401 protein-coding genes, 16 tRNA genes, 3 rRNA genes, 1 other RNA gene, 2 pseudogenes and 3 riboswitches (2 of these 426 cut by a window edge) are annotated in these 461,373 nt (G+C 51.2%); of the genes and pseudogenes, 256 read left to right on the top strand and 167 right to left on the bottom strand.

Translation table 11 applies throughout. The annotated features are described in order from the left end of the window. Positions 1-137 carry the final stretch of a DEAD/DEAH box helicase gene (locus tag JTE88_RS05695; protein ID WP_204423431.1) on the top strand. 1,660 nt of this gene lie to the left of the window's left edge, so only the last 137 of its 1,797 coding nucleotides appear in the window; its start codon lies beyond the left edge, outside the window; its stop codon occupies positions 135-137. A gap of 184 nt (positions 138-321) precedes the next feature. Here JTE88_RS05695 and JTE88_RS05690 read toward each other — a convergent pair whose 3' ends face one another. Then, positions 322-1,668, bottom strand: coding sequence for a nicotinate phosphoribosyltransferase (locus JTE88_RS05690; protein ID WP_204423430.1), 1,347 nt, complete (start codon positions 1,666-1,668; stop codon positions 322-324). Between the two features lie 120 nt (positions 1,669-1,788). On the opposite strand from JTE88_RS05690, the gene clpS reads away from it, so the two are divergent. The 6 genes from clpS to JTE88_RS05660 all read left to right on the top strand — a co-directional run bounded on the left by clpS (position 1,789) and on the right by JTE88_RS05660 (position 6,673). Next, positions 1,789-2,052 (top strand): ATP-dependent Clp protease adapter ClpS, encoded by a 264-nt coding sequence (clpS, locus tag JTE88_RS05685; RefSeq protein WP_239519587.1) that lies wholly within the window; start codon positions 1,789-1,791, stop codon positions 2,050-2,052. Next, positions 2,052-2,735: a DUF2017 family protein gene (locus JTE88_RS05680; RefSeq protein WP_204423423.1), complete on the top strand. Its 684-nt coding sequence runs from the start codon at positions 2,052-2,054 to the stop codon at positions 2,733-2,735. The genes clpS and JTE88_RS05680 overlap by 1 nt, the downstream gene beginning before the upstream one ends. A gap of 10 nt (positions 2,736-2,745) precedes the next feature. Then, complete coding sequence (murI, locus tag JTE88_RS05675; protein WP_204423421.1) at positions 2,746-3,606, top strand: glutamate racemase; 861 nt, start codon at positions 2,746-2,748, stop codon at positions 3,604-3,606. After that, complete coding sequence (locus tag JTE88_RS05670) at positions 3,607-4,407, top strand: MBL fold metallo-hydrolase (RefSeq protein WP_204423419.1); 801 nt, start codon at positions 3,607-3,609, stop codon at positions 4,405-4,407. It begins immediately after the preceding gene. Between the two features lie 146 nt (positions 4,408-4,553). Further along, the gene (locus JTE88_RS05665) at positions 4,554-5,750 is read left to right on the top strand and encodes a Fic family protein (RefSeq protein ID WP_204423418.1); all 1,197 of its coding nucleotides are present in this window, start codon (positions 4,554-4,556) and stop codon (positions 5,748-5,750) included. A gap of 365 nt (positions 5,751-6,115) precedes the next feature. After that, a complete protein-coding gene (locus tag JTE88_RS05660; RefSeq protein ID WP_204423416.1) occupies positions 6,116-6,673 on the top strand; it encodes a hypothetical protein in 558 nt (185 codons plus the stop codon). Positions 6,674-7,507: 834 nt separating this feature from the next. On the opposite strand, the gene JTE88_RS05655 is transcribed toward JTE88_RS05660, so the two are convergent. Next, positions 7,508-7,921 carry a hypothetical protein gene (locus tag JTE88_RS05655; protein WP_204423414.1) on the bottom strand — a complete coding sequence of 138 codons (414 nt, stop codon included), beginning with the start codon at positions 7,919-7,921 and terminating at the stop codon, positions 7,508-7,510. Positions 7,922-8,729: 808 nt separating this feature from the next. Here JTE88_RS05655 and rph point away from each other — a divergent pair. Further along, positions 8,730-9,476, top strand: a complete 747-nt coding sequence (gene rph / locus JTE88_RS05650; RefSeq protein ID WP_204423412.1) for a ribonuclease PH — start codon at positions 8,730-8,732, stop codon at positions 9,474-9,476. Then, entirely contained in the window at positions 9,476-10,108 is a 633-nt protein-coding gene (gene rdgB, locus JTE88_RS05645; protein WP_204423410.1) for an RdgB/HAM1 family non-canonical purine NTP pyrophosphatase, read from the top strand. The genes rph and rdgB overlap by 1 nt, the downstream gene beginning before the upstream one ends. 5 nt (positions 10,109-10,113) lie before the next feature. Here the strand turns inward: rdgB and JTE88_RS05640 are convergent, their stop codons facing one another. Further along, positions 10,114-10,644 (bottom strand): DUF4916 domain-containing protein, encoded by a 531-nt coding sequence (locus JTE88_RS05640; protein ID WP_204423404.1) that lies wholly within the window; start codon positions 10,642-10,644, stop codon positions 10,114-10,116. A 127-nt stretch (positions 10,645-10,771) separates the two neighbouring features. Here JTE88_RS05640 and JTE88_RS05635 point away from each other — a divergent pair, with 127 nt between their 5' ends. The 6 genes from JTE88_RS05635 (at position 10,772) to JTE88_RS05610 (ending at position 14,826) form a co-directional block, all read left to right on the top strand. Further along, entirely contained in the window at positions 10,772-11,086 is a 315-nt protein-coding gene (locus tag JTE88_RS05635; RefSeq protein ID WP_204423402.1) for a hypothetical protein, read from the top strand. A gap of 61 nt (positions 11,087-11,147) precedes the next feature. Next, positions 11,148-11,627, top strand: coding sequence for a thioredoxin-dependent thiol peroxidase (gene bcp / locus JTE88_RS05630; protein WP_204423400.1), 480 nt, complete (start codon positions 11,148-11,150; stop codon positions 11,625-11,627). A 104-nt stretch (positions 11,628-11,731) separates the two neighbouring features. Further along, a tRNA-Leu gene (locus JTE88_RS05625) sits at positions 11,732-11,813 on the top strand. Positions 11,814-12,262: 449 nt separating this feature from the next. Further along, positions 12,263-13,357 (top strand): IS1249 family transposase, encoded by a 1,095-nt coding sequence (locus JTE88_RS05620; protein WP_204423399.1) that lies wholly within the window; start codon positions 12,263-12,265, stop codon positions 13,355-13,357. Positions 13,358-13,565: 208 nt separating this feature from the next. Then, a complete protein-coding gene (locus JTE88_RS05615; protein WP_204423394.1) occupies positions 13,566-14,039 on the top strand; it encodes a YlcI/YnfO family protein in 474 nt (157 codons plus the stop codon). A 64-nt stretch (positions 14,040-14,103) separates the two neighbouring features. Continuing rightward, positions 14,104-14,826: a DUF4097 family beta strand repeat-containing protein gene (locus JTE88_RS05610; protein WP_204423393.1), complete on the top strand. Its 723-nt coding sequence runs from the start codon at positions 14,104-14,106 to the stop codon at positions 14,824-14,826. 9 nt (positions 14,827-14,835) lie between these two features. Here the strand turns inward: JTE88_RS05610 and JTE88_RS05605 are convergent, their stop codons facing one another. Together JTE88_RS05605 and JTE88_RS05600 are read right to left on the bottom strand one after the other, a co-directional pair. Further along, a complete protein-coding gene (locus tag JTE88_RS05605) occupies positions 14,836-15,141 on the bottom strand; it encodes a thiamine-binding protein (protein WP_204423392.1) in 306 nt (101 codons plus the stop codon). A gap of 3 nt (positions 15,142-15,144) precedes the next feature. Continuing rightward, positions 15,145-16,140, bottom strand: coding sequence for a hypothetical protein (locus JTE88_RS05600; protein WP_204423390.1), 996 nt, complete (start codon positions 16,138-16,140; stop codon positions 15,145-15,147). 27 nt (positions 16,141-16,167) lie between these two features. On the opposite strand from JTE88_RS05600, the gene JTE88_RS05595 reads away from it, so the two are divergent. From JTE88_RS05595 to JTE88_RS05555, 9 genes are all read left to right on the top strand, one after another. Next, positions 16,168-16,935: a fumarylacetoacetate hydrolase family protein gene (locus JTE88_RS05595; protein WP_091280872.1), complete on the top strand. Its 768-nt coding sequence runs from the start codon at positions 16,168-16,170 to the stop codon at positions 16,933-16,935. 28 nt (positions 16,936-16,963) lie between these two features. Further along, positions 16,964-18,469, top strand: coding sequence for a glutamate--tRNA ligase (gltX, locus tag JTE88_RS05590; protein WP_204423388.1), 1,506 nt, complete (start codon positions 16,964-16,966; stop codon positions 18,467-18,469). A 184-nt stretch (positions 18,470-18,653) separates the two neighbouring features. Next, positions 18,654-18,725: transfer RNA gene (locus tag JTE88_RS05585), tRNA-Gln, on the top strand. A gap of 28 nt (positions 18,726-18,753) precedes the next feature. Next, a tRNA-Glu gene (locus tag JTE88_RS05580) sits at positions 18,754-18,829 on the top strand. 70 nt (positions 18,830-18,899) lie between these two features. Beyond that, positions 18,900-18,972, top strand: a tRNA-Glu gene (locus JTE88_RS05575). A 140-nt stretch (positions 18,973-19,112) separates the two neighbouring features. Next, a complete protein-coding gene (locus JTE88_RS05570; RefSeq protein ID WP_204423387.1) occupies positions 19,113-19,718 on the top strand; it encodes a transposase family protein in 606 nt (201 codons plus the stop codon). After that, a complete protein-coding gene (locus JTE88_RS05565) occupies positions 19,678-20,157 on the top strand; it encodes a transposase (protein WP_204423386.1) in 480 nt (159 codons plus the stop codon). The genes JTE88_RS05570 and JTE88_RS05565 overlap by 41 nt, the downstream gene beginning before the upstream one ends. Continuing rightward, positions 20,154-20,393, top strand: a complete 240-nt coding sequence (locus JTE88_RS09280; protein WP_204423377.1) for a transposase — start codon at positions 20,154-20,156, stop codon at positions 20,391-20,393. The genes JTE88_RS05565 and JTE88_RS09280 overlap by 4 nt, the downstream gene beginning before the upstream one ends. Before the next feature lie 417 nt (positions 20,394-20,810). After that, positions 20,811-21,734: a PI-PLC domain-containing protein gene (locus tag JTE88_RS05555; RefSeq protein ID WP_091280890.1), complete on the top strand. Its 924-nt coding sequence runs from the start codon at positions 20,811-20,813 to the stop codon at positions 21,732-21,734. Positions 21,735-21,793: 59 nt separating this feature from the next. On the opposite strand, the gene JTE88_RS05550 is transcribed toward JTE88_RS05555, so the two are convergent. From JTE88_RS05550 to JTE88_RS05540, 3 genes are all read right to left on the bottom strand, one after another. Beyond that, complete coding sequence (locus JTE88_RS05550; RefSeq protein WP_204423369.1) at positions 21,794-23,812, bottom strand: M3 family metallopeptidase; 2,019 nt, start codon at positions 23,810-23,812, stop codon at positions 21,794-21,796. Between the two features lie 66 nt (positions 23,813-23,878). After that, the gene (locus JTE88_RS05545) at positions 23,879-25,012 is read right to left on the bottom strand and encodes a glycosyltransferase family 4 protein (protein ID WP_204423367.1); all 1,134 of its coding nucleotides are present in this window, start codon (positions 25,010-25,012) and stop codon (positions 23,879-23,881) included. Between the two features lie 9 nt (positions 25,013-25,021). Further along, complete coding sequence (locus JTE88_RS05540) at positions 25,022-25,753, bottom strand: IclR family transcriptional regulator (RefSeq protein WP_091280900.1); 732 nt, start codon at positions 25,751-25,753, stop codon at positions 25,022-25,024. Positions 25,754-25,959: 206 nt separating this feature from the next. Here JTE88_RS05540 and murA point away from each other — a divergent pair, with 206 nt between their 5' ends. From murA to thiL, 4 genes are read left to right on the top strand one after another with little or no spacing between them, the layout of a single operon-like run. Beyond that, positions 25,960-27,282, top strand: coding sequence for a UDP-N-acetylglucosamine 1-carboxyvinyltransferase (gene murA, locus JTE88_RS05535; RefSeq protein WP_204423365.1), 1,323 nt, complete (start codon positions 25,960-25,962; stop codon positions 27,280-27,282). 20 nt (positions 27,283-27,302) lie between these two features. Continuing rightward, positions 27,303-28,130: a lysophospholipid acyltransferase family protein gene (locus JTE88_RS05530; RefSeq protein WP_204423357.1), complete on the top strand. Its 828-nt coding sequence runs from the start codon at positions 27,303-27,305 to the stop codon at positions 28,128-28,130. Between the two features lie 44 nt (positions 28,131-28,174). Then, positions 28,175-29,293, top strand: coding sequence for a D-alanine--D-alanine ligase family protein (locus JTE88_RS05525; RefSeq protein ID WP_204423355.1), 1,119 nt, complete (start codon positions 28,175-28,177; stop codon positions 29,291-29,293). A 7-nt stretch (positions 29,294-29,300) separates the two neighbouring features. Next, the gene (gene thiL, locus JTE88_RS05520) at positions 29,301-30,278 is read left to right on the top strand and encodes a thiamine-phosphate kinase (RefSeq protein ID WP_204423353.1); all 978 of its coding nucleotides are present in this window, start codon (positions 29,301-29,303) and stop codon (positions 30,276-30,278) included. A gap of 88 nt (positions 30,279-30,366) precedes the next feature. Here the strand turns inward: thiL and rpmB are convergent, their stop codons facing one another. Continuing rightward, the gene (rpmB, locus tag JTE88_RS05515) at positions 30,367-30,558 is read right to left on the bottom strand and encodes a 50S ribosomal protein L28 (RefSeq protein ID WP_091280916.1); all 192 of its coding nucleotides are present in this window, start codon (positions 30,556-30,558) and stop codon (positions 30,367-30,369) included. A gap of 232 nt (positions 30,559-30,790) precedes the next feature. Between rpmB and JTE88_RS05510 the strand changes: the two genes are divergently transcribed. The 8 genes from JTE88_RS05510 to JTE88_RS05475 are packed head-to-tail and all read left to right on the top strand — an operon-like array spanning position 30,791 to position 37,497. Beyond that, on the top strand, positions 30,791-33,058 hold the full coding sequence (locus JTE88_RS05510) for an ATP-dependent DNA helicase RecG (RefSeq protein ID WP_204423351.1): 2,268 nt from the start codon (positions 30,791-30,793) through the stop codon (positions 33,056-33,058). Between the two features lie 8 nt (positions 33,059-33,066). Continuing rightward, complete coding sequence (rsmD, locus tag JTE88_RS05505) at positions 33,067-33,630, top strand: 16S rRNA (guanine(966)-N(2))-methyltransferase RsmD (protein ID WP_204423350.1); 564 nt, start codon at positions 33,067-33,069, stop codon at positions 33,628-33,630. A 4-nt stretch (positions 33,631-33,634) separates the two neighbouring features. Continuing rightward, positions 33,635-34,111, top strand: coding sequence for a pantetheine-phosphate adenylyltransferase (gene coaD / locus JTE88_RS05500; RefSeq protein ID WP_204423345.1), 477 nt, complete (start codon positions 33,635-33,637; stop codon positions 34,109-34,111). Next, a complete protein-coding gene (locus JTE88_RS05495) occupies positions 34,108-34,614 on the top strand; it encodes an ATP synthase subunit B family protein (RefSeq protein ID WP_204423344.1) in 507 nt (168 codons plus the stop codon). Before coaD ends, JTE88_RS05495 begins: the two co-directional genes overlap by 4 nt. A 54-nt stretch (positions 34,615-34,668) precedes the next feature. Further along, positions 34,669-35,220, top strand: coding sequence for a YceD family protein (locus tag JTE88_RS05490; protein WP_204423342.1), 552 nt, complete (start codon positions 34,669-34,671; stop codon positions 35,218-35,220). Beyond that, positions 35,220-35,945 (top strand): ribonuclease III, encoded by a 726-nt coding sequence (gene rnc, locus JTE88_RS05485; protein WP_204423341.1) that lies wholly within the window; start codon positions 35,220-35,222, stop codon positions 35,943-35,945. Before JTE88_RS05490 ends, rnc begins: the two co-directional genes overlap by 1 nt. Positions 35,946-35,978: 33 nt before the next feature. Then, a complete protein-coding gene (mutM, locus tag JTE88_RS05480) occupies positions 35,979-36,833 on the top strand; it encodes a bifunctional DNA-formamidopyrimidine glycosylase/DNA-(apurinic or apyrimidinic site) lyase (protein ID WP_204423339.1) in 855 nt (284 codons plus the stop codon). A 40-nt stretch (positions 36,834-36,873) separates the two neighbouring features. Further along, positions 36,874-37,497: a response regulator gene (locus JTE88_RS05475; RefSeq protein ID WP_204425782.1), complete on the top strand. Its 624-nt coding sequence runs from the start codon at positions 36,874-36,876 to the stop codon at positions 37,495-37,497. 79 nt (positions 37,498-37,576) lie between these two features. On the opposite strand, the gene JTE88_RS05470 is transcribed toward JTE88_RS05475, so the two are convergent. From JTE88_RS05470 to JTE88_RS05450, 5 genes are all read right to left on the bottom strand, one after another. Beyond that, entirely contained in the window at positions 37,577-39,217 is a 1,641-nt protein-coding gene (locus tag JTE88_RS05470; protein ID WP_204423338.1) for a GAF domain-containing sensor histidine kinase, read from the bottom strand. Positions 39,218-39,220: 3 nt separating this feature from the next. After that, positions 39,221-40,978 carry a thiol reductant ABC exporter subunit CydC gene (gene cydC, locus JTE88_RS05465; RefSeq protein WP_239519492.1) on the bottom strand — a complete coding sequence of 586 codons (1,758 nt, stop codon included), beginning with the start codon at positions 40,976-40,978 and terminating at the stop codon, positions 39,221-39,223. 2 nt (positions 40,979-40,980) lie between these two features. Beyond that, positions 40,981-42,642, bottom strand: a complete 1,662-nt coding sequence (gene cydD / locus JTE88_RS05460) for a thiol reductant ABC exporter subunit CydD (protein ID WP_204423336.1) — start codon at positions 42,640-42,642, stop codon at positions 40,981-40,983. Positions 42,643-42,869: 227 nt separating this feature from the next. Beyond that, positions 42,870-44,009, bottom strand: a complete 1,140-nt coding sequence (cydB, locus tag JTE88_RS05455) for a cytochrome d ubiquinol oxidase subunit II (protein WP_204423330.1) — start codon at positions 44,007-44,009, stop codon at positions 42,870-42,872. 17 nt (positions 44,010-44,026) lie between these two features. Continuing rightward, positions 44,027-45,526, bottom strand: coding sequence for a cytochrome ubiquinol oxidase subunit I (locus tag JTE88_RS05450; RefSeq protein ID WP_204423328.1), 1,500 nt, complete (start codon positions 45,524-45,526; stop codon positions 44,027-44,029). 495 nt (positions 45,527-46,021) lie between these two features. Here JTE88_RS05450 and JTE88_RS05445 point away from each other — a divergent pair, with 495 nt between their 5' ends. The 5 genes from JTE88_RS05445 (at position 46,022) to JTE88_RS05425 (ending at position 52,246) form a co-directional block, all read left to right on the top strand. Beyond that, positions 46,022-48,532: an Rne/Rng family ribonuclease gene (locus JTE88_RS05445; protein ID WP_239519491.1), complete on the top strand. Its 2,511-nt coding sequence runs from the start codon at positions 46,022-46,024 to the stop codon at positions 48,530-48,532. Between the two features lie 159 nt (positions 48,533-48,691). Continuing rightward, a complete protein-coding gene (gene rplU, locus JTE88_RS05440; RefSeq protein ID WP_013170279.1) occupies positions 48,692-48,997 on the top strand; it encodes a 50S ribosomal protein L21 in 306 nt (101 codons plus the stop codon). Between the two features lie 49 nt (positions 48,998-49,046). Continuing rightward, positions 49,047-49,304 (top strand): 50S ribosomal protein L27, encoded by a 258-nt coding sequence (gene rpmA / locus JTE88_RS05435; protein WP_013170278.1) that lies wholly within the window; start codon positions 49,047-49,049, stop codon positions 49,302-49,304. Between the two features lie 97 nt (positions 49,305-49,401). Then, entirely contained in the window at positions 49,402-50,928 is a 1,527-nt protein-coding gene (gene obgE / locus JTE88_RS05430) for a GTPase ObgE (protein ID WP_204423327.1), read from the top strand. 367 nt (positions 50,929-51,295) lie between these two features. Next, positions 51,296-52,246: an LLM class oxidoreductase gene (locus JTE88_RS05425; protein WP_204423326.1), complete on the top strand. Its 951-nt coding sequence runs from the start codon at positions 51,296-51,298 to the stop codon at positions 52,244-52,246. A gap of 112 nt (positions 52,247-52,358) precedes the next feature. Here the strand turns inward: JTE88_RS05425 and trxA are convergent, their stop codons facing one another. After that, entirely contained in the window at positions 52,359-52,724 is a 366-nt protein-coding gene (gene trxA, locus JTE88_RS05420) for a thioredoxin (protein WP_204423324.1), read from the bottom strand. Between the two features lie 167 nt (positions 52,725-52,891). On the opposite strand from trxA, the gene nadD reads away from it, so the two are divergent. From nadD to JTE88_RS05395, 5 genes are all read left to right on the top strand, one after another. Continuing rightward, positions 52,892-53,629 carry a nicotinate-nucleotide adenylyltransferase gene (gene nadD / locus JTE88_RS05415; RefSeq protein ID WP_239519490.1) on the top strand — a complete coding sequence of 246 codons (738 nt, stop codon included), beginning with the start codon at positions 52,892-52,894 and terminating at the stop codon, positions 53,627-53,629. Beyond that, positions 53,626-54,612 (top strand): hypothetical protein, encoded by a 987-nt coding sequence (locus JTE88_RS05410; RefSeq protein WP_204423316.1) that lies wholly within the window; start codon positions 53,626-53,628, stop codon positions 54,610-54,612. Before nadD ends, JTE88_RS05410 begins: the two co-directional genes overlap by 4 nt. Positions 54,613-54,645: 33 nt before the next feature. Then, positions 54,646-55,116, top strand: a complete 471-nt coding sequence (rsfS, locus tag JTE88_RS05405; protein WP_204423315.1) for a ribosome silencing factor — start codon at positions 54,646-54,648, stop codon at positions 55,114-55,116. Between the two features lie 9 nt (positions 55,117-55,125). After that, a complete protein-coding gene (locus tag JTE88_RS05400; RefSeq protein ID WP_204423308.1) occupies positions 55,126-55,782 on the top strand; it encodes a histidine phosphatase family protein in 657 nt (218 codons plus the stop codon). Between the two features lie 74 nt (positions 55,783-55,856). Then, a tRNA-Ala gene (locus JTE88_RS05395) sits at positions 55,857-55,929 on the top strand. Between the two features lie 82 nt (positions 55,930-56,011). Here JTE88_RS05395 and JTE88_RS05390 read toward each other — a convergent pair. Beyond that, positions 56,012-56,752, bottom strand: coding sequence for an HNH endonuclease family protein (locus JTE88_RS05390; protein WP_204423307.1), 741 nt, complete (start codon positions 56,750-56,752; stop codon positions 56,012-56,014). 75 nt (positions 56,753-56,827) lie between these two features. On the opposite strand from JTE88_RS05390, the gene JTE88_RS05385 reads away from it, so the two are divergent. From JTE88_RS05385 to JTE88_RS05375, 3 genes are all read left to right on the top strand, one after another. Beyond that, positions 56,828-56,903: transfer RNA gene (locus tag JTE88_RS05385), tRNA-Ala, on the top strand. A 60-nt stretch (positions 56,904-56,963) separates the two neighbouring features. After that, positions 56,964-58,160: an MFS transporter gene (locus JTE88_RS05380; RefSeq protein ID WP_204423301.1), complete on the top strand. Its 1,197-nt coding sequence runs from the start codon at positions 56,964-56,966 to the stop codon at positions 58,158-58,160. A 308-nt stretch (positions 58,161-58,468) separates the two neighbouring features. Then, on the top strand, positions 58,469-58,732 hold the full coding sequence (locus JTE88_RS05375) for a hypothetical protein (RefSeq protein ID WP_204423300.1): 264 nt from the start codon (positions 58,469-58,471) through the stop codon (positions 58,730-58,732). Between the two features lie 101 nt (positions 58,733-58,833). On the opposite strand, the gene JTE88_RS05370 is transcribed toward JTE88_RS05375, so the two are convergent. Further along, entirely contained in the window at positions 58,834-59,208 is a 375-nt protein-coding gene (locus JTE88_RS05370; RefSeq protein WP_204423298.1) for a PH domain-containing protein, read from the bottom strand. An 885-nt stretch (positions 59,209-60,093) separates the two neighbouring features. Between JTE88_RS05370 and JTE88_RS05365 the strand changes: the two genes are divergently transcribed. The 3 genes from JTE88_RS05365 to JTE88_RS05355 all read left to right on the top strand — a co-directional run bounded on the left by JTE88_RS05365 (position 60,094) and on the right by JTE88_RS05355 (position 63,883). Then, the gene (locus tag JTE88_RS05365; protein ID WP_204423296.1) at positions 60,094-61,251 is read left to right on the top strand and encodes an MFS transporter; all 1,158 of its coding nucleotides are present in this window, start codon (positions 60,094-60,096) and stop codon (positions 61,249-61,251) included. A gap of 407 nt (positions 61,252-61,658) precedes the next feature. Then, positions 61,659-63,113 carry an ABC transporter permease/substrate-binding protein gene (locus JTE88_RS05360; RefSeq protein ID WP_239519489.1) on the top strand — a complete coding sequence of 485 codons (1,455 nt, stop codon included), beginning with the start codon at positions 61,659-61,661 and terminating at the stop codon, positions 63,111-63,113. After that, on the top strand, positions 63,110-63,883 hold the full coding sequence (locus JTE88_RS05355; protein WP_204423293.1) for an ATP-binding cassette domain-containing protein: 774 nt from the start codon (positions 63,110-63,112) through the stop codon (positions 63,881-63,883). Before JTE88_RS05360 ends, JTE88_RS05355 begins: the two co-directional genes overlap by 4 nt. A 1-nt stretch (position 63,884) precedes the next feature. Here the strand turns inward: JTE88_RS05355 and JTE88_RS05350 are convergent, their stop codons facing one another. Together JTE88_RS05350 and JTE88_RS05345 are read right to left on the bottom strand one after the other, a co-directional pair. Then, on the bottom strand, positions 63,885-65,765 hold the full coding sequence (locus JTE88_RS05350; protein ID WP_239519488.1) for a chloride channel protein: 1,881 nt from the start codon (positions 65,763-65,765) through the stop codon (positions 63,885-63,887). A gap of 184 nt (positions 65,766-65,949) precedes the next feature. Continuing rightward, complete coding sequence (locus JTE88_RS05345) at positions 65,950-66,189, bottom strand: hypothetical protein (RefSeq protein WP_204423291.1); 240 nt, start codon at positions 66,187-66,189, stop codon at positions 65,950-65,952. Between the two features lie 441 nt (positions 66,190-66,630). Between JTE88_RS05345 and JTE88_RS05340 the strand changes: the two genes are divergently transcribed. From JTE88_RS05340 to JTE88_RS05325, 4 genes are all read left to right on the top strand, one after another. After that, on the top strand, positions 66,631-66,813 hold the full coding sequence (locus tag JTE88_RS05340; RefSeq protein ID WP_204423290.1) for a hypothetical protein: 183 nt from the start codon (positions 66,631-66,633) through the stop codon (positions 66,811-66,813). 403 nt (positions 66,814-67,216) lie between these two features. After that, positions 67,217-68,149, top strand: a complete 933-nt coding sequence (locus JTE88_RS05335) for an MFS transporter (protein ID WP_204423288.1) — start codon at positions 67,217-67,219, stop codon at positions 68,147-68,149. Positions 68,150-68,191: 42 nt separating this feature from the next. Continuing rightward, on the top strand, positions 68,192-68,551 hold the full coding sequence (locus JTE88_RS05330; protein ID WP_204423286.1) for a hypothetical protein: 360 nt from the start codon (positions 68,192-68,194) through the stop codon (positions 68,549-68,551). Beyond that, the gene (locus tag JTE88_RS05325; protein ID WP_204423285.1) at positions 68,548-69,147 is read left to right on the top strand and encodes an ArsR/SmtB family transcription factor; all 600 of its coding nucleotides are present in this window, start codon (positions 68,548-68,550) and stop codon (positions 69,145-69,147) included. The genes JTE88_RS05330 and JTE88_RS05325 overlap by 4 nt, the downstream gene beginning before the upstream one ends. Positions 69,148-69,646: 499 nt before the next feature. Here the strand turns inward: JTE88_RS05325 and JTE88_RS05320 are convergent, their stop codons facing one another. From JTE88_RS05320 to JTE88_RS05305, 4 genes are all read right to left on the bottom strand, one after another. Then, complete coding sequence (locus tag JTE88_RS05320) at positions 69,647-71,362, bottom strand: SulP family inorganic anion transporter (protein ID WP_239519487.1); 1,716 nt, start codon at positions 71,360-71,362, stop codon at positions 69,647-69,649. 226 nt (positions 71,363-71,588) lie between these two features. Next, complete coding sequence (locus JTE88_RS05315; protein WP_204423284.1) at positions 71,589-72,179, bottom strand: helix-turn-helix domain-containing protein; 591 nt, start codon at positions 72,177-72,179, stop codon at positions 71,589-71,591. A gap of 367 nt (positions 72,180-72,546) precedes the next feature. Further along, positions 72,547-73,296, bottom strand: coding sequence for a DUF3021 family protein (locus JTE88_RS05310; protein WP_204423282.1), 750 nt, complete (start codon positions 73,294-73,296; stop codon positions 72,547-72,549). A 9-nt stretch (positions 73,297-73,305) separates the two neighbouring features. After that, positions 73,306-73,758, bottom strand: coding sequence for a LytTR family DNA-binding domain-containing protein (locus JTE88_RS05305; protein WP_204423280.1), 453 nt, complete (start codon positions 73,756-73,758; stop codon positions 73,306-73,308). A 188-nt stretch (positions 73,759-73,946) separates the two neighbouring features. Here JTE88_RS05305 and JTE88_RS05300 point away from each other — a divergent pair, with 188 nt between their 5' ends. The 6 genes from JTE88_RS05300 to JTE88_RS05275 are packed head-to-tail and all read left to right on the top strand — an operon-like array spanning position 73,947 to position 78,841. Further along, a complete protein-coding gene (locus JTE88_RS05300) occupies positions 73,947-74,966 on the top strand; it encodes a diacylglycerol/lipid kinase family protein (protein WP_204423275.1) in 1,020 nt (339 codons plus the stop codon). Beyond that, entirely contained in the window at positions 74,963-75,349 is a 387-nt protein-coding gene (locus JTE88_RS05295; protein WP_204423273.1) for a fluoride efflux transporter FluC, read from the top strand. Before JTE88_RS05300 ends, JTE88_RS05295 begins: the two co-directional genes overlap by 4 nt. Further along, positions 75,346-75,696 (top strand): fluoride efflux transporter CrcB, encoded by a 351-nt coding sequence (crcB, locus tag JTE88_RS05290; protein WP_204423271.1) that lies wholly within the window; start codon positions 75,346-75,348, stop codon positions 75,694-75,696. Before JTE88_RS05295 ends, crcB begins: the two co-directional genes overlap by 4 nt. 41 nt (positions 75,697-75,737) lie before the next feature. Then, positions 75,738-76,364 (top strand): TetR/AcrR family transcriptional regulator, encoded by a 627-nt coding sequence (locus JTE88_RS05285; RefSeq protein WP_204423270.1) that lies wholly within the window; start codon positions 75,738-75,740, stop codon positions 76,362-76,364. A gap of 11 nt (positions 76,365-76,375) precedes the next feature. Further along, positions 76,376-77,944 (top strand): MFS transporter, encoded by a 1,569-nt coding sequence (locus tag JTE88_RS05280; RefSeq protein WP_204423268.1) that lies wholly within the window; start codon positions 76,376-76,378, stop codon positions 77,942-77,944. Then, positions 77,945-78,841, top strand: coding sequence for an alpha/beta hydrolase fold domain-containing protein (locus JTE88_RS05275; protein ID WP_204423267.1), 897 nt, complete (start codon positions 77,945-77,947; stop codon positions 78,839-78,841). Between the two features lie 16 nt (positions 78,842-78,857). Here the strand turns inward: JTE88_RS05275 and JTE88_RS05270 are convergent, their stop codons facing one another. Next, positions 78,858-79,103 carry a type B 50S ribosomal protein L31 gene (locus tag JTE88_RS05270; RefSeq protein WP_204423266.1) on the bottom strand — a complete coding sequence of 82 codons (246 nt, stop codon included), beginning with the start codon at positions 79,101-79,103 and terminating at the stop codon, positions 78,858-78,860. Positions 79,104-79,274: 171 nt separating this feature from the next. Between JTE88_RS05270 and JTE88_RS05265 the strand changes: the two genes are divergently transcribed. The 10 genes from JTE88_RS05265 (at position 79,275) to lysX (ending at position 94,046) form a co-directional block, all read left to right on the top strand. Then, the gene (locus JTE88_RS05265; RefSeq protein ID WP_204423264.1) at positions 79,275-80,855 is read left to right on the top strand and encodes a Na+/H+ antiporter NhaC family protein; all 1,581 of its coding nucleotides are present in this window, start codon (positions 79,275-79,277) and stop codon (positions 80,853-80,855) included. Between the two features lie 86 nt (positions 80,856-80,941). Then, a complete protein-coding gene (locus tag JTE88_RS05260; RefSeq protein WP_204423262.1) occupies positions 80,942-81,799 on the top strand; it encodes a hypothetical protein in 858 nt (285 codons plus the stop codon). A gap of 384 nt (positions 81,800-82,183) precedes the next feature. Next, positions 82,184-83,449 carry a dihydroorotase gene (locus JTE88_RS05255; protein ID WP_204423261.1) on the top strand — a complete coding sequence of 422 codons (1,266 nt, stop codon included), beginning with the start codon at positions 82,184-82,186 and terminating at the stop codon, positions 83,447-83,449. 52 nt (positions 83,450-83,501) lie between these two features. Continuing rightward, positions 83,502-86,693 carry a carbamoyl-phosphate synthase large subunit gene (gene carB, locus JTE88_RS05250; protein WP_204423259.1) on the top strand — a complete coding sequence of 1,064 codons (3,192 nt, stop codon included), beginning with the start codon at positions 83,502-83,504 and terminating at the stop codon, positions 86,691-86,693. Between the two features lie 4 nt (positions 86,694-86,697). Further along, positions 86,698-87,462 carry a dihydroorotate dehydrogenase electron transfer subunit gene (locus tag JTE88_RS05245; RefSeq protein ID WP_204423247.1) on the top strand — a complete coding sequence of 255 codons (765 nt, stop codon included), beginning with the start codon at positions 86,698-86,700 and terminating at the stop codon, positions 87,460-87,462. Continuing rightward, positions 87,459-88,391, top strand: coding sequence for a dihydroorotate dehydrogenase (locus JTE88_RS05240; protein ID WP_204423246.1), 933 nt, complete (start codon positions 87,459-87,461; stop codon positions 88,389-88,391). Before JTE88_RS05245 ends, JTE88_RS05240 begins: the two co-directional genes overlap by 4 nt. Next, positions 88,388-89,086 (top strand): orotidine-5'-phosphate decarboxylase, encoded by a 699-nt coding sequence (gene pyrF, locus JTE88_RS05235; protein WP_204423239.1) that lies wholly within the window; start codon positions 88,388-88,390, stop codon positions 89,084-89,086. The genes JTE88_RS05240 and pyrF overlap by 4 nt, the downstream gene beginning before the upstream one ends. After that, positions 89,083-89,727 carry an orotate phosphoribosyltransferase gene (gene pyrE, locus JTE88_RS05230; protein ID WP_275586613.1) on the top strand — a complete coding sequence of 215 codons (645 nt, stop codon included), beginning with the start codon at positions 89,083-89,085 and terminating at the stop codon, positions 89,725-89,727. Before pyrF ends, pyrE begins: the two co-directional genes overlap by 4 nt. A gap of 2 nt (positions 89,728-89,729) precedes the next feature. Then, positions 89,730-90,812, top strand: a complete 1,083-nt coding sequence (gene pyrB / locus JTE88_RS05225; RefSeq protein ID WP_204423237.1) for an aspartate carbamoyltransferase — start codon at positions 89,730-89,732, stop codon at positions 90,810-90,812. A gap of 36 nt (positions 90,813-90,848) precedes the next feature. Continuing rightward, positions 90,849-94,046 (top strand): bifunctional lysylphosphatidylglycerol synthetase/lysine--tRNA ligase LysX, encoded by a 3,198-nt coding sequence (gene lysX / locus JTE88_RS05220; protein ID WP_204423235.1) that lies wholly within the window; start codon positions 90,849-90,851, stop codon positions 94,044-94,046. Between the two features lie 3 nt (positions 94,047-94,049). Here the strand turns inward: lysX and JTE88_RS05215 are convergent, their stop codons facing one another. Both JTE88_RS05215 and JTE88_RS05210 read right to left on the bottom strand, forming a co-directional pair. Then, positions 94,050-94,709, bottom strand: coding sequence for an alpha/beta hydrolase (locus JTE88_RS05215; protein ID WP_204423234.1), 660 nt, complete (start codon positions 94,707-94,709; stop codon positions 94,050-94,052). Further along, positions 94,672-95,271 (bottom strand): DUF998 domain-containing protein, encoded by a 600-nt coding sequence (locus tag JTE88_RS05210; RefSeq protein ID WP_204423232.1) that lies wholly within the window; start codon positions 95,269-95,271, stop codon positions 94,672-94,674. Before JTE88_RS05210 ends, JTE88_RS05215 begins: the two co-directional genes overlap by 38 nt. A gap of 284 nt (positions 95,272-95,555) precedes the next feature. Here JTE88_RS05210 and JTE88_RS05205 point away from each other — a divergent pair, with 284 nt between their 5' ends. Both JTE88_RS05205 and JTE88_RS05200 read left to right on the top strand, forming a co-directional pair. Further along, the gene (locus tag JTE88_RS05205) at positions 95,556-101,006 is read left to right on the top strand and encodes a S8 family serine peptidase (RefSeq protein ID WP_204423230.1); all 5,451 of its coding nucleotides are present in this window, start codon (positions 95,556-95,558) and stop codon (positions 101,004-101,006) included. Between the two features lie 94 nt (positions 101,007-101,100). Beyond that, positions 101,101-101,745 (top strand): pyroglutamyl-peptidase I, encoded by a 645-nt coding sequence (locus JTE88_RS05200; RefSeq protein WP_204423225.1) that lies wholly within the window; start codon positions 101,101-101,103, stop codon positions 101,743-101,745. A 53-nt stretch (positions 101,746-101,798) separates the two neighbouring features. Here the strand turns inward: JTE88_RS05200 and putP are convergent, their stop codons facing one another. Continuing rightward, positions 101,799-103,373 (bottom strand): sodium/proline symporter PutP, encoded by a 1,575-nt coding sequence (putP, locus tag JTE88_RS05195; protein WP_204423223.1) that lies wholly within the window; start codon positions 103,371-103,373, stop codon positions 101,799-101,801. Between the two features lie 151 nt (positions 103,374-103,524). On the opposite strand from putP, the gene JTE88_RS05190 reads away from it, so the two are divergent. Continuing rightward, the gene (locus JTE88_RS05190; RefSeq protein ID WP_204423222.1) at positions 103,525-107,034 is read left to right on the top strand and encodes a proline dehydrogenase family protein; all 3,510 of its coding nucleotides are present in this window, start codon (positions 103,525-103,527) and stop codon (positions 107,032-107,034) included. A 130-nt stretch (positions 107,035-107,164) separates the two neighbouring features. Here the strand turns inward: JTE88_RS05190 and JTE88_RS05185 are convergent, their stop codons facing one another. The 3 genes from JTE88_RS05185 to JTE88_RS05175 form a co-directional block, all read right to left on the bottom strand. Beyond that, entirely contained in the window at positions 107,165-107,992 is an 828-nt protein-coding gene (locus JTE88_RS05185; protein ID WP_204423220.1) for a MetQ/NlpA family ABC transporter substrate-binding protein, read from the bottom strand. Between the two features lie 133 nt (positions 107,993-108,125). Continuing rightward, positions 108,126-108,860 (bottom strand): methionine ABC transporter permease, encoded by a 735-nt coding sequence (locus tag JTE88_RS05180; protein ID WP_204423219.1) that lies wholly within the window; start codon positions 108,858-108,860, stop codon positions 108,126-108,128. Further along, the gene (locus JTE88_RS05175; RefSeq protein ID WP_204423217.1) at positions 108,857-109,846 is read right to left on the bottom strand and encodes a methionine ABC transporter ATP-binding protein; all 990 of its coding nucleotides are present in this window, start codon (positions 109,844-109,846) and stop codon (positions 108,857-108,859) included. The genes JTE88_RS05180 and JTE88_RS05175 overlap by 4 nt, the downstream gene beginning before the upstream one ends. A gap of 5 nt (positions 109,847-109,851) precedes the next feature. Beyond that, a riboswitch (SAM riboswitch) is annotated at positions 109,852-109,938 on the bottom strand. On the opposite strand from JTE88_RS05175, the gene JTE88_RS05170 reads away from it, so the two are divergent. Beyond that, positions 109,932-110,183, top strand: a complete 252-nt coding sequence (locus JTE88_RS05170) for a hypothetical protein (protein ID WP_204423212.1) — start codon at positions 109,932-109,934, stop codon at positions 110,181-110,183. (Overlaps the previous riboswitch by 7 nt.) Positions 110,184-110,371: 188 nt before the next feature. On the opposite strand, the gene JTE88_RS05165 is transcribed toward JTE88_RS05170, so the two are convergent. After that, entirely contained in the window at positions 110,372-111,079 is a 708-nt protein-coding gene (locus JTE88_RS05165) for a purine-nucleoside phosphorylase (protein WP_204423211.1), read from the bottom strand. Between the two features lie 80 nt (positions 111,080-111,159). Further along, a complete protein-coding gene (locus tag JTE88_RS05160) occupies positions 111,160-112,413 on the bottom strand; it encodes an AI-2E family transporter (RefSeq protein WP_204423209.1) in 1,254 nt (417 codons plus the stop codon). A gap of 91 nt (positions 112,414-112,504) precedes the next feature. On the opposite strand from JTE88_RS05160, the gene JTE88_RS05155 reads away from it, so the two are divergent. After that, positions 112,505-113,263 (top strand): HAD-IIB family hydrolase, encoded by a 759-nt coding sequence (locus tag JTE88_RS05155; RefSeq protein ID WP_204423204.1) that lies wholly within the window; start codon positions 112,505-112,507, stop codon positions 113,261-113,263. 1 nt (position 113,264) lies between these two features. Continuing rightward, entirely contained in the window at positions 113,265-113,945 is a 681-nt protein-coding gene (locus JTE88_RS05150) for a vitamin K epoxide reductase family protein (protein WP_204423202.1), read from the top strand. A 4-nt stretch (positions 113,946-113,949) separates the two neighbouring features. Here the strand turns inward: JTE88_RS05150 and JTE88_RS05145 are convergent, their stop codons facing one another. Continuing rightward, positions 113,950-114,387, bottom strand: coding sequence for an HIT family protein (locus JTE88_RS05145; protein ID WP_204423201.1), 438 nt, complete (start codon positions 114,385-114,387; stop codon positions 113,950-113,952). Positions 114,388-114,503: 116 nt separating this feature from the next. On the opposite strand from JTE88_RS05145, the gene leuS reads away from it, so the two are divergent. Beyond that, positions 114,504-117,383 carry a leucine--tRNA ligase gene (gene leuS, locus JTE88_RS05140; protein ID WP_204423199.1) on the top strand — a complete coding sequence of 960 codons (2,880 nt, stop codon included), beginning with the start codon at positions 114,504-114,506 and terminating at the stop codon, positions 117,381-117,383. Between the two features lie 277 nt (positions 117,384-117,660). After that, positions 117,661-118,623, top strand: a complete 963-nt coding sequence (locus JTE88_RS05135; RefSeq protein WP_204425770.1) for an aldose 1-epimerase — start codon at positions 117,661-117,663, stop codon at positions 118,621-118,623. Positions 118,624-118,780: 157 nt separating this feature from the next. On the opposite strand, the gene JTE88_RS05130 is transcribed toward JTE88_RS05135, so the two are convergent. Beyond that, entirely contained in the window at positions 118,781-120,661 is a 1,881-nt protein-coding gene (locus tag JTE88_RS05130) for a helicase HerA-like domain-containing protein (protein WP_204423197.1), read from the bottom strand. 133 nt (positions 120,662-120,794) lie between these two features. Here JTE88_RS05130 and JTE88_RS05125 point away from each other — a divergent pair, with 133 nt between their 5' ends. The 3 genes from JTE88_RS05125 to holA are packed head-to-tail and all read left to right on the top strand — an operon-like array spanning position 120,795 to position 124,085. Further along, a complete protein-coding gene (locus JTE88_RS05125) occupies positions 120,795-121,685 on the top strand; it encodes a helix-hairpin-helix domain-containing protein (protein WP_204423196.1) in 891 nt (296 codons plus the stop codon). A gap of 2 nt (positions 121,686-121,687) precedes the next feature. Then, a complete protein-coding gene (locus tag JTE88_RS05120; RefSeq protein WP_204423194.1) occupies positions 121,688-123,118 on the top strand; it encodes a ComEC/Rec2 family competence protein in 1,431 nt (476 codons plus the stop codon). A 4-nt stretch (positions 123,119-123,122) separates the two neighbouring features. Then, positions 123,123-124,085, top strand: coding sequence for a DNA polymerase III subunit delta (holA, locus tag JTE88_RS05115; RefSeq protein ID WP_204423189.1), 963 nt, complete (start codon positions 123,123-123,125; stop codon positions 124,083-124,085). Between the two features lie 87 nt (positions 124,086-124,172). Here holA and rpsT read toward each other — a convergent pair whose 3' ends face one another. The 4 genes from rpsT to JTE88_RS05095 all read right to left on the bottom strand — a co-directional run bounded on the left by rpsT (position 124,173) and on the right by JTE88_RS05095 (position 126,472). Beyond that, positions 124,173-124,439 (bottom strand): 30S ribosomal protein S20, encoded by a 267-nt coding sequence (gene rpsT, locus JTE88_RS05110; RefSeq protein ID WP_204423187.1) that lies wholly within the window; start codon positions 124,437-124,439, stop codon positions 124,173-124,175. 220 nt (positions 124,440-124,659) lie between these two features. After that, on the bottom strand, positions 124,660-125,265 hold the full coding sequence (locus JTE88_RS05105) for a type II toxin-antitoxin system PemK/MazF family toxin (RefSeq protein ID WP_239519486.1): 606 nt from the start codon (positions 125,263-125,265) through the stop codon (positions 124,660-124,662). A 4-nt stretch (positions 125,266-125,269) separates the two neighbouring features. After that, positions 125,270-125,770 carry a PH domain-containing protein gene (locus JTE88_RS05100; RefSeq protein WP_204423183.1) on the bottom strand — a complete coding sequence of 167 codons (501 nt, stop codon included), beginning with the start codon at positions 125,768-125,770 and terminating at the stop codon, positions 125,270-125,272. 102 nt (positions 125,771-125,872) lie between these two features. After that, entirely contained in the window at positions 125,873-126,472 is a 600-nt protein-coding gene (locus JTE88_RS05095; RefSeq protein ID WP_204423181.1) for a hypothetical protein, read from the bottom strand. A gap of 77 nt (positions 126,473-126,549) precedes the next feature. On the opposite strand from JTE88_RS05095, the gene lepA reads away from it, so the two are divergent. The 5 genes from lepA (at position 126,550) to JTE88_RS05070 (ending at position 131,476) form a co-directional block, all read left to right on the top strand. Continuing rightward, on the top strand, positions 126,550-128,409 hold the full coding sequence (lepA, locus tag JTE88_RS05090; protein ID WP_204423179.1) for a translation elongation factor 4: 1,860 nt from the start codon (positions 126,550-126,552) through the stop codon (positions 128,407-128,409). Beyond that, complete coding sequence (gene trmB, locus JTE88_RS05085; RefSeq protein ID WP_204423177.1) at positions 128,406-129,224, top strand: tRNA (guanosine(46)-N7)-methyltransferase TrmB; 819 nt, start codon at positions 128,406-128,408, stop codon at positions 129,222-129,224. Before lepA ends, trmB begins: the two co-directional genes overlap by 4 nt. 5 nt (positions 129,225-129,229) lie before the next feature. After that, on the top strand, positions 129,230-130,411 hold the full coding sequence (gene hemW, locus JTE88_RS05080) for a radical SAM family heme chaperone HemW (RefSeq protein ID WP_420826943.1): 1,182 nt from the start codon (positions 129,230-129,232) through the stop codon (positions 130,409-130,411). A 78-nt stretch (positions 130,412-130,489) separates the two neighbouring features. Then, positions 130,490-130,813 carry a hypothetical protein gene (locus tag JTE88_RS05075; RefSeq protein WP_204423174.1) on the top strand — a complete coding sequence of 108 codons (324 nt, stop codon included), beginning with the start codon at positions 130,490-130,492 and terminating at the stop codon, positions 130,811-130,813. A gap of 3 nt (positions 130,814-130,816) precedes the next feature. Then, positions 130,817-131,476, top strand: a complete 660-nt coding sequence (locus JTE88_RS05070; protein ID WP_204423172.1) for a pentapeptide repeat-containing protein — start codon at positions 130,817-130,819, stop codon at positions 131,474-131,476. Between the two features lie 617 nt (positions 131,477-132,093). Here the strand turns inward: JTE88_RS05070 and JTE88_RS09160 are convergent. Continuing rightward, entirely contained in the window at positions 132,094-132,216 is a 123-nt protein-coding gene (locus JTE88_RS09160) for a hypothetical protein (protein WP_275586612.1), read from the bottom strand. Positions 132,217-132,467: 251 nt separating this feature from the next. Here JTE88_RS09160 and pulA point away from each other — a divergent pair, with 251 nt between their 5' ends. Continuing rightward, the gene (pulA, locus tag JTE88_RS05065; RefSeq protein ID WP_204423170.1) at positions 132,468-139,427 is read left to right on the top strand and encodes a pullulanase-type alpha-1,6-glucosidase; all 6,960 of its coding nucleotides are present in this window, start codon (positions 132,468-132,470) and stop codon (positions 139,425-139,427) included. A 193-nt stretch (positions 139,428-139,620) separates the two neighbouring features. Continuing rightward, entirely contained in the window at positions 139,621-140,238 is a 618-nt protein-coding gene (locus JTE88_RS05060) for a hypothetical protein (protein WP_204423168.1), read from the top strand. Between the two features lie 125 nt (positions 140,239-140,363). Here the strand turns inward: JTE88_RS05060 and JTE88_RS05055 are convergent, their stop codons facing one another. Continuing rightward, the gene (locus JTE88_RS05055; protein WP_239519485.1) at positions 140,364-141,227 is read right to left on the bottom strand and encodes a DUF3097 family protein; all 864 of its coding nucleotides are present in this window, start codon (positions 141,225-141,227) and stop codon (positions 140,364-140,366) included. A gap of 157 nt (positions 141,228-141,384) precedes the next feature. Here JTE88_RS05055 and JTE88_RS05050 point away from each other — a divergent pair, with 157 nt between their 5' ends. The 10 genes from JTE88_RS05050 to JTE88_RS05005 all read left to right on the top strand — a co-directional run bounded on the left by JTE88_RS05050 (position 141,385) and on the right by JTE88_RS05005 (position 151,021). Further along, a complete protein-coding gene (locus tag JTE88_RS05050; protein ID WP_204423164.1) occupies positions 141,385-142,602 on the top strand; it encodes an AAA family ATPase in 1,218 nt (405 codons plus the stop codon). Positions 142,603-142,842: 240 nt separating this feature from the next. Continuing rightward, positions 142,843-143,871: a heat-inducible transcriptional repressor HrcA gene (gene hrcA, locus JTE88_RS05045; RefSeq protein ID WP_204423162.1), complete on the top strand. Its 1,029-nt coding sequence runs from the start codon at positions 142,843-142,845 to the stop codon at positions 143,869-143,871. 38 nt (positions 143,872-143,909) lie between these two features. Further along, on the top strand, positions 143,910-145,058 hold the full coding sequence (gene dnaJ, locus JTE88_RS05040; RefSeq protein WP_204423160.1) for a molecular chaperone DnaJ: 1,149 nt from the start codon (positions 143,910-143,912) through the stop codon (positions 145,056-145,058). Next, positions 145,058-145,801 (top strand): 16S rRNA (uracil(1498)-N(3))-methyltransferase, encoded by a 744-nt coding sequence (locus JTE88_RS05035; protein ID WP_204423158.1) that lies wholly within the window; start codon positions 145,058-145,060, stop codon positions 145,799-145,801. The genes dnaJ and JTE88_RS05035 overlap by 1 nt, the downstream gene beginning before the upstream one ends. A 10-nt stretch (positions 145,802-145,811) precedes the next feature. After that, entirely contained in the window at positions 145,812-146,777 is a 966-nt protein-coding gene (locus JTE88_RS05030; protein WP_204423156.1) for a PhoH family protein, read from the top strand. Further along, positions 146,770-147,282, top strand: a complete 513-nt coding sequence (ybeY, locus tag JTE88_RS05025) for an rRNA maturation RNase YbeY (protein ID WP_204423154.1) — start codon at positions 146,770-146,772, stop codon at positions 147,280-147,282. Before JTE88_RS05030 ends, ybeY begins: the two co-directional genes overlap by 8 nt. A 6-nt stretch (positions 147,283-147,288) precedes the next feature. Continuing rightward, complete coding sequence (locus tag JTE88_RS05020) at positions 147,289-148,554, top strand: hemolysin family protein (RefSeq protein ID WP_204423152.1); 1,266 nt, start codon at positions 147,289-147,291, stop codon at positions 148,552-148,554. Continuing rightward, positions 148,547-149,479 (top strand): GTPase Era, encoded by a 933-nt coding sequence (era, locus tag JTE88_RS05015; protein WP_204423151.1) that lies wholly within the window; start codon positions 148,547-148,549, stop codon positions 149,477-149,479. Before JTE88_RS05020 ends, era begins: the two co-directional genes overlap by 8 nt. Positions 149,480-149,485: 6 nt before the next feature. Then, positions 149,486-150,214, top strand: a complete 729-nt coding sequence (recO, locus tag JTE88_RS05010) for a DNA repair protein RecO (RefSeq protein ID WP_204423149.1) — start codon at positions 149,486-149,488, stop codon at positions 150,212-150,214. Between the two features lie 6 nt (positions 150,215-150,220). After that, complete coding sequence (locus JTE88_RS05005; RefSeq protein ID WP_204423147.1) at positions 150,221-151,021, top strand: isoprenyl transferase; 801 nt, start codon at positions 150,221-150,223, stop codon at positions 151,019-151,021. A gap of 78 nt (positions 151,022-151,099) precedes the next feature. On the opposite strand, the gene JTE88_RS05000 is transcribed toward JTE88_RS05005, so the two are convergent. After that, positions 151,100-151,864: a VIT1/CCC1 transporter family protein gene (locus JTE88_RS05000; RefSeq protein ID WP_204423145.1), complete on the bottom strand. Its 765-nt coding sequence runs from the start codon at positions 151,862-151,864 to the stop codon at positions 151,100-151,102. A gap of 198 nt (positions 151,865-152,062) precedes the next feature. On the opposite strand from JTE88_RS05000, the gene JTE88_RS04995 reads away from it, so the two are divergent. The 11 genes from JTE88_RS04995 (at position 152,063) to JTE88_RS04945 (ending at position 162,411) form a co-directional block, all read left to right on the top strand. Then, positions 152,063-152,641 (top strand): hypothetical protein, encoded by a 579-nt coding sequence (locus JTE88_RS04995; RefSeq protein WP_204423144.1) that lies wholly within the window; start codon positions 152,063-152,065, stop codon positions 152,639-152,641. Next, the gene (locus tag JTE88_RS04990) at positions 152,634-153,353 is read left to right on the top strand and encodes an SseB family protein (protein WP_204423142.1); all 720 of its coding nucleotides are present in this window, start codon (positions 152,634-152,636) and stop codon (positions 153,351-153,353) included. Before JTE88_RS04995 ends, JTE88_RS04990 begins: the two co-directional genes overlap by 8 nt. Positions 153,354-153,527: 174 nt before the next feature. Continuing rightward, positions 153,528-154,223, top strand: coding sequence for a translation initiation factor IF-3 (infC, locus tag JTE88_RS04985; RefSeq protein WP_204423141.1), 696 nt, complete (start codon positions 153,528-153,530; stop codon positions 154,221-154,223). Between the two features lie 92 nt (positions 154,224-154,315). Further along, positions 154,316-154,510: a 50S ribosomal protein L35 gene (gene rpmI / locus JTE88_RS04980; RefSeq protein ID WP_013170184.1), complete on the top strand. Its 195-nt coding sequence runs from the start codon at positions 154,316-154,318 to the stop codon at positions 154,508-154,510. 27 nt (positions 154,511-154,537) lie between these two features. Continuing rightward, positions 154,538-154,918, top strand: a complete 381-nt coding sequence (rplT, locus tag JTE88_RS04975) for a 50S ribosomal protein L20 (protein ID WP_204423139.1) — start codon at positions 154,538-154,540, stop codon at positions 154,916-154,918. 79 nt (positions 154,919-154,997) lie between these two features. Continuing rightward, positions 154,998-155,846 carry a TrmH family RNA methyltransferase gene (locus JTE88_RS04970; protein ID WP_204423137.1) on the top strand — a complete coding sequence of 283 codons (849 nt, stop codon included), beginning with the start codon at positions 154,998-155,000 and terminating at the stop codon, positions 155,844-155,846. 173 nt (positions 155,847-156,019) lie between these two features. Continuing rightward, complete coding sequence (locus JTE88_RS04965; RefSeq protein WP_204423135.1) at positions 156,020-157,591, top strand: ABC transporter substrate-binding protein; 1,572 nt, start codon at positions 156,020-156,022, stop codon at positions 157,589-157,591. 92 nt (positions 157,592-157,683) lie between these two features. Then, on the top strand, positions 157,684-158,634 hold the full coding sequence (locus tag JTE88_RS04960) for an ABC transporter permease (RefSeq protein WP_204423133.1): 951 nt from the start codon (positions 157,684-157,686) through the stop codon (positions 158,632-158,634). A gap of 2 nt (positions 158,635-158,636) precedes the next feature. Next, the gene (locus JTE88_RS04955; protein ID WP_204423132.1) at positions 158,637-160,676 is read left to right on the top strand and encodes a dipeptide/oligopeptide/nickel ABC transporter permease/ATP-binding protein; all 2,040 of its coding nucleotides are present in this window, start codon (positions 158,637-158,639) and stop codon (positions 160,674-160,676) included. Next, positions 160,673-161,482, top strand: a complete 810-nt coding sequence (locus tag JTE88_RS04950) for an ABC transporter ATP-binding protein (protein ID WP_204423130.1) — start codon at positions 160,673-160,675, stop codon at positions 161,480-161,482. The genes JTE88_RS04955 and JTE88_RS04950 overlap by 4 nt, the downstream gene beginning before the upstream one ends. Before the next feature lie 8 nt (positions 161,483-161,490). Beyond that, a complete protein-coding gene (locus JTE88_RS04945; RefSeq protein ID WP_275586628.1) occupies positions 161,491-162,411 on the top strand; it encodes a dihydrodipicolinate synthase family protein in 921 nt (306 codons plus the stop codon). Between the two features lie 233 nt (positions 162,412-162,644). On the opposite strand, the gene JTE88_RS04940 is transcribed toward JTE88_RS04945, so the two are convergent. Then, a complete protein-coding gene (locus tag JTE88_RS04940) occupies positions 162,645-162,995 on the bottom strand; it encodes a hypothetical protein (RefSeq protein ID WP_204423126.1) in 351 nt (116 codons plus the stop codon). A 229-nt stretch (positions 162,996-163,224) separates the two neighbouring features. On the opposite strand from JTE88_RS04940, the gene pheS reads away from it, so the two are divergent. The 6 genes from pheS to JTE88_RS04910 all read left to right on the top strand — a co-directional run bounded on the left by pheS (position 163,225) and on the right by JTE88_RS04910 (position 170,296). Beyond that, positions 163,225-164,307: a phenylalanine--tRNA ligase subunit alpha gene (gene pheS / locus JTE88_RS04935; protein ID WP_204423124.1), complete on the top strand. Its 1,083-nt coding sequence runs from the start codon at positions 163,225-163,227 to the stop codon at positions 164,305-164,307. Continuing rightward, positions 164,307-166,889 (top strand): phenylalanine--tRNA ligase subunit beta, encoded by a 2,583-nt coding sequence (pheT, locus tag JTE88_RS04930; RefSeq protein WP_204423123.1) that lies wholly within the window; start codon positions 164,307-164,309, stop codon positions 166,887-166,889. The genes pheS and pheT overlap by 1 nt, the downstream gene beginning before the upstream one ends. Positions 166,890-167,029: 140 nt before the next feature. After that, positions 167,030-167,818 carry an SDR family NAD(P)-dependent oxidoreductase gene (locus tag JTE88_RS04925; RefSeq protein WP_204423121.1) on the top strand — a complete coding sequence of 263 codons (789 nt, stop codon included), beginning with the start codon at positions 167,030-167,032 and terminating at the stop codon, positions 167,816-167,818. 83 nt (positions 167,819-167,901) lie between these two features. After that, positions 167,902-169,047, top strand: coding sequence for an aspartate aminotransferase family protein (locus JTE88_RS04920; protein ID WP_204423120.1), 1,146 nt, complete (start codon positions 167,902-167,904; stop codon positions 169,045-169,047). Further along, complete coding sequence (gene argR / locus JTE88_RS04915; protein ID WP_204425768.1) at positions 169,047-169,553, top strand: arginine repressor; 507 nt, start codon at positions 169,047-169,049, stop codon at positions 169,551-169,553. Before JTE88_RS04920 ends, argR begins: the two co-directional genes overlap by 1 nt. Beyond that, on the top strand, positions 169,550-170,296 hold the full coding sequence (locus tag JTE88_RS04910; protein WP_239519484.1) for a nitroreductase family protein: 747 nt from the start codon (positions 169,550-169,552) through the stop codon (positions 170,294-170,296). The genes argR and JTE88_RS04910 overlap by 4 nt, the downstream gene beginning before the upstream one ends. A gap of 92 nt (positions 170,297-170,388) precedes the next feature. Here the strand turns inward: JTE88_RS04910 and JTE88_RS04905 are convergent, their stop codons facing one another. After that, positions 170,389-171,825, bottom strand: coding sequence for a YkvI family membrane protein (locus tag JTE88_RS04905; protein ID WP_239519483.1), 1,437 nt, complete (start codon positions 171,823-171,825; stop codon positions 170,389-170,391). Between the two features lie 202 nt (positions 171,826-172,027). Between JTE88_RS04905 and tyrS the strand changes: the two genes are divergently transcribed. Further along, the gene (gene tyrS, locus JTE88_RS04900; RefSeq protein ID WP_204423118.1) at positions 172,028-173,287 is read left to right on the top strand and encodes a tyrosine--tRNA ligase; all 1,260 of its coding nucleotides are present in this window, start codon (positions 172,028-172,030) and stop codon (positions 173,285-173,287) included. 161 nt (positions 173,288-173,448) lie between these two features. On the opposite strand, the gene JTE88_RS04895 is transcribed toward tyrS, so the two are convergent. After that, on the bottom strand, positions 173,449-174,807 hold the full coding sequence (locus JTE88_RS04895; RefSeq protein WP_204423116.1) for a DUF5692 family protein: 1,359 nt from the start codon (positions 174,805-174,807) through the stop codon (positions 173,449-173,451). A 204-nt stretch (positions 174,808-175,011) separates the two neighbouring features. Here JTE88_RS04895 and JTE88_RS04890 point away from each other — a divergent pair, with 204 nt between their 5' ends. From JTE88_RS04890 to JTE88_RS04870, 5 genes are all read left to right on the top strand, one after another. Beyond that, on the top strand, positions 175,012-176,019 hold the full coding sequence (locus JTE88_RS04890; RefSeq protein ID WP_204425765.1) for a hypothetical protein: 1,008 nt from the start codon (positions 175,012-175,014) through the stop codon (positions 176,017-176,019). Positions 176,020-176,091: 72 nt separating this feature from the next. After that, positions 176,092-177,123: a DUF5692 family protein gene (locus tag JTE88_RS04885; RefSeq protein WP_204423114.1), complete on the top strand. Its 1,032-nt coding sequence runs from the start codon at positions 176,092-176,094 to the stop codon at positions 177,121-177,123. Positions 177,124-178,074: 951 nt separating this feature from the next. Next, positions 178,075-178,341 carry a hypothetical protein gene (locus JTE88_RS04880; RefSeq protein WP_204423112.1) on the top strand — a complete coding sequence of 89 codons (267 nt, stop codon included), beginning with the start codon at positions 178,075-178,077 and terminating at the stop codon, positions 178,339-178,341. A gap of 512 nt (positions 178,342-178,853) precedes the next feature. Continuing rightward, on the top strand, positions 178,854-179,081 hold the full coding sequence (locus JTE88_RS09275; protein ID WP_204423110.1) for a hypothetical protein: 228 nt from the start codon (positions 178,854-178,856) through the stop codon (positions 179,079-179,081). Positions 179,082-179,161: 80 nt separating this feature from the next. Beyond that, a complete protein-coding gene (locus tag JTE88_RS04870; RefSeq protein ID WP_204423108.1) occupies positions 179,162-179,314 on the top strand; it encodes a hypothetical protein in 153 nt (50 codons plus the stop codon). Between the two features lie 376 nt (positions 179,315-179,690). Here JTE88_RS04870 and JTE88_RS04865 read toward each other — a convergent pair whose 3' ends face one another. Beyond that, positions 179,691-180,269, bottom strand: coding sequence for a TMEM175 family protein (locus JTE88_RS04865; RefSeq protein ID WP_204423106.1), 579 nt, complete (start codon positions 180,267-180,269; stop codon positions 179,691-179,693). 532 nt (positions 180,270-180,801) lie between these two features. Here JTE88_RS04865 and JTE88_RS04860 point away from each other — a divergent pair. From JTE88_RS04860 to JTE88_RS04755, 22 genes are all read left to right on the top strand, one after another. Further along, positions 180,802-182,327: ribosomal RNA gene (locus JTE88_RS04860) — 16S ribosomal RNA — on the top strand. Positions 182,328-182,589: 262 nt separating this feature from the next. Continuing rightward, positions 182,590-185,682, top strand: a 23S ribosomal RNA gene (locus JTE88_RS04855). Between the two features lie 101 nt (positions 185,683-185,783). Continuing rightward, positions 185,784-185,901, top strand: a 5S ribosomal RNA gene (gene rrf / locus JTE88_RS04850). The 16S, 23S and 5S rRNA genes sit together here, the layout of an rRNA operon. Before the next feature lie 234 nt (positions 185,902-186,135). Further along, positions 186,136-187,464: a tetratricopeptide repeat protein gene (locus JTE88_RS04845; RefSeq protein WP_204423098.1), complete on the top strand. Its 1,329-nt coding sequence runs from the start codon at positions 186,136-186,138 to the stop codon at positions 187,462-187,464. After that, positions 187,457-188,467: an HAD-IIA family hydrolase gene (locus JTE88_RS04840; protein ID WP_204423096.1), complete on the top strand. Its 1,011-nt coding sequence runs from the start codon at positions 187,457-187,459 to the stop codon at positions 188,465-188,467. The genes JTE88_RS04845 and JTE88_RS04840 overlap by 8 nt, the downstream gene beginning before the upstream one ends. 9 nt (positions 188,468-188,476) lie before the next feature. Then, positions 188,477-188,647, top strand: coding sequence for a hypothetical protein (locus JTE88_RS04835; protein WP_204423088.1), 171 nt, complete (start codon positions 188,477-188,479; stop codon positions 188,645-188,647). A gap of 8 nt (positions 188,648-188,655) precedes the next feature. Further along, positions 188,656-189,495 (top strand): TlyA family RNA methyltransferase, encoded by an 840-nt coding sequence (locus JTE88_RS04830; RefSeq protein WP_204423086.1) that lies wholly within the window; start codon positions 188,656-188,658, stop codon positions 189,493-189,495. Positions 189,496-189,568: 73 nt separating this feature from the next. Beyond that, the gene (locus JTE88_RS04825) at positions 189,569-190,504 is read left to right on the top strand and encodes an NAD kinase (protein ID WP_204423084.1); all 936 of its coding nucleotides are present in this window, start codon (positions 189,569-189,571) and stop codon (positions 190,502-190,504) included. After that, complete coding sequence (gene recN / locus JTE88_RS04820) at positions 190,497-192,191, top strand: DNA repair protein RecN (RefSeq protein WP_204423083.1); 1,695 nt, start codon at positions 190,497-190,499, stop codon at positions 192,189-192,191. Before JTE88_RS04825 ends, recN begins: the two co-directional genes overlap by 8 nt. Positions 192,192-192,198: 7 nt before the next feature. Then, positions 192,199-193,377, top strand: coding sequence for a putative cytokinetic ring protein SteA (gene steA, locus JTE88_RS04815; protein WP_239519482.1), 1,179 nt, complete (start codon positions 192,199-192,201; stop codon positions 193,375-193,377). Between the two features lie 9 nt (positions 193,378-193,386). Continuing rightward, a complete protein-coding gene (locus JTE88_RS04810) occupies positions 193,387-194,415 on the top strand; it encodes a copper transporter (protein ID WP_204423079.1) in 1,029 nt (342 codons plus the stop codon). After that, a complete protein-coding gene (locus JTE88_RS04805; protein WP_204423077.1) occupies positions 194,412-195,227 on the top strand; it encodes a beta-carotene 15,15'-monooxygenase in 816 nt (271 codons plus the stop codon). The genes JTE88_RS04810 and JTE88_RS04805 overlap by 4 nt, the downstream gene beginning before the upstream one ends. 26 nt (positions 195,228-195,253) lie before the next feature. Next, complete coding sequence (murJ, locus tag JTE88_RS04800) at positions 195,254-196,825, top strand: murein biosynthesis integral membrane protein MurJ (protein ID WP_204423075.1); 1,572 nt, start codon at positions 195,254-195,256, stop codon at positions 196,823-196,825. After that, positions 196,822-197,439, top strand: coding sequence for an NUDIX domain-containing protein (locus tag JTE88_RS04795; protein WP_204423073.1), 618 nt, complete (start codon positions 196,822-196,824; stop codon positions 197,437-197,439). Before murJ ends, JTE88_RS04795 begins: the two co-directional genes overlap by 4 nt. 122 nt (positions 197,440-197,561) lie before the next feature. Then, positions 197,562-198,293, top strand: a complete 732-nt coding sequence (locus tag JTE88_RS04790) for a helix-turn-helix transcriptional regulator (protein WP_204423071.1) — start codon at positions 197,562-197,564, stop codon at positions 198,291-198,293. Then, positions 198,290-199,729, top strand: coding sequence for a Fe-S cluster assembly protein SufB (sufB, locus tag JTE88_RS04785; RefSeq protein ID WP_204423069.1), 1,440 nt, complete (start codon positions 198,290-198,292; stop codon positions 199,727-199,729). Before JTE88_RS04790 ends, sufB begins: the two co-directional genes overlap by 4 nt. Then, a complete protein-coding gene (gene sufD / locus JTE88_RS04780; protein ID WP_204423067.1) occupies positions 199,729-200,859 on the top strand; it encodes a Fe-S cluster assembly protein SufD in 1,131 nt (376 codons plus the stop codon). Before sufB ends, sufD begins: the two co-directional genes overlap by 1 nt. Next, on the top strand, positions 200,852-201,175 hold the full coding sequence (locus JTE88_RS04775) for a Rieske (2Fe-2S) protein (protein ID WP_204423065.1): 324 nt from the start codon (positions 200,852-200,854) through the stop codon (positions 201,173-201,175). Before sufD ends, JTE88_RS04775 begins: the two co-directional genes overlap by 8 nt. Positions 201,176-201,212: 37 nt before the next feature. Then, positions 201,213-201,962 carry a Fe-S cluster assembly ATPase SufC gene (sufC, locus tag JTE88_RS04770; protein ID WP_204423063.1) on the top strand — a complete coding sequence of 250 codons (750 nt, stop codon included), beginning with the start codon at positions 201,213-201,215 and terminating at the stop codon, positions 201,960-201,962. Between the two features lie 3 nt (positions 201,963-201,965). Further along, a complete protein-coding gene (locus tag JTE88_RS04765) occupies positions 201,966-203,234 on the top strand; it encodes a SufS family cysteine desulfurase (RefSeq protein ID WP_204423062.1) in 1,269 nt (422 codons plus the stop codon). A gap of 2 nt (positions 203,235-203,236) precedes the next feature. Then, positions 203,237-203,698, top strand: a complete 462-nt coding sequence (gene sufU / locus JTE88_RS04760) for a Fe-S cluster assembly sulfur transfer protein SufU (protein ID WP_204423061.1) — start codon at positions 203,237-203,239, stop codon at positions 203,696-203,698. Positions 203,699-203,745: 47 nt separating this feature from the next. Then, entirely contained in the window at positions 203,746-204,096 is a 351-nt protein-coding gene (locus JTE88_RS04755; RefSeq protein ID WP_420826942.1) for a metal-sulfur cluster assembly factor, read from the top strand. 105 nt (positions 204,097-204,201) lie between these two features. Here the strand turns inward: JTE88_RS04755 and ypfJ are convergent, their stop codons facing one another. Then, the gene (gene ypfJ / locus JTE88_RS04750; protein ID WP_204423058.1) at positions 204,202-205,095 is read right to left on the bottom strand and encodes a KPN_02809 family neutral zinc metallopeptidase; all 894 of its coding nucleotides are present in this window, start codon (positions 205,093-205,095) and stop codon (positions 204,202-204,204) included. Positions 205,096-205,210: 115 nt separating this feature from the next. Here ypfJ and JTE88_RS04745 point away from each other — a divergent pair, with 115 nt between their 5' ends. Continuing rightward, positions 205,211-206,824, top strand: a complete 1,614-nt coding sequence (locus JTE88_RS04745) for an ABC-F family ATP-binding cassette domain-containing protein (protein WP_239519481.1) — start codon at positions 205,211-205,213, stop codon at positions 206,822-206,824. 3 nt (positions 206,825-206,827) lie between these two features. Beyond that, complete coding sequence (locus tag JTE88_RS04740; protein ID WP_204423056.1) at positions 206,828-207,319, top strand: SixA phosphatase family protein; 492 nt, start codon at positions 206,828-206,830, stop codon at positions 207,317-207,319. A 106-nt stretch (positions 207,320-207,425) separates the two neighbouring features. Here the strand turns inward: JTE88_RS04740 and JTE88_RS04735 are convergent, their stop codons facing one another. Further along, a complete protein-coding gene (locus JTE88_RS04735; RefSeq protein ID WP_204423054.1) occupies positions 207,426-208,685 on the bottom strand; it encodes a glucose-1-phosphate adenylyltransferase in 1,260 nt (419 codons plus the stop codon). Between the two features lie 185 nt (positions 208,686-208,870). On the opposite strand from JTE88_RS04735, the gene glgA reads away from it, so the two are divergent. The 5 genes from glgA to JTE88_RS04710 all read left to right on the top strand — a co-directional run bounded on the left by glgA (position 208,871) and on the right by JTE88_RS04710 (position 213,420). Beyond that, positions 208,871-210,094 carry a glycogen synthase gene (gene glgA / locus JTE88_RS04730; RefSeq protein WP_204423052.1) on the top strand — a complete coding sequence of 408 codons (1,224 nt, stop codon included), beginning with the start codon at positions 208,871-208,873 and terminating at the stop codon, positions 210,092-210,094. Positions 210,095-210,133: 39 nt separating this feature from the next. Beyond that, complete coding sequence (locus JTE88_RS04725; protein WP_204423050.1) at positions 210,134-210,919, top strand: ABC transporter ATP-binding protein; 786 nt, start codon at positions 210,134-210,136, stop codon at positions 210,917-210,919. 79 nt (positions 210,920-210,998) lie between these two features. Then, entirely contained in the window at positions 210,999-211,418 is a 420-nt protein-coding gene (locus JTE88_RS04720) for an NfeD family protein (protein WP_204423048.1), read from the top strand. Between the two features lie 25 nt (positions 211,419-211,443). Further along, positions 211,444-212,490 carry an SPFH domain-containing protein gene (locus tag JTE88_RS04715; RefSeq protein ID WP_204423047.1) on the top strand — a complete coding sequence of 349 codons (1,047 nt, stop codon included), beginning with the start codon at positions 211,444-211,446 and terminating at the stop codon, positions 212,488-212,490. Positions 212,491-212,574: 84 nt separating this feature from the next. Then, positions 212,575-213,420: a TrmH family RNA methyltransferase gene (locus tag JTE88_RS04710; RefSeq protein ID WP_204423046.1), complete on the top strand. Its 846-nt coding sequence runs from the start codon at positions 212,575-212,577 to the stop codon at positions 213,418-213,420. Positions 213,421-213,422: 2 nt separating this feature from the next. Here JTE88_RS04710 and JTE88_RS04705 read toward each other — a convergent pair whose 3' ends face one another. Both JTE88_RS04705 and JTE88_RS04700 read right to left on the bottom strand, forming a co-directional pair. Beyond that, the gene (locus tag JTE88_RS04705; RefSeq protein WP_204423045.1) at positions 213,423-213,722 is read right to left on the bottom strand and encodes a helix-turn-helix domain-containing protein; all 300 of its coding nucleotides are present in this window, start codon (positions 213,720-213,722) and stop codon (positions 213,423-213,425) included. A gap of 132 nt (positions 213,723-213,854) precedes the next feature. Next, positions 213,855-214,331: a tRNA (cytidine(34)-2'-O)-methyltransferase gene (locus JTE88_RS04700; protein WP_204423044.1), complete on the bottom strand. Its 477-nt coding sequence runs from the start codon at positions 214,329-214,331 to the stop codon at positions 213,855-213,857. Between the two features lie 85 nt (positions 214,332-214,416). On the opposite strand from JTE88_RS04700, the gene JTE88_RS04695 reads away from it, so the two are divergent. The 5 genes from JTE88_RS04695 (at position 214,417) to JTE88_RS04675 (ending at position 220,851) form a co-directional block, all read left to right on the top strand. Next, positions 214,417-215,058 (top strand): hypothetical protein, encoded by a 642-nt coding sequence (locus tag JTE88_RS04695; RefSeq protein WP_204423041.1) that lies wholly within the window; start codon positions 214,417-214,419, stop codon positions 215,056-215,058. Next, positions 215,055-216,608: a Y-family DNA polymerase gene (locus tag JTE88_RS04690; RefSeq protein ID WP_204423040.1), complete on the top strand. Its 1,554-nt coding sequence runs from the start codon at positions 215,055-215,057 to the stop codon at positions 216,606-216,608. The genes JTE88_RS04695 and JTE88_RS04690 overlap by 4 nt, the downstream gene beginning before the upstream one ends. After that, on the top strand, positions 216,605-219,769 hold the full coding sequence (locus tag JTE88_RS04685) for an error-prone DNA polymerase (RefSeq protein WP_204423039.1): 3,165 nt from the start codon (positions 216,605-216,607) through the stop codon (positions 219,767-219,769). The genes JTE88_RS04690 and JTE88_RS04685 overlap by 4 nt, the downstream gene beginning before the upstream one ends. A gap of 69 nt (positions 219,770-219,838) precedes the next feature. Further along, positions 219,839-220,297 (top strand): hypothetical protein, encoded by a 459-nt coding sequence (locus JTE88_RS04680; RefSeq protein WP_204423038.1) that lies wholly within the window; start codon positions 219,839-219,841, stop codon positions 220,295-220,297. Next, positions 220,297-220,851 (top strand): hypothetical protein, encoded by a 555-nt coding sequence (locus JTE88_RS04675; RefSeq protein ID WP_204423037.1) that lies wholly within the window; start codon positions 220,297-220,299, stop codon positions 220,849-220,851. Before JTE88_RS04680 ends, JTE88_RS04675 begins: the two co-directional genes overlap by 1 nt. A gap of 115 nt (positions 220,852-220,966) precedes the next feature. On the opposite strand, the gene JTE88_RS04670 is transcribed toward JTE88_RS04675, so the two are convergent. Continuing rightward, positions 220,967-221,440: a pyrophosphohydrolase domain-containing protein gene (locus tag JTE88_RS04670; RefSeq protein ID WP_204423036.1), complete on the bottom strand. Its 474-nt coding sequence runs from the start codon at positions 221,438-221,440 to the stop codon at positions 220,967-220,969. Between the two features lie 172 nt (positions 221,441-221,612). On the opposite strand from JTE88_RS04670, the gene JTE88_RS04665 reads away from it, so the two are divergent. The 3 genes from JTE88_RS04665 to JTE88_RS04655 all read left to right on the top strand — a co-directional run bounded on the left by JTE88_RS04665 (position 221,613) and on the right by JTE88_RS04655 (position 223,078). Further along, positions 221,613-221,697: transfer RNA gene (locus JTE88_RS04665), tRNA-Leu, on the top strand. A gap of 99 nt (positions 221,698-221,796) precedes the next feature. Next, a complete protein-coding gene (locus JTE88_RS04660) occupies positions 221,797-222,693 on the top strand; it encodes a shikimate dehydrogenase family protein (RefSeq protein ID WP_204423035.1) in 897 nt (298 codons plus the stop codon). Between the two features lie 37 nt (positions 222,694-222,730). Then, entirely contained in the window at positions 222,731-223,078 is a 348-nt protein-coding gene (locus JTE88_RS04655; RefSeq protein ID WP_204423034.1) for a DNA primase, read from the top strand. Positions 223,079-223,150: 72 nt separating this feature from the next. Here JTE88_RS04655 and JTE88_RS04650 read toward each other — a convergent pair whose 3' ends face one another. Continuing rightward, positions 223,151-224,092 (bottom strand): aldo/keto reductase, encoded by a 942-nt coding sequence (locus tag JTE88_RS04650; RefSeq protein WP_204423033.1) that lies wholly within the window; start codon positions 224,090-224,092, stop codon positions 223,151-223,153. Positions 224,093-224,138: 46 nt separating this feature from the next. Here JTE88_RS04650 and JTE88_RS04645 point away from each other — a divergent pair, with 46 nt between their 5' ends. Together JTE88_RS04645 and JTE88_RS04640 are read left to right on the top strand one after the other, a co-directional pair. Further along, entirely contained in the window at positions 224,139-224,981 is an 843-nt protein-coding gene (locus JTE88_RS04645; protein ID WP_204423031.1) for an undecaprenyl-diphosphate phosphatase, read from the top strand. An 11-nt stretch (positions 224,982-224,992) separates the two neighbouring features. After that, entirely contained in the window at positions 224,993-225,658 is a 666-nt protein-coding gene (locus tag JTE88_RS04640) for an HAD family hydrolase (protein WP_204423030.1), read from the top strand. Here the strand turns inward: JTE88_RS04640 and JTE88_RS04635 are convergent. Then, positions 225,591-226,466: a RecB family exonuclease gene (locus JTE88_RS04635; RefSeq protein ID WP_204423028.1), complete on the bottom strand. Its 876-nt coding sequence runs from the start codon at positions 226,464-226,466 to the stop codon at positions 225,591-225,593. The two genes, JTE88_RS04640 and JTE88_RS04635, sit on opposite strands and share 68 nt — an antisense overlap. Before the next feature lie 130 nt (positions 226,467-226,596). Between JTE88_RS04635 and JTE88_RS04630 the strand changes: the two genes are divergently transcribed. From JTE88_RS04630 to JTE88_RS04585, 10 genes are all read left to right on the top strand, one after another. Then, a complete protein-coding gene (locus JTE88_RS04630) occupies positions 226,597-227,706 on the top strand; it encodes a tRNA (adenine-N1)-methyltransferase (RefSeq protein ID WP_204423027.1) in 1,110 nt (369 codons plus the stop codon). A 9-nt stretch (positions 227,707-227,715) separates the two neighbouring features. Beyond that, a complete protein-coding gene (arc, locus tag JTE88_RS04625; RefSeq protein ID WP_204423025.1) occupies positions 227,716-229,242 on the top strand; it encodes a proteasome ATPase in 1,527 nt (508 codons plus the stop codon). 7 nt (positions 229,243-229,249) lie between these two features. Next, positions 229,250-230,794, top strand: coding sequence for a depupylase/deamidase Dop (gene dop / locus JTE88_RS04620; protein WP_204423024.1), 1,545 nt, complete (start codon positions 229,250-229,252; stop codon positions 230,792-230,794). Next, positions 230,794-230,973 carry a ubiquitin-like protein Pup gene (locus JTE88_RS04615; RefSeq protein ID WP_204423022.1) on the top strand — a complete coding sequence of 60 codons (180 nt, stop codon included), beginning with the start codon at positions 230,794-230,796 and terminating at the stop codon, positions 230,971-230,973. Before dop ends, JTE88_RS04615 begins: the two co-directional genes overlap by 1 nt. After that, a complete protein-coding gene (locus JTE88_RS04610; protein ID WP_239519480.1) occupies positions 230,970-232,346 on the top strand; it encodes a proteasome accessory factor PafA2 family protein in 1,377 nt (458 codons plus the stop codon). Before JTE88_RS04615 ends, JTE88_RS04610 begins: the two co-directional genes overlap by 4 nt. Beyond that, positions 232,339-233,208, top strand: a complete 870-nt coding sequence (locus JTE88_RS04605) for an FKBP-type peptidyl-prolyl cis-trans isomerase (RefSeq protein ID WP_204423020.1) — start codon at positions 232,339-232,341, stop codon at positions 233,206-233,208. The genes JTE88_RS04610 and JTE88_RS04605 overlap by 8 nt, the downstream gene beginning before the upstream one ends. Before the next feature lie 44 nt (positions 233,209-233,252). After that, positions 233,253-234,116: a prolipoprotein diacylglyceryl transferase gene (lgt, locus tag JTE88_RS04600; protein ID WP_204423018.1), complete on the top strand. Its 864-nt coding sequence runs from the start codon at positions 233,253-233,255 to the stop codon at positions 234,114-234,116. A gap of 10 nt (positions 234,117-234,126) precedes the next feature. Further along, on the top strand, positions 234,127-235,545 hold the full coding sequence (gene pyk / locus JTE88_RS04595; protein ID WP_204423016.1) for a pyruvate kinase: 1,419 nt from the start codon (positions 234,127-234,129) through the stop codon (positions 235,543-235,545). 84 nt (positions 235,546-235,629) lie between these two features. Further along, positions 235,630-235,711, top strand: a tRNA-Leu gene (locus JTE88_RS04590). Positions 235,712-235,800: 89 nt separating this feature from the next. Then, complete coding sequence (locus JTE88_RS04585) at positions 235,801-236,421, top strand: ANTAR domain-containing response regulator (protein ID WP_239519586.1); 621 nt, start codon at positions 235,801-235,803, stop codon at positions 236,419-236,421. Here JTE88_RS04585 and JTE88_RS04580 read toward each other — a convergent pair. Beyond that, entirely contained in the window at positions 236,399-236,800 is a 402-nt protein-coding gene (locus tag JTE88_RS04580; protein WP_204423012.1) for a PaaI family thioesterase, read from the bottom strand. The two genes, JTE88_RS04585 and JTE88_RS04580, sit on opposite strands and share 23 nt — an antisense overlap. Before the next feature lie 54 nt (positions 236,801-236,854). Between JTE88_RS04580 and polA the strand changes: the two genes are divergently transcribed. Continuing rightward, entirely contained in the window at positions 236,855-239,566 is a 2,712-nt protein-coding gene (gene polA, locus JTE88_RS04575) for a DNA polymerase I (RefSeq protein ID WP_204423010.1), read from the top strand. An 18-nt stretch (positions 239,567-239,584) separates the two neighbouring features. On the opposite strand, the gene JTE88_RS04570 is transcribed toward polA, so the two are convergent. After that, positions 239,585-240,373 (bottom strand): class I SAM-dependent methyltransferase, encoded by a 789-nt coding sequence (locus JTE88_RS04570; RefSeq protein ID WP_204423008.1) that lies wholly within the window; start codon positions 240,371-240,373, stop codon positions 239,585-239,587. 170 nt (positions 240,374-240,543) lie between these two features. Between JTE88_RS04570 and rpsA the strand changes: the two genes are divergently transcribed. Next, on the top strand, positions 240,544-242,016 hold the full coding sequence (gene rpsA, locus JTE88_RS04565; RefSeq protein ID WP_204423006.1) for a 30S ribosomal protein S1: 1,473 nt from the start codon (positions 240,544-240,546) through the stop codon (positions 242,014-242,016). A gap of 98 nt (positions 242,017-242,114) precedes the next feature. On the opposite strand, the gene JTE88_RS04560 is transcribed toward rpsA, so the two are convergent. After that, entirely contained in the window at positions 242,115-242,858 is a 744-nt protein-coding gene (locus tag JTE88_RS04560; RefSeq protein ID WP_204423004.1) for a hypothetical protein, read from the bottom strand. A 97-nt stretch (positions 242,859-242,955) separates the two neighbouring features. Here JTE88_RS04560 and JTE88_RS04555 point away from each other — a divergent pair, with 97 nt between their 5' ends. The 8 genes from JTE88_RS04555 (at position 242,956) to JTE88_RS04520 (ending at position 251,861) form a co-directional block, all read left to right on the top strand. After that, on the top strand, positions 242,956-243,276 hold the full coding sequence (locus tag JTE88_RS04555) for a hypothetical protein (RefSeq protein WP_204423003.1): 321 nt from the start codon (positions 242,956-242,958) through the stop codon (positions 243,274-243,276). A 78-nt stretch (positions 243,277-243,354) separates the two neighbouring features. After that, positions 243,355-244,365 carry a peptidoglycan-binding protein gene (locus tag JTE88_RS04550; protein ID WP_204423001.1) on the top strand — a complete coding sequence of 337 codons (1,011 nt, stop codon included), beginning with the start codon at positions 243,355-243,357 and terminating at the stop codon, positions 244,363-244,365. Continuing rightward, positions 244,358-245,002: an ABC transporter ATP-binding protein gene (locus JTE88_RS04545; RefSeq protein ID WP_239519479.1), complete on the top strand. Its 645-nt coding sequence runs from the start codon at positions 244,358-244,360 to the stop codon at positions 245,000-245,002. The genes JTE88_RS04550 and JTE88_RS04545 overlap by 8 nt, the downstream gene beginning before the upstream one ends. After that, positions 244,999-246,081 (top strand): FtsX-like permease family protein, encoded by a 1,083-nt coding sequence (locus JTE88_RS04540; protein ID WP_204422999.1) that lies wholly within the window; start codon positions 244,999-245,001, stop codon positions 246,079-246,081. Before JTE88_RS04545 ends, JTE88_RS04540 begins: the two co-directional genes overlap by 4 nt. A 111-nt stretch (positions 246,082-246,192) precedes the next feature. Further along, on the top strand, positions 246,193-247,038 hold the full coding sequence (gene coaE, locus JTE88_RS04535) for a dephospho-CoA kinase (protein ID WP_204422998.1): 846 nt from the start codon (positions 246,193-246,195) through the stop codon (positions 247,036-247,038). 116 nt (positions 247,039-247,154) lie between these two features. After that, positions 247,155-248,408 (top strand): MFS transporter, encoded by a 1,254-nt coding sequence (locus JTE88_RS04530; RefSeq protein WP_204422993.1) that lies wholly within the window; start codon positions 247,155-247,157, stop codon positions 248,406-248,408. Between the two features lie 154 nt (positions 248,409-248,562). Beyond that, complete coding sequence (gene uvrB, locus JTE88_RS04525) at positions 248,563-250,614, top strand: excinuclease ABC subunit UvrB (RefSeq protein WP_204422990.1); 2,052 nt, start codon at positions 248,563-248,565, stop codon at positions 250,612-250,614. 260 nt (positions 250,615-250,874) lie between these two features. Then, a complete protein-coding gene (locus tag JTE88_RS04520; protein WP_204425760.1) occupies positions 250,875-251,861 on the top strand; it encodes a TerC/Alx family metal homeostasis membrane protein in 987 nt (328 codons plus the stop codon). 75 nt (positions 251,862-251,936) lie between these two features. Here the strand turns inward: JTE88_RS04520 and JTE88_RS09270 are convergent, their stop codons facing one another. After that, the gene (locus JTE88_RS09270; RefSeq protein ID WP_204422988.1) at positions 251,937-252,203 is read right to left on the bottom strand and encodes a helix-turn-helix domain-containing protein; all 267 of its coding nucleotides are present in this window, start codon (positions 252,201-252,203) and stop codon (positions 251,937-251,939) included. A gap of 728 nt (positions 252,204-252,931) precedes the next feature. Between JTE88_RS09270 and JTE88_RS04510 the strand changes: the two genes are divergently transcribed. Continuing rightward, positions 252,932-254,539 carry an ATP-binding cassette domain-containing protein gene (locus JTE88_RS04510; RefSeq protein ID WP_204422986.1) on the top strand — a complete coding sequence of 536 codons (1,608 nt, stop codon included), beginning with the start codon at positions 252,932-252,934 and terminating at the stop codon, positions 254,537-254,539. 71 nt (positions 254,540-254,610) lie between these two features. On the opposite strand, the gene JTE88_RS04505 is transcribed toward JTE88_RS04510, so the two are convergent. Both JTE88_RS04505 and JTE88_RS04500 read right to left on the bottom strand, forming a co-directional pair. Next, positions 254,611-255,255 carry an ATP-binding cassette domain-containing protein gene (locus JTE88_RS04505; RefSeq protein ID WP_204422984.1) on the bottom strand — a complete coding sequence of 215 codons (645 nt, stop codon included), beginning with the start codon at positions 255,253-255,255 and terminating at the stop codon, positions 254,611-254,613. Positions 255,256-255,259: 4 nt separating this feature from the next. Beyond that, the gene (locus JTE88_RS04500; protein ID WP_204422982.1) at positions 255,260-257,188 is read right to left on the bottom strand and encodes a hypothetical protein; all 1,929 of its coding nucleotides are present in this window, start codon (positions 257,186-257,188) and stop codon (positions 255,260-255,262) included. A gap of 66 nt (positions 257,189-257,254) precedes the next feature. Here JTE88_RS04500 and JTE88_RS09155 point away from each other — a divergent pair, with 66 nt between their 5' ends. Next, positions 257,255-257,377, top strand: coding sequence for a hypothetical protein (locus JTE88_RS09155; RefSeq protein WP_275586611.1), 123 nt, complete (start codon positions 257,255-257,257; stop codon positions 257,375-257,377). A 431-nt stretch (positions 257,378-257,808) separates the two neighbouring features. On the opposite strand, the gene JTE88_RS04490 is transcribed toward JTE88_RS09155, so the two are convergent. Together JTE88_RS04490 and JTE88_RS04485 are read right to left on the bottom strand one after the other, a co-directional pair. Beyond that, positions 257,809-258,768: a bile acid:sodium symporter family protein gene (locus tag JTE88_RS04490; protein WP_204422980.1), complete on the bottom strand. Its 960-nt coding sequence runs from the start codon at positions 258,766-258,768 to the stop codon at positions 257,809-257,811. Next, positions 258,759-259,037, bottom strand: coding sequence for a YciI family protein (locus JTE88_RS04485; RefSeq protein ID WP_204422978.1), 279 nt, complete (start codon positions 259,035-259,037; stop codon positions 258,759-258,761). The genes JTE88_RS04490 and JTE88_RS04485 overlap by 10 nt, the downstream gene beginning before the upstream one ends. A 74-nt stretch (positions 259,038-259,111) precedes the next feature. On the opposite strand from JTE88_RS04485, the gene uvrA reads away from it, so the two are divergent. The 9 genes from uvrA (at position 259,112) to secG (ending at position 270,663) form a co-directional block, all read left to right on the top strand. Next, a complete protein-coding gene (gene uvrA / locus JTE88_RS04480) occupies positions 259,112-261,976 on the top strand; it encodes an excinuclease ABC subunit UvrA (RefSeq protein WP_204422975.1) in 2,865 nt (954 codons plus the stop codon). Positions 261,977-261,978: 2 nt separating this feature from the next. Beyond that, positions 261,979-263,952 (top strand): excinuclease ABC subunit UvrC, encoded by a 1,974-nt coding sequence (gene uvrC, locus JTE88_RS04475; protein WP_204422973.1) that lies wholly within the window; start codon positions 261,979-261,981, stop codon positions 263,950-263,952. A gap of 16 nt (positions 263,953-263,968) precedes the next feature. Beyond that, positions 263,969-264,904, top strand: coding sequence for an RNase adapter RapZ (gene rapZ, locus JTE88_RS04470; protein WP_204422972.1), 936 nt, complete (start codon positions 263,969-263,971; stop codon positions 264,902-264,904). Further along, positions 264,904-265,863 (top strand): gluconeogenesis factor YvcK family protein, encoded by a 960-nt coding sequence (locus JTE88_RS04465; protein WP_204422971.1) that lies wholly within the window; start codon positions 264,904-264,906, stop codon positions 265,861-265,863. Before rapZ ends, JTE88_RS04465 begins: the two co-directional genes overlap by 1 nt. Positions 265,864-265,959: 96 nt before the next feature. Next, positions 265,960-266,952 (top strand): DNA-binding protein WhiA, encoded by a 993-nt coding sequence (whiA, locus tag JTE88_RS04460; RefSeq protein WP_204422969.1) that lies wholly within the window; start codon positions 265,960-265,962, stop codon positions 266,950-266,952. Positions 266,953-267,169: 217 nt separating this feature from the next. Further along, complete coding sequence (gene gap / locus JTE88_RS04455) at positions 267,170-268,177, top strand: type I glyceraldehyde-3-phosphate dehydrogenase (RefSeq protein WP_204422967.1); 1,008 nt, start codon at positions 267,170-267,172, stop codon at positions 268,175-268,177. A 137-nt stretch (positions 268,178-268,314) separates the two neighbouring features. Beyond that, complete coding sequence (locus JTE88_RS04450; RefSeq protein ID WP_204422964.1) at positions 268,315-269,508, top strand: phosphoglycerate kinase; 1,194 nt, start codon at positions 268,315-268,317, stop codon at positions 269,506-269,508. A 6-nt stretch (positions 269,509-269,514) separates the two neighbouring features. Next, a complete protein-coding gene (tpiA, locus tag JTE88_RS04445; protein WP_204422962.1) occupies positions 269,515-270,294 on the top strand; it encodes a triose-phosphate isomerase in 780 nt (259 codons plus the stop codon). 123 nt (positions 270,295-270,417) lie between these two features. Next, positions 270,418-270,663, top strand: a complete 246-nt coding sequence (gene secG / locus JTE88_RS04440) for a preprotein translocase subunit SecG (RefSeq protein ID WP_091281421.1) — start codon at positions 270,418-270,420, stop codon at positions 270,661-270,663. A 167-nt stretch (positions 270,664-270,830) separates the two neighbouring features. Here secG and tkt read toward each other — a convergent pair whose 3' ends face one another. Further along, positions 270,831-272,927: a transketolase gene (gene tkt / locus JTE88_RS04435; RefSeq protein WP_204422961.1), complete on the bottom strand. Its 2,097-nt coding sequence runs from the start codon at positions 272,925-272,927 to the stop codon at positions 270,831-270,833. A gap of 98 nt (positions 272,928-273,025) precedes the next feature. On the opposite strand from tkt, the gene xerD reads away from it, so the two are divergent. The 7 genes from xerD to der are packed head-to-tail and all read left to right on the top strand — an operon-like array spanning position 273,026 to position 279,179. Then, positions 273,026-273,958: a site-specific tyrosine recombinase XerD gene (gene xerD / locus JTE88_RS04430; RefSeq protein ID WP_204422960.1), complete on the top strand. Its 933-nt coding sequence runs from the start codon at positions 273,026-273,028 to the stop codon at positions 273,956-273,958. Positions 273,959-273,978: 20 nt separating this feature from the next. Continuing rightward, on the top strand, positions 273,979-274,833 hold the full coding sequence (locus JTE88_RS04425; protein ID WP_204425663.1) for a ParA family protein: 855 nt from the start codon (positions 273,979-273,981) through the stop codon (positions 274,831-274,833). A gap of 9 nt (positions 274,834-274,842) precedes the next feature. Beyond that, a complete protein-coding gene (locus JTE88_RS04420) occupies positions 274,843-275,661 on the top strand; it encodes a segregation and condensation protein A (protein ID WP_204425661.1) in 819 nt (272 codons plus the stop codon). Further along, on the top strand, positions 275,654-276,217 hold the full coding sequence (scpB, locus tag JTE88_RS04415; protein WP_204425659.1) for an SMC-Scp complex subunit ScpB: 564 nt from the start codon (positions 275,654-275,656) through the stop codon (positions 276,215-276,217). The genes JTE88_RS04420 and scpB overlap by 8 nt, the downstream gene beginning before the upstream one ends. Then, entirely contained in the window at positions 276,214-276,969 is a 756-nt protein-coding gene (locus tag JTE88_RS04410; RefSeq protein WP_204425657.1) for a pseudouridine synthase, read from the top strand. The genes scpB and JTE88_RS04410 overlap by 4 nt, the downstream gene beginning before the upstream one ends. Next, positions 276,970-277,668 (top strand): (d)CMP kinase, encoded by a 699-nt coding sequence (cmk, locus tag JTE88_RS04405; protein ID WP_204425655.1) that lies wholly within the window; start codon positions 276,970-276,972, stop codon positions 277,666-277,668. It abuts the gene before it with no gap. After that, positions 277,665-279,179 (top strand): ribosome biogenesis GTPase Der, encoded by a 1,515-nt coding sequence (gene der, locus JTE88_RS04400; RefSeq protein ID WP_204425653.1) that lies wholly within the window; start codon positions 277,665-277,667, stop codon positions 279,177-279,179. The genes cmk and der overlap by 4 nt, the downstream gene beginning before the upstream one ends. Positions 279,180-280,247: 1,068 nt before the next feature. Here the strand turns inward: der and JTE88_RS04390 are convergent. Continuing rightward, positions 280,248-280,321, bottom strand: a tRNA-Pro gene (locus JTE88_RS04390). A gap of 129 nt (positions 280,322-280,450) precedes the next feature. On the opposite strand from JTE88_RS04390, the gene pepN reads away from it, so the two are divergent. The 5 genes from pepN to JTE88_RS04365 all read left to right on the top strand — a co-directional run bounded on the left by pepN (position 280,451) and on the right by JTE88_RS04365 (position 285,552). Beyond that, complete coding sequence (gene pepN / locus JTE88_RS04385; RefSeq protein ID WP_204425651.1) at positions 280,451-282,982, top strand: aminopeptidase N; 2,532 nt, start codon at positions 280,451-280,453, stop codon at positions 282,980-282,982. A 78-nt stretch (positions 282,983-283,060) separates the two neighbouring features. Further along, positions 283,061-283,513: an FHA domain-containing protein gene (locus JTE88_RS04380; RefSeq protein ID WP_204425649.1), complete on the top strand. Its 453-nt coding sequence runs from the start codon at positions 283,061-283,063 to the stop codon at positions 283,511-283,513. Continuing rightward, positions 283,510-284,253: a transcriptional regulator FtsR gene (ftsR, locus tag JTE88_RS04375; RefSeq protein ID WP_204425647.1), complete on the top strand. Its 744-nt coding sequence runs from the start codon at positions 283,510-283,512 to the stop codon at positions 284,251-284,253. Before JTE88_RS04380 ends, ftsR begins: the two co-directional genes overlap by 4 nt. Positions 284,254-284,427: 174 nt before the next feature. Beyond that, a complete protein-coding gene (locus JTE88_RS04370; RefSeq protein ID WP_204425756.1) occupies positions 284,428-284,943 on the top strand; it encodes a MerR family transcriptional regulator in 516 nt (171 codons plus the stop codon). A gap of 252 nt (positions 284,944-285,195) precedes the next feature. Beyond that, complete coding sequence (locus JTE88_RS04365; protein WP_204425645.1) at positions 285,196-285,552, top strand: RNA polymerase-binding protein RbpA; 357 nt, start codon at positions 285,196-285,198, stop codon at positions 285,550-285,552. A gap of 28 nt (positions 285,553-285,580) precedes the next feature. Here the strand turns inward: JTE88_RS04365 and lnt are convergent, their stop codons facing one another. The 4 genes from lnt to JTE88_RS04345 all read right to left on the bottom strand — a co-directional run bounded on the left by lnt (position 285,581) and on the right by JTE88_RS04345 (position 291,761). Next, positions 285,581-287,005, bottom strand: a complete 1,425-nt coding sequence (gene lnt / locus JTE88_RS04360; protein ID WP_204425643.1) for an apolipoprotein N-acyltransferase — start codon at positions 287,003-287,005, stop codon at positions 285,581-285,583. Positions 287,006-287,346: 341 nt separating this feature from the next. Then, entirely contained in the window at positions 287,347-289,950 is a 2,604-nt protein-coding gene (locus tag JTE88_RS04355; protein ID WP_239519573.1) for a DEAD/DEAH box helicase, read from the bottom strand. Between the two features lie 4 nt (positions 289,951-289,954). Continuing rightward, the gene (locus tag JTE88_RS04350; RefSeq protein WP_204425641.1) at positions 289,955-290,869 is read right to left on the bottom strand and encodes a helix-turn-helix transcriptional regulator; all 915 of its coding nucleotides are present in this window, start codon (positions 290,867-290,869) and stop codon (positions 289,955-289,957) included. Continuing rightward, positions 290,856-291,761: a helix-turn-helix transcriptional regulator gene (locus JTE88_RS04345; RefSeq protein WP_204425639.1), complete on the bottom strand. Its 906-nt coding sequence runs from the start codon at positions 291,759-291,761 to the stop codon at positions 290,856-290,858. Before JTE88_RS04345 ends, JTE88_RS04350 begins: the two co-directional genes overlap by 14 nt. Before the next feature lie 30 nt (positions 291,762-291,791). On the opposite strand from JTE88_RS04345, the gene JTE88_RS04340 reads away from it, so the two are divergent. Beyond that, complete coding sequence (locus JTE88_RS04340) at positions 291,792-292,892, top strand: DUF3866 family protein (RefSeq protein ID WP_338021085.1); 1,101 nt, start codon at positions 291,792-291,794, stop codon at positions 292,890-292,892. Positions 292,893-292,904: 12 nt separating this feature from the next. Here the strand turns inward: JTE88_RS04340 and JTE88_RS04335 are convergent, their stop codons facing one another. The 22 genes from JTE88_RS04335 to JTE88_RS04230 all read right to left on the bottom strand — a co-directional run bounded on the left by JTE88_RS04335 (position 292,905) and on the right by JTE88_RS04230 (position 315,949). Further along, a complete protein-coding gene (locus JTE88_RS04335) occupies positions 292,905-293,936 on the bottom strand; it encodes an ABC transporter substrate-binding protein (protein WP_204425638.1) in 1,032 nt (343 codons plus the stop codon). Between the two features lie 10 nt (positions 293,937-293,946). Further along, complete coding sequence (locus JTE88_RS04330; protein WP_204425636.1) at positions 293,947-294,699, bottom strand: ABC transporter permease; 753 nt, start codon at positions 294,697-294,699, stop codon at positions 293,947-293,949. A 56-nt stretch (positions 294,700-294,755) separates the two neighbouring features. Beyond that, positions 294,756-294,874, bottom strand: a riboswitch (FMN riboswitch). Between the two features lie 45 nt (positions 294,875-294,919). After that, entirely contained in the window at positions 294,920-295,582 is a 663-nt protein-coding gene (gene rpe, locus JTE88_RS04325; RefSeq protein WP_204425634.1) for a ribulose-phosphate 3-epimerase, read from the bottom strand. Between the two features lie 13 nt (positions 295,583-295,595). Then, positions 295,596-297,056 (bottom strand): transcription antitermination factor NusB, encoded by a 1,461-nt coding sequence (locus JTE88_RS04320; protein ID WP_204425632.1) that lies wholly within the window; start codon positions 297,054-297,056, stop codon positions 295,596-295,598. Next, complete coding sequence (gene fmt / locus JTE88_RS04315) at positions 297,053-297,979, bottom strand: methionyl-tRNA formyltransferase (protein WP_204425631.1); 927 nt, start codon at positions 297,977-297,979, stop codon at positions 297,053-297,055. Before fmt ends, JTE88_RS04320 begins: the two co-directional genes overlap by 4 nt. A 39-nt stretch (positions 297,980-298,018) precedes the next feature. Continuing rightward, on the bottom strand, positions 298,019-300,091 hold the full coding sequence (locus JTE88_RS04310) for a primosomal protein N' family DNA-binding protein (protein ID WP_204425629.1): 2,073 nt from the start codon (positions 300,089-300,091) through the stop codon (positions 298,019-298,021). A gap of 56 nt (positions 300,092-300,147) precedes the next feature. Further along, on the bottom strand, positions 300,148-301,347 hold the full coding sequence (metK, locus tag JTE88_RS04305; RefSeq protein ID WP_204425628.1) for a methionine adenosyltransferase: 1,200 nt from the start codon (positions 301,345-301,347) through the stop codon (positions 300,148-300,150). Between the two features lie 50 nt (positions 301,348-301,397). Continuing rightward, positions 301,398-302,678, bottom strand: a complete 1,281-nt coding sequence (gene coaBC / locus JTE88_RS04300) for a bifunctional phosphopantothenoylcysteine decarboxylase/phosphopantothenate--cysteine ligase CoaBC (RefSeq protein WP_204425626.1) — start codon at positions 302,676-302,678, stop codon at positions 301,398-301,400. A 2-nt stretch (positions 302,679-302,680) separates the two neighbouring features. Continuing rightward, positions 302,681-302,944, bottom strand: coding sequence for a DNA-directed RNA polymerase subunit omega (rpoZ, locus tag JTE88_RS04295; protein WP_204425624.1), 264 nt, complete (start codon positions 302,942-302,944; stop codon positions 302,681-302,683). A gap of 47 nt (positions 302,945-302,991) precedes the next feature. Next, positions 302,992-303,558 (bottom strand): guanylate kinase, encoded by a 567-nt coding sequence (gmk, locus tag JTE88_RS04290; protein ID WP_204425622.1) that lies wholly within the window; start codon positions 303,556-303,558, stop codon positions 302,992-302,994. A gap of 167 nt (positions 303,559-303,725) precedes the next feature. Then, a complete protein-coding gene (nusB, locus tag JTE88_RS04285) occupies positions 303,726-304,202 on the bottom strand; it encodes a transcription antitermination factor NusB (protein ID WP_204425620.1) in 477 nt (158 codons plus the stop codon). Beyond that, entirely contained in the window at positions 304,202-304,759 is a 558-nt protein-coding gene (gene efp / locus JTE88_RS04280; protein WP_204425619.1) for an elongation factor P, read from the bottom strand. Before efp ends, nusB begins: the two co-directional genes overlap by 1 nt. Positions 304,760-304,815: 56 nt before the next feature. Further along, positions 304,816-305,376 (bottom strand): nucleoside/nucleotide kinase family protein, encoded by a 561-nt coding sequence (locus tag JTE88_RS04275; protein ID WP_204425617.1) that lies wholly within the window; start codon positions 305,374-305,376, stop codon positions 304,816-304,818. After that, positions 305,373-306,923, bottom strand: coding sequence for a 3-dehydroquinate synthase (gene aroB / locus JTE88_RS04270; RefSeq protein ID WP_204425615.1), 1,551 nt, complete (start codon positions 306,921-306,923; stop codon positions 305,373-305,375). The genes JTE88_RS04275 and aroB overlap by 4 nt, the downstream gene beginning before the upstream one ends. Then, positions 306,920-308,143, bottom strand: coding sequence for a chorismate synthase (gene aroC / locus JTE88_RS04265; protein ID WP_204425613.1), 1,224 nt, complete (start codon positions 308,141-308,143; stop codon positions 306,920-306,922). The genes aroB and aroC overlap by 4 nt, the downstream gene beginning before the upstream one ends. After that, a complete protein-coding gene (locus JTE88_RS04260; protein ID WP_204425611.1) occupies positions 308,140-308,697 on the bottom strand; it encodes a prepilin peptidase in 558 nt (185 codons plus the stop codon). The genes aroC and JTE88_RS04260 overlap by 4 nt, the downstream gene beginning before the upstream one ends. Before the next feature lie 25 nt (positions 308,698-308,722). Next, entirely contained in the window at positions 308,723-309,442 is a 720-nt protein-coding gene (locus tag JTE88_RS04255) for a hypothetical protein (protein WP_204425609.1), read from the bottom strand. Between the two features lie 3 nt (positions 309,443-309,445). Further along, positions 309,446-310,576 (bottom strand): endolytic transglycosylase MltG, encoded by a 1,131-nt coding sequence (gene mltG / locus JTE88_RS04250; RefSeq protein WP_204425607.1) that lies wholly within the window; start codon positions 310,574-310,576, stop codon positions 309,446-309,448. Next, a complete protein-coding gene (gene ruvX, locus JTE88_RS04245; RefSeq protein ID WP_204425605.1) occupies positions 310,577-311,038 on the bottom strand; it encodes a Holliday junction resolvase RuvX in 462 nt (153 codons plus the stop codon). A gap of 21 nt (positions 311,039-311,059) precedes the next feature. Beyond that, complete coding sequence (gene alaS, locus JTE88_RS04240; RefSeq protein ID WP_204425604.1) at positions 311,060-313,729, bottom strand: alanine--tRNA ligase; 2,670 nt, start codon at positions 313,727-313,729, stop codon at positions 311,060-311,062. A gap of 159 nt (positions 313,730-313,888) precedes the next feature. Further along, positions 313,889-314,509 carry a 30S ribosomal protein S4 gene (gene rpsD, locus JTE88_RS04235; protein ID WP_204425602.1) on the bottom strand — a complete coding sequence of 207 codons (621 nt, stop codon included), beginning with the start codon at positions 314,507-314,509 and terminating at the stop codon, positions 313,889-313,891. A gap of 111 nt (positions 314,510-314,620) precedes the next feature. Continuing rightward, the gene (locus JTE88_RS04230; protein WP_239519572.1) at positions 314,621-315,949 is read right to left on the bottom strand and encodes a replication-associated recombination protein A; all 1,329 of its coding nucleotides are present in this window, start codon (positions 315,947-315,949) and stop codon (positions 314,621-314,623) included. Between the two features lie 115 nt (positions 315,950-316,064). Between JTE88_RS04230 and JTE88_RS04225 the strand changes: the two genes are divergently transcribed. Further along, positions 316,065-318,494, top strand: coding sequence for an MMPL family transporter (locus tag JTE88_RS04225; protein WP_204425596.1), 2,430 nt, complete (start codon positions 316,065-316,067; stop codon positions 318,492-318,494). Here JTE88_RS04225 and JTE88_RS04220 read toward each other — a convergent pair. From JTE88_RS04220 to aspS, 3 genes are all read right to left on the bottom strand, one after another. Continuing rightward, the gene (locus tag JTE88_RS04220; RefSeq protein WP_204425595.1) at positions 318,485-319,243 is read right to left on the bottom strand and encodes a GNAT family N-acetyltransferase; all 759 of its coding nucleotides are present in this window, start codon (positions 319,241-319,243) and stop codon (positions 318,485-318,487) included. The genes JTE88_RS04225 and JTE88_RS04220 overlap by 10 nt on opposite strands. 64 nt (positions 319,244-319,307) lie before the next feature. After that, the gene (locus JTE88_RS04215) at positions 319,308-320,732 is read right to left on the bottom strand and encodes a L,D-transpeptidase family protein (protein WP_204425593.1); all 1,425 of its coding nucleotides are present in this window, start codon (positions 320,730-320,732) and stop codon (positions 319,308-319,310) included. A gap of 86 nt (positions 320,733-320,818) precedes the next feature. Continuing rightward, entirely contained in the window at positions 320,819-322,636 is a 1,818-nt protein-coding gene (gene aspS / locus JTE88_RS04210) for an aspartate--tRNA ligase (protein WP_204425592.1), read from the bottom strand. Between the two features lie 230 nt (positions 322,637-322,866). On the opposite strand from aspS, the gene JTE88_RS04205 reads away from it, so the two are divergent. Together JTE88_RS04205 and JTE88_RS04200 are read left to right on the top strand one after the other, a co-directional pair. Further along, positions 322,867-324,240, top strand: a complete 1,374-nt coding sequence (locus tag JTE88_RS04205) for an MFS transporter (RefSeq protein WP_204425591.1) — start codon at positions 322,867-322,869, stop codon at positions 324,238-324,240. Positions 324,241-324,405: 165 nt separating this feature from the next. After that, positions 324,406-326,295 carry a DEAD/DEAH box helicase gene (locus tag JTE88_RS04200; protein ID WP_204425590.1) on the top strand — a complete coding sequence of 630 codons (1,890 nt, stop codon included), beginning with the start codon at positions 324,406-324,408 and terminating at the stop codon, positions 326,293-326,295. Positions 326,296-326,396: 101 nt separating this feature from the next. Here the strand turns inward: JTE88_RS04200 and JTE88_RS04195 are convergent, their stop codons facing one another. From JTE88_RS04195 to JTE88_RS04180, 4 genes are read right to left on the bottom strand one after another with little or no spacing between them, the layout of a single operon-like run. Next, positions 326,397-328,004, bottom strand: a complete 1,608-nt coding sequence (locus JTE88_RS04195; protein WP_204425589.1) for a GTPase — start codon at positions 328,002-328,004, stop codon at positions 326,397-326,399. Next, positions 328,001-329,704: a dynamin family protein gene (locus JTE88_RS04190; protein ID WP_204425588.1), complete on the bottom strand. Its 1,704-nt coding sequence runs from the start codon at positions 329,702-329,704 to the stop codon at positions 328,001-328,003. Before JTE88_RS04190 ends, JTE88_RS04195 begins: the two co-directional genes overlap by 4 nt. A 2-nt stretch (positions 329,705-329,706) precedes the next feature. Then, entirely contained in the window at positions 329,707-331,035 is a 1,329-nt protein-coding gene (hisS, locus tag JTE88_RS04185) for a histidine--tRNA ligase (RefSeq protein WP_204425587.1), read from the bottom strand. A 59-nt stretch (positions 331,036-331,094) separates the two neighbouring features. Further along, a complete protein-coding gene (locus JTE88_RS04180; RefSeq protein ID WP_204425586.1) occupies positions 331,095-331,826 on the bottom strand; it encodes an MBL fold metallo-hydrolase in 732 nt (243 codons plus the stop codon). 102 nt (positions 331,827-331,928) lie between these two features. Between JTE88_RS04180 and JTE88_RS04175 the strand changes: the two genes are divergently transcribed. Beyond that, the gene (locus JTE88_RS04175) at positions 331,929-333,257 is read left to right on the top strand and encodes a DUF349 domain-containing protein (protein ID WP_204425584.1); all 1,329 of its coding nucleotides are present in this window, start codon (positions 331,929-331,931) and stop codon (positions 333,255-333,257) included. Positions 333,258-333,394: 137 nt separating this feature from the next. Further along, complete coding sequence (locus JTE88_RS04170) at positions 333,395-333,952, top strand: hypothetical protein (RefSeq protein WP_204425583.1); 558 nt, start codon at positions 333,395-333,397, stop codon at positions 333,950-333,952. Here JTE88_RS04170 and JTE88_RS04165 read toward each other — a convergent pair. The 16 genes from JTE88_RS04165 to thrS all read right to left on the bottom strand — a co-directional run bounded on the left by JTE88_RS04165 (position 333,927) and on the right by thrS (position 350,621). Beyond that, on the bottom strand, positions 333,927-336,245 hold the full coding sequence (locus JTE88_RS04165) for a RelA/SpoT family protein (RefSeq protein WP_204425582.1): 2,319 nt from the start codon (positions 336,243-336,245) through the stop codon (positions 333,927-333,929). The genes JTE88_RS04170 and JTE88_RS04165 overlap by 26 nt on opposite strands. A gap of 158 nt (positions 336,246-336,403) precedes the next feature. Continuing rightward, a complete protein-coding gene (locus JTE88_RS04160; protein ID WP_204425581.1) occupies positions 336,404-336,952 on the bottom strand; it encodes an adenine phosphoribosyltransferase in 549 nt (182 codons plus the stop codon). Next, positions 336,949-338,046 carry a protein translocase subunit SecF gene (secF, locus tag JTE88_RS04155; RefSeq protein WP_204425580.1) on the bottom strand — a complete coding sequence of 366 codons (1,098 nt, stop codon included), beginning with the start codon at positions 338,044-338,046 and terminating at the stop codon, positions 336,949-336,951. The genes JTE88_RS04160 and secF overlap by 4 nt, the downstream gene beginning before the upstream one ends. Continuing rightward, positions 338,046-339,902 (bottom strand): protein translocase subunit SecD, encoded by a 1,857-nt coding sequence (gene secD, locus JTE88_RS04150; RefSeq protein ID WP_204425579.1) that lies wholly within the window; start codon positions 339,900-339,902, stop codon positions 338,046-338,048. Before secD ends, secF begins: the two co-directional genes overlap by 1 nt. A gap of 38 nt (positions 339,903-339,940) precedes the next feature. Continuing rightward, entirely contained in the window at positions 339,941-340,321 is a 381-nt protein-coding gene (gene yajC, locus JTE88_RS04145; RefSeq protein WP_204425578.1) for a preprotein translocase subunit YajC, read from the bottom strand. A gap of 185 nt (positions 340,322-340,506) precedes the next feature. Further along, complete coding sequence (gene ruvB, locus JTE88_RS04140; protein WP_204425577.1) at positions 340,507-341,523, bottom strand: Holliday junction branch migration DNA helicase RuvB; 1,017 nt, start codon at positions 341,521-341,523, stop codon at positions 340,507-340,509. A 3-nt stretch (positions 341,524-341,526) separates the two neighbouring features. Next, positions 341,527-342,123 (bottom strand): Holliday junction branch migration protein RuvA, encoded by a 597-nt coding sequence (gene ruvA / locus JTE88_RS04135; protein WP_204425576.1) that lies wholly within the window; start codon positions 342,121-342,123, stop codon positions 341,527-341,529. Positions 342,124-342,159: 36 nt separating this feature from the next. Next, on the bottom strand, positions 342,160-342,780 hold the full coding sequence (gene ruvC, locus JTE88_RS04130) for a crossover junction endodeoxyribonuclease RuvC (RefSeq protein WP_204425574.1): 621 nt from the start codon (positions 342,778-342,780) through the stop codon (positions 342,160-342,162). Next, positions 342,781-343,545, bottom strand: coding sequence for a YebC/PmpR family DNA-binding transcriptional regulator (locus tag JTE88_RS04125; protein ID WP_204425572.1), 765 nt, complete (start codon positions 343,543-343,545; stop codon positions 342,781-342,783). A 73-nt stretch (positions 343,546-343,618) separates the two neighbouring features. Next, positions 343,619-344,176, bottom strand: a complete 558-nt coding sequence (locus JTE88_RS04120) for an NUDIX hydrolase (protein WP_204425570.1) — start codon at positions 344,174-344,176, stop codon at positions 343,619-343,621. A 7-nt stretch (positions 344,177-344,183) separates the two neighbouring features. Continuing rightward, the gene (locus JTE88_RS04115) at positions 344,184-345,335 is read right to left on the bottom strand and encodes a PrsW family intramembrane metalloprotease (protein ID WP_204425568.1); all 1,152 of its coding nucleotides are present in this window, start codon (positions 345,333-345,335) and stop codon (positions 344,184-344,186) included. Next, positions 345,328-345,927 carry a hypothetical protein gene (locus JTE88_RS04110; protein WP_204425566.1) on the bottom strand — a complete coding sequence of 200 codons (600 nt, stop codon included), beginning with the start codon at positions 345,925-345,927 and terminating at the stop codon, positions 345,328-345,330. Before JTE88_RS04110 ends, JTE88_RS04115 begins: the two co-directional genes overlap by 8 nt. Next, positions 345,924-347,060, bottom strand: a complete 1,137-nt coding sequence (locus JTE88_RS04105; RefSeq protein ID WP_204425564.1) for a glycosyltransferase family 4 protein — start codon at positions 347,058-347,060, stop codon at positions 345,924-345,926. The genes JTE88_RS04110 and JTE88_RS04105 overlap by 4 nt, the downstream gene beginning before the upstream one ends. After that, a complete protein-coding gene (locus tag JTE88_RS04100) occupies positions 347,057-348,022 on the bottom strand; it encodes a phosphatidylinositol mannoside acyltransferase (protein ID WP_204425562.1) in 966 nt (321 codons plus the stop codon). Before JTE88_RS04100 ends, JTE88_RS04105 begins: the two co-directional genes overlap by 4 nt. After that, positions 348,022-348,645 (bottom strand): phosphatidylinositol phosphate synthase, encoded by a 624-nt coding sequence (gene pgsA / locus JTE88_RS04095; RefSeq protein ID WP_204425561.1) that lies wholly within the window; start codon positions 348,643-348,645, stop codon positions 348,022-348,024. The genes JTE88_RS04100 and pgsA overlap by 1 nt, the downstream gene beginning before the upstream one ends. An 8-nt stretch (positions 348,646-348,653) precedes the next feature. Then, on the bottom strand, positions 348,654-350,621 hold the full coding sequence (gene thrS, locus JTE88_RS04090; RefSeq protein ID WP_239519584.1) for a threonine--tRNA ligase: 1,968 nt from the start codon (positions 350,619-350,621) through the stop codon (positions 348,654-348,656). A 205-nt stretch (positions 350,622-350,826) separates the two neighbouring features. Between thrS and JTE88_RS04085 the strand changes: the two genes are divergently transcribed. After that, positions 350,827-352,209 carry an L-serine ammonia-lyase gene (locus JTE88_RS04085; protein ID WP_204425559.1) on the top strand — a complete coding sequence of 461 codons (1,383 nt, stop codon included), beginning with the start codon at positions 350,827-350,829 and terminating at the stop codon, positions 352,207-352,209. Positions 352,210-352,285: 76 nt separating this feature from the next. On the opposite strand, the gene JTE88_RS04080 is transcribed toward JTE88_RS04085, so the two are convergent. The 5 genes from JTE88_RS04080 to JTE88_RS04060 form a co-directional block, all read right to left on the bottom strand. After that, positions 352,286-352,357 (bottom strand) — tRNA-Val (locus JTE88_RS04080). Between the two features lie 62 nt (positions 352,358-352,419). Beyond that, positions 352,420-352,492 (bottom strand) — tRNA-Gly (locus tag JTE88_RS04075). A gap of 33 nt (positions 352,493-352,525) precedes the next feature. Then, positions 352,526-352,597, bottom strand: a tRNA-Val gene (locus JTE88_RS04070). A 9-nt stretch (positions 352,598-352,606) separates the two neighbouring features. Next, a tRNA-Cys gene (locus JTE88_RS04065) sits at positions 352,607-352,677 on the bottom strand. Between the two features lie 31 nt (positions 352,678-352,708). Further along, positions 352,709-352,781 (bottom strand) — tRNA-Gly (locus tag JTE88_RS04060). Between the two features lie 150 nt (positions 352,782-352,931). Here JTE88_RS04060 and JTE88_RS04055 point away from each other — a divergent pair. After that, a tRNA-Val gene (locus tag JTE88_RS04055) sits at positions 352,932-353,003 on the top strand. Between the two features lie 259 nt (positions 353,004-353,262). On the opposite strand, the gene JTE88_RS04050 is transcribed toward JTE88_RS04055, so the two are convergent. Continuing rightward, complete coding sequence (locus JTE88_RS04050; protein WP_204425558.1) at positions 353,263-353,424, bottom strand: hypothetical protein; 162 nt, start codon at positions 353,422-353,424, stop codon at positions 353,263-353,265. A 181-nt stretch (positions 353,425-353,605) separates the two neighbouring features. Here JTE88_RS04050 and glgX point away from each other — a divergent pair, with 181 nt between their 5' ends. The 5 genes from glgX (at position 353,606) to JTE88_RS04025 (ending at position 361,980) form a co-directional block, all read left to right on the top strand. Beyond that, complete coding sequence (glgX, locus tag JTE88_RS04045; protein WP_204425557.1) at positions 353,606-355,825, top strand: glycogen debranching protein GlgX; 2,220 nt, start codon at positions 353,606-353,608, stop codon at positions 355,823-355,825. Positions 355,826-355,889: 64 nt separating this feature from the next. Then, positions 355,890-358,400 carry a malto-oligosyltrehalose synthase gene (gene treY, locus JTE88_RS04040; RefSeq protein WP_204425556.1) on the top strand — a complete coding sequence of 837 codons (2,511 nt, stop codon included), beginning with the start codon at positions 355,890-355,892 and terminating at the stop codon, positions 358,398-358,400. Then, positions 358,397-360,133 (top strand): malto-oligosyltrehalose trehalohydrolase, encoded by a 1,737-nt coding sequence (treZ, locus tag JTE88_RS04035; protein ID WP_204425555.1) that lies wholly within the window; start codon positions 358,397-358,399, stop codon positions 360,131-360,133. Before treY ends, treZ begins: the two co-directional genes overlap by 4 nt. 51 nt (positions 360,134-360,184) lie before the next feature. Continuing rightward, positions 360,185-360,775 (top strand): DUF3000 domain-containing protein, encoded by a 591-nt coding sequence (locus tag JTE88_RS04030; RefSeq protein ID WP_204425554.1) that lies wholly within the window; start codon positions 360,185-360,187, stop codon positions 360,773-360,775. Beyond that, positions 360,775-361,980, top strand: coding sequence for an HRDC domain-containing protein (locus JTE88_RS04025; protein ID WP_204425553.1), 1,206 nt, complete (start codon positions 360,775-360,777; stop codon positions 361,978-361,980). Before JTE88_RS04030 ends, JTE88_RS04025 begins: the two co-directional genes overlap by 1 nt. Positions 361,981-362,047: 67 nt before the next feature. Here JTE88_RS04025 and dxs read toward each other — a convergent pair whose 3' ends face one another. From dxs to JTE88_RS03950, 14 genes are all read right to left on the bottom strand, one after another. Beyond that, positions 362,048-363,925, bottom strand: coding sequence for a 1-deoxy-D-xylulose-5-phosphate synthase (dxs, locus tag JTE88_RS04020; RefSeq protein ID WP_204425551.1), 1,878 nt, complete (start codon positions 363,923-363,925; stop codon positions 362,048-362,050). A gap of 149 nt (positions 363,926-364,074) precedes the next feature. Further along, positions 364,075-366,753, bottom strand: coding sequence for an aconitate hydratase AcnA (acnA, locus tag JTE88_RS04015; protein WP_204425550.1), 2,679 nt, complete (start codon positions 366,751-366,753; stop codon positions 364,075-364,077). A 173-nt stretch (positions 366,754-366,926) separates the two neighbouring features. Continuing rightward, positions 366,927-372,260 (bottom strand): phosphoribosylformylglycinamidine synthase, encoded by a 5,334-nt coding sequence (locus tag JTE88_RS04005; RefSeq protein ID WP_239519571.1) that lies wholly within the window; start codon positions 372,258-372,260, stop codon positions 366,927-366,929. Further along, the gene (purD, locus tag JTE88_RS04000; protein ID WP_204425549.1) at positions 372,250-373,530 is read right to left on the bottom strand and encodes a phosphoribosylamine--glycine ligase; all 1,281 of its coding nucleotides are present in this window, start codon (positions 373,528-373,530) and stop codon (positions 372,250-372,252) included. The genes JTE88_RS04005 and purD overlap by 11 nt, the downstream gene beginning before the upstream one ends. A gap of 12 nt (positions 373,531-373,542) precedes the next feature. Further along, positions 373,543-374,727 (bottom strand): phosphoribosylaminoimidazolecarboxamide formyltransferase, encoded by a 1,185-nt coding sequence (locus JTE88_RS03995; RefSeq protein ID WP_204425548.1) that lies wholly within the window; start codon positions 374,725-374,727, stop codon positions 373,543-373,545. Beyond that, entirely contained in the window at positions 374,724-375,425 is a 702-nt protein-coding gene (locus JTE88_RS03990; RefSeq protein WP_204425547.1) for an IMP cyclohydrolase, read from the bottom strand. The genes JTE88_RS03995 and JTE88_RS03990 overlap by 4 nt, the downstream gene beginning before the upstream one ends. Continuing rightward, the gene (gene purN / locus JTE88_RS03985; protein WP_204425546.1) at positions 375,415-376,038 is read right to left on the bottom strand and encodes a phosphoribosylglycinamide formyltransferase; all 624 of its coding nucleotides are present in this window, start codon (positions 376,036-376,038) and stop codon (positions 375,415-375,417) included. The genes JTE88_RS03990 and purN overlap by 11 nt, the downstream gene beginning before the upstream one ends. A 9-nt stretch (positions 376,039-376,047) precedes the next feature. Beyond that, positions 376,048-377,091 carry a phosphoribosylformylglycinamidine cyclo-ligase gene (gene purM, locus JTE88_RS03980; protein ID WP_204425545.1) on the bottom strand — a complete coding sequence of 348 codons (1,044 nt, stop codon included), beginning with the start codon at positions 377,089-377,091 and terminating at the stop codon, positions 376,048-376,050. Between the two features lie 3 nt (positions 377,092-377,094). Then, positions 377,095-378,519 carry an amidophosphoribosyltransferase gene (locus JTE88_RS03975; protein WP_204425543.1) on the bottom strand — a complete coding sequence of 475 codons (1,425 nt, stop codon included), beginning with the start codon at positions 378,517-378,519 and terminating at the stop codon, positions 377,095-377,097. A gap of 10 nt (positions 378,520-378,529) precedes the next feature. Next, positions 378,530-379,222: a phosphoribosylaminoimidazolesuccinocarboxamide synthase gene (locus JTE88_RS03970; RefSeq protein WP_204425542.1), complete on the bottom strand. Its 693-nt coding sequence runs from the start codon at positions 379,220-379,222 to the stop codon at positions 378,530-378,532. A 24-nt stretch (positions 379,223-379,246) separates the two neighbouring features. Next, positions 379,247-379,744, bottom strand: a complete 498-nt coding sequence (gene purE / locus JTE88_RS03965; RefSeq protein ID WP_239519570.1) for a 5-(carboxyamino)imidazole ribonucleotide mutase — start codon at positions 379,742-379,744, stop codon at positions 379,247-379,249. Between the two features lie 39 nt (positions 379,745-379,783). Further along, positions 379,784-379,865: riboswitch (ZMP/ZTP riboswitch) on the bottom strand. Between the two features lie 157 nt (positions 379,866-380,022). After that, positions 380,023-380,844 carry an oxidoreductase gene (locus JTE88_RS03960; protein ID WP_204425540.1) on the bottom strand — a complete coding sequence of 274 codons (822 nt, stop codon included), beginning with the start codon at positions 380,842-380,844 and terminating at the stop codon, positions 380,023-380,025. Between the two features lie 69 nt (positions 380,845-380,913). Then, entirely contained in the window at positions 380,914-382,122 is a 1,209-nt protein-coding gene (locus JTE88_RS03955) for a class I SAM-dependent RNA methyltransferase (RefSeq protein ID WP_204425539.1), read from the bottom strand. Then, positions 382,103-383,968, bottom strand: a complete 1,866-nt coding sequence (locus JTE88_RS03950; protein ID WP_204425538.1) for an APC family permease — start codon at positions 383,966-383,968, stop codon at positions 382,103-382,105. The genes JTE88_RS03955 and JTE88_RS03950 overlap by 20 nt, the downstream gene beginning before the upstream one ends. Before the next feature lie 62 nt (positions 383,969-384,030). On the opposite strand from JTE88_RS03950, the gene JTE88_RS03945 reads away from it, so the two are divergent. Together JTE88_RS03945 and JTE88_RS03940 are read left to right on the top strand one after the other, a co-directional pair. Next, positions 384,031-384,684 carry a potassium channel family protein gene (locus JTE88_RS03945; RefSeq protein WP_204425751.1) on the top strand — a complete coding sequence of 218 codons (654 nt, stop codon included), beginning with the start codon at positions 384,031-384,033 and terminating at the stop codon, positions 384,682-384,684. Beyond that, positions 384,681-385,388: a potassium channel family protein gene (locus JTE88_RS03940; RefSeq protein WP_204425537.1), complete on the top strand. Its 708-nt coding sequence runs from the start codon at positions 384,681-384,683 to the stop codon at positions 385,386-385,388. Before JTE88_RS03945 ends, JTE88_RS03940 begins: the two co-directional genes overlap by 4 nt. Here the strand turns inward: JTE88_RS03940 and JTE88_RS03935 are convergent. From JTE88_RS03935 to JTE88_RS03920, 4 genes are all read right to left on the bottom strand, one after another. Beyond that, positions 385,339-385,986 (bottom strand): DUF3159 domain-containing protein, encoded by a 648-nt coding sequence (locus JTE88_RS03935; RefSeq protein WP_204425536.1) that lies wholly within the window; start codon positions 385,984-385,986, stop codon positions 385,339-385,341. The genes JTE88_RS03940 and JTE88_RS03935 overlap by 50 nt on opposite strands. Continuing rightward, positions 385,979-386,233 carry a hypothetical protein gene (locus JTE88_RS03930; RefSeq protein WP_204425534.1) on the bottom strand — a complete coding sequence of 85 codons (255 nt, stop codon included), beginning with the start codon at positions 386,231-386,233 and terminating at the stop codon, positions 385,979-385,981. Before JTE88_RS03930 ends, JTE88_RS03935 begins: the two co-directional genes overlap by 8 nt. Next, positions 386,233-386,844, bottom strand: a complete 612-nt coding sequence (locus JTE88_RS03925; protein ID WP_204425533.1) for a DUF3710 domain-containing protein — start codon at positions 386,842-386,844, stop codon at positions 386,233-386,235. The genes JTE88_RS03930 and JTE88_RS03925 overlap by 1 nt, the downstream gene beginning before the upstream one ends. A 77-nt stretch (positions 386,845-386,921) precedes the next feature. Further along, entirely contained in the window at positions 386,922-387,221 is a 300-nt protein-coding gene (locus JTE88_RS03920) for a DUF4193 domain-containing protein (RefSeq protein ID WP_204425532.1), read from the bottom strand. Between the two features lie 186 nt (positions 387,222-387,407). Between JTE88_RS03920 and sepH the strand changes: the two genes are divergently transcribed. After that, the gene (gene sepH, locus JTE88_RS03915) at positions 387,408-388,436 is read left to right on the top strand and encodes a septation protein SepH (protein WP_204425531.1); all 1,029 of its coding nucleotides are present in this window, start codon (positions 387,408-387,410) and stop codon (positions 388,434-388,436) included. A gap of 53 nt (positions 388,437-388,489) precedes the next feature. Here the strand turns inward: sepH and JTE88_RS03910 are convergent, their stop codons facing one another. The 3 genes from JTE88_RS03910 to JTE88_RS03900 are packed head-to-tail and all read right to left on the bottom strand — an operon-like array spanning position 388,490 to position 390,824. Continuing rightward, a complete protein-coding gene (locus tag JTE88_RS03910) occupies positions 388,490-389,143 on the bottom strand; it encodes a thymidine kinase (RefSeq protein ID WP_204425530.1) in 654 nt (217 codons plus the stop codon). Continuing rightward, entirely contained in the window at positions 389,143-390,264 is a 1,122-nt protein-coding gene (locus JTE88_RS03905; protein ID WP_204425529.1) for an alkaline phosphatase family protein, read from the bottom strand. Before JTE88_RS03905 ends, JTE88_RS03910 begins: the two co-directional genes overlap by 1 nt. Continuing rightward, positions 390,264-390,824 (bottom strand): DUF5998 family protein, encoded by a 561-nt coding sequence (locus tag JTE88_RS03900; RefSeq protein ID WP_204425522.1) that lies wholly within the window; start codon positions 390,822-390,824, stop codon positions 390,264-390,266. The genes JTE88_RS03905 and JTE88_RS03900 overlap by 1 nt, the downstream gene beginning before the upstream one ends. Before the next feature lie 112 nt (positions 390,825-390,936). On the opposite strand from JTE88_RS03900, the gene JTE88_RS03895 reads away from it, so the two are divergent. After that, a complete protein-coding gene (locus JTE88_RS03895) occupies positions 390,937-393,354 on the top strand; it encodes a DNA gyrase/topoisomerase IV subunit A (RefSeq protein ID WP_204425521.1) in 2,418 nt (805 codons plus the stop codon). A gap of 45 nt (positions 393,355-393,399) precedes the next feature. On the opposite strand, the gene JTE88_RS03890 is transcribed toward JTE88_RS03895, so the two are convergent. The 4 genes from JTE88_RS03890 to JTE88_RS03875 form a co-directional block, all read right to left on the bottom strand. Then, complete coding sequence (locus tag JTE88_RS03890) at positions 393,400-394,365, bottom strand: GNAT family N-acetyltransferase (RefSeq protein ID WP_204425520.1); 966 nt, start codon at positions 394,363-394,365, stop codon at positions 393,400-393,402. Continuing rightward, positions 394,362-395,408, bottom strand: coding sequence for a GNAT family N-acetyltransferase (locus JTE88_RS03885; RefSeq protein WP_204425519.1), 1,047 nt, complete (start codon positions 395,406-395,408; stop codon positions 394,362-394,364). The genes JTE88_RS03890 and JTE88_RS03885 overlap by 4 nt, the downstream gene beginning before the upstream one ends. Positions 395,409-395,426: 18 nt before the next feature. After that, complete coding sequence (locus JTE88_RS03880; protein ID WP_204425749.1) at positions 395,427-397,532, bottom strand: DNA gyrase/topoisomerase IV subunit B; 2,106 nt, start codon at positions 397,530-397,532, stop codon at positions 395,427-395,429. An 85-nt stretch (positions 397,533-397,617) separates the two neighbouring features. Then, the gene (locus tag JTE88_RS03875; protein WP_204425518.1) at positions 397,618-397,821 is read right to left on the bottom strand and encodes a DUF7455 domain-containing protein; all 204 of its coding nucleotides are present in this window, start codon (positions 397,819-397,821) and stop codon (positions 397,618-397,620) included. Positions 397,822-397,941: 120 nt separating this feature from the next. On the opposite strand from JTE88_RS03875, the gene JTE88_RS03870 reads away from it, so the two are divergent. Further along, positions 397,942-398,547 carry a 3'-5' exonuclease gene (locus tag JTE88_RS03870; RefSeq protein WP_204425517.1) on the top strand — a complete coding sequence of 202 codons (606 nt, stop codon included), beginning with the start codon at positions 397,942-397,944 and terminating at the stop codon, positions 398,545-398,547. A gap of 10 nt (positions 398,548-398,557) precedes the next feature. Here JTE88_RS03870 and JTE88_RS03865 read toward each other — a convergent pair whose 3' ends face one another. Both JTE88_RS03865 and JTE88_RS03860 read right to left on the bottom strand, forming a co-directional pair. Beyond that, positions 398,558-400,027 (bottom strand): RNA polymerase sigma factor, encoded by a 1,470-nt coding sequence (locus JTE88_RS03865; protein WP_204425516.1) that lies wholly within the window; start codon positions 400,025-400,027, stop codon positions 398,558-398,560. Between the two features lie 230 nt (positions 400,028-400,257). Further along, complete coding sequence (locus tag JTE88_RS03860; RefSeq protein ID WP_204425515.1) at positions 400,258-401,367, bottom strand: DUF4192 family protein; 1,110 nt, start codon at positions 401,365-401,367, stop codon at positions 400,258-400,260. A gap of 107 nt (positions 401,368-401,474) precedes the next feature. Here JTE88_RS03860 and JTE88_RS03855 point away from each other — a divergent pair, with 107 nt between their 5' ends. Then, entirely contained in the window at positions 401,475-402,527 is a 1,053-nt protein-coding gene (locus JTE88_RS03855) for a polyprenyl synthetase family protein (RefSeq protein WP_204425513.1), read from the top strand. 122 nt (positions 402,528-402,649) lie between these two features. On the opposite strand, the gene JTE88_RS03850 is transcribed toward JTE88_RS03855, so the two are convergent. After that, a complete protein-coding gene (locus tag JTE88_RS03850) occupies positions 402,650-403,012 on the bottom strand; it encodes an Rv2175c family DNA-binding protein (protein WP_204425511.1) in 363 nt (120 codons plus the stop codon). A gap of 134 nt (positions 403,013-403,146) precedes the next feature. Between JTE88_RS03850 and JTE88_RS03845 the strand changes: the two genes are divergently transcribed. Both JTE88_RS03845 and pknB read left to right on the top strand, forming a co-directional pair. Then, on the top strand, positions 403,147-404,436 hold the full coding sequence (locus tag JTE88_RS03845) for a lytic transglycosylase domain-containing protein (RefSeq protein ID WP_204425510.1): 1,290 nt from the start codon (positions 403,147-403,149) through the stop codon (positions 404,434-404,436). A 69-nt stretch (positions 404,437-404,505) separates the two neighbouring features. Then, positions 404,506-406,479, top strand: coding sequence for a Stk1 family PASTA domain-containing Ser/Thr kinase (gene pknB, locus JTE88_RS03840; RefSeq protein ID WP_204425508.1), 1,974 nt, complete (start codon positions 404,506-404,508; stop codon positions 406,477-406,479). Here pknB and JTE88_RS03835 read toward each other — a convergent pair. Together JTE88_RS03835 and JTE88_RS03830 are read right to left on the bottom strand one after the other, a co-directional pair. After that, positions 406,466-407,746 (bottom strand): 3-deoxy-7-phosphoheptulonate synthase, encoded by a 1,281-nt coding sequence (locus tag JTE88_RS03835; protein ID WP_204425507.1) that lies wholly within the window; start codon positions 407,744-407,746, stop codon positions 406,466-406,468. The genes pknB and JTE88_RS03835 overlap by 14 nt on opposite strands. Before the next feature lie 62 nt (positions 407,747-407,808). Further along, positions 407,809-409,029 carry a pyrophosphate--fructose-6-phosphate 1-phosphotransferase gene (locus tag JTE88_RS03830; protein WP_204425506.1) on the bottom strand — a complete coding sequence of 407 codons (1,221 nt, stop codon included), beginning with the start codon at positions 409,027-409,029 and terminating at the stop codon, positions 407,809-407,811. Positions 409,030-409,107: 78 nt separating this feature from the next. Between JTE88_RS03830 and JTE88_RS03825 the strand changes: the two genes are divergently transcribed. Beyond that, positions 409,108-409,494, top strand: coding sequence for a hypothetical protein (locus tag JTE88_RS03825; protein WP_204425505.1), 387 nt, complete (start codon positions 409,108-409,110; stop codon positions 409,492-409,494). Between the two features lie 41 nt (positions 409,495-409,535). Then, on the top strand, positions 409,536-411,347 hold the full coding sequence (locus tag JTE88_RS03820) for a DEDD exonuclease domain-containing protein (protein ID WP_204425504.1): 1,812 nt from the start codon (positions 409,536-409,538) through the stop codon (positions 411,345-411,347). Between the two features lie 74 nt (positions 411,348-411,421). Here the strand turns inward: JTE88_RS03820 and JTE88_RS03815 are convergent, their stop codons facing one another. Next, the gene (locus JTE88_RS03815) at positions 411,422-411,841 is read right to left on the bottom strand and encodes a response regulator transcription factor (RefSeq protein ID WP_204425503.1); all 420 of its coding nucleotides are present in this window, start codon (positions 411,839-411,841) and stop codon (positions 411,422-411,424) included. A 187-nt stretch (positions 411,842-412,028) separates the two neighbouring features. Here JTE88_RS03815 and JTE88_RS03810 point away from each other — a divergent pair, with 187 nt between their 5' ends. After that, on the top strand, positions 412,029-412,652 hold the full coding sequence (locus JTE88_RS03810; protein WP_204425502.1) for a superoxide dismutase: 624 nt from the start codon (positions 412,029-412,031) through the stop codon (positions 412,650-412,652). 160 nt (positions 412,653-412,812) lie between these two features. Here JTE88_RS03810 and JTE88_RS03805 read toward each other — a convergent pair whose 3' ends face one another. The 4 genes from JTE88_RS03805 to JTE88_RS03790 all read right to left on the bottom strand — a co-directional run bounded on the left by JTE88_RS03805 (position 412,813) and on the right by JTE88_RS03790 (position 416,655). Further along, positions 412,813-413,757: an FKBP-type peptidyl-prolyl cis-trans isomerase gene (locus tag JTE88_RS03805; protein WP_239519569.1), complete on the bottom strand. Its 945-nt coding sequence runs from the start codon at positions 413,755-413,757 to the stop codon at positions 412,813-412,815. A gap of 51 nt (positions 413,758-413,808) precedes the next feature. Beyond that, a complete protein-coding gene (gene erpA / locus JTE88_RS03800) occupies positions 413,809-414,150 on the bottom strand; it encodes an iron-sulfur cluster insertion protein ErpA (RefSeq protein ID WP_204425498.1) in 342 nt (113 codons plus the stop codon). 75 nt (positions 414,151-414,225) lie between these two features. Further along, entirely contained in the window at positions 414,226-415,308 is a 1,083-nt protein-coding gene (locus JTE88_RS03795) for a hypothetical protein (protein WP_204425496.1), read from the bottom strand. Continuing rightward, positions 415,309-416,655 (bottom strand): dipeptidase, encoded by a 1,347-nt coding sequence (locus JTE88_RS03790; RefSeq protein ID WP_204425494.1) that lies wholly within the window; start codon positions 416,653-416,655, stop codon positions 415,309-415,311. It abuts the gene before it with no gap. A gap of 78 nt (positions 416,656-416,733) precedes the next feature. Here JTE88_RS03790 and JTE88_RS03785 point away from each other — a divergent pair, with 78 nt between their 5' ends. Continuing rightward, positions 416,734-417,402: a DUF3043 domain-containing protein gene (locus JTE88_RS03785; protein ID WP_204425492.1), complete on the top strand. Its 669-nt coding sequence runs from the start codon at positions 416,734-416,736 to the stop codon at positions 417,400-417,402. 86 nt (positions 417,403-417,488) lie between these two features. Beyond that, positions 417,489-418,913 (top strand): leucyl aminopeptidase, encoded by a 1,425-nt coding sequence (locus JTE88_RS03780; RefSeq protein ID WP_239519568.1) that lies wholly within the window; start codon positions 417,489-417,491, stop codon positions 418,911-418,913. Positions 418,914-419,129: 216 nt separating this feature from the next. Here JTE88_RS03780 and mtnN read toward each other — a convergent pair whose 3' ends face one another. Beyond that, complete coding sequence (gene mtnN / locus JTE88_RS03775) at positions 419,130-420,002, bottom strand: 5'-methylthioadenosine/S-adenosylhomocysteine nucleosidase (RefSeq protein ID WP_204425490.1); 873 nt, start codon at positions 420,000-420,002, stop codon at positions 419,130-419,132. Between the two features lie 158 nt (positions 420,003-420,160). Then, positions 420,161-420,478: an oxidoreductase gene (locus JTE88_RS03770; protein WP_204425489.1), complete on the bottom strand. Its 318-nt coding sequence runs from the start codon at positions 420,476-420,478 to the stop codon at positions 420,161-420,163. Between the two features lie 232 nt (positions 420,479-420,710). Here JTE88_RS03770 and lpdA point away from each other — a divergent pair, with 232 nt between their 5' ends. From lpdA to glnA, 5 genes are all read left to right on the top strand, one after another. Next, complete coding sequence (gene lpdA, locus JTE88_RS03765; protein WP_204425488.1) at positions 420,711-422,087, top strand: dihydrolipoyl dehydrogenase; 1,377 nt, start codon at positions 420,711-420,713, stop codon at positions 422,085-422,087. A gap of 15 nt (positions 422,088-422,102) precedes the next feature. Further along, positions 422,103-423,836, top strand: coding sequence for a 2-oxoglutarate dehydrogenase, E2 component, dihydrolipoamide succinyltransferase (gene sucB / locus JTE88_RS03760; protein ID WP_204425487.1), 1,734 nt, complete (start codon positions 422,103-422,105; stop codon positions 423,834-423,836). A 201-nt stretch (positions 423,837-424,037) separates the two neighbouring features. After that, positions 424,038-425,222 (top strand): MFS transporter, encoded by a 1,185-nt coding sequence (locus JTE88_RS03755; RefSeq protein ID WP_204425486.1) that lies wholly within the window; start codon positions 424,038-424,040, stop codon positions 425,220-425,222. A 72-nt stretch (positions 425,223-425,294) separates the two neighbouring features. Then, positions 425,295-426,005 (top strand): DUF4191 domain-containing protein, encoded by a 711-nt coding sequence (locus tag JTE88_RS03750; RefSeq protein WP_204425484.1) that lies wholly within the window; start codon positions 425,295-425,297, stop codon positions 426,003-426,005. A gap of 104 nt (positions 426,006-426,109) precedes the next feature. Further along, the gene (gene glnA, locus JTE88_RS03745; RefSeq protein WP_204425482.1) at positions 426,110-427,537 is read left to right on the top strand and encodes a type I glutamate--ammonia ligase; all 1,428 of its coding nucleotides are present in this window, start codon (positions 426,110-426,112) and stop codon (positions 427,535-427,537) included. Here the strand turns inward: glnA and JTE88_RS03740 are convergent. From JTE88_RS03740 to JTE88_RS03730, 3 genes are read right to left on the bottom strand one after another with little or no spacing between them, the layout of a single operon-like run. Beyond that, complete coding sequence (locus JTE88_RS03740) at positions 427,525-428,127, bottom strand: histidine phosphatase family protein (protein WP_204425481.1); 603 nt, start codon at positions 428,125-428,127, stop codon at positions 427,525-427,527. The genes glnA and JTE88_RS03740 overlap by 13 nt on opposite strands. A gap of 30 nt (positions 428,128-428,157) precedes the next feature. Next, entirely contained in the window at positions 428,158-430,989 is a 2,832-nt protein-coding gene (locus tag JTE88_RS03735) for a bifunctional [glutamine synthetase] adenylyltransferase/[glutamine synthetase]-adenylyl-L-tyrosine phosphorylase (protein ID WP_204425480.1), read from the bottom strand. A gap of 5 nt (positions 430,990-430,994) precedes the next feature. Continuing rightward, positions 430,995-432,323 carry a glutamine synthetase family protein gene (locus tag JTE88_RS03730; protein ID WP_204425479.1) on the bottom strand — a complete coding sequence of 443 codons (1,329 nt, stop codon included), beginning with the start codon at positions 432,321-432,323 and terminating at the stop codon, positions 430,995-430,997. Between the two features lie 118 nt (positions 432,324-432,441). On the opposite strand from JTE88_RS03730, the gene panB reads away from it, so the two are divergent. From panB to ppgK, 3 genes are all read left to right on the top strand, one after another. Further along, positions 432,442-433,242, top strand: a complete 801-nt coding sequence (panB, locus tag JTE88_RS03725) for a 3-methyl-2-oxobutanoate hydroxymethyltransferase (RefSeq protein ID WP_204425478.1) — start codon at positions 432,442-432,444, stop codon at positions 433,240-433,242. 78 nt (positions 433,243-433,320) lie between these two features. After that, entirely contained in the window at positions 433,321-434,211 is an 891-nt protein-coding gene (map, locus tag JTE88_RS03720) for a type I methionyl aminopeptidase (RefSeq protein WP_204425477.1), read from the top strand. Positions 434,212-434,257: 46 nt separating this feature from the next. Next, complete coding sequence (gene ppgK / locus JTE88_RS03715; RefSeq protein WP_204425476.1) at positions 434,258-435,025, top strand: polyphosphate--glucose phosphotransferase; 768 nt, start codon at positions 434,258-434,260, stop codon at positions 435,023-435,025. A 117-nt stretch (positions 435,026-435,142) separates the two neighbouring features. Here ppgK and rnpB read toward each other — a convergent pair. Beyond that, an RNA gene (rnpB, locus tag JTE88_RS03710) (RNase P RNA component class A) lies at positions 435,143-435,496 on the bottom strand. 42 nt (positions 435,497-435,538) lie between these two features. Here rnpB and JTE88_RS03705 point away from each other — a divergent pair. Then, positions 435,539-436,315 (top strand): YaaA family protein, encoded by a 777-nt coding sequence (locus JTE88_RS03705; RefSeq protein ID WP_204425475.1) that lies wholly within the window; start codon positions 435,539-435,541, stop codon positions 436,313-436,315. Here the strand turns inward: JTE88_RS03705 and JTE88_RS03700 are convergent. The 4 genes from JTE88_RS03700 to JTE88_RS09070 all read right to left on the bottom strand — a co-directional run bounded on the left by JTE88_RS03700 (position 436,284) and on the right by JTE88_RS09070 (position 439,315). After that, the gene (locus JTE88_RS03700) at positions 436,284-437,030 is read right to left on the bottom strand and encodes a zinc ribbon domain-containing protein (protein ID WP_204425473.1); all 747 of its coding nucleotides are present in this window, start codon (positions 437,028-437,030) and stop codon (positions 436,284-436,286) included. The genes JTE88_RS03705 and JTE88_RS03700 overlap by 32 nt on opposite strands. A gap of 23 nt (positions 437,031-437,053) precedes the next feature. Next, positions 437,054-437,854, bottom strand: coding sequence for a Nif3-like dinuclear metal center hexameric protein (locus tag JTE88_RS03695; protein ID WP_204425472.1), 801 nt, complete (start codon positions 437,852-437,854; stop codon positions 437,054-437,056). Positions 437,855-438,128: 274 nt separating this feature from the next. Then, on the bottom strand, positions 438,129-438,665 hold the full coding sequence (locus JTE88_RS09075) for an NAD(P)/FAD-dependent oxidoreductase (protein WP_239519567.1): 537 nt from the start codon (positions 438,663-438,665) through the stop codon (positions 438,129-438,131). Positions 438,666-438,679: 14 nt separating this feature from the next. Then, entirely contained in the window at positions 438,680-439,315 is a 636-nt protein-coding gene (locus JTE88_RS09070) for an FAD-dependent oxidoreductase (protein ID WP_239519566.1), read from the bottom strand. 351 nt (positions 439,316-439,666) lie between these two features. On the opposite strand from JTE88_RS09070, the gene JTE88_RS03685 reads away from it, so the two are divergent. The 3 genes from JTE88_RS03685 (at position 439,667) to JTE88_RS03675 (ending at position 442,155) form a co-directional block, all read left to right on the top strand. Further along, complete coding sequence (locus JTE88_RS03685; RefSeq protein WP_204425471.1) at positions 439,667-440,215, top strand: YceI family protein; 549 nt, start codon at positions 439,667-439,669, stop codon at positions 440,213-440,215. 94 nt (positions 440,216-440,309) lie between these two features. Then, entirely contained in the window at positions 440,310-441,512 is a 1,203-nt protein-coding gene (locus JTE88_RS03680) for an LLM class flavin-dependent oxidoreductase (protein WP_239519565.1), read from the top strand. Between the two features lie 13 nt (positions 441,513-441,525). Next, positions 441,526-442,155, top strand: a complete 630-nt coding sequence (locus JTE88_RS03675; RefSeq protein ID WP_204425470.1) for a CE1759 family FMN reductase — start codon at positions 441,526-441,528, stop codon at positions 442,153-442,155. Positions 442,156-442,255: 100 nt separating this feature from the next. Here JTE88_RS03675 and JTE88_RS03670 read toward each other — a convergent pair whose 3' ends face one another. Next, entirely contained in the window at positions 442,256-442,762 is a 507-nt protein-coding gene (locus tag JTE88_RS03670; RefSeq protein ID WP_204425469.1) for a transposase, read from the bottom strand. A gap of 294 nt (positions 442,763-443,056) precedes the next feature. Between JTE88_RS03670 and JTE88_RS03665 the strand changes: the two genes are divergently transcribed. The 11 genes and pseudogenes from JTE88_RS03665 (at position 443,057) to JTE88_RS03615 (ending at position 455,896) form a co-directional block, all read left to right on the top strand. Then, on the top strand, positions 443,057-443,275 hold the full coding sequence (locus tag JTE88_RS03665; RefSeq protein WP_204425468.1) for a hypothetical protein: 219 nt from the start codon (positions 443,057-443,059) through the stop codon (positions 443,273-443,275). An 857-nt stretch (positions 443,276-444,132) separates the two neighbouring features. Beyond that, positions 444,133-446,991 carry a TrlF family AAA-like ATPase gene (locus JTE88_RS03660; RefSeq protein ID WP_338021084.1) on the top strand — a complete coding sequence of 953 codons (2,859 nt, stop codon included), beginning with the start codon at positions 444,133-444,135 and terminating at the stop codon, positions 446,989-446,991. A gap of 638 nt (positions 446,992-447,629) precedes the next feature. Further along, positions 447,630-448,824: pseudogene (locus JTE88_RS03655) on the top strand (IS110 family RNA-guided transposase). 406 nt (positions 448,825-449,230) lie between these two features. Continuing rightward, positions 449,231-449,359, top strand: a complete 129-nt coding sequence (locus JTE88_RS03650; RefSeq protein WP_204425465.1) for a lasso RiPP family leader peptide-containing protein — start codon at positions 449,231-449,233, stop codon at positions 449,357-449,359. A gap of 58 nt (positions 449,360-449,417) precedes the next feature. Continuing rightward, positions 449,418-451,274 (top strand): asparagine synthase-related protein, encoded by a 1,857-nt coding sequence (locus JTE88_RS03645; RefSeq protein WP_204425463.1) that lies wholly within the window; start codon positions 449,418-449,420, stop codon positions 451,272-451,274. A 5-nt stretch (positions 451,275-451,279) separates the two neighbouring features. Further along, the gene (locus JTE88_RS03640) at positions 451,280-451,543 is read left to right on the top strand and encodes a hypothetical protein (RefSeq protein ID WP_204425461.1); all 264 of its coding nucleotides are present in this window, start codon (positions 451,280-451,282) and stop codon (positions 451,541-451,543) included. Positions 451,544-451,557: 14 nt separating this feature from the next. Then, the gene (locus JTE88_RS09255) at positions 451,558-451,959 is read left to right on the top strand and encodes a lasso peptide biosynthesis B2 protein (RefSeq protein ID WP_420826940.1); all 402 of its coding nucleotides are present in this window, start codon (positions 451,558-451,560) and stop codon (positions 451,957-451,959) included. Further along, positions 451,952-452,650 carry an ABC transporter ATP-binding protein gene (locus JTE88_RS03630; RefSeq protein WP_204425459.1) on the top strand — a complete coding sequence of 233 codons (699 nt, stop codon included), beginning with the start codon at positions 451,952-451,954 and terminating at the stop codon, positions 452,648-452,650. The genes JTE88_RS09255 and JTE88_RS03630 overlap by 8 nt, the downstream gene beginning before the upstream one ends. A gap of 9 nt (positions 452,651-452,659) precedes the next feature. After that, positions 452,660-453,442, top strand: coding sequence for a hypothetical protein (locus JTE88_RS03625; RefSeq protein ID WP_204425457.1), 783 nt, complete (start codon positions 452,660-452,662; stop codon positions 453,440-453,442). A 2-nt stretch (positions 453,443-453,444) separates the two neighbouring features. Then, positions 453,445-454,143, top strand: coding sequence for a hypothetical protein (locus JTE88_RS03620; protein ID WP_204425456.1), 699 nt, complete (start codon positions 453,445-453,447; stop codon positions 454,141-454,143). Then, a complete protein-coding gene (locus JTE88_RS03615) occupies positions 454,127-455,896 on the top strand; it encodes an ABC transporter ATP-binding protein (RefSeq protein WP_204425455.1) in 1,770 nt (589 codons plus the stop codon). Before JTE88_RS03620 ends, JTE88_RS03615 begins: the two co-directional genes overlap by 17 nt. 436 nt (positions 455,897-456,332) lie before the next feature. On the opposite strand, the pseudogene JTE88_RS03610 reads toward JTE88_RS03615, so the two are convergent. Both JTE88_RS03610 and JTE88_RS03605 read right to left on the bottom strand, forming a co-directional pair. Next, a pseudogene (locus JTE88_RS03610) lies at positions 456,333-457,564 on the bottom strand (IS3 family transposase). A gap of 225 nt (positions 457,565-457,789) precedes the next feature. Next, positions 457,790-458,884, bottom strand: coding sequence for an IS1249 family transposase (locus JTE88_RS03605; protein ID WP_204425453.1), 1,095 nt, complete (start codon positions 458,882-458,884; stop codon positions 457,790-457,792). A gap of 262 nt (positions 458,885-459,146) precedes the next feature. On the opposite strand from JTE88_RS03605, the gene JTE88_RS03600 reads away from it, so the two are divergent. Further along, entirely contained in the window at positions 459,147-459,521 is a 375-nt protein-coding gene (locus JTE88_RS03600) for a transposase (protein WP_204425451.1), read from the top strand. 150 nt (positions 459,522-459,671) lie between these two features. On the opposite strand, the gene JTE88_RS03595 is transcribed toward JTE88_RS03600, so the two are convergent. Together JTE88_RS03595 and JTE88_RS03590 are read right to left on the bottom strand one after the other, a co-directional pair. Beyond that, a tRNA-Val gene (locus JTE88_RS03595) sits at positions 459,672-459,744 on the bottom strand. 44 nt (positions 459,745-459,788) lie between these two features. Further along, positions 459,789-460,202 carry a DUF3052 family protein gene (locus JTE88_RS03590; protein WP_204425444.1) on the bottom strand — a complete coding sequence of 138 codons (414 nt, stop codon included), beginning with the start codon at positions 460,200-460,202 and terminating at the stop codon, positions 459,789-459,791. Positions 460,203-460,498: 296 nt separating this feature from the next. Here JTE88_RS03590 and aceE point away from each other — a divergent pair, with 296 nt between their 5' ends. Then, on the top strand, positions 460,499-461,373 hold the beginning of the coding sequence (aceE, locus tag JTE88_RS03585) for a pyruvate dehydrogenase (acetyl-transferring), homodimeric type (protein WP_204425442.1). It continues 1,879 nt past the right edge of the window; only the first 875 of its 2,754 coding nucleotides appear in the window; it begins with the start codon at positions 460,499-460,501; the stop codon falls past the right edge of the window.

Below are 461,373 nucleotides of genomic sequence, written 5' to 3'. Positions count from 1 at the left end.
AAACTGGCAGGGCACACGCTCTTATTCATACCGATCTGCGCAATGCGTGTGGTGGGCCAGAAGTAGCACGTGCCTCGCTCGAAGAAATAGAAGCCCGGATTGCGCAACTCCAACGCTGGTTCGTGGGAAGGAAATAGTTTCCTCGTCCAATGCCTACTGTTCGGCCGCCTGCTGATGTTCCGGATTGGCGGATAATGACACGTGGGACTCGTATGCGCACTATCGTTCTGTATGGCGCTATTCTGTTGTATGAATGAGGCCCATAATCCAGAGGAATCTCGATTACGGGCCTCAGAACGAGTCAGCGAATATCGACACTAGTTAGCGAATGTCAACGAACTCAGTCGGCAGTGCAGGTTCACCTTCAGACAACCGCCAAGCGCTATATGGCAACGCGGCCCGAGAAGAACGATGGCGTTCAGCAGCCCGACCAAGAGCTGACGAATTCATGAACTCCTCGGCAATTTTGCCGTTAGAAACAAGCTGAACTTGGAGTGGGCGAGCACCTTGTTCCTTTAAGTACTCAATACCTTCGTCAAAGTTATCAACCGTGACAATAACATCAGCAGTAGCCCGGCCAGTCACATCCGTCTTTCGGCCAGCAACTTTAAGACCACCACGTGAAATCTTTGACTCCGAACGCTTATTAACCCCAATCCACGCATCAGTTTCATTATCCCTGCGAGCAACCAGCTTATAGACCAGCTGAGCGGTCGGGTGGCCAGAACCAGTTACGAGCTTGGTGCCCACCCCATAAGAATCAACCGGAGCGGCATTCAACGCCGCAATTGCGTATTCGTCCAAATCGGAAGTAACGGTGATCTTCGTCGTCGTCGCGCCGAGCTCATCTAGCTGAGCTCGAACCTGGAAAGCTTGTGCAACTAAGTCGCCAGAATCGATACGTACCGCCCCAAGTTCGCCCCCGGCTTCACGAGCTGCCGCTACAGCCTTCTCAACACCAGTAGGAATATTGTAGGTGTCAACCAAAAGTGTGGTGTTTGGGCCAAGAGTGCGAATCTGAGCACGGAAAGCTTCATCTTCATCGTCGTGTAAAAGAGTGAACGAATGAGCCGCAGTGCCAATGGTTGAAATACCGTATCGGCGCCCGGCTTCCAAATCCGACGTACCGACGAAGCCGCCAATCACTGCTGCACGAGCAGCAGCAACCGCACTATATTCATGGGTACGGCGCGCGCCCATCTCCAAGCATGGACGATCATGCGCAGCAATTGTGACACGCGAAGCCGCCGTAGCCACTGCCGAATCGTAGTTAAGAATCGACAAAACAAGAGTTTCGAGCACCACACACTCCGCAAACGTGCCCACCACGGTTAACAGCGGAGCGTAGGGGAAGTAGCATTCGCCTTCAGCGTATCCGTAAATATCGCCAGTAAACTTCCAATTTTTTAAAAACTCGATTGTGCGCTCGCCAACGATGTTAGCCTCGCGTAGATACTGGAGTTCCTCTTCACCAAAGTGGAAATCTTCTAACGCCTCTAAAATGCGGCCAGTACCCGCGACCACACCGTATCGGCGCTGTCCAGGAAGGCGACGGCCAAAAACTTCAAAAACGCTGGGCATTTCAGCACGACCAGTTTCGAAAGCTGACTCGATCATGGTCAGTTCGTACATGTCCGTTAACAGTGCGGTGCTTAAAGAATGATTCATAGTTTAACCGTAAGACGATAACGAGCAAAAAGCTACCAGATTTCCTGTGTTTTCTCCCTCTGCTCAATCGCGTAGACTAAGAGGGTGTCTAAGTCTGTTTCTGATTCGCATACCGTCCCACTGTCGCAAGAGACTTCCGAAACCGTTGTTGAGCGTCAGTGGCACACAGTTGTGCATAATGACCCGGTAAATCTCATGACTTACGTACAGTGGGTTTTCGAGAGCTATTTCGGGATGACCCCCACTGTTGCACGTGCCCGAATGCTGGTTGTACACCGCGATGGTAGGGCAGTGGTTGCTACCGGCGGGCGCGAATCTATGGAACGTCACGTCCAGGCGATGCATGCCTATGGCATCCATGCAACCTTAGAGCAGGAGGGCTAATGCGAGCATTTATGTCCGTACGCGGTGGTTATGAGGCGCAGCTTGATGACGAAGAACGTGCCATGATTCGCGGGTTGGCGTCCGACGTCGTCATTATTCTTGGTTCGCATGTGGATCGGGAGCTTGAGCGGCGTGAGCGTATAACCGAAGATCCTTTTGCGGCGTTTGAAGACCAGTTTGAGGCGATCGAGAAGCGTGTTGAGGATGAGGACGCTGAGACACATACGGATTTTGTTCCAGATTTGCCGGTTGATGATGCGCTTGAACGTCTGTTACCGGATATGAGTGAAGATCCCGAACTTGCTGCCGAATTACGCGCGATTACTGAAGAGAGCGTTGCAGCAGCGAAAATTGACCATTTGGTGACGATGTACGAAACATTGGCTGCGATACCAGATGGGATTATGGACGTAACTATCACGAATGAGGCCGCGCCTGTGTGGTTGGCTGGAATGAACGATATTCGTATGGTGCTATCGATGCGGTTAGAAATTTCCGACGACGAAGATGCGGCACGTATCTATGAACGCGCCGGTATTTTCACGGGGTCGTCATCGCGCGATGGATCTAACCTTCCGCCGATTGAAACTGAAGAAGATATGCTCGCTGTTCTTTACGCCATGGTGACCTGGTGGCAAGAGTCACTGATAAGCGCGGTCCGACATAAGGCTTTGCGCAGGTAAAATAACTACCATGAACAATGCGCGTAACGATGCCCCGATTGGTGTCTTCGATTCAGGAGTCGGAGGCTTAACTGTTGCGCGCGCTATTATCGATCAGCTGCCCAACGAGTCAGTAACATATGTGGGGGATACGGCCAACTGTCCCTACGGCCCGCGGCCAATCGCGCAGGTACGTGAGTTAGCATTGAATGTGATGGATCAGCTGGTCGCAGACGGCGTTAAAATGCTGGTTATTGCGTGTAATTCTGCATCTGCGGCAGTGCTTCATGATGCTCGTGAGCGTTACACAACGAAATTGGGGATTCCGGTTATTGAAGTAATTCGGCCAGCAGCTCGATCTGCTTTGCGGGCTACACGTAATGGGAAGATTGGTGTGATCGCCACCCAGGCAACTGTACAATCGGGCGCCTACGAAGATGCACTTTTGACTGTTCCTGATATCGAGGTAGTTTCGGCTCCGGCGCCACGTTTTGTGGAATTTGCTGAAGCAGGTATTACCACTGGCAGTGAGTTGATTGCTACTGCTCGGGAGTATCTCGAGCCGATTAAGTCTGCTGGGGTGGACACTCTGGTTTTGGGTTGTACCCACTATCCGTTCTTATCGGGTGCTATCGGCTATGTGATGGGTGAAGATGTACTGCTAGTTTCCTCAGCCGAAGAAACAGCGAAAGACGTTTACCGTGCGTTAACTGAAGAAAATATACTCCGGTCCAGTGACGCTGGAAAACCGGTTTATCAATTTAATGTGACCGGGGAGAGTGATTCTTTCCAGGTGCTTGCACGCAGGTTCTTGGGACCAAAAGTTGCCCATGTCTCGCATGTAGATGTTCCACGGATCGATTCTCGTACGAGTACACAGGAGAAGCTTTAAGTGAAACTGACAATTATTGGTTGTTCTGGTTCGATGTCTGGAAAAGACTCTCCGGCGTCGTCATATTTAATCCAGGCTACGGGGAAAGACGAAACTGGTTTTGAGCGTCTTTTTTCTATTGTGTGCGATTTTGGCCCGGGAGCTATGGGACATCTGATGCGCTATGCGGATCCGGCGATGGTTGATGCGATGTTCTTATCGCATTTCCATGCAGACCACTGTGCGGATATGGTGGGGATGCAAGTATATCGACGCTGGTATCCCGAAGGGGCCCTACCGCAGATCCCAGTCTATTCACCTGGTGATGGAGCGGCGCGCACTCGCGGGCTTTCAGCCGATGACCCAGCTGAAACCTATGAAACTGAGTTTGATTTTCAACAGCTTGTGCCGGGTTCGCTTGTGCGAGTTGGTCCGTTGACCGTTGAAGCGTTTGCCGCTAACCATACGGTCCCGACTTTATCGTTACGGATTTCTGGCCCGTCGGAAGAGCCTGATCTAGATCGTGAGGTCGTGCTTACCTATACCGGAGATACCGATACAGTGGCGAGCGTCGTTGAAGCCGAACGCAATGCCGATCTCGTTCTTTCTGAGGCAGCGTTTGAAGAAGGCCGCGATACTGTGCGCGGAGTTCATTTAACTGGCTTGCGCGCGGGGCAGATGGCGGCTGAAGCTGGCGCTGCGCGTTTGGTGTTGACGCATCTTCAACCGTGGACGAACGCGGAGAAGAACTTAGCTGACGCGCGCAGTGTTTTTACAGGCGAGGTTCATGTGGCTCAAGCTGGAGCGGTCTTCACGATTTAGTAGATAGTTTGTGATCGGTATTTGAGGTCCGACGTTGCCTTTGCTTTATTGAAAAACGGGTGAATTTTTCAATAAGAATGCGATAACATGTTCCTTATTGAAAAAATCGTGCCATTTTTTAAATAAGGAAGCGTGGCGGGGTGCGTATGGACGAGTATCTTTCTCTTAAAAAGCTCAGTTACCAGGGTCTTGGTGCTGACGAAGGAGAGTTCCGTCGGCGGATTGATTCCCCTTCATGCGTAACCTTGAAATTCCCTGTTGGTAACTATTCGATGTTCTATGTGGTTACTGCTTCTATGATGTCGAAGGTTGAAGAAATTTCTCAGATGGCGAGCGAAATTCAAAAATATACGAATCTGCTCCCGGACATCGTTATGAAACGCTATATTCGCCTCTTGATCGCGGATGAAACAGTTGCAACTAATGACATTGAGGGGATTAATTCAACGCGTAAAGAGGCGCTGGCGGCGTATGATGCAGACGAAAATGTGAATATCCGACTCTCATCTCTGGTTCACCTTCTAGCGTCTTTGACTACTGACCTGGCAGAATTGCCACTTCGGACCCCTGCAGACATTCGAGCTATTTATGATGCGGTAACGAGGGGAGAGGTTGACGGATCTGATGCTCCAGATGGTGAGCTATTTCGCGCCCAGCCGGTGCATGTGATCGCAGCATCGCAGAAAGTCATCCATACGGGTTTTCAGCCAGAGCGGAAAATAGTCGAAGGTCTCGAAGTGATGCTGCAGGAACTAACCCAGCCTTCTGGTTCGCACGTAATTAGCGCAATCATCTCTCATCTTATGTTCGAAATTGTGCACCCGTTTTACGATGGAAATGGCAGAACGGGTAGATTTATTCTCGCGCGTAAACTTGCCGAAAGGGGGTGGCCGATAACGGCTCTGAGTGTTTCTGCTCGTATCAATGAAAACAAGAACGCATACTATAGGCAGTTTGCGGACGTTGAGCATCCACTTAATCGTGGCGAGGCTACACATTTTGTGTTGTTCTTCCTTGATCTCATACTTGAGGCACAACGAGATGCTTTAAATCAGTTAGATGAAGCGTATAATCGCTTGGCGATAGTTCAGGAACATCTAAAGACGTTTGATGTGGATACTGAGTGTTTTACGATTTTGTGGATTCTTGCCCAAGCGGCACTTTTTTCTGATGGGAACGCAGTGGAACGTCGAGACTTAGAGCGGTATGTGAAGAAATCGACCCCCACTATCAATAGACACATCAACGAGCTTGTCGAAGGTAGATGGGTGGAGCAGGTGTCGCAGCGTCCCGTTGCTGTTCGGTTGACCGAAAAGGGTATGTCAAGTCTTAACCTGCGGTAGTCGTTGTCGTTAATTCTTCTGGGGCGTAGTTCTCACGGTTTCACCTACGTGGTGTAGAGGTTTTTCTTGGCTACGCGGTCTGGCGCGAGCGAATGAGAATGTTGTCGGTGCACATCGCATTTTTGGTGGCGAAGTTCACGTGGATCAAGCTAGGGATGTTTTTATGATCTAAAGCTGCTCCATTTTCTGTGATTTCGTAGGCAAGGAGCCTCGGATTTAATTTTGTTGTGTACGCATAATTCTATATACGCTATGACGTAGTTGAAAATTGTATTTTATTTAGTGTAATAATCAAGTACATTGCATCATGATATGAAAAGACGATAGGACATCGTTAGTGGTGTGCTTTCGAAAGGGAAACCGACATGAACAAAGCAATCTATGCGGCAATAGCAAAGGTGTTCGCCGTCGTTCTTATTATTCTCGGTGCGGGAGCTACCTTCGGTGGCAACTTCGCCCATAGCTACGTTACCGAACAGCTCTCCCAAGAGCGCATCGATATGCCAAGCGAAGAAGGCATCGCCCGACTTGCTGATAAAGAATCCCAAGAACTCCTCACTCCACATGTTGGAACCCAACTTACTACCGGCGATCAGGCACGCTTGTTCGCTAACAACTACGTATGGCAGCACATGATGGCAGCCTCCGATGGTAAGACCTATCAAGAAGTCTCCGGAGAATTCATGGTTGCAAAGAAGAGTGGCACTATGTCCGAAGCGGAAATTGCCAAGCTCGGCGATCTTCGTGAGACCTTGTTCATGGGCGATACTTTGCGTGGTATGCTCCTGAACGCATACGGCTGGTGGCTACTTGGCACCATTGCAATCTACGCCGGCATCGCACTGATGGTTCTCGGCGTCGTTCTAGGAATTATTGGCTTCGGTGTACTTCGCACACCAAAGACTGTGAGTGTAGAAAAGTGAAATAACTACTGCGCGAGTATAAAACGCAGATACAACTTAGGGCCAGATATCATCTGGCCCTAAGTTGTTATATCGGTTATCTGCGCTGTTTACGTCTTTGATGGGTGTACGCTTTCCCGTGGCGGACCATCCTCCAGATCCGAATTGGACGCAGAACCCAAAAATCTGTGTAGTTGATGCTGGTCAAGAAAATGACAGTCCAAGAAATAGCCAGCCCAACACTAAATCACCACCGAGGCAGCATACTCTCCTCAGGATTTTAAAGGCTCTAGGATATGTACCACTATGGTTACGGTAGATCTTTATGCTTACATTCCGAATTCTTTCGGGAAAAGCTATAGTAAACCACGTTTGCCAATATCTCGGTCACTGCGGTCAACGTTGCCAAGTATTCTAAACTCACTGAGGAATAAACCCGAAGAGTATATGGAACTCCAATAGACAGCGGAATAGAATCCGTAACTATTCAAAGGCCGGCAGTACGTGCGTTCGCACTCCATGCCAACAAGCCCAGGGCAACTAGATCTACCATGAAATTATTGCGGATATCTGATCGTGAATCTTTTCAAATATCGCGAGTGTGACAAGCGCCATCATATATGTTGTGAGTGAATCGGTAGACCATTATTTTTATCATTCTCCTAATTTTTCGCGGTGTGCTTTTAGGATGTTTGCTCCAATCTGTTAATCCTTGTTTCAAACGTCAGTACTGACACACCGTCAAATGCTGCCAAACCGCACTGTCCAAACGCTGTTGGCATTATCGACGGCGAACCCGAAGATGTTCTCGCGATTCTCAGCTTTGGTGTACTTTGCGCATCAAAGCTGTTTGGTTTAGAGCTCTGCCTGTTCGAGAGCTTTTTCTGCTCTCGATTGTTTGCGCTGGTGGTTATATCGTTTGCCGTAACGAGCCATTGCCAAGAGCGAAAAGAAGTTCACGAGGAAAAGAAGAACGATGATAGCCATTGGCGCACTATTCTGGCCACGTATATTGAGGACGACGTTGTAGTAGCTGTCCAAAGCAAATAAAGACGCGAAAAAGATCACTGTAGATAATGCTGAGTAAGCCCACCTTGGGTTAGTGGCTTTCCCGGAAAACATATAGATTGCTAGCCATTGCGGAGCGATCAGCAAGAACCGCAGATCCGAATTAAATGCTGAATACCAAAAATCTGTGTCATTGATGCTGGTCAAGAAAATGAGAGTCCAAGAAATAGCCAGCCCAATACCAAACCACCAACGAGGCATCATACTCTTCTCAGGATTTTATAGGCCCTAGGATATCCACCGCTGTAATTGCAATAGATCTTCATTTCCACACCTCGAATTTTTCCGGTAAAAGCCATGGCCAGAGTCTCATTCCACCAATTTTCTGGTCTTATTCGTACTGTGTCTATGAGTCCAAGAGTGATTCCGAGCCATGGCAGACCTCGCCTTGTCAACATCTCGGTCACCGCGGTTAACGTCGCCCAATATCCCAACTTTACTGAGGCCCGAACTCGAGGAGTATATAGATCCCCGTTAGTCTGTAAGTCAGCTCTTGAAATAAAGTGCTCGTTACATACCTTTGCGCCGGGATTTTGAGGGTAGGGATCACCAATAGATAGCGGTACAAGTCCCGCAACTATGCTATGTTTAGCAGTGCCTGTGTCAGTACAGTGAAACCCTACTGACTCATCTATTGCTACTACGATACTGTCTTCGTCTTCATAAAGTACATGATTAGCATGATCTGTTTCTAAGTAAGTTGAGGCATTTGCAATACCCACGTTCGCACCCAACGCCAACGTTACCAAGGTAACTATATGTACTATGAAACGTTTTTTTGAAACATAGTCTTGAAACCTTTCGATACATCTTAATGTGGTGAAATTCATTATACCTGTAGTAGATAAGCTAGTAAAGTAATATTTGTACAATTCTCCTAATTTTTCGCGGTGTGCTTTTAGGATGTTTGCTCCAATCTGCTAATCCTTGTTTCAAACGTCAGTGCTGACACACCGCCAAATGCTGGCATTTGTCCTGTACTACATCACAACAGCGGTAAACTAATCCTATGACTACATTTTCTCGCGCCGACGGTCGCTCAACCGATGAACTTCGCCCAGTTAAGATCACCCGGAATTTCCTTGATACTGGCGAAGGCTCTGTCCTCGTCGAATTTGGCAACACCAAAGTGCTGTGTGTTGCCTCCTTTACTGAAGGTGTTCCGCGGTGGCGCAAAGATTCTGGAGAAGGTTGGGTAACTGGCGAATACGCTATGTTGCCACGTGCCACCTCCACCCGTAACCAGCGTGAATCGGTGAAAGGAAAAGTTTCGGGCCGTACCCAAGAAATCTCCCGCCTAGTCGGACGCGCCTTGCGCGCCGTCGTCGATATGAGCGCCTTGGGGGAGAACACGATCGTCCTCGACTGTGACGTTTTACAGGCTGACGGCGGAACCCGCACCGCTTCAATCACCGGAGCTTATGTTGCACTCGCCGACGCCATCGACTGGGGTATCGCACAAGGGCATATTAAGCCACGAGTTGGTAAGCCAGTACTCAAAGATTCAGTCGCCGCGATCTCCGTCGGCATCATCGACGGCGTGCCATGTCTTGATCTGCCCTACGAAGAAGACGTGCGTGCGGAGACAGATATGAACGTGGTGATGACTGGCTCTGGAAAATTTGTTGAAGTCCAAGGAACCGCCGAAGGTGAACCATTCGACCGCGCCGAACTCGGCGTCCTACTTGATCTTGCAACAAAAGGCTGTGAAGAGCTTACTATTAAGCAGCGTCAAGCACGTGAAAACGGTAACTGATGACTATCGAGACTCCAGACGCACAACTGATTCTTGCCACACGCAACGCACACAAAGTCGGTGAACTGCGTGAAATACTAGGGCCGTTGCTCCCCGGCGTCAACATGAACCGCATCCAGTCGGTCGGGCACTACGATATCGAAGAACCAGTCGAAGACGCCGTTACGTTTGCTGGCAATGCGCTCATCAAAGCCCGTCAGATTGCTGGGCTCACCGGAATTGCGGCCGTGGCAGATGATTCGGGAATCTGCGTTGACGTGTTGGGCGGTGCACCAGGAATTTTCTCCGCGCGCTGGTGCGGAAAACACGGCGACGATCAAGCCAACTTGGATCTGCTTCTAGCCCAACTCTCCGACGTCAAAGCCGAACATCGTACCGGTTACTTCTTGTGCGCGGCAGCGCTGGTATTGCCAGACGGGCGAGAATTCGTTTGCGAAGGACGAATGATGGGACGACTACGATACGAAGTAGCAGGTGAAGGTGGTTTTGGATACGATCCGATTTTCCAGCCCGACGGTTACGATGTCACCTCAGCAGAACTAGAACCAGCGGAAAAGAACCGGATATCCCATCGTGGCCGGGCTTTTACGGAACTTGCGCCACTATTAGCGCAACACGTGTTTACCCGGTAAGGGAGTTACTCGATTCCTAAATATGCAATTGCTCGTTTTATTAACGGCAAATGCGTCGGGACGATCTCTGATTGCAACGAGGTGGTGAGAAGATCGCGCGGGGTAAACCACGTGATGTCCAGTGCGTCGGCATTTGCTGAGCAATTGCCGGCCACTGGAATAATGTAAGCCAAGGAAATGGCGTGTTGCCGGGGATCATGCCAGCCCTCGCCAGGCGTTGGAAAGTATTCTCCGATAGTGAACGGCGTCAGGTTGACTGGAAGCTGCGGGAGTGACATTAGGCCAAGATCCTTATCGACGTGTCGGATAATCGCATCACGGATCGACTCATGGAAAAGAACCCTGCCAGAAATAATCGAACGGGTGATACCCTCGTCTTTCGCGGAAAGAAGTAAACCAACCGCTTCAAGGTTTCCGGTTTCGTCAATATGTACCGGGATGATATCGACGTACACCATCGGAACTTTATTGCGAACAAATTCTAGTTCTTCCGGAGAAAGCCATGGTCCCATATCGTCAGATGCAATGTCACTCATACCTTGATTGTGCCAGTTTTTCCTTGTGTGCTACCTGATGTTGTGCCACTGGTGAACACTAACGGTAGGGTGGACAACAAGAAAGCATTGGGCAGAAGGATATCTGCGTCGGAGATTGGGAGAAAGCATGCGCAAATACGAACATCCGCTCATGATTGCTTCATTGAGTTTCGTTGGTGTCATGGCGATTCTTGGCTGGTGGACGATTCTCTCCGGAGGTGGAAACACGACCGGGATCATCATCGGTTTGATTGCTTCGCTGATGATTCCACTTGGTTTTATGGGGTGGCATAAGGATTCGTTAAACTTATGTGCGACGGCTGCGCTAGGAGCCGGGTTGCTGTTTCCGACGACGTTTGGTCTCATCCCAATGATCCTGGGATTCATTCTTTTTACGCTGATAGTGGCACTGGATCTCCTTGCTACCTTCCTGGGGGAGTAGACTGGGAAAAAGTGCGGTGTTCATGCTGGATACCGCTCGCTGACAGACAGAGGTAAAGGTTATGGCTCGTTTAGAAGAAGGCCAGCAGGCTCCCGATTTCACGTTAGATACAATCGGTGGCGGGCAGGTCTCGTTATCGGAAGAACTACACAAGGCTGAAAAAGGCGTCATTGTCTATTTCTATCCCCGGGCGATGACGCCTGGTTGTACCACCCAGGCATGTGATTTCCGTGATTCTGAAAACTCGTTGAGAAGTGCAGGATACTCGGTTATTGGAGTTTCCCCGGATAGCATCGCGTCACTCGAAAAATTTGTGGAGAAGAAAAACCTCAATTTTCCGTTGGCTTCAGATCCGTCGAAGGAGATGCTAACCGAATGGGGTGCGTATGGTGAGAAGAAGAGCTTCGGCCGGATTCTGCGCGGGGTTATACGGTCAACAATTATTGTTTCCAAGGATGGCACGGTTGCTAAGGCTTTCTACAACGTGAAAGCAACTGGCCATGTAGCGCGTATCCGCAAGGAACTCGGTATTGACGAGTGAAACTGTTTGTAATGTGATTTAGGCCAACGCGGTTGCTAAAATTTTGAGCAATCGCGTTGGATCTGTGTATGCTAGGTCGGTAGCAATCTTTGAGATTGGCTCACGCGCGAGTGGCGGAATTGGCAGACGCGCCAGATTTAGGTTCTGGTGCCTTCGGGTGTGAGGGTTCAAGTCCCTCCTCGCGCACTTTTAAAACGCTGATATATCAACAGAATTTCGTTTGGCATATGTAACTGGTACACAATCGAGTGCACACTGTCGGAAGAAGAAGTATAGAAAAGTCCCGCATCTTCGGATGTGGGACTTTTCTGTATATAGGCGCTTGCAAGAAGGTTGTGGCCTCGGTAAATAAGTCCTGTAAGTCGAGGTTGCTGTTGTGATGGCGTTTCACGTTCACAGTTCAGACAATTCAGGGCTAGCGGACAATTGTTATTGATGGTTTTGCTGTTTTTCGTTGCTAGGGTGGGGTTTTCTGGAAAGAAACTCGTTTCGACTCGAGTTTTTGGTTGGACAATAGTTATTGATTTTGTTGCCAGTTATCCGCGTGATAGCAGGGAAAAATTGTGGTGAAAGTCGGTTGCATACTAGTGGGTATGAGATCGAACAAGAAACACTGCCCTACTTGTGGTGAAGGCATGGTCAAAAACGGTAAAGACAAATGCGGCCACCAACGCTGGATCTGCCGCTCATGCAAGGTAACCTCGCGTTGGCATAACGACGTCACTTCGCGGGATTTGCGTGCGTTCTTAGACGTTCTGACTGGGAAAACCACGCAGCGAGAACTTCCTGGACAGGGCCGGACCTTCCGACGCAAGAGCGCTGTGTTGTGGGAGATCTGGCCGATATGCGAACCCGATGGGCAAGCCCACCGCGTGATTCATGTTGATGGTATCCATTTAGGCCGCGATGCTGTCATTCTGATCGCCTGCAGCCCCGAATATGTGATTGCCTGGCATGTGGCCAGACGTGAATCGACCCAAGCCTGGCTGGACCTGCTCGCGAAAATCCCACCACCCGGTATGGTCGTGGCTGACGGGGGCACAGGTTTCACAACAGCTCGGGCACAATTGTGGCCCTCCACGCGTGTCCAACGCTGCACGTTCCACGCCTATCAACAGGTCAAACGCTACACGACCACACGCTCACGAACTGAATGTGGCAGACAGCTCTACCGGATCGGTGTTGATCTATTGCATGTGAAAACTCCCGCACACGCGCACGTATGGATCGATAGCTTCTATGCTTGGCGTCACCGTTGGGCTGGGTTCCTGGCCGAGAAAACCCGTAACGAGAAAGGAAAACTAGTCGATAAACACGAGCGGCTCGTCAAGGCTGGCAATAGTCTGTCTAGGCTGGTCGATAGTGGCCATTTGTTCACGTTTCTCAATCCCGATCTTTACGATGACGGAGAAATAATCGGTTCTCTACCAGCGATGAATAACCAGATCGAGGGAGGTATCAACTCGCCTTTACGTGAACTGCTGCGCCGTCATCGGGGTATGAGTATCGATCACCGGATCCGTGCAGTGTCATGGTGGTGCTACCTACACACCGAGAACCCTGCCAACCCAGCCGAAATCCTGCGTATCATGCCCACCAACACGGACATCATGCGCGCTTACCAGCAAGCCGCAGCCCGACACCGAGCCGACCACAACAACCATCGCTGGGGCAACGGCCTTGACTGGAACGAACTCCACACCCACACACCCTACCGCAACGACTACTAACCCAAAATCAATAACTTTTGTCCTATAACCCACAATTCAGGCTAGATCTGGCTGGCCCGTGTTCCAAAATGGCGGTAGGCGGCACGGGAGCGTTATATAGCGCTCCGTATGCCGTCTATCGCCGATCTGATCCGGGCAGGTAGCCTGGGGTGCATCGAATTCACAGATTACACTTGCGTAGTGTCATAAATGGTGTCATAATGACACTATGAAATACACCGAGTCACCAAACCGCACAATTTCGTTTCCCGAAGAAAGCTCCGAGTATCTTGTTCAAGAACTCGAAGCAGCAACCGCACTCGCTTCGCCGGATATCCAAGCCGCGGTACCTGCGCTGGTACGTGCACTACGTCCTGCGATCAACCATATGCAATCGCAGATCCTGCTCAATCTCATCGAAGAGTTGCAAGATGTGGGCATAGCACACGGGTTATATGTGAAAACCTTTACCGACGGCCTAGAGTTAGCCTTTGAAGAACCAACAGCTGTACCAGATTCCGACGAAGATCTCGTGCGGATCACACTACGCATCCCGGAAACTATCCGGGATGCCATCACCGCAGAGATTGCTGACTCAGCGGTATCAATGAATTCCTGGATCGTCACTGCAGCCCGTGAAAAACTCGCTCGACGTCATGTCAGTACCCAGACATCTCGTCGGTTAACCGGTTGGTCCATGTAACACTCTGCGCTACAACAGTATCGGTCTCTCTATCGTCCAAACCTCAGATTAAAAGGAGAATCTCATGCAAACTTTTATTTCATTACGTAGCTTTGATCTCAAAATTCGACTAGACGAATCGCTAACCGAGCCGCATGTTGAACTTCCAGCTGATGCGCAAAGCATCTATGTCGATATCGCCGCATCCAGCGTGCGCATCGACGAACCGAAATCAGGCGGACACTCCGGATGGCTGAACCGAAACTCTGCTGAACACCACGATGAACCAATCATCCTTACTCTCCCGAGTGACATCACGGGTGGGGAGATCACCTGCAGTGCAGGTTCAATCACCACAGATGTTGCAGTTTCACATCTCAAAATCAAGGTCGGCGCCGGTGACATCTTCGCCGGAGAGGTGACAGCTTCTTCTATTAAATCCGGCGCAGGAACCATCAAGATCCGTCAGTTAGACAGCTCGGAAGTGAAAAATGGGGCAGGGGCCATCGACGTCGAACGGCTCACGACCGAAGGTGACTCGTCGCTGAAGTCAGGTGCGGGCGACGTCGTTGTGGCAACGATTGTTGGTGGCCAGACGGCACATAACGTGAGCCTAAAAACTGGTGTCGGCAGTATTCGTGCCGGTATCGCGCAGGGCACAGCTACCTACCTCGATCTCAAGTCTGGGTTAGGCAAAGTCTCCAGCGAACTTGCGCAAACGGATGCGCCTAGCGCAGACGTACACAAAGTGCGGATTGAAGGGAAGGCCGGAACCGGCGCAATAGAAATCTACCGCGCGGTCCAGTAATCAGGGTCGTTACAGCTCGTCCATCGCGGCTTCGAGTCGCTCAAGTTTGCCAGTTATTTCACCAGTGTAACCGGGGCGGATGTCGGCTTTGATGACGAGGGAGACTCGTGATCCGTAGGGTTCTACTGCTTGGGTTGCTCGTTTAATGACATCGAAGACTTCGTCCCATTCGCCTTCGATTTCAGTGAACATGCTCGAGGTGTGGTTGGGGAGGCCCGACTCGCGGACGATCTTTACGGCGGCTGCAACTGCGTCGTGTACTGAGCCGTCTGCGCGTCCGGTTCCTTCTGGAGCAACTGAAAAAGCGACAATCATGATTCATCCTTTGTTCGAGGTTAGTGGCCAGAGACGAGATAGTTCGATTTTATCGCCGAGCGGCCGAAGAATGCCAAGCAGTTGTTGGCGCAATGGACGTGCGGCAATGGTTAAATCGCGCTGACGCTCGATATATTCGGCTTTGCCGGCAGCAGTTTCGATGCGGATTGGATCGAGCCCGAGCGAGGAGCAGTCATACGGTGAGGCTGCCATGTCGATGGTGCGGGCGCGCATTGCCAGGTCAAAAGCAGAGATTAACAGTTCGCCGGGAATAATCGGTCCGAGCTGGATACATGCGCGCAAAATATCCATCGAGACGTGGATGCATCCGGGTTGTTCGTTCTCGAACACGGTTTCGTACGTAGGCTGAACCCTATTCAGCGCAACAGCATCAGGCATGAAGAATCGGAACGCGTCGAAATGGGTACAGCGAATGTGTGCGTGTTCGACGAGTCGGTTGGTCTCTTCTGCGCCGAGTCGCAAGGGGAGGGCATGTCGGGTCTCGTTAGCCCGATACACCATTGCCCATTCATGCCAGCCCAGGCATCCGAAAGTTGCTTCGCGGGTGAGAAGGATTTCGTGGAGTTGGGTCAGATGTTTGATTCCGTGGGTACGGTGGTCGAGGAATTCGTTGTTGACGACGACGATCTCACCGTCGTCGGTTTGTCGCACGTCGTGCCAAGGCAGGGATGCGTGGTGGAGCCACCAGGCCAATGGGTCCTCAAGCCTGGTACTGGCCGGGTTCCACGGTTTTGGTTCGCTGGTTCCTAGTGAAACTGGCGGTTTGAGTAACGCGTAGGGTTCGCCGTCGCCGGCAAAGCCGGGATGCCACACTGCTAACCGTCCCGGTCGCATCGGATAATACTCCCAGAGGAAATCTTCTAACGGATTTTTCTCACCAAGTTGGCGGCGCCGAACACGTCCCTGAGAACGCTTCTGAGCGGCATAAAAGTGATCTAGCGCACGGGGCCACCAAATGTCTGAAGAAAGAACATGCATAGATCTATTTTGGCATAGTCTTAAGGTATGAAAATTGCACGTTTATCAATGTCACAAGGCCCACGTTTCGCCGTCGTCGATGAAGAAACCGGCAACTATCAAATTATTGCAGGTGACCCGATGTACTCGGGCATCGAGCCAACCGGGGAAATCGTTGCTGCGGAAGAGGCAAATCTCGTTTCGCCAATTATCCCACGATCGAAAGTCGTCGGTTTGGGTGCTACCTACTATCAAGAAGGCCAGCCAGAACCAGATATTACGAAGGCCCCGGTAACATTCTTGAAGCCCAATACCGCCGTCGTCGGACCAAATGTGCCTATTGCAGAACCGAGCTTTGCGACAGACCTTCACCACGAGGCAGAACTGGCCATCATTATTTCGCGCTTGTGTAAAGATGTCCCAGAAGATCGCGTCGCTGAAGTTATCTTTGGTTACACCGTTGCTAACGATGTGACTGATGTTTCTACCGCGAAAACTGATCCACAGTGGGCCCGTGCGAAAGGCTTTGATACCTCGTGTCCAATCGGACCGGTCATCGTGACCGACCTCGACACCTCTGATTTAACTATTCGCCTGACGATCAACGGCGAAGTTGTTCAAGAAGGATCGACGTCGGCGATGGCCTACACAATCCCACAAATCGTTTCTTACGTCTCATCTTGCTTCACGTTGCTACCGGGCGACATCATCCTCACCGGTGCAGTAGCCCCCGGAATTCCGGGCGGACCGGGCGCTGAAGTCGAAGCATATGTTGAGGGTATTGGCACACTACGCAACCCGGTTGTGGCAGACTAACGTGAAACGGCGGTAAACTTTACTTATCATGACTACTTCAATTCCAGCGGACAAGATCCGCGTACGTTTTTGTCCTTCACCCACCGGCACCCCACACGTTGGAATGGTGCGTACCTGCCTCTTTAACTGGGCATATGCACGCCATGTTGGTGGCACATTCGTTTTCCGTATCGAAGATACTGATGCGGCTCGAGACTCCGAAGAGTCTTACCAGCAGATTCTTGATTCCCTGAACTGGCTTGGCCTGGATTGGGATGAGGGCATAGAAGTTGGCGGCCCGCATCCGCCATACCGCCAATCCCAGCGTATGGATATTTACGCAGATGTAGCGAAGAAGCTGCTCGAAGGTGGTTACGCTTACGAGTCGTTCTCGACGCCGGAAGAGGTCGAGGAGCGCCATAAGGCTAAGGGTGAAGATCCTAAGCTCGGTTATGACGGCTTCGACCGCGATTTGACCGAAGAGCAGAAGGCTGCTTATCGGGCCGAGGGCCGTCAGCCTGTATTACGTATGCGGATGCCTGATGAAGACATCACGTTTACCGATTTGGTGCGTGGTGAAATCACGTTCAAGTCTGGTTCGGTGCCAGATTATGTGATTATGCGTGGAAACGGTCAGCCGCTGTACACGTTGACGAATCCGGTTGACGATGCGCTGATGGAAATCACCCACGTGCTTCGTGGTGAGGATTTGTTGTCCTCGACTCCGCGTCAGATTATTTTGTACCGTGCCTTGGTTGAGCTCGGCATCGCGAAGTACACCCCGCACTTTGGTCACTTGCCATACGTGATGGGTGAGGGCAATAAGAAGTTGTCCAAGCGCGACCCAGAGTCGAATCTTTTGCTTCACCGTGAGCGTGGCATGATTCCGGAAGGTTTGTTGAACTATTTGGGTCTGTTGGGCTGGTCGATTGCGCCAGACAACGATTTGTTCACCAAGGATGAGCTTGTTGCCGCTTTCGATATTGCGGACGTGAATCCGAATCCGGCACGTTTTGACGACAAGAAGTGCGTGGCGATTAATGCTGAGCACATCCGTCGTCTTGACCCAGCTGATTTGCGTAACCGCCTGGTTCCTTACCTGCATTCGGCTGGCGTCTTGGCAGTCGATAAGTATGAGGATGCCGACGTTGAAACGCAGCGTTTGCTTGACGGTGCAGCTCCGCTTGTCCAGACACGTATCCAGCTTCTCGGTGAAGCGGCTGCGTTGATGGGTTTCTTGTTCCGCTCAGTTGATGAGCTCGAATACAACGAGAAGGCGGTAGGGAAGTTGCGCGACTCGGCTCCGGCCGTGCTCGATGCAGCGATTGCTGCGTTTGGCGAACTGAGCGATGCGGATTTCACTGTTGAGGGCGTGAAGGCTGCTGTGGACGAGAAGATCGTGGCAGGTATGGAAATCAAGCCACGCTTCGCTTTCGCTCCGCTGTTCGTTGCTATGACAGGAACGAATGTTTCCTTGCCAGTCGTTGATTCGATTGTGCTGTTGGGCAGGGAAGAGACGCTGAAGCGTCTGCGGCGGTTCCGAGCCACACTCTAAAAGAGTCATTGCTGTCCTTTTTAATAAAACAAGCCAGGGTGGGATATTCGTGTTCCTCCCTGGCTTGTTCCATACGTGCTCGCGTGCGAGCGTGACAACGCTCACGAGCCAGTAATTTGCGTATCTTTACATCGGTGCGTAAACTAAATATTCGTTGCAGACCGAAAGGTTGCACACCAAACTTTGGGGTATGGTGTAATTGGCAGCACGAGTGATTCTGGTTCATTTAGTCTAGGTTCGAGTCCTGGTACCCCAGCGAAACATCAAGAAATTGATGTGTCCTTGCCCCGTTCGTCTAGCGGCCTAGGACGTCGCCCTCTCACGGCGGTAACACCGGTTCAAATCCGGTACGGGGTACCATAACTTACGTACAACTGATATTCGTCAGTGGTGCTGTGGGTTAGCAGCGTCTGATGGAAACATCAGGTAGGCCCCGTTCGTCTAGCGGCCTAGGACGTCGCCCTCTCACGGCGGTAACACCGGTTCAAATCCGGTACGGGGTACGGATAAGTCCGAGCAATATTTGCTCGGACTTTTTGCGTATGTAGGGTAATAACGTACCGAATCCTGAGATTTTGTGGCTCTTCGGATTTTGGCGGGGTGTGAGGATGTGAAAGTGGTGAAGAGAGTTCATGCTTAGAGTGTGAGCAAAAAACCTGAAACTATCTTCACCAGTTCTGATCCTAACGTAATCGTGGCTCGTTTGCTGATTTTAAAAGATGTTGTGCCTGTGGCTTATCATCGTCTCGGACCACACCAATCAATCGAGATCGAGCAAGATCTTGATACCGTGGTGTGTCCTCGATGCAAAGTACGGGCACGAGTCAAGGATAAGCCACGACTTCCTTATATCGATCTGCCCGTTTACGGACGCCCCATGGGTCTGATCTGGCGTAAACACCGCTGGTATTGTCCTAACCATCAATGCGATATGGGGTCATGGACAAGCCAGGACAAACGCATTGCTAGTAGACACTCTCGGTTAACGACCAGGGCAGCTAAATGGACGACCAAGCAAGTAGGAATGGGACGGACAATAAGTAAAGTCGCTGGCGAGCTGGGCTGTGATTGGCACACGATTAACCATACCGTGACCGTCTACGGGCAGGCCTTACTTGATGCTGATCGTAAACGTTTATCTCAAACTCCTGCAATCGGTCTTGACGAGACACGTTTCGTTCGTCTTAAACAAACGCCCTACCCAATATGTGACCACGCTACGCGATATAACCAACCACCAGACCATTGATATTATTCCAAGCCGTAGCTATGTTGAGGTTGCCCGTTTCCTTCACCGCTTCCCTACCTATTGGAAACAAAAAATCAGCTATGCCCCACTCGATATGAGCCCGACCTACCGGGCTGTTTTCAACACGATCACACCGCACGCTACCCAAGTTGCTGACCACTTCCACGTCATCACATTAACTAACCAAGCCCTTGATCGTGTACGCCGGCGTGTTCAACAACAAACACTTGGACACCGCGGACGAAAAACCAACCCGCTCTACCGTATAAGACGCCAACTTGTCTACGGACAAGAAAAACTCACCGATAAAACACAACATCGGATCGAATCACTCTTACGCCTAGGAGAGCCCTATAGTGAAGTAGCTATCGCTTACCGTGTCAAAGAACGCCTACGAAATTTCTACACCCGACATCACCACCACTCAAACCATGCTTGATCAACTCATCAACCACACCAGCCAAGACTTCATACCCCAAGAAATCCAACAACTTAGCCGAACACTCAAAAAACTGGTATCACCAGATCCTGGCCTACCACCACGCCCGCCTATCGAACTCGATCACCGAAGCCATGAACAACCTCATCAAACGCATCAAAAGAACCGGCTACAGATTTACCAACTTCACCAACTACCACACCAGATGCCTCCGCTACGCAGGCAAACCCAACTAGCGACTCCTCAACACAATCTACCCCTAACCCCACCAAAATCCGAAGAGCCGCTTTTGCAACGATTCCGTGTGCGCCGGTGCGTTAACTTTGTCAACTGCACGTTGTTATATGAAACGTGTCCGATATCCAGTGTTCGTTTAATGATCTATGATACGATTAAGTTGATATGTACGAATAATAGCATCTAAAGGACTATATTAGCTGTCAAACCTTAAAGGATGCTGAATATTTTCAACTTTATTTAAGTTGACACTTTGGCTTGTGCTGTCAATGTTTTAGGGTCATTATTAAGTCAGGGCACGAGTCATAGATTCTGAGGGGGATCGAAGAATTAGTGATTCGCCCAAAAATACATAAGTATATAGATGCACTTGAGACCTGCGCTTTCGTGTATCTCTAAGTAGGAAAGATAGAGCAATGAAAAAGACAATTATTGCATTCTTAGTTCTTCTTCTCAGCGTTGCTGTACCAGCAAGTAGTGCGACTGCAGCAACTAACGCGCAAGATACACCTCCGGCTAATAGTCGAGCTATTTACGCTATTGCACATCGAGTTTTAACTACGCAAAGTGTAGATGATGCAATTGCTGTTGGAGCCAACGCTATGGAAATCGATTTCACCGCGTGGCGGCGAGGCTGGTGGGCCGATCATGACGGGCTACCAACAAGTGCCGGTGACCGTGCAGAAACTATTTTGAAGCACATCGCTGATAAGCGCAAAGAAGGTGCGAATATTTCATTCGTCTGGTTCGATATCAAGAATCCAGATCATTGCCCAAATCAAAGTAGCGTCTGCTCAATTACCGCATTACGGGACTTGTCGCGGAAGTACCTTGAACCTGCGGGTGTGCGCGCTCTTTATGGATTCTACAAGACTGTAGGCGGTGTAGGCTGGAACACAATCATCAACGACTTGCACGATAGTGAAGCTGTTGCGTTGTCCGGTCCAACGGACAACGTTCTGAGTGACTTCTCCAAAGCCGGAGACAAGATCCTTACTAAGCAAAAGATTGCGGATTACGGATACTACAATATCAACCAAGGATTTGGCACGTGCGAATCTTACGCCAATACAACATGTGATCAGCTTCGGAAATCAAGCGAAGCCCGCGCTCGTGGCGCACTAGGTAAGACATTTGGTTGGACAATTGCTACTGGACAAGACTGGAACGTTGATGCTCTTCTGGGTAAGGCTCACGTAGATGGTATGATATTCGGCTTCAAGGCAACGTACTTCTATCGTCACCCGAATACCATTAACGCCTTTAACTCCATCAAGAACTGGGTAGATAAGCACTCTGCTACTCATCACATGGCAACTAATGCAGACCGTCCGTGGTAGGCATTAATTGAAATTAAATGAGGGTTCCGGCAGATTTTCTGCCGGAACCCTCATGATGTTTACTCAGCTAAGCCACGCCGTTCCAGGAGAGCTTCCGGACGCGGCTCACGTCCACGGATGTCCTTAAAGGACTCCATAGGCGGACGAGAAGAACCACGCGATAAGAGTTTTTCACGTAACTCCATCCCAGCTTCACGAGTGAAGCCGCCATTGGTCTTTTCCCGGAACCATTGCTCGATATCTGCAACTAAAACCTCGGCCCACATATACGAGTAATAGCCGGCATCATATCCACCACCAAAGGTATGTGTGAAATAGGTTGATCGATACCGCGGAGGAACTAACGGACAAGAAACGCCAAACTTTTCTAACGCGGATTCTTCAAACGCTGCCACATCACTTGGAATCTCATCAACACCGAGTAAATGCCAAGCCTGATCCACCAGTGCCGCCTTTGTGAACTCAGTAGTTGCAAAAGCTTGACCAAACGTCTTGGAAGCGGACAAGGCCTCCACGAGTTCGGACGGCATGATTTCCCCGGTCTTATAGTGGCGTGCATAGTTAGCCAAGACCTCTGGGTGGTAAGCCCACATTTCGTTCAATTGCGAAGGGAACTCAACAAAATCGCGTGGCACATTCGTCCCTGCTGAGGACCGATACCGGGTCTGCGTGAGTAATCCATGAAGAGCGTGGCCAAATTCGTGGAAAACAGTTTCAACGTTGTCCCAGGTTAATAAACATAACTCGCCGTCGGCAGGTTCTGGGAAATTGCAGTTGTTGAGAATGACGGGTTTGGTCCTATCAATCTCGCATCCGGTAATCACCGAATGCATCCATGCGCCGCCCTTTTTGCCAGGGCGACGGAAAAAGTCCGCTTGGAAAAGACCAAGTGTGGTGCCGTCCTCATCTTTTACTTCCCAAGTTTTCATTGACGGAACGTAACCAGCAAGGTCTGGCCGAGGCTCAAATGAGATACCGTAGAGTCGGTTTGCGGCGAAGAATATGCCGTTTTCAACCACATTCGTTAGCTCAAGATACGGCATAATTTTGGCTTCCTCAACGCCTTGCTGAGCGCGTAACTGCTCCTCATAGAAAGTCCAGTCACCGGCTTCAATGCCATCAGCATCTGGATCTTTTTCAGCCAACTCAACCAAGTTTTCGTAGTCACGGTCAACCGCTGCGACAGCCTTATGTGCAACGGATGTTAACAGATTGAGAACCGCATCTGAATCTCCAGCCATTTCGCGCGCTGCAACAACCTGGGCATGGCTTTCGTAGCCAAGCAAAGCAGCCCGTTCTGCGCGAAGTTTGGCAATCTTTAACACGAGCTCACGAGTATCCGATTCTGCATGCTCTCCGAAACCGCGGGACAGCGACGCGGCGAGGATATCGCGACGAGTCTGGGGAACACGTATCTCAGTTTGAATCGGCTGATTTGAAAAATTCGCTAGCTCAATACGATAAGAGCCATCGTCAGTGCGCAAGCCAGCTAACTTATCGTCATCTAGCCCAGCTAATTGATCCGGATCATCTGTTATATAAGCCGCGTCAGACATCGCGCGTGTAGCACGCTTGACATATTCGATCTGTAGCCCAGAAAGCTCCGCATCAATAGCGCGCAACCGGTCGGCGTCGTCGTCGGAAAGTTCGATTCCGCTCGAACGGAATGTCTTCAACTCTTTTTCAACCCAATATTGGGTTTCGACATCAGCATCGGATACATCAAGCGCTTGAATACGCTGATAAATCCGCTTATCGAGTGAGTAAGCGTTCTCATGTTCGGAAAGCTTTGGGCCGATCTGTGCCTCAATATCATTGAGCTCATCCGTCCCCAGCGAAGAGAATAAGGTAAAGGCGACGGACAAAACACGATCAAATTCTTCGCCTGCATGCTCGATGGCTTCAACCGTGTTTTTGACCGTTGGCGGGTTTGGATCGGTAGCGATCTTTTCCCACGCCGCACGTTGGCGTGCCATAACCTGTTCGACGGCGGGCATGATGTGCTCCGGCTTAATATCAGCCCAGCGTGGCAATTGATATGGTAATAATGATTTTTCGAGTAATGGGTTTTCTGTCATAGTTGTAGTTTACCGTGCTTGCGTTAAAGAGTGCGTTCTCTTTCGCGTACCGGTAAACCACGGTCTTTAGCTGAGCAGACTAATCAGTGGCTTCGCAACGTCGCTCCACCGCCACTTGTGATCGACCCAGTCTCTACCCGCATCACCCATCCGGCGCGCTTCGTCGGGGTTCTCAAGGAAATAGCTAACAGCCGAAACAACTGCATTGACAGAACTACCGTTGACTACCAGGCCGGTCTCTTTATCTATTACTGCCTCGGGCGCGCCGCCGGAATCTCCGGCAACTACCGGTAGCCCAGCAGCATATGCTTCGAGATAGACGATCCCGAGTCCTTCGATATCTAAGCCGCCGCCGCGGGTACGGCATGGCATGGCAAAAATATTTCCCAGTGAATAATGAGCGGGAAGTTCTGCGTATGGTACTTCACCAGTGAAAACGATGTCAGTTTGTGCAGGCGATTGACTGGCAAGTTGCCGTAACTTTTTCTCGTAAGGTCCTTTACCGACGATCACAAGCTTTGTTCCCGGGAATCGGCTTGTCACCTGATGCCATCCTTTTATGAGAATGTCTTGTCCTTTTCGTGGCACGAGTCGAGAAATACATACGACGACGGGGGCGTGCTGACCGATTCCATAGCGGCGTCGCAAATCTGCCCGGGCTTGCCGGTCAAAGGCAAACATCTCCGGATCGATAGCCCCATGAAGTTGCATAATATCGGTGTCCCCGATGAATGGAGCTAGCCGGTGTAGCGTTGCATTAGTCAGGTAGGTGACGACGTCGGCATCTGTAAAAACTTTCCGAAGCATTTGACGAGAGCCCGGAAGCATAGACCAGCCGATCTCATGCCCATGGGTAGTGGCAATAACCTTATCAGCTCCAGCTGCATGTGCTGCATTAGCAAGCAATCCGAGCGGAGCGGCTGCGCCAAACCAAACATTTTTAACGTCCTGCTGGTGGATAAGACTAGTTATGGTACGGCTAACGTCCGGCGAAGGAAGCATAGTCGTCCCAGGATAGCGCACGACTGTGTACGGCTGTTGCTTGTCGTAGTCCAGCGCGGACTGCATCCCTGTTGGCGGAGTGGAGGCGTAAACCACGAGTTGAGTCGGGTCAAGTTGCGAGACGAAACCTTCAAGGAACGTTTGAATACCACCAGCTCGTGGTGGGAAATCGTTGGTAACAAGAAGTGTTTTGCGCATCGTATCACCCTAGGTTGTTGGTTCAGAGCGTTTGATAAGGTCGGTTAGTCGATTAGCGGCAGCGACGACGGCGGCTGCATAGTGGCGTCCCGGCTGGCGCCCCATTCGTTCGACTGGTCCAGAAATAGAAATTGCAGCGATAACTTGTCCATTGGCACCTCGCACTGGAGCCGAAATTGAGGCGACGCCGGGTTCATGTTCGCCCAACGATTGGGCCCAGCCACGACGTCGGACAGCTGATAACACGGTAGCGGTGAATTGTGCACCGTATAGTCCACGGTGTAACCGGTCCGGCTCGTCCCAGGCTAGAAGGACTTGGGCAACAGATCCTGCTTGCATAGAGAATGCTGAACCTACTGGAATGGAATCACGAAGGCCAGTAGTACGTTCTGCTGAAGCAACGCACACGTTTTGATCACCTTGGCGGCGATAGAGTTGAGCTGATTCGCCAGTGTGGTCGCGTAAGGCAATTAATATCGGATTCGCGGCAGTTAACAGGCGATCGTCGCCAGCGCGCGAGGACAATTCAGCTAGTCGCGGTCCTAAAATAAACCGACCCTGAGTATCTCGACTTGCGAGACGATGAAATTCGAGAGCGACTGCGAGCCGGTGCGCAGTAGGGCGCGCTAAATGTGTAGCTGAGACAAGTTGTGCTAATGTTAGTGGGCCTTGCTCGAGCGCTTGAAGAACTAATGCGGCTTTGTCGAGTACTCCGACCCCGCTACCTTGGGAATTGTCCATAAGTCCATCTTGCCATTCCATATTGTGAGACGCAACCCGTTTGGGGTTCTTGGTCTACGAAGAAAGACATCTTATGCGGTGCGTCGTATGCCTAGTCGAATAGAATGACAATTCGGGGTATTCTTGTTTCGTGGATTGGACGGAACAATGAATAGACTTCAGTCCACATTACCGAACTCGTACAACATGTCCGGAGAAGAGAACACATGTCAGGCGTTTTGAAAGTCACTGGTGGACAGCCACTTCACGGTACTATTGCAGTACGCGGAGCAAAAAACTTTGTCTCCAAAGCAATGGTGGCGGCTCTACTTACTGAAGAGACATCTGTTCTGCGCAACGTTCCATTGATCCGTGATGTTGATGTTGTTTCTGATCTTCTTCGGTTACACGGTGCCGATGTTGATTACGATCAAGACGCTGGGATAGTCACCATTACTCCGGGCAAGATCCACTTGCCAGATGACCCGGCGCAGATGGACCTTCTAGCTGGCTCATCGCGCATCCCCATTCTTTTCTGTGGACCGTTATTACATTCACTTGGTGAAGCATTCATTCCAGACCTCGGCGGCTGTCATATTGGAGACCGACCAGTTGATTTTCACCTACAAGTATTAGAAGACTTCGGTGCAATTCGTGACGAACAGGAGTTTGGTCTCCACTTAACAGCTCCTCGTGGACTTAAAGCCCGCAAAGTGACATTGCCGTATCCGTCAGTCGGAGCTACTGAACAAACGTTGTTAGCGGCCGTGCGAGCCGAAGGAATCACCGAGTTGCGTGGTGCTGCCGTAGAACCAGAAATCATGGACTTGATTTCCGTATTGCAAAAGATGGGTGCGCTCATCACAGTATCTACCGATCGTACGATCGTTGTTGAAGGAGTACGCCAGCTCCACGGATACAACCATTTTGCAATCGCAGATCGAATCGAAGCGGGATCTTGGGCCTGTGCTGCGCTAGCTACCGGCGGGGATATCATGATTAACGGGGCGCAACAAGAACCGATGATGAGCTTCCTCAACGTATACCGTAAAGTTGGAGGACAATTTGACGTGACTGATGAGGGCATTCGTTTTTGGCACCCTGGCGGGGAACTGAACTCGATTCCTATTGAAACAGATGTCCACCCAGGTTTTATGACTGACTGGCAACAGCCTCTCGTCGTCGCTCTTACACAAGCTAACGGAGTCTCGATCGTTCACGAAACAGTGTACGAAAATCGATTCGGCTTTGTGAAAGCACTAAACAAGATGGGTGCTCATATCCAAGTTTATCGAGAGTGTCTGGGCGGAAAACAGTGCCGGTTCGGTACTGAAAATTATTATCACTCCGCTGTGATCATGGGACCAACTCCGTTGACTGCTGCGGACATCACCGTTCCTGATTTGCGCGGTGGGTTCTCCCATCTTATTGCAGCTTTAGCGGCTGAAGGAACCTCGCACGTTCAAGGGATTGACCTAATTAATCGAGGCTACGAACACTTCATGACCAAGTTGCGTACTCTGCACGCAAACGTTGACCGAGTTTCGTAAAGCATATAGGCAAAACCACCGTGAAAGTTCCCGAAGCACAACCGTTCTTGCGCTTTATCGCTCCTATCATCATCAAGTTAAATAACGTCGTGCAGAATCTGACGATCACTGGACTGCACCATATTCCGCACGATGGTCCCGCGATAGTGATTGCAAATCATACAGTCCATGCAGACTCGCTTATTCTCGGTGAAGCAATCATTAAATCAGGTAGAACACCGCATTTCGTTGCTGGATCAGATTTTTTCGCAGTTCCTGGAGTGGCTTTCATACTTCGCGGAGTCAACGCAATTAAGGTGACACGAGGAACTTCTGCTGCTAAAGATTCGCTTGATGGAATCCGCGATATTCTCGACGCCGGTGGAATCGTTCTGCTCTTTCCAGAAGGCGGTCTCACTCACGATCCGCAGCTGTGGCCAATGCGCGGAAAAACGGGACTTGCAAGGTTAATGGCAACGCATCCAGACGTTCCAATTATTCCTTGTGCGCATTGGGGAAATGAACGCCTATTGAACCCGTGGAATTATGCCATCGATTGGAAACATATGGGGCGGCATACGCGTACCCACGTCGTTTTTGGTCCCGCACTAAACCTATCGGTCAGCGAGGATCCCGATTACGCTGAACTTACGGCAGTTACTGGAAAAATAATTGATCATTTGGAGCACATGCTGGTGCCATTGCGCCAAGCAAACCCGTTAGATTTCACAGTACAGCAACGCGAACGACGCTGGGATTGCCGGCTTGATGGTGACCCATTGAACGATGACTATGAACTTAATCGGGCCTTGCGCCAGGCACGGAAAAATCGGCGTCGGCGTAGGTGGAGAAAAATAACGGCACGCTGACAACAAGTCCTATCTGAGCAAAGCCCTGAGGTAACATTATTCTCATGTCGAATTCAAAGATCCGCGTCGCAATTATCTATGGTGGCGCATCAGGTGAGCATTCCATTTCTATTGCTACTGCAGGCGCTGTCATGCGAGCCTTAGATCCGGAACGTTATGAGGTTGTACCGATAGCTATTGCCCGCGATGGTACGTGGGTTCCAGGGGCGACTGATCCATCGAAGCTGACGCTTGATGCGGGCCTTCTTGAAGTTGAGAAAGCTCCAGAAGCTGTCACGATTCCTGCCGGAGACGGGAAACAATCGCTAGTTGCCTATAATTGTGAACACGCCAGCAACCTCGAACTTCTCGGCAACGTGGATGTTGTCTTTCCGCTACTGCACGGGCCCTTTGGAGAAGACGGAACAATTCAGGGGCTCCTTGAACTAGCTGGTATTCCATATGTTGGATGTGGCGTGTTCGCATCTGCAGCCGGAATGGACAAGCACTACATGAAGGTAGTCTTGGAGGCGGCCGGACTGCCGGTAGCACCTTACGTTGTTGCCACAGCTCGTCAGTGGCGCGATGAGCGTGAGGCAGTTCTTGCCAAGGTTGCTCAATTACAGTTCCCGGTCTATGTCAAGCCTGCACGAGCTGGATCTTCGCTCGGTATTACGCGTGTTAGCACGCTTGAGGATGTCTCGGAAGCTGTGGCTCAGGCTCAAATACATGATCCTAAGGTACTGATTGAGCAGGGCGTTGACGGACGTGAGATCGAATGTGCCGTCCTAGGCGGACGTAATGATTCGACCCCGCGCGCTTCCGTTGTTGGTGAAGTCCTTGTAGACCTTCCTGACGATGGCTTCTACGACTTTGAGCATAAATACTTGGAGACAGCCAATTTGAGACTATCTATCCCGGCTCAAGTCCCGCCAGAGATTTCAGATAAAATCCGTGATCAGGCGGTTAAAACTTTCGATGCGTTTGGTTGCGAAGGAATGTCTCGCGTCGATTTCTTCTTGACGCCTGAAGGTAAAACCTACGTCATCGAAATCAACACGATTCCAGGTTTCACACCGTTCTCAATGTATCCAGTTCTATGGGAGCACACTGGGCTCCCATATTCTCAGTTGCTCGATGAATTGATTGGTTTAGCATTGGAACGCCCAACAGGGCTTCGTTAAGGCAAGCGTGCTCGTTAAAGATCTCAACGAAAAAGAACTGCTTGCTCGGTTCGTTCCGCTATTGCCGCAGGCTACTAGCGTTGTAGTAGGCAACGGTGATGATTCTGCGGTGTTGCATATCGGCGGGGATACGACTGTCTCCACCGATATGCTCGTAGAAAATAGACATTTTCGGTGTGATTGGTCCACCGGATTTGATGTAGGTTATCGGGCGGCACAACAAAATATCGCCGATGCTCTTGCAATGGGAGCCACGCCAGTATCACTTGTTGTTGGGCTCGGGCTACCACCTACTACTGAGGTGACCTGGGTCGAAGACCTCGCTCGTGGTTTTGCTCAAGCCTGCCAGCCTTGGGAAGTAGGTGTTGACGGTGGTGACCTTGTTTCGGCGTCGGAGATAACTATCGGAGTCACCGTTATTGGTGATCTCCAAGGACGCAAGCCACTGCGCAGGGATAATGCGTTACCTGGTCAGAAAGTTATCTTTACTGGGAATCTTGGCCATGCTGCAGCTGGATATGAGTTACTCAAACACGGGTACACGCGCACAGACTCAGATGAGTATTTGGCATCCTTAATCGATGATTTTTTACGGCCGAAGCCGCCGATCGGGGCAGTGATGTCAGCGGTTAATGCTCACACCCTATGCGCTGGGATAGATGTTTCAGATGGGCTAGTAAAAGACATCGGGCGAGTGGCACAGTCTAGTCGGGTTTGGATCAATCTTGATGGTGCACAGCTTAATAAGCTTCTTGGACGACTAGGACGGGCGGCCGGACGCCTGGGGACTGACCGACGCTTGTGGGCGTTGGCCGGAGGAGAAGATCATGGCTTTGTTGCTACTATTGACTCAGCCACTGTTATTCCGGATGGCTTTAGTGTTATTGGGCAGGTTATGGGACCTGATGAGTATGGCCGAGTTACGCTTGACCAGCTTCCGCTTGATCCTGATCAGATCGGTTGGGACCATTTCCGGTCTGCATAGTTTAATGGCCGTTGTCCTTGACGATATGTGGTTTATGATATAAAAATATCCCTCGATGAAAATCGAGGGATATTTAAGCTTGGTTCGATCACACGTTACGGGTGACCTTGCCGGCCTTCAGGCACGAGGTGCACACGTTCAGACGCTTAGGGGCACCCTTAACGAGAGCACGAACACGCTGAATGTTCGGGTTCCAACGGCGGGAAGTACGCACGTGGGAGTGCGAAACACTCTTACCGAAGCTCGGGCCCTTGCCGCAGACTTCACATACAGACGCCACGGTTCTCTCCTTCATTAAAAGACGAATAGACGCTTTCGCGCCTCTACCAAAATTGGCAACTTCAAAAGTGTATCTAATTATTAGCTAGAAATCCAAGCCTAAAACGCGCACCAAAGCGTGCTGTTCGCCACGCTAGCTAAACTTAGCTCTGTTGCCATAGTGATACCTCACTGACTTTTGTCAGTATACCTGTTTTTTCTGGCATAGTTACATAGGAAAGAGAGGAACGGTCATGGCGAAGAGCTCACATCAGCCCGCGAGTGCTAGTGCGAACGATGCAGCGCAGCCGGCTAATTCTGCGCTACCTACGCCAGCCTTGGCCTCTGATGCGTGGACGACGCTCTCACGCCCCCTTGAACGTGTCCTTGGCAAACGTAGTGCGAACGCGTTAGCAAAACTCGGCCTAGACACCGTCGAAGACCTCCTCAATCATATTCCATTCCGTATCGCCCAACGAGGAGAATTACTACCACTCGATCAAGTTGCTGAAGGTGAATCAGTCACCGTCGTCGCCAACGTCGTCTCATCGCATATGCGGCCGATGAATAATCGGCGCGGCTTTATCCTCAACGTCACTATTTCAGACGGGGAACACGATCTGGATCTGACGTTCTTTGCCAAGCACCAGCGTCCGCTAGCGTTTCATGAAACTAAATTATCGCCAGGCACGATGGCCACCTTCGCGGGCACAATTTCGTCCTATCGCGGTCGGCTACAACTGGCTCATCCCGAATACGAAATAATGGAAAGCCTCGAAGATCTTGATGCGGCACAGATTCTGCGTCCCGTGCCGATTTATCACTCGACAGCGAAGGTTCCGTCCTGGCATATTCACCGAGCAGTGGCTACTATCCTCGACACCCTCTCACCAGGCGACGTTCCTGATCCGTTGCCTCAAGACTACCGCGATGAACACCAGCTGATTTCTCGATACGACGCGCTACGCGCCGTACACCAACCAGAAGACCCCGAGCAGTGGCGCGCCGCCCGCACCCGCTTCGCCCATGAAGAAGCCTTCGTCTTACAAGCTGCTCTTGCACAACGCGCCGCCCAGGTGGCACAAATGTCGGCACCGGCATGCCCGCCGCGCCCAGACGGCATCACCCACGCTTTCGACCAGCGCCTACCGTTCATCCTTACCGAGTCGCAGCTAAAAGTTGGAGAAGAACTGCGTGACACTCTGAGTAACTCCACACCCATGCGGTGCCTACTCCAAGGCGACGTCGGCGCCGGAAAGACGATTGTGGCGTTGCGTGCCATGCTCCAAGTAGTCGACGCCGGTCACCAAGCTGTGCTCGTTGCTCCCACCGAAGTCCTCGCACAACAACACTATGCGACGATGACGAAGATGCTGGGGGAGTTGGGGATGGCCGGCCAGCTCGGCGCCAACGAGAACGCCACATCTGTTCATCTGCTCACCGGTTCGCTAACGGCCAGCCAACGACGTCGAACACTGGCTCACCTAGCAAGTGGAGCGCCCAGTATTACTGTGGGAACACACGCCTTGTTCGGCGACCAGATCCAGCTGCCGTCGTTAGGTTTCGTCGTCGTCGATGAACAACACCGCTTCGGCGTCGATCAACGTGACAAGCTCGCCCACAATGCCCACCTGCTCGTCATGACGGCAACCCCGATACCGCGCACCATCGCTATGACAGTATTCGGTGACCTCGATGTCGCCGTTTTAGACAATCGCGAACGCAGCACAATCTCCACTAACGTCGTCCCAGCATACAACGACCGCTGGATGGCGCGTGTATGGCAACGCGCCCGCGAAGAAGTCGACGGCGGCGGTAAAGTCTTCGTCGTCTGCCCACGTATCTCGCCAACCGAAGATGACGTCCAAGCCGACCTTGTCGAACAACAAATCGATCTGATGGAACGTCCGCAGATGTCCGACGTCGAAACCCTCAGCCACCGACTCCAGCAACTGCCGGTACTAGCCGGCCTCGGTATCGGCGTACTACATGGGAAGATGAGCAGTGCGGAAAAAACCGAGGCAATGGCGGCTTTTATCGCCGGACAAACTCAGATCCTCGTCTCGACCACCGTTATCGAAGTCGGAGTAGATATTCCCGAAGCCACCTTGATGGTGATCATGGACGCTGATCGGTTCGGACTATCCCAACTTCACCAGTTACGTGGACGCGTTGGGCGAGGCGAAAAACCTGGGCTATGCCTGGCAGTCACCGGCGCTCCGGACGGCACGCTCGCCGCTGAGCGTGTCGCAGCCTTCGCCGCTACCACCGACGGTTTCGCACTCGCCGAAGCCGATGTAGCTTTGCGTTCCGTCGGCGACGTATTAGGCGCACAACAATCAGGGACCCAAAGCTCACTGCGTTTTGTGTCGGTGGTCAAAGATAAGATAATAATCGAACACGCCCGCCAGGGTGCACGAGAACTTATCGCCACCGATCCAGATCTTACGCACCATCGTGCATTGGCTATCGCTATCGCCGATATCAACGCGCGCAACCGAGAATATTTAGAGAAAAGCTAGGAGCCGACATGAGTCGTATTATTGCTGGGAGCGCTCGCGGTCGCCAACTGAGCGTGCCGAAGTCTGGTACTCGGCCAACTTCCTCGCGGGTTCGAGAAGCGCTTTTTTCTCACTTAGAACATCGCGATTTTATTGCTGACTGTGACATCCTTGATCTGTTTGCCGGATCAGGGGCGTTTGCGTTAGAAGCGTTGTCGCGCGGTGCACGGCGCGCCATCGGTGTTGATAGCGCGCCAGAAGCACATCGAGCTATGCAAACTAATGCCCGCACAACCGGTTTGGCACTGCAACATATTAAAGCCCAAGCATTGACGTACGTGAGCCAACCCGGTACTGACGGGCCATTCGACGTGGTGTTCCTCGATCCGCCATACGATTTCCCTGACGAGCAGCTGGCGGAGATCTTGGCGCAACTACCGCGGCATCTGAAATCTGACGGCGTCGTCGTCGTCGAACGAGCAAAACGGAGCTCACAACCACGCTGGCCTGCTCAGTTAGAAGCTGAACGCGAACGTACGTGGGGTGATACCCGCGTCTGGAGTGCCCATATGGCGGTAGAGGACGTAGAGTAATCCTATGAGTTGTGCAGTATGCCCTGGATCGTTTGATCCGATTACCCTTGGACATATCGACGTTATTGAACGTGCTCAGCGCATGTTTGATGAAGTCGTGGTAGCCGTTGCCCATAATTCGGCGAAGAATTATTTATTTACCGACGAAGAACGCCTCACGTTAGCGCGTGAAGCCGTAGCGCATCTCCCAGGCGTGCGCGTCGAGCTGATTACGGGGCTTGTTGCAGATTTTGCGCGCGAGGTCAATGCGCAAGCGATTGTTAAAGGTGTGCGTGGTTCTGCCGATTACGATTCAGAGATGCCAATGTCATTGCTGAACCGGCATTTGTCGGGCGTAGAGACGGTGTTTGTTATGGGCGAACCGAGTCTTGCACATATTGCGTCGTCATTCGTGAAAGAATTAGCCAGATATGGTGGTCCATATGAGGATATGGTTCCATTGAATGTAGCCCGAGCATTAAAAGAAAAGGTGGAAGCATGAGCGACCAAGGTGAATCTCTGCTCGAGATTTTAGATGAATTGCACGATATTGTCATCAACGCAAAAAATATGCCGTTGTCCGCATCGGTACTAGTGAATAAGTCAGAAATTATGGACTTACTCGATACCGCGCGTGAAATAGTTCCAGATCAGATCAAGCAAGCAGATGCAGTGCTATCGCAAGCAGGTCGAGTATCTGATCAAGCTCGTGAGGATGCAGATGTTGTTTTGCGTCATGCTCATGAAGAAGCCGATTCGATCCTCGCTGAGGCGCGCGAACAAGCATCACGTATGGTTGCCCAAGATCAGATCACGGTTGCAGCAAAATCTCAGGCCACACGGATTGTTGATGAGGCACACCAGAAAGCTTCACAACTTATTAACGGTGCCAACGAATACTCTGAACAGACTCTGGCTGAACTTGCTGCCCAGCTCGGTCATCTTCAAGAACAAATCGCTGCCGGCCAGGACGTCCTAGCCCAGCGTCGAGCTGAAGAACAATAAACTGCTACGCTTAATAGCATTTAAAGCCGAAGCAAAAAGAAGGAAGAAAGCTTTATGGATTTACGGTCCGAATATGTTGTGTCGGTATCCGATGTCACCTCTGGTACCCCCACACAGCTGGACCTGACACTCAACGCGCCAGAAGAGTGCGGTGTCGGTTTGATTGGTGTGCCAGCAGGGACTCCGATGAAGGTGACACTATCACTGCAATCAGTGTCCGAAGGTATTTTCGTACAGGGGGACATTCAAACAGTAGCCCATGGGCAATGTGCCCGATGTGCTCAAGACATCACTCAGCCGATGGACGAACCGATCGCAGAGCTAGTTTTTTGGCCAGAGCGGCGTGACGCTCTCATAAGTGAAGGCGACGACGAGATCGAAGATATGCCAATTATTGAAGAGATGCATATCGATCTTGAGCCGATTATTCGTGATGCCATCGTTTTGGCTTTGCCGTTTACGCCAGTATGTTCGCCTGACTGCCAAGGGCTGTGCTCAGAATGCGGTGAGCCATGGAATGAACTGCCAGCTGATCATACGCATGATTATTTCAACCCAGCATTCTCTGCTCTTGACGTGCTTGCTGAACAGATGAAGGACAAGTAATGCACGAACATAATCGCCGTGAGTTACTTGCCGCGTGGGGAGTTGATATCCCCTCAGATCTCCTCACACTCGCATTGACGCACCGTTCTTGGGCTTATGAACACGATAGTGCACATAATGAACGCCTCGAGTTTCTTGGGGATTCGATTTTGGGCGCGGTTGTGGCAGAACAAATCTTCCACGACTATCCAGATAAGTCCGAAGGCGAATTATCAAAGATTAAGTCCGCAGCTGTGTCCGAGCGTGCGTTGGCAGATATCGCTCGCAGTCTTAACCTCGGCTCCTATATTCGCCTCGGTAAAGGAGAAGAACAAACCGGTGGGCGAGATAAAGATTCTATCCTCTCAGACACGGTCGAGTCGTTGATCGCAGCGACTTACGAATCCCAAGGCATCGACGTCGTTATCTCCACGGTACGCACGCATTTACGGGAGAAGATCATTGAGGCGACGAATATGGGGCCAGCTCTCGATTGGCGAACCGCGATGGAAGAAAAAGCCCGTGAGCTTGGCTATAACGGCGATGTGACCTACCAGATCGACGCTGAGGGCCCAGATCACGCCAAAGTCTATACTGCCAAGGTCTCGATCGGGGGTACTCAGTGGGGTAGCGGGCAAGCAACTTCGCGCAAAGCTGCGAAACTTGCGGCTTGTCAAGACGCGTACCATTACCTGGTCGTTAGCGTCGAAACCACTGAAGCTGACAACCCAGGATCAACGAAGTAGTCTTCATAGGAAACGATCGCAGAATAGGGAACGATGCCAGAATTACCTGAGGTCGAAACCATTCGACGCGGTCTGGTACCGCACGTCGTTGGCAAAACAATCGCACGAGTAGATGCTCTCCACCCGCGGGTGGCCCGAATGTCCCCAGAAGGTCTTGACTCACTTGCCGGTATGACGATCAGCGGGGTAGTTCGCCGTGGGAAATTCATGTGGTTTTTGACTGGAGAACGCGCACTCGTCGCACATTTGGGGATGTCTGGCCAAATGCGGATCAATAGCGACTCGGTACACGTGCGTGCCCGGTTCCATTTTACTGACGGTACCAGCCTGGACTTTGTTGACCAACGCACATTCGGCTATTTGCATCCAGATCAACTCCTGCCCACCCCGGATAGTGGTCCGGGTGGCTACGGTAGCCAAGCCGCTATGATCCCGGCATCGGTTGCGCATATCGGGCGCGATCTCCTCGATCCACTTCTTGATCTGCGCGATGTGGCCCGTGCAGTCAAACACCGGAGAACCGAGATAAAACGCGCCATACTGAACCAGAATATCGCGTCAGGTATCGGCAATATTTATGCCGACGAAGCGCTGTGGGAGGCGTGCGTTCATCCACAGAAAATGACAACTGCGATGAGCCTGGCCAAAATTGCCGACGTTTACGAACACGCACGCGAGGTGATGGAGCGAGCCGTGGAAGCCGGCGGAACCTCGTTTGATGAGCTCTACGTCAACGTCAATGGTGAGTCTGGATACTTCGATCGTTCGTTGCATGTGTATGGCAAAACGGGTCAACCTTGTGATCGGTGTGGCAAGGAGATTCAGCGCATCACTTTTATGAACCGTTCATCACATTTATGCCCGGCATGTCAGCGTCGTTCAAGGTAGACTAAGAATCGTGAGTGAAGAAAATACGCAAATTAGCGTCATGATTATCGACGATCACGAAGTGGTCCGTCGCGGTATTGCAGAAGTTGTCGATCGAGCCAATGGTCTCCAAGTTATTGCAGAAGCCGGTTCGGTTGCCGAAGCAGTGCGCCGTGCAGAATTAATGATTCCGCAAGTTGCGCTTGTCGATCTACGTTTACCAGATGGTACAGGCATTGATATCATTAGCGAACTTCGCGAGCGTGTACCACAGGTCAAATGTATCGTGTTGACTTCGTTCGACGACGATGACGCACTTTCAGAAGCCCTCGATGCTGGCGCTAAAGCATACTTGCTTAAATCCGTACGTGGCGCTGAAATCACCGATGTGATTCGAGCCGTTGCTGACGGTCGAGTTCTGCTCGATGAACGAACTGTTACACGCCGGCGAGCCGATCATGATGACCCCACCGCGGATCTCACTCCGTCAGAGCGTAAGGTGCTTCAACTTATTGGTGATGGCTTGTCCAATCGTGAGATCGGCGAGAAGCTTGGCGTTGCTGAAAAAACAGTGAAGAACCATATCACCTCATTACTGTCGAAGATGGGGATGCAACGACGTACTCAGGTTGCGGCGTGGGTAGCTGGCCAGCGTGCAGCTGGTTGGCGCAACGCAGGCAGCTAAGCGACGCGCCCCTCAAACGTTAAGCACCCCGTGACCATAGATCACGGGGTGCTTTCCTGTATAACCGCTATGCAAGCTTTTAGATTAGTGGCGCTTCCCAGCAAACACGAGTGCCCGAAGTTTCATCAGTCGAGGAAATAGTAAACGAACCGCGATGCCGGCGCGCACGAGCTGCTAGATTCGATAATCCAGACCTGCGACCGAACGACTGTGTCACGCCACGACCATCGTCAATGACCTCAACACTGACATGCGTTGGGTCAACAGATAAACGCACTGCAACGGACGAAGCATGGGCATGACGGGCTGCATTTGATAAACCTTCGCGAACCACAGCAACCACATCGTCAGAAATATCGGCACCGACGGCGTCGTCGATCAGAACGAATGTATCTTCCGCACTGGTAACCTCACCGTTCCAGCTGATAATGAGCGATGGTGCAAAGCCCAAGACCTGCAGTGCGACTTTGGTTTCTTGTTGTAGGCGTTCAACCAAAGCAACAGAAGCTGAATCATCGCGCAAGGACTGAACAATAACTCGGATTTGACGAACCGATTCATCGATTGAAGAAATTGCTTGATCTAGGGCAGCGGAGACTTCTTCTGCATACCCTTTAGCGGCGAGGTCTTCTTTGACAGCAGTAATATGCATTCCTGAAGCGAACAATTGTTGGATAGCTAAGTCGTGCAGATCGCGCCCGATCCTTGACCGCTCATCGAGCTCGGAGGCGAGCTCTTCATTGAGGCGAGCTTCTGCCAGTTCAAGAGCAATAGCTGCCTGCTTAGCCGCATTTTCAGCCATAGCTAGATCATGGAGGTTAAACTCAACTCCGCTAATATTTCGTAACAATATAATCACTCCGGTACCAGCCGACTTTGAAGCGAGCGGCGCATACAATGCCGGTCCGAAGTTGCGCAGTTGCGCTACTCGGACTGTACGTAATCGTTGCATCGAGTCGACCACTAATCCAGCTTGCTCATTAACCACAGTCATAGCACGGCCCGTGTAGGGGAAGCGAATACCCACTAAGCTTTCGGAGCCTTCACCGTCGACGACTTCGGACACCCACGTGTTTTGAATCGAGGGCAGAACCATGATCGCTACATCTGCCTGTGCTGCGATGCGCATTTCGTGAACAATTACTTGGAGAGCTTCATCTTCATCGGAACCTTCTAATAGCGAAGCGACGATATTTTGTGAAGCAGTTAGCCACCGGGCACGGTTTTGCGAACGAGCAAACATTTGCGAATTTTGTGCTGCAATCGCAGCTGCACGAGCCAAGATTTCCATTTGTGCACCGTCGTCGTCGGTGAAACCACCGGGCTTATCTGTCAAGTACAGACGGCCCCATATTTGTTCTTTTACGGAAACTGCTACACCAAGATAATTGTCCATAATCGGATGGCCTGGTGGGAACCCGTAGCGGTTAGCATAAGTGGCGAGATCATTGACGATTAACCATCCATGCGCTGGAGTGTCATCGAAAACACCGTGCCCGCGCGGTGGGCGTCCGAGCAGCGCTGCAGCGAGCGGATCCATACCTGATTGAACAAACTCCATCGTTTCACCATGGGAGTCCAATACTGCTAGCGCAGCAAATTTTGCGCCAGTGAGTGCGCGAGCTGAGTCAACAAAGTGTTGATAAGCGGCGTCGCGTTCGAGCTTTCCGGTGAGTTCAAGGGCATGAGACACGACGGCGGTGAGACGATTAGAATCCATTGTTTATCCTTCTTGCTTCAGCGACCATTCGTATTGTGGGTTGCGTAGCAGGAGCTCGGCGTGAGTTCCTTCGTCGACTACGTGTGCCCGGCCGGTGTGGTCTGCACCGAGCATGATGACGTGATCGGCGGCATCGAGCGGGGAGAGCCGGTGGGTGACGACGACGACGGCGCGTTGAGCATCGGCAGATAACAAGATGTCGCGAATAAGCGTATCTGCGGTATGCGGATCGAGGTGTTCGCCTGGTTCATCAATAAGAAGTATGGATGCGGGGGCGGCGAGTGCACGGGCAAGTAAGAGACGACGTCGTTCACCGCCAGAAACGGTCGTGGCGTCTGCGCCTAGTTTGGTATCGATGCCTTCGGGCAGGTCTGCAATCCAGGAAGTGAGCCCGGCTTGTTCTAAGAGCTTGTGCGCTTGGGCAACGGTGATATCAGCCCGTGCTACCCGTAAATTTTCTAGGATGGAGGTATCGAAGATATGAGCGTCTTCCGCGGTGAAGCTGATGTGCTGTGAAAGCGTGGCGCGTTCAATATTGCTGACGTGATGTTCAGCGATAGTGACACTGCCTGAGTGTGGCGCAATGAGTCCAGCGAGGGTATTGAGAATCGTGGATTTGCCGATACCCGATGGTCCAACAATTGCCAGTGATTGCCCAGGCTTAATTGTGAAGCTCAGTGGAACGGTGACGTCTTTGTGACCAGGCCAGCCAGCAACCATATCAGTAGCAGTTAATGTGGTTCCGCTATCGATTTTCGGGGTGCTGGAAGCTGCCGGTGAGGCGTTGGCACGGTCGATCAGCGACATGACGCGCAGTGCGGCAGCACCAGAGCGCGTGAGTTGGATGAATGCTTGTGGCATGCGTGCTGTTGCTTCGAACGCCGATAACGGTGTCATGGCACAAACGACGAGATTTACCGGACTAAGCATGCTTTGTGATACTTGCCATGAGCCGATAACGATAGCACCGATCACTGCTAAGCCGAGTGCGAGAACATCAATCGTCGAGGCAAGAGCTGTGAAGCGTGCAGCTGCATCGCGTTGTTTCCACATGTCATGCTCGGTGTCTCGACGGCTTGTCTCGGTTGCCGATAAGAGCCCACCAACACGAAGTTGTGCAGCATTTTCTAACAGGTAGAGCGATTGTTCGTTGAGTCGAGCGCGAGTAGTGATTTTTTCTTGTTCGGCAAGTTTCGCTCCGGTCATCGCCAAGAGCGGACCAACGATGCCAGAGAGGAATAGTGCACAGGCAACAAGGATCGCGATCAGCGGGGACAGGAAACCGAGAATCCCAAGGGCTAGTAGCGAAACGAGGAGGGCTACTGCCATAGGTAACAGTGATTGCACAACAACGAGGCCGATTTCGTCGACGTCGGCATTCGTGCGAGTGAGCACGTCTCCGCGCTTGAGCGAGGTGACGACGTCAGTTGAGGATTCCGACAGTGAGCGGTAAACCTCGGTGCGCAAGGTTGCCATCCCATGGAGAGCTACCCAATGTGAAGCGATTCGTTCAAGGTAGCGGAAGATTGCTTTGCCAACACCGAAAGCGCGTACGCCGACTGAGGCCACGGAAAGGTCGAGTACTGGGGGTAGTTGAGCAGCTCGTGCGATCATCCATGCTGCGGTTGTTCCTAAGCCTACTGTTGATCCAATCGCGCTCGATCCGGCGAGCACTGACCAGCTGAATTTTTTCTTATCAACGTCGAGGAGAGTGATGGCTCGTTTTAGCGCGGCGCGTTCCTCGGATGGAAATGGATGCATCATCATAGTTTCTCTCCAGCAGCTCGGCTGCGCGATGCTACGTCGATAACGATATCGGCTATATCGGTCATAGCTGCGCGGTGGGCAATAACAATAAGTGTGTGTCCGTTGTTACGTAGTTCGTTAATGACTCGCGTGACGTACTCTTCAGCGACGGCATCGAGGTGTGCAGAAGGTTCGTCGAGAATAACGATTTGTGCCGCTGAGATTAGTGCTTTAGTTAAAGCAAGGCGTTGGCGTTGGCCAACAGACAGCCCGGTGCCACCGTGTCCGATACGAGTGTTCCAGCCGTCGGGGAGGTTGGCTACGACGTCGGCGAAGCCAGTGATGTGAGCGGCGTGGGCGACGTCGGCAGATTCTGGATCTGCATCGAGGTTTTCAGCGAGTGTGCCGGGGATGAGGACGGGACGTTGCGGTACCCAGGTGATGTTCGACCACCATGCTTGACGATCAAGATTTGAAAGTTCGGTTTCGCCGATAAGTATGCGGCCAGAGGTGACGGGGATTAACCCCAGGAGCGCGTTGATGGTGGTGGTTTTTCCAGATCCAGAGGCGCCGCGAATAACGGTTACTTCTCCGGGGTCAATCGTGGTGGTTAACGACGCCGGAGCGATAGTTTCACGACCAGGGGCAAGGATGGATACGTCGTCGAAACGAATCGGGGTGCAGGTCATATCTGGAACAGGCTGGTGGGCGGTGTGGTCGTATGGGACAGTTTCGAGGATCTTGAATACTCGATCGGCGGCGGCAACACCATTGGCCGATGCGTGGAATTGGGTTCCAACTTCGCGTAGTGGTCGTAATACTTCGGGGGTCAACATGATGACAACAAGCCCCTCCAAGAGAAGAATATCGCCGTTGACCATGCGCAGACCGATTGACACCGCAACGAGTGCTGTTGTTAACGTGGTGATGAATTCGAGTGCCGCACCGGACAGGAAGGCCACGTACAAGGTGTTCATGGTTCGTTGGGCGAATGATAGCCCGAGTTCTTCGACGCGCTTCGTGGGTCCGGTTTCCCGGCCGACTCCTTTCAAAGTTGGCAGGCCGGTGAGTAGATCGAGTAGTTGGCTACCCAAGCGTTGCATTGTCGCTAGGCGCTGGGCAGAATATGAGGCGGTCATCTTTCCGATGAGAATCATAAAGAGTGGGATAAGTGGCAGGCACAAGATGATCATGACTGCGCTGAGAAAATCCATATACGCCACGACGCATAACAACAGTGGGGTGGCGGTGGCGGTCAGGAAGAGCTCTGGCAAGAAGTGTACGAAATAGTCTTCGAGATCGTCTAAGCCGCGTGTGGCGAGGGTGACGACTTCATTCGTGTTACCTTTCGATAACCAACGTGATCCAAGATTTCCAGCATGGTCTAAAACCTGGGTGCGTAACTCGCTGATGACTCGAACTGCGGAGCGGTGGCCGATAGCTCCCTGGACATAACTCAGTAAGGAACGTGCACCGAAAACAACAACGAGGAATGTAGTGAGGAACAGATAGTTCGTGCTGGTTGATTGGTTATAGAAAACCGGAGAAATAATTGCGGCTATCAGGTAGGTTTGTGCGCCAATGAGCGCGGTGATAACTAAACCAAGTAAAACGAGTAAAGCTAAATAGCCACGAGTAGCTCGTGCATAGCGCAGTAGACGTGGATCGAAAGGTTTCACGGTTTCCTATCAAAGCAGGGGTACGTTCTCTAAGACTTTAGTCTAGCGCGCTGGAAATAAAACAGTGGTTTGTGAAGGGATTCTTATCAGATAATCACCTTTTTATGCTTCTGTCAGAAAAGGACTGCAGTCCTAGTGAGATGATTGTCGATGAATGAAAAAGTGGTGGGCTGGCAACGGATATCCGTTGCCAGCCCACCATGGAAGGTTATGTTAACCCGGTGAGATTACGCGCGTTCGAAAGCACGCACCTCAGTTGGGTGTAAACCAGCTGGTTCTTCAGAGAGCGAATCCACGCTCAAGCGGCGTGAGAACGATAGGTAGGACCAGATGGTGTAAATGGCGACGATCGGAACGAAGATAATCGCTGCGATGGTCATAACCGTTTGGGTGGCTGAGGTTGCCGAAGCTTGAACAAGGGTCAAGCTGTAGTTTTCGTCGATAGAGGACTTCAGTGCGTATGGCACGGTGGTCATAAAGATGAAGATGACAGCGAAGGCAACGCCACCCATGTTTGCGAAGAATCCAGCCTTTTCTGCTCCCTTGAGCGTGAAGAAAGTGGAAACTAGAAGACCAATAGCCGCTAGTGCTAGTGGGATGAGTGCGAACCAGGTGGTTGAGTAAGCAAAGAATGCCCACAGCGCCCAAACAGCGGTGAGGCCGGTGGAAACAAGAGAGGTCTTCTTTGCTAGTGCTTTTGCTCGTTCAGAGAAATCGCCGGAGGTTTTCAACGCTAACCAAAGCGCACCGTGGGTGAGGAACAAGGAGACAACAACCAAACCTGCAACGATGGTGAATGGCGTGAAGAGGGAGAAGAAGCCTCCAGTGAGGAAGTGCTGTGCACCATCTTGGAGGGCAACGTCAACCTGGGCAGGATCGGCAGGAATGAATGTTGACGGATCACCCGCAACTTCGTACTTTCCAACCTGAATTCCCATGCCTTGGACCAAGTTACCGAAGGCAACGCCCCACACGAGAGCTGCTAACCATGCCGAGCCAGTATGGATGTTGTCCCATGCTGACCGCCACTTATCTGAGTTGATCTTTCCGCGCCATTCGATTGCTGAAATACGCAGGATGAGAAGAACGAGGATGAGGACGAGTGCGAGGTACATACCGGAGAACATGGTTGCGTACCATTCTGGGAATGCTGCAAATGTTGCACCACCTGCGGTAAGAAGAAATACTTCGTTTCCGTCCCAGTGTGGTCCAATGGTGTTGAGTTGAAGACGGCGTTCTTTTTCGTTACGCGGCAAGATGCGCAATAGCATGCCGGTACCGAAGCCGAAACCTTCGAGGGTGACGTAGCCGATCCACAAAACGATGATGAGGATGAACCATAGGATTTGAAGGAATGAAAGTTCCATTTTTATGTGCCCTTTCCTCAGTATGCAAAGCTAAGCTTTACATCGGCATTCGTGTGGTCGAATTGGTGAGCGACGTCCTTGGTTGGGTTAACGCCCTCGCGCACGTAACGCTTGATGAGGATAAACCAGACGACGCCGAGTGCTGCATAAAGCAGCGTGAAGATAGTCAGCGAGATGAAGACTTCTGCTGGAACTACGTTTTGTGAAACACCGAAGTTAGTCAGTTGCTTGACCATCTCAGCTGGGGTAGCTGTCATTCCGTCGTGCATATTCGGGTAGACAACCCAAGGCTGACGTCCCATTTCGGTGAGAATCCAGCCGAAGGTTGATGCAATGAAGGGGAAAGTGATCGACCAGACAAAGAGCTTGGCAACTCCACCCGAACGGATGAGTCCATCGCCACGCAACATCCATAGACCAGCCGCGGCAAGTGCAATCGATGCAAAGCCGAGTGCCATCATAATTCGGAATGAATAGAAAGCAATGAATGGGTTTGGAATGTAATTGACATCAGTACCGTATTCGTCGCTAAACATCTCGGTGTACTGCTCTTGAACTTCTTTCGCTCCCATGAGCATCGATTCCGGGCCAGAGAAGTGGTTGGTGACCATGAATGACTCGAGGCCAGGAATGGGGAGGGTAATGATGTTCTCTTGTTTAAGCTCTGTTCCAGTGAGCAAGAGAGCTAGTGGGGCGTTCTCTTCATTTTGTGCGATGCCCATAGCTGCGACCATCTTTGACGGCTGGGTTTCGTACATGTGCTGGCCCATGAAATGGCCAGTAGTGACGGCGAGAATTCCGGCTACTGCAAGGACTTTGAGACCGAACTGTGCCGCGGGCTTCCATAGTTCACGTGCTTCAGCTTCGTTGGCACGTTGCACGTTGCGAACGATCCACCAGATCGATACACCGGCAATCATGGCGCCAGCAACCATCAAGGATGCGGCAATGGTGTGCGCGAATGCATAAAGAGTAGTTGTGGAGAAAACAACTTCGAGGAATCCGCCCATACCATCAAGTTCCGCACGACCAGTTTCCGGGTTAACAACAGCGCCCACTGGGTTTTGCATGAATGAATTTGCCGCGAGGATGAAAAGTGCGGAGATGTTTGTGCCCAGAGCTACGAGCCAGATTGAAATCGTATGTGCCTTAGGGGAGATCCGTCCGCGTCCAAAAATCCATACACCGAGGAATACAGATTCGAGGAAGAACGCAAGCAAAGCTTCAAATGCCAGCGGAGCACCAAAGATATCGCCCACATAACGGGAGTACTCAGACCAGGTCATTCCAAATTGGAACTCCTGGACAATTCCCGTGGCAATACCTAATGCGAAATTAATGAGAAGAATTTTTCCAAAGAATTCGGACAGCTTGAGCCATTTGGTGTCACCTGTTCGAAGCCATTTAGTTTGTAGATATGCAACGAGTGGAGAAAGCCCGATAGTGAGTGGTACCAAAATGAAGTGGTACACAGTCGTAATACCGAACTGCCACCGCGCAAGGTCGAGGACATCCACCTTATTCACCTTCCGTGCGACCTGTTTAACAGAGTAATTATCCGGATGGGCTCTTAAGACCCGCTTCAACATGAACCATTGAGCTCGAGTGTTTCTTTCTCAAACTTTTAGGGACACATTGAATCCATAATGTAATGATGACTTATTTACGTGCCGTCTGCCAGTTAAAACACCAAACATCTCCAAGTAATTTTGGGATTATTGTCCCATAACAGGTGCTCGTCCTAAACTTAAGAGAAATAAAGCCGACCTCAATGGCATCTATTCCATAAGTCCCGGAAAAACCGACTCCATTGGCGGGGCGAAGATGTGTTTGTTCGGCAAACGATGTAGACTGGCGGCAGGTTGTTATGCATCGAACTGCCAAAGTCGTTCAAGTGCGCCGCATTACGCGTTGCTGCCGGGATGACTACCCAATGAGACTTTCCACAGTTGAGGCTGTGATAATTAAGCTTAATATGCGAGATGCACGCATATGAAAATAGGGGGTATCCGATGGCGGATGAAGCCATGGATAATGTTGTGCCTGAAGAAAAGAGTGCACCACGCAAACGGACGCGTAAAACGTCTACTGAGAAGACTTCGAGCAAGTCCACTAAACAAGAAGTGGCGGACACGGTGGCGAAGTCACTCGCCGAACTTTCGAAAAAGCCACGCGCGAAAGTGAAGAAAAGCATCAGCCCGACGTCGATCGTTTTCTCTGCTGGCGTCGCTGAAGATCCGCAACCGGAGATGATACCGGAGGTTCCTGTTGTTGCTCCGATGACGTCTCTTCTCTTTCAAGAACCAGACGTAGCACGCGCTGTGCGTGCGCGACGGACACGCAAAGTTGACAACGATGAAGTGTCGGATTCTGCAGTTGAGGTTAAGGAAGCAATTTCCACCCCATCTGAGGATGCTGAAGAGTCCTCGGATAATGGACGTAAACGTCGTCGAGGTACTCGAGGTGGCCGCCGCTCAACTGAGGTTGAAGTCGACGAAACAGAAAAAGTAACACCGCAAGGTAAGGACGCCGCAGGGGAATCAGAACCGGCAGCGAATCAGCATAAAACCAAGAAGGCGAAAGCCAGCCAGGCTGAACTCACTGAGGCAGAAACTGAAAGCGAAGAGCCATCAGTACGTCGTCGTCGCCGTCGTCGATCTTCGGAAGCTGTATCTGATGAAGTGACTGCGCCAAAGGGGTCGACCCGACTTGAAGCAAAGCGTCAACGCAGGAAAGAAGGCCGTGATTCGAGCCGCCGTCGGCAAACAATCACCGAATCTGAGTACCTAGCGCGCCGCGAATCAGTAGACCGCGACATGCTTATCCGTGAACGTGATGGACTGAACCAAATTGCTGTTATTGAAGACGGTGTCTTAGTTGAGCATTACGTTGCACGTCATACTCAGTCCTCGATGGTCGGAAACGTCTATCTGGGCCGTGTGCAAAACGTATTACCATCCATGGAAGCAGCTTTTGTTGATATCGGTAAAGGCCGAAACGCAGTTCTCTACGCCGGTGAAGTCAATTGGGACGCCGCTGGTCTCGAAGGTAAGCCACGCAAGATCGAGCAGGCGTTGAAATCCGGAGATCCGGTTCTTGTCCAGGTGACTAAAGATCCGATCGGGCACAAGGGTGCGCGTTTGACAGCGCAGATTACCCTAGCAGGTCGTCATCTTGTCCTTGTTCCGTCAGGGGCAATGACTGGCATCTCGCGCAAACTTCCGGAGCGCGAACGTAACCGGTTGAAGAAAATCCTTAAGGAAGTTGTGCCAGCAGAACACGGGGTGATTGTTCGTACCGCCGCTGAAGGTGCCAGTGAGGATCAGCTTAAACAAGACGTTGAACGGTTGATGAAATCATGGGCCGATATCGAGCGTAAATCAAAATCTTCTAAGAACGCCCCGTCGTTACTCAAAGGGGAGCCAGAACTAGCTGTTCGAGTGGTTCGCGATATCTTCAACGAAGATTTCCGAACATTGAAGATCTCCGGCGATAATGCATGGGAGACAATTTCCCAATACGTACAAGAACTCTCTCCTGAGCTGGTTGATCGCCTCGAAAAGTGGGAATCGTCGAAAGATATTTTCCACGATAACCGCGTCGATGAGCAGCTTCAGAAAGCTTTTGATCGTAAGGTCTTCCTCCCATCGGGTGGTTCCTTAGTTATTGACCGTACTGAAGCTATGACGGTGATCGATGTCAATACTGGAAAGTTCACTGGTTCGGGTGGTTCGCTTGAAGAAACCGTGACCCGTAACAATCTTGAAGCGGCTGAGGAAATTGTCCGGCAGCTTCGTCTGCGCGATATCGGCGGAATTATTGTTGTCGACTTTATCGATATGGTTCTCGAAGCAAACCGTGATCTTGTGTTACGGCGCCTTATCGAGTGCCTCGGGCGCGATCGTACCCGTCATCAAGTGGCCGAAGTGACTTCGCTCGGATTGGTTCAGATGACGCGTAAACGCGTTGGTCAAGGCCTTGTAGAAGCTTTCTCAACTACCTGTGAGTGCTGCGAGGGTCGTGGATACATCACACACGATCATCCAGTTGAAAAGGATGAAGAGAAACCGCAGACTCAGCGTTCTCCGAAGAAAGAATCTAAGAAGAAGGAGAGCGCTCGCGCTCAGGATTCTGATCCGAAGCATGAAGAGGTCAAAGCAGCGCTAGCCAATATCGCCGCCGCAGCAACAACCAAGCATGAGAATTCTGAAGAACACACGGACGTTACCATGTCAGGTGAGACTGATGAACGCGACAATCCAAAGCTAGAAAGTCAGCCGCGCACTAAGGGTGGCCGACAACGCAAGAATACAGGTGCGAAGGCATCTGACTTGGGTGCAGATAACGGGCGTGGACGCCAGAGCTCCAAGCTTGAGCAAAAAGCTGATGATAAACAACACTCGGCGCCTGCAGCAGAACAACAGCCGGTGAAGAAAGTCAAGCGGCGGGTGACATCGTCTGGCACGATAATCCCGACAACTCGGACATCCTCGGCGATTATGAGCTTCCCAGTGAAGAAGTGATGAGGGGGAACGTCGGGAATTGTGGCCTGAATCGCTCGAGATGAACTTGTGTCAGCTCCAGTGTTTCAGTATCGTTAATTGCTGGCGTGCTTTATCGCGCTAATAAATTTCAGGGCACCCGAAACCGGGTGCATCAGTTTCGACAGAGATGAGCAGAACGTGGTTTACGCGATTGTCAAGGTAGGCGGCCGCCAGGAAAAGGTGTCTGTCGGTTCCGTCGTCGTTGTGGACAAGATTGCAGGCGAAGCTGGCGACAAGGTCGAGCTAGAGCCGATCATGCTCGTCGACGGTGACAAGATCACCTCAGCGGCCGATGGTATCAAAGCCAAGGTTAGCGCCGAGATTGTCCGCGATGAGAAGGGTCCAAAGATCTCCATCATCAAGTACAAGAACAAGACAGGCTACCGTAAGCGTCAAGGTCACCGCCAGAAGCTTACTCGTGTTAAGATCACCGATATTAAGTGATCATATAACTTACCGTCTAACGAGCTGTTAAATAGAAGAAGGTCTAGACATGGCACATAAGAAGGGCGCTAGCTCTACTAGCAACGGTCGCGACTCTAACGCAAAGCGCCTCGGCGTTAAGCGTTTCGGTGGCGAGTTTGTTAACGCAGGCGAGATCCTCGTGCGTCAGCGCGGCACTCACTTCCACCCGGGTGCCAATGTTGGCCGCGGTAAGGATGACACGCTGTTCGCACTTGAGACCGGTCACGTTGAGTTTGGTACTCGCCGTGATCGCAAGGTCGTGAACATCGTCGCGGCTCAAGCCTGATCGGCACGAGTCCCACACGACATACTCGAGAGGGTGGAGGGCTTTAGCTCTCCACCCTCTCGTGCATATATTTCAGCAATTTAAGGAAACTATCCACATGGCAAGCTTTATAGATCGAGTTGTTCTCCACCTGGAAGCAGGTAAGGGGGGTAACGGTGCAGCATCGGTACGTCGCGAGAAGTTTAAGCCGCTCGGTGGTCCCGACGGTGCAAATGGTGGCCACGGTGGAGATATTATATTCCGAGTTGACCCTCAAGAAACAACCCTCCTTGGATTGCATCACACTCCACACTTGAAGGCTACCAATGGCAAGCCGGGCGCCGGCGATCTACGCCATGGTAAACGTGGTGAGGACCTGATCGTCAACGTACCTAACGGCACAGTCGTTAAAGATATGGACGGCAATATTTTGGCTGATATGACCGGTCGTGACGTAGAGATCATTATTGCTGAAGGCGGTCAAGGTGGCCTCGGGAATGCTGCGTTGGCATCGCCTAAGCGTAAAGCCCCTGGTTTCGCTTTGCTTGGTGAAGAAGGTGAAGCGATCGACGTCGTTCTCGAACTGAAATCAGTAGCTGACGTTGCGCTCGTCGGGTTCCCGTCGGCGGGAAAGTCTTCGCTGATTGCTGCAATGTCTGCCGCGCGGCCAAAGATTGCTGACTATCCCTTTACAACTCTTGTTCCGAACCTCGGTGTGGTTCAGGCAGGGGAGATGCGCTACACCCTTGCTGACGTGCCTGGTCTTATTCCGGGAGCTTCTGAAGGTAAGGGGCTGGGGCACGAATTCTTGCGCCATATCGAGCGCTGTGCCGCGATCGTGCACGTTCTCGACTGTGCCACGCTTGAGCCTGGCCGTGATCCGTTGACAGATTTGGAAACAATCGAAGCTGAGCTTTCTGCCTATGCGCAAACTATTCCGCCGATTGAGGGACGGGTGCCGTTGATGCAACGCCCGCGTATCGTCGTGTTGAACAAGATTGACGTGCCAGATGCTCGTGAGATGGCTGAATTTGTTACTGATGAATTGAAGGCACGAGGTTTGGCAGTTTTCAGTGTCTCGGCGGTCTCTCGGGAAGGTTTACGTGAACTCGGCTTTGCGCTGGGTGAGATTGTGGATCATATTCGCGCGCAAGAAGTTGTGGCTGAAACCCAGCGTCCAGTTATCCGTCCACTAGATAAGAAAGAGGATTCGTCCTTTACAGTTACTGAACGCCGTCAGGGGGAGAAGATCTTCTACCAGGTGCGTGGAACGAAGCCAGAGCGGTGGGTTCGCCAGACTGACTTCTCCAACGATGAAGCTGTTGGCTATCTTGCTGATCGGTTGAACACTTTGGGTGTCGAAAAGCAACTGATGAAGGCTGGAGCCCGCGCTGGAGACATGGTTGTTATTGGTACCGAAGAAGACGGCATGATCTTTGATTGGGAGCCAACGATGGCTACGGGCGCCGAACTACTTAGTCCGCGTGGTACCGATATTCGTCTCGATGAAAGTGTCCGACCCACCCGTCGTGAGCGTAAGAGTCAATATCATGATCTGATGGACGCTAAAGAAGCTGCTCGGCAGGAATTATGGATGGAGCGCCAAGCTGGCGTGTGGACCGATCCGGATAGTGATGAGCTATAAAACTCTTGACTTTTGATGAGAACGTGGACCCAAGGAATTAGGTCCACGTTCTAATATTCTGAGAGTTTACCAAGACCGTGATCTACCTGATGGAAAACCATGATACGCCTCGTATACATGTGGTAATTCATGGTTTGCGATCAACTAAGCACCTATTGTGGGACATTTCACCTAGGTTTTGTTCAGTGCAGTTTTTGGCGGGTTCTTGGGTAAAACTTACCGTTCAACTCTTTAGGTCAAGATTCGGTAAGGGGAAAGTAATGCGCATGTCTTGTTTGTGAATTGTTGTCAGGGTAGATTTCTCAGTGTGGACTTGGAAGAGTCTTCGCGTCGACGATTCGTTGATGCTTAGTTGCAAGGAATGACTATGACGATCGATTTGAACGTTAGCCGAGATGCGGTAGTACAGGACGTAAGTAAAACTACTGGGGTAGGTCAGCGCGAGCATACTACCGCTGCATGGGTGGGTATCGATTTGTCCCTACTCGGAGTGCAAACATATCGGTTGCTTCCAGGCGAAGAGGTTGAGCCGTTTCACTACGGCAAAATGATTGCTGCAACGCGTGCGGCTAGCGCCGGCGGTTTAGATTTCGTCGCGTTGTCGTCAGAATTCCTTGCAGACACGGCGCATGCACATCCTTGTGGCGATGCAGTAGCGGTAGGAGCGCAGTTGCGTAGCATACCCGGCGTGGGTGTTGTGATGGAAGTTGCGGCGAATCCCCAGGCTGTAGCCGATGCGCTTAACGCTGTTGCAGTGGATGCCTCTAGTTGGGCATCGCTGGCTATTCACATCACCGATCAAACAGAATTCACAAGCGAACTTTGCGATGTATTGTGCGCGGTTCATCGTGCTGGGGTGGGACTGATTATCAATCTCTCGGCACAATCATTGACCGGTGAACTAACTTCGCTTGTGGCCCGATACGCAGATATGGTTCGCATGCGAGTACAAGACCCACATGTTGCACGTGGTTTGCGTTACGGGATTCGGGCTGCAGCGCACGAGGCCGGCCGAGATCTGCCAGTCGTCGCGGACTTAGGGGTTATTATCTCAGCGAATTCACAAGCGGCCCACGAACGTGCTCTACTTGTTGAAGCGATCTACGGAACAGAACTATTTGCTGGAATACCGAAAGTTGTTGGGACAGTCTATGACGTTGCGGACGCGATTGAACGTTGGGTTGGCCTGGGGGCTGCAGATGGCGTAGTTGTTTTGCCTGCGTCCCTACCAACTGATTTAGGTTCTTTGATCCGGGGTGTTCTGCCATTATTGTCGGGTCGGGCCGGTGTAGAGGTCAAACCTCAGTCGCTGATCTGAGCAGGCTGCCCGATATTATCTATGGCTATACCTTAAAGGGAAAATATGAAATGTGTGGTGGCGGCAAGCAAATTTCTGCTTACCGCCACCACACATTAAGCGGGGAAATGATTTAGTTCTTCTCGCCGGCCTTCTCGATCTGGGAGCGAACTTCGTCCATATCGAGTTCGGCAGCATTCTTCACCAATGCCTGGAGTTGATCACGGGCGAGGGCACCTGCACCTTCGTAAAGGCGGATGCCATCGCGGAAGACCATAACGGTAGGAATGGACATAACCTGGAAAGCCTGAGCTAATTCAGTTTGCTCTTCGGTGTTTACCTTGCCGAAAGTGACCTCAGGATTCTGCTCAGAAACAGCCTCAAAAGTCGGACCGAACATTCGGCACGGACCGCACCATTCTGCCCAGAAGTCGAGCACTGTAATACCGGAGTTTACATGATCTTTGAAGTTATCTGTTGTGATTTCAACGGTAGCCATCGGAGACCTTTCTTTGAGGTTATAGAACCATATGTCTTGTCATTAACCCTAACGCAAAAACTCCGTCGTTATTCCCCGGTAAATTAATTTTCGTTTCTAGCATATTCTCAATCGAGTTTTTTACTAGTATATTCAGTGCTTTCGGCAAGATCAGGTAATATATTGGCATGGTTAATTCCCAACATACAGGCCATAAAGAAGCCGCCGGTACTCCGTCACATATATCCCGTCGTCGTATTGGTATCATGGGCGGCACATTTGATCCGATTCACCACGGCCATCTTGTTGCGGCTTCAGAAGCTCAACATGTTTTCGGCTTAGACGAGGTGGTTTTCGTTCCTGCGGCCGATAATCCTTTTAAACAAGGGCGGCATATCTCGCTAGGGGAGCATCGATACTTGATGACGGTGATCGCTACCGCATCTAATCCACGCTTCACTGTTTCCCGGGTGGATATTGATCGCGGTGGGAAAACCTATACTGTCGATACTTTACGAGACATTCGCAAACAGTATCCAGATGATGAACTTTTCTTTATCACAGGCGCTGACGTGCTGCCACAAATCTTGCAATGGAAGGATTCCGCAGAGTTGTGGAGTCTTGCCCATTTTGTTGGGGTAAGCCGGCCAGGGCACGATCTAGATATGACTGGCTTGCCAAAAGATGGGGTGTCTTTACTTGAAATTCCGGCGATGGCGATATCGTCTACCGGTATTCGGAAACGAGTTCGTGATGGTGTGCCGGCATGGTATTTGGTCCCCGATGGCGTAGTTCAGTACATCAACAAGTATTATTTATATAGACCAGAAGAAGCCCAAACGACCGCACTTTCTTCTATTGCGGGCGGTTATACTGGGTTATTAGAGGAAGCGAATACCCCAGTGAAAGGGATGGATAGGCCATGAGTGACGAGAAACGATTGAGTCGTCGGCAGTTAAAGAAAATGGGTAAACTCGGCGTCCGTCCCGCAGATGGCATAGATATCAGTGAAACTACCGAACTCCACCTGCGTCGTCCTTCACGTAAAGAACTACGAGAGGCTCGCAAAGCTGAGACAGGTACTTTAGCGGCAGTTAGTGCTGAAATAAGTGAACACGAGACTGCGGAATCTGCGCTGGCTACTTCCGCTGACGAACAGCGTACTGAAAGCGTCAAACCAGAGCGCACGTCAGTATTTTCTCGGTTTAAGGTCACTAAGCCGGAAGAATCCCAAGTTTCCGCCGAGGATGTAGTGGAAGAACAAACTGGAGTAGAAGAGAACGTACAGGAAAGTACTTCTGGCGATACCGTCGCCGACAACGTCGAAGAAACTAGTGGCACGATCGAAAAACATGACGCCCTCATTGGTTATGCTCAAGAGCAGGGCTCTTCCGTAGAGACTCAAGAAGAGCGTGAACACACTAACGATGAGCAAGCAGTTGAACCCGATGAATGTGAAGAATCGGGTGCGGCTAACAGCGAAGCTGACGACACGATGGATACCCCAATGCGCGATCGTCTACTCTCGCTCACTCGCCGTCAGTCGGTTGACGATGAGACTAACGTCGAGCAATCTTCTGAGATTGCGCGTACCTCGGTAATGCCAGAAGGTAGTGATATTGAGGCTGAGGAATTGGGTCAGCTAACGTCGCCTGATCATACCCCAGAGTCTTCTCAAGAGATCCACGAACCTGCTGTATCTGCCACTTCGCGTGGTAGCATGTCCTACTACGAAGAAGACGAACTGGATGATGAGATCAGTACCAAGCGTACAATCCTCAACTATGTCCTTCTTCTGTTGATTGCCTCCCTTGTGGGAGTTCTCGTCGGATTAGGAATCACCTCGGTATTCTTCTCAGCCGATCCAATCACCACGTTTACCGACCAAACCACCGAACTTTTACTCTGATAGTTCAGCTATCGAAACAATTTAAGGAACCCAGTGAGCGCTACTCAAGAAGCTATCGACCTAACCATTATCGCCGCGCGCGCGGCTGCAGATGTTAAAGCAACATCAATTACTGCTATCGACGTCGCCGAACGTCTAGCATTAACCGACACGTTCCTCGTCGTATCCGGCTCAACCGAGCGTCAGGTACGAGCAATCGTGGATTCTGTCGAAGAAGCACTCCACAAGGCAGGCTGCCGCCGCAAGCGCCGCGAAGGCATGGAAGGTGAAGCACACTGGGTACTGCTTGATTTCGGTATCCTCATGGTTCACGTCCAGCAGGACGAAGACCGTGAATTCTATGCCCTTGAAAAGCTCTGGGGCGATTGTCCGGCTATTGAACTTCCGGAAGATATTCAGGCTTCCGAAGCCGCTCAAGAATCAGCTCTCGCAGCTTACTTCTCTGGCGGAATCGATAACGCTACTGGAGTAGACGCCACAACTGCCGCAGATCAGATCTCCTAGGTTAATGCTGTGAGTGTTAAGCAGGTCCTGATCCTACGCCACGGGCAGACTGCGAATAACGCGCAGCTGCGCATCCAGGGTATGCAAAATACTCCGTTGAACGACGTCGGCGTGGCTCAAGCGAAGTTTGTGGCCGGGGAGCTGAGCTCTTTCGGGATCACGCGAATCATTTCTTCGGATCTTGACCGCGCGGTAAACACTGCTCAGGCAGTCGCCGATCTTGTTGGCTTGCCAGTCGAGCACGATAGCCGCTTGCGTGAGCGCGGATATGGCTCGTGGGAAGGCATGACGTCGGACGAAATTAAAGAAGCTTATCCGCAAGGCTGGGCGCGGTGGCGAGCAGGTCACGAACCTGCCGTAGCTGGCGTTGAGACGCGGCTGTCCAATGGTGAGCGGGTTGCTGAGGCGATGCGCGAATACGTCCAGTGGGCGCAGGACGATTCAGTAGAGCACACGCTGCTTTTCGTTAGTCACGGTTCTGCCATTGTTAATGGTGTGAGTGTGCTGATGGGGATGAATCCTTCGGAATCTACCATGCTTCAAGGCCCAGATAATTGCCATTGGGCACAGCTTGTTGTACGTCCGCAGTCGACGCCGATCATGCGGGTGAAGTCGTGGAATCAATGGACGAATGACGCGCAGGCTTTCCAAGATTTAGTTCGGTGATTTGTTTCACGTAAGTTTGAAGTTTCTACGTTGGAATTTCAGCCCGTGAGTAGCTAAGATTAAATTCGTCTTACGGGGCATTGGCGCAGTTGGTAGCGCGCTTCCATGGCATGGAAGAGGTCAGGGGTTCGAATCCCCTATGCTCCACATAGTAAATCGGTCAAGGAAACTTGGCCGATTTTATTTTTCTCTTATCGTTGCTTAGGGCTATTGCTGTTTCGAGCGCGTTTTATTGTTTCGAGCACGCGGATAAGATGCGTTCGATAGTTGCGCGTTCGCGTTGCGTCATCGACAGCCCCCATTTGGCTTTGACATCGACTTGCCGGGTGACGTAGGCACAGTGGAAACTCCGGTTTTCGGGGAGCCATTGCCCGGCGTGTGCGGCGCCTTTTTCTTGGTTTTGATCGGCGTCGACGGCGAGCAGGTTTAACGGATCGTTAGCGAATTGTTCCCGTTTCGCGGCAGTCCACGTCCAGGCGCCGGACTGCCAGGCGTCTGCTAGTGCGACGACGTGATCGATTTGCACTAACGCCGAAGTTTCGCGGCCCCGCTGAAACTCGGTATGGAGACCGGTGTAGGGTTCGATAAAATCGCCGTGAGTAACGACGCAATTGTGTGTGCCGTTTTTGTAGGTGAGATGCTGCAGATCGCGCGTAAGAATATCGTTGCGGGTATCGCAACCGTTGTGGTCGACATCGGACCAGGCTGGTCCGAAATCGGAACGCTGGTATTTGGGTGCATTGGTTGTGGTGCGAGTAGGGATGGTGTCGAGCAACGCGGCTAGTTCGGCGTCGTTAATCTGATAAGAGGGTACGCGGGAGAGTGGACCTCGCCAGTCATCTGGGCCGACTTTCCAGCCGAGACTTTCTTCGAGAGTGAAGACGTCGGGGCCGATACCGGGGACGACGAGCCAGCCAATAATCGCACAGAAGACGACTTGAGCAGTTCGTTTAACGAGCGTTCGATTCATGTAGCGATTGTCGCATATATATCGGGCTGGAGATTTTACTCTTTCCACAAATAGTTGCTAAAATATTTGTGTTACGGGGCATTGGCGCAGTTGGTAGCGCGTTTCGTTCGCAATGAAAAGGTCAGGGGTTCGAATCCCCTATGCTCCACCATTTGTACTCAACTTTTGATACAAGGATGGTCGGGGTTTCATCGGGAATCAGATTGGCCTGTTGAATGCCTCGAATGCCTCGAATGCCTCAGATGCAGTGGCGCGTTCTGCTGTTGATTTTGCGCTACCGGTTCTGTTGGTTGCGGGTATTGAGGCTGGCGCGACCGAGGTGGGCATACTCAATGCTGTGGGCTCGATCGGCTTCATTCTCTTTGGGGTACCGCTCGGTTTTTTCGCGGATAAATCTACTACTTTTTGTGCCCTCGGCTTTAGCCTGGGACTCAAGGTGGGCGCGCTCTTAGCCCTTGTTGCTGCTGTTACCTTCGGTTGGCTGAGCTTTCCCATCATCCTCGGCATTGGCGCTTTATTTGGTCTTGGTGCAGTTGGTGCTGAATCTGCTCAAGTAGTTGCCGCCGGTCGTCTAGCGGGAAGCGATCAGATCGCTCGAGTATATGCTCGACTGCAATCGGTTGACAGCTCGGCTGTCATCGCAGTTCCTGTGCTGGCAGCCTTAATCCTCGGTTGGAGCTCCCACGTTTTTGCTTGGTCAGTGCTTGTGCTTGCCCTTATCTCCCTCGTATTAGGGCTTTTGATCCGTACGAATCCTACGGGTGACAAGGAAGCTTCAGCCGAGGAACAGGGCACGGCTAATGATTCATTGGGGCGGGGGCTTCGGGAAATTTGGGTCAATACGCCTTTACGTACCATCACGATTATAACGATCTTGACCAACTCTGCACTAGCAACGGCCTCGGCGATTGAGTCAGTCTTATTCCTTACCCATATGGGTGTTTCGGCAAGTGTTTACGCAATTTTCACAGGCATTGCCGGATTTGCGGCGCTCCTCGGATCACTAATAGCAACCAGGATCATCGATAGGCTTGGAAAGGAAAAGACGGTTTTCTTTGGATATGGACTACTTGCGGTTGCTGCACTTTTCTTGATTATTCCAAGCGTTGCTCCTGTTACTTGGGGTCTGGTGGCGGCTTATTTACACGCGACTCTATGGGGAGTAGCAATGGTGGTAGCTAATATTGCTATGGCGGGTTGGAGCGCAGAGCTTGTACCGGCCAACATCTTGGGAAGAACCTCCAGCGCGGGCAGGGCGTTGAGTATGGGTACTATTCCGTTCGGGTCCATCTTGGGTGGATTCCTCGCCGATCAAGCGGGGCTTCCAATAGTGCTGGTTATTTCGGCAATATTAACTGCTGTGGGATTCGCATTAACATTTACGCTGATAAATACGAAAAATCCATAGTCCCTATATTCGAAGTGGCAGAATCGATTGTCTTTTCGCGTACCGTCAAAACATGTCGTTACAAGCTGACCCGATTTATGAGGGTGAGTCAAATATTGGTCACTACCGGAAATTTTTCGAACGTATAATTGCAGAGGGAAAGTTACGATGCTGTGGCATTTCTGATAGCTAACCGGGGCGTCAGTGTCGTGTTAATCGTGGTCTGTGATGGGCTACAGGGCCCTGAATCAATCAGCGAGCAGGTCAAAAAGATGCAAGCTGGGCAGTAAAGAAACTTGCACATAAACTATTACTGGAAGGTCTAATCGGTGAAATCGCAGTTGGAGCAGCATGGTGCGGAGCAAAAGAAGGATGGGACTGGTGGAACAGTTAAAGAACGTGTAACTGGCTATTTCACGTTTGCGCTTGTTTTTCTTCTCTTACCTTTCGGAACCGCTACTTTCTTTGCTATTGAAGAAGGGATTTCAAGTAGGTCGTTAATATCTGGCTTGGTTGCTTTTGGTGTCATATTAACCATCGGGGTTGTTTTTGAACTGATTGCCTACGGTATATATCGCTGGAAGAACCGCTAACGAGATAGATACTGTCACGGGGTAGTCTATACTCTTTGTACAGACTACCCCGTTGCTGTGTCAATGGTTCTTCAACGATTTCGTCCCTGCGGACCTAACAGTCAGTGGGTAGAGCCCAGAATGCAGTTGGCGATAAGATTATCGATGCGTCGGACATCAATTTTCTTGCCAAGTTTAATCTTGAGGTGACCAGCACGTGTCCAAAGCTCAACTTCGGCGTTGAAATCCAAGCGTCCTGCGTTTTCAGTCGACCACATGTTGATTGATGAATATGGAATGGAGTAAATTTCGACCTTTTTCCCAGTGAGTCCTTGCGCATCGCGAATAACAAGTCTTTTTGAAGTGAAAATAGCTGAATCACGCATAGTCTTGTAAGCCGCATATGGCTCTTCACCCTGTATAAGGATCTGGTTTACATCCTCTGGGATAGGAATTTCTTCAAAGAAAGTCCACTCAATGATAGTTGAAGTTTCCATAATTATCCTCTCACTACAATGCTTTACTGACGGGCATGTCTAGGTTATTTCACTTTTTCTTTTTTGAGATTTGGACACGCTCGGCTGAAAGTTTATTTAGTTTGAAGATTGGTTTGGGGGTGAGTGGGTTTCAAAAAGCACGATTGCGGACATTATCCGTGAGATGCGAGTACACGGCTCGGAGATGGAGCTGGTGGCTTCCTTTTCCGATAAGAATGACAAGTCCACCGAAGCACCCACAGCCCGTAACTAGGTGCTTGACGATGAGATCGAGGCTCAGAAAGTAAAGATCGATACTGTGTGTGCTGCAATGGAAAACATAGTGACCTCGTTTTCTAAGGGGCTTGAAGCTGAGATTGCCGATAGGCGTGCCTGCTTCCTCGACCACCGAAGGAAATATTTGTGACAAGTCTCCACGTTGTTTTCGCAAACTATGATGATGGATGCCCGAGGACTTGTTCCATTAATGTCTATCGTTACTTTATTGGAATTTAGAGGTTGCTGATAGCTATTATTTGTAATTTTCTAAACATATCGGCGACGAAGGTAAGGGCCGAAAATAAATTCAGAACCTATCTTTGGGGTGCGTGGTTCGCCTCGCCAGAGCAGATCGGCAGAAATATATGAGTATGACTCCAGAAAAGAGAATCTGGACGAGCATATCTAATGTGAACAATGTATTTTTGGATATACGCTACGAAAGCTACAGAATTGTCTGCTACAAGGACAATCCCATAAAGACACTCATAGGACGGTTCTGAAAAATCTTCCGTTTCTATGCTGCTTCATGTGGTCTTCGTGTGCGCACACCTGCTCCAATGATGCCTTTGAGGTGAAAGAATATTGAATCCGGAGAACGTCCTTTATCGTAAGTTATACACTACGATGCTCATTAATTTGATCGGCGATGCTATTGCCCAGCTCGCGCTTCCGTTAGCTTTTCTTTACGCTACTGGTTCGATCGTATTGGCATCAACTCTTGCTACTGCTACTTTAACGACACAGTTATTCCTCACTTTACCGCTGGCAGCGATCGCTGATCGGTTACCGCGCAGGAAGATTGTTTTTGCAGGCTATCTCGTTGAAGGTGCGTGTTTGACAGCGCTGGGATGGCTACTGTTGGGCGGTGTTGTGAATCTTGCGATCATAGTGCTTATAGGTGTTATTCGTGGCGCGGTAAGTGAATTAGGCTCAGCTGCAAGTGCGGGCTATGTTCCTCAGGTTTTGGGACGCGAGTCCATGCTGAAATTTAACTCTCGAGTCGAGACGATAGAGGGAGTTGCCGCAATCGGCGGACCATCGATTTCAGGTGGTTTAGTGGGGATTCTTGGCGGAGCATATGCCATGTTTGTGCCTGCCATATTGTCATTCCTCAATGGTGCTATTTATTCGCGGCTTCCAGATAAACCAACGGTGCGTAAAGATGGAAACGAAAAGAAATTCTCGCTTCGTGTTATCGCCCATGATATTTATGAAGGTATTGGCTATGTGGTCAAGAGTCGCACACTCGCCGCAATGATGGCGGTACAGTTCGCATTGGGAGCAACAACTGCGGGCTACGCATACGGTGTTGTTGTTCATCTCGATGTCAATATGGAACTCACCCCATGGCAGGTTGGTTTCACAATGGCTGCTTCTGGTGTCGGAGGAATCATTGCTTCTCTAGTTCTCGAGCGTTTTGTTCCGCTGACGAACTATCGTGCTGTCCTCCTACTTTCCCTCATGGGCGTCGGGGCTATTCTTGGCACGTACTGGCTTGTTAACTCGGTAGCGTTAGCGTCGGCCGGGTTATTTTTCCTAGATTTCTGCTGGGTTGGCTTATTTATTTATTCGGGTACATTGAGTCAGTATATGACCGATGACGAGCATCTTTCGCGCGTGGATTCCATCGGTGGCCTGGTCTTTTTAGGCGCCTCATCTATTTCTGCTCTGCTCGCGGGTTTACTGATCGTCGATGGCCATGTTGCGACGTATCTTGTTGTTTTGTCCCTGACTGTTATTCCGGCGCTCGTGTCTTTAGTGTTCGTCAAGCACGACCAGTAACTGATTCAGATTCGTTAGGGGATGGACGGGGCATCTGTTTAAAACAGCCAGCTTTGTAGCACATAGGGTGTTCTCTAGTGCTTGCGTTGTCTACAGGCTCTTAGAATCGTGTAAGCATTATTGTTTTATGTGACGACGACGGAGATACAACTAGCATTCGCCACTGGCCACTCAACTACCGATCGGGTGGCCCAAGCTATCGAATAAATGGGGTTCTATCCATTGCGATTTCATGGGGGCAGAGGTTTTTTATCCGAAGATGTACTAGGGTGTATATAGGTGAAATTTGAATAATCTTTGAAAGTGCGGTCAGTGTCGTGGGTGAGGTTCTCCAACTTTTATGGACTAGGCAGTCCTTCTTTTTTGATCTATTTCTCCAGCACCTGCTGATCTGTTCCATCTCTATCGTGCTGGCATGCTTCCTCGGAATTAGCCTCGGTATTGGTGCAGCAGAGCGTAAACAAGCCAGCGGAATAGTGATGGGTACAGCGAATTTCGTTTACACCATCCCGTCGATTTCGATGCTCGGCTTCCTTATCCCATTGTCTGGAATCGGTAATACCACCGCCATTATTGCATTAACCATTTACGGTCTACTTCCAATGGTTCGAGCAACCTACACCGGTCTAACGAACGTAGATCCATTGCTTGTCGAAGCCGCCCGTGGAATGGGGTCGACTCCCCGGCAGTTGCTATGGAAAATTAAGATGCCGTTAGCTCTGCCGGTGATCATTTCAGGATTGCGGAATATGGTTGTTATGACCATCGCGCTCGCGGGTATCGCCTCATTTGTTGGAGCTGGTGGTCTTGGTGTTGCGATCTACCGCGGAATCACCCTCAACAATACTGCGATGACGGTGGCGGGCAGTTTACTTATCGCTATCTTAGCCCTCGCCTCAGACGCTTTAATTGGTGTGTTTGCGAAACTTCTCGCGCCAGGTGCTAAGCGCAACCGCTTTGCCGTCGGTGCTCTGGGCACCACGTTCGTAGCTGCTCTTCTTGTGCCGCTCGTCGTCGTAGCTTTTCAAGCAAGTGGGACTACTATTCACATCGCAACTAAGCCGATGACTGAGCAGTACATCATGGGCGAGATCATGAAACAAAAGATTGAGGCTGAGACTGACCTGAAGGTGCAAGTCACCCAGGGTGTTGGCGGTGGAACCTCCAATATCCAACCCGGTATGGAAAAGGGAGATTTTGATATCTATCCCGAATACACCGGAACTGGATGGGCTGCAGTGTTAAAGAACGATGGAAACTATTCTCAAACTGATTTCTCGCAGCTAAACCAGCAGTACCAAAGCGATTATGACATGGAGTGGATCACTTCATATGGGTTCCAAAATACCTACGGAATAGCTGTTCCCGATGAACTCGCCAAGCAGTACAACCTGAAAACTATTGCCGATCTTGCACCGATCGCCGACCAGTTAGTGTTCGGGGCAGAACCTGATTTCTTTGAGCGGCTCGACGGATACAAAGGCTTGACCTCGGCATACCGAATCGAATTCGCTAGTACAAAAGATATCGATGTTGGTTTGAAGTACGATGCTATGAAGAGCCGGCAGATTCAGGCGATGCCAATTTTCACCACCGACGGTCAATTGGCTGGTTCTGGTCTCACCGTATTGCACGATAATCTCGGTTACTACCCAGCCTATGATTGCATGAACGTTGTTCGCAGCGAGATCTTGCGTCAGTATCCGCAAGTGCGTGAGATTCTCGAGAGCCTCGATGGGATGATCGACGAAGAAACCATGATTTCCATGAACTCACGGGTTGAGAACGAAGGCGCTACCCCTGCTGAGGTAGCAGCCGACTTCCTCGCCCAGTTAGAGCAGACGAAAGGTGCCGCAAAATGACAGCGCAGCCATCCAATGAATGCAACGAAATCATCATTAGCTTCGACGATGTAAAAAAATCATACGGCGATAAAACCATCATCGAATCGCTGTCCCTTACTGTGAAGCGAGGGGAGTTCTTAACGATTCTAGGTGAATCGGGCAGTGGCAAATCTACGCTTTTGAAAATGATTAACGGGCTTGTCACCCCTGATAGTGGCACTATCATGGTGGCTGGCACCAAGGTTGCGACTCCGGCTCCAGACACCGCTGAACTAGTTAAATTGCGTCGGCAGATCGGATATGCAGTTCAAGGTTCGATACTTTTCCCGCACCTGAGCGTAGCTCAGAATATCGGTTATGTTCCAAAGATTTCCGGCGCGTCAAAAGAAGAAATCAAAGCTGATATCGAGCGTGCCTCGAAGATTGCCGGTCTCGATGCAGAGTTATTGGAGCGTATGCCTGACCAGCTATCTGGTGGACAAGCGCAGCGAGTCGGGATTGCTCGATCAATTGCAGGGCGTCCGGAGCTTTTGCTTATGGACGAGCCGTTCGGAGCAGTCGACGAGATAACCCGCAGAGCACTGCAAGACGAGATTATGGACATTGTTCAACGTGAAGGACTAACCTGCTTATTCGTCACCCACGATACGTCAGAAGCACTCAAGCTGGGCTCGAAGGTGTTGGTATTGAAAGACGGTGCCATCGAACAGTACGACACTCCGGACCAGATCGCTAACGATGGAGCAACTGAGTACGTGCGCACGTTGATTAACCATCAGCCTGCCTGAATCAGTTTTCCTTCCGGTCCTGGCGGCGGGTGCGCTGAATCCGACGTGGGCGTAATCCGTCAGGATGCTTCATCAACCAGCGAGATCCGAACGACGATTCGTTTTCGATAGTAGACAGCGCAGCACGCTGTTGCTTATGGATCAGGCGTACTAGGTCGCGTTGGGTTACCCAGCCTGCGATTGTTTCATCGTCGTTGACGACGACGACGGCCGAGGCGTTGTTGTCGATCAGTGACGAAAGGACCTGGGTCGGGAGCATCTCGGGCGTGATATGGGTATGGTCCAGATCGATGGCGGACAGCGGCGTATCTGGCGAGATTCCCTCGGTCGATACGTGTGCCCAGATCAACGCGGTGAAACAACCAACGTATTTTCCGTCGTCGTCAGTAACTGGTATCCGTGTTCCGCGTGTGCGGACTAAGACGTGGTTTGCTTCGCGAATTGTTGCAGAAGTAGTGACCGTAGCAGGTACCGGCGTCATGAGCTTTGCGGCTGGGACGCGCCCAACCAATGTGTGGTCAACCGGATCGTCGAGAATGTCGCCGCGCCGAATAAGTTTGGTTGTGTAAATCGTCTTACGTGTTAAGAACCGGCTGGTGGCGGTAGCAACCACCACAGCTAGCATCATCGGCATGATCAATGAATACTGGCCGGTCATTTCGATAATGATGAGAACGCCAGTCATGGGGGCGCGGGCAGCGCCAGCAAATGCCGCTCCCATTCCGATGACACCGAAAACTGAGGCGGAAGTGCTAGTCAGTGGAGCAATTGCTTGGCCGAATGCAGAACCTACCATCGCACCGATGAAAAGAGTTGGGGCGAAAACACCGCCAGAACCACCAATGCCGATGGTGGTTGCGGTGAAAATTGCGCGCATGAGGGCTAAAAGTAGCAAGAATCCGATAGCGTATTTACCTTCGAGCGCATCGAGCTGAATCGGATATCCTGAGCCATACATTTCTGGCAAGAAAAAGAGCATGATGCCGATTGCGATACCGCCGATACCTGGGCGAGCCCATTCTGGTAGATGGTAGATGGCGTCGATTAAATCTTCTACTGCATAGAGAATCTTTGAAAATCCGAGCCCTGCCAGGGCTGCGATGAATCCAACGAGAATAATCAAGATGAAGTCAATGCTATTGCCAACGCGCAACACATAGGGAATTGCTACGACAGGGACGTCCTCTAAGAAGGCGTGCCCAACGAGCGAGGACGCAACAGCCGCGATCACGCACATGCCGAATGTTTCGGCGGTGAAGTTAATAAGAATGAGTTCCAGTGCGAACACTGCGCCAGCTAGGGGAGCGTTGAAGGTAGCAGCGATACCAGCGGCCGATCCGCAGCCAACGAAGAGGACGACCTGGCGGGTAGTCAGATGTAACTTATTTGCGATTGATGAACCCAGGGCTGCTCCGACTTGAACGATGGGACCTTCGCGGCCAACCGAGCCACCGCCACCTAACGTTAGTGCTGAAGCAATGATTTTAACGACTGCGACCGCACCGGGAATCTTTCCGCCCTTGCGTTTGACTGCCAACATGACTTCGGGAATGCCGTGTCCGCGCGCCGACGGCGCCCACTTGGTGATCATCGGTCCATACAAAAATCCGGAGATGACTGGGGTGAGGGCAATAAACCACGATCCCCAACCTGCTAGACCGTGGCTCGCGCCCGGGTGGGCAGAATAGTCAGAGTAGCCGGTCATCAGATAGGTCCAGCCTTCAATACAGTAATGAAAGACTACCGAGGCTAAACCGACGACGGCGCCGATAACAGCGGCGACGATAGCTAGCGTTGAACGATGGGAACCCAGGATTTTCATAAAGGACTTCATGCTGTCAGGTAGGCTTTCCGGTGCTGCTAAAAGACGGGGTTTGATCATGTTTAGGATACACCTGCTGGCGAAGATGTTCCGCCCGTGAACTGTGAGGCGGATTGCTTGAAAACCTAGGTGGTAAGCGATTTTCCGCAATGGTATGCGGGAAGTGGATTTTGCGTGAATTAGGAGACATGAGGATGGAGTGATGGAGGGCGTGCGCGGTTTCTCGCGTGTGAAGACTCAGCCCTCACTTTTTCGTCCATCTATCTTTGACTATTACTATCGCCAGGCTGCCGCAAAGAATTACTAGACCAAGGACGTAGGAAATAGTGAACTCTTTTGGTACTCCGTCACTTCCAGAAAATATCCACTCAATTCCGGCGAGATAGAGGGCAAACGGAAGCGGGATAGCTAAGATAATGAGAACTGATAGCAGATACGCCAATGGCGTGGGTAAGGTCCAATTCTTCTTTTTCCGCTTCGCCATTTGTGCCTCCTCTATATGCGTAGTTCTATATTTCCTTATTCACGTACCGCCATTTAAGGTGCTAATGCACTAAAGGTATCAAGGTTCTGTAATATGTGGAAAATGACGTGCCAGTGCAGGTGAGCGTACGACGTCGTAGGCGATAGGTACACAAGGCTTCACTACCCGCTTGTGTGAACACTAACGACGGGCCGATCTCCAGGTTGTGAGCCGAAAGGATACGAAGTGGAAAAACTGGCGGTACGAAAACTGATCATCGGCCTGTGTATTCTTGCGGTAACTGTACTAATGGGAAAAGCGCTTTTTAAAGCTCATCCTCGGACTCCGTCGTCGCCAACCCCGTTCCACCCATGCTTAGCGAGCTAGAAGCCAAAGGAGAACTCAAGGAAAATCTTTCTGTGGTACAACTGCAAAAGGAACAAGAATTAGCCGAGGAGAAAGATGGCTACGAGTTACCTGCGGGTGGGTACGTTTGACGTTGAGTATTCGTTCCCGGAGTTAACTGGTCGGCTTTCCGAGATGGATGACCCGGACAAGCAAGGGTTTTCTATGGAGGACAAAGTCGAGGTTGAAAAAGTCTGTTACGAGCCGGAGTATTTCAAATCAGATGCGCTTGTCCAGTGAAAATGTGCGTGGCTGAAAGAGGCAGTAGTCGCCCAAGAAGCTGGCGATCGTAGTCGTTTCGTCGCTGCCAATGCTCAGCTACGTGCGTTTCCCAGTCGTGAAGAAGCCTCAATGTTTCCCGATTGCGATGTTTTCCTCAATGAAAACGTCGTGTCGTTAGAGGAGAGAAGAGTCCAGGCTACTTGCAGTTTCATCAACTCTGGCTACACATGTGTGAAACAAAATCAGTTAGATAACGAGTGGCTGTCTCGAGATGTGCCTAGACCCGGCGGGTTAGGTTGCCTAGGCGGCACAGATTTGCGTGCGTAGCAGGTTTTTCCGTTGATTATACGTGGAGAATAGAGAGTGTCTAAATAGTTCAATAAAAGTTGCGCAAAATAATTTGAAGTAATAATCTCGAGCTATGAATACTTGTGTAAAAACGACTAATACTACATCCTCACTCTGGAATCGCCCGGATTACCGATCATGGTTTTTAGGTGACACAGCGGCCAACTTTGCCGGCAGTATCCGAATGTTTGCACTGCCGTTCGCCGTCATGGCACTTACAGGGTCAGCCGTCCGGGCAGGATTGATAGCTACTATGGCACAAGCAATCGGAATTGTATGCATGATTCCTGGAGGGATAATAATTGATCGATTCGACAGGCGAAAGCTCATCTACATATTTTCAATCCTCGGCATTACCGTCTGGTCACTCATCGCAGTTTTATTCGCCACAGAAAAACTCACCTTTCCTATTCTTGTTGTCCTTACCTCAGTTGGTGCGACAAACACGGGACTCTTTGGATCTGCTACGGACGCCGTTTTACGCACGATTGTGCGTGGCGAATATTTAGTTAAAGCGCAGGCGGCAAATAGAGGACGCGACGCGACCGTAGAACTTGCTGCCCCTCCGCTAGGTGCGGCACTTTATTCTTTTGCGACGTGGGCGCCATTTGCGAGCTCCGTACTCGGGTATCTCATCCTCGGGCTATGTGGAGGACTGATCAAGAGCGATCTGCATCCCAGGGGTGGGGTAGTGGAGGAAAATCCTGTGGAGGAAAATTCTGAGTCCGGTGAATGTACGCAGAACCGAACGGGAATCGCGAAATCCTTCAGAAACGCCTATTGCACCTTTATTGCAGACTTTCGTGAAGGGTGGGGATGGATTCGTAACCACAGGCTCGTACTTCGCATTGCGCTCCCACTATCGCTCTTTAACGTGGGATTTACTGGCACACAATACACCTATACGTATGCGCTTGTGCTTTCCGGGCGGACACCCGAATCAATCGCAGTGTATAACATGGCCATCGCACTATTTGCGTTCGGTGGCGCGATACTCGCCGGATAATTTTCACCTCGAATCAAGACGGGGACGATATTCTCGATCGGAGTGCCAGCAGCGGTTCTTGTTTTGGTCCCGACGGTGTTCTCACTTGAATATTTCACCCTGATTCCATGTGTTGGCGCCTTCCTTCTGATAATGATTTTTGTTGAAGGGCACGCAAGTATTCTTTTCTCTGCAGCACCAGTTGATATGCAAGGTCGGCTGTGGTCTTTGATATCTCTGATCACATCGTTGCCGTTGGCTCTTGCTCCCACGATCGCCGGCTGGATGCTTGACTCAATTGGCTATACTCCAGCAGTCTCATCGTTTATCCTGCTGTCCTTTGTTACCGGAGCATCGTGGATACTGATGCCGGGAGTGCGTTCACTGCCGAAACCCGACCAGTGGGATACGATTGAACTATGACGATAAAGGCTAATTCCGATGTTGCCAAAGCGCTCGCTAACCCCATCCGGCTCAATATCGTATACGAGTTGCGGTTGCGTGGTAGGGCGCGTACTTCCGATTTAGCTAGAGTTCTTGATATTGCACCGAATAAGATGTCCTATCATCTCAAAACGCTCCAGAGCGCGGGAGTCATATATCAAGTTAATGGTGAAAGTGACCGTCGCGAAGTGTGGTGGTCGGCTATTGATGGTGGCTGGGAAATCGATGACCCGAAAGTGGCACCAGCTTTATATGTAGCCCTGTCAAATCTTGAAGGTGAAGTTCGCGAGCGAGCTGATAGCTTTAGCGAAGCGCTCAGTGAAAGAGGAGTGAGGTTAGTTCGGGCAATGAGCGATAGCATTCTTCTACTGTCTCTCGCAGATGCCGAACAATTAGCTAATGAACTGAGCGCGCTCTATGCGAAGTACGCCGATATCTCGAATAATACGAGACAAGCGCGTGAAAAGAACAGCGCGCAAAGTTGTCTTCAATATGATTTCAGGTTCTCGCTACTTCCGATCGCTGATGCTCCAGAAGAGGGCAGTAGGTGGGATGGAGATCCCGTTGACATATAACAGATTATGGCAAGATTAGTGTATGTTTCGCTGACGGTTCGTTGCGAGGGTTATATGACAGGATCTGATGCTGTCAGGAACGGCTGGGACTTCGAACGAAATATTTGGCGTGTCAAGATAAGTTATCTCCATACCAACGCCGGCGATTGATCATAATATGAAGAATATCACTGCTCGGTCGTATTTGATAGGTGCGTTGAATTAATCGCTGGATAAGAAAAACCTTCTGGTAGGGTTGCCCATTGAAGGGTATACCGCGACGGCGAATGCCGAGCGTTACTGTATCATTCGAGGCTGTATCCCGCCAATAAATTCAAGAATATTAATGGTTATGTCAATGAATAGTTTAGAGAAAATCCCTCCATTGATGAGGTACTAATAAAATGGAAGAGGACCAAGATCTAGCTGAGCGAGAGAGTATTGAGACTGATACTTGCCCTTGGTAAAGAGCTAATTGCTGCAACCGCTCATGAAGAGCCGAGTATCTTTAGAGTAAGTCTCAACAACTGCATGCGACCTTGCCAGAGTCATTGCCTTGTTCCTGAGCAATGTGTTGTGCGATAAGCTCGCGTGCAGCGTTCGTAGCGTCGTCTATCGAGTCAAACAGATAACCAGGAGACGTAAGCGAAGCAATCACACCCACATTTTGCGCTGCCCGCACGTGTTCTGGACGTAAGCCCTTGATCATCGTTGTGATGCCGCGTTCGTTCAGCTCGCTAACTACTTCAGCGAGGTGCTTAGCTCCAGAAGCATCTAAAATGCCAACGTGAGACATAGATAAGATAACCACCTCAACTGATTGAGGAACCTTAGATAACTCAGTAACAATGCGCTCGGCGGCGCCAAAGAACATCGAACCATCAAGACGGAAATAGACGATTCGTTCGTCGTTCTTCATTTTCTCACCCGGTAACGTCAATTGAACAACGCCAGATAACCGCGATAGCTGGTACATCGCCCACAGAATAGCGATAACGACGCCGAACGCGATAGCCGCAACGAGATCGAAAACTATAGTGACGAATGCCGTTGCCCAGAAAACAAGCCGATCTCCTCGAGTTGAGCCGGTAACTTGGCGAATCGTTGCGAAAGATACCATGCGCACTGCGGTAACAAACAAGACCCCAGCTAAGGCAGATAAAGGGATATGACTAACTAAACCAGCTGCGAAGTAAACAATACCGGTGAGGAGAATTGAGTGAGTAGTCGCAGATAACCGGCTAGTTGCTCCAGATTTCACATTAACAGCGGTACGTGCGATAGCTCCGGTTGCTGGCATACCCCCAAACATTCCAGACCCGATAGATGCCAATCCTTGGCCCACCAGTTCGCGGTCAGGAGCATAAGAACCTTGACCTGGCATTCCAGCAGCCACACGCGCCGAAAGTAATGATTCGATGGCAGCCAAAAGGGCAACTGCGCACGCGGCTGGTGCAAGCTCTATGAGCAGATCCAAACGAACCAGTGGCAGTCGGGGCGCAGGTAGCGAATCTGGTAGGGTGCCGATCGTCGGTACGTTAAAGTCTCCGATGTAGGCGATCAGCGAGACGACGATGACTGCTACTAAAGAAGCGGGGAACGTCGGAGAGATCCGCGAAGAACCGATAATGATAAGCATCGTCATCCCAGCAATTCCGAGAGTAAACAACGATACTGTCCAGTCGGCGTCAACGACGGCGAGAAAAGCGCCGCGAAGTGATTTGACACCGGCTGGAATTTTTGTGCCCATCGCCAGAGGTACTTGTTGTAAGGCGATGAGCGTAGCAATGCCTAAAGTGAAACCTTCGACCACGGACCATGGAATAAGCGAAATAGCGCGGCCGAGCCCTAACAGACCCAGAGCTAAAACTATGCCGCCAGCCATCAGAGAAAGAAGCATGATGGAATTTGCGCCATGTTCGGCAACAATCGGAGCTAAAATGACAACCATGGCACCGGTTGGCCCAGAAACTTGAACATGTGATCCACCGAAGATAGCAGCAATCAGCCCAGCAACGATTGCGGTGACAAGTCCGGCAGCTGCTCCCACTCCAGAGGAAACTCCGAATGCGAGGGCGAGGGGTAGTGCGACAATACCAACGGTTATTCCGGCGATAATATCGTGTTTGATATTTGCATGAAGGTAGTCATCTTTCGTAGGTAGCAGGGAATGTAAATGTCGAATGACGGTAGAAAAATGCAACGAAAGATCACAACCTTTTTCAGTTTCTGACACGGGTGTTTTAAGGCGCGACGAAGCTGCATAAAATAATGTGGAAACACTGAGAAAAATACGACTACTGCGTACGCCTTTTAATCACTTTCATTATCCAAAAAAATATTGAAAAACTCAATTAGCAAGAAGGTGATATGAAGATCTTAAATCTGGTTGTGCACAGTGGATATCCTGAGAATTCATTCAGCTGGCAATCCTCACAGTGGGAAACAACAACGTCGAGTTTTCACTGGTCAGAGTCTTCGATGATTTGTGGACTCCCAAAAAGTCCTTTTAGTTCTACAGGTGCGAAGAATCGCAGTTCGTAGTTGCTCTCACCAGCTATCATCGCGGTATGAATTGCGTTGATCTCTTTCTCAACTGAATCGATGTCTAGATACCAACCAATGATTTCTTCTTTTCGTTCCCAGAAACCTTTTCTGGTAACACCTAAAAGAGCATACTGAATTTTTCCTGAACCGAGCGCTCGCGTAGCGCGCACGTCGTAGCACAAGAGCAACTTTTTCTTATCGAATGAGGAAATGGCGATCCGGTCCAGTGGCCGGATCACGTGAACATGTTGGTGCGGTGGTTGCGCCGCTTGTTCTGCCTCGCCCACGTGGGAAACTCCGGTAAGTGCAAAGAGGTCGTCGAGAGATACCGTCAGCTCGCGAGCGAGCAACACCAGTTTCTCAACTTCGGGGTATCCACTACCATTTTCCCATTTCGACACTGCTTGGCGTGATACTCCAAGCAGGTCAGCAAGCTGTTCTTGAGTAATATTTTTCTTTGTACGGGCAGTTTTTAAGCGTGTTGCGAAGATACGATTAAGACTCACTGATAGTTCCTGTTCCTGATAGTTCACTGTTCTAGTGATCTATAGATGCTATGTCCACTAGAACAGCCATACGATCTTACTGTCAAGCAACCAGAAATGTTTACTCAGCAACCTAGTGTTGCAGAGCGTTTCATTTTTCGTCATACGCATAATTTTCAGGTGTAATTTCAGGTTGCGAAATTTACTCAGAGAGCTTCTCCGAATCTATTCGTTAAGCGACTGGGTTCTGCATAATCTAGCTACTTTTATGTCACAGCTGTCGGGTTGAAGATTGTGAACCGAAAAATTCTCTGCCTCAACTATGATTGATGAAGGTACCACTATCTACAGGTGTTATTTGTTGCGATTTTCTGCCCTGCGCTCGCGGTCATTGAATGACGTCATTGCCGTCTACTGGGTAGAAGTAGACGAACTTGAATCCAAAATTATAGGCTCCGACCATGGTTAGTACTGAAATGAGCGCTGACGACGTTGATACTGTACGAGGCTGTTCAAGCATAGCGCGGTAGCGTTGCCCGCCAAATTCAACTAGTGGCTCCATGCTTTCAGAAATGATGAACAAGTCTGGATGCTCTCGTTCTTTGAAGGCAAGGAGTTCGGCAGTGAAATCTTTCGGGGTCAAAATCGGCTGGTTTGGTTCGAAAAACAGCTGTGCTTGAGGTAACCCAAGACGGAGTCGGAATTGTCGATTGAGTTTCGCGATGCGGTAATTTGTGACGACGAGGTAGCCTATCCAGGCGGTCGTGTAGAGGCTCAGGACGATGGCGATGAAGCCGATTGCCCAGGATAGTTGTGGCCACCAGCCTAGTACGCCTCCGATTACTGAGCCTGTGATTGCCACGATGATCCCGTGGATAGAGAGCTTGGCTAGTGGCGTCCATTTCATGTCACGCAGGACGGAAAAAGATACCAGAGTCAGTACTCCATACAGCGCATAGAGGCTGCGTTGAATAATGAGCGGTGTCGTTTCGGAATCGAATTGTTCCATAAAACTCTGTGAGCCGTGGTAGTAGTGGGACCCAGTCAGACCTGATATGAGTAACTCTACTGTGACGGCTAGTCCAATTCCGCCAAAAGCTCCCATGAAGATTATTCCGAGAACCATCTTCTTCGACATGCTTGTTCCTTAAATATCTAGTGCGCGCTTGAAAGCTGATAGTTGACGTCGAGAAACGAAAAAGTGCATATCGTTTTTGAGATGAACACTTATTGTTCCGGTGTATGAAAGGTCAAGATGCGTAATTGCATCCATGTTGACGATAGCTGACTGCGAGATTTGAACGAAACTGGTTCGTGGAAGAAAGTTCTCTAGTTCATACAGACGCAACTTAACCTGCCATGTGCCAGATGAAGTAGCTACCCAAACGCGTCGATCTTTGGTGAAGAAGGCGAGGCACTCAGCGAAGTCCAAGATGCGTGCTTGGTTCGCGCTATAACCAACGATCACGCGTGGGATGGCAGGATCTGTTTGGCGAGCGAGTTCTTCAATGGCGGTGACAGTAGCATCAATGACGGGGGTCACGACGTCAACGCTTCCCTCGTCAAGTTGTCGATCTATGGTGAGGGAAAATTTCATCATTTTCCTTTCTTCCGTTCGCCGATACTCATGTTATTTATACAGCATGCCGGAAATGATAATTGCGTACAGTGGCTAAGTGGTTGATTTTTATGGGTATACGGTCACAAGTGATACAGTGAATGGAAAGTGAACAGTGCCACGTCAACATTGTAGCCACTGGCATAACTATCATCGCTAGACTCGCAATTATGAATCACTCGCCTTTCTTGCACCCTCCGCGTCAGCAGGTAGCTGACCGCCCGCACATTCGTTTTATTTTGAGTCGGGGAGCGGGGAAAGGACGAGCGCACGCATTAACTCAAGAAATCTTGCACCAATATCCGCATGCCACCCACACCCGGTTAGGTGATCGGCGAGAGAACGCCGGAGAGGTGACCATTTCGCTCACGCGAGGCCCGGACCACGTGCGCGAGCTTGCTGCTGAATGGGATCGATTCTGGGGTGATTCCGGCGTATGTTATGTTGCGGGCGGTGATGGATCTGTCAACGAAGTAGCCAGCGCTCTCGTTGGTCAAGCGTGTGCTTTCGGAGTAATTCCGGCAGGAACTGGCAATGACTTTGCGCGTAGTCTCTACCAAGGCGATGTCGGCTATAACGAAGCGCTAGGGCTGGTTGGCGCAACGAAGCAAGCAGAGTTTTCACCTATCGATGTTCTTAAAGTCAACGATCAATATTCCGTGAATGTTTTCTCGCTCGGATACGATACTGAAGTTCTTAACGAAGCCATGCATATCCAGCGTCGTTTCCGTAAATTAGGTAGCAGTGCCTATGCGGCAGGTGTCCTTCGTACGTTGCTTCGTAAAAAGTCAATTCCGTTACGATTCACCTACCTCGACGCCACTGGACAACGTGTCAACATCGAGCAGTCCTGCACAGCTTTTGTTGTGGGGAATGGCCGTATGTATGGTGGAGGATACCAGCCTTTGCCAGATGCTTTGCTCGATGATTCGGTTGCAGATCTGTTCTACGCAGACAAAATGGGTCTGATGCGGTTCGCGCGATTGTTAGTAGATTATCGCCACGGAGCCCATACGACGAAACCTCAAGCCCATATGGCGCAGATCCTCGAGATCGACGTCGAACGCGGTGACGGCGAACCGTTGTTATGGAACGTCGATGGAATTGTTCACGAGAGTCCGACAGTTCATTTGGAAAACATCCCCAATGCGGTGAGTTTGGCTCGCTTGCCTTTGGAAGGAAAATCATGAGTGCCATACGTGTCTCTGGTGCCATCTTTTCCGGAGCATTTTTCGGTGTTTTGGCTCGATGGCTGATTGTTTCGCTCCTGCCAGATGATATTCTCTGGCCGATATTTTCGATCAACATCGCGGGAAGTTTCCTCTTGGGTTGGTTCAATGGGCGAATGAATCGTTCTCCGCGGTGGTGGAACTCGTCGGCACATGCGCGACTCTTTTTCACAACCGGCATGCTTGGTGGGTTTACCACCTATTCGACGTTTGCCCTCGATGTCCTGGGCTTGGCGACTGATCAGTTGCTGTGGGGGATTGGCTTTGCAGCAGCGCAGTTAATCCTTGGAGTCGGTGCTGCGGTTGCCGGTTTGATCGTGGGCGAAAAAGGAGGCCGTCGGTGATTTTTCTTATCGGAGCCGCTGGTGGATTCGGAGCGGTTTGTCGTTACTGGGTTGATGCTGGAACGAAGATGGCGATTACCACGCCCACGCCGTTCTCAACTGCCGTGATCAACATGCTCGGATCTTTTTTCTTGGGATTTATTGCTGCCACGCAATTTGATCCGGCTTGGAGTGTAGTTCTCGGGGTAGGGTTTTGTGGTGGTTTTACCACCTTTAGCACGGCAAGCGTCGAAGTGGCTATATTGTTGCGCGACAAGCGCCGGTTGTATGCAGTCAATTATGCGGTATTGATGTGTGTGCTTAGTGTCCTAGCTGCGGCGGTCGGTGCGATTATTCCCGCAAGCTAAAATAATTGCACTAGGGTGCAACGTTGCACTATAGTGCAGGTATGACAGAAAATGCTACAGACTGCACGAGACGCGAAAGCAACCGTCGGAAAACTGCGGAGAGCATCGTGCGCGCCGCAATTGAACTGGTAACTCAAGCCGGCTCAATCGATGCCGTCGCTATCGACGATATCGCCAGCCAAGCACAGGTTTCCCGGCGCACCTTCTTCAACCACTACGCCTCAAAAAACGCCGCATTATTAGAGCCGATTTTCACCTATCGCTCACTCTATTTAGCCAAGATGCTGAGTGCTCCCCAAAATCTTAGCCTCTGGCAAGCGGTCGAATATGCGATAACTGCAACGATCACCGAAACTCCAGATCTCACTTTGGTAGCTCAATCCGATTTCATCTTGAGGCAACTCGTCCACGCCTCGTCGTCGTCACCCGACATCCCATACCTCGAAGCGCAACGTGCCCACCAACACGTGCTCAATGAACACCTCGCCGAGCGTATTGGTAGCGGCGACCCCCTCGCAATCCGGCTGATAGCCGGAGTAGGTGAACACATGCTACGTCTGTGTCTACACGATATCTCCGCATCAACTCGTGAACCCGAAAAGGTAGCAAAAGAAAACCTTTCCCATGTAATGACGATCCTCCAGAGCCAACCATTCGGCTCGAAATGACGGTGTGAAAAATGGACAGAAAAAATCGACTTATTCTTTTCGTACTTATCTTCGGCGTATCTCTGATCGTGCTTGACGGAACGATCGTCGCCGTTTCCTTGCCGACAATCATCGGCGACCTCAACCTCAGCCTCACCCAATCCCAATGGGTCTCATCGCTCTACACGGTTATCTTTGCCTCCCTGCTTTTGCCCAGCGGAGTGCTCGGTGACCGATACGGGTACAAGAATTTGTTTATCGCCGGCCTGTCATTCTTCGCGGTAGCATCCGCGCTGGCATCGATGGCTACCACAGCACCAGTCCTGCTTCTTGCCCGCGCAATCCAAGGCGTTGGAGGAGCGATGGTACTTCCTGCCACTCTATCGACCATCAACGCCACCTTTCGGGACAAGTCGCGCGCTGCCGCGTTCGGTATCTGGGGAGCAGCAATGGCAACGATGGCAGCTCTCGGGCCACTTGCCGGTGGCTGGATCACATCAAACTTTTCCTGGCCATGGGTATTTCTCGTCAACGTCCCACTGATCGCCATGATCATCCCATTAGCGCTGAAATACCTCCCAAACCAGAACCACGACCCGAACCGTCGCATCCCAGTACTATCCGCCCTGATGTCTGCGCTCGCATTTGCTGGAATCGTTTTTGGGCTCATCGAAGGAACAACCTACGGCTGGTGGACGCCGCAAGCTGGACTCGCCATCGGTAGCTGGGAGCTAACTCCACCCATTTCACTCTCCACCCTCGCACTGCTTGGCGGAGTTGCCCTACTCATCATATTCGTTTACCGCGAAGCTCGACGCGTGGCAGCAGATAAAGATATTTTGGTCAATCCACACCTGTTCACCATCCCATCCTTCACCTTAGGAAACCTCACCGCGCTCACCGTCGCTGCCGGCGAATTCGGCGTCTTATTTGGGCTACCGTTGTTCCTCGTAAACGCCATCGGACTATCGACGATGAACACCGGCTGGGTGCTCGCAGCACTCGCATTCGGCGCAATCATCTCCGGTGGACTCGCGCGCTGGATCGCCTCTGCGTTAGGCGCTGAACGCACGGTTGTTTTAGGACTAGGCCTGGAAGTAGCCGGAATTTTCGGCGTCGTCTTCACTCTCGATCCATCCATGTCAATGTGGGTACTCGTTGGCTTCCTCGTCATCTACGGTTGCGGCATGGGACTGGCCTCTGCGCAGCTAACATCCGTTGTTCTAGCACAAGTGCCAGTTCATTCTTCGGGAATGGGTTCGGCTATACAATCAACCTTCCGACAAGTTGGATCAGCCCTCGGTGTTGCGCTCGCGGGAGCCTCCTTAGCTTTAGCCATTATGACAGATTTACCCGCACGGCTGATAAATACTGGGCTAGCGCAAGGGCAAGCCAATAAATTCGCATCGGCGACCGCCCATTCAGTTGGCAACGCGATGGCAGGAATTGCTCACGGAGATACCGCTGTGTTGAGTACACTGCACGACGGATTCACATACGGCCAAGCTGTTGCCATGGGATCGTGCGGAATTTTCCTTGTCTTTGGATTCGCGTTGTCAATAGTTTTGCTTTTTACACGTACGTCGCGAAAGGGAAACTAAGTGCATAATGCGATGCGTCGGGTGCTAGCGCGTAAAGACGAGATACGTCACGAGCTAGCTTGCCCCCAAAGCACGCTTGAAGAAATGCGTGAAGGATACATTGCGAAACTGCAGTGGTGGAACGACGGCGGCCCGCGGGTGGCGGTTTCGCGAATGAGAATGGGGAGCGAGCAAGTTTCTGTCAGCGTTTATGGTCAAGAAGCACAGTCGTCTTCTGTGATTGTTTATACGCATGGGGGTGGCTGGATTGTTGGCGATAGTGCAAGCCACGATCGCTTGCTCCGCATGATTGCCCTCACCTGCCGATGTGTCGTGTATTCAATAAATTACTCTCTTGCTCCAGAAGCGAAGTATCCGACGCAAGTACGGGAAGTGATCGGCGTTGTCGAAGAGCTTTCTGAACAATATTCGCAATTGATTTTGATGGGCGATAGCTGTGGCGCGACGTTGATGTTGCAGGTCATCCAAACGCTACGAGGACGTGATATCGCCTCGCTTATTAGCGGAACCACGTTATTTTACGGTTCGTATGGTTTAGAGGATTCAGCGTCGCTGCGCCGGTTTGGCAACTTAGATCGGTGGATGAGCCGCACAGAGCTGCAAAAGTATGAGCAGGCTATCTTGCCTACCGATCAGGTGCGTTCTGTTCTGAATATTCTCGACGTCGATTTGACCGGTTATCCGCCGGCATACGTCGTGAGTGCTGAATGCGATCCGCTTTGCGATGATTCGCGAGCGTTGGTCAATCGTTTGTCATCATTCGCTGTATCGGTCCGTTACCGGGAGGTCGCTGGTGTTGCACATGCCTTCATGCAATATTCGCGCATGCTGGCAGAAGTCGATGAGGTGATAACAGATGTGGCGCAATGGATTCGTACCATTGCGCCACATAGTTGATGAAAGTCTGTGGAGTCTACTTGCGTCCGTAGCGGCGGTTGAACTTCTCAACCTGGCCTGCGGTGTCAAGAATTCGACGTTGGCCAGTGTAGAACGGATGTGAGGCGCTCGACACTTCAATATCGATCACTGGATAGGTGTTTCCGTCTTCCCACTCAATCGTGTTTTCTGATGTGAGGGTTGAACGGGTTAAGAATGTGTAATCTGCGGAGCGGTCGCGGAAAACTACTGGGTGATAATCTGGGTGAATTCCCTTTTTCATTGATGCCTCCTTCATGAAACAATGCAAAACTATAACATTACCGAGAACTATTCGCAATAGTGTGTGTCTCAGAGTTTGAGCATATTCTTAAATAGGTAGCATACCGCAGTAGTAGTGTGGTCTAATCGGTTCCTATTAGATTAATTTTTCGCATTATGAAAGGAGACGTCCATGATTGAGGTATATCCCTTCCTTACTTTAGTTCCGCCGATTGTTGCGATTGCATTGGTGATCTGGACGAAGAAGGTTATCGTCTCCTTATCAGCCGGCATCGTGACTGCAGCGTTCTTCACCGCAGACGGCTCGCCATGGCAAGCGTGCATACTTATCTGGAAAACCTTTTCTGGGTTATTCTGGGATGCTGAACAAGGCCAGCTCAATTCCTACTATATTCTTATTTTGATTTTCCTCCTCACGCTAGGAGTCATTACGTCGCTTGTCCTGATGGCCGGAGGCACCTCAGCCTTCTCATCATGGACGGCACAGCGCATCCACACCGGTCGCGGCGCGCAGTCGTTAGCAGCTGGTTTGGGTACTGCGATTTTCGTTGACGATTACTTCAATGCTTTGGCTGTTGGTCAAGTCGCCCGCCCTGTCGCAGACCAACACCGGGTATCGCGAGCTAAGTTAGCTTATCTGATCGATTCATCGTCGGCGCCGGTCGCAGTACTTGCTCCATTCTCCTCGTGGGGCGCATCGATTATCGGAATTATGGCTCCGATCGTCGTAGCGGTTGGTGTCGATAGTTCTGACGTGGGGGCGTTCATGCGGTCCGCTGGCTTAAACTATTATGCGATCGCTGCTGTTGTGCTTTTGTGGTTCACAGTAGCGTTTGACGTGAATATCGGTCCGATGCGAAGCGAAGAACGACGTGCCCGGCTCACCGGTGAGGTCTATGATCCTGACATTCAGGTTCCTGGACAGCTATCCGATAATCTTCCTAAGCATGAACCTGGAGCTCGTCGAGCACTTATTGTCCCGTTCGTCATTCTCGTCCTAGGTGTCCTTGGCGGAATTGGATACACCGGTTATAGTGCATCTGGTTCGCTATCCGTGCTGACAATTTTGGCTAATACTGATGTTGCGCTTTCCTTAAATGTCGGTGGCGTGTGCGGACTGTTAGCGGCCGTATACTACTACCTGCGTTACACTCGCGACGATGCTGAGTTTACAAAGCGTATTTTCGGTCACGGTGTAGTTGAAGGCGTAAAATCAATGCTGCCTGCTATTGAAATCCTGCTATGTGCGTGGGTTCTCGGCGGTCTTATTTCGTTGCTTGGCACCGGAGCATATGTTGGCACGCTTGTCACCGCAGCTTCCTTACCTGCCCAATGGCTCGTTCCTATCATGTTTATTGCAGCTGGCGCAATGGCCTTTGCAACCGGTACATCATGGGGATCCTTCGGTATTCTCTTGCCTATCGCGGGTGATATTTTAGCTTCGGTCCCGGGCGGGGCAGAGGTGCTCATCGCCGCGTTTGGTGCCGTTTTAGCTGGCGCGGTATGGGGGGATCACTGTTCACCGATCTCGGACACGACCATTCTGTCATCCACTGGCGCTGGATGTAATCACATTACCCACGTGACAACTCAGCTCCCATACGCTCTGCTCGGCGCTTCCAGTGCATTTATTGGATATGTCGTGCTCGCATTGACTGGTTCCGGGGTTGCGGGATTGGTTGCCACATTGCTCGTTTTAATATTCGTAGCATCAGTTCTTCATCGCCTTTACCCACTCGCTGTGGTCAAATAACGAGAAATAGGACATAGTTCCCTCCCCTCGTTAGTAGTGTAGGTATAGTAGTTAGTTGTTTACCTATTTAACGAAATGGATACTGAATGTCGACACCAGATAACACCGATAACACTCCGAATGTGGATCAGCCTGTTCCACCGATGCCGCAGCAGCCTGTTCCACCGATGGGGCCTGAAGCTGTTGCGCAACCTGGATATGCGCCACAGCAGATCTACGTTGGTGCACCAGAGGGTCAGTATCCACAAGGGTACGTACCACAAGTTACGCAACCAAATGCGGTCACCGTTAGCCTGAAAGCTGTTCCACGTACATTGGGTCATATTTGGCACGGGCGTACCGGTCAGCTGTTTGCCACGATCTCTGAGCATCGGATGTTCGGATGGGTCATCGTCGGCCTTTATGCGCTTTCGGCTGCATTCGTTATCGCAACCTCCTTCGCACGCTCCGTTGCGGGGAACTTCTCCGCGCGCTCAATGGACGACTTGATCTATCGAATTGGTAGCCAATATCACTACAACAGCTACTTTTCCATGACCTTTGGGGAATGGCTCTCTGTCTTCATCGTGCTCGCAATTATCTCGCTCGTCAGCGCTATTTTGCGTGCTATCGCAATCCTCCTTACTCTGAAGATTCGTGGAATTTCCGTGACGTTATCGCGTTCGGTGACGTTATATACAGTGTCCTTGCTACCGGTATTGTTGATCTTGCCATTCGCTTTGCTCGTGACCTTACTCCCAACGTCAGGCTTCTCAATTTTCCTCACTTTGATCGTGGGGCTCTTCTCTATCGCTACTGCGATGATCGGTGAGTTTTTGCTCTACGTTGGTGTCAACCGTGAAGGACGAATGGCGAAGTCGCCGGTCATTCCATACGTGTGGCTCACTATTGCTTGGGCAGTAGTGTCCCTCATTCTCAATGTGCTCATCCTTTCGAGCTTCTGAGCCACGTGTCTCTAGTGGCGGGCTTGGTACTAAATGCCAAGCCCGCCACCATTTTGTTACAGTCTCAAAATTTGGTGTTTTGCGCGCCACATTGTGAACAGTAGTTTTGTTTTCCGATACGTCACTTGCTACAGTTACCTCAGCTCAAAACTACTGAGCAAGCCGAACTGTGCCCCGAGCACGAAAGGAGAAGATAATGTCGAATAACATTATTCGTTCTTCTTTTTACTTCTCATGGCTCTTCTGTTCCTCATGGATTCCCACATCCTCATGGAATCTGGGGATGATCAGTCCCGTCATTCGTTATTTATTTTTTTATTCAAGCCTTGGTTTTCAGACCAAGGCTTTTTTATTGCCTAATCACCACCTTCGAAAGGTTCATCGATGAACGAACTTGTTACCCACATAGATAATCTCGCCCACAGCATCACCCTAGATGACAACACCGACCTTGCGAAGATCATCGGCGATATTCGCCGAGCCCAAGAACAAGGCGAAGTCTCCAACAATGTTGTCGTCCTGCCTGGTTTATGCGACGTCCACGTCCACTTGCGTGAACCTGGGCAAACCTACAAAGAAACCATCGCAACCGGTACATTGGCGGCAGCTCGTGGCGGATTCACCACCGTCGGCGCGATGCCAAATCTCGACCCAGTACCAGACACTAAAGAAAACCTCGCACTCGAACAAGATGCGATTGGATGCGACGCACTCATTGAAACAATCCCGTACGCGTCAGTCACCAAAAACGAAACCGGCCAAGAACTCTCCGACATCGTAGAACTTGCCCCATATGTCATCGGATTTTCTGACGACGGCCACGGAGTAGACAACCCAGAGCTGATGAAACAAGCCCTGCGTTTGCTCGCACAGTCAAACTCTATCGTCGCAGTCCACGCCGAAGCGGGTGAACTGCGTCCGGCAGGCTCCTGTATTAATGACGGTCCGTTCGCCCGCGAACACAACCTCATCGGCATTCCGAAAACCGCCGAATACGTTCAGATCGAACGCGACTTGAACATGTTGCGCGAACTGAAAGCCGAAGGATATCTACCTGCATACCACGTCTGCCATATCTCATGCGGAGAATCTGCCCAACTCATCCGCGAAGCTCGCGCCGAAGGACTCAATGTCACCTGCGAAACAGCTATGCACTACCTCCTTGTTGACGAATCCATGATCGAAGACAACGGCCGATTTAAGATGAACCCGCCGCTGCGCCAACCAGCTGACCGGCAAGCCCTCATTGAAGCCCTCATCGATGGCACAGTCGATATGATTGCCACCGATCATGCCCCACACTCTGCTGAAGAAAAAGCACACGGGCTTGTTGGGTCGGCATTCGGCGTCGTCGGCCTTGAAATATCCTTCCCGCTCTTCTACACCTACTTCGTGAAAACCGGAAAAGTTAGTCTCGAGCGCGCAGTTGAACTATTTACCACCGCCGGCCGCAAACGATTCAACATCCCAGCACGCACAACCGACTGGACAATCTGGGACCTCGACGCCGACTACACCGTCAACCCAGATGACTTCCTTTCACTTGGCCGGGCAACCCCATTCGCCCAATGGGAGATATCCGGTCGCTGCCTAGCCACCATCTACGACGGAAACCTCGTCTATAACGGACTTGCCACGCAGGCCCAATAATCCGGCGCGCCGAACCGAAACAACGTAAAAACACCCAACAGAGGAGAACACCATGCCCAACAATACTGCAGTGAAAACAGTCCTGATCATCGGCTCTGGCCCGATCGTTATCGGTCAAGCAGCCGAATTTGACTACGCGGGCACCCAAGCCTGCCTCGCGTTGAAAGAAGAGGGCTACCGCGTCATCCTCGTTAACTCCAATCCAGCAACAATCATGACCGACGCCGAAGTCGCCGACCGTGTTTACATGGAACCACTGACCTTGGAGTACGTTGCTAAGATCATCCGCAAAGAACGCCCAGATGCGATTGTTCCGGGTATTGGTGGACAGACCGGTTTGAACCTGGCCATGCAGCTCGAAAAGAAGGGCATCTTGGCTGAATGCGGTGTCCAGCTACTCGGCACCCCATCGCAATCCATCGAACAGGCAGAAGATCGTGAACTATTCAAAGAACTATGTGAATCAATCGGCGAACCAGTGATCGCTTCGGAAATTGCCTACTCGGTTGAGGATGCTATCGCAGCAGCGACGCGTATCGGATATCCAGTCGTGTTACGCCCGGCCTTCACTCTCGGTGGTACCGGTGGCGGCTTCGCCCACACCGAAACCGAGCTGGTCGATATGATGTCCAACGCCCTCCAACTTTCCCCAGTACACCAGGTCCTTATCGAAAAGTCGATCCTAGGATACAAAGAAATCGAATTCGAAGTCATGCGCGACAGTGCAGACAAGACAATCTGCATCTGCTCAATGGAAAACATTGATCCGGTGGGGGTGCACACCGGTGACTCCGTCGTCGTCGCTCCCGCACTTTCGCTGAATGACAACGACCTCAACATGCTCAAAGAATCCGCATTTAAGCTCATTCGCGCGCTGAAAATCGAAGGCGGCTGTAACGTCCAGTTCGCCGTCAACCCCAACTCCAGCGAATACTTCCTCATCGAAGTTAACCCACGCGTTTCACGCTCCTCAGCCCTAGCGTCGAAGGCCTCGGGTTACCCGATCGCCCGCGTGACCGCCAAGGTGGCAATGGGCTTGACGCTCGAAGAAATCCCAGTCGCCGGCGCCACTGCGGGTAAAGATCCAGTACTCGATTATCTGGTTGCTAAGTTCCCACGCTTCCCATTCGACAAGTTCGCCGACGCGCCAAACCTGCTCGGCACCCAGATGAAAGCCACCGGCGAAGTGATGGGCATCGGTTCGAACCTCCAAGAATGTTTACTCAAGTCTGTTCGTTCCCTAGAAATCGGCGTCGATCACTTCTACATGGAACAGTTCGCACAACTGAACGACGACGAACTGTGGAAGTACGTCCAGGACTTCCACTCCGATACGATGTTCGCCATCGTGGAACTGATTCGCCGAAACGCACCGCTGGAGAAAATCCATGAGGTTACGATGGTTACCCCATACTTCCTCGAGATTTTCGCCTCGATCGTCGAGATGGAAAACAAGCTCACCCAACACAAGGGCGATATGGAACTCATGCGCGAAGCAAAGAACATGGGTTTTGCCGATTCGGTTATCGCACGTTTGTGGGAGACGGACGAAATTTCGGTCTACAGCCAGCGTCGTGACGCCGGAGTCATTCCAGTCTTCCGCATGGTAGACACCCTCAAGTCCGGTGCTTACGTGCCATACTTCTACTCATCCTTCACCGGCGAGAACGATTCGAAGCTCACCGACCGCAAGAAAGTGATTGTTTTGGGTGCAGGCCCGATCCGTATCGGTCAGGGTGTGGAATTCGATTACTCCTCGGTTCACGCGATTAAAACGATTCGTGAAGCCGGATACGAAGCAATCATCATCAACGACAACCCAGAAACCGTCTCAACCGACTACACCACGGCCGATAAACTCTACTTCGAACCACTCACCCCAGAAGACGTGATGAATATCGTCGAGTTCGAAAAGCCCATCGGCGTCATCACCTCCCTCGGCGGACAAACCGCGATCAACTTGGCCGGCCCGCTGGCCGAACGCGGCGTAACCCTGCTAGGAACCTCGCTCGAAGCAATTAACCGGGCAGAAGACCGCGACGAGTTCGAAAACCTCCTCAATAAGCTCGGCATTCCACAAGCTCCAGGCAAGGCAGTGACAAACGTCGAAGACGGTATCGCCATCGCCCAAGAAGTTGGCTACCCGGTACTGGTCCGCCCATCCTTCGTCCTAGGCGGGCGCGCCATGCGCATCGTCGGCTCGGACGAACAGCTACGTCACTACCTCTTGCAAGGCCTCGAGATCGACGTCGATCGCCCAGTGCTGGTCGACAAGTACATCTCCGGTAAGGAACTAGAAGTAGACGCGATATGCGACGGGCGCGACGTGTTCGTCGCCGGCATTATGGAACTCGTCGAACACACCGGTGTTCACTCCGGCGACTCCATCTCCGTCTATCCAACCTTCTCAGTATCGGGCAAAGTCAAGGGCCAAATCCTGAAATACACCAAGGCGTTGGGTCTGGCAATCGGCATCAAGGGCTTATTCAACGTCCAGTTCATCGTTGATGAGAACGATAAGGTCTACATCATCGAAGTCAACCCACGCTCCTCACGGACCGTACCATTCCTGTCCAAGGTCACCGGTTACGGCCTGCCAGCCATCGCAACCCGCGCCATCATGGGCGAGACGCTCAAAGAACAAGGAATCTTTGACCTCTACCCACAAGAGCGCGACCGCTACTTCGTCAAAGCACCAGTCTTCTCCTTCAACAAGCTCAAGGGCCTGGACGCCTACCTCTCGCCAGAGATGAAGTCCACCGGTGAAGCAATCGGTTACGACGACGATCTCAACCGCGCACTATACAAGGCACTCCAAGCTGCCGGCATGAAACTGCTCAACTACGGAACAGTCCTGGCCACCATAGACGACAAGGACAAAGAACGCGGCCTCGGACTCATCCGCCGCTTCTACAACCTTGGCTTCAACATTGCCGCAACCGCTGGAACCGCCGCCTACCTTAAGCAACACGGTATCCGCACCCGTGCCCTAGCGAAGATCTCCGAAGGCTCAACCGAAATTATTGACGCTATCGAAGCCAACCAGCTCTCATACATCATTAACACCCAGGACGTCGAAGAGTCGGCACACAACTCAGACGGATTACAGATCCGTGCCAAGGCCTCCGAATTCTCCGTCACCTTGCTCACCTCACTCGACACAGTGAAGGTGCTGCTCGATGTGCTCGAAGAAATCACCTTAAATGTGTCCACCATCGATGCCCCACGTCGCCAAGGAGCCTAACCAGATGAACAACCTACGTGTCAATGCGCGCGTACTCGACGTCACAGATCTGACCGACCAGATTTATCGTATGCGCCTAACGTGCGACGCATTCGGTCCCTCACATCCGGGACAATTCGTCAACCTCACCGTGCCGGAATTCTTCCTACGCCGGCCGCTAGCAATCGCGGACATTGAAACCGGCGAGGACAGATCGACCATCCTCACGATGATCGTCGCGAAAGTCGGTGCTGGAACGCGCGCGTTGGCACAGGTGGTGCCGGGGACGCAAGTAGACGTCCTCGGCCCACTGGGCAACGGATTCGATCTCGACACCGTTGGACCAAACCCCGTCTTAGTTGGCGGCGGCTCGGGAATTCCGCCACTGTATTACGCAGCGAAAGAACTCACCGCCCGCGGCGCACGCCCACACGTCCTCCTCGGATTTCGTAGCGCTCGCGATACTTACTCGATTGACGAGTTCGAGAAACTGGGTTGCGACGTGAGTGTGGCAACCGAGGATGGTTCGCTGGGAACTGCCGGATACGTCACTGCAGTTTTACCGACCGACGCCGAACAAGTCTTAGCTTGTGGACCACACGGCATGCTCACATCGGTCGTTGCGTTAGCAACCGGACGCGTCCAGGTAAGCCTCGAAGCTCATATGGGATGCGGCTTTGGAGCTTGTTTGGGATGTACGGTACACACCGTGCGCGGCCTCGAACGCGTCTGCCTTGAAGGCCCAGTATTCGAAAGCACCGACGTTCTCTTCGACAAGGAGGAAGCATGAGCCGCAACCGACTCGCAGTGAACTTATGCGGAATTGAATTAGATAACCCGATCATTGGAGCCTCCGGTACGTTCGGCTTCGGCGCCGAATTTGCCCGGCTGTGGGATATCAACAAGATCGGCACCTTCTCGTTCAAAGGAACCACCGCGCAACCACGCTCCGGTAACGCCCAGCCGCGCGTAGCAGAAGCGCCCGGCGGAATGCTCAATGCTATCGGTCTGGCAAATCCTGGAGTAGAGGCCGTCATTGCTCACGAACTGCCGCAGATGCGTGAGTATTTCACCAAACCGGTGATGGCCAACGTCGCCGGATTCTCAATCGATGAATACGCCCACGTCGCCCAAGCTCTCGATGCGCAAGACAACGTCGGCTGGCTCGAAATCAATATTTCGTGCCCGAATGTTCACGACGGCGGAAAAACATTCGCCGATTCGCCACAATCATCGGCCCACGTGTGCCAGGTGGTCAAGAACGTCACCACTAAACCTGTCATTATGAAGCTTTCGCCGAACACCGGGCGTGAAGTTGAGATCGCCCAAGCCTGCCAAGAAGCCGGCGCCGACGCACTCAGCCTGATCAACACCTTCGTTGGTATGCGCGTCAATCTGCGCACCGGAGAGCCAATCTTGGCTAACCGCACCGGAGGCGTCTCCGGACCTGGAGTATTCCCGATGGCAGTGCGCATGATCTGGGATGTCTCGCATGCCATCGACATTCCAATCATCGGCATCGGGGGAGTGCAAAGCGCCGCCGACGTCATCGAAATGATGCACGCGGGAGCAACCGCCGTCCAAGTAGGAACCGCAAACCTCATTGACCCATACGCAAGTTTAGATATCATCAACCAACTTCCAGCTGAAATGGACCGCTACGGCATCGACACGCTGGAATCACTCGTGAAGCACACACCGGAAGGACAACACGCATGAACCGCGAAGTAATCATCGCCTGTGACTTCGATTCAGCAGAAACACTCATATCGTTCCTTGACCAGTTCAAGACCGATAAACCCTTCGTAAAAATCGGTATGGAAATGTTCTATGCTGGCGGTCCACAAGTTGTGCGCGAAGTTAAAAAGCGCGGACACAAAATCTTCCTCGACCTCAAGCTCCACGATATTCCACAAACCGTACGCAAAACCATGCGCGTCTTGTCGAATCTCGACGTCGACATGACCAACCTGCACTGCGCTGGCGGAATTGCGATGATGGAGGCCGCACTCGAAGGCTTGACGCGCCCAGATGGCAGCCGTCCGCTACTTATTGGCGTCACCCAACTGACCTCAACCAGCCAAGAAACACTCGAAAACGAACTGCTGATCAACCAGCCGATGCCCGACGTCGTCGCCGCCTACGCCGCCAATGCACACACCGCAGGACTCGACGGCGTGGTCTGTTCCCCACTCGAAGTACAAACCGTTCATGCAGCGCGCGGCGATGATTTCCTCACCGTCACCCCAGGAATCCGCTTTGCAGACTCCGCAGCTGACGACCAGCGCCGCATCACCACCCCAGAAAAAGCCTACGAACTCGGATCGAATATGATCGTCGTCGGCCGCCCAATAACTCAAGCTGCTGACCCAGTGGCAGCCTACAACCGTTGCGTAAAGGAGTTCACCCGATGAATATTGCACACACCGTCGCCGGCGCCCTACTCGATATCGAAGCCGTCTTCCTCCGCCCAGACGAACCATTCACCTGGGCCTCCGGCATCAAAAGCCCGATCTATACCGATAACCGTCTCGTGCTGAGCGCACCGGCCCAGCGCACCATCGTTGAAGACTCACTTGCCGAGCGGATCAAAGAAATGTTCCCGGAAGCTGACGTGCTCATGGGAACCGCAACCGCCGGTATCGCACACGCAGCCCTGGCTGCTGAGCGTCTCGGCTTGCCGATGGGATACGTGCGTTCGAGCGCCAAAGATCACGGTCGGACCAATCAGATTGAAGGTCGCCTAGAGCCAGGTGCAAAAGTCGTGGTTGTTGAAGATCTCGTCTCTACCGGTGGCTCAGTGATCGACGTCGTTCATGCCCTGCGCGAAGCCGGCGCGGACGTGCTCGGTATCGTTGCACTGTTCAGCTACGGCATGGAAGTAGCCACGCAAGCGATGAGTGACGCTGACGTCGCCCTCACCACCTTGACCACCTTCGACGATATTATCGAACTGGCTGCGCAAACCGGACGTATTTCAGCATCTGATATTCCGCGCCTGCGCGCATTCCGGGACAATCCACGCGACGATGCGTGGATGACCTTAGGGGAGTAGGCATGCGTTCGTTAATCAATATTAGTGATTTCTCGGTAGCAGAAATCGATGAGCTGATTGCCTGCGCGCACGAGATGATCGCGCATCCAGAAAAGTATCAAGACTCGGCAAAGAACAAGATTCTTGCCACACTGTTCTATGAGCCATCTACCCGTACCCGGCTCAGCTTCGAAGCCGCAATGTACGGGCTAGGCGGACACGTGATCTCGGTGCCATCGGCGTCGAACTCCTCAGCTACCAAGGGCGAAACGATCGCCGATACCTTGGCTGTGATGTCGAACTATGCGGACATCGTTGCCATGCGTCACCCACACGACGGAGCAGCCTTGGTAGCAACGAACGCCGCCCATGTGCCGGTGATTAACGCTGGTGACGGTGGACACTTCCATCCCACCCAGACGCTCGCTGATATGCTCACCATAGAACGCGAATTTGGCCGTCTGGAAAATCTCACCATCGTCGCGGTCGGTGACTTGCTTTATGGACGTACAGTTCACTCGTTGCTGCATGCAATGATGCGCTACCCAGGCAACCGATTCATTATGGTCAGCCCTGAAGAACTGCGGCTGCCGCGCGATTTCGTGGCACATGTGCAGTTAGCCGGGATCGACATTATTGAAACGACCTCGCTCACCAGCGCACTGCCACATGCCGACGTTATTTATATGACGCGTGTTCAGCAAGAGCGGTTCGACGATCCTCACGAATACGAACGCCTCAAGGGCGCCTACGAACTAGATGCACAAACCATGACCCACGCGTCCGACACAAGTATCGTCATGCATCCCTTGCCTCGTGTTGGTGAAATCGCTCCCGACATCGATAGCGATCCACGGGCGCGTTATTTCGAGCAAACTTACAACGGAAAAATGATGCGCATGGCGCTCATTCACCGGTTGCTGCGCGAGGCGGCCGAGGCCTCACAGTCGCAGACCCGACACGAGATTTCCGAATCCCAGGAGACTAAGTTCTATCGTTGTTCAAATCCTCGGTGTGTCACCAAGTACGAACGTGGACTCGCGTTGCGCATCCGCGGGGCAGAACCACAGTGTACTTATTGTGATTATCCAGTAACTGTCATCTGATAGTTTTGGTCATGGTTGTCCACTAAACTGGGAGCCATGGCTAAAACTACACGGTATTCCCGTTCTTCACTTATCCTGATCACCGCACAGATATCAGCTATCTGGTTAGTGTTAGGTCTAGTTTTACGCTACATTTCCCCGGGCTTGATTGCATTCGTCGACCAACTCTTTTTCTTCATCTCCATCCCAGGCTATCCGACACTTTTTGTCACTTTGCTGATGGTTATTTTAACCTCGGGAATGTTGCGCGGGCAGCGTTCGGCGCTGATTTTCTACCTTGCTGCTATTCAGCTCCCGAGCGTTATTGTTTCGAGTATCGAACTGACCCTATTTTCCGACGATTTTGCGCTCTTGCCGATGCTGATCCGGATTGGGATAATTTCAAACCTTATTTTTGGGCTGTTATACATAGCACTTGGTATTTGGTCGCTTGGAGAATTCCCGCGCCGCGTAAGCGGACGCTGGATCCTCAGCCTAGCTATTCTCACAGCTGGGTTGACACTGTCGGCTGTTGTCGTATGCATCATGCTCACCTCGATCCATTTCCAAACCCCAGATAACCTCTTTGCGACGGCGATCAATACCGCAATGGGACTATCTCCAGATGACCCCACCGAAAACGTGCGTTTCTGGGTGCCGGCAACCGTAAGAATAGTTGCCGGAGTTATCTCTGCAAGTGGCTTATTCATCGCGCTGATGGTGTTGCTCAAGTCTGAACGAGTCCCATCAGTCAGCCCCCAAGAGCACCTGCTGATTCGCCGGTTGCTGTTAGATCCGCCATCGCCAGATTCCCTAGGTTACTTCGCCACCCGTTACGATCGGAACGTTGTTGCCGCACCCGATCAACGTGCTGCCGTGACCTATCGCGTAGTTAATGGCGTTTGTATGGCTGCAGGTGATCCTATTGGTGATCCCCAATCATGGAACGCGGCCATTGCCGCATGGCGAGATTATGCCCGCGCAAATTCCTGGGCGATCGCCGCAGTATCCGCCTCCGAAGCAGGAGCGCGCGCATATAAAGCAGCCAGCTTATATCCCGTACCACTCGGCGATGAAACAATCATCGATGTTGCCGATTTCCATCTCAAAGAACTCCCAGAAGTCCGTCGTGCTTTGAGCGGACCGCGTCGTGCCGGTTATACGGTCAAAGTACGCCGGCAAGCCAGTATACCGGCGGACGAATTAACTGCACTTGCCCTTCGCGCTGATGCGTGGCGCGTGGGAGATGAACGCGGCTTTACCATGGCATCAGAACGAGTAGGCGATCCACGCGACTCGCGCACCGTCGTCGTCACGGCACACGATGCACATGGCGAACCCGTCGGTCTCTTAACTTTCGCGCCGTGGGGGTTACACGGTCTATCGCTCGACGTTATGCGTCGGTCCCCGAATGCGGTCTCGGGAGTCACCGAACTCATGGTGGCAACCCTAGCCCAAGAATCACCAAATCTTGGCGTTGAGCAGATCTCGTTAAACTTTGTGGTTATGCGTGAAACGATTGAACGTGGCTCGAAGGTGGGTGCGAGCCCGCTACAACGCGTTGCGTTAAAGTTCCTCATGTTCACTTCGCGTTGGTGGCAGATCTATTCGTTGTATCGTTCCAACGTCAAGTATCGTCCGCGGTGGCAGACCCGATATCTGTGCATCGATAACGCATTCTTCGGTGCCCGCACATTGGTTGCCTACGCTGCAGCCGAAGGTTTCTTGCCAACAATTTCACGTTATTTCCCGCCGGTAGGTGATCCTGAGGAGATTATCGCACTAGAAAAGTCTCTTATTCATCGCCCCGCACCCGAACCGCATATCCCAGAACAACGCCGAGTTCGACGTCGGAAACTCGCTAAGCTTGAAAAGGCAGGGCTAACGGGATATCCCACGGCTGTACCACGAACCCACTCTATTGCGCAGGTACTGCAGTGCGAGAATCTCAGCGAGGGCAAAATTTCGATCACGGGCCGTGTCCACTACATCCGTGATTTCGGCGGTGTTGTCTTCGCCGATGTTGTCGAAGAACACCATAAGATCCAGATTATTTTTGAACGCAGCGCCGGGCAAGCTTGGAGCGATTTCCGCGCGTTGGTCAACCGTGGCGATCTGCTCTCAGTGACCGGCACACTCGGCACTTCGCGCAACGGCACGCAGTCATTGCTGGCGATCGGGTGGGCGATGGCTGCCAAGTCCCTCGTTCCAATGCCGAAAACTGCGCTAACCAACCCGCATTTACGTGCCAAGTTGCGGCATATTGACTACGCGTTAAACGCACGTGCCTACGAATTGTTTACCTTACGTGCACGGGTGGTTGCGTATGTGCGCCAAACGCTCTACAAGTCCGGATATCTTGAAGCTGAAACTCCGATCTTGCAAGCCATCCACGGAGGCGCGAACGCTCGCCCCTTCCACACACACATTAATGCCTATGATCAGCCGTTGACTTTGCGTATTGCACCAGAGCTATACCTCAAACGTCTAGTTGTAGGAGGAACACCAAAAGTCTTCGAGATCGGCCGAAACTTCCGCAACGAAGGTGTTGATAATACCCACAATCCGGAGTTCACCTCGCTCGAAGCCTATGAAGCATATGGTGATTGGAATACGATGCGTGAGCTCACTGAAGACCTCTTCCGCGGGGCCGCGGAGGTTGTGAACGGCAAACCGGAAATCATTGCTGCGGATGGCACGGTCCTCGATTTGAGCCAACCGTGGCCAGTTATTCCCGTATTCGACGCGGTATCGAAGGTAATTGGTCGAAAGATCACGCCTGGCGCAGATATGAGCGAATATACTGATCTCGCCGAAGAATACGAGATTGAGGCGGAGACGGTTGGCCAACTCGTCACTGAACTCTACGATGAATTTGTTGAACCAAATACGGTATTCCCAACGTTCTATACGGGTTTCCCGGTAGAGACCTCGCCGTTGACGATGGCTGACCCAGATAATCCCCATATTGCTCAGCGCTGGGATCTTGTGGGCCTTGGAATGGAGCTAGGAACCGCATATACCGAGCTGGCTCATCCACTTGAGCAACGGAAGCGATTTACTGAGCAATCTCTGCTCGCTGCAGGTGGTGATCCTGAAGCGATGGAAATTGATGAACCATTCCTCACTGCACTCGAATTCGGTATGCCACCAACTGGTGGTCTTGGATTAGGCGTTGACCGAATGGTGATGTTTTTGACCGGGACTACCATTCGCGAAGTCCTCGCGTTTCCCTTTGTTAAGCCGGAAAAATAAACTTTAGTAATTCGGAGGCACGAACGGCGCAACCAGTTCCGGGTGGCGTAGCGGGAAGAGGTGCCCCTCACCCCACAAATGTATCAACGTAGCGTTGAGAGTTTGTGCAAGTTGGTGTTGCTCGGATAAAAATTCGTGCTCTGTACCGTTGCCGGCACCTATCAGTATCGTCGTACGAATATGTGCAGGTAGCGGATGGTCTTTTAAGAGGGTAGCAACGCGCGATTGACGAAGATGTGCGTTGCGCAATTCGTCGAGTAAGAATTTTATATTTCGCGACCCGCGGTAACGTTTATGCCGGATACTACTACTGATGAATGGGGCGAGTGTTGGCATTGTTAACGGGACGAGGGCTGGTGTTAGTGCAGGCATGGCTGATAATAGTGCATGTTCGGCACGTGAAGGCGGACGCTCACTCGGCGTCGTTGGATCCAACAGAAGTAGATGATCAACTAGCTCTGGGTGCATCAGTGCCCATTCGAGTGCCACGAGACCACCAAGAGAGTGACCGATTAAAGTTCGCGAATAGGTAGACGGTGCTATCAGCAAGTCAGGGGACGCGGTTGACCACGGGTGAACCCAAGGATCAATGATGCAGGCTTTTGGGAAACCAGTTACGTATAGCTCAGGCGCGAGTGCGAGACCAGGGAAGAGAATATTCATAAGGGCTGAGGAGTAAACCAGCACTCGCCAAGAGCGCGCAAGAGAAAAAGACGTGAGCCCGCTGGGCGTATCCTACTGGCATATTCATTAAGTCTAAGTAGGCGATTAAAGCTGTGAGGGCGAGATATAGCAAAACGATAGCGAGCAAGGCGCGACACATACCGCCACGAATCTTTCCTTGAGTTATCAGCGCGATGGTGCCGATGGATATCGCGATTAAACTAGCGCTCACGAATGCGGACGCGACCATGTGAGGTGTCAAACCTGTTTTTGCGCAAAAGTCCAAGGACTCAGCGCATTTCAGAGGGAGGGAGACATCGAGAACGGTAAATACTGAAAACACCACGTAGGAAAATGCGATAAGTAATTGCCAGCGGGTCCAATAGCGATAATAGTCGCCGAGGCATGCCAAGCCAGCCAAGGTTAAAGCTGCGGAGAGTAAATCAGATGTAGCAAAGACGATCCGGTAGGGACTGTCGATCGAGAAATATTCAGATAAATAACTTACGCGGGGATTTAGAGGAAATTGGTAGAAAATCTCCAGCAAGAACGAGGCGTACATGATGCCACTGATTATGCAGAGCCAAACGCCTAATCTGAATACTCTTGAAGGGGGGAAAATAGTAATCACCAGCATGTGTTTTTATTACGGACGCAACCAGCTTACCAGCTAGGCAGTTATGTTGCTCCCAATGATTGGGTGTCACTTACAAGATAAGTGTATTTTATGGCACGAAATGTTAAAGATAGAGATTTTGAACACGGAAACTAATTCAACTAAAAGTAAATGTTCAATAAAGATATAAAGTAAAGATTGCGTTAAGTTTAATATTCGAAGGGGAACTGATGGGGAGACTTTTAAAATCTGCAGCCCTTGCTTTATCGCTGATTCTCAGTGTTGGAGTGGCAGCGCCAGCAAGTGCAACACCTTTGTCGCAAGCACGGCATTCCAGCGACATCTCATTGAGAGATGCCGATTCCTTGATCAAAGCTCACAGTGATCAGACATCACAACGTGTTCGCGTTCTTGTACTTCTCAAGCAACAGCCAACACGTGTATCCGAACTCGGTGAAGCAGACAATAAATATAAACAAGCACAATTAATTTCGAAGTGGCAAGAAAAATACGACTTAGAGCTGGGGCGTCAGCTCGGTTTCCTCGTTAATGGTTTTGCCGCGACAATGCCAGCGAATAAGATCCCGGCTTTACAACGTGAGGCAGAGGTCGCTTCTGTTAGACGGGAGCGTACATTTGGAAAACTAGAACACAATGCGCGAAACATGGAAGGTGTTCCAACTGCTTTCGATCGCTACGGCCTCGATGGTAGCGGAACCGTCGTTTCCATCATCGATTCGGGTATAGATCCACGGCATAAAGATCTACAGTTGTCGGAAAGCGAATGCGCGCGAGCAAAGCTTGCGCCAGATACCTCCCACGGTTCCTTGTTTACGTGTAAGGTACCAGCCGGATATAACTTTGCCGACGATAATTATGAAATTATTGATCATAATGAAAGTGAACATGGGCAGCACGTAGCCGGTATCGTCGGGGCTAATGGCTCAAGCAGGGAAGATATTGCGCAACCAAATATCATTGAAAACGAGTCGTTTAATGGAGTAGCTCCACGAGCTCAACTCTTAGCTATGAAGGTTTTTCCAAACAACCCAGATGCACGGGCGAATGATTCAGATATTATTGCTGCTATCGAAGCTTCAGTGAAACTGGATGCCGATATCATTAATATGTCTTTAGGCTCTGCCAATGGTAACCGGAATGATTCAGATGGAGTAGCGCGTGCTATCGCCAAAGCGCGTGAAGCGGGAGTTTTGGTAGTTGTTGCTGCGGGCAATGAGGGAAAGAATTTCTCGCCCAACGGAGAATTAGATAATGCTTCGGGACTACTCGATGATGCAACGCTCGGATCTCCAGCAGCCGATACCGGAAGTTTCGCAGTGGCCTCACTCGATAACCAAGTGCAAGTTGTCCCGGTGGCAACCTGGCGCGTTGGTGAAACTGGCGCAGAGCAATCCCTACCGCACAAGGCTGCGACGGGTAGCGCCGACGGAAAGACGTATGAGCTTGTGGATCTAGGATACGGTCAAGAGAGCGATTTTACCTCAGACAAGCGAACAAAACTTGCCGGAAAGTTTGCTCTTATCCAGCGTGGAAAAGAGCGTTTCTCAGACATGTTCGAGCGTTCATTTGCAGCTCATGCGGCAGGCGTGCTGGTTTATAACAGTGCAGATCACGGAGAAGAGTTCATCGGCATGGGGGGAATTGAGCAATATTCACAATTCTCTGCATCGACTTACCACTCTGTGGGTGAAAAACTCAGCAATGAGTTGAAAGAACAAAAGGTCTACGTAACGTTCACTAATAACCGGATGCTTACCGAATACGGCGGGAAGCAAGCCCTACGGCCTTCATCGTTCACCTCGTGGGGTCCAACTCCAACACTCGATTTCGCACCGCATATTTCTGGTATTGGCGGAGAAGTATATTCGACGCAAAATGACGATCGTTATATTTCGATGTCGGGAACGTCAATGGCATCCCCGAACGTTGCTGGCCTTTCTGCACTATTGTGGCAACACTATGCTAAGACGTCGCCAGAACTGACAGGGACGGAGCGCACAGAACGGATTCGTGCAGCGTTGATGAACACCGCACAGATACCTGAGAGTGAGGAAGGAATTCCTTATGCTCCACGTCAAGTTGGTGCAGGTTTGGCCCGAATTGATCACGCAGCATCGACTACGGTGATTGCTAAGGTAGATGGCTTACCGTATGTCTCGTTACGTGAGGTTAAAAAGCCCACCACGTTTACCGTCCTATTACATAACTACGGGCAAGAGGATGCGTCGTACACGATCCCGGAGCAACGGGTGGTTAACGAAGTCCAGGCTGAATCAGGAAACGTCACAACAGTTGTCTCTAACGAACAGCTCAGCGCAGAGGCCACGAATGTTACGATTCCAGCTGGCGAAGAACGGAGTGTTTCTTTTACACTCATACCGGAAACTTCAACACCACATTACGTTGAAGGATGGGCTCGCTTCATCGGTAACAACGTTCCAGATATTTCTGTTCCATACTTAGGCTTTGCGGGTAATTGGAATGACGAGCGTATCATCGAAGAGCCAGACGTCGAGTGGGGCGATCCCGTTCCGCATACTGCATACACTGGCCTCGCTACTCTGCGTGAAGACCTCGTCGTCCCAATGGGCCTACTTAATGATGTGGTTGATGATCCAGAAGATGATCGTGATCTGACGTTGTGGATGTCACCAAATGCCGATGGCATGCAAGATGTGATCTTCCCACAGCTTCTTGTACGTCGAAATGCTGCAGATGTTGAATACGCAATTGAATCCACAGATGGAAAGATCCGTCAAACTACCGGAAAGCAACAGGATCTGCGGCGCTTGACACTCAAAACAGCGCTGAGTCCGGAAATGACAAACGATACTATCGTAGAAAATGCTAGTGCGTATGGTTTTGATGGCAAGATTTATGATCCAAAAAATGTCAAGTTGACGAATGTTCCTGATGGTCAGTACAAATTTGTGGTTAAAACACGTATTTCTTCAGATTATGACTGGCAGGTAATTGAGCTGCCGTTTGGCATCGATACCAGCATCCCAACTGTCTCTTTTGGTCGTTACGATCGGGAGTCGGGGTACGTTTACTTCACTGTGGAAGACACTGGTTCTGGTATTCAGGTACTTCCCGTTGTTGATACCGATTCTGAAACGAATATCGTTGCCGAACGCGTAAACAATTCTGATTCGCAGTTCCGCGTTCAGGTTTCGCCTGATACTACCCATGTCGTGGTCACTGCCGGTGATATGGCGGCAAATGTTGCCACAGCCGCACATATTCTTGATCCGGAGGCAAAGCTAAGTGTTGCTTTTGCTCACGATATTGAAACTGGTCCGATTGGGCCTATCGATCCATTTGTAACAACTGCAGGGGACACAAACGGACCTAAGCTAATACTCGATGGATACGTAGCTGATGATGTTGCAAGGGTTACGATTAACGGCTCCGACGTCGACATTACTGATCGTAATTTCTATGAGCTTTTCCCATTGGTTGCAGGAAACAATGACATCACTATCGTGGCGTTCGATAACACCGGAGCGCAAGTCAGCCGCATTCGCCTGAAGCCGTTCTACGACGACGAACCACCGGTTCTCGACATCAAGTCACCAGTTCCGGTTGCTGAAAGTATGGTGACGGTCGTTGGGCAGATAACGGATAACAACCCAGACGCTGAGCTCGTCGTCTTGGTCGATGGTATTCGAGCACAGATCGATGAAAATGGCGACTTTAGTGCTGCCGTCGAAGTTTCTGACGAAGCTCAAACCGTCACGGTTGTTGCTAGTGATGGTGCACAACGTATTTCTCAGGCAGTACCCATCGCTGGTCGAGGTGCAGATAACCTGCTCCCGCCTCCTCCACCACCATTGCCAGGTGGTCCAGGCATACCACCATTACCTGATGACGGTTGGAATGAGGGTAGTCCACTTCCAGAAGTTACTAACGCTCAATGTAGTGAACAGTTAGATATATGTGCAGTGCCAACTGATACCACTGACTATGATCGCGATAGTGAAACGTTTTCTCTTCGTGGTACTCTCGATGCGCAGCATATCGTCAAATTACAATTAGTACCGACTGGTCAAGCTGTTGACGGAAAAATTGTAGAGCCAGAACCGTTGGTGGCAGAAATCGACCATGAAGCGGGAACTTTCGTTATTGAAATCCCAGCTCAAACAGGCCAAAATGATTTCCGACTTGAGGTATTTGCGTCGGGTAGGGAAGGTGTTGAGTCCGAAAAGGTTTCGGAACACGGTTTCAAGCTCCTTATCGACGTTAACGTTCCACGGATCCATATCGACCAACCGATTACTATTGGCGGTTCAATTTTTACGCAGACGAACAATGTAGTCTTCACCGGAAAAGTTTCTGATGATGGTTGGGGTTACAAGTTCTTGATCAACAACGATACGGTCGAAGAACGAGAAAATAATTCCGGACACGGCCCACGGTCAAATGAGCGTGAGTTCACCTATCCATTGAAAGTTGAAGACGACGATAAAGTTTTGTTGACAGTGATCGATAGCTTCGGTAACCAAATACTCGGTGTCTACCCAGTAGTGGTGGATAAGACCGCACCAACGGTGACGGCACGACACGGTGACGAAACTTTAACCGAAAGTACCTTAATCCAGGATGATAAACCACTCGATATCTCGGCCAATGATCGTCATGTACGTAGGTTGAAAGTCGAGCTTAGGGACATCGCGGGGAAGACGATCTCCACAGATAGCGTGTTCTCGAATGTGGATGTTACTGAACGTCGGGTAGAAGACCTCATGGCAGATGTCCGTGAAATTCGAGATGCCGCTATGAAAGATTCACTTTCAGATGGCGCTACCGAGCTCAGTAGTTCAGCTTTTTCGTCTAGCCTTGAGAGTTCCGAAGGGTTGAACGCTTCAACAGGCAGTGTCGAGAATGAAATGTTCCTCTCTGGAACCGAAGTAGACGTAACCTCACAAGATCTTGCGATTCGCATAGAAACACGTGATTTGGATGCTGGTTTATATACCTTGACTATGTTGGCTGACGATCTAGCTGGAAATAACGCACGATCGGCAGTGACGTTCGCTGTCGATCGGCTGCCACTTATCCAAGGTCCACATACTGTCGATCTTGCGCTAACTCAGGAAGAGATGCGCAACACTGCACTAGTCGCTGAAGGACTTTTCAATAAGTTCACCATTGTTGACGACGGTTCAGCAGATTTCGTCGGTGATGGAAGTGGTGCGGGTCAAGCCCGATTCCTCCTTGATCCATCCACGGTGTTTGTTCCAGGTGTCAATAACGTCATGTTACGAGTGGTTCAACCTAACGGTATGGAGGCACATAAGTTGATCGCTGTGAATGTGGTGGTCAAGGACACTCCTACGAAACCGACGATAGATGACAGTGCGAAGCCTGAATCACCTGCAGGTACTCCTGGCGGTTCTACGATGCCGCGTGTTGACGGTTCGCTGATACCTCCGACAGGAGTGGCTATCCTTCCTCAAGATGGAAAAATGCAACCACAAGCGCCGATTCTAATTTCTGGGGATTCGATAAGTGCAGGTCCGCATGTAGACCATACTCTCACTAATTCGCTCAACAGCGAGTTGCCAAAGACAGGATCGTATGCAGGCTTCCTCGTGGTGTTTGCTTTGATGCTTGTAATCGGAGGTGTGAGTATTAACAAAGGTGCGCGTCGATTCTGACGCCGATGATTGGCAGTAGTTGGGGTGGTACGATACGTTACCACCCCAACTACTTGTTGCGTATGCAGCGGAAGTAACAGGTAGAATTCTTATCATGCGTATTCTCGTAACAGGTTTTGAACCATTCGGAAATGATGTCGAAAATGCCAGTTGGGAAGCAGTCTCCCGGCTACCAAGTCAGATCGAGACTACTGGTAGTAACGTGGAGATTTTTCGCCGAATGTTGCCAGTCGAATTCAATCATGGACGGGAGAAGTTGCGGGAATTTATTGTGGATACTCGCCCTGATGCAGTGGTCTGTGTTGGCGAAGCGGGTAGGCGTGTTGATATTACTCCAGAAACCACTGCAGTTAACAGTGCGCGAGCAGCCATCGCTGATAATTCCGGATATTTGGCTACTGGGGAAGCACTAGATGCTGGCCCCCGAGTAATTGACTCGCGGTTGCCTAATGAGCACATTGCCAATACTTTAGCCGATGCCGGTTATCCGGTGTCACTATCTCATGATGCTGGACAATATGTGTGTAACGCGGTTTTTCGTGCCAGTCTGACACACTTTGCGGGGCCTGCCGGTTTCATTCATGTACCAGCTGTGCGTAGCCAAGGTGTCGCGACTGTAGGCCGAGAAACAGATGCACATACGTCAGTTGAAAAAGTGCTAGATCGTCAAAGGCTAACCTTTGACGATCTAGCACAGGCACTTATTTTGGTTTGCAAAACGGTAGCAGAGTACGCCTAGCACGATACACCGTCTACGCTATGGCGGAGATGAGTCGACTCCTTGATACATGGTTATCCACGAGTGCTGCGGTGATTGTAGCTATCATCGCTCGCCGTAGCGCGCACTCGGGAAATGACTTCGTGGTTTGCTGACCAATCATGTGCGAGTTCGGCTGCAGCGTCGAATTCTGCGTCGATAATTTTGTGAGGCTTGTAGGTGAAGAGTGATATCACAACTGAAACGATGAGGTTGACAAGGAAGCCTGGGACGATTTCGTAGAGATCGAAAATTCCGCCCGAAAGATTGCTCCATAAAACAACTGTCACTGTTCCCGTGAGCATTCCGGATAAAGCTCCGGAGGTAGTAAGCTTTCGCCAGAATAGTGAAAGAATGATGATTGGTCCAAATGCGCCACCGAAACCAGCCCAAGCAAAGGCAACGAGCTGCAAAATAGTATCCGATGGGGAGATTGCCAATAACGCAGCGATAACCGAAATGGTGACTACCGCTAACCGGGAAAGCAAAACGCCGCGCTTTTCGGATACTGCTTTGTGGAAGAAAACTGAGTAGATATCTTCGACGAGAGCCGAAGAAGAAACAAGAAGCTGCGAGGAAATGGTGGACATAATGGCAGCGAGAATTGCGGCGAGCATGAATCCAGCTATGAACGGGTGGAACAATACTTGGCCCATGTAGATAAAGACTTGCTCAGGATTCTCAAGTATGCTTTCGCCAGACTGTTGAGCGTATGCTACACCGACTAAAGCGGTCCCCATGGCACCAAGGATGGACAGCACCATCCAGCCAATTCCAATGCGGCGGGCAGAAGTTGCTTCGGAAGGTTTACGAAGAGCCATAAACCGGACGATGATATGTGGTTGACCGAAATATCCAAGTCCCCAAGCCAAGGCAGAGATTATGGCTACGATCCCAGTGAATGGTAATCCGTTACCGCCGGTCAATGACTGTAGGTCCGGGTTGACGAGTTCAGCTGACTGGAGAGCTTGTTGGGGTCCACCGACGACGATTAGCCCAATAACCGGGACCATGACGAGCGCAAGAAGCATCATGATACCTTGAACTAGATCTGTCAAGGAAACTGCGAGGAATCCACCAAGTAGTGTGTACAGGATGGTTACGCCTGCGACTAACAGCATGCCGGTGAGATAGTTAAATCCAAAAGCTGCTTCGAAGAATGTGCCGCCAGCCACCATGCCTGAGGAAACGTAGAAAGTGAAGAAGAAAAGAATGACGAACCCTGACAGGATACGTAATGCATGGGACGAGTCGCGCAAACGCGAATCTAGAAAAGAGGGAACGGTTATCGAATTATTGGACACTTCAGTGTAGGAACGAAGGCGTGGTGCGACAAACTTCCAATTCAGCCACGCGCCTACGGTTAGGCCGATAGCGATCCAAGATTCGACTAGACCATTGGCATAAAGTGCGCCAGGCAGTCCCATGAGTAGCCAGCCGGACATGTCTGATGCGCCAGCGGATAGGGCGGCAACTGCGGGGTGCAGTTGACGGCCGCCGAGGATATAGTCATCGACAGATGAATTCTTACGGTAGGCCCAGAGACCAATTGTGATCATCGCCAGAAGATAAATGATCATTGATAAAATTTGAAAACGTTGGTCGCTCATGCGCTACTCCCACTCATTGATTAACCTCAACAGTACCGTACCGGTTAGTAAATAGTAATAAAATCGTAAAAGTCTTACATTGAAGATAAATTTACGGGTATATTGGTAAGTATACATTTCTACGAACTAAGTAGTATTCGAAGGGAAGCCCATGGTTACTCCAATCAAAAGAGATATTGACCTCGCCCAAATAGCACAAGAAGCAATCGGACGAGCGCGAACATGGGCAGATAGGGCGGCTACCTTACCAACTGATCGTGCTGGACGTTTACTCGCTGATGTACTGGCCTCTGACGGTGGACTCAATTTTACTATCGACTTCGTAGACAAAGTGATCCGACCAGAAAACAAACAGGTCGCGGCACGTAACCTCGCATCTTTATCAACCCAAAAAATTGACTTTCTTCCGCAATACTTGTCGTTGCCTGCGCAGGCTGGTGGCAAAATAGCGACAACAGCACCCCGCGTCGTCGTGGGAACTGCATTTAGAGTCTTCCGGGCCCTCGTTGGTGATTTGGTGCTCGATACTAGTCCAAAGAAACTCGGGCCGGCAATTCGCAAGCTTCGCAAAGACGGCTCACGTTTGAACCTGAATCTTTTGGGCGAAGCCGTTCTAGGCAAGAAAGAAGCACAACGCCGACTCAAGGCAGTGATGGAACTTCTTGATCACGACGATGTCGATTACGTTTCGATCAAAGTATCGGCAGTCCTCGGCGTCCATAACCCGTGGGGCTACGACAAAGCCGTGTCCAAAGCGGTAGCAGGATTGCTACCGCTATATAAAAAGGCACTCTGTCTCGGTAAGTTTGTGAATTTGGATATGGAGGAGTATCACGATCTCCATCTCACCATTGATGTCTTTAAACGATTACTGGAGATGTCAGAATTCCATGACTATTCGGCAGGGATCGTTTTACAGGCCTACCTTCCTGATGCTCTCGATGCTATGGTCGATTTACAACAATGGGCCGCGCAGCGAGTGGCGGCTGGAGGGGCGCCGATTAAAGTCCGTCTTGTTAAAGGTGCAAACTTGCCGATGGAGCACGTTGATGCTCTCATGCATGGGTGGAACCTGGCCACGCAATCGTCCAAAGCCGCCTCAGATGCGAATTATATGCGTGTTTTAGAGTATGCCTTACGTCCCGAACATATAGTTAATGTACGTTTAGGCATTGCCGGGCACAATATGTTCTCGTTGGGGTTTGCGCTTGCGTTGGCACACGCCCGCGGCATCACTGATGGATACGACGTCGAAATGCTCAAAGGCATGGCAACCAACCAGGCGCTAGCTGTCCGGCAAGACGTCGGTAATATTTTGTACTATGTGCCGGTGGTAGACCCTGCGGAATTTGATGTAGCGATCTCCTATCTTGTACGTCGCCTTGAAGAGTCTGCTGCCAGCGATAACTTCATGTCAGGAGTATTTGATTTTCCGCATAACAACCACGTGTTTGACCGCGAATGCGGGCGGTACGTCACTGCGCTTTTAGGTGCCTTCCCAGAAATAAGCGGTGATCTACGTCAGGTACTTCCAACGGATAATATTGGTGAAGTTCCCGAACTTAGTTTCGGTCCGCGGCGTCAACAAAATCGCCTCCTCGACGACGTCGAGTTGGTAACCACTTTCCATAACGTAGCCGATTCAGATCCTTCCCTGCTAGCTAATGTGTCCTGGGCTAACCAGATTTTTGCGCGTATGGCAAAAACCGAGCTTGGTCTTCAGCTCGCTAACCAAGCACAGGTAACCACACCAAAAGAAGTTGATGAAAATATCACGATAGCTCGTCAAGCTTCGTCGTCTTGGGCAGCGCTCAGTGCGCATGAGCGCGCCATGATTTTGCGTAAAGCAGGTCAGATTATCGGACAACGCCGTGCAGATTTCATTGAAGTGGCCGGAAACGAATGTGGAAAGATTCTCGGCGAAGGCGATATCGAAGTTTCAGAAGCAATCGATTTTTGCAATTACTATGCCGATTTGGCTCTCGAACTTGACAGTTTAGAAGGAGTCGAGGTTCGTCCGGCGCAGGTGACTGCAGCTATACCGCCATGGAATTTCCCAATCGCAATCGCTACCGGCTCGGTAGCTGCCCCACTGGCAAGTGGATCAGCAGTCGTATTCAAGCCTGCTGAACAAGCCCGTCGCACGGGGGCACTCGTAGCTCAAGCGATGTGGGATGCAGGAGTACCCCATGAAGTTTTGCGTTTGATCGATATTGATCCACAAAATCTTCCTCTGGCTGGCCAGGCATTAGTCACTGGCGTCGATCAAGTAATCTTTACAGGTTCTGCCCAAACGGCTGAGCTATTCCGGTCATGGAAACCCGACTTACGTATTTTCGCTGAAACGTCTGGTAAAAACGCCATCATCGTTACTGAACAAGCAGATATAGACTTGGCTGCAAAAGACATTGTGACCTCTGCATTTGGTCACGCCGGTCAAAAATGCTCTGCATGTTCACTGGCAATTCTCGTGGGCGAGATGGGCACATCAAAGCGGTTGCTCGAACAGATTGTAGATGCAGCTAGGTCATTGGTTGTCGCCTATCCAGATACCCCAGATGCCGAAATGGGGCCGGTTATAGAACCAGTAGCAGGAAAGTTAGAATCCGGATTGACCCGACTTGAACCTGGGCAAAAGTGGCTTTTGACGCCAAAACAGTTAGATGAAACAGGTCGTTTATGGTCGCCGGGAATCCGATACGGGGTCGAACCTGGCTCGCACTTTCATCAAACTGAATATTTCGGTCCGGTGCTGGGCATTATGCAAGCGGAAGACCTCGATGAAGCAATAGATATGCAAAACAGTGTTGACTACGGCCTAACCGGTGGTATTCATTCCCTCGATAGTATGGAAATTGCTACCTGGCTCGAACGTGTCAAAGTTGGAAACGCCTACATCAACCGTGGTATCACTGGAGCTATCGTCCGTCGTCAGCCATTTGGAGGGTGGAAGCGTTCGTCGGTTGGAACCGGATCGAAAGCAGGTGGACCAGATCATTTGCTTGGTCTGGTGCATGTCAGTCCGCGTTATGATGCTCAAGATCACCACGACGCGTTTATGTCAACGAAATTTGCGAACGAATTACTCGGTGATCTCGCACAGCTGCACAACTCAGTTGAACCTCATCGACGTTCAGTGTTCAATAAGGCAATAGTGAGTATTGACCAAGCACTTGCTACGCGGTACCTCACTGATGTAGACATATCACAACTGGGCGTCGAAAAGAATATTTTGCGCTACAAGCCAGCTTCGGTCCATATTCGTCTAGAGGACCGGGAAAACTGGGATTTGGCGATGTCGATGATTGTTGGTGCTTTAAGTGGCGGGGCTGATGTTTCGCTTTCGGTCGCCGGTGAATTGCCCGGCTCCTTCGCTATTTTGCTGCATGAGAATGGCGTCGAAGTCAGCGTCGAATCGCATGAGGATTGGTTAGCAAACTTAGCCGCAGAGCCGGCATTCCCTGCGCGCATACGATATATCGGAGATAATCCGAACGAGATCGCCCAAGTAGTTTCCGGTTCTATAGACGTAGCGATCTATTCCGAGCCGTTAACTGGTAATGGACGGATCGATCTGCGCCCGTTCTTCCGAGAGCAAGCAATTGCGGCTACTAATCATCGTTTTGGCGATCACACGCGAATTCTCGATAGTGTCCTTTGAGGCCGGCAAATAGCTAGGCATAGGCATCGGAGAGTCTGAACAGCGATCAAGGTAAAAAGGGTGGTGAGCAACCGATGTTAGCTCACCACCCTTTTGGTGTCTGAGATTCACAGAAGTCTAGTATCTCATTTTAGAAAGCCGGAATAATTTCACCGTTTGGGTAAGACTTGCGGATAAAATCTGCTACCTGTGGCGAATGCAAAAGCTTTTCTAATTTCGCGATTGCCTCATTCTTGGGGGAATCTTTCTTCCAAGCAAGAATATTAGCGTAAGGGTTATCTTCGCCGTCTTCGATAGCGATAGCATCCTTTGTCGGGTTCAGACCGTGGTCTAAAGCGTAGTTACCGTTGATGACTGCGATATCGACGTCCGGTAGTTGAACTGGAATGATCGCCGCATCTGCCTCAATGAGAGTGTACTTATGCGTATTTTTCGCTAAATCGTGAATAGTGGGATTCTCAACGTCTTTAAGCTCAAAGAGACCGAGTTTTTCGAGCAGTTTCAATGCGCGGGCCTGATTCGACGGATCATTGTTAACCAAGATCGATCCACCTTCAGGAATGCTTGTGATGTCCGTCAACTTCTTAGAAAAAACGGCATAAGGCTCGATTTGGATTCCTGCACCGTGATCGAAGTTATATCCCTTTTCGGCCACTTCAGTGTCGAAGTAGGGCAGATGTTGGAAATAATTAGCATCGAGCTCGCCTTCTTCCAACGCAACGTTAGGTTGGATGTAATCAGTGTATTCTTTGACCTCTATCTTTAAGCCTTCATCGGCAGCAAGGTTTTCGTCAACGTATTTTAAAATATCTGCATGCGGTACTGGTGATGCGCCAACAGTAATCGTCACGATTCCCGAACTGCTGTCGGCTGAGTTAGCAGTATCTGTTTCCGATGCACAAGCGGTTAGTGCGAGTAGAGTGGCGACTGTGGTCACGAGGTAACGACGTATTTTCATGGTATTTCCTTAGTATCACGCCAATATAGGCAAAATTGGATAGTTATCGAGCGGATTCGCACACGTGCACGATCGCATCCGTATGATAGACAAACCCGCGCCAAGGCGGAGGTGGATCCCGGCTGGTTGGGCCTTAGCGGTGATCAACCAGCCGGCTAAGCATGTCGCCGATCCATTGCACTATTTGTACCATGACTAAAATGGCGATAACGGAGATGATGACGACGTCAAAATGATGGCGCGTATACCCTTGGTTAATAGCGAGGGCGCCCAAGCCACCACCGCCAACAATCGAGGACATTGCTGAGTATCCGATTACTGTGATAGTTAAAATCGTGATTGACTGAATGATTGCTGGGAGTGCTTCACGCACCAAAACCCCTGTCATAATTGACAACGACGATGCGCCTGCCATTTGTGCAGCCTCAACCTTCCCATGTTCTACTGCACGGACGTTGGATTCTACCAACCGAGCAAAATAGGGGACAGCTGAAACAATAAGTGAAACAGTAAAGGCTGGCCAGCCCACGGTGGACAATCCGGGGATGCTGGCAAACCTGATGGCGTACAACACGATCACAGCTAAGATGATGAATGGTATAGCACGCCCTATATTAACTGTGGCGCCGATAATCTTATGAGCGTATCGGTGGGGGATCAAACCTTCTTTACGAGTCTCAGCCAAGACCACACCTAGTGGCAAACCAAGGATGACAGTGATGATAGTCCCAACGCTAACCATTAGCAGTGTTTCACCGATAGCGCTGATTAATTGATCCTGGATGACTGGGCGATTGAACCATGTTCCTTCGTCGCCACGTGCAGTGAGGATTAGTGATGGCATTATAGTGAAGAATTGATTATTCATACGTCACGCACCTGTGCGAAAATCATGGCCTTATCGAATTGGCTTGCGTATTGTTCTCCTTGGCCGATCGGGACTGCAATTGCAAGGCGCCCCACTTGTACTTCGCCAACAGATTCAAAGGTTCCTGCGGCAATGTCGGCGCCAAGTTCAGCTACTTTACTCAGGACCCGCGACCCGGTGGGTTCGCCAGGGTGTGACGTGAAATAGAGATCGACGACGTCGTTTAATTCGGTGGTGTAAGAATCAAGTTCGGGTAATGGGATGAGCATCCGCGCTAACTGTGACGAAGGGGTCTGAAGAATATCCGAGATGAAGCCAGTTTCCAGGATACGTCCAGCATCGAGGAGAGTAACAGAATCACAGATTGAGCGAACGACTGACATTTCGTGGGTGATAACGACGACCGTAACTCCCGTTTGTTCTCTAACGTTTTTCAATAGTGTCAAGATCGATTCGGTAGTTTCGGTATCCAGAGCTGATGTAGGTTCATCTGCTAGCAAGACGGCGGGTCGATCTGCCAGTGCTCGTGCGATACCAACGCGCTGGCGTTGCCCGCCAGACAATTGTGCTGGGTAGGAGTGCGCTCGATCTTGCAGTCCGACAAGAGTAAGAAGTTCTTTAACTCGGATATCGATTTCGTTACTGGGGACTCTGGCTATCCGCAATGGGTAAGCAATATTTTCATAGGTTGTGCGTGCTTCTAAGAGGTTGGCTCCCTGGAAAACCATACCTATACGGCGGCGAGCAGCGCGCAACTGTTTCGACGTTAACTGAGTGAGGTCTTCATCGTCAACAAGAATTGAACCACTTGTGGGGCGTTCGAGCGCGGTCAGACACCTGATGAGGGTGGATTTTCCTGCACCTGACTCACCGACAATTCCGTGGATAGTGTTGTCCGGTATGGTGAGTGAAAGATTGTTTAGCGCATGGACATCTGATCCACCCTTGCGTGGATATATCTTGGATACATTCTTGAGCTCTATCACGCGTTCCTCCATCGTACTCGGCAGTAGCACCCGCCGGATACGGGTTGCTGCAGCTTCACTGAGCCGAGTCTCTCAGCTGCTCTTGATGAACAACTCCAGATTGACATGGAAACAAGCCGAAATCAAGCTAGTCTCATATTCTGAACATCTCCACGATAATACGTTTGTTGCCGGAATACGTTCTCGGAACGGTTTGTGTGATCAGTCTTTCGTTCGCAGGTATTGGTACGACAAGACTGGCGGTTTTCAAGCAACTGATGTTACGCATTTTGTGTCGGAGCCCTATGTCAAGATGTTCTCATGGTTAGACATTGTCATGATGAACAAAACGGATTAACCCCTATGGCAACAAAAGGAGGTCCCGGCGGTGGATTTGACGTTTACCCGGCTCTGCGGATGGAACGTAGCGTAAAGGAAAGGGAGAGCATCACGGAAACCTCTGCGTCTTCTGGCAATACAGGAAAATAATAAGTTGGTGCTCCTCTAAGAATGAGAAGCACCAACTCGATGATTGCAGAATTTGAGCTAGCAGTGTGCCGCTGCTACTGCCAACGCGAGGGCCTTTTGGAACTTGCTCTCACGAGCTTCTGCGTCCATATCTTCACTTGGTACAGTGATGTGATCTGAAACAGTGAGGACGGCCAAAGCCTGGCGATCATACTTTGTTGCCAAACCGTAAAGTGCGCCAGCTTCCATTTCGACGCCCAAGCAACCGATCTTTGCTAGTGCTTCATTTTCTGCCGGATCAACTCCGTAGAAGCGATCACGCGAAACAATAGCTCCGACATGTACGGTATCGTCGTCGCCCGCAGCATCAGCTGCGCCACGTACGAGATCGTAAGAGGCAATTGCGGAAAAGTGAATATTGGGAGTCATATAGGTATTCATGATTCCCTCATAATGGGCACCGTTGGCGATGATGACATCCCCGACTGCGACTTTAGAGGAAAGACCTCCAGCGGTACCAACACGGATGATGCGCTCAACACCGTACGACATAAATAATTCGTTAACGTAAATCGACAACGACGGTTGTCCCATGCCGGAAGCCATAATCGACAGGGGTTTGCCGTTGACCTCACCGGTGTAACCTACGATCCCACGAACATGCGAAACCAAACGTGCGTCAGGCATCAGCAGTTCCATCATTTTGGTTGCGCGCTTTGGATCACCGGGCATAAGGACTGCGGGTGCAAAATCGCCTGGTTCGGCACTAATATGCGGTGTTGCCATAAGGATTTACCCTTTCAGATCTATGATCACGAGATTTTCGATGATCTAGTTACGAGTATTCTAGCTGATATCAGCTATGGTTATTTGCCACCAAATCCGAAGAGTCGCGCAGTGCGCGCATACTTAGCTTTGCGGCGTTCGGCAGGCGAAGTCGTAATCGCAACGTTTGACTCGAAGTCGTGCCAGTACTCTTGGCGGACTTCAAGGAAATTCTTTGCGGGACCACCTGGGCGGTCGGCCAAAGAATCCAAGTAAGGGTACATGTCATGCCCGCGTAAGTAGAGGATGACAACGTTGAGCGCTGCTACAAGAGGAACAGTAAAAATTGCTCCCACAATGCCAGCAACAGCAGATCCTGCCGCCACAATCAGAACGACAGCAAGTGGATGAATGTTGAGTGCATTTCCTTGGAGAATTGGTTGGAGTAGATTTCCTTCAATCTGTTGAACAACGAGGATGCCAAGTGCCATCATCGAGGCCATGAAGAACGATTGGGTATTGACAAGTACGATGATAATTGCGACAAATCCGGATAAGAAAGCGCCGACAACTGGGATGAAGGCCGCTAAAAATACGAGGAGTCCGATCGGTAAAGCCAAGCTCATTGGAGTCTCGAGGATCATTGCGATGACGGCGATACCTACCGCGTCGATGAGCGCAACCAATGCTTGGGTACGGGTGTAGTTCCCGATCATAACCCAAGCGCGGATTCCTGCTTCATTCGCGCAGTTTTGGTAATGCAATGGCAGTAAGCGTACGCACCACTGCCACAACCGACGGCCGTCCTTGAGGAAGAAAAAGAGAGTAAATAACATCAGGAGAATGCCGGTGAGCATTGAAGTCACCGTTGAGCCGACTGCAACAACGCCACCGAGCACCTGGCGCGAATTTCTGGTGAGCGTGTTTTGTATTGCTCCCCATGCGTCAGTGAGTTGATCGCCGATATGGGGGAACCGCTCAGTGAGATCTTGAACAATCGTGCTCACGCCTTCGTTTAATTGTTCTGAAAGATCGCTAAATCCAGAAACAATACCGACCGATGATCCCCACATCAGTACCCCTACGAGGGCTAAGAAGAATAAAAAAACTGTACCCGCGGCAAGGCTTGCCGGGAATCTCAAGTACTTTCGGAGCATGGAAACTAAGGGTTCCAAGACTACAGCGAGCAGGAAAGCTACCATTACGGAAATGACGAGTGTATAGAAAGTTAGTGATAGCCAGCCAAGGGCAGTCAACGCAAGGCCAACAACGATCAAGCGCCATGACCACGCAGCTGCTGTCATTAACGGCTGAGGCACTCGTTTTATCGCGTGCTCTTCGGCCTTTGTTTTCATAAAAGTCTCCTTACATGCGTACAATGGTTTGAGCCTATCAAGTGACAGTCTTGTCATGGATGACCTAACGCGAAAATTACGGTGGAGATGTATGACACAGTATGAATTAGTGGCATTTGACTTAGATGATACGCTCGCGCCGTCGAAGTCCCCATTGCCGGAAGAAATGGCTCACGCACTGCGTTCGCTTTTAAACATCTCTGAAGTGTGCGTTATTTCTGGTGGCAACTTCACGCAGTTCTCGACTCAGCTCCTTGACCATCTTCACGCCACCGCCGATCAACTAAATAAACTGCACCTTATGCCTACTTGCGGAACGCGCTACCTACGCTATAGCGATGGACAATGGGAGACAATCTATGCTCGCGATCTCAGCACTACCGAACGGCACCGTGCTCTAGAATCTCTAGAAAAGCGCGCGAAAGAACTCGGCTTATGGGAAGCAAAAACATGGGGTCCGATCCTTGAAGATCGTGGATCACAAATCACCTTCTCTGCTTTGGGACAACAAGCACCAGTCGAGGCAAAACAAGCCTGGGATCCGGACAGGAGTAAAAAAGAAGCTCTGCGCGCAGCAGTGGCGGCAGACCTACCAGACCTAGAAGTGCGCTCGGGCGGCTCGACGTCGGTCGACATCACGCGAGCAGGCGTTGATAAAGCCTACGGTATCGCTGAATTATCCAAGCAAACCGGCATTGCTATCAGCGATATGCTTTTCATCGGCGATCGGTTAGACGAAGGCGGTAACGACTATCCGGTACTTAAGCTCGGTATTGATGCGCACGCAGTTACTGGTTGGGAAGATACCGCGCAATATGTGCATGACTATGTGAAAGGCGTGAAGGACTGATATGGCGCGGAAGATAGACAGTGAGCTTACTGAGGAACAAATCGTTGCCAAGCTCGTGAAATACGATGCTTACCCGACAGCACACCAACTAGCTGGGGGAGCTGAACGCGGGCTCGCCTGGTTGATCACTCTCTGCGGTTTCATCGGCCTGTGGTCATCACTGTCGTTGATCATCGCCGAGAAAGAAAAACTCACAAATCCACAAGCTATTTTATTGTGCGATGTCAACCCGCTGGTCGGTTGTGGAGAGTGGATCGGCGCCTGGCAAAATGAAGTTTTCTTCGGGATCTCCAATTCAGTGTTGGGCTTAGCTTTCTTCGCTGGTATCGCGGCACTGGGCCTTGGCTTACTTGCGCGTGCCCAATATGCCCGTTGGCTATGGCAACTGCTATCCGTCGCGTTAGGCGGCGGAATCGTCTGGGTTATGTGGTTTATGTACGAAAGCTTGGCGGTAGAGGGTAAACTCTGCCCATACTGCATGGTTACGTGGGTAGTAACAATATTGCTCTTCGTTCACGTCACCGCGCGTAGCGCTCAAGCCGGCCACTACGGCCAAGGCGCGCAAGATTTTGGCCGATCCTATGTGCGCAATCGCTGGATTGTTATTATTACAGCATACGCCGCCGTCATCGTTTTGATCGTGACGACTTTTTGGAACCTGCTCTCAGTCTTAGTTTCCTAGAATTCTAGAGAGCATCCATATATTCCGGAACGTGCTCGCCGTAGCCCAGCTCGAACAACGCATTACGCAACTCCATCATCGCTTTCGTGATATCAGCAGCTGGAGCGGCACTAGCCTTATGCAAGTTCGCGGCACTTTCAGATTCAGCCGGGATAACGTGAATATGAGTATGAGGAACCTCAAAACCAAGAATTGTGACAACGCTGCGTTCGACGCCGAAAGCCTTTTCTTGTGCGTTTGCAATAATCTGCGCGACTTTCATCGCGTGCGCAAAAACTTCTGGATCGACGTCATTAAACTTCGGGACCTCAGCTCGTGGAATAACCATCACGTGACCGGGGCGGACTGGTTCAATTGTTGCCATGGCGACGACGTCGTCATCAGCCCAGACGAATTTTCCGGGAATTTCACCTGCGATAATCTTTGTAAAAATACTACTCATGATGCCAGTCTACCTCCTCGAGACGTTTGGTGTATCACATGTTCGTTGGACGGAGAAAAGCCGACTCCTGAGTTACCATTAAGATTAATGATTTTATAACGAAAATAAGGAGAATCATGTCGGCATCAAGTAGCTTCCCGTACCGCTACACTGCCGAACTTGCCAACAAGATCGAAGTATCATGGCAAGACCGGTGGGACAATGAAGAAACTTTTAACGCACCAAACCCAGTTGGCGATCTAGCCGACGGGGCTGAGCTAGCCAACGATGCCTACTTCCTCCTTGATATGTTCCCATATCCATCGGGCAAGGGTTTACACGTTGGTCACCCACTCGGATTTATCGCAACGGATTGCTTGGCACGCTATCAGCGTATGCAAGGCAAGAACGTACTCTACACGATGGGTTTCGACGCATTTGGCTTGCCAGCAGAACAGTTCGCCGTGCAAACCGGCCAGCACCCGCGCATTACCACTGAACAAAACATTGACAATATGCGTTCACAACTACGCAAGCTGGGCATGTCGCATGAAAAGCGCCGTTCGGTAGCAACAACTGACGATAACTTCGTTGGCTGGACCCAGTGGATCTTCTTGCAGATCTTTAACTCTTGGTATGACGAAAGCGCACCAGGCCGTGAGCCAGGCACGACCGGTCGAGCACGCCCAATCAGCGAACTAGTCTCTGGGTATGAAGATGGGTCAATCCCAACGCCAGAAGGGAAACCGTGGGCGGAGATGTCGGCTACCGAACGTCAGGCAGCCATCGATAGTCGCCGATTGGCATACGTTGATTATGCCCCAGTGAACTGGGCGCCAGGCTTGGGTACTGTGCTAGCTAACGAAGAAGTCACCTCGGACGGCCGTTCTGAGCGTGGTAACTTCCCAGTCTTTAAGCGAAACCTCCGCCAGTGGATGATGCGCATCACCGCCTACTCAGACCGTTTGGCGACCGATTTAGACAAGGTCGATTGGCCTGAAAAGGTGCGCTCTATGCAGCGTAACTGGATCGGTAAATCGCATGGTGCGCACGTCGATTTCACCGCGCATGGCGCCGATACTGACCACACTTTGACCGTGTTCACAACCCGTCCAGATACGCTGTTTGGCGCAACTTTCATGGTTGTTTCACCCGAGCATCCGATGCTTACCGAGCAAGCTTTGCCGACGCAATGGCCAGCAGGTACCGAAAGTGAATGGACCGGCGGTGCGCCAAATCCGCTGAGTGCTGTGAAGGACTACCAACGTGCCGCTTCGCAGAAGTCGGATAAAGAGCGAGCCGATGTCGATAAGACCAAGACTGGCGTCTTCACCGGAATCTTTGCAACGAACCCGGTTAACGGAGCACAAATCCCAGTCTTCACTGCTGATTACGTGATGATGGGTTATGGTACCGGCGCAATTATGGCTGTTCCGTCTGGCGATCAGCGCGATTTTGATTTCGCTCGTACCTACAACATTCCGATTATTGCAACGATCGAAACGCCAGCTGAGTTCGACGGTGAATCGGCATGGACCGAAGACGGCTTAATCATCAACTCGGAAAACTCAGAGATTTCGCTCAACGGGCTTGATAAGGATGCCGGCAAAGCCAAGATGATCGCATGGCTCGAAGAAAAGGGGATCGGTAGCTCCGCAATTACCTATCGCCTGCGTGACTGGCTGTTCTCACGGCAACGCTACTGGGGTGAACCATTCCCGATTGTTTACGACGAAGACGGCGTGGCACATTCGCTACCAGAGTCGATGCTGCCAGTAGCATTGCCAGATACCCCAGACTATTCGCCTCGTTCTTTTGATCCGGATGATGCTGACTCTGAGCCCGAACCACCATTGGGACGCCTCACTGACTGGGTCAATGTTGAACTTGACTTGGGTGATGGAGTGAAGAAGTATCGCCGCGAAACCAACACGATGCCAAATTGGGCAGGCTCGTGCTGGTACGAGTTGCGCTATATTGATCCAACGAACGATGAGAAATTCATTGCTCCGGAAAACGAAGAATATTGGATCGGTCCAAAGGACGGAAAGCCTGCTGGTGGTACTGACCTATATATCGGCGGCGTTGAGCATGCTGTTTTGCATCTGCTCTATGCGCGTTTCTGGCACAAGGTACTCTATGATTTGGGTCACTTGAGCTCAAGCGAGCCGTTCCACAAGCTGTTCAACCAAGGCTACGTTCAAGCCTACGCCTACACCGATTCACGTGGGCAGTACGTGCCTGCTGATGAAGTCGTTGAAGTTGCCGCAGCTGACGGTTCTGGCGAAGTGACCTACGAGTGGAACGGCCAACCAGTTAATCGTGAATACGGCAAGATGGGTAAGTCGCTGAAGAATATCGTCACGCCAGACGAGATGGCTGAGCAGTACGGTGCAGATACGTTCCGCGTCTATGAGATGTCGATGGGTCCGTTGGATGCCGACCGCCCGTGGGAGACCCGAGCAGTTGTGGGTGCACAACGATTCTTGCAGCGCTTGTGGCGCAATATCGTTGACGAGGAAACTGGGGAACTAGTGATTGTTGACGAACCAACCGACAAGGAAACACAGAAGTTGGTTGCGCGCACGATCCACGATGTTCGTGAAGAGTTCGAAAGCATGCGGATCAACACTGCAATTGCGAAGGTTATTGTGCTCAACAATCACGTCACAGGTAAGCCAGTTACCCGCGAAGTTGCAGAAACCTTGGTACTGCTAACCTCGCCGATTGCGCCGCATATTGCCGAGGAGCTATGGAAACGTTTGGGGCACAGTGAGTCCTTGGCCTACGTTCCATTCCCGACGGTGAGCGACGAGTCGTTGCTGGTAGACGATACTGTCACGTGTGTCGTGCAGGTTAAGGGCAAGGTTCGTGACCGCCTCGAAGTTCCGACCGATATTTCGGATGCGGATCTTCAGGCACTAGCATTGGCTTCGGAGAAGGTTACACAATACCTTGATGGCGAGCCTCGGAAGGTTATCATCCGTGCACCACATTTGATCAATATCGTGCCGTGACTGAGATGAGTTATGGGGTCGGGAGGTTTTCTCGGCCCCATTGCTTATAGGCAGTTACATGATGACGAGTAAGGCTTCGCGCGTCGATGTAAAACGTTGGGAACGTCGTGCGGTGGGTGACTCTTAGGGCTTGTCATTCCGCAGTGAAGACTTCAAGTGCTCAGTATCTGAAACCTAAATACTCTTTTATATGAATTTAGGTGTATGATTTTACGAAAATAATTATGATTTTTTCAGATCCATTCTTGATGAACGAAGGTGAGAAGCTGTGAGCTCGATGAGTGCTACAACTGTTGAATCGACAGTGTTTGACGGATTACCGGCATGGAAATTGTCGTCTGCTAGTGGAGCGAGCGCCGTGGTTGCTGAGCGCGGGGCAACTTTGATTTCGTGGGAGCCCCAAGCAGGTGTTAACGTAATCGATGGCTATGTTTCTCGTGCAGAGCTGGAAGATGGGGGAGATGCGCGCTCGAAAGTCATGGCTCCATGGCCAGGCCGATTGACGCAGTCTTCGTACGTTTTTGAGGGGCAGACGTACACGGTTGATGAACTTCCGGCCGGTGCTGCTCATGGTTTGGTGGGGACTGCAGATTTCGTGGCCACGAATACTGAAGGCGCCCTGGTTTTGGAATACGAGTTTCCTGGTTCAGCTGGTTACCCGTGGCCGTTCAAACTATCGGTTGTATTCTCGATTGATACCGGTGCCCAAGGTGAAGAGCATTTGACGGTATCTTTGGAAGCTTCGCATGAATTGTCGCACGGTATTCCATTGGCGTTGGGCTGGCATCCGTATCTCCACTTCCCGCAGTCGCGTGCTTCGAATATGTCGGTTACGATTCCAGCACGTACGCGAGTTGTTTATGATTCGACTTTGGTTCCGCGCCCTGGTGAGGCCGCGTATGCAGGTATTAATGCACCATTCAAGCTCGACTTTTTAGGCAATCAGCAACTCGATACTTCTTTCCGAGGTCTTATACCAGATGAGAACGGTGTAGTGACAACTGTTCTGCGTGATCCTGCAACAAATGCGCAGATTGAAATCGCCCAAGAACCTGCTGAGGCTCCACTGGTCCATATCTTCACTTCCGACGGCGTCTCGCGTAATGAGCGAGGATCGGTTGCTATTGAGCCATTGAGTCATGTTGCTGATGCATTTAACCGTCCCGATGCTGCCGGTTCGATTGTTATTGCTCCAGGAACATCGCGCACATTGACCGTGACGATTACATACCGCAAGTAGTGTGTTTGCAGCCTAGTGCAGGCGCTAACGCACTGTACGGATTGTACCGGCTGTGGGCTTGTGCGCGGGCTTTGAGCCTTGACATAAGTGGGTGGCTAGACCTCTATAGGTCCAGCCACCCACAAATTGCTACCAGCATTCGACGGGGTTTTGCACGTTATCGACGGCGAGTGCCAAAGAGCCCCCGAGTGATTTCTCGAGCCAAGGTTCGTCCAGCAGTTTTGATAACGGTGTCGAACATTGAGTCGCGTCGTTTTGCTTGACGCTGTGCATCCTTTTCAGCTTGCCTGCGTATTTTTTCGAGTTCTTTCTCTCGGGCCCGTTCTTCGGCAGCGATCTGTTTTTCCAGCTCGCGTGCGAGTCGCTCTTGCTCTGTGGCTTCAGCTTTGGCGGCGGCTTGTGCTTCTTTAGCGAGTTTTTCTGCCTCGATGCGAGCATTAATCAGTTCAAAAGCGGACTCTGGATCAACCGGATGGAGATACTTTTCCATCGAATAGGACTGTGCCAGAGCTACATCTATTGCTTGGTTCGAAGCAACGCCCATCTCGGCAGCTGGGGCCCATATTCGTGTTGGTGCAACAGGCGACGGGCGTCCGTGATCGTCCAGAATAGTCACGATTGCCTCGCCCGTTCCCAGATTTGGCAATATTTCGTGTAAATCTAGCGGTGAGGTTGGGAAGGTTTTTACGGTCTCCTTCAGTGCCTTCACATCGTTTGGTGTGTGGGCGCGCAGGGCGTGCTGGATCTTTGCGCCAAGCTGTCCTAACACATCTGCGGGGACGTCTTTTGGAGTTTGAGTAACGAAGAAAATGCCCACCCCTTTGGAACGGATCAGTCGAACAGTTTGGATGACTTGGTTCGTGAATTCCTTCGATGCTCCAGAAAATAACAGGTGTGCTTCGTCGAAGAAGAAAACAAGTTTGGGCTTATCCGAATCTCCCTGTTCTGGAAGAACTTCAAAAAGTTCGGCCAGGAGCCACATAACAAAGGTGGAAAAAAGAGCTGGCCGCGATTGCACATCGGGTAGTTCTAGTGCAGAAATAATTCCTTGGCCGTCGAAATTTGTTCGAATAAATTCTGTGGCGTTGAAAGCGGGTTCACCGAAGAACGATTCCGCCCCTTGCGCTTGTAGCTCGGCAACTTCTCGCAGGATAACTCCGGCAGTCGAAGACGCAATTCCGCCAATCGCTGAGAGCTCGGTTTTTCCTTCGTCTGAGGTGAGGTAAGAGTCGACGGCACGTAGGTCGTTGAGATCGATCAATGCCAAGCGTTCTTGATCAGCCCAGTGGAAGATGAGGGAAAGAGCAGATTCTTGGGTGTCGTTTAGCCCGAGAACTTTGGATAGTAACAGTGGACCAAAATCCGATACAGTTGTGCGGATCGGTGTACCTTTCCCTTCTCCGCCTAACGTGTAGAGCTCAGTAGGGAAGTTTCGGGCGTTCCACGTTTGGCCTTGAGATTTCACGCGCGCGATCAGTTTTTCTGAGGCTGTGCCAGGCTCTAGCAAACCAGTAAGATCGCCCTTGATATCGGTGATGAAAACCGGAACACCAGCATCTGAGAGGCCTTCTGCAAGCAGTTGTAGCGTGCGGGTTTTTCCAGTTCCTGTAGCACCCGCAACTAACCCGTGGCGGTTAAGCATTGCTAGGGGCAAGGCGATCTCGATACCTGGCTGTGGTTGACCATCTTCGATATAGGTTCCGATGGTCAACGCTTGGCCCTTGGAGGCATATCCAGAGATGACCTCTTGAGCGTAACCACTAACAGACTCTAGTTCGACCGGAGTAGTTGCAGATACCGCGGATAGGTCTGCGGATTTGGCAGTATCTGGTGGCGTCATAATTCCTTGGGCAGCATCTGTATCTGCGTTATGCGGCGCCTCAGCGCCCTGGGCAGCCTCAACATCTTGCGAAGCTTCCATTTCGAGTTGGGCAGCTTCGAAAGCTGCCTGCGCGGCTGCCGCTTTAGCTGCGGCTGCTTCGGCTTGGGCAGCAAGTGCGGCCGCTTTGAGTTTCGCGATCTCTGCTTGTGATGTCATGCCTTTAGTCTAGTCGAGACAGAGCGCAAGATGGAGTGATTTCAGGTTGTCCACATAATCCGTTAAACTTGAGGATTTCCACGAGCTTTTCAGAACGCCCTCATGAGGTTGGCATGTTGGTAATACTCGAAATATGACTCAACCAATGCCTCGTACAGCTCAGCCTTTTCAACCGCGAAAACTTCGCCGTTCGCCCCGTTCGCGTATCGGCTATACCGACACCCTCGAATCCGCCAAGCCGGTATCTACTGAGGATTCCGTTACGCGTGCTCAAGCGCTAGCGAAATCTGCTTTAGCGATGGGAACAGGCGATGATATTAGCGCACTCTCAGCAACCGGTAGGAAAAGCCGATTACTGCTAGATTCAGATGCTGCACGAATCGTTGCCATCATCGTCATTATCGTGTGCATTGTTGTCGTGACACGCACCTTCGTCTACGCGACTAATACTGAAACGGTGCCTCTACCTCAGCCTACGCAAAGTGATAGCAATGCTGGCGGAACCGGGCAAGAGGATACGCAACATACTGAGTCATCGGGAAGTTCGACGTCGCCAGTACAAGTACCGGCACCGCAAAATAGTAACGCGGCGCCATCAGAAGCAACTGTCTATCTCACCGGAGCGGTAGCGAACCCCGGAATCTTTACGTTGCCGGAAAATTCCCGCGTTAATGATGCGGTTGTCGCCGCCGGTGGGCTAACCGATGCAGCAGATACGCGACACATCAATCTCGCTGCGCTCATCGCCGACGGCGAGCATATCCATATCACAGCCACCGGTGAAGAAACAGAAACACAAATAGAAACAAACGGCGGCGCAGCTACACCGGCAACCGTTGACATCAATTCAGCGAACCAACAAACTCTTGAAACTGTGCCTGGAATCGGTCCGGCTACTGCGGGTGCGATTATTAAGTGGCGTGAAAGCAACGGGAAATTCGCCGATATCGAATCGTTGACGAACGTGCCAGGAATTGGTACGAAAACTGTTGAGCGCTTACGTGAATATTTGCGCGCGGGCTGATTGTGAACCCGCAGGACTATCGGTTAGCGATGCCAGCTCTGGCAAGTTGGTGGACTGTTATTCTCGGACCGAAATATGCGCTGTATATCGGTCTGCTGTGTGGACTAGTGATCGTGTTGGTCTACCCGCATCGGCACGATTTTAATCGGTACTGGCCAACGCTTGTTGTCATCTGCGTGACGATAGTGTGTACCGCTATAACCACGTCCGTTCATCAACGGGCAGTTGAACACAGTCTGTTGTTTACGGCAAGCCAACGAAATCTACCAGTGCATATTACTGGCACAGTTACTTCCTTCCCGATCAAAAAGCATGGACAGACAAAGTTTTTTCTACGTGCCGAAAATCTACGCGTAGATGATAGGCGCGATCAATCTAGTTATCTGTTAGCGGTGGAGATGCGCAGTTCGAGCACGGTACAACGCTACGATGTCGTCACTGTAGGCGGGAAACTCGAGGAATGTACCTACCGTAATCAGAGTGACATGTGCTTCGTCGGGCAAGAAATAACTATACTGAGTAAACCAACCGGGTGGGAACAATATGTCGGACGGATCCACCAAGCGCTCATTGCGTACGACGAATCGACGTCCGTTGCCCACGACGCGTTGGTGACCGGTATTGCGATTGGCGACGATTCGCGGTTACCCGAATCCTATCGGGAGCGCATGCGCGTCCTCGGACTATCACATTTAACTGCCGTCTCCGGTTCACACATTTCATTGATTATTCTGCTAGCTATCGTGATAGTCGGATGGCGGTGGCCACTGATCACTGGGGGTGCGAGCCTGGTTGCGGTCTACGCTTTGACGACGTTGGTCTCCCCAGAACCGTCAGTGATCCGGGCAGTGATTATGGGTATTATTTACAGCATTGGGGTTGGGTTGCGTTATAGCGTGACGGCATTCCCATTGTTGGCACTGACATTAATAGGATCGTGTCTCATCGTGCCACAACTGGCAACCAGTTTGGGATTTATGCTCTCGGTAGTGGCTGTGTGGGGGATTGTCGTAGCAAGTAGGCCACTATCGCGGATCATGTCTGAAGTTATGCCACTGTGGCTGAGTGAAACAATCGCAGTGCCATATATTGCTGGACTTGCCACGTTGCCCTTGGTTGCCGATCTGCAACCGCAAGTGTCCTTGTTAGCGGTGGTAGCAAATGCGCTAGTAGCGCCAGTGGTAGTACCCTTGACAATTTTAGGAATGAGCGGGGGAGTGTTGATGCCGATTGTTCCTGCGCTGGGAATATATTTTTTAGCCGGCGCACAGATTTGCTCCGGCTGGATAGATATGGTTGTTACTTATTTGCCGTGTGTTGCAGTGCCACCGATCGTTAGCGCATTCATCCAGCTCAGCATTGGTGGGATGTTGTTGTACTGGGCTCATCGCCGCCGCAGCGTGGCTAATAAGGTTGGGGACGTGGAATACTAGAACTATGACGTGGGACAAAATACAACTCGCACCAATCGTTCTTATACAGTCTGGGGAACCGGTTTACGCAGAACGAGCTATTGGTTTACTGAAAAAACAGGCGCGGGATATAGATCCGCACACTGATATTCAAGAAATTGAATCGCAAAACTATAATGCGGGATTTTTGCTGGCTCTTGCCTCGCCGTCGCTTTTTGGCGAACGCCGGATGCTTATTGTTCCACAACTTGAATCGTCGAATGCTGCGTTAGAAAAAGATTTACTCGACTACCTCCAACATCCAGAACACGATGTAGTTTTAGTACTTCGGCATAATGGCGGAGCACGAGGTAAGAAACTGTTGACCGCGCTTGCCAAAGCGAAAGTTCCCACCACGAAAATCGATGCGGTAAAGAATCAACGTGACAAAACCCAGGCAGTTGTCAGTGACGTTCGAGTAGCTGGCCGAAAAATGACAGCTGAAGCAGTAGGAGCTCTTATTGAAGCGATCGGCTCAGATGTGCGCGAACTTTTAGCAGGGGTTCAACAATTACTGGCGGACGTCGAAGGCCTAATCACTGAAGAAAATGTTCATACCTATTTCGCCGGACGTATTGAAGCGAAAGGCTTTAATGTTGCAGATGCATTAATTGCTGGCAATGTTGGCCAAGCAATTAATCTCGCTCGTCACGCAATAGCAACCGGTTCGAGCCCGACCGCAATTCTCGGTGCCATCGCATCTAAACTACGTACGATGGCGCAGATACTCGGGCAGCGTTCACATGCTATAGATGTGAAAGTTTCAATCGTGCCCTGGATGGCAGATCGAGCAAAACGCGATATGCGTGGATGGAGTGCTACTGGTCTCGCAGCAGCTATTTCAGCGGTTGCTCAAGCAGACGCAGAGGTTAAAGGTGGCTCACGAGACCCCGGATATGCACTCGAACGCGGAATACTAGCCGTTGGACGTGCGCGGTCCATTAAATAATCGCTAGTGAAAAACAGTTGTGGCGGGTAAGAACCTCAATAGTTCTTACCCGCCACAACATTTCCTTGCGTTAAAAACGCGAAGAGGTCACTTACCGAGCTTAGCTACCTGAACGGCGAGCTTCGACTTGCGGTTAGCAGCCTGGTTCTTGTGGATAATACCCTTAGAAACAGCCTTGTCCAGCTTGCGGCTGGTGACCTTGAGTGCATCGGTTGCAACTTCCACATCGCCAGCGGCGATAGCTTCGCGAGTCTTACGAACGAGCGTCTTAAGCTCGGACTTGTAAGCCTGGTTACGGACACGGTGCTTCTCGTTGGTCTTAATGCGCTTCTTTTGGGACTTGATGTTTGCCACGTGAATCTCTTTCATTTCTCGTGAATGCTGGTTAGCAGACACGAAAGGAATACGGTCGGTGAGGGATTGCCTGATCCGGACTGTAAGGCGTGGGGACACCCGTGGTTATGAATCGAGGCCGGACTCATTACCCGACCAGGTAAATAAAGTCCACGTGTAAGCCTACCAGCTACTTCCTCAATAAACCTACTAAAATCAATGCAACGCGTCACCTAGAAAGTCAGCGAAGATGTGACTTAATTTCGCGCACAACCTCAGCAAAAATCTTTTTATCCAAACGGCCTCCAGTACGGCGAATCTGATCAACGTGCGCAATCATTAACCGGTTCAGGCGTACTTCTGAGGGGCGATGACGTGCATCCCAGTCACCAGAGCCAATATCCATCCAAAAACGTCCCCAACGAGCTTCGTCAGCGGCGTCACGATCGTGATCTTTCGACGTCGTCTGCGCAAAAACAACATGATCTGGACCATACATGGCCACGACTAAAACTGGGCGGTCCTTGCCGCGGCCATCATTTTCTTCATAGGGAACCCAGGTCCACACAACTTCGCCAGGGTCAGGCGCGTCATTTCGAATAGGGGCGTAAGTGAATTGCGGAAGCCCAAGGCTATGGACATTGTATTCAACCGCGCGCTCATGCGGGGCAGGTAACCGTAAAGCTTGAGTTTCCTTCTTTACGTTACGTGCTTTCGATGTCGAGGCTGTTGCGCGTCCAGAATAATTGATTGATTGTTGGGAATTTTTAGAAGCCTTTTGCACGTTCTTCAGTGCTTGGCGCCCAATATCAAAAACCAGATGAGCGACACGATTCCACATAGCCATAGTTTTAAGCATCCATTTCGTCTGTATCAGCGGAGAATAAGAGCTCTGTGAGTTCAACATGGACATCTTCAACCCGAGGAACATCATGCAAGATAAGCGGTTGGGCTGCTGACGTTTCCAAGATCAGAGTACCTGCCCCTACGATACGATCTATCAGATCGTGTTCATAAGCGACATCTGAAATGCGTGATAACGGAATATCGTGTCCGGTCTTCGAAAAGATCCCTGAGCGGGTGATAATTCGACGGTTCGTGATCGTGTACGTCGAGGTGATCCATCGCAGCCAGGGCAAGAACCATACGATAAAAGCAGCAACGAGGGCGAATACGATACACGCCCACGTGCCCCACGGGCGAAGAGAGTCCGGAAGGAAAACCAGGGCGAGCACCAGCGCAATGAGGATCAGAACGAGTCCGCAAGTATTCCAAAATAGGGCCTTAATATGCTCATGCATATGCCGAATAACATGTTCGTCGCGGCCAAGTAGTTTTTCTGATAACGCCATAAAATGATTGTGCCACAGGTGACAGTGCCCACGACACTCAGCGTGTGTCAGTATGGCAGATGCTACTCGAGTTGAAAACAGCCACAGAGGTAGCTAATGATCCTAAATCCAGATAATCAAACCTACTAGAAGGGTGAAAATACCAGTCGGGATCGACGCTACGCTCAGCAACGCTGTCACAATCGTGATTCGGAGATCATCACGTAAGTATGGCGCATTTTCCACTCCGCCAGCGCCAGCAATAGCAGCTCGCTGTGCCGCTTCTACCCGCGGAAAAAATACGTTTCGTTTATCGGCGGCTTCTTTTTGGGCATCCGATCGACGTTGAGCATTACGAACCCGTTGAATCTCGTCGTCGAAACTGTATTCCGAGTTACCTATCAAGTTGCCATCTTCGTCGATGATCGTCACCGCAGTCGAATCCGCAATAGTTCCGGTCAATTTCTCGATCGTGGCATCGACAGCGCGCTGTAACCGGAAACGCAAAACAGCGAAAATAATAACTGCATACGCGAAGAATACAGAGACGGCAAACGGCCACCAGCCGATCCACGTCGCCGATGAACGGCCAGCAAACCAGCCAACAGTCAGCGATAACGCGGTGATCGAACCAGCCACGGCAACCAAAATCTTGCCTGGCAAACGGGTAAATCGTTCGATGATCGGAAGGAGATAATTTAACGAACCTGCGGTGATACTCATAACCTAAGTGTGCCACTAAGAGCGCCAGTATGCTTAACGCTGGTATCGTTGGATCGACTATATGAAAAGGAGAACACGTGCCTGTATCGACCGCCGCTGAGCTCAAAGCTATCGAGCCTGCCGCCACTGATCCGTCGCGGATCCGTAACTTTTGTATCATTGCACATATTGATCACGGAAAGTCGACCCTCGCTGATCGTATGCTTCAGCTCACCGGCGTAGTAGCTGATCGTGACATGCGTGCGCAATACCTCGACCGGATGGATATCGAGCGCGAGCGTGGCATCACTATCAAGTCTCAAGCAGTGCGCATGCCGTGGTCAGTTGACAAGCATGCCTACGCGCTCAACATGATCGATACGCCCGGACACGTTGATTTTTCCTACGAGGTTTCCCGGTCACTTGCCGCATGTGAAGGTGCGATTTTGCTTGTCGATGCGGCTCAAGGCATCGAAGCACAAACCCTCGCCAACCTTTACATGGCAATGGAAAATGACTTAGTCATTATTCCAGTGCTCAACAAGATTGACTTACCTGCCGCCTATCCAGAAAAGTATGCGGCCGAAATCGGCGCGTTGCTGGGTGTTGACCCCGATAGCGTCATTCGCGTATCAGGTAAAACCGGACAGGGCGTCGATGAATTATTAGATCGAATCGTCAAAGATGTGCCTGCTCCAGTCGGTGACGAGCAGGCGCCCACCCGGGCCATGATTTTCGATTCGGTTTACGATTCGTATCGCGGAGTGGTGACCTATATCCGTGTTGTTGACGGCAACCTCACCCCGCGCCAGCGCGTGTCGATGATGTCAACCAATGGCGCCCACGAACTACTTGAAATTGGTGTTATTTCCCCAGAACCGAAGCCGTCAAAGGGCCTGGGCGTAGGCGAGGTAGGTTACCTTATTACTGGCGTAAAAGATGTCCGCCAGTCGCGTGTTGGCGATACAGTCACCGATCTTCGTAAACCTGCAGCTGAGGCCTTGGCCGGATATCGCGATCCGAAACCGATGGTGTTCTCTGGTATTTACCCCATTGATGGTTCGGATTATCCAGCATTGCGTGATGCGCTCGAAAAGCTGAAGTTGAATGACGCCGCGTTAACGTATGAGCCGGAAAATTCGGTGGCGCTCGGTTTCGGTTTCCGTTGCGGCTTCCTGGGTTTGTTGCATCTGGAGATTATCCGCGAACGGTTAGAGCGCGAGTTCGATCTAGATCTTATTGCTACTGCGCCGTCGGTTATCTACCGGGTCGTTACCGATTCGGGCGAGGAGCACGTGGTTGCTAATCCGTCGGAGTTCCCCGATGGCAAGATCAAGGCGATTTATGAGCCGCTGGTTGAGGCGACTATTTTGACGCCGAAGGATTACGTTGGTTCGGTTATGGAGCTGTGCCAGCAGCGCCGCGGAATTATGGGCGGGATGGATTACCTGTCTGAAGACCGCGTGGAATTGCACTACAAGTTACCGCTGGCTGAAATCGTCACTGACTTCTTTGATCAGCTCAAGTCGCGTACCAAGGGTTACGCTTCGCTTGATTACAAAGAAGAGGGCGAGCAGACGGCGGATTTGGTCAAGGTTAACATCTTGCTCAACGGTGAAACCGTGGACGCATTCTCGGCTATCGTTCACCGTGATGCTGCCTACCATTATGGTGTGGAGATGACGGCGAAGCTCAAGGCGCTGATTCCGCGTCAACAGTTTGAGATTCCGGTGCAGGCTGCTATCGGTACTCGCGTTATTGCGCGCGAGACCATTAAGGCGTTGCGTAAGGATATGTTGGCGAAGTGCTACGGCGGTGACGTTACTCGTAAGCGCAAGTTGCTTGAGAAGCAGAAGGCCGGTAAGAAGCGAATGAAGTCCATTGGTCGCGTTGATGTTCCCCAAGAAGCGTTTGTGGCTGCGTTGGCTTCAGATATGCCGGAGGCAAAGAAGAAATGACGACGACGAACGAGCCTACTGAGCGTAACAAGAATTACGGTCGTATCATTTCGTTCACCCGCCGCGGTTCGCGGTTAGGGGATAAGTTCGAAAAGGTGATGGCTGAGCATGGCCCACACTATGTGATTGACTATCCGGCCGGTGAAGCCCAGACGACGATTGCTGACGATGCGTTTATTGATCTGGTAGCCGCCTTTGGTCGAGTTGCGCCGCTTGTGGTGGAGATCGGACCAGGCTCTGGCGAACAGCTTATTTCCCAGGCGAAGGCGCATCCGGAGCGGAATTTTCTTGCATTAGAAGCATGGGCACCTGGTGTGGCACGGTGTGTGAACGCTGCCATGCGCGAAGGTGTGGAGAACGTTCGCGTGATGGAAGCTGATGCTGCTCAGACATTGCCGATTATTTTCCGCACCGACGTTGAGGTTCCTAATCCGCGGGCTGTGGAAGTGTGGACGTTCTTTCCCGATCCGTGGCGTAAGACCCGCCATCACAAGCGTCGTATTGTGAATGAAACCTTCGCACGCACCATTGCAGGCGTGTTGGCTGACGACGGTATCTGGCGTATGGCCACCGATTGGGATAACTACGCCTGGCAGATGCGTGACGTTATTGAGCGCAGTGAATGCCTGACGAATCTGCATCCAGGGGAGAATCCTGATCCGAACGACGAAGGCGATTTCGTTGGCGGATTTGCGCCACGGTGGACCGGGCGAATCATGACCCGCTTCGAACAGCGCGGAATTGATGCTGGACGAACCATCCACGACGTGTGTGCGACGCCGGCTTCGGCTGCCCACAGCATCACCTTGCCGTGATTGGACTGTCACCTAAACCAGCCCACGAACTGTCGTTCCCTGATTCTGATGTGACCGATGGTTTCGGGGCCTACGTTCATATCCCGTTCTGCCAGGTGCGTTGCGGATATTGTGATTTCAACACCTATACGAATACTGACTTTGGCACAGGTGCCTCGGTTGGCGACTATCACGAGTCGGTACTGCGCGAAATTGCGCAGTCTGCGCAACGCCTGAGTGGCCATGAAACTGGTGCAGGCCTGACGTCGATCTTCTTCGGCGGTGGTACGCCCACTATGCTCAACGCATCCCAACTCGTTGCGGTACTTGATGCGTTACGTACACAGTTCGGCGTCGTTGATGGAGCTGAAGTTACGACGGAAGTCAACCCGGAAACAGTTGACCGCCAAGCGTTACAAACGCTGAAAGACGGCGGGTTTACGCGAGTGTCGTTCGGTATGCAAAGCGCTGTGTCACACGTTTTGGCTACGCTTGAGCGTCAGCATACTCCCGGCCAGGTGACGAAAGTGACTAGGTGGGCGCGTGAGGTCGGGTTAGAGTTTTCGGTGGACTTGATTTACGGTGTGCCGGGGGAGAGCCGCGAGGATTGGCAGCGCTCCCTCGACGTCGCCGTTGCCTTAGATCCGGGGCATATTTCGGCCTATGGTTTGACGATTGAGCCGGGTACGGCGATGGGCCGGCAGGTACGACGCGGTGAGCTTGCTGATACTGATCCTGATGAACAGGCTACAAAATATGAAATGGCTGAGGCGACGCTGAGCGCAGCCGGCTTCTCCTGGTATGAGGTGTCGAACTGGGCTAAGCCCGGGAAACACTCTCGGCATAATCTGGCGTACTGGCGTAATACTAACTGGTGGGGTTACGGCCCGGGTGCGCATAGCCATATTAACGGTACGCGGTTTTGGAATATGAAACATCCAGGAGCATATGCGCAGCATCTTTTGGCTGATACGTTGCCGGTCGCTGATGTGGAGCATTTGAGCGCTGACGAGCAGCGTGAAGAAGACATCATGTTGGGGGTGCGGTTAGCTGATGGCATCGCTATTCCTGAGGGTGCGCAACCTTCGGTGGTTGCGGGGCTGATTGCTGATGAACTCATCGATCCGGCGGCTGCGCTCGGCGGGCGGATTGTCTTGACGTTGCGCGGGCGGTTGCTTGCCGATACGGTGATTCGCGCACTGTGGTGACTCGCTGATTTATTCGGTTTTTCTAGGATGAAATAGCTACAACGTTCACAGTGAACTGTGGCAGAAGGAAGCCGAATAATGAAGAAACAGTTCCCTAATCCTTACGAGTCTATAGAAGGACGCATCTCATCTAACACCGGCCAAAAGCAGGACACCGGAGAATATTGGTTTAAGACTCTCCTAGGGAATATCGTTGGCGTTCTTCTTTCCGCCATCGTAGTTCTTGTTTTGATCTTTTGCGGCTTTTACATACTGAATTCTTCGCTGTTTCACGATGACGAAACTAAAATGAGCGATGTGGTACAACCTGCTCTAGGAGTTGTAGCAGGAATTGGTGCAGTTGCATATTTAGTGATCGCCTACCGCAAACAAAAGTATACCGAGTCCGGTTTTATTGATTAGCGCATGGTAACAGCTACTGAACAGCTCGTGTCGGATTCTCCGCAAAAACGTATAGCCGGTGTGTATGCGCTGGCAGAAATTTCGGATACCTATCGAGGAGAGTATAAACAGCGCGTTGTTGACATTCTCTGTGGCTATCTTCGAACAGATCGGCATGGTGAGCATACCCAAAAATTTATTGAGCGACTTGAGCCTGGGCAATCTGATGAGAAACCTGCTGGCGCCTGCCATGCAAGACTCATATCTCCAGATGCGGTAGTGGAATCGACGATCTTCAGGGTAATGCGAGAGCGATTACTGCGAAATCGCATCTCTGTTAACGAAGACCTAGCCAATACCGATAAAAACTTGGACAACATTCAAGTCAAAAATACAGACCAACTTTGGTGCGATTGTGCGTTCGATCTACAAGGTGCGGTCCTTGTTGAGAATCTGAATTTATCGCAGGTTTCGTTCGACAGCAACGTTAATTTCGATGATGTTTATTTTCCATCTAGGTCCAATTTTTCCCACTCAGTGTTCTCTGGAACTGTGAGTTTTCTTCGGGCGCGTTTTGATGTAGCGAAGTTTGAACGGGCGAGTTTTGATGAGGTCAGTTTTAGGAAGCAACCTTCGTTAGCTTATATCATTTTTGTGAACGGGGGGAGTTCCGGAAACACTTGACAAGTATCTGACCGAAGATCAAAAGCAATACGCAACGAATCCCGATAATTGGCCGAACAAAGAATCGAGCTAGCGTGGCTATAGGCCCAAAGAAAAGGCTCGAGGATGAGTTTAAGAAGGTTCTTGAAGTAACGAGTGCTCACCAACGATAGGCTGAAAGCACTACACCGAGCACAGAGTTTGCAAATTTAGCTAGGTTCGTTGTAAAAGACTTGCTATAGGTGTAAAAATGCAAACTGTATGTACAGGTAGGGCAGTATAGTTATTCTTCTGCTGAGGAATATTCAACAATATATCCGTTGTCTAGATGAATAATTGGTTGTAGATCAGCAGGTTTGGCGGCAACGCTGCAATCACAAGTGGCGCGGTCCACGGATTGATAGATCATAGCGATGTGCCCAGAAGAACCAAGGCGATAATCGAATTCATAACCGTTATCGTTGGCGTGGCCTACCGTGGCATGTTGAATAGGATCGCTTCTCGCGTAGCGCGGACCTCGATCTTTAAAGAGTTGTTAATTGTTTGGCCGGAGTGAGATGTTCTACTGTGGCAGAAAATTCTGCACCATATTGTGCATGCGAATCCATTTGTATAATTCGGTTAATGCTCGACACTAATCAGAGAAGAGTAGCAGACGCTGCAATAACGAGAGAAACGAAAAGTTGCGAACGATGATTATTGAGAGCAAACTGATCGCCAGACCAGTGGACCGACCACACTTGGAGTGATGGGATAGCCATCGTGACTAAGCATGCGAAGGTTACATGATTGAGAAAATGCTAATGACGTTGCAAAAACTATCTTTATTTAGCTGCGTATTATAGGCATCTATTGGAGTTTCACGCTACAGATTTTGCAAGCATATTGAAAACAATTGCAAGGGTCAGTGCAATCCGTAGGATATATCCATAATCAAGGGATAAGTCGACGGAGATTCACCTGCGCATATCTTCTAACCACGGTTATTGCCGTTAGTTACAAGGAGTTTTCAATGAAGCGAACGAAACTGCGGTTTTCACGATCAATGATGGTCGGTATATCAACCATTGTTCTTTTGCTGACGACGTTGGTTGCTGTTCCAGCTAACGCGGCACCAGTAGCGGTGATTGTTACCGGTAATTTTCTTGATGAGACGACCTCGTGTGCTGACTGGGCCCCAGCCTGCACCGACACCGAGATGAGTAATAGTACTGAAAAACCAACAGTCTATGAAAAGACGTTAACCGTGCCGAGCGGCTCTTGGAAATACAAGGTTAAAGCAGACGAGAACTGGTATTCAAATATTGGTGACGATATGCAGATCACCGTAGCTGCGGCTACCGAGATTACCTTCCAGTTTGACACTAAAACGGGACGCATTGGGCTAAAATATGATCAGCTAGCAGCCCCTTATACGCCTGCAGATGATGCGCTCATACAAACTCCAGTTGAAAAAGGTACCGGAGAATCCTTCTATTTCGTCCTCACAGATCGTTTTTACAACGGCGATACCTCGAATGACACCGCTGATTTAGGTGCCAACCCGATGGAATCGGGTTTTGACCCAACCAACAAAGGTTTTTACCACGGTGGTGATATTGCCGGACTAAGGGCAAAACTTGATTACATTCAAGACCTTGGAATGACTGCTATTTGGCTTACCCCGTCTTTCCAAAATCGCCCAGTGCAAGGCAGCGGAGAAAATGCGTCCGCTGGCTACCACGGATATTGGATAACCGATTTTACCCAGATCGATCCGCATCTTGGCACAAATGATGAACTCAAATTATTGATTGACGAAGCACATGGGCGCGGAATTAAAGTGTATTTCGATATTATCGTTAACCACACTGCCGATTTGATTCAATTTAAGGATTTGGGCGAAAATGGCGATGTTGCGTATAGGTCAGTGGCTGAATTCCCGTATAAAGATGCCCAAGGAAATCCTTTTAATATTACTGAGTACGCTGGAAGCCCCTCATTCCCACAACTCTCTGCAACTACGTCGTTCCCATATATTCCAGAACGCGTAGGCGAGATTAAACCTGACACACTCAGCGACGTCACCCTCTACCACAATCGCGGCAACGGCACCTGGCAAAGGGGTAGTGAAGATTTTACCTTTGGTGATTTCTACACCCTCGACGACCTGATGACTGAAAACCCCAAGGTCGTTTCTGCTATGACCGATATTTATTCGACTTGGGCAAACTTTGGTATCGATGGATTCCGTATCGATACCGCAAAGCATGTGAACTTCCCATTCTGGCAAGAATGGACTAAGAACATCAAGGCCGCGGCGAACAATAAAGACTTCTTCATGTTCGGCGAAGTCTACAACTTCGATGCCCGCGATCTAGCACCCTATGCGCGCAATACCGAAATGGACGCAACACTTGATTTCGGCTGGCAAAGCTCTGCACTGGCCTATCTTAGAGGCGGTAGCGCAGAAGCATTCGGTGGAATATATGCCGCAGACGACCTATACACAACTCCACACTCAACCGCCGGAGATATGCCAACCTTCCTCGGCAACCACGATATGGGACGTATCGGGTACCTGTTAAACGGAAAAAGTAATATTCTGGAACGTGAGCTACTCGGACACGAACTCATGTTCCTTACCCGCGGTCAGCCAGTGGTCTACTACGGCGATGAGCAAGGCTTCGTCGGGACTGGAAATGATAAAGACGCCCGCCAGTCTTTATTTGCGTCGCAGGTAAGCGATTATCAAAATCAGCTACTTGTTGATGGCACTACGCTTGGCAACCAAGACCATTTCTCCCAAACAGCCCCGGTGTATGCCAAGATCCAAGAAGTTGCACGACTACGTAATGCCCATGACGCCTTAAAGACCGGTGCGCAGATCCAGCTCTATGCCGATAACGGCCCTGGAATTTATGCGTTTGCTCGAGTAGATCGAAACGAGAAAACCGAATACCTCGTAGCAGTTAACAATACCGAGGCTCCTAAATCAGCCTCATTCCCCACGCTGACTGCGAATACAGAATATGTGCCACTGTACGGAGCCACGGATCCAGTGAAGGCTACCGATAAGATTGACATCACGGTACCAGCATTCGGGGCAGTTGTTTACAAGGCAAATAAGCCAGTTAACAGTAGCGACAATATAGAGATCACCTTGGCTCCGAATCAGTTCCGATCCGCCGAAGCACAATCGCGCGGGTTAGATGGCCAACCAACAGTTACCTCTGCACTAGCTGAAGTATCGGCGACCATCGCACCGCATCGATGGGCAGAGACCTCCTTCGCGTGGCGTATCGTCGGGGAAACCCAGTGGAAACCACTAGGGGTAGCAACCGGTGATAAACCGCGCGTATTCCACGATGTTGACGGTCTTGATCGGGGAACTCTTGTGGAATATCGGGCCGTTAGCGTTGATTCGATGGGTAATAAAGTGGCAACCAGTTCCTATGCTTCGGTAAATCTGGAGCAAGGTGAATTGGGAACCCAAAAGCTCGATCCGCTACAAGCGCATGTTTTTGTCCCCGGAACTCACAACGATATAATGGGATGCACAAAGAACTGGCAAGAGAACTGCCCACAGGCAGAACTGAAGCTCGATCCCGCATCTGGATGGTACACACAAAAATTCACCTTGCCAGCCGGTAACTACCAGTACAAGGTTGCATTGAACGGCACCTGGGATGAATCCTACGGCGAAAAGAACGGCGTACGCGGCATTGCATCTGGCGCTGGTGGCGAGAACTCGCCGTATCATCTTGACTCCGAACAAGAAGTGACCTTCTTCTACAATCCAGATACACACGAGTTCTATAACACTGCGCAACGCGATAGCTGGACCCTGCCTGGAACGTTTAATAAAGACCTCGGCTGTACAACCGGTGGTGTCAACGGCGGGAACTGGGATCCAGCCTGTCTCGTCACCCTCATGGCAGACCCAGAAAATGATGGTGTTTTCATTTTTGAAACACTCAATATCCCCGCTGGCGACCATGAAGTGAAAGCCGCTAAGAACTTCCGGTGGAATAACGGCGAAATAGGCTGTCCGAGTGAAGCCGGAGGTAATTGCCACTTCACAGCACAAGAAAATAAGATGACGCGCTTTACCCTCGATGTCAATAAGCACACGCTGTCGATCACATCGGTAGATCCAACGCGCTACATCGAATATCAAACTCATTGGTTAGCTCCTGACACCTTTGCATGGCCAACCGAACTAGGTCATGACGGTACCTGGGAATTGTATTGGGCAGCCGATGGTGGCATCACGATTGATGACGGTATCAAGGGCGCCGAAGGTCACGTTGCTCTTGTCAAAGACCCACGTGGTTTAGCCTCTGATCTGAAAAAGAACGATCCCCACTTACGCGACTACACCGCGCTACATCCTGCGCAAGATATTGACAATATCGAAGATATTTTGACCGGACAGCTCATGGTTGTGTACACAAACCCACGCGGTGTACCGCTTTACGCAGGCGGAGTGCAAACACCACGAGTATTGGACGCCCTTTACGCAGATAGTGCAGGCAAACGTGAGCAGGGAGTTTCGTTCGACGGCGATACCCCAAGCTTGTCGCTTTGGGCACCAACGGCAAAATCGGTTACCTTGCGTTTGTTTGAAGAGCCGGGTGCCGACGGCGTCGTGGGGAATAACTTCTTCGAATATAAGATGAACCGTGAAACTGACGGGTCTTGGACGATTCTTGGCAAACCAGAGTGGAAGAATCGACCTTACCAGTACGACGTCGAAGTCTATATTCCTGAAATTGCTACCGTATCAAGTCAGCCTGATCAAAAGAAGAAAGCCGAGACAATACAAAATAATATTGTCACCGATCCGAACTCAGTTGCGCTAGCAGTTAATTCTACGCATTCGGTGATTGTCGATCTGTCCGATAAAGAATTTATTCCAGCCGGTTGGCCCGGACAAGCTCCGCAGTTGAAGAATTTTACGCAGCACGCAATCTACGAACTCAACGTTCGTGACTTCTCAATTGCGGATCAGACAGTTCCGCAAAATAAGCGTGGCACGTATGCGGCATTCACCGAACAAGAATCTGACGGAATGAAGCATTTGAAGGAATTGTCGGCAGCAGGGATGAATACGATTCACTTACTGCCCACAAACGATATTGGTTCGATTCCAGAGTTGCGGGCGGACCAAGAAACTCCAAACGTACCACAAGCGGGATCAGACCATGCAGAACAACAAGAAGCTGTGATGGCAGTTGCCGATCGCGATGGTTTCAACTGGGGTTATGATCCCTACCATTACGTGGCCCCAGAAGGCTCGTATGCCATGGACGAAAACCAGTACGGCGGTAAGCGCACCAGGGAATACCGCCAAATGGTGGCCGGACTACATGAAGCTGGATACCAAGTTATTCTCGATCAGGTATTTAACCACACGTATTCTTCTGCGCAGTACCAGCAATCCACTTTCGATCGTATTGTGCCAGGCTACTATTACCGCCTTGATATGAAGGGCACGACGTTGAATACGCCATGCTGTTCTGAAGTGGCAACCGAGCACAAGATGGCTGAAGACCACATGGTCGATTCGATCGTATCGTGGGCAAAAATCTATAAGGTTGACGGTTTCCGCTTCGATCTGATGGGCTTCCACTCCCGCGATACTATGGAGAAAGTTCGCGCCGAATTAGATGCGCTCACCGTAGAAAAAGATGGCATCGATGGGAAGAAGATGTACCTGTACGGTGAAGGCTGGAACTTTGGTTCGGTGGCTAATGATGTGCGATTCAAGCAAGCCCGGCAAGGAAACCTCGATGGTACTGGCATTGGTTCGTTCAATGACCGGTTGCGTGACGGCGTGCATGGACACGGCGATAACAAGTTCGAACAGGGCTTTGGCAACGGTTTGGCTACGGCACCAAACGCACATACTACGTCAGATAATGCCGCATATGAAAAGTTAAAGCATAAGACTGACCTGATTCGGTTAGGCTTGGCTGGTAACTTGCGCGACTACGAGTTCTATACTTCGGATGGCAACTTAACGCGCGGCGACCATATCGACTATGGCGGGCAACCCGCAGGTTTTGCTTCGCAACCTTACGAGTCGGTCAACTATGTCGATGCCCACGATAACGAGACGCTATATGACTTGAACGTCTTTGGCCTTCCAATAGATACCTCGATGGATGACCGAGTACGGATGAATACCCTATCTCTGGCCACGGTGGCGATGGGGCAGTCGCCGATGTTCTGGCATGGCGGAACCGATATTCTCCGGTCAAAGTCTCTGGATCGAAACTCCTATAATTCTGGTGATTACTTCAACCAGATTGATTGGAGTTTGCAAACTAATAACTTTGGTATCGGTTTGCCACCCGCACGTGATAACCAGCAACAGTGGGGCAATATGGCGCCATTACTCCAAAATGGTTCACTAAAGCCAGATCAAGCCGCAATGAAGTCGGCGAGTGCTCAAGCTCAAGAATTACTCAAACTACGTTCTTCCTCGCCGTTGTTCACCTTGGGTTCTGCTGAACTCATTAAAGAACGAGTGACCTTCCCAGATGCGGGATCGCTAGCAACGCCGGGCATGATCATGATGCGAATCAGTGATCCGCGTCCGCAAACAACATCGGCTTCGACTGCTATGGTGCGAGCATTCCTTGAAGCAGTGATGCCAGTAAGTGTTCCTAACGCAGACGACCTTGATCCTGATATCGCTGATATTCTCGTTGTATTCAATGCGACACCACAGCTATTGGAGAAATCCATTGAAGAACTGAAAGGCATCGATTATGCGCTTTCAGATATTCAAGCGAACGGTGTTGATGAGGTCGTTAAGTCTACAACTTGGAGCAAGGATGAAGGAAAAGTTTCCATTCCCGCGCGCAGTGTCGCAGTCCTTGTCGCAAAGCAAGAAACACCAGATACTGTTAGGCCAGTTATCACTGTCGATCCGCAAGAAGTTGCTTTGACAGTTGGTGCAGAGGTTCCGGTTTTGACTGATGGTGTGAGTGCTACTGACGATGTTGATGGTGTGTTCGCACTGTCAGATATTGTGGTTAAGGTTGAGAAGGTTGATGGTGATAGTGTGACGGTGGTTGACAAGATCTCAACTGATATACCAGGAACTTTCCAGGTTACCTACTCTGTTGTGGATAAGGCTGGGAACACAGCTGCGCCAGTGGTTCGTACTTATTCTGTAGTTGATCTATCTGCTCCGGTAGTGATAGTAGAACCAGCTAGCGTTGAACTGGCGGTAGGATCGCAGGTTCCGGTTTTGACTGATGGTGTGAGTGCTACTGACGATGTTGATGGTGTGTTCGCACTGTCAGATATTGTGGTTAAGGTTGAGAAGGTTGATGGTGATAGTGTGACGGTGGTTGACAAGATTTCAACTGATATACCAGGAACTTTCCAGGTTACCTACTCTGTTGTGGATAAGGCTGGGAACACAGCTGCGCCAGTTACACGTACCTACTCGGTCACTGATCAGACACCGCCAGAAATCACAGTGCAACCCGCGGAAATCTCGTTGACGGTAGGAGATGTGATGCCTACTGAAGAGCAGCTGCGTGGCGGTGCAAGTGCAACGGATAACGTTGATTCTGAGTTGTCTATCACCTTGGAGGTGCCAAAAGAAGCCACGACGGACAAGCCTGGAATGTTCATAATTCGTTTCACCGTATCAGATTCTGCAGGAAATACTGCGAGCGCGGAACGCACATACCATGTCGTGGCTGCACCGGTTCAACCAGAACCAGAGCCCGAAGGCCCGCAGGACAGCGACTTAACGAACAATCAACATAAGCCATCCGGTAGTCCAGAAGAGAACAGCGCTATCGTTGGGAATCAGCAGGAACCCGATCAACCGCAACCTAGTTCTCCGACTGTGGTTGATTCTCCAGAACAATTATCGCGAACAGGTGTAGATCTTTACGCCTTGGGAATTATTGCCTTGGTTGTCCTCGGGGCGGGCATGACACTGCGCCGTCGATACCGGCAGTGACCAGTAACGCTTGCTAAAGCGATAAATCAGCCCTTCTGGGTGAACAGTAACAGGTGGAGTTGACAGCATTAAGCTCGTCAACTCCACCCGTTCGTATGGTAATCCATAGCGTAGCTCGTTAGGGTATAGCAGTGGAGAGGACATCCTCCTCACCTTACCGATAGACGATTAAGCTATCAGAGAGTGGTTAGTTATGGGCTCCTATGTCATGCCAGGAATTACAGTACTTTTCTTCGCGCTCATTCTGGGTGGAATTGGTTATGTGCTATTCGGCTCGCGTCATCAAGGCGCGTGGGACGATGAAGCGAAAGTTTCTGCCAAAATGAAGCAACGCGGCTGGAAAGTAAAGCCCAAGATTGACGAAGTGACGTCATATTTGCTGGGCTCTGACACTTCAGGGGAGATGTGGCCTGTTCCCGCTGGTGAAACTGGTGTTCAAGGCGTTGGGAAAGATTCCTGGAGGGCGGTCACTGTGCAACGCGCAAGTGGAGATGTGCTTATTGTGTCCATCGCGTTGGCTCAGCGATCCGACGGTTCAATCGCACATGTGCCCGAAGCGCTGGTACAACACCAGGACGAAAATTTCGATGTGCGCACGGTTATCGGCACAACCCCACAATATTTCACACCCGAAGTTCGAGCCACCATCACCTCGTGGAGTGAACTAGAGTTCCTTTATTTCTACGGCGAACATCTCACCGCCGGCGTGTCAACAGAGCATGGCAGATCAGACATTATTGAATATCTTGAACAAACTCTTGAGCGTTTGCGTTCAGTTGGACGTGTGCTGCCCTCACAGCTGTGGAGCTAGGATAGTTTCACTTTCAGAGTGCGGGACCAGATCGGCGGGAGAGAGCACGATAGCTTGTTATATGCGCCTCTCATGTTCTCTCCCGCCGATTCGCGTCAGGGAAAAGGACGAAACTCGAATCGCGCCTACACGGCACTGACGAAATCAATCAACTCTTCCATGCGCCCCAACAGCGCCGGCTCAAGATCCGTATAGGTGTTCACCGAATCGAGAATGCGCTTCCATCCCAAACCAATATCTTCAGCCGTACTATGTGGCCAACCCAGCTGAGCAAGCGTACCGACTTTAATATCTTCGCCACGTGGCACATCCGGCCACGCTGGAATGCCGACCGTGCGCGGCTTAACCGCCTGCCACACATCAACATACGGATGGCCGAGCACCAGAACACCGGGCTTACGCATCGCGACTTCAGCGATTCGTGATTCCTTCGAACCAGGAACCAGATGATCTAACAGCACGCCGGCACGAACCTTATCGGAGGGATTGAAAACATCGAGGACGTCCAGCAAGTGATCAGCACCGAACAGCTCTTCAATCATGATGCCCTCATACGCCAAATCTTCGCCCCAAATTTTCGAGACCAGTTCGGCGTCGTGCTTCCCTTCTACCCAGATACGCGAGGGCCGCGCGACGCGAGCCTTGTGTGTGACATGTAACGAACCAGAAGCGGTGAGTGTTTTTCCGGCGACGGTGCGAACGTCGTCGTCGCGTCCAGAAACCAGTTTCGCAACCGGTGGTTTGAGGTCGACGGCGACCCCCTCGAACCAGAAACCTTTGCCGAGCTCGAAGGATCGGCGATTTCCCCGGCGATCTTCCAACTCCATCTGCCACTGCCCAGAAACCTTGCCGACGCGCACGACCTCACCGACATATCCGGTTGCGACGTCTTCTAAGACCATCCCAACCTCTACTGGCAACGGGCGGGCAGCTTTCGGCTTGTGCATACCGGACGCCAGAACATCAAAACCGTAACGATCAAAACTCATGCTATCTAGCATAAAAGGAGGCTAGTAACGCGTAGTGTTCGCCACGCTTGTGCGCGGAAAGTAAAGTTATTTGTCATAAAGTTATGAAGTTATTGCGATTTTATCTGCAGCAGATAAAATCGCAATAACTTCAAAAATATAGTGCTATAGTTTTTATATGAAACCAATCGATAACCCATATACGCCAAATGCAGGAGCGAAACCACCTGTTCTCGCAGGCCGTGAAGAACAGATGGATAATTTCGAAGTGTTACTCGCGCGCAGTTTAAAAAAGCGCCCAGCACAATCAATGATTATTACCGGTCTACGAGGAGTAGGTAAAACAGCTCTATTGAATGAATTTCGCGAACGAGCTGAGCGTTCTGAATGGATAACAATTGAACTAGAAGCATCGAAACATGACGAATCTCTTTTTCGGCGTCAGATAGCTCTCGGTGTGCGTAGTGCTTTATACGAGATGCAGCCACGAAAGAAGTGGAACGATCGACTGGAAAAGGCCGCACGTGCACTCGGTTCATTCTCGTTAACATTTGATCCGCAAGGGGCGATGGTCGCAGGTATAGGAATAAATGATTATACCGGGATTGCCGATTCGCAGATATTGAGCCATGATCTCACTGAGCTTTTTGTAAACGTGGGGGAAGCTGCACGAGCACATCAACGCGGAGTTGTTCTACTTATCGATGAGATTCAATTCCTAGAACGTTCACAATTGGAAGCATTAATTATGGCTATACATAAGACTGTGCAACGTGCCTTACCGATCGCTTTAGTTGGTGCAGGGTTGCCGCAAATTGCTGAATTGGCTGGTGACGCTAAGTCATATTCTGAACGGCTGTTTAAGTTTCCTGAAATCAGCTCGCTCACAGCAGAATCTGCACGTGATGCGTTCGCGAAACCTGCGCAAGAGGAAGGCGTTGAGTGGTCTGAGGAAGCACTAGACCGCGCAATAGAAATCACAGAAGGATATCCTTATTTTATTCAAGAATTAGGATCTGCGGTCTGGCTCACAGCACAAGAATCTCCGATTTGCGTCCAGAATGTAGACGATGCTGTTCCATTGTTTGAATCCGGGTTAGACGAATCGTTTTTCAGAGTACGGTTAGATCGTGCTACTAGGTTGCAAGCCGCTTATCTGCGGGCAATGGCTCAGTTAGGTCCAGGTCCGCAAAAAGCTAATGCAGTTGCCGATGTTATGGGACGAAGCTCGAAAAGTTTGGGCCCCACTCGTTCCGAGCTGATTAATATGGGACTGCTTTTTACTCCGCGGCATGGATTCGCAGAATTTACTGTGCCACATTTCCATAGCTTCATGCTTCGTGAGATGCCGGATTTGATTGTTCCAGAACGTCGTAAACGGAATAACACGGATTAAGTGATAAGGGTACTATATGTAACGGTTTCAAATTTTATGCGTATTCACAGCGTATGAATTTCGAGCTAGTAAATTATTTCAGGTTTTCTGAACGTGAGATCGGTGACCAGAGTGATGCGTTGCTGTGAAACTTCCATTTTTGTGCGTATGATTGGCACTCGTAATCTGTGACTGCCAATTTGATGGAGTAAAACTCAAAATAAACGAGCGCGTACACTACCGAAAATGTTAGGAGGTAATATGTCTGATGAACGCCGAAAAATCGTGTTAAACGCAATCGTGCGAGACTTTGTTGCCACCCGCGAACCGGTAGGGTCGAAAGGTATCGTCGAACGGCACAAGCTCGGCGTTTCACCGGCAACCGTGCGCCATGACATGTCCCACCTCGAAGAAGCCGGGCTCATCGTCCAGCCGCACACCTCTGCCGGACGCGTCCCCACCGATGCCGGCTACCGCGAATTCGTCGATTCCATCCACGAGCTCAAACCGCTTTCGGTCGCAGAACGTCGTGCGATCGAAAAAGTATTGACGTGTGCTGAAGATTTAGATGACGTGCTCGCTCGCGCAACTCGTGTGCTAGCGAGCATCACCGACCAAGTCGCCGTCATTCAGTATCCGTCACTGCGTCGCACACTGCTGCGGCACGTTGAACTTGTACCCTTAGGGCAGATGCATGTTCTGCTGATTATCATCACCGACGAAGGCCGCGTCGAAGAGCGTACACTGTCATTGAATGAACCGACAACGAGCGAGGATATCGCTACCGTGCGCAACATCGTCAACGCGCAGTGCGTGGGGAAGAAGCTATCCGAACTCGACGAGGCACTCCTGGACGTTTACGCAGACGTCCCCGAATCGACGTCGAGCCTGGCACGAACAATCGGCGAAATGATCATTCAAGTGTTAGCAGCCGATTCTGAAGAACACGTCGTTGTTGCTGGGCGTAAAAACCTTACCCAGTACGACGCCGATTTCAACGGATCTATGTCGGATATGCTTGACGTCTTGGAAGAACAAGTGGTACTCATGCGTATGCTGGCACCTACCTACGACGGGCTGGCAGTCCAGATCGGCCGGGAAAATACCGAAGTCGATATCGACAACGCCTCCGTCGTCTCCACCTCGTATTCGGGAACAAACCAATCTTCAGTGGCACGCTTGGGGATCATCGGTCCAACACGTATGGATTATCACCGCACCATGTCTGGTGTGCAGGCTGTTGCAAGATACTTATCCGATATTCTGTCTGGGACTCATGAGTCCCGCTAACTATTTTCCACCAACCCAGAAAAGCGAAGAAGGATCACGTGGCTGATTATTACCAAACTCTTGGTGTAGACCGGAATGCAACCTCGGAAGAAATCAAGAAAGCTTACCGCAAGTTAGCGCGTAAGCTTCATCCTGACGTCGCCGGGCCAGAAGGCGCTGAGCAGTTCAAGGAAGTTTCAGAAGCCTACGATGTGCTCTCAAATAAGGAAAAGCGCCAAACGTATGACATGGGTGGCGCAGATGCTGTCAAGAACGGTGGCGCCGGATTCGGTGGCGCCGGATTCGGTGGCGGCGGTTTTGGGTTCGACGGCGGTTTCGGTGATATTTTCTCCAGCTTCTTTGGTGGCGGAGCGGCTGAACGTGGGCCAGCTTCACGGGTTCGCCGTGGGGCTGACTCCTTGGTTAGTCTCGATCTTGAACTCAAAGACGTCGTCTTTGGTGTGGAGAAGAAGATCGCGATCGATGCGCTTGTCGAATGTGGCACCTGCCATGGGCATATGAGCGCCCCTGGTACAGAACCGGTGACCTGTACACAGTGCCATGGCTCTGGTTCAGTTCAGCGGGTGACGAATTCGATTCTGGGCCAAATGGTCTCGGTTGTGGCCTGTAACCAATGCCAGGGCTATGGCACGATCATTACCTCTCCGTGCCCAGAATGTGCTGGTGAGGGACGTGTGCGTGCTAACCGTTCGGTGACCGTGAATATTCCAGCCGGCGTGGAAAACGGTATGCGGATTCGTATGCAGGGCCGCGGTGACGCTGGTCAGGCTGGCGGTCCAGCGGGTGACTTGTTCTTGGAAGTTTATGTTGCGGAAGATCCGTTGTTTGCTCGTGAGGGTGACAACTTAGTAGGCGCAATCGAGATTCCGATGACGTCGGCTGCTCTCGGTACCACGTTAGACGTGGAGACTTTCGACGGTCCGCACACTATTAAGATCGAGCCGGGCATGCAAGCTGGTGATGTTATCACCTTGCCAGGCTTGGGTGTGGGCCGGTTGCATCGCGGTACCCGTGGCGATTTGAAGCTTCAGATGGCGGTGGTAACCCCAACTGATCTCGACGACGAACAGCGTTCGTTGCTGGAGCAGCTTGCGGAGCTTCGTGGCGAGGAGCGTCACGCGAAGCCAGTCACGGCCGGCGCTTCAGTCTTTTCGAAGCTACGTGACAAGTTCACGGGGCGCGCCTGATGACCCGCCCGGTGTATGTTGATCCGGAACTCACCGACGTAACGCCCGGTGCGTTACTGCGGCTGAGCGGCGATGAAGCGCGCCACGCAGCCACTGTCCGTCGGACACGTGTTGGTGAGCAGATCGACGTCGTTAACGCACAAGGCTTGCGGGCGACGATCACCGTTTCGGACGTGTCGAAAACTGAGCTTGCCGGGACTGTCGACGCAGTTGTCCAAGATCAGCCGCACACCCCACGCATCACGCTGGTCCAAGCCTTAGCAAAAGGCGGGCGCGACGAACAAGCCGTCGAGACTGCTACCGAATACGGTGCAGATAGTTTTATCCCGTGGCAGGCCGAACGTTCGATTGTGTCATGGTCCGATGCAGCTAAGGCCCGCAAAGGTCAAAGCAAGTGGCAGGCTACGGCCAAGGCCGCGGCGAAACAATCACGCCGATCATGGGTTCCGCAGGTGGGCGATGTGGTCTCCAGTAAAACCCTAGCCCACCATATTTCCGATGTGGTTGCGGGCGGAGGCAAAGTCTTCGTCTGCCATGAATCGGCCACTGAGCCGCTCGTCGCATCCTTGCCTGCTGGAACTGATGAGATTGTGTTTATCGTCGGCCCAGAAGGCGGAATCACCGATAGTGAGCTTGCGATGTTTACTGACGCTGGCGCCCAGGTAGTTTTGTTAGGTGAACACGTGTTGCGTTCGGCAACTGCTGGCCCGTGGGCTATCGCCGTTATTCGCACAAACGCGTAGAATGGAAAAGATGACTACTTCCCATATAGTAACTGTTCCGGAGCGGATCCCGATGATTAACGTCCTTGGGCAACGTGACGATGTCTTGCGCGTGCTGGAAAAGGGTCTAGCCCCAGCACAGCTACACGTCCGTGGGCGCGAAATCCGGATTACTGGACCTCAGCCAACGATTGATGTGGCACGCGATCTGCTCAGTGAACTCATTTCAGTTGCCGCCACTGGGCAGCATTTGACCACCGATGCAGTCAAGCGGGCCCTGAAACTGACCGCCGAAGGTCTTCATCGCCCAACCGATGTGCTCACCACAGATATCCTGACCGCACGCGGGAAAACCATTCGCCCGAAAACCCTCGGACAGAAAGAGTACGTGGATGCCATTGATGAAAATACTATCGTTTTTGGTATTGGCCCAGCCGGTACTGGAAAAACGTATTTGGCGATGGCGAAGGCCGTGGTTGCGTTGCAAACCAATCAAGTCAAGCGCATTATCATGACCCGTCCGGTAGTTGAAGCAGGCGAGTCACTCGGATATCTACCTGGCTCTCTCAACGACAAAATCGATCCGTATATGCGTCCGCTCTACGATGCGCTCTATGACATGATCGATCCCGAAGCAATCCCGAAGCTCCTGGCAGCTGGCACGATCGAGGTTGCGCCACTGGCCTACATGCGTGGACGAACCCTCAACGATGCGTTCGTGATCTTAGACGAAGCGCAAAACACCACCCCGGAGCAGATGAAAATGTTCCTCACCCGGTTAGGTTTCAATTCCAAGATTGTGGTCACCGGAGATCTCACTCAGGTCGATTTGCCACGCAACGCGAAATCCGGATTGGGAATCGTCCGCCGGATTTTGCGCAACGTTGACCACATCAAATTCAGTGAGCTCGGCGCAGCTGACGTGGTTCGCCATCGTCTGGTATCCGATATTATTGACGCCTATGCTCGTTACGCAGGGGAGGACACCCATGATTGAGGTTAATGATGAATCTGGTTTTCATCCAGCGCCAGTGCTCGACGAAGTCTCCGAGCTCGCAACCTGGGTTCTTGACGATTTGCGGGTGCACCCACAAGCAGATTTATCCATCGTGATGCTTGACGAAGAAGCGATGGCTGCCTTGCATGTGGAATGGATGGATCTCGAAGGTCCAACCGATGTGATGTCGTTCCCGATGGACGAATTACGTCCAACTCCGTTGGGCGAAGAACCACGCCCAGGCATGCTTGGTGATATCGCGATTTGTCCGCAGGTTGCTGCCCGGCAAGCCTTGGCGGCGGGCCACAATACAATGGAAGAGATCTTGTTGCTCACCACGCACGGAATCCTACATCTTCTTGGCTATGATCATGCCGAGGAAGATGAAAAGAAAGAAATGTTTGAACTCCAACGTCGTTTGTTGTTAACCTTCTTGGCACGTCGCCCGCGCGACCCAAGCGATCCGCGGGCATCAATTGATGACATTGCCCCGACTGTGGAGTGAAGTTAGGTGTCTGAAATATACTCGGTTCCGATACCGATCGTACTGACGATTGCTGCGACCTGTGCGCTGTTAGCTGCCGGGGGCGCGCTCATGCTCTCGGCGCTTTCACGCATTACTCACGCCCAGGTTTCTGAGGCAGAGCAAGAGGGCCAGTCGGTGAAGTTCGTATCCTACATCGTCTCCAACCGGCTTGCTGCGATCACCGCAGTGACTGCCGTGCGTTCTGGAATCCTGGTGCTCCTTGGCGCTACCTTGATGGTGCTGGTTGGATTGGTAGTCCACAACCTGGTCTTGGACCTGGTAGGTGTGGTGGTCGCTATGATTACCACGCTCGGCGTAACGAACATGTTGATTCCACCAACCTTAGGATTTAAATATCCAGTGCGTACGGTACGTTTCGGTGGCCGGCTATTGTGGCTTTTGACCAAACTCGGTACTGCTTTTGTTTCTCGCCGAGACTCGGATGAAGAAACGAAAGATAACGACGACGATCAACGTAACTATATGGTCGAGCGCGTCTCAGAATCGGAGGCGCTAGAAGACGAAGAGCGCGAGATCGTGCGCTCGGTGTTCGAGCTTTCTGATACGTTGGTGCGTGAGGTGATGGTTCCGCGTCCAGACATGATCACAATCAACGTCGACGAAACCTTAGAACATGCGGTTTCGCTATTCAATCGCTCCGGGTTCTCCCGCGTTCCAGTGATTTCTGAAGATTCGGACGACGTTGTTGGCATTTTGTACCTCAAAGACGTTGTTCGCAAGATTCACCGCAAAATGAACCACGATGATTTGCTCGTCAGTGACGTAATGCGTGAACCGGTGTTCGTTCCCGAAACGACGATGGCAGATGACGTCTTTCGCGGAATGCGCGCCGATGCGAAGCATATGGCTCTCGCCGTTGATGAATATGGCGGTATTGCTGGCCTAGTCACGATTGAAGATATCTTGGAAGAGATCGTTGGTGACATGGTCGACGAACACGACCACGCCGAACCAGAAGTTGAAGAGATTTCCCCAGGCGTATTCCGGGTACCTGCTAGACTTCCAGCAGATGAGCTCGGTGAACTGTTCGGTATCCGGATCGATGATGACGACGTCGAAACTGCGGGCGGTTTACTCACTAAAGCGCTTGGACGAATTCCGATTATCGGATCGCAAGCCGAAGCATATGGCGTGCTCATGTGCGCCGATCGCTTCGAAGGTCGACGCAAGCGCCTACAAACACTTATTGCTAATCGGGTCGAACCAGAAGAGGATAAAACAGATGAGTGATTCTATGATTCATGACTGGCCGGAGGATTTCCGAGCTGGTTTTATCTCCATCGTTGGTCGGCCAAATGCCGGTAAGTCAACGTTAACTAATGCCTTGGTGGGACAAAAGATCGTCATTACTGCCAACCAGCCCGAAACCACTCGGCGTATCGTGCGAGGTATTGTCCATCGGGACGCTGGCCAGCTGGTGTTGGTTGATACGCCCGGATTACATCGGCCACGAACTCTGCTCGGTGAACGATTGAACGATATGGTTCGCGATTCGCTTGAAGGAGTAGACGGAGCCCTCATGTGTTTGCCGGCTGATGAAAAAATTGGGCCCGGTGACAAATTCTTATTGCGTGAACTCGCCGAAGCACATGTCCCGATTTTTGCTGCAGTGACCAAAGTAGACAAAATTACGCGCGACGCCCTCGCAAACAAACTTATTGAGGTTAGCCAGCTACATGATTTCGTCGAAATCATCCCTGTCAGTGCAGTAGCCGGTGAACAAGTAGAATTACTCGCCGATGTGCTTTTAGGTCACATGCCGATATCTCCGCCGCTGTATCCGGTTGATACGGTTACTGACGAATCAGATGAGGCAATGATCGCCGAGTTCATTCGTGAAGCAGCGTTAACCGACGTGCGCGAAGAACTACCGCACTCGATCGCCGTCGTCGTCGAAGAAATGATCGAACGCGAAGCGCAACCCGGGTCGAAGAAACAGCCCTTGCTCGACATTCACGCCCAAATCTACGTCGAACGACCATCGCAAAAAGGTATTATCATCGGCCATGGCGGTCAGCGGTTACGCAAAGTGGGCCAAGAGGCGCGGAAAAATATTGAGAGGCTCCTTGGGCGCAAGATCTTCCTTGATCTGCACGTTAAAGTTGCTAAAGACTGGCAGCGCGATCCCAAACAGCTTGGTCGTCTAGGATTCTAGAGCGCCGTGAAAACTTATCGTGATGACGCACTCGTGTTGCGCACGCATGATATTGGCGAAGCAGATCGGATTATCACCATGCTTTCGCGCAACCACGGAAAAGTACGTGCTGTTGCGAAAGGCGTGCGTAAGACTGCGTCGCGTTTCGGTGCGCGGGTAGAACCGTTTTCGCACGTCGATATTCAGATTTATCGCGGTAAAACCCTCGATACGATCTCCCAAGTCGATACTTTGGCGCAGTATGGGCGCACAATTGGCAGAGATTACGACGCGTATACCGCAGCCAGCGCGATTGTCGAATTCGCGGATCTGCTTAACGACGATGAAGCCACCGATATTCAGCTTTTCACGCTACTACACGGCGCATTGCATGCAATCGCGAGCAAAATGCATCCGCCACAGTTGGTCGTGTATTCCTATATTCTGCGATCGATGCTGGTGGCTGGCTGGGGTTTTGCGATCGACGAATGTGCGTCGTGTGGTGTGAGTGGGCCGCATTCTGCACTCAATATTGCTGCCGGCGGTGCCGTATGTGATGATTGCCGTCCGGTAGGATCAGCGACGCCATCAGTGGAAGCTTGGCAATTACTGCTGGCTCTGATGAGCGGGGATTGGGTGAGCGCGAATCGTTCGACACCTTCAGCTCAAAAAGCTGTTGGCGCAATTGTTACTGCATACGCCCAATGGCATATAGAGAAAAATATCAAGTCACTACGCCTACTTCACGTAAGCTGAGGAACTATGGAACGAATCTATCCCCGTGAGCATGAACCGATAGCTCCACCAGTTGGAAGAAAAGCTCCGCCGGTCATTGATCGACGTGCTATTCCGCGCCATATCGCTATTGTGATGGACGGCAATGGTCGATGGGCAAATGAACGTAACCTCCCGCGAACTGAGGGACATAAAGCCGGTGAGTTGGCACTTATGGATGTACTGGCAGGAGCGATTGAGATTGGCGTTGAGGTTGTTTCCGTCTATGCGTTCTCGACGGAGAATTGGCGCAGGTCACCGGCAGAAGTCACATTCTTGATGAATTATTCGCGCGATGTTATTCATCGTCGTCGGCATGAACTCGACGACTGGGGTGTGAAAATCGTGTGGTCGGGGCGTCAACCGCGATTGTGGTCCTCAGTTATTCGTGAACTCCAAGAAGCCCAGCGACTGACCAGCTACAACTCGACGTTGACGCTGAATTTCTGCTGTAACTATGGTGGTCGAGCAGAGATCGCTGACGCGGTTGCCGATATCGCGCAACGCGTAGCTGATGGTGAACTCAAACCGCGCAAGATCACCGAAGAAACCATTGCGCAAGCACTCTATAAACCGGAGCTTCCCGACGTCGATTTGTTCATCCGATCCGGGGGAGAGCAACGTATTTCGAATTTCATGCTTTGGCAGTCGTCGTATGCGGAAATGATGTTCGTTGACGAAGCCTGGCCAGAATTCGACCGCACTACTCTGTGGCGGTGCATCAGCGACTATGCCTCGCGTAACCGGCGCTTTGGTGGAGCAATAGATAACGTGACTGGAGCGAACTAGAAAGTGGCTGGATCCCATAAGTGGATCCAGCCACCATGTACGTCCAAGGCAACATGTGCAGGCTGTGCTATGCGCGTCCTATACGTTCGCAACAAGTAATCCAATGCCGTAAGTACCCCACATTGCGAGATTGCCCCATACAACATTGCGAATAGTGGCAGGCAGAATCGGTGCATCACCAAGCCAGGCTGACACCGAACCGGTGATAGCTAGTGCAAAGCTTACTGAAGCGACTGTAAGCGGAACGGCGATCGAAATTGGAGAGAGAATCATTACCAAAAATGGAATGATCGCACCGAGGATAAATGAAATCATTGATGCCCACGTGGCATGCCATGGGTTTGTTAACTCATCGGCGTCGATCCCATGCTCATATTGTGCTAGGGCGTGAATTGGATCTTTCTTCGTGAGTTCAGCCGACATCTGCCACGCCAACGGCTTGGAAATTCCTCGACCTGCAATCAAACTAGCGAGGCGTTGCTGAGCAGCGTACGGGTCGCGTCGGAAAAAAGAGCGCTGACGTGCCACTGCAGCCTGTTCCGTGTCGCGCTGTGTAGAAACAGACACGTATTCGCCCGCTGCCATTGACAAGGCGCCTGCTACCATTCCTGCCAGACCGGCAGCGAACAGTGCATGGCTATCTACTGCTGCACCAGAAACACCCATGACGATACCGGCGGTTGAAACAATACCGTCGTTGGCTCCAAGAACACCAGCGCGTAGCCAGTTTAAGCGCGAACCGAACATTGAATCATCTTCGGTAGAAGCAGTGAAATCAAGATGTTCGGGAGCATGCAACTTAATTTCGCAATCGCATTCGGAAGAAGCATAGGTAAGAGTCATCTTGCTCTCCATTCTCTCTTGATCAGTGTTATCACCAGTTTAGATGTTTGTTTTTCGTTGTGATAGCAAGGTTAGGCAAGCCTTGGGACGGTGGTCCTAAGTTTTTGATACCTGCGTTGTGGCAGTCTAGACTGTTAACTTGATGAAGGTGGGAGGGTTCTCCCCGCAAGCGATATAACATCGGAAGGCTGGTCAGCTGTGAATTCTGCTCGGCGATACCTCGTTTTAACTCCGTTCAACCACACCAAGATGATCGCAGCTGTGTCGAAATTACGCGGAATTGAGGCAGTTGCTGTTAGCACCAGCTCAGGCGTGGCACTTGTGCGTGAACTTCCGGTGCCAGAATTTGCCGACTGGGATATCTCCGAGCTGCTGGGGTCAAGTCCTGCACCCGAGATAGATACTCTCGATGGCTCAGGGGATACCCCAGAATCTGAACCGACTGAACTGTCGGATAGCCCTGAACTGGTAGCATCGCTCTTTTCTGAGCTTTCTCCCTACGGCGTTGTTTTAATTACTGCGGATTTGGGTGACGACATCGGAACTGAAAGTGGTACGTCTGGTATGGTCAACGCAGTTCGGTTCTTGAATGGGCGGCGAGGCGAAGATATTCCTGCAGGTTTATTGCTCAACAGTCTCGATCCGATTATCGAAGCTTTGATATTAGGTGAAGAAAAGGCTGCCGATCTGCCTGGTGCGATCACTGAGATGACGTTAGCCGAAGTTGAAGCTGTTATGGCCAGCTTGAGTGCGGATGGGGGAGAAGCGGATGCCTGATATTGCTGCGCTACTGACCCCGAACCCGTTTGCTGGTGATGACGGATCCTTGCCACGGGCGTTGAAGCTCGCTTTTGAGCAACCGACGGCACATCGGGTCGAGGCTATCGTCAGTGTGCTTGATCGGGTCTTAGTACCAGTTATACCGCATGCCCACCCCGGACGAGATGAGCATGGGAAAATCAACGACCATCAGACGGCTGCGCTTGACCTGCAAGACGAAAAGACGATGCTTGAATGCCAGGTGATTGCCGACAATCGTAAAGCTGTTGCAGTGTTTTCCGCAGTCGATGCTCTGCTTTCTTGGAATCCCGAAGCGAGGCCAGTACCAGCGGGCATTGAATCGGTTGCATTAGCAACATTGAAACACCACGGCGGGCAGCTTGTTCTCGATCCAGGTAGTGATAGCGAAACATGGATTGGCCGTAGCGCGGTCATCTCACTGGCAACTGGTGGGAAATGGTTAGCTCCCTGGGCTGATGATAAAATCTCTCAAAAGCTAGCGGAGCTTGGTCAACACGTAGCGGGTGCCGATGCCATCGAGATTATCCCGGGTATGAATGGGCGGTCAGTGATAGAAATTTATCTGCCGGCGCACACAGCGGTAGAACGAGTTATGGTGGCAGCCCAAGAAGTCGGGCGCGCACTTGAACTCGATCCGTACCTCAAAGCGCGTCTAGACTTTGTCGAAATTCGTCCACGCCAAGCGTGAAAGTGTGCAAGCTCACCGCTGGGGAATGACTTTGCGGGCGTCTCCATGAGGTGCATGAAGTGGAGAGCTGGTACAGTTAGGCAGTGACCGACCGGCATAAGCCGGAACGCAAGCGGAGAAATTCCCACCTGGGTCCCTAAGGGATCGGGTTATGAGAATACGGCTTAGTACCGTATGCCCTCTGGACTCCGTGCGCGTCGCACGTCGAAGTTAGTTAGAGGAGCAATTATCAACGAGCCAAGGATCAACGATCGAATCAACGTGGCCGAAGTACGTCTCGTGGGCCCAGCCGGTGAACAGGTTGGCGTAGTACGTGTAGAGGATGCACTGCGACTCGCTCAAGAAGCGAACCTCGATCTTGTTGAAGTGGCACCAAACGCGAACCCGCCAGTAGCCAAACTCATGGACTATGGCAAGTTCAAGTATGAGGCCGCCCAGAAGGCACGCGAGTCACGTCGTAACCAGAGCAATACCCAGCTCAAGGAAATGCGACTCAGCCTCAAGATTGATCATCACGACTATGAAACCAAGTTGAAGCGGATTATCAAATTCCTCAACGGTGGAGATAAAGTCAAGATCCAGCTACGGTTCCGCGGCCGTGAGCAGTCACGTCCAGAACTTGGGATCAAGCTGATGGAGCGATTGGCAGCCGACACCACAGAAGATGCTGTAGTGGAATCTGCGCCTCGCGTTGATGGACGTTCGATGGTGATGGTGCTTGCACCGACTCGTCGAAAGTCCGAAGCAAAGTCAGATCAGCGTCGTCGTCGCGAAGCCGACCGGGAAAACCGTCGCGCTGAAGAAGTACGTCGAACGCAGAAAAACGCCGAACGAGTTGCTTCATTGCTTGAGTCTTCCGACGAAAAATAACTTAACGTAAGACAAGCTGACACGAACCGCTTTTGGTCATGCCGAAAGCTAGAACAGAACGCTGTTTAACGACAGCATTGAGGGAAAATAAAATGCCAAAAATGAAGACGCACTCCGGTGCAAAGAAGCGTTTCCGCAAGACGGGATCTGGCAAGCTTATGCGTGAGCAGGCTGGCAAGCGCCACCTTCTCGAGCACAAGTCCTCCCGCCGTACCCGCCGCCTGTCCTCGGATCAGCCGGTGGCACGGGCAGACGTCAAGCAGGTCAAGTCATTGCTCGGCATCTGAGCCAGCTCGCACTAAAGGAGATATAACATGGCACGCGTAAAGAACGCTGTTAATTCCAAGAAGAAGCGCCGTACAGTCCTTGAGCGCGCATCTGGCTACCGTGGCCAGCGCTCCCGCCTGTACCGTAAGGCAAAAGAGCAGGTTACGCACTCGTTCGTCTACAACTACCGCGACCGCAAGGTCCGCAAGAACGAGTTTCGTAAGCTATGGATCGCTCGTATTAACGCCGGTGCTCGCGCAAACGGTATGACCTACAACCGTTTCATGCAGGGCCTCAAGCTCGCTGGTATCGAACTTGATCGTCGTATGCTTGCTGAGATGGCAGTGAACGATCCTGCAGCTTTCGCAGCTGTTGTTGAATCGGCACGCAAGGCTCTTCCAGCTGACGTTAACGCCCCGGTCGCATGAACTAACGCGTTATAAAACTTACTACGCCCCCAGTCTTTAGTAGAGTGGGGGCGTAGTATTTTATGTACAAGGAGAATCGATGCCGCGCACACCAATGATGACCTATTCTGGCCAGTTAAAAAAGGTGACTGGATTATACCGTCGCAAGGCTCGCCATCAATATGGTCAAGCGATCGTTGAAGGACCACAGGGCGTACGTGAAGCATTGGTGTTTATGCGCTCAAATGTGCGCGATGTGTATGTCACTGAAGAAGCTTTGGGACGGCATCCAGATATTGACAGCCTATTACAAGAGTCCGATCCGTATACCCACGTATTGCCGGCAGACTTAGCTCAGCAAGTCGCTCCCAATGCTCAAGGTTTGTTCGTGGTAATCTCCGTGCCCGATGAAGAAAATCTTGACGAGATCATGGCACAGGCCTCTTTGCTCGTTTGTGCGATTGAAACGGTAGATCCGGGAAACTTAGGTACGATCATCCGTTCAGCAGATGCCTCAGCTGCCGATGCGGTTATTCTGGGCACTGGATCCGTCGATGCAACAAATCCAAAAGTATTGCGTGCTACTGCTGGATCGTATTTCCATCTTCCGATCATTGAAGATGAGGATGTAGAACGGGTTGTTAACGGTGCTCATCATGCGGGTTTCCAAGTACTTATAGCTGATGGAAATGGAGAGTATGACCTAGGGGAGTTGTCGGATGCCGCCTTCCTCGCCGGGCGTGACGCTCGCCCGTTGGAGACGATCGATTTACGTCGTCCGACTATGTGGCTTGTGGGTAACGAAGCGCATGGTTTCACTGCCAAACAATATAACTGGGCTGATGCGCTCGTACGCATACCGATGTGGGGGGCTTCGGAGTCTCTTAATGTCGCTATGGCAACTTCTCTGTGCTTGTATTCGTCAGCTAGAGCTCAGCGCAGAGCCTAATGCGTTTGATGTTTTCAGTAAAGTTTTCTCGATATCAAACTGTTATAAGATCGTTACCTAAAAGGTGTGTTCATGCGTTGCAACCAAAGGGTAGAGGATCTAGTATGAATTTGTCGGACAACATACGAGCGAAATAGATATATCGTTCATATGCTCAATGGAGAGGAAAGTCTATGTCTGTAAAGAAGACTCGAATCGTTGCAACCCTCGCAGCGACTGCCTTGGCACTGAGTGCTTGTGGTGGATCAACTGAAGAAAAGAAGACTGACGATGCGATGACCGGTTCTGAAGGTCCATCTGGTGTTCTCAACGCTGGTGTTGCATACGAAACAACTAACTGGAGCCCAATCCACGCCGGTTCTGCTCTTGCAAACGGTGTCAACTGGCACATACTCGAAGGCCTATACGATTACAACATGGCAGACTATTCCACCCACCCAGCTCTTGCTGAGGGTGAGCCTAAGGAAGTCGGTGAACTGACCTACGAAATCACACTTCGTAAGGATGCTAAGTTCTCAGACGGCACCCCAGTTAAGGCTGAGGATGTTGTGAAGTCATTTGAACGTAACTCCAATGAAGGTGGTCTCTACACTCCATTCTTCAAGGCAATCAAGGCCGTCAGTGCAAAGGATGATTCCACAGTCACTGTAGAACTCAACTACCCATTTGCTAAGCTCCAGGAGCGTATGGCTTTGGTGAAGGTTGTTCCTGCAGGAATGAGCGACGACGAACTCAAGACCATGCCGATCGGTACCGGTCCATACAAGTTCGAATCCGCTCCTAAGGAAGGCACCCCAATCACCGCAGTAGTCAACGAGCACTACAACGGCAAGAACCCAGCAAAGCTTGAGAAGATTGTCTGGAATCCGCAAAAGGATGATAGTCAGCGTCTCGCAGCTGCCCTCGGTGGCACCATCGACGTCATGGAAGCAGTTCCAGCTGCCACCATCGAAGAGCTCAAGGGTGCAGGTTGGGAAGTCAAGGAAGTCGAGGGTTACAACAACCCGTTCTTGATGTTCAACACCACCAAGGCCCCGTTCGATAAGCCAGAAGTTCGCCGTGCTTTGATTAAGGCTGTCGATGGTCAGCGTTTGATTGATTCCGCACTATCGGGCAAGGCGAAGAAGGCAAAGTCCTTCCTTCCAGAAGTTAACCCAGACTTCAAGGAGCCAACCACGAACATGGATTACTCCATGGATGATGCAAAGAAGCTCCTTGCAGATGCTGGCGTAACTGATCTCAACATGACCCTCCTCACCACAGATCACCCATGGGTTGCAAATCTTGCACCACAGATCAAGGAAGATTGGGAGAAGCTTGGTCTCACTGTCAACATCGAGTCCAAGGCTTCAGCAGCTCTCTACGCAGACAACGCTGACGTTGAAAGTCCAACTTACGATGTGATTTTGGCTCCTGGTGATCCATCGGTCTTCGGTAACGACCCAGCCATCTTCTTCTCCTGGTGGTACGGCGATAACGCTTGGATGCACAAGCGTTCCAACTTCGCTAACTCGAATCCAGAGATTTACGCACAGATCCAGCAGTTGATCAACGAAGCCGATTCACTCTCTGGTGCTGACGCCAAGGCCAAGTGGGGCGAATTGCAGGATATCGTTGCTGAGCAGGCTCCAATCTTCCCACTCTTCCACCGTGAGATGATTACTGCTTACAACCCAGCAACCGTTGATGGCGTTGACGCTATCGCTACAACGGGTCTGTACCTCTTGAGTGCAACCCACAAGTAATTCAGACATCTGAATAAAGCCAATGAGGGGCGGATGCGTTGAGCCGCATCTGCCCCTCAAACGGTTGAGAATAGTCGTAAGGAAAAGATGGAATGAATAATCTACTGAGACTAATTGGACGCCGCCTTGTCGCGCTCCCAGTGATGGTGCTGGGCGTGACGGTGCTCGTCTTCCTTATCATGGCGTTATCGCCAATCGATCCGGCCTATGCAACACTTGGTGAAAATGCAACGCTTCCTGAGCTTGAAGCATTTCGTGAACAGCAAGGCCTGAACGAACCACTTCTTGTCCGTCTCGGACTCTATATTGTTAATCTTGTGCAAGGTGATCTTGGTGTTTACGGTGTTGGTGTTTCGAATACCGTTTCCTCTCTAATCGGTCAAGCCCTTCCAGTCACTCTCCAATTGACCTTCTTTGGCCTTATTTTGGCCGTTTTAGTTTCTTTCCCACTCGGCGTTCTCGCAGCTATTTACCGTGACCGTTGGCCAGATCAGGTTATTCGCGTCCTATCGGTAATAAGCATCGGTACTCCATCCTTCTGGCTAGCCGTTCTTCTTGTTCTTGCATTTATCGGCAAGCTGCCAGTCTCTGGAGCTCTACCTGGAATCTTTGATGATTTTGGGGGCTGGTTCCTGCGCATGCTTCTCCCAGCAGTTGCTCTCGCTATTCCTGTCATTGGTCAAATGACTCGCGTGGTTCGAACCTCGATGGTTGAAGAATTAGATCGTGACTACGTTCGTACTGCACTGGGTGCAGGTATTCCAAAGCACATCGTCATCGGGCGCAACGTCCTGCGCAACGCACTCATTACTCCAGTCACCGTGCTCGGTCTTCGAGTCGGCTACCTGATGGGTGGTGCAGTCGTTATTGAAATTATCTTCGCGATTAATGGCATGGGTCAGGTTCTTATCAAGGGCATCCAGAACAATTGGGTGAACTTGGTACAAGGTGGCGCACTGGTTGTTGCTATTGCGTTCATCATCGTCAACATCATCGTTGACATGCTCTACTTGCTGATTAATCCTCGTATTAGGTCGGTGTGATCATGGGAAACAAAGAAAAGCTAGCAAAAGTTACTCAACCAGGTGCGCGTTTCTCACGCATCCGTAATATGAGCCTGGGGTCACGTATTGCGCTCTTAGTCTTGGCACTCATCGCTTTCATCTCATTGATTGCTCCGTGGATTGCCCCCTACGAACCAGATGCTATCTTTGGCAAGTGGACCCCACCAAACGCTGAGCATATCTTCGGTACTGACCACGTCGGGCGTGATATCCTCAGCCGGTTGCTCTACGGTGGCCGCTTCTCGATGCTCATCGGTATCTGTTCCACAGCAATCGCATTGTTCTTCGGCGCCATTATCGGTTCGATCGCGGCAGTTGTTCGCAAGTCGATCTCCGAAGTCATCATGCGTATCCTCGACATCATCATGGCAGTGCCAGGCATCGCTATGGCAGCTGTGACCGTGCTGGTGTTCTCCGCACGTTTCAGCTCCGACAACCTAGCAGGTATCCTGCTCGTGATTGTCTGTTCGATCGCCTTCGTCTACACGCCACAGCTAGCTCGTATTGTGCGCGCTAACGTTATGAGTGCCTACGGTGAAGATTACGTTCGTGCAATCATCGTCTCCGGTGCACGAGCACCATGGATTCTTACTCAGCACGTTATGCGTAACACCGCAGCTCCAGTGCTCGTGTTCGCAACTGTTCTTGTTGCAGACGCCATCATTCTCGAAGCATCCTTGACCTTTATCGGTTCCGGTTTGCAGTCAGCAATGGTACCAACCTGGGGAAATGTTTTGTCAGATGCTTCAGCCAACATCTCGGTGATGCTCGGAAAGTGGTGGACCGCTTTCTTCCCCGGCATCATGATCATGATTACCGTGCTGTGCTTGAACATCCTCTCTGAAGGCATCACCGACGCAATGGTCGCAGCACCTAAGGGTGTCTCCGTCGCTCAGGTTGACGCAACCTCCAAGCGTGAAGCAGACAAGCTTCTTCTCGATCCACGCAAGGCATACGCAGAGCAAGCCGCATCACTCCAGGCACGCATCGACGCGCTCCGCGAGGTAGAAGTCAAACGTAGCGATCGATTCATGTCAGATCCAGAGGTTCAACCGCTCCTCGAAGTTAAGAACTTCTCCATTAAGTTCCCCCGCCATGGTGATGTGAACGTCGTCGATAACGTTTCGTTTACCGTTTCGCCGGGTGAAACGATGGGTCTGGTTGGTGAATCTGGCTGTGGTAAATCCATTACGGCATTGTCCATCATGGGCCTGATTGACCCACGGGCAGAACTTTCGGGCGAGTTGCTCTACAAGGGGAAGAATCTCCTTGAAATGAGCGTGGCAGAGCGTCAGGGACTTCTTGGCCACGAGATGGCTATGATTTACCAAGATGCGCTGAGCTCGCTCAATCCAGCAATGCTTATTAAGTCTCAGATGAAGCAGCTAACTTCGCGTGGTGGCACTCGCACCGCAGAAGAGCTTCTCGAACTTGTTGGCCTTGATCCGAAGCGTACCTTGGAATCCTATCCACACGAGCTTTCCGGTGGTCAGCGCCAGCGCGTGCTTATCGCAATGGCACTTACCCGTGATCCAAAGCTCATCATTGCGGACGAACCGACAACCGCGCTTGACGTCACGGTTCAGAAGCAAGTCATTGCGTTGCTCAACGAACTGCGCGAAAAGCTCGGATTTGCCATGATCTTCGTGTCACACGATTTAGCTCTCGTTGCTGAAGTTGCGCATTCGATTACAGTTATGTACGCAGGCCAGGTTATCGAACAGGCACCTACAAGCGAACTCTTGCTCAATCCAACCCACGAATACACTCGTGGATTGCTCGGTGCCGTGCTCTCCATCGAGTCTGGCTCTGGCCGCCTCCACCAGGTTCCTGGAACAGTTCCATCGCCGAAGGACTTCCCACGCGGTGATCGCTTTGCTCCACGTTCCTCACACCCAGATTATGGATTGGATATCCGTCCGGTACTGACCGAAGTCGGACCGCGCCACTACTACGCAGCGCTACCTCCACGTCCAGAATCGCAAAACACCGATACCGCAAAGGCAGGTGAAGAACTGTGACTTCACAGGATACTCCAATCATCGAGCTGAGGGACGTCAAAGTCACCTTCTCAACTCGTACTGGCTCGCTTTTCAAGCCCAACAAGATCCAGGCCGTTCGCGGCGTCAACATGAAAGTCATGCCTGGCCAAACCCTCGGAATCGTTGGCGAATCCGGTTGTGGTAAGTCAACAACCGCAAACGTTATGTGCGGTTTGCAGATGGCAACCTCTGGTCACGTGTACTTCAACGGAGAAGAAATCACCAAGCGCTCTGCCGATGCTCGTCGTCGCGTCGGGCGTGTGGTCTCCGTCGTCTTCCAAGATCCAGCTACTGCTCTTAACCCACGTATGGTTGTCCAAGATCAGCTCGCCGATCCGCTCCGTGTACATAAGATCGGTACTGAGGCCGAGCGCAAGAAGCGCGTAAGCGACCTCATATCGATGGTTGGCTTGCCAGCTTCTGCGCTCGATGCGCTGCCTGGTCAGCTTTCCGGTGGACAGCGTCAGCGCGTGGCTATTGCCCGCGCTCTGGCTCTGGAGCCAAAAGCGATTATTGCTGACGAACCAACGTCTGCACTGGACGTTTCCGTTCGCGCGCAGATCCTGAACTTGCTGACGGATCTGAAGAAAGAATTAAACCTAGCAATGGTGTTCATCTCCCACGACATTCAGACAGTTCGTTACGTCTCTGACCGTATCGCTGTTATGAATAAGGGCCTCGTCGTCGAGGAAGGACCAGCTGACGAACTGTTAGCTAACCCGAAGGACGCTTATACTAGGAAACTTTTGGGTGCTGCGCCTTCATTGCTCCACCCGACTCTATAAGGAAAAGGATCATGACAGAATTTCGTGGAGTTATTCCACCAGTAGTAGTTGCCGAGCATGAAGACGGCACGTTCGATGCAGAATCATACCAGCGCGGCCTAGATCGTATGATCCATGCCGGTGTTCATGGAGTTTTCGCTCTAGGTTCATCCGGTGAGGGTGCATTCGCTACTCCTAGCCGTCGCGAGGAGATCCTACGCGCAACCAACGAAGTTGTTGCTGGTCGCGTCCCGGTTCTCGCTGGCGTTATTGATACCCAGACTGATCGCGTGATCGAACATGTCAAGCAAGCAGAGAAGATCGGCGTCGACGGCATTGTTGCCACCGCACCGTTCTATGCGCTTGGCGGTATGCCACAGGTTGAACGTCACTTCCGCCAGGTTGGCGCAGCGACCGATCTTCCATTGTTCGCCTACGACATCCCAGTATGTGTACACGTCAAGCTTCCACCAGCACTCTTGATGCGCTTGGGTGAAGACGGAGTCATTACCGGTGTGAAGGATTCTTCCGGTGACGACGTTTCCTTCCGGTTCCTTCTTCAGGACAACGAGCGTGCGGGTCACCCACTGTCTTTGCTCACCGGTCACGAAGTTGTTGTCGACGGCGCATACCTCGGTGGAGCTGATGGTTCGGTTCCAGGCCTTGCTAACGTTGACCCTGCTGGCTACGTTCGCCAGTGGAATGCCTACCAAGCAGGTGATTGGGAGACCGTTCGTAAGGAACAAGATCGTCTTTCTGACCTTATGCGCATCGTTATGGTTCCTTCATCAACTACCGGCTTTGGTGCTGGCGTTGGAGCATTCAAGACTGCGCTGAAGGTCTTGGGCGTTTTTGAATCCAACAAGATGCCAGAACCTGTTTCCGTTCTTCTTCCTGAGGAAGAAGAAGGAATCGCACAGGTTCTTCGCCATGTTGGTTTGATGGACTGACGGTCGATAGGGAAGTGGTGGCTCGGTGCCACCAGACCTCTCACCGGCAACTTAATTCGCCGATATAACGTATACACAGTGTGGGGATCGCTCGGAAGCGATCCCCACACTGTGTATACGTATTACAGATGGACTTTTCAATCTGGCCTAAGCATCTCTATGATCGGATGCGACCACCCAGTTAGTTCAACCGAACAGAGCCCAATTGGCCATTTTGTACCTCAATAGGTTACTCACTCGCCAGCATTCTCTAGCTTGTCACCGAGCTCGTCACCTAAATCTTCGGCGCGCTTAGCCGCACCATCAATTTTATCGCCCATGGTTTCAGAAGTATGCTCGAGTTTGCGATCAGCCTTTTCGATGACGGAATCATCCTTGCCGAGAATGTCTTCAGCCTTGTGCTTGGTCTCGCGAACAGCATCGGTGGCTTTTTCGCCAGCCGAGCGAATACCATCTACTACGGCAGATTTAGCGTCCGTCAGTTTCTCCTGTAGCTCACTCGATTCTGCTTTGTCACGAACGCTATCGAAAGCGCCTTTTGCTGCGTCCGCTGCGCGATCAAAAATATTCTTCTCGTCAGTCATCGGGGTCTCCTATCGTGATTAAGATAACCGAACGGTTACCTGTGTTTCATTCCACCTTACCGGGAACAGTGTCCGATTTCATGTCTGGGTGACTTTTTCAGCTCATGGCGAGGACTGGAATTTTCTTCACTTCAATAATCGTGACGAAGTATATCCTTCTCCGAATCCGCGGTTCTTTCCTCCACAACGTACAATAGGTACTGATATTTCTTCAGGATGAAAGGCCATTATGGAACCGCTGAGTCCACTGGATGAAGCAGGGATCGCACGAGCAGTCCTTGCGGCGCAAAGAGCATTTTCGAATGCCCAAACACTCGATGAATTAAAAGAAGCTCGCCTGGTGCATACCGGCGATAATGCCCCGATTACTCAAGCCAATATGCGAATTAAAGGGCTTGAAAAATCCGAGCGTCCGGTTGCTGGAAAACTTATGGGGCGAGCACGCAAAGATATTCAGGTTGCATTGACAGCTGCTACTGAACGTATTGAAGCTGAAGTAGAAGCTAGGATGCTCGTTGAAGAAACTGTTGATGTCACGCTACCGGTGACTCGCACGCCAAGCGGTGCACGGCATCCCCTCCCTGCTTTGATGGAAGATATCTCTGATCTGTTTATCGGCATGGGATGGCAAGTAGCTGAAGGCCCTGAGCTTGAACACGAGTGGTTTAACTTCGATTCGCTTAACTTTGGTCCAGACCATCCGGCTCGGCAGATGCAAGACACGTTCTACGTCGACGGTGTTGCCCACGCTGGCTCGGAAGCCGACGTCGAAACCCAGCCAGGTCTCGTTCTACGCACCCACACCTCGCCAGTACAATCACACGCATTGCTCGAACGCGGTGTGCCACTCTACATTGTCTGCCCAGGCAAGGTTTTCCGCACCGATGCTCTCGATGCCACCCACACCCCAGTCTTCCATCAGATCGAAGGCTTGGCCGTGGATAAGGGCCTGACGATGGAGCACTTGAAGGGCACGCTCGACCACTTTGCACAACAGCTCTTTGGCGAACAGGCGCGTACTCGACTGCGGCCATCGTATTTCCCATTTACTGAGCCGTCAGCCGAAATGGATCTATGGTTCCCGCAGAAGAAGGGTGGACCAGGCTGGATCGAATGGGGGGGCTGTGGAATGGTCAACCCAGAAGTTCTACGAAACGCTGGAATCGATCCTGAAGAATACACTGGTTTCGCGTTTGGTATGGGAATTGAACGGACCCTCATGTTGCGTAACGCTATTGCTGATATGCGTGACATGGTAGAAGGCGATATTCGATTCTCACAGCAATTTGGCACCACGGGAAGGGGAAACTGATGCCACGCATCCCGATTGATTGGCTAGCTAGCCATGTCGAAGTTCCAGCAGATCTCAGCGCTACCCAACTAGCAGCGGACCTCGTCAAGGTTGGTTTGGAAGAAGAAGAAATCCACGCTCCTGAAGTCTCAGGCCCGATCGTCGTCGGAAAAGTTCTCACTCTTGTTAAAGAAGCACAAAAGAACGGCAAAGTTATTAACTACTGCCGTGTCGACGTCGGTGAGCATAACGACGCGCCTGGTGAAGGTAAAGAACCAGTTGACTTCCCATCGCGCGGCATTATCTGTGGCGCCCACAATTTCGTTGAAGGGGACTACGTCGTCGTCTCGCTTCCGGGAGCCGTCCTACCGGGTGATTTCGCGATCGCAGCCCGCAAGACCTACGGTCACATCTCTGATGGCATGATTTGTTCCGCACGCGAACTCGGTCTCGGCGAAGATCACGATGGCATTATTGTTCTGGCACACAATGAAGCCGAAGCTAGGGACGCCGGTATTCCAGCGGTTGGTGAAAATGTTTTGCCGTATCTCGGATTGGCCGGCGAAGTTCTCGAAATTAACGTCACCCCAGACCGTGGCTACTGCTTCTCTATGCGTGGTGTGGCACGCGAATATTCTCACTCCACAGGCGCGAAGTTTACCGATCCAGGTCTGGCAGAAAATCTGCAAAGTGACCTGCCAGCGGTGAACAATAACGGTTTTCCAGTTGTCGTGGAAGATGAGCGTCCGATTCATGGTAAGCCCGGTGCAGATCGTTTCGTTACCACGATTGTGCGCGGTGTTGATCCACAAGCCCAGTCACCGAAATGGATGCAAGATCGCTTGACGGCTGCGGGTATGCGCCCCATTTCCCTCGTTGTTGATGCCACGAACTATGTCATGCTTGATCTTGGTCAGCCACTGCATGCTTATGATCTCGACAAGATCACTGCTCCGTTGGTAGTGCGTCGTGCACGCGCTGGCGAGAAGCTCACTACCCTTGACGACGTCGAACGTACACTCGACCCAGAAGATCTCGTCATCGCAGATTCTGAAGGTGGTCATGGTGGGCGAGTAGTCGGACTCGCAGGAGCCATGGGAGGCGCGCAGACTGAAATCGGCGACTCAACGGTCGATATTTTGATCGAAGCTGCACACTTCGATCCGGTGTCGGTAGCTCGTATGGCTCGCCGTCACCGTCTCCCTTCTGAGGCGTCGAAGCGGTTTGAGCGCGGTGTGGATCCAACCATTACCCATGTTGCTGCCCATTTGGTTGCCGAAATATTAGCTGATTTCGGTGGTGGCACAATCGATACTGATAATTTCGAATACGCTGATGTGCCTGGAATTGAGCCGATTACGTTCGACGTTTCTGAAGTTGAACGTCTTACTGGGTTGCAGGTCCCAACCGACAAGATCATCGGTATCCTCACCGATATCGGTTGTCGAATTGAAGGTGACGGGACAACACTGAACGTCACTCCTGCACCATGGCGTCCAGATCTTGTCGGTCCGGCGCATTTTGTTGAAGAAGTCGCTCGACTCGTTGGTTATGATGAAATCAAGTCGATCCTGCCGATGCCTACCGGGGGAGCTGGACTAACCGTCGACCAGCGTCATCACCGTGATATCGTCCGCGCATTGGCAGAACAAGGCTGGACTCAAGTGTTGTCCTATCCGTTCATTTCCCAAGCAGCGTTCGAGAATCAACAGATCGACGCCGAAGATCCGCGTCGTGAAGTTATCAAGCTTGCTAATCCGCTACAAGAGGAAGCGCCATATATGCGCTCTTCGATATTGGATTCGTTGCTTGATACTGCCAAGCTCAATGTTGCTCGGTCCAACCCCAGTGTTGCGATTTTCGAATCGTCTATCGTGACGCGCCCACACGAGCTCACTCCGGTTGCTAATCCTGGTGTTGGGCAGCGTCCAAGCGATGAGGTGCTAGTTGCAATTGAGAACGCCATGCCACACCAACCACACCATATTGCTGGGGTGGCAACACCGCACGCGACTCAAGCACGTGCCGGTTTCTCTGCCGTAACGTGGGATTGGCGAGACGCTCTGCAGGCAATAAATATTATGGCCAATACGCTTGGCGCAACGGTAGAGTTCTCGAACGTGGTTCGGGCACCATTCCATCCGGGACGCGGTGCACAAGCGATTGTCAACGGCCAGGTAATTGGCCATGCTGGCGAGCTTGCACCGAAGGTATGCAAGGCGTTTGATCTGCCACCACGTTCGGTTGCTTTCGAAGCAGACGCCGATGCGTTGATCACGGCGGTCACTGGTCAAACAATGACCATTACTTCGGTGAGCGCATTCCCAGCGGCCAAGGAAGATATCGCACTTATCGTGGACAATGAAATACCAGCAGCGAAGCTACAAGCAGCAATCGCAACTATTGCGGGCGATATTCTTGAAGATATCCGACTCTTCGACGTCTACTCCGGTGATCAGATCCCAGAAGGTAAAAAATCATTGGCTTTTGCGCTTCGTCTACGCGGTCGCGATCACACGCTGACCGCTGAGGAAACCGCTACGGTGCGTAACCGTATTATCAAGAAGACTGGAAAGCAGTTCGGAGCGCAGCTCCGTGCCTGATGGGTTGATCTGTGCATAAGATTGTGCACAGATGAGTCAGTCTGGAGTTTTCGGCTACTACCCGTGTTCAGCCACGGAAATTTAGATCTAGCGTGTGAAGTATCACTAAAAAATGATGCTTCACACGCTAGACTTTATATATGGACTCTTCAACTATTTTGCTTACCGGTGCATCTCGCGGAATTGGTGCACATATTGCACGTAAGATCGCTTGCCCAGGTCGTACGCTTCTACTGTTGGCACGTACTCACGAGGCCTTATACGACACTGCGAAGGCGTGCAATTCTCGCGGTGCACAAGTGATGACTTTCGGCGTGGATCTAGCGCAACCGGAAGAGATTGCTACGTTCGTTGAGCAGGTAGTAGACGAACCCATCGACATGATGATCAATAATGCTGGTGTCATGTTTGAGGAAGCATTACCGTGGGAAACTGACCCCGTATCGTGGTGGAAGACCCAAGAAATTAATGTTCGGGCACCTTATCTGCTCGCCCATGGTTTAGTTCCTGGCATGTTGGCACGTGGTGGTGGCCGAATCGTTGACCTTTCTTCGGGTGCAGCAGTATTCGATAACGCAATGTCCTCAGCATATTTTGTGTCCAAGACCGCGTTAATGCGGTTTGCTGGGTCGTTACACGAAGCTGGGTATAATTCAGGTTTAAGAGTTTTCTCGGTAGCCCCCGGCATCGTAAAGACCGATATGACGGATAACCAGTTGATGCATAAAAACCGTACTGAATGGAATTCCCCAAACGAAGTATCTGAAATAATCGCGGCTATTGCTGATGGTGAGCTCGACTCGCTTGCTGGAACGCAGGTGCGTGCAGGTACTGATTCTTTAGAAGAGTTGCGTTCGCGGGCGAAGCAGGGGGTTGGCGCCGCTGAGCGCAAGTTACGGTTAACCCCGTGGTCGGATCAGTCACGTTAGCGGGTTAACACTACTTTACCCATGGCTCCCATCCGTTACCTTGTATAGTTATGCACAGTGTTAAGTGGAAGTGAAGGTGGCTAATGTCGGGACTATTACCACGTTACGATCAAAGTATGATGGCAGCATACGGGTTGCCACCGCTGGTTCTTTCACGCGGTGAAGGTATTACAGTGTGGGATACTGATGGCAATGCATACCTCGATCTGGATTCTGGTGGTGGCGTCACATCGTTGGGACACAAGCATCCCCAGTTACGTGCTGCCGTGTCAGCACAAGCTGACAAAATCCTCCATGTGGCAAATGTTTATGCCACAGAGCCACAGGTCGCGTTAGCTGAACGTATTCAGCAGTGTTTGTCCGATGAAGGATATTTAGGAGCTACTGCTCGAGTATTTTTCTCTAATTCGGGATCCGAGGCAATGGAATCGGCTCTCAAGCTAGCTAGATTGCATAAGCCTCGCGGGCGAATTTTGACATTGAACCGTTCATATCACGGCCGAACAATGGGTGCTCTGTCGTTGGCAGATGAAGTATCGCGTTCGCCGTTCGAACCGCTTGTTGGCGGGGTAGAAGTGCTCCAGAACGCGACGGAGCTTGCTGAGTCGTTCGATGACGACGTGGCTGCTTGCGTTATCGATATACATCACGGTCGCTCTATCGAGCGGCTAAGTGACGAAGAATTAGGTCGAATTCGTGATCTGTGCGATCGCTATGGTGCGTTGCTCATCGTTGATGAGTCGCTATCCGGAGCTGGAAGAACTGGTCGTTGGTTTGCGCACACTCCGCGCGTGGTAGCCGATGTGATTACACTAGCTCGTGGTTTAGGCGGCGGTGTTCCTATCGGTGTCACAATCGGTTTTCAAACTGCTGGTCGGTTGATCCAGCGTGGTATGGAATCGTCTGCCACCGGTGGAAGTCCGCTCGCTACGGCTGCGGGACTAAGCGTGATAGATACGCTTGAACCGTTACTTCCACAAATCACGTTAACTGGGGCATGGTTGAAACAGGAATTAAGCGACCTAGGCTATGAAGTGCAAGGCGAGGGGTTGATGCTTTCCCTTGAAGTCCCAGAAGCATACAGGGTTGAACAAGAATTGCGGATGCGTGGGTTTTTAGTATCTGCGACGAGTAATGACAGAATCCGGCTGTTGCCGCCACTGATTATTACTCGTGAAGACCTGCATCCGTTCGTGATAGCGATGGCCGAAATACAGGAGATAAAGTGATGGATCGGACAATCCCTACAACCCGCGCTGCACGTCAAGCAATGATAGTAGCTTTAATTGATCAGTCGCCTATCGCATCGCAGGCTGAACTTCGCCAGCTTTTGCACGACCAAGGCATAGTTGTTACTCAAGCGACATTGTCACGTGATCTTGAAGAACTCCGGGCATTCAAAGAACATAATTCTGCCGGACAGCGTGTTTACCGAGTCCCGGGCGTTACGGAATTAGCCGAATCTGATAACGGTGTTCGTGCTCAACTCAAACGCTGGGCACGTGAGCTCTTGGTTAGTGCACAGCAAGCTGATAACCAGGTTGTTTTGCGTACCCCTCCCGGTGCAGCTCAGCTTCTGGCATCATCTTTGGACCGTGCTGTTATCGATGGCGTCTTAGGCTGTATTGCCGGCGATGACACAGTCCTGGTGATCTCCTCGTCAACTCAGCGCGCAATCGAACTGAAAACTGAATTGCTACTCTTGGCTCATACCTCTATTGGAGAAACCAAGTGATCAACGAAACCATTTCTCAACAGTTACAACATCGTTCGATACGTGAGTTTTCTTCCGAACCCGTAGCGAACGACGTCGTCGAAACGATTTTCGATGTTGCGATGAGAACGTCGACTTCGCGGGGATTTCAGCATGCTGGACTGATCCGGATTACTGATCAAATGATTCGCGACCGGCTCGCCGAGATAGGCAACCAGCCGTATATTGCCAAGGCCCCAGAGTTAGTGGTAGCGGTCGTAGATACACGGCGTAGTGTGCGTATTCTCGATGAACTAGGTCAGGATTCGACCCCTGCAAAGTCAATGGATGCTTTCCGTGAAGGCTTCACCGATGCCATTCTCATGATTCAAAACATGACGGTTGCCGCAGAGTCTATGGGGCTTGGGGTGACGCTACTAGGTTCTATTCTTAATGATATTCCATCAGTAATTTCGTTATTGCAGCTTCCAAACTTCACCTTTCCTGCTCTGGGAATGATTTTCGGGCATCCTGCTCAAACGCCTCAGCTCAAGCCACGAATGGATACGAATTTGCGGGTTATGGAAAATACCTATGCTGAGCCTGAATCTTGGGTTCAAACGTTAGCTGAATATGATGAAAAGATGACGACTTACTACGATTCGCGAGATCTTAATCGCCGGGTAGATGCTTTCACGACTCAGATTGTGCGTAAGCTGCGAACTACGGAGTTGAAGGATCGCTTTATGGAACATATCCAAGCACAAGGATTTGGTAGCAAGTAGCGTGAAGTTTTGATAATAGGTTTGTCCCCAGCCATGATTAATGGCTGGGGACAAACCTATTGCGCTGAGGACTTTCCGATTCTATCGATGAATTACTGCGACGGCGGTGTGGCGTTTTCATCATCGTCGGTTTCTTTTTCGTGCTGTGCTTCTAACTCTTGGACTCGAGCTTCAGTTCGATCAACATTTTCCGGGTCGAAGTCCTCGCCGTTTTCCACAGCCTCAGCCTCTTCTTCCCATTGCTGGGAGATTGCTTCCCACGCCGGCTCCACATCGGCGTTGTCGTCTTCTTCGATCTCAGCGACCACCTCGGCTGAAACTTCGCGGTGCTGTTCGAGAGAATCGACGTTTGAAGCATCCAAGGCTTTCACGAGTGCAGCCTCATGTTTTCGAGTAAAAACTCGGGTGACATCCCATTTTACACGCAACAGCTTACGGATTTTGTTGCGGATCTTGTTCTCTTGCTTGATAGCCTCACGTCTAGTAAACCAAGCGTAACCTAAGATGCCCATCATGATGATCCCTACGTATCCAACCATCGGATAGAGCGTGCCCACGAGGGATTCGAAACCGAAGAACGATAAACCAAATCCAATAAATGAAAAGATGACGATTGCGGGGAGGAACAGCTTCGGAGCAGTTGAAGTAACACGTTTAGCTAGTGCGTAGTAAAGGCCGATAGCAGTATTAAAAATCATGCCGTAAACGATTACTGCCATCGCGATACCGGCTAGTGGATGAATTTGATTGACAACTTCAAGCATTGGCATTGGAGCGCCGTAGACTTTGTCTACTTGAGTGAATATTGCCAGCACCGCAAGCATGAGAATGATACCGAAAATACCGCCACCGATAAGACCTCCGAGCCCGGCTACCCGAGTATTGAGCAAGTTTCCGCCCATAACCAAGGCCATTGAAATCGCAAGAGCCATTGACATCGTTACATAGTTAACGGTTGATAACACCAATGATGAAATAGCAGGAGTGAGGTGCTCTTTCGCAACTGGTTCGAGTGCACTAATGGATAACGTTGCATCGGTGAATGCATGTATGGATGCAAGTACAATGAAGATCAGAATAAACGGCGTTATCAAGCCGATCACCGTCGTCACTTTATCAACGTCAAGCATACCTGCGAAGATAATGAGCCCAACGAGCACGATCGATCCAACCCAGGTGGGTAAGCCGTACTGCTGGTGGAAGTTTGCACCTGCTCCAGCAATCATGACAAAACCCATCGTGAAAAGCACGAGGATTGTGAAGACATCGAGCATCCGAGAAACGATTGGATGTGAAACTTCGTCGAACACTGCCGAGTGTTCTTTGGCATGAAAATATGAACCTAGCTGCATGACAACATAGCCCGAGAGAGCAAAAAGCACGGCCGCCGCGAGTGCACCCCAAATACCGGGCACTCCGAAAGCAATAAAATAGACGAGCAATTCTTGCCCCGAGGCGAATCCCGCACCAATGATGAGGCCCATGAATGCGAGTGCAATAACAATAGCTTGTTTTAACAAGGTCTCCACTTACTTCTGATCTCGAACGTTTATCTCACCAACACCGTAGTCTACGCGGTGAGCTTATCGGAACCTGTGAAGGTAAAGGCACTGCGATACGTTACACATTCCGTAGCACACACATCGCCTTGAGAGTTGGAGTATGCGGTGGGATTAAGGCACAATAGCGTCATAGCGAAGAAACATGCGACTGCAAGCGAAAGGAAATCCCTTGGCTGACATCCTTGATGAACTCCAATGGCGTGGGCTTATTGCTCAGCATTCAGATATCGACGAGCTACGAAAGGCTCTTTCTGAGGGATCTATTTCGTTCTATTGCGGCTTTGATCCAACTGCGGCTTCACTACATCACGGCCATCTTGTTGCCGTAAAAATGATGCGGCATTTGCAGATGGCAGGCCATCGGCCGATTGTCTTGGTTGGCGGTGCTACCGGCCTGATCGGCGATCCACGTCCCAAAGGTGAGCGCTCCTTAAATACTCGTGAAACTGTTGCGCAATGGACTCAAGCCTTGCGTGACCAACTTGAGTCGCTCCTTGATTTTGAGGGGCCAAACGCGGCAATCACTGTCAATAACTTGGACTGGACGCAGTCAATGAGTGCAATTGATTTCTTGCGCGATCTGGGCAAGCATTTCCGCATGGGGACAATGCTTTCTAAAGATATTGTTGCTCGGCGCCTTCAATCCGATGAGGGTATCTCGTTCACCGAGTTCTCTTACCAGATTTTGCAAGCAAATGATTATCTCGAACTTTACCGCCGTTACGGATGCACACTCGAGCTTGGCGGAAACGACCAGTGGGGTAACATCGTCGGCGGAATGGACCTGATCCGCAAGGTTGAAGGCGCTAGCGTTCACGTACTGACCAACCAGTTGATTACTAAATCTGATGGAACAAAGTTCGGAAAGACCGAAGGTGGCGCTGTCTGGCTCAATCCGCAGATGCTGAGCCCCTACAAGTTCTACCAGTTCTGGCTCAACACGGCAGATGCCGATGTTATCCGCATGCTGAAAGTCTTTACCTTCCTTTCGCGCGAAGAAATTGAAAATCTGGAAGTCGAAGTCGCTGAGCGGCCACATACCCGTCAAGCACAGCGTGTCTTAGCTGATGAAGTCACAACGTGGGTTCACGGGGCGCAGGCTACTGCTCGCGTCAAGGACGCTTCTTCGGTTCTATTCGGAAAGAAGGATCCACAAGAGGTAGACGCGGATACTTTACGGGACGCAGTTGCTGAGCTTCCGTCAGTCGAGGCGTCTCTGGGAACGAGTGTACAAGACGTCCTAGTAAGCCTTGGCTTTGAAAAAGGGCGCGGTGCCGCCCGTCGAACCATAGCTTCAGGTGGCGTAGCTATTAACAACGTCAAAGTTACTGATGAAGAGCGCGCTCTGGAAGCTGGTGATGCTCTTGGAGACAGCCTGATTCTGGTTCGTAAGGGACGGAAGAATATGGCAGTTATTCACCTTGTCTGAAACGCTCTAGCGTTAGCTTGGATAGTCTAACGTTTAATGTTCTAGCGGCATGTGAGTTGCTTGAATGTGATGTAAGTTGTGGGAGGTACTCACGTGAGTACCTCCCACAACTATGTCTCAACTATAGATAACTAGAATGAGTGTGAGTGTCGCAGTAGTTATCACCGCAGCGTTTGTGGAGTTACGTCCCACTGTGGGTCGCTTTTAACACCTTTAGCGACGAGTAGTGGATCGACTGACACTGGAGTTCGCAGCTTTGGATAACGTTTATCGTTCTTACCCCACCACGGTAGATGTGTGATAAACCCGGTCGTTGCGGGTGGTAGTGGTGAATCAGGTTCAAATCCGAGTTCTTGTGGGGTCTCCTTGATAAGATCGCACATCCAGTATTTGTCTTCTTCGCTGCAGTGCTCCTTGACTATTGTTCGATAAGCACCAAAGTCTTGGAATAGGCCTGTTGTGTATGGTTGGCGGCGTTTGACGATAACAACGTAGGCGCAGTAAATAAAGAGTGCGATATTTGCGATAAGGGCAAGCATTGAGCAGACAATATTTGCTGTTGGATTCATGGTAGCGAAGTTGTTTTGCTCCGGAGAAATGAGTAACTCTGGAATAACATTATTCATCGCGATCCAGAACATGAGTGTGTAACACCTAAACCATAGCCATTGTCCCTTTGCCCACAAGAATGCTGGGACTGTTGCTGCCATGAGGAGAGCGAATGTGCAATACCAGGTGTAATCGGCGAGCGCATTGTAGAGGAATGCGTGATTCCACAGATCGTAGGCGATAACCCAAGGCCAAATCATATCTGCCCAAATTAGGCCTTTGACTTTTTGGTCTTTACGTGTAGAGACAGTGATTTTTGCCCAACCTGTCATCGTTATGATGTTGAGTAAGCCTGCGGCTGCCGAAGCGAGGTTCCACCAGCCTCCGATAGTGCGGAATCCGGTTTCTGGATCGATTCCGACGTTAGTGTCGGCAAAGTTCTGTGCTACTTCCTGATACCATTCATCTGAATGTAGCGGAGCGGTGGTGTTGCGGGTTTCTGGTAAGCCTTCGATCATGTCTAGGGCATGGGAATCATTGACTTCCTTGAGACATTGCCAGTCAGCGGCACACGAATTATAAGATTCGGTATTAAAGTAAATCGCAACATCACGAACATTGGCTTCCATAATGTTGGTTGCTACGCCTAGCCATGAGACAAAACCGATGAGCATAATATTGCGATGGAATTTATGCGGATTGTTGCGTCCGAGCCACACGAGATAGCCATTGAGGATAGAAACACTGACCATGATCATGTATTTGCCCACTGGGAACCAGCCAACGAGGGGGACGGCATGGTAAGCAACGTATGGAATCAGTAGTACACCTCCAACCATCCACATGGCAAAACACGTCCATAGCCATCGTCGGTTAATTTCAGCTACTGCTACTTGTGCGATAAACACGACGATGAGCATTATCCATAATCGGGGAGTGCCTATTTCCCATAGGCCAAGGAATGTCGTCATTGAGCATTCTCCTCATAGTAATTTCGTCATTAATAAACCAGAATAGACCTAGAATTCCAATTTATATTGGGATTTAGGTCACACGTTAGGGAGATTTTATGCTTTATAGTTAAGTAATCGCGACCGCAATGGAGTGGTCATCCGAAACTGACAAAGGCGTGAGTAATGGGAAAAAGTTCTCCACTGAAATTTTGTAAGAAAGCTATGAAGGTTGGGGGAGTGCTGGGTGCTAGTACATTTGGCTTCCTCTATGCCTATAGCCAGATGCATGGCAAGGCAACACAGGAAGAGCAAGACTTTCGTTATCCGGCAGACGACTTAATTGACGCGAACTACGACAACGGTTATTCGTCGACGTATGCAATCGACATCGACGCACCTGCATATGCGGTATACCGTTACCTGAAACAACTCGGATGTAACCGAACCGGTTCTTTTTCATCGGAATTCCTTGAGCGCACCTTTGCCCGCCTACCTTTCTTTAACTCGTATGAGATCCAGGAAGAATTCCAAGTTGCAGATGCGATCGCGCCTGGTGACGTCGCAGCCTTCGATTATCACGGTATGACGATGGAGTGGACTGATATCGTACCGGGTAAATATTTGGTGTCATGGACTGATACCAAAATGCCGCCAGCTGCCCCTGGATCGTATGCGTTCCGCTTCCCAGGAATGAGACATTTCGCTGCAGCATGGTGCTTCTATCTCGTCCCGCTCAAAGGTGAGCGATGCCGCTTAATCAATCATTGGCGCATTGGATATGAAGACGACAATTTGTTTAACAAAGTTGTTAACTGGCTCAATATTGAGCTTGTTGGCGGATGTATGACGAACATGCAAAACGCTTACCTCAAACGCGTTGCAGAGTTTCGGAAGAAACCACAGCTTAGCGGTCGGATTATGCGTGGTCTACTCGGTGGTCGGTTCTTCGGTTCGCAAACTCCGGCTGGACGGTGGGACGGAACACCGTTATTCGAAGAAACAGAAACGCAGTGGATGCGGTTTGGCCGTCGTAACCCGGCAGTTGCTGAGATCAGGCCTCCGGTGACCGATAATCCACACTGGCCACCGTCGGGCCCGGAAACACCGTGGGATGGGCGCCTAGACGAAGACTACTACGTCGACTGGGAAGAGCCCGAGTTCTCATGGGATGAGCAGATTCGTCAGAAGAACGAGAAAACATATCTGCATGGATGGGGAAAGAAGCATTGAGCACAGATGACGGTAGGTGGTTAACCGCCACCTACCGTCATCTGTTCAATACTAGAGAAAGGATTTGTTTCTATGTCTAGTTTATTTACGATTGTGCCTCCGGATTACCCGACCCTATTTTTCTTCGAAGTTGGCGAGTGGTACGACTATCTTGCGCTTATTGTGACAACGGTTGCACTTGCAGTAGGAGCCTGGCTAATTATCCGTTATAAGTGGGCAATTGTGTTGTTCTTTATTATTTTGCCAATTACACTTGGAATCTTCTGGTGGCCATATTCAACCGCAGGGACGACGACGGCGGGCTGGTTCCCCGTCGTTAAGCATTATTCGGCCTTACTGGGTTCGCTTTCACTTGTCGGAATTCAACTTGTGCCACGTCTGCGTAATAACCGTTGGTATCTTTTATTCCCGCCAATTTTGCTTGCCGGAAATATTTTAGAGGCCGTTGTACGCGACATCCAAGGATATTGGGTTCAAGGAATTGACCCCTATCAAGGTGGAATGGTCAACTGGGGCGGATCGTGGAATATTATGAACGCGATCGCAGGTGTTCTCAACTTGCTAGCAATTTCCGGCTGGCTCGGAATCTTTGTATCGAAGAACCGTGATAGGACGGTCATTTGGGGTGATCTCACTATTTGGTGGATCATCGGTTACGATCTATGGAATTTTGCGTTCGTTTACAACTGTATCTCTGACCATGCATGGTATTCGGGTGTCGCACTATTGGCTTCGTGTACCGTACCGGCATTTATGAAGATGGGACGCGGGGCATGGATTCAATATCGTTCATATACATTGACGTTGTGGACCGGGTTCGTTCTTACCGTTCCGACGTTCACCAATGCCTCTATATTTGAACATCAGTCTTCCCACAACGGAACTGCACTGTTCCTCGTATCTCTAGCGGCACTGGTATGCAACGTAGGTGTTTTCCTCTATCACATTTATTTCTGTGTCTCTCGTCGTCGTAATCCGGCACGTCAAGAGGTCTATTATGACACTGCAGAGTATCAGAAACTGATAGCCACCCATGCTACTGCAGAAACTCAAGCCCGGATCCAGGACCGTGTTTCTAATACCACCAAAAAACGACAATTTTAAAGTCACGTCGAATTAGTTACTCAAAATTGTTACGGAGGCGACGTATGTTCGCCTCCGTAACATTTTTGGACAAGACCTGACCATTTGACAGACCAGGGCTAAATGCATGGTACAAGTTGGAGTGCTCTAAGTTAGAATTTCAGGTTCTCAACTGCAGCACCGTTGGTATGTATTGTGTCGATGATGAGATAAATCTGATCGATACCAAGACGCTAAGTTTACTGGGATTCCCTGCTGTCATTGATCGCTCGTCATTGGGCAAGCAGAACGGTGCAGGTCGGCTGATTATTTTTCTCGAAAATCGAGAATTTTGCCGCGGTCTCCCTCATTGAGAATAATCTCGAGCTTTGGTCCGCCACCGAGCTACATAAATAATGGGGCATCCAGCCTTAACATTTCGGATGCAGCCGGAGAACAATGTGACAGCCAGATTGTCACCGCAACTTCACAATCGTATTCTCAACCTCTAGCCACCTAGCCGCCGGTGCTCAATAACCAAGAATAACGAGTAATCTTTTGAGGCGAGATTACGTTCCAGATGGAGACCGCTGACAATTTGCATGTGTGCTGGTTGTTTATCGTTTCGTCTCGGAGGCGTATAAAATCATAGTCTGACTCCCAGATAGGCGATCGATCGCTTCCGATGGACCGGCAAGAATTTTTCGAGTGAATTTGAATCGCTTTGCCAACGGGTGCAGGGTAACGACGCTTGCCGAATGAAAACAACGCGGTTGAATACACCAGTTCTTATCGTGTGTTCTTTGCACCTAGCGGTACACCTCTTGGTGGGGCGATGGCGGTCGTATTCTTTGCAGCTACCCTATGAAGCAGCAATATCAACTGTGCCTTCTGCAGATTCGGTTATCTAGTGATGGAAAGAAAGGGGTCTGTCGGGAGCCCATGAAGTGCCCCAGGTTTTGTTCCGTTTGAGTAGATGGGACAATCTGGACTATGCCAAAGAAATTTGATCAGGATGCGAAGGATCGTGTCGTCCGCTTGGTAGAAGACCGTATTGTGGCGGAGAATGTTTCCTTGCAAGAAGCGTGCAAGATTGTGGCACCGAAACTAGGTGTTTCTTGGCACACTGCTGCGCAATGGACTCAGGTAGCTCGTCGTGAAGGACGCGTTCTTGAACGCTTGCCGGAGGACTTGGAAGTCGAAAATGCGCGGCTACGCCGTGAAAATCAGGAGCTTCGCGATACTCATGAGTTCAGATAAGCAGCGTCGGCTTTTTTCGCGTCGGAACTGGCCCCGAAACATTGGTAAATGATTCGGTTCATTGATGAGTATCGCAATCGTTTCTCTACTCAGTTCATCTGCAAGACGTTAAACACTCACCGTGTTGGTGGTTTGTGGCTATCGTCAATCAAAATCCCGTGGTGTGAGTGCTCGTAGCCTGCGTGATGCTGCTGCCGATAGGACACATCTGAGATTTATGAAAGTAACTACAATGTCTACCCGATTCGTAAGATGTGGCACGCGTTGCGCCGTGAGGGGAAAAGATATTGGTCGTGAAGCATACCGCTCGTTTGATGCGCCTTGCTGGAGTTAGGGGTAAAGGTAAAGGCCAGGTTGCTTGTGAGAACTCGTAAACCTCAAGGGGTGAGATACTCGCCTAGACTTGGCGTGACGTGAATGTCGAGCTTTCGAGGCCGAATCGGTTGTGGGTGGGGCGACATTACCTATGTCCGTACCCGTAAGGGGTTTTCTCTACACCGCTTTTGTGACCGATGTGTTCTCTACGGACGGATTTATCGGGTGGGCGCTGGTCGGTTCAATGCGAACGTAAAGCGTTACTGTTGCAGGCATACTATCAGGCGATCGTATGTGCGAAGAAAACAACTGGGCTGATTCACCATTGCGACCACGGCTCGCAGTATGTGTCCATTGTTTACAATGAGCGTCTTGCCGAGCATGGGATTACTTACCTCGACAGGGACGGTTGGCGATTCGGATGACAATGCTTTGGCTGAGAACGTCAACGGTTCATTTCAAGAATGAGCTGATTCATAGGCGGTCATGGGCGGGGCGTGGTTGGATGTTGAAATCGCGGGCGTTTGAATGGGTTTCGTGGCCGAACGAGTCAGGGCTTGACCAGAGCTTGGGCTACCGTACACCGGCTGAGGTTGAACAGGAGTTTTGGAACGGCAACACCGGCCATGAAATAATAGAAATCAAGGCACGTGCCTAGGAACAAAACCCGGGGCACTTCAAATAGACCTTCGTTACGGACGTAGCTCATCTTCGTCTATACAGTGGATTTGGTTCGGTCCGCTATAGTCTTGGTTAAAGTAAAAGTGCAACTGTGTCAATTGAATGATGTTGTTGTTACTGAGCAGTTTGGGAAATCGAGTTCGTCTGCAACGTCTTTGAACACAATTATCGAAATGTTGCGCTAGAAATTTTCGCTAACTTCCTGACGTTGATCCCACAGGGCTCATGTGGAAACAATGTAGAAAATCCTGGAAAGAACGAATTCGTATGTCCGTCGGACCATCGCACAAGCCTCTAATCGACGATGGTCCATATGGGACGACGTGTTGGAGCTCTCTTGCCCAATTTGATTCTTAGCTTTCTCCGAAAAGTTTTTCAAGGCGTGTATCTGGGATGAGCCAGATGAGAGCAATAGCGGCATAGATGATATAAGACACGGCAGGTATGAAAACTGCGGTGGTTGCAGCAATCAAATAGGCAGTAATTGAAATTCTTCCTTTTAGATCACGATCCCATTCCAGCGATCCTGGATCGTCGTGACTCAAACGTCGAACGATGTCGCGTTGGAGGAAGTGGTACGTTACTGAACACATGAATAGAATAACGCCATAGAACATGGCCGGCATGGGTGCAAAAGGATGAGTTCCTACCCATTCTGTGACCACCGGGATGAGTGTTATCCAAAAAAGCCAGTGCAAATTCTTTAACAAAGTGGATCCAGAAATAGTTTTTGAGACACCAGCTAAGTGGTGATGGTTGGCCCAGTATATTCCGACGTATATATAGCTGAGAGCATACGCCAACAATGTGGGGGCGATTAAATATAAGCTCGATATATCGAGGTCGACTGGTAACTCAAGTTTGAGGACCATGATGGTAATGACGATGGCGAGGACACCATCACTAAAGGCTTCCATTCGTTGACTGGTCATTGGGTATCATCTCTGTCGGAACGTATTTTCCTAATAATAATAGCCGCTTTGGGGAGATAGATTAATGCTTTTGCATATAGGGTTCTAAGATAAGGCCATCGTTTCGAGCTATGTGATAGGGCTTACGTTGTTTTGGTTTGACGGTTGGTTGTGTGGGTGGGTATTGTTTTTTCTTGTCGCCGAGGAGCGCGGTTAGTGTTCTGGTGGTGATGGTTTCCTTCCTTGTTGATGTGTGACTGGCTTGGGTTTTGACTTGAGTGTGGTTGTGTGTTAGTTTGGTGGGGTTATCCTTCTTGATGGTTGCCTGGTTTTTCTGGGTGGTTGTTGGGTGTGGGTGTGTTGTTTGATATCTCAATAGTGTGTCAGCTTTTTATAATGATTGTTTTTGTTTGGATTGCATGCTGACTGTTTTTGGTTGGTGTGTTTTCTTTATTTTATTTTGGATGAGCTAGTTTTGGTTTGTCTGTTTTGTTGAGCCTGTTTTGGCTTTTCGGACTGTATTGATTGGATACCCTTTGGGGTGTTTGGTTTTTGTTTGGAGAGTTTGATCCTGGCTCAGGACGAACGCTGGCGGCGTGCTTAACACATGCAAGTCGAACGATGAAGCTCCAGCTTGCTGGGGTGGATTAGTGGCGAACGGGTGAGTAATACGTGAGTAACCTGCCCCCTTCTTCGGGATAAGCCTTGGAAACGGGGTCTAATACTGGATATTCTGCTCCTGCCGCATGGTGGGTGTTGGAAAGGGTTTCTGGTGGGGGATGGGCTCACGGCCTATCAGCTTGTTGGTGGGGTGATGGCCTACCAAGGCTTCGACGGGTAGCCGGCCTGAGAGGGTGACCGGCCACATTGGGACTGAGATACGGCCCAGACTCCTACGGGAGGCAGCAGTGGGGAATATTGCACAATGGACGCAAGTCTGATGCAGCGACGCCGCGTGGGGGATGAAGGCTTTCGGGTTGTAAACTCCTTTTAACACTGAACAAGGCGAAAGTTGAGGGTAGGTGTTGAATAAGCGCCGGCTAACTACGTGCCAGCAGCCGCGGTAATACGTAGGGCGCGAGCGTTGTCCGGAATTATTGGGCGTAAAGAGCTCGTAGGCGGTTTGTCGCGTCTGCTGTGAAAGACCGGGGCTTAACTCCGGGGCTGCAGTGGGTACGGGCAGACTAGAGTGCGGTAGGGGTAACTGGAATTCCTGGTGTAGCGGTGGAATGCGCAGATATCAGGAGGAACACCGATGGCGAAGGCAGGTTACTGGGCCGTTACTGACGCTGAGGAGCGAAAGCATGGGGAGCGAACAGGATTAGATACCCTGGTAGTCCATGCCGTAAACGTTGGGCACTAGGTGTGGGGCCTATTTCCATGGGTTCTGTACCGTAGCTAACGCATTAAGTGCCCCGCCTGGGGAGTACGGCCGCAAGGCTAAAACTCAAAGGAATTGACGGGGGCCCGCACAAGCGGCGGAGCATGCGGATTAATTCGATGCAACGCGAAGAACCTTACCAAGGCTTGACATGCACCGGAATCATGCAGAGATGTGTGCGTCTTCGGACTGGTGTACAGGTGGTGCATGGTTGTCGTCAGCTCGTGTCGTGAGATGTTGGGTTAAGTCCCGCAACGAGCGCAACCCTTGTCTTGTGTTGCCAGCACTTTTAGGTGGGGACTCACGAGAGACTGCCGGGGTTAACTCGGAGGAAGGTGGGGACGACGTCAAATCATCATGCCCCTTATGTCTTGGGCTTCACGCATGCTACAATGGCTGGTACAGAGGGTTGCGAGCTTGTGAGGGTGAGCGAATCCCTTAAAGCCAGTCTCAGTTCGGATTGGGGTCTGCAACTCGACCCCATGAAGTCGGAGTCGCTAGTAATCGCAGATCAGCAACGCTGCGGTGAATACGTTCCCGGGCCTTGTACACACCGCCCGTCACGTCACGAAAGTTGGTAACACCCGAAGCCCGTGGCCTAACCTTTTTGGGGGGAGCGGTCGAAGGTGGGATTGGCGATTGGGACGAAGTCGTAACAAGGTAGCCGTACCGGAAGGTGCGGCTGGATCACCTCCTTTCTAAGGAGCTACCTTCATGCCCTGTATTTTTCATGTTTGTTTATTTTGGGGTGTGGCTGGCATTGACCTGTTGTGGTTGGTGTTGGTTGTGGTGGTTTTTAGTGGAAAAATCGTTATGGATTGTCTGGCATGCTGTTGGGGTGTGGGGTAATACTCCGTGTACTGCCTGTGCTTTTGGGTGCTCATCGTGTTGGGTGTTCAGGGGTGTGGTGTTGGTGTGGTGGTTGAGAATTGTATAGTGGACGCGAGCATCTTTGGTTTTTTGTAAGTGTTCAAGAGCGTTCGGTGGATGCCTTGGCATACGGAGCCGATGAAGGACGTTGTAGCCTGCGATAAGCCTCGGGGAGTTGGCAAACGAGCTGTGATCCGGGGGTGTCCGAATGGGGGAACCTGGCTAGAGTTATTTCTAGTTACCAGCATCTGAATGTATAGGGTGTTTGGGGGTAACGCGGGGAAGTGAAACATCTTAGTACCCGCAGGAAAAGATATTCTGTGAGTAGTGGCGAGCGAAAGCGGATGAGGCTAAACCATGCGCGTGTGATAGCTGTCGGGCGTTGCGTGTGTGGTGTTGTTGGGGCCATGTTTGATCCCGCCGATGAGGGGTCGGGTAGTGATAAATGCTGGTGTGTAGACGAATCAGTTGGGAAGCTGGACCGTAGACGGTGAGAGTCCGGTAGTTGGAACATGTCAGTCTGCTTTATGTGGTGCCCGAGTAGCACGGGGCCCGTGAAATCCCGTGTGAATCTGCACAGACCACTGTGTAAGCCTAAATACTCCGTGTGACCGATAGTGGATGAGTACCGTGAGGGAATGGTGAAAAGTACCCCGGGAGGGGAGTGAAATAGTACCTGAAACCGGACGCTTACAATCCGTCAGAGCCTCCTTGGTAGGGGTGATGGCGTGCCTTTTGAAGAATGAGCCTGCGAGTTAGTGGCATGTAGCGAGGTTAACCCGTGTGGGGTAGCCGTAGCGAAAGCGAGTTTTAAAAAGCGATTTTTAGTTGCATGTTCTAGACCCGAAGCGGGGTGATCTACCCATGGGCAGGTTGAAGCACGTGTAAGAGCGTGTGGAGGACCGAACCCACTTCAGTTGAAAATGGAGGGGATGACCTGTGGGTAGGGGTGAAAGGCCAATCAAACTCCGTGATAGCTGGTTCTCCCCGAAATGCATTTAGGTGCAGCGTCGTGTGTTTCTTACCGGAGGTAGAGCGACTGGATGGCCGATGGCCCTTATCGGGGTACTGACGTCAGCCAAACTCCGAATGCCGGTAAGTGAGAGCACGGCAGTGAGACTGCGGGGGATAAGCTTCGTAGTCGAGAGGGAAACAGCCCAGACCGCCGGTTAAGGCCCCTAAGCGTGTGCTAAGTGGGAAAGGATGTGGAGTTGCTGTGACAACCAGGAGGTTGGCTTAGAAGCAGCCACCCTTGAAAGAGTGCGTAATAGCTCACTGGTCAAGTGATTCTGCGCCGACAATGTAGCGGGGCTAAGTACACCGCCGAAACCGCGGCAATAAAACTTTTGTTTTGTTGGGTAGGGGAGCGTCGTACGTGAGGTGAAGCAGCACAAGTGATTGGTTGTGGATTTCGTACGAGTGAGAATGCAGGCATGAGTAGCGAATGACGGGTGAGAATCCCGTCCGCCGAATGACTAAGGGTTCCAGGGCCAGGTTCGTCCGCCCTGGGTTAGTCGGGTCCTAAGGCGAGGCCGACAGGCGTAGTCGATGGGCAACCAGTTGATATTCTGGTACCGGCGAAAAACCGTCAATGTTGAATCATGGGATACTAACCATCCAAACCACCATCTTCTTCCTTCGGGTTGGGGTGTGTGGGGAGCGTGGGACCTGATCGTGTAGTAAGCAAGCGTGTTAACAGGGGTGACGCAGAGTGGTAGCTTCGCGTGGCTAATGGCTTGCCACGTTTAACAGCGCAGCCCGTTCCTCAGGCAAATCCGGGGGACATATAAGGGTGAGGCTGGATGATGACCCATTTATGTGGGGAAGTAGAGTGATCCTGTGCTGTCTAGAAAAGCCTCGACGTTAGGTTTTAGCCGCCCGTACCCTAAACCGACACAGGTAGTCGAGTAGAGAATACTAAGGCGAGCGAGTGAATCGTGGTTAAGGAACTCGGCAAAATGCCCCCGTAACTTCGGAAGAAGGGGGGCCTGATCCCTGAAGCCTTTTAACAGGCTAGGGGTGATGGCCGCAGAAACCAGGGAGAAGCGACTGTTTATCAAAAACACAGGTCCGTGCGAACACGTAAGTGGATGTATACGGACTGACGCCTGCCCGGTGCTGGAAGGTTAAGAGGAACGGTTAGAACATGTAAGTGTTCGAAGCTGTGAATTTAAGCCCCAGTAAACGGCGGTGGTAACTATAACCATCCTAAGGTAGCGAAATTCCTTGTCGGGTAAGTTCCGACCTGCACGAATGGCGTAACGACTTCTCCGCTGTCTCAACCGCGAACTCGGTGAAATTGCATTACGAGTAAAGATGCTCGTTACGCGCAGCAGGACGGAAAGACCCCGGGACCTTTACTATAGCTTGGTATTGGTGTTCGGTACGGCTTGTGTAGGATAGGTGGGAGACTATGAGACAGCCACGCCAGTGGTTGTGGAGTCATTGTTGAAATACCACTCTGGTCGTGCTGGATGTCTAACCTTGGACCATGATCTGGTTCAGGGACAGTGCCTGGTGGGTAGTTTAACTGGGGCGGTTGCCTCCTAAATGGTAACGGAGGCGCTCAAAGGTTCCCTCAGCCTGGTTGGCAATCAGGTGTTGAGTGTAAGTGTACAAGGGAGCTTGACTGTGAGACCGACAGGTCGAGCAGGTACGAAAGTAGGAACTAGTGATCCGGCGGTGGCTTGTGGAAGCGCCGTCGCTCAACGGATAAAAGGTACCCCGGGGATAACAGGCTGATCCTGCCCAAGAGTTCATATCGACGGCATGGTTTGGCACCTCGATGTCGGCTCGTCGCATCCTGGGGCTGGAGTAGGTCCCAAGGGTTGGGCTGTTCGCCCATTAAAGCGGCACGCGAGCTGGGTTCAGAACGTCGTGAGACAGTTCGGTCCCTATCCGCTGCGCGCGTAGGAAACTTGAAAAGGGCTGTCCCTAGTACGAGAGGACCGGGACGGACGAACCTCTGGTGTGCCAGTTGTACCGCCAGGTGCATGGCTGGTTGGCTACGTTCGGAAGGGATAACCGCTGAAAGCATCTAAGCGGGAAGCCTGCTTTGAGATAAGGTTTCCATAAACAATTTGTTTTGTAGGCCCCCTATAGACCATGGGGTTGATAGGCCAGACGTGGAAGCATCGTAAGGTGTGGAGCTGACTGGTACTAATGGCCAACCACTTAACAAAAACATTTTTCGAGTATGTTTCGCGTTCACTATACGATTCCCAACCCCCACACAACAATAGCAGTAGATAATTTAATACAGGATTATTGATCCCAAGATTTTTGACGGTGGTCATAGCGGTAGGGAAACGCCCGGCTCCATTCCGAACCCGGATAGCTAAGCCTTCCAGCGCCGATGGTACTGCACCCGAGGGGGTGTGGGAGAGTAGGACACCGCCGTCATTCAAACATCAATAAAGGGGAGGGCTGGTAAGAAACACTGTTTCCTACCAGCCCTCCCCTTAATCGTTAGTTCGACAGTATTTCCGGTCCGATATCCTGGTTCATGCTGATAAGTCAAGATACGGACAAGTCACATGTCGATTTTTATGCGACAAGGCTCGTTCACTGTAGTGTAAGATATTCAGTGGGCACACTTTGTATGTGCATTGTTTTTATAACTTACCTGAGGAATTTATGTCTGATTACCGTAATATTAACGACCGTCGCGCTTCGAGAGCTAATGATTCCTCAGGCTGGCAGTCCTCATCCCGCCCTTTTGCTCGCGATAGTCGTCGTGATGATGACCGGGGTGGTCGTCGTTGGGATAATGATCGTCGTGGTGGGCGTGATGAGCGCCGTGATGATCGTGGACCGCGTCGTTGGGACAATGATCGCCGCGATAGTCGTCGTGATGATGACCGGGGTGGTCGTCGTTGGGATAATGATCGTCGTGGTGGGCGTGATGAGCGCCGTGATGATCGTGGACCGCGTCGTTGGGACAATGATCGCCGCGATAGTCGTCGTGATGATGACCGGGGTGGTCGTCGTTGGGACAACAACCAAGACTCCCATAACGCGGAAGACGTGCGCTCCCAAGAACCGGATTCCCGTCAACTCCTCGATGAGATTCCGGAATCAATCACCTCCCAATCCCTCGACGCAGACGTTCGTCGTCGTCTCCTTGGCCTCACCAAGGAAAATGGTGAACGCGTTGCACGGCACCTCGCATATGCTGGCGAAATGATGGACATCGATCCAGAAGTCGCCTACACTCACGCGCACGCTGCTTACATGCGCGCCGCACGCGTGGACGTCGTGCGTGAAGCACTGGGACTCACCGCATACGTCACCGGCCGTTACGCCGAGGCATTGCGTGAACTGCGCACTTACCGCAGGATGAGCGATGACTACTCCCACGTCCCAATCGAAGCTGATTCCGAGCGAGGCTTAGGTCGTCCAGAAAAAGCACTACGCTTTATCGAAGACATTCCATTAGCCCGACTCGATGCTGAAGCGAAGATCGAGCTTGCTATCGTTACCTCTGGCGCCCGCGCCGAAACCGGCGACATCGAAGGTGGCCTGTCAGTCCTTCAGAGGATTCTCGTTGAGAACCTCGATGACGGCGTTGCTGCTCGCGTCCAGCTCACCAAGGCCGACCGTCTAGAAGAGCTCGGTCGTACTGATGAGGCTGAAGAACTTCGTCAAGAATGGCAAGCTATGCTCGATGATGGTAACGACTTCTCTATGATGGTCGACCTCGACGAAGTACTCGATGATTTGCCAGAAGAAGATCTCGATCTCGATTCTGAATTCGCAGACGAACACGATGATTTCGCTGAGCTTCGCGAAAATGATGAGGATGAGGCCGAAGACTTCGAAGAAGATTTTGCTGATGCCGATTTCGACGATGACGAACTCGACGGCGATTTCGACGACGAGGATCTCGCTGGAGAACCAGCAGCCGACGAAGAATTCGACGGGGCTTTCGAAGAGCTTTTTGGTGTCGAGGATGTCGATGACTGAGTCAACCATTCTTTCACCCTACGATGTCATTCTTTCTGACCTCGACGGTGTAGCGTATCGTGGCGATAGTGCCGCGGTTGGAGCTGTCGAAGGCTACCAATACGCAAAAGATTGTGGTGTGCGCGTTGTCTATATGACCAATAATTCGGCACGCATGCCACAAGACACCGCACAGCACCTCACCGAACTCGGCATTCCTACCGACGGTGACGATGTCGTTACGAGCGCAATCACGGGAGTTATGCTCCTGTCAACGCTCATCCCAGCAGGATCGAAAGTACTTCCGCTTGGTGCCAAGGGTGTTGTTGAAGCGCTGCGGGAGGGCGGTTTTACCCTCGTCGAGTCTGCTGATGACGAACCAGCAGCTGTTTTACATGGCCTGAATCCGGAAGCAACATGGCTACAGCTGTCCGAAGCCGCTTTGGCGATCCAGCGTGGAGCGCAATACGTTGCGACGAATATCGATGCGACACTGCCAAAAGAACGAGGTGAGTATTTGGGTAACGGTTCACTGGTAGCTGCGATATCCCACGCAACAGGCGTGGTACCGCCGTCGTCAGGCAAACCGGAACCGGAGATGTATCAGTTAGCTTTAGAGAAATCTGGTGGAACGCGCCCGTTAGCTATCGGTGATCGTCTCGATACCGATATTTTGGGTGCGAACCGGGCCGGATACGACTCGGCACATGTACTCACTGGTGTCACGTCGATGCGCCAAGTGATGTTGACTGACGTTTCGCAACGCCCGACACATCCGATTTTCGATCTGCGTGACCTAAGTTCCAGCGCGTACCAGCCGGAGTTTTCTGGAGACACTGTTACGGTGGGTGACGCTCGAGTAGCGGTTACAGAAAAGTCTATTCAGATTGAAGGCGAAGCTGTTACGTCCGAGGGCAAAGCACTAACGCTGTACCAATATCAAGCACTGGTTGCGGCAGTGTGGGACCGTGTCGATCGCGGCCACGAGATGTCGTGGATTCCGGAATTTACGCCATCCCTATAGGATCTTGCTATGGAACAGCCCCCAACTCCATCCGCAGTAAATATTCCAAAACCAGCCAAGCCATACGAGCCAGAAGAAGTTCTGAACACTATGGCAGATAAAGACGTATCTCAACAGATCTCGGAACTCGAAGACCTTCACCGGGAATTGACCGCGATGTTGAGTCGAGCTCAAGCATAAGAAGAAGCATGGCGAAACTAATTAGAGTTGATGCAGAACTTGTTCGACGAGGATTAGCCCGGTCACGTACCGAAGCCTCCGAACTGATTCGGGCTGGACGTGTCCTTCTTGATAAGAATGTTGTCAACAAGCCTGCTCGACAAATGGATCCAGCGCAAGCACTCCTTGTGAGCACGCAAGATCGTGACGATTACGCCTCTCGTGGCGCATACAAGTTGCTGGGCGCGTTGGAATATCTCGGGAATAAAGCACCAACTGTTGCCGGCGTGCGCGCGTTAGATGCTGGCGCCTCTACTGGCGGTTTCACTGATGTTTTGCTGCGTAAGGGCGCTGCGTCCGTCGTTGCTGTTGATGTGGGTTACGGCCAGTTAGCGTGGCGGTTGCGTGAAGATCCACGCGTAGAAGTGCATGAACGGACAAATGTCCGCACCCTCGATCCGGAACTGGTCGCTCCGGCTCCTGACCTCGTCGTCGGCGATCTATCTTTTATTTCGTTGACTCTCGTGATTCCGGCGTTGGCTGAATGCGCATCGCCAAGCGCAGATTTCCTACTCATGGTTAAACCACAGTTTGAAATCGGTAAGGATCGGCTTGGCGCCGGGGGAGTTGTGCGTAATCCAGAGCACCATGTGGAGACTGTGTTGAATGTAGCCCAGGCCGGGCGTGAAGCAAGCTTGGGTATCTGTGCTATCGCGCCGTCACCGTTGCCCGGTCCAGCTGGAAACGTGGAATATTTTATTCATATGAAAGCTGGCATGGCAGATATGCTCGGCGATGAGCTAGAGAAGGCCGTACGCGAAGCGGTTGCCAGTGGTCCAGCGGGCGCCGATTTCGCCGCCCGCCAATAATTCTTCCCTGTTCCGCTTTTGCGGTGAGGCACCAACTATACTAAGAGGCAGCAGGATCAACGCAGAGGTAGTTATGACTCGAAAAATTGCTCTCCTATCGCACGATAAGAATCCTGATGTCATTGCGTCCGCACATCAGATAGCTGATGCACTCAATGAGTCGGGAGTTTCAGTGTCGTGGCTTCCAACCGCGCCCAGTACGGTGCGTGAGGTCGGAAGTATCGCCGATGCCGGAAGCATTACTGGAGCTGGAAGTCGCAATAATCAGGACGTATCGTCGTCAGCTGTCAATATTGACGACGTCGAACTTGTTCTGGTCATTGGCGGCGATGGAACAATTTTGCGCGCTGCAGAACTCACCTACGGTACGCAGGTGCCGATTATGGGTATTAACTATGGTCATATGGGTTTCCTGGCAGAAGCAGATCCCGAATCGATGGATCACGTTATTTCTGCAATTGTTAACGGGCAGTGGAGCGTTGATACTCGTATGGCCGTCCAGGTCATTGTTCAAACTCCGGATGGAGAACAGGTTACAAGCTGGGCGTTGAACGAAGCTTCGATTGAAAAAGATCCGTTGTCGCGTATGGTTGAAGCCGATATTGCGATTGACGACGTTCCGCTTTCGGCGTTTAGTTGTGACACAGTTTTAGTTTCGACTCCTACAGGTTCCACCGCATACTCTTTTTCTGCCGGTGGGCCGGTTGTATGGCCTGACGTTGATGCGCTTGTGGTGACACCGGTTGCAGCGCATGCCTTGTTTGCCCGGCCGTTGGTAGTCAGCCCGGATTCGCATGTTTCGGTGCGAATCAATAGCGAAAATGCTCATGTGTGGTGCGATGGTCGCCGGCTTTTCGCGGCACCGGCAGGCACCCGTGTTACTGTCACCCGGGATTCACATCGAGTTCAGTTGGCTCGCTTGAATGAAATGCCATTCACTGGCCGACTTGTCCGTAAGTTTGATTTGCCTACTCAGGGTTGGCGACGTAACGGAGAAAAGAATGATTGAAGAACTGCGCATCACGAATCTAGGCGTTATTGAAAATGCACAGGTTGCTTTCGGGCCTGGTTTGAATTCGTTGACTGGTGAAACTGGTGCGGGTAAAACCATGGCACTGACTTCCCTGGCAATGCTCATGGGACACAAGATTGATTCAGCTAAGGTTCGTACCGGTGCAGACGTTGCGATCGTTGAAGGTACGTTTCTCGTTGCGGTTGATTCCCCTGCGGTAGAGATCGTGCGTAACGCTGGCGGCGATGTCGATATCGACGACGAACACGCAGCCATATATATTAGTCGGCATGTTCCGGCTCAGGGACGGACGCGGGCGTATGTTGGCGGTCATGCGGTCCCATTAGCGGTACTGAAAGAGCTGAGTGAGCATTTGGTGACAGTGCACGGCCAGGCCGATCAACTACGCTTGAAATCTGTGTCTGCTCAGCGTCAAGCCCTGGATTCGTTCGGTGGGCCAGAACTTGCGCAGGCTCTTGACGCCTATCACGTGGCATGGGCGAAATATCAGGAGGCAGAACGAAAATTCGTTGAGTTTCAACATAAGATTTCAGAGGCCAGTACGCAACGTTTGGCATTAGAGGCGTTCATTAAGCGCGTTGACGCTATCGAGCCGCATCTTGGTGAGGAAGATGAGCTGAAGGATCGTGCGTTATTCCTTGAAAACATTGAAGATGTTCGATTGTCGATTACCAGTGCGGTGCATGCGCTCGACGATGATACCAATGGTGCTTTATTGCAGTTGGATGTTGCTGCCAACGAGTTAGCAAAAATATCGGAAAATGATGGCCAGATTCAGGCTATGGTTGCGTTGTTGCGTGACATTAGTTCGCAAGCATCGGATATTTCGAACGATCTTGGAAGCCGGTTGGAGTCTTTAGATGCTGATCCCCATCAGCTCAATATGATTCACGAGCGACGCGCTGAGTTGCGTGCGTTGCAACGCGATTTGGGTTTGAGCATTCCGGAAATCCTCGAACGTCGAGCACGAGCCGATGATCGTTTACAAGAGATCTTAGATCCGCAAGCAACTCTGGACGATATTGAGCGTGAGCTGGAACAGGCTCAACAAGAAGTGCGTCTTTTAGGCAAGAACCTGTTCAAGACTAGGGTAAAGTATGCGCAAAAAATGAGTAAGTCTGTTACCGGCGAACTCGTCGCTTTAGCAATGAAAGACGCCACATTTTCTGTTGAAGTTACGGCAGCTGACAGTCCACATTCGCAGGGCCTCGATGCTGTCGAATTTAAATTATCCCCTCATCGGGGCAGTCCGTTATTATCTCTGGGCAGTACAGCTTCTGGCGGTGAAATGTCCCGTGTCATGTTGGCGCTTGAAGTTGTGATTGCACAAGGGAACACGGCAGCTGAACATACTTTTATTTTCGATGAAGTGGACGCGGGAATCGGCGGGAAAACAGCACTTTCTATTGGTCAACGGCTCTCGCGTTTAGGTACAGGTTTCCAAGTGATTGCAGTGACGCACTTAGCGCAGGTAGCGGCATATTCGGCTCGACACATCACAGTACGGAAAGACCCAGAAGCTGGAGGTGGGACCACCGAAGTAAGGGTTTTAAACGATCAGGAACGTACTGCAGAATTAGCCCGTATGCTTTCTGGACATACAGAATCTGAGGCGGCACTCGCACACGCAGCTGAGCTACTTCTTAGCGTTCATGTGTCATGATAAATGTATGGTATTCAAACGTCATAAGAAAGCGGCGAAGAGCGTTCCTGGCACATATGAAGGCTCTGTGAAGGTAGATTCACGTACGAAGAATCTCACTAAGCGCCTGGCAACGGGTGATATCGCGGTTATTGATCACGAAGATCTCGATCGGGTCTCTGCTGAGGCTCTTGTCGAGTGCAAACCGAGCGCTGTTCTCAACGCTGCTAAATCAACTTCAGGACGTTACCCAAATCTTGGTCCGATTATTCTCAATGAAGCCGGCATTCCGTTAATCGACGATCTCGGGTCTGCGATTATGGATGTTCGTGAGGGGGAGACAGTATCGGTAGACGAAAACGGTGTGGTCACCCATCGCGACGACGTAATAGCTGAAGGTGTTGTGCAAACTGCACAGACAATTCAAGAGGCTCGAGATGCCGCCCGTGCAGGCATGCCAACGCAACTTAAGGCGTTTGCGACAAATACCATGGAGTACGTCGAGCGGGAGCAGGACTTAATTCTTGATGGCATCGGTATGCCAGATGTTCGAACCGTATTTACGTCTCGCCACGCGTTGATTGTTGTGCGGGGCTATCGGTATAAGGAAGACCTGCAGGCGTTACGCACCTATATCCGTGAGTACCGACCGGTTCTTATCGGTGTTGATGGCGGAGCAGATGCCTTAATAGAAGCCGGCTATAAACCAGACATGATTGTTGGCGATATGGATTCCGTCTCCGATGAAGCATTAAAATCCGGAGCAGAGGTAGTTGTCCATGCGTATAGAGATGGCCGCGCCCCAGGACGTAAGCGTGTCGAAGATTTAGGAATCGAACATGTGGTATTCCCTGCTACTGGGACATCCGAGGACATTGCGATGCTCCTAGCCGACGCCAAGGGCGCTGATCTGATAGTAGCCTTAGGTACTCATTCCACACTGATCGAGTACTTAGACAAAGGACGCCGGGGAATGGCCTCTACCTTTTTAACTCGCTTACAAGTGGGTTCTAAGCTTATCGATGCAAAGGGCGTTAGCCAGTTATATCGTTCACGGATATCGAATTGGCAGGTTGCCTTTCTTCTCATCGCAGGTCTTTTGGTTATCAGCGCGTCGCTAGCTGTGACAGATGCCGGTCAGATCTTATTTGGTTTAGTTAAAGTCTGGTTCTCAGATACTATTTTCTGGTTGAAGAATCTTTTTTAGGGTGGAGATATGATTGACTTCCGTTATCACCTTGTTTCATTAGGTGCCGTTTTCATTGCACTGGCTGTGGGCATCATCCTCGGTGCTGGGCCGTTGCAAAACTCCATTGGTAATGTGCTGAGCTCTCAGGTTCAAGCCTTGTCAGAGGCCAACTCGCAGTTAAAAGGGGACGCGAGCAAATACAAATCGACGATTGCGCAGCACGAGGCAGCATGGAGTGATTTGGCTCCCGAGTTAGTTCAAGGAACTCTCACTGACCGATCAATTGCACTCGTCTCACTTCCTGGCGTTTCTAACGATGAAATTACCGCTGTTTCAGAACGCCTGACTGAAGCTGGCGCGTCAATTAATATGCAGGTGACGCTCAATAGTTCTTGGACCGCAGCTGACCAGACTGCGTACAGAACTACTTTTGCCTCACAACTTGCTACCTATATTGATGGTGCAAGTGAGGAGATGGATGCCAATACTCTTATGACGGACGCGTTGTACCAGCTCACGGTGAATGGAATGGCCTATAGCCAAAATGCAACGTTACGTGACATCCTCAGCGGATCGGACCAGCCGATGATGACTATTATCAATGCAACTGACGCACCGGCCCAAGCAGTCGTGATTTTGTCTCCCGATACTGATCAAGATGATATTGACACTCGGGCTACTAAAGACCCCGAAGTCCAGGCCCAGGCGACATATGATGCACAAACCTATGCCGCTCTTGCAGCTCGTATGGCAGGAAAAGTACCTACTGTGGTTGTCGGTTCTGCTGATTCACCTGCTGATGCTGCGCGTATCGTACGCGATACTGATGGTACATCGACAGTGGATAATGTTTCCGATTCTCTCGCTGTTGGAACAGTCAACGTTGTGATGGCTGTGGCAAGCGAACTCAATGATATGACTGTACATTTTGGCTTCGATGAGGGTGCACAGGCGGCCCTATCGAAGCGCGTAGAGTCTGTTAAGCCAGCTGAAGCTCCTGCAGAACAAGCTCCAGCCCAGCCTGCAGAAGAACCAGCCGAACAGCCAGCCTCATGAAACGATCGTTACTAGCTGGCTTTTCGGCACTTGCTGTATCTGCAGGAGTGGGAGAAGTCGTTAGGCGAATGCCGTTACCGACGTGGGATCGTGACTCGTATACTGGGTCGGTAGTTTCGTTAACCGGTGGACTTCAAGCGGTAGCTGGTGTTCTGGCGGGAACCGCGTTAGCTGAGGACGGCTGGGCCCGTGTTGCTGGTATGAGTGCCACCGTTAGCTCCGCAGCGGCTGGCTATATCGATGACCACATGGAAGAACAGTTTTCTGCCCAAGGTAAAGGTTTCCGCGGTCACTTGGGCGCGCTTAAAAGGGGGCGAGTCACGTCCGGAGTCGCTAAAATTGCGATTATCGGTGCAGGCGCAGCATTCTCCGGGGTTGCACTGGAAAAGCCCCGTCATGTCCGTGGCCTCGTTATTGCTGGACTCGATGCCGCAATGATTGCTGGTAGTGCTAATTTGATTAATTTGCTCGATTTGCGCCCTGGGCGGGCTTTGAAAGTAACAGCTTTAGGAGCGCTACCTGTTGCTTGTCTGTCTCAGCAGTCACGTCCGGCAGCCGTGGCCTTAATTGCTACTTGTCTTGGCACAGTTCGTGATGATCTTGCGGGACGCACGATGCTCGGTGATTTTGGAGCGAACGTACTTGGTGCGCAACTTGGTGTATTGTTGACTCGTTCGAGCTCGACGCCGTTGAAATTTGCGTTATTTTCGGTGATTAGTGGGCTGACAATGGCATCGGAAAAAATATCGTTCTCGGCTGTTATCGATAACAATACCTTTCTTCGAGCCATTGATCAGCTAGGCCGTCACTGAATATCGTTTTCGGTTAGTGGTTCTGGATGAAAAAAGTCTCTTCGGTTCTCGGCGCTGCAGGAATAATTGCTGTGCTCACCTTGGGTGCTCGGATGATGGGATTAGTGCGTAAGCTCGCGCAGTCGTGGGCCATGTCCGACGGTGTTGTTGCAGGCACATACGATACAGCAAATACTGTGCCCAATGTTCTCTTTGAGGTTGCGGCCGGTGGCGCACTAGCAGGTGCGGTCATACCGCTGGTTTCTCGGTTTTTAGCCCGAAATCTTAAACATGAAGCGTCGCAAACAGTTTCTGCGTTGATTACGTGGCTCTTGACAGTTTCCTTACCGATAGTGTTGCTCGTGGTATTGTTCGCTGAGAATATCATCGGTTTTTTACTCTCGTCAGCGATACCGCAACAACTCCAATTGGGAGCATCATTATTGCGCATATTTGCCTGGCAGATTCCATTGTATGGTTTGTCGGTTGTTTTCTCGGGCGTCTTGCAGGCACATAAGAAGTTTGTGTTACCCGCGTTGGCTCCTCTCTTGTCGTCGCTGGTCGTCGTCGTAGTCTTTATTTGGTATGCACTCTCCTTCGGTGCCCAAACTCAGCCCGACGAAATGACTTCACTGGCCATCGCATTGCTCGGGTGGGGTACAACGGTTGGTGTTGTGATCTTTTCTCTTGTCCAGCTTCCTGCGGTTTTACGTAGTGTGAGCATTCGCTTGACATGGAAATTTCCGAATGATGTTGCGCGCGAAACGCTCAAGATGGGGGGCGCTGGTCTAGCGGCACTTTTGGCACAACAATTGGCGATCATCTTTATCATGTATTCGACCAATGCGTTATCTGATTCGGGAACGTTTGCCGCCTTTAATTATGCTTATGCGGTGTTCATGGTGCCTTACGCGGTGTTGGCTGTGCCAATCGCGACAGCCGTTTTTCCGCGTATCTCGGAGGCGCATGAGCTCGGGCAGCAGGGTAAGTTGCGTCAGCTTGTTGGACGTTCGACATACTTGGTTTTGATGATGGGCGCGACTGCTGCAGTCTTGATTGCGGCGTTGTCGGTACCAGCCAAGACGGTTATCGAGCTGGGTAATTCCATTACGGGGCTCGATATTGCCTTACAAACAATGGCTTTCGGCGCAGTGGGATTCTCGCTTTTGTATCACGGGGCGCGGGTGTTGTATGCATTGGGCCGTCCGCGATTAGTCATGATTAGTAATTCCATTGCATGGTTTGCTGTGATCGTTTCTTTATCACTTGCATATTTTGTTGGCGTTGGCGGCCGATATATGACGCTGGAGTGGGTTGGCTTATCGATGTCGATTGGCATGACAGTCGGTGCGATTGTTTTGATTGGGATTTTGCAACGAGTTACCGGCGCATCTATTGTCCGAGATTACCAGCGCCAGCTCGTCTCCGGTTTCATCGTTCTTGCGATCGCAGGTGGCGTCGCATGGTTCGTTGTCCCGTGGTTAGAGGACTATCTTTCCGGAGTGCTCGGTCAGAGTATTGTAGGTGCTTTTGTCGCGGCCGGGGTAGGTGCGTTGATCGTGTTAGGCCCGATGGCGTACATGTTGGGTTCTGATTTTCGGAGGAAGGCGTTCGCATGAAGACGTATCAAACGGTGTTGGGCGAGACTGAGCTGAAAGATGTTTCGGTGTCCGGGCACGTCAAGGTTGTTTCGTCGTCACATAAGTTTCATAGTCCAATTTTCGATATTTACGACGACGAAATTACGTTTGCAGCTGGCGATAGTGCGCGGCGTCAGTATATGACGCATGACGACGCCGTCGCTATTGTCGCAGTCAGGCCTAAAGAGGCGACGTGGGAAGTTTTGCTCATCCATCAATATCGACATGCCTCACGGCTTATGATGTGGGAGGTTCCAGCTGGTCTTTGCGACGTCGCAGGTGAAAATGTTCAGTTTGCGGCTGCACGGGAATTGGCTGAGGAAACTGGATATTCTGCAGCTCAATGGCAGCAGCTGGTACGTTTTCATGCTTCGGCTGGTGTTAGCGATGAGGTAGTGACTATTTTCTTAGCACAAGACGTCACTGTCGCCTCGGACGTCGATTTTGATCGAGTTGAAGAAGAACGTGAGATTACTGCACATTGGGTGGAAATTGACGAGGTCATTGCTGCGATCTATCGGGGCCATCTCACCAGTCCGGCCCTGGTGACAGGCGTTTTAGCTGCCAAGGATATTTTGCTCAGTCGTCAGTAAAAGCGAGCGGCAAGACCTATAGTTTTTGTTCGACTGTGGCGAAAATCCAAACTACCGACTTGCAATAATTGAATTTTGCAACAAAGATGTTGTGTAAAGAGAGATCAATGTGGGAGGTAACTGTGGCAGATACAGAAGATATCAGTACCTGTGATCAAATCCTACGATTGATTGTCGAACGTGGTCCGATTACCGCAGGTGAACTGGCAAAAGTTCTAGTTCTCACGCCCGCTGCAGTGCGCAGACACATTTCTTCGCTAGTTGCGCAGAATAATATTGAGCAGTATGAGAGTAACAATCAAGGTCCGTCGCGCCGTGGTCGTCCTTCTCGACGATACGTCGCAACATCTGCGGGTCAGGAGCTACTTGGGCAAGGTTATGCGGATTTAGCTAATCAGGCCCTCATATTTTTACGTGCCGAGCTCGGAGATGAAGGGGTTGAGGAGTTCGTCCGTGCGCGCACGGATAAACTCGAATCGCGTTATCAATCAATCTTAGAAAATTCAGGAACTTCGACTGCAGAGAAGACTGCAACTCTCGCTCAGGCCCTGTCTAAAGATGGCTTTGTAGCGACATTGCGTCGTGGTGGACCCAACGCGCTTGCTATCCAGTTATGTCAAGGGCATTGCCCCATCCAAGAAGTCGCTCGGGATTTTCCGGAAATGTGTGAAGCAGAAACACAGGCGTTTGCACGTTTACTAGGAGTTCCAATTCAACGGTTATCGACGCTAGCTAACGGTGGCCACGTGTGTACAACGAATATCCATCTAGGTATTCCGCAGAATTTGCGTTCCCGTGCAGGCGCGCAAAGAACAACGTCAGATTTATCTGACGATCGGGAAGGAAATAAATGACCCAAACGGGCACGGGTTCAGCTCAGCTGACCCAAGAAGAAACAATCGAGGCTGTCGGCGGAAAGTACCAGTATGGCTGGCATGACACCGATGTTGCTGGTGAGCGCGCGAAGCGTGGCTTGGATGAAGGCATCGTGCGCGATATCTCAGCAAAGAAAAACGAGCCGGAGTGGATGCTGAAAAAGCGCCTGAAGGCTCTGAAACTTTACGAGCGTAGGCCGATGCCAACCTGGGGTGCCGACCTTTCGGGGATTGATTTCGATTCCATTAAATATTATGTGAAGTCCACTGAAGGTCAAGCAAATACGTGGGAAGATCTTCCTGAAGAAATTAAGAATACCTACGATCGGCTTGGTATACCAGAAGCAGAAAAAGCACGCCTCGTTGCGGGCGTCGCTGCGCAGTATGAGTCTGAAGTCGTCTACCACAAGATCCGTGAAGATCTTGAAGAACAAGGCGTCATCTTTCTCGATACTGACACTGGCCTTCGTGAACACCCAGAGATCTTCCAAGAATTCTTCGGCACTGCTGTCCCGTTGGGAGATAACAAATTCGCTTCCCTTAATTCAGCAGTGTGGTCAGGCGGTTCCTTCATCTATGTCCCTAAGGGGGTTCATGTCGAGATCCCACTGCAGGCATATTTCCGTATTAATACCGAAAATATGGGCCAGTTTGAACGCACCCTGATTATCGCTGATGAAGATTCGTATGTGCACTACGTCGAGGGTTGTACTGCCCCTATCTATTCGAGCGATTCTCTCCACTCTGCTGTTGTAGAAATCTTCGTTAAGAAGAACGCTCGCGTTCGCTACACCACGATCCAAAACTGGTCGAACAACGTCTACAACTTGGTTACCAAGCGTGCGATCGTCGAAGAAGGCGGCACCATGGAATGGATCGACGGCAACATTGGCTCCAAGGTCACCATGAAGTATCCGGCTGTCTACTTGACCGGCCCACATGCTCGCGGCGAAACACTGTCGATCGCATTCGCTGGTGCAGGTCAATACCAAGACACCGGCTCGAAGATGGTCCATATGGCACCGCATACCTCCTCATCGATCGTTTCGAAGTCAGTTGCCCGTGGTGGTGGCCGTTCCGCCTACCGCGGCTTGGTCCAGATGAACCCGGAGGCTAAGCACTCGAAGTCGAACGTTTTGTGTGATGCACTTTTGGTTGATTCCATTTCGCGTTCGGATACGTATCCGTATGTTGATGTTCGCGTCGACGACGTCGAAATGGGTCACGAAGCAACCGTGTCGAAGGTTTCTGAAGAGCAGCTGTTCTATTTGATGTCGCGCGGTATTGAAGAAACTGAAGCAATGGCGATGATTGTTCGTGGATTCGTTGAGCCGATCGCTCGTGAGCTACCGATGGAGTACGCACTTGAATTGAATCGCCTTATTGAGCTTCAGATGGAAGGATCGGTTGGCTGATGGCTACTGTTATGAATTCTCGCGCGGATCGCGTACTGTCATTTGATCTCGAAGCTTTCCCGGTCCCGCATGGTCGTGAAGAAGAATGGCGTTTTACTCCGCTAGAGCGCGTGGAGCCACTTTTTGAGATGGCGAGGGCGAACAATGTCGACGTTTCCCTCACCGGTGAAGCTACCTACAAAGTCGCTGGACGTGATGACGCTCGGCTCGGTACCGGTTTCGCACCAGAGGATCGCACTTCTGTGGTGGAATGGAATTCGTTCCGTGACGCCCACATGGTTACGATTCCGCAAGATACCCAGCTCGGTCACGAGGTAACGATCTCTGCTGTCGGCAAGGCGGGTACTGGTGTGACACCGTTGCATGTTTACCTGCATGCTGAGGCGCATTCTGAATCTACCGTTGTCTTGCATCACTCAGGTACTGGACAGGTCAACGAAGGTGTGGAAATCGTCGTCGGCGACGGTGCTCACCTGACGTTCGTTTCCGTTCAACAATGGGATAACGACGCGGTACACACCGCATCGCATCGCATCCGTATGGGCCGTGACGCGAAACTAAAGCATATTGTGGTCTCTCTCGGCGGCGATCTCGTTCGTATCACCTCATCGGTGCAATACACTGCGCCAGGCGCTGACGTGAATATGCTCGGTGCGTACTTCGTCGACGGCGGCCAGCATATTGAAAACCGCTTGCTGGTTGACCACAGCGTCGAAAAGGCTATCTCTAACGTCACCTACAAGGGAGCGTTGCAGGGCGAGGATGCACACTCAGTATGGATCGGTGACGTACTGATTCGCCCCGAAGCCATCGGCACCAGTACTTACGAACTCAACCGCAACCTGTTGCTTACCGAAGGTGCGCGTGCAGATTCGGTACCAAACCTCGAAATCGAGACTGGTGAAATTGAAGGAGCTGGGCACGCTTCAGCTACCGGACGTTTTGACGACGAACAGCTGTTCTATCTGATGTCTCGTGGTATTGGTGAAGAAGAAGCTCGTCGCCTCGTGGTGCGCGGATTCTTCGCTGAGCTCATCCACCAAATTGGTGTGGAGACTGTTGAACAGGATTTGATGGTTGCTATCGAAGATGAGCTTGATCTGACAACGAGCGGTACCCATAATGGCTGAATATCGAGTCTGTTCAACAACTGATGTAGCGGCAGGGTCTGTTGTGGGCTTTGAGCTGCATCTCGCTGAAGATCAAAAACTCGCTGTTGCCATTATTCAATCTGAAAAGGGTAACTGGTTTGCCACGCATAATCAGTGCACTCACGGCCGAGTCAAGCTATCTGATGGCTGGCTCGAAGAAGAGACCATTGAATGTTCTCGTCATGGAGCAGTTTTTGATCTTGCTAGTGGAGACGTGATGTCTTTGCCAGCCACACAAAAGCTGACAACTTATCCGGTGCGCGTAGACGGCGATAACGTCTATATCACCGTCTAGAACCGAATTTTAAACGTTAAAGAGAAGAGAATTACTCGTGTCCACCTTAGAAATTAAGAACTTACACGTATCTGTAGAAACCGCCGAAGGTCCGAAGCAAATTTTGCGTGGAGTTAACCTCACCATTAATTCTGGCGAAATCCATGCGATCATGGGTCCGAACGGTTCTGGCAAGTCCACCTTGTCATACGCTATCGCCGGCCACCCGAAGTACGACATTACCGACGGTGAAATCCTGCTTGATGGTAAGAATATTGTCGAGATGTCTGCTGACGAGCGCGCTCGTGCCGGAGTGTTCCTCGCGATGCAGTACCCGGTTGAAGTTACTGGCGTGACTGTAACCAACTTCTTGCGTGCTGCAAAGACCGCTGTTGATGGCGAAGCTCCGAAGCTCCGTGAGTGGGTGAAGTCGATGAAGCAGGCGATGAGCGACCTCAAGATTGATGACAACTTCTCATCGCGCGACGTCAATGTAGGCTTCTCCGGTGGCGAAAAGAAGCGTGTTGAAATTCTTCAGCTTGAGATGCTTAAGCCAAAGTTTGCTGTGCTCGACGAAACCGATTCTGGTCTCGACGTCGACGCTTTGCGTTTGGTTTCCGAAGGTGTGAACCGGGTTCACGAAAACACCAATAACGGTGTTTTGCTGATCACCCACTACACCCGCATTTTGAACTACATCAAGCCTGATTTCGTGCATGTGTTCGTCGATGGCCGGGTTGCTGAATCCGGTGGTCCGGAGCTGGCTGCTGTTCTGGAAGCTGACGGCTACGAGAAATACGAAGGCTAAAAAGTGACTGGGGCACTTGTTGCTCGCGACGATTTCCCCATCATGAGCCGTGAGGTTCACGATGGGGTACGCCTCGTCTACCTTGATTCTGCTGCTACCGCGCAAAAGCCGGTTCAAGTTATCGATGCCATGCGCGACCACGCGTTGTTACACAATGGTGGCGTGAATCGTGGTTCGCATATGTTGGCTGGTGAATCGACCCATGCTGTAGATGACGCACGCCAGAAGGTCGCCCAATTCGTCGGCGTCGACCCGACTGAGATTTCGTGGACGAAAAATTCCACGGAGTCGCTGAATGCGATCGCGTATACGTTCTTAAACGAAACGTATGAGCATCGTATGTCTGGCACGTCGTCTATGTTCGCGCTTCACGCTGGCGATAACATAGTTGTGACTCGTGCTGAGCATCATGCGAATTTGATTCCCTGGCAACAGCTTGCGCACCGCACCGGAGTGGAGCTACGCTGGCTTGACCTCGATGATGCGGGATGTATTGATCTTTCAACTTCCTGGGTGATTGACGAGCATACGCGGGTGGTTGCTTTCGGTCACGTTTCCAACGTCACCGGTGCGATTGCTCCGGTTGCTGAGCTGGTAGCACGCGCCCGCGAGCATAACGCTTTTGTCGTGCTTGATGCGTGCCAGTCAGTGCCGCATATGCCGGTAGATTTTCATGAGCTCGACGTCGATTTCGCAGTATTTTCGGGGCACAAAATGCTTGGCCCAACGGGTATCGGAGTTCTCTACACTAAGTCTGCGATTGGTGAGCAGATGCCACCATTCTTGACCGGTGGGTCAATGGTGGAGATCGTCACGATGGAAAAGACGACTTTCGCGGCTCCACCAGCACGATTTGAGGCTGGTACTCAGGCAGTTTCTCAGATTGTTGGGTTGGGCCGGGCGGTTGACTACCTGCAAAATATCGGGATGGACAATATTGTTCGCCATGAACAAGAATTGACAACCTATGCTTTGGACAAGCTTAAAGATATCCCAGGGATTCGTATTCTTGGCCCGCAGTTAGCAGACGGCAGGGTAGGAGTCATCACTTTCGCAGTTGATGGGGTGCATCCACACGACGTCGGTCAGCTCCTTGATGCTCGAGGTGTAGCGATCCGAGTTGGACACCATTGCGCGCAACCAATTCACCAACATTTTGGTGTATTCTCATCTTCGCGGGTTTCGTTCGGCCCGTACAATACATCTGAGGATGTCGATGCATTTATCGATGCGTTAGCGGATGTACGTCCTTATTTTGGATTGGAAGGATAACTATGAGCGAACTCGACCAAATGTATCAACAGATTATTCTCGATGCATCGCGCGAGCGCCACGGCGAAGGCCATATTGACGACGCTCAAGGGGAATCTTTCCAAGTGAATACTACCTGCGGCGATCAGACAACAATGCAGGTCCGCCTCTCCCAAGACGGTACTCGACTTGAGAAAGTCGCTTGGGACGGTGATGGTTGCTCGATTTCCCAAGCCTCGCTGTCGATTATGCATGATCTTGTTGAAGGTAAGTCTGTAGCTGAGGTCGATGAATTAGTTGCTGCGTTCCGCGATATGATGGATCAGCGTGGGGAAGAGCTCGACGACGATATGGCAGACTTGCTTGACGATGCTGCCGCGTTCCAGGGCGTCTCAAAGTTTCCCATGCGTATCAAGTGTGCGTTGCTAGGCTGGATGGCGTTGCGTGATGCGACTGATCAAGCTATTGCACGACAGCAAAACTGACCCCACATTTGTTTCATCCCCAATCTTGTTTAATGAAGTAATCCGATATCCACAATGGCTGTGAAGCTGAGGAGAAAAATATGACTGACTCTCACGTCACTATCGAAGAGATTGAAGAAGCTCTTCGAGATGTGATCGATCCAGAACTCGGGATTAATATTGTCGACCTAGGCTTATTATACGGCCTGAGTATCGACGGAGATTCCGTAGTAGCCGATATGACGCTGACATCTGCAGCGTGTCCGTTGACCGATGTTATTGAAGAGCAGGCCGCGGTGGCGGTAGCAAACCTCGTATCTGAGTTTCGGATTAACTGGGTATGGTTGCCGCCGTGGGGTCCAGACCGGATCACCGAAGATGGCCGTGACCAGCTACGCGCACTAGGCTTCAATGTCTGATGTTTGCGGCGCTACGCGCTATTAAAGCTCAAAGTGAGGGGCGCCACGTCGATACGTGGCGCCCTCACTACATGTCTAACAGCGAGTTGTCGGCATACTTGCGTGTTATGGTTGGCCAACATCCCAGGTGTTACAGGCAGTGTAGCTTCCCTTGTCAATTCCGCGTTTGAGCCAGTTGAAGCGTTGGGCTGACGAACCGTGGGAGAAACTATCTGGGTGGGCGTTGTGCCCGCTGATTTCTGCAAGGTGATCATCGCCAACGGATTGGGCAGCTAAGAGCGCATCGCGCAGCTGTTCGTCGGTTGGCGTTTTCATGAACGGAACTCCAGTTTGTGGATCGATCGTGGTCGAAGCATGGTGAATCCACGCTCCAGCGAGACAGTCGGCTTGGAGTTCAGAGCGTACCAAAGACGATTGTGGACCAGAGGACTGGTGATGAATCTTGGCGAGGTCACCTGTCTGCAGTTGAATATGGTGTCCCCATTCGTGGGCCAGAATATAGAGTTGGGCGAGGGGCGCATTGCGTGCTCCGAAACGCTCGAGCTGATCGAAGAAGGATACGTCAATATAGATCGAGTCATCACCAGGGCAGAAGAATGGTCCTTGTTGGGAGGATGCATCGCCGCACGCGGTGCTCACTGCTCCCGAGAACAACACAAAACCTGGTGTCTTGTGTGCAATTCCGGTATCGGCAGGCAGCTGATCGTTCCACATGTGATTCAACGAATTTTGCCCGGCAACCATTCGGCATTCGACCTTCGTGTTTGCATCTTGCCCAGCTTGGCATTCTTCAGCTAATGAAGTCTGAGAGGTTGAACTGGGTGCTTGCTGAGTTTGGGCCCCAGTGAGAGCATCAATGGGCGGAAGTTGCCCGGTGAACAGGAAGTAGATCAACACTCCAGCGAGTCCGATTCCGCTGATACCACCGGCGGCAAGCTTTCCACCGGAACGCCGCTGAGTACCGGACGTATCGAGGTGAATATTGTCATTGAAACTCATAAGTGTCCCTTAATTGAGTTGCCTTGTTACACGCAGAGTATATCGGTTTGGCGTTGTGTTAAGCTACACGGTTAGGAATCGGGGCTTAGCGGTAGTGGGCAGGTAAACTAGGTACGTGATTCATACTCAAGAGCTATCAATGAATATCGGCACCCGTTCTCTGGTAACCGATGCTACGCTACACGTCGATAAGGGTTCAGCTATCGGCCTGGTCGGGCGTAATGGCGCCGGGAAGACGACGCTTCTTCGCCTGCTTGCCGGTGAGGGAACGACGTCGGAAGTGGTCGAATACGGCGGCTTGATTAGCCGTAAGGGCTCTATTGGTTATCTTGCGCAAGATCCGCGTATTGGTGATCCGACGCAGATGGCGCGTGATCGTATTCTTTCAGTTCGTGGCATTGAACGAATGTTGCGTTCGATCCAACGCGCTGAGCACGATATGTCCACGCTTACTGGTCCAAAGCAAGAAAAAGCGATGGAGAAGTATGTTCGGCTGGATATGGAGTTTACGGCTGCTGGTGGCTACGCGGCCAAATCGGAGGCATCCCAAATTGCGGCTTCGCTCGGCCTCGATGAACAAGTACTCGATCAAGAATTGCAGACACTTTCTGGCGGTCAGCGACGACGAGTTGAACTGGCCCGTGTACTTTTCTCAGGTGCCGAAACGCTCTTGCTGGACGAACCGACCAACCACTTGGATCACGATTCTATTTTATGGCTACGTGACTGGCTGAAATCATATTCGGGTGGATATATTGTTATCTCCCACTCGGTTGAACTCCTGCGCGAAACGGTCAACCAGATTTGGTATCTGGATGCGAACCGGTCGGTGATTGATATTTATTCAATGGGCTGGGATGCGTATCTTAAGCAACGCGAATCAGATGAGGCCCGTCGTCGTCGGGAACGCACCAATGCAGAAAAGAAAGCCACAGCACTCACTGCGCAAGCGTTAAAGATGAAGGCGAAGGCAACGAAAGCGGTTGCGGCACACAATATGCTCAAGCGTGCTGAAAAGCTGATGGAGAATGTGGAGCAGGAGCGCGCGGTCGACAAGGTCGCGCATTTGCGGTTCCCGGAACCGGCTCCGTCGGGCAAAACTCCGTTGATGGCTGAGGGGCTGACGAAATCGTATGGCTCTCTTGAGATTTTTGCAGGCCTCGACCTGGCGATTGACCGTGGGTCGCGCGTCGTCGTTCTCGGATACAACGGCGCTGGTAAAACGACGTTGTTGCGGATTCTTGCCGGCGTTGAAGAACCCGATACTGGCAACGTGATTGCTGGTCACGGTCTCAAGCTTGGATACTATGCGCAGGAACATGAAACGATTGATACGAAGAAATCAGTTGTTGAGAATCTCAGGTATGTTGCTCCCCAGCTTGACGATACCGGCGTGCGTTCCGTCCTAGGCTCGTTCCTGTTTTCTGGTGACGACGCCGATAAGCCAGCCGGTGTTTTGTCTGGAGGCGAGAAGACCCGCTTGGCGTTGGCGATGCTGGTGGTCTCGGCAGCCAACGTGCTACTTTTGGACGAACCGACGAACAACTTAGATCCGGCGTCGCGCCAAGAAATCCTCAACGCGTTGCGCAAGTATGAGGGCGCAGTCATTCTTGTTACCCACGATGAAGGCGCAGTCGAAGCATTAGACCCTGAGCGAGTTTTGTTGCTTCCAGACGGCGACGAAGATCTGTGGTCCGATGACTATTTCGACCTCATCACGTTGGCGTAGCTTATGAAAAACTTGATTGTGATGCGACATGCGGAAGCGGCGTTCGGCTATGCCGATCATGACCGTCCGTTGACCGACTATGGCCAAAGTCAGGCTCGAGTCATGGGGAGCATGTTGGCACAACGCTTCCCAGTCATCGACTATGTGTGGGTATCGGATGCGCTACGCACGCGCCAGACGCTCGCTGGTCTTGAAGTTGGCGGAGCTCGGTTTGGGCAGGTGCAGGTGAGTCCAGATTTATACGACGGTAGTCATCTCGATCTTGTGCACTGTGTGCACGGTTCACCGCCTGAGTGTGCGGCCGTTTTGATCGTTGCACACGAACCTGGTGTTAGTTCGGTTGTGAGCTATCTGGGAGATACCTCAACACCAGTTACCCGTACGCTAATGCGCGGCTTTAGCCCAGCCACGGTCGGAATTGCGCAGATGGATTTCCCGTGGGGAGCAGTTGAGATGGGAATGTTGCCAGTGTGGGAAAAACTATCCACCGAATAGGCTTACACGAATTCAACGTCACAACCAATAGGTAAAGCTCTGGGGTGGTTTTGCATATTGCTATATGCAACCACCCCAGTAGTTCATTCTTGCAGATAGAGTTTTTCTATTCGCGTGTGATGTGGACGCCCTTTGGCACTACGACAATTCCGCCTTCAGACACCCAACAGCCGCGCGCTTTATCATGTTCGTGATCAATACCGATCTGTGCGCCTTCGTCGATCTTGACATACTTGTCAACTATCGCGCGGACAACAGTGGCGTTACGACCGACGTTCACACCGTCGAAGAGTACCGAATCACGTACAGAAGACCACGAGTTGACGCGCACATGCGGCGAGAGCACCGAGGCGATGACCTCACCACCAGAGATAATGACTCCGGGGGAGATAATCGAATCGAGTGCATGCCCGAGACGCTCATGGTGACCATAAACGAACTTTGCTGGTGGTAGACCGGTGTAGCCGGTGTAAAGCGGCCAATCGGTATTATATAGATTGAAAATTGGGCTAATCGAGATGAGATCTTGATTAGCTTCATGGAACATATCAATGGTACCGACGTCACGCCAATAGTTGCGATCACGGTCAGAGGACCCTGGAATTTCGTTGTATGTGAAATCGTAGACTCCGCAATCTCCTTGGGAGACAAACATTGGAACAATATCGCCACCCATGTCATGGGTAGATTCGGCATTAGAAGCGTCAGCATACAAAGCTTCAACTAACGCATCAGCAGAAAATACGTAATTTCCCATAGAAGCAAGGAATTCATTCGGCGAATCTGGCAAGCCATCTACTCGGTCAGGCTTTTCAAGGAATTGGCGTACTTTTGTGGAATCTTCAGGATCAGTATCAATGACGCCAAACGACGAACATAAGTCGAGTGGTTGACGCAGGCCAGCAATGGTCAAACCACGACCAGACTCGATATGTTGTTCAACCATCTGGGAGAAATCCATCCGGTAGATGTTATCAGCACCGGTTATCACAACGTAATCGGGACGTTCGTCGTCGAGAATATTGAGTGACTGGAACACGGCATCCGCTGAACCAGAGAACCAACTTTTTCCCACACGCTGCTGTGCTGGGACTGGTGCGATGTAGTTATCAAGCAGAGTCGACATACGCCAAGTTTGGGAAATATGGCGGTCGAGGGAGTGAGACTTGTACTGGGTGAGTACCACGACTTTGAGGTACCCGGAGTTCACCAGGTTTGACAGAGAAAAATCGATTAGACGGTAAATTCCGCCGAACGGAACTGCTGGCTTTGCACGATCTTGTGTCAGTGGCATGAGGCGTTTTCCTTCGCCACCGGCAAGAACGATTGCGAGGACGCGTGGTTTTGATCGCTTTGGTCTATACATGGTTATAACCATATCTAAATTTCGGTAACTGCGGGGCAATTTTGTGCAATTACCTTCCATGAATTTTTTAGTTTTGTGCAACGATATTTTAGTGCGGATAAAAAATAAAGTTAGCGAGTATCTTCCGCGCTTAAAATTCTATTTCACGCTATTGTTAGGAGAGTAGTAAAGCGAAAGGAAAACCCATGCGTGTAGATCTACTAACCCGCGAATTCCCGCCCCATATTTACGGCGGCGCAGGAGTCCATGTTGCGGAATTGTCGAAAGTCTTAGCCACACATGCCGATGTGTACGTTCACGCTTTTGACGGTCCTCGGGCTGCTGGAGAGTATGATCCGATCACGGTTTCTGGCTACGATTACTTACCGGAACTTCACGGGTACAACAGTGCATTAACAACTTTGGGCATTGATCTTGCTATGGCCGGTAATGTTGCTGGAACAGATATCGTTCACTCGCACACGTGGTATGCGAATATGGCCGGACACTGGGCAGGGCTACTTCACGGAGTCCCTCATGTTATTTCGGCACACTCGTTAGAGCCACTGCGCCCGTGGAAGCGAGAACAACTTGGTGGTGGTTATAACGTCTCGTCATGGGCAGAAAAAACTGCCTATGAAGGTGCCGATGGAATTATCGCCGTCTCGCATGCCATGCGCAAAGACATCATCTCTTGTTATCCAGATCTTGATCCGGAAAAAGTCCAGGTGATTCATAACGGTATTGATCTGCAAGCCTGGCAAGCACCGCAAACTGATGAAGAGCGTGATGAAGCACGCGAATACATGGCGTCGTATGGACTAGATCCTGATAAGCCGACGATTATCTTCGTGGGGCGTATTACTCGGCAAAAGGGAGTTCCTGGCTTGTTACGCGCCTTACAATATGTGTCGGCTGACGTCCAGGTCATTTTGTGTGCAGGTGCTCCAGATACGCCAGAAATTTTGGCTGAAACTCGTCAACTCGTTGAAGATCTACAGGCTTCTCGTTCGGGAATCGTTTGGATTGATGAGCATCTTCCGCGTATCCAGATCCAGCAGTTACTCGCATGCTCGACGACGTTCGTCACGCCATCTATTTACGAACCGCTCGGTATCGTCAACCTTGAAGCTATGGCTATGGGCTTGCCAGTCGTTGGCACAAACACTGGTGGTATCCCAGATTGTATCGATGACGGCGTTACTGGAACTTTGGTGCCAATCGAGCAGATGGATGACGGTACGGGGACTCCGTTAGATCCTGATACGTTTGAACGCGATCTGGGAACTGCATTGGCTCAAATGGTCTCCGATCCGGTTAAAGCGCACCAGATGGGTCTAGCTGGACGCAAACGCACTGAAGAGCTTTTTTCGTGGGAGTCCATCGCTGTGAAAACGATGGCGTTCTATAACGAGATTTTGGCTCGTTGATCCAGCTACTTAATACCGAACAAGACTAAAGTGAGAATTATGAGTGATGTGCTAAAGGTAAATAACGTTTCGGTTGCCCGCGAACAGGCCTCAATCTTGACCGATGTGACATGGCAAGTGGATGAAGGACAGCACTGGGTGGTGCTCGGGCCAAACGGCGCCGGAAAGACGACGCTTGTTTCTCTCATCTCTGGCTGGTCGATGCCCACCTCTGGCAGCGTATCAATTATTGGCGAGACGACGAGCGATACGGACTTACGCGAACTGAAATCGATGGTTGGCGTATCGTCTGCTGGTGTGGATGCGCGTATCTCTGGGCGTGAAAAAGTGCTCGACGTAGTTCGTACCGCTACCTACGGGCGCAGCGCTACGTGGACTGAAGAGTATGACGACGAAGATACTAATCGTGCCCGTGGCTTGCTTGCTTCATTAGGTGTTGATTCACTCGCAGAGCGGACGTTTGCGCGGATTTCTTCCGGTGAGCGCAAGCGTGTTGGTATTGCTCGGGCACTGATGCCTGATCCGGAACTTCTTATCCTTGACGAGCCGCTGGCTGGTTTGGATTTTGGTGGCCGCGAGCAGCTTATTTCTACTTTAGAAGATTTAGCTCGCGCGCCGTATGCACCGGTGATGGTTATGGTGACCCATCATGTCGAAGAAATCCCGCAGGGCTTTACGCATGCATTACTCATCAAAGATGGGCGTGTTTTTGCCTCCGGTGAGATTGATTCGGTTATGACCGAGGGGAACATTTCCCAGTTGTTTGGGGTGCCTACGAAACTTTCCAACGTAGACGGACGTTACTTTGCTACCGCACGCCGATAACACTATCTTCAAAAACTATTGGTGCCAGCGGCCGGTATTGATAGACTTAACTAATTAGCCGTCCGAAGAAAGGACAAATATGGCTTGGGGAATTTGGGCGATTATCCTCGTGGTTTTGTTGATCCTAGAAATGCTGACTGTGGATTTCACGTTCACCATGGTTGCCGGTGGCGCTCTAGTTGCTGCTATTAGCTCGGCTCTGGGGGCGAATCTCGTCGTTCAGGTCATTGCCTTTGTTATAGTTTCTGCTCTCTTACTTGTAGTGGTGCGCCCGTGGATGCGCAAACACATCAACAATTCATCGCATGGCGAATCAAACGTCTATGCTCTCACCGGCCAATATGCAACTGCTATCACGGCTCTTGACGAATCCAGCGGCCAAGTGAAAATCGGTGGCGATACATGGAGCGCAGTCAGTGTTGCAGGTCCCATCAAAGCCGGCGAAAAAGTAGTTATTACCGCGGTGCAAGGCGCGCATGTCGTCGTTGCTCCCGCATAAAATTTAGGTGAAAGGGGAGATAATAATGGAACCAGCAGCAGTTTCTTCCATCATTCTTCTGGCCGTGCTCGCATTATTGGTCGTCTTCATTTTCGTGGCGATTTGGCGCGCTGTCATTCAAGTTCATCAAGGATACACAGTCATTATCGAGCGGCTCGGAAAGTATCACAAAACGCTCCAACCCGGTCTGCATTTTCTTGTGCCGTTTGTCGATTCGGTGCGTCAACGCATTGATATGCGTGAGCAAGTCGTTCCATTCCCGCCACAGCCAGTCATTACTTCCGACAACATTGTGGTGAGCATCGATACGGTTATCTACTACCAAGTCACGCAGCCAGAAGCTGCGACCTATGAAATTGCCAACCCTATGGCGGCAATCGAACAGCTAGCAGTCACTACCTTGCGTAATATCATCGGTTCGATGGATATGGAGCAGGCACTTACCGGTCGCGATCGAATCAATAGCCAGCTTCGCGGCGTTCTCGACGAAGCAACTGGACGGTGGGGAATTCGTGTTTCGCGGGTCGAACTCAAGGCTATTGATCCACCGACGACCGTCCAATCAGCAATGGAACAGCAGATGAAGGCGGAGCGTGACCGTCGTGCTGCAATTTTGACCGCTGAAGGTATCAAGCAGTCCGCAATTTTGACGGCGGAAGGTGAAAAACAGTCACAAATTTTGCGAGCTGAAGGTCAAGCCCAGGCGGCAATTCTTGAAGCACAAGGCGAATCTCGAGCTATTCTTCAAGTTTTTGATGCTATTCACCGTGGTAACGCTGATCCGAAGTTGCTTTCCTATGAGTACTTGAAGATGCTTCCGCAAATCGCCGAATCGTCGTCGTCGAAGTTGTGGATTGTCCCAACCGAACTTACGGCTGCACTTAATGCGGTAACCGCTGGATTCAACGGAAAGAGTGAGGGCGACGTCGAAGTTGATTTCAGCGGTCTTGACGATGGCGAATTTGCGGCCTCGTTGGCTGAAACTAACCTGCAAAACATTGATGAGGCGTTAGCTGATGCTAAAGGTGAAGCTAGCCGTGCGACCGAAGTAGCTGAAGAATCCAGTAAGTAACTGCCGGGCTCAAACGCTCTTTGTCAACTTTGAGGCTCCCCACCGCATACTGATTGTGGTGGGGAGTCTTGTAGACTTAAGGCTGTGATTATTGAGCTTGATTCGTTAGATGATTCCCGGTTGGTCGATTACACTTCGTTAACAGATGTTGCGTTGCGTAAAAGCCTCGAAGCTGAACGTGGGTTATATATGGCCGAGGGTGATAAGGTCATCGCACGTGCGGTTAACGCCGGGCACACTCCACGATCGTTTATTATGTCCAAGCGTTGGCTTGAACCACTCCAGCCCATTATTGAACAAGCTACCGGAAATTCCGACGGTGGGGACGTTCCGGTCTATGTTGCTAGCGAAGAACTCATTGAGGAGCTCACGGGTTTCCACGTGCATCGTGGCGCCTTAGCAGCAATGAATCGCCCGCATTTGCCTGAACTTGAGTCTTTTATCGGTTCGCATAGTTCTGCGCGACGTATTGTTGTATTAGAAAATCTGGTCAATCACACAAATGTGGGGGCGGTGTTCCGCTCGATGGCAGCTCTCGGTTTCGATGCGGTGCTCTTGACTGATTCGGCGTCTGATCCGCTCTACCGCCGTGCTGTGCGTGTCTCAATGGGGACAGTTTTCCAAGTGCCGTGGACACGTATCGAAAACTGGCCACGTTCCATGCAGGTGCTGAAAGATAACGGCTGGATAACTGCGTCATTGGCGTTGCGAAACGATGCGCTCACGCTCGATGAATTTGCGCAGCTACCCGAGGTCAATGCTCCGGATTCCAAAGTGGCACTCATTTTAGGAACCGAAGGTGATGGCCTGAGTAACGCCACGATTGCCCATTCTGACCATGCGGTTGTTATCCCGATGGCCGGCGAAGTTGATTCACTTAATGTTGCTGCTGCAGGTGCGGTTGCCGCGTGGGAACTCCGACTTCGCTGATATTAGAATATTTCTTCGTGTTTTTTAGCTTCGGCATAGGCCGCTAGGGCATCTCGAAGCAGTACTTCGACAGGAATCTCTAGTGCATCAGCGAGTTTGAGCAGGGTGCTCAATTTCGGGTTCAGTGGTGAATTGCGTTTGCGGTCTGAGCGCCCGTATTCCATTTGCTGGTAGTGCTCGCGGTTGATCTGCGCTTTATAAGCCACTTCTTCCTGAGTCATGCCAAGTTCTTTACGGCGTTTAGCAAGAGTCTTGCCGAGAATTGTTCCTAAAATACGTTCTGCATATGAATGTTCAGTCATGCCTCAAGCATTGAGGCATAACCGGCAAAAGTCTGCGGGGTATGCCCGGCGTGTGAGTATTATTGCTGACACCATTTTGTCGACGCACTTTACTGGTAGAAGCACCAACTTCCTATCAGTGGGATCGTTAACTTATGAGATGTTAGCGGCAGAGCTAAATCCGAGTTGGCGCCACGCCTCATAAACAGCAATCGAGGCAGAATTGGCGAGGTTTAGCGAGCGGCGCCCTGGTAGCATCGGGATGCGCAAATGCTTGGTGAGGTATGGGTCGTTGAGGATCTCGTCAGGTAAACCGGTAGGTTCGGTACCAAACAGCAGCACATCGCCGTCGTGATAGCGTTCGTCTGCATAGCAATTTTCGGTGTGTGAGGTGAATGCGAATACGCGGCAATCATCTCCGAAATAGGCTTTTGCAGCTTCCCAGTTGGGGTGGATGACGACGTCGGCAAGGTCGTGATAGTCCAATCCTGCGCGGCGTAGGTGGGCATCGTCGAAATTAAATGCTAACGGCTCAATTAAATGAAGGCGGGCGCCCGTGCAAGCAGCGAGGCGGATAGCGTTGCCGGTGTTTCCTGGAATTTTTGGTTCATGAAAGACAAAATTTAACACCTCTTAAGAGTAGCGCAAAAACGTCACTGGTTTTATGTGGGAGCTCTCCGCTAGGATATCGAACATACGTTCGAAAGGAGGGGGAATGGCTAACCGATTAGCGCTAGCACGTGATGTGTTGAAACAAGCAGAGGTTCGTACTGGGGTACGTTCAGTCCCAACCTACGAGCATGATGAATCGGCCTACCTGGTTCCTGCCTATCTTTCTGAAGTATTTCCCTATGGGATCGCCCGCGGAAGCGTTATCGAGGTCTCGGGTTCATTAGCGATATGTATGTTACTAGCAGGAGTTATTGCTCAACATGGTGGCTGGGTTGCGCACGTTGGTATCCCCGAATGGAGTTGGGATGTTGCGCACGCAAGTGGAATTCGCGAGGAAAAATGTGTTGCTATCACAGATGCGCAACATGAACTGATGGCAGTGCTCTCAAGTTTGATTGACGGATACGCTGTTGTGATTGTGCCAAGTTCACTTGTGCCTGCCAAATATCAGCGAACCCTAGAGCGTAAAGCTCGAACACGTGGATGCGTGCTTGTCAGCTGGGGATCGTGGCAGGCAAGTGCGCGATCTATTCGGGCTTCGATACATGAGATCCGCGGACGTGTTCTGCATCAGTCACCCCAGCTTACCGAAATTGGGCCAATTTCTAGCATCAACTACAAAATTACGTCACATACTGGGAGTTCGTATGTGAATTTTTCTGGCGAAGGGTGGTTACAAGCATGATGTATGGTGCAGTATGGATCCCGCAATGGGATATTGCAGTGGCACTGCACGAACAAAAAGATCCATTCACAGCCCTGGCAGTTGTGCGTAATCAGAAAGTTATTGCAGTCAATTATGCGGCTGAACAATACGGTGTACATACCGGAATGCTTAGCCATAAGGCAGCTAATCAACCAGCAGTAGCTGTGGTTGCCGAAAATACTTCACTGAGTAAGCGATTAAGCGAAGAACTATGCGAAATTGTCAAACAATATGTTGTTCACTGTTCACTATTAAAGCCGGGAGTCGTTGTTTTTCCATGTTCTGCTAGTGGTGATTTTTCTGTGTTAGCAGAACAACTCATTGGCGATATTGCGACGATAGACTTTGAAGCACATATCGGGTTCGCACCGGGAGTTTTCGCGGCAGTTGCAGCTAGTTGGCAAGATAAAATAAGTCAACGTACAGCAGATGTTATCGATCACTTACCACTAGAGCGGATTGTGCAGTCCTATTTTTCGCATGAAAAGTATCAGCGCATGCAGGAGTTTGTGGAACTGGCTTTGCTGTTAGGACACACCCAGCTAGGCGATCTTCGGAAAATTCCTCGCCGTAGCTTCGTTACTCGTTTTGGTAAAACCGGTGTCGAGATTCTGCAGTTATTAGACGGCGAGGATCCGTGCCCGCCATACTTTCGTCCGGCAGAAAGCGAAACTATTTCCCGAGTATTAGATACGCCCATCTCACACCTAGATCATATTGCGTTCTTGGGGCAGTCCCTCGCCTATGAGATGGCAGAAAAGCTCATTTATCGAAACGTTCTTGCAGATGACTTACTTGTGCGGATTATGCTCAGTGATGGCCAAGAAAAAGAACATGTGTGGTCGATGGGAGATACCGACATTAAGGGTATATCTCAGCGTATACGTTGGCAATTATCTGCCTGGTTGCGGCAACTGCAGAGCGCAGATATATCAACCGATGAAGAAGATCTGGGAATTAGCGAGATAGTTCTTACCGCTTATCATCTGCGCCCCTCGGGTGTGGCTCAAGAGACGCTATGGGGTGAGGCAGGCGAAGCCTATCGTGATGCACACCGTGCAATTGACCGGGTCCGAAGTTTATTAGGCGATGATGCCGTGCGAGGTGGTGTATATGTGGGCGGAAGATATCCTCGGCAAGCCTATAAAACGCAACAGGGGGGAGGGAAAATAGCTACTGCACGCCAACAAGAATGGGCTGGGCAGTTACCCCGGCCATGGCCTTCTCGAATACTTGAAAAACCCGAAAAGATCGTGTGCATATGCAGATGTGGAGCACAGTGCCTGGTGAGCAAGGAGGGCCTTGTGGTGTGTAGTGCAAGATGCGGTACAGCGCAGTTTTTTAATGTGCAATATCAACAATGTTTTTATCCAGTGCGCAAAGTTGCTGGTCCTTGGTTTCATACCGAAGGGTGGTGGAATAATGCGCACCGGCATTATCGAGCATGGATGCAATGTGTGTGCGACGGTATTGCGTTTTTAATTTTTCGTGAAGAAAACCAATGGTGGCTAGAAGGGATCTATGAATGAGTGCGTACGCTGAACTCCACGTACATTCGACGTACTCCTTCCTCACCGGAGCTTCCCAGCCTGAAGAACTTGTTAAGCGTGCGTCCGAACTGGGATTATCAGCATTGGCTTTAACAGATTTTGACGGATTTCCAGGAGTCGTTCGCTTCACCCGTGCGGCACGCGATTACGCTATACCCGCAGTTATTGGATCAGAACTGCGGATGAATCACGATAATTCGCAGTTGCTTATTTTGGCTAAGAATCCAGGAGGATATCAGCAGCTATCACACGAAATCGGTAAGGCTCTACTAGCTTCCGGTAAAAAGGGAGAAGCGCACTACGATATGGATTCATTAGCCGCTGCCAGTGCTGATGCATGGTATGTAGTCACTGGAGGGCATCGCAGTCATGTGCGCAAGGCGTTGGAGCAGGTAAGTGGAACGTGGGCATCTGATAGCGCTTATAGCTCGCTATGCGAACTGATTGACCGTTTCGGAAAAACGAACGTCGTTATAGAGTTATCTGCGTATGGTGACCCTTATGATCGCGAGCGCCGCGCCGTCTTAAAATCAGTGGCGGATCGGGCCGGGATTAGGTGCATCGCTACTGGCGATGTGCATATGGCAACTGAGGCAGATAAACCGCTTGCCGATGTGCTTTTTGCGACGTCACACAACACGACTCTCGAAGATGCCCGTGCGATGTTACCGCTGTGGCCAGCTGTGTTGCAGTCTGCTGAACAGATGACTATTTTACATAGGGACTATCCGCAGGCGGTTGCTTATGCGGCGCAGATAGGCGATGAGTGTGCCTTTGATTTTGAGTTAATTGCTCCGCGTCTTCCGCCGTTTGATGTGCCAGCTGGATATAGCGAAGAAACTTGGCTACGTGAGCTAGTGTATCGCGGTGCTCGGTCTCGTTATGGCGAGGTAAAGCAAGCTCCAGATGCGTGGAAACTGATTGACCATGAACTAGATGTCATCAATAGTCTGGGGTTCGCTGGCTATTTTCTTATCGTTGACGAGATTGTGTCTTTTTGTAAGCGGGAGGGGATTTGGTGCCAGGGGCGTGGCTCGGCTGCGAATTCGGCTGTGTGCTTTGCGTTGGGAATAACTGCGGTAGATGCGGTGCGGCACAAAATGCTCTTTGAACGCTTTCTTTCGCCTGATAGGAAAGAGCCACCTGATATTGATCTGGATATTGAATCCGGGCAGCGCGAGCGGGTTATTCAACATATTTATCAGCGCTATGGGCGCACGAAAGCTGCTCAGGTGGCCAATGTTATTACCTATCGTTCGCGTTCTGCGGTTCGTGATAGCGCTCGGGCGTTTGGGTATCGGCCCGAGGAGATCAATGCATGGGTGGAACGTAAAGACCGCGGGAAAAGCAAAGACGATATTCCGCTCACCGTGATGAATATCGCGGATCGATTGCGGCATTTGCCGCGACATTTGGGTATTCATTCTGGGGGAATGGTCTTATGTGATCGTCCGGTAATTGATGTATGTCCGGTGGAGTGGGCGAGTAAAGCAGGTCGCACTGTCCTGCAATGGGATAAGGAAGATTGCGCGGATGCGGGGTTAGTGAAATTTGATTTGCTGGGTTTAGGGATGCTGACCGCTTTGCGGATAGCATTTACACATATCCAAGAAAAAGGAATATTGGGTTTTGACGGTAAGCCAATAGGGTTACACAATATTGCGCAGGATGATTCACGAGTCTATGACTTGTTATGTGCTGCTGACACAGTTGGTGTTTTTCAGGTTGAATCACGTGCACAAATGGCAACGCTTCCGCGACTTCGGCCGCGTACCTTTTACGACATCGTTATCGAAGTCGCACTTGTGCGTCCAGGGCCGATTCAAGGTGGGAGCGTTCATCCCTATATTTCTCGACGGCGAGGGCGTGAAGCAGTGACCTATGCGCATCCGCTACTGAAACCAGCACTAGAAAAAACCCTCGGGGTGCCACTTTTTCAAGAACAACTGATGCGTATCGCTATCGATACTGCCGGATTTACACCGGCTCAGGCAGACCAGTTGCGTAAGGCGATGAGTTCGAAGCGTAGTCATGAACGTGTGGCACAATTGCGTGAAGAACTCATTAACGGGATGCGTCAGCGGGGGATTGATGCCAGTACTGCTGAGGAAATCTTTCACAAACTCGATGCGTTTGCAGATTTCGGTTTTCCAGAATCGCATGCGTTTTCTTTCGCCTATCTTGTCTATGCGAGTGCGTGGTTAAAAGTCCATTATCCGGAACATTTTTATGCGGCGTTATTGTGTTCGCAGCCTATGGGATTTTATTCTCCGCAATCACTGATTGCGGACGCACGACTTCATGGGATCCATATCTTGCCAGTCGATGTTACAGCGTCGGATGTTACGACATCGGTACAAGAATATTTTGGAGATGACAAGGTAAAAGATAATGATCGGATGCAGTTTGTTGACCGGCATCCAGATACTGCTATCCGGTTGGGTCTAGATTATATTTCCGGATTAGGGTCAGCCGTTGAACGTATTTATCGCGCGCGAAGTGAAAAGCCTTTTGTGTCTGTTGCTGACCTAGCTCAGCGTGCTCACTTATCGGCAAAGCAGATGCACATATTGTCAGTTGCTGGAGCGCTGGCAGGATTAGGAGTCACTCGTCGGGAAGGGATATGGACTGCGCAACAACTTGGAGTGGATTACACTCCGGCAAGCCAGTGGTATCAGCCCACTATTTTGGGAACTGAAATTGGTGTCCAGGCTGAAGGTATCACTGAAATGACTCCGTTTGAGGCTCATCAGGCGGATCTGCGCATGACGGGAATTACGCCATTTAATCATCCGGTGGAGTTTATTCGTCCGCAGTTTAACGATAAGAGAATATTGACGATCGAGCAGGCGTTTGACGAGCCGGTAGGTAAGCGGATCAAAATCGCAGGCTGTATTACTCACCGACAACGTCCGCGTACAGCTCAAGGGGTAACTTTCTTATCTTTAGAAGATGAGACTGGGATGATGAATATTGTGTGCTCGGCAGGGATGTGGAAGCATTTTCGTCAGGCAACCCAAAACAATGTCGCAGTAGTTCGCGGTGTTATCGAAAAACATGACGGAGCAGTCAATTTTATTGCTGATGGAATTGAGCGTGTAGAACATTCTCTCCGGCTTCCATCTCGCGATTTTCGGTAAAAATTTACCAGATCGCAATACCAATCTGGAAGCCCGATACGATAGCATTGGGGCAGAAAGGTGGAAGAAATGGGCAAATTTAGAAGTCTTATTCGTCTTGCAGCAGTAGTCGGGCCAACAGCGATTAAACTAGTACAAACCTATGGTCCGCAGATTCGGCAACTAATTCACGAAAATCCGCAGTACCTGCAAATCTTTAAGGGAAGATTGTCGCTGTTGAGCGCAGGTAGCGGTCGAGCCGTGAAACAACTTTCCGAGCGAGTAAGCGTGCTAAGAGAACAGACTGCATATCTTTATGGAGCTGCAAATAGTGCGGAGATGGCACAGCAAGCAGCGCGGTGGCGTGATGAACTCGAAAGTATTGCGAAAGTGCTTCCGGTTCTCAACCAGCTTGAGCGCGCGGAAAAGAAAAAGATGCGGAAAAACATTGATAAGCATGTCGATGAATTAGCAGCAAAGATAGTCCAAGCAACACTCGAAGACGATATCGAAGATGCTGAGATTGTTACTGAAGAAGGCAACAACTGATGACTACACCGGTATCTATCGATTCTTCTCGGCCTCAACTCCAGTCTGTTCCAGGGCTGGTTGTGTACAGTGCAGTCGTAGGCATCTTGGGTGGCTTGAGTGCGCTGGTTGGTTTATTCCTGCCGTTTCTTTCAGTAAGTAACGATTCTCTTGTGACCACAACTGGCGATAGCATCGAGGGGTCATACTTTGCTACCCACCTCGTTAATATGGCTGCGATGGGTTGGGTGTTAGTGGCAGTGAGTATCACGGTGATAATACTCGCCGGACTGCTATTTCTGGGATGGAAAAACGATGAGTATATAGCTCTCATTATGGCAGCAATCCTCGCAGGAGGATCCTACGCCATTGTTTTTGTTGCCGTCTATCATTATGACCACAATATTCAGCACGCTTACGAGCTCGGAGCAGGAGTTGGAGCCGGGTTCGGAATGATTGCTACTGGAGCAACACTGATCACGTTGTCCGGAATCAGTGTGTTCGTTGCGGGAATGCGCCAAAAGAAAGCTGCAATCCGCAGGGAGCAACCCGTAACTATGCCTGTTGAACAGTAGCGGTGGTTGAAGGGAAAAGCTGATATTCTTCAACCGATAACTTCATTGTCAACCGCGTGGGGGCAGTTCATTTTGAACTACCCCCACGCGGCATTTCTATGTCAAAGATTTGTTACTACTCAGAGTCCAACCCAAGAACACGAGCTATATCTGGTTGGAAGAAATTCGGGCCTTTTAACACCTTTCCATCTTCACGATAAATAGGCTCACCGTTAGCATCGAGCTTTGAAAGATTAGATGCATGAATTTCTTCCAGCACGTCAGTTAGTGGTATTCCGAGCTCAAGAGCCATTCCGTAGATGACATAGACGAGATCACCGAGGGCATCGGCAACTTCAATAGTGTCGCGTGTGTGATCATCGTGTGTGCGGGATTCTTCCCACGCCTCTTCGATGATGGAACGTGACTTTGCTCCATAAACAGCACCGACGAGTTCAGCAAACTCTTCAGCCACTAATCCTAAACGCATATGAACGCGTTCCCGGTCAGAATTTGGCTTGTCATCGCACACTGGTAGCCGATAAACGCTATGGAACTGACGAACTAATTCTTCAGGATTGCTGGCATCTGGAATGGATTCAATACTCATGTATCCAGACTATACGCCTGATAAAACTATTGTATTGTTACCTGCAAAGAATGATCGTATTCCAGATCACACTAAAATAGCTTATGATAATTTGGCATACGGGTGCTCGAGGTGATAAATTTTTATCCGTTGCTTGAAGCGATACTTCGACGAAGTAGAGTTTCAACCACCTGCGCGGGTGGCGGAATAGGCAGACGCGCTAGCTTGAGGTGCTAGTCCACGTATAGTGGGTGGGGGTTCAAGTCCCCCTCCGCGCACAGGTAAATCCCGTTTGAGATATCAAACGGGATTTTCTTATATCTACCAGCTACTATCGCCCGGTATACCACCGAGCGCTTTCGGTATGGAGTGGTCATATGCGTTTTGATGTCAGTCAACACTCGCACTACCGCTACGGGCTCATTGGCTCGCCTATCGCGCATTCACTCTCCCCAGCAATCCATCATGCGTCTTTTGAACGGTTAGGGATTGATGCGAGCTATGAATTGCTCCCAACTGAAAAATTCGAACTTCAGGACCGGTTAACGCAAAGCGAAGCTGCTGGTTTTACGGGTTTGAACGTTACAATGCCGTTGAAGCGTGCGATTGTTCCGTTGATGGACGAGCTCACTTCTAGTGCGCGCCTAGCGCAGTCAGTCAATACTGTTTTATTCCGGGACGGTAAACGAATAGGGCATTCTACCGACGGCCCGGGCATGCTCCGCCCCTTGTGCCAGCTTGGTAACGACCTTACCTCTATGAAGATCGTTATTTTGGGTACTGGCGGTGCCGGGGCAGCGGTGACTATTGCTGCTATGGAGTCTGGAGTATCACACGTCTGGCTTCTGAACCGTCTAGGGAGGGGCTTGGCGCGCGGACATCAGCTTTCTTCACGCTTGTCGGTTATGAAACCGGCATATGCTCAGTCTTTGGTTGTAGCACCGCTCGATTACGAACCGCTAACTGAAGCGATTGTTCGGAGTGCGGATGTGGTGGTCAATTGTACGTCGTTGGGGATGGCGCCTGATTACGCGGATCGATCGCCGGTGCCACAAGAATGGTTATCTTCTCACCATACGATTATGGACGCGGTTTATTCGCCGATTGAGACTCGCCTGCTTGAGATGGGGCGCAGGGCGGGTGCAGAGACGATTTCTGGTGTGAGTATGTTGGTTGCCCAGGGTCTGCTTGCTGAAGAATTTTGGTTGGATTGCAAACTCACAGGGGAGCACTGGCGATTTATTGAGACCGGTTTCCCGGATTTTCTCGCTTAGGGTTTGTTATTTGCTTGAACCGCGATAGTCTTGTGTCATGGCTACTGATCCGCGTCTCGCATACGAAAAATTACGCTACGCTCTTGAAGAGTTTCACAGTGCTGCACTGACTTATCAAGATCCTGATGCACCGGAGTTGTTGCGTCGTTCGCAGCAACTTGCTGATGCGTATATTGTCTATGATGATTCGCTTTTCACGCACTACGGCATTGAAGCTCCTTTTGATACTTTCGAGGACGAAGAAGATCTTGAAGAAGATCTTGAAGAAGAATACGACGACGATGAGTTCGATGAGGATTTTGACGACGACGATTTCGACGATGATGAAGACGACGAATTCTTAGACGATGATGACTTCGATGACGATGACGAGGAAGAGTTGTGACAACCTCGCGGTGTTGTCGTAACGCATTGTGGCGTTACCACAACGTCTAGTTCGTAGAAAACGGCTCTAGAGTTACGCAGTTACCTCATCAAGTACGTCTGATACTTGGCCTGGCAGCGGGGTGAGATCGAGGGCAAGTAGCTGATCAAACTGGGCTGCAGTACGAGCACCTGAAAGTAGGCTAGCAACATGTGGACGGCCAAGCAACCACGCCAATGACACATCAGACGGTGTGCGTCCCAAGCCGTCCGCAGCCTTAACAACTGCTTCAACCAGCCGGCGTGAATCGGAATCAAGATAGCGATCTACTGTTGCTGACAGGTGTTCGGTTGCAGCTCGCGATGTTGCCGGAATAGTACTGCGATACTTGCCGGTGAGTACTCCGCCCGCCAACGGTGACTGAGCGATGATGCCAAGCCCAAATGTGTCCGCGACGGCGGTCACGTCGTCGTCGATCGTACGGTTAAGGAGTGAATAATCAGCGTTGACGCTGGTGAGTTCTGGTAGATGCATATCGGTTAAGTATTGGCTTATCCGCGCAATTTCCCACGCTGGATGGTTCGCAAGTCCAAGGTATCGGGCTTTGCCTGAGGTTACCAGGGCTGCGAGAGTGTCGACGAGTTCATGGAACGGTACGTCATTATCCGGGGCGGCAAGCGAGACAATTTCTACGTGGTCGGTTCCCAGATCGAGCAATAGTTGATCGAGTGCGGAAATAAGCCCAGACCGTGAGGCATCTTGACAAACCCGGCCGTTCTTGACACCTAAGCCGAGATGTACCGAGATTGTCATCTCCTCACGGCGTACACCGCCAGAAAGTATCTTGCCCAAAACACCAACTGCGAGGCCCTCGCCGTACAGCGGCGAAATATCGATGAGATTGCCGCCGGCGTCAATAAGTGCTTGAGTCATACGGGCAGCATCGTCATATTCGGTGTCACGCCCCCACGTAAGAGTTCCGAGCCCGATATGACCGACACGCAGACCAGATGTACCAACCTTGTTATTCTTCACATGTGTCAGCCTAATAGACTTCTGCGGCGAGCGGTACTCTTGACACGTGGGTATTTTTGAAGCAATTATTTTAGGCATCGTGCAAGGCTTGACTGAGTTCTTGCCAATTTCGTCGTCGGCTCACTTGCGTATCGTGGGTGACTTGTTTCCCGGGCTTGGCGATCCAGGGGTTACCTTTACTGCGGTGACGCAGATCGGTACCGAAGCGGCTGTGATTTTGTATTTCTGGAAAGATATTGTGCGGATTATTCATGCCTGGTTCCGTGCGTTACCGTTTGGTCCGTGGAAGAATCAAGTACCGCAAACTGATCCGGATGTGCGCTTGGGATGGATCGTTATATTTGGCACCTTGCCGATCGTTATTCTTGGATTGCTTTTAGAAGATGCGATCGATTCCGTATTCCGCAATATGTTTATTACTGCTGCCATGTTGGCGATTTTTGCGATCTTCCTTGGTATTGCTGACCGCATTTCCACTCGTCGTCTGGCTATTGAACAAATGTCGATTCGCGACGGCGTTGTGCTCGGTTTCGCCCAATCAATGGCACTGATCCCCGGCGTTTCGCGTTCGGGTGGCACGATTACTGTTGGTTTGCTGTTGGGCTATACGCGTTCGGCTGCTGCGCGAGTATCGTTTTTGCTCGCTATCCCGGCAGTTCTAGGATCGGGTTTTTACCGGTTTATTTCGGACGACGGTACGGGACCACAGGTTGCACTTGCGCCGTTGCTTATTGCCACCCTTGTGGCGTTCATTGTTGGCTACGCAGTGATAGTGTGGTTCCTACGCCTTGTTGAGACCATGTCATACATGCCGTTCGTGATTTATCGTTTGATTCTCGCTCTGGCTGTTGTGGTGTTGTTGACCCAGGGTCTGTTAAACGTCTACTAAGGAGTTCACCTATGCCGATTGCCGCCGCACTGTTCGATATGGACGGCACGCTTACTGATTCTGAGATTCTCTGGTTTGAAGCCGAAAAGGCAGTTTTTGCACGCTACGGGAAGCCTTGGAACGACGGCGATCAAAATGATTTGATTGGTCGAGCAATCGAGGATTCTTGCCGGCTGATCATCGAGCGTCTGGATTTGCCGTTGACGATTGATGAGCTTGCACCAATGCTCGTTGCAGAGGTTGTTCATCAGGCGAAGACTCGTGGTATGCCGTGGCGCCCAGGAGCCCGCGAATTGTTAACCGCACTGGCTGAGCAGGGCATTCCGACAGCTTTGGTGACTTCGTCGTTTTCGGAGTTTGCGCAGTTGACGTTGGATGCTGCGCCTGAAGGTACATTGACAGTGTCGGTCACTGGCGATATTTTGCCACCAGGTAAAGGCAAGCCCGATCCGTTCCCGTATCGCCTTGCGGCTGAAAAACTTGGTGTGGATATTAACTCTTGTGTGGCGTTTGAGGATTCGAACCCGGGCGTCCGCTCAGCTCATGCTTCGGGCGCACTCACGATTGCGATCCCGTTCCAGGTACCGATCCCTGATCTCGATAATCTCGTTATTGTTGAGTCGTTGGAAGATCTGTCGGTTGCTGAGCTACATCGGCTGATGGACGTTCGGCAGTAAGCAGAGCTTGTACGCCATCGGTAGACATTTCCGGAGCTACATTGCCAAATGCCGGGCAGATCGAAGAGAAATGGCACCAGTTACACAGCGGTCCCTTTTTAGCTTCGAACTGTCCGGTATCAATTCTTCCGCGAATAGCTGACCACAAATGGTTGAGCTCATTGGTGGTTGCTGCAACGTCTTCCGGCACTGGATCGTAGGTGAGCACACGTTGATCTTTGAGATAGAGTAACTGGGTGCGCTGCGGGATTTTGCCGGTTGAATAGAATAGGGCAGTTGTGTAGAAGCGCATCTGGAAAATCGCGCCATCTTGATAACGCGGTGCTGGAGATTTGCCGGTCTTGTAGTCAATGATACGTACTGCGCCATTAGGTGCAGTATCGATACGATCAATAATTCCGCGGATCGCGAGCCCGGATGGCAACGTGGCGTTCACAAATTCTTCGCGGCCTGAGGGCTGTAAATATTGTGGATTTTCCAGATGGAAATACGACGAGATGAGCGGCCGAGCCGATTCGAGCCAGGCAGACAGCTGCGTGGAATCCGGGAAGAGCTCAAGAGCTGCCGGATTCTTTTCAAGGTGTGCTTCCCACGTCGGAATTAATGCTTCTTGTGCGGTGAGCTCTTGGCGTTGCTCCGCTGGACGATCAAAGAGGTGTTCGAGAACAGCGTGCACAATCGTTCCGCGCAAGGCTTCAATCGAGGGTGGCTCGGGAAGCTTATCGATTACGCGGAATCGAAACTTCAATGGGCACGAACGGAAGTCTGAGGCGCGAGAAGGCGAAAGCGCGGCATGTTTTTTTGACATAGTTTTACTCTACCTTCTCTGTCCCACATGTTTTTGTCATGCTGATGATGAGATTCCACTCTCTGAGTAATCGGCTAATCACACAGTTTTGGCACTCCCACAATAGCGTGGGCTCCCGTAAGATGAGGGAGTGACTAATTATCCTCATCCTTTGGGCGCAGAGCGCCGTCGGGGGCCGTTCCGCGCAGGCGAACGCGTCCAGCTAACTGACACCAAGAATCGTAAATACACCGTTATGCTCACGCACGATGGCTACTTCCAATCCCAGCGGGGATCGTTCCATCATCGCGATCTGATCGGCAAAGATGAAGGCACAGTTCTTGATACCACCTCCGGTCATCGCTTGCTCGCGTTGCGCCCACTAGTCAACGACTACGTGCTGTCTATGCCACGTGGCGCAACGGTTGTTTATCCGAAGGATGCCGGCCAGATTGTGCAGCAGGCTGACGTTTTCCCTGGTGCCCGCGTTGTCGAAGCAGGGTTGGGTTCGGGTGCGTTAGCGCTATCTTTACTCTCGGCTATTGGCATGGACGGTCACTTGACCTCAGTTGAACGCCGGCCTGAGTTTGCTGAAATCGCTCGTGCCAATGTTGAATCCTGGTTTGGCCCGCAGCTGCCACCCTGGGATGTTGTTCTTGGCGATCTTGATTCTGTTTTGGATTCTATGGATGAAGGCAGTATCGATACTGTGGTACTCGATATGCTTGCGCCGTGGGAAAATATTGATTCCGCTGCGCATGCGCTGCGCTCTGGCGGCGTCATTATCGGCTATGTTGCCACAACTACGCAAATGTCGCGTTTCGTTGAAGATTTGCGTACCTCTGAGTGCTTCACTGAACCGCAGGCGTCAGAGACAATGGTTCGAACCTGGCATCTTGACGGCCTGTCGGTTCGTCCCGATCACCGTATGGTCGCACACACTGGCTTCCTCGTCGTCGCTCGCCGTATCGGTCGCGGTTCTATGCCACTGGTGCCTACCAAGCGTCCAGCTCCAGCTGCGCATTCGGAGCCGTTGGCTTGGGAGACTGACCAGCTTCAAGAGCGCGCTATGTCGACGAAGAAGCTACGTAAAGTCCGTCGTGATGTAGCTCATCGCGCCGACGTCGAGTTATCTGGTACATCTGAAGCAGGCGAAAATTCTGCTGCGATGAATGCCCAACTTGAGGCGGAGTCGCAAGCCCGAGCCGCAGCAAAACGAGCTCAACGCCAGAACGAACGAGAAACTGACAACAACGACTAGAAGTATTCAATGACACAACAAGAACCTGATCTTCGGGCCCTAGCTCAACAAAACCGTGAGTTGAGTAAGGCGCTGTCGTCTGCTCGCGATCGAATAAAGGAATTGAGTACCCATCTCGATTCGTTATCCAAGCCGCCGAGTACCTACGCGGTTTTTGTGCGTGCGAACCAGACACAGCACACGGCTCTTGTCGCTCAAGGTACGAAGCAGCTTGAAGTAAGCGCTGCGGCGTGGGTGTCTCTAGATACGATCGCTCCCGGCCAAGAGGTGCTACTGAACGATCATCAGGTTCTTATCGGTGCCGATTCGTACAACACAACCGGTCAGGTGGTTGTAGTTGATTCTGTGGTTGATGCACAACGTATTATGGTCACTGCAGTAGGTGGTGAGAACCGGATTATTCGTTTGGGCGGAAAGTTGCTAAATACGCAGGTGCGGGCTGGTGATTTGGTGCTTGCCGATTTTACCCACGGATTTGCGCTTGAAGCTGTTTCCCAACCAGACGTCGATAGTCTTCTTCTCGAAGAAACCCCGGATGTTTCCTATGAGGATATCGGTGGCTTGGCTCCACAGATTGAGGAATTGCGTGACTCCATCGAGTTGCCGTTCCAGCATCCAGAGATATATTGCGATCACGGTCTCAAACCACCAAAAGGTGTGCTCCTTTATGGCCCGCCGGGCGTGGGCAAGACGCTTATCGCGCGTGCGGTAGCCACGTCGTTGTCCCACATGTTTGGCGAGGATAGTGCATACTTCCTCAACATTAAAGGCCCGCAGTTGCTCGATAAATACGTTGGACAAACCGAACGTCAGATTCGCGACATCTTCGAACGTGCCCGCAAGAAGGCAAGTGCAGGTATACCGGTAGTCATTTTCTTCGACGAGATGGAAGCCTTGTTCCGCACCCGTGGCTCTGGTGTTTCTTCCGACGTCGAAACCACGATTGTTCCCCAGCTGCTCGCCGAAATCGATGGGGTTGAGCAACTCGATAACGTGATTATTATTGGTGCTTCGAACCGAGAAGACATGATCGATCCAGCGATTTTGCGGCCAGGGCGTCTCGATATCAAAATCCATATCTCCCGGCCAGACTATGCTGGCGCCCGCGATATTCTCGGCAAGTATCTTGTTCCTAGCGTGCCTGTCCATGCCTCGGAAATTGCCCGACATGGGGATCTGTCGAGCGCACTCAATGCGATGATTACGGCAACTGTGGACGAGCTGTGGGAGGAAACCCCAGATAACGCCTTCGTCGAAGTGACCTATCGAGACGGACACACCCAAACGCTCTACGCTCATCATATGGTCTCGGGAGCAATGCTGGCAGGCATTGTTGAGCGTGCAAAGAAATATGCGATCAAAGACTATTTGGCGATGGGGGAGCACGGCGTGCAAACCTCGCATCTTCTTCGTGCCGTCCGTGAGGATCTTGCAGAAAACGAAGCATTAGCCCGTGTGGATAACCCGAAAGAATGGGCCCGGGTAGAGGGACGTCCCGACATCGTCTCCGTTCGCCGTACCCGGCAACAAGGCTGAGAGAATCATGGCAGTAAACAGAATAGTTGGGTTAGAAACCGAGTTCGGTATTCTTGATCTCGACGCCGACGTGCAAGATTCATTTTCGCTCAGTGCACAAGTCGTGGACGCGTATGCTCGCGGTTGCCAAGCGCCGATTGCTACCTGGGATTTCCACTCCGAAGATCCGCTTAACGATGCTCGCGGTTTTCGCGTTGGCCGCCAAGTAGCCCACCCTGATCAGCTCACGGATAACCCGGTTCCGCCGTTGTCTGAGCTGCCTGCCGATACCAAGATCACCAATATTGCGTTGCCAAACGGCGGACGCTGGTATGTCGACCATGCGCATCCGGAGTATTCCACGCCCGAAGTTACTACTCCCTACGAAGCTGTTTTGTGGGATCGTGCTGGTGAAGCTCTTGCACGTGAAACGATGGACCTGTTAAACGCTCAGGGGCGCAATGTTGTTATCTACAAAAACAACGTTGATGGCAAGGGCGCAGCCTACGGCAGTCACGAAAATTATTTACTCTCGCGCCAAGTCCCGTTCAACGACGTCATCCGCTACCTCACCCCGTTTTTCGTTTCTCGGCAAATTCTGTGTGGAACGGGACGCGTCGGCTTAGGCCAAGCCTCGCAAGCCAGCGGATTCCAAATCTCGCAACGTGCTGACTATGTCGAAAACGTCGTTGGCCTCGAAACAACGTTCAATCGTCCGATTATTAATTCGCGCGATGAACCGCATGCAACCCCAGAGAAGTATCGCCGTCTTCACGTTATTGGGGGAGACGCGAACCAATTCGACCAGTCGATCTTGTTGAAGGTCGGCACAACGAATCTTGTGTTGTGGATGCTCGAACAAGACGCTATGCCACTCGATCTGGAATCGCTTGTCTTGTTTGAACCGGTGGCCGCCACGTGGGAAATCTCCCATGACCCAACGCTGCGTCACGCAGTTGATATGCATGACGGCTCCACGCGCACAGCTATCGACATCCAACAGATCTATCTGGACGCGGTGCGTACAACTATCGACCGCGTGGGCCAAAGCGACCCCGATACCGCGAAGTTCGTAGAACTCTGGCAATCGACACTCGATACCTTACGCACGGATCTTTTCCAGGCAGCGCCGCGTATTGAGTGGATCGCGAAATATCAGATGCTCGACCATCTGCGCCAGCGCTCTGGTTCCTCATGGGACTCTGACCAGCTACGCGCCTTCGATCTCCAATGGCACGATTTGCGCCCTTCGGCGTCAATCGTTCATAAGCTCGATCAAGCTGGCCGGGTAGACCGCCTGTATTCGGCTGAGCAGATTGCCCAAGGCCAACAGCATGCTCCGCACGTTTCTCGAGCATATTTCCGTGAAGTGCTCTTACGCTATTTTGAGCACGATGTACGCACCTTAGGTTGGTCCAGTGCGGTTCTTGATACCACTGACGGGCCGCGGCGCATCAACTTTATGGATCCCCACGAACCAACATTCGATCAGATCAGCGATTTCTTCGCCACTACACAAACCCCACTATCGACATATCGGCATTTTGGTACCGACTTGGTTAAAGGAGAATAATGAGCGAACAAGAATTCCAGCGTATCCAACGCGAATCCGTAGTTTCAGCAGAAGAAACCGTTGAACAGACAACGGACGCCCCATTCGACGTCGACGCCCTATTGGACGATATTGATTCGATCCTGGAAACCAACGCCTCGTCATTCGTTCAAGGCTTCGTACAAAAGGGTGGCCAGTGATCAACCGAATTATGGGAATCGAAACCGAGTATGGCATCGCCAGCTCGGATTCTTCTGGTGCCCATATCGCCACTGAGCCGGCCGTTATTGCCGAACAGTTGTTTGCCGATATGCAACAACGTACCGGATCAACGTCAGCATTTTTAGAAAACGGTGGGCGCCTCTACCTTGATATCGGCGATCATCCGGAATATGCCACTGCAGAATGCACCCAGCTAGCCGATCTCCTTGCTCAAGATCGCGCAGGTGATGAGCTGCTCGTCCAGATGGCACAGGTCGCTCAAGAACGCCTAGAGACCTCCCATATCCATCTGTTTAAAAACAACGTGGACACCGCGCAACATTCCTATGGCTGCCACGAAAATTATTTGGTTCGTCGTCGTTTGGATTTCCTTGATCGGCTCAACGATCTGGTACCGTTCTTCGTCACCCGTCAATTACTTGTTGGCGCCGGCTACGTTTATCATGAACCAGGCACGGTACGGTTTGAACTGTCCCAGCGCGCTCGCCATATGCACGGCGCGGTTTCGACGTCGTCTACCCGCACCCGCCCAATGATCAACACTCGCGACGAACCGCATGCAGATGCGGAAAACTATCGCCGGATGCACGTTATTGTGGGCGATTCTAATATGTCGTCAGCAACGACTGCACTTAAAGTTGGCATGACGAACGCGGTGTTGAACGTGATGGAAGATGGTGTGCGTCTCCCATCTCTCCAACTTCTTGATCCGATGCGCGCCATCCGCGACGTCGCCCAAGATCTTTCGGGGCGTGTGCTACTCGAACGCGCTAATGGTCAAACTATCAGTGCCACTGAGGTTCAGGCGGAGATTTTTCAGATCGTGCGCGAGCATTATGAGCGAGCTGGCTGGTTTGCCGATCTCGATCCATTGATGCGCTATGCTTTCGATCTCTGGGAGCGAGCACTCCATGCGTTCGAAACAAACGATTTTGGTGCTGTACACACGGAAATCGAGTGGATAGCAAAGTATGAGCTCATCACCCGCTACCGTCACCGGTTCCATGTTCCGCTCAGCGACGATCGCATTTCACGTCTTGAATTGGCCTGGCACGATGTTTCGAGTGCAGGTCTGCGTTCTAAACTTGAGCAGAGTGGGGTGCTAAAGTCGGCAGTTTCCGACGACGACGTCGCCCGCGCGATGCATTATCCTCCGCAAACATCACGGGCGCGGATCCGTTCAGCGTTTATTCATGCTGCGCGCCGTCACCATCGTGATTTTTCGGCGGACTGGGGATTAGTCCGGTTATTCAATGACGGAAATGGTGTTACTGTAGGGTTGAGTGATCCGTTTGCTACATCTAATGCTGACATCGAGGCTTTAATTGATTCAATGGAAAACAATGAATAAGTATGTGGCTGTGCCGCTTGCAGTTCTGGCGTTCATGGCTGGTATTGGTTTCTCGACGTTGTTGTGGAATGTTACAACTCGTGAGCCTGCCTTCGCGATGAACGTGGAAGGAAATTTTGGTGCGGTAGTTACCGTGACGACGACGGGGACACCAGCCTCCGAGGGCCGACAGATTCGTGAGCTCATTGCCGGTGAGGGGCGTGTTATTGATGCCGATAACCAGGTGTTGTTGCGTGCCACGAAATTTACGGCGGCGGGTGATGAGTGGTCTCAGGTAGCAGATCTTCCCACTATTGTGAGCGGGGTTGCGAATAAATCATCGGTTGGCAAACTTGCTGACGTCGTCGTTGGCAAACACGAGGGTACTCGTCTTGCAGTGATTGATCCGTTAGCGGATCGCACGTCGATGATTATCGTCGATATCTTGCCGACGCGAGTGACTGGCCAGGTTCAGTCCCAGCCTACTGATCCGCTTATTCCCGTTGTTTCTAGCGACGACGACGGAGTTCCGGTCGTTGGCGGTGTATCCACGCCGATTGATAACGTACGGATCTTCCCAGTGGTCTCTGGTCAGGGCGCGCAGGTGACACAAGATGACGTTGTCTACGCAAATTATGTTTTGGCGCATGCCGATGGTACGCCTATCGAAAACACGTTTACCAATGGAAATCCACCGGCATACATTGCCGTCGAAGATGTTTTCCCTGGTCTTCATGCTGGTTTGCTGGATCAACGGGTGGGATCACGCATCGCTATTTCGGTTCCGGCAGCCCAAGCTCAGGGCGAAGAGGATGTTCTTATTGTCTTAGATATCCTCGCGATTTCGGATGAAAAACCGAGCGCCAAGAACACAAGCGTATAAAATATTTAGTAACTAACCCATTTCGAGCGCTAAAGGAGAACCACGTGCTCACTTCATTTCCTTCGCCGCCACAAGGCGTATGGATGCTAGGTCCTATCCCTATTCGGGCCTATGCGATGTTTATTTTGGTGAGTATTTTGCTCGCCTGGTATATGGGAGACAAGCGGTACCAGAAAAAGGGCGGACCTGCTGGCGTATCGGAAGATATCGGCGTCTGGATGGTTGTCGCCGGTATTTTCGGTGCTCGTCTCTACCATGTGATTACTTCGCCTACGCCATATTTTGGTGAAAATGGTGATTGGACGAAAATTTTCCGCATCTGGGAAGGTGGCCTGGGGATCTGGGGTGCAGTGTTGTTCGGCGCGTTTGCTGCGTGGGTGAGCCTGCGTCGTCATGGTTTGCGATTCGGTGCCTTTGCAGATGCGTTCATTCCGGGCGTGATCCTTGGCCAGGCTATTGGTCGCTTGGGGAACTATTTCAATCAGGAATTGTTTGGTGCTCCGACGACGCTGCCGTGGGCGTTAGAAATCGACGATGCACATATGCCTGCGGGTTTTGCATCAGGTACAACGTTTCATCCGACTTTTCTCTATGAATTGCTCTGGTGCTTGGCGGGCTTTTTCTTCCTCTTATGGGCCGAGCGTCGGTTCCAGCTGCGAGGTGGGCAACTTCTAGCGCTCTATGTCGTGGTGTATACGCTGGGCCGAGTATGGATTGAGAATTTACGTATCGACGATGCCACCCTCATCATGGGACTGCGGTTGAACGTGTGGACGTCAATAATCGTCTGCTGCGGCGGAATCATTGCTCTGGTGTGGCTGCGCCGGAAAGTTGTCGAGCAACCAGAAATAACCGATATTTATCTCCGCTCTCAGGAAGATAGCACTGAATCAGAAGGAATCAGGTAAGATAAACACCATGCGCAAAGCCAAAATTGTATGTACATTAGGTCCTGCGGTTAATTCCAAGGATCAGATTCTCGAACTAGTTAAAGCCGGCATGAATGTTGCCCGTATTAATGCTTCTCACGGCTCTCACGAAGAGCATGAAGAGCGCATTGATTGGGTACGTCAAGCCTCCGAAGAACTGCGGAAGCCAGTTGCGATTCTTGTGGATCTCCAAGGTCCAAAGATTCGACTTGGTCGCTTCGCTGAAGGTCCTGTCCTTTTAGAGACCGGTGATATTTTCACAATCACGACGGACGATGTTCCTGGCGATAAAGATCGCGTCTCGACGACGTTTAAGGGGCTACCGGGGGATTGTTCCGAAGGCGATCTGATTCTTATCGATGACGGTAAGGTTCAGGTTCGCGTTCTGTCGGTTGAAGGTAACGACGTACGCACCCAGGTGCTTATTGGCGGAACGGTCTCGAACAACAAGGGTGTTAACTTGCCTGGTGTGGCAGTGTCTGTTCCTGCTCTTTCGGAGAAGGATAAGGAAGATCTCGAATGGGGTCTGAATTATGGCGCTGATCTTATCGCGTTGTCATTCGTGCGTTCGCCTAAGGATATCGAAGACGTTCACGAGGTAATGGATCGGGTAGGCCACCGCATTCCAGTTATTGCGAAGATCGAAAAGCCACAGGCTGTGAGTGTACTTGAAGATATTGTTCGCGCGTTCGACGGCTTGATGGTTGCCCGAGGCGATTTGGGTGTCGAATTGCCGTTGCAGCAAGTTCCAATTGTGCAAAAGCGTGCGATTACGATTGCTCGCCGTAACGCTAAGCCAGTTATTGTGGCAACTCAGGTTCTCGAGTCGATGATTTCGGCTCCAACGCCAACACGCGCAGAAACCTCTGACTGTGCTAACGCTATTCTTGACGGCGCTGATGCGGTTATGCTTTCGGGAGAAACCTCAGTTGGTAAATACCCTATTATGTGTGTGCAAACGATGGCGTCAATCATTTCGTATACCGAAGAACACGGTATCGAGTCGATTCCTCGGATCTCGAACCTACACCGTACTCGTAACGGTGTTATCACCAAGTCGGCCATGGATATTGGTGAAGCTATCGGCGTGAAGTTCATTGCGGTGTTCACTTCTTCAGGTCAGACTGCCCGCCGGATGTCCCGGTTACGTGGCCGTATTCCACTCGTGGTCTTTACCGATAATGAGAAGGTACGTCGTCAGCTCGCACTGTCGTGGGGTCTTGAAACACTCACGCTTTCAACTGTCTCCACGACAGATCAAATGGTTGATCAGGTGGATGAAGTGTTGCGCAAGGAAGGCCTGGCTGTTGACGGCGACCGTGTGGTGATCGTTTCCGGTATGCCACCAGGGGTTGTTGGCTCTACTAACACAATTCGTATTCACAAGATGGGCGAGACTCGCCGATGAGCTGAATTTCGAATATGTGATTCTTACCTACTTCGGTAAAATCGCAGGGCGGCCATTATTCGTGTAATATCGTGGTTGTCCATCGCTCCTGTGGTGGAATTGGCAGACACACAGCACTCAAAATGCTGCGCCGAAAGGCATGAGGGTTCGAGTCCCTCCGGGAGCACTTCTATCTCACAAAGTTGCGTATATAATGTTTACCGTTGTCGGTATTTCGCAGCGTGTAATTCAGTCAAGGAGGCGGACGTGGCACAAATTATTGACGACACTGAGATTAATGATGTCGCTCAGGGACCAAATCCGCGAGATGTACGCGCTTTGGTTGTTGAAGATGAAACACTTATCCGTCTTGATATTGTTGAAACGCTACGTGAAGCCGGCTTCGAGGTTGTTGCCGAGGGATCGAATGGCGAAGAAGCTATTGAGCTCGCTGCAGAACACAAACCTGACCTCATTGTCATGGATGTGAAGATGCCAGGTCTCGATGGGGTTTCGGCCGCCGAACGCATTCTTGCCTCACAGCGTTGTGCAATCGTCATGCTTACGGCGTTCTCACAAAAGGAAATTGTTGACCGGGCACGTGATGCCGGCGCGATGGCGTTTCTTGTTAAGCCGTTTACTCCGAATGATCTGCTTCCTGCGATCGAGATTGCGTTGTCGCGTCACCAGGAGATTGTCTCGCTGGAGGCTGAGGTTTCTTCGCTCGCTGAGCAGTTTGAAACCCGTAAGCGTATTGATCGTGCTAAGGGACTTCTTCAGGACAAGATGGGTCTAACCGAGCCAGAGGCGTTCCGGTGGATTCAGAAGACGTCGATGAATCGCCGTCTGACGATGCGTGAAGTCGCTGACGCTGTTATCGACCAGGTTTCTGAATAAACACACACGTCATTCGGCCTAGTGCTGTCAGTACACCATTACTATCGGTAATTTCTACACTGGCAACAAGTGAGCTCGAACTTGCCCGAATGGTTTCGGCGCGTGCGATCGCTGCGTCTGTCATATTTGGCGCTAGTTGAGAAATATTTAGTTCAGTTCCGACAGCTATGCGTCCTTCAGGCGCATTCAGCAAGGCTAGCCGCGAAGCTGCGTCTTCTACCAAGAACGCATTGGCTCCACCGTGTAGCACGCCAAATGGCTGAACGTTCCCTCGAGTCGGTATCGACTCAACCACTTCGGTCTCGCTTACCGTGATAAGTTTGACGCCTAAGTGTGCAGCGAGTTCGCCGTCGTTAATTTCTGATGCTAAATATTTCATACGCCTAGTCTACTCGCACAAGAAACTGTGGGAACAACCCGGTAGGCTTGGAACGTGACTAAAAATATCATGCTCTTGCTCGACGGCCATTCCATGGCCTTCCGGTCCTTCTTTGCGTTGCCTGCCGATTCCTTCCGCACCGCTCAAGGCCAGTACACTAATGCCGTTCACGGCTTCATTAACACCTTGTTGCGGTTAATCAATGATTATCAGCCCACGCACATCGCTGTGGCCTTCGATCTACCCGGCGGTACATTCCGTACCCGCGAGTATGGCGAATATAAGGGCGGCCGTGCGAAAACTCCGGAAGAATTCAAAGGGCAGATCGGGGTCATCCAAGAGGTACTCAACGTCTTAGGTGTTTCCTGGTTGACGGTTGAGGATTACGAAGCAGACGATATCGTCGCAACTCTCAGCGCCCGCGGCGAAGAGGCTGGAATGGACGTCTATATTGCGTCCGGCGATAAGGATTCCTACCAGCTCGTTTCGGAGCAGACGTCGGTTGTTTATCCCATGCCTCGCGCCCAAATGCTCCTGCTGAACCCGGATGGGGTTGAAGAGCGTAGCGGGGTACGTCCAGAAATGTACTCCGATTTAGCTGCGTTGGTTGGTGAGAAGGCCGATAACCTTCCTGGCGTTCCAGGTGTCGGCCCGAAGACTGCAGCCAAGTGGCTGCAGCTATACGGTAATCTTGATGCGCTCATTGATCATGCGGACGAAATCAAAGGGAAGGCCGGGCAGTCTCTGCGCGACCACGTCGAACAAGTTCGTCTTAATCGCCAACTGAACCAACTTATTCGTGATTTAGATATCGTCCCCGATTTGGAAGCCCTGCGCCCATTGGGTGTCGATCAGCAGGCACTGCATGAGCTGTTTGATACGTTGGATTTCACTTCTTTGCGCAAACGGGTGTTGGATGAGCTGCCGCTTCGTGCTGGGTTAGCACCCCTAGCAGAAGATCAGGAAGCAGTTTCGGTACGCACGGTGAGCGTTGTTAGTGCCGGTAAGGTTGCGCTGTCTACTTTTATTCACGAACACCCAGCGCCCTATGCGCTTGCTTTTGATGGTGTTGGCACGCCAGGGAAGGGCAGGGTTGATACGTTTGCGCTTGCCAGCAACGATGGATTCGTTTTTGTTGGTTCTCCCGCGCTCCTTAATCCTGAAGATACAAACACGCTCACCGAAATTATTAAAGATCCTGACGTTCCACTTCTCGGCCACGGTTTAAAAGCTCAGATCCACGCCTGGCAGGGTCAAGGAATGTCGCTCTCGGGTATCAGCGCTGATACCGAAATCGACGCCTATCTTTTGCATCCAGATCAGCGTTCGTATGATTTTGCGGAATTGGTGCAACGCTATTTAGCGGTCGATCTGAATGCCGGGGATTCCGATACGTTAGGCATTAGCCTTGATGGTCAGATCGTTGGGGAAGATATTGGTCAGCGCGCTGTTCTCGTGCATGATTTGCGTGAGGCGTTCGAGCGTGAGTTTGATGCCGAGGACTACAACGATACTCTTGTGGACTTGGAATTACGGGTCACCGAAGGGTTGGCTCGTATGGAGAGTCGCGGTATTGCGGTAGATCGTGATCGGTTGGACGCACTACATGCAGATTTTGATGCGCGTGTGCAAGCTGCAGCGCAGCAGGCATGGGATGCTATCGGCGATAGCTCGGTTAATCTTTCTAGCCCGAAGCAACTGCAGGCAGTCTTGTTTGATCAGCTCAATCTGCCGAAAACGAAGAAAACAAAGTCCGGATACACCACGAACGCCGATGCGTTGGCTGGCTTGCTGGCAAAAATTAGTTTGCGTGAGGACGACGAAGCCTTGGCTGGTCAAGCATTTTTGTCGTCACTGCTTGAACATCGCGATGCGATTAAGTTGCGTCAGTCGGTAGAAGGATTGCAACGTGCGGTGCAAAGCGATGGCCGGATTCGCACTACTTATCAGCAGACGGTTGCAGCTACCGGGCGGTTGTCCTCAACTGATCCGAATTTGCAAAATATTCATGCGCGTACTGAAGAAGGTCAACGTATTAGGGAAGTTTTTGTGGCCGGTGAGGGCTTCGATTACTTGATGACTGCCGACTATTCCCAGATCGAGATGCGTCTGATGGCACATTTGTCGAACGACACTGCGCTCATCGAGGCATTTAATCAGGGCGCTGATTTGCATCGCTTCGTTGCGTCGCGTGTGTATGGAATTGCAGAGAGCGATGTTTCTGGTGCGCAGCGTTCGAAGATTAAAGCGATGTCTTACGGTCTTGTGTATGGCTTATCTGCCTACGGCTTATCGGCCCAGTTAAAGATTCCGGTACCGGAGGCACAGAATTTGATGGATGGTTACTTCCAGCGGTTCGGGGCGGTGAAGCAGTATCTTGATGGGCTTGTTGATAAGGCGCGAAAGGAAAGCTACACCGAAACGATTTTGGGCCGGCGTCGGTATTTGCCGGAGCTGAATTCACAAAGTCGTCAGGTGCGCGAATCTGCGGAACGCATGGCACTCAATGCCCCGATTCAGGGTTCGGCTGCGGATATCATTAAGATAGCTATGCTCAATGTGGAATCTGAATTAACGCGCCGCCAGCTTGCCTCTCGTGTGCTCCTTCAGGTACATGACGAACTTGTTCTCGAAGTTGTGGCCAGTGAGGCTGAGCAAGTTGAAGACGTGGTTCGTGAGCAGATGGGGAGCGCTTGGGAATCGTTGAGCGTGCCGCTGTCGGTTGGTATTGGTATCGGTCGTAATTGGCGCGAGGCCGCTCACTAATTACCGCAAGGCGGCGCACTAATTGGCGATGGCGCGGATCATTAGCGTTCCGGGGAGAATGTGTGACCGCTGTGGTCCCCATCCGCCCCACACAATGTCGCGCCCGGCTGGCCATGGTGGCTCGAAGAGTTCATCGATTGTGAATCCGCTGTCGACGAGTGAGTTCATATGGTCGGCGAGGGTGTGGTGGAATTCGGCGTAGTCCAAAGTTGCGTCGTTGCGCTCTATGTAGGGAGTGCGGTCAAAATAAGACCGTATAGCGGTTAGCCCATTTTCGGTTGGGTCATCGGGGAACATCCAACGCGTCGGGTGGAGTGCTGAATACGCCCAGATTCCGCCCGTGCGTAGCACTCGGGAGACTTCATTGTGCACTTCGGTGAGCTCTGGAACGAAGGGCAGGACGCCGAAACTTGTGAAGATGACGTCGAAGCTGTCGTCGTCAAACGGCAGTTGTCGCGCATCTGCTTGGATGAGTGGAAATTCGATACCATATGTGTGGTTGAGTTTTTCGGCGTGTGTGAGCATTCCTGACGCCAAATCGGTTGCGACGACGTCGATGCCGCGGCTTGCGAGATATCGCGAGCATTGAGCTGCTCCGGCTCCGATTTCGAGGACTTTTTTCTGGGTGAGTGTGCCGAGAAATTCGATGTCGGCTTCGCGCAATCCTTCCGGACCCCAGATGAAGTCGTTATCGCCGAGTATTTCGCCGTGCTCGGTGAGGTAGTCACCGGCATTTTCTGACCACCATTTTTCGTTGGCATTTATGGGGTTATCGGCAGGGGAGAGCTGGTGATGGCCGTATTGCATGGTGATTTCTTCCTAGTTGTGGCGTAGCTGGCAACGATATTCTTATTTTTAGTTGGCTTTTCGCGGGAAAACAACGTAAACTTGACGCTTGGTACATCTTTGTGCTTGCACATCGAGGTGAACCACATGTCCATATACGTAACTATTATAAATTCGGAGTCACCAACTCTATGACCACGAACAACACTACTACCGAGGTTGCCATTAACGATATTGGTACCGAGGAAGAGCTTATTGCTGCCGTTGACGAAACCATCAAGTACTTTAACGATGGCGACATCGTCGAAGGCACCGTAGTTAAGGTTGATCGGGACGAAGTCCTGCTCGATATCGGCTACAAGACCGAAGGCGTTATTCCTTCCAAAGAACTGTCCATCAAGCACGATGTCGATCCAGATGACGTCGTCGAAGTTGGTGACAAGATCGAAGCCCTCGTCATCCAGAAGGAAGACAAAGAGGGTCGTTTAATTCTTTCCAAGAAGCGTGCACAGTACGAGCGCGCTTGGGCAAAGATCGAAGAAGTCAAGGAAGCAGACGGCGTCGTTACCGGTACCGTCATCGAAGTTGTCAAGGGTGGTCTCATCCTCGACATTGGCTTGCGCGGCTTCCTGCCAGCATCTCTCGTTGAGATGCGTCGCGTGCGCGACCTCCAGCCATACATTGGCAAGGAAATCGAAGCTAAGATCATCGAACTCGATAAGAACCGCAACAACGTTGTTCTTTCTCGTCGCTCTTGGCTCGAGCAGACTCAGTCTGAAGTACGCTCTACCTTCCTTAACACCCTTCAAAAGGGCCAGGTACGTGAAGGCGTCATTTCCTCCATCGTTAACTTCGGTGCATTCGTTGATCTTGGCGGCGTAGACGGTCTCGTTCACGTTTCCGAGCTCTCCTGGAAGCACATCGATCACCCATCTGAGGTTGTCGAAGTCGGTACTCCAGTGACCGTTGAAGTTCTTGAAGTCGATATGGATCGCGAGCGTGTTTCGCTCTCGCTCAAGGCTACTCAGGAAGATCCATGGCAGACCTTCGCACGTACCCACGCTATTAGCCAGGTCGTGCCAGGTAAGGTCACCAAGCTTGTTCCATTCGGTGCATTCGTTCGCGTCGAGGACGGCATCGAAGGCCTCGTTCACATTTCTGAACTCGCACAGCGTCACGTTGATCTGCCAGAGCAGGTTGTCAAGGTTGGCGACGATGTCTTCGTTAAGGTGATCGATATTGATCTTGATCGTCGTCGCATCTCGCTCTCGCTCAAGCAGGCTAACGAAGGTGTGGATCCTAACTCGGAAGACTTCGATCCATCACTGTACGGCATGTCCGCTGAGTACGACGAAGAGGGCAACTACAAGTACCCAGAAGGCTTCGATCCTGAGACCAACGAATGGCTCGAAGGTTACGAAGAGAACCAGGCTGCTTGGGAAGCAGAGTATGCTGCTGCTGAAGCTCGCTGGCAAGCACACAAGGCTCAGGTTGCTGCCGCAGCCGAAGCTGATGCTGCTGCCGCTGTTGCCGCTCCAGCTGCTACTTCCGAAACCGAGGAAGCTGCTCCAGCTAACTACTCATCGGCTGATGCTGATGTTGCTGGCACACTCGCTTCTGACGAGGCTCTTGCTGCTTTGCGCGACAAGCTCACCAATAACTGAGCTTAATGAGTTTAGCTAAACTCATAAGTTAGTTAATCTTAAAGGCTGTGGCCCGAACAATTACGTTCGGGCCACAGCCTTATTTCATGAGTATTATTTCATTCTTCTGCTCCGTAGAAGACGTCGGTTGGTGGCATTCCAGGGCAGTCTTTTTGGACTTGTTCACCACCGGGATAGCGATCTACAAATACCAGATAGTCATCTGGTTGCCACGATATGCTATCTGGTGTGTGGAATAAGCTTACCCATGTTTGTTTACTTGGTTTATGAGACGTATCAACATTGATGTTGTGGTCTGCTAAGCACGGGATAAAGTATTGATCCCAATAATCATAAAGTAAAGACAGTTGATCTTCAGACCAATCAGTCAACAACGCCGGTTCTGGGGTGTACATAGCATTACATTCCCAGTCAGCAGTCAATAATGCGGGTTCTTGAGACTGCGGATGAGGGTCAAATTGAATACCACCGGTCGGGTGTGGGTGAGCTTTAAACCCGCGGTCGTTAAGACACTGCGCTACTGAAAGGTCAGCGTCGCGGAGGGTTGGTTCGAAACGAACGAGACCCGGATCGTTGAGCTGGCTCGGATCAACACCTTCGATGTTTTTGTTCCGATTAAGCCAGTCGGTACGCCATTGGAGCTTTTCTTCCTCGGTCATCTTTTTCCGAACAATCTTAATAGTGGGTTCCCATGAGGTGTAATCCCAGGTTTTACTCGGCGCAAACCTATCCGCACTTTGCTGTGACGGGACTGTCAGATCTGAACTAGTCTCAGCACTTTGACATGCGCTCAATAACAACCCCACAACAAGAAGAATAAGAACTTTGCTAGGTTTAAACATTAAATCCTCCTTTACACAATAAGGAATAATTGATATCTTTAACTTACTCAATGGTGAGTACAATCTCAAGTAAACTTTACCTTAAAGAGGTGAAAACATGAAGAAATCATTACGTGCCATTGCCAGTATCATTTGCGCAACGGGTTTGGTGCTGGGCGGATCGCTCCCAGCTATGGCTGGCACAAAAGGTGGAACAACAACATGTACAAATGGTGCAGTTAACGCCGTTCACGGCAAACAGCAAAGAGTTGATAGTGTTATGACACTTAAAATTGGCGGGGTAACCTTTTTCAAAAAGGGTGGGGTTTACGAAAAAACGGTAGTTGCGCGCAATGGCGGCACTAAATCATGGTCCGCGCATTCGGACTGGCTAACATGGAACGGTACCTACGGCATGTGCACACCGCCGATTTGGTAAAGCATAGGTCAGGAAATGACGAAACGTCCTAAAAAAGTTATAGTTGTTAGTTTGTTTCTACTGCTAACAACCCTAACTGTGTTAAGCATTTTATGGGCATTGCGGGTGACGTTTGCAACGCAGGCAGTATCTAATCCAACGTCAGAAACACACATAACAGTTGACGTCTTAGAACAAACTGTCGGCCAATCCTTGACCGTGACAACAACAGCTTCGCGTGATCCACTACCACTATCTGCCAATACTCTCACCGGCACTGCAACATACGTGACCGATAAAACCTCGGCCACGCAAGGAGATAACCTCTATACTGTCAACGATCAACCCGTGTGGGCGATAGTCAGCTCCACTCCAATCTGGCGCCATTTATCCGAAGGTGTACGCGGTGACGACGTCGTCGCCTTGCGAAATTTTCTCGCCGACCTAGGATATATCGACGTACGAGAAGGCCAAACATTTACCTCAGGGCTAGCGTGGGGAGTTAAAGCTTTCCAGAAAGACCACGGAATAGAAGAAACGGGACAGTTTCCTCACGGAACTCTCATAGCTATCCCGCATAACGATACGCCAATAAAAATTGATAACAAGATATTGTTTACCGGAGCCCAACTCAACGGTGGCGAAGCATTCCTATCTACCTATTCCCAAACTCCAACCTTTATCATGATGCTTGGACAGGGCCAAGCAGAGATGATTCCGACCGGGGCAGTAGTACAAGTGCATAGTGGCCAAACCATGTGGGAAGGTGTAGCGGGATCTGGTACAACCACACCAGATGGCGTATCTATCCCCGTTACCGCGCCAGATGGATCAATTCTGTGCGGTGATAGTTGTAGCGAATTACCACCGGGGGAGTTACTCCATCTGAACACTCACGTTGTTCTTGTTCCCGAACAAACTGGCCCCACTGTTCCGGTATCGGCTATCCTCACCACTGCTGATGGGCAAACCCAGGTACGTGTCATTGACGGCAAGGAGTCTCACCTTGTTCCAGTGACTGTGCGCGCCCTCGCCTCAGGATTAGCCGTTGTTGATGGTATCGAGGTGGGAACAAAAGTCGAAGCAATTGCGGAGCAATCTCGTGAATGACAAGCTAAGGGTTGCTGACCTAACGTTTCGCTACAGCAAACATGACCCGGAATTATACGATGGTCTTTCACTGACCTTTACCCCCGGAAAGATTACTGCGATCACTGGCGAATCGGGACGCGGCAAATCAACATTGCTCTATATCCTCGGTTTAATGCTTGCTCCAACAGCAGGCAACATCTATTACGGTCACACTGATCTTACGGCGCTTAACGATAGCCAAAAGTCGTCCTATCGAGCACATAATTTCGGATTCATTTTTCAAAACGCTGAGCTTGATCCCAACCGTAGCATTATCGACTCAGTGTGTGAACCAGGTATTTATACACACGTAAACCGTCGTACCCAAGAGACCTATGCGCTCGAACTTTTGACCCGTATGGGAGTTGATAATGAGGCATATCGCAAACCTGGTCAAATATCTGGTGGACAAGCCCAACGTGTAGCGGTATGCCGGGCGCTCATCAACAATCCACACATTATCCTCGCCGACGAACCTACCGGCAACCTCGATGAGCACAACTCGCTGATCGTGCTCAACGCGCTACGCGAAGCAGCACAATCAGATAAAACCGTGTTGATAGCTACGCACGACCCCACAGTTATCAACTATGCCGACGACGTGGTGCAACTATGAACGTACGCTTTATTCACGAAGTTATGAAAGCAGCGTGGGCCTCTCGCATCTCGGCACTCATGCTTGGCATCGTCACCTTGATTATTTCGTTGCTTACTCTTGTCACCGCCGGCAAAAGCGTTGCCCAATCAGATGGTTTAGAACAGCAACTAGCGCGTATTGAAGCACGCACCTTTACAGTCCTCGATCCCGAAGGTTCTTTACTTACTGACGCATTCGTCCATACGTACGCAACTCAAAGTGGGGCACAATCAGTGCTTGCGCTCAGCAGGCCCGTCGACGTCGTCAACGGAAAGCTTGGCTTAAATGCATCGCGAGTAGGCCTCGTCTCATTAGCCGGAAACATCGACGATGCGCTAGAACTCAACGAAGGTCGCATGCCGCGAGCTGGTGAAGTAATCGTGGGACAAAACGCCAAAGCCAAACTGGGGCTCACTAGCTCTTCAGGTTACGTCATGAGCGCTGACGGACACCAGTGGGCCGTCGTCGGCTCTTTTGATTCCCTCGCCCCGCACGAAGATTTAGCCGATCTCGTTATCGGGCCGACCCAATCAGCTCAAGCGTGGTCGCAAATGCGTTTTGTTGCGCCCAGCCTCGACGACGTTGGTCCGATGGAACACGTCCTGATCAAGAATCTGCCTTCAGCCCAGTCCACAGTAACTGTGGAATCCTCAGCCCGAAAAGCGGCTGAGTCACAGGCCTTGATTAATTCTTTAAAGCAGCAATCTGGCGCGATTTTATTACTTGTTCATGGTGTGGGAATCGTGATTATTGGTGTTATTGTGCTAACTAACGTACTTATCCATGCCAAAGATTTAGGACGACGTCGAACCCTAGGGATCACGAGGTCCGCCCTGATTTGTTTCGTGGTTCTACGTACTGCAGTCATCAGCTTGATCGGCATTGTTTCCGGCGTCATACTCGGCTATACGGTGATGTATTTTGCGCACACTCCCGTACCGCTCGACTTCGCGCTCGCCAGCATTATATTGGCTCTATGTGTAGCCGTGGTAGCAGCAATTCCGCCCGCTATTTTTGCCGCATATCGTGACCCGGTGCGAGTCATGCGTATGCCGTAACCAGGCCGCGTTGAACATAGATAACTGGGCACAGATGCGATAACCTAAATAGGTAACGATTTATTTGCGTTATTGAAAGGGGAGTGCGTTCTTCAGTGGACGTGCGCTGACATGCTCAAACTTGCAGTAACCGGTGGTATTGCGTCAGGAAAGTCCACGCTGACGCACGTTTTCGCCACTCGTGGCGCAATGGTTATCGACGCCGATCAGGTTGCCCGCGACGTCGTTGCCCCTGGTACGAAAGCCTTAGAACAAATAGCGCGCACCTTCGGTCCGCGTGTCCTGCGTGCAGACGGCCACCTCGATCGTGGAGCACTTGCCTCCTTCGTGTTTTCCAATTCCGCTGCACGCCAACAACTCGAGTCAATTATTCACCCCTATATCGCACGTGAAGTATCCGCACAACTACGTACCGCTCATCCGAGCCAAATCGTCGTCTATGATGTTCCACTACTGGTTGGCAGCGCAAATCAATTTTCGTTCATGGCCACGATGACTATCCATACCCCTGACCACGTTCGGATCGCTCGCATGGTTGACAACCGTGGGATGAGCCTAGCTCAAGCGAAGAGCCGAATTCATTCCCAGCCTGGCGATATGGCGCGCGCAGCGATCTCTGACATCATCGTCAATAATTCCTCGAGCGAACAAGACTTTGTTTCTACGGCGAAACGGCTCTGGGACGAATGGATCATTCCCTATGATTGGGCTCTTAGCCACGAACGAGTCAGCGAACCAACCGGCGTGATGGATAACGTCTCATTCCGAACCGATGTTCACCTCCAAGCAACCCGGCTACGCAACGCCGGGTGCGACGTCGTCGAAATACAAGGAACGCATCTGAAGCTACGCGCTAATCCCGGTGCGGCAACACTCTTGGACGCAGGCTGGATCCTCACCGGTTCTCGCCAAGCGACGACGGCGAACCCTGCTGAGCATTACACACTGAGCTGGTAACACCTCGTTACATGTAAAGCTGGTAACGATAGTAGTCAAATATGGCATACAAGCCCCGAAAGGTGTATAACTCTCGGTGTGGAAGTCCTGATTGAGGTGAAGAGGGGAGAGTATCTGTGAAGATACCCAAGAGTTCCGTTGCTCGTCCTTTTCGTGGATACTTGATTGCTAAATGCCTGATTGCATCAGTTATGGCATGGCCTTTGATGACGTTGATTCTTCAGGCGAAGGGTCTTTCATTTCTGGAGATCGGACTTCTTAATTCGTTTGGGGCTGTTGTATCTCTTTTATTTGAGGTACCTATGGGACGTCTTGCCGATAGATTTGGACAAAAGTATGCGTTAGCTTTCGGCTCCCTATTCATCGCGCTTGGTGTCAGTGTTCTTGCCGTATTCGACGCATTGCCAGCAGTTTATCTTTCTGAACTCGTCATTGGCGCCGGCCTTGCGCTTTCTTCTGGTGCTGACAGTGCCTGGCTTTTCCAAGAGCACAAGCGATTGGGAATGGAAGATGGCTATTTGAAGAGCCGGTCAGCCGTCGGATCGGTGACCTTGTTGTTTTCCATGACTTCAAGTGTGGTTGGACCGATACTGTTCTCGTGGCGCACCAGCCTACCGTTGTGGTTGAGTGTGGCGAGTTATATCGCAGCTGCTGGCGTGTTTTTACGTCTGCGTGTGCATGACCAGTTATCTTCGGAATCTTCTAAAGCCGATCAATCAACTCACGGAGCGCATAAACCGGGCACAGTTTTTCGCCGTATCGCAGGTGTAATAAGAAATCATCAGCTATTTGTTGCGCTTGCGCTCGCTTCGACGATAGTCATGATTGCGGTGTCAAATTTCTCGACGTATCTTGGGCCGTTCTTGAAGGAACAGGGTCTTGAAGTTCGAAACTTGGGAATCGTATTAGTGGTCGGGAAGATCGTCCAGTGGCTTGCTGTTCGAAATACTTATAGGCTCAAGCGTTCAACGGACCACGAGCGATTGCGTGTTCTCACTGTTGTTGGTTTAGCGATTCTTTTGTTGGTCGCAGTGAGTGTGACCACACCTTCGACTCCTTGGGTAGGTGCGGGGTCGTTTGTTTTGTTGTCTGGGTTGGCATCAGTTTTCTTTATCCTCATTGATGAACAAGTTAATCTGGTGATTTCTGACAAGTACCGGACAACAATGCTGTCCATCGTGGCGATGTTCGACGAGGCCGCGACGATCGCGGTAGATCCGGCGATCGGAGCTGTGTTGGACGCCCTTGGGTTCTCTCGAACATATCTCCTGCTTTCGGCTGTACTGTCGGTTAGTTTTTGTCTCGTTGTCGCCCTTGCCACGTATTCCACCCGTAACCTCTCTGATCGGAATGATCCGGCAGGGCACTAAGAGGTGTTCAAGCGGAACCACCTATTAATAAGTATTCAACCCTGGTCGATTACGATTTCTAGGAGCCTACAGTCAGCAGGTAACACCTCGTTACCTGTAAAGCTGGTAGCGATAGGTCTCGAATATTGTCGGAGCTAACCGGTAGGCTTGAGGTATGCGTCCTGTTACTGATATTGTGCGTCAAGAAGCACCATTCGAAGTTATCTCTGAATACACTCCGTCCGGCGATCAGCCCACCGCAATTGCGGAACTCGCTGAGCGGATTAACGCCGGGGAAAAAGATATCGTTTTGTTGGGCGCAACCGGAACTGGAAAATCAGCAACCACTGCATGGTTGATCGAACAAATACAGCGCCCCACACTCATCATCGAGCCAAACAAAACCCTCGCCGCCCAAATGGCTGCCGAATTCCGGGAATTGTTACCCAACAATGCCGTCGAGTACTTCGTTTCGTACTATGACTACTACCAGCCAGAAGCCTACGTGCCGCAAACTGATACGTTTATCGAAAAAGATTCCTCCATTAACGACGAAGTTGAGCGGCTGCGCCACTCGGCCACCAATTCGTTGATTACACGGCGCGATACCGTCGTGGTCGCTTCTGTTTCGTGTATCTATGGTTTGGGAACGCCGCAAGAATACGTTGATCGTATGGTGGACGTCCATGTTGGGCAAGAACTTGACCGTGATGCGTTACTTAAACAGTTCGTGACGATGCAGTATACGCGCAATGATATGGCGTTCACCCGTGGCACATTCCGGGTACGCGGCGATACTGTGGAGATCATTCCAGTTTATGAAGAACTCGCAATCCGGATCGAGTTCTTCGGCGATGAGATTGATTCCATCGCGTTGCTCCATCCGCTAACCGGCAATGTGGTACGCGAAACCGACCATGCTTATATTTTCCCTGCTTCTCACTATGTTGCTGGTGAAGAACGCATGAAGCGCGCAATAGCTTCCATCGAAGAAGAACTAGGGGAGCGGCTTACTGAGCTGCGTGATCAAAATAAGCTGCTCGAAGCCCAACGCCTTGAAATGCGTACCACCTACGATTTAGAGATGATGCGCAATATCGGAACGTGCTCGGGTATCGAGAATTATTCGAGGCATATTGATGGTCGTGGCCCAGGCACACCTCCGAATACCTTGCTCGATTATTTCCCGGAAGACTTCGTGCTGATTATTGATGAATCGCACGTGACGGTACCGCAAATTGGTGCCATGTACGAAGGGGATATGTCCCGCAAGCGCACCCTGGTTGATTTCGGATTCCGCTTGCCTTCTGCGATGGATAACCGGCCCTTAAAGTTTGCTGAGTTTCTCGAACGTATAGGTCAAACAGTTTATCTTTCGGCAACACCTGGTAAATACGAGATGGAATTATCAGATGGGTATGTGGAACAAATTATTCGACCTACCGGCCTAGTAGATCCAGAGATCATTGTTAAGCCAACAAAAGGCCAAATCGACGATCTGCTCGAACAAGTACGTGCCCGCGTCGATCGTGATGAACGCGTTCTGGTCACCACGTTAACCAAGAAAATGGCCGAAGACCTCACCGATTATCTTGCCGAACGCGGGGTCAAGGTTGAGTATTTGCATTCCGACGTCGATACCTTACGGCGCGTTGAACTGTTGCGTGAACTACGCATGGGCAAATTCGATGTATTAGTGGGCATCAACCTGTTGCGTGAGGGTTTGGATCTACCAGAAGTCTCACTTGTTGCGATCCTCGACGCCGATAAGCAGGGCTTCTTGCGCTCTACGACAGCACTCATTCAGACCATTGGACGTGCAGCTCGAAACGTATCCGGGCAAGTACATATGTACGCCGATTCGATAACACCAAATATGCGTGAGGCGATCGACGAAACCAACCGCCGTCGCGAAAAGCAGATAGCCTACAACACCGAACACGGCGTTGATCCCCAACCATTGCGCAAGAAGATCGCTGACGTGACTGACATGCTCGCCCGTGAAGATCTCGATACGAGCGAGCTACTTGACGGGGGTTACCGCAAAGAAAAGTCAGTTGCCGAACGATTACCTCAAGATGGCGCAGAGATAGAGCAGTTGTTAAGTGATTTGCGCGAACAGATGCATGTTGCTGCAGAACATTTACAGTTCGAGCTTGCAGCTCGGTTACGTGATGAAATCAATGATGTCAAACGCGAGTTACGTGCCATCAAACAAGCTCAATAGTGCTTGTCGCGAACTGAGCGCGATATCATAACGCCAGAGATGCTACCTTCTAGCTACCCTCGCGTAAGCTAGAAATAGCGAAGGGGAGTATTCCCACGAAATATCGGTTCGTCATCGCGGCTTCTAGCCCGGGCCGAGGCCACTACTCGATCAGAGATGGCGGGAAGAGACCTTCGGTCATGTTGTGTACCGAAAGGCTAACTTTGCTTAACATAATTTTTAATGCCGTAGCGCAGACCTCTACAACCGATGACGCGTCAATGGTTGTCCACTCATGGGAATGGGTTGTCCTTGGCATACTGGTTATCGCACTCATTCTTTTTGATCTTTTCGGACATGTGCGTAAAGCTCACGAGCCAACAATTGGGGAAGCCTCACGCTGGACCGGAGTTTATGTTTCGCTTGCTGTACTTTTCGGTATAGCAACCTACTTCCGTCACGGTGGCCGGTTCGCCACTGAATTTTTTGCCGGCTATATCACCGAGTATTCGCTGTCGCTCGATAATATCTTTGTTTTTATTATCATCATTGCGGCATTTAAGGTACCTCGGAAGTTCCAGCAAAAAGTGCTAATGTGGGGCATCATTATTGCCCTTGTGTTGCGATTTATCTTCATCATGATAGGCGCAGCTCTTGTTGAAAAATTCATCTGGGTATTCTTCGCTTTCGGTGTATGGATGATCTACACCGCAACCAAGCAGGTCTTGGACGGTTTGCAAGAAGCGCGTGACCGCAAAAATGGTGTTAAAGAAGATGATGAGTATAAACCGACTGCGCTGACCCGCTTCATTTCTCGGGTATTCCCTGTTACAGCTGGGTTCGTCGGCGATAAGCTATTCCACCGGGCACAAGGAAAGACCTATCTAACTCCGCTACTTATTTGCATTATCTCCATTGGTACGATCGACCTGCTGTTCGCACTTGATTCGATTCCAGCAATCTTTGGTTTGACGAAGGAGCCGTTCATCGTGTTCGCATCGAATGCGTTTGCGTTGCTTGGCTTGCGCCAACTGTTCTTCCTCGTTGATGGCCTGCTCGATCGCCTTATCTACTTGCACTACGGTTTGGCGGCAATCCTTGGATTCATCGGTTTGAAGCTTTTGCTCCACGCCTTCCACGGATACGATATGCTCACCGCAATCACCGAACCAACACCAGGTGTATCGGTAGGTATCATCTTAGGCATCATTATTGTGACTGTGGTGGCCTCTATTATTGGAGCGCGCAAACTTCGGACCGAACAATAAGGGGCGGATTCTAGGAGTGGTTGCAACAGTCGTTGTTGATTAGTTCGATTATTCGTTCGGTTGGCTTGTCCTAGTCTAGTGTTTTGCGGGGGCGGTCGTTGAATTCTTCGGTGTCTTTGGCTGTTTCAAACGCTGATGTGAGATGTGGTGAGCTCTATAAGGTTCATAGCTTCTGTTATCGGGTTTATTATTTGCTCGAACTTCACGGCTAATACTAAAAGGAGCACGACCCAGGCGTTGCGATATCTTCCGAATGCTCGCATTGTATTTGGCTATGTCAGCGATAATGATGCGTTCATCTTGGGAAAGGTAGCGACTGCTAAGAGGATTCGGCTTGTCCACGCCAAACACTACCAATCCGCACGTATGGCTTCGTTACGGCCCGTTGAACGATTCTTGCTGTTACGCCAAACTTTGCCACTACGTTGTGAAACACCCACAGCTTTCATGGCCTGAGTGAAATTCATTCCTTCGTTCAGTAGGCGTATGTAATGTCCACGTCTCGTAATACACATCACTGAACGCGTCAGGTACTACACCTGTTGGTATGCCCACAACACCTGAAAATTCCTTTCCTAAGTCCGGTGTTGCAACAATCGCTAGAATCCGCCTTCCACCGATATCCCCAAACATGGGGCAATCTCGCTAATTGCTTTCCATTGAGTACATGAACGATCATCGGCAAGACGGTCATTAACCATCCGCACCGCTTGATCCCTAAAATCTTGTGAATACTACTTCGGCATATCCTTATCTTCTCAAAACAGGAATGCCTAAAAGTGACAGCTTTAAGTTCATTCGCTCACAGTGAAGTTCACCCTAATCTTTGCCCTAGAAATAGTTAGTTCCAGTTCAGAATGCAATTCGAGGATAATCCTGCCCCAAAACTCATGACCGCCGGATTCCGAAAATGATAATAGGATTAGGTGGGGGCAACGATAGCTCTGGTAAACTGAAAAAGTTGATAATTATTAAGGCAGAATTTAGGAGTTTGTCGTTCCGATGACCATGTGATTTCCACTCAGTTTTACTGAGACGTATTCAAAAGTTTCTACGTTCTGGAGATCACTATGCCTTTAATTTATCTTGACACTATTTCTTTTTCTTACGGATCTCATCGTGTACTTGATCGTGTGAGTCTTGATGTTAGCGACTGCGAACGAGCTTTCTTGGTTGGCCCAAATGGTAGTGGTAAGACAACACTGCTCAAGATCATCCAGGGAGACCTTCAGCCAGATATGGGAGAGGTTGTTTCTGGTGCTTCGAGACAGTTCGTGCCACATCCTGATGACGTCGATGGTACAGTAGCGGACTACTTTGATGCAGCCTTGGCTCCGCTCAAAGAGTTGTCTATACGCTTTGACCAGATCATCACCTCCTTGGTTGATGGAGGACATGCGTTCGAATCAGAGTATGACCAGCTCCTGGCAGAAATGACAGCACGCGATGTTTGGTCTCTCGATGCTCGTACATCCGAAATGTTAGCTGGTCTAGGACTCGACGGAATCGGAATGTCGTCGAATCGAGATATAACTTCATTGTCTCAAGGACAGCGTGCACGGTTGCGGCTGGCAGCATTGCTTCTGCTACGTCCTGACGTTTTGATCCTTGATGAGCCGACGAATCATCTTGACATTGAGACTATCGATTTTCTAACTAAAGCTGTTAAGAACTGGCCTGGGCCGGTACTTATAGCTAGTCATGATAGAGCGTTTATTGAGGACGTTGCCACGGTCATTTATGACATGGATATTTCTGTGTGGAAAGAACTGGCAATAGCTGAAGGTATGGCCAATATTGAGGGGCTGGTGCGCAATGCGGGAAACTATTCGGACTACCTTGATGCAAAGGAAACTGCTAGAGAGAAGTACCATCAGATTCACGGCTATCAACAAGCTCAAAAACGTCATCTACGGCAACACCGCCGAGAGAGTATGAAGATCGCGTCCGGCGGGGATCGCGTGCAAGATCCACCGAACCGGATGGCGAAGAAATTTTTTGCTGATCGAGCTGCAGCTACGTCGGTTAAACGTACGCGGAACGACGACGAACGACTCCAACGCTTGGAGCAACGCGAAGTGCGCAAACCGCGAAACTACCAATTGGAATTCCCAGCCCGAGAAGGCCATCTGGGCGTGGGAGTTGCGGTCTCGGTAAGGCAAGCATCTGCGGTTGAACGCCTTGCGCCACTAGATCTCGACCTCTCGAGAGGGGAACATCTGCTGGTCACTGGAACAAACGGGTCTGGGAAAACCACACTTCTATCCTGGATCGCTATAGGTGAACCGCCTTCAGGTACAGCCGTGAGCGGCTTTGTGTCTCGGGACGGCTCTGTAGGTTTCGTGCCCCAGCGTCTGCCAATGGAAGGCGATCCCGGTTTAGAACATAATGTCTGGCGAAACGGTATCGGAAATCTTGGTAACGGGATCTTGCACCCATCGATGTGGTCAATTCCGATCTCACAGCTATCTGCTGGGAATCAGCGCCGTAAACAGATCGCGGTTGCTCTAGCAGGAAACCCTTCCGTGCTGATCATTGACGAGCCGACCAACTACCTTGATCTTGATACCATGCAGGCGCTGGAGTTAGCTCTCAGTAAATGGAACGGAACACTCGTCGTCGCAAGCCATGATCGCTGGTTGATCGAGCATTGGCAAGGACGTCGCATTCATCTTTAAACCTGCAAGTAGATGCGTGAAAGTCAAGGCCAATTATCATGGCAGTTGCGTCGAAGGAGACTCATGATGTACTAGACTGGTTGATAATTAACAAGGTTAACAAGTGAGGTGCAGCGTTGAGAGAGTCTCATATCATGGGTGGAAATAATGACGAGCGTGCCTCGTTTTGCTTCGTGTACGAGAAGAGATTCAATTAATATACGGTTTTCCTCATCAAGAGAGGCTGTTGGTTCGTCAGCGAAAATGACTGAGGATTGACGATATATTGATCGCGCAATCGCGACTCGACGTTGTTCACCTCCACTGAGCACTCGAGCTTTGTCATGAGCGCGTTCTGCTAGCCCTACTTTTTCAAGCGCTTCTAATCCAGCACGTTCAGACTCATGTCCTCCAAATAATGACTTTTTGAGTGTCACGTTGTAAAGAACGCTTTCGTCGTCGTCGATACCTGCATTTTGAATGACAAAAGAAGCCTGGTTACGCCAAAAAGCACTGATCTGGCGTCGGCTCCACTGGGTAGCCTCGGATCCATCGTAGAAGATAGAGCCACAGTGGGCAGGTATCAACAAGCCGAGAGTATTGAGCAGGGTAGTCTTTCCGCAACCACTCGGCCCAATAAGTCCCACAAGTTGTCCTTCACAGAACTCAAAGTTGATTCTCGATAGCAAGACGCGTTTTTCAACCCTGATTTCAAGATTTTCTGCTTTAAGTTTCATATCTCTAGTTCTTTCTTTGGCATACGCTCGCTAGCGCGATACGTGTTATCTGATAGCGAAGCACGATATCTATGGCAAGAAGAATCGCGCCGCATGCGGCGAGGAACAAGATTGGCATGTTCAAACTCATGGCGAAAGCGATTATTAAGGCGATCCCTATGCCAAGCCCAATGAACGCCATATCTAAAAGAATCCTAAAATGGACAAGCTGCCTAACGCTTGTCCCACCAATGTAACGAGGGAAAAAAGAACGCAAGCGCGCAGCGGCGTAAAGCTGCGCGCTAACGAACATACTAAATACAGCAGTGAAAAGTAACGCACCTATAGAAATCAGGCTCACATAATAGCCTAGTTGCTGATCTTGTGCATACACCGTGATCGAATCCGCAGTACTGTCACTTGTCAGGTTAAGACCCAGCGAGGACGCTCGTGATATTAGTTCCTGAGGATCGTGAAATACTACAGATCCGAGAGTAGCCAGACTCATGATGGTCTCTGCAGGGAACGCAGTCTTTAAGTTTGGAACGAGTATCACTAATGGGTTGGGGGCAAGGGAGAAAATCCCCTGATTCGCCACTGCGATAGTGGAACCATTATTTTGGCAAGTGAAAAAACGTAACTGTGGTTTTGCTTGTCGCTCAATTAGAGTTACGTCCGTGGCAAGGTCCCGTGCTTGCCGGGCTTGAGCAGTATCAGTTATTTCACTGAAATGACACCCAGCAGGAATCTTTTCTAGTTCATCTAAGCTGCTAGGAGTAACAATCACGATTGATTCGTAACTACTTGCAGACAACTTGCCGACATCTTCAGGTGAAACGTATTGTCTCCTAAACAAAGACACGTGATTCTTCGCTTCCAGCTCGGAAGTCAGCTGGGCAAATGGAATAATGAATGGATCATAGTCGCGCTGCTCGTCCACGATCCCGCCAAAGCTCGCTGAATAATATTCAGGCAAATGTGATGCTTGCCGAGCAGCCTCCTGATTCTCACCAGAAACTAAATAGGCTCGGTACACAATAGGTAGTGATGCGAGAGCAAGCACAATCGATATAGCAGACATCGTAGCTCCGACCCACGAAAACGTGGCTACTAGCGAGCGTCGCTCGACCCAGTCGCGAAGTCTGGGGAAAGTTACATAGGAAATAGCCGTTATCGCAATTGTCGTGGCGATCAGGGTACAGATAAAAAGTACTGTAAGCGGAAGTATCATCTGAAAAGCAGATCTACCGATGATAATCACAGTGAGAGCGAAGCTAACCAGTATTGTCGCACCCATCGGTATTAATACCAACGAAACCAGCGTAGTACTATCGCCGTTGACAATGTGAGTTTTTGTCTGTCCCGCACTCAAGCGTACGATTCGCGAATCAGCTCGAGTAGTAAACCAGCCAAAAATGGTAGCAACAACCAAGAAAACAGTTACTGCCAAAACAAGGATAATACCTTGATAAGCCAAGGGGAGGAAGTAAGTCTGGAAGACTGTGAAGTTCTCCCATGTGTGGATAGCGCCAACGTTATTAAGCCAGGTTTTCAAACTGGCAATTTGTGTGTCATTGCCTTTAACAGCGTAGATGCCGCTACGCGATTGAGATGGTTGCTCTGAAGCCGGATACAAAGTACCTGTCTTGTTCGGGCGGAAAAAGTTGACCTTCTGTGCGGTAGAAGGCTGGTTGGCAGCTCGGGAGGTAATGGTTACCTCCCGAGTGCCAACCGTTCCGGACAGTTGCAAGAGCTCCACGCCGGTTTTTTGACCGATTTGCGCTAAGCCCTCATCAATCTGTGATATTGATAGGGGTGAGTGTCGAAAGTTGATGTAGCCAACATCGTCACTGTCCATAGGTAACATATTTTCCAGTTGCACTGCACGCAAAAATGCTAAGCATACGATCACAACACCGAGGAAAACTCCAACCCCACGAACGAGACGACGCATCAAAACAACACCACCTTATATGCTAGCTAGCGGGTAACTGTGCTGCCGTTAGCACCAGCTTTGAATGTGACGGACGAACCAGGGGTGCGCCACAACCATGTCGATGCGGTCTTTCCTGCGCTTGCTTCGGCGCGTTCATACTTACCGGAAGACGTTCCTACTGAAGTCCAGTGTCCAGCAGTCCCGTGATAAAAACTGGTCGACGCGTTTCCAGTTGCGTAGTTCGTACCATATAGTACCAGTCACCACCAAGAATTGACTCTGCATATGCTACCGAACTACCAGTTAGCAAAAGCCCAGCGGTGAGTGCGATACTCGTCGCTACTTTTTTGTTCTCTTCTTCATTGAAGACTCCTAATAGTCACAAGCATGGAACTCCCATGCACGTCACATGATATATGTCTCACTTTATCTTGTCAATACTCCGATTGGTGACAAGGCGGATGAATCGTAAGGGAGCGATACTCGGCATGTCTATGAGGTTGAGAGGTTACGTTTCCTCGCTTCGCTCAGAAATGAACCAACGATATTCCAAAAGTGGTATCTCTTTGCTTTCTACTTTTAGCGACGGAGAATTAGGAGGGCTAGGCGAGACTTAGGTGGATAGAGTGATGCGGTATTCATGAGTGACTCCTAGATAGTTTGCGTGCGATAACCGCACACACCATCAACTGCAACTGGTGGAAGATAATCACCGGAATACCAATGGTTCCCACCATATTCGTGGGGAATAGGGCTTTGGCCATCGGCAGTCCGGTGGCCAAGGATTTCTTTGAACCGCACATGAGCGCGACTATACGTTCTGCTCGAGGTAGGCGCTGAGCACCAAACCAGGTGATGGCGAGCATTGCGATGAGCAGCGCGACGAGGACAGTTACCAACACCAGAAGGGAACCAGGTGTCACTACGGTCCACGCGCCATCAGCGGTCGCAGACAAAGTCGCTGAGAGTACTACGAGGATGATCGCTGCGGTATCGCTGCGTTTGGTGAGATGACGGCGGGCGCGAATCCAATCGCCACACCACGGTTGTAGGCATTGCCCGATGATGAACGGCAAGAGGAGCTTGGTGAGGACGGATGTAAAACCGCCGGTCGATGCCCCGGAAATATCCATGAATGCCATCACTAAGGCAGGGGTGATGAACATCCCGGCGATATTAGATACCGTCGCTGCCGCGATTGCGGAGGCAATATCTCCGCGGGCGATGGATACGAAAGTCACTGAGGACTGCACGGTTGACGGTAGAAGACCCAAGAACAAGATCCCCAAAGCAAAGTCGGGCCCGACGAGCGGTGTGACCAGTTGCGACAACCCCCAGCTTAGGAGGGGAAAAATGACGAATGTGGCGACGAGAATGAAGCCTTGAAGTCGAATATTGGTCAAGCCACGCAGGACTTCACGGGTGGATAGACGCATCCCGTAGAGCAGAAAAACAAGTGCGACTCCAGCGTCGGCACCACCTGAAAGAAACCGGAGTGTCCCGGGTGAAACCGGGACCATCAAGCCGACGATGAGGGCGGTGATGATCCCGGTAATCAGCAGGTCAAAGCGGGTAGCGTATCGTGAGATTACGCCCATGGCCCGTAAATAACAGTCCATTCGGCGACGTCGATATCACTGATAACACCGGCTTCATTGAACGGGTCGCGAGACAAGAGTTCACGGGCACCGTCAGCAGATTCCGCTTCGACGACGATGAGTGCGCGGCCACCGGAGATTGGGCCGGAAGCTTTAAGCGCACCTGTATCGAAGAGGGATTTGAGGAATTCGCGGTGGCGTGGACGCACCTGCGATGTTAGTTCGGTTTGGTCTGGATCGTACGTGTATATAACTGCAAATGTGTTCATGTGTCCTATTCTACGTTGTGCTGATGGAAAACTGGCATGGAAACGTGACGGAGCTGGTCGGTATGATCTAAGACGTGCATGAATCAATCCATATCCAAGGTGCAAGAGAACATAACCTACGTAATGTCACGCTCGATATTCCGCGTGACAAAATGGTGGTATTTACTGGGCTTTCCGGATCAGGAAAGTCGTCTTTGGCATTCGATACTATCTTTGCCGAGGGGCAACGCCGATATGTTGAGTCGTTATCGTCGTATGCGCGCCAGTTCTTAGGCCAGATGGATAAGCCGGCAGTGGACTTCATTGAAGGACTATCGCCAGCGGTCTCTATCGATCAGAAATCCACCAACCGTAACCCGCGTTCGACCGTGGGTACGATTACCGAAGTCTATGACTACTTGCGCTTGCTTTATGCACGTGCTGGAACGCAGTACTGTCCGGTCTGTAATGCGCTGATCGAGGCGCAGTCAGCAGAGCAGATCGTCAACCGGCTCCTCGAAGAAGAGGATAGGACCCGCCTACATATTCTGGCGCCCGTCGTTCGCGGCCGCAAGGGCGAACATCTCGAGTTACTTAAACAGTTGCAAACCGATGGCTATTCGCGTGCTCGTATTGACGGCACTGTTTACCGTCTTGATGAGGCACCTGCGTTAGCGAAAACCTACAAGCACGATATCGACGTCGTTGTTGACCGCCTCGCTATCCGGAACGGTATCCGTTCCCGGTTAAACGATTCGGTAGAAAATGCCCTGCGGCTATCCAAAGGCGTTGTGGTGATCGAATATGTCGATCGCGAGACAGACGATCCTGAAAAAGAACGCCGTTTTTCCGAGCATCGTTCCTGCCCGAACGATCACCCGCTTGAACTTGAAGAAATTGAGCCACGCACATTCTCTTTCAACGCACCCTATGGTGCTTGCCCAGAATGCGATGGCATTGGATTTAAGTTGCAGGTCGATCCCGAACTTGTCATCCCTGACGAATCGCTATCGATTGAAGATGGCGCAATTCTGCCGTGGTCGGTGACCGCATCTGCAAGCGCCCGTGATTACTATCAACGTCAGCTCGCCAGCCTCGCCGAAGATATGGGCTTCAAGCTCACCACCCCGTGGAAGAAACTCCCCAAAGAAGTAAAAGAAGCGATCTTGCGGGGCCGGGATTTCAAAGTCAAAATGAAGTACCGTAACCGGTGGGGCCGGGAAAAGGTGTATTCCTCCGGCTTCGAAGGCGTGTTGAACTTCGTCAAGCGCAAGCACGATGAAACCGAATCAGACTGGTCGAAGGAACGTTACGCAGGTTTTATGCGTGAAGTCGCCTGTCCGGTCTGTGACGGCGCACGGTTGCGCCCCGAAGTCCTCGCAGTGCGCGTTGGCGAACTCAATATTGCGCAGCTGACCGACCTTCCGATCGGGGAAGCCCTCGAATACGTCACCCATATTGATCTCGATGAGCGCGGACGCAAAATTGCGCAGCAAGTGCTTCGCGAGATCATCGAACGGTTGACCTTCCTCGTCTCCGTTGGCCTGGACTACCTCACTCTCTCGCGCGCAGCCGGCACGCTCTCTGGTGGTGAAGCTCAACGTATTCGCCTCGCCACCCAGATCGGAGCCGGGCTTGTCGGCGTGCTCTATGTTCTCGACGAGCCTTCTATCGGACTCCATCAGCGAGATAATGAGAAACTCCTCGAAGCTCTCAACCGGTTGCGCGATCTGGGAAACACCCTCATCGTTGTCGAACACGACGAAGATACGATCCGCCAGGCAGACTGGCTGGTCGATATTGGTCCGGGAGCCGGAGAACACGGCGGAGAGATCGTCTTCTCTGGTAAGCCGGCCGATGTCGTTGATTCACCAAGGTCGATTACGGGCCAATACCTCACCGGAAAGCGTGCCATTGTGGTGCCTACCGAACGCCGCAAGATCGTCAAGAAGAACCAGATCACTGTTTCGGGAGCTACCGAAAACAATCTCGACAACGTCACCGTGAAATTCCCGATCGGAGTTTTCACAGCAGTGACCGGTGTTTCTGGCTCAGGAAAATCCTCTCTCGTGAACTCGATTTTGTACAAGGTGTTGGCGAACGAACTTAACCGTGCGCGTTCCTTGCCAGGCCGCCATAAGAAAGTCACCGGTTTGGAAGAACTCGATAAGGTCGTACACGTCGATCAGTCACCGATTGGGCGCTCGCCACGCTCGAATCCTGCTACATACACGGGCATGTGGGATCCGATCCGAAAGCTGTTCGCCGAAACGCAAGAAGCAAAGGTTCGCGGATACGGCCCGGGGCGTTTCTCCTTCAACGTCAAGGGCGGACGCTGCGAAGCTTGCTCTGGTGATGGCACGATTAAGATCGAGATGAACTTCTTGCCCGACGTCTACGTGCCATGCGAAGTTTGCCATGGTGCGCGCTATAACAGCGAAACTCTCCAAGTCCATTACAAAGGCAAGAACGTAGCCGAAGTTCTCGATATGACTATCTCCGAGGCTCGCGAATTCTTCGGTAATGTCCAGCGCATTGCGAAATACTTAGAGATGCTCGAACTCGTTGGTTTGGGATATATTCGGCTCGGCCAGCCGGCAACAACGCTTTCCGGCGGTGAGGCACAGCGCGTCAAACTCGCGTCCGAACTCCATCGTCGTTCTACCGGACGAACCGTTTACGTACTCGATGAACCCACCACCGGCCTACACTTTGAAGACGTTCGTAAACTGTTGAGCGTCCTACAATCACTCACCGATAAAGGAAATACAGTGATCGTCATCGAGCACAATCTCGACGTCATCAAATCCGCTGACTGGGTGATCGATCTGGGGCCTGAAGGTGGAAAGGGCGGCGGTCGCCTTATCGCCGAAGGCACCCCGGAAGATGTTGCACGCGTGGAAGAATCCCACACCGGGCGTTTCCTTAAGCCTATTCTTACGAGTGCAGGAACCCTCTAACCATGGCCGATCCGCAGAGTTATCGTCCTACCGATATTCCTGCAAATCCGGGAGTCTATCGGTTTATCGACGAGGAAGGTCGAGTTATTTACGTCGGTAAAGCATCGTCTTTGCGCAACCGGCTGAGTAACTATTTCCAAGATCCGGCACAACTGCATCCGCGTACCCGTGCAATGGTGTTTACCGCCGTCGACGTCAAATGGGTTGTGGTAGGTTCCGAGATCGAAGCGCTGACTCTCGAATACGCGTGGATTAAGGAATTCGCGCCGCGGTTCAACGTGATGTATCGCGACGATAAATCCTATCCGTACCTCACCATCACGATGAGCGAGCAATATCCGCGTGTGCTCGTTACCCGCAATGCTCACCGGCGCAAGGACAAGTACTACGGGCCGTATACGAAAGTGTGGGCGGTGCGCGAAGCGCTGGATTTGCTGTTGCGTGTTTTCCCGATGCGTTCGTGCACCAAAGGCGTGTTTAACGCTGCGCAACGCTCCGGCAGGCCATGTCTTAATGGTTATATCGACCGGTGTGCTGCGCCGTGCGTTGGCCGCGTCACTGACGAAGAACACCGCGCGATCGCCCGCGAAATGATTGCCTTCCTGGATAGCTCCGGCGAAGACCTTATTAAGGAAAAGACCGCGCAGATGAAGCAGGCGGCATTGGAGCAGGACTTTGAAAAAGCCGCCCGGTTGCGTGACGACGTCGCCGCATTGACGACTGTCGCTGAACGCAATTCAGTTGTGCTCGATCCGGATATCGACGCCGATATTTTCGGTTTGGAATTCGACGAGCTCGAAGCCTCAGTACAGGTGTTCTTCGTGCGCGGTGGCCGTATCCGCGGTCAGCGCGGCTGGGTTACCTCGGTTGAGGATCTCGGCGAGGCCGCCTTGTTGAACCAGTTGGTTTTGCAGGTCTACGGTGAATATGCACCGATGCCCACCACGAAGAAGCGTAGTCAAGCGCGCTCAGTAGACGACGTCGAACATACCGCAACCGATGCAATACCACGAGAAATCTGGCTACCAGCAATGCCTGAAGATAGTGAGACTTTAGAGACCTGGCTCAGCCAGTTGCGCGGAGCCCGCGTCAAGATTCGCGTCCCGCAGCGCGGCGCAAAAGCTCAGCTCGCTGAAACCGTACATACTAATGCGGTTCAAGCACTACAGCGCCATAAGATCCAGCGTGCCGGCGACATCACCGAACGCTCCCAAGCGCTCGAAGAGCTACGCGACGGCCTCGGCCTAGAACGCGCGCCGCTACGCATCGAATGTTACGACATCTCCCACACTCAAGGCACCCATCAGGTCGGCTCGATGGTCGTCTTTGAAGATGCTCGTGCAAAGAAGTCAGACTACCGCCACTTTATTGTTCGTGGGCCAGACGGCAACGGCGCACGAGACGATACCGCCGCCATGGATGAAGTGCTTCGCCGTCGTTTAGCGCGCCTGCAATCAGGTGCTGCCGCAGACGATGCTTCGGACGACGAGCCGAACGAGCTTCCCGAAACTGAAACAAGTAAACCACGAAAGTTTGCCTACAAACCTGACCTGATCGTCGTCGACGGCGGATTACCTCAGGTCAATGCTGCGCAGCGAGTAGTCGATGAGATGGGCGCCGACGTCACCATTATTGGGTTAGCGAAAAGGCTCGAAGAAATTTGGATACCGGGGGAGGAGTTCCCGGTGATCTTGTCGCGCTCGTCTCCAGCACTCCGGCTCTTGCAGTATTTGCGCGACGAGTCGCACCGGTTTGCCATCACCTTCCACCGCAAGAAGCGCTCCAAAGCAATGACTCGCTCGGCATTGGATGAGATCCCTGGCCTGGGCCCAGCGAAACAAAAGTCTTTGCTGAAGCATTTTGGTTCGCTGGCAAAAATTAAAGCGGCGACGCGCGAAGATTTACTGCAGGCACCTGGAATTGGCCCAGCACTTGCGGACGTACTTATCTCGCAACTAGCAAAACACAACGAATAACTGGCAGGATAGTGACATGGACAACATCAACGATACCGCGAATATTCCACTTGGCATTGTTATCGACGATGCCACAGCTCAGCTTCCTTCCCCGGAAATACCAGAGATTCTCATTATTACTGGTATGTCTGGAGCTGGCCGGTCAAAAGCCGCGGCAACCTTGGAAGATTTAGGTTGGTATGTTGTCGATAATCTTCCACCCAGGTTACTCTCTGCGCTTGCCGGTCTCGTTACGCCGACATCTGGAGTTCGCCGTCTTGCAGCGGTGGTCGATGTACGTTCTCAAGAGTTCTTTGAAGAGCTCGAAGACGTGATGGGCTCGTTACAAGAACACTCTGTGGACTACCGCATTTTGTTCTTAGACGCGTCAAATCAGGCGCTAGTTCAACGTTACGAGTCTGTGCGCCGTCCGCATCCGCTCCAAGGCGATGGTCGACTACTCGACGGTCTGATCCATGAACGCACGATCCTCGAACCATTACGCCGCCGAGCAGATACAGTCATTGATACCACCGATCTTTCGGTTCATGATTTGTCACGCAAGGTCCGCCAACTCGTTGCCTCAGTATCCGATACCGATCCACATCTGACTGTGATGAGTTTTGGTTTCAAATACGGTTTGCCGATGGATGCTGACCATGTGGCGGATGTACGTTTCCTTCCTAACCCTTACTGGGTAACTGAGTTGCGCAAACTCACTGGTAAAGATGCTCCGGTACGCGATTTCGTCTTAGGAATCGACGGGGCACAAGATTTCGGCGACAAATACGTTGACCTTATCCATCCGATCCTGGAAGGCTATACGCGCGAGCTCAAACCGTATGTCACGATTGCGATTGGCTGTACCGGTGGAAAACATCGGTCGGTTGCGATGACGGAATACGTTTCAGGTAAGTTACGCGAACTCGGACATTCAGTGCGGACGATCCACCGTGATTTAGGACGGGAATAATGGCATTTCGTAAGGACGTTGGGGCCCGTGGCCCACATGTCGTTGCTTTTGGTGGAGGGCACGGCTTGTATGCGACACTTTCTGCGCTACGCATTCTCACCCCGAATATTACTGCGGTCGTGACGGTTGCGGACGACGGGGGATCTTCGGGTCGAATACGCCAGGAGATGGATGTTTTACCGCCTGGTGATCTACGTATGGCGCTCGCTGCATTATGTGATGACGGTGATTGGGGTCAAACATGGCGTGATGTTTTGCAGTACCGTTTTGATTCAGACGGTCCGCTTGGCGGTCACGCCGTCGGAAATCTATTAATCGTTGCTATCTGGCGTCTCTTACATGACGAACTTGAAGGCCTCGATCTTGTGGGGAGACTGCTCGGTATTCATGGCCGGGTAGTTCCTATGTCAACCACCCCGTTGCAGATCGAGGCACAGGTTCTGACTGACGATGGTAGCTCACTAGTCATTAAGGGGCAAGGTGCAGTTGCTTCATCACGATCGTGTATTGAGCAACTGCACCTTATCCCGCAACAACCACCGGCCCATCCAGCAGCTATTGACGCAATCGCGGATGCTGACTGGGTAATTTTCGGTCCTGGTTCGTGGTTTACATCGATAATTCCACACCTCCTCGTGCCTGATTTACGGCATGCAATAGAACAGGCACCAGGTAACCGGGCGTTGGTATTAAATCTTGTTGAAGACGATGAGACTCCGCATCTCACTCCGGTGGAGTTGTTGCGCGTATTCAAGAAACATGCGCCAGGTCTACGAATCGACGTGGTTATTATTGACGAAGCCACCCAGTGTGATTACGCGGAATTAAAATCCGTTGCACACAGTATCGGTGCCGAAGTATTTGCCTATAATGTGGCACAAAAGGCTAATCCAGCAGTGCATGATCCCTTGTTTTTAGCTGCCGCATTTCGTGAAGTTATCGATAGTTTTAGCGGGTAGCTGTCAGAAGCGATTCCCAACTTGTAACATCGAAACAGTTGCCTAAACGGCGTAGAATGTCGGAAATTCTAGTTGAGTTTCTTGGAAGGAGTACAGATGCCAGCATTAACTACATCTGTCAAAGATGAGATCTGTAGCGTTTATCCCGCGAACTTATCTGCTATGGTCGCTGAACTTTCAACCATGTTCCGCTTTGCTGGAGGGTTGCAGATTAACGGGGGAATTGTTTCTCTACAAGCAGAGCTGACTCATCCGGGCGCCGCTCATCATCTTTCCGAGCTCGTGCGTAAAGTTTATTCTATTGAGCCAGATGTTGTTGCCATCAGCAATTCGATGCGACAAGGAAATATGTATCTCGTGCGCGTGATGAAAGATGGCGAACGGGTTGCGCGCCGGGCCGGCATTCTCGATGTTCGTGGCCGGCCTGTACGCGGTTTGGCTCCACAGATTGTTGGCGGGACCAAAGCGGATGCGGCAGCGGCATGGCGTGGCGCGTTCCTCGCCCGCGGTACGTTATTAGAACCGGGTCGTAATGCAGCGCTAGAGGTAACCTGTCCATCAATGGAAGCAGCTTACGCAATCGGCGGTTTAGCACGACGGCTCGATGTGTCATATCGTGCTCGCGAATCGCGTGGCGCTTTCCGTGCCGATATTCGTGAAGGCGACGCTATTTCCACAATGCTTGCACGTATGGGAGCAAACGATGCAGTCTTAAAATGGGAAGAGTTGCGTACTGAACGCGAGGTTCACGGCCAAGCAAACCGTTTAGCCAATTTTGACGATGCGAATATGCGTCGAAGTGCAGACGCAGCCATTATCGCTGTCATTCGCGTCAAACGTGCCTTTGAGATCCTCGGTGACGACATCCCCGATAACCTCCGTCAAGCAGGGGAGTACCGAATGAAATATCCTGAAGATTCGCTTAATCTTTTGGGAGAACGTCTTACTCCTCCAGCAACGAAGGACGCAGTTGCGGGGCGCCTACGCCGGTTGAATACTATGGCTGATAAACGAGCTGGCGAACTAGGTATTGCCACCACAATGGACGCCGTGCATGAGCAGACAGGTGTTGCTGATCGCACACTTTGAATCGGGTCGAAAGTCACTCTCTACGCGCATACCAGCGAAAAGTTTTTTCACAATTTCACCTACGCGCGTAGTCACCTAGACAACACCCCGGGGGTCGCTAGTAGAATAGGGACGGATCGAACGCTAGAACGTGAAATATTTAGGCGTTCGAGAGTCAGCGAGTGCAGCTCGCTGAAAAATCTACAATGTGCACGATTGTGCACAAGGAGGATACGCAGTGACTATTCGCGTTGCAATTAACGGTTTCGGCCGCATCGGCCGTAATTTTATCCGCGCAGCATACCAGCGTGGCGCAAACTTTGAGGTTGTTGCAGTCAACGACTTGACTGACAACAAGACCCTTGCCCACCTACTCAAGCGTGATTCGATTCTCGGCACCTGGGATCACGAAGTTTCCGCAGGCGAGGACTCAATCGTCGTTGATGGCCGTGAGATCAAGGCTTTCGCAGAGCGCAACCCAGCAGATCTCCCATGGGGCGATCTTGACATCGACATCGTAATTGAGTCCACAGGCTTCTTCACTGATGCTACCAAGGCACAGGCACACATCGAAGCTGGCGCTAAGAAGGTCATCATCTCCGCTCCAGCTAAGAACGAAGATGCTACCTTCGTCATGGGTGTTAACCACACCGATTACGATGCAGAAAAGCACAACATCATCTCCAACGCTTCTTGCACCACGAACTGCTTGGCACCAGTTGCTAAGGTTCTCCAGGAGAAGTTCGGCATTGTGAAGGGCTTGATGACCACCGTTCACGCATACACCGGTGATCAGCGCATCCTCGATGCTCCACACAGCGACCTCCGCCGTGCACGCGCAGCTGCTATCAACATCGTTCCTACCAAGACCGGTGCTGCTGCTGCTGTTGCTTTGGTTCTCCCAGAGCTCAAGGGCAAGTTCGACGGTTTCGCAATGCGCGTTCCAGTTCCAACCGGTTCCGCAGTTGACTTGACCTTCGAGTCCGAGAAGTCTGACGTCACCGTTGAAGAGATCAACGCTGCTATCAAGGAAGCCGCTGAAGGCGAACTCAAGGGTATCCTCGCATACTCCGAAGAGCCACTCGTCTCCACCGACATCGTTCACGATCCACACACCTCCATCTTTGACGCTGGTCTCACCAAGGTCATCGACGGCCAGGTTAAGATAATTTCTTGGTACGACAACGAGTGGGGTTACTCCAACGCACTCGTTTCCCTGACCGATCTCGTTGCTTCGAAGTTCTGAGTCTTCGCAACTTTGAGTAAGTGATAACTCACGGGCCCGGGCGTGCGTTTGCATGTCCGGGCCCGTAGTTTCATCAGCTATACTGAGATTGTTTAGATGCCACTGCCGGTATCTTTTATTTACACAGAAGGACACTAATGAGAACTATTGACACGCTCGGCGATCTCGCCGGCAAGAAAGTTTTTGTACGATCGGATTTTAATGTTCCGCTCGATGCTGACAAGAACATTACCGACGATGGCCGTATCCAGGCTGCACTTCCTACCATTAAGCGCCTCGTTGAAGCTGGTGCACGCGTGATTGTTGCAGCACACTTGGGCCGTCCAAAGGGTCAAGTTAACCCTGACTTCTCCTTGGCTCCAGTAGCAAAGCGCCTCGGCGAACTGCTCGGCAAGGATGTCGTGCTGGCATCTGACACCGTTGGTGAAGGTGCACAGGCTGCCACCGCTGATATGAACGATGGCGACGTCGTCCTTCTTGAGAACGTCCGTTTCGATGCCCGTGAAACCTCTAAGGTTGACGCCGAGCGCGAAGAGCTCGCTGCTGAATACGCAAAGCTCGCTGACGCATTCGTCTCCGATGGTTTCGGCGTCGTTCACCGCAAGCAGGCATCGGTTTACGATGTTGCTCAGGTTCTTCCTTCAGCTGCCGGTGAGCTCGTCTTCAAGGAAATCGCTTCACTTTCCAAGGCAACTGCTGAGCCAGAGCGCCCATACACCGTTATCCTCGGTGGCGCTAAGGTTTCGGACAAGCTCGGTGTTATCGCAAACCTTTTGGAGAAGGCAGATCGCCTGATCATTGGTGGCGGTATGGCATACACCTTCCTCAAGGCTAAGGGCTACGAAGTTGGTACCTCGCTTCTTGAAGAAGATCAGGTTGAGACTGCTAAGTCCTTCATTGATAAGGCAGCTGAGAAGGGCATCGAGTTCCTTTTGCCAATCGATACCGTCGTTGCCCCAGAGTTCAAGGCTGACGCTCCGGCAGAAGTTGTTGAAGCTAGCGCAATTCCAGCCAACAAGATGGGACTCGACATCGGTCCTAAGACCGTCGAGCTCTTCGCCAACGCAATTGCTTCGTCGAAGACTGTTGCTTGGAACGGCCCAATGGGCGTTTTCGAGTTCGAAGCATTCGCAAACGGCACTAAGGCTGTTGCTTCTGCTTTAGAATTAGCAGACGGCTTCACCATCGTTGGTGGCGGCGATTCCGCTGCTGCTGTTCGAATCCTCGGATTCGACGAAACAAAGTTTAACCATATTTCCACCGGCGGTGGCGCTTCCCTCGAATACCTCGAGGGCAAGGAGCTCCCTGGTATCGCAGTTTTGGAGGACTGATTACACATGGCACGTACACCAATTATGGCTGGTAACTGGAAGATGAACCTCGATCATCTCGAAGCTACCGCACTCGTACAGAAGCTCGGCTGGACTCTCAATGACCTCAAGCATGATTTCGATGCTGTTGAGTGTGTTGTTGTTCCACCATTCACCGATATCCGCTCTGTACAGACTCTTGTTGACGCTGAAGAGTTCAAGATCACCTACGGCGCACAGGATGTTTCCATCAACGACGAAGGTGCATTCACCGGCGAAATCTCCACCACCATGCTCGATAAGCTTGGCGTGAGCTACGTCGTCGTTGGCCACTCTGAGCGTCGTGAGTACCACGGTGAAACCAACGAGTTGATCGGCAAGAAGGCCAAGAAGGTCCTCGACGCTGGCATGACCCCAATCGTCTGCTGCGGCGAGGCTCTTGAGATCCGTAAGGAAGGCACTCACGTGTCTTACGTTCTCGGCCAGATCGAAGCAATGTTCGCTAACCTTACCGCTGCTGAAGTAGCTAAGCTCGTTATCGCTTACGAACCAATCTGGGCTATCGGCACCGGTGAGGTTGCAACTCCAGCTGACGCACAGGAAGTTTGCGGCGCTATTCGCGGCAAGATTGCTGAAATGTTCGATGCTCCAACCGCTGAAGCAGTACGCATTCAGTACGGTGGCTCGGTCAAGTCCTCCAACGTTGTTGAGATCATGGCACAGCCAGATGTTGACGGAGCTCTTGTTGGCGGCGCATCCCTCAAGGCAGAAGAATTCGCTAAGATCGTCACCTTTCAGCAGGCCTGATTAGTCGAGAGTGACGTTTTCGACATCCTTTCGTGACGAATTGCGCGGGTAAGAGCTTTCCTCTTGCCCGCGCAATCTTGTATGCTTTACCTAGTACTTATATCGTTAGAAAGAGTTCATATCGTGGCGATTCTCGAAATCATTATCACCGTCCTCCTAGTTATCTCTAGCTTGCTCCTTATCGGCAGCATCTTGTTGCACAAAGGCCGAGGCGGCGGTATCTCAGATATGTTCGGTGGCGGCATCTCAACTGCTATGCGTTCTTCTGGTGTCGCAGAGAAGAACCTCAACCGTATTACGGTTATTGTGGCACTCGTGTGGATCACTTGCGTTATTCTCCTTGGTCTGATCACAAAGGTGAATTTCTAAAACTGACTTACCACAGTTGTGGGGTGAGAATGGTTTGTCATTCTCACCCCACAACTATTTATAAGCCACATACTTACCGCGCTATCACACAACGCGCCGCATACTACAAGGGGAGAGGACACGTTCGTCCTCTCCCCGAATCAGTTCTTAGCTATAACTAGTAGCTCTTAGATTCGCGACAGCGACTCACGAGCAGCAGCAGCAACGTTCTCGCCGTTCATGCCGTACTCCTTGAGCAAGAAGTTACCGTTTGCCGAAGCACCATAGTGGTCGATGCCTACAGCCACGCCAGCATCTCCAATAATCGAGTGCCATCCGAAGGTCGAACCGGCTTCAACCGAAACACGAGCCTTAACGCTTGCTGGAATAACAGATTCACGGTAGTCAGCATCTTGATCGTTGAACCATTCGATACATGGCATGGAGACAACACGTGCGCCAATACCTTGCTCAGCCAGAATGGTTCGTGCCTCGAGCGCAACCGCAACTTCGGAACCGGTCGCGATCAGAACCACGTCGAGCTTTTCGACGTCAGCCAAAACGTATCCGCCACGAAGAACGCCAGCAGCGCTTGCCAGGGTACCACCGTGAGCTTCGCCCTCACCGCGTTCGAAGACTGGCAGGTTCTGGCGCGAAAGAATCAAACCAGCTGGGTTCGAATCGCGCTCCAAGATTCCACGCCAGGCGTAGACGGTTTCATTCGCGTCTGCTGGGCGAACCATATCGAACTCCGGAATAGCGCGGTAAGACCACAAGTGTTCGATCGGTTGGTGGGTTGGACCGTCTTCACCAACACCAACAGAGTCGTGGGTCCAGACGAAGATCGACGGCACATGCATCAATGCTGCTAAACGAACAGCCGGGCGCATGTAGTCAGAGAACACGAAGAAGGTTCCGCCATATGGGCGGGTTAGGCCGTGGAGCGAGATACCGTTGAGGATCGATCCCATAGCGTGCTCGCGGATACCGAAGTGAAGCGTACGTCCGTATTCGTGCCCGGCAAAAGCTACCGAGGATCGGCCCTGTGGCAAGAACGATGGTTCGCCGGCCATCGTCGTATTATTCGAACCGGCAAGATCGGCTGAGCCGCCCCAGAGTTCCGGAAGGACGTCCTTCAGTGCGGTAAGCACTTTTCCTGACGCGGCACGGGTAGCGATAGAGGTGCCAGCCTCGAAGGTCGGCAACTGCGTTTCCCAACCGGCAGGTAATTCGCGCTTTTGTAGGCGCTCCAATAGTGCGGCTTCATCTGGCGAGGAGGCCTGCCACTGTGCGAAGGCCGGATCCCACGTCGAGTGCGCATCAGCGGCACGCTTGCGAGCGTTCTCGCGTACGCCGTCGAGCACCTCGGCTGGCATCTGGAAGGTTTCTTCCGGATCGAGACCAAGAGCGAGTTTCAAGCCGCGGATTTCTTCCTCACCCAATGTCGAACCGTGGGATGCGCCCGTGTTCTGCTTAGTTGGGCTTGGCCAAGCGATGATGGTCGAAAGCTTAATAATTGAAGGGCGATCGGTGACCTGCTTTGCTGCTTCAATAGCAGCGTAGAGCGCATCGACGTCTTCAGCATATTCGCCCTTTTCCGCATCGCGCCATGCAACGTGCTGGGTGTGCCAACCATATGCTTCGTAACGGGCGAGGATGTCTTCACTCAAGGCGATGACGGTATCGTCTTCAATGGAGATCTGGTTGTCGTCAAAAATGACGATGAGGTTGCCAAGCTTTTGTGTGCCGGCCAAGGATGACGCCTCAGAGGTGACGCCTTCTTCGAGGTCACCTTCGCCACAGACCACGTATACGAAGTGGTCGAACGGGCTTTGGCCAGCTGGTGCCTGCGCATCGAACAAGCCGCGTTCGCGACGCGCCGCGATTGCCATACCGACAGCCGATGCTAAACCTTGACCCAGCGGGCCGGTTGTCATCTCTACACCTGGGGTCCAGCCGTATTCTGGGTGGCCTGGTGTTTGTGAGTGGTAGGTGCGCAGGGCTTTAAGATCGTCGAGTTCTAGGCCGTATCCGGAATAGAACAGCTGGGTGTAGAGAGTGAGCGAGGAGTGCCCGATGGAAAGCACGAACCGGTCGCGGCCCAGCCATTGCGGATCAGCTGGATCATGTCGCATGACTTTGTGGAACAGTAGGTAAGCGGCTGGGGCGAGGGAAATCGCTGTTCCGGGGTGCCCATTGCCTGCTTTTTGCACAGCGTCAGCAGCAAGCACACGACCGTATCGCACTGCCTGCTCATCTAAGTCTGTCCATGTAAGTGACGTCATCTGACTCATCTTTCTTCAGTGAATTAGTATTCAGTTATAAGAATATCTGTTTTCCGGTGTATGAGCGCATCATAAAGGCACGAATTTTGGAGGGATATATGACGTTTAGCAACCAGTTCCAGCGTGCAGCCGACGATTATTTAGCGCATTTAACAGTAGAACGGTCGCTATCGGACAATACTATTGCTGCTTACCGGCGCGACCTGACTCATTATCGCGAGCATCTAGAGCGTCGTGAAGTTTTAGATTTAGCATCGATCAGCGCGGAAGATAGCGCGTCTTTCGTGGATTATTTACGTGACGGTTCAACCGGAAAATCGATGGCGACGACGTCGGTAGCTCGCATGGTCACCGCGATGCGTCGCTTCCATGAGTTCCTCGTTGCAGAAGGGGTGACGCCAAACGATCCTAGCCACGATGTGCACCCACCGAAAATAGGCATGCGTTTGCCGAAAGCTATCCCGGTTTCGCAGATGCAACTCCTGCTCGATACGGCGGGTAAAGGGGAGGGCCCGATTGCCTTGCGCGATCTTGCACTCCTCGAAGTGCTTTATGGCACCGGCGCGCGTATTTCCGAAGCCGTAGGCTTAACCGCAGACGATATCGATTTCGATTCGGCCTCGATTCGGCTCTTCGGTAAGGGCCGCAAAGAACGCGTCTTGCCGCTGGGCCGTTACGCTCTTGAAGCTCTCGAAGCCTATCGGGTTCGTGGCCGTCCCTCGTTGCTGGCGCGTAGCGCGAAACCGTCGTCGTCGTTATTCCTCAACAAACGTGGAAATCCGCTGTCGCGGCAAAGCGCGTGGGGGATAATCCAAAGCATTGCCGACGAAGCGAATATCGCTCATATTTCGCCACATACGTTCCGACACTCATTTGCTACACATTTGCTCCAAGGCGGGGCAGATGTGCGTGTTGTTCAAGAAATGTTGGGGCATTCCTCGGTCACAACCACCCAGATTTACACGATGGTGACGCGCGAAACACTCAAAGAAGTTTATGCAACTGCCCATCCACGTGCGTGGCACGACTAAATATCCGGTAGATTAGTAGTGTGACTGCACAACAACCATCTTTGATTAATATCGGTTCGGAACAGGATTTCCCTCTTCCGTCAGAACTTCACGCCCATGGGCCAGCAAGAATCATTGCTATGTGTAACCAGAAGGGCGGTGTTGGTAAAACAACGACGTCAATTAACCTTGCCGCCGCACTCGCTGAGTACGGTCGGAAAGTTCTCATCGTCGATTTCGATCCGCAAGGCGCTGCTTCGGCAGGTCTGGGTGTTAATGCGATGGCGCTCGATCGCACGATCTACGACGAAATGGTGTCCACGAAACCGGACGTCACTCAGATTATTCATTCTACGTCGGTACCAAATCTGGATATCGTCCCGGCAAACATTGAGCTGTCAGCGGCCGAAATTCAGTTGATTAACGAAGTTGCCCGCGAACAGTCGCTGATGCGCGTATTGCGCCCGGTGATGGATACGTACGATGTGATCATCGTCGATTGCCAGCCGTCGCTTGGTTTGCTGACAGTCAATGCGCTCACCGCGGCACACGGCGTGATTATCCCACTCGAGGCGGAGTATTTCGCCATGCGTGGTGTGGCGTTGTTGGTCGATCAGATCGAGCGCGTCCAGGACCGCTTGAATCCGCGTCTACAGATCGACGGCGTTTTGCTGACGATGGTCGACACTCGTACCTTGCATGCTCGTGAAGTTATTTCGTTGATCAAGGAGCGCTTCGGCGATCGCGTTTTCGATACGATGATTGGACGTACCGTGAAATTCCCTGACGCAACGGTTGCTGCTGAGCCGATTACGTCATTTGCGCCCGGTCATGCCGGAGCTAAGGCCTACATGCGTTTGGCACGCGAATTGATTTCGCGCGGCGGTAGTGCCTAGTAGTTAGCGATGAGCGCCCCAGAGGATCTTTTTTCAAACGGGTCGAGTTTCGCCGTTAATCTCGACGTTTTCTCTGGCCCGTTTGAAGTTCTCTTATCGCTTATTTCTAAGCATCAACTCGACGTCACCGAAGTGGCTATTGCCCAGGTAACGGACGAGTTCATTGCGTTTATTCGTTCGCAAGATGATGCGGCGCTCGAACAGATGAGTGAGTTCGTGGTTGTTGCCGCCACACTTCTCGATATTAAGGCCGCCCGGCTGTTGCCGCGCGAGGCTGACGACGACGATGAATTGCTTGCGATCTTTGAAGCCCGCGATATTTTGTTTGCCAAGCTTTTGCAGTATCGCGCCTTTAAGAAGGTGGCGGTGGAGTTATCGCAGCGCATGAGTATGCAGTCGTTGAGTTATGCGCGCGATGTTCCGTTGGCGGAGGAGTTTCGCCAGATTCTTCCCGAGGTTCACCTGAACTTAGGTGCGGTTGATTTAGCGATTTTGGCGGCTTCGGCGTTGTTCCGCCGGCCCGATACGGTCACGATCGATCATATTCATGACCCGCTGGTTCCGGTTGATTCTCAGATCGCGTTGATGCGCGAACGTCTTATTATTGGTGACCGTCAGTCGTTCTCGCAGCTGTGTGCTGATGCGCGTAACGTACCAACGGTGGTTTCGCGTTTTTTGGCGGTTTTAGAGATGCTGCGTAATGGCGAGATTGAGATTGAGCAGGACGGCCCGTTGCAGCCGCTGGTCATCATTCGCATTTCGGAACTTAATGCGGTAGCGTGGGAGTCTAACGATCGCAGGGATGCAGAACGGAGAGATTATGAGTGACGAGAGTTTTCGTCGTGGTGCCCTTGAGGCCATTTTAATGGTGGTGTCTGAACCAGTTAGTTCTACTGCACTAGCCCAGGTTTTGGATTCTTCACCAGCAGAGATTAATCAGCTCTTAGAAACTATGGCATCTGACTATATGCATTCCGATCCACCGCGTGGTTTCCAGCTACGCAATATTGGTGGCGGATGGCGTTTTTATTCTGATCCGCGGTATGCCGATGTGGTTAGTGCGTTTGTTACTTCTGGCCAGTCTGGAAAGCTGTCGGTTCAGGCCTTAGAAACTCTTGCTGTGATTGCTTATCGTCAACCAGTTACTCGCGCTCAAATAGCTGCGATTCGCGGGGTTGATGTGGATTCTGTGGTGCGCACGTTGCAAACCCGGGGTCTGGTTCAACCGACAGGTACAACGGCTGATACGGGAGCTGTGTTGTATGAAACTACCAATCTGTTTTTAGAAAAAATGGGCATGAATTCCTTAGCGGATCTTGCTCCGCTGGCACCGTATTTGCCAGACGATGAAGAATTTAATGAAGTTGTAAAGGAGATGGCATGAGCCGCAAATCCCAGGATCTGTATGATCCAGAAGGTGAACGCCTACAAAAAGTACTCGCGCACGCAGGTGTTGCCTCGCGACGTGCTGCTGAAGATATGATTCAGGCTGGTCGGGTGAGTGTTGATGGGACGATTGTTCGTCAGCTGGGCATTCGCGTCGATCCGAAGTCTGCTGTTATTCACGTTGATGGTAATCGTGTCCAGCTCGATCAAGAGCTGATTACGGTTGCTCTCTACAAGCCACCGGGGGTTGTCTCGACGATGTCGGACGATCAGGGCCGTAAGACGTTGTCGGATTTCGTTGAGGATTATCCGCAGCGTTTAGTTCACGTTGGCCGTCTCGACGTCGATACTGAGGGTCTGATTTTGTTGTCGAACGACGGCGAACTCGTCCATCGTTTAACCCACCCGTCTTACGAGGTTCCTAAGACGTACATTGCTCGTGTTGAGGGCTCGGTCAGCCGTGGTTTGCAGAAGGTGATGGAGAAGGGTATTACGCTCGAGGATGGTCCAGTTAAGGCTGATCGTTTCATTGTGCGTGAGGTTGCCCGTAAGAATTCGATTATTGAGATCACGTTGCATTCTGGCCGTAACCGTATTGTGCGACGCATGATGGATGAGGTTGGCCATCCGGTGATGGAGCTTGTTCGTATGCAGTTCGGCAATATTGTTGCTGGCCATTTGAAGCCGGGGCAGGTTCGCCAGATTGCCGGTTCGGAGCTGGGTGCTTTGATGTCGATGGTGGGGATGTAAATGACTGGTTTACGTATTGCTATTGATGGTCCTTCGGGGTCTGGTAAGTCCACGGTTGCTCGCCGAGTTGCTCAAGAGTTAGGTCTTGGCTATCTGGATACTGGCGCAATGTATCGGGCTGCGACGTGGTGGGCGTTGCATACGAATGTTGATCTTGACGATCAGGATGCGGTTGAGGAAAGCGCAAAGCAGATGCCGTTAGAGGTTGTCCTTGATCCGCAGGCCCAGCGTTTTGTGTGCGACGGTGTTGATATCACTGCCGATATTCGTACCTCTGAACTGTCGAAAGTTGTTTCGAAGGTTGCGGTTAATATTCCGGTTCGTCACGAGATGCTTCGTCGTCAACGGGCGATTATCGAGTCTCAGGATGCTCTGGATTCGTATTCGAACGGGCGCGGTATTGTTGCCGAGGGTCGCGATATTACAACGGTTGTTGCGCCTGATGCTGATGTTCGGGTTTTGTTGACGGCCTCGGAGGAGGCTCGTTTGGCGCGCCGGGCGTTGGAGGTTCGGGGGAGTGCTGATGCTGACGCGTTAGCACAGACTCGTGATGAAGTTATTCGCCGTGATCGCGATGATTCGACAGTTTCGGAGTTTATGACTGCGCAAGATGGTGTTACCACGATTGATTCGTCGAATCTTTCGATTGACGAGGTCGTTGGGGCAATTATTCAGCTAGTGAAAGAGGTCCGCGCATGAGCGACGAGTACGTATTTGATGACGACTTCGACATCAACGCAACCTTCACTCCGATTGAGGAGGACGACGTCGAAGAGGCTCAGCAAGCCGACGTGATGCGTTCGTTCCTGGACGAGTATGATCTCGACGACGAAGACCAAGCACTGCTCGATGGCGAGATCGAATTCGCTCCTGTTACCCAGCAGTGGGGAAAGCCAGTTTTGGCGATCTTGGGCCGTCCTAACGTTGGTAAGTCGACGTTGGTGAACCGTATCGTCGGTAAGCGAGTAGCTGTTGTTCAAGACACCCCTGGCGTCACTCGTGATCGCGTCAAGTACGACGCTGAGTGGGCCGGTGTTGATTTCACGATTATGGATACTGGTGGTTGGGAAGCAGCCGTTGAAGGTATCGATAAGTCAGTTTCTGAATCTTCAGAGATGGCGATCAATGAAGCTGACGTTGTCATGCTTGTGGTCGATGCTTCGGTGGGTGCTACCGATACTGACGAACGCATGGTTCACCTTCTTCGTCGTAGTGGTAAACCGGTGATTCTTGCCGCGAACAAGGTTGATTCCCCACAGGGTGAATCTGACGCAGCCGCATTATGGAATTTGGGGTTGGGCGAACCGCACCCGATTTCTGCGTTGCATGGACGCGGTACTGGAGATTTACTCCATGCTGCTGTCAAAATGCTTCCTGAAGTCTCTGAAGTGGCACTTGCTCGCCCGGATCAAGGTCCGCGCCGAATTGCGCTAGTTGGCCGCCCGAACGTCGGTAAGTCGTCGTTGTTGAACAAGCTCGCTGGTAGTGAGCGTGTGGTGGTCAATGAGCTTGCTGGTACAACCCGCGACCCAGTCGACGAAATCATCGAGCTTGATGGGCAACTGTGGACGTTCGTCGATACCGCCGGTGTTCGCCGTCGTGTGCATTTGACGAAGGGCGCCGACTATTATGCGACTCTTCGTACTCAATCGGCGATCGAGAAGGCTGAGCTTGGCTTGGTTCTCATGGATGCGTCGGAGCCGATGGCAGAACAAGATATTCGCGTTGTCCAGCAGGTTATCGATGCTGGCCGTGCCGTCGTCGTCGTGATGAACAAGTGGGATATGGTCGACGAAGAGCGCCGCTTGGAAATCGATCGTGAATTCGAACGTGAACTTGTCCAGATTCAGTGGGCGGAGCGTGTGAATCTTTCGGCGCTCACCGGCTGGCATACCAACAGGTTGACGCGTGCGATGAATACCGCGCTTGAGTCGTGGGATACGCGTATTCCGACTGGTAAGTTGAACGCGTTTTTGGGGGAGCTGCAGGCAGCGAATCCACATCCGGTGCGTTCAGGCAAGCAGCCGCGCATCTTGTTTGCGACCCAGGTCGCTAATCGTCCGCCACGCTTCGTGCTGTTTACTTCCGGCTTCTTCGATCACGGCTACCGTCGTTTTATCGAAAACCGGTTACGCCGCGAGTTCGGATTCATTGGCTCGCCGGTAGAAATATCGGTTCGTCCTCGTCAAAAGCGAGCACGAAAGAAGTAGTCTTCCTGAGCTTTTTCGCATGGGTGTCATGATGTTGTCGAATATCATGGCACCCATGTCTTTTATCTTATTGCGCGTATTATTTGAGTTTCGTTGCATATTGGTATGATTATTCTTGCGCACGTTTCGTGTCTATTCGTCGTTTTGTTTGAGTCGATGGCTGTGTATGTATGTATGTTGAGAGGATATCTAGTGATCGTTAAACCGGCGAAGTTTGGTGAGGGGCTCGGGTTAGCACGGGGGCTCGTAGTGCTAGCATGCAGCGTGCGTTACGCAAGATGAGTAACGACCCTGCCGAAGAACGCGTCTTGTCCCAAGCGAAGATACTCGTACCTGTTGGTGGGTTAGGGTGTCTTTTGATGGGTCTTGAAGTGCCCCAGGTTTTGTTCCGTTTGAGTAGATGGGAAAATCTGGATTTTATCGAAAAGACTCGATCAGGTTGCCTAGAATCGTGTGGCTTGTCTTGTGAAGGACTGGAATCTTGACAAGAGGGTCCGTCGATACAAAATGCCTGTCAGATGGTCGTACCCAAGCTGGGCGTCTCGTAGCATACCACCAACCATGTCTTGCTCACGAAACAGCGCAATCGTCCTCGCAGTAAGCGAAAGAGAAATGACAACCACTCAAGCAGCGTAACACTTCGAAATCTTCAACATAGAAGGAGAGCTTGAGACTGTAAAGTTCGGGGATAACATCCGTATGACTGCACGAGTAGAGGGTTACGAACGGAAAAACGTTCTGTTCTATTTAGCACCGGTAGAGAACATCTACAAATGAGATAGCTTATCGCCCTTGGTTACTTTCATACAGGATTCTTACCCAGCGGTTTCAGTAAATGGGGAAATAGCGCAAACTGTGACGTATATGAACGAGGTTTGCGCTATTCCCCGAATCAGTGCACATTGACGCCTCAACGATGACCCACGATAGGAAAAGTGCCCTCAACAGAAAACGTGCCCCTCGATAAAACAAGCATGGCTGGCCATTTTGGCCAGCCAGCGGCCCAAAGCCCCAAAACACAGAAAATCCCCTGACATATGCGGACATATGTCAGGGGACTTCACTATGTCGGGCTAGCGGGATTTGAACCCACGACCCCTTGACCCCCAGTCAAGTGCGCTACCAAACTGCGCTATAGCCCGGTTACTTAAAAGCAACGTATCAAGATTACAACACCAGCCCACGTCGTGCCAATTCCGGTCTCGTTTTCCCTTCGTCTCACCTGCGAGATGAATTAGGTACCAAACCTTAAGAGGTGGAACAATAGAAGTATGAATACTGAAAATCTTTCTCGTTCCGAAGCCCAGGAGCGCGCCGCTGCGCTTGAGGTTATCAGCCACTCAATCGATCTTAATGTTGCCGAAGCTCCTGCAAACGGCGAAACATTCACAGTGACATCACGGATCGAGATTGACGTACACCAAACCATCGAAACATTCGTTGACTTCATCGGCGAAGAAGCCAAGCTCGAAGTCAATGGGGTAGAGGTCGATCCGCGCTTTGACGGCGCCCGCGTCAACCTCCCAGAACTTCAACCAGGCACCCACCATCTCACCGTCCATGGAACTGGTGTCTATTCGACAACTGGCGAAGGTCTTCACCGGTTCCGCGATCCAAAAGACGGCCAAACATACCTCTATACTCAGTTTGAGCCAGCAGATGCTCGACGTGTGTTCCCGAACTTTGAACAGCCAAATCTGAAAACACAGTTCCACATCTCCATCATTGCACCAGAATCGTGGACGATCCTCTCTAACAGCGTCGAAACCCGCCGCGAATCCATCGGAGCGAACTCGCTCGGCACCGAATGCGTCCAGGTGTTCTTCGCTCCAACGAAGCGTCAATCGACCTACCTCACAACCTTCATCGCCGGCCCATACGTTGGCTTCCACGACGTCGCACAAACCGCTCAAGGCCCGATCGATCTCGGTTTCTACTGCCGTGCAACCCTCGCTCAGCATTTCGACCTCGACGACATTGCCACCGTCACCAAGCAAGGCCTGCAAACATTCCCAGAAGCTTTCGGTTGCATCTACCCGTGGGGTAAGTACGATTCAGTGTTCGTGCCAGAATACAATCTTGGCGCAATGGAAAATCCAGGCTGTGTCACGTTCTCTGAAGACCACTACATTTACCGTGGCCTTTCCACTCGCGCACAGCGCGCGGGTCGCGCCAACACGATCCTGCATGAGATGTCGCACATGTGGTTTGGCGACTACACCACTCCAGTATGGTGGGATGACCTCTGGCTTAAGGAGTCCTTCGCTGAGTTCATGGGCGCGTGGAGTTCTGCAAAAGCAACCCAGTATACCGAAGCGTGGGTTGATTTCGCCGGCGCACGATTGAATTGGGCGTTGAGCACCGATCAACTTCCAACAACACATCCGATCGTTGCCGACATCCCAGATCTGGAAGCCGCCGACCAAGCCTTCGACGGCATCACCTACGCTAAAGGCGCCGCTGTTTTGCGTCAGCTCGTTGCGTTCGTTGGTGAAGAACAGTTCTTTGCCGGCGTACGTCAGTTCTTCGCCGACCATGCCTTCGCCAACGCAACCCTGACCGATCTGCTGTCAGCTCTCGAATCCTCGTCGGGCCGTGATCTCCACGAATGGTCCCAAGAATGGCTCCACACCACCGGTGTTTCGACAATCACCGTCGAGCGTGGCGACGACGGCGTTATCCTCACCCAAACCGGCACTGACTCAGTTTCCGGAAAGCCAATTCAGCGTCCACACCGCATCCGCGTCTCCGGTTTCGTTGCTACCAATGGAACCTTGGAACGCGTCGGTTCCTACGACGTCGACATCCGCGACACCGTCACCATTCCGTGGACTGAAATCGGTGGTTCCGATGTCGATCTGATCTTGCCCAATGATGATTCGTTGTCGTACGTCAAGGTCGCCTTCGATGCAGAATCCTTAGCCGCCGCGCTTACAAACGAGGTTGCTGAACCGCTGTCCCGTTCAGTGATTTCTGGTCAGCTGTGGCAAATGACCTACGACGGACTGCTCTCACCAACACAGTACGCTGAGTTCATCGCCCGTGAGCCATTGCTTTCCTCGGCATCCTTGCTGGCACAACGCACCCGTTCTGCACAGAATGCACTATGCAGCTTCACTAAACTTGCTGAGCGCGAAGCCGCACTCAACGAGTTCTTCGACGTCGTACTGCGTGCCCGCGAACTAGCTGAAGAGGGCAGTGATCCATACACTATCTGGACGCGCACCGTCGCCACTGTTGGCGCCTATCTACCACAGCGCGATGCCGATATCGCTGACGTTCTCGAACACACCTCCGACCAAGATCTGCGTTGGTCACTTCTGACCGCACGCGCGGCAGGCAACGCGGTTTCCGTAGCTGAACTTAACGCTGAACTCGAGCGTACTGGCACTGCGTCCGACGTCGTGGCCCACCTTAGCGCAACCACATCACTACCAGGCAACCGGAAGAATACGCTCGAACGCCTGCTCAATGATAAGCTTTCCAACGATCATCTATCGGCTATGATCGACGGTTTCACTCAGTACGTACACCGTGCTGAGGCGAACGAAGCCCTACCTGATTATTTCGCACGCATCGAAAACATTTGGGCAGCGCGCAGCCAAGAACTCGCTGAGCGCCTCATTTACGGTCTGTACCCATTCTCCGATCTCGAACCTGGTACGAAGCCATCTGAGAATGCCGATGTTCGAGCCGCAACACGCTGGTTGGACGAAAACCCACAGGCCCCTGCAGCGCTGCGCAAAATCATTCTCGACCAACGCGATTTCCATCTTCGCGCTTTGCGTAACCAAATGCGATAGAAATATCGCTGAGCGAATGAATCTTAAAACCAAACTGAGCTAAGATATGTTACATAATCGTGACATAAGGAGATGACAATGGGTATCGAATCCACCACCCCAGAACAGTGGCAAGATCCAACTGCTACATCGCGTTTTTCGGCTGTTTCAGCGCCAACAGACGCCGTCGTTTCCAGTCGCGGTCTCACATCAGAAGATGTGGCAACTATTAATGCGTTGCCTGATTCTTCCGCTTTACTTATTGCACTGAACGGGCCGAACGCCGGTGCACGTTTCCTGCTCAACGCAGATAGCGTTGTTGTCGGACGGCATACGAAGGCTGATATTTTCCTCGATGACGTCACTGTGTCGCGTAAGCACGCGGTTTTTGAGCGTGGGGCAGAGGGCTTCTCGGTACGCGATCTCAATTCGCTTAACGGCACCTACCTCAATATGGAGCAGGTAGAGTCTGCGATGTTACATGACGGCGATGAAGTGCGTATTGGTAAATATCAGCTCACTTACTACGGCGCGCCGAAGGTAGCTCAATGAGAGCAGCCCAACTCACCGAAACAGTTGAATATTCGACATGGCCTCATGATATTTCGCATGAAGGCACGCTCAAGATCGGGGAGGTACTCAGTCTTTTAAGTCAGGAGTTTCCTTTTCTTGCCGCTTCGAAGATTCGCTATTTCGAGTCCCAGGAACTGATTTTCCCGCAACGTACTGCGTCTAACCAACGTATGTTCTCGCTTGCCGACGTCGAACGCTTGCGCTTCATTTTGGTTGAGCAACGCGATCGCTATGTCGCACTTCCGCAAATTAAGGAAATGCTGCGCCAGCTAGACGCAGGGGAGTCCACCGCTGATCATCCAGGGCGCATGCGTGCCGTAGCCAGTGGGGAAGTGGCCAAGCCTTCGCCGGGCACACGCCTCCATATTGATGAGCTTGCCGCGCTCGTTGGTGCTTCATATGCTGATGTTGAGCGGCTTGTTGAAGCTAAGATTTTGACTCCGGATTCGCGTGGGCGTCTCACAGCTCAGGCAGTTGACATTGTTCGCTACGTACTCATGCTTGAAGATAAGGGTATGGATATCCGGCAATTGCGTGCGATACGCCACTCAGCTCATTCGCATGCAGCGCACGTTGTGTCCTTATTAGCTGCCGAACGTGCGAAGAACTCACCGCTAGCCAAAGAACGTGTTATCGCAGAATCTGGCGAGTTAGCGACGGTTTTGACGCATCTTTATCAGGCCTTATTGGTTGAAAATATCGACGTCGAACTACGCTAACCACAAAACTTAAAGTTGAACTTGAGACACGGCGTCGCAACACGCCGAAATTACTTCAAGAATGTCGTTGGAAAAATCGCTGCGGGGTAATAACCTAGAAGTAGAAACATTCCACTAGGAGGGTCCGTGACTGACGGTACTGCACACACCGTACACCCGCAGAGAGCACAACAGATGCTTTTTGGCGATACGCTGCCAGATCTCGATACTGAAACAGGTTACCGAGGCCCAGCTGTTTGCCGCGCCATTGGCATCACTTATCGCCAACTAGACCATTGGGCACGTACCGGGGTAGTTGAGCCATCGATTCAAAACGCACTCGGCTCAGGTTCACAGCGTCTATATTCGTTCCGAGATGTTCTTGTCCTGAAGATTGTCAAGCGTCTACTTGATACCGGCGTTTCTCTCCAGCAAATCCGAGTTGCTATCACCCAGCTTGCCGAATACGGTGTTGATGATCTCGCGTCAGTAACACTTATGTCTGATGGCGCGTCAGTTTACCTGTGTACGTCAAACGATGAAGTTATCGACCTTATCAACGGTGGTCAGGGAGTCTTCGGCATTGCACTCGGTAAAGTGTGGCGTGAAGTTGAAGGATCACTCAGCGAAATTCCAACCATGCGCATTCACGACGAAGTCGTTGACGAGCTTGCCGAGCGACGCAAAGCAAAAATCGCTTCAGCACAATAAACTTTTTCAATTTTGAGGCCCACACGTAGTGGGCCTCAAAATTTTGCGCAAGTGGATTCCACCAGAGTAGCGGAGGTGCCTACGGAGCCTGCAGTAGCGTCACTCTCAAATTGCTATCTCCATTTTCTATTATTTGACATAATGTACATTATCGGATTTGGGTTGATCTCATTTCCCCGCGCTACCAGGCGTTTCTTGGCACCACATTCGAATCCGATAAACTGTTATCAGTCATAAACGAAAGGAAATCTCATGGTAGAACGTTCTTTGCGCGGAATGAAAATTGGCGCAAACTCTCTCGAGTCAGATATCGGCGTTGCACTTGTTGAGCGTCATGAGGAAACATACCTGTGCGAACGTGGCCACAAGTTCACAATCACTCTCGCACTCGATGCTGACGTTCCAGCAACGTGGGAATGCAAGTGTGGCGCTGAAGCAAAATTGATTGGCGACCACGGCGAAGATGGCGAGGAGAAAGTCGTTAAGCCAGCTCGCACCCACTGGGACATGCTGCTCGAACGCCGTTCAGAGGAAGAACTTCAGGTTCTGCTTGACGAGCGTCTGGAACTGCTTCGTACTGGCCGACTTTACGTACGTCGTCATTCGTAAATACACCAGGACGAATCTGACATAATATTTATCGGCGTCGTTTGCTCTGCGAGCGGCGCCGATAAGCGTAAATAGACACAATAACACCAATAGCCGCGCACGCGTATCCCAGATACTCCCGGATATGTGCGGTACGCGTAGCAAACGTTACATGCGTATAGAGCGGAACCGATACCGTTGCACTATCCTGTTCTCCTACAGACGTTTGATAACGTACGACGCCATTGGCTTCAACTACCCCACTCACTCCTGTAGTCGAGACTTGGACAGCACTTCTACCGTGTTCCATCGCCCTAAACCGAGTCATCGCAAACTGTTGATAAGGTTCACCAGAATCCCCAAATGATGCATTATTGGTCGGGACAACAATAAGTCCAGATGGGCGCTCAACTCCGATAACACCATCCGATATGAGGCGATCATAGGCAACTTCGAAACAAATCGGCGTCGCAACCGCCACTTCCCCCCTGCCAGTGGGCACAATCAGTTGCGCAGGCCCAGTTCCCGGAAACATATCAACCGTGACTTGGCTGATAACTTCCGCGATCGACGCCGAAACATCACTCAAAGCCTCACGGAACGGAATATACTCGCCAAATGGCACGGGGTGTTGCTTTGAGTAACGTCCGATAATTTTGCCATCTATCCCCATAACTAAGTAATCGTTATACCGTCCCTCATCGGTATATTCTTGGGTCCCAAACATGATTGGCGTGTTTACTTCACCAACGAGCGATCGTAGTAAGTTTCCGCTTTCTTCATCGGTGCGCACATCACGATCAGAAGTCGATTCTGGAAGCACAATGAGATCAGCATGAGTGATCTGGCGAGCCTGCTCAACGTGATTGCTCGTAACCTGGAGTGCACGCTTCCACCCGTCCGGAATCGCAGTTTTCGTTGGCGAACCGCCTTGAACGACACCAATCGCGAATTGCCCAGTAGGCTTGCCACCGAGCGGTAAAATCAATGGGAAGATCGCCAAAGCACAAGCGAAGGCGACAGAGCTCATAGCAGTAAAGAATTTGCGGGGAAGGTAGAACAGTGCCTGGGCAAGAAGAATCGAAACAGCTACCGCAAACAAGCCAACGAGAAGCGTCGAACCTATCGGTGCTAGGCGTACAAGTGGTGAATCGTTCAGTGCGAAAGCTATCTTTCCCCACGGCATACCGCCAAACGGAATGCTAGCGCGAAGATGTTCGATACCCACCCACGAAATGCTCGCCCATAGCCACGCCCAAGTAGGCGTCAAGTATGATATCTGGGACCACATTGCGGCCAGTACCGCAATAAAGGATGCCTGGCTGAGTGCTAAGCCAACCAGCGCAAGCACAGATCCTGCTGCAGTGGCAGCCCACGCAGTGTGCGGAATAAAGAAAGCAAGCCCCCACAAGCCACCTAAGCCCATCGCCCGCATAACAGGCATACGGTAGACACTGAACCATAAGAAACTCATACCAACGGCAACTAACGGCCACCACGACAAAGGTGCGTGTGCTCCCCAGAAGGCTAGCCCTCCGCTTATTGCTAGTAGCAATCTCAAATATATCTGCACGTTACGCTCCACGATTTTTTGTGAAAAACAAGGCCCCCACTCGCGAACCTCGGACCGACCGGGGTCGTTTTCTATCGAACGCGAATGAGAGCCTTACTCACATCTAGTGGGTATACCGCCAAGCCTATCGACGATACATAAAGCCCTCAACCGATTATACTTGTCAAATTTTGGACACCCGTGTTTACCGCTTAACTTCGCGGTATGTGACATATGTCATCGACATATGGTGGGTAAGCATTTCAGTTCCAATCCCAGCGCCGGAGTAGTTCGCGAGCCTGGTATGCGCTCTCCCCCAACCAACTATCGGAGCCGATATCAACCAACTGGCCCAAGATATCAATTAAACGCCGGTTCGCATTCACAATATCGCCAACCGCTAGCCGTGATGAAGCAACCGCAGCTTCCAAATCAGCGCCACTGGCAAGCAACGTGAACGCCTCAATACCACCCGGAGTCGGAACACCAGTACGCACAATGCCAGCTGCCGATTCGCGAGCCACCAAGTCTTCCATATTCGCTTCGATACGCTCCCAAGCCGCCCGCAACTGCGGATCACGCGGACGTTGCGAAGCAAACCGGCGATCGCACAACAACGCCGAACATACGCCGGCGAACTTAGCCGGCGAAAGCTCAGCAAAAATCGGCTCCGACATGCACATGACAGTCAGCGCGTCAGCTTCGCTGTGGATACCTTTCAACAACGATCCACCCACACCAAGTTTGACCCTATCATCAACAAAACGTAGATAGCCCAAATTCTCCAACACACTCACCGTCGCATCAAACTCGCGAGCCACCGATCCTTCATAAGAATCGCGCAACTGCAACAGTTCGCGCTTGCGGTCCATCAACGTCATATACTCACTACCAGCACGGCGATGCTCGTAACGCTCCGGGCATGAATGCACTGGATGAGCTTCGAGTACAGGCGAGGTGCGCACCGCATGCCGATCCCACGAACGCTCCAAATCGGCGTCGAGATCCAGATCTACACGTTCGGCAACCCGATCCTCAATCAACTCCGCAATATCATTACGCACCTGACGGTCACGAACCGAGCGGCCAAACGGAATATCGAAAAAGCCAAGCTCGCGCAGCTGGGAGGACAAATCATCGCGGCGCACCCAAAACAGCTCACCATAAATATCAACCACGCGAATCTTGCGCTCCGAAATCGAAAGCACCACGCCATAATCAAGCTCGCCTCCACGCGCGAACGCATAGAGCATGCCGGTAACAACCGCATTCCATGAATCATCGATTTCCTGCTTGTAGGATTCCTTCGCACGACGTCGTTCCGCCTTCGACGCCCGGCCAGCAGCCTGGAGCAAATCCAGATACTCCGTAACCGAACCCAGTTCACACGAAGCATTCAACGTCTGCGAAATTCGCGCGATACGCCGATCAATACGCCCCAACTTAGCTTCGATCTGACCCAGATCCGCATTCTTTTGATACTGCGCAAACGACTGACCCATAATCGCCCGCGCCTGATCATAGGTGTAATAGCTCAGCAGATTCACCACCGTATTGTAGGACGGGAAAAATGCCGACATCAGCTGATCAACTTCGCCCGAGCCAATACGCAACAAATGATCGACATCTAGATCAGGGGTCGCAACCACAACCGCGTTGCCGTGGCTATCCTTGCCGCGCCGGCCCGCACGCCCAATCAGCTGCGTGTATTCCGTTGCCCCAATCGCAACGAAATCTTCACCGTTCCACTTGATTAAGTCTTCGATAATTACCGTACGCACCGGCATATCGACACCCAACGCCAACGTACCGGTCGCATAGACGAGCTTGAGCAACCCGGCATCCATGAGCTCCTCAGCAAGCTCCTTAATCGCCGGGAACATACCGGCGTGATGCGCCGCAAAACCACGCGAAAGTGCCTTAGCCCAAAATCCGAAACGGATCGTGCGCGCATCGGCCACACTCAACGACGCCGTGAGCGTCGCCAACCGTTGCCGAATCTGGTCACTTTCCGCCTTCGAGGTTAAGAAAACATCGGCATCGAGCAAGTCAGCCACCGCCTGGTCGCAGCCCTTACGCGAAAAAATAAAATGAATCGCTGGAAGCATTCCGCGCTCTTGCACCATGCGCAACACTTGACGACGGCGAGCAGCCGGCTTCCCCCGTCGTCGACGTCCCGCATCTTCGTTCGTCGCAGAACGCTGCGGCCGAAACGCTGCCCCGCCTTCGTCGTCAAAAAGCGGCACAATCGAACGCTTCGTTGCCACGAACTGCTCCAACGGAACCGGACGCACCATCGACGTCACAACCTCAGTAGTGCCACGCACCGAACGCAACCACGAGGTGAACTCGTCAATATTGGCAACCGTCGCCGAGAGCGACACCAGCCGCGCCGAACCCGGAAGCTGCAAAATAATTTCTTCCCACACCGGCCCACGGAACGGATCACCGAGGAAATGCACCTCATCCAAAACCACGTAACCAATGTCAGCAATCTCAGAGTCGCGCGTGAGCAACATGTTGCGAACAACTTCAGTGGTGACCACCAGAATCTGCGCCTCACGATTAATCACCACATCGCCCGTAACCAAACCGACGTACTCTTCGCCATAACGCGCCTGGAGATCTTTAAATTTCTGATTCGACAACGCCTTAATTGGCGCCGTATAGATACACCTGCTCGAGGAAGCTAACGCAAACTCCACCGCGCACTCAGCCACCACGGTTTTCCCTGAACCCGTTGGCGCACTGACGAAGACGTCGCGGCCCTTCCCCAGCGCCGTCATCGCATCAATCTGGAACTGATCTAACGTGATACCGCGAGCATCATACTGATCGATAATATGGTCAATAACAAGATCTAACACGCGATCATCCTTCTACACGTTCCACACGTGTGACAGTGTCCCCCAAACGGACTAACAACGAAAACAACCACTGGGTGGAGCGAATCGGAAGCTCAAAAATATCACAGCCATCGACGCTCCTCACCAGCACAGCATCTGGGACTTCCTCACTCACCCAACGTGCGCCTGGACCACACACCAAGCGAATCCGCTCACCCACAACGCCCGACTGCGCTTGTGCCGCAGAAGAAACCTTGCGCACCAGCCGAGCCGAAACCGGTGTTGAACCCAACCGCGCCTGGGTGATCCGATCAAACCGATACCGGCGCACGTCCCCTGACTCGTTTGCCGCAATCAACAAGGGATACGGAACATAGGTCAGCGTTACCGGCTGAACCTCGATCTCAGCGCGCTCTAGCTGTCCGGTCACATTCTTCCAATACTCAATCACTACCGAACGCTGCGAGGTCAATGCTGTACTGATAACATCAAGCACATCTACAGGCGCTTGGAGCTGAGGTGCTGGCCATAAAACAGACTCATATCCAGCCTGCGTCGTTGCCTCCACGATCCGTTGGCGGAACGCTGCTAACGCCTGCGTATCGTCGCGGTCTGCCGAGAGCATCGCAATATCGGTAGCTCCCAGCAACGACACAACTTCAGCCAAGGACAGCGTGGGCGCGCCGACGTCGTCAATTCCGGTAACGTAGATGAGCGAGTCAGCGGTGGGGTCTTCGTCGGCAATCCACACGTCGAACGGGGTATCAAAAAATGATCCGCTGACTAGTTCGATAGTAGCCAACTGTTGAATCTCATCGCGCATCACCTGCCAGGAGGTGCCGAAACGATGTGCCAACTCCCCCAGCGTCACCCCAGATTGAGACTGCAGAAACTCCACCATGGCGTGCTTACGAGATAAAGAAAGGTCACCGAAGCCCACTGAGCACCTCTTTCGCATGTTTGATTCGATGCGCAACTTCGTTGCTCAGCCATGCCGGAGCAACGATACAAGCATCATCACTGTGGAACAACACATCGTCAACAATGTCCCACCGGTCGGCTGCCACAAAACGCACAATAACTCCATCGTCGCGCATTTCAACTATCTGACCACGCCGAGCCAACGGCATTTGCGGGTCTGAAACAAAAACGTCGATATCGACCGGGGAAAGAGCCGAATCAGTATCGGAAACAGCAGGTAACGTCACCGGCTCATCGAGCAAGGAAACTTTTCCGCTTAGGCGTGAAAGTTTAAACGTACGAACATCTCCGCGAGCCGATTGCCCGTCGCGTTTTATCACCGCACCCACCATATAGAACGCACCAAAATGCACTTCAATCCGCCACGGCTCGACTAGATATTTAACTTCGTGACCCTGTTTGAGATACGTGAAAGTAATGCGGGTACGTTGCTCAAGAGCTTGCGCAATATCGACGACGTGATCGCCATGGGGAACTTTGAGTTTATAAGCGCTCATTTTATCGGTCACAATCCCCTGCCCTAATGCTTTCGTGGCAGCGTATTGCGCGAAAGCTTCAACGTTTGTCCGCCGCTTTGCCCCCAAAAGACGACGCAGGATTGTCACATCCAGATCTTCGAGATTAACAGCAATGCGTTGAGAAGTATCTACCCGATATTGATAGTCACTATCAACGGAAATGATAATCCCGGACTCGCGCACCGTCTGAATATCGCGTTCAATCAAGCGTTGCTGAGCAACTCCTTCATGCTCCCGATAGGCAGGAAGTTGCGCAATTTGTGCGAGAGTTGCTGGTTGACGAGACAGCAACGTGAGGAGAGTAAAACGACGTTCTTCAGCAGACGTAGGCATACTCTAACTCTAGTGCACTATGGTTAATATATGATGATGTACAGGCGAGGCAAGATTATTTCACTGCGACGCAGTTGGGGTCAGACTTGCGAATACAATGTTCTTCTGGACGATGGCCGTCAAGTACGTGCCCTTGGCTACGTTCCACTAGTTGGAAATCTCGACGTCGATGATGACGTTATCCTTTCCGGTTCGGCATTCGAACGCGGTTTAGGTACTGGCGGATACATGATGATTGTTATTGCGCCAAACAAACTGCCAGCAGATCCGCCATCCCAGCCTGGGCATATCGTAAAAGCTCGCTACACTCCGCAACAATACATGGTTCAAGGTGTTGACGAACAAGAGTCTGACTATCATGAGCTGCTTGCCGATGCTGAGTCAATTAATGGTATGCCAGTAATCGTTGCAGATCTGCATTCGGCGTTGCCCGCAATCGTTGCCGGTATCCGCGAAACGAACCCAGAACTGACAATTGCGTATGTCATGACTGATGGTGGTGCGCTGCCTGCTTGGTTCTCCATGGCCGGCGCTAAACTGACCGAATTAGGTCATATTCGCGGAACGATCACCTGTGGTCAGGCGTTTGGTGGCGAACTAGAAGCAGTGAATGTCCACAGTGCACTGTTAGCTGCGCGTCATGTGTGGCATGCCGATATTGCGATTGTGGCTCAAGGCCCTGGGAACTTGGGCACTGGTACGCGTTGGGGGTTCTCAGGTGTCGCATGCGGTGAAGCATTGAATGCGGTACATACGCTCGGTGGTCAACCAATTGCTTGCCTGCGACTATCAAATGCCGATATGCGCGGTCGTCATTTTGGGATTTCGCATCATTCACTACGGGTGCTACGCGATGTAGTCAAAGTAGGGTGCGATGTAGCAGTCCCGCAGATCTCTGACACACTTCATGGCTTAGTCAGTGAAACCTGGTTGACAGCAATGGATGACGATCTGCGCGAGCTAGCGACTTTCAAACTATGTACTACTCGCCTCGTCGAAATCGACAGGCTTTACGAGACGTTACAGAATTCACCAGTGCCGTTAAAAACGATGGGCCGCGGCTTAGATGAAGACGTGACGTCATTCATCGCAGCCGCAGCCGCTGGTAGGTTTGCTGCTCAACAGTTCTGATACAACTAAATGTTACTGAGCTTTCGCAGCTTCGTTAAGTTTGACGACTTCAGCAGTAAACGCACTCAGTGGCGGCACAGCCTTGTCTACAATTCCAGTGTTTGCAAGGAAAATGCTCATTTTTTCCCACAACTGTGGATCTTGGTAACCAAATTCTTCGCTTCCGGCATAGAGCTTGAGCGTGGCGTCGAAAACTTTCTCAGCAAGCGCACGCTGCTGTGGATCTGCCAAAGATGGTACATGCTCGGCGATAATATCCATCGCTGCTTGAGGATCGCTTTGTGAATCCTTCACACCCTTCTCAATCGCGCCTAAAACCTTTGCGTAAACTTTAGGGTTGAGGTTCGACTTTAAGGACCCAAGCCCGACACCAACGAGTGGCATCGTGCCCTTAACCATATTGATTTGTTCAACGTCAAGTCCGGCTTGTTCTAGCGCGATGAGGTCATTATTTTCAAAACCGATAATCGCATCGACTTCGTTTCCCATCAAGGCTGCCGTTTGGGTGTAACCAATATAGCTCGGGGTAATTTTGTCTTTGAGCTCGTAGCTATCTTCCATCGCTAAAAGAGCATAATAGTTTTCCCCGTATGGGCCAGGCAGTCCAATCTTCTTGCCGATAAGATCTGCAGGAGACGTTACGCCTGCACTGGTCGGCGTAATCAACGTTACTGGATACTTTTGGTACAGCGTAGCCCAATTAACGACGTCGAGACCTTGCGAACGCGCCTGCATCATTTCAGTGGCACCGGCGAACACAATGTCTTCAGCACCAGATTCAAGCGCACCAAATAGCGCTTCCTGGGCGCCGTGATGGCGTAGGGTGACATCCAAACCGGCCTCGTCGAAGTAGCCTTTCTCAAGAGCCACATAAAGTGGCCCGAATTGTACGTCGGGAATATAGGTTAAGCCGAGTGTGATTTTTTCGCGTTGTGGAGTATCTTCGGGAGTCTCCTGAGCACTATCGGTTTTAGTCGTTTGACCACAACCGGTGAGTAGTAGCGCAGTTAGTAACGCGGTACATAGGACAATTATTTTTTTCATGGTGCTTCCTTTACGAAACTATGGCCAGCACGCGGGTTTCTAACGCCCGCAATGCCAAGTACATGCCGATAGCCAATACTGCCAATATCGCAATGGTGGCAAACATGCCTGGAGCGTCATTGAGATGTTGTGCAGTTGTTAGTTCTATACCTAATCCGCGCTGACCACCTATGACTAGTTCTCCCACAACCGCACCTGTGATTGACAAAGTAAATCCGGTTCGTATGCCCGCCAGTATTGCCGGTAAGGCTAACGGGAATTCAATACTTTTCATCAGTCGCATGCCAGAGGCGCCATCAAGCCGAGCCGCATCAAGAATGTCAGGATCGACGTCACGCACGCCGACAGCAGTATTAATAATGATTGGGAAAATAACCATAAGTACACACAGGATGACAATTGGTGCCATCCCATACCCTACCCAGAGGACGAGTAGAGGTGCGAAAGCTACTGCAGGAATTGCCTGCGAAGCAGCTAGATAAGGTTCTAACGCAGCGCTAAACGGCTGGTAATGTGTGATGCCAAAGCCTACTGGGATGCCGATAAATGCTGCTATCAGAGAGCCGATGACCGCAATATGCAGAGTCTGCCAGGCTGAAGTGATCAAAAAGCCTTCATTCAAACCCCGAATGAGCCGCATAAGAACGCTGCCCGGGTCAGGCAATGCAAACGCGCTGACAAGCTCGAAATAACTGACACCAATCCACAACAGAATAAGTACAGCTGCGACTATCACTGGCGCAACGATTCTGCTGTGACGCATCTTCTTCCTTCCCCGTAGGCACCGGGGAAAACTTGGGTACACACAATGATGTCACCAAGCTGCTCCTACCATCCGGACTTTAACCGTCGGTTTGGGAATTTCACCCAATCAACCACTTGCGTGGGTCGCGGACTTTCACCGCCGGCTCAGACTTTCACTGACCCCGGAGCACGTGATACTCATTATCGCACTTTTGTCCAACAATCAAAAATTTTTATGCTCAGTGCTGATGTTTCGTTGCTAATTCACGCAACGCATCGATTTCGGCGTGTGTGTCTGGTGAGCGGTAAACTGCCGAGCCGGCAACAAAAGTATCTGCACCGGCACGCGCAGCCTGCTCAATCGTCGAGCGGGAAATACCGCCGTCGACCTGTACCCACACATCGAGTCCGGACTTCATGACGGCTTCGCGGGCCCGCTCAACTTTCGGCATCATCGTCTCAATAAACGACTGCCCACCAAAACCCGGCTCGACTGTCATAATAAGGATCATGTCGAACTCGTTGAGAATGTCAAGGTAGGGTTCGATTGCGGTTGCTGGCTTTACTGCAAGTCCAGCTCGTGCTCCCATCGCACGAAGTTCCCGCGCCAGCCGCATCGGAGCTTGCGCAGCTTCGGCATGGAAGGTTACTGAACGGGCACCTGCCTCAACAAATGAGGGCGCCCAACGGTCAGGGTCGGCGATCATCAAATGAGTATCAATCGGAATTGGCGAAACCCGGGAAATCGCTTCAACTACCGGCACCCCGAGGGTTAAGTTCGGGACAAAGTGATTATCCATAACGTCCACGTGGGCCCAATCGGCGTTGGAAATTTTCCCAAGCTCACGTTCAAGATTCGAAAAGTCGCTATTTAGAATAGACGGGCTGATGCGGATTCCCATAATTATCTCCGTATTACTCAGTTACTGATAAAGGCTTAGCGAGCAATGCCAAATACATGGCGTCCGAGTTGTGCAAATCAGGCCACAGTTGAAGTTCGCCGTTCACACCGGTAAGTGGTATACGCGATTGAGTCGATGCAATTGCCGGGGTGTCTAACCGAATAGCATCTGGATGTTTATCACCAAAAGCCTGAATAATCTCAGAGGTTTCCGGCAAATACGGAGAACACGTGGAATAGGCAAGGACGCCACCTGGGCGTAGCGCCTTCCAGCCAGCTTCCAAAAGTTCTGCTTGCAACTTAGCTAGATCGATGGCATCACCAGCTTCTTTACGCCAGCGGGCCTCCGGGCGGCGGCGCAACGCACCGATACCCGTACACGGAGCGTCGATCAAAATACGGGCATAGCCGTTTTCAGGAAGGATACCGACAGCCTCTTCCCCACCAAAATCTCGGGCATCACCTTGCCGCACGTCAACAAGATTACTCCACGGCTGAACCGAATCGATAACAAGATCAAGACGATGCGGATGGAGCTCATTAGCATGAATACGCGCTCCGCGTTCTTCAGCTATGCCGGCCAATGTGGCGGTTTTACCGCCCGGCCCGGCGCACATATCGAGCCACAGATCATCATCAGTTTCCAGTTGGGCAGCAGCAAGGGTTTGAGCAACGAGCTGTGAGCCTTCGTCTTGGACCCCGGCAAGTCGATCTTTGACTGCGAATACTCGATGCGGATCGCCGCCGTCGAGCAAGACGGCGTTCTCTACCAGATGACCTTCGCTGGAGTGCATATGTCCGCGTTCAATATCGGCACGTAACTCCTCAATGCTCAACCCGCGCGCAGCGAGTGCAACCGATGCTGGCGTATTATCTGAACGCAAGACGTTCAAAATATCCTTATGGGGGCGTCCGTGATATTGCAGTGCTTTATCCAATGCGCGAATAATCCACTGCGGATGTGAAAACCAGGTGGCGAGGAAGCTAACTGAATTAACTTTATTTCCGGAGTCTTGTTTCAACTGGGCTTGCCATTGAGGCAGCGAGCGTTCGCTGACACGGCGCAAGACAGCGTTCACCAAACCGGCGATACCTTGAGAAAGCTCGTTGCGTGCGATAACCACAGTTTCGTTGATTGCGGCGTGAGCTGGAGTTCCGAATTCGAGGAGCTGATGGGCCCCCATCCGCAACAAAACTTTGACTTCCGTATCAAGATCGTTCACGGAGCGACCGTTTGTGCAGTGGGCGATAATCGCATCCCACCGTCCCTGAAGCCGAAGCGTTCCGTAACATAAATTAGTTGCGTAGGCGGCGTCTTGCTTGTTCAGATGTGCGCGGCGGATTTCGCGCGGAAGCGCAAGGTTTGCGTAGGCACCGTTACGTTCGACATCCATCAGAACATCAAATACGACGAGTCGCGCATTATCCGAGGCACCTCGACCTGGTTTCCAGTTCGTTGGCCGTTGCGAGCTCACTGTTGGTTTCCTTCCAGATCAAATGACATGTTATCTGCGGCTAAACCGCGAGCCCATGCTGCAGCCTCCATGGTCTTCTTACCCGCCGGAGTGACGGTAGAGAGTTCGACTGCGGTGGTTGCGGTACCGACGAGCACTTTCTTTCCAGCAACAATTGTGCCGGCCGGAATTCCGGTAACATCACTGACCTTGACTGGGCCAAGCTTGATGCGTTGACCGTTGAAGAGCGCCCACGGCCCAGGTTCGGGGGTGTATCCGCGAATGCGAGAATCAATCATCGCACCATTCCAGGAAAAATCAATATAGGAATCACGGGTAGTAAGCTGCGGCGCTAAGGTGACGTCGCCCTCCTGCGGTTGGGCTTGTGCAGTCCCGGTTTCGAGTGCATTAAACACCCTAGCCAACTGTTGTGCTCCCGAATCGGAGAGTTGCTCGAGCAACTCCCCTGCCGTCTTCCCAGCAACCGGAACTTCTTCGACGTCGAACACCGGACCGGTATCCAAACCGGCTTCAATCTGGAAAACCGAGGTTCCGGTCATTTCATCTCCAGCGGCAACCGCGTACTGTACCGGCGCTGCTCCGCGCCACCGCGGAAGGAGTGAATAATGCAGATTGATCCAGCCATGCTTGGGCAACTCAAGAAGATTCTTTGGAATCAACAGGCCGTAAGCAACAACCGCAATAGCCTCTGGGGCAAGCTGAGTAAGTTGCTCTTCGATTTCCGGATCACGTAACGAACGCGGAGTCAGTACCGGCAGCCCTAGTTCTTCTGCAGTCTTATGTACTGGGGAGGCAGTGAGCACTTTCTTACGCCCGACTGGAGCCGGGGCTCTCGTCAAAACCGCGACAACCTCATGGTCTTTCATGAGGCGATGTAACGAAGGAACAGCTGTAGCTGGTGTACCAGCAAAAATAATACGCACGCTTGTAGTTTATCTTTCTTTTCGGTCTGGCTATAGACGTTAAACTGTTGTGTCCATCTTGATCTGCAATTTCCCCATACGTTGTACGGAAAAAATATGCTGGGCTTGTGAAATTATGCTCGTCATCAGTTCGCGAGCCGTGTTCGGGAAGGACAGATACAGCTCGGTCTCTTCTTCAGCATCATGTTCGAACGGCCCGATGACTCGCATCCCGGGGACGATCTCGCTAGCCCCCGCACTTAAGAGAGAGACTGGAGATTGTTCCGGAACCTCAAGCTGCGCTTCGCGTGCCAACGACTGCACGATTCCCAGATAGGAACGCAGGACCGCTCGAGTTCCGGCAATACGCACCCACACATTGACTGGAGGTAAACCCAGTTCCTGACGTTCACGAAGTGCTTTAAGCGCCCAGCCGTGCATATCCCAATGCTTGACAACCAAGGTTAAAGCGGGCGGAACGTCCCCAACAATCAACACCTGACCGCCTGCACTATGGGGCTGCACAGTTGCACAAATATGCGCCAACGCCCGCAAGAAATACACCTCAGTGTTAAGGTTTTCCGAACGCAACAAGAAACCGGCATCCAAAACAACCGCGGCAGCATACCGCTCTGGGCGTTTGGGTATCTGCCCAGGGGTAGCAATAATGATGGCGTTCTCGTCACCAGACGGAGAAATTTCAGTCTGGAAACCACCGATATGGATCGGTACTCCGCGAAACGCGCGGCCGATCTCCTGCGCAGTACGGTGGGAACCAATACGAACCGGTTTGAGTTGATGACCCCGGCAATGCTTACACGTAAAATGGTCAACCACAATGCCACACCGAGAACACTGTGCCGGCTTATCCGGTGCATAATACCCAAGCCGACCATCACACGTCGGGCAAGTAGCAATCTCCCGACATCGCACACATGCCACAACCGGGATATAGCCACTGCGCGGAACCGTCACCAGCACATCGCCACGTTCAAGACCGGAACGGATAATAGTGAACACTGACGAAGGCATCCGCGACCACGGTTCACCTTCATAGGCTAACGACGCCGCTGTGACAACTTGCGCAAGCGCATGCTTATCGCGTGGATTGGCAGGCACAACAGCCCGCGCGTCATGTTGCGTATCGTAACTAAGTTCGACCGATGGGCCAAAGTTCAAACACACCATTGCACACTGGTCAATTACACTGCGTTCACGCAACAAATCACGCGCATGAATATATGGATTGCGTTGCTCGATGAGCGACTTGTGTTGATCATCGACAAGCAAAACAAGCCCTAGATTCTGCGCCGGCGCCCACGCCGCATGACGGGTGCCTACAATAACTCGACTATTGCCCGACTTAATATCTAAAAACTGCCGATAGCGCACATCGGGCGCATGCTCCGAAAGCAACAATGAAACCTGAACTCCCAGACGCCGCGTCAACTCTTGCGCATACGACTCAGCTTGTCGCACTGTAGGCACAACAAAAATCACGTTACGACCACTATGCATAGTCGCCTGAATCAACGACGACGAGAGCTCCAGAATCGAATCAATACTACGCACCTGGACAACTGCCCGCTCGCTGGCACCCGCACACAACTGCTCAACTAATTCTTTGCCACCGGCATACGGCTGCCACTGCGAAACCTCGGGACGCTCAATCGGCTGGTGCGACACTGCAGGCACTTCGAGAAACTCGCGTTCTGCTCGCGCATGGCGTTGCGGAATTGCCAATCGCAAACAGCTCGCCACCGTCGAACTCTGCCGGCAAGCGACCACCTGCGCCAGCTCATAAATCCGCTCATCCAACACCGGAATCGGCGAAACCACTCGCTGGATAGGTCGCAGCGTAGCGTGAAACGCCGTCGATTCCACACGCTCAACAATGAAACCCTGCACACGTTGCGAACCCAAATCAACCATAACCCGTGCCCCAACAGCAACGTCTGCAAACTTCTCCGGCACCTCGTAATCAAATAAGGAACCCATATGCATATGCGGAACGTCAACTACAATCCGAGCCACTGGAAGCGGCACAGCAGATTTCACCCGAGCCGAAACTGGTTCGATATTGAGTAACTGATCTTGGTGCGCATACTCCGGCAACGAGAAGAGTTCATTCATGCTACTAGTTAATCACCTCGGTCCTCCACAAAAGTACGAACAGCAGAAAACTCGTCTCAGTCAAGACCAGCGGCATGACGCAACTGTGCCACTCGATTCGTCTGCTCCCACGTAAACTCGTCGCGCTCGCGCCCAAAGTGACCGTAGTTCGACGTCAATGCATAAATCGGTCGCAAGAGATCCAAATCGCGAATAATCGCGCCTGGACGTAGATCAAATACTGAATTGACGGCATCAACGATCTTATTCTGGGCAATCTTATTCGTGCCAAACGTTTCGACGCGTACCGACACTGGACGTGCCTTACCGATCGCGTAGGCAACCTGAACTTCACACCGATCAGCCAACTGTGCCGCAACGACATTTTTTGCTACCCAACGCGCCGCATACGTGGCTGAACGATCCACCTTCGATGGATCCTTGCCAGAGAACGCGCCGCCACCATGGCGAGCCATACCACCATAAGTATCGACAATAATCTTGCGGCCCGTCACGCCTGCGTCGCCCATCGGTCCGCCAATTTCAAACCGACCAGACGGATTAACTAAGAACGTCACATCAGAATAGTCAACGTCGCCAGCGTACTGCTCGAGAACCGGGCGAATAACCTCAGCAACAATCTGTGCCTGCAACGACTCCAGCGTCACCTCAGGATCGTGTTGCGTGGAAACGACGACGGTGTCGATACTCACTGGCGTGACTCCATCGTAGTTAACTGTCACCTGGGTTTTGCCGTCTGGACGCAACCCAGACATGACGCCTTGCTGGCGTACATATGTCAAACGCTCAGCGAGCCGGTGTGCCAAGAAAATCGGTAGCGGCATCAACGTTTCAGTCTCATTGGAAGCATAACCGAACATTAAGCCCTGGTCGCCGGCACCTTGTTGATCGTCCTCATCGATCTTCTCTCCGCTACGAACTTCCAGCGAAACGTCGACTGAACCAGCAATATCTGATGACTGTTGACCGATCGAAACCGAAACCCCACACGAATTTCCGTCGAATCCGATCTGCGACGACGTGTAGCCAATTTCGGTCACAACCTTGCGCACAATATCGAGAATCTCAACATAGCCGTGCGTTGTGACTTCGCCAGCGACGTGGACTTGGCCGGTTGTCGCTAAAACTTCCACTGCAACGCGCGAGGAAGGATCCTGCTCGAGCATCGCGTCCAGAATCGAATCGGCGATCTTGTCGCACACCTTGTCTGGGTGGCCTTCTGTCACGGACTCGGAGGTGAAGGGCTGTAACGTCATGGATATTCCTTTTCCTAGATTTTGCTGCATTGCATGTGGTACATGACGGCTTATGCGTTCGTACACCACTGGTCAATCACGGAAACAATGCCGGTAGCCACCTGGCTTTTTGTCCCTGAATACTCTTTAATAATTTCGCCAGCGCCGGTGACAACGGAGACCGTAGTATCGACGTCGCCAAAGCCTGCACTGTTGCCAACCTGATTAACTACCAGCAGGTCGGCTCCTTTACGCTGAGCTTTTTGCTGCCCGTATTCCAAATATGTATGTGTTTCATCGCCGGTTTCTGCCGCAAATCCCACAACACACTGCGCGTTCTTCCGGCGGTTCGTTGCTAAATCGTGCAAGATATCGGGATTTTCTTCAAACGTAAGATCTAAGCCGCGGCCCCGTTTGATCTTCGTTGCCGAGCTCGCCACCCGAAAATCGCTAATCGCAGCCGCCATAATGACGACGTCGGCGCTCGCCGCTAACCGATCCATCTGTTCATATACATCACTAGCGCTGACCACATTGACGAATTCAATACCTGACAGGCAAGTATCGCGTACCTGCTCGGAAATATTGGCGCCAACAAGTTTGACGCGGTGGCCGGCACGCAGCGCAGCGTTCGCAAGTTCCACGCCCATAATCCCGGTGGAATGGTTAGCAATATAGCGAACTGGATCGATAGCCTCGTGGGTGCCACCTGCCGAAATAACCCAGGTTTTCCCTGTGGGTTCGCCAACGTATTGGCTGCGGTAGCCCTGAGTTTCCAAGATCTCGATTGCACGATCGGCAATCACTTCTGGCTCGCTCATGCGCCCCGCTCCGCTATCGGCACCGGTCAATTGGCCAACTTCTGGGCCGATGAGTTCCCATCCATGTTTTGTTAAAAGTTCAATATTGGCAACAGTAGCTGGATGTTCCCACATTTGGGTGTGCATTGCTGGGGCAATCAGGCGCGGACAGGTAGCCACCAAAGCCGAATTAGTTAAGAGATTATCGGCCAGGCCGTGCGCAAATTTCGCAATTGTATTAGCCGTTGCCGGCGCCACCACGAATAGATCAGCGCTCGCACCGGTATTGACATGGACGACGTCGGCAGCATCTTCCCACACCTCAACTCGTACCTGGTTACCAGAGATAGCTTCCCACGTCGTCTTCCCCACCATCTGCAGGGCAGAACGGGTAGGAACGACGGTGACATCAGCGCCCCACTGACGCAAGCGGCGCACTGCAGTCACTGCCTTGTAGGCCGCGATCCCACCAGTGACACCGAATAAAACACGAGGCTTGGCATGAGACAAGCCTCCCGGTTGGGAGGCTCGTCCAGTCGCGTTCAATGCCATAATTACTCGCGAGTAAACTTCAGCTTGTCTTCTGCGACTTCTTCCAAAGCGACAGAAAGCGGCTTATCTTCTGGAGCTGATGGTACGAGTGGACCAATGCTTGTAATATTGCCGTCACCTGAGTTGAGCTCTTGGCGGTAGGAATTAATCTGACGTGCACGAGCTGCACCAAAAACAGCCAACGTGTACTTCGAATCGACTTTTTCGAGCAAATCATCGATTGCTGGGGAAGTGATACCCTCAGGGTTGGCAGTGGTTCCAGACATGTGTACCTCTTCTATAAAGATATTCCTGTTTACTATACAGGAGCTTATTATACCGCGGACGAGCCCAGAATTTTTAGTAGAGATTCGGTGGCATTAGCCACTGTATCGTTGACGACGATGACATCGAATTCATCTTGGGCAGCTAACTCAACGCACGCTGTTTGCAAGCGACGTTCTTGTTCTTCTTCGCCTTCGGTTCCGCGCCCGCGCAGCCGATGTTCCAATTCGTCCCACGACGGTGGTGCAATAAAGATCTGCTGGGCTTCGGGCATTGCCTTACGTACTTGACGTGCCCCGTCAAGATCGACTTCTAAAATGACGTTGAATCCGCCAGCCATCGCTTCTTCAACTGGCTTGCGCGGAGTACCATAGCGGTGAATCTTGTGCACCACTGCCCACTCGAGCATGCCATCATTGGCCACCAGATCGTCAAATTCTTCCGGAGAAACAAAGTAATAGTGAACGCCATCAACCTCGCCCGGACGTGGTGGGCGTGTGGTAGCAGAAACCGAATACCACAGATGAGAATCGCGTTGTAATACTTCACTGAGCACAGTGCCCTTGCCGACTGCGGTCGGGCCACAGACGACGAATGCTTTACCTTGAGTTGTCATAGGTATTATCGTGCCAGAAGTTCAAACCTAACCAGAATACGGAGAACTTATATGTGATGGGAGACCCAGATTGATTAGCATCGCCAACGAACGCAGTCGGCTCCGAACAGCATCACAAACGAAGAACGGGTAGGAATCTCTTCCTACCCGTTCTTCCTCATACTCAGCTATTCAGCGCTACGTCCAGCAGTTTCAGTTGCTCGGATCTCAGCGATTCGGTTCAACACACCCATGGTGAAACCAACCGCTTTATCTGTTGAGAAATCCCGCACAAGGCTGGTGATTTCCTTGATAACAATTGCGATAGGAACATCCATGAACATCAACTCGGTGGCACCGATACGTAGCAAGCTACGATCAACAACACTCATACGTGCCAACGCCCACTGTGGCGAGGCAGCTTCGATCATCGAATCAACATCATCAGCCCATTCACAATAGGTACAAACGATCTGCTGCCCGTACTCTTTAATCGGCTGTTGTGCTGGAGATAGTTCCGAACGTATCTCCAGCAGTTCCGCTAACCCAATTTCCTCATGGCGCAGATCTGCTTCATAAAGAACGTCAAGAGCACGCTGACGTTGCAGTGAGCGACCCTTGCGTCCCTTTCGCTGCCGTTGTTGTGGAGTCTCTTCAGTACTCATCACGCGCGATTGATGTATTCGCCGGTGCGGGTATCAACCTTGATCTTCGTGCCCTGCTCTAGGAAGAGTGGGACCTGAAGCTCGTAGCCAGTCTCCACGGTTGCTGGCTTGGTACCAGAGTTGGAACGATCGCCCTGGAGTCCTGGCTCGGTGTAGGTCACTTCGAGAACTACCGATGCTGGTAGTTCGATGAAGAGGACTGCACCTTCGTGCATAGCAACGATAGCGTTAGAGTTCTCGAGCATGTAATTCTTGGCATCGCCAACAATCTCCGCACCTACTTGGAGCTGTTCGTAGTTATCGAGATCCATGAAGATAAAGTCGGTACCGTCATTGTAGAGGTACTGCATATCGCGACGATCGACGGTTGCTGTCTCAACCTTTACACCAGCATTGAAGGTTTTATCAACATTCTTGCCAGAGAGTACGTTCTTGAGCTTGGTACGGACGAAAGCTGGGCCCTTGCCTGGCTTGACGTGCTGGAATTCGACAACCTGCCATAGCTGGTTGTCAATCTTGAGCACCATTCCGTTCTTAAGGTCGTTTGTAGTTGCCACGTTAATCCAATCTGTAGCGTCAATGATTCCTTTTGGATTTTAACTGTTTTTTGCTTCTAACTTCGTGAAGCTGGGGGATTTATGAGCATAATTACGCCATCGGCCACATCGCAGGCCATATTTTCCCTCGATTCGTGGGTTGTATCGACCCTGTGATCGGCATGTTGATAGTAGAGCGGAAGGCGTTTTTCTAGTTGTGCTTTAAGTTCTTTACGCGGTAAGACAATATTGGTGACTCGCGGGCCGTAGAGCCCAAGTCGCGTCATGAGTGCGCTCACGCCCGCTTCGACTACGACAACAGTAAGATCGGCGTCGTTCTTCAACGTCACAAACTGCGCCACCACGTCGGGAATATCGACATAGTCTGCTGGTAGGGCGAGGATGAACAACGTTTGTGGTTCACGGCGAATGTCGTCGAACAAGTCGCGAACAATTGCGGCCGTGAGTTCAATTCGTTGCGCTGGTGCAACAGTGGTGAATAAATCAGCAACTGGCACCCCCAATGAGCAAGCCACAGCGTGGTCGACGTCTGCCGTTGTATAACCGCGCCGAGCATATTCAGCCAGGAGAGTTGACTTCCCGCTGCCATCTGGGCCAATGAGGATCAGAGCACTCATGGACGTATCACGCTCCACGCAAAATCAAGCATCTCGGTTGATGGGTCTGAAATAAATTTCATCGAATATTCTTCATCGACGACGACGAACCGGAGTTTCCCATCGCGCACTTTCTTATCAGTCAACATCGCTTCTTCAACTAGCTCACGTTTTTGCCCCGAGTACGTTGTGGGTAGCCCTAATCGCGTGAGCACCGCTCGATGCTGATCGATAGTATCTGCGGGGAGGTAGCCGGCTGCAACTGCTAACCCGGTGGCAAACAGACAGCCCACAGCCACAGCTTGGCCGTGACGCCACGAATAGTTTTCTACCAGCTCAATCGCATGCGCTAACGTATGACCATAGTTCAGCACTGCGCGCCGCGACGTTTCATGGAAATCACTGCCAACAACGTCGGCCTTGACACGTACTGCGCGGGTAATCAGTTCTGCAAAATCAAGCTTATCTTGCAAACTAATAGTGACAATCTGAGGATCTGAAATAAACCCGCACTTGATGATCTCCCCTAAGCCGCTACGAATCTCTTGTGAGGGCAACGTGGTTAACACATCTGTATCGCAAAAAACATGCGAGGGCGCCCAAAAACTCCCAACAAGATTCTTGCCATGACGAGTGTCGATACCGGTTTTCCCGCCAAGACCGGCATCAACCATGCCGAGCAACGTTGTTGGTACACACACGAAACGTACTCCGCGCATCCACGTCGACGCCATAAAACCGGCCACATCCGTCGTTGCACCACCGCCAATTGCAAGCACTACCCCGTCACGTCCGAAATGCTCTTCACCTGCTTTATCCCATAGTTGTTGAAGTACGTCGAACGTTTTCGCTGCCTCGCCATCGGGTAGTTCAACCGCAAACGATTCCAGCCCAGATTCTGCCAGCTTGGCTTGGATACGAGAGGCAAACTTGGTTACGTGCGGGCTATGAATTGTGAAGACTTTGCTCGCCGGATGAAGCGAACGAACAATATTTTGTACCAGATCACTACCGACGACGACGTCGTACGGCTTGGCACCGGCAACACTGGACACCGAACGAGACTTATGTAACGTGTGCATCACCTGATCTACGACGCTATGAATACCTCGCTCGTTTGAATAGACGATATCGGAGGCAACTTGATGGTAAAAGGCATCGCGCTCTGCGCGCAATTGACGCACGGTGTGGCGAATATCCAAGCCCAGGATCGGTCGCACCGTCCGGGAACGGGTGAGCCTGGAAACTAGAAGATCATCAGAGGCGTCAATAAAAACAACTCGTTGATCTGCCAAGAGATCACGAGTCCGGGAGTCGAGTAAGGCTCCCCCGCCGAGGGAAAGAATGCCGTCGGAATGTTCGATAGCCTGGCGGATCACTTGATGTTCTAGCTCGCGGAAATGCGCGACACCGTGGGTGGTAAAAATGTCAGCGATCGACATTCCTGCGTGCTGCACAATTAGACGATCCGAATCCAACGCCGGCACTGATAGTTTGCGCGCGACGAGCTTACCTACCGTGGTTTTTCCAACCCCCGGCATACCTACCAAAACAGCGCGGACACTCATCGTTCCAACCCTTTTGCTAACTGGGTAGCAATACGCTGTTGATAGGCTGAAAAATTCTGCACGAGATCACTCACGTTACTTGCCCATATCTGCGACGACACAGCACTCATCAAGGTCAAAGCCATCATCGATTCAGCGATAACCGCCGCTGGGACCACTGCAGTTGTGTCTGAGCGTTGATGTATGGCGGTTGCAGGATCTCCGGTTTCCAGATCGACAGTCTGTAGCGCATGCGGAACAGTGGAAATTGGTTTTAAACCGATGCGTGCAACGATCGGTTCACCATTGCTCATCCCGCCTTCAATGCCGCCCGCATGATTGGTAGAACGGATGTAGCCCGAATCGTCGTGATATATTTCGTCGTGGGCACGCGACCCGGGCCGTCGTGCACTGGCAAAACCGTCTCCGATCTCCACACCTTTGACCGACGGAATAGACATCAGCGCAGCCGATAGCTGAGTATCGAGACGTTCACTCCACACTGCGTAGTTTCCGACACCAATCGGTACATTCCATGCCAGAACTTCGACCACGCCGCCTAGCGTATCGCCGTCACGTTTCGCCGCATCGATCTCGGCAATAAATAGTGCTTGATCTTCAGGATCAAGACAACGAACGGGAGACGCCTCTACCACTGGTAGTTCCTCTGGAGTAAGTGTGTGCGGCTGCGCTGCCACTGAGCCAATCTCGATAACCCGACTGCCGATAACGACGCCGAAGACTTGGCGGAGCAGTTCTTTGGCCACATACCCCAGCGCCACTCTGGCCGCAGTCTCTCGAGCCGAAGCACGTTCGAGGACGTTGCGGGCATCGGAAAAATCGAATTTCAGCATGCCTGGAAAATCGGCGTGGCCAGGGCGTGGCCGAGTTAGCGGACGATTACGTGCTAATTCACGTGGGTCGCCTTGCCCGGAAACATATTGGAGTTCTTCGGGATCAACCTCATCTGGATTCATCACCAGCTCCCAATGCGCCCATTCGCTATTGTGTATTTCGATCGTGATCGGACTACCAAGCGTTTTTCCGTGGCGAAGGCCGGATAGAAACACACAACGATCTTGCTCGAAACGTTGCCGGGCCCCGCGGCCGTACCCCTCGCGCCGTCGACGTAATTCATGTTCCAAACTAGCCGTTGATAATTCAACACCAGCTGGGATGCCCTCAATCAACGCAATTAATGAACGGCCATGCGACTCACCCGCAGTACTCCATCGAATCATATAACTGATTGTGCCAAAGAAACGAAGTCTTTGCTCACCGACGTAATCCACGAACCACCCACTAAGTAGGGTCCGAAAGGTATAGTTGCGTGGCGATCCAGCCGTCGAATAACAAGCCCAACTAACGAAACAACGCCAGCAGCAACGATGGCAATAACCAATGCATCCAGTATGTGGGTGCCATGCCAGCACACCAAAGCGATGAGAAGCCGCACATCACCGACACCAAGCATCCGACCGCCAGTAAGCAATGAGGAAAGAATAAGCGGGACACAGATAAGCAATCCCCATAGCAGACTGCTGCCCCACGTTGTGAAATCGGAATGATATAGCCATACGCTATGCAGCAAAGCAATCACTATCGCCGTATTTGTCACCCATACAAGTAAAGTTTTCGTATAAGCGTCGATAATCGCATTCCAGATCAGTAACACATAAAATGCCACCGTTGTGAGGGCACTCAGTACGCTCATCGAATGAAGACTCACCACACCGGCAACCAGAGCACAGAATAATGTAACAAGCCGAATCCGCTGGCTATTGAGAACTTCCATACCAACAGATTGTAGCGAAACGCGGTTAAACGCCGAAGAAATTATCCACAGCTAACTGCAAATCCACAATGGGCACGTCACGTCCAGTAGCGACCACAATCAGTTCGCGTAGATACCGGGCAAGAAACATTCGATATGTGAGGTGTGGCTGGGCGCTTAAATAGGTACGCACAACGTAATCCGGCTGTGAAGCGCCACCATAAACCTGTGCGAAAATTTCCAGATCAGTATCGATCACTAAATCGCCAGGGTCTGGGTGGAATTTCCTTGGTACAACCGAGGTGACATCAGCACTCATACTGTGCGCGGCGGCAACTGCTGTGCCGGGACCGCCCACCGGCGGACTAACGACGACGATATTGCCCATGCCTAGTTCAACAGCGCTCGCGATAGCATGCGAAGCAAGAAAAGAACCACCAATGATGACCAACCTGCGAGGCTCCGCATTGATCGCACGGATCACTGGCGACAGCGCGCGCGAAGCAACCGAAAACCCAATCAACATTGAGGTAGCGCCTGTGACCTGGCGTACCACCAGGTCACAGGCTCCGATCAGCTTTGCCATACCGTCTACCAAAGTAACAGCGGATTGCGGTATGGGCGAGCTGATCATCCAGAACGAGGCTACCTCCTCGTTCGCAGAAATTGAGTCGAAGCTTTGGGAGTGGGCTTCGCCCAAGTCGTCAACGAACTTTTCGATAAGTGGAAAGTATTTATTTGCATCCAGAAGTAGGTGGCGAGCCACGTTCTAGTTTCCGTTCGTCTTTTCATTCTCGGCGTACCACTGACGCAAAATCTCAACATTCTTTGAATGCTCCTCGAGATTGTTAGAGAACAAAGTCTCTCCCGAATCAAGATTCACCGTCACAAAGAAAAGCCAATCTCCCGCTGGTGGATTTGCTGACGCTTCAATCACATCGAGGCTGGGGTTTGAAATTGGGAATGGCGGAAGGCCAGGGTACAAATAGGTGTTATACGGATTATCGTTCTGTAGTTCTTCTTCGCTCGGGATGCCACCGAATTTTCCAACGCCATACATCGTCGTCGAGTCCATCTGAAGTTTGCCGCCGACCTGATCAGTATTATTGAGGCGGTTTTCGATGACCCGTGCAACTTGGCCATAGTGTTCTGGCCAGTTAACTTCACGCTCGACAATCGAAGCAACCGTAAGAGTTCGTTGCCAATTTTCGCGTGGAAGCTTAATTTTCTCTAGCCCAGTGATGCGCTTTGAGACCATATCGGACAACACTTCGGTAACATCCGCATTCGGAGCTACGGTATACGTTGCTGGCGCTAACCAACCTTCAGCATTACCGTTAGCTTCAGCTGGCAACCCAAGCGCTTGGGCATCGTTGATGACAGCGGTAACTTCATCTAGTGGTACTTCCATGACGTTAGCGACTCGCTCAGCAATCTGTGCCTTGGCAAAACCTTCAGGAATCGTGATCTTTAGTTCTGCTTTTGTTGCAGGATCTAACAGAGCAGAAACCGCGCCTTGCCCAGACATCTTTAATTTAAGCCTATAGGCACCAGGCTGAATCGATGCTGAACGTGGATCAGATTTAAACGCATTGACAAATGCCGAAGACGACGCAACGACGTCAGCTTCTGCGAGGATATCTGCCATCGAAGTGCCAGTTGCGCCTTCGGGAATCTCCACGATAACTTCGCCACTACCTGGGCCTTCGTAGTCCGAGACCGCCTGTGAGCTGAAGACACTGTGTACATACGGTACAGCAACAACTGTTGCTGCAACTACGACAACACAAGTTATGAAAAGAACTAGTGCCGTTCGGATACGCTTCTTACGCCGGTAAGCGCGACGTGCTTTTGCTTTCCGGTATTGAGTGTTATTTAACTCAGTAAATACTTCTGACACCTAATTCTCCTGAATCGCAATGAGTTCTCCAGCAGGAGATCCCGTTGAGCGCTCGTGCGCGAGAGCACTTTCTAAAATGATACCTGCCGCAACCTGATCGATGACACTCCGATGTGTCTTCTCCTTGCGTCCTACATCGTGTAAAAGTTGATGAGCGCTGACAGTTGATAACCGTTCGTCAACCATTCTCACCGAAATTGGTGCAATTTTCTTAGCAATTCGGCGCGCCCACCGCCGAGCATTGGTTGCAGATTTGCCCTCTGAACCGTCCATGTTTCGAGGTAAACCAACGATAACCTCCAAAACATCGTAGGCACGGATGAGCTGAAGGACTGCCGAAAAGTCATCTATGCCTCGTCGGTAGGTTCCGACTGGCGTGGCGAGGATACCGTCGGAATCACTGCGCGCGATTCCGACGCGTACCTCACCTACATCTACTGCTATCCGAATACCTTGTCGCATAATCGAAAATTTCTGCCGGATTTAGCTCGCAGAGACTGCTGCAGTAATCGCGTCAAAAGCTGCCGGAATCTGGGAGACGTCGGTACCGCCACCTTGCGCAAGGTCCGGCTTTCCGCCGCCACCGCCGCCAAGAATCTTCGCGGCGACAGATACGAGTATTCCGGCCTTAATATTGCGCTCACGGGCGGATTCGTTGGTTGCGATGACAATTGTTGGACGACCTTTAGCGGTACCTGTCATAGCAACTACCGCCGGAGTCTGGCCAAGACGTTCACGAACATCCATCACTGCCAGACGAACGTCATCAGCTGAGGCAACGTCACCCAGATCGTGAGCGACAACCGAGATACCGTTAATATCAACGCGCTGTGAAACAACGTTACTCATCTGCGAAAGCATCTTTTCCTTTCGCAGTGACGCTATTTCTTTGTCAGCCTGCTTGAGACGCGAGAGCAAGGTATCAATATGTTCGGGGAGCTCTTCCATACGTACATGCGTCAAGGTCGAAAGCTGCGAAAGCAATGCGCGTTCACGAGCTCCAGCAGCATACGCACCAGCACCGACGAGTGCCTCGATACGTCGCACACCAGAACCGATGGAGGACTCCCCGAGAATACTAACTAATCCAAGAGCGCCCGACGTCCGCACATGAGTCCCCGCACAAAGTTCGCGTGACCAGTCTCCACCAATAGACACTACTCGAACATGGGAACCATACTTCTCACCGAACAGTGCCATCGCACCAGATGCTTTTGCTTCGTCGAGAGTCATAATTTGATCAGTGACATCGAGATTCTCTTGCAGACGATCGTTAACTCGGGACTCAATATCACGCATGACGGAGGTCGGAACCTGCTCTCCATGCCGGAAATCAAAACGCAACCGCGATGGCGAGTTCTCCGAACCGGCCTGCGTAGCTTGTTCGCCTAAGTACTCATGCAATGCCTTATGAACCATGTGAGTTGCCGTGTGTGCACGCGCAATTTGCTCGCGACGCTCTGCATTAATAGCTGAATACACACGATCATTCAGCGCGATAGAGCCTTCAGTAAGAGTGCCGCGGTGAACAAAAAGACCCTTAATCGGCATCTGAACATCAGTGATTTCAACGATTCCACCACCAGCAACAGTAATCGTGCCGTGGTCAGGTAGCTGACCACCTTGCTCGGCCCAGAACGGAGTCTGATCGAGTACGACATCAACGTGGGCAGGTGCCTGAACCGCTGGTACCGTAGCACCATCTTGCAGTAGGCCCACAACCTTGCCATCGGCAGAGTAGTCAGTGTAACCCAAGAAGTGAGTATCGCCACCTACGCTCTGAATTTCATGATAAACAGTTGCGTCAACATGGCCGGTCTTCTTTGCCTGTGCATCAGCTCGTGCACGATCCTTCTGTTCTTGCATCAATTGACGGAAACCAGACTCGTCAACCGCGATCCCCTTTTCGGCAGCCATTTCGAGCGTAAGATCAATCGGGAATCCATATGTATCGTGTAGGGTAAAAGCGGCGTCGCCAGGTAGTTGTGAACCTGCTGAAATTGCGTCAGCAGCAGCCTGCTCGAAAATCTGGGTTCCGGCGGTCAACGTACGACGGAATGCTTGTTCCTCAGCGTAGGCAATTTGGGAAATCTTGTCGAAGTCGGCTTCGAGAATCGGGTAGGATTCTTTCATTGCATCCTTGGTAACTGGAAGCAACTGTGGGTAGGCAAGATCAGAGTAACCAAGTAACCGAACTGAGCGCACTGCTCGGCGAATCAGGCGACGCAGAACGTAACCACGGCCATCGTTTCCAGGGCGAACGCCATCAGCAATAAGCATCATCGAAGAGCGAACGTGATCAGCAATCACACGCATCAAAACGTCGTCTTCTTCTTTTTCCCCGTAGGTCTTGCCAGTAATCTTCTCTACAGCCTGAATAACTGGGTAAACTTCATCGGTTTCATACATATTGTTCTTGCCCTGGAGCAAGTAGGCAATACGCTCAAGACCAGCGCCGGTATCGATCGCAGTTTGATCGAGTTCGCCGAGCAACGGGAAGTTCTTGCCTTCTCCCTCACCGCGGAGGTACTGATCAAAGACCAAGTTCCAAATTTCGAGGTAGCGATCGCCACCTGGATCTACATTGCCGCCAACTGCTTCTGGGCCGAACTCTGGGCCGCGATCGTAATGAATCTCTGCACATGGACCAGCTGGTCCAGGCTGGCCAGTAGACCAGAAAATCTGCTCCCGCGGAAGCTTGACAATATGATGCGGGTCGAGCCCGATGACCTTCGTCAGATGCTCGAACGTCACATCGTCCTGATCCCAAATAGTCACCCATAGACGATCTTTTTCAAGGCCATATCCGCCGTCGTCTATGCTCGAGGTAAGCAAACCGAAGGCCAAATCCATGGCGCCTTCTTTGAAGTAATCACCGAATGAGAAGTTTCCACACATTTGGAAAAACGTGCCGTGACGGGTGGTACGGCCAACGTTGTCAATATCGTTGGTACGGATACACTTTTGCACCGATGCGACGCGCGGGTACGGAGCTTTTTCGGTGCCGATGATATATGGCGTGAATGGCACCATTCCGGCAATCGTGAAAAGGATCGAGGGATCAGGAGAGATTAGCGGAACCGACTCAGCAATGTGGTGGTCATGCTTCGCGAAATAGTCCAGCCAACGTTTACGAATTTCGGCAGTGCGCATGGTGATTTTCCTTTAGACGACGATGCCGCTCGAACACGGCAGTACTAATAAGTAGTCTAGCTGGATGAGCCGGATTCTGGCAGACCTAGCTATGTGGTGGTGTACACGATATAAAAGCGCGCCATGGAAAGACCACGGCGCGCTTTTACAAGTTGCTTATCAGCGTGAGTAGAATTCGACGACCATCTGGACATCACAGGTGATCGGAACTTCAGCACGCTTCGGGCGGCGAATCAGTTCAAAGCGAAGCTTCTCAAGTTCTACCTTCAAGTACTCTGGCACTGCAGGAAGAACCGATGCATGCTGGCCTTGGGCCGCTGCCAAGAATTGCGCGGAGGCCTGGGAGCGTGGCTTAACCTGAACAACCTGACCTGGCTTTACGCGGAACGATGGGCGGTCAACAAGTTTGCCATCAACGAGAATGTGACGGTGCACAACAACCTGACGAGCCTGAGAAATGGTGCGAGCAAAACCAGCACGAAGAACGAGTGCATCAAGGCGCATTTCCAAGAGCTCAACAAGGTTCTCACCGGACATACCGTCAATACGACGAGCTTCGTCCCAGACCTTGCGAAGCTGAGCTTCACGAATGCCATACTGCGCACGTAGACGCTGCTTTTCCTTGAGACGAACCGAGTAATCGGATTCCTTGACGCGGCCACGACCGTGCTCACCTGGACGGTAAGGACGACGCTGCATGTAACGCTCAGCCTTAGGGGTAAGAGCGAGACCGAGTGCGCGCGACTGGCGCACAAGCTTACGGGAGCGATTTGCTGCCATAGTTATTTTCTCCTGTCGATAATTAGCGCTTAGCTTCCGCTAAGCGGGGCCACCATGATCGGCTAAGACCCCAGGGTGTTGCATAAATACAACCTGACTAGGATAGCATGCTCATTTGCCTAAAATCTTATTTATCCGTTGTAATCGGGACGTGATTTGCGACTCGTACCCTCGTGTTGTCGGTTCATAGTAGCGTTTGTCGCGCAATTCATCCGGTGCATACTGCTGTTGTGCAACACCAGAAACTTCGTCATGCGGATATATGTAGTCGGTGTCTTTACCGGTGCTGACTGCCGCAACACGTGAAGCGGTTACACTTTGGTCTCGCAAGTGCACCGGCACTGGGCCTATATTACCGGCACGAATATCCGCAATAGCAGCGTTAATAGCGAGATAGGCACGGTTAGACTTAGGTGCTGTTGCCAAATGGACAACAGCCTCTGCCAAAATAATACGAGCTTCTGGCATGCCCACTAACGCAACAGATTGAGCGGCCGCAGTGGCCGTCTGCAGGGCAGCTGGATCAGCCATTCCAATATCTTCAGCTGCACTAATCATTAATCGACGTGCAATAAATCGAGGATCTTCACCAGCTTCAAGCATGCGCGCTAGATAATGGATCGCAGCATCCACATCCGAACCTCGAATCGACTTAATGAAGGCCGAAACGACGTCATAATGTTGATCCCCATCACGGTCGTATCGAACCGAATAAACGTCTACCGCACGTTCAACGTCATCGATCGTTAGTTGTCTATTCCCGTTTGACGCCGTAGCTTCTAATATTGTCAGAGCTCGACGCGCATCGGCTCCAGCAAAACGAATGATCTGGTCCAACGCCTCATCTGTAATCGTGACATGCCCACCGAAACCACGCTCGTCGGAGAGAGCTCGTTCCAAAAGCAAACGAATATCGGTAGCACTCAGCGGATGCAGGGTTAATAACAAGGAACGCGATAACAACGGTGCGATAACCGAGAAGCTGGGATTCTCCGTCGTCGCCGCGACCAGAATAACCCAGCCGTTTTCCACGGCCGGTAGCAAAGCATCTTGCTGAGACTTTGAAAATCGGTGAACCTCGTCGATAAAAAGGACTGTTTGCTCGCCGTGCACAACGAGCGCATCACGAGCTTGCTCTATATGCGCACGGACTTGCTGAACGCCAGCTGATACCGCCGAAATCTCAACAAATCTCCGGCTTTCTTTGTGCGCAATAAGGTACGCCAGCGTGGTTTTTCCGATGCCTGGCGGACCCCAGAGAATCACTGAACTCGGCGCACCTCCTGCCTCCGGTTCTATCAGCCGGCGCAGGGGCTGACCATCGCCCAGGAGGTGCTGTTGCCCGATGACCTCACTTAAATCGCGCGGCCGCATACGTACTGCTAGCGGCGAAGCGGGCTGCGATTCAGTATAGTTTGACGACGTCTGAAAAAGATCCACGCGATTTAGTCTACTAGAGTATTCCGTCAGAACGGACTGGAACATTCCTCGCACAGCCTAAAACAGCGAGATACCAAACCTAGGCAGGGATACTATTCTGTGACAGAATAGTAGTATGTTTACTTGGCTAAGCCACAAAATACCTGCTCGCCCAAAAACTTTTATTCTGTTTTGGGCAGTACTTGCATTTCTCGGGATAAGCGGTGCTCTCGTTGGATTTGGACAGGGTAATCTTTTTGAACGCATGTCCTCCTCGGAATCTATGATTCCCGATTCTGAATCCGATATAGTTCTGCGCGCGACTGGAGCTGACGAGCGTGGCGAAAGTATTATCGTGCTCGTTGAAAACACTACTCCTGAAGAGATCTCCGTCGAATTGTCTGCTTTCCGAGAAAAGGTTCAAGCACTGCCCCATGTAGCATCCGTGAACGATCCGCAAAACGTAGATGAACGGTTCAAGCAAGAACTAGCGGCACAAATCGATATAGCAGTCGAACAAGCAATCAGTGACAACCAAGAATTCATCGATCAAGCTGCACAAGGTGCACTCCAATCAGCGGCACCTCTTCTCGAGCAGGCCCGCAGCACAGGTGGTCCCGAAGCTGAGTATGCTGCACGCGAGCAAATCATCGAACAAGCAACTACAGAAGCCCAAATGGCCATCGCGGAACAAGCACGCACACAGGCCCGACAAGCCACAATAGATGTGCCCAACCCGGCGAAAGCTTTTACCAACGGTAACTCATTTGTCCTTGTCACCCAACTTGATCCAGGACAGTTCCCACAGACAGTTGCCGACGTCAAGGATCACGTCACTAGCCTCTCTGATACGTTGAACGACGCAGATAACAATATTACGGTCTCTGCTGTATCGGCCACGCTTGCAACAAATGTTATTCTCGATCAGACCGCTGAAGACTTAGTCACTGGCGAGACTGTTGGATTGCCAATCGCATTGGTACTTCTGGTGGTTGTTTTCGGTGGTGCAATTGCTGCTGGCCTCCCCCTTGGGTCTGCCCTTATTTCTATTGCTATCGGACTTGGCGCAGTTTGGACGATCACTTTCATTACGAACGTCGATAATTTCATTCTTAATATCGTCACATTGATAGGCCTAGCTCTTTCGATCGATTACGGTTTACTTGTCGTTTCGCGGTATCGAGAAGAGATCGCAGAGTACACAAATGATCCAGATAGTCCAGAACTTAAGGAGCATATTGCTTACGCTATTCAAAAAACTATTACAACTGCTGGTCGTACAGTCGCGTTCTCAGCTTTGACGATTGCTCTGGCTATCTCTGGTCTGTTGTTCATGAACGCCCCGATGTTACGCATGATCGCAATCGGTGGCGTCATCGTCACGCTTCTGGCAGTAGCCACAGCGATTACGCTAGTGCCCGCTCTCATCGTTGTCAGCGGAAGAAAACTCGTTGCTCCTTCGGCGCTCTCACGCTTTACCCTTATGCGATTCCTTTTCGTCCGATTCGGTGATTCCGCATCAGATAAAGGAATATTCTCCCGCTTGGCCCGCTGGGTACAAAAGCGCCCCTGGCAAATTGTTGTGTCGACGTTGCTCCTACTGGGGATAATTGCAGCTCCGGTACTGGGCTTGACCTTGCGCTCAAACTTCACCGATTACTTGCCGCAAGATTCAGAAGAAAAGCACGTCATAGCCACTGTGGATAAGGACTTTCCAGCATTTTCGACACCTGAAATTTCGCTTCTTGCGCACGCAGATGTCTCCGATACCACTGCACTAGTTGAGCAGATTAAAGAGCTTCCCAGTATTACGGGTGCACGAGAACCGGTCGCCACTGACAATGGTGTAGTTATTGGATTTGACGTCGATACCGACGATGCAGTCAGCAAGGAGGTAACAGACCTTGTTTCCGAAATTCGCGGATTAGATGCCAGTTTCTCATTCGATGTTGGTGGCCCGGCAGCGCTTCAAATGGATTTCGCTTCCTCCATCGCGTCTGATACGCCAATCGCTTTGGGAATCGTCATTGCGTCTGTCGTTGTTTTGTTATTCTTTATGACGGGATCGATTATCGCACCACTAACGGCATTAGTTATTAATAGCTTATCTCTCCTAGCTGGACTAGGCGGTGCAGCCTTCCTCTTTAACCACGGTTTGTTCGGCTTGCCCCAAACAAGTGGCATTGAAACCTTCGTCGTGGCAACCGCGATTGCCTTCGGGTTTGGCCTTGCAATGGACTATGAAGTCTTCCTCCTCGCCCGCATTAAAGAGTATTGGGATCTTGGAGAATCAAACGATATGGCTGTCGAACACGGCTTACAACGCTCGGGCCGAATCATTACCTCCGCAGCAGCCATCATTATCGCAGTGTTCATCGGCTTCGTTTTCGGCGAACTCGTTGCGATCAAACAGATTGGAGTCGTCCTAGCAATCATTGTCGTCGTTGATGCGACTATCGTTCGTATGCTCTTAGTGCCAGCAATGATGACCATCCTTGGTAAGTGGAATTGGTGGGCACCACGTCCACTAAGAAAACTCTATAAGCGGTTTGCTATTCACCACTGAGCATTCAACTCAGTGAAAGGTTCACGCCTACCATGAGTTAACTCAGCACCGTGTTGCACGCCAATCTTGGAATATAGTTGGCGTGCAGCACTGTTCCATCCCCACATGCTGAAATAGACCATCGTGTTTGTGTGTAACAACTGATTTGTAGCTCCAACCATAATCGCTTGTGCATACCCTCTGCCCCGGTAGGCAGGGTTCGTTCCTAACCCGTGGAGATACGCCTTGTCACCATCTTTTTCGAAACCTAGGACACAGGCAATCCCTGAATCTTCTCGAATAATGAACCACGAAAGTTCTTCAAAATGTTCCAGTGCGTCACTAATGGGGTTCGCTTGTCGAAGGGCATCGTAGATCTCGTGGGAATAGCGTTGGAATAGTGACGATTTACAGTCTAGCAATTCCACGTTTTCGGTACCGTCAACATCACGCAAAGATGTTTCCGTATAATAAAAATCCCAGTCCCACCCGAAGGATGGACCGAAGTAATCACGGGTTTCTTCATCGAGTAGTGCTGGGATACTTTTCGGCATAGTGCTCAGATCGGGACGGTCAAACGACGCTTTAACATATGCAAGCTGATCAATCACAGCTGCGTCTTCACCGAAAATATCGAGACTTTTCTGTCCGTCGATATACCCGAGCATAACCTGAACTTCAGAACTGTCGAACTGATAAACCGGTTCGATGCCTGCCCAGCGGGGAGCAACTTCAACGTCCCAAAACACAGAATTGTTCTTTTTCGGCACTTCTATACCTTAACCAACGCAACAGTTCCTGAAACATATCTCTACTGAAAGTTAGCTGTATATTCTAGTAATGCGAAACGACTACAGTTCCCTTTGGAGCCCAATCGTATAGGGATTTCGCATCTGAAACAGAAACATTGACACATCCGTGAGAACCATATTCTCCCGCATCATATCCAAATGAGCGCCGCCAGGGAGCACCGTGTATCGCGAAATCACCTTGGAAATACATGATCCACGGAACGCCTGGGGTCTCGTACCGAGTTCCATCGACATTTGTTCCACGCATTGTCTGGCTTGGTGTCTTGTGCCAAATATTAAAAGTTCCGGTGATGGTCGGTGTCTCAGCTGCTCCGGCAATGAGCGGGATGGGACCTTTGACCGCAGTCGCGCCTTCGTAGCCCATGACGGTGAAGTTTGACAGGTTGACATCAATCCACTTCTCCCCTTCAGCTGCAAGATAAGCAAGATTCTCGGCACCAACAGCCACTAGGCGGTCTTCCCATTTTTCTTCTCCAGTGCTCACTTCCACCGTCTGCGACGTCGGAGCATTATTCAGGATATTAGTGGAAATAGTTGAAACGATTTGGTCGACATTTGTTAAATTCTGTGCCGGAACTGCTTGCGCGCCGACTCGAATGATGTCACCACGATCATTCTTATAACGGATGCCAACAACCTCTTCAGTAACCAAATCTTCAGAAATACTAGTCACCCACTGAGTGACTAAATCCTTATTGATCTGCGGTGCGTTGTCCACTATCGATACCCATGACGTTTTCGTTGCGCTGTCAGCAGTGATCGTCTCATCACCGACGACGATGCTCACCTCAGCGTCGCGAAGCTGGTTAACATGTGTAGCGAGTGCTTTCATCTCTTCACTCGGAGCTTGCGTCGGCAAAGCAGCTGTCTGCACTGAAACGTCAAGTGATTTTTGAGCTATTGCCAGCTCAGTGGCAACACGTTTTACTTCTGAGACTGGAACACCACGGCCATCGGTTCCGGGAATGACGACGAAATTGCCGTCTTGTTCTTCGATCCGAGCCGCTGTTGGCATCGAAGCTGATTCTTGTCCCTCAGTTAACGTTTGAGCGAACTCCTGAAGTTTTGCCTCATCCGGAAAGGAAACGGCTGGCTCAACTGCAGAATGGGAGAAAATTGACGTGAAGTAATCAAGCGCAGGTCGATGGGATGTCAGAACTCGCTTTGTCGTCTCTTCAACATCGAATTGAGCTCCCATGGTGGCTAAATCAGCGGTGACATTATTTACCCCCTCACCACTGATCGACGCATGCACAGAGTCGATATTCGAGGTTAACTCGGTTTTTATTTCAGTCTCACTCATGCCACCGACATCAAGGTGCCCTACATGTGCGTGAGGGAGGGCTCTGCCGGTAACAGCGAAGTATGCTACATAAGACATAAGCGCAATAATGATGGCGCCAGCTACACCGATAGATCCGAATACTGCCAACCGCTTTTTCGTCATCGCTTCCCCTGAGTCATATATTGAGCCACAGTATGTGGCGATAGCTCTGAAAAACTATCGCCACACACTGATACTTGAAAATGATACTACTTATTTTCTACGTTATCTTCGCTCGACGCAGATTCCTCAGTATCCTTTTTCTTCAGCTTGGCATCCACGCCAGCTTCCTTACGTTGCTGAGGCGTAATAGGTGCCGGCGCGTCAGTCATTGGGTCCCAGCCATTACCAATCTTCGGGAACGCGATAACGTCGCGAATTGATGGAGACTTGGTCAGCAGTGCCACGATACGATCCCAACCAAAGGCGATTCCGCCGTGTGGCGGTGCACCGAACTTGAAGGCATCAAGGAGGAATCCAAATTTCTCCTGTGCTTGTTCTTGGTCCAGGCCCATCACCTTAAAGACACGTTCTTGTACGTCACGACGGTGGATACGGATCGAACCGCCACCAATTTCGTTGCCGTTACAGACAATGTCATAGGCATATGCAAGCGCGTTTCCTGGGTCGTGGTCGAAGTTGTCTAACCATTCTGGCTTTGGCGAGGTGAATGCGTGATGTACTGCTGTCCATGCGCCATCAGCAACTGCGACATCACCTTCAGCTTCAGCAGCCTTGGTACTCTTGAATAGCGGCGCATCAACCACCCAAACGAACGCCCAATCATCTTCATTAATCAGTCCGCAACGCTTACCGATTTCCAGACGTGCCGCACCAAGTAGTTCACGAGATGCGGTTGGTTCTCCAGCTGCGAAGAAAATACAATCGCCTGCTACTGCACCGGTAGCTTCAAGCAGTCCTGCGCGTTCTTCATCGGAGATGTTCTTGGCAACCGGGCCACCGATCGTTCCATCTTCAGCAATCGTCACGTATGCGAGACCCTTGGCTCCGCGAGCCTTTGCCCACTCTTGCCACTTATCGAAAGTACGCCGAGGCTGAGAGGCGCCACCTGGCATAACAACCGCACCAACATAGTCATTTTGGAAAACCCGGAATGGTGTGTCCGCAAAGTACTCGGTGAGGTCAATAAGCGTTTGACCGAAACGCAAATCTGGCTTATCTGAACCGTAGTTCTCCATAGCATCTTTGTAGGTCATATGTGGAATTGGAGTTGTCAGATCGTAACCTATCAAAGCCCAGATCTCACGCAACACATCTTCAGCAACGGCCATAACGTCTTCTTGCTCCACGAAGCTCATTTCGACGTCGAGCTGGGTGAATTCTGGCTGACGGTCCGCACGGAAATCTTCATCGCGGTAGCACCGAGCAATCTGATAGTAGCGTTCCATACCCGCAACCATAAGAAGTTGCTTGAACAGCTGAGGCGATTGCGGCAAGGCGTACCATGACCCTGGGGAAAGACGTGCCGGAACGATAAAGTCACGCGCACCTTCCGGAGTCGAACGAATCAGTGTTGGTGTCTCAATTTCAACGAACTCATGGTTATCAAGAACACGGCGAGCTGCTTGCGAAACTTTCGCACGAAGACGAATTGCGTGCTGTTCGTGGGAACGACGAAGGTCAAGATAGCGGTACTTCAGACGGGTTTCTTCGTTGACTGAGCCAGAATCTTCTGCAGCATCAGAGACCTGGAATGGAAGCGGAGCTGACGGGTTCAATACTTCAACATCAGTTGCTTCGACTTCGATATCGCCGGTTGGAATAGCCGAGTTCGCATTACCTTCTGGGCGTTCGATGACGGTACCGGTGACTTTCAAAACATATTCGGAGCGAAGCTCGTGAGCCACTTCTGCACGAATCGTTACCTGTGCGATTCCAGAGGCGTCACGCAAATCAATAAAAGCAATACCGCCGTGATCTCGCCTGCGATCGACCCATCCGGTGAGTGTAACTGTCGAACCAATATCTTCCTTGCGCAGGGATCCTGCCATACGAGTGCGTAACACGCATTCCTCATTTCTCTTGAGTATAGAAATTCATCCGCGAGACGAGCGGACTACAGCACACCACGAGACGGGCAATGTGCACAAGAAACATTCTACGCCCGTCCATCTCACGAAATGGGTTGGCACGACGGGGAATATGTCACCATTTCATGACAGTCCGCTAGCCTATTGTTGGTGTTGTGACACTGGACATAACGCCAACTCCAGCTCAGGTATGCGAAGATAGCACTATGACCAGTGGACCCCTGTCTCAAAATACCGTACCCGTTTCGCGAAGCCTGGAACGATGGATTCTCATTCTTGCCGTTGTCTTCATCTCTCTGGCAGCCTTTCAAACGATGGCTGCCACAACCGCTATGCCTTACATAGTCGAAATCCTCGGCGGAAAACGCCTGTATGCATTAGCGGCTGGAATAGTTTTCGCAGCTCAACTAATGACCACAGCGCTGGCTGGACCATGGGTTGATGCGCGCGGTCCAAAACCTTCGTTTTTCACGGGCGCAACGCTGGCGATGCTAGGTTTAACAATTGCGGCGTTGGCACCAAATATTGAGTTCATTGTTCTTGGCCGCGCTCTCCAAGGATTGGGTTCTGGGCTCTTAGTCGTCCCACTCTACGTTTTGGTAGGGAATTTTATCTCTAAGGAGCGTCAGCCTCGATATTTCGCCGCCTTCGCTACTGCCTGGGTTATTCCGTCACTAGTCGGTCCATTCCTTGCAGGTCTACTAGTCGAGTATGCTTCATGGCGTTGGGTTTTTGGATTCACACCTATTGTTTTTATACTGATCGTGCCCTTAGCATGGACCCAATTCAAGCAACTTCCAGCTCACCAAAATCTTCAGCCGTTGCGGGCCCTCAATGTTTTTTACTTAGCATGTGGAGCCAGTATCGGTATTGCGGCACTTCTCGTCGCGTCTTCCAACAAAGGGCAGCCGGATTTAAAAACAATAGCTTTACTTGGAATCGGTATGATCCTCGTTTGTGCATTTGCACCGCTTTTGTTACCTGAAGGCACATTCAAAGCTCGTCGAGGAATGCCTTCAACAGTGCTCTTGCGCGGAGTCGCTAACGGTTCGTTGATGGCTGTTGAAATCTATTTGCCGCTGATCTTGAAAGAAATTCACGGGTGGTCCGCAACTCGAGCAGGTTTCGTTTTGACCATGTCGGCTATTTCTTGGGCGCTGGCCTCTCAGCTCCAGGGACGTATTGTCGATGAACGAAAGCGTGCACATATTCCATATCTTGGAATTGGCCTACAACTCGTCGGAACACTCGTTGTATTGCCGTCAGTACATCCATCAGTATCCGGCCTTGTTGTTCTTTTTGGTTGGTTTATTGCAGGGTTCGGATTAGGATACCTATACCCTGCCTTGACCGTGCATGCGTTAGCATTGACTCCGCTACAAAGACACGGTGAAGTTTCAGCCGCCTTGCAAATTGCCGATACGCTTGGTGCCGCTTTCCTCATCGGTATCGTTGGGATTGCCTATGCCATTTCATCAGGACTGGGGCACGCAGCTTTCGCAGTACCGATTCTTATCATCATCGTCATTTTGATCGGAGCGGTCATGCTCACAAACCGCCTCCAGCCGCAAGACGTGTGATAAAACACGGTAATTCATGTCACCGTCTTCTTCGACGAAATATCTGTCAGTTGGCACTAGAGTTGATTATGCGCAAGTCTTGCGCCAGGCCCGCTAGTGTTTGCATGGGGATAATTGCATGGGGATTTTCCGCGGGCTTTACCGATCTACGTTTGGAATTTCTACATGGCTAATGCCACTACTTTTGCCGATTTAAATTTGCCTTCAGATATCCTTGAAGCAGTTACCGATTTGGGATTCACAACGCCCACCGCAATCCAAGAACAAGCTATTCCGCTTCTTCTTGCCGGACAAGACGTTCTCGGCGTCGCCCAAACAGGCACCGGAAAGACGGCTGCTTTTGCTCTGCCGATGCTTGCCCACGTCGATGCGAAGAACCGCCACGTGCAGGCACTCGTCCTTGCTCCCACCCGCGAACTTGCGCTTCAAGGCGCTGAAGCGATCGAAACTTTCGCCGCACAAACTGGCGGGCTCGACGTCGTCGCCGTGTACGGCGGTTCTGCTTACGGTCCACAGCTCGGCGCATTGCGCGACGGTGCTCAAGTTGTTGTCGGTACACCTGGCCGTGTGATGGATATGATTGAGCGGGGCGCCCTTGATCTTTCCACAATCCGCTACTTCGTCTTGGATGAAGCTGACGAAATGCTTCGTATGGGCTTTGCCGAAGACGTCGAAAAAATTGCTTCCGATCTTCCTCAAGATCGAATCTCTGCTCTTTTCTCAGCAACGATGCCGAAACAAATTCGTCGCGTTGCCGAAACACACTTGAACAACCCAGCTGAAGTTCAGGTTTCTTCGCCCAGCTCAACAGTTTCCACGATCAATCAGACGTATGCTGTTGTCCCTACCCGTCACAAGATCGGTGCACTTGCCCGCGTGCTCGCAACAACCGAAGCTGCCGCAGCTCTCGTGTTCGTTCGAACTCGCGCAACCGCTGAAGATCTCGCGATTGAACTGACCACCCGCGGAGTTCAAGCTGCTGCACTTTCGGGCGATGTAGCTCAAAAAGATCGTGAAAAGCTCGTTGATCGTTTGCGTCACGGCTCGATTGACGTACTCGTCGCAACTGACGTCGCTGCACGTGGCCTCGACGTCGAACGTATCGGCTTGGTTGTTAATTTTGATATTCCTCGTGAAGTTGAAACCTACGTTCACCGTATCGGCCGTACCGGTCGTGCCGGACGCGAAGGTACTGCATTGGCATTCGTTACTCCAAAAGAAAAGCAGCGTTTGCGCCGGATCGAAAAAGTAACCCATGTGCAGATGAAACAGGTCGAACTACCGACTCCCGCCGAAGTTTCTGGTTTGCGCGCACGCAAGTTACTCGCCTCAGCTGTTGAACGTCACGCTGTTGGCCGCCTACATGTTTATGATGAAGTCATTGCGGAATTTATTGCGGCACAAGAAGATGCACAGCAAGACGGTATGGAACTGCTCAGTCTATCGGATCTCGTAGCTTCGCTATTAGCTTTGGGCGTTCGCGATCCAGGTCCACAGTCTAGCGATGAACCAGACCGTCTCACCGTGAATTTTGCTGCTGAAGACGAACGTCGTGGACGTCGTGATGATCGTGATGATCGTGGCGGTCGGCGCTCTGATCGTGGCGGTCGACGTTCCGATCGTGGTGGCTTCGATGAACCAGGCACAACATACCGCGTTGAGGTCGGCCGTCGTGATGGCGTAGCTCCAGGCGCAATCGTCGGTGCTATGACCAACGAAGGTGGACTTCGTGGTTCCCAGCTGGGCAAGATTGACATCTTCCCATCATTCTCTCTTGTCCACGTTGACACCGAACTCGACACTGCTACCCTGCGTCGCATTGGTCAAGCTCGTGTTTCAGGTCGCTCGCTCGATATCACGAAGGATTCCGGTCCTCGTGGTGGCCATCGTTCCTTCGATGACAACTCTGATGAATCTGGTCTGCGTAAGTATCGTGCTGATCGTAAATTCGGTGAAGATCGTCGTGCACAATCAGATCGCAAAGGCTCGTTCAAGCGCCAGCATCGCAAGGGCAGCTGGAAGTCGGACCGTCGTTCGTTCGGCGACTCCTACTAAGATTTAGCCGCGCTAAATACTAGAGTTTAACAGAAGAGCACGTCATCGCGACGTGCTCTTCTTTCATATCTAAAAATTCAACAATTGCGGCTGTCGTTCGTCTAGCTCTGAGTGCGTTGTAACTTGTCGAGATGCTCTTTGACCTGCTGATACTGCGCAATCGCTTCGTCTAGTGGCACGATAAGCTCATCGTGCATCTCTTCCTGGAATTTATTAACCAGCCGACGCTGGATACGTTTCTCGGTTCGTGCAGCACCGCGGCGAACTATGACTGCCGAAATACCTGAAAGCATCCACCCTAACGCGATTCCACAAACCGCAATGACAAGCGGAAGCGGGAAAATACCAACCATTGGAGGTTGAGTTACCCAGATACCAAGATTGATAGCGAAGGCACGCAACGCTATCCAGCCTAAGCCCACAATCACAGTTCCTAACAGGAGCCAGTGGATGAGATTCACAACACGCCACCATATAGGATGGCGATTAGCTTCAATGTCAGTGTGGGTACCAATGTAGTCGGCTCGCCGTACCAAATTAGCTACCGTGTTATCGGTATCTTTTACGATTTTCTGTGCCCACCGGGTTGGCATACCAGCCGTACGCCGTTCCACATAGCGTTGATACCCGTTAGCTGCTTCTTGCAAGGCCACCTCAGAGCGCGCTATACCGGTGACAGGTACAACATCTTCCGATACTTGTCCGGCACCTAGTCTGAAACGCTCCAACGGATCGACTTTAAGGCGACCTACCCAGCGCGTCAAAGGCCAGCGAGTCGCCTTCTTCGCACGATGGGTATAAGACTCACCAGCTAGCCGGGACAACACAAGTGCCCCGCCAGCGCGCAGTGCACTGGCAATAATTTTTTGTTCAGAACCAGTATCGTTGACCGGTTCTTGCGAAACATGAGAGCGGAAATCCTCAGAAATGCGATATGCGAGTGTCCGGATATCTGCAGCCAGCTTGTCGGTAGCAGCTTTCTTGGCTTGCGCAAAGGCGGAAATACGCGAACGTAATTCGTCGATCCCTTCACCTGTGGTTGCCGAAGTGAGCACAATAGGCGAATCAATCGAATTGCTGTGCAAGATTTGTGTTAACGACTCAATGACGTGTGTCCGGTCAGCCGGTGCCAGGCGGTCACTTTGGTTGAGCACTGTGAGCATAACATCGGAATGTTCACTCAAGTTGATCAAATATTCATCGTGGACCGAACTATCAGCATATTTTTGTGGATCGACAATCCATACAACCACATCAGCTTTTCCGATGATTTCGGCTGCTTGTTCGCGATTTGATGCCGATGTCGAATCAATATCTGGTAGATCTACAAGGACAAACGGTGCTGCGGTATGAAAAACATGTTCCAATCCGGTTCTTTCGTAGCGTTGGGCAATGTCCAACCACTGGGTGATAAGCGAATCGGAATCGATAGTTTGAGAAGAAATGGCGGTAGGCGCAGAGGTGGTGGGCCGGGTGGCCGCAACTTTTACCAAGTCTTCGCCAATGAGCGCATTGATCAACGAAGACTTCCCTGCCCCGGTAGGACCCGCAATAGCAACCACGGTCGTCTGTTCTGCAAACATCTGCCGTTGCGAAACCCGTTGCAATGTTTGGTCTGCTTCATCACGAACATGTGGAGCTAGATAATCACCAGCGACCGAAACTACCGACTGCAAGAGCTCGATGCTCTCTCTTATTGATTCGCTCATGCTCGCTCCAATCCGTGTGCCCGGCGTAACTGACGTCGCAAATCATCGATTTTTACGATGTGACTTTCTCCCAGTTCTAAGCCGTCTAGCATTTCTCGATAGGGTTTGAGGTCACGGCTAATAAACTCTGCGGCTCGTTCGCGCAACGACCCAGTTGCTTGCTTCGTCATTCGGCGCACCGCATCATCGCCAAAAACTGCTTCCAAAACACGTTGCGCAACAACTGCAGTTCCGCCTGCGACGGCAATTTCTCCGCCCGCTAAACCAGCAGTCGCAGAAAACACAGTAATCATTAAGGCCAATCCGATTGCGTTTACGCCTAAAGCCAAGAAACGGGCGGTCGCTTTCTTGCTTTCCCCTTCGGTAGAAACAAGCGCATATAACTCTTCTTGCCACTGTCGCACGAGCTCGCCTGCTTCGGCTCGACGTTGTTCGTGGTCACGCTCCTGTGGCGGAATAATCAAGGCACTGCGTTGCCAGGCAGTACGCACTTCGAGTGCGCTAGCTTCAGCTTGGGTGGCTAATAGTGTCTGTATACTTTCATCCAGCGCCTCAATAACTTGATGTTCATCGCCAGTCTGGCCGGTAAACCATGTAACTACACGGTCGCGGATACGCGATACGCCGTCTTCGAGAGCACGTGTCCAGGTACCGGTACCGATGACGTCTTGCCAGCGTGCAAGTACTTCACCACGAAGTACAACTCCGTCATCGAGTGCTTGATTAATCGCTGCCAGCGCTGCTTCTTTAGCATTATCAATATCCCACTGCAAAGCCCGCTGCGCAGATATCTGTTCATCGTAGGTTTCACAAACAACATTGAGTGTATCGCCCAGTTGCACTACGGCACCCGTGAGAGTTTGTCGCACGACAGCTACTCGGGAGGCAGAATCGACGCTCAGCCCGATGAGCCAATCGCGCAGTGAAGAAACATCGCCGTCACGGATAAAACCAAGCTCATCAAACTCCTGCTCGGAGATAACAAACAGTGGTGCACTCTGCAAACCCCGCTCGTTGAGTCGCCGTGCTAGATCTGGACGCACTTGCGCGCCTTGACCGGGCGGTACACGATTGAGAACCACACTAACAACAATATTTCGTTGTGCTGCTTCATCGAGTAGCGTCCACGGCACTGCATCCGCATAGCGAGCGGCGGTAGTGACAAAGACCCACAGGTCTGCCGCTGCTAAGAGTTGCGCAGCTAGTTCCCTGTTTTCTTGGGCGAATGAATCGATATCGGGGGAATCAAGTAGCGCAATACCGGCAGGCAACGCATCTGTGGTGTGAAGCGACAAATGCGTATGGGGCTCATCGCTTTCTTGCCCGCCACTGACGCGAACCAGTTCAGGTAAGATACGAGAATCGGAGAACCAATGCTCATCGGCTGGGTTGAACATCAGCATCGGTTGGCGAGTTGTTGGCCGCACTGCGGATGAACGCGCCACGTGTTCGCGCACCAAAGCATTAATCAGAGCTGATTTTCCTGATCCGGTTGAGCCACCGATCACTGCTAGTACAGGGGCGTCTAAGTTACGGTAGCGCGGGAGGATATAGTCGTCGAGTTGGTGAACGATATCATCTCGCGCATCGGCTCCTTCTTCGGCTTGACGAGTTGGCAACGGATAGGCGATCGTGGCTAATTCGCGTCGGATCTCATCGAGAATGGGGGCAATACGAGAAGGTATCGGTTCGCCGACCATATCTACTGTTCTCCTGCTTCCAAACGTGGGCGCATGTCAGCTTCAGCAGGTTGCCAAGTGTCCATATCGACTGCTGTTTGTTCTCCGGAGCGAATGTCTTTCACTTGTTCGCCGTCATCGGTGGAGAACCAGACGAATGGAATGCCGCGACGGTCAGCGTACTTAATTTGTTTACCGAATTTTGCCGACGTCGGCGAAACCTCGGTCGCGATCCCGCGCTTACGTAGCGCAAATGCGGTTTTCTCCGCGTGCGCACGTTCGGTTTCGTCATTAACCGCAACAAGAACTACAGTTGGAACTTTGCGTGTTGGAGCAACGACATTCTTGCCGATGATTCGCGCCAAAATACGCGACACACCGATTGACAGACCAACTCCTGGGAATGTGCGTTTGCCGTCGGAGACAAGCGAATCGTACCGGCCACCAGAGCACACTGAGCCGAGGTCTTCATGACCTTCCATCACCGATTCGTACACCGATCCGGTGTAGTAGTCCAAGCCACGAGCAATCTTCAGATCAGCGACGACCGATCCTGGAATAAGCGCATTGGCGCCTTCAACGAGCGCGACCAGCTCTTCAAGGCCTTCATCGAGGAGCTGAGAGTGAAGGTCAAAGCTAGCAATCTTATCGGCAAACGAAGCATCGGAACTGGTGATTTGTGCAAGTTCAAGGGTCAACCGAGCTTGATCTGGGGTTGCTTGTACGTCTCGTTCGAGCAGTTCAGTGACGACGGCCGGTCCCACTTTATCGAGTTTGTCAACGATACGTAGGGTTTGTTCGACGTCGGTCAATCCGATAGCTTCATAAAAACCCTGGGCAACTTTACGATTAGAAGCATGAATAGTTACCCGCGGAATAGGTAGCTTCGATAGCGCGTCAACCATCACCAGCGGGAGTTCGATCTCATGATGGAAGGCGAGAGTATCTTGACCGACAACATCGACATCAGCTTGAATGAACTCTCTAAATCGGCCGTCTTGCGGGCGTTCGCCACGCCAGACTTTCTGAATCTGATACCTGCGGAATGGGAAATCTAGGTGTCCCGCATTTTCTAAAACATACCGTGCGAGCGGGACGGTAAGATCGAAGTGCAAACCCAGTTCATCTTTGTCTTGGCCGGCCCCTGCTTGGAGGCGATGCAGAAGATAGATCTCCTTCGACGTCTCTCCCTTGGAAAGTAAACGGTCAACAGGTTCTACCGCACGAGTTTCGATCGAAGAAAACGCATGCAATTCGAATGTTTCACGTAGGGTATCGAGAACCTGTTGCTCAACAATACGACCGGCAGGAAGCCATTCAGGAAATCCAGATAAAGGTGCAATTTTAGCCATGCTTACTATTCTTCCACGTTTTGTTTTTCAACACAGAATTGAGGCTCACTCTGTGACTATTATTTTCCGCTCATTGCCGCTTGGATGTATGGCGAATGACGAATCTCGTGGAACATCATCGTGTGTGGTCCGTGGCCTGGGAAAATGAATGTTTCAGGTCGAATACTTTGCACGAGAAGACGCAAGGTTGATGCCATCTCATATTCGTCACCACCTGGCAGATCAGTGCGGCCGATGCCACCGTTAAAGATGACGTCGCCGCCCAACATAAAGATCTCTTTTCTTCCCGTTGGAAGCATGACAGCGTATGGGGTTTGCGTGATGTGGCCTTCGCAAATAAAAAGTGTTGAACCTTCGGTATGCCCTGGAGCAGGCAAGGCTCGCATGGCAAGGCCCGGTACCAATTCGACCCCCTGGGAGAGCATCGCTACAGGTAGCGCCTGTAAGTTGGCAGGTTTGACCCAATCTCCCCCACCAAGACGCTGTAAGGCGAGGTCTCGGCCCGCATCAGCTGGCATCGAAGCCAGGGGATCATCCATTCGATACATATCTGGTTGCGGGATAAACACCGGCTTTTCCCCGGCCACTTTCGCGCTATCCCACACATGATCCGGATGCCCATGCGTCAATAAAACGGCGCCTAAATCAAGCCCATTTTCGGCTAACGTTCGGGAAATCCACCCAGCGCTACCAGCTCCGGGATCTACTACTAACGCAACGCGAGCCTCATCGTCGGCCAAAATATACGCGTTAGCCTGCAAGAACGTCTGATCGTATCGCATAAATAACATATCTTAACCGTACCGGAATACGAGCAAAAACACCGTGATTAGGCGTAAACTAGAAACGCATCTGACAACGAGAACGGTCTACCCCGTCTAGAGGAGGGTCCTATGACTGAGAATAATCCAACCCCCACCCCACGTGCTGTTGCACACCCAAAGCCTGCTACTGCGCCAATCGCGCCAGTCGACGATAGCCAAGCAGCACACGCCGCTACATTTGGACGTGTAGATTCGGAACGTAACGTCTGGCTCAAAGAAGCAGATGGTAGTGAGCGAATCGTCGGTCAATATGCGGTTGATGGTTCTGAAAAGGAAGCAATGGACCTCTACGTTCGCCGCTTCTTAGACCTTCAGGCGCAAGTTGCCCTCCTTGAGACGCGTATTTCGCATATCTCTCCTGAAGAAGCGCGCCAATCGCTGAAAGCACTTCAAGAACAGCTCGTTGAGCCGGCAGTCATCGGCGATGTCGCAGCATTGAAAGAACGCGCAGCGAAACTTGAAATCCTTGCCGAAGAACGCAAGCAGATTGTTGCGGCCGAACGTAAAGCAGCAAAAGAGCAGGCACTTGCCGAACGCACAGCAATCGTCGAGCGAGCCGAAGAAATCGCCGATCAAAATCCGGCACAAACCCATTGGAAAAACTCCCGTCAAGAGCTCTCCGATCTTCTTGACGCATGGAAGAACGCCCAGCGTAACGGAGCACGAATTGATCGGCCTGCTGAGGAAGATCTGTGGAAGCGTTTTTCCTCAGCACGGACAAAGTTCGATCGTCACCGTCGTCAGTACTTCTCCGAACGGGACGCGGCTGTCAAGCAAACCGTGACACGCAAAGAAGAACTGATTGCAGAAGCCGAGGAACTCTCCACCTCTACCGAATGGGGCCCAACCGCAGCTCGTTATCGCGAACTCATGGACGCATGGAAGGCTGCCGGCCGATCAATCAAGAAGGAAGACGACCGTTTGTGGGAGCGATTCCGCACCGCACAGCAAGTCTTCTTCGACGCTCGTACAGCACATAACTCAGCGCTAGATGAAGAATTTGGTGCGAATCTCCAGGCGAAGCTAGCGCTACTCGAAGAAGCTGAAAAGCTCCTCCCGATTTCGGATGTCGAATATGCTAAAGAGCAGATTCGTTCGATCGGTGAGCGATGGGATGCTATCGGCCGAGTTCCACGTGGCGATGTAGCACGTACCGAAGGCCGTCTACGCGATATCGAACACGCGATTCGGGATGCTGAATCTGAGCTCTGGCGCAAGTCAGATCCTGAGAAGGAAGAGCGCACCAACGGAATGGCTGCTCAGCTCCAAGCTTTGATTGCTGAGCTTGAAATAGAAATCGCTCAGGCACAAGCTGCTGGGAACGAGAAAAAAGTCAAGGAATTGACCGCCTCGCTTGAGGCTCGTAAGACCTGGCTTGCAGCAGTCCTCGCTGAGTAAAAAGACAACAACGTCAGTAACGCACAGACTCACCGAGAATATCTCAGTGTAACTGGTAGAACTGTCACCCAGCTGGGGTAATCCACAGATGTGGATTACCCCAGCCGCCATTTTGTGGGCTGTGGTTAGCTATGGCTATGTACCCATTAATTATCAAACCACGAACATTAGCTGAAACCCATATGTGCCTGAGTTTGGGCAATGAAGGAAACCTGATTGAACTTGGCGGGTTAGGTTGGATACCAGCTGATTATGTTGCAACAATCGAACAGCGCGCTCGAATCGTGAATGCGCTATGCGGTTCAGACATCGTCATTACCCACGTCGGGGCATACTGGATCTATACCGGAATACCCACCGTAGAGCTCTCCCGCTCGCTCCATATCCGCAATTCTTCGATGACCTCAGCTAAGCGACATCCGCGTAACAATATTCCACCCGAAGACATCGCGATTATTTGTTCGACACAACTGACGACAAAAGAGCGCACGATCATCGACTTACTCCGTGACGATCTGGCTATTGGAATGGAGGCACTGTGCCTACTAATGCGCAGCGGAGCATCGTTTGATCACGTCCTACATATTGCCCAACGTCTGAAAAACAACCCCGGAATGCGCAACGTCCGTGAATTGCTCTACCAATTGCCCACAGATGTCATCGAAAATATTAATTCGCATCACGCTTCGGTTTAGGCATTTGCGAGGCGCGCAAAAGCCGACTGTGATCCTTCTTGTTGCCGGTAATTCGATAAGCATCGTAAACGCCCTCAATTTTGCGCAACTCACGCAAAACGCGTTCCAAATGATGTGGGTCTGCCATTTCGAAGGTAAAACTTGATTTCGCAACACGTTCCGATGACGTATTGATAGTTCCAGAAATCATATTCACATCGTGCTCAGACAATGCCCGAGTTATATCAGCGAGTAAGCCGCGACGATCAAGCGCTTCGATCTGAACCTGCACCAGATAAACGGCATCAGCTTGCGAATCCCAGGCGATATCAATGAACCTGTCAGGTTCGCGACGCAACGACTCAACGTTAGGACAATCTGACCGATGTACAGAAATACCGCTCCCCCGAGTTACAAAGCCAACGATTTCATCTGGTGGAACCGGTGTACAACATTTGGCCAGTTTTACTAAGACGTCTGTATCTTCAATCGAGGCAACAATAACTGCCGATGAACCAGCACCGTCAGCACGATGTTGAATACGTGTCGGTGTTACGGCCTCCGCTAGTGTCTCTTCAGCACCAGCATTGCCGCCTTGGGAAATAATCAGTCTACGCACCACCGATTCCGCTGAGACTGTGCCTTCGCCAATCGCAGAATACAAATCAGTGACATCTGAACGGTTCAGATCCTGAGCAACTGCCTTAAGCGTATCGTGGCTCATGAGCCTTTGGATCGGTTCATTACGACGCCGGATCGCTTTAGCAAGTTTCTCTTTTCCAATTTCAGCAGTTTCGTCTTTACGTGACCGAGAATACCATTGTTTGATCTTGGACCGGGCTCGAGCAGTCGCCACGAACTCACTCCATCCTTGCGATGGTGAAGCATCTTCGGATTTCGACGTAATGATTTCCACTGTGTCACCAGACTGAAGCTCGTGATCCAGCGTAACAAGTCGATCATTTACTTTTGCTCCCACAGTGCGGTAACCAACTTCTGTGTGTACTGCAAAAGCGAAATCAACTGGTGTTGAGCCAGCTGGGAGTTCTTTCACTTCGCCTGCGGGGGTAAAAACATAAACTTTATTGCGTGACATTTCATAACGCAAAGAATCGAGAAACTCCGACGGGTCGGCGGTGTCACGCTGCCAATCGACCAGTTGACGTAACCATTCGAGCTGGGTATCTTCCTTGCTCGTTGCCTCATTGGCTGACGAGGCATTCGGATTCTCTTTGTAACGCCAGTGCGCCGCAACACCGTATTCAGCACGCCGATGCATGTCGTGAGTACGGATCTGGATCTCAACTATCCGGCCTCCTGGGCCCATGACAGTGGTATGGATGGACTGGTAGAGATTGAATTTCGGTGAAGCGATATAGTCCTTAATTCGTCCTTGAATAGGAGTATATGCCGAGTTTGCAACGCCCAGGGCAGTGTAACAATCTTGAACTTCATCAACTAAGACACGCACGCCTACAAGATCATAGATGTCCTCAAAATCTCGACCACGCAAAATCATCTTTTGATAAATTGAGTAGTAATGTTTCGGACGTCCACTGATCGTACATTTAACATTGGCTTTTAACAATTCCCGCTTCAACGTTGCTTTGACGTCTTCGATGAACCGCTCGCGCTGCGGTGCCCGTTCGCGCACCATTCGTTCAATCTCGGAATACACTGCTGGATATAGAATCCGGAATGATAAATCTTCAAGTTCCCATTTGATAGAGTTCATTCCTAATCGATGCGCCAACGGTGCAAAGATCTCGAGAGTTTCGCGAGCTTTACGTTGAGCCGATGATTGGGAAACAAAACGCCAAGTGCGCGCGTTATGTAACCGATCGCCCAACTTGATCAGTAAAACACGAATGTCTTTCGCCATAGCAATGATCATTTTTCGCACGGTCTCCGAAGCTGCTGCTTCCCCATACTTAACCTTATCGAGCTTCGTAACACCGTCAACTAGGAGAGCAACAGTTGGTCCGAACTCGGCTGAAAGCTCTTCGAGTGTGTACTCAGTATCTTCTACCGTGTCATGCAATAAAGCTGCAACAATGGTATCTTCGTCTAAACCGAGCTCGCTAAGAATAGTCGCGACAGCGACAGGGTGCGTGATGTACGGTTCCCCGGATTTGCGATTGACTCCGCGGTGAAGCCGCTCGGCGACTTCATAAGCATGGATAATACGTGAGATGTCCATGTTTTTGATAGACTCCACGCTCATCATCGGCTCGAGAATCGTTGGGACAGTAATTTTCTTGCCCAGCCAAGAAAAACGCGAGCGTACTCGTGGCGTATGTGAGTGAGATGACATCCTCGAACCTCCTAAACCCTTGTAATATCCTATTCTAACTCATATTCATAGCTATCTTATTACTAAGATATGAAGATGCGAGGCAGTTGATCTGCCTCGCATCTTCATATCAGCAGACTGGCCGGAAGACGGAAAGTGAGCTGACAATAATGTGCCGATTAGTACTGCAGTACAGAATCGACCTCGACGCCTTCGCCAAGATAGTTTCGTCCCTGGAACTCGGTAAGTTCAATGAGTACGCACAGGCCGACCGGATCGCCACCAGCTTGGCGAATCAAATCGCACGCAGCACCGGCTGTTCCACCAGTGGCAAGAACATCGTCGAGCACAAGCACACGTTGCCCATCTTCGACGGTGAAAGGTTGCAGTTCCATACGCGCTGAGCCATATTCAAGATCGTAGTCAATTCCGACGACCGGTCCAGGCAGGCGACCGGCTTTGCGAACAGTTAGCATTCCTACGCCAAGCGCGACAGCCAATGGAGCTGCGAGGATGAAGCCACGTGATTCTAGACCAGCAACCGCATCTACCTTGCCACGGTACTTATCAGCGATCATGTCGATGAGCGCGGTAAAACCCTGAGGATCAGCAATCAGTGGGGTAATATCTCGGAAAAGAACACCACGTGCCGGAAAATCTTGGACTTCACGAACATGGGAACGGACGAGCTCAACAACGTCCTGTGGGAAAATATTTTCAGTGCTCAACGTTTCTTCCTCTTTTTCTGACGTTTTGGCTGTGCGCGGTGCCCTCGGTGACCACCGGCGATAACTTCTACTTGACCTAGTGTAGCTTGGTCTGATTCTTCTTGCTGGCCTTCATTAAGTAACTGCGCACGCCGACGTAAAACTTCATCCGTATGCTCGCGGATCTTGGGATTACGCATGGCAAGGAATACGGCCAATGGTGCTGCAATGATGAGAGAAGAAAGTGTTGACAATAGCATGCCAACGAACATCACTAGTGCAAGGTCCCGGAGAGTATCTGCACCAAGAATATATACGCCAATAAACAAGATGGCAGATACTGGAAGAAGACCGGTAATAGAGGTGTTCAGCGAACGAATCAGACTCTGATTCATTGCCTGATTAGCAGTTTCTTCGTATGTATAACGGTATTGCGAGGTGATATTTTCGGTATTCTCACGGACTTTATCAAAGACCACAACGGTGTCATACAACGAATAGCCCATAATAGTTAGCAAACCGATGACAGTTGCCGGAGTAATTTCAAATCCGGCCCACCAGTAAACTCCTAGGGTGATGATGAAGTCGTGGACCAATGCGCCATTGGCACCAACCGCAATCGCCCATGAACGGAAATAAATGGTAAGCACGAGGGATATGAGAACCATAAAGATAATCATTGCCCGAATAGCCTTGGAAAGGATATCTGCTCCCCATGATGGGCCAACGAAAGTGGACGTGACATCTGTAGCTTGAACCTGATACGCCGAAGCTAGTGCTTCACGAACTTCCTGCGTTTGCCGATCATCAAGCTTAACGGTTTGGACACGGATAGATGAAGATCCGAGGTTCGCAACGCGAGGGGCATCATCTTTCCCAACCGTTTTGATAACATCATACGCTGGCTGGTGCGACGTGTTTGCCGTTCCTGAAACAGTGAACTGTGATCCACCACGGAATTCAATGCCCGTATTCGGGGATTTGACAGCAAAAGCCAGAAGAGAAATCACCATGAGCACTAACGCTAGTAACAGCCATATCTTGCGGCGCCCGATGATGTTAACCGAAGAACGCCCGGTATAGAGGTCATTACCGACCTTATACATTGAAAACATCAGTTCTTTCCTTCCTGCACTGCTTTACGCTCGCGTCGTTCACGCGCTCGGCGCTGGGCTAGCGTTTCATGTTGGTCGACAAACCGAGCATCAGGATACTCATAGTCATGAAGCTCAACATCGTCACCAGCATTGCTTGAAGCTCGCACTTTACGGGTTTGCTTAGCCGGGACGGTACGGGTGTAGCCACGACCACGGTAGATCGGTGTTTGCTCAAGCTTTTGAGCATCGAGTCCAGATCCACGCTTACCTTCACCGAAGTACTGCGTCTTGCCAAGGTAGTGCATAACTGGATATGTGAACATCATGACGACGATAAGGTCGAGTACAGTCGTAACACCGAGTGTGAATGCGAATCCACGTACCGATCCCACCGTAAGGATGAAGAGAACCGATGCAGCAACCAAGTTGACGATGTCGGAAATAATAATTGTGCGGCGTGCTCGATCCCAACCGTGTTCGATACTGCTTCGAATCGTGCGACCGTCACGAATCTCATCTCGAATACGTTCAAAGTAGACAATAAAGGAATCGGCTGTCACGCCAACGGAGATGATAATACCGAGAACGCCAGCCATCGAGAGGCGATATCCCATAGTCCACGACAAGAAGGAAATCACAAACAATGAAAGGCCTGTGGAAACAAATATCGAAGCAATGGCGATTCCGCCAAGTGCGTGGTACTGCCACAACATATATAGGACAATGAATATAATGCCGAATAGCCCCGCTATAAGACCAGACTCAAGCTGCTCGGCACCCAGGGTTGCCGAGATCTGCTCTTCAGACTGTACCTCAAAGAATAACGGAAGCGAACCAAAATTTAGCTGATTTGCTAAGGTTGCAGCTTCTTTAGCCTTGAAAGAACCAGTGATTTGTGCCTGTCCACCAGTGATTGCGTTATCGGTCTTAGGAGCGGACACTGTCTGTCCATCGAGCACAATAGCAAATTGGTTTTGTGGCGATGGGAGCGTTGAAATTCGGCCAGTAACCTCAGCGAACTTCGCTGAGCCTTCCGAATCGAAATTCATATGGACCGCGAAACCGCCATCAGGCTGGCCCTGTTGGTTGACCGAAGGTCCAGAACTTGCGGAAGAAATGGTTGAGCCTTCGAGTTCAGATGGCCCCAAAATGAACTTCACACCGCGTTCGGGTTCACAAGACACCAAGGCTTTCTGTGGATCATCTCCGGTCGCAGCAATTGCTTGGTCTTTTGATCCACACTGTAGCGTCAGAGAATCGTAAATAGTCTGTTCGGTGATCCATGCCGGATCAGAAGCATTCGCCGGAGTAGTTAGCGGTTGATCAGAAAGCTCTCCGTCACCGTCAGCATCTGCAAGCTTCATCACCGATGCTGTGTATTCTTCATCGGTCATTGTTCCCGCATCGAGGCCCTCAGCCTTATCACCGAGTTGTTTAACGAGCTCTTCCTTGGTGATCGGATTAGGATCTGCGTAAGACAAGACTGGACGCATACGCAAAACCGCAGACGTTCGAACTAAATCAAGCGTTGCTTTATCTGGCTGACCAGGGAGGGCAACGATAATATTCGAGCCACCCTGCGCGGTGATTTCTGCTTCAGCTACACCCGAAGCGTCAACACGTTGTCGAATAATTTCGATTGCCTGCTTGACGTCCTCGTCAGTGACTTCAGATCCGTCTGTAGTTGACGGGGTGAGAATGATTTGCGTACCACCCTCCAGATCCAAAGCTAACTCGGGTAAGAATCTATTTTTCGGACCTGTCATGGTCCCAAAGCTCAAGGAAGCGAATAGTGCAATTATCATCACAAAAAGTGTGATAAGTCGGCCGATTGGCTTGCTTTCCTTGGTTCGTTCATCACGTGAATTCTGCACGCGTGTACTCCTTGGTGGTCTTTAAGAGTTCAGTGTGGTTACTTCCACGCTGAACCTTGGTTATCACTCGACTCTGGCTCTTCCTCAATGAATGTTTCGCTCTGCGAAGCTTCGTGAGATAGGTCTGAATCAGTGTCGTACGTTTCATCTTCATCAGCTGTGGCGAGTGGTATATCCATCTGCGACATAATTGCCGAGCGCATCCACACAGTTTCGTCACCGGACGGAGATTCCAATGTGACTGCATCTCCATCAATATCAACAATTCGTCCAAAGAAACCAGACGCAGTCACAACATTATTCCCAACGACGACCGCTTGGTCACGAAGTTCCTGTTGTTTTTGTTGCGCCTTGCGTGCAGATCTCGATGTGAACATCAAGAAGGCTAACATGACGATAATTATGATAATAAATTCCATAAAGCGCTGAGCTCATTTCGTGGTGGAGACACTATACAACGGTAATTGTACCCGCTTGCGCTCCCCATTCGCATAAGCCACTGCCATTTAGTACAACACCACACTATTGGACCCTAGGGAGCAGAAAACTCGCGGCACCATGAAATGTGGTGGAGCATCGCCGTCGCAACTGGAAACTCTTATCATCATTGAAACAGCGTATTTTCCGGTGGCGTGAGTCCCAGGTGTTCCCACGCCATCCGCGTGGCGATTCTGCCGCGTGGCGTCTTAGATATAAAACCTTGGCGCATTAAATATGGTTCAGCCACTGTCTCGATTGTTTCTGGTTCTTCACCAACTGATACCGCAAGAGTGGTTAACCCGACTGGCCCGCCATTAAAGCGCCGGCAGAGTGCTTCAAGAACTGCCCGGTCAAGCCTATCCAGGCCGCGTAGATCAACTTCGAAAACATCCAAAGCGGCTTGTGCAGCTGCCACATCGAGCAAGCCGGTTCCACGCACTTGGGCCCAATCTTGCACGCGTCGCAAAAGTCGATTAGCAATTCGTGGCGTACCCCGTGAGCGCGAGGCGATTTCGAGCGCGGCTTCTGCGGAAAGTTCTGCGTTGAGTTTACGGGCATTTCGTTCGACGATCGTTGCTAGCTCGTCATGCGTGTAGTAATCCAAATATGCTGTGAAGCCAAACCGATCACGCAGCGGGGCTGGAAGCATTCCGGCACGGGTGGTAGCACCCACCACAGTAAAAGGTGGCAACGCCAATGGAATAGATGTGGCGCCAGGACCTTTACCCACCATAACGTCCACTCGGAAATCCTCCATCGCCAGGTACAACATCTCTTCTGCAGTACGTGCCAGGCGGTGAATCTCATCGATAAACAGTACATCATTTTCTTGTAACGATGACAAGACAGCGGCTAGATCACCTGGATGCTGAATAGCTGGTCCTGAAGTTAAGCGCAGGGCGCCGCCAACTTCTGCGGCAATAATCATGGCGAGCGTAGTTTTACCGAGTCCAGGCGGGCCAGACAACAGCACATGATCTGGAGCTTTTCCACGTGCAATCGCGGCGTCTAAAACTAGAGAGAGCTGTTCGCGAACAACCAACTGGCCGACAAATTCTTCGAGGCGTTTTGGGCGCAAAGCGGCTTCTTGCGCACGCTCCGTATCCGATGCCTGATTGTCGGTGATATCGTTCCATTCCATCGATTATCTCCGTGATCCCAATATTCGTAGTGAAAGGCGCAAGAGCTGAGCGACAGAGGCGCCGGGTTCGACTACCATGGCTTCCTCAATTGCAGGCGCGGCTTCACGCTCTGCCCAGCCAAGATTGACAAGCGCATCGAGAACGTCGGCATTTGTAGCTGCTACTGGTGTGGAGTGCCCTGCCGGAACTGATCGCTGCGCGGGACCGAGCTTAGTCCCCAATTCAAGAATCATGCGCTGCGCACCCTTTTTCCCAATGCCCGACACTCGAGTGAGCACACTCTCATTCTTTGTAGCCACTGCATCGCGCAACTCATCCGGACTCAATGTTGCTAACACAGCTAACGCAGTTCTCGGACCGATGCCACTAACGCCCGTGATAATTTCGAAAACGTCACGTTCATCAGCGTCAGCAAATCCGTAAAGCGTAAGCGAATCTTCACGCACGATCAGTGTTGTAGCCACACTCGCTTCCGCACCGATACGCAAGCTGGCAAGCGTTGCGGGAGTAGCAAAAATCTGCATTCCAACTCCACTAACCTCGATCACTGCTGAGGCAGCAGCAATTGCGAGAACAGTTCCCCGTACATTAGCGATCACGTCAACACCCTTTCGAACATCTGTTTGAAGAGTCTATCACGAAGGCTTGACTGCACCATGTCGACGCGACATACGTTCTGCAGCTGCCCAAGCTTTTTGAGCTGGAGTCAAATCAGCACCTTCGGCGCGCGGCAACATTCCGGCACCGCCATGCTGAGAACGATCCACTTCAACGATCGCTTGAGCGCCGCCGCGCCAAGAATGGCAAATTGCTACTGCAATAGCGTCCGCAGCATCTTTCGGTCGAGGAAGCTTTTCAAGACCTAAGATCCGTTGTACCATCATCTGCACTTGAATTTTTTGCGCGCGACCGTTTCCGGTCACCGCTGCCTTGACCTCCGACGGCGAATGCATGCCGATCGGCAAACTAGCTTTCGCGGCAGCCAAGGAGACGATTCCGACGACTTGTGCGGTAGACATCACTGAACGCACATTGTCTTGTGCGAAAACGCGCTCAATTGCCACCACGTCAGGCCGATGGAGCTTAATGGTTTCTTCTACTTCGTTTGAAATGGCAAGTAACCGTTGGTGCGGCGCCATTTGCGGGTCCGTACGTGCCACACCAACGGATACTAAAGACAGTCTGCGCGCTGGCCCTGCATCGAGAACACAGATGCCACAACGCGTAAGTCCCGGATCAATACCGAGAATTCGCACTTAGTCTTCCTCAGCGAGAGCTGCTTCAACCTCAGGAGAAAGATCAAGGTTGGAGTAGACGTTTTGGATATCGTCAACATCATCGAGTGCGTCAATAAGCTTCATTAGCTTATTTGCCGTTTCTACATCAGTAATCGGCACTTTCATTGATGGTACAAACTGAACTTCAGCAGAGTTGTAGTCGATACCTTCAGCCTGCAACGCCTTACGAACTTCAACGACGTCGTTTGGCTCACTGATGACCTCAAAGACATCGCCTTCGTTCGTCACCTCTTCGGCGCCGGCTTCCAAAACGGCCATGAGGAGGTCGTCTTCAGAAATATCGCCATTGTTCGGAACTTCAACAACGCCCTTGCGGGAGAACATGTAGGAAACTGAACCCGGATCGGCAAGTGTTCCACCATTACGAGTCAAAGCCACGCGAACATCGGAAGCCGCACGGTTGCGGTTGTCAGTCAAACATTCGATCAAAATTGCTACGCCATTCGAGCCGTAGCCTTCGTACATGATGTTTTCGTAGTTAACGGCATCTGCACCTTCGCCTGATCCACGCTTAACTGCGCGATCGATGTTATCTGCAGGAACCGAGTTCTTCTTTGCCTTTTGAATTGCGTCATAAAGAGTTGGGTTTCCAGCAGGATCGCCGCCACCGGTACGTGCAGCAACTTCAATGTTCTTGATCAGGCGGGCAAACAACTTACCACGCTTTGCGTCGATCGCTGCCTTCTTATGCTTTGTGGTAGCCCACTTAGAGTGTCCTGACACGGATATCCCCTTCTGTTACGAAATCTACTTAGGCATTGTACAACCATTCAGTGGTTACCTAAAACCTCAACTACTATTCTTCAATAATCGTGTGGCATTTCCCGTCCCAGCCGTCTTTCCACCCGCGAACTAATTCAACGAGGTTTTGTGGATAGACCTGGATACCGGCGCGTTGTGCTTTATCTAGTTCGTCGATATCCCACCAGCGTTGTTCGTCGAGGACTTTACGTTCAAGCGCGGTCCAACCACTAGTTTTATCCGCTGCCAGCAGCTGTGCTTCAGAATCGGATACGTACAGCAGGAAGAATTCTTCGTCTTGTTTACGCGTTTTAGCAAGAAATCTAAAAGTTGTGTACCGCATGATGACCGGTCCGTGCAGACGTTTAATGGAGATCCTAAGACCAGTTTCTTCGAACAACTCGCGCACTGCAGCTTGCGTCGCTGTCTCTTCCCCCTCGCGTCCTCCGCCCGGAGTAAACCACCATTTAAGATGAGCGTTGTCGATGTCATGCCCTAGCGTTAAAAAGATTCGGTTGCGTGAGTCAAGGACTATTACTCGGGCAGCGCGACGATAGGGGTACCCTTCGTCGTTCAACGGCCACTCTTCAAATTCTTCGTTTACAACGCCCATATTTTCCCTATCGTGTCGTAAAGATTCGACGTAAACTCTCGATTTTGCTTAGTAAGGATTGCAGATATGCTTGTTCTGAATCACTAATCGTTGATTGACTTCGACTTAATCGATTAGTTTCATGACCGAGCTGGATAACAACTTGCTGGAATTGCCGCATTGCTTGTGCTCCTACACCTTCTGGCGCACCAAACTTGCGACTTTGATACTCTGCCCAGACTATGGCTTGCCGGCGATACTTCACCTGCTCAATCATTTTCGCCTCATGGCGTGCGACCAATCCACCACGCACGTAAGGTTCGAGACCGTCGACAACGGTTTGTTTTTCATAGAAACGCGCAAAAATAACAATAATCAACGCCACAACAGCCAACGGAACATTAGTGAGGATCTTGTATTTCGTATACGTCATCCCTTCCCAATTCAATGCGTCATTATTGATGAAATGGAAGAATCCCGCACTCAATAATGCTGGAACCAACCACCGCACAAGGGCCCAACGTTTATGTGAAAATTCCGCAAACCCAATAAAAAATCCGAAGAGCGCCGAGTAGGTGTCATGACTTAGCGGCCCGTCTAGGAAACGAACCGTGAAGACTTGGGCGAGAAAGTCATAGTTACGCACAAAATACAAAATATTTTCAGTAAAGCCAAAGCCGGCGCCTATCAAGGCACCATAGACAATTCCATCGATTGGACCATTAAAGTAGTGCCGAAAAGCGACATAAATCAGGATAATACCGAAACCTTTGACTACCTCTTCAGATAACGGCGAAACCCAGGACGCCGTGTACCGTGAGATATCATAGACAGTTGCTCCCTCATTAATTAACTGGGGAATTAGCCGCGAAGATGCGAAATCATTAATGAAGGCACCAATAACGACTGAGACACCCCCACCCCACAAAAATGCGAATCCATAAAGCCATAAAGGCTCTGGCTCCCAATAGTCGATAATCCACACCAGCATCAGCGTAAAGACTACCGGCACCAACGCCCAGACAGCTGACACAACGGCGGCAGATATTCCAGCTGGCTGAGCTAAGGCTGGCAGAATTTCGAGAAAAGAAATTCCTCCCAAAAAGCCTAAGAAAATAAGTTGTGTATAAAAACTTACGCCATGTTGGCGTGGCAGAATGTGACGATGAGTTTTACTCATCGTCAAGATCTATCGTTTGCGGCCATGAGGCATATCCGTGAATCCGAAACAGCCTAGCAAGTGGACTTTGCCGAATACGTCGCGCCCCTGCAACGTGAATGTTGTGGAATCTACGTGTTAACCGAACGGATTGGCGCGCACGGAGAAGTTTTGTCATGATGTCCTCATAGCCCACATGATCAGTTTCGTCTAGTTCATCAACGGTAAAGCGCAAGACTCGAGACAACTCAGATTCTAGAGCCAAACGATCAGGGCCTCCGTGATGAAGTAATATTATCGATGAATCGTCTAAACCATGCAGATTGATCTTATCAAGCCCATCATCGACAAGAATATAGCCAGCCGCATCGCCTGCCTCCTGGGCCGCACTATCAAGAACAACACTTCCAGCGAGGTCTAGGACGCCACTGTGCGCAACCTCTTGGGCTACGCGTGCGCGCGTATTTAACGCGTTCTCTAACGCAGCTCGAGAACGCAAAATATTTTTGTGCAAGGCATCAAGACGCCGCGCCTTCGTCGAAATCACGACGCCGGCGACGATAGCAATCACAACCAGGCTAGCCCCAACCGTATAAAACAACAACACCGTCATTCACCCACTTTCAGTGCAGCAGTTGCTAAGGCTGTTTCATAGACCGTAAGGATTTGGGAGGCGACCGTGCTCCAGTCGTAACGCCAAGCTGCTTTACTAGCCGCCTTTGCGCGTTCCCGACGAGCTGTCGGATCAGCTAACGCTTCAATAACTAGGTCCGCCAACGACGTCGGATTTTCATTTTCGAAATGCGCACCGTAACGTCCGTCGTCGAGCACTGCCCGGAATGCTGGAATATCTGAGGCAACAATTGATGCTTGTGCGCTCATTGCCTCCACCAAAATAATTCCAAACGATTCCCCACCGGTGTTTGGTGCCAAATAAATATCAGTACTACCTAAGAGCGCGGCTTTGTCTTCATCGGAAATCGGGCCAAGGAAGGTAACTGCCTCGCTATCGGAGCCAAACAAACTCTTTGCTTGGTCGATATCGCCTTTACCAGCGACGAATAACCGCACACCTGGATAAGCTTGCCGGATTTTGTCAAAGGCTTGTGCTACCACAGGTAGACCTTTACGAGGTTCGTCGAGGCGGCCGAGGAAACTGAGCGTCGGAGCCTGTTCGGTTCCGGTAAAGCGCGAATCTAACGAACGGTTGGCCATAGAATCGACATAAACACCGTTGGGAATCACCCAGGCATCAGCACCAAGATATTGCACTGCAGTGCGCCGGGCTTCTAGAGAAACCGCGATACGTGCTTGGAGCCTTTCTAGCATCGGAATCAAAAACGGGGAAGCAATTGACATTAACCGCGACCGGTCCATTGCGGTATGGAAGGTAGAAACAACCGGGCAATTTGCGCTCATCATGGCCAGCATCGAAACTGATGGCGTGAATGGTTCATGGACGTGGAGCACATCGAGTTCTTGCTCGCGCAGCCAGGCACGCACTTGGCGGTTGACTTTTGGGCCGAAGGACAGCCGAGCAACTGATCCGTTGTATTTGATAGGGATTGCGGCTCCTACCGGATAAACGAAGTCCTCTAGGCCATCTTGTCCGGGCTGGCGTTCAGAGGGCGCGATAACGCTCACGTGATGTCCGCGGCGAATAAGTTCTTGTGCCAGATCCCGAATATGGAACTGGACACCACCTGCAGTGTCCCAAGAATAACCACATGCGATTCCAATTTTCACTGCGACTCCCCTACTGTTTTTGCTAGCCTCTCGGGATCGAGATCGGCGACGAAGACCTTTTGCAGCATATGCCAGTGTGTCACATGCTTGGCACTCAGCGCAGACATTGTTTCAGCCCATTCGCGCATCATTCGTTGTACATCGGCGTTTCGCTCGGCAGTAGATGCCTCGGCGGATGCGTGGGGATAAATTGGATCGCCAACAATCACTTTGATTCCCCACGATGTTCCAGCTCGACGAACCCGTTGCCTGTCATTCTTGAAATTTTCTGCAATCGTGATCACTGGGAAGAGTGGGGTAGCCGCACGCAACGCTAAAATCGCTGGCCCCGGAGCAACACGTGCCGGAGAACCAAACAATCTGACTTCAACCCCACTAGCGCTCAGATCACGATCGCACAGCAACGGAACGAAACAGCGCACATTTTTCATATCGGCTGTGAGCTGGTCGATCACGTGTGCGCCTTTGACCGCATGGTAAATAACCATATCCAAATTACGACGCAGATTTAAGAATTGCTCTGCAACTTCTTCTGGTTCGAGCTTTTCGGCGATTGTGTGCACTGGCGCAAGGTTCCTCGTTGCCCATGCGCCTGCCAAATCCCAATTACCCATATGCATCAGCGCACCGGTACACGATCCAGTGGTTAGTGTTTGGCGGAGTGTTTCAATATTCTCAACTGAAACCCGAGCATCGATCTGCTCGGCGCTAAGGTATGGCAATCGAAACGCTTCATAGTAGTAGCGTAAGTAATGACGCATAGCCGTAGCCGAACGACGTCGTTGGGCCAATTTTCCGCTGAGCGGAAGCACGCGCTGGTAGTTCTTGCGTAGCTGACTCACACCAGAAATTCCAGACAGGCCGGCAACACTACCCACCGCAGAAAATGCCGTCCGTGCGACTGCCTCCGGCAGATTTCGAGCAGCAAAATCAATAAGTGAGAATATATGTTGCGGCTTCATCACTCACCGCGTTCTTGAAGTTGCTGACGCACATACAACATGCGTTGCAAAACCGTGACTGCTGCCAATAAGGCCAACGCCCACATACCGATAGCCATCACCCAATGGGGGGCTCCGACACCAACGGCTATTGTCACGATAGCCGCCATCACGAGGCGGTCTGCCCGCTCGGCGAAACCAATGGCTGCCGAGCAACCGATGCTTTCTGCTTTTGCTCGCGCGTATGGAACAACACTGCCAATTAACCCAGCCGCAATTGCACCTCCCATCACCCATGGCGCAACATCCGCCTGGCCGTGAAGATAACCCCAGATTGCGATCGATGCAAATACCGCCGCATCGGTGACTCGGTCAAGCGTTGAGTCCAGAAACGAACCCCATGCTGAGCTCGTTTTTGTCAGTCGCGCAATCTGCCCGTCAAGATTGTCGAACACTAGCACCACACCGGTAAGGACAACACCAGTGATAAGCATATTGTTTGGCAGGAAATATAGTGCGGAAAAGCACGAGAGGATAGTTCCTACCCAGGTCACAATATTGGCGCTAATGCCCAAGCGGACAAATAATCTAGCAACTGGACCAAAAACGAGCTGAGCAAATGGTCGACCACTGCGAGAAAGCATCGGATTCCCTACTGATTTGAATGGTTTCGGATATCTTCGACGATTCGAGCAACAGCATCATCTACTGCCACTCCGTTATCTTGCGAACCGTCACGCATACGGAAGGAGACAGCCCCTGCTTCCATATCTTCGCCACCGGCAATCAGTGTGAATGGAATCTTGTCTTTTGATGCGTTACGAATCTTCTTCGGGAAGCGATCGTCGGACTTATCGACTTCGACACGTACGCCATGAGCGCGTAACTTCTGTGCGACTGAATCGAGGTAATCGTTAAACGCATCGGCCACTGGTACACAACGCACCTGAACTGGGGCTAGCCAAACTGGGAAAGCACCGGCGTAATGTTCGGTGAGCACACCAAAGAACCGTTCGATCGATCCAAATAGGGCGCGGTGGATCATAACCGGGCGATGGCGTTCGCCGTCAGGACCTGTGTATTCCAGGTCAAAACGCTCTGGAAGGTTGAAATCAAGCTGGATTGTGGACATCTGCCAGGTGCGTCCCAACGCATCTTTAGCCTGAACGGAAATTTTTGGACCATAGAATGCTGCTCCTTCAGGATCAGGAACAAGTTCCAGACCGGAAGCCTCAGCAACTTCTTGGAGAGTACGAGTCGATTCTTCCCACACGTCGTCGTCACCGACGAACTTCTTCGGGTTCTTCGTCGACAACTCGAGATAGAAATCGTCGAGACCGTAATCTTTCAGTAGATCCAAAACGAAGGTCAACAATCGTGTGAGCTCATCCTTCATCTGGTCACGGGTGCAGTAAATATGCGCATCGTCTTGAGTGAAGCCACGTGCACGAGTCAAACCGTGAACCACGCCGGAAGCCTCGTTGCGGTACACTGTACCGAATTCGAAAAGTCGCAATGGCAATTCTCGATATGAACGGCCACGGGACTTGAAAATCAAATTGTGCATCGGGCAGTTCATCGGCTTGAGATAGTAATCAGCGCCTTGCTTAGTGATGTTACCGTCAGCATCGCGCTCTTCATCCATATGCATGGGTGGGTACATACCATCGGCATAAAAATCGAGGTGTCCTGAGACTTCGAACAAGTTTCCCTTAGTAATATGCGGGGTATTAACGAAGGAGTAATCGCCCTCGATATGCTTTTGTCGTGAGTAGTTTTCCATCTCCATACGGACAACCGCACCCTTGGGATGGAAAACAGCAAGACCAGAACCGATTTCGTCAGGGAAGGAGAACAGATCTAGCTCAGTGCCAAGCTTACGGTGATCGCGTCGCTCAGCTTCGGCAATACGTTCTTGGTATGCGCGCAATTCATCTTTCGACGGCCAAGCTGTGCCGTAAATACGCTGTAAGGAATCGTTGGCCTGGTCACCACGCCAGTACGCAGCAGACGAGCGAGTAAGGGCAAAGCCATTTCCGATGAGCTTCGTCGTTGGTAGATGAGGACCACGGCATAAATCAGTCCATACGACTTCACCGTTGCGACGGACGTTGTCGTACATAGTGAGTTCTGCGCCCCCAACCTCGATGGAAGCTCCCTCGGCAGCCTGATCGCTTTGTGCGTCGGTGCCACCTTTGAGCGCAATAAGCTCGAGTTTGTACGGCTGGTTTGCTAGTTCAACACGGGCTTCATCATCGCTAATCGGACGGCGAACAAACCGCTGACCTTCTTTCACAATGCGCATCATGTCTTTTTCGAGTTGCTTAAGTATCTCGGGGGTAACCGCAGCGATATTGCCGAAATCGTAGTAGAAACCGTCAGTGATGAACGGTCCGATGCCCAAGTTAACATCCGGGAAACGCTGTTGCACAGCTTGCGCTAAGACGTGGGTAGCCGAGTGGCGCAAGATGTTGAGACCATCTTCTTCACTAATATCAACACCGTCAACTGTTGCGCCGTCTGGAAGTGAGGTGAGATCAGTACTGAGGTCCTTCAACACTCCGTCTACACGCAGCGCGATAATCGAGCGCTGCTGAGAATAAAATTCGATCCCGCTCATCGCCGAGTCGAATTCGCGAATTTCACCATCAATATTGAGCTTCACTTGAGCCTCCTGAGTCTTCCGTTCACCATACGAGGGTGCTCGGCATTGTTGTATCTCCTCCAGTTTACGTCACTATCAAAAATGGTTCACTTATGACGGTAGTTGAAATAGAGATATTACTTACCTAGCGGCGGATACTTATCTCTACTACTCTGGTTCCATGGCATTGAGTGTTTTTGATTTGTTTTCAATCGGCATTGGTCCTTCGTCTTCGCATACGGTTGGTCCAATGCGTGCAGCAGTTGAGTTTTTAGAACTCCTGGGGGACGATCTCGCTAATGTTGCCCGCGTTCGGTGTACGCTCAACGGCTCCCTCGGTGCAACCGGTGTTGGCCACGGTACAGACCGTGCCGTCATGTTGGGTTTGATGGGAGAAATTCCGGAAAGCGTCAACCCGAAAGCGGTGGCGCCTGCGGTAGCTGATGTTCAAGTCACCGGCCATCTCAAGCTCGGTGGCGTTCATGAGATCCCTTTCTCTCACAACAATGACATTATTCTTGATGGTCTCAATGAACTGCCGGGACATCCAAACGGCATGCGGCTCGAAGCGTGGAACGACGCCGGTGAGTTGCTAGCCGAGCAAGTGTACTATTCCGTCGGTGGCGGCTTTATTGTTTCTGGCGACGTCTCCCCCGCTGATCCAGTCGTATGTGAAACAAACGATGTGCCATTCCCGTATGAAACAGGCGCGGAGCTGATGGATCATTGCGCACGCGAAGGTAAATCAATTGCCGAAATTGCATACGCAAATGAACTCTCGATGCACACTGCCGAAGAGACCGATAATGATTTGCGAGCCGTGTGGGAAGTGATGCAAGAATGCGTCCGCAACGGCGCTACCTCTGAAGGGCGCCTCCCTGGCGGCCTGCAGGTCCTGCGTCGTGCACCGGCGTTGTATCGCAAACTGACAAACGAAGCAACGACCGATCCGCTAAGCACGCTAGATTGGGTGAGCTTTTATGCGTTGGCCGTCAACGAAGAAAATGCGGCTGGTGGCCGTGTTGTTACCGCACCAACCAACGGAGCTGCCGGCATTATTCCAGCTGTTTTACATTACTATCGTGACTTTATTGACGGTGCGGATTGGGAAGGCGTAAAAACTTTCCTCCTCACTTCAGCAGCTATCGGCATGATTTTTAAGAACACCGCGTCGATCTCTGGAGCCGAAGTCGGTTGCCAGGGCGAAGTCGGGTCTGCTTGCTCCATGGCAGCTGCTGGATGTGCAGCTGTTATGGGTGGAACTCCTGCACAAGTGGAAAATGCAGCCGAAATCGCTATGGAACATAATCTTGGCCTGACGTGTGACCCAATCGGTGGATTAGTGCAGATTCCGTGTATCGAGCGTAACGCTATTGCTGCAGTCAAGGCCATCACTGCGGCTCGTACCGCCCTCAACGGGGATGGTTCGCACGTGGTCTCGTTGGACGACGTCATTGTCACTATGCGTGAAACCGGGCGCGACATGCAGGTGAAGTATAAGGAAACTGCACTGGGCGGCCTAGCCGTTCACGTAGGTGTATCCGTCAACGTTGTGGAGTGCTAGAGGCCAAGCCCATGAGTACAGTAGAGTTGCAAGTATAAGAAAAGCGAGGAGCAGAAACCTGTTCCTCGCTTTTTCGTGGGCGATACTGGGTTCGAACCAGTGACCTCTTCCGTGTCAAGGAAGCGCGCTACCACTGCGCCAATCGCCCATATTCAATAAAAATGGACTCACTATATGAGTCCTACCCTGCATTACTCCATAATGCATTCGAGCGGATGACGAGACTCGAACTCGCGACCCTCACCTTGGCAAGGTGATGCTCTACCAACTGAGCTACATCCGCAGTCAACCGTTAAGTGAAACTTAGCCGGTTCCGTGGGCGATACTGGGTTCGAACCAGTGACCTCTTCCGTGTCAAGGAAGCGCGCTACCACTGCGCCAATCGCCCTAGTATTTGAGGTGGGTACGGGATTCGAACCCGTGTATACGGCTTTGCAGGCCGCTGCCTCGCCTCTCGGCCAACCCACCACGTGGTAAGCAGTTACCTGCTCGGCCATCGAGCGGATGACGAGACTCGAACTCGCGACCCTCACCTTGGCAAGGTGATGCTCTACCAACTGAGCTACATCCGCTGGGCTGTCACAAACTCGTTTGCGACGCTCAATAAATATAGCCACTTTCAACCCTGCTTGTCCAATCACCAGAACATGACCTGCACCACGTGCGCCGCACTGGCATTTATAACCTTATCGTCGTATCCTCGATAAGAGAGTTTTCTCAGCGGGCGGTTAGCTCAGTGGTAGAGCGCTTCGTTCACACCGAAGAGGTCGCTGGTTCGAACCCAGTACCGCCCACTAGTAAATCCCGCGTTTTCTACGCGGGATTTACTATTTTCACGTCACACTGGTCTAGAATATACTCATATCTGCATCCACAAGTTTGCGATTCACCAGTGAAAGACGGTAGTCGATGTCTCACGTTTTTACTCCCCTTTTGTTTACAGTTTTACTTGCACTTCCAACAAGTCCTACTCTTGACCTTACGCTTGAACCGACACCATTATGGCCAGATCCCGACCCTGTCATAACGATAGAGCCGAGTGCGGACAATGAATCACCAGCGCAGATCGCCCCCGCCCCACAACAAGCTTCCATTTCCCGCATACCTCGAACCCTTGAGCGAGCCCACGAGATCTTTGATAACACCGGGGAGGTCAACGGAATTGTTGACCATCTTCCAGCAAATAGTTTCCGCCCCACAACGAATAGAAATCATGCGCTCTATACGCCTGCCTATATCTTTATTGCTTCAGTTCTTGGCCTTTTAGCGTTCCTCGGTATCCTCACTACCGCGCAATATCTCACTATGAGGCACCGGCCGATCTTTTTACCGAACACACCACACGAGTGAGCGGTAGACTAAGATAAAAGCACTTCGGTTGCATAAGGGAGAAAAAATGGAAGTATGGCCAGGAAAACCCTACCCACTTGGTGCCACCTACGACGGTACCGGCACTAATTTCGCGATTTTTTCATCCGTCGCTCAAGGTGTTGAACTGTGCCTCATAGACGACGATCTCAATGAAGAACGTATCGCTTTGGAAGAGGTGGACGCCTTCGTCTGGCACTGTTACATTCCCGGTATTCGTCCCGGTCAACGCTATGGATACCGTATTTCTGGCCCCTACGATCCCGAAAACGGCCATCGCTGTGACCCGTCAAAGATACTGCTAGATCCCTACGCCAAAGCAATTGATGGACAGGTAGAAAATCATCAAGCAAACTTCTCGTACGACTTCCACCAGCCGCAAAATCGCCACGAACAAGATTCTCTTGGGCACACGATGCTCTCGGTGGTTATAAACCCATACTTTGATTGGGGCCATGACCGTCCGCCAGCCCATGAGTACCACGAGTCAATCATCTACGAAGCCCACCTTAAAGGCATGACGATGACTCATCCAGACATCCCAGAAGAGCTTCGTGGCACCTATATGGGTATGGCACATCCAGCGATGGTTTCATACCTGAAAGAACTCGGAATCACCGCACTTGAACTGATGCCAGTTCATCAGTTCGTCAATGACACCTCGTTAATCGACAAAGGATTATCGAATTATTGGGGTTACAATACGATAGGATTTTTTGCCCCACAAAACACGTATGCCGCCGCCGGCACCCGCGGCGAGCAAGTTGATGAATTCAAATCTATGGTTAAGGCCTACCACGAAGCCAATATCGAAATCATCCTCGACGTCGTCTATAACCATACTGCCGAAGGTAACCACATGGGACCAACGCTCTCGTTTAGAGGTATTGATAACGCGTCCTATTACCGTTTAGTTCCCGAGGATAAGGCATCGTACTTCGACACGACTGGAACGGGTAATTCGCTTAATATGCGTTCCCCGCACTCCTTGCAGCTCATCATGGACTCACTACGATACTGGATTCTGGACATGCACGTCGACGGTTTCCGTTTCGATCTTGCCTCTACATTGGCTCGTGAGCTCCATGCTGTTGACAAGCTCTCGTCATTCTTCGATATCATCCAGCAGGATCCGGTGATTTCTCAGGTAAAACTTATTGCTGAACCCTGGGATATCGGCGAAAACGGCTATAACGTCGGAGAATTCCCCCCATTGTGGACTGAATGGAACGGTAAGTACCGCGATACGATTCGAGATTTCTGGCGCGGTGAGCCTTCCACCCTATCGGAATTTGCCTCCCGCATTTCCGGTTCATCAGATCTTTACGAACATTCGGGTCGACGTCCCTTTGCATCGATTAACTTTGTTACTGCTCACGATGGTTTCACCATGCGCGATCTAGTGACCTACAACGAAAAACATAACGAGGCTAATGGCGAAAACTCCATGGACGGAGAATCCCACAATCGTTCATGGAACTCCGGTGTTGAAGGTCCGACAAGTGAAACCTCTATCCGCGAGCTCCGCATTCAACAGATCAAAAATTTCTTGACAACGCTCCTTGTTTCCCAAGGAGTTCCAATGATTAGCCACGGCGATGAAATAGGGCGTACGCAGGGTGGAAACAATAATACCTACGCCCAAGATAATGAAATCGCATGGATGGATTGGGATCTCGACGACGAAGCTCTACGAATTCTTGATTTTGCCCGCGCTATAATCCATTTCCGCCGTGCCCACCCGACGCTTCGCCGTCGTCGTTTTTTCCTCGGCTCAGCATTTCACGGAGGCACCTCGGAACGCGGCGACATTTTGTGGTTACGTCACGATGGCGAACAGATGCAAGATGACGACTGGGACACCTGGTTTGCTCGCTCCGTCATGCTATGGCTCAACGGCAGTGGGATTCAGGAGCCTGGTATGCGAGGCGAAAAAATAGTCGATGACGATTTACTCATCGTTTTTAACGCCTCAGAAGAGGATCTAACGTTTACGGTTCCACAGTCTCAGCTTGTTCAGCCTTGGCAACTTTCATTCTCAACAGCCGAGCTTTTTGGTTCTGCTACCTCCCTCAAGCCAGGCGATACGTTCGATGTTCCCCAGCGCAGTGTTCAGATTTTCGTTCGCTCGTTGGCTCCGGAAGCTCAAGCTGATATCGCTCGTGTGGCGGCCAAAACCTCTGCTTTGCCGTTCTCATCGACTACCGTGGCGGAAAGTGTGTCTGACTCGCAAACTTTTCCCCAATGAGCTGATAGCTACTTCACGGTAACGGTCACGGGTTAGAATAACGGAGATAGTCCAAGGAGAATTCATGTCATCTAACTCAGTTCTGCGTTCGCATTCACATGTTCCATCTGCGGGTAAGCATCAGCCAGTAACAACTTACCGGCTCCAATTAACTCCAGATTTCACGTTTGATTCGCTCTGCGATGTGGTACCTTATTTGAAACAACTCGGAGTAACCGACGTTTTCTTCTCTCCGATTCTCCAAGCCGCACCTGGTTCAACGCATGGCTACGACGTCGTCGACCATGCAAAAATATCCGATGAGCTCGGCGGGCTAGCCGGTTTCACAAGAGCGTCGCAGGTTATCCACGACGCCGGCATGCATGTAGTGGTTGATATCGTTCCTAACCACATGGCTGTCCCCACACCGCTTTTTCATAACCGGGCGCTGTGGTCGGTCCTACGCGATGGCACCGAATCTGACTATGCTCATTGGTTCGATGTGGAGATTGCCGATGACGGCAATGGACTGCTTCTGCCAGTTTTGGGGCAACGAATTGGTCGAGTACTTGCTGAAGGAGAATTAGTACTAGACACCATGGTGGTTCCAGGTTTTGAAGCTGATGGGCCGATGGCAGTACTACGATATTACGACCATATTTTCCCAGTTCGTCCCGGTACGGAATCCTTACCACTTGCCGAATTGCTTGAAAGGCAATTCTACCGCTTAGCTTATTGGCGGGTAGCGAACGAAGAATTAAACTACCGACGTTTCTTCGACGTCGATACTCTTGCCGCGATCCGAGTTGAACGACCGGAAGTATTTCGTGCTTCCCATGCCCTCTTGTTGGATTTGATGGATCAAGGGCTTATTGATTCCTTCCGTATTGATCATCCCGATGGCCTCGCTGATCCACGAGAGTATTTCCGCCATCTACATGAAGCGACTGGCGGGGCATGGCTAGTTGCGGAGAAAATTCTTGTTGGTGATGAAGAGCTGCCCGATGATTGGCAATGCTCGGGAACAACTGGATACGACGCATTGCGCCGCGTACAAGGTTTATTTACCGAGTCCGGCGGAATCGGTCCGCTTACTCAGCTATATTCGGAGATTTCGCAGTCGACTGCCAGTGTGAAGACGACTGAGATTGCAGCAAAGCGCCAGATAGTTTCGACGTCGTTATATGCCGAGGTCCATCGGCTCAGCACTCTCATTGCACAAGTATGCCATGCCGATGTTAGATTGCGAGATCATACTTTCCGACGGATTTTCGATGTAGTCTGTGAACTTATCGTACATATGTCTCAGTACCGAGCCTACGTTGTTCCAGGTGAACGGCCGTCTGCCAACGACGAGCGTGTTCTGCGCGAGGCAGGCAATGAAGCCAGAACGTTCCTCGATGAAGATTCCCACGAAACTCTCGATATTGTCGTAGATATTTTGCTGGGCAACGAGATCGGTTCAGCCGGTCGCACACATGAAGATGGTCGTCTTGAAGCGATCGTGCGTTTCCAGCAAGTCTGTGGCGCGGTTATGGCAAAGGGCGTTGAAGATACGACTTTCTATCGCTACACAGCACTTGTCTCAGCAAACGAAGTTGGTGGGGATCCCCATCATATGGTTTGTAGCATGGATTCTTTCCACAGTTGGCAAACCTATATGCATCGAGCATGGCCCGTTTCTGGAATAGTGACCTCAACTCATGACACGAAGCGAGGCGAGGATGTGCGTGCCACTATTGCCGCGCTTACTCAATTCCCCGAAGAATGGAGCGCATTGGTTCATCGTCTACGGGCAATCGTTGAGCCTGAGCGACCTATCCAGCTTGATGGTCAATTCGAGAATCTTATCTGGCAAACAATAATTGGGACCTGGACTAGCGATGGTCCTATCAATACTGAGCGCCTTGATGCTTATCTCTTGAAAGCTGCCCGAGAACAAAAATCCTGGACGACGTGGACAGAGCAAGACAAGTCCGCTGAGAACGAGATGCTCGGCTACGCCCATGCCATTTGCGAAAATGCGCACGTGCGCCAATCACTAACGGATTTTTGGGCGAAGATTTTTCCTGCGGTGAGGGCAAATATCCTTGGCATGTGTGCTCTGCATTTCACCATCGTCGGCGTTCCTGACTTATATCAAGGCGAAGAAATCACTCAGAACTCACTTGTTGATCCAGATAATCGTCGACCGATAGATTTTCATGCGCTCCATGAAACTCTGCGTGATCTTGACGAACGTGGCCTTCCTAATAGCCCGGATCTCGATGACGAAAAACTCTGGCTGACGTCTCGGTTGACTCGGTTACGCGCCCAATACCCGCAGATGGCTTCTGCCCTCGTCGGATACCAGCCACTTCCTGTCTCTACCGGTCATGCCATTGCTTTTTCGCGAACTATCGACGATAAACCGTTCCTTATCACTGTCGCCATGAGATCGATCGGGTTGATGGACAACGCCGAGCACAACGTTGTCTTACCGGAGGGCGATTGGACAAATATTCTCACTGAGGAAACAGTTTCTGGCGGTACCCAACTACTTTCAGATATCACCGGGCGATTCCCCGTCGGCGTTTTTGTCAGGAAAGATTCATGATTATTTCTCTATGGGCACCTCACGCTTCACATGTAGATGCCGTTGTTGACGGTAGGAAACATCGTCTTATGGCAACTGACGATGATCACTGGTCGATCGACCTTGAGCCAGGTACTCGCTACCAGCTTCAACTTGATGGCGCTGATCTTCTCTTGCCAGATCCACGTTCGATGTGTCAGCCTGAAGGTGCGCATGGTCCAAGCGTCGTTGTTGATCCTGCGGATTTTACTTTTACCGCGCAGCAGTGGGACTGCCCAGACCTACGTGGAGCTGTATTCTATGAGCTCCATATTGGTACGTTTACCGCCGAGGGTACGTTCCGCGCAGCAATCGATAAGCTCGATGAACTGGTAGATCTTGGTATCGATGCCATCGAGTTAATGCCCATCAACCCGATTCCAGGCACCCGCGGCTGGGGATACGATTCGGTGTCAATCTTTGCACTCAACCACCACTATGGCACACCGGAGGATCTCGTAGCGCTCATCGATGCAGCGCACGATCGCGGTATCGCGATGTGTTTAGATGTTGTTTATAATCATTTTGGCCCAGATGGCAACTATCTTGCACAATTTGGCCCGTACTTTACTGGCAAACATCATACTCCATGGGGTGAAGCAGTTAATTTTGATAGTGTAAGAGCACCCCATGTGCGCCAATACTTCGTTGACAATGCGTTAATGTGGGTACGAGATTACCGATTTGATGCGCTACGCCTCGATGCTACGGATTTTTTCATTGACGAATCGCCCACCCATATCCTTGCTGAGCTCACAACTGCAATACACAATTACGCTGAACAAGCTGGCCGTCGTATCACTGTCATCGCAGAGAACAATTCCAATAATCCAGCAACGGTCTCGCCTGTGGACGCTAACGGCTGGGGAATGGACATGCAGTGGGTTGACGATGTGCACCATGCCATTCACGTGTGGCTCACGGGAGAAACCAATGCGTTTTACGTCGATCATGCCAGCCCTACCACGATGGAAAAAGCGTTAACAAATGGTTTTACGAGAACCGGTCAATACTCGATTTTCGAAGGTAAACCCCACGGACACCCATTGCCTGCCCATATTTCTGGCCATGCTTTCGTCGTTTCTGATGAGAACCACGACCAAGTAGGAAACCGGCTCGTTGGGGATCGCCCCTCACATTCCCTACCAATATCAGATATTGCTATCTCTCGTACTCTGATTCTGCTTTCGCCGTTCACCCCGATGCTTTTCATGGGCGAAGAGTGGGCTGCTTCTGCCCCGTTTATGTTCTTTACTGACCACGGCCCAGAAATCGGTCGGTACATCAAGGAAGGCCGCGAGAAGGAGTTTGAATCGTGGGATCTTGCATCTGTTTATAGCGAGAAGCAAACGATGGTTGATCCGCAAGATGAACAAGCATTCCTTCAATCAAAACTGAACTGGACGGAGGCAGTAACGGGCGAACATAAAGCAATTCGTGCTTTCGTTCGCGAGCTCATCAAATTACGTAAGTCACTACCTGATCTAGCTTCTGGAGATCGCTCTGCTACTAAGTGCGTCATAAGCGAGGATGGCTTATCGGGGTGGCTCAGGCGCGGTTCGGTTCTGATTGCCTTTGCCCGCCAAGCACACACACAACTCAAGATACCGACGTCGCTCAGCACAATTCACACAACATGGGGTCGGGTATCAGCACTAGATGACGTACTCACTTTCACCCAGCCTGGTGTGATTGTAGCTACCGTAACCGATTAGGCACGGCGTGGCTCCGTAATATTTCGCTCACCGACTACTAAAGTCTTGTATGTGGGAAACAACCAACCAACTCCAGAATTTATCAATGCCCTAGAATCACTCAAAGGGCATACTTTCCATTCTGGATTTCACGTCGTACAAATCCCACCGCCGACAAAAATTGCGCCGTGGGCAGTCGCCCTACAGGCGGAAATAAATGATTCGCCGACCCAAGATCCCGATTTTTTCCGCGGTAACGCGAAATTTGTTGTACTTCACGATCCTGCTGGCCAACCCGCATGGGATGGTACATTCCGTATAGTTATGCACGCCCAGGCTCCCATTGAGTCTGATTTAGGTGACGATCCGCTGTTAGGTGAAGTGGCATGGTCATGGCTTCCGGAGTCGTTAGCTGAAACTGGCGCACGGTTCCATTCCTTAAACGGTACGGTCACACGTGTTTTCAATGAAACTTTTGGTGGCCTGTATATCGATAGCTCGCGAATCGATCTGGAAGTACGCGCCTCGTGGACCCCAGATTCACAGTTCCTAGGCGAACATCTCCTTGCTTGGCAACGTTTCTGCATGAGTATGTCCGGTCTCCCACCGGAATCGACAGTTTCCCACATCTCCAGTCTTCCCCGAAGGATTGAACGAGTTTAATGACTTCTGAGAATCCCGATCTTCATTTTTTAGCTCAACCGCGCGATGGACTTCCCGATATCACTCACGAAAATATTGCCGAGGCTATTGATGCGTTACGTCACGGGACTGGACCATTCGCAGTCGATACTGAACGCGCGATGGGGATCAGATATTCGAATCGTGCTTATCTCGTGCAGGTTAAACGCGCCGGTGCCGGAATTTTCTTAATTGATCCAGTCGGTATCGAAGATCAGCTCAGTGATCTGGCATCGGTCATGGATGATGAATGGATTTTACATGCCGCTGACCAAGATTTGCCGAGCTTACGAGAATTAGGTTTAGAACCGGAGCGCGTTTTTGATACCGAACTGGCTGGGCTTATCCTCGGCTTTGACCGTGTTTCGTTACAAGCTATGATCGCAGATGAACTCGGTTTCGGACTGGCTAAAGAGCACTCTGATGCTGACTGGTCGCAGCGTCCCCTCGGTCCGGAATTGCGGGCCTATGCGGCACTTGACGTCGATCTTCTTCTCGAGCTGCGCCAGTCACTGATCGAAAAGCTGCACGAAGCACACCGGTGGGAATGGTTTGTGCAAGAGTGCAATGAGGTCCAATATCGGCTGCCCAATCCGCCGCATCCGCAACCGTGGCGGAAGGCAGTGAAGTATGCAAAACTTCCAGACCAGCGGGCACTTGGTATGCTACGTGAACTGTGGATAACACGAGATGAACTCGCCAAACACCGGGATCTGGCCCCTGGCAAGGTTCTACCGAATAAGTTGCTGGCTAATCTCGCCGCACGCAAACCACGTTCATTAGCGGACGTAAAGAATTCCTCACTTTTCCGTTCCCGTTCCCGTAGACGTGATGTTGAGATCTGGTGGGATGCCATTAATCGGGCATGGTCTCTACCCCAAGCGCAACTGCCTGAACGGCGTTTTCAGTATGCACGAGACCCGTTCCCGCCGGTACAACGTTGGGAAAAGCTTGATCCGCAGGCAGCTCAACGATGGTCTAAGCTCCGCCAAGCAGTACTTGATCATGCTGAAATGTTGGGTATTCGGCAAGAAGTTGTTCTCAAGCCGCGGATTCAAAAGCAACTTGCATGGGAAGGGTGGAATAGCGCCGACCAGCTGCGAGAGCGTCTCACTCAGTTCGGTGCTCGCCCGTGGCAAATTGAACAGGTTTCGCTAGCTCTCAGTTCGAAACGGGCAACTCGCTAAGTAGTCATCTGTTGCCGAATGCCAGTTAGCCAATCCTCGTACTTTCGTTCAAGGACGCTCAGGATGACTAGTTGTTGATAAGGGCCTGTACTGCAGCGACTACATCTGAAACAGTCATACCCTGCTGATGTAGTACTGCCCCACGCGATGCATGATGTAAAAATTCCTTGCCAATACCTAGTGTAGCCACCGGTGTATGAACCAGATTCTGGGCGAGTAACTGCTGTAGTCCCATTCCGACGCCTCCAGCAACAAGACCGTCTTCAAGCGTGATAGCACAGCGTGCTTGCGCACATATATTCACTAGTCCTTCGTTTGCCGGGATCGCCCATCGGGGATCGATAACCATAACTGGATAGTCGGTGAGTTGTTGGGCAGCCTCGACCATCGTGTGGGCCATCGGCCCATATCCAATAAGAACAATTGGCTGGCTTTCGCCTCCGTGCTCATGGACGATATCGAGATCACCAATCTTACGCACTGTCGGAAGTTCTTCTGGCAAGGAACCTTTGGGATAACGAACGATGGTCGGTGATGGTGTGGCGACCGCTTCTCGGAGGAGTTCACGCATCCGTTTTTCGTCGCGCGGTACAGCTACTTTTATGCCTGGAATCATCCCAGCAATAGCAAGATCCCACATACCGTTATGTGAGGCACCATCATCTCCGGTAACTCCAGATCGATCCAAACATATAGTCACTGGTTCGCCATGGAGAGAAATATCCATTAATAGTTGATCGTAGGCGCGATTCATAAACGTGGCGTAGAGCGCCACAACTGGATGCGACCCGCTGTATGCCAGGCCCGCTGCCATAGTGAGAGCTTGTTGTTCGGCGATTCCGACGTCGATAACACGATCGGGAAATTTCTTTTTCAATGGTCCTAAACCGACCGGTAAGAGCATGGCGGCGGTAATGCCGACCACCGCGGGATCAGCTTGAGCGATCTCAACGATCTCTTCGGCGAAAACCGATGTCCAGCCAAACCGTGAAGGCACAAGCGGTAGCCCGGTTTCCGGATGGATAGCTCCAACGGCATGGAAGCGGTCAGCTTCATGCTCCTCAGCGGGTTTATATCCTCTTCCTTTTTCGGTGATACAGTGAACGACAGCAGGACCACCATACTTGCGGGCCATCGTCAAAGCTTCTTCAAGTTGCTCGATATCGTGACCGTCTACCGGACCGAGATATTTCAAACCTAACGAGTCGAAAATACCAGCATCAACGAAGATGTCTTTAACTCCGCGTTTGAGGCCGCGTAACGCATCATAAGTGATCTGGCCAGCTAGCCCTGATTTCTGGAGGGTGTGTTTTCCCCATTCGAGTGCGCGTTCGTAGGAACGATTGACACGTACAGCGTCCATCTTGCGTACTGCATCGATACGACGCACCATTCCACCAACGGTAGGTGCATAGGAACGTCCGTTATCATTCAACACAATGACGACGGGGCGATCTGGATCTTCAGCGATGTTGTTGAGTGCTTCCCATGCCATTCCACCGGTCATCGCACCGTCTCCGATAATCGCTACGGCGTGAGCTTTACGATGGTCGCGTTGTATACCGCGGGCGATACCGTCGGCCCACGATAGTGCAGTAGAAGCGTGGGAATTTTCGACGACGTCGTGCACGGATTCTGCACGCGAGGGGTATCCTGATAGCCCATTTTCTTGGCGCAAATATTCGAAGTCATGTCGCCCGGTGAGGATTTTATGCACGTACGATTGGTGGCCGGTATCAAATATGAGGGAGTCTCGCGGGGAGGAAAACACTCGATGTAGTGCGATGCTGAGTTCAACAACTCCAAGATTTGGGCCGAGATGCCCACCAGTGCGCGCTACATTAGTGACCAAGAATGACCTGATTTCTGCTGCGAGAGCAGGCAGTTGACTTGGCTTTAATGCCTTAACATCTTCTGGTCCATTGATGGTATGTAAAATAGCCATTCGCCGGTAGCCTCCTTCATTCATACCCTCCTAGACTACCAGTGATAGACATTTCTTCCCTAGTCGTAGATATAAAGTTTACGCGCTATGTCCAGAGCACAGCTGGGCGGTACGCCGCGTGCGACAAACCACCCAGCTGCGGGTCAGGTTTATTTAGCGAGTGAGCGTAGGACGTATTGCAAGATTCCGCCGTGACGGAAATAGTTCGCTTCGCCTGGAGTATCTATGCGCACGACAGCATCGAATTCGACACGGCGCCCACCCTCTCCATGCGCAGTGACATGCACGGTAGTTGGGATACGTCCAGTGTTCAATTCAGTGATGCCGGTAATCTCGAATGTTTCGGTACCACTAAGCCCTAAAGAATCGGCACTTTGACCATCTGGGAATTGTAACGGTAGCACTCCCATTCCGATGAGGTTTGACCGGTGGATTCGCTCAAATGATTCGACTATCACGGCTTTCACACCTAACAGTGCAGTACCTTTGGCAGCCCAGTCTCGGGAGGATCCTGAACCGTACTCTTTTCCACCAAGTACCACCAGCGGGATACCAGCTTCTTGATAGGCCATGGAGGCATCGAAAATTGAGTCTGGTTTACCGGTGAGAAAATTGTATGTGTAGCCGCCTTCAACATCGTCAAGCAGTTGATTGCGCAAGCGGATATTGGCAAAGGTTCCACGAATCATAACCTCGTGGTTTCCACGCCGCGACCCATAAGAGTTGAAATCACGTCGGTCTACTCCGTGCTCTGCTAAGTAACGTCCAGCTGGCGAATCTGGCTTAATTGCGCCTGCTGGGGAGATATGGTCAGTAGTTACCGAATCTCCAAGTTTGGCCAATACGCGGGCATGTGAAATATCAGTGACGGGTGTTAGTTCCATCGTCATGTCCTCGAAGAATGGTGCTTTGCGTACGTAGGTGGAATTTGGATCCCAGGTGAAAGTAGCACCTGTTGGCGTTTCGAGACTTTGCCAGCGCTCATCGCCAGCGAAGACATCCGCATACGAGGATACAAACATTTCTCGGTTGACTGAGTTGTCAATCGCTTCTTGGACTTCTTGCGGAGTTGGCCAAATATCGGCGAGGAACACGTCGTTCCTTTCTGGATCTTGTCCTAATGGTTCGGTCTGGAAATCAATATCCATGGTTCCGGCTAGCGCGTAGGCGATTACCAGAGGTGGAGAGGCCAGGTAGTTCATCTTAATGTCGGGGTTGATGCGCCCTTCAAAGTTTCGATTCCCTGACAGGACGGAGACTACCGCGAGGTCTGCTTCGTTGGCTTTTGCGGAAACTTCTTCTGGTAGCGGACCGGAGTTACCAATACATGTGGTGCATCCGTAACCAACCAAGTGGAATCCGAGTGCTTCAAGAGCTGGCCATAGGCCGGCCTTTTCATAATAGTCGGTGACTACTTGTGATCCGGGGGCCATCGAGGTTTTCACCCACGGCTTAGAGGTCAGTGACCGGGCAACCGCGTTTTTCGCAAGCAGGCCGGCTGCCATCATCACTGATGGGTTGGAGGTGTTAGTACATGAGGTAATCGAGGCAATAGCAACCGATCCATGGTCGATTGTCGTGTCTACTCCCTTGAGAGTTATCGGCGTTACCTTGTGTGGACGGTCCTGGCCTGGATCGTCGGTGTAGGCGGTGACGGCTTTTCGGAAGGCTTGCTTTGCGCCAGAGAGTTCGATGCGATCTTGTGGTCGTTTTGGTCCGGCGATAGATGGCACGACGGTGGACAGATCTAGTTCGAGGTATTCGGAATACTGCGCCTCGTTGTTCGGATCGTGCCAGAGACCTTGAGCCTTGCTATAGGCTTCGACTAACGCGATTTGTTCTGCGCTACGGCCGGTTAGCCGCAGGTAGTCAAGGGTGACGTCGTCGATGGGGAAAATAGCTGCGGTTGAGCCGAACTCTGGAGACATGTTGCCGATAGTCGCACGATTTGCGAGTGGTACAGCAGCGACGCCTTCACCGTAGAATTCCACAAATTTTCCGACGACGCCGTGCTGACGCAATTTGTCGGTGATAATAAGGACGACGTCGGTTGCCGTGGCTCCTGCCGGAATCTCGCCGGTAAGTTTGAAACCGACAACGCGTGGGATAAGCATCGATACGGGTTGTCCGAGCATGGCAGCTTCGGCTTCAATTCCGCCCACTCCCCAGCCGAGGACGCCGAGACCGTTGACCATCGTGGTATGCGAGTCGGTTCCAACACATGTGTCTGGATACGCAACAGTTTCTCCGTTGTTCTCGTTTGTCATGGTCACGCGCGACAAATGTTCAATATTGACCTGGTGGACAATTCCGGTTCCTGGCGGGACAACGGTGAAGTTATCGAAAGCTCCTTGCCCCCACCGTAAGAACTGATATCGTTCTTGATTGCGTCCATACTCGATATCCATATTGCGTTCAAGAGCGTTCTTTTGCCCGAAGACGTCGATTTGCACGGAGTGATCGATAACCATTTCAGCGGGATTGAGCGGATTAATCTTATCTGGATCTCCGCCTAACTGTGCCACAGTTTCACGCATCGTCGCCAAGTCGACGATACATGGCACTCCGGTAAAGTCTTGCATCACAACGCGAGCAGGCGTGAACTGAATTTCGTCTTTAGGCTGGGCAGTTGGATCCCACTGCGCTAACGCGTGAATATGTTGTGCCGTAACATTCTCGCCGTCTTCAGTACGCAACAGGTTTTCTGCAAGGACCTTGAGTGAATATGGCAGTTTTTCTAGACCTGGCACCGCATCTAACCGGTAGAGAGTATATTTTTTACCCGCTACCTCAAGGGATGATTGTGCGTGAAAGGTATCGAGACTCATACGTGCTCCTTTGGACTATCTTAATATCAAGATAGCAAGGTTTTTGGCGTTTGTCTCAAAAATCAGCAAAACCACAAGAGAATGTGTCCGCAAATCAATTCAAAAAGTCGTGTTCGGGTTAGATACCGACAGCTATCTGATCGACGCACCACCGACCAGCATAGTGCCCTACTTCATAGCAAACCGCTCATTGTGCCGCAATCATCGACATCGATACGTGTCGCTGCTGGAACCTTCGGTAACCCAGGCATCGTCAGAATATCGCCTGTGTACACCACAATAAACCCAGCACCCGCATTGACTTTAATATTTTTCACGCGAAAGGTGAAGTCACGCGGAGAACCCAATAATCGAGGATCATCGCTGAAGCTATACTGTGTCTTTGCCACGCAGATCGGCAAATGGGCCAGGCCCAATTCGTTTATCGTAGTAATCACACGTTGCGCTTTCGGTGCAATCTCTACCGAGCTGCCACCATAGACGCGGCGAACCAGCGACCGGATCTTATCCTCAACCGAATCAGTATCCGCGTACGCAAACGATACTTCCGACGGCAATTCACACAGCCGAATAACTTCGCGAGCCAACTCAGCACCGCCGGCACCGCCGCGCGCCCACACATCAGAACGGACACACGTGACGCCCCGTCGTGCACATTCCTCGATAACGAGCGCGATCTCCGCCTCAGTGTCCGTTGGGAAGAAGTTAAGCGCAACAACTGTTGGCAACTGATACACATCAATCATGTTCTCAACATGTTTGAGCAGGTTTGGCAAACCAGCGCGAACTGCTTCCACGTTTTCCTGATCCAGATCAGACTTGGCTACTCCCCCATGCATCTTCAACGCACGCACCGTCCCCACAACAACCGAACAGTTCGGGCGCGTACCGGTAATCCGGCACATGATATCGAGGAACTTCTCCGCACCCAGATCTGCACCAAAACCGGCTTCCGTCACTGTGTAGTCGCTCAAGCTGCGCGAGAGCTTCGTTGCCACAATCGAATTACAACCGTGCGCTATATTGGCAAATGGACCACCATGAACAATAGCTGGAGTATGCTCTAACGACTGCACCAAGTTCGGCTTTATCGCTTCTTTGAGCAATGCCGTCATCGCACCAACCGCGCCGAGATCGCGGGCTGTGACTGGGCGCTTATCATAGGTGTAGGCAACAATCATGTTGCCCAGTTTCTCTTTCAGGTCAGTGATTGAGGTAGCCAGGCAGAAAATAGCCATCACTTCACTAGCGACCGTGATCTCGAAACCGTCTTCGCGGCTCACGCCATCAAGAGCAGATCCCAGTCCATCAACAACATGGCGAAGCTGACGATCATTCATATCCACACAACGCTTGAGCACCACGCGCTTCGGATTGATCCCCAACTCGTTGCCCTGATAGATATGGTTATCGAGCATTGCTGCTAATAAATTATTGGCTGCGGAAATCGCATGGAAATCGCCAGTGAAGTGTAGATTGATATCTTCCATTGGAACTACTTGAGCGTATCCCCCACCACACGCGCCACCTTTGAGACCGAAAACTGGACCCAAGGATGGTTCGCGAAGCGCCATCGATACGTTCTTGCCGAGCTGATGCAGAGCATCTGCTAAGCCAACCGTCGTCGTCGTTTTGCCCTCACCAGCTGGAGTTGGCGACATCGCGGTGACAAGAACTAACTTGTTTCGCTCAATCTTCGATTCATCAATTACGGACAGATCGATCTTGGCCTTGCAGCGGCCATACGGATCGACGAGATCTGGAGCAATGCCTAGCCCGTCCGCAATTTCGGAAATCGGGGTGAGCTGGACCTGCTGAGCAATCTCAATATCGGATAACTGCGCCATAGTCTCGCTTTTCTCGTTAGTAAAATATGCAACAGCCGAAGCGAAGATCTGCATATCGTAGTCGCCTGGAACATTACGGTAGCAGCCGTCAGAGAAACGCTCTGCGTGACCCATCTTGCCAAAGACGCGGCCGTCGTCAGAAACCATTCCTTCAATCGCATGCAAGGAATTATTCGGGTTGAACGCGATCTCGTTGGTTGGCTCACCGTCAAGATTGACGTACTGGGTAGCAACATTGCGAGCATCAACAGCACCGACGATACGGCCCTCACCGTGCGAAATCGGAACCTGGAACACATCGCCTGGCGCAACGTTACGCAACCAAGGGCTCACAGAGTTCGAGACACGTACATGAACGATGGACGACTGGTGACGCTTAATCGAGTTGTACGTCAAGGTAGGCATGTCCGCAGCCGGTTCCATGATCTTGCCGTATGGCAACAGACCGAGCTTGATCAGCGCCTGGAATCCGTTACAAATACCGCCGATCAGGCCGCCACGTTCGTCAAGCAACTCAGTAATTGCCGACGAAACCTTCGCGTTGCGCATGAAGGAGGTGATGAACTTTGCCGAGCCATCGGGCTCGTCACCGCCGGAGAAGCCACCTGGGATGAACAGGATCTGGGACTTGCGCAGTTCGCTGGCACACCGATCGATGCTCTTTTCGATGTCTTCAACGGAGAGATTGTTGATCACCATGACTTCAGGTTCGGCGCCAGCGGCCTTCCATGCGGCAGCGGTCTCATACTCACAGTTCGTGCCTGGGAACACTGGGATGAGCACACGCGGACGGGCGACTGCTTCACCCGTGTAACGCGTGGTCTCGCCCGAACCGGTGATTGCGTGTGGCGCATCATCTTCAACACCAGCGTGTACTGGGTAAACTGGCTCAAGCGTTGCCTCATAGGCCTGCTGGATAGCAGCGAGGTCAATAACCTCTTCCCCGTGACGCAAGACGAACTCATCGCTGATCTCACCAAGGAGAACAGCGTCCTCAAGCTCGGTTGTCGCTTCACACAAGAAGCCACCTAGTACTGGCAAGAAGCTCAAGAGCGGATCGAAGCCGGAGGCAAACTCAACACCGCGGCGATTACCCAACGACATCTTCACCGCAGCTTCAGAAACAGAAGACCCGGTCAAGCTGTAAGCACTGACGATCTTGCCGTCGCGAATCAGCGAGGCAACCTTCGCGAAATACTCGCGGTTCATCTGTGTTGGCTCGATCAGGTAGAGCTTGTTGCCCGCCGTCTTGAACTCTGGCGAAATAACTGAATCAAGGGAGCCGAGGCTCACTGCGAATGACACCAGCGTTGGAATAACTTCGAGCGATTCGAAGGTACCGCTCATGGAGTCCTTACCGCCGATAGCAGCCACGTCCAAGTCAAGTTGAGCTTGGAAGGCGCCCATCAAGCTTGCCAATGGTAGTCCCCACTTTTCGCTGTCCTTCTTCAAGGATGGGAAATACTCCTGGAATGACAGGTGGACCTGGTCTGGATCGGCACCGGCAGCAATAATCTTCGCCACCGAATCGATCACTGCATCATAGGCACTACGGTACGGATCGTACTTGCTGATCTCCGGATTGAAACCGTAGGCCATCACCGAACACGTCGTCGTCTGCCCGGTCAGAACCGGCAACTTGTGAACCATAGCTTGGGTTGGCGTCTTCTGATACTTTCCACCCAACGGCATCAATACAGTATTGGCACCGATAGTGGAATCGAACTGCTGAATCAGGCCTTCTTTCGAGCAGTGGTTGAGGTCGGTCATGAGCTCGCGCACACCGCTACCCCAGTCAGTAACCGTCTTTGCCGGCACTTCTTGAGCTGGGCGAACAACGACGTCGATCGCTTTCGGAGCACCATTGGTGTCAAGGAAGGAGCGGTCGATGTGAACCACTTCTTGGCCCATGTAGGACATCGTCAAGACTGGTTCTGCGGTCACTTCTGCAACCACTGCTATAGCGACGTTTTCGGCATAACAATGCTCGCTGAGTACAGACAGATCGTGCGGATCGATGACGAGAGCCATGCGCTCTTGAGATTCACTGATCGCAATTTCGGTAGCGTTGAGGCCGTCGTACTTTTTGTAGACGCGGTCGAGATCGATGCGTAGGCCGTCTGCCAGCTCGCCGATGGCAACCGAGACGCCGCCGGCACCGAAGTCGTTACACTTCTTGATCAGCCGAGTGACCTCTGGGTTTCTCAACAGGCGTTGCAGCTTACGTTCCTCGAGAGCATTACCCTTTTGGACCTGTGCCCCACATTCACTCACGGACCGTACATCGTGCGAGCGTGATGAACCTGTTGCGCCACCAATACCATCGCGGCCGGTAGCGCCACCGATGAGGACGATCAGGTCTCCAGCTTCCGGCTTCGAACGCTGAATGTCGGAATGCTTGACTGCACCGAGAACCGCGCCGATTTCCAGACGCTTAACAGCATAGGACGGATCATAGAATTCGTCGATGAACGAAGTTGCCAGACCGATCTGGTTACCGTAGGAGGAGTAGCCGTCAGCTGCAACCTTGGCGATCTTACGCTGTGGCAACTTCCCCGGCAGGGTCTCATCCAAGGTTTGCAGAGGATCCCCAGCGCCTGTCACACGCATGGCTGCGTAGACATACGCACGACCAGATAATGGATCGCGGATTGCACCACCAATACAGGTAGCTGCGCCACCAAACGGTTCGATTTCAGTTGGGTGGTTGTGGGTTTCGTTCTTGAACAGCAACAGCCACTTTTCGGTTTCGCCGTCGACGTCGACGTCGACCTTGATGGTGCAGGCGTTGATTTCGTCGCTGATATCGAGCTGTTTGAGCTTACCTTCGGCACGCAAATGCTTCATCGCCATCGTTGCGATGTTCATCAGCGTCACCGGCTTGTTGGGGTTAATCCCGGCTTTGATAGCCAGATAGGATTCGTAGGTTTGTGCTACGCGCTCATCTTCAATGGTGACCTCTTCGAGTGCGGTATTGAAGGTGGTGTGGCGGCAGTGATCGGACCAGTAGGTATCAATAACTTTCAGTTCGGTTTCGGTTGGGTTGCGGTCCAGGCCAGCAAAGTACTCTTGTACCATCGTCAGATCTGCAAGGTCCATCGCAGCCGCAGTATCTACCAGGTACTGGGCCAGTTCCTCACGCGACATCGAAATAAAGTTCTCGACCTCAGGAATGAGCTGAGCTGGCGTGGTGTTCAATGCCAGGGATTGTGGCAACTCAAGGGACACTTCGTGCGAATCAACTGGGTTGATGAGATAGGCTTTGATCTTGGCAAGCTCTGCATCCGTAATGTCGCCGCTAATGACGTAGACACAGGCATAGCTCACGCGTGGCTTTTCCACCTGAGCCATCATCTGGATACACACAGCCGCACTATCTGCACGCTGATCGAATTGGCCTGGCAGATAGCTCACTGCAAACACGTGATCGTTGGGGCCAAGTTCAAGTTCGGTGAAATAGTTATCGACTGGTGGCTGCGCGAAAACATTCGTGATCGCCTGGGCAAAGACTTCCGGGGTCATATTTTCACAGTCGTAGCGGTTGATGATCCGCACGCCTCTGACTGACGCTATGTTTAAGAAGGTGTGGATATGCTCGACAAGACCCTCAGCTGCCGGATTCTTACCTGGCTGTGCTTCGACGTAGATTCTAGAAATCATGGTGTGCCTCAATTTCCCGGGCGGTGGTTCCAATATCAGTACGGTAGTGGCTGTGAGCGAATGAAACTTGGCTCACGTGCTCATAGGCGGAGTCGATCGCCGCGTTTAATGAGTCGCCAAAGCCCAGGATGTTCAAGACGCGACCAGATGAGCTTTCGAGTTCGCCATCCTCGTTGCGCTTTACCCCGGCAAAGACGAGGTAGTTTTCGACGTCGGACTCATACGAAATAACGTTGCCTTTAATGGGGTTTTCTGGGTATCCTTCGCACGCCATAACAACGCAGGTTGCGTGAGTATCGGCGAAGTCGACGTCGACGTCCTCAAGGCGGCCAGCGCTGGTAGCGATAAAGATATCGAGAAGGTTGGAGTTCAACAGCGGCAACACAACTTGGGTTTCTGGATCGCCAAAGCGTGCGTTGTATTCGATAACCTGCACACCCTTATCCGTCAGCATCAAACCGAAGTAGAGGCAGCCACGGAAATCCAAACCGTCAGCCATCAAACCAGCTAAGGTTGGGCGCATAATCGTGCGCTCGAATTCTTCAGCCACCGCCGGAGTAAACACTGGGTTTGGCGCAATACAGCCCATACCACCAGTGTTGGGACCACGATCGTTATCGAAGATCTTCTTGTGGTCCATGCTCGAAATCATCGGCTTAATGGTTTTGCCGTCGCAGAACGCCAAAACTGAAATCTCTGGACCAGATAAAAACTCTTCAATGATCACGGCAGCCGAGCTCGTACCAAACTTCAAATCAACCATGAAGTTCTCAAGAACCTCTTCAGCCTGAGCCATATCTGGGACGATCACAACGCCCTTGCCTAACGCGAGGCCGTCTGCTTTGATAACCAGAGGATAGGAGGCTTGGCGAACATACGAACGTGCTTCTTCGACGTCGGTAAACTCTGCATAGCTCGCAGTAGGAATACCATGTTTGACCATGAATTCCTTCGCGAAACGCTTCGAGCCTTCCAACATAGCCCCGCATTGACGCGGTCCGAAACAGGCGATTCCGGCGTCTTCAAGGGCGTCAACCAATCCGAGAACCAGCGGATCGTCTGGCGCAACCACACACAGGTCAATGCTGTTAGCCGTACAAAAATCGACAATAGCTGGAATATCAGTTGCTGCGATATCGGGATGGATCGTCGCAAATGTCATGGCGTCGTTACCCGGAACCGCATCAAGGACAATATCTGGATTATCCACGATAAGTTTTTTCGCGATGGCGTATTCGCGGCCACCACTGCCAATAATACAAACTTTCATGCCAGGCCTTTCTCAGTGATGGAAGAGTCGGACACCGTTGCACACCATAACGACATTGTGCGCATTACATTCGTCGATAACCGCATCGTCGCGGATTGAGCCACCAGGCTGTACCACGTAGGACACCCCGCTCTTGACCGCGCGCTTGATGTTGTCTGAGAAAGGGAAGAACGCATCCGAAGCCAAGCTCACGCCAGAGAAGGTTGCCAAGAATTCCTTCTTGTCTTCGGCGGTCAACGGCTGCGGACGCTCAGTGAAGTAGTTTTCCCACACGCCGGGCGCACACACGTCTTCTTCGTTTTGGTTGATGTAGCTATCGATGACGTTGTCGCGGTTAGCCCGGCCCAAATCGTCATGGAACTGCAGACCAAGAACGCGTGGATGCTGGCGAAGGAACCAGGTATCTGCCTTGTCTCCAGCTAACCGAGTACAGTGAATACGCGACTGCTGTCCCGCACCAACACCGATCGCTTGGCCCTGATAGGAGTAGCACACCGAATTGGACTGGGTGTACTTCAACGTGATCAAGCCGATCAACAGATCCTGCTTGTTTTCCAAAGACAGTTCAGTATTTGTGGTCACGATATTTTTCAGCAGCGACTCATCGATTGTGAGATCGTTGCGGTGCTGGGTGAAGGTAATACCGAAGACGTCCTTGTGCTCGAGCTCTGCTGGCTCATAGGTCGGATCAATCTGCAAAACGGTGTAGTTACCGTTGCGCTTGGCGCACAGAATCTCTAACGCTTCTGGCTCGTAGCCAGGGGCGATGACGCCGTCGGAGACCTCACGCTTGAGGCAGCGAGCAGTAACCACGTCACATACTTCGCTCAAGGCCACAAAGTCACCGAAGGAGCACATGCGATCGGTGCCACGCGCGCGAACATAGGCACCAGCGAGCGCAGAGTCATCGAGGCCTTCGATGTCTTCGACGAAGGAAATCTTCTTCAACACGTCTGGAAGTGGACGGCCAATCGCAGCTGACGTCGGTGAGACGTGCTTGAAGGAGGTGGCAGCTGGCATCCCAGTAGCTTCCTTCAACTCACGAACGAGCTGCCAACCGTTAAGCGCATCAAGAAGATTAATGTAGCCTGCTTTTCCATTCAGGACGGTTAAAGGCAACTCTTGTCCATCGTTGATCGAGATGCTTGCTGGTTTCTGATGTGGGTTGTTGCCGTATTTGAGCTCTAACTGCTTCATGCCACGTCCTCGTGCTTGTTGAACAGTGAAATATTGACAATCTCGTGTGACTCTAGATCAAGAGTGGCCTCGAGCAAGGAGACTTTAAATTCAGGATTGATCGCGTCCCAGATTTTCTTTCCGAGTCCATCTTCGTGAGCGAAAGCTACCGGTTCGCCGGTGAAGCTCGGTAGCGGCGTGCCATCTTCGCGGTAGGTGTGAATGCAATGACCAATGCCTGCAATGTATGGATACTGGAAGTCAAAGTGTACCGAGGACTCTCCGGTGGCATCCGCAGCTTTAATAATGTTCATCTCGTATCCTTCAGGCTGGGCCACGAGAGAAATGCGTGGGGTGAAGTTCGGTGCGTCCGGCTCGCATTCGCCTCCCTCCAGCGACTCCGACGGGAGCAAACCAGCCGTCAAGCCCTGGTAGATCGTTTCGGTTTGATCGCCGTTGGTAAAAACGTGAGTGCTACCGAAGTAACGATAGATCGGGTAGATAATCAAGCGTGGATCTTCAACCTTGGACACATCGAACGCTTGAGTGCGAACCACCTCGCCGTCGTCGACGAAGATACGGTTCTGGCTATTAGCGCTACGGCCCATAATGAAGTAAACAATTGTTGCAGTCTTCGCATCCGGTGCTACTGAAAGTACCAGGGTTCGGCCAGGATACGACTTGCTCCCAAGGTATGAAACGATGGAGTTATCTGTCATCACGATTACCTACAATTTCTTTTGATAGACGCTCAATTACGCGTGGATAAATAACATGTTCTACATGTGTCAGCACCCGTTGCTGAACATCTTCAGCACGGTCAATGCCCTCGATCCGCACTGTTTCTTGTTCGAGGATTTCCCCGCCATCACATACCTCATTGACGTAGTGGACAGTTGCTCCCGAAATTTTTACCCCGGCCGCAAGCGCAGCCTCATGGACTTTCAGTCCATAAAAGCCTTCGCCAGCAAATGCGGGGATGAGCGAAGGATGAATATTGACGATGCGGCGTGGATAACGCGAAACAAAGCTTTCACTCAGGATGGACATGTATCCGGCCAACACAATGAGATCGATCCGGTGATCATCAATGACGTTGCTCAACGCAGCATCAAACTCCTCGCGCGACGCATAATCACGCGAACGAACCACAGCAGTAGGGATTCCTGCGAGCCGTGCACGCTGAAGTCCATGGGCCGAATTGTTGCTACTGACAACGAGTTCAACGCGACCATGCTCAAGTGAACCATCTGAGATCGCATCAAGAATCGCTTGAAGGTTGCTGCCATTCCCCGAAAGCAGAACCGCGATCCGCGCTGTTGTAAATCCCATCGCCACACCTCACACGAGTTCGACGAGTGTGTGCGAACGAGTGACGCGACCAAGAACATATGCGTGCTCGCCGTGCTCGGCCAAAATACTGAGCACCTGGTCAACATTGGCCGGATCGACGATGCACGTCATGCCCACACCCATGTTGAACGTGTTGAACATGTCGCGGTTAGAGATCTGGCCAGTTTGCTGAATCAACGAGAAAATCGGCAAGACGTCGACGTCGTCACGCTTGATAACGACTCCGTGCTCGGCTGGTAAGGACCGCGGAATATTTTCGTAGAAACCACCTCCGGTGATATGCGCCAGGGACTTCACGAGCTTCTTGTTGAGCAACTCTGCGACTGACTTGACGTAGATCTTCGTTGGCGTCAGTAAGACGTCGCCCAGACGCTGCCCGTCGAGCTCGTCGTAGGTTTCTTCGAGCACAGCGACATCATTGATATTAAAGATTTTACGGACCAAGGAGAACCCGTTGGAGTGGACGCCAGAGCTGGCAATGCCGATCACGACGTCGTCTTCACGAACGGTGTTCTTGTTCAAGAGCGCAGCTTGATCAACGATTCCATTGCAGAATCCCGCCAAATCGTATTCGTCTTTCGGATAGAAGCCAGGCATTTCCGCTGTTTCGCCACCCACGAGCGGGATTCCAGCCTGTACACAGCCGTCAGTAATCCCCTTGACGATCTGCTCAATCTTGGCAGGATTATTCTTGCCACACGCAATATAGTCCAGGAAGTTGATGGGCACTCCCCCAACGCACAAGACGTCGTTGACACACATCGCTACGCAATCAATACCGACCGTATCGTGACGGTCAAGTAAGAAAGCAAGCTTAAGTTTCGTTCCCACTCCGTCCGTGGCCGAAACCAACAACGGTTGCGTCATATCAGCAACATTAAGTGGCAACAAGCCGCCAAAACCTAGGTGATCAAAACGTCCCTGCTCACCCATGGTGTTCTTAATGTGCTTGTGGATTCGTGCAACAACTTCGTAGCCGGCTTCAATATCAACTCCGGCATTCTTGTAGCTTTCCGATTGTGAATCACGCATGACTTATTCTTTTCCGCTCCAACAATAGGTACACAAACTATTCGGGTTGAGTCCAATAGCTTCAACAATGCCTTCAAGAGACTGAAACTCGACACTGTCAAAATTGAACTGTTCAGCTAATACCTCGCGCAAGCGTTTACCACGTTCGGTGTGCTGGTCGGCATATTCTTCAATATGTTCAAGCCCTTCCGGACCTTCGAGTTGCTGAATAATGCGTCGCGTAATCAGATCGTTTTCGCTTGTACTGACCGAGAAGTTCAAGAACTTACAGGTGTACATCATTGGCGGGCAAGCAGAACGCATATGCACTTCTTGTGCACCGTTCTCTTTTAAGAATTCCACCGTCTCCCGAAGCTGGGTACCGCGAACAATCGAATCGTCAACAAACAAAATGTTTTTCGCATTGATGAGCTCCTTGATAGGTACCTGTTTCATCTTCGCAATCTCGTTGCGCGATCCTTGCAGATGTGGCAAGAAACTACGCGACCAGGTTGGCGTGTACTTGATATAACAACGTGCGAATTTAACTTTTGATTCGAACGCGTACCCCATCGCGTGTGGAGTGCCAGAGTCAGGCACTCCACACACGTAGTCGAGGCGCTCAAAGAGGGTCTGATCTGTTTCGTTCTTGGCAAGGATCTCACCGTTGCGGTTACGCATGATTTCAACATTGACGTTTTCATAGGTCGATGTTGGGTATCCGTAATAGTTCCACAAGAACGAGCAGATCTTCATTTCTTCGCGCGGCGGTATGAGTTGCTCTACTCCTTGCGGGGTGACCTTTGCGACCTCATGCGGACCAAGCTCACTGACATAGCGATATCCAAGTTTCTCGAAAGAGAACGATTCGAAACTCACTGCGTGTCCGTCGTCGTCACGACCGATAATCATTGGTAGCCGTCCGTGCTTGTCACGGCCAACGATCAATGAACCGTCCGCAAGCAAAATCGCGAGATTACACGATCCTTCGATCTTCGACTGAGCGTAAACTATGCCTTCTTCGAAAGAATCTTTCATATTAATCAGAGCTGAAAGTATTTCGGTTGGATTAATTCTCCCCTGACTATGTGCATTAAACAGCACACCTTTTTCACGTAGTAATTCGCCACGTAGCTGCGCACTGTTAGTAATCGCACCAACAAAACAGATTGCATACGTCCCTAGGTGAGATGAAATGATTAACGGAGAAGGTGCATCATCAGCTATACACCCGATGCCTGATTGTCCGCGTGAGCCTTGGAGGAAGTTCGCAAAACGCGACCGAAACGAATCTCGTTGAATGTTGTGGATTTCGCGCTGGAATCCCATTTCCGAATCCCACACCACCAAACCAGCCCGATAGTTCCCTAAATGGCTGTGGTAATCCGTGCCAAAAAAGATATCCTCTTGAACATCCTTGGCTGACGTGAGAGCAAACAGACCGCCCATTTAAATGACCTTACTTTGCGGCAAAGAAAAGCTTGTTGAGCTCCAACGGCTCGACGTAAACGCCGTCCTTGTATACCCGCATGTTGCCAGAAGCGATTTCATCGATAAGGATTACTTCGCCATCTTTGTCGTAGCCAAACTCGAATTTAATGTCGTAGAGGTCCAATCCGCGATCATTCATTTCGTCGGCAACTACACGGGTGATTCGCTGCGTCATCTCCTTAACAGCATCGTATTGTTCGGCAGTCATCACACCGAGGACTTCGAGGGCATCCTTAGTGACGAGTGGATCGCCTTTTGCATCGTTCTTAAAAGTCATCTCAACGTATGCTGGCAGATCTGCGCCGAGTTCAACGTATTCAGAGTAACGACGGTGGAAGCTACCAACGGCTTTGTAGCGGCAGATAACCTCCAGTCCTTTACCAAAGGTCGTGGCCGGAATGACTTCCATTGTAGTCTCGTCAAAGTTGGTAGAAACGAAGTGGGTCTTGATGCCTTTCTGTTGCAAGATCTCAAAGAACAAGGTGGTCATCTTCAAGTTAATCGCACCGACGCCGTCGATGGTCAGACCTATGGAGTTCTCGCCTGGATCAAAGACTCCATCCTTACCGGTGACATCGTCTTTGAACTTCAGTTCATAGTTGCCATTTTCGAGCGCGAAAACGTTCTTGGTCTTGCCTGAATATACGAGTGTTTTAGCCATCATTATTCCTTCATGATTGGGTTATTACTTGGTTGAATATATGGTGGAAATTGTCATATTTTTCGCTAAAACATTATGAGAATCAGCCCTACGCTGTTCCGTTAGCATTTGAGCGATATGTTCATCACTGACAGCCAAAATCTGGCAGGCAAGAATTGCAGCATTCTTTGCTCCGTCAATGGCTACTGTGGCCACCGGGATACCTGGAGGCATCTGAACGGTGGACAATAGCGCATCCATGCCATCAAGGGTTTTTGAGGTGCATGGAATTCCGATAACAGGCAACACGGTGTTCGCTGCAAGAACGCCCGCGAGGTGAGCGGCCATTCCAGCCGCTGCGATGATGACACCATAACCGTTGTCTTTTGCATGTCGAGCAAACGATAGGGCTTCATCAGGGGTTCGATGAGCCGAAAAAACGTTAACCGTAAATTCGACTCCGGATTGTTGTAGATAGTGAATTGCTTTTTCGATAACCGGCAGATCGCTGTCACTTCCCATGACGATGCCAATTTTTTTCACTTTTCCTCCACAAACAAAAAATGGGTACATCTCAATAACGAAATGTACCCAGACGGACGATAATCATAACCTTGGCTTCACGTTGTTAATTCAACTCGAACCGCCAGTCACCAAGGTCGTTTTGGTAGCTTCACTCTAACAGCAAAAATCTCCGATCGTCCACCACGAAACAGCATTGTTCCACTATATGAACACTTCAATCTCAAAACCATTCCACAATACAAGACAGATTGTTATGTTTTGACGATTAAATGTCCCCATATGTCGCAGGACTGAATCTAACGACTCATCCCCATCGCACGTTTGATGAAGTGGTCGAACACAACAGTCGGCAAAATTGCTTTTGCGAGTAGTACCGGTTTAGCTCCACTCACCGCATAGCGAATCTTTGGTTTGTCTCCACTAATGGCATGAACAATCGCATTTGCTGTAAGTTCTGGACCATCAGCTGATTCATATCCGCGGGAAAATGAAGTCTTGAAAGCCTCAACCTTAGACATATAGTCAGCATGGTGATCAACACTATCGACAACTTCCAAGGCGCGCTCAAGAAACTCCGTTTGCACTGGACCTGGTTCGATTATCGAGACACGGATTCCAAAATCACGCACTTCGTTGCGTAGCGAATCACTCAATGCTTCAACCGCATGCTTCGACGATGAATACCAGCCACCCATGGGCAAAGCAACTTTGCCAACTACTGAAGCAACATTAACAATACGCCCGTCGCCAGCCGCACGCATATATGGCAAAACTTCTTTCGTAACGCGCACAAGTCCGAAAACATTGACGTCAAACTGTCGCTGCGCTTCAGATAAGCTCACGCTCTCCAACATGCCAAAGCCGCCATAGCCAGCATTATTCACAAGACCATAGATGCTACCTTCATTGTCAATGATGGTTTTAATACCAGCAGTTACATCATCCTGCGACGTGACGTCCATCTTCAGTAGCTTCGCACCGAGTTCCTCGAGTTTAGCCATCCGTTCGACGCGTCGCGCTGCAGCATAGACCACGTATCCCCTGCTCAGTAGCTTTTCTACCGCTACTTCACCAAATCCGGAACTTGCACCGGTGACCAGTACTACTTTGTGTGCCATAAAATGCATCCACCATTTCTTCGTCAGATAGCTCAACCTTACGGGGCAAAGACCCGAGTTATGGGATAGTTATGCCAGCGACGTAACAACCTCAAGATGGTGAGTGTGCGGGAAGATATCGAATCCGTTCATCGACTGTACTTTGCGGCCAGCTTTCAGCATTGCCGCGACATCGCGAGCAGCCGAAGCTGGATCACAAGAAACTAACACGATTGACCGCGCATCGCTCGAAGCGATGTTGGTGGCTAGCTCTACCCCGAGTCCATTGCGTGGTGGATCGGCTACGATCACATCCGCGGTGCCCACCGGCAGATCATCCTTAATCTGCTCGGCACGAGCAGTTGCCCACTTCATACCACCCAGATTCTTTAGTGCATCTGCCACTGCACGCGAGGAGCCCTCAATGCCTAAGAGCTTGCCGGTAGAGCCAGTGGCCTTCGCCAATGGTACCGAGAAAAGACCAGCACCAGAAAAAAGTTCGAGAACTGAATCACCGTGCTGAACATTTGCATGTGACAACACTTCGCGTTGCAAAACACCTGGAGCACGGAAATGAACCTGCCAAAACCCGTCAGCAGCAACATGATAATCGAAAAATTCGCTGTGACTAGCAACGGTTTCTAGTATGTCATTATCCGCACGTCGCCCAGGTGCGGAGTACGCCTTGCCGTCACTAATTGCGATGTTTTCACCGGTCGAAGGAGCAACAAAACGCACCCGCTTACCTGGCTTAAATGTACGGTCCCAATCGAGCTCAAAAATCATTTCTTCTAAGTCAGGTACAACAATCGGCAATTCCGATATCGGCACGATATCGTGCGATTGCTCGCGGTGCATACCGAAACCCTGTGGAAGTTTTACCAAATCCGCGCGAGTGCGTGTGTGCCATCCGTCGGTTGCATCTACTGCCGAAATCTCTGGCGATATGTTTACCTCAGCAAGATGTTCAGTTATCTCACTTCCGCCGACCCTGCGGATAGCAGAAGTGAGGACATTGGTTTTTAGTTGTCGTTGATATGACAGCTCAGCATGTGAGAAGTCTGCAGCGCCAGTGACGAGCGCCGAACCTTCCATCCATGCCACTGGGACGCGATAGGGACTTGGAACGACGACGTCGGCAACTACTCCCCGAGCCCACTTTGAGCGCTCTTTTGTCAGTTCGACATCGACGGTCTCACCAGGCAAAGCTCCGCGGACAAACACAACCCGGTTATCATCGCGACCAACGCCGAGCCCGCCGTGGGCAATATCGGTAATTTCAATCCTGAGTGTAGACATCGTCTGACCCGCCTCCATAATTTTCTTCATAACTGTCATCGACGTTCCAGGTAGAGACATCAATACGGTATGGTACCTCAGTAACCATAACACCCGGCTCAAGTTTTAATTCCGAGATAATTTTAGGCGTTGAATGCCGAACATAGAAGCGGTCCCACCAGCCAGTCTCCAAAACCTGCGGAATAAAAACCTGAATAACATCGTGCGGGTGGAACTTCCGTAACGCCCGCACATGTTCGATAAAGGGCCCACGCACAGCTCCACGCGGAGTACCTAAAATAGTCAACGACACGGGAATTCGCGAGGCACTCCACTGGTCTCGCGTACGGCGAGTAAGCGCCGAATCAACGTCGATCAATACCGCAGATAGTGAAGACAATCTCGTTGCGCGCGCCCACGAAACAGCTTTCAAAGCTGGTTGATTGCACCGTTCGATGAGTACAAGACCGTGAACACGGGTCGGCAAGCTACTGGATGTGCCATCCATTCCAACTGCTAAAGCATCAGAACGCCGATTTTGCCCCCGCCGATGAGCCCACAAAAACACCCCTGGCACGATCAGCAGTAAGACCGACGATAAACTCCACTCAGGATGAATCCACGAGATGAGAATCAGTGTCGAAAAAACTACCAAGCCATAGGCAATGAAGATCCATTGCACAATATGTGCTGCTGAACGTTCACTAGCATTCGTAGAGTCGTTAAGAATCGAACGCGACCGATAAATCATTGCAATCGACGTCATCAGCATAATCGCGCAGAGAATAAAAATCGTCACAGTAGCCAAAGCTCGGGTTGAGTCCAAAACCACAGTCGCCGTCGTGGCCAAAAACCCGATAACAAGGACGATAGCTTTGCGTGGACGGACTGCGTCGCGAGCAGCTAACCGACGCGGCAACAACGAATCTATAGCTAGATCACGAATCAATCGAGGTAACTGCCGATAGGCGACATAACTTGCAGCCAAACCTACTAGACTCACCAATACTGCCATAACAACAGTTCCATAAAATCCAAATAACGCGGTAGCAATTGGTATGGCTGGAACTGATAGACGCCGCCCAGGTAGATATAAAACAACAGCGAAATACAGCGTCAGCGAAATTAAAAAGAACGCAGGAATAAAGGTCCGTAAATGGGTGCGCAAACCAACTCTGCGCTGTTCGGCAGGGACCATAACTCGCTCAGACATAATCACCAGTAAGCCAGATGGAAATAGCGCTCCCAATGCGCTATCGACTCTGGGGAAATAATGGCTAATCACGGGTGCCGAGGTGAAAGCTTCATTACGTGCCTCGTTAATGGCGTCAAAGTCGAATAGGCCGAAGGCCTCTTGCAATAAACCCGCAACCAGTACCACAATCAATCCGCCGATGCCGATGTAGGTTAACCAGCGAACCATTGTCACTGGAGTCTGCAAGCGAGCATAGAGACTTGGAACAGCCAAAAGCGCAATGGCTACTGGAGGCAACCAGATCGACCACACGCCCTGACCAATAATTGCTACTACACCAATTGTGAGCAGATCGACACCCATCATAATCAATAATGCATACGCCAAAATCTTTGCCGCAGCGACCACAATGCCAGCCCATCCACCAATATAGGTATGGGCAATTTGGTGCAAAGATCTGCGCGGGACCACCACGGTCAGTAAGTGCAATGCATACAGTGTTACTCCAAAACCGGCCAATCCTAAAGAAAAAACAAGAGAAATCTCTGATCCCGTGATTGCCGACGAAGCAGACCGTAGAATGAGCATAGGAGTCGTCAAGACTGCTAACCCGATCAAGGTGATCGACGCAGTCTGCGAAATAGCTAAAGAACTCGTGTTACTTTGTTTCATCACACACAAGGTTACGCGCAAACACAAAGTAAGGTGGCGTTCTCATCGTGCATTTTGTCATTATGGGCTGCGGCAGAGTCGGATCGACTTTAGCTGTGAGTTTAGAAAAACGCGGACATTCAGTGGCGATTATTGATGCTAATTCAGATTCTTTCCGCAGGCTACCGTCTGATTTTGACGGCCAGCAGGTTACTGGTCTCGGATTTGATCGAGACGCTCTCCGGCAAGCTGGTATTGAGGATGCACATGGATTCGCTGCTGTTTCCTCGGGCGATAACTCAAATATTATTGCAGCTCGGGTGGTACGTGACACCTTCGGAGTAAAGAACGTCGTTGCGCGGATTTATGACTCTGAGCGTGCCGGGATCTTCAACAGACTTGGAATCGATACTGTGACTCCGGTAACTTGGAGTGCTGATCAGATGCTTCGTGAATTGATTGCGCACGGGCCACATGTTGAGCATACGGATTCACGTTACGGGGTTACTCTTGTTTGGGTTGATATTGACGAGTCTTGGTATGGCATGGACGTTGCTAACATTCAACGTATTACTGATTCACGAGTAGCTTATATCGGGCGCAACAACGAAGCGTTATTCCCGCAACCAGACACGATACTGCAAGACGGCGATGACTTATGGCTTTTGGTATCGCAACAACGTACTCACGCTGTTCAACGAATTATGAATCATGAAGTTCAGGAGGAACATCGATGAAAGTTCTCATTGGCGGCGCAGGTTCAGTTGGCCGTTCTATTGCTCGTGAACTCGCCAGTCGTGGTCATGCCATATATATCGTTGATCGATCACCGCAGGCTATGCGGGTGGCGAGCGTGCCCGCAGCTGATTGGATCCTCGGTGATGTTTGTGAACTCGATACTTTAGGCCACGTGGGCATGAGTGACACTGATATTGTGGTAGCGGCCACTGGCGATGACAAAGCAAATCTCGTACTGTCATTGCTCGCAAAAACTGAATTTGGTATTCCGCGGGTTATCGCACGAGTCAATAACCCAGCCAATGAATGGCTTTTTGACGAGTCTTGGGGTGTGGATGTGGCAGTGTCTACGCCACGAATCATGACGAATTTGATTGAAGACGCGGTTGGTGACGGTACCTTTGCTCGTAAGCTTGACTTCATTGAAACTCAAGCTTCAATGTATCAAGGGCAGATCGCTCAAGATGCACCTATCGTCGGAACAATGGTAGGCGATCTGGTTTTACCACCCGATTACCTCTTAGTGGCAGTATTGCGCGACGGTACTGCATTAGTTGCTGACGACGATCTGACATTCGACGTCGCTGATCAGCTCGTGATTATCAGCAACGTAGAAGATGATTCGACGTTAGACGAGCTCAACAACTTGATTTCTACTCAACCACTGCTGGATCCACAATCGGATCGAGTTGACGAATCATAAGCCAGGAGAGCCAGGCAACTAACGCGAATAGTGGGATTCCCATGCCGAGTTTCGCAATTCCTAACGCGTTTGTTGCTCCGGAAAAATAAAGAGGTAATTGTACCGCCGCCCGTAACGCGAACAAGCCAGCCCACATCCACGTAACGCTATAGTAGCGACGTAAAGTCGGGCGATGCTTTCGCCATAAGGTACCTTGGCCACGGATAGCACCAATCAACACACCTAATAACGGCCAACGCACAAGGATGGACGTTAATAAAGCTCCCAAATATGCCACATTAACAATAAGCCCCCACACGAAAAAGTCTGCTGCCTGGCCGGTCCGCCAAGCCATGACCGCTGAAATTACAACAGCTCCAAGCCCACCCACAGCAGGTGAAGGATCTATTCGTGAAATCAGGCGTCCAACTATAGCCACCACTGCAGCCGCTATTGACACCCCGGCAGCGATTTCTATTCCGTGGAAAACTGCGTAAATGATAAGAAATACAAGCGTAGGAAAAACAGATTCGCAAATTCCGCGTACCCCACCTATCGCCGCCATGGCGTCGAATTCGGTGGCAGTAATGGCAGACAGTGCGGTTTTCTTTTCAGGCATCATGGCCCCTCACAATCGTGTAGATCGGGTTATATATACATGGCACACCACGGCGCTTAACTACTGCACCTTGCACTTTCATCACCTGACCAATATCGATGCAATTCACCGTGCGCCGAGACTGGAAAACAAGCTGTAAAGCTGTGCCCTCGACGTCAACTGTGACAGTGACTTCCGGACGCGATTGGTAGCCCGGATAGGTCATTGCCGTGACGATACCCGTGACACTCAAAATTCGGTTCTGCACTATACTTCGCGACCGTTGGAGATGTGCGGCACATGCAGTTCGAGGAGTTCACGTGGCGGATGCGGAGTGTTGCCACGAACCACAACTACCTTCTTTGCGATTTCCAATAGCTGGGCTGCTTTGGCGTCATCTGAGCCTGCGCGACCATAAAGAGTGATACGCAAAAGCCAACGCGGTCCATCAACCCCGAGGAATCGATGTGGTGCCAAACGCTGGGACTGCGGTACTGGGACTTGGGCCCGGAGCTCTTTTCCGAAATCACCTTCAACCTCAGTGGACGAGCCCCCCTGCTGGGCAATAGATGTGATCATGTCTAATCGCACATCGTGCCATATTCCAGTTGAACGTGGAGCGGCAAAGACTTGCAGTTGCATTGCAGAATCATCGATCAAATAAACAACGCCAAGGACAGTCTTCTTCTGTTGATCTACCGAGAACTGAATCTTCGCTTCCGGAACAGCGGGAATCCATAGCGAACCAGCGTCGAGTAAATCGCCTTGGGCTAGGTGATCTGCGTGATCAAACGGCCCGGTCAGAACATTAGACGACTCACTGTCTGTGAATGGATCCGTATCCGCTACCGTCTTCGTCTTTCGAGAGAACCAACCCATTTCTCAGTCTCCTTGGCATGAAGTTAAAAGTAAGAAAAAACTCGCCGAAAATTTCGGCGAGTCTATTCTATCAGGGCTTAGGAAGCACACTCTGTACATACGGGCAAACCGTTTTCTTCGTATGCCAATTGAGACCTGTGGTGTACGAGGAAGCAACTCGAGCACGTGAACTCATCATCCTGTGGCGGGACCACAGCAACAGATAGTTCAACATTGGATAGGTCGGCTCCCGGTAGCTCAAAGCCCTCAGCAGCTTCAGTTTCGTCTTCGTCCACTGAGTTTGATTGGTGATCTGAGCGGCGCGCACCTAATTGCTCAAGGGAGTCTTCCTTGAGTTCCTCGTCTTGCTTGCGAGGGGCGTCGTAATCAGTTGCCATGAATCGTTTGTCCTAACGTGAATTTGCGCGTTCTTTCCCCCATGTTGTACCACTTCCAGAATGATTTAACAAGAGGAAAGCCATACGAATTTTTCTGGGGTTGTGGTGGGTTTGCCAACACACCGCCATTTATCCGACATAAAACTATCAAATAATGGCACTCTTATAGATGTATGAGGAGGACGAATGATCGAGCTTGAACTATTGGGGGTACATCCCGATGGTAACCAACTGTCCCTAAATGACGCTGACGGAAACCGCTATATTTTGCCAATTACTGACTCCCTACGCGCGGCTTTGCGTAAGGACACCACAGTACCACCCCGGTCTGACGAAGAACCACAACCTATTTCGCCGCGAGAAATACAAGCTCATATTCGTGCCGGAATGTCTATTGCGGAGGTCAGTGAGCTCTCGGCTCTACCAGCGTCGCAGATCTCAACATTTGCCCACCCAATTTTTGCTGAACGCGAATATACCGCACAGCGAGCCCGGAGCTTCCGCCAGAGCGGAGAAGCTGGCAGTATGACGATCGAAGAAATTGTTATTTCGCGTCTGATCCCACGTGGAGTATTGTCCACTGACATTACTTGGGATGCCACACGTTCTTCAGGAAATCCGTGGGTGCTCTCAGCTCGTTATACGATTTCAGAGACTGAACATCATGCATCATGGATCATCAACATGCGTTCTCATTCTGTTGAGGCGACGAATGATGAAGCATTGTGGCTTACAGAAACTCAAATTCCGGCACCTACGTCTCCGTGGCGCCCACTTAACACTCCCGTGGTGGAAACGAGTGCGGACGGATCACAACAGGCCCCATCAGCACCGAAGGTAACCGCGATGGACGCCCAGCCGGCATCAGCTGGTACGCCTTCCATTGATGACATGCTAGCTTCGCTTGATTCGCAACGTGGGAAAGCACGCCAAATGCCCGGCGAAGATTTTATTGAGGGTGCGCATCCAGCTGCTTCTGACAGTCAAGCAACCCGTGATGCAACCGTGCTAGAACTTCCTAAGCGTCCTTCGCCTGTTGAATCCCCGGACGAAATTGGTTCTTCAGGAACTGCACCTACTGCTGATTCAACCGAGGAAGGCGCCCTCCCCTTAGGGAAGAAAGCACTTGAGCACACCAAATCCCCGAAGCGCCGGCGTAATCGCCCATCGATGCCGTCCTGGGATGAGATTGTTTTCGGCTCGCCTAAAGAATGAATAATTCTCAAAATCGAATGAATACATGGCTCTAGCTTAGAGTGACGGACGGGCTAGTCGTGTACTCCATCTAGCCGCAGCGTGCCCGGAGAAATCTCAGAAGCATGCGCACTACGCGCTGTCATGGCTCGCATATGGTGATACCGACACAAGACTTCATAGCCAACGACTTCATCTTGCTTCGTATCGCCAACTACCACCTGCTCACCTTCAGTGACCATAAAGCCATTGATTGTACGCGCATTGTGCGTTGCACGTTTGCCACACCAGCACAGTGCCTCAACTTGGAGTCGCTCTACTCGATCAGCCAATTCCAACATACGGGCCGAGCCAGGGAAAAGCCGGGTGAGGAAATCGGTAGTAATTCCAAAACCCCAGACACTAATCTCCATCTCATCGACGATCCGGGCAAGTTGGTCAACTTGGTTGCGCGAATAAAACTGCACTTCGTCGCAAATGATAAAATCTACCCGCTCGCCTGCTTGGCGAGCTTGGACGACAACGTGCCAGAAATTAGTGGTCGGAGTTACTTCGATAGCGTCAGTTTCAAGGCCAAGCCGAGATGACAGTTTTCCTACACCAGCTCGGTCATTCATCGCAAAAATAATGCCAACTAACCCACGCTGCTGATAGTTATAGGCCGTTTGTAGCGCCAAAGTAGACTTACCGCAATCCATCGTGCCAGAAAAGAACACGAGTTCAGCCATCAGATAACCTCCACAATAAGCGGGATAGACATTTCATTCTCCGTTAACGAGCCATGGACTCCGATCAATCCAATAGCTGTACTCGACTGTACCCGGGAATCAACATAGACGTGAGTCCCACGCGCGAAAACAATAACATCACCAATTGTTTGCCGGGTAAAATCCCGAGTCTGCCCGATGAGGCCGGAATCAATCAGCTCATCTTTAGATACTATCCATGCCTGATCTCCAACATGGTTACGCCAGCGATCAAGAACGTCCTGCGGTTGCGGAGTATACAGATGGACTGCGCGAGGTTCGCCAGCAACGACGTCGACCCCCTTATTTAAGACAGGCATTTGTGCAATATCAAAACGTTCCGTGACATCAATCATACCGTGGTCTGCGGTAATAACCAGCAAGGTTCCGTTCGGAAGCAGACGACGCAACAAGGAAATCCCAGCGTCGAAGATTTCTAACTGCCCAATCCACGCATCTGAACACCACCCGTTCTTGTGCCCAGCTGCATCGATCTCACCCCAATACACATAGGCGCACCGAGCATTTGACGCCAACGAACACGCAGCTAGCTGCATACGTTCCTCAAGCGTTTGCCCGTATAGTGCCCGTGCTCCACGCAACGCCGCATAAGAAAGTCCCGATCCTTGGAACTTCTTCGGTTGGATAGTGACCGCTTCGTTTGCATAGTCACCTAAATCTTCAAAGAGCGTCGGTTGAGTTTGCCAGTGCTCCACTCGAGTGCCACTATCTGGCCATTTGATCAGCGAAAAACTCCGATCCGTATGCGGAACCCGTAACGAATAGCCAGTCATCGCCGTCATTCCTGGGCGTAACCCGGTGCCAAACGACGTAATTCCGGCCGCCGTCGTTGAGGGAACAACCGTAGTGATCGGTTCGCCAATTCCCATCGAACGTAACGCCGGCGCGTGTCCCAACCGGTCGGCAAGATTATAGAAACCCAAGCCGTCAACCATCACTACACATACCCGTGGCGCTGACGGCAGATTCAGCGCGGCTCGTGCATCAGTGTCAGGGCGCAAGCCGACTGCGTCTAGCGCCGCTGGCAGCACCTGGTCTAGGCGTGCCGCACCAGGCAATGTAGCACCAGGAAAGATAGTCATCAACGCTGTCCTAAAATCGAAACTAACGTACGCACAAAATCCACTCCTTGCGCGAAGTATTGGCCGTCGTGGCGTTCATCCAGAAACATCTGGAAATCCTCGTTGGTTGTCACACCAACATACCCGTGATCGTTCGTACAGGCAGGATCATCGCACGCCGCGGGCTGTAAATCCTGGGTAAACGCCGAACCCCACCGCAACCGCAACGTTAAAGAGTTAAGTTCCCCAGCATGATCGCCCTCCAGATGACGTCGTTTGACAACATGGTATTCCTTGATGGAATCAAAACCAATAGCTTGCAAGGTAGTCACTAACTCCCCCGCGCTACTCATCTCGTAACTGGTATCGGTGTACATCAGTACAAGCCGACGGGGCGTTGCAAGGAAAACGACGATCCGTTCATAGACCGAATCTGCGTCGAAAATCGTTTCCGGACGTACATAAAACGCCCAGATTTCTTCATCGCCAAGCAACTCAACAACGTCGTCTACAACAAACGACCCTGGTGGCACAAAAACCTGCAGGGCGTTGAGGAACTCACTCCGTCGATCGTTATTCATCAGTTATATTGTTCCACTCGCAAGCGCCTATAGCCATCTGGGTTGCCTTTATCACCAGATTTTATGTGTGTGCCACAATCATAAACCCCCATATTCTTGGGATAATAGAACAATGGTAGCTACGCGAAACGAAAACATTACCGATATTGATGTCTCAGCTGAGATGCGGAATTCTTTCCTGGAATACTCCTACTCAGTAATTTATTCGCGCGCACTACCAGATGCTCGGGATGGCCTCAAACCCGTCCAGCGTCGCATCTTGTTCCAAATGGATCAGATGGGGTTGAAACCTGACCGTGGTCACGTGAAATCTTCACGTGTTGTGGGCGATGTGATGGGCCGTCTGCATCCGCACGGAGATTCGGCGATTTATGATGCCATGGTTCGCTTGGCACAAGACTTTTCATTGCGTCTTCCCTTTGTTGACGGTCACGGTAACTTCGGTTCGCCCGACGATGGTCCGGCAGCACCACGTTACACCGAAGTCCGTATGGCCCCTGCTGCGTTGGCGATGACGGCATCACTGGGTGAAGACGTCGTGGACATGATCTCCAACTATGACAACACCTACATGGAACCTGAAGTACTTCCAGCTGCTATTCCGAGTCTGCTAGTTAACGGATCTTCCGGAATTGCCGTTGGTATGGCTACTAACATGGCACCGCACAATTTAGTTGAAGTGATCGCCGGCGCTCGGTTCTTGCTAGAAAAGCCAGAAGCTAGTCTTGATGAATTGATGCGCTATATTCCCGGACCAGATCTTCCCGAAGGCGGCAAGATTGTGGGCTTGGAAGGTATTCGCCAGGCTTACGAAACTGGTCGAGGTATTTTCCGTACCCGTGCCACTGCACATATTGAAAATATTACGCCACGCAAAAAGGGCATTATTTTCACTGAGCTCCCCTATCTCACCGGCCCGGAAAAGATCATTGAAAAAATCAAGGACGGGGTCTCATCGAAGAAGCTTCAAGGTATTTCAGGAGTACAAAACCTCACCGATCGACATCACGGTACTCGCTTGGTGGTTGAGGTTAAGAACGCGTTCAATCCGGAAGCTGTGCTGGCTGCGCTCTACCAGCACACACCGTTGGAAGAATCCTTCGGCATCAACAATGTTGCCCTGGTTGACGGTCAGCCTCGAACCATGGGATTGAAAGAAATTCTCGAAGTCTTTTTAACGCATCGACGCAATGTTACCCGACGTCGATGTGAGTTCCGCTTGCGTAAGGCACAAGACCGCCTGCACCTTGTTGGAGGTTTGTTGATTGCTATCGTCGATATCGACGAGGTTATCGCGGTTATTCGTTCTTCGGAAGATTCTGCCACTGCTGCTTCGCGTTTGATGAGTATTTTCGACCTCTCTCAAGCTCAAGCCGATTATATTCTCGAACTGCGATTGCGCAGGCTCACAAAATTCTCCCAAATCGAACTAGAATCTGAACGCGATTCACTTAACGAAACCATTACTGAGCTCACCGACATTTTGCGTTCAGATGAGCGTATGCGCATGCTCATCTCTACTGAGCTGGCCGATGTAGCACGCGAATATGGCACGCCGCGTCGCACAGTGCTCCTCGAAGCTGACGCAGTTGCCCAGCCGAATAAAAACAACGGGCCGAAGCTAAAGATTACGGATGATCCGTGTCGGGTAATCCTTTCGGCTACTGGACGTATCGCACGCATTGTCGATGGTGAACCGATACGCCGTGAAGGTCCGCGAGCAGCACACGATGCCATTGGCGCAATCGTCGAAACCACAAATCTCAGTGATATCGGAGTTGTCACCAGCGCAGGCAACGTTCACCGGCTCAACGTCGTCGACGTTCCGGCAATCCCCGATACCCAAAATGCGCCAAGTTTATCGGCTGGTACATTATTGAGCGAACTGTTGTTGCTGGCTAAAGATGAAACGCCACTCATGATTATTAGTCTCAAAGAACAAGAGCGCGTCTTGACCTTAGCCACTGCGGCCGGAAAGATTAAACGAGTCGTGCTAGATCCACCGAATAAGAGCCAATTTGACGTTATGACGTTAATGGACAATGACCGCATCGTCGGAGCCAATATTTCCGGCGATAGTGATGTGCTCGTTCTTGTCACCTCAGATGGTCAACTGTTACGTTTTGATGCTTCAGCAGTACGCCCACAAGGTCGAGCTGGCCAAGGTGTGGCAGGAATGCGGGTCAGCGATGGAGCATCGGTTATTGCACTAGGTGTTGTTCCAGCAGACGATCTTGCTGCACACGGTGTGGTCACCATTGCTGGTTCTTCGCAAGCTTTGCCCGGGACTGTAGCAGGAAGTGCAAAAATCACTCCACTAGACCGCTACCCTGCTAAGGGCCGCGGCACTGGAGGTGTTCGCGCACAACGATTCCTCCGCGGTGAAGATATTCTCAGCCACGCATGGATTGGGCAACTTCCTGCGCGAGCGGTAACTGTTGAAGGTAAACCAGTTGAACTACCTGAGATTGATGAACGACGCGATGCTTCCGGTAGTCCCTTGGTAGATATCGTCAGCGCGATTGGGTGACTGACTCTATGCCTGGCAAATAATGGTATGGAATAGTTCTCAGAATCAGAGGTTCAGTGCCATAACGTGGGTACGGCCGAGTTCAACAAAATCGTTAACGTCGAAAATATCAGCAAATGGTGTTCCTTGCGGATCATAAACCGCAACATCTGCCACAACTGCCGGATATCCAGCGACATGAAAATTCTGCAACGCAGTATAGACTAATGCTGAACCGACACCTGAATCTCTCCACTGGGGTACAACAACGACCTCATCGATGTAGGCATCGGCAGTTTCTTGCCCATCGATGACACTGGTGAAAACTGAAGCAAGAAGATAGCCCACGACGCGGGGGCGGTCACCAAACGTATCATAGGCAACCAGACACCATTCACGGTCCAAATGTGCCAAACTTGCAGTCCAAGAATCTACCGAGTGGACGTCAAATAATGGCGATTCTGCGACCGTTGCGTTATGTATTCGGCGGATATCATCGATGTGTCCATCACCTAGTGGATGTATCTTGACGTATTCTGAGATGTCCGGCAACTGGTAAGTCGACTGAGTTCTCCCCCGGACTTGAACAAACGTCGCTTGGCGGGTAAAACCACGGGCGAGAGCTAATTGACTGAAGTTTTGGTAATCAGACTCGATATATAGCAAGGCTCGGGGCGAAAGAGAAGCGAGGTTTTGCGCGATATCTCGCGCGACCCGGATCTGGCGTTCAAGAAGTTCAGCTCCCAAACCCTGAGAACGCCAGTGTGGTAAGACGCCACCCGACAATGTAATAGTGGAATCTCCGCTACCAATCTGCGGAGCACGGGCAAGACCGAACGCTATCAAGGTTTGACCGTCCCAAGCCCCTTGTGCTTTCCAGACATGCGAATCATCAAAATACGTCATGATTTCAGATTCGGCAGTTCGGATCGGAGCCTCGTCGAAGTCCTCAATCGCAGAAATTAACTTAACTAACAAGGGCAAATGACTGCTGTGGAGTTCCGTCCAAGTCCAGTTTTTTGAATTTTTCATGAGATATCCATTGAATAAACGATCTCACGCATAGCCAATGTAAAACCGTAATTGAGCAAAGAAGCTGGAATCTTTCCGCTCCTGCTAACCACTGGAGCTCCTACAAACTTAATATTTTCTTCGTAAGCTGGACCCAAGACGCTGAGGATCAGATCAGTTCCGACACCCTGATGGCGGAGGTTTTGTTCAATGCCGTAATAATAGATACGCAATGTTGACGTCTCTGGGACACGCTCTGCTAGCGTATACCCCACAAGTTGATTTTCTTTGATAAGCAGCGAAGAGAAAACCTGATCTGCACGCATAAGTTTTGCTTGCCAAGCACTACCCGACAATGGCTGATAACGCTCTAAAGCCAAAATAAGACGGTTATGGAGGCGGCGGAGTTCGGTATTAACCTCGGGGGTATAAGGAATAAGAGAAAAGCCCTGTTCTGCAAGCCGAGCTCGAGCACGTTTACTGAGCTCGACATGTAAACTGTGAGTCGGTGTCGATACGTGACTAATATAGCTGATAGGCGAGTAACCACCAGCTGCCAGCAACCGCCGCCTACCAGTGTTGTTTTCGCACGATAAAGCTCGGATCGATACTGGAAGTTCGGATGGATAGTGTGCGAGAAGCTGGCGTGCCCGATCGTCTTGCCATTCTAGAAGTGAACGGCCGATTCCGCGCCCCACCCATTCTGGGCGAACTACTGCAGAGACCTCAGCTTGTAATTCCGAAAGTGGTTTGACGTTAACGCGCACCCACGCAACCGCTTGAAGTTTGTTCTGCCCATCCCAGCCGCTGAGCAGATCAGACGATTGCGACTGCGAAAGAAATTCGTCGAACCACAATTGCACAGTCCGTGGCGATACAGGCAAAATACCCAATGGAGAATCATGGGAGCTTTCCATCAAATCTACTACTGCAGGTAGATCTTGAGCCTCCAGAGCACGCCACGTCAGCCCCAGATGAGTCCCTGGGACTCGGACAACTTCTGGAGCATCTATACGTTCAGAAAATGACCTACTCCGTAGTGGTGGCATTGCAGAAGAGTGCATAACTGTTATTCTAGCTTCTCAGGCGTCTATCTGGTCACGTGAAATATGCGAAGCACCTTCAACAATGAACTCTTTACGTGGAGCGACTTCTGAACCCATCAATAATTCGAAGGTTTCCTCTGCGTAGCGCAGGGCTGCTTCGTCTGCCATGGAGATTCGACGCAACGACCGATGTTCTGGATCCATCGTCGTTTCGGCCAACTGGTCGGCATCCATCTCGCCCAGACCTTTATAACGTTGGATAGGTTCTTTGTAGCTTCGCTTTGACCGTTCGAGTTTGGTAAGTTCTTGACGCAACTGAGCATCTGAATAGGTATAGATGTATTCACCTTTACGCCTTCCTTGCCCAGACACCTCGATACGGTGTAAAGGAGGCACTGCAGCGTAGACACGTCCTGCTTCAACGAGCGGACGCATGTATCGGAAGAAGAGTGTTAAAAGAAGGGTACGTATGTGTGCACCATCAACATCGGCATCAGTCATAAAAATGATCTTGCCATACCGTGCAGCTTCCAAATCGAAAGTACGACCTGATCCAGCACCAATGACTTGGATGATCGACGAAACTTCTTGGTTCTTCAAGATGTCGGCCGGAGAAGCTTTCTGTACATTCAAGATTTTTCCACGAATCGGAAGTAATGCCTGGAATTCTGAATTTCGTGCCAATTTCGCAGTTCCAAGTGCCGAATCTCCCTCAACGATAAACAACTCCGAACGTTCAACATCTTCAGAACGACAATCAGCAAGTTTCGCGGGCAATGAGGATGTCTCTAACGCGTTTTTACGACGCGAGATCTCTTTTTGAGTGCGAGCGGCTACCCGAGCCCGCATCTCGGCAACAACTTTCTCCAACAGACGCGAATTCTCGGTTTTTTGGTCTCGCTTAGTCGAAGCGAGGATGGCACTCAGCTCAGTTTCAACAACTTTGGCAACGATCCCACGGATAGGTGCAGTGCCAAGAATTTCTTTGGTTTGTCCCTCGAATTGAGGCTCTGGGAAACGCACTGCCACCACTGCACTAAGGCCGGCAAGAATATCGTCTTTTTCGATACGTGCATCCCGTGAGGTCACCTTGAGCTGTCGTGTCTTTTGCTCGATGGCATTACGCACGACTTTGACGAGCCCCTGCTCAAAGCCTGCCACATGACTTCCACCCTTAGGAGTTGCGATAATATTGACGAACGACTCTTCAATCGTGTCGTAACCACTTCCCCACCGGAGTGCAATATCTACACCACATACGCGTTCAACCTCAGAAGACGTCAAATGTCCACTCTTTTTATCCAAAACTTGGATTGTCTCAGTGAAAGAGCCTTCTCCAGTCAAGTGCATTGTTGAGGTCACGGCTGGATCAGTTGCTAGGAATTCTACGAAATCGACCACTCCGCCATCGTAAGTGAATTCTTCTTCAACTGGTTCTTCGCCACGGACATCCCTAATACGAACCGTTAACCCGGGCACCAAGAACGCTTTTTCGCGTACACGTTCAACAAGCGATTCGTAGGAGAATTGAGAATCTGCTGGAAAGATTTGCGGATCATACCAATACCGAACGCGAGTACCAGTCTCTTTTTTGCCGGCTTTACCGGTAACTCGCAGACTTGATTCGCTAGTAGCCGGCATAAACTTTGCTTGCGCACTCGGTTCGCCATCGTCCTTAAAGGTTCCGGATTCGCCACGTTGGAAGGAAATTTCATGCGTTTTGCCGTGCCGTTTGACTGTCACGTCAAGGCGCTGAGATAATGCATTAACTACGGATGCGCCCACCCCGTGCAGACCACCGGATGCAGAGTATGATCCACCGCCGAACTTGCCGCCAGCGTGGAGCTTGGTATAGACCACTTCGACACCAGACATGCCAGTTCCGGGAACTTCATCAACTGGGATACCACGCCCATTGTCAATAACTTCAACGGATTTATCCGGGTATAACGTTATCGAAATCTGGTCTGCATACCCTTCTGTGGCCTCATCAACAGCATTATCGATAATCTCCCACGCACAATGCATAAGACCACGCGAATCAGTCGATCCGATGTACATTCCTGGGCGCTTGCGTACGGCTTCTAACCCCTCGAGGATGGAGAGGTGACGAGCTGTGTATTCTTCTTTGGTCTGTGGCACGTTAGCTATCTTAGCTGTTCTTCCTTGAAGAAGAGGATAGGGCACGTGCGAATTATCTCGCACGTGCCCTATCCTTATGTCTCTATTACTTGGCTAATGTTTGTGTTTCATCGACGATGGACACAGCAACCTCATTGAGTTTCGCACTGTACTTGCGCCCGTGATGTGCACAAAACATCAGTTGGCCTGATTCAAGATCGACACGAACGTATGCTTGTGCACCGCACGCATCACAGCGATCAGCAGCTGTCAAGGTAGGGCACATTGTTTCTTCAGTCATTGTTGTCATGTCCCCAATAGTGCCATGTTTCTCGACATAAGTCAGTACTCGGAGCGCGACTTTCGCGTCAGGCAAAATCGCCGTAGTCTGGAACTATGTGCTAGCGGGCATGGGGAGAAGGAGTTCGGTATGAAGTATGCTGTTATCGACGTGGAAACTACCGGTCTGGATCCACAACAGAACCGTGTCATTGATATAGGTATTGTCTTACTCGATGCAAATTTCGCTCAAGAATCTTTTTTCACTTCTCTAGTCAATCCCCAAATGCCGGTTACAGCTACCGACATCCACCGCATTTGCGATGCTGACGTCACTTCAGCACCCGCTTTTACGTGGCTTATTCCCCAGGTTGTTCAATTGCTTGATCAGCGCATCATTGTAGCTCACAATGCTCCTTTTGATCTGCGTTTTCTCAATGCAGAGAGTGCTCGTAGTGGTCAGCCATTAAATCTGGAGCGTCATCACGCCGTATGTACTATGGATCAGTCTCGAATTTATTGTCCGGAAGGATCACACTCGTTGGGTGCGCTAGCCAGCCGATTAGGCATCGAAACTCCTGTCTTGCATCGTGCTTTACCCGATGCACTTATCTGTGCTGAGTTATTCCGTCATTATGTCAACGCTGAGTCTCAGGGCGAACTATTTGCACAGCATGCAATTAATCGGCATGGAGATGTAGTGTATCCATGCGAATGGGAGCGGGCACGCCCATGGCACGCCCGCTCCCATTCGTAAATGATCGAGATTAATCTAAATAGTCACGCAACACTTGAGAGCGCGACGGGTGGCGAAGTTTAGACATCGTCTTAGACTCAATTTGTCGGATACGTTCACGAGTAACGCCATAAACCTTGCCAATTTCGTCAAGGGTCTTTGGCTGACCGTCGGTCAGACCAAAGCGCATCGAAACCACACCTGCTTCACGTTCCGATAACGTATCAAGTACTTGGTGAAGTTGCTCTTGCAAAAGCGTAAAGCCTACGGCATCAGCTGGAACAACAGCTTCAGAATCCTCGATTAAATCACCAAATTCTGAGTCCCCATCTTCGCCCAGTGGAGTGTGGAGCGAAATAGGTTCACGACCATACTTTTGAACTTCCACAACTTTATCCTCAGTCATATCAAGTTCGTGAGCAAGTTCTTCAACAGTCGGTTCTCGTCCGAGATCTTGGAGCATTTGGCGTTGAACACGGGCAAGTTTGTTAATAACTTCAACCATGTGGACAGGAATACGTATGGTACGTGCTTGATCAGCCATAGCACGAGTGATCGCCTGGCGGATCCACCAAGTTGCATAGGTGGAAAACTTATACCCTTTGGCATAATCGAACTTCTCGACCGCACGTACCAGACCAAGATTACCTTCCTGGATAAGATCAAGGAAAAGCATACCGCGACCGGTGTAACGCTTTGCGAGGGAAACGACCAGACGCAGATTTGCCTCGAGAAGGTGATTCTTCGCTTTATGCCCATCACGCGAAATAATTTCTAACTCACGGCGCTTACGCGTATCTTCGATAGTAGTGGTATCGAGGATATGTTGTGCAAACAGACCAGCTTCGATGCGCTTTGCGAGCTCAACTTCTTCCTCAGCGTTCAGCAACGCTACCTTACCGATTTGCTTAAGGTAGTCCTTAACTGGATCGGCCGTCGCGCCGGCAACATGAACACGCTGGACTGGTTCATCTGTATCATCTGAGTCGCGGACGATGAAGGCACCAGAACGCTTCGACGTTGTCTCAGCTTCTGCTTCAGTATCATCCGCGCTCTCGTCAGATTCTTCCTCTAAATCTTCATCAGATTCATCGTCAGCATCATCATCCGAAACATCGAGATCGACATCGATTTCGACTTCTTCTTCATCAAGCGTGTCAGGTTCATCTGGCGAAGTAAGGGATTCGTCATCTTCTACGATCTCGTCGTCTTCACTTCCATCTTTAGCTGCTTTGACGACCGGTGTAGCAGTTTTCGCAGAAGCTTTCGTCGCTGATGCTTTCTTATTTTTTGGCTCCTCAACAGAAGTTTCTGCTTGGACACCAGCGGAAGCTACATGTTCGACAATCGCCTCAATATAGGCAGCCTTGACAGCTTTGGCAGGCAATGATAAACCAAGGTTTGAAGCGATTTTTTTCAGTTCTGGAACCCGATGCTTAGCAAGCTCCGTAGCATCAGAATACGCTTGGAGATTCTCAGAGGAACGGGAAGAAACAGTCACGTGGCACCTTTCATGTGGAGGCAAAGCCCAATAAGCCCTTTAATTATAGCGTGATTAGGATTTATAATTCGCATCCAGGACACTATTGAAACGTAAAAAGTCTTCACTTTATTCCCTCCTGACCGTCAAGTTACGGACATTTGCCTCCAAAATCCGGTTTTGGAAACGTATTTTCAACATCAACGACGTTCGATGCCCAATAAGTCACAATTTCTCCACAACGCCAAATGTTAACCTTCGAGTGCCCATGGCGGCAGTATTCCTCCCTCCAGAATCGCCTCTATTAATTGAGATAACCGATAACTTGGATCAGATTCACGAGCTAGCTCGGTTGCTTGCCGAGCTAGCGTGACTTGCCCGACCCACCAATATAGATAGGCAAGAGTCGCATATGCGCAGGCAGAATCTTCAGCTGAGAAACTCGCGCAGGCGTTTAATACAGTAATAGTTTTTCGGGTGCGAACAACTAATTCTTCGGACATCGGAGTGGTGCGCATCAGTTGGTAGCAGTCGGCCCAGGCGACATCATCGTTGAACGGAACTCCCGAAATCGCCCACAGTAAAACCCTATCTCGAGTGTGTGAATCGTGGAGTGTGCCATTAAGTTTTCCGATACGGCTATGACCGCCCAAAGTTTCCGTGACCTGATTGGGTAGGAGGCTATCGGCGGAACTCGCCACCTTTTTCATCGTATTTGCCCATAACAGCATCCCGTTTGCCGCAAGACTGCCAGAGGCTACTTCTTGCTCGATCTCAATACTTCGCTTTCTGCGATTGAAGGACACTCGCTGCCATATCCCTTCTATCGGATTGGACTCGCCCCAGGTCCCTGGAGCACAGTCAAACCCGCGCTTCACTGATTCAGATAATGAATTGAGTTCTCCTAACACGATCGTGTCATTGTGAACTTGAGTTTCAGCAATCTCAGTCCACTGACAGTTGTCTGTTACCAATAACGTTGGCTTAAGCTTTCGATAGGCCGGTAGATGTTGCAGTGACTCTTTAACCTGTGTGTATATTTGCGCGATTAACCGAGTTTCCGCAGCATACTCGACGTCGGGTGTTCGCGCATTTTCAAGTGAATTCTTGATGTACCAACACATAACAAGCTCATCAGGTTCGGTATCGACAACAAATTCGCTCACCTTTTCACGTATTCGCGCTTGGTCATCACACACCGTTAAATCAACACGCACGACTGCCCGTATCTGGCTAGCCTCGTTGACAGTGCGCAGTGTACAAACATACAGGATATTGCGTGGTGGTAGCAGTTGTTCCCCGACGACATCGCGAGCGTAGTAGAGACAATCTTGAAGCTGGGTTATAACATATGGTTTCATGTCATCTAGTCAATCAATGCTCACCGGTCAGTTTCTTTCACACAACGCAAGTTGTGGATAGCACGCAACGCGAGCTTATCTGTGGACAACCCGGTATCCTTGACTGCGTGAACACTTCCCAATTTCGCTCTGCCGTCTCTGCCCGTCTACTCGAGCTCTTGAACTCGATTCCAGCATTTACTGATTCCGACCGAGCACGATCGCTTTACGAAGAATTTGTCAATCCTGCACGCGCGCTAAGTGCGGGCGGAAAACGTACACGAGCTCTGTTTGTTGCGGGTGGATTTCAAGCAGTACTCCCCCACTCGTCTGACTTTCCGCTCCACGTTGCAGTGGCAGCTGAACTTTACCAAGCTTCAGCCCTGGTACATGACGATATTATCGACGCAGCCGATACTCGCCGTGGCATACCTGCCACACATAAACTATTTTCTCAGTTACATACTCAAGCACTATCACGCGGTAGTTCCGAGGTTTTTGGTGAGCATGCGGCACTTTTACTGGGTGACTATTTACTGTCTTTAGCCGGTGAAGAATTCGCTCGTCAAGACGCCCCCGACGCTTATTTCCGCTCAGCGTCTGCTTTTTTCGCGTCCATGACCGCCGAAACAGCGTTTGGACAATACATGGATATGCGGGCTGAGTTTACCGAGATTGACAACGACGCCGAACGCGCGCTCAACGACGCCTTCTTAGTTTTGGTCCATAAATCGGCGCGTTATTCGGTGGAGCTACCGATTCTCCTCGGTGCTACTCTTGCTGGGGCAGATAAGGCGATGCTTCACCAACTTGGCACCTTTGCGCGACCGCTGGGAGAAGCTTTCCAGCTTCGCGATGACGAATTGGGAATCTTTGGCGATCCAGCTATTACTGGGAAGCCCGCTGGAACTGATTTTTCCGAAGGGAAGAGAACAGTATTGTTGGCTTTGACCCGTCAGATGTGTACCGATTCGCAAAGATCCTTTATCGATTCACATCTTGGGAAGACTTTATCCGACGACGAAGTAGACCAAGTCAAAGATATCATCATCTCATCTGGCGCTTACGAAGCGCACGAAGAACTCATCGACATTCGTGAACAAAGCGCTCACGAGCGCCTACCTTCACAATCATCCATTCTTACCGAGTTGGCAGATACTTTACATCGTCGTACCGCCTAGAGTTTCAGGGCATTCCCGCAAGGTTCTGCCCCGGATCTCAAATTGCATTAGCAACAATGAGCACATAAAGAGTGGTTGTCTCTCCCTGCGGAACGAGACAACCACTCTTTACGATAAAATCACTAAAACGCGAGCATCAAGATTGCGCGTCGAACTGCATGGATGTTGCCCGCATGCAACGCATCAAACGGAGTCATTCCCAGTTCATCATTGTGGGCAGTTAACCAAGCCAAAGCCTCTTCATTATCGAAACCGGCATCATGAAGCGATGTGAGAGTTCCAGGAAGCGACGGAAGTAGCGTTGCACCAATTTCATCGAACACTAATTGCTGGCGATGAACCGCCCACGCATGATTCTCGCCACGACGCACTGCCAGCATCTGATTATCTGAAATCGCAGAGCGAATATCGCGCTGGCGTACATCAAGCAACTCGGCAACCTCAGGTATAGAAAGCCACATATTGCCACCATTGTCATTAATCATCAGGCGATTATACCGCACACTTACTCAAGACAGGTGGAAACACGCCGTAAAATGAACTAGTCTCAATTATAACAATTTCATCAACTACACCATCTGTAACATCAGCAACTGACGTAACAGCCCTTGGAGGACATATGGCCACGTGGAAGTCGCGTTCAAACGCCGCTCTCGCCACAGCAACTGCTGTAACTTTGATTGCACCAACTGCCGCATCTGCAACTCAGCACCCACACAATTCTCTACAGCAAGCTCCGCTCCATACAACCCCTTCTCATCCTTCGTTGATGATGAGCTACCAAGTGCGCCCTGGAGATACCGTTTGGGGAATCTCTCAACGCACGGGAGTTTCAATCGCTGAAATCATACGTATCAATAGTCTTGATTCCACTGCCCTCATCCGGGTTGGACAACGTCTTCAACTCCCCGTCCGAACACCAGTAATACGCGATATTGCGCCTGCATCTACACCCGCACCCACTCCTGCACCGCAAGTGAGCACTTCGACTTATATAGTCCAGTCCGGCGATACCCTCGGCCTAATCGCTGCACGCTACAATACCACCGTCGCAGCAATCGCAGCAGCCAACGCAATCGCCAATCCAAACATCATCTTCCCTGGCCAGGAACTTACAATCGGCACCGCTACCGCAAGCCCAGCGCCGGCACCCGCTCCAGCACCCGCTCCAGCACCAGCGCCTGCATCTACACCCGCACCCACTCCTGCACCGCAAGTGAGCACTTCGACTTATATAGTCCAGTCCGGCGATACCCTCGGCCTAATCGCTGCACGCTACAATACCACCGTCGCAGCAATCGTAGCAGCCAACGCAATCGCCAATCCAAACATCATCTTCCCTGGCCAGGAACTTACAATCGGCACCGCTACCGCAAGCCCAGCGCCGGCACCCGCTCCAGCACCAGTGCCTGCCCCTACAAAGCGACTCGTGGAAAACAACTTCCCGGGATACACCTACGCTGACGACGTCGTCGACGCGGCAAACGAGAATAAGAACACCCTTATCAACCAAGATCTGCCGTCACGGGCACAAATGCAACAGATGGTCCGTGAAACAGCTGTGCAAATGGGCGTCGATCCACGATTAGCCCTTGCACACGCCTACAACGAATCTGGTTTCGATGCCAGCGCTGTCTCCCCAGCCAACGCAATCGGGGTTATGCAAGTCATCCCATCATCGGGTCAGTGGGCAGGAACCCTCGTAGGACGCGAACTGAACCTGCTAGATCCGCATGACAACGTCGTGGCAGGAATTGCGATCATCCGCTACTTACACCAACATGCAGACGATTTCGACCAGGCAGTAGCTGGCTACTATCAAGGTCTAGGTGGAGTCCAAAAATACGGAATGCGCCCAGATACTGTGCAGTATGTCGCTAAGATTAAAGCCGCAATGCAACGATTCTAAGAGTATTGCCACACCGACACGCAAAAGCCGACCACCCACGTGGTCGGCTTTTGCCTATATCCTAAACATGTGAACTCAGATCCACTGCTCAACGCCGCAATTGACGGCCGCTACGTTATCATCTCCCGCCTAGCGCGAGGAGGAATGGCTAGCGTCTACCATGCGCACGATACGCGCCTTGAACGTGACGTTGCAGTGAAGATCATTCACTCTCACCTTGCCGAACAACCCGACTTCGTCGAACGGTTTATTCGCGAAGCGCGCTCTGCGGCGAAACTCTCGAGTCCCCACGTGGTTAACGTCTATGATCAAGGTGTAGCACATACCCCAATTGGCGAACTTCCTTACCTCGTCATGCAGTTAATCACTGGTCCAGATTTGAGATCGCAACTCGCACAGCACGGTTCGCTACCCCTGGGAATGGCACTAACAATAACCCGGCAAGTCCTCCAAGCACTTGCCGTCGCACACCAAGCCGATGTTATTCACCGCGATGTGAAACCAGAAAATATCTTGCTAGACAAGCCGCTTGATATCAACGCAGTACTCGACAAGCCTGTAATCAATGCACAGGTGGCAGATTTTGGTCTAGCACGAGCCGCTTCAAGCGCCACTCAAACAGCAACAGTCCTTGGAACCGTTGCGTACGTGGCTCCAGAACTTGTTACAAACGGTAGCGCCGGACCAACCGCAGACATTTATGCCGTCGGCATCATGCTCTACGAGCTCATCGCTGGCACCTTGCCATACAACGGTGAAACCCCAGTAGCTATCGCCTATCAGCATGTCAATGGTGATATCCCATACTTGACTGAACTTGCCGATTGGATGCCAGCACATATCGATTCTCTGATTCGATTGTTCACTGCAAAGGACCCCTACAAGCGCCCGCGCGATGCCTTTGCTGCACTCGACGCGCTCGATGACATCATCCGATCCACTCCCGAAGATATCGCGATTCGCCGCGTGCCTGTCTTCCCCCAGTCCCCTGCAGCCACCCCACCTACCGCAACGCAGCAAATCACGAGCCAAAACTTTACCCCAGCTGCGACCACGGGCACACAACGGATCGAGACGCTTCCGCAAGCAAGCGACACAGCTACACTGCCGAAGAAGGCACAGCTGAAACCGCAACCTACGCTCCCGGAACGGAAAAAGCGACGTCTGTGGCCTATCATCTTGTTCCTAATCCTGCTGGTCGCTTCGATTGCTAGCACAACAGGCTGGTACTTCCTCTATGGTCCAGGCATGCGCATTACGATCGCTGACGTCCAAAACTTAACTGCTATCGAAGCCACAGAAAAACTTCAAGAACAAGGTTTTACTATTTCTACTGTTCGCGAATTTTCCGACACTGTCGAAAAAGATCACGTGATATCGACGTCGCCGAAAGGCGGCAGTAGTATTCATCCAGACTCTGTCATCACAGTGACAATATCCAATGGTATTCGGTACCTCACTGTACCTACAGTGGCAGGAAAGACCGCCGAAGAAGCCCGCGAACTGCTGACTGCTACTGGGTTTAACAAGATAAGTGAAATCACAGATTATTCAGACACAGTTGAGAAAGGCACTGTCATCTCACAGAGCCCCGAAGCTGACGCGTCCATTCCGCATAACACTGAAGTTTCGTACACTGTTTCCCAAGGACGTGCTCCAGTAACGATCCCAGATCTAGCAACGTTGACCCGAGCAGATGCGGAAGAAAAGCTCAGCTCTACCGGACTCACTCCAGTAATCACTGAAGAATATTCGGATACCGTTCCTGAAGGCCAAGTGATCTCGCAAAGTCCACAGGCCAATAGTGCAGGCTTACGGTTGGACGAAGTAAACATCGTTATCTCAAAAGGTCCAGAACTCATTGAAGTTCCCAACGTCGTCGGACAACAAAGCGGATCAGCCACTACTCGGTTAAAAAATGCAGGTTTCAACGTTCAAGTCGAAAAAATACTTGGAGGTTTTTTCGGTACTGTGCGCCTTCAAGACCCGGAAGCTGGGACTATGATCAAACCTGGAAGCACAATTAAAATTAGCGTCGTTTAGCCAGTAACTGCCCAGTCGCAAAAGCAACATCGAAAAGTTGCCGTGGGTTGAGACGCGGATCGACTAAAGCTTCATCAAGCATGTGTTCGAGTTCTGGACTCTGCGGGCTATCTGCCACCTCAGTGAGGTTCTCACCAGAAAACTCGATGTGCAACCCAGCTGGATCTACGGCTTCATCCGCGCAGATATCGAAAAACTCACTGATTTCCTCAAGAATATCGGTGAGGAAACGCGTCTTGCGACCAGCAACCTCTAACGTATTACCATGCATAGGATCAATAATCCACGCTACTGGCCGGCCATCTTCTTTGCCGGCGCGTAAGAGCTGTGGAAGTACCCGACGGATATGTCCTGCTCCCATACGTGGAATAAAGCTCAACCGTCCCGGGGTACCTTCCGGATTAAGTGTGTCGATCAACCGGTGAATATCCTTCGGTTGTGCCTGAGGCCCGAGCTTAACGCCAATCGGATTGTGGACCTGTTGCGCATACACTAATTGCGGACTCGATGCATAGCGGGTTCGTTCCCCGATCCACAACATATGCGCGCCACGATTGTACCCAGCAGTATCTGTCATTGCTTGTTCAAAATACGGCAGTAGCGATTCGTGCGAAATATAGATGCGTTGAGAGTATATATCGTTGTGCTCAGCGACTAAGCTCGCGAAGTCTCGATATTGTTTAGTCTGGTTCCCAGTGGTGTTCCATTCGAGCGCATTTATTGACGAAATAAAAAATGACTTTTCGAGGTCTGTAATATAGCTATAGGCGGTTGATGCGCTTTCTACTGCACGCACGAGCCGTTGCGGATCCGCAGTACGCGCTTGGGCGGTAAATACGTGAGAGTTGATAGCGTCACCACGATAGGAGGGCAGTGTTAGATCACCGTGTTTTTCATATACGTGGCTTCGTGGTTTGGAATATTGGCCGGCAATCCGCCCAATCGTCACGACCGGCGTATTGCCCAAATTATGGGCGATAAATGCTGCCTGGAGCAGTGAACCAATTTTAGCTCGCACATGTGAGCGGGTAGCGTCTGAAAAACGTTCTGCGCAATCACCGCCTTGAATAACGAAGGCCTGTCCGTAGCCCGCTTGTCCTAACGACATAGTGAGGTTGTCGACGTCGGCGCGTTGGACAATTGGTGGCAGATTACGGATATGGTTCAACGACATATCTACCTGTTCTTGGTCTGGGTAGACCGGTAGGTATGTTTGTGGAATATCCGGGTTAACCATAGGTATAGATCGACGCTCCGTCTCGTGCATACTCAAAATAGATGGTGGCCAGCCTGTTGTTGACACGAGGCCGGCCACCGCGAATGCCCTACTTACTTAGCAGGCTTCGGCTCCCACTCCTGGCCGATAGCGTCCATGACTTCATGGAACCATGGCTGGGAAACATCAAATGCCTTGTGTCCAGCAATACGCTTGAAATCGATTGCCTTCAAAGTGTCGTTGTCTTCTTCATCGTGGCCGATAACACCGGAGACGCCTTCTTGAGCAGACTTAACAGCCAACTCAACCATGGACTCGATAAGTTCGAGATCTTTTGGATTAGACGCAGCCGAGCGTGAGAAGTAACCAGACTTCTGAACCATGACCTTTTCTGCACCGATGATCTTTGCGAACTGGTTGGCGAACCATTGGCCTGGGTTGATGGTGTCGAGCTTGACGTGACCGAATGGGTCACGCTCAACTTCGATGCCATCTTCGAGCATTTCTTCGATGATTTCTTCCACGCCAGCACCTTCAGAAAGGAAGATGTTGACGTTACCCTGCTCGTCCATGATCTTGCGCAAACGCGAACCTTCTACATCGAGATCGAAGGTAATTTCTGGAATATACATTGCGTGGACATCCCAGCGTTCCTTGGACAGACCAGCTGATGGAACCCACTCTTGGCCCTCGAGCCACTCGCGGTAGTACTGGGTAGCCTGAGCTGTGAGATAACCACATGCACGACCCATAATTTCGTGAATGATGAGCATACGCGGGTTAGAGCGGTGTTCACCGATAACGTTCTGTGCAAACTTTGATGCTTCTTCAGCTGCGGTGTAGGCACCGAGGGACTGGCGGATTGGAACGATATCGTTATCGATGGTCTTTGGCAGGCCAACGACAGTTAATTCGTAGTCGTTTTCGTGCAAGTATGCTGCGAGATCAGCAGCGGTGGTGTTGGTGTCGTCGCCACCGATAGTGTGCAAGACGTCAACGCCGTCCTTGCGCAACTGCTCTGCTGCAACTTCGAGTGCGTTTTCACCTGGCTTGATCAGACCACGATCGACAAGGTTCTGGGAGTTGGTGAGCTTAACACGGGAGTTGCCGATTGGCGAGCCACCGAAGTTCTTCAAGGTTGCAGCGTTGGCACGTGCTTCGTCGTCGAAAACAACGTAGTTTCCGGTGAGCAGGCCATGGTAGCCGTACTGGTAACCGATGATTTCGGCTTCTGGCAGTTCCTTGGTGTAGTGCTCAATTAGGCCGCCGACTGCGGTGGACAAACATGGTGCAAAACCACCTGCGGTAAGAATTGCTACGCGACGGATAGACATCCGTATCCTTCCTCTCATGTGTGATGCGGGTTAGTCCCGCTTCTCCATCTCCTAGTCTACCGGTTGTAAGCTAGGACTATGGCACGTGAAGATAATGATTTGGGCAACCTTTCGAACTGGGATGCTGACGCAGAGTGGGAGAATATTATTTCGCTCGACCCGACGCAGCGATATGCTGGTCCGCGCGATTGGCATCCTACGGACGACGACGGCGAATTTCATCCACACGATTTACCTCCCGCGTTGCCAGTTGCACAGGGTACTTTTCCTCGAATAGCGTTCGCTCTATGGGCCACCTGTGGCTTGTTCGTTGCGCTTTTCCTCGCTGGTTTCTATGACGTGATCGCGTTAGGCGAGGGTATGTGGCTGCTTACTGCTACTGCTGCTTTCGCATGTGCGGTGGGAGCGATCATCCTACATTCGCCGCGTGAAAACGATTTTGACGACGACGGTGCGCGGCTTTAGTGTCAGCATTTTATGGTGGAGGCTCAGTTTAACATTTTTGTATGAAAAACATCCGTTCAGTTCCCCCAGGGCGACGGTTAGATACCGAAGTTGTCCCGATTCATCGCCGTGGCCAGTCACCTATTGAGCCACAGCAGTTGGCGTTTGACGATTTAGGGCTGTCCTTAGAACAGGCGACGTTCCTCGTCGTCGATGTTGAAACTACTGGAGAAAAGCCTGGGTTACACTCCTTGACCGAAATCGGTGCGGTTAAGGTGCGTGGCGGTGAAGTGATCGGCGAATTTGGCACACTAGTTAATCCTGGGATACCTATTCCAGCTTTTATTTCTCGGTTGACTGGAATATCAACTGCCATGGTCACAACTGCCCCATCGTTGGCTGAAGTTATGCTGGCGTTTATCGAGTTTATCGGTCATGATTCGGAGCTTATCTACGTTGCTCATAACGCACGCTTTGATATCGGGCAGCTCACCGGTGCCGCACAAGCTGTAGGGCTGGAGTTCCCGCAACGACGAACAGTTGATACTGTTAAGCTTTCTCGTCGTGTATTTACTCGCGATGAAGTACCTAACTACAAGCTTTCCTCGCTCGCACGGTTGGTAGGGGCAACAACTACACCGACCCACCGCGCATTGGACGATGCACGTGCCACCGTCGATGTCCTTCATGCTGTCTTATCTCGGCTCGGTCCATTGGGTGTAACTCATGTCGATGATTTGATGACTGCTCACTCGGGGGTTCCCAGCAAACGTAGGAAAAAAATCTCATTGGCTGATGGTCTACCTCGAGGTAGCGGCGTCTATCAGTTCGTCGGCCCCAATGATGAAATTCTCTATATCGGAGTTTCAGGGAACGTTTATAAACGAGTTCGCAGTTATTTCACAGCTGCTGAGAAAAGACGACGCATAGGTGAGATGGTCGATCTAGCTGAGCGGGTAGAAGCAATTGAAACAGCTACCTTGATTGAAGCTGAGATTCTTGAAATTCGATTGATTCGTGAGATCCGGCCACGTTACAACAAGCGATCAAAACCGCGATCGAGATATTGGCTTCGGCTCACACAAGAACCCCATCCGCGGTTAACCATCACAAAGGTAGTATTGCGTGAACACGTAGATCACGTGCTTGGCCCCTTCACTCGCTTCGCACATGCTAAGCAAGCGAAAGAACTCATCGAAAGCGTGTCCGGGTTACGCACGTGCAGTCAAACGTTGCCAGCTGTCGCTGACGGGCGTCTACCCTGTCATATGGCAGAGTTGAATCTTTGTGATGCGCCTTGTGTTACCGGAATTGAACAGAGGCAAGCTTGTCGAGCAGCCGCCCACGCCATTTCAGGCAATCTAGATGTTATCTATTCAGCCACGCAAGAAAGAATGGCTAAACTGTCCCAGCTCGAACGGTTCGAAGCCGCCCTAGCCGAGCGTGAACGGTTGTATGCCCTGGTCAATGGCGCAGTAGCAGGAGCAATCTGTCTTCCGCTCGTACATGCTGGCAGGATCATAGCGGCAGCTCCAAGCGACGAAAAAAGCGCTAGTTGGGAAGTAATAGTGATCGATCATGGCCGGTTCGTGCAGTCAATGGTTGTCGCAGCTGATATTCAGGTACACCGATTTGCCGAAGAGTTCATGGCTACTCACCCGTTAAGCGTGCTTCCGGAACGTCCATTTGAATCAGTATCTACCGATGAACTGCGCTGTCTTTCTCGATGGCTTTGGCGCGACGGCGTCCGAATCGTCGTCGCCAGTAAACCAGATGCATTATCAACTCCGCTTGACCACGCGCAAAAAATCAAACTTCCCACAATTCCTGGTTTCGACGAAGGAATTATGGGAAGCCTAGAACATCTTGATTGATTGATTACCCCTGGGAGGATAATCCTGACTCGCTGATATTCCTTGACAACAGTTGGCGCGAAAGCACCGAAAAATTAACTGAGGATATCATGCACGGCACGTGAGAGTGCTGCAGAATCAACTGGATATGGAAGAATCGCTTGCGGTGTAGCCACCCTAGCTAGCCACTCGTCCTGAGGACGAGCAATGAGCACAATGTACGGAGTTTCTGGGTTGATTTCGTCGCGAACCATTTTACCCAAACCGATACCGCCGAGCTTAGGCGTTTCCGCATCAAGAATGAGGAGGTTGAAAGGCTCGTTGGCTTCCTCGGCTTCCTTAATTTTCAGAATAGTGCCATCGGGGGTCGCACCTTCCATCCAGTCGATAGCAACTCCAGTGCCTGGGACTGTACGGCCTACACTCCGCATGACAGACTCACGAACATCGCTATTGTCTGAGTAGACCAAAACTTTTACTCGCGAATCCATCTCAACCTCCGAATAGATAAACATCACTAAACGATATTTAGTCTACGTCCTTTCAGTTCATAGAACGACTTGACACACATGGTCCACCGCACAGACATGCTGTCCAGCGCGTTCACTGTCAGTAATAAACACTGCCAACTCTACCAAAATGAAGCATAATGGAATCACAAGATGGACTTTAGTCCCGAATCAACGATCATCGGAGGTCGACATGACACTTTACACCCTTCCAGAGCTACCTTATGACTATGCTGCATTAGAGCCACATATTTCCGGTAAGATCATGGAGCTTCACCACGACAAGCATCATGCTGCGTATGTTGCCGGTGTTAATGCGGCACACGAAAACCTCGCAGCTGCTCGGGAAGCAGGCGACCTTTCGAAGATCAACCAGTTCTCCAAGGATCTAGCTTTCAACCTTGGTGGACACACCAACCACTCCATCTTCTGGAAGAACCTCTCCCCGAACGGTGGCGGCGAACCAGAGGGCGAACTACTCGAAGCAATCAAGGATTCATTCGGCTCTTTCGAAGCTTTTAAGAAGCACTTTACTGCTGCAGCAACAGGCATTCAGGGATCTGGCTGGGCTGTTCTTGCTTTCGATACTCTTTCCGGCAAGCTCACCATTTTCCAGCTCTTCGATCAGCAGGGCAATATCCCACCTGTGACGATCCCACTGTTCATAGTTGATATGTGGGAGCACGCGTTCTACCTCGATTACCTCAATGTGAAGGCTGACTACGTCAACGCAATCTGGAACCTCGCCAACTGGGAAGATGTCGCTTCCCGTTTACGCGAAGCACAAGAAAACGCTTCTAAGCTTATTCTTGGCTAAGATATCGGATCATCCCTACGGCCTTTTCTTTACAAACACTAACGTGTAAGAAAGAAAAGGCCGAAACGATCTTCAGATAAAAGGTGTGGCGCTCAGATCGATTCGATCTGAGCGCCACACCTTTTATTATCGCGTGTAACTGACAACCGATAAACGGATCTTAATCAATCCCAAGAACGTCAACTACCACGGCAAATCCGGGTTGGTCCCCACTACCAGCTTGCCCGCTAGCTGGAGCCATAATCAAGACTCGCGATCCTACTGGGATACCAGTGAGACCATCAAAGATTGATCCACCTCCGATTGTAGAGCGAATTGGACCTGCTTCACCGTAGCTTACTTCGGGCTTAGAGTTATCTATTGGAGAAAGAGCATATTGAATGTAAACGCCAGTTCCTTCACCACCGATTTCCGGACCAGCACCGCGCGCAATGACAGTAGTTGTCACCTCGGTAGGATTTGGCGTTCCCTCTTTCACCGCAATCGAGATAGGCTCGCCGAGATTACCGGTAATCTCAACAGGCAATGAGGCAAGATCTGCCTCGAGCGTAGCATTTGGATCCCCGGCTTGGTTGGCACCATAAGCATCAACAATCTCAACATAGAATGCGATAGTATCGTCGGCACCAATACCAGCTTGTGCATTCCCCCCACTTGGACCGTAGCCCATATCAGCTGGAATCGAGAGAATGACCTTGGCACCAGGCTTTAACCCGGCAAGACCCTTCGTCCAGCCCGGGATAACTTGTTGCAATGAGAATCCAGTTGCTTTGCCCCGCGCGAAGGACGAATCGAAAGCACTCTCTTCTCCCCATACTTGACCAACATAGTTTGCCACAACAAAATCTGTTTCCTCGATGTCACGGCCTTCACCGCCATCAATGACATCTTTCTGTAGGCCTTCGGGTGGATTAGAGTCCGGAAACACTAGACGGGTCTTGACACCATCAAGTTTCACAGTCGGCATTTGGGTGCCTGGAGCCGAATCCTTAGCACTAGTAGTTTCACTCTTTGAACCATGAGCAGTATCAGATGCGGCATCCGCTGAGCAACCAGCTAAACCGATAGCTACCACCGCACATACTGCTAGAATTGAACGCTTCATTACATACTCCTTTAAGGCAACTGGAACCTTGTCCATGGCAGCCTTATTAACTCAGTGGAATGACTCACCACATGCACATGAGCCTTGCGCATTCGGATTATCGATCGTGAATCCCTGACGCTCAATCGAATCAGCAAAATCAATTGTTGCACCATCGAGATATGGGACTGACATACGGTCGACGACAACTTCAACACCATCAAAATCTCGAAGAGCATCGCCATCGAGCAAACGCTCGTCAAAATACAATTGATACATCAATCCAGAACAGCCACCGGGTTGCACAGCGACGCGTAAACGAAGATCATCACGACCTTCTTGTTCTAAAAGCGACTTAACTTTTGCAGCAGCCACGTCAGTAAGACTAACGGCGTGCGTTGCAACTTCACTCATCTTTTCCTCCAATTAAAGATAGACATGGTTAAGGTTATCGGCTCAAGCTCATGGATTCCACTAATACGCTATGAGCTATACGTCCCATCCCCACGTCGAAGCTAACCGCGAAAAAATATTCACAATATCGTCATGGTAGAAGTCGTGTTCTGCGCGCTCGGATTGCAACTTATACATACCATTGAGACCCAAACGCGCAAGTTCACCGCGCAACAGCTCAGTACGCGAAACCACTAAGATTGCCGGATTTCCTTCTTCTTGGGATCGATCAGTCATCGTGCTCAAACCACTGGGCACATGTAACTCAACAGCGTTAGTCACATAGACATATAAATCTGAAGGCGTTTCTGGAAACACCAGATGTGAACCCATCGTGCTCAAGCGCGCACGCAGTAAAACAAAAAGAAGTCCTAAACCGCCCCCAACACCGTCAAACTCGTAACGACGAAACGGTTTCGAGGCGAAGGATAGATCCCACCGGGCACGAATCCTCTCGAGCTTATGCACATACCCGGAGGTTTGTTGCAGAAAATCTTGCGCCAAAACAGGATCTAGCCCGGCATTTTGCCAGGTATGAGCCAGTCCATCGAAACCCGCCAGTGCCTGGCCGAAAGGATACGAAACCACAATATGCAACGGTCCGATCCGGTGGCGAGCCTGCTCGATTGCTTGTACAACTAGCTGTTCGTCGCTGTCCCACGACAGCTCTATGCCACTCAGTTCGCTCAGTAAGCCGAGTCCAACATCGGATCCAGCCATTAACGCTGGCAGATGGATACGTATCTGTGTCAGTCCCAGCTCCAACGCGCGCATGATGTCGTGAGCAAGAAAAGCTGACGAACCGCGTGGATCGCTATGTTCATCCCATGTCGCTGCCTCAGCTAGATCAAGAAGCCCACAGCGGTCCGTTTCGGAGACCCAGAATATTCGTCGCGGTCCGAGAGCCTCACAATATTCATTCGCAACAGCATCTTTGTGTTCTTGTTGGAAAACTCTTGATAAGCCTGTTCCTACGTGTGCTACCGGCACACCATCTGAGGCAATGATGACGTCGATGTCGTCTGCGGGGCGCGCTTTTTTCCAGCCAGTGACGGCCGCACTGGCCACAGCGTCCGGTTCACAACCGGCAAGCGCTGTGGCCACTAATGCGATACGCATTTACTCTCCAAGCCGTGTCAACAATAGTGCTTCAGCGGCAATAGCATTGCGGAAATCACCGATATGAAGTGATTCGTTGGCTGAATGAGCACGGGTGTCTGGATCTTCGATTCCAGTGACAAGAATTTGTGCTTGTGGGAAGGCCTCAGCTAGGTCAGCAATGAACGGAATTGATCCGCCCTGACCGATGTCTACTGAGTCAATGCCACCCCAGGCTTCTTTGAGCGCCCAGCGGGCAATATCTGTTACTTCGCTGGATTCGCCGGCGAGGAATGCAGAGCCGGCCTCAGCCACGGAAATCTCAATCTGGGCGCCGAATGGGACGTGGTCACGAAGATGCTGAGCAAGTGCTTCGCCAGCTTCAAGCGCATCTTGACCTGGTGCTACACGCATGGAAATAAGCATATCTACTGATGGAATAATCGTATTGGACGCAATATCGACCGGGGTGATATCCATACCGATCACCGAGATCGATGGCTTAGTCCACAACCGGGACGTGATCGAACCAGATCCGGCAAGTTGGACCCCGTCAAGCATTCCTGCATCGCGACGGAAATCTGCTTCTGGATAATCGACATCGGTTGTGTCTTGTTGAAGCAAGCCGGCGACGGCGATGTTACCTTCGTCGTCGTGCAAAGTGGAGATAAGACGAGAAGCAACGACGACGGCGTCGAGAACTGGACCGCCGAAGAAACCGGAGTGCAGTGCGTGGTCAAGAACGGAGACTTTGACATCGAGTCGCACTACCCCGCGCAGTGACGTCGTTAAAGACGGAACGCCAACGTTCCAGTTTGACGAATCAGCAACGACGATGACGTCTGCTTCAAGCTGGTCGCGGTATATTTGTAAGAAGTCTGCGAATGTGGGCGAACCGATTTCTTCTTCGCCCTCAATAAAGAGTCGAATTCCAACTCCAGGATCAGCGGCCTCAATCGCAGCTAGATGCACGAGCACCCCCGCTTTATCGTCGGCAGTTCCGCGTCCGTAAAGGCGACCATCTTTTTCAGTCGCTACGAATGGCTCAGATTCCCATTCGGCTTCATCGCCAACTGGCTGCACATCGTGGTGTGCATAGAGAAGTATTGTAGGTTTTCCTGGCTCTGCCGGACGCGAAGCGAGGATCGCTGGACGGCCGACTAGGCCAGATTCGGTTTCCAGCTTAATGATCTGGGCTTCAAGACCAAGGTCTTTTACTCGTTGCGCAATCCACTGTGCTGAATCGTCCATCTTGGACTGATCGAAAGCGGCTGCTGAAATCGATGGGATTGCGACAAATTCTTTGAGTTCTTTGAGAACGTTAGGCATCGCGTCATCGACGCGGGAAGTAATATTTTGGATATCCATACCTCTAGCCTACCGCCTACAAGCGGAAACCCGGTAAAGTAGCTGATGGTATTTCATTTAGTGTGAAGGATTTTATTCGTGTTTGGTCAAAAGAAAGACTCCACTCCAGCAACACCTGAAGTTGGTGTCGTGCCACAGGAAAAAGGCTACACGCCGCCTAAGGGCACGCCTACTCCGAAGCGCAAAGAGGCGCAGAAGGCTCGGCGCCGTCCAATTGTGGCGTCGACGTCGGCGCTGACGAAGGAAGAAAAGCGCAAGTTGCGTGCCGAAAACCGCGCCAAGAGTAACGAGTTATATTACCGTCAACAAACGGCAATGCGTACGGGTGATGAAAAGAATATGCCGCCAGCTCACCGCGGTCGCGTACGTCGATGGGGTCGTGACTATATTGATGCTTCAGCTCCGTGGGGTCAATGGTTTATGCCGTTGGTTATTCCACTTCTGTTACTTGCAGTATTTATGTCTTACTGGCCACAGGTAGCATTTCTTGCCATCGTTGGCCTATACGCCGTCTTTATTGTGATGGTTATTCAACTCGCTTGGATCGTACGCAAAGCGAAGATTCTCGCCACCTATAAGTTCGGTGCCGACGAGATCCCTTCCGGTTTCTCCATGCAAATGTTCTCGCGCGGAATGTATATGCCACGCTGGCGTCTACCTTCCCCACAAGTCAAACGCGGCGAATTCCCTACAGGTGGGAGCAAGGAAGACTATCGCGCGGCTAAAGCTGCACGAAAATCTGCATAAGTTTTTCTAGAGAACGTGATCATTCGTTCGCACTCAAGAGTCAGTCCAGCATGGCAACATGCTGGACTGACTCTTATGATAGAGGTATGACTAAATATCAATTTGTATCTGAACTCGATCTGCACTCGAACATTGTTCTTGCAGTTACCAAGAAAGATGGCGCTCTTTCCGTCGTATCCCCAGTCGATGAGAAGCTCGCAGAAGGCGTGGAACTTGCGCTGACCACTCTCGATTTTTCTGCCAAGCCGCTCTCGACACTCACTGTCGTCAACCCGCTTGATTCATCCAAGGTTGTTGTAGCCGTCGGTCTGTGCACCGAGCACGCAACCGAATCCCTGCGCCACATGGCTGGCGTAGCCACCCGCACTGCTGCTGGCCGCGATGAGATGGCGATCTGTTTCCCACATGAAACAGCCGAACAAGCTGGCGCCATTATTGAAGGTGCTGGCCTAGGAGCCTACGTCTTCGACGCTTACAAGAAGCCGGCGAAGTCCCCTGTTGCTTTGATCAATGTTGTTTCTTCCTTCGGTTCTGACGACGTCTTCAATCGCGCTTTGGTGCTGTCGAACGCCGTCAACGCCGTTCGTGATTTGGAAAACACCACGCCTAACTTCCTCAACCCAGTGACCTTCGCTGAAGAGGCAGAGAAGGTTGCTCTCGAGGTTGGCCTCTCGGTCAAGATTTTTGATGAGAAGGCTCTTGAAGCTGAGAAGCTCAACGGTCTTTTGCAGGTTGGCCGCGGTTCGGCTTCTGCTCCACGCCTTGTTCGCGTGGAATACAACCCAGCAGATGCTGAAGGTTTCACCGCTTTGGTTGGTAAGGGCATCACCTTCGATACCGGTGGTTACAGCCTCAAGCCATCCACTGCTATCACCGAAATGAAGACTGACATGACCGGTGCTGCTACCGTACTTCATGCAGTGGTGGCTGCTGCTAAGCTTGGCGTGAAGCGCCGCGTTGTGGCCTGGCTGTGCTTGGCCGAAAACATGGTTTCGGGTACCGCTGGCCGCCCAGACGACGTGATCGTCTACCGCAACGGTATTTCGGTAGAGATTAACAATACCGACGCCGAAGGCCGCCTAGTTATGGCTGACGGCCTGATTATGGGTTGCGAAGAAAACCCAGACGAGATCATCGATATTGCTACCTTGACTGGTGCCCAGATGGTTGCCTTGGGTAACCGCACAACCGGCATTATGGGAACCGATGAGGTTCGCGACGCAGTGGTTGCAGCTGCAAGACGCGCTGGCGAGCCTGCTTGGGGCATGCCGCTTCCTGCTGAACTGCGTTCTTCGCTCGATTCTGAATGCGCTGATATGAAGAACTCTGGTTCGCGTTTCGGCGGCATGCTCGTTGCTGGCTTGTTCTTGAAGGAATTCGTTGGTAAGACGCCATGGGCACACATCGATATTGCTGGCCCATCGTTCAACCGCGAAGGTGAGTGGGGCTACCAGCCAAAGGGCGCAACTGGAGTTATGCTCCGCACCCTTGTTGAGCACCTCGCTCGCTGACCACTAAATCGTTCACTCTTAGCTCCCTAGCTTGGAGGACCAGCTGCCGGGGCACGGAGTTTTCCATGCCCCGGCATTCGTTTCGGGTGGCGCGTTCACATAATTCGCGCGCACTCGCTTCCTTGTTGGATGAACTCTCGATATACAACGACGAGGGGCTAACTTTAGCCCCTCGTCTGAGTTTTGTCAGGCTCGATGACGGGCCTGGTGGAAGTATCAGAACTTCACGTAGCCAGCCTGCTTGAGTCCTTCGAACGCAACATGTGCTGACGACTTCGCAACGACGTCGAGTTCCTCGTGAAAAGAGACTGACTGATCATCTGGCTTGCCGCACAGATCAGAGATTGCACGAATTGATACGAATGGGATACCAAATGCATGAGCAACCTGGGATGCAGCATGCGACTCCATATCAGCGGTGACTACTGCAGGGAATGCTTCGCGACGATCTTCAACATTCACTTCGGTAATGAAGGCGTCTGAGGAGAGCATCTGACCAAAGCGTACCGTCATATTGTCTTTTTCAGCTTCTTTGGCAACGGTTTCGAGCGCCGTGATCATCTTCTGATCCCCAGTGAATATTTCTGGCTGGCCAGGAACCTGGCCGCGGACGTAACCAAATACGGTGCCGTCAGCGCCGCCGTTGGTGTATTCGGTACCAACAACAACCTGGCCGACGCGCGAATCAGCAGCCATGCCCCCTGCCGAACCGATGGCAACGATGACTTCTGGCTGGTAGTGAGCCAAGGTCCAGGATAGAACGGAAGCGTCGGCGGTCATACCAATGCCGGTAACAACCATAAGCACATCGACGTCGTCTTTCTTTGCACGGTAGAGCTTACCTACTGGCGACTCGATCTCTTCTGGGTTGTAGTCAGCGACTTCTTCCAAAAATGGAGCCATTTCTTCATCCATGGCGGAAACGACGAGTGCATCAACTTTCGCCATATGACCCTTCTCCTTCATTGGTTCTAGGTGCTCGCCCGATTTATCTGCCGAGGTGGAAGAGCAAGCCGAGAGCGCCATTCCAGCGACAGCAAACATTGCCATAGCCTTTGCGTAAAACGAGCGGGTACGTGAGATTTTCATTTTTCTCCATTTCAGGATTGGGTTGTCCTTTGCGGGAGTCTCTATTGTGTAGAGAAAATCGTAGACTTGACCAGCCCAATCTCACATAATGGATACACGTGAACCATAATGTGAACACCTAGAGATGTGAGTGTACGTGACAATACTTCAGTTAAGCATTACCTCCGGTTAGATCCCGGGTTTTTCACCGTCCACTCACGCATCGACCGAGGATAGCCAGTTTGAGCTACATCATAAAGTGGCACAGCTAACTGCTCACACAATTCTTTTGCAGCCGAAAGATCAGGGACTTTACGCCGGGTCCACTCACCGTCATAGGCAACCAAGACGATCGACGTCGGATTACGTGGGGTCGCCTCTTCAAAATACGCTTCCACACCCTGCCGAGTCCGCACAAAATCCGATAGATATGCGAACGTTTCACCACGAGCTTGTTTCGCCGCCGAACGCGCTGACTTACCAAAAAACCAAACCATGTCCTCTATTGTATGCAAGAGAAGGCGCACTTGTATGCACTAATTCATCACAGCCCATTCCATAACGGTGCGCTTCCGCCCCACAGCGTTTCTCCACTGCGAAAACCTCACACGTAACATTCATTACGTAATTAACTCGCGTATTAATGAGCAATATCTCGTCCGAAGTGGGACAATATACCTAAGGGACTGGGCTCACCAGCGCCCAAACGGCAACTCGAGGGAGAGGTAAGTGTCAGAGACTAAAGAATACGACGTCGTCGTTCTCGGTGCAGGTTCAGGCGGTTACGCAACAGCAATGCGAGCCGCACAACTTGGTCTATCCGTCGCACTTGTAGAGGGCGATAAGGTAGGCGGTACTTGTCTACATCGCGGATGTATTCCAACGAAAGCACTCCTCCATGTAGCAGAAGTCGCAGATGAAGTACGCGACGGAGCTCATATTGGACTTAAGAGCAGCTTCGATGGCATCGACATGAACGCTCTAAATTCGTACAAGAATGGCGTCATTGAGAGGATGTACAAAGGCCTGACCGGCCTTATCGACACTCGTGGAGTCGAGACAGTTCATGGTTGGGGGCGACTCGTCGCCCAAGATACGGTTGAAGTAAATGGACGCCGACTTAAAGGCAAGAACATCGTTCTAGCCTCCGGCTCGTATTCCAAGACCATCGGCCAAACGATCACTGATCGAGTCATCACTTCCGAGCAAGCTCTCCAGCTTGACTATGTTCCAAACTCTGTCGTGGTTCTCGGCGGTGGTGTTATTGGCGTTGAATTCGCTTCCGTATGGGCCTCATTCGGCACGGATGTGACCATTATTGAAGGCCTCGATCGACTCGTCCCAAACGAGGATCCAGCCATCTCGAAGATGCTCGAGCGCCAGTTCCGCAAGCGTAAAATTACGTTCAAGACTAAGACGATGTTCGATCGCGTTGAAGAAGATGCCAACGGTGTACATGTATTCACTCAAGACGGCAAGCAATTCGACGCTGATCTCTTACTGATCGCTATTGGGCGTGGCCCAGCCACCCAGAATTTGGGCTACGAACAACACGGCATAAAACTCGAACGTGACTTCGTGATAACCAATGAACGCCTTCACACCGGAGTCGGTAATATTTATGCAGTTGGCGACATCGTTCCAGGCCCGCAGCTTGCTCACCGTGGCTTCCTCCACGGCATCTTCGTCGCTGAAGAAATCGCAGGCATGAATCCGAAGGCTATTGACGAGAATCTCATTCCAAAGGTTACTTATTGTGACCCAGAGATCTCATCGGTAGGTTTGACCCAACCTCAAGCGGAAGAGAAGTACGGCAAAGAAAACGTCGAAGTTGCCGAATTCAACCTTGCTGGCAACGGTAAGTCGCAAATGCTCGGTACCACTGGTTTCGTCAAGCTCGTTCGCGAAAAAGACGGACCAATTGTAGGTTTCCACGCAATTGGTGCCCGCATGGGCGAGCAGATCGGCGAAGGCGAGCTTATGGTCGCATGGGAAGCCTTCCCAGAAGACTTCGAAGGTCTTATCCATGCCCATCCAACTCAAAACGAATCTCTTGGTGAGGCCATTTTAGCGCTGTCTGGCAAACCACTTCACACACACAACTGAGACAGGGAGTTTCACATGTCTGAAGAAATTAAGATGCCCGCACTGGGCGAATCTGTCAACGAAGGAACAGTTACCACCTGGCTCAAGCAAGTGGGTGAATACGTTGAAGTTGATGAACCTATCGTTGAAGTATCCACTGATAAAGTAGACACCGAAGTTCCGGCACCTGCATCTGGAACTCTCGAAAGAATTGTGGTTAACGAGGACGAAACTGTCGATGTCGGCACCGTTTTGGGCTACATTGGTGATGGTTCTGGCGTGGATGCTCCAGCCCAACAAGCACCGGCAGAAAACGACGGTTCTGGCGAAGGCTCCGAGCCTCTTCCACAAGCACAGGCAGAAGCTCAGGCTCCACACCGTGAAAATCCAGCTCCGGCTGGTGGCTCTGGCGACGGCGTCAACGTCGTCATGCCAGCTCTTGGCGAGTCCGTTAACGAAGGAACTGTGACCACCTGGCTCAAGCAGGTCGGCGACACCGTCGAAGCAGATGAGCCAATTGTCGAAGTCTCCACGGACAAGGTCGATACCGAAGTTCCAGCACCTGCCGCTGGCGTACTCTCACAGATTGTTGTTCAAGAAGACGAAACCGTCGAAGTTGGTACCATCCTTGCTGTCATCGGTGGTGAGAGTAGTTCACCAGCTGCTGCCTCAGCTCCAGTAGCGCAGGCAGCACCTCAGGAAGAAACTGCTCCGGCAGCTCCAGCACCTGCCACCCCAGCTCCAGCAACTGCCACCCCAGCTCCGGCACCTGCTACCCCAGCTCCGGCACCAGTTGCCACAACTCCAGAAGATGGAAAGTCATCCTACGTCACTCCGATCGTCCGCAAGCTCGCGAAGGATCTCGGCGTCGACCTCGAATCTGTCACCGGAACCGGTGTCGGAAACCGTATTCGCCGTCAAGACGTAGAAGCCGCGGCTGAAGCCGCTAAGCAAGCTGCCGTTGCTCCAGCACCTACGGCTGCTCCAGCAGCTCCGGCCGCAAGCGGTTCAGTGAAGTCTGCAATCGCTTCAAAGGCTCAGGAAGCTGCTTCAAAGCGCGGTACACGCCAGAAGATGACTGGTCTGCGCAAAACCATCGCTAAGCGCATGATCGAGTCCCTCGAAACCTCCGCACAGTTGACCACTGTGATGGAAGTTGATGTCACTAAGATCGTTAAGCTACGTGCAGCTGCCAAAGATGGTTTCTTGGCACGCGAAGGCGTCAAGCTCACCTTCTTGCCATTCTTCATCCAAGCGGCAACTGAAGCGCTCAAGGCACATCCGATTATCAACTCTTCGGTAGAAAGCAACGAGATTGTCTACCACAATGTGGAGCATGTCGGCATTGCAGTTGACACACCAAAGGGCCTGTTCGTTCCAGTCATTAAGAATGCTGGCGATCTCAACATCGCTGGTATTTCGAAGGCTGTTGGCGATCTCGCAGCACGTACCCGTGACGGCAAGATCGGTTCCGACGAACTCTCCGGCTCCACCTTCACTATTACCAACACTGGTTCGATTGGCGCTCTCTTCGATACGCCAATCATCAACCAACCAAACGTGGCGATCATGGGTACCGGAGCTATCTTTAAGGCTCCTGCAGTAGTCAAGGACGAAGACGGAAACGAAGTTATTTCCATCCGCTCCAAGTGCTACCTGTCCATCTCTTACGATCACCGCATCGTCGACGGCGCAGATGCTTCTCGCTACCTGCGTGATGTCAAGATGCGTCTCGAAGAAGCAGATTTCGCTGGGGAACTTGGTCTGTAACCAAAACAAATAACCTCATCTAGTGTGGTGGGACCGCTCTCGGGCTGTCCCACCACACTTATATCTACCTGCCTAGCATGATGTTGAAAATACTCTGCCCGGCACGACTCGCAGAATGCATAGTACCTACAACAGTCGTAAGATGGCACATAACTGGACGGTAAACATATAATCAATATTTCATATATCGATCGGAGCGGCGTGAGTAGTTTTTCAAGTTATCGCCAACTTCCCAAACTAACCGGATACGGCTATCTCCTCATTTCATTAATTGGCCGTTTTCCAACGTCAATGACAATTATTGGAGTCCTCACCTTAGTCACGGCAGTAACAGGCTCCGTCGCCACAGCATCGTTAGCGTCTGCGGGATTGGCCATCGCAACCGGCATCGCTGGCCCAACAATTGGGCGCCTGACCGACAATTACGGTCAACGCCTACCGCTACTAGTGATCGCTCCGGTTAACATTATCGCGTTGCTGACACTGACGTTGATACTCACCAAAACCACCCCAATATGGGTTGTTATCTGCCTCGCGGTTTTTGTCGGTGCCACAACCATTCCACTAGGTGCTTTGGCGCGTGTACGTTGGTATCCGGTGACACATGGTCGCCATGAACTCGGTGCAGCGTTGTCCTGGGAATCAGTTGCTGACGAAATGGGATTCGTCTTCGGTCCAGCCTTAGTTGGAGTTATCGCCTCGGCTTTTAATCCACAGGCCGCACTGATCCTCGCGGCATTAATCGTTGCTACGTGTGTTATCCCCTTTGCTCTCTCACCCTATTCTGTCGGTCCGGCTTCACATGGTGACGGCAAAAAAGCTCCATCAATCGCCAAAGTTCTTGCCGCGGTTCGCACCCCGTTATTAGCGATGCTTGCTTTAGGCATGTTTTTCGGCGCGGCACAAACCTCCGTTACCGCATTTTCCCAACAACAAGGTACTGCTAGTCATGCGGGAATCATTTACGCAATGATGGGGTTAGGCGCGGCCATCACCGCCCTTGGCTCAGTGATTCTCCCCGATTGGATGACATACTCGATGCGCATCGTGCTCGGCGGATCTGGCCTAGCTCTCGGCTCCGTTTTCTGTTCCATTGTGCCGTCTCCTATATATTTGGCAGTTGCAGTTTTTCTCACCGGCCTTGCGATCGGTCCAGCATCAGTAGCGATCTTTACGCTAGCTGGCACGCGCGCACCACGCGGCGGCGATGCCGTTGCCGTGACCGCTCTTGGTTCAGTTAACGTCCTTGGCGTGGCAACGTCAGCCTCGGTCACCGGGCAAATAGTTGAATATTCCGCCTCTTATGGCTTCTATGTGTGCGCACTTGCCGGTATTCTTATCGCCGTTGCCACCTTGGTATCTGACCGAAACAAATTGTGCGCTTAGAGCATTGGAGCTTTTGGCGTTACTGACGTAAAATCGGCACTAGTTCCATACGTGAAAAACAAAAGGATAGTCATGGCAAAAGAGCGTAAAGAAGCAAAGATGAAGAAGCCAAAGAAGAAGCGCTGGTATTCCTATCTTGGTGAAGCGTACAGCATCTCCAAGGAAACCTACTCGTGGACTCCGTTCGCCATCTTTGGTCCCCTTATCGGTGGTATTGCGCTTGGAGTTATCCTGGGTATGGTCACCGGTCGATGGATTTTGTGGCCGATTCTCTTCACGTTGCTCGCCATCACACTCTCGCTCTACATTCTGGTTGAATTAGTCAAGCGTGCGTCATACGCCAAGATTAACGGTATTCCGGGAGCATCAGCTGCTGTGCTTGGGCAGATCAAACGTGGCTGGATCATTCCAGAAGAACCGGTGCGGTTCAACGCCCGCACACAAGATATGGTCTTCCGTGCTATTGGCCGTCCGGGCGTCGTCCTTATTACCGATGGCGATAAGGGACGTTCTGCGAAACTTGCCAATGAGGAACGTCAGTCCTTGCGCCGAGTTATTCCGAACGTACCAGTTCATATCATTTCTGTGGGCGACGGCGAAGGGCAAGTTCCGCTCCTGAAGCTTCAGCGGGCCATGCGCAAATTGCCCAAACAACTCACTAATCAGGAAGTTCAAGCTGTCTTCCAGCGTTTGGATGCAGTGAAAACAAATCCGATCGGCATTCCCAAGGGTGTCGATCCGTACAAGGCCCGTCCTGATCGCCGTGGCATGCGTGGCCGGTAAATAAAATACGTGTCTCACAATGTGGGGGTAGTTGCACATCGTAGCTACCCCCACATTACACTTATATGTGACCCCTATTTGCTGATGCAGGAAGGACTTTTCTGATGTTCACATCGTCAGCTCAAGCTAAAGATTTTATCCGCCACGAAGGTGTTGAATTTATTGATGTTCGTTTTTGCGATCTGCCTGGGATGATGCAGCATTTCACTATCCCAGTCGATACATTCGAACCGGAATCCCTTGATGAGGGCATCATGTTCGATGGCTCATCGATACGCGGGTTCACTGAGATTCACGAGTCTGACATGAAGCTGGTCCCTGATCTTAGCTCCGCATTCATCGATCCTTTCCGCATTGCGAAAACCCTTGTGATTAACCACTTCGTCGTCGATCCGTTCACAAACGAGTCCTACGATCGCGATCCGCGCATCATTGCTCAACGTGCCGAAGACTATGTACGATCAACTGGTATCGCAGACACCGTCTATATCGGAGCAGAAGCAGAATTCTTCATTTTTGACGATATTCGCTACCAAAACACTCCACAGCATTCGTTCTATTCCGTCGATTCTGCTGAAGCTTTCTGGAACACTGGCCGTGACGAAAATGGCCACAATCTCGGTTATAAGACCGAACAGAAGGCTGGATACTTCCCGGTTAGCCCGCACGATCAGATGGCTGATTTGCGTGACACGATGACGAAACTCTGCCAACAGGTCGGTTTGAAGATTGAACGAGCTCATCACGAAGTTGGCTCTGGTGGTCAGCAAGAGATCAACTACAAATTCGATACGCTTCTCGCTGCCGCAGACGACTTGATGAAATTTAAATACGTTATCAAAAATGCCGCAATCGAATCTGGCAAGACTGCTACCTTCATGCCAAAACCACTCTTTGGCGATAACGGTTCGGGTATGCATTGCCACCAATCGTTGTGGAAGAACGGCGAACCGCTCTTCTTCGACGAACGCGGTTATGGCGGACTATCCGATGTGGCACGCTGGTATATCGGCGGTCTGCTCGAACATGCTCCATCACTTTTGGCCTTCACCAACCCGTCGGTTAATTCCTTCCACCGATTAGTCCCAGGTTTTGAGGCTCCAGTTAATCTTGTGTATTCGGCACGTAACCGTTCGGCATGTATCCGTATTCCGGTTTCTGGTGGGACTTCAGCCAAAGCAAAGCGCATCGAGTATCGTACTCCGGATCCATCAGCTAATCCATACCTTGCTTTTGCTGCGCAGGTCATGGCCGGTATCGACGGTATTAAGCGCCGAATTGAACCGGCGGCACCGATCGATAAAGATCTTTACGAGCTTCCACCGGAAGAACACGCCCAGATCCCACAACTGCCGGCAACTCTCGATGAGGCACTGCGCGCACTCGAAGCTGACCACGACTACCTCACCGAAGGTGGCGTGTTCAGCGAAGATATTATTGCTACCTGGATCGATTACAAGATGAAAATGGAAATCGAGCCGTTGCGTCAGCGTCCTCATCCATACGAGTACCAGCTGTATTACGGCTTGTAAATATGCATCCAACGCTGGGCGTGATACCCAGTATCTAAAGTTCCCTCCACCACGGCGATGCCAGTGTTGTGGAGGTGAACTTTACGCATTTCCTCAGTAATTCCTTGGGCTCGCACCCCAAGCCAATAGGTGATAATTGCAGCGTGGGCAAAGATCACTGGACGCTGCGCACCCGATTCTTCGATTTCGCGCACGACAGCATCGAATCGGTCAACTGTTTCGCGGCCGGTATCAGCCCCACCCAGACGCAAATCTAACTCGCCAGCGATCCAGGCACGCATCGTGCCGATGTATTCGCGCATTGCGGATTCTTTAGTTGCGCCTTCCAGCGAACCTGCGGCGATTTCGCGCAATCCGGGGCGCACCACCGGTTCGATACCTAGCCGGGTAGCTAACGGTGTTGCGGTCTGTTCGGTGCGCAACGTATCAGATCGCCAGATAGCATCTGGCTCGTAGGTTAAAAGATCAGCGACGACGTCGTTCGCCTGACTCCAGCCTAGTTCAGTTAGTGAGGCGCCTGGAATGACGGTATCAATTGCTCCGCGTTCGTTTGAGTATGTTTGTCCGTGCCGTACCAAAATTAGTTTCATTTTCTTCTCCTACGCGTAGCAATTGGCGTTTCATTCATTATCTTCGCCGTAAAAATATTTTTCCATAACGGCTCGCGCTCGTCGCGATGAGCGTAAATATGACTCGGCTATCTCGTGACTCGCACTAGGCGGTTTGCCTTCAAGTGCGGCGAACAACTGCAAAAGAGCTGGGTCATCTGGCACCAGCTCGAGCGCAGATCCAGATTTCCCGGTAGCTAGCACGTTGAGATCGCGTATCGTGTGGGCTGTCATCCAGGAGTCTTGTAAAATTTGGGCATCGTCGTCGGCGATTATGCCGGTTTCTACGGCTGCGGTGAGTGCCCTCAAGGTCGATTGGCTCCGTAGCTCGCCCTGTTGGCCAGCGTGTTGTAGTTGGCATAACTGTATCGTCCATTCAACATCGGTCATGCCGCCACGACCGAGTTTGAGGTGGCGGGTGGGATCGGCGCCGCGTGGGAGTCGTTCGCGTTCCATTCGGATTTTGAGCATTTGTATGTCTCGAACTTGTTCGTCAGTAAGCCCAAGTTCGGGGTAGCGAATAGGATTGATGCTTTCGAGCCATTGTTGGGCCAGCTCCTCATCTCCGGCACAGTATCGGGCACGCAGGAGAGCTTGTTGTTCCCACGTTTGGGCCCAACGCTGATAGTAGGTTTGGTAGGACGATAGCGAGCGGGTGATCGCGCCTTGTTTACCTTCAGGGCGAAGTTTGGTGTCAGCCTCCACTGCGGGTTCGCGACCGGCTACTTTGAGTAGCTGGAGAGTTTGACTGGCGACGTGTTGTGCTTCGCGGAACGCTGTTTCGTCGTCAACCCCAGGGTGTGGGGCGTAGACGAAGAGTAGGTCGGCGTCAGAGGCGTAGCCGACTTCTCTTCCGCCGAGGCTTCCCATGGCGATCACACAGTGGCGCGCGTGTTGGTTGGTTTCGCTGAGGGCTCCGTTGAGGGCTGCGGTGATGGCAATGTCTGATGCGTCGCTCAGTGCTCGGTGGACGTCTGGTAGGGAAACAAGATTGAGGGTTTGTCCGAGTGCCATGCGTAGCATTTCTCGACGTCGTAGGTATCTGCCGGCGAGGGCTTTGTCTGAGGCTGTTTTGCGTCGGCTCACGAGTGCCGCTAGTTCGGTATCGAGCTCGTTGCGCGATTGCGGACATAGCTGTTGATCGTCATCGAGCCACGTAATGGCATCCGGCAACGATGGTAACAGCCTGGCGACGTATCGTGAGGTGGCCAGGACGTGTGCCAGTCGGGGTGCAACAAGCGCACTATCGCGTAATAATCGCATATACCATGAGGTTGTTCCTAGCCGTTGGGACACGTCACAGAACGCGTTGAGTCCGTGGTCTGGTTCGACTGCTTCGGCCATCCAGCCGAGCATCGCGGGTAGCACGTGGCGTTGGATTGTTGCGGTGCGTGAAAGACCGGTGGTGAGGGCTGATATGTTTCGCAATGCAAGGTCGGTGTTTTTGAATCCAATTGCAGCAAGGCGTTCGCGAGCGGCGTGTTCGTCGAGTACGACGTTGTCCGGGTCAAGGGAGGCGAGGGATGGTAGCAGCGGATGATAGAAGATTGCGGTGTGTAGTTGGCGCACGTCACGGCGGATTTCTTGCCAGCGACTTTCAAGCTCTACGGCGTTCATCCCTAGCGTGGTGGCAATGGCTTGTAAGTGTTCGACGGCGGGCACATCGTGGGTTCGCCGTAATCGTTGCAACTGGATACGGTGTTCGAGGGTGCGTAAGAACCGGTAGTGTCGGTCGAGTTTGTGTCCGGCTTCGCGTCCAATATAGCCGGCTTCGCTCAGTTGGTTGATGGCCTCGATCGTGCCGGGTGCGCGCACAGATTGATCGGTTCGGCCGTGGACGAGTTGGAGGAGTTGGATGGTGAATTCGATATCGCGCAGTCCCCCGGCACCGAGTTTGAGTTGCCGGTCTGCTTTGGCTCGTGGGATCTGGGATAGGACGCGTTCGCGCATTCGGCGTACCTCGTCGACGAAGCCTTCATGGTTGGCGACGCTCCACACGAGTGGGGTGACAAAATCAAGGTAGCGTTGCCCGAGATCCTGGTTTCCGGCGATAGGCCGGGCTTTGAGGAGGGCTTGAAACTCCCAGGGTTGTGCCCAACGTTCATAGTAGGCCTGGTGGGAGGCCAACGTACGCACCATCGGGCCGTTCTTCCCTTCGGGGCGTAGGTTGGCGTCAAGTTCCCACAACGGCGGGATCTGACCGCGAGCGCTCACTGCACGGGTCATCCAGGCTGTGATCGCGGTACCGATACGAACGGTGTCGGCTTCGGTCACGTCCTTTGTTGCTGGTTCGGCGATATAGATGACGTCGACGTCGGAGATATAGTTCAGTTCTTGCGCGCCGGTTTTCCCCATGGCAATTATCGAAAACTCAACCTTGCTTGCTTCAGGTAGCCAGTGTTGTGCCCCGGTGAGGGCATGTTGGAGAACTTCTCCAGCAAGTCCAGCAAGCATGCGAGAAATATCGTAGACGCCGTCGATTGGTTTTTCTTGGGTGAGGTCGTGGCTGGCAATGGTGATGAGCCGGCGATAGTAGGCCAACCGCAAGGCGTCAACGTATTCGGTTTCGTCTTGTGCTTCCACTGCGCTGATGTGGGGTGCGTAGGGCGTATCGATATCGTCTTCGAGGGCGCTGAGCAGCTGGGGGTGGACGATGAGGATGTCGGCGAGAGTGGAGGAGAATCCGAGGATTGCTCCCAGACGCTGACAGGAGTGTGGATTGTTGATGATCCGGTCGAACAGGTGGGTGTGTTCGGGCCTAAGTCCCTCACCCAGGCGTTCATATGCGACTTGGGCTTGACCTGGGTTTGCCGCATATTCGAATAGATGTGGATTATCCGCCATGATTTTCAGTATTGGATGCTACGTTCGAAGGCGGTTACTTGCTGGCGGTAGGCATCCCATTCCCACAGCTTGTTGCGCAGGAAGTAGTCGAAGGCGTCTTCGCCAAGGGTGGCTGCGATGAGTTCTGATTTTTGGGCGAGTTTGATGGCTGAGTGTAGGGAGGATGGGAGTTCTTCGATTCCCATAATGTGGCGTTCGCGAGCGCTGAGTGCGTTGATGTTGGTATCGATTGATTCGGGCACATCGTAGCCGTTTTCGATTCCGGCTAGGCCGGCGTTGAGTATGACAGCAAAGGCTAGATAGGGGTTGACTGCGGAGTCCAGTGCCCGATATTCGATGCGGGCGCTGTGACCTTCGGTTGATGTAAAGCTAGGAACTCGGATAAGGGCGCTACGATTGTTCCTCCCCCAAGCAATATATGCGGGAGCTTCGTCGCCTGCCCATAGGCGTTTATAGGAGTTGACGTGTTGGTTGGTTACAGCTGATATTTCGCGTGAGTGGCGAAGGATACCGGCTACGAATTTCATTCCGATGTCGGAGAGTTTGTAGTCGTTGAGCGGATCGTAGAAGGCATTAGTTTCGCCTTCGAAGAGGGACATGTGGATATGTAAGCCGTTGCCGGGTTGGTCAATGAGTGGTTTGGGCATAAAGGAAGCCTCGACGCCTTGGGTGATGGCCACATGTTCCACAACAGTTCGTAGGCTCATAAGGTTGTCGGCCATGGTTAGTGCGTCTGATACCCGTAGATCGATTTCATTTTGTCCAGGCCCGGCTTCGTGGTGGGAGAATTCGACGGGAATTCCCATATGTTCGAGTTCGGTGACTGCTTGGGCGCGGAAACTTTGAGCTACTGGGCGCGAGACGTGGTCAAAATACGAACCGTTATCGATGGGAATAGGATCGCCGTTAGGATGGGTTTGACGTTGGAATAAATAGAATTCGACTTCCGGGTGGACATGGAAGGTGAATCCGGCTTTGGCTGCGCGTTCGAGTGCTCGGCGGAGAACTCCGCGCGGGTCGGAACGTGCCGGCTGGTTATCTGGGGTGTGGATATCGCAGAACATGCGTGCACATGGTTCGCCTGATTCGTCCCAGGGCAAGATGTGAAACGTCGATGCGTCGGGTTTGATGACCATATCGGCTTCATGAACGCGCGAGAGGCCTTCGATGGCAGATCCGTCGAAGCCGATACCGGAGTTGAAGGCGTTTTCGAGTTCTGCTGGCGGGATGGCAACTGATTTGAGGGTTCCGGAGACGTCGGTGAACCATAGTCGAATGAAACGTACGTTGTGTTCTTCAACCGCTGCGATGACGTGTTCTTGTTGGGTATCCATACCTGCCTCTTCCGGTATTCGTGTCTGCTTTTATTGTGCCACATGAGAGTGTGCTACCAGTTATAGAACTTAAGGAAAGATGCACTAGAATAAGATCTGCAAAAGAAAGGTTTATGCAATGACAATCAAGCGTGTACGAGCCCATCATTTAGCTCAAATGAAAGCCGCGGGCACTCCGATCACTATGCTCACGTCGTATGATGCGATCACTACTCGTATTTTCGATGAAGCTGGAACAGATATGTTGCTCGTTGGTGATTCGTATGCCAACGTCATGCTCGGGTTTGATTCAACCACTCAGGTCGGTATCGAAGAAATGGTCTTAGCTACCGGCGCTGTTGCTCGGGTAGCCAAACGTGCATTCGTGGTTGCCGATTTACCTTTCGGATCTTATGAGACCTCGCCTGCTGATGCGGTGGCTAATGCGGTGAAACTTATTCGTGCCGGAGCTTCAGCGGTCAAGTTAGAAGGTGGGGTGCGGATGGCACCGACTATTGAGGCTATTGTGCGTGCAGGTATTAACGTTGTGGCACATATCGGCTACACTCCACAATCAGAAAATGCGCTGGGCGGGCCACGTGTACAAGGCCGTGGCGATGGCGCTGATCAGGTGCGCAAGGACGCGGTTGCTGTTGCCGAAGCTGGCGCTATCGCCGTCGTTCTCGAACTCGTTCCGGCACCTATCGCTACCGAAATTACCCAAGATCTTGCAATTCCTACTATTGGTATCGGTGCCGGTGAACACACTGATGGCCAGGTTTTAGTATGGACAGATATGGCTGGCATGACCAACTGGCAGCCGTCATTCGTGAAGGTTTTTGGTGAAGTTGGCCAAGAGTTGAAGAAGGCCGCTGAAGCCTATAATACGGCTGTGCGCGCCCGTACCTTCCCTGACGATCAGCATCGTTTCGATCAGTAATCTCCCTATCGGCCGTAACTGTAAAACATTATCGGCGTTACGCAAACCTTTGTCCGAATAACGACTAGAATTGTAGATATGCAAGCTCACACATTAGTCCCAGGTACCCTCTCCCCTAAACGTCATGTTCCAGCAGAGATTGAACGTCCAGAATATCTGTTCCATGATGGTCCAGAAGTAGTCACAGCCTCGGATGTTAAAGACGCCGAGACCATCGAACGCATCCGCATCTCCTCCCAGATCGCCGCCGATGCGCTTTATCTAGCTGGGGCTGCAGTGCGCCCGGGCGTGACGACAGATGAACTTGATCGTATTGCGCACGAATACATGTGCGATATGGGCGCATACCCATCTTGCTTGGACTATATGGGTTTCCCGAAATCGATTTGTACCTCAATTAATGAAGTAATCTGCCATGGTATCCCCGATTCTACAGAGTTACGTGAAGGCGATATTATCAACCTCGATGTCACCGCTTACAAAAATGGTGTCCACGGTGATACCAACGCGATGTTCTATGCCGGTGACGTCGATCAAGAATCCCGTGATTTGTGCGAACGCACCTACACTGCGATGATGCGCGGTATTCGAGCTATCAAACCGGGCCGCAAAATAAACGTTATTGGGCGAGTGATTGAATCGTATGCAAAACGGTTCAACTACGGCGATGTAGAAGATTTTACTGGCCATGGCGTCGGTGAAGCTTTCCACTCTGGCCTCATCGTTCCGCATTATGATGCAGCTCCTCAATTTGATGATGAAATCCAAGTCGGCATGGTCTTCACCGTCGAACCTATGCTGACTCTTGGAACCCAACGTTGGGATCAGTGGGATGATGGTTGGACTGTTGTCACTGCTGACCGTAAGCGTACCGCGCAATGGGAGCACACCGTCGTCGTCACAGATTCCGGTGCGGAGATTTTAACGTTGCCTACCCAGGGGCAAACCTCCCCAGCAATGCCGCAGTAACTGCGCAAAGCACCTAATTTTTGTTCTAGTGTTCAAAGGAGAAACAATGACTACCCACATCTCTGATATTGCTATCGGCGTCGATATTGGCGGCTCAGGCATTAAAGGCTCGATAGTTAATACTGCCACTGGCGAGTTCGTCGGCGAAGAAAAGCGCATCCCGACTCCCGAATTAGCTCAGCCGGAAGTCATTGCAGATATCGTCTCCCAGATCGTTGAGTCGTTCGAGGTTGGCCCAGAAGTCCCAGTCGGCGTCACCTTTCCTGCTCCCATTGTCAACGGCGTGTGCCCGCTGGTGGCTAATTTGAGCCAAGATTTCGTTAACAGGAACGTCGAAGAGCTGATGTCTGAACATGTTGGCCGTCCAGTCGTTGTCCTTAACGACGCCGATGCCGCAGGTTTAGCCGAAGCTGAGTTTGGTGCTGCGCATGGCCAAGATGGAACCACCATCGTCTTGACTCTGGGCACTGGTATTGGGTCGGCTCTAGTTCGCGACGGTATCTTGGTACCGAACACCGAAATGGGCCATTTTTTACTCCCTAACGGACTCAAAGCTGAAAAGTGGGCGGCGTCCTCGATCCGTACAAAAGAAAACCTCTCCTTGGAGCAGTGGGCTGAGCGCCTACAAGACGTACTCGATATGGTAGAGATGTTCTTCTCCCCTGACACCATCATTTTAGGTGGTGGTATCTCTACTCGGTTCCCGGAGTTTTCACCGTTCTTAACCACACGGGCACGGCTTGAATCAGCTCGCTTGTTCAACACTGCCGGTATCGCTGGCGCAGCGTTAGTGGCAGCTCAACAGCAAGCGTAAGGTCAGTAGTCTCTGCCCTCACGGGTCACAAGCGCCCGGCAGTACGACTATCGCTTATAAGACGATTGTGGGTAGCAAGTTTCGACTTGCTACCCACTGTCATATCTATAAGAGAAACGAATGAGCCGGCCGATACGCCGGGTTTTGTCCGCTTGAAAACAAGCGTGGCGACCATCCATCTAGGCTTATCGTTACCGATAAGCTCAAGCAACCTACCCGCATGCTCGACGGGACGCCTCAACGCACGCTGCTCGGTCTTGCTCTCGGTGGGGTTTACCATGCCACAACGATCACTCGTTGCGCGGTGAGCTCTTACCTCACCCTTTCACCCTTACCGCGTTGCCGCGGCGGTTTACTTTCTGTGGCACTGGCCTGCGGGTCACCCCGAGTGGATGTTATCCACCACCGTTCCCTGTAGAGCCCGGACGTTCCTCGGGAGCTTGGCGCTCACGCGGCCGCCTAGCCGACTCATTCGCATCTGCATCTTACCGCAGGTTTGCTTAAACTGGGTACGTGCTTATTCTATTACCGCCCTCCGAGGGCAAAACACAGCCCACTAGCGGTCCGTCTTTAGACCTGCAATCCTTGAGCTTCCCGCAGTTTTCTGACACTCGTCGCCAACTCATCAACGAGTTGATAGCCGTATCACAACGCGATGATGCGCTAAAGATTTTAAAAGTTGGCAACCGGCTCGAACATGAGGTTCGCCGGCAAAGCGCCCTGTGGGATTTACCCTGCGCTCGAGCATCAGAGATTTATACCGGTGTTCTGTTCCATGCGTTAGACTTCGCGAGCGCCACAGCCGACGATATGACACGCGCCGATAACCATATTCTGATTTTTTCTGGTCTTTTCGGGCTCACTCGCCCTTCTGATCTGATTCCGGCCTACCGGCTCGCTATGGGCTCTGCGCTACCTGATGCGGGAAACACAAAAACGTTATGGAAGCAGGCATTGAAAAATACCGAGTTTGCAGGGCAAGAGCTGGTGATTGATGCGCGTTCTGGTGCCTACCGGGTGTGGGATCCGCCGCGCGAGGCCGAGCATGTACTCATTAACGCGGTCCGGATCAAGAACGGCGAACGTAAAGTCGTATCGCATAACGCCAAGCATTACCGTGGCTTGCTTGCTGGGGCACTTATTCGTTCTGCGACTGTTGTTGACGACGCTGAAGAACTCGCCGAGTTTGCGCATACGTTGGTCGACGATGGGGTGATCACCGGCGTCGAACTTGATCCGCCAGGAAAGACGCGCACCCTTACGCTAGTGGAAAATCTGGATCGCGGATGACGATACAGCCGTAGTCGTCGCTGATATGGAAAGTATCGGGATCTGCTTGCCGGATTTGGCTCACTTCAATCGGCGAAAGCTCTACTCCGCCGCTAGTGGTTCCGTTGGAGTGTAGCGCGATCACTGTCAATCCTCCATTGGCCACTGCATGTTCGTAGGCGCGCTTGAGTGGTTGGGCAAGTGGCCCGTAGATAGAGTCTCGACGAATCTGGACGTCGTTTCGTTGACGTTCGATATCGTCCACATCGGCTTCTAACGTGGCACGTTTATCAACGAGTTGGGCGTTGAGGTTGGTTTGTCGCTCGCGCGCATCGTTTAACTGCGCTTCAAGAGTTTCGATGTTTTCTAGGATTTCGTATTCATGACTCTCGTGTTCGTCGAGCTGGGCACGGTTGGTTTCTACCTCGCTTTGAAGCGTGAGTAGTTGGCGTGAGTCCATTCCAGTTCCGGCATTCAACCGATTTTCTTTTTCGACGACGACGGCGCGGGCACGATCACTTAGTTCACTCGCTTTTTCAAGAGCAGATTGTCGCGCGACGAGGGCTTCTTCGACTTCGACAATTTCTCGCCCAACGGCTGCGATAAGATTCATGATTTGCCCTACTTCTTCGCGCAACGGGTGACGAATATTGTCACGATTGAGCCGGGCGATAAGGGAGTCTAGTTCGACGACATCGAGGAGTGCGAGCTGGTCGGCGCGGGATGCTTGGTACATAGTGTGTTCCTTTGGAGTATGGGTCAAAGCCGTAGCGTCCACGGGTCGGTGACGAGGGTGGATATATAGGTCTCGACGTCGCGCTTGACGGTGATTGCGCGTTCCATCGCTGGGAGTACTGGCCATTCGGAAGCGAAGTGGGTCAGGCCGATAAGTGCGCATCCTCCGCCCCATAAATGATCGGTTGCTGGATGGTGGCGCAGATCGGCACAAATATAGACGTCTGCACCCGCTTCGTTTGCGGTGTGCAGGAAGGAATCGCCAGATCCTGGCGAGAGAGCGACGGTGCGCACAATTTTTTCAGGGTCTCCCCCGACTAAAACTCCCGGTTCGGTGTGTGGGAGTAACCCATGGAGACGCTGAGCTAATTCGTAGACTGACATCGTCATTGGAAGTTCTCCCACCCGTCCAATCCCTAATTTTGGCTGGTTAGGGTTAGGTGACAGTGGGCGCATGTTTTCTAACTGCAAGAGACTGCCAAGCGCGACAGCAGATCCGGTTGGTGCTGCGTCAGCGTTGGTGTGTGCGGCATAAAGCGCAATATCGTTTTTGATCAGCTTGTGAACCCACGAACCTTTCGCCGTCGTCGCAGCTACCGTGGAGGTGCCTCGTAAGTAGAGCGGATGGTGAGTGATGAGCATGTCTGCACCACGTTCAAGGGCTTCGGTAACTGTGGCTTCACACGGATCTACAGCGAATCCGATTTTTGAGACTTTAGCCTGCGGATCACCGGCAACAAGGCCAACCCGATCCCATTCTTCGGCGAGGCGTACCGGAAACGCATCTTCCATAACGGACATAACATCTGCAACAGTGATCGACATAACTCCACATTATCCTATAGTGCGAAGGATATAAAAGATGGCAGAGCTACGAAACGTTTTCGTAGCTCTGCCAGTTGTCTCATACTTGATTAGTCGGGCCTGTGCCCCTTGATGACCATTCCCATGATTCGTAGGTTAAACGCCGCAAATCGTGGTAGCTGGCGGAACACACTTTTACGGAAGTTTAAGACCTTTTTATTTGGCAGTGGCGCTTTGGAGACATCGTGTATTGGTTGTGCCGAGAGGCTCTTATCTGGTGTTTCATTCATTTCTATCACTCCGGAATCAGTGGCCAGCCGAATTTAGCTTTAGCTTTGTAGATGAATAAATAGTGGAGCATGAGTTTCACCCAATGCCCATGCAAACCGATCTCACCTTTGGTGTGTTTGAGATCGCGGCCGGTTGGGTAACGATCGAAGTTTGGCACGATAGGACGTTGAGTCATCGCCGCTGCTGTTCCTTTAAATAGCCCGGTTCCAGCCGAGGCGACACATGCGGCACCCATGTCTGCCATTGAAGCATGCTCTGCCGGAGCATTCGGGTTCTTCAATCGTTTTGAAATGGTGATAGCAACCGCTTTACCCATAGCTCCCGATGGCATTCCGGTTCGCGGCGGCGCCGGGGCAATGACGGTACCGTTTGGCGTAGTACGTGGACGGGAGAGTTGATGCGGGGGCGCAAATGCGATTCCAATAGCAAAGATGTTGTCGTATCCGGGCACTTCGTAGGTTGACGGCCAATCTGTTGCTTGCCATTCTTCATATAGTTTCTTAGTGTAGTCTGCGTCGACTTTCATAAAACCGTTGGGCATAAAGAGCTCATCGGTTATATCTTCGCCGTTTCGCCCGTAAGCTTTGAGCCCTGCACCACCAAATGGCGGAAGCAACATAGCAAAATCGTACCGGAGTTCGTGTCGCTTGCCGTAGTACATGTGCCGTGCCCAGTTCCGATAACGAGAGTTTGGCGTTGTCCGGCACGCATTTTGTCAATGACTTTCGCAAGCTCCTTTGCTGCGTGATCTGCGTGACTGGCAGTACATACCGAGACTGTGTTACCTGCTTCTGGACCAAGCCCTTCGGTGGCGCTAAAGTTGAGTTTGAGTCCGGTGGCGTTGATGACGTAATCGTAATAGATTTCTTCTCGCTGCCCACGACGTTGTGCTGAGGTATGTTCAACGACGACGTAGGGCCTACTGTCATCTCCAGCTCCGTCAGGGTGTAGCTCCGTTGCTCGCGCCTGGGTGAGTTCGATTTTTTGTTTCTGATATACCTTGGCAAGGGGGAACACAACTTTGGATTTTGGCATATCGCCAGTGCCTACCCAAATATTGGACGGGATCCAATTCCAATGGGAATTAGGGGTGACAACATGAATTGTGTGTTTCTTTCCCACAAGACGTTTGAGATGGAGCGCGGCAGTGTGCCCCGAAACGCCAGCGCCAAGTACAACGATCTTCGCCATTTTTACCTCCATTGACAAGTGTTGTATTGGTCACTATCCACCACGCAACCATAATCACGTTTCGTAAACAGGTATTGCTAGGATAGGCCCCTCCCCGCTCAGCCCCATTGCGCTCAACGCTGATAATGTCGCGAAACTACCCTTTTATAGCCCACACGTCGTAGTCTAGAAATTGTCAAGAGCACTTTCAACACTCTCATGGAAACTATTTTCTATTGCTCTACCAACGGGAAATAGCAATTTTCATTATTAGTTGACATTTAAACTGTTTTCTATTAAACTAATTCTTGTCGGTTCGGGAGAACACTTCCGAGCTAAGAAACGATTACATTCTCACCTAAGGAGAAAACAATGACCGCTCTCAAAGACCTCAACGGTAAGTTCATCATCGACGCAGCACACTCCCGCCTCGGCTTCGTAGCACGCCACGCTATGGTCACCAAGGTTCGCGGTAACTTCGGCGAGTTCGAAGGCTACGCAGAAGGCGACGCCTCGGCACCAGAAAACGGCGTCGTTGACGTCACTATCAAGGCTGATTCCATCAACACCGGCAACGAGATGCGCGATAATCATCTCCGCTCCGATGATTTCTTCGGTTCAGACACCTACCCAACCATTACCTTCCGCTCTACCGATATCAAGGTAGTCGACGAGGAAACAGTTGAAATTACTGGCGACTTCACCATTCGTGGAACCACCAAGTCCATCACCATTCCATTCGAATTCGGTGGCGCAATTACCGATCACGAAGGCAAGCTTCGCATTGGTTTCGAAGGTGCAACCGACATCTCCCGCAAGGACTTCGGCATCACCTGGAACGGCGCTCTCGAAGCAGGCGGCGTTATGGTTTCTGACAAGATCAAGCTCGAGCTCGAACTCGCTTTGGTCAAGGAAGCCTGAGTTCGCAACTTCTCAACTTCGATAACGACGCCGGTGGGGCGCCTGATCAGGTGCCTCACCTGTTGTCTATCTGTTTCCTGAAAGGCTATTTACTATGACTATGCAGTTCGGCGTATTTTCCGTCTCTGATATTACAACTGATCCCACAAATGGCAAGACTCCCACTGAGCATGAACGCATCAAGGCCTCAGTAGAGATCGCTCAGCACGTAGAAGATGCCGGACTCGACGTCTACGCCATCGGTGAGCACCACAACCCACCATTCTTCTCTTCGTCTCCGACCACTCTTTTGGGCTACATTGCAGCCTCAACGAAGAAGATCACTCTTTCTACGGCAACCACGTTGATCACCACGAATGACCCAGTGAAGATTGCCGAAGATTATGCCATGCTCCAGCATCTTGCTGATGGCCGTTTGGATTTGATGATGGGCCGCGGAAACACCGGCCCGGTCTACCCTTGGTTCGGTCAAGACATTCGTCAAGGCATTCCGCTCGCTGTAGAAAACTACAGTTTGCTTCGCCAACTGTGGGACAACTACGAAGTTAACTGGGAAGGTAAGTTCCGCACCCCGTTGCGCGGCTTCACCTCTACCCCACGTCCACTCGACGATGTTGCACCATTCGTCTGGCACGGTTCGATCCGCTCCCCAGAAATCGCAGAACTCGCCGCATACTACGGCGATGGTTTCTTCCATAACAACATCTTCTGGCCAATGAGCCACACCAAGCGCATGATCCAGCTTTACCGCCAGCGCTACGCACACTACGGTCACGGCACCGCAGAACAGGCCATCGTTGGCTTGGGCGGCCAGTTCTACATGGCGAAGGATTCGCAGACTGCTAAGCGCGAATTCCGTCCATACTTCGACAACGCACCGGTTTACGGCCACGGCCCGACGATGGAAGAATTTACCTCCCAGACTCCACTCACCGTTGGTTCGCCACAAGAAGTTATCGATCGTACCCTCGGTTTCCGTGAGCACGTTGGTGACTACCAGCGTCAGCTCTTCCTCATCGACCACGCTGGTTTGCCACTAGCTAAGGTTCATGAGCAGATCGACTACCTCGGCGAAATCGTTCCAGTGCTTCGTAAAGAGTTTGACGCTATGCGTAAGCCTGGTGTTCCTGATGCGCCAACGCACGCTGCTCGCGTTGCAGCCCGTGGTCCAATCAAGCTTGACAACGAAGGTCGCGCACTTGTCGACGACGTCACCGGCGGTTCGTTCTACGAACAGCAGGCAGACGACGAGGCTGCGGTTCGTCATGCAGACAACCTCATCAACCTGAACAAGTAAGAAGGTGAGCGCTGTGAAGATTGTTGTCGTCTCGGCGTCGTTGTCAGAGTCATCTGCAACAAGTACACTCGGACGGAAACTTGCACACGCAACTGTGAACGCAGCAAAGGATGCAACATTTTCTGTGATTGAGTTGCGCAGTTTTGCAGCCGCGATTACAAATGCTGCTTTGACAGGTTTTCCATCACCAGAGCTTGAGTTAGCGTTTAACGATCTAGCCCGAGCAGATGCTGTCATCGCGGTAACGCCAGCCTACAATGCGTCGTATTCTGGACTGTTCAAGTTATTCTTTGATGTGCTTCCCGAAGACACACTGAAGGGTAAACCGCTGGCTATTGGTGTCACTGGTGGAACACCGCGTCACTCCTTGGTCACCGAACATGCTGTTCGTCCACTGTTTACCTATCTGCACGCTATCATCGCCCCTACTGCCGTCTATGCAGCAACTGAGGACTTCGGTGTAGCAGCAAAAGACTCTGATGGTCGCGGTGGTGCGACGCTGGAGCGTCGTATCGCTAAGACGGGCACTGAGCTTGCTCAGCTCGCCCAGGCCTTTGCTCAACCTAAGAAGGATCATGACTCCGGTGAGAACGCCGACGCAACAGCTTTGTTCGCCGACTTCGTACCGTTTGATCAGATGTAACGTGTAACTAAAGATGTAGAAAGTGGCTGGTGATATCACCAGCCACTTTCTACTACCTCCACGTGCGGCAGATAAACCGGCTCTTCGCATTTTAGCGGGGTTAGGGGAAGATTGTGTTGAGGAGTCGCCAGTTGGGTTTGCTGGCGTAGAGTAGTGCGTGGGTGCGGTAGTTTTCGAAGTTGGTGAATCCGAATCCGATGCGTTTGATACGTTTGATGAGGTTGTTCATTGCTTCGGTGATGGAGTTAGATAGACGGGCGTGGTGGTAGGCCAGGATTTGGGGTTGCCATCGTTTGAGGGTGCGTCCTAGCTGGTTTACTTCATCGGGCATTGCAGGGCTGGTGCATGTTTGTATGAGTTCTTCGAGCATGATGGTTGCATTGTCAGGGCGGGTTTGTTGATAGAACTGGCGTAAGCGTTCTTTTATTCGGTAGGTGATAGCTACTTCAGCATCCGGGTCACCCAGGGCGAGCATGCTTTGTATACGCTGGCAGGCTGGTGGGGATAGTTTTTCATTACCCAAAGTTAACAGACGCCGGATCGGATATAAGGGATCGTTTTTATGTCCGCGCCGTCCCAGGGTTTGATTTTGTACGCGTCTGCGCACGTTAACTTAAGCCCGGTTCAAAAAATAGCGGTTTTCTTCTATTTTATTAAAAAGCATTATTTGGTCAGTCGCAAGTATTTTGGCCAGGAAGTGAAGAAATCGCTTGTCAAGTTGATCAAACATCAAATTCTTGACTAGAGGGGATATCGATTCGAGAGGTAGGACAGGTTGCATGCACTGCGAAAGACGTGACCGCTCAGAACACGCGGATGCCCCGGAAAACCGAGAACTACGTAACACGAACGAGTTTTTGAATGCGCCTTTCATCATGGAGCTCGGCATCCAACTCCCGAAATGACGTTTTCACCGGCAAGTGCCGTGATCGTTTCACAGTCAGGTTCATCTGCTCGACATACAACAATGAACTTTGGGAAAGCTTCCTTTCTTCATGAGGCTAGCTGGGCGCGAAACGACGCCCCCTCGAAACGTGCCCCCATAGACATTGAGCTGGTCGCGATCATTCTTGAGACACAGGCCGAGAACCAGGGCGTCTATCGGGCAGGTAAAACGTAGACTTTGGCTCGCTTTACCCCACCATCGACTGACCGCTGACGGGGAGCAAACCCGCAGGCTCATGAGCCTCACTGGCGTAAGTACCAAGATAGGGAATATCTGATCACCGCACACAAAGTCGAGAGTATCGATTCTCGCCTCGGGTGTAGACCTATGCCATTTCATAGCCAAGGCTCCAAATCGATTGCGAGTCCCTAACATCCCCTCCGTACAATCACGGAAGGCATTGTCTATGCAACCTTCACACCCAACGCGTTCCCCTTCTATCTACAACACCTGGCGGACACTATCAGACTCAATTACCACCGAAGCATTACGGCTATAAGCCATCTGGAACGCCCCCTCAACAACGGATCTTGATCATCATAGTGGACACCAATATCGCCATGTATCCGTGATCGACCACCAGTACATGTTGATGCTGAGAATATAGAAACCGCCACCAGCGTCGATAATAGCTACGACAACCCGTTGGCAGGAAACGTCAACAGCCCCACAAGAACGATATCACCAACACCCGCTGGTAAGCTGATATTCTCGAGGTTGAGGTAGCTACATTCGAATGGGTGAACGGTGGAATACCAAGCGCCTCCGCCAGGCCCTGAACTACCGCACGTCACAAGAAGTTGAAATCTAATATTGGTAGTAGCACCAGCTATCAATGCCAAAAGAAATCAGGGTAAACACCTAGAGAGAAAGACCGGACCATTTTATAGCACAAGTCACTTAATCTCGTATCTTTTATCAATAGTTGCCGATTTTAATCAGAAAAGAACATGGATGCTAACAATGGATATATAGTTTAAGCTTATTAAGACATTAGTCATTTATTAACATAATAACTAATATCAGATACATTGCCGCTGTTAATCCCTTCACATAAAAGAATCGAGGTAATTATACTCAGAAATGCGCGCGGGTCAGAATGGAATAAGTGGGACTTACACGTACATGTACCCTTCACTAAGTTAAATAACGGCTACCGCTCACAGTGTAATTCCGAAGAAGAATGTTTCGAGATTTTTGCACGTATTTTGGAAGAATCCGATGTTCAAGCTTTCGGGCTAACAGACTATTTCTCTGCCGAAACTCAAATCCGCTTCATCGAATATTTCAGAAAAAAGTACCCACAGTCCCCTAAGTTATTACTCATTAATGTCGAGCTCCGCCTCGCAGAAAGTGTAAACAAAAAATCAGAGCAAATAGATTATCACTTAATCTTTAGCAACACTGTCACCCCTAAGGAACTTCGGGACTTTCTACACAACTTAAGAACTGAAACTACCGACCACAATGGACGCAAAAAGAACTGTTCGGAACTTAGCGCTACCGATTTTGAATCTGTCACAGTGACCCGCGGTTCTATTCAAGAAGCATTTGAACGAACTTTCGGCCCAAAACCTAATCATACCGACCGCGTGATCTATTGCTCGCCCATAAACGGAAACGGCATCCGCGCTCAAACTGGCAATATGCGTAAAGCGCAGCTCTCAGATGAAGTAGATAAGTTCAGTGATGCCTTTTTTGGAAATTCAAAAAGTTCCGAACATTTTTTGCGTAGCGACCGGTATGAAGACAAGAATCAAATTTCCGCTGCCAAACCAGTATTCTCCGGAAGTGACGCTCACAACTTTGAAGATCTAGAACGATGGACTGGAAGGTCGATCTCTGGCTCTGATAATGATAAAATTACTACTTGGATCAAAGCAGACCTGAGTTTTGCAGGACTTCAACAAGCACTAATCGAACCAGCCGAGCGCGTACGACTACAAGATATCAAACCTGACAGCAAACCGTCCTATCAAGTTATTTCACATGTAACATTCCACGATCAAAAGTCTTTTCCTGAAAGAATCGATTTCAACCCAAACCTTAACTCGATCATCGGTAGTCGGTCATCTGGCAAGTCTTCACTTTTAGCATATATTTCACATGCCATCGATCCAGAAGTGACTGAACAACTGCTTTCAGAGACTACAAACGGTCCCGCTGCTGGAATATCATGGAATTCTCCAGAGGCTAGCGTAGGGTGCGTCGTCCACTGGGCCAATGGAGAGACTTCCGATAAATCCGAAGCAAATGGAACCATACACAAGGGAAAAGTCATTTATATTCCTCAAAGCTCTTTGTATCGATTGAGTGAAAATCCGCAGAAAATTACCGATAAAATCCGCCCCATCTTGTTCAGAATAGATCCTGAACTTAAAAACGCACACGACCTTTTAGAAAGCGGTCTCACTGACACTAATGAAAAACTGAAAACTCAGATTGAGAAATGGTTTTATAACCAAGATGAAATTATTAGTAACGCTGACGACATTAAAGACGTCGGCGATCAGAATGCTATCAATGCTGAAATTCAAAAAATCAACGATGAAATAACCTCTAAACTGCAAGAAAGCACGCTTTCAGCAGTTGACCAAGATCGCCTAGACGCGCTACTGGAGGAGCTTAGCTCATTAGATAAGCAAATAGCCACAGACACTGACATTTTAGATACCTTCAAAAAGTACTGTTTGTTTACTGAAGACAATGATGACCCAAAAATTATCGATAACGCATTGTCGGTAACAATCGAAACTAATCCCCCTGTTGCAAATCTCCCTCTGACACTACAAGAAAGCGTCAAAAATGAAATTTCCAGCATGATGACCATACTGCGAGCCAAGATCGAACAGCTAATATTAGACCAGGCACACTCCACAGCTACTTGCCGCAAGAATAACATATCTAAGCTGAAACAACTCCGTAACGACAATGAATCACTCTTGAAAAAGCAAGAATCGAATGCCTTACTGGGAGAACTAAATGCAAAAAAGCGCGCACAAGTCGATAAGCTAGAAAAACTTAAAAAACTCGATTCCGCTAGAAAACAACTTCACACTACTCAAAAGAACTTAGAAGAAGATATCAGAGAAAGTCTTGAACAACGGAAGAAGCTTCTGTCCGATTTTGAGCAAAATTTTAATTCGAAACGTCGTAGCCTGGACGCTCTTGAGTTTGGTATCGAGACTGATTTCAGCCCAGAAGAAGTTGCGCGCATCTCTGAACTTGTTAATCGTCGCAAAAAGAACGATTTCAGTTCTCCTGAAGACGGTATTAACATTAAGAAGTGTCAAGATGAGCCCATATCGCTTCTCAATATGATCCAAAAAGGGAAGTTAGTCCCCAAAGGCACAACAGGTGAAACAGAGCTCGGTCAAAAGATTCTATCTACAGCTCCTTCCGTCCGCTTTACAGCAGCTCTGGACAGTGACACAATTGGTGGTTTTTCTCGTTCGTCAATGACACCTGGCAAGCAGGCACTATTCGCACTAACACTCATTATGAATGAAAACCAAAGCCCGTGGCCACTTCTGATAGACCAGCCAGAAGACGACCTCGACAGTCGTTCAATATATGAAGCAATTGTTCCATATATTCAAGCACGTAAGCGCGAACGGCAGATTTTGATGGTGACCCATAATGCTAACTTAGCCATCGGAGCAGATTCAGAAAACGTCATCGTAGCTAATCGCCATGGCATTGACCGGAAAAATCCGAACAATAGAACCTTCAATTACATTACTGGCCCACTAGAGCATTCGGAATCAAAAAATCTCTCATGTAACACTATTTTAGAATCTGCAGGCATTCGCGAGCATGCTTGCGAGATTCTGGATGGTGGAAAAGAAGCATTTGAGAAGCGCAAGCACAAGTATCAGATCAAGAACTGACTTGTCACCAGTGAAGGTGTCGGTTGTTCTCAGAAAACATTTGTTTTCTGAGAACAACCGACACTCGCATTTAGGATTCAAGGCCTAAAACGTGCCAGTGGAATCATCCCTGGTTGTTACAGCGAGTATCTATTCTCGCCTGCAGTTCAGTGGACTGGTGCGCATCCCACCTACTATTCGTTGAGTGTTCTACCACTAGATACATTCAGTGATTTGTTCGTCGATGACCGCTCTTTGTATGATCCGTGCTAACGTGGCGGGTAATTCAGTAGGCAGGTTACATCACCACAACACGGCCTTAACCTGACGACCAAGGTTCATGCCCCGGTGAACACGTCGGAATGACAGTAACTGGGCGTTAATCACGCCTGTTACTGTTTTGATAAGCCCTGAAGCTGGTAGTTGCGCGATGGTGGGTTTGTTGGCTGGACGATCTCGGCATGGTTGCTTTCCCCTGTCTATTCCAATGATCCGGGGGGTGTTGTCACCGGGATCGGACAGACACACTCGTGATTGTTCATCAGGGGCGTGGCACTGGAATATGATGCCTGTCGCAGGCGTGGGTGTAAGACGGATGTGTTTACCTGTTAAAGCTAACAACTAGTCTACTGGTTTTATTCTTGAAAGCCAGACAGGCAATGACACCGGCAAATTTCGATATCTGGCTTAGCATCGACGCAGGACAAGACTGATCACTGAGCAACCGCCATTAATCGTAGTGGCGATCAAGCCTATTCACATTCACTTCCCCAATAATGAAGAAAAAACTCCGACACATTTATGATGAGCTTGCCAGCCTTGGCCGAATACTTGTTGTGGTAGATCAGTCAGCAACAATTCGGCGCGCTGGCTGTGGCAGTGGCCCAAGCAATTGGGGATACAGGTCGCGTACTTACCTAGTTTGACGATGCGACCAATCGCGGATCTATACCCAGGGATAAGCTAAAACTAACCAGCGCGATGCGTTCATCATCGCTCAAGCAGCTCCCACGATCCCCCACTTCACATGGTTGATGAAGATGAAGCCGAGCTGGGGATGCTCACTGGATAAGGTGATCTCGCCCAACACATCACCCAGACCAGGAACCGTATCCGGGGCTTGTTTACTCAGATTCACCCCCGGTATACAACGCGTAATCGGACCACGCCTAGACCATCAAGCAACTGCTAGCCATGCTACAAACCTGGCCAGTACCAGACCAATTGAAGAAAGCTGGCCATGCTCGTATTGGTGCCAAACTAAAGAAAAACGGGGCTCGGCGTTGGCAAGCTCCGGCAGACGAAAACCGTGACGCTCTAGCCACACAAACAGTGACCGTGACCGGTACGAACGCAGCCGCTATTGTTATCGCGCACCTTGCAACAACGCTCAATGAACTCTACCGCCAACGAGTCGCCATGAAAAACCCAGATCGAGGCACTGGTGAGCGACCACCCTCTTCACTCGGTCCTCACCTCCATGCCAGGAGTTGGGATCTGGACCAGTGCTGTCATCATCGGACGAACTAGCAGGTAAATAATTTGCTTCTGCCACACACCTTGCCTCGTATGCCGGACTGACACCCGCAACTCGTCAATCAGGAACATCAATGAAATCTGAAACCGTGTCCCACACGGGCAACAAACGCCTCAAACAAACCCTGTTCCTCTCCGCTTTTACCTCCCTGCGATCAGATTCGACCTCACGACGCTACTACGACAAGAAACGCCTGGCTGAAAAAACGCCATAACCAAGCCATCATCGCACTCGCACACAAACCTCTAGCAGTCATCTTCACCATGACCCGAGACGAGACTTTCTACAAAACCCGACCCGTCAAACTAGCTGCCTAGGCTTGACAAAAGAGATAAGGGCCTCTCGCATACATGCGTAAAACCTTCAAACGCCGATCCTTAGCCTTCCGCCCCATAACAGTCCTTTCACATGAGAACTGTCCAGCTACAAAGGCTCACGCCAATTTTACACAAATTGGATTACAGTATAGTGATCTACTCATTGGCTGAGCATGGAAGAACTTCTTAATAAGTGTTAGTGCGCAAGTCACGATACCCAGGTGAAGGATTTCGCGAATCTCACTTAATATTGTATTTGTCCAATGATATACTTTAAGTATGTATACGATCGATAAGATCGTGCAAAATTCTTCTTGCAGAAACTGCACTTTTAATATAATATGCGAAATGTGACACAGTGTCGTGTCACATTTAGTTTGCCGGTTAGTATTCAAAGGAGACAACTATGTACCGCAAACCCACTATCACCAAAATTGGCAACTTCAAAGACGTAACTAACGGTGCAGGCAGGGCCCGCGAGAAGGATCTGCTGGGATTCTCTGCCCTTATCGTTATTCACTGGCCTTGGCTCTAAAGTAGTCCAGCTGGATACTATTGCCTACCTTTCGAAGAAATTCTTCGAAAGGTAGGCAATGGCTTCGGTGTCTGGTAGGAAAGAGCTGAAGTATTTTCCTACCAGACACCTTACAAAGATTGATGGTGAACGCTTGATGAAACTCCACATTCGCGAAAATGCGACCGTAGAGGTGTGTCTCCCTCAGTGGCAGAGTTGTAATAAAAAGAACTCGACAATCTATGAAATTCCTTATCTTGAGCCAGGACATTACCTTTCGGTGGTCGCGGGTTCAGATTATTGTTGGTACATTTTCGCGCAAGGTCAAAGCACCATTGCTGACTATGCTCTGAAATGCACACGATTGTCCGACTTACGTGAGCATCCCGATAGTCAAGATGCAACGATACTCTACATCAATTCAGACGGAACTTGGACAGCTCAAGCGGATCGTTTTGGATTTTACCCTCTATACTATATGGAAAATGACAGAACATCTCGAAACAGGACGAAGCTCTGGTTTGACCTCCAGCAGGCGGGTGCGGAAATTCGCCAACCGTCACAAGAATATTGTGCGATTTTTCTTGCGGGTTTAAATCAAACATTCCCATTCGACACCCACACTATGTGGCAGGACTTGCTATGTTTACCGCCAGGCTACAAAATTTGTGGTGACGTTCATGGGGCGCTTCACTTCGAACGTTGTACAGTTTCACCTGAAGCAAACGTACATATTAGCGACCTAACAGAGATTTTTTCTCACCAAGTCTCCGAGCGTGCAGATTTCCTACGTCAGCTTTCTCCCCGTATTTCTTGCGACCTCTCAGGAGGGCTAGACTCATCATATACTGCAGTCACAATGGCTCAAAGAACCAAGTACTTACAAACCGTATTTTTAGACAACGGCATAGCTAATATATCTGATGCCGATTGGGCACGTCACATAGCAAAAAATATCGGTAGCGACCACAAAACTATTGACTATGTATCAAACTCGAATGTACTAAGTCAGCCGGAATCCACGATCAGTTCCCAAATGAAATTTGGCTTTGATGAATCATTCCGTTACATCACCCTCGCACCGCGCTTAGCTAATATGTGCGAGAGCTTCGGCGCTTCATTGCACCTGAATGGGCATGGAGGAGACGAATTAGTTGGTCCAAATTCAGCGATGGCGTGGTCATATTACAGAAGCCCCCACTCGCCATATGTACAACGTTTTCGCAATGCACTGGGTTTTGCGAAAGCTAACAAGTTCCCCATATCGCAATTCATAAAGACTATTCGTAGCGAGGGTACTTTACATGAAGAACTTGCAACAGGCATAAAAATTCTCCCTGAGCAATACAACGTCAGTGATAAGTATGATTCGAGTTGGATTCCTGCAGTGACACTTCCGCCATTTTGCAATGACTCGCTTAGGCCATTCCTTAATCAGCTTTCACATGACCTAGCCACAAAGTTCACTGAACCATATGCGCCAGATAGATCACAGCACCGCATTGCTGAGGACGTAATTGCACACGTCCGCCTACTTCGTGCCTTGAACATGATGGACATGCCTGCCAGGTGCACATTCGCTTCACTGTTCCTTTCACCACAAGTAATTTCTCAAGCCATGTCCCTCCGGATTGAGGATCGTTTTATGGCGCGTACCATAAAACCGCTACTTTATCGCACTTGGCCACAAAACCTTTCAAGTGATGTATTTCGTCGGCATGATAAGGGAGAGTACTCAGCAGCAACTTTCGACGAATTTCATTCTGAAAAGTCAAGAATTCGAAGTCTGCTTGGGCCTTCCTCCATTCTGAGCGATATGGGTCTGCTAGATAATCAACTAGTTACGCACACTATAGACGGATTTAGTGCAGACGGCTTCAGTTTAGATGCTCTAATCCGCGCGGCATCACTTGAGTCTTGGCTGTCAGAAAGGTGATTCATATGTACAAAAAAACTAAAGGAGTCTCTTGGAATCATGTCGAAGACGGCATGATCATTCTTCTTGATTCTTCAGGAGAGTATCTTCACCTAGACACTGCGACATGTGATTTTGTTAATTCCCTTGTAGCAGGTCAAACTCTTACAGAGTACGTCAAGAATATCGCGGAAACCTACCCAGAAGAAGAAATAGCTCAAATCCAAATGGACTATTCAATGATTCTGAATACATTACTTGAGCAGGGAATTTTGGAGGCTAGCAAGTGAGTTCACCGGTCTACATGGAAGAACGAGTCAAACTGAATGTGAAGGAAACTCTTATAACGAAACTGGCAACAATCAGCGCATTCTGGCTCGTAAAACTCAAACCGAACCAGTTACTGCGAGTCTTGACTAGAGTGTCCGTGCGAAAAGGGGAAGCAACATACGCACAAGCTCAGCATCTTCGTAACGCGATAAACAGCGTAAGCCCGCGCTGTGCTGGCAATGGGTGCCTTCAACGGTCAGTCGCTATGATGCTACTTGCACGTTTCTATTCGTTACCCCTGGTTTGGCGCACTGGTTTTCGAGTTAATCCTTTTATTGCTCACGCATGGGTGGAATTCGATAACCAACCTGTTGGAGAAAAACTTGACTTATCTAAGTTTATGATTAGTTTACAAACTGGAGGAATTCGTGATTGAATTTCAAGATGTCTGTAAGACATTCGGGAACACTCGAGTGCTTGATGGACTATCGTTTACCGTCCCTAGGGGCTCAATTGTTAGCCTTGTAGGCCCGAATGGTTCGGGTAAATCGACACTATTACGCATTCTCCTAAATTTGGAGAAAGCGACTTCGGGTGAAGCTATTATCGGTGGAAAGCCATACGCTGAGTTCTCCAAAGACAGTGAAGTCGGCGTTTCCTTAGACACTATGATTCCACACCCATCTCGGCGCGCAATTGATCAACTGTGTTGGATTGCTGCTGCGAAGGGTATCGACAAGCAGTCATGTGTGGAGAAGCTTGAGTATGTTGGGTTGGCTGGTGCTGAACGTAGGCGGATTAAAGCATATTCACTTGGAATGAAGCAGCGACTTCGAATCGCTAGTGCGTTACTCGGCGATCCTGATGTACTCGTTTTGGACGAACCTGTCAATGGCTTGGATCCGGAAGGAATCCGGTGGCTTCGTGATTTCCTTACGAAGTTCTCGAGTGAGGGAAAGACTATTCTCATTACGAGCCATTTGATGAACGAGCTCGAGCAGCTAGCAACCGATTTCGTATTTCTCCACAAAGGGAAAATCGTCGAGCAAGTTTCTCGGGACCAACTCAAAGAGCAGTACTTGTCTCTTGAGCAGGCATACTTCACATTAAATCACGCCGAAAATTAGGAGTGACTTGTGAAACCAATTAAATCAGAGTTCATTCGTTTCTGGAGTATGACAGAGGCGTATTTGGCTATGCTTCCTGTTGCAATACTCAGCCTCGTATTTTCTGTAATTAATATCGGTGTGATCAACGCAGTACTCGTTGGAGACTTGGAATCGCAACAGTTGGATCCCTCGTTGGCGAGCAAACCTCTCGCAACGCTACTCAGCGAAGGGTATCTTGGACCGGTGTATCAATCCGCAGTGATTTTCATACCTCTTGCCGTGGCGTATCTGGCTAACTTGGAATATATTCATGGTGATCACGAAGAAGCCATTTTGATTCCAGGAAGTCTTATGGCGCGAAGAATTGGCACTATTGCATGCATGGGTTTATGGTCAATCCTGACCACGTTATGTGCAGCGATAATTAACTTTGCTGTTTGTCTAATTCTTCTCGACCCCGCAGGGCAATCCCAGGTGTCGGTTGTGGATGCATTTGCGGTATGTTTGCGAGTATTTGTATTTTCCCTTCTCTTTACCACGCTCGCATTGGCTATTTCAGCTATCACTCAACGACTTTTCACCTCGATCATTATCCTAATTGGCTTATTCATGGTGTCACTCGCAGGAGTGTTCATGCGCCTACTTCCACCTCTGCACAACGCGCTTCCATTGATTGGCGGAAAGTCGTTTGCCTTTTACGACCCAGCGCAGGGGCCTTTCAGTGTAGTAGCCTCATTCTGGTTACTAATTGCATGGATGATCATCCCTGCTCTTGTGTACCTGTTTGTGGCCGGTTTGCGTAGGCGGTGAGCATGAGAGGCGTAGCAACGTATTTCACGGCTTTTCGAACCCTGCCGTCAGGTTTAGCTGCTTTGGTTTTTCCGTTACTGACTGTTCCAGTTTTCAAAATACTTGTTGTTCTGGGTGCAGAGATTAATGGTTCTGTCGTATCTGGTTCGGCAAGTTCCCAGTTGTCAATGTTGGGGAGTCTTGTCCTGCTTTGCAGTGCGTGGATAGCTGGAGTTTTATTGAATCACTATGATGTAGAAATTAATAAATTGATGATGCGCTCCCACACTGTAAATGGGCTCGTAACCCATTTATTGCTAGGCATTATATGGTTTGCGGGTACGCTATTGTTACTGGCAGTCTTCGACATTGGCGTTTTCAAGGAACTCGACGGCTGGTCAGTAGCTATTGCGTTAACAGAAGTTATGCTATTGTCCCTGCTCGGATGTGCCATCGGATTTGCTTTCAAAAGTGGCGTTTTTAGTGTCAGCTTCATAATTCTGTATTCGCTCCTTCTAGCACCTGCTATCTATCGGTTGATTCCTGCAATTACCGAACGGGGAATAGCACCTCGACTGGCTGAGATTTCAAACGGGCAGGAAGGTTCGCTACCACTCCTGTTTGATATTGTGTATTTCACGCTACTGATCGCGGCATTTCTGGGTATTTACTTTTTGGGCGATAAACTGTATGTGGGGAATAAAGATGGACACAAAAGATAAGACTGCTGAGAACATTTACAACCCTTGGAAACAGATTGCAGCTGAACTTAAGCCTCATTTATTAGCATTGATACTAGCCATCATTATTGGCATCACAGTTGCAACTATTTCGCTTATCCAACCCACACTCATTGGAAATATTGTCAACAGCGCGAGTGCTAGTCTTGACTGGAAACTAGTGTCGTTTTTCATTTCGGGTCTGGCAGCGGTCGCCATATTGAGTGCATTTGAACAATACGTTCTTGAAAAAATAAGTGAAACAATGGTATTTCGGATTAGAAATGACTTAGCTTATCGTGCTCTTGGCGCAGATCTTGCATCAGTCCAATCTGTCCAATCCGGGAATTTAACATCTGCACTTGGTTCCGATACATCACAATTAAGAGGGATCCTTAGCCAGGGAGTTGTTGAACTCATAGTTCAATCTCTAACACTGATTGGAGCTCTTGTTATGATGCTTTACACCGATTGGGTTTTATTCACAGTTGTTGTTTTTGCCGTAGTGGTATTACTTCTATCTGGTGTCATTCTTGGTTCACGAACTCGCCCCGCAGCTGAAGATGTACAGACCAATGTTGCGCTTATGTCGGAAAGCTTCGCACGCGTGCTATCAGGCATTCGCACCGTTAAAGCATTTCGAGCCGAACCCATCTTCCTTGCGACTATTCACAATTCCGCTGACGCCGCTCGACGAAGTGGCCTGAAAGTTGCAAAGCTAAAAGCTATAGTAGCTGGATTCACTCAATCAGCTATTCAAATTTTACTCTTTGTGGTTATAGGCTTCGGGGCGATTCGAGTGTCTGCCGGCCTACTTACTGTAGGAGAACTCACCTCTTTTATCATGTACGTGATGTTGGTCTTCACTCCTGCTGCAATGCTAGGAGGAGTGGTCGCGTCAATTTCTGAAGGTATCGGGGCGTATTCCCGTATTGCTAAATTCCGTACATGGACTCAAGAGAATAGCGGTAATGATATAATTTCCTCGGAACACTATGATTCGTGCGCTCCCGCGATCCAATTCAAAGATGTGTCTTTGACATACGAGAAGCTACAAGATGTGGATAATAGCATGACTCAATGGGCTCTTAAAGACATTTCGCTTTCCATACCTCAAGGATCATTTGTTGCATTTGTTGGCCAGTCAGGCGCAGGAAAATCGAGTATATTTAACATCTTAGAACGCTTTTATTTGCCTACGCATGGTGAAGCTTTTGTATACGGACAAAACATAGAAAGAACTTTGCCCGATCAAATTCGAGCAAACTTTGCCTTTGTCGATCAGTCAGCGCCAGTATTTGCTGGAACAATTCATGACAATCTCAGTTTTGTTAATTCTGAAGCGAGCAATAATGACTTAGTCCAAGCGCTCATATCAGCAGAACTATCCATAAATGGTAAAATCCCAGACCTAGATTACGAAGTTGGCGAAGGTGGTGCAGGGCTTTCTGGCGGCGAACGACAACGGCTTGCACTCGCACGAGCGTTCCTTTCAAAGGCGCCTATAATCCTGCTTGATGAGGCCACTTCGAACCTAGACTCCATCACAGAACAAGCGGTTCACTCGTCAATTTTCGCGCTCAGAGGCGAAAGGACAGTTATAGCAATTGCTCACCGACTATCAACTGTTAAGAGTGCCGATATGATCTATGTGCTGAATCAAGGGAAGATAGTGGCACAAGGGACGCATACCGAGCTTATGACGAACTCCCCAATCTATCAGAAACTTGTAAAGAGTCAGCAGCTTACACAATAAGGGATCGTCTAGTGCACTTCATGAAGTCGTCCATGTACTACGTATGCTTGTATGGGAGTTAGTTTAAATTACGTATATACTTGCCCACCCACCCTGCTACGTCTGTGTAAGGCACTCCGCGTTATGTTCCACGGCGCCCACCTTGATTTGATTTATTCCCCGCTTTGGGTGTTACTTGTGAAATTCAGCCTCAAGCTCACTTGGCACGCTATAGCCCACACTTGTGCATAAATCAGTTCGTCTCCATCAGCGCCCTCGCCGTGTTCAGCCAACGCGTTGCTATACGAGTCGCCAACCCTCCAGGTCGATGCAAGCTGTAACACCGGTAAGTTACTTGTTGTAAATAATCCTGACATACTGCAAACCTGCAGATCCTCAAAGCGAGTCAGGTCTGTGGTTGCCTTGCCATACACGTGAAGTGCCCCGGGTTTTGTTCCTAGGCACGTGCCTTGATTTCTATTATTTCATGGCCGGTGTTGCCGTTCCAAAACTCCTGTTCAACCTCAGCCGGTGTACGGTAGCCCAAGCTCTGGTGAAGTCGTGACTCGTTCCACCACGAAACCCATTCAAACGTCGCGATTTCAACGTCAACCACGTCCGCCCATGACCGCCTATGAATCAGCTCATTCTTGTAAGAACCGTTGACGTTCTCAGCCAAAGCATTGTCATCCGAATCGCCAACCGTCCCTGTCGAGGCAGTAATCCCATGCTCGGCAAGACGCTCATTGTAAACAATGGACACATACTGCGAGCCGTGGTCGCAATGGTGAATCAGCCTCGGTTGTTTTCTTCGCACATACGATCGCCTGATTGAGCGCCTGCAACGGCAACGCTTTACGTTCGCATTGAATCAGATAGCGCCCACCCGACAATCCGTCGGGAGAACACATCGGTCACAAAAGCGGTGTAGAGAAAACCCCTTACGGGTACGGACATAGGTAATGTCAGCCACCCACAACCGATTCGGCCTCGGAGCTCGAAATTCACGTTTCACCAAGTCCGGGCGAGTATCTAGCACCCGAGGTTTGCGAGTTCTCACAAGCGACCTGGCCTTTACCTTTACCGCTGACTCTAGCAAGGCGCATCAAACGAGCGGTTTGCTCACGACCAATATCTTTTCCCCTCACGGTCCAACGCGTGCCACATCTTACGAATCGGGTAGACATTGTAGTTACTTTCATGAACCTCAACGATATGCTCTATCAGAGCAGCATCACGCAGGCTACGAGCACTCACACCACGGGATTTTGATTGACGATAGCCACAAACCACCAACACGGTGAGTGTTTAACGTCGTGCAGATGAACTGAGTAGAGAAACGATTTCGATACTCATCAATGAACCGAATCATTTCCGACGTTTCGGGGCCAGTTCCGACGCGAAAAAAGCCGACGCTGCTTTCAACAACTCATTAGTATCACAAAGCTCCTGATTTTCACGGCGTAGCCTCGCATTTTCGACTTCCAAGTCCTGTGGGCATGCGTTCAAGAACGCGCCCCTTCCACGGCGAGCTACCTGAGTCCATTGCCGAGCAGTGTGCCAAGAAACACCTAGTTTCGGTGCCACAATCTTGCACGCTTCTTGCAAGGAAACATTCTCCGCCACAATACGGTCTTCTACCAAGCGGACGACACGATCCTTCGCATCCTGATCAAATTTCTTTGGCATAGTCCAGATTATCCCATCTACTCAAACGGAACAAAACCTGGGGCACTTCAGTCCAACAACGGCATGAACCCAACTTACCGGGCTTAAGTTAACGTGCGCAGACGCGTACAAAATCAAACCCTGGGACGGCGCGGACATAAAAACGATCCCTTATATCCGATCCGGCGTCTGTTAACTTTGGGTAATGAAAAACTGGGTTATAGGACAAAAGTTATTGATTTTGGGTTAGTAGTCGTTGCGGTAGGGTGTGTGGGTGTGGAGTTCGTTCCAGTCAAGGCCGTTGCCCCAGCGATGGTTGTTGTGGTGGGCTCGGTGTCGGGCTGCGGCTTGCTGGTAAGCGCGCATGATGTCCGTGTTGGTGGGCATGATACGCAGGATTTCGGCTGGGTTGGCAGGGTTCTCGGTGTGTAGGTAGCACCACCATGACACTGCACGGATCCGGTGATCGATACTCATACCCCGATGACGGCGCAGCAGTTCACGTAAAGGCGAGTTGATACCTCCCTCGATCTGGTTATTCATCGCTGGTAGAGAACCGATTATTTCTCCGTCATCGTAAAGATCGGGATTGAGAAACGTGAACAAATGGCCACTATCGACCAGCCTAGACAGACTATTGCCAGCCTTGACGAGCCGCTCGTGTTTATCGACTAGTTTTCCTTTCTCGTTACGGGTTTTCTCGGCCAGGAACCCAGCCCAACGGTGACGCCAAGCATAGAAGCTATCGATCCATACGTGCGCGTGTGCGGGAGTTTTCACATGCAATAGATCAACACCGATCCGGTAGAGCTGTCTGCCACATTCAGTTCGTGAGCGTGTGGTCGTGTAGCGTTTGACCTGTTGATAGGCGTGGAACGTGCAGCGTTGGACACGCGTGGAGGGCCACAATTGTGCCCGAGCTGTTGTGAAACCTGTGCCCCCGTCAGCCACGACCATACCGGGTGGTGGGATTTTCGCGAGCAGGTCCAGCCAGGCTTGGGTCGATTCACGTCTGGCCACATGCCAGGCAATCACATATTCGGGGCTGCAGGCGATCAGAATGACAGCATCGCGGCCTAAATGGATACCATCAACATGAATCACGCGGTGGGCTTGCCCATCGGGTTCGCATATCGGCCAGATCTCCCACAACACAGCGCTCTTGCGTCGGAAGGTCCGGCCCTGTCCAGGAAGTTCTCGCTGCGTGGTTTTCCCAGTCAGAACGTCTAAGAACGCACGCAAATCCCGCGAAGTGACGTCGTTATGCCAACGCGAGGTTACCTTGCATGAGCGGCAGATCCAGCGTTGGTGGCCGCATTTGTCTTTACCGTTTTTGACCATGCCTTCACCACAAGTAGGGCAGTGTTTCTTGTTCGATCTCATACCCACTAGTATGCAACCGACTTTCACCACAATTTTTCCCTGCTATCACGCGGATAACTGGCAACAAAATCAATAACTATTGTCCAACCAAAAACTCGAGTCGAAACGAGTTTCTTTCCAGAAAACCCCACCCTAGCAACGAAAAACAGCAAAACCATCAATAACAATTGTCCGCTAGCCCGAAAAACTATCCCCACCAGCCTGCCAGCGTATACAAAGCATGCTCGCCCTGGGTGACCCGGATGCTGAAGTAGCTATCACCTACCGAATAAAAGAACGCTTACGCCAGTTCTATCAACAAACCCGCCCTGACAATGCAACCATCATGCTCGAAGAACTCATACAAACATGCACCAGCCCTGCAATGCCCGATGAAGTAAACCAGCTAGGACGCACCCTCAAACGATGGCAACCCCAAATCCTGGCCTACCACCACGCCCGTCTATCTAACTCCATCACCGAAGCAATGAACAACCTCATCAAACGTATCAAACGCATCGGATTCGGATTCACCAACTTCGAAAACTACCGCACCCACGCACTACTCTACGCCAGCAAACCCAACTGGCGACTCCTCAACACAATCTTCCCCTAACCCCGCTAAAATGCGAAGAGCCCTCAATGTCCTATAGCCCCAAAGCCGCCTATGAGCCCCACGTGCGGCGCATGCCCGCCGCGCGAAAATACAAAAATAGCCAAGTGAAAACTCAATACTTTGAGTAAATCACTTGGCTATTTCCGAGAGTGGACCCTACCGGGCTCGAACCGATGACACACGCGGTGTAAACGCGTTGCTCTACCAACTGAGCTAAGAGTCCGAGAGATATCTTAGCCCGAATATGACCCTATGTCAAAACCGAAATCAGCGAGAACGCGAAACTGTGACGCGGTACGCAGTCCAGTGCTTGCCAACACCCATCGAGCGAGTCACCGACATGCCGGCAGTTTTGGCGGCATCATTGACATCATCGACTGGTACGTGCAGATCTTCACGAGGAGCTGGCACAACAAGCCAGACAACTGCCAGATCAGAATCGAGCGACGCAGCGGCATCGACAAGATAATCAGTAAGATCATCAACGTCACCATCGTCCGAACGCCACCAGGCAAGAACGCCATCGGCTACGCCACGATAATCTTCATCTTCAAGTTCGTTTCCAGTGGCAGCTTCAATTTCCTCGCGTAGTTCGAAAACGACGTCGTCGTCATACCCAAACTCTTGGACGACAGCCCCTTGACCGAAACCGTAAGCCTCGTGTGCAGTAGACCCGGACACCGGACCTTCCTTTCATGTAACGGCGATAAGCCATGCATCAACATACAGGTGTATGTTCATTAAATATTCTAGGCAACTGTTGACCATTCGTGCATCTCCACACACAAATACCTAAACGAATAACGCCCGTTGAAGGAAACTCGAAAATTCGTGAGCGTTCTCCCATGAACTGTTTTCGGTTACATCTAGGACTGAATGCCTATTTCGCGGTAGATTAGTAGTAGCGCATCGGAGCACAAGATCACAAGGATGTCTATTGCGAAGATGCAAGATAACAAACTAGCGAGGGAGATGACGTGAGCTCACAACCCACACGGCCACTACTGAACGGCCTCTTTAACCGTATTCCAGATATCGATCCTGAAGAGACTCAAGAATGGCTTGATTCACTCGAAGGCTTGATTGACGAAAAAGGCGGGCCACGAACCCGTTACTTGTTGATGGAAATGGAACGTCACGCGCGAACCCGCGGAATCCAGTTCCCTCGCAACATCGTCACCCCATACGTTAACACCATCGCAGCTGAAGATGAGCCTTTCTATCCCGGCGATGAGAAACTCGAGCGCGAATTCCGTCGCTGGACCCGCTGGAACGCCGCAGTGCAAGTCACTCGTCAGCAACGTGCAGGCATCGGCGTCGGCGGCCATATTTCTTCTTACGCGGCTCAAGCTACACTTTACGAAGTTGGCCAGAACTGGTTCTTCCGCGGCAAGAACGCCCCCGGTGGCGGCGATCATATCTTCTTCCAAGGTCACTCCTCCCCTGGCAACTATGCCCGCGCATACCTCGAAGGCCGTCTTACCGAAGCTGATCTCGATTCCTTCCGACAGCAGGCTTCACGCCAATCTGGAGGTCGCGGCCTGCCATCGTATCCACACCCACGCCAAATGGATGACTTCTGGGAGTACCCAACTGTCTCGCTCGGTTTGGGGCCAATCTCGGCGATCTACCAAGCATGGTATAACCGCTACCTCGAAGGCCGCGGATTAAAAGATACGTCCAACCAGCACGTGTGGGCCTTCATGGGCGACGGCGAAATGGACGAAGTCGAATCACGCGGTGTTCTGCATCTAGCTGCCTCCCAGCAGCTCGATAACCTCACCTTCGTCGTCAACTGTAACTTGCAGCGTCTAGACGGCCCAGTGCGCGGTAACGGCAAGATCATTCAGGA

Origin of the sequence: Arcanobacterium phocisimile (assembly GCF_016904675.1) — a bacterium.
Classification (GTDB): domain Bacteria; phylum Actinomycetota; class Actinomycetes; order Actinomycetales; family Actinomycetaceae; genus Arcanobacterium; species Arcanobacterium phocisimile.
Note: the sequence above shows the minus strand (reverse complement) of the source record. Positions and strands in the feature narration are given on the sequence as shown.

What these genes read in the sequence shown, in the direction of transcription:
- JTE88_RS05550 (WP_204423369.1), bottom strand. Translation starts at nt 23,812, where the DNA reads ATGACAGAAAACCCATTACTCGAAAAATCATTATTACCATATCAATTG.
- JTE88_RS05070 (WP_204423172.1), top strand. Translation starts at nt 130,817, where the DNA reads ATGGTAACAGCTACTGAACAGCTCGTGTCGGATTCTCCGCAAAAACGT.
- scpB (WP_204425659.1), top strand. Translation starts at nt 275,654, where the DNA reads ATGAGTGACGAGAGTTTTCGTCGTGGTGCCCTTGAGGCCATTTTAATG.
- JTE88_RS04715 (WP_204423047.1), top strand. Translation starts at nt 211,444, where the DNA reads ATGGAACCAGCAGCAGTTTCTTCCATCATTCTTCTGGCCGTGCTCGCA.
- JTE88_RS05150 (WP_204423202.1), top strand. Translation starts at nt 113,265, where the DNA reads ATGGCGCGGAAGATAGACAGTGAGCTTACTGAGGAACAAATCGTTGCC.
- JTE88_RS04330 (WP_204425636.1), bottom strand. Translation starts at nt 294,699, where the DNA reads ATGCGTCACAGCAGAATCGTTGCGCCAGTGATAGTCGCAGCTGTACTT.
- JTE88_RS05490 (WP_204423342.1), top strand. Translation starts at nt 34,669, where the DNA reads ATGGATTTACGGTCCGAATATGTTGTGTCGGTATCCGATGTCACCTCT.
- JTE88_RS03845 (WP_204425510.1), top strand. Translation starts at nt 403,147, where the DNA reads ATGGCCACGTGGAAGTCGCGTTCAAACGCCGCTCTCGCCACAGCAACT.
- JTE88_RS04310 (WP_204425629.1), bottom strand. Translation starts at nt 300,091, where the DNA reads ATGAATGAACTCTTCTCGTTGCCGGAGTATGCGCACCAAGATCAGTTA.
- JTE88_RS05200 (WP_204423225.1), top strand. Translation starts at nt 101,101, where the DNA reads ATGCGTATTCTCGTAACAGGTTTTGAACCATTCGGAAATGATGTCGAA.
- JTE88_RS03600 (WP_204425451.1), top strand. Translation starts at nt 459,147, where the DNA reads ATGCTCGCCCTGGGTGACCCGGATGCTGAAGTAGCTATCACCTACCGA.
- rpsD (WP_204425602.1), bottom strand. Translation starts at nt 314,509, where the DNA reads ATGGCAGCAAATCGCTCCCGTAAGCTTGTGCGCCAGTCGCGCGCACTC.
- JTE88_RS04225 (WP_204425596.1), top strand. Translation starts at nt 316,065, where the DNA reads ATGTTTACTTGGCTAAGCCACAAAATACCTGCTCGCCCAAAAACTTTT.
- JTE88_RS04920 (WP_204423120.1), top strand. Translation starts at nt 167,902, where the DNA reads ATGTCGGGACTATTACCACGTTACGATCAAAGTATGATGGCAGCATAC.
- cmk (WP_204425655.1), top strand. Translation starts at nt 276,970, where the DNA reads ATGACTGGTTTACGTATTGCTATTGATGGTCCTTCGGGGTCTGGTAAG.
- purN (WP_204425546.1), bottom strand. Translation starts at nt 376,038, where the DNA reads ATGGGATTTACAACAGCGCGGATCGCGGTTCTGCTTTCGGGGAATGGC.
- JTE88_RS04420 (WP_204425661.1), top strand. Translation starts at nt 274,843, where the DNA reads ATGAGCGCCCCAGAGGATCTTTTTTCAAACGGGTCGAGTTTCGCCGTT.
- JTE88_RS03770 (WP_204425489.1), bottom strand. Translation starts at nt 420,478, where the DNA reads ATGGTTTGGTTTTTTGGTAAGTCAGCGCGTTCGGCGGCGAAACAAGCT.
- pepN (WP_204425651.1), top strand. Translation starts at nt 280,451, where the DNA reads ATGAATACTGAAAATCTTTCTCGTTCCGAAGCCCAGGAGCGCGCCGCT.
- JTE88_RS03900 (WP_204425522.1), bottom strand. Translation starts at nt 390,824, where the DNA reads ATGAATAACGATCGACGGAGTGAGTTCCTCAACGCCCTGCAGGTTTTT.
- der (WP_204425653.1), top strand. Translation starts at nt 277,665, where the DNA reads ATGAGCGACGAGTACGTATTTGATGACGACTTCGACATCAACGCAACC.
- JTE88_RS04465 (WP_204422971.1), top strand. Translation starts at nt 264,904, where the DNA reads ATGGCATTTCGTAAGGACGTTGGGGCCCGTGGCCCACATGTCGTTGCT.
- pgsA (WP_204425561.1), bottom strand. Translation starts at nt 348,645, where the DNA reads ATGCTTTCTCGCAGTGGTCGACCATTTGCTCAGCTCGTTTTTGGTCCA.
- infC (WP_204423141.1), top strand. Translation starts at nt 153,528, where the DNA reads ATGCCCTCTGGACTCCGTGCGCGTCGCACGTCGAAGTTAGTTAGAGGA.
- JTE88_RS04805 (WP_204423077.1), top strand. Translation starts at nt 194,412, where the DNA reads ATGAAACGATCGTTACTAGCTGGCTTTTCGGCACTTGCTGTATCTGCA.
- JTE88_RS05345 (WP_204423291.1), bottom strand. Translation starts at nt 66,189, where the DNA reads ATGGCGAAGCGGAAAAAGAAGAATTGGACCTTACCCACGCCATTGGCG.
- JTE88_RS04880 (WP_204423112.1), top strand. Translation starts at nt 178,075, where the DNA reads ATGCCAAAGAAATTTGATCAGGATGCGAAGGATCGTGTCGTCCGCTTG.
- murA (WP_204423365.1), top strand. Translation starts at nt 25,960, where the DNA reads ATGTCAGGCGTTTTGAAAGTCACTGGTGGACAGCCACTTCACGGTACT.
- nusB (WP_204425620.1), bottom strand. Translation starts at nt 304,202, where the DNA reads ATGAGTACTGAAGAGACTCCACAACAACGGCAGCGAAAGGGACGCAAG.
- JTE88_RS04870 (WP_204423108.1), top strand. Translation starts at nt 179,162, where the DNA reads ATGTTGAAATCGCGGGCGTTTGAATGGGTTTCGTGGCCGAACGAGTCA.
- JTE88_RS03750 (WP_204425484.1), top strand. Translation starts at nt 425,295, where the DNA reads ATGGCAAAAGAGCGTAAAGAAGCAAAGATGAAGAAGCCAAAGAAGAAG.
- sufB (WP_204423069.1), top strand. Translation starts at nt 198,290, where the DNA reads ATGACCCAAACGGGCACGGGTTCAGCTCAGCTGACCCAAGAAGAAACA.
- bcp (WP_204423400.1), top strand. Translation starts at nt 11,148, where the DNA reads ATGGCTCGTTTAGAAGAAGGCCAGCAGGCTCCCGATTTCACGTTAGAT.
- JTE88_RS03925 (WP_204425533.1), bottom strand. Translation starts at nt 386,844, where the DNA reads ATGGGTTGGTTCTCTCGAAAGACGAAGACGGTAGCGGATACGGATCCA.
- acnA (WP_204425550.1), bottom strand. Translation starts at nt 366,753, where the DNA reads ATGAGTCTCGATACCTTTCACGCACAATCATCCCTTGAGGTAGCGGGT.
- JTE88_RS04580 (WP_204423012.1), bottom strand. Translation starts at nt 236,800, where the DNA reads ATGAAATATTTAGCATCAGAAATTAACGACGGCGAACTCGCTGCACAC.
- JTE88_RS03605 (WP_204425453.1), bottom strand. Translation starts at nt 458,884, where the DNA reads ATGGTCAAAAACGGTAAAGACAAATGCGGCCACCAACGCTGGATCTGC.
- sufU (WP_204423061.1), top strand. Translation starts at nt 203,237, where the DNA reads ATGAGCGAACTCGACCAAATGTATCAACAGATTATTCTCGATGCATCG.
- JTE88_RS05540 (WP_091280900.1), bottom strand. Translation starts at nt 25,753, where the DNA reads ATGGACAATTCCCAAGGTAGCGGGGTCGGAGTACTCGACAAAGCCGCA.
- panB (WP_204425478.1), top strand. Translation starts at nt 432,442, where the DNA reads ATGACAATCAAGCGTGTACGAGCCCATCATTTAGCTCAAATGAAAGCC.
- aroB (WP_204425615.1), bottom strand. Translation starts at nt 306,923, where the DNA reads ATGAGTGTCCGCGCTGTTTTGGTAGGTATGCCGGGGGTTGGAAAAACC.
- JTE88_RS05680 (WP_204423423.1), top strand. Translation starts at nt 2,052, where the DNA reads ATGCGAGCATTTATGTCCGTACGCGGTGGTTATGAGGCGCAGCTTGAT.
- ftsR (WP_204425647.1), top strand. Translation starts at nt 283,510, where the DNA reads ATGAGAGCAGCCCAACTCACCGAAACAGTTGAATATTCGACATGGCCT.
- JTE88_RS05425 (WP_204423326.1), top strand. Translation starts at nt 51,296, where the DNA reads ATGACGATCGATTTGAACGTTAGCCGAGATGCGGTAGTACAGGACGTA.
- JTE88_RS04670 (WP_204423036.1), bottom strand. Translation starts at nt 221,440, where the DNA reads ATGAGTATTGAATCCATTCCAGATGCCAGCAATCCTGAAGAATTAGTT.
- JTE88_RS03730 (WP_204425479.1), bottom strand. Translation starts at nt 432,323, where the DNA reads ATGGATACCCAACAAGAACACGTCATCGCAGCGGTTGAAGAACACAAC.
- JTE88_RS05100 (WP_204423183.1), bottom strand. Translation starts at nt 125,770, where the DNA reads ATGGCGTTATCAGAAAAACTACTTGGCCGCGACGAACATGTTATTCGG.
- JTE88_RS04520 (WP_204425760.1), top strand. Translation starts at nt 250,875, where the DNA reads ATGGTTGTCCACTCATGGGAATGGGTTGTCCTTGGCATACTGGTTATC.
- JTE88_RS05295 (WP_204423273.1), top strand. Translation starts at nt 74,963, where the DNA reads ATGAGTGCCATACGTGTCTCTGGTGCCATCTTTTCCGGAGCATTTTTC.
- JTE88_RS03685 (WP_204425471.1), top strand. Translation starts at nt 439,667, where the DNA reads ATGACCGCTCTCAAAGACCTCAACGGTAAGTTCATCATCGACGCAGCA.
- coaD (WP_204423345.1), top strand. Translation starts at nt 33,635, where the DNA reads ATGAGTTGTGCAGTATGCCCTGGATCGTTTGATCCGATTACCCTTGGA.
- JTE88_RS04560 (WP_204423004.1), bottom strand. Translation starts at nt 242,858, where the DNA reads ATGTTTAAACCTAGCAAAGTTCTTATTCTTCTTGTTGTGGGGTTGTTA.
- putP (WP_204423223.1), bottom strand. Translation starts at nt 103,373, where the DNA reads ATGAGCGACCAACGTTTTCAAATTTTATCAATGATCATTTATCTTCTG.
- JTE88_RS04115 (WP_204425568.1), bottom strand. Translation starts at nt 345,335, where the DNA reads ATGAGTAAAACTCATCGTCACATTCTGCCACGCCAACATGGCGTAAGT.
- JTE88_RS03955 (WP_204425539.1), bottom strand. Translation starts at nt 382,122, where the DNA reads ATGTCTACACTCAGGATTGAAATTACCGATATTGCCCACGGCGGGCTC.
- JTE88_RS03960 (WP_204425540.1), bottom strand. Translation starts at nt 380,844, where the DNA reads ATGGCACACAAAGTAGTACTGGTCACCGGTGCAAGTTCCGGATTTGGT.
- JTE88_RS05640 (WP_204423404.1), bottom strand. Translation starts at nt 10,644, where the DNA reads ATGAGTGACATTGCATCTGACGATATGGGACCATGGCTTTCTCCGGAA.
- JTE88_RS05285 (WP_204423270.1), top strand. Translation starts at nt 75,738, where the DNA reads ATGACAGAAAATGCTACAGACTGCACGAGACGCGAAAGCAACCGTCGG.
- rsmD (WP_204423350.1), top strand. Translation starts at nt 33,067, where the DNA reads ATGAGTCGTATTATTGCTGGGAGCGCTCGCGGTCGCCAACTGAGCGTG.
- JTE88_RS05370 (WP_204423298.1), bottom strand. Translation starts at nt 59,208, where the DNA reads ATGGAAACTTCAACTATCATTGAGTGGACTTTCTTTGAAGAAATTCCT.
- JTE88_RS03805 (WP_239519569.1), bottom strand. Translation starts at nt 413,757, where the DNA reads ATGAAGCGTTCAATTCTAGCAGTATGTGCGGTGGTAGCTATCGGTTTA.
- uvrB (WP_204422990.1), top strand. Translation starts at nt 248,563, where the DNA reads ATGCGTCCTGTTACTGATATTGTGCGTCAAGAAGCACCATTCGAAGTT.
- era (WP_204423151.1), top strand. Translation starts at nt 148,547, where the DNA reads ATGAGTGATTCTATGATTCATGACTGGCCGGAGGATTTCCGAGCTGGT.
- JTE88_RS04775 (WP_204423065.1), top strand. Translation starts at nt 200,852, where the DNA reads ATGGCTGAATATCGAGTCTGTTCAACAACTGATGTAGCGGCAGGGTCT.
- JTE88_RS05620 (WP_204423399.1), top strand. Translation starts at nt 12,263, where the DNA reads ATGGTCAAAAACGGTAAAGACAAATGCGGCCACCAACGCTGGATCTGC.
- JTE88_RS03740 (WP_204425481.1), bottom strand. Translation starts at nt 428,127, where the DNA reads ATGAAACTAATTTTGGTACGGCACGGACAAACATACTCAAACGAACGC.
- JTE88_RS04640 (WP_204423030.1), top strand. Translation starts at nt 224,993, where the DNA reads ATGCCGATTGCCGCCGCACTGTTCGATATGGACGGCACGCTTACTGAT.
- JTE88_RS03820 (WP_204425504.1), top strand. Translation starts at nt 409,536, where the DNA reads ATGAAAAACATCCGTTCAGTTCCCCCAGGGCGACGGTTAGATACCGAA.
- JTE88_RS05605 (WP_204423392.1), bottom strand. Translation starts at nt 15,141, where the DNA reads ATGATTGTCGCTTTTTCAGTTGCTCCAGAAGGAACCGGACGCGCAGAC.
- rpoZ (WP_204425624.1), bottom strand. Translation starts at nt 302,944, where the DNA reads ATGTCTGGAACCACTGCCAACCCTGAGGGTATCACTTCCCCAGCAATC.
- JTE88_RS04510 (WP_204422986.1), top strand. Translation starts at nt 252,932, where the DNA reads ATGCCTTTAATTTATCTTGACACTATTTCTTTTTCTTACGGATCTCAT.
- JTE88_RS05260 (WP_204423262.1), top strand. Translation starts at nt 80,942, where the DNA reads ATGTCGACACCAGATAACACCGATAACACTCCGAATGTGGATCAGCCT.
- dop (WP_204423024.1), top strand. Translation starts at nt 229,250, where the DNA reads ATGGCAGTAAACAGAATAGTTGGGTTAGAAACCGAGTTCGGTATTCTT.
- gmk (WP_204425622.1), bottom strand. Translation starts at nt 303,558, where the DNA reads ATGACAACTCAAGGTAAAGCATTCGTCGTCTGTGGCCCGACCGCAGTC.
- JTE88_RS04345 (WP_204425639.1), bottom strand. Translation starts at nt 291,761, where the DNA reads ATGCCTACGTCTGCTGAAGAACGTCGTTTTACTCTCCTCACGTTGCTG.
- JTE88_RS04260 (WP_204425611.1), bottom strand. Translation starts at nt 308,697, where the DNA reads ATGGAAGTTCTCAATAGCCAGCGGATTCGGCTTGTTACATTATTCTGT.
- JTE88_RS04830 (WP_204423086.1), top strand. Translation starts at nt 188,656, where the DNA reads ATGGCGAAACTAATTAGAGTTGATGCAGAACTTGTTCGACGAGGATTA.
- cydB (WP_204423330.1), bottom strand. Translation starts at nt 44,009, where the DNA reads ATGGAACTTTCATTCCTTCAAATCCTATGGTTCATCCTCATCATCGTT.
- JTE88_RS05030 (WP_204423156.1), top strand. Translation starts at nt 145,812, where the DNA reads ATGACTACTTCCCATATAGTAACTGTTCCGGAGCGGATCCCGATGATT.
- JTE88_RS03640 (WP_204425461.1), top strand. Translation starts at nt 451,280, where the DNA reads ATGTACAAAAAAACTAAAGGAGTCTCTTGGAATCATGTCGAAGACGGC.
- JTE88_RS05165 (WP_204423211.1), bottom strand. Translation starts at nt 111,079, where the DNA reads ATGGCAACACCGCATATTAGTGCCGAACCAGGCGATTTTGCACCCGCA.
- JTE88_RS04450 (WP_204422964.1), top strand. Translation starts at nt 268,315, where the DNA reads ATGAGAACTATTGACACGCTCGGCGATCTCGCCGGCAAGAAAGTTTTT.
- JTE88_RS05050 (WP_204423164.1), top strand. Translation starts at nt 141,385, where the DNA reads ATGAAACCAATCGATAACCCATATACGCCAAATGCAGGAGCGAAACCA.
- JTE88_RS05600 (WP_204423390.1), bottom strand. Translation starts at nt 16,140, where the DNA reads ATGCATGTTCTTTCTTCAGACATTTGGTGGCCCCGTGCGCTAGATCAC.
- JTE88_RS05525 (WP_204423355.1), top strand. Translation starts at nt 28,175, where the DNA reads ATGTCGAATTCAAAGATCCGCGTCGCAATTATCTATGGTGGCGCATCA.
- gltX (WP_204423388.1), top strand. Translation starts at nt 16,964, where the DNA reads ATGACTACTTCAATTCCAGCGGACAAGATCCGCGTACGTTTTTGTCCT.
- JTE88_RS03825 (WP_204425505.1), top strand. Translation starts at nt 409,108, where the DNA reads ATGGCACGTGAAGATAATGATTTGGGCAACCTTTCGAACTGGGATGCT.
- JTE88_RS03885 (WP_204425519.1), bottom strand. Translation starts at nt 395,408, where the DNA reads ATGCACTCTTCTGCAATGCCACCACTACGGAGTAGGTCATTTTCTGAA.
- JTE88_RS04940 (WP_204423126.1), bottom strand. Translation starts at nt 162,995, where the DNA reads ATGACTGACGAGAAGAATATTTTTGATCGCGCAGCGGACGCAGCAAAA.
- JTE88_RS04890 (WP_204425765.1), top strand. Translation starts at nt 175,012, where the DNA reads ATGAAGGTTGGGGGAGTGCTGGGTGCTAGTACATTTGGCTTCCTCTAT.
- JTE88_RS04655 (WP_204423034.1), top strand. Translation starts at nt 222,731, where the DNA reads ATGGCTACTGATCCGCGTCTCGCATACGAAAAATTACGCTACGCTCTT.
- JTE88_RS05325 (WP_204423285.1), top strand. Translation starts at nt 68,548, where the DNA reads ATGACGATAAAGGCTAATTCCGATGTTGCCAAAGCGCTCGCTAACCCC.
- JTE88_RS05075 (WP_204423174.1), top strand. Translation starts at nt 130,490, where the DNA reads ATGAAGAAACAGTTCCCTAATCCTTACGAGTCTATAGAAGGACGCATC.
- pyrE (WP_275586613.1), top strand. Translation starts at nt 89,083, where the DNA reads ATGAATATTGCACACACCGTCGCCGGCGCCCTACTCGATATCGAAGCC.
- JTE88_RS03695 (WP_204425472.1), bottom strand. Translation starts at nt 437,854, where the DNA reads ATGTCGATCACTGTTGCAGATGTTATGTCCGTTATGGAAGATGCGTTT.
- JTE88_RS03680 (WP_239519565.1), top strand. Translation starts at nt 440,310, where the DNA reads ATGACTATGCAGTTCGGCGTATTTTCCGTCTCTGATATTACAACTGAT.
- JTE88_RS04505 (WP_204422984.1), bottom strand. Translation starts at nt 255,255, where the DNA reads ATGAAACTTAAAGCAGAAAATCTTGAAATCAGGGTTGAAAAACGCGTC.
- JTE88_RS04725 (WP_204423050.1), top strand. Translation starts at nt 210,134, where the DNA reads ATGAGTGATGTGCTAAAGGTAAATAACGTTTCGGTTGCCCGCGAACAG.
- JTE88_RS05495 (WP_204423344.1), top strand. Translation starts at nt 34,108, where the DNA reads ATGAGCGACCAAGGTGAATCTCTGCTCGAGATTTTAGATGAATTGCAC.
- rph (WP_204423412.1), top strand. Translation starts at nt 8,730, where the DNA reads ATGACTACATTTTCTCGCGCCGACGGTCGCTCAACCGATGAACTTCGC.
- JTE88_RS04175 (WP_204425584.1), top strand. Translation starts at nt 331,929, where the DNA reads ATGACTGAGAATAATCCAACCCCCACCCCACGTGCTGTTGCACACCCA.
- pyrB (WP_204423237.1), top strand. Translation starts at nt 89,730, where the DNA reads ATGCGTTCGTTAATCAATATTAGTGATTTCTCGGTAGCAGAAATCGAT.
- JTE88_RS04170 (WP_204425583.1), top strand. Translation starts at nt 333,395, where the DNA reads ATGTACCCATTAATTATCAAACCACGAACATTAGCTGAAACCCATATG.
- JTE88_RS04885 (WP_204423114.1), top strand. Translation starts at nt 176,092, where the DNA reads ATGTCTAGTTTATTTACGATTGTGCCTCCGGATTACCCGACCCTATTT.
- uvrC (WP_204422973.1), top strand. Translation starts at nt 261,979, where the DNA reads ATGGCCGATCCGCAGAGTTATCGTCCTACCGATATTCCTGCAAATCCG.
- JTE88_RS05445 (WP_239519491.1), top strand. Translation starts at nt 46,022, where the DNA reads ATGGCGGATGAAGCCATGGATAATGTTGTGCCTGAAGAAAAGAGTGCA.
- JTE88_RS05390 (WP_204423307.1), bottom strand. Translation starts at nt 56,752, where the DNA reads ATGAATCGAACGCTCGTTAAACGAACTGCTCAAGTCGTCTTCTGTGCG.
- JTE88_RS05555 (WP_091280890.1), top strand. Translation starts at nt 20,811, where the DNA reads ATGAAAAAGACAATTATTGCATTCTTAGTTCTTCTTCTCAGCGTTGCT.
- JTE88_RS04960 (WP_204423133.1), top strand. Translation starts at nt 157,684, where the DNA reads ATGAATAATCTACTGAGACTAATTGGACGCCGCCTTGTCGCGCTCCCA.
- JTE88_RS05245 (WP_204423247.1), top strand. Translation starts at nt 86,698, where the DNA reads ATGAACAACCTACGTGTCAATGCGCGCGTACTCGACGTCACAGATCTG.
- tpiA (WP_204422962.1), top strand. Translation starts at nt 269,515, where the DNA reads ATGGCACGTACACCAATTATGGCTGGTAACTGGAAGATGAACCTCGAT.
- JTE88_RS03615 (WP_204425455.1), top strand. Translation starts at nt 454,127, where the DNA reads ATGGACACAAAAGATAAGACTGCTGAGAACATTTACAACCCTTGGAAA.
- JTE88_RS05190 (WP_204423222.1), top strand. Translation starts at nt 103,525, where the DNA reads ATGGTTACTCCAATCAAAAGAGATATTGACCTCGCCCAAATAGCACAA.
- JTE88_RS03870 (WP_204425517.1), top strand. Translation starts at nt 397,942, where the DNA reads ATGAAGTATGCTGTTATCGACGTGGAAACTACCGGTCTGGATCCACAA.
- JTE88_RS04370 (WP_204425756.1), top strand. Translation starts at nt 284,428, where the DNA reads ATGCTTTTTGGCGATACGCTGCCAGATCTCGATACTGAAACAGGTTAC.
- hisS (WP_204425587.1), bottom strand. Translation starts at nt 331,035, where the DNA reads ATGGCTAAAATTGCACCTTTATCTGGATTTCCTGAATGGCTTCCTGCC.
- JTE88_RS05300 (WP_204423275.1), top strand. Translation starts at nt 73,947, where the DNA reads ATGAATCACTCGCCTTTCTTGCACCCTCCGCGTCAGCAGGTAGCTGAC.
- JTE88_RS05475 (WP_204425782.1), top strand. Translation starts at nt 36,874, where the DNA reads ATGATTATCGACGATCACGAAGTGGTCCGTCGCGGTATTGCAGAAGTT.
- ppgK (WP_204425476.1), top strand. Translation starts at nt 434,258, where the DNA reads ATGACTACCCACATCTCTGATATTGCTATCGGCGTCGATATTGGCGGC.
- JTE88_RS05660 (WP_204423416.1), top strand. Translation starts at nt 6,116, where the DNA reads ATGAACAAAGCAATCTATGCGGCAATAGCAAAGGTGTTCGCCGTCGTT.
- JTE88_RS09070 (WP_239519566.1), bottom strand. Translation starts at nt 439,315, where the DNA reads ATGGCGAAGATCGTTGTACTTGGCGCTGGCGTTTCGGGGCACACTGCC.
- JTE88_RS04365 (WP_204425645.1), top strand. Translation starts at nt 285,196, where the DNA reads ATGGTAGAACGTTCTTTGCGCGGAATGAAAATTGGCGCAAACTCTCTC.
- JTE88_RS04410 (WP_204425657.1), top strand. Translation starts at nt 276,214, where the DNA reads ATGAGCCGCAAATCCCAGGATCTGTATGATCCAGAAGGTGAACGCCTA.
- JTE88_RS04955 (WP_204423132.1), top strand. Translation starts at nt 158,637, where the DNA reads ATGGGAAACAAAGAAAAGCTAGCAAAAGTTACTCAACCAGGTGCGCGT.
- tkt (WP_204422961.1), bottom strand. Translation starts at nt 272,927, where the DNA reads ATGACGTCACTTACATGGACAGACTTAGATGAGCAGGCAGTGCGATAC.
- JTE88_RS04195 (WP_204425589.1), bottom strand. Translation starts at nt 328,004, where the DNA reads ATGAGCGAATCAATAAGAGAGAGCATCGAGCTCTTGCAGTCGGTAGTT.
- JTE88_RS03995 (WP_204425548.1), bottom strand. Translation starts at nt 374,727, where the DNA reads ATGAAGCAGTTAGAGCTCAAATACGGCAACAACCCACATCAGAAACCA.
- rdgB (WP_204423410.1), top strand. Translation starts at nt 9,476, where the DNA reads ATGACTATCGAGACTCCAGACGCACAACTGATTCTTGCCACACGCAAC.
- glnA (WP_204425482.1), top strand. Translation starts at nt 426,110, where the DNA reads ATGTTCACATCGTCAGCTCAAGCTAAAGATTTTATCCGCCACGAAGGT.
- obgE (WP_204423327.1), top strand. Translation starts at nt 49,402, where the DNA reads ATGGCAAGCTTTATAGATCGAGTTGTTCTCCACCTGGAAGCAGGTAAG.
- JTE88_RS05655 (WP_204423414.1), bottom strand. Translation starts at nt 7,921, where the DNA reads ATGCCTCGTTGGTGGTTTGGTATTGGGCTGGCTATTTCTTGGACTCTC.
- JTE88_RS04735 (WP_204423054.1), bottom strand. Translation starts at nt 208,685, where the DNA reads ATGTATAGACCAAAGCGATCAAAACCACGCGTCCTCGCAATCGTTCTT.
- JTE88_RS04165 (WP_204425582.1), bottom strand. Translation starts at nt 336,245, where the DNA reads ATGTCATCTCACTCACATACGCCACGAGTACGCTCGCGTTTTTCTTGG.
- JTE88_RS05270 (WP_204423266.1), bottom strand. Translation starts at nt 79,103, where the DNA reads ATGAAAAAGGGAATTCACCCAGATTATCACCCAGTAGTTTTCCGCGAC.
- JTE88_RS03875 (WP_204425518.1), bottom strand. Translation starts at nt 397,821, where the DNA reads ATGACAACAATGACTGAAGAAACAATGTGCCCTACCTTGACAGCTGCT.
- JTE88_RS03620 (WP_204425456.1), top strand. Translation starts at nt 453,445, where the DNA reads ATGAGAGGCGTAGCAACGTATTTCACGGCTTTTCGAACCCTGCCGTCA.
- JTE88_RS05635 (WP_204423402.1), top strand. Translation starts at nt 10,772, where the DNA reads ATGCGCAAATACGAACATCCGCTCATGATTGCTTCATTGAGTTTCGTT.
- JTE88_RS05145 (WP_204423201.1), bottom strand. Translation starts at nt 114,387, where the DNA reads ATGAGTAGTATTTTTACAAAGATTATCGCAGGTGAAATTCCCGGAAAA.
- JTE88_RS04190 (WP_204425588.1), bottom strand. Translation starts at nt 329,704, where the DNA reads ATGGTCGGCGAACCGATACCTTCTCGTATTGCCCCCATTCTCGATGAG.
- holA (WP_204423189.1), top strand. Translation starts at nt 123,123, where the DNA reads ATGACGTGGGACAAAATACAACTCGCACCAATCGTTCTTATACAGTCT.
- steA (WP_239519482.1), top strand. Translation starts at nt 192,199, where the DNA reads ATGGTATTCAAACGTCATAAGAAAGCGGCGAAGAGCGTTCCTGGCACA.
- JTE88_RS04690 (WP_204423040.1), top strand. Translation starts at nt 215,055, where the DNA reads ATGATGTATGGTGCAGTATGGATCCCGCAATGGGATATTGCAGTGGCA.
- JTE88_RS04485 (WP_204422978.1), bottom strand. Translation starts at nt 259,037, where the DNA reads ATGAACACATTTGCAGTTATATACACGTACGATCCAGACCAAACCGAA.
- JTE88_RS05355 (WP_204423293.1), top strand. Translation starts at nt 63,110, where the DNA reads ATGACAGCGCAGCCATCCAATGAATGCAACGAAATCATCATTAGCTTC.
- rpmI (WP_013170184.1), top strand. Translation starts at nt 154,316, where the DNA reads ATGCCAAAAATGAAGACGCACTCCGGTGCAAAGAAGCGTTTCCGCAAG.
- murI (WP_204423421.1), top strand. Translation starts at nt 2,746, where the DNA reads ATGAACAATGCGCGTAACGATGCCCCGATTGGTGTCTTCGATTCAGGA.
- pyk (WP_204423016.1), top strand. Translation starts at nt 234,127, where the DNA reads ATGCGCAAAGCCAAAATTGTATGTACATTAGGTCCTGCGGTTAATTCC.
- JTE88_RS05615 (WP_204423394.1), top strand. Translation starts at nt 13,566, where the DNA reads ATGAAATACACCGAGTCACCAAACCGCACAATTTCGTTTCCCGAAGAA.
- JTE88_RS05510 (WP_204423351.1), top strand. Translation starts at nt 30,791, where the DNA reads ATGGCGAAGAGCTCACATCAGCCCGCGAGTGCTAGTGCGAACGATGCA.
- JTE88_RS04205 (WP_204425591.1), top strand. Translation starts at nt 322,867, where the DNA reads ATGACCAGTGGACCCCTGTCTCAAAATACCGTACCCGTTTCGCGAAGC.
- JTE88_RS04500 (WP_204422982.1), bottom strand. Translation starts at nt 257,188, where the DNA reads ATGCGTCGTCTCGTTCGTGGGGTTGGAGTTTTCCTCGGTGTTGTGATC.
- trxA (WP_204423324.1), bottom strand. Translation starts at nt 52,724, where the DNA reads ATGGCTACCGTTGAAATCACAACAGATAACTTCAAAGATCATGTAAAC.
- JTE88_RS03830 (WP_204425506.1), bottom strand. Translation starts at nt 409,029, where the DNA reads ATGTCTATCCGTCGCGTAGCAATTCTTACCGCAGGTGGTTTTGCACCA.
- yajC (WP_204425578.1), bottom strand. Translation starts at nt 340,321, where the DNA reads ATGGAATTTATTATCATAATTATCGTCATGTTAGCCTTCTTGATGTTC.
- pyrF (WP_204423239.1), top strand. Translation starts at nt 88,388, where the DNA reads ATGAACCGCGAAGTAATCATCGCCTGTGACTTCGATTCAGCAGAAACA.
- rapZ (WP_204422972.1), top strand. Translation starts at nt 263,969, where the DNA reads ATGGACAACATCAACGATACCGCGAATATTCCACTTGGCATTGTTATC.
- trmB (WP_204423177.1), top strand. Translation starts at nt 128,406, where the DNA reads ATGACGACGACGAACGAGCCTACTGAGCGTAACAAGAATTACGGTCGT.
- JTE88_RS05280 (WP_204423268.1), top strand. Translation starts at nt 76,376, where the DNA reads ATGGACAGAAAAAATCGACTTATTCTTTTCGTACTTATCTTCGGCGTA.
- JTE88_RS05665 (WP_204423418.1), top strand. Translation starts at nt 4,554, where the DNA reads ATGGACGAGTATCTTTCTCTTAAAAAGCTCAGTTACCAGGGTCTTGGT.
- JTE88_RS03650 (WP_204425465.1), top strand. Translation starts at nt 449,231, where the DNA reads ATGTACCGCAAACCCACTATCACCAAAATTGGCAACTTCAAAGACGTA.
- JTE88_RS03895 (WP_204425521.1), top strand. Translation starts at nt 390,937, where the DNA reads ATGGTAGCTACGCGAAACGAAAACATTACCGATATTGATGTCTCAGCT.
- JTE88_RS03735 (WP_204425480.1), bottom strand. Translation starts at nt 430,989, where the DNA reads ATGGCGGATAATCCACATCTATTCGAATATGCGGCAAACCCAGGTCAA.
- JTE88_RS05595 (WP_091280872.1), top strand. Translation starts at nt 16,168, where the DNA reads ATGAAAATTGCACGTTTATCAATGTCACAAGGCCCACGTTTCGCCGTC.
- JTE88_RS04895 (WP_204423116.1), bottom strand. Translation starts at nt 174,807, where the DNA reads ATGACGACATTCCTTGGCCTATGGGAAATAGGCACTCCCCGATTATGG.
- recN (WP_204423083.1), top strand. Translation starts at nt 190,497, where the DNA reads ATGATTGAAGAACTGCGCATCACGAATCTAGGCGTTATTGAAAATGCA.
- JTE88_RS04380 (WP_204425649.1), top strand. Translation starts at nt 283,061, where the DNA reads ATGGGTATCGAATCCACCACCCCAGAACAGTGGCAAGATCCAACTGCT.
- JTE88_RS04605 (WP_204423020.1), top strand. Translation starts at nt 232,339, where the DNA reads ATGAATAAGTATGTGGCTGTGCCGCTTGCAGTTCTGGCGTTCATGGCT.
- JTE88_RS04200 (WP_204425590.1), top strand. Translation starts at nt 324,406, where the DNA reads ATGGCTAATGCCACTACTTTTGCCGATTTAAATTTGCCTTCAGATATC.
- JTE88_RS05350 (WP_239519488.1), bottom strand. Translation starts at nt 65,765, where the DNA reads ATGATCAAACCCCGTCTTTTAGCAGCACCGGAAAGCCTACCTGACAGC.
- JTE88_RS03905 (WP_204425529.1), bottom strand. Translation starts at nt 390,264, where the DNA reads ATGACTATCTTTCCTGGTGCTACATTGCCTGGTGCGGCACGCCTAGAC.
- JTE88_RS03950 (WP_204425538.1), bottom strand. Translation starts at nt 383,968, where the DNA reads ATGAAACAAAGTAACACGAGTTCTTTAGCTATTTCGCAGACTGCGTCG.
- ypfJ (WP_204423058.1), bottom strand. Translation starts at nt 205,095, where the DNA reads ATGAGTTTCAATGACAATATTCACCTCGATACGTCCGGTACTCAGCGG.
- murJ (WP_204423075.1), top strand. Translation starts at nt 195,254, where the DNA reads ATGAAAAAAGTCTCTTCGGTTCTCGGCGCTGCAGGAATAATTGCTGTG.
- cydC (WP_239519492.1), bottom strand. Translation starts at nt 40,978, where the DNA reads ATGCATCCATTTCCATCCGAGGAACGCGCCGCGCTAAAACGAGCCATC.
- JTE88_RS04925 (WP_204423121.1), top strand. Translation starts at nt 167,030, where the DNA reads ATGGACTCTTCAACTATTTTGCTTACCGGTGCATCTCGCGGAATTGGT.
- JTE88_RS05215 (WP_204423234.1), bottom strand. Translation starts at nt 94,709, where the DNA reads ATGAATATTCTCTTCCCTGGTCTCGCACTCGCGCCTGAGCTATACGTA.
- rpsA (WP_204423006.1), top strand. Translation starts at nt 240,544, where the DNA reads ATGACCACGAACAACACTACTACCGAGGTTGCCATTAACGATATTGGT.
- leuS (WP_204423199.1), top strand. Translation starts at nt 114,504, where the DNA reads ATGTCGGCATCAAGTAGCTTCCCGTACCGCTACACTGCCGAACTTGCC.
- JTE88_RS05125 (WP_204423196.1), top strand. Translation starts at nt 120,795, where the DNA reads ATGACTCAACCAATGCCTCGTACAGCTCAGCCTTTTCAACCGCGAAAA.
- JTE88_RS04635 (WP_204423028.1), bottom strand. Translation starts at nt 226,466, where the DNA reads ATGTCAAAAAAACATGCCGCGCTTTCGCCTTCTCGCGCCTCAGACTTC.
- mutM (WP_204423339.1), top strand. Translation starts at nt 35,979, where the DNA reads ATGCCAGAATTACCTGAGGTCGAAACCATTCGACGCGGTCTGGTACCG.
- JTE88_RS05470 (WP_204423338.1), bottom strand. Translation starts at nt 39,217, where the DNA reads ATGGATTCTAATCGTCTCACCGCCGTCGTGTCTCATGCCCTTGAACTC.
- treZ (WP_204425555.1), top strand. Translation starts at nt 358,397, where the DNA reads ATGATTATTTCTCTATGGGCACCTCACGCTTCACATGTAGATGCCGTT.
- sepH (WP_204425531.1), top strand. Translation starts at nt 387,408, where the DNA reads ATGATCGAGCTTGAACTATTGGGGGTACATCCCGATGGTAACCAACTG.
- JTE88_RS05185 (WP_204423220.1), bottom strand. Translation starts at nt 107,992, where the DNA reads ATGAAAATACGTCGTTACCTCGTGACCACAGTCGCCACTCTACTCGCA.
- glgA (WP_204423052.1), top strand. Translation starts at nt 208,871, where the DNA reads ATGCGTGTAGATCTACTAACCCGCGAATTCCCGCCCCATATTTACGGC.
- JTE88_RS04025 (WP_204425553.1), top strand. Translation starts at nt 360,775, where the DNA reads ATGACTTCTGAGAATCCCGATCTTCATTTTTTAGCTCAACCGCGCGAT.
- JTE88_RS04695 (WP_204423041.1), top strand. Translation starts at nt 214,417, where the DNA reads ATGGCTAACCGATTAGCGCTAGCACGTGATGTGTTGAAACAAGCAGAG.
- JTE88_RS05255 (WP_204423261.1), top strand. Translation starts at nt 82,184, where the DNA reads ATGAACGAACTTGTTACCCACATAGATAATCTCGCCCACAGCATCACC.
- JTE88_RS04840 (WP_204423096.1), top strand. Translation starts at nt 187,457, where the DNA reads ATGACTGAGTCAACCATTCTTTCACCCTACGATGTCATTCTTTCTGAC.
- rpe (WP_204425634.1), bottom strand. Translation starts at nt 295,582, where the DNA reads ATGGGAATCCGCATCAGCCCGTCTATTCTAAATAGCGACTTTTCGAAT.
- purM (WP_204425545.1), bottom strand. Translation starts at nt 377,091, where the DNA reads ATGCGTGATTCACAATCGGAAAGCTACAAGAATGCCGGAGTTGATATT.
- JTE88_RS03890 (WP_204425520.1), bottom strand. Translation starts at nt 394,365, where the DNA reads ATGAAAAATTCAAAAAACTGGACTTGGACGGAACTCCACAGCAGTCAT.
- JTE88_RS04085 (WP_204425559.1), top strand. Translation starts at nt 350,827, where the DNA reads ATGGCATTGAGTGTTTTTGATTTGTTTTCAATCGGCATTGGTCCTTCG.
- JTE88_RS05545 (WP_204423367.1), bottom strand. Translation starts at nt 25,012, where the DNA reads ATGCGCAAAACACTTCTTGTTACCAACGATTTCCCACCACGAGCTGGT.
- rpmA (WP_013170278.1), top strand. Translation starts at nt 49,047, where the DNA reads ATGGCACATAAGAAGGGCGCTAGCTCTACTAGCAACGGTCGCGACTCT.
- JTE88_RS03940 (WP_204425537.1), top strand. Translation starts at nt 384,681, where the DNA reads ATGAAAGTTCTCATTGGCGGCGCAGGTTCAGTTGGCCGTTCTATTGCT.
- JTE88_RS05000 (WP_204423145.1), bottom strand. Translation starts at nt 151,864, where the DNA reads ATGACTCTTACCTATGCTTCTTCCGAATGCGATTGCGAAATTAAGTTG.
- JTE88_RS03945 (WP_204425751.1), top strand. Translation starts at nt 384,031, where the DNA reads ATGGGCTGCGGCAGAGTCGGATCGACTTTAGCTGTGAGTTTAGAAAAA.
- JTE88_RS04835 (WP_204423088.1), top strand. Translation starts at nt 188,477, where the DNA reads ATGGAACAGCCCCCAACTCCATCCGCAGTAAATATTCCAAAACCAGCC.
- JTE88_RS04845 (WP_204423098.1), top strand. Translation starts at nt 186,136, where the DNA reads ATGTCTGATTACCGTAATATTAACGACCGTCGCGCTTCGAGAGCTAAT.
- JTE88_RS04335 (WP_204425638.1), bottom strand. Translation starts at nt 293,936, where the DNA reads ATGAAAAAAATAATTGTCCTATGTACCGCGTTACTAACTGCGCTACTA.
- JTE88_RS04005 (WP_239519571.1), bottom strand. Translation starts at nt 372,260, where the DNA reads ATGATTTCTAGAATCTACGTCGAAGCACAGCCAGGTAAGAATCCGGCA.
- JTE88_RS03935 (WP_204425536.1), bottom strand. Translation starts at nt 385,986, where the DNA reads ATGCCTGAAAAGAAAACCGCACTGTCTGCCATTACTGCCACCGAATTC.
- erpA (WP_204425498.1), bottom strand. Translation starts at nt 414,150, where the DNA reads ATGAGTGAAGTTGCAACGCACGCCGTTAGTCTTACTGACGTGGCTGCT.
- JTE88_RS03835 (WP_204425507.1), bottom strand. Translation starts at nt 407,746, where the DNA reads ATGCACGAGACGGAGCGTCGATCTATACCTATGGTTAACCCGGATATT.
- secF (WP_204425580.1), bottom strand. Translation starts at nt 338,046, where the DNA reads ATGTTTTCAATGTATAAGGTCGGTAATGACCTCTATACCGGGCGTTCT.
- JTE88_RS03850 (WP_204425511.1), bottom strand. Translation starts at nt 403,012, where the DNA reads ATGATTAATGACAATGGTGGCAATATGTGGCTTTCTATACCTGAGGTT.
- hrcA (WP_204423162.1), top strand. Translation starts at nt 142,843, where the DNA reads ATGTCTGATGAACGCCGAAAAATCGTGTTAAACGCAATCGTGCGAGAC.
- JTE88_RS04965 (WP_204423135.1), top strand. Translation starts at nt 156,020, where the DNA reads ATGTCTGTAAAGAAGACTCGAATCGTTGCAACCCTCGCAGCGACTGCC.
- JTE88_RS05130 (WP_204423197.1), bottom strand. Translation starts at nt 120,661, where the DNA reads ATGACATCACAAGCAGAGATCGCGAAACTCAAAGCGGCCGCACTTGCT.
- JTE88_RS03970 (WP_204425542.1), bottom strand. Translation starts at nt 379,222, where the DNA reads ATGGCTAAAACACTCGTATATTCAGGCAAGACCAAGAACGTTTTCGCG.
- JTE88_RS03815 (WP_204425503.1), bottom strand. Translation starts at nt 411,841, where the DNA reads ATGTTTATCTATTCGGAGGTTGAGATGGATTCGCGAGTAAAAGTTTTG.
- JTE88_RS03645 (WP_204425463.1), top strand. Translation starts at nt 449,418, where the DNA reads ATGGCTTCGGTGTCTGGTAGGAAAGAGCTGAAGTATTTTCCTACCAGA.
- JTE88_RS03910 (WP_204425530.1), bottom strand. Translation starts at nt 389,143, where the DNA reads ATGGCTGAACTCGTGTTCTTTTCTGGCACGATGGATTGCGGTAAGTCT.
- JTE88_RS05340 (WP_204423290.1), top strand. Translation starts at nt 66,631, where the DNA reads ATGGCTACGAGTTACCTGCGGGTGGGTACGTTTGACGTTGAGTATTCG.
- dxs (WP_204425551.1), bottom strand. Translation starts at nt 363,925, where the DNA reads ATGGCTATTTTACATACCATCAATGGACCAGAAGATGTTAAGGCATTA.
- JTE88_RS04050 (WP_204425558.1), bottom strand. Translation starts at nt 353,424, where the DNA reads ATGATTTCTATTCGTTGTGGGGCGGAAACTATTTGCTGGAAGATGGTC.
- JTE88_RS04795 (WP_204423073.1), top strand. Translation starts at nt 196,822, where the DNA reads ATGAAGACGTATCAAACGGTGTTGGGCGAGACTGAGCTGAAAGATGTT.
- JTE88_RS04970 (WP_204423137.1), top strand. Translation starts at nt 154,998, where the DNA reads ATGCCGCGCACACCAATGATGACCTATTCTGGCCAGTTAAAAAAGGTG.
- JTE88_RS05305 (WP_204423280.1), bottom strand. Translation starts at nt 73,758, where the DNA reads ATGATGAAATTTTCCCTCACCATAGATCGACAACTTGACGAGGGAAGC.
- JTE88_RS04215 (WP_204425593.1), bottom strand. Translation starts at nt 320,732, where the DNA reads ATGACGAAAAAGCGGTTGGCAGTATTCGGATCTATCGGTGTAGCTGGC.
- whiA (WP_204422969.1), top strand. Translation starts at nt 265,960, where the DNA reads ATGCCAGCATTAACTACATCTGTCAAAGATGAGATCTGTAGCGTTTAT.
- JTE88_RS03780 (WP_239519568.1), top strand. Translation starts at nt 417,489, where the DNA reads ATGACTAAATATCAATTTGTATCTGAACTCGATCTGCACTCGAACATT.
- coaBC (WP_204425626.1), bottom strand. Translation starts at nt 302,678, where the DNA reads ATGGCATTGAACGCGACTGGACGAGCCTCCCAACCGGGAGGCTTGTCT.
- JTE88_RS05690 (WP_204423430.1), bottom strand. Translation starts at nt 1,668, where the DNA reads ATGAATCATTCTTTAAGCACCGCACTGTTAACGGACATGTACGAACTG.
- JTE88_RS03810 (WP_204425502.1), top strand. Translation starts at nt 412,029, where the DNA reads ATGACACTTTACACCCTTCCAGAGCTACCTTATGACTATGCTGCATTA.
- rnc (WP_204423341.1), top strand. Translation starts at nt 35,220, where the DNA reads ATGCACGAACATAATCGCCGTGAGTTACTTGCCGCGTGGGGAGTTGAT.
- JTE88_RS05240 (WP_204423246.1), top strand. Translation starts at nt 87,459, where the DNA reads ATGAGCCGCAACCGACTCGCAGTGAACTTATGCGGAATTGAATTAGAT.
- lysX (WP_204423235.1), top strand. Translation starts at nt 90,849, where the DNA reads ATGGCTAAAACTACACGGTATTCCCGTTCTTCACTTATCCTGATCACC.
- sucB (WP_204425487.1), top strand. Translation starts at nt 422,103, where the DNA reads ATGTCTGAAGAAATTAAGATGCCCGCACTGGGCGAATCTGTCAACGAA.
- map (WP_204425477.1), top strand. Translation starts at nt 433,321, where the DNA reads ATGCAAGCTCACACATTAGTCCCAGGTACCCTCTCCCCTAAACGTCAT.
- JTE88_RS04660 (WP_204423035.1), top strand. Translation starts at nt 221,797, where the DNA reads ATGCGTTTTGATGTCAGTCAACACTCGCACTACCGCTACGGGCTCATT.
- JTE88_RS09275 (WP_204423110.1), top strand. Translation starts at nt 178,854, where the DNA reads ATGTGTTCTCTACGGACGGATTTATCGGGTGGGCGCTGGTCGGTTCAA.
- JTE88_RS05155 (WP_204423204.1), top strand. Translation starts at nt 112,505, where the DNA reads ATGACACAGTATGAATTAGTGGCATTTGACTTAGATGATACGCTCGCG.
- JTE88_RS03795 (WP_204425496.1), bottom strand. Translation starts at nt 415,308, where the DNA reads ATGCGTATCGCATTAGTGGCCACAGCGCTTGCCGGTTGTGAACCGGAC.
- lnt (WP_204425643.1), bottom strand. Translation starts at nt 287,005, where the DNA reads ATGAGTTTCTTATGGTTCAGTGTCTACCGTATGCCTGTTATGCGGGCG.
- JTE88_RS04865 (WP_204423106.1), bottom strand. Translation starts at nt 180,269, where the DNA reads ATGACCAGTCAACGAATGGAAGCCTTTAGTGATGGTGTCCTCGCCATC.
- JTE88_RS03790 (WP_204425494.1), bottom strand. Translation starts at nt 416,655, where the DNA reads ATGGATATCCAAAATATTACTTCCCGCGTCGATGACGCGATGCCTAAC.
- JTE88_RS05365 (WP_204423296.1), top strand. Translation starts at nt 60,094, where the DNA reads ATGCTCATTAATTTGATCGGCGATGCTATTGCCCAGCTCGCGCTTCCG.
- alaS (WP_204425604.1), bottom strand. Translation starts at nt 313,729, where the DNA reads ATGCGCACTGCCGAAATTCGTAAACGTTGGCTGGACTATTTCGCGAAG.
- mtnN (WP_204425490.1), bottom strand. Translation starts at nt 420,002, where the DNA reads ATGAAAATCTCACGTACCCGCTCGTTTTACGCAAAGGCTATGGCAATG.
- glgX (WP_204425557.1), top strand. Translation starts at nt 353,606, where the DNA reads ATGGAAGTATGGCCAGGAAAACCCTACCCACTTGGTGCCACCTACGAC.
- JTE88_RS05035 (WP_204423158.1), top strand. Translation starts at nt 145,058, where the DNA reads ATGACCCGCCCGGTGTATGTTGATCCGGAACTCACCGACGTAACGCCC.
- JTE88_RS04740 (WP_204423056.1), top strand. Translation starts at nt 206,828, where the DNA reads ATGAAAAACTTGATTGTGATGCGACATGCGGAAGCGGCGTTCGGCTAT.
- JTE88_RS05135 (WP_204425770.1), top strand. Translation starts at nt 117,661, where the DNA reads ATGAGTGCTACAACTGTTGAATCGACAGTGTTTGACGGATTACCGGCA.
- JTE88_RS03920 (WP_204425532.1), bottom strand. Translation starts at nt 387,221, where the DNA reads ATGGCAACTGATTACGACGCCCCTCGCAAGCAAGACGAGGAACTCAAG.
- JTE88_RS04825 (WP_204423084.1), top strand. Translation starts at nt 189,569, where the DNA reads ATGACTCGAAAAATTGCTCTCCTATCGCACGATAAGAATCCTGATGTC.
- sufD (WP_204423067.1), top strand. Translation starts at nt 199,729, where the DNA reads ATGGCTACTGTTATGAATTCTCGCGCGGATCGCGTACTGTCATTTGAT.
- xerD (WP_204422960.1), top strand. Translation starts at nt 273,026, where the DNA reads ATGACGTTTAGCAACCAGTTCCAGCGTGCAGCCGACGATTATTTAGCG.
- JTE88_RS04490 (WP_204422980.1), bottom strand. Translation starts at nt 258,768, where the DNA reads ATGGGCGTAATCTCACGATACGCTACCCGCTTTGACCTGCTGATTACC.
- JTE88_RS04570 (WP_204423008.1), bottom strand. Translation starts at nt 240,373, where the DNA reads ATGCAATACGGCCATCACCAGCTCTCCCCTGCCGATAACCCCATAAAT.
- JTE88_RS03860 (WP_204425515.1), bottom strand. Translation starts at nt 401,367, where the DNA reads ATGAAACCATATGTTATAACCCAGCTTCAAGATTGTCTCTACTACGCT.
- pulA (WP_204423170.1), top strand. Translation starts at nt 132,468, where the DNA reads ATGAAGCGAACGAAACTGCGGTTTTCACGATCAATGATGGTCGGTATA.
- JTE88_RS05310 (WP_204423282.1), bottom strand. Translation starts at nt 73,296, where the DNA reads ATGTCGAAGAAGATGGTTCTCGGAATAATCTTCATGGGAGCTTTTGGC.
- JTE88_RS04680 (WP_204423038.1), top strand. Translation starts at nt 219,839, where the DNA reads ATGGGCAAATTTAGAAGTCTTATTCGTCTTGCAGCAGTAGTCGGGCCA.
- JTE88_RS05410 (WP_204423316.1), top strand. Translation starts at nt 53,626, where the DNA reads ATGAGTGACGAGAAACGATTGAGTCGTCGGCAGTTAAAGAAAATGGGT.
- JTE88_RS05055 (WP_239519485.1), bottom strand. Translation starts at nt 141,227, where the DNA reads ATGAGTTTTGATCGTTACGGTTTTGATGTTCTGGCGTCCGGTATGCAC.
- ybeY (WP_204423154.1), top strand. Translation starts at nt 146,770, where the DNA reads ATGATTGAGGTTAATGATGAATCTGGTTTTCATCCAGCGCCAGTGCTC.
- coaE (WP_204422998.1), top strand. Translation starts at nt 246,193, where the DNA reads ATGCTCAAACTTGCAGTAACCGGTGGTATTGCGTCAGGAAAGTCCACG.
- JTE88_RS04615 (WP_204423022.1), top strand. Translation starts at nt 230,794, where the DNA reads ATGAGCGAACAAGAATTCCAGCGTATCCAACGCGAATCCGTAGTTTCA.
- JTE88_RS05335 (WP_204423288.1), top strand. Translation starts at nt 67,217, where the DNA reads ATGAATACTTGTGTAAAAACGACTAATACTACATCCTCACTCTGGAAT.
- JTE88_RS04340 (WP_338021085.1), top strand. Translation starts at nt 291,792, where the DNA reads ATGATGATGTACAGGCGAGGCAAGATTATTTCACTGCGACGCAGTTGG.
- JTE88_RS05210 (WP_204423232.1), bottom strand. Translation starts at nt 95,271, where the DNA reads ATGTACGCCTCGTTCTTGCTGGAGATTTTCTACCAATTTCCTCTAAAT.
- JTE88_RS09075 (WP_239519567.1), bottom strand. Translation starts at nt 438,665, where the DNA reads ATGCCCAACGGTTTTATGAAAGTCGACGCAGACTACACTAAGAAACTA.
- nadD (WP_239519490.1), top strand. Translation starts at nt 52,892, where the DNA reads ATGGTTAATTCCCAACATACAGGCCATAAAGAAGCCGCCGGTACTCCG.
- aroC (WP_204425613.1), bottom strand. Translation starts at nt 308,143, where the DNA reads ATGATTCGATGGAGTACTGCGGGTGAGTCGCATGGCCGTTCATTAATT.
- JTE88_RS04720 (WP_204423048.1), top strand. Translation starts at nt 210,999, where the DNA reads ATGGCTTGGGGAATTTGGGCGATTATCCTCGTGGTTTTGTTGATCCTA.
- pheS (WP_204423124.1), top strand. Translation starts at nt 163,225, where the DNA reads ATGGAACCGCTGAGTCCACTGGATGAAGCAGGGATCGCACGAGCAGTC.
- JTE88_RS03665 (WP_204425468.1), top strand. Translation starts at nt 443,057, where the DNA reads ATGACGTTTTCACCGGCAAGTGCCGTGATCGTTTCACAGTCAGGTTCA.
- purD (WP_204425549.1), bottom strand. Translation starts at nt 373,530, where the DNA reads ATGAAAGTTTGTATTATTGGCAGTGGTGGCCGCGAATACGCCATCGCG.
- ruvB (WP_204425577.1), bottom strand. Translation starts at nt 341,523, where the DNA reads ATGGAATGGAACGATATCACCGACAATCAGGCATCGGATACGGAGCGT.
- JTE88_RS04675 (WP_204423037.1), top strand. Translation starts at nt 220,297, where the DNA reads ATGACTACACCGGTATCTATCGATTCTTCTCGGCCTCAACTCCAGTCT.
- rplT (WP_204423139.1), top strand. Translation starts at nt 154,538, where the DNA reads ATGGCACGCGTAAAGAACGCTGTTAATTCCAAGAAGAAGCGCCGTACA.
- treY (WP_204425556.1), top strand. Translation starts at nt 355,890, where the DNA reads ATGTCATCTAACTCAGTTCTGCGTTCGCATTCACATGTTCCATCTGCG.
- JTE88_RS05060 (WP_204423168.1), top strand. Translation starts at nt 139,621, where the DNA reads ATGGGCTCCTATGTCATGCCAGGAATTACAGTACTTTTCTTCGCGCTC.
- argR (WP_204425768.1), top strand. Translation starts at nt 169,047, where the DNA reads ATGGATCGGACAATCCCTACAACCCGCGCTGCACGTCAAGCAATGATA.
- JTE88_RS09160 (WP_275586612.1), bottom strand. Translation starts at nt 132,216, where the DNA reads ATGGCTATCCCATCACTCCAAGTGTGGTCGGTCCACTGGTCTGGCGAT.
- JTE88_RS09255 (WP_420826940.1), top strand. Translation starts at nt 451,558, where the DNA reads ATGGAAGAACGAGTCAAACTGAATGTGAAGGAAACTCTTATAACGAAA.
- JTE88_RS05105 (WP_239519486.1), bottom strand. Translation starts at nt 125,265, where the DNA reads ATGGCTATGTGGAATCGTGTCGCTCATCTGGTTTTTGATATTGGGCGC.
- JTE88_RS05095 (WP_204423181.1), bottom strand. Translation starts at nt 126,472, where the DNA reads ATGAGTATCACCGCAGGTTCGTTAAATTATCTCCTTCCGATCATCGAA.
- JTE88_RS05005 (WP_204423147.1), top strand. Translation starts at nt 150,221, where the DNA reads ATGGAACGAATCTATCCCCGTGAGCATGAACCGATAGCTCCACCAGTT.
- arc (WP_204423025.1), top strand. Translation starts at nt 227,716, where the DNA reads ATGACACAACAAGAACCTGATCTTCGGGCCCTAGCTCAACAAAACCGT.
- JTE88_RS04180 (WP_204425586.1), bottom strand. Translation starts at nt 331,826, where the DNA reads ATGTTATTTATGCGATACGATCAGACGTTCTTGCAGGCTAACGCGTAT.
- JTE88_RS04685 (WP_204423039.1), top strand. Translation starts at nt 216,605, where the DNA reads ATGAGTGCGTACGCTGAACTCCACGTACATTCGACGTACTCCTTCCTC.
- JTE88_RS04540 (WP_204422999.1), top strand. Translation starts at nt 244,999, where the DNA reads ATGAACGTACGCTTTATTCACGAAGTTATGAAAGCAGCGTGGGCCTCT.
- JTE88_RS05205 (WP_204423230.1), top strand. Translation starts at nt 95,556, where the DNA reads ATGGGGAGACTTTTAAAATCTGCAGCCCTTGCTTTATCGCTGATTCTC.
- JTE88_RS05160 (WP_204423209.1), bottom strand. Translation starts at nt 112,413, where the DNA reads ATGAAAACAAAGGCCGAAGAGCACGCGATAAAACGAGTGCCTCAGCCG.
- JTE88_RS05170 (WP_204423212.1), top strand. Translation starts at nt 109,932, where the DNA reads ATGAACAACTCCAGATTGACATGGAAACAAGCCGAAATCAAGCTAGTC.
- JTE88_RS04555 (WP_204423003.1), top strand. Translation starts at nt 242,956, where the DNA reads ATGAAGAAATCATTACGTGCCATTGCCAGTATCATTTGCGCAACGGGT.
- thrS (WP_239519584.1), bottom strand. Translation starts at nt 350,621, where the DNA reads ATGAGCGGGATCGAATTTTATTCTCAGCAGCGCTCGATTATCGCGCTG.
- metK (WP_204425628.1), bottom strand. Translation starts at nt 301,347, where the DNA reads ATGACGTTACAGCCCTTCACCTCCGAGTCCGTGACAGAAGGCCACCCA.
- JTE88_RS04705 (WP_204423045.1), bottom strand. Translation starts at nt 213,722, where the DNA reads ATGACTGAACATTCATATGCAGAACGTATTTTAGGAACAATTCTCGGC.
- JTE88_RS05180 (WP_204423219.1), bottom strand. Translation starts at nt 108,860, where the DNA reads ATGAATAATCAATTCTTCACTATAATGCCATCACTAATCCTCACTGCA.
- JTE88_RS03975 (WP_204425543.1), bottom strand. Translation starts at nt 378,519, where the DNA reads ATGGGCGGTCTGTTTGCTCTCACGTCAGCCAAGGATGTTCAAGAGGAT.
- JTE88_RS04100 (WP_204425562.1), bottom strand. Translation starts at nt 348,022, where the DNA reads ATGAAGCCGCAACATATATTCTCACTTATTGATTTTGCTGCTCGAAAT.
- JTE88_RS04810 (WP_204423079.1), top strand. Translation starts at nt 193,387, where the DNA reads ATGATTGACTTCCGTTATCACCTTGTTTCATTAGGTGCCGTTTTCATT.
- carB (WP_204423259.1), top strand. Translation starts at nt 83,502, where the DNA reads ATGCCCAACAATACTGCAGTGAAAACAGTCCTGATCATCGGCTCTGGC.
- JTE88_RS03990 (WP_204425547.1), bottom strand. Translation starts at nt 375,425, where the DNA reads ATGACAGATAACTCCATCGTTTCATACCTTGGGAGCAAGTCGTATCCT.
- JTE88_RS03700 (WP_204425473.1), bottom strand. Translation starts at nt 437,030, where the DNA reads ATGTACCAAGCATCCCGCGCCGACCAGCTCGCACTCCTCGATGTCGTC.
- JTE88_RS04120 (WP_204425570.1), bottom strand. Translation starts at nt 344,176, where the DNA reads ATGGGCGTTGTAAACGAAGAATTTGAAGAGTGGCCGTTGAACGACGAA.
- ruvX (WP_204425605.1), bottom strand. Translation starts at nt 311,038, where the DNA reads ATGCGACAAGGTATTCGGATAGCAGTAGATGTAGGTGAGGTACGCGTC.
- JTE88_RS05265 (WP_204423264.1), top strand. Translation starts at nt 79,275, where the DNA reads ATGATTGAGGTATATCCCTTCCTTACTTTAGTTCCGCCGATTGTTGCG.
- JTE88_RS04110 (WP_204425566.1), bottom strand. Translation starts at nt 345,927, where the DNA reads ATGACGGTGTTGTTGTTTTATACGGTTGGGGCTAGCCTGGTTGTGATT.
- JTE88_RS04275 (WP_204425617.1), bottom strand. Translation starts at nt 305,376, where the DNA reads ATGAGTGCTCTGATCCTCATTGGCCCAGATGGCAGCGGGAAGTCAACT.
- JTE88_RS05610 (WP_204423393.1), top strand. Translation starts at nt 14,104, where the DNA reads ATGCAAACTTTTATTTCATTACGTAGCTTTGATCTCAAAATTCGACTA.
- JTE88_RS04990 (WP_204423142.1), top strand. Translation starts at nt 152,634, where the DNA reads ATGCCTGATATTGCTGCGCTACTGACCCCGAACCCGTTTGCTGGTGAT.
- pheT (WP_204423123.1), top strand. Translation starts at nt 164,307, where the DNA reads ATGCCACGCATCCCGATTGATTGGCTAGCTAGCCATGTCGAAGTTCCA.